The following is a 459,067-nucleotide window of genomic DNA, read 5'->3' as shown; positions in this document are numbered from 1 at the left end:
CCACGAGCAGTACACCCGCAACATGGCGACCGGCGCGTCCACCGCACAACTGGCGATCCTGATGATCGACGCCCGCCACGGCGTGCTGACCCAGACCCGTCGGCACTCCTACATTGCGTCCCTGCTGGGCATCCGCCACATCGTGGTGGCGGTGAACAAGATGGATCTGGTGGATTTCAGCGAAGACCGCTTCAACGAGATCAAGGACGAGTACCTCGCCTTTGCCGCCAAGCTCGGACTGAAGGACATTCGCTTCGTGCCGATTTCCGCCCTGGAAGGGGACAACGTGGTGAACAAGAGCGAGAACACGCCCTGGTTCACCGGACAACCGCTGATGGAAATCCTGGAAACGGTCGAGGTCTCCCGGGACAAGAACCTGGAGCACTTCCGCTTCCCGGTGCAGTACGTGAACCGCCCGGACCTCGATTTCCGCGGCTTCTGCGGCACCATTGCCTCAGGTGTCATTCGCCCGGGCGACAAGGTCATGGCCCTGCCCTCCCGGCGCACCAGCGCGGTCAGGGACATCGTGACCTTCGACGGCAAGCTCGACGAGGCCTACATTGATCAGGCGGTGACCCTGACGCTGGAAGACGAAATCGATGTCAGCCGGGGCGACATGCTGGTCAAGGTCGAAGACGAGCCGGAAGTCGCCAACCGCTTCAATGCCAACATCGTCTGGATGACTGACGCCCCGCTGGAAACCGGGCGCCTGTATGACATCAAGCTCGGGCCCACGTTCACCTCCGGAACGGTGAAGAAGATTCACCACCAGACCGATGTGAACACGCTCGATCAGCAAGCCAATCCAACCCGGCTGGCCCTGAACGAGATCGGTCTGTGCGAGCTTACCCTGAATCAGCCGATCGCGTTTGATGCCTACCAGCGCAACCATGCGACGGGCAGCTTCATCGTCGTGGACCGCCTGACCAACGTCACCATCGGTGCCGGCATGATCGCCGGACTGGCGGACAGTGGCGAGTCTCTCGATCCGGTGACTGCGGAAGAGCGCGAGCGTCGCCTGGCCCAGAAGCCGGCCATCATTGCCTGTAACGGCAAACAGGCCCCGGCCCTGGCTTTGGCGGTGGAACGTGCGCTGTTCGACCAGGGCAAGACCGCTGTGGTACTGAGCGAGGAAAGCGCAGGCGATGCCGACGAGCGTCGCAGGACCGCTCAGCTCCTGACAGCCCACGGCCTGGTCGCGATAGCCGTGAACCTGGGCACCGACATTGCCAACGCGGCGGTGAGTGCTGACTCCGAGAAGGAGATTCCGGGGGCGGTCAGTGAATTGGTGCAGGGGCTGGTTCGGAGTAAGCGGATCTGAAAAGGCGGTGACGCCTGAAGATGGGGTCAGAAGAAGGTTTTCTTCTGACCCCGAGGTTTAGCGGGAAAAGGGAGCCTGAGGTCTTAAGAAGGGGTCAGAAGAAAGCGTTCTTCTGACCCCGGGTTTATGACCCCCAAGTTCAACGCCGGCCCCAGGAGTCTGAAGAAAGCCTTCTTCTGACCCCGAGTTCATGGCTACAATGCACAGCCCCGAGCGGCCTACCGCCCTCGGGGCTTTGTCGTTCATCAATCGGGGAACAACACGTCATGGCCATCAAATACCTTCGCACCGCCTTTGCCAGCCAGTACCAGCCGGGCCAGCCCGCCCGCCTCAACAGCGGTGAAGCCCTGCAGGAGCCCGGTGGCGATTACGAGGCCCTGCACAAGCAGATGAAGCGCCTGTTCAACAGCAAGCCCGGGAAGAAATACGGCCGCTTCTCCGAGGACCTGGGCGAGTGCCCCTTCAGCAGCTGGCTCAAGGATTACCGGGAAGACAAACAGAGCTTCGGCGCCATGACCGACCGCCTGTTCGGCCAGTGGCAGGAACTGCTTACCGGTTGCCAGGAGGAGTTCGACGGTCACCTCATGATCGTGCACGAAGCTCTCGCCGACGCCGAGGTGGTCTACCTGCTGATTGTCGAAACTGACAGCGCCATGCGCTTCGACGGCAACCAGGTTCTTGACGCCACCGACGTACTCAGCCTGTCACGCCTGAACCTCGCCGTTCGCATCGAACTGGACGACTGGCTGGGCGAGAACGGCAGCGAGAACTACCTCACCCTTGTCCACGGTCGCGGTACCGGCGAGCCGGGCGAACTGTTCATCCGTCTGTGCGGCTTCACCAACAACGTGGACGTGGAAAAGGAAACCATGACCTTCCTGGATGCCGTGGAAGCCTTCGCCAAGACGTCCGAGCCGGAGAAGGCGGGTGAAGTCCGCTCCCGCGCCTACGAATTCTGCAAGGAACAGCATGCCCTGGGCGAGCCGGTAGAAATCGAGGCGCTGTCCGGCTACCTGGATGAAAGCGAGCCCCAACGTTTCAAGGAATTTGCCAGCCAGAACGCCGAACTGCCGGAAACGGGAGTTCTGCACCCGGATCACCGTAAAGTGAAGAAGCTGGTACGAATTGCCGGGTCCGGTGGCGGGATGAGTGTTTCGTTTTCCTCGGACCTGGTGAACCAGGCGGTTTACTATGACCGGGACAAGGATGCACTGACGATTACCCGGCTGCCGAAGGCGTTGCGGGAGCAGTTGCAGCGGTACCTGGAGGCTCGGGAGGAGTGATAGTGAAGATGGGGTCAGATGAAGGTTTTCATCAGACCCCTGAGTATGCCTGCGGACTTGGTGGCGACGCCGGGGTCTGAAGAACGCTTTCTTCTGACCCCTTGTTAGCGGCGAAGTCTGAACTTGAACATGGGGGTCAGATGAAAGTTTTCATCAGACCCCGGAGCATGTGTCCCCTTGTTAGCGGCGGGGTAACAATTAAAGATGGGGTCAGATGAAGGCATTCATCTGACCCCTGAGCATCGCGCCAGGTGCGGGTGCCGTTGCTTTCGGACTTCTTTCATCCACCCTACCCCGTCAATCAACTCTCCGGTTTCCGGGTCAATGGGCGGATACGGCAGGTTGCGGTCGTCGCAGTAGCGCTTTACCGTCGGCTGGCACCAGCAGAACAACAGGCGGTCATATTCCTCATCCGGCAGCCGCCGCTGCTCGAACATCCCGGCCAGCTTCCGCTGGCGATGGGCCTCGGACAGGATGATGGCGCAGGCGGAGGACACGTTCAGCGACTCCACCATCCCCATCATCGGGATCACAATGTGCTCATCCGCCTCGGCTGCAGCATCCGAACTCACGCCGTCCACCTCGTTGCCCATGATGATGGTACAGGGCACCGTGTAATCCACCTCCCGGAAATCCACCGCCCGGTCCGAAAGCTGGGCGGCATAGAGCTTGTGCCCCTGCGCCTTCAGGTCCGCGACCGCATCGTCCATGGTGGGATGCGTGTGGGTGGTCACCCAGTTGTAACTGCCACCCGCGGTCTTCCGGAACGCGCGGAAGCCTTCCTTCGGCCAGACCACGTGCATGTTGGCCAGGCCAAAGGCATCGCAGGAGCGGATGATGGCCGACAGGTTCCGGGGCTTGTGGACCTGGTCGGTCAACACACGGAGGTCCGGTTGGCGGGTGTCGAGGGTTTGTTTGATTCGGGCGAGGCGTTCAGGAGTCATGTTTAGTCGGTTTATCTATTCATACTTGCCGGAAACCTCGTAGGCGTATCCGACGGGATTACTCCATGGTACGGGAAGGGCTTGGCGGTGGGCTTTCCAAAACTGTGCGGAGCCAAGGATGGCGGAGCTCAAGCGTCACATGGACGTGCCGAAGGAGCGGGTTTTGGAAAGCCCACCGCCAAGCCCTTCATGCACCCAAAGCATGGAGCCCGGAGATAATACCACATAGAAACTAGCGACAAGCCGAGACAATGGTGGTTGAAGAATAATCACCCCGTTATAATACGCAGTTCCTTTTTGCTAGCGCCCCGCGAAAACCACCAGTCCCGGCGCGACATCCACCAGATCACGTGAGAACCATGGCCAAAAAGCTGTATATCAAAACCCACGGCTGTCAGATGAACGAGTACGACTCTGCCCGCATGGCAGACCTGCTCAAAACCGGCGAAGCGGTCGAAGTGACCGACAGCCCGGACGACGCCGACATCCTGCTGCTGAACACCTGCTCCATCCGGGAAAAAGCCCAGGAGAAGGTATTCCACCAGCTTGGCCGCTGGAAAAGCCTCAAGAGCAAAAAACCCGAACTGATCATCGGCGTTGGCGGCTGCGTCGCCAGCCAGGAAGGTCAGGCCATCATCGACCGCGCGCCCTACGTGGACATGGTCTTCGGCCCCCAGACCCTGCACCGCCTGCCGGACATGATCAGCGAAGTGCGCATGAAAGGTAACGGCGTCGGCGTGGTGGACGTCAGCTTCCCGGAAATCGAGAAATTCGACAATCTGCCCGAACCGGGCGCCGACGGCCCCTCTGCGTTTGTCTCCATCATGGAAGGCTGCAGCAAATACTGCACCTTCTGCGTGGTGCCCTATACCCGCGGCGAAGAAGTCAGCCGCCCGGTCGATGACGTGATCGCAGAAGTCGCCCACCTGGCCGGCCAGGGAGTTCGGGAAGTGAACCTCCTCGGCCAGAACGTCAACGCCTACCGCGGCGAAACCCACGACGGCGACGTCATGGACCTGGCCGAGCTGATCGAACTGATCGCCACCATCGACGGCATCGACCGCATCCGCTACACCACCTCGCACCCGGTGGAATTCTCGGACGCGCTGATCGACGTCTACGAACGGGTTCCCGAGCTGGTCAGCCACCTGCACCTGCCGGTCCAGAGCGGCTCCGACCGCATCCTGGCGGCCATGAAGCGCGGCCATACAGCACTGGAGTACAAATCCAAGCTCCGCCGCCTGCGCAAGATCCGCCCGGACATCAGCTTCTCCTCCGATTTCATCGTGGGCTTCCCGGGTGAGACCGACAAGGACTTCGAGGACACCATGAAGCTGATCAACGACATCGGCTTTGACGTGTCCTTCAGTTTTGTTTACAGCGCCCGTCCGGGCACCCCGGCTTCCGACCTGCCGGATGACACCCCGATGGAAGTGAAGAAAGAGCGCCTGGCGATCCTGCAGCAGCGGATTAACCAGCAGGCGATGGACATCAGCCGCAAGATGGTGGGCACCACCCAGCGGATTCTGGTGACCGGCCTGTCCAAGAAAGATCCCGGGGAGTATGCGGGGCGGACCGAGAACAACCGGATTGTGAACTTCCGCCATGAGAACCCGGAAGTGGTCGGGAACTTCATTGACGTGGAGATTGTGGAGGCTTATCCCAATTCGCTGCGGGGTGTGCCTGTAGGCTCAGAGTTGTATTAAGGCTGAGTACGCATCTGTTTAAGGTCCGGCGTTGGGAGGCTGGCTGGAAGGGCTTCGGACAGCACAGATATAGTCCGGGGTAATTTAAGTCGAGAGAGCAGCCCGTTGAAGTCGGAAGCCGTCAAAGCAGGGGTCAGATGAAAGCATTCATCTGACCCCATTTTAGACCGACACTCCCAAGCTACTTGTTTTTCTACTCACGGGCCTGCAAATAGTAAGATCGACGAGGGTGCGGGGCCCCGCACCCTGGCCTGACTCCAAAATCCAGAACAGCTGACTCCCAAGAAACCAGGGGAGTAAACCACACGGAGCAAGATTGAACACACACGACACCAGACAATTCGACCTGCACCCGGTAGACCAGCGCCGGCTGGCCACCCTGTGCGGCCAGTTCGACGAAAACCTCAAGATGATCGAGAAACGCCTTCAGGTAAAAGTCGGTCGCCGGGGCCATCATTTCCGCGTCGAGGGCGAAACCGAACACGTGGCGGCTGCCGTTGAAGTCATCCGCCACCTGTACCGGGAAACAGAAGCCACCGACGATATCCCGCCGGATACCGTGCACCTGTTCATCCGGGAAACCGGCATCGAGCGCCTCCCCGATGACGTGCCCTACGATGAAGGCCAGGTGACGGTCATCAAGACCCCCAAGATGACCGCCAAGCCCCGGGGCAGGAACCAGCAGAAGTACGTGCACAACATCCGCACGCACGATATCAACTTCGGCATTGGTCCGGCGGGTACCGGCAAGACCTGGCTTGCGGTGGCCTGTGCCGTGGAAGCGCTGAAGGACGAACAGGTGAAGCGCATCCTGCTGGTTCGCCCGGCGGTCGAGGCTGGTGAGAAGCTGGGCTTCCTGCCAGGGGATCTGGCACAGAAGGTGGACCCGTATCTGCGTCCGCTGTACGACGCCCTCTATGAAATGCTCGGCTTTGACCAGGTTACCCGCCTCATCGAGAAGAGCGTGATCGAGATTGCGCCACTGGCCTTCATGCGGGGCCGGACGCTGAATAACTCGTTCATCATCCTCGACGAGAGCCAGAACACCACCCGGGAACAGATGAAGATGTTCCTGACCCGGATCGGTTTTGGTTCCACTGCGGTGATCACCGGGGATACGACCCAGGTGGACCTGCCCCGCGGGCAGAATTCCGGCCTCATTCATGCCGCCAATGTGCTGAGCAAGGTGTCCGGTATCGGCTTTACCCGCTTTGACGCCAAAGACGTGGTCCGCCACCCGCTGGTGCAACGGATTGTCGAGGCCTACGATTCCTTTGATGACGGGAGTGCCACGGGCCAGTGAGCGAGCTGACGGTTGATTTCCAGAATGTGTATGAGGGAGAAGGCGTTCCGGACGAGGCCCTGTTCCAGACCTGGGCGCAGGCCGCCTGGCTGGGGGAGAATCCGTCCGAGGTGACGATTCGTATTGTTGGTGCCCTTGAAAGCCAGGAGCTGAATCACGAGTATCGCGGCAAGGACAAACCGACCAATGTATTGTCCTTCCCATTTGAGGCCCCAGCGGGTATAACGGTCCCATTGGCGGGAGATCTCGTCATTTGTGCGCCGGTTGTTGAACGAGAGGCCGGTGAGCAGCATAAAACGATCGAAGCCCATTGGGCCCATATGGTGGTGCACGGTATGTTGCATCTGCAGGGCTACGATCATATTGACGACAAAGATGCCGAGGTCATGGAAGCCCTCGAGATCCGGCTGCTGAGGCAGCTTGGATACGATAACCCTTACGAAGCAGAGGAAACGGAACAAGACTCATGAGCGACGATCAGTCGAGTCGCAGCCAGGGCAACAAGTCCTGGCTGGAGCGTATATCACAGGCCTTCTCCAGCGGGCCTGAGTCCGTTGAGGACGTGCTGGAAATCCTGCGGGACGCGGAGTCCCAGAACATCATCGATGTCGATGCCATGAGCATCATCGAAGGTGCCATGCAGGTGATCGACATGCGGGTCGACGAAATCATGATCCCCCGCTCCCAGATGGTCACCGTGAAAGCCTCCCAGGAGCCAAAGGAATTCCTGGGGGAAATCATTTCCTCTGCCCACAGTCGTTTTCCGGTCATCGGCGACAGCCAGGATGATGTCATCGGCGTCCTGCTGGCCAAGGATCTCCTGCCCCTGGCCATGAACAACGAACTGAACTGGAACCGCATCCGCGAGATCCTGCGCCCGCCCAACTTTGTGCCCGAGAGCAAGCGCCTGAACCAGCTGCTCAAGGAGTTCAAGGAAAACCGCAATCACATGGCCATCGTGGTGGACGAGTACGGCGGCACCGCCGGCCTGATCACCATCGAGGATGTGCTGGAGCAGATTGTTGGCGAGATCGAGGACGAGCACGACTTCGATGAAGAGACCAACATCAAGGCCCGGGGCGATGGCTCCTTTGCCGTGAAGGCGGTCACGCCCGTGGACGATTTCAATGAATTCTTCCAGACCGAACTGGACGAAGAAGATTTCGACACCATCGGCGGTGTGGTTCTGAAAGAGTTTGGTCACCTGCCCAGACGGGGCGAGACGGTTGAATTCGGCGGTTTGCAGTTTACTATTGCCAACGCCGATAACCGTGTCATTCGTCTGTTGCAGGTAACCCGAAGTGAGCAGTAACGCAACCCGCACTACCCTAAGAACCCCGCTGAACCGGATCCCGTGGCTGGGGGCCCTTACCCTCGTGGTTGCGGGTGCGCTCCAGACCCTGACTTTCGCCCCCTTCAATCTGTGGTGGCTGGGGCCGGTGTCGGTATTCCTGATACTTCTGGTTACCATTCCAGCCGCCCCTGGCCAGCTGCTCCGGGCCGGCTGGTTTACCGGCCTGGGCCTGTTCGCCACCGGCGCCAGCTGGGTCTACATCAGTATCAGCGAACACGGCAATACCTCCATTCCGATCGCCATCCTGCTTACCGTGCTGTTTGTCACGGGGCTGGCACTGTTCCATGCACTGGCTTTCTGGTTCTGGGGCAAGCTGGCCAAAGAGAGCGCTGTACGGCGGCTGATCCTGTTCCCGGCTATCTGGATCCTCGGTGACTGGTTGCGGGGCTGGCTACTGACCGGCTTCCCCTGGCTCTATCTGGGCACCGCCCACACCGACGGTCCCCTCGCCGGGCTGGCCCCACTGACCGGGGTCCATGGTCTCACTTTCTGGGTGACGGTAACCGGCGTCGCCGCTTATGCCGCCGGCTGGCTGTTCCTGGGTCAGCGCCGGACAATGGCCGGCCTGGTGCTGCTCCTGGCCCTGGTTCCCTGGGGCGCGGCCCCGGCCATGAACCGGATTGACTGGACCGAGATCAGCGAACAGCCCACCACTTTCGCCGCCATGCAGGGCAACATTCCCCAACAGGTCAAGTGGGACCCCGACTTCCTCAGGGATCAGATCGTTACCTACCTGACCCTCACCGAGGATCACTGGGATACCGACCTGATCCTCTGGCCGGAGACGGCAATCCCGATCACCCAGGACCAGGCCGGCAAGATTATCGAGCATATCGACGGGGAGCTGGGCGAAAACAGCACCCTGATCACCGGTATCCCCTGGTACGGTTTCAGCGACCGTATCGAGGACTTCACCTTCCACAACAGCATCATGGCCATCGGCAACGGTGGCGGTATGTACCACAAGCAAAAGCTGGTGCCCTTTGGTGAGTACGTTCCGCTGCAAAGTGTGCTCCGGGGCCTGATCGGCTTCTTCGACCTGCCCATGAGCAGCTTCAGCCGGGGCCCGGAATGGCAGGAGCCACTGCAGGCCAACGGCATCAACGTCATGCCCTTCATCTGCTACGAGGTGGCGTACCCGGATTTCGTCGCCTTCAACAGCCGGGGGGCCGGGCTGCTGCTGACCATCAGCAACGACGGCTGGTTCGGCGACTCCATCGGCCCGTTACAGCATCTGCAGATCGCCCGCATGCGCGCCCTGGAGACCGGTCGCTACATGCTGCGCGGTACCAACAACGGGGTGACGGCCATCATCAACGAGAAGGGCCAGATCACCGAACGGATTCCTCAATTCGAGCGGGCGACCCTGACCGGAGAAGTATTTACCGCAACCGGGAGCACGCCGTATATGCAGACCGGGTCCTGGCCGGTGTTGACGTTGGCGGCGATTCTGATTGTGTTTGTGCGGGAGCGGGTGATTCCCAAGAGCGCGGGGTGAAGGTAGGCACAGGGGTCTGAAGAACTCGTTCTTCTGACCCCGAGTTGAAAGTCAGAATGGGGTCAGATGAAGGCTTTCATCAGACCCCTGAGTTAGACGTGGCACAGGGGTCTGAAGAACTCGTTCTTCTGACCCCGAGTTGGAGGTCAAGACGGGGTCAGATGAAGGTTTTCATCAGACCCCTGAGTTAGGCGTGGCACAGGGGTCTGAAGAGCTTGTTCTTCTGACCCCGAGTTGGACATCAAGATGGGGTCAGATGAAAGTTTTCATCAGACCCCCGAGTTAAGATGAAAGCCCTCATCTGACCCCGTCTTCGCGACCTTACTCCGTCTTTTGCGGCCAGCGACTGGTCACCCGCTCGTAGTAATGGGACCCACACGCCTCGCAGGGTTCGAGGTGACTGGTCGCGGTCAGGCAGCGCATGTGGCTGCAGTTCAGGCACCGGAACATGCCGGCGGTGGCGACTTCGCCGGAGATGTAGTGGCCGGCGTCATCGTTCTCGAGTTTCTGGTTCAGCTCCAGGGTATCGACCCGGGTCTGGTCGGCTACCGACAGCAGGCTGTCTGCCAGCTGGTGTTCCAGCAGGGAGATGTCCAGCTGCAGCCACTCTTTCAGGCCTTCGCCGGTCTCGTCCACGAAGTGCATCAGGTGTTTCAGATCCCGCTCCAGGTAAGCGCCGAGCAGATCGGCCTCCTCCCGGGTCATTTCTTCCAGCTCGTACTCGAATTCGACGGCTTTCTGGATTTCCTCCTCCAGGGTTTCCAGGGACGTTTCCTGGAGTTCCTTCATGCGGGTCTGCACCCGCTCGAGCATCCGGTCGTAGACCTCGAGGGCCTTGCCTGATAGGTGGTTGCGTTCTGGTTCTGTCATCTCGGCTCCTTTTGCCAGCACGATCCTGCTTACCCCCAATTCTGGCACAGGAAAGAGAAATTGGCAGACTACCTGTTAAGCCTTGTGTGCGTTAGAATGTTCGGCCCCTTCGAACATCTATCTGAACACAGGGTAATTTTGGTAATGGCAGGAATGGACGAGCAATATAACCCACGTGAAGTAGAACAGACCGCCCGCGAATTCTGGGACAAGAACGAAACCTTCAAGGTGAAGGAAGAGCCGGGCAAGCCCAAGTACTACTGCCTGTCCATGTTCCCCTACCCCAGCGGCAAGCTGCACATGGGCCACGTCCGCAACTACACCATCGGCGACGTGATCTCCCGCTACCAGCGCATGCAGGGCAAGAACGTCATGCAGCCCATGGGCTGGGACGCCTTCGGTCTGCCCGCCGAGAACGCCGCCATTGCCAACAAGACTGCCCCGGCCAAATGGACCCGCTCCAACATCGACTACATGAAGAAGCAGCTCAAGCAGCTGGGCTTCGGATACGACTGGAGCCGGGAGCTGGCCACCTGTGATCCGGATTACTACCGCTGGGAGCAGTGGTTCTTCGCCCGTCTGTACGAAAAGGGCCTGGTGTACAAGAAGATGTCCACCGTGAACTGGGATCCGGTCGACCAGACTGTACTGGCAAACGAACAGGTCGTCGACGGCCGTGGCTGGCGCTCCGGTGCCCTGGTGGAGCAGAAGAAAATTCCCCAGTGGTTTATCCGCATTACCGATTACGCCGAGGAACTGCTGAACGATCTCGATGAGATGGAAGGCTGGCCCGAGCAGGTCAAGACCATGCAGCGGAACTGGATCGGCAAGTCCGAGGGTACCGAGCTGACCTTCCCGCTGAAGGATCGTGATGAAGGCCTCACGGTCTACACCACCCGTCCGGATACCCTGATGGGCGTGAGCTACATGGCGGTGGCCGCCGAGCACCCGCTGGCCAAAGAGGCCGCGGAGCGGCACCGTGACGTGGCCGAATTCGTGGACGAGTGCCGGAACAGCAAGGTGGCCGAGGCTGAGATGGCCACCATGGAGAAAAAGGGTATCGATACCGGCTTCAAGGCCGTCCACCCGCTGACCCAGGAAGAAATCCCGGTGTGGGTCGCCAACTTCGTGCTGATGGATTACGGCACCGGCGCTCTGATGGCGGTGCCGGGGCACGATGACCGCGACCATGAATTTGCCCTGAAATACCGGCTGCCGATCAAACAGGTGATCGCGGCGCGCGATGGCCGCGAGATCGATGTCCAGGAAAAAGCCTTCACTGAAAAGGGCACCCTGGTGTCCTCCGGCAAATACAGCGGGCTGACCAGCGAGGAAGCCTTCGACGAAATCGCGAAGCATCTGGAAGACAATGGCATCGGCAAGCGTACCGTCAACTACCGCCTGCGTGACTGGGGTGTCTCCCGTCAGCGCTATTGGGGCGCGCCGATCCCGATGATGACGCTGGAAGACGGTACCGAAATGCCGGTTCCCGATGACCGGCTGCCGGTGCGTCTGCCGGAGGACGTGGAGATGGACGGCGTCCAGTCTCCGATCAAGGCCGACCCGGAGTGGTGCAAGACCGAATACAACGGCCAGCCGGCCACCCTGGAAACCGACACCTTCGACACCTTCATGGAGTCGTCCTGGTACTACGCCCGGTTCTGCAGCCCCAACTACGACAAGGGCATGCTGGACCCGGCAGCCGCCAACTACTGGTTGCCGGTTGACCAGTACATTGGCGGTATCGAGCACGCCATCCTGCACCTGCTGTACGCCCGCTTCTTCCACAAGCTGCTGCGGGATGTGGGCCTGGTGGACAGCTCCGAACCGTTCAAGCGTCTGCTGACCCAGGGCATGGTGCTGGCCGAGACCTATTACCGCAACGACGAAAACGGCGGCAAGACCTGGTTCAATCCGGCCGATATCACCGTCGAGCGGGACAGCAAGGGCCAGGTAGTCCGGGCGGTGCTGGCGTCTGACGGTGAGCCGGTGGAGATTGGCGGCGTTACCAAGATGTCCAAGTCCAAGAACAACGGGATCGATCCGCAAGCGATCATCGACGAATTCGGGGCCGATACGGTGCGCCTGTTCATGATGTTCGCGGCCCCGCCCGAGCAGTCCCTGGAATGGTCCGACAGCGGCGTCGAGGGTGCCCACCGGTTCCTTAAGCGCCTGTGGCGGATGGTGAACGAGCACACCGCCGGCGGCCCGGCCCCGACCCTGGACGTGGCCGCGCTGAACGATGCCCAGAAGGACCTGCGCCGAAAGACCCACGAGACCATTGCCAAGGTCAGTGACGACATCAGCCGTCGCCTGACGTTCAACACCGCCATCGCCGCCGTGATGGAGCTGCTGAACGAGGTAGGAAAACTGAGTGATGACGAACCGCAGAGCCGGGCCGTGCGCCAGGAGGCCCTGAATACAGCGGTACTGGTACTGTCACCCATCGTCCCCCACATCTGTCACCAGCTCTGGCAAAGCCTGGGCCACGAGGAGCCGGTGGTGGAAGCATCCTGGCCGGAAGCGGATGAGAAGGCGATGGTCCGCAGCCAGATCCAGGTGGTGCTTCAGGTCAACGGCAAGGTCCGCGCCAAGGAAGACGTACCGGCAGACATCGCCAAGGCGGACCTGGAGAAGCTGGCTCTGGAGAACGAGAACGTCATGCGGTTCACCGAAGGCAAGACCGTACGCAAGGTCATCGTGGTCCCCGGCAAGCTGGTGAATGTGGTGGCCAACTGATATGGCACTCCGCCCTGCCCTGAAAAACCTCGCGGTTCCGGTTACGGCGCTGGCGCTGTCGGCGACACTGGCCGGCTGCGGTTTTCAGCTGCGGGGCACCTCCCCGGTGCCGGCGGCCTTGCAGCCGCTGGCGATACAGTGCGGCTCACAGATCCCGGACACCCTCTGCCTGTCCGTGAAGGACCAATTGAAGATGGGCGGTCTTGAAACCACCGATGCCGGAAATGCGGCCTATGTCCTTGGCCTCAAATCCTACTCCCAGGATCGCCGTGCCTCGGCCATCACCGTCCGGGCGGCCGCAGCAGAATATACCCTGACCCAGGCGGTCCGCATCGAGCTGATCAGCGATGACCGGATCCCGCTGATTGCAGACACCGAGCTGAACGTCCGCGAAACTTACCGGTACGATGAAACCAATATCCTGGCCAAACAGCGGGAACAGGACGAACTGGAGCAGCGACTGAACGACCGGCTGGCCCAACAGATCCTGTTCCGTCTGGCACCCATGACGGAGGCCCGGATCCAGACCATCCGTAACGACTACCGCACCAACAACCCCTCGGCAGAACCCGACGCCGACGAACCATGAAGACCCAACCGGCCCAGCTCCCCCAACTGCTCAAGAAAAGCCTGGCGCCGGTCTACCTGGTGTCCGGGGACGAACCTCTGCTGGTGCAGGAGTGCTGCGATCAGATCCGGAAGGCGGCCCGGGAAGCCGGCTTTCACGACCGCCTCACCTTCCACGCCGATCATCAGTTGAACTGGAGCACGGTGTCGGAAGAGTTCAACGCCATGTCCCTGTTCGCCGAGAAGCGCCGGATCGAGATCCATTTGCCCACAGGCAAGCTCGGCGATGGGCGCCCGGTACTGGAGCAGTTGCTCCAGCAGCCTCCCGAAGACATCATCCTGCTGCTGATCAGCACCCGCCTGGATGCCGCCGAAACCCGGCGCAAGTGGTACAAGGAACTTCAGGGCAAGGGCGTGCATGTGCCCGTCTGGCCGGTGGACGCCGACAAGTTCGAGGGCTGGCTGCAACAGCGTGCCAACCGTCAGGGCCTGCACCTGACCCGGGGTGCCCTGGCCATGCTCGCCGAGCGACTGGAGGGCAACCTGCTGGCGGCCAGTCAGGAGCTGGACCGGCTCGCATTGCTGACCAATGGCAACACCATCGACGAGGAAACCATTGAGCAGGCGGTTCAGGACAGTTCGCGATTCAATGGCTTCGAGCTGGTGCTGGAACTGCTCGCCGGAAGGGCAGCGCATGCCGGAAAAATGATCGGGATCCTGCAACAGGAAGGCGAGAATCCCCTGGGATTGCTGGCCGTACTCAATCGGGACATCAATCTGGTGGCGGAACTGCGTTCGGCGTCCGGGCAAGGAGACAATCCGGCGGCCTTCCTCAAGAAACGGGGCGTGTTCCAGCCCCAGCGTGCACGCGTGCTCGAGCGCGCCGCCCGGCGCCTTACCCCGGGCCAATTGCAGCAGGCCACCCGCCTTTGCAGCCAGATCGATCGCGCGGCCAAGGGCTTTGACGACCTCTCGCCCTGGCATTACCTGCGGGATATGTCGGCACTTCTTGCCGTAAAACCGTGATCTGAGTCAATCGACTGAAATCTGCCCTTCTTCCAGCCATTCCAGTACTTGACAGTTTTTCCGGTTCGGGCGCATTGTTATTCCCACCAACAAACCAAGGAGGTGCCTGAAATGAGTGTTCAAGAAGAACTCAAGAAACTGTCGGAAAAAATCAAACAGTACCGGGACGAAGCCCGTGTTCAGCTCCATCTGGCACGCGAAGACGTCAAGGACGAGTGGGACGACCTGGAACAGGACTGGGACCGGTTCCGGACCAAGCTGGACCAGGTTCTCCACGATGCGGAAAACGCCAGCCAGGAGGCCCGCCAGACTGCCCAGAAACTGGGCGAAGACCTGAAGACCGGGTATCAGAACATCCGCGACAAACTCAAATAAGCTCTCCGCGACCCGGCACAGACTCAAACTTTTCTGCCCCAGAGACCCTCACTTCGAGGGTCTTTGTGCCATACTTTACCCGACTAGTGAACGAAGCTTCAGACGTTGCCGCTTTGGGCCATCCTCGTCGACCGGCCTGAAGGGACAGGGTGCTTCCAGACACTGCGAGGTATAAATGGGGTATGAAAAAGCTTCCGATCCTTTACACTACCTTCCTCCTGCTCATTACCACCGTCGTCATTGGCCAGAACACCCGATTCAGTGATCCTGACACCGTGATCAAAAACGAATTCTGGGGCAACCTCTATGCCGAGGGCGGGCAATCGTTTTTCTGCAATACGCCCTTCACCAGCAAGGGATTCCTGCTGACCGATGGTTACATCTACCCGCTGGCCGACATACGCAGCGCCCTGGCCTGCGGGACATCACGGCAGTGCGAGCAGGACAATCGTTACCGCCAGATCGCCTCGGACCTGCATAACATGGTTCCGGTTCGCAGTCGGATCGAGATGCAGCGGCGAAATGCCCGCTATGATGATATCGGCAAGGTAGCCAAGCCGGACGATTGTGGAATCCGCGCCAGCGCCCAGTTCTTCGAGCCACCGGAGCGCGTCAAGGGGGATGTGGCCCGGACCATGGCCTACATGGTCACCACCTATGACCTGCCCTGGTTGGGAGCAACCTCTGTATTCAAAGGCTGGAACCGACTGGACCCCCCGGATGACAACGAATTGACCCGCCATCGCCGGATTGCGGAAATCCAGGGTAATCAGAATCCATTCGTGAACAATCCCGACCAACTGGATCAACTCTGAACAACCCGCCCCCGGCCATCATGGGAAGTCCCAAAAAGAAAAGGCAGGTCCGAGGACCTGCCTTTTGCGTTCCGAACCGTCAAACGGAGATCAGAACTCTTCTGCCGTGAGCGCCATCATGGCGTCGCTGCCACTGCGGATCCCTTCCGCGAGGGAGACCGTCTTCGGCAGCAGGCGATCATAGTAGAAGCGGGCAGTCTTGACCTTACCGGTGTAGAAGCCGGAGGTATCACCGTCTGCCTGGGGCGCCGCCGCCTTGACGATCTTGGCCCACATGTACGCCAGCGCGGTCAGGCCGAACAGGTCCAGGTAATCAACGGAAGCCGCACCAACGGCATCCGGCGTATTGCTGGCCTGCCCCAGAACATGCTCGGTGACATCATCGAGGCGCTCCACAGCAGCCGCCAGCGGCTCCAGGAATGGATGCAGATGCTCGTTATCTGCGTTTTCCTCGAGGAAGTTGGCAACGTCCTGTGCGAACAGTTCATACAGCTTGCCCTGGCTACCGACAACCTTGCGCCCCATCAGATCCAGCGCCTGGATACCATTGGTGCCTTCGTAGATCTGGGTAATCCGGCAGTCCCGAACCAGCTGTTCCTGCCCCCACTCACGAATGAAGCCGTGGCCACCGAATACCTGCTGGCCGAGAATACAGGCCTCCAGGCCACGGTCAGTCAGGAACGCCTTGGCCACCGGCGTCAGCAGCGCGACCATACCTTCCGCATGTTTACGACGCTCTTCGTCATCGGCGTACTTGGAGATATCCAGCCATTGCGCGACGTAGGTGGAGAAGGCACGACCGCCCTCCACATAGCCCTTCATGGTCAGCAGCATACGGCGCACGTCCGGATGCACGATGATCGGGTCCGCTGCCTTTTCAGGCTGCTGGGCACCGGTCGGGGCCCGGCTCTGGATTCGGTCCAGGGCATATTCGCGAGCACTCTGCAGGGATGCCTCGGCAGCACCGATGCCCTGGATGCCCACACCCAGACGCTCGTAGTTCATCATGGTAAACATGGCGGCGAGCCCCTTGTTCTCCTCGCCAACCAGCCAACCCTTGGCACCATCGAAGTTCATGACGCAGGTGGCGGAGCCCTTGATGCCCATTTTCTTCTCGATTGAGCCACAGCTGAAGCTGTTACGCTCACCCAGGGAGCCGTCTTCGTTCACCATAAACTTGGGCACGAGGAAAAGGGAAATGCCTTTCGGTCCTTTCGGAGCATCCGGAAGCTTGGCCAGCACCAGGTGGATGATGTTCTCCGCCATGTCATGCTCGCCCCAGGTAATGAAGATCTTGGTCCCTGTGACACTGAAGGAACCGTCGTCATTGGGCTCGGCCTTGGTGCGGATGATCCCCAGATCGGTACCGGCATGCGGTTCGGTCAGGTCCATGGCACCGGACCAGACGCCGGAATACATGTTCGGCAGGTATTTTTCCTTCAGCTCCTGGCTGCCATGGGCATCCAGCGCCAGGCAGGCGCCCGCTGTCAGCATCGGGGCGAGACCAAAGGCCATGTTCGCACCCTGCATCATCTCCTCGAACTGGGCCACCAGGGTCTTGGGCATGCCCATGCCGCCAAACTCCGGGTTGCCACCCAGACCATTCCAGCCACCTTCCACGATGGTCTGGTAAGCTTCCTTGAAACCGTCCGGTGCGGTCACTTCACCGTCATTCCACTTGCTGCCCTGCTCGTCCGCCTCGCGGTTCAGAGGCGCAAGAACCCCACCGGCGATTTTGCCAGCCTCTTCCAGGATGGCATCCGCCGTTTCCGGATCCACATTCTCGGCCACTTTGGGCAGGGACGCCCAAAGCGCAGGCGCATCAAATACTTCATTCAGCAAGAAGCGAATGTCACGTAACGGTGCCTGATATTCAGCCATTTGAAACTCTCCACAAAATTCCAGTCAGTCTTTGCAGGGCGCAGTGGGTCTTGCTCTGGACCTCGACACCTGCTCGGCTATGTGTCCGCTGAAAGTTATGTTGTTATGGGCCGGTAGTTTACCCGAAACCCCGTCAGAACACATGAAAAAAGCCCGCCTCCAGAGAGCACGGGCTTTATGATTCAGAACGCTACCGGAGCCCGCGCCTCAGATGGCGAAAGCTTCTTCCGGCATGTCCAGCAGGGTGTCCGCACCGGCCAGCATGGTTTCGGCGTGGGCCCTGGACCGCGGCAGCATGCGCTTGAAGTAGAAGCGTGCTGTCTGGACCTTGGCGTTGTAGAACATTTCCTCGCTGGTACCCTCGACCATCTTGTCGTGAGCCACCTTGGCCATGCGTGCCCACAGGTAGGCGAACACGGCGTAACCGGAGTACATCAGATAATCAACGGAGGCCGCGCCCACTTCCTCGCGGTTCTTCATGGCCGCCATGCCCACCTTGGTGGTCAGTTCGCCCCACTCCTTGTTGATCGCAGCGAGCGGCTCGATGAACTCTTTCAGCTGCTCGTTATCCGCATTTTCCTTGCAGAACACGTGAACCAGCTTGGTGAAGCCTTTCAGGGACTCGCCCTGGGTCATCAGGACCTTACGGCCGAGCAGGTCCAGCGCCTGGATGCCGGTGGTGCCCTCGTAGATCATGCCGATCCGGGCGTCACGAACGTTCTGCTCCATGCCCCACTCGGAGATGAAACCGTGACCACCGAATACCTGCATGCCCAGGTTGGCAGATTCGTAACCGATCTCGGTCAGGAAGGCCTTGGCGATCGGAGTCAGGAAACCGAGCAGCGCGTCAGCCTGCTGGCGCTCTTCCTCGGTCTTGCCGCTGTGAACCACATCCACCTGCTGGCCGGCAAGGTAGATCAGGGCGCGGGCACCTTCGGCCACGGCCTTCTGGGTCAGCAGCATGCGACGCACGTCCGGGTGAACGATGATCGGGTCGGCGATGCCTTCCGGATTCTTCGGTCCGCTCAGGGAACGCATGGCCAGGCGGTCCTTGGCGTACGCCAGGGAGCCCTGGAAGCCCAGCTCGGCCGCACCCAGACCCTGGATGGCGGTGCCGATACGCGCGGTGTTCATGAAGGTGAACATGCAGTTCAGGCCCTTGTTCTCCGGCCCGATCAGCCAGCCCTTGGCACCGTCGAAGTTCATGACGCAGGTGGCGTTGCCGTGGATACCCATCTTGTGCTCCAGGGAGCCACAGGAAACCGCGTTGCGCTCGCCGGCGGATCCGTCTTCGTTCGGCAGCTGCTTGGGCACGATGAAGAGGGAGATACCCTTGGTACCTTCCGGCGCGCCCGGCAGGCGGGCCAGAACGATGTGGACGATGTTCTCGGCCATGTCGTGCTCACCGGCGGAGATGAAGATCTTGGTGCCGGTAATGCTGTAGGTGCCATCGGCGTTCGGCTCGGCCTTGGTCCGCAGGGTTCCCAGGTCGGAACCACAGTGCGGCTCGGTCAGACACATGGTGCCGGTCCACTCGCCACTGATCAGCTTGGTGAGATAGGTCTGCTTCTGCTCTTCGGTGCCGTGCTCTTCGATGGTGTTGGTGGCACCGTGGCTCAGGCCCGGGTACATGCCCCAGGACCAGTTGGAGGTACCCACCATTTCACTCATTACCAGGCCCAGAGAGTGCGGCAGGCCCTGGCCACCGTAATTGGGATCGGCGGTCATGGAAGGCCAGCCACCCTCGACGTACTGCTCGTAGGCTTCCTTGAAACCGGTCGGTGTCTTCACACCGTCCTCGCTCCAGGTACAGCCTTCCCGGTCACCGACCTGGTTCAGCGGAGACAGTACCTGCTCACAGAACTTTGCACCTTCCTGGATGATGGCGTCCACCATATCGGGAGTGGCGTCTTCGGCACCTTCCAGACTGGCGTAATGCTGCTCGCTGTTCAGCAGCTCGTTCATTACAAATTTGATGTCACGCAGGGGCGCTTTGTATTCAGGCATGGAATCCACCTCGGTTCTCGGTCTCAGCTGAAACAGGGTTTACAGCCTTTGGCCTTGGTTTGCTCAGACACCACAACGCAACGCGCTGCGGCCTTAATTAAACACTTGTTTGAAACATACGTTTACTGGCACAGAATTGTCAATAGCCGGATTGAAAATTTGTAGCGGGCTGACCGGGTAAAAAACATAAAAAAACACCCTGCCCGTGGGACGGGCAGGGTGTACAGGAGGCTAATGCTTCTTGGCCTCGAGGGACTCAGTCAACGAAAAGCGGGTCCAGGCTGATATAGCGGGCAAGATCGGCGGGCTTTGCCTGTTCGAGCCATGGCAACACGCCGAGGCAAGGGGCGCCAAGATGGTTCATCAGGTAATTGAGGGTTTCCTGTTCGCAGTCCATGGGCTCACTCTCGACCCGGTTTGCGACCCAACCCGCCACCGGCAAACCATCGGCACGGATGGCTTCGGCACTCAGAAGGGCATGATTGATGCAGCCAAGCTTCAGGGCGACGACCAGTATGACCGGCATGCCAAGTTCACGAGGCATGGCAGCGTAGGTTTCCCGGTCGTTCAGGGGCACCCGCCAGCCGCCGGCGCCTTCGACGAGCAGCAGGTCCGCGGGCTGGATCTGGAGACCTCGGCAAAAGCCGATCAGGCGCTGGGCCGTGACGGTCTTGCCGGCTTGCTGGGCGGCGACATGGGGGGCAATGGCTGGTTCCAGCGCTATGGGATTGATCTGATCGTAGGAGAGCTTTTCGGTGATGGCCTGCTGGAGTATCAGGGCGTCCTCGTTCCGAAGGCCTTCCGTGGTCTGGTCGCAGCCGGAGGCGATCGGTTTCATTGCCAGGGTGCGTTTGCCCTGGGCTTTGGCCGCCTCGAGGATGGCGGCGGAGACCATGGTTTTACCGACGCCCGTGTCAGTGCCTGTTACGAAATAGGTTTTCTTGGCCATATTTTGAATTAACCTGCATGTTGGGTGCAGGTCTGCCACGGGGCAATCACTCCGGGACACGCTACGAGCACATCCCTGTGCGCTTGTTTCGGGCCATCCCTGGCCCTCAACAGTCCCGGAGTGATTGCCCCGCGTCAGACCCAGACTTCAGTCATTAAATCAGCCCTGCTTTCTTCGAATCACGGAGCTCGCCAATAAACAAATGCGGACTCATAGGTCGCGAGAATGCAACCGTCTTTTTCCGATGGGTAAGCCCGGGACATTAATTTGAAACGCCCTGGCGCAGTAACTGACCTCCTACGCCCTTCGCCTTTGAAACCAGCGCCTAACAGTTTCAACTCTCGATTCAGACCCATCGGAGAATCATAAGGCAAGCGTTTGGTCTCGGTAACCAGCTCCGAACCGGGTAAGACATCACTCGTGATATCACGCCAGATTTCAGGTTGCTCAAAGCGGTTCACATGGGGCTGACCGGGGTCCGCCACCTCCCAGGCTTGTTTCAGCTCCGAGAGTGTTCCATCAAGCAAGGTAGAGATGGCCAGGCGCCCGTTTGGTGTGACCAGCCGGCGACACTGGCTCAGAACCGACTGGGGATCGTGGCACCACTGGATCATCAGGTTGCTGAACACGAGATCAAAACTGCCAGCGGCGAACGGAAGGCTTTCGGCATCGGCCGTGAGCCACTGGATGCGGTCCGGGCTGGCGGTGCGAGCCTTTTCGATCATACCCGGGGAAAGGTCAACACCGACGACTCTGGCCTCAGGGAAAAGTGCCTGCAGTTTCCGGGTGAACCAGCCCGTGCCGCAGCCCAGGTCAAGAATGGTACGGGGGGCGAGGTTTTCCTCAGCCAGTCGCGCCAGCATGGCATCCCCCATCCGGCGTTGCAGACGCGAGGCCTGCTCATAGGTTTTCGATGCCCTGCCAAATTCCCGGGCGATATCACGCTTCGCGGCCAACTCAGCTCGGCCCAGCGATTCCGGCGGCGTGCGGATTACGCCCATGCGGTCTCCGGTGCTTCCATCAGTGGCCGGCATTCCTTCAGCGCCGCCAGCAGCCGCTCAACATCCGCCATCCGATGCGCGGCACTCAACGTCACACGCAGTCTCGCCTCCCCTGCGGGAACCGTCGGCGGGCGGATCGCCGTTACCAGCAGCCCCCGCTCTTCCAGAGCCTTGCTCAACGACAGGGCGGCTTCGTTGGTGCCAACCATGATTGGCTGGATCGGGGTATGGGACGCCATCAATTCATAACCCAGCTCCCTCGCCCCGGTTCGGAACCGGTCAATCAGGGCTTCCAGGTGCGAACGCAGGTAATCGCCCCGTTCGATAACATCGAGGCTGGTGCATGTGGCCATGGCCACAGCAGGCGGCATCGCGGTGGTGTAGATGTAGGTGCGGGCTTTCTGGACCAGATAGTCCATCAGCAGCTCCGAACCGGCCACAAAGGCACCGCTGGTGCCCACGGCTTTACCGAGGGTGCCAATTAGAACAGGCACGTCCTCTTCACTGAGCCCCGTATCCAGCACACTGCCCCGCCCTTCCGGTCCGAGAACGCCGATACCGTGGGCGTCGTCTACGACCAGCAATGCATCGTGCGCCCGGCACACGCGGGCCAGCTCGCGCAACGGCGCAACATCGCCGTCCATACTGAACACGCCATCCGTCACCACCAGCTTGTGACCACCGGTTTCCTTCAGCATCGCCTCAAGCGCGGCGACATCCCCATGCGGGTAACGCCGCACCCTGGCGCGACTGAGAATACAACCGTCAATAATCGAGGCGTGGTTCAGCCGGTCCGAGAAGATCGTATCGCCACGACCGGCCAGGGCGGAAATAACGCCCATGTTGGCCATGTAACCCGTGGAGAAAAACAGGGCGGAACTGCGGCGGGTGAAGCTTGCCAGACGTTCCTCTAGCTGATGGTGGGCGTCGTGGTGGCCGCAGATCAGGTGAGAGGCGGCGCCGCCCAGACCGGTTTCGGGGAGGGCGTTTTTCAGGGTTTCGATGTTGGCCGGATGATTGGCCAGCCCGAGGTAATCGTTGCTACAGAATGACAGCAAAGGCTTACCATCGGCCGTCAGCTCCGGCTTTTGCGGGCCCGAGACCAGTCTCCGAGTCCTGTAGAGACCCGCCCTTTTTCGATCCTCTATTTCCTGAACAAAATCACGCATCACTTACGCCCGTGTTGAATCGGAAGGCTACTCCTTGGCTCGGGCTAGCGGCAGGGAGGCCCTTCCAGGAATGTGTGAAGCCATGGATGGCTTCACTCAAGCGCACATGGACGTGCTCGTAGCGGTTCCTGGAAGGGCCTCCCTGCCGATAGCATGCTCCGAAGTCGACCCGATATCAGGCAGACTCCCGAGTCGCGTCATAAAACATATGCCGGGTCGCCTCATACTCCACCGCCTCGGCAATCGCCTCTTCCTCTTGCTCCTCGGTCGCACACTGCTCCCGCTGCTCAGGACGGATACCCAGCTTCCGGAACAGCTGCATATCCGCATCCGCCTCCGGATTCGAGGTCGTCAACAGCTTCTCGCCGTAGAAGATCGAATTCGCCCCCGCCATGAAACACAGCGCCTGCATCTGCTCGTTCATCTGCTCACGGCCCGCGGACAACCGCACGTGGGACGCCGGCATCATGATCCTCGCCACCGCGATGATCCGGATGAACTCGAACGGATCCAGATCCTCAACATCTTCCAGCGGCGTACCCTTCACCTTCACCAGCATATTTACCGGCACACTCTCCGGATGCTGGGGCAGGTTGGCGAGCTGGACCAGCAGACCAACCCGGTCGTCTTCGTCTTCACCCATGCCCATAATGCCGCCACAGCATACTTTCATGCCGGCCTTGCGCACGTTGTCCAGCGTATCCAGGCGGTCCTGGTAAGTGCGGGTGGTGATGATGTGGTTGTAGAACTTCTCGGAGGTATCGAGGTTGTGGTTGTAGTAATCCAGCCCGGCATCGGCCAGTTCCTTTGCCTGATCTTCCTGAAGCATGCCCAGGGTCATACAGGTTTCCAGGCCCAAAGACTTCACCTGCCGGATCATGTCGAGTACGTACGGCATGTCCTTCCTGGTCGGGCTGCGCCAGGCGGCACCCATGCAAAAACGGGACGCACCCTTCTCCCGGGCAGCCTTCGCCTCGGCTACCACCTTCTCGATTTCCAGCAGCTTCTCTTTCTCCAGCCCGGTGTTGTAATGACCGCTCTGGGGACAGTACTTGCAGTCCTCCGGGCAGGCGCCGGTCTTGATGGACAGCAGGGTACTGACCTGAACTTCATTGGGATCGAAGTGCTGCCGGTGAACGCTCTGGGCGCGGAACAGCAAGTCATTGAAAGGCAGTTCGAAAAGTGCGCGGGCTTCCTGGAGCGTCCAATCGTGACGCAGTTCATTCGCGGTCATGTTTAAGTCCTGTTAACCTTTCCCGGTGTCTGGGTTTACGGATGAAACAGATGATAATGGGACTGAACCTGCTGTCAACCTTAAAGGGACTAAAGGTTAACAGAGAGGCCCGGGCAGGACACTGCGTCGCCTGCCTCTCCGCCAACGCCTTCCACGGCCTGTGCGCCCCCTGCCGGGCTGACCTGCCGGTTAACCGGTGGAGCTGCTATACCTGCGGTTTACCTCTGCCCTGGGCCGCAGACAAGCTGCGGTGCGGTGAATGCACCAGCGAGCCACCGCCGTTCGAGCGGGCCAGAATTCCCTGGCGCTACCAGTTTCCCGTGGACGGAATGATCGGTCGCTACAAGTACCATGGCCAAAGGAAGTTCGTCCGCCCGCTGGTGGCAGACTTCGGCCAGTTCCTTGCCCGGCAGCTGGCGGTGGAACCGGCCCTCGCCCCACTGACTCTTGTGCCAGCCCCCATGCACCCGAGACGCCGCCGAGAACGGGGATTCAACCAGGCTACGGACATTGCCGAACAGCTGGGGCGGCAACTCGACATTCCCGTGGATTCAGGGTTGGTCCGGCGAGTCAGGCAGGTCCGTTCCCAGCGCGAGCTGAACCGGGCACAACGCCTCACCAACCTGAAAGACGTGTTCGAGATTCGGGGCACCCCGCCTCCGCGGGTCGCGATCGTGGATGACGTTGTCACCACCGGGGCCACGGCCCGGGCCCTGGCCATGAGCCTGAAAGCAGCCGGCACGCGGAAGGTGGAAATCTGGGCACTGGCCAGAACGCCCGGCTGAGTTTCGACCGGGACCGGTCGTCAGGCCAGCCTGGCCCGGACCAGCTCTGCGATGGCAAGGCTGGAGGTCAGGCCGGGAGATTCGATCCCGAAAAGGTTGACCAGGCCCGGAATGCCATGCTCACCGGGCCCGTCGATGCGAAAGTCGAAGAAGCCCCCGTCAGGACCCCGGAGTTTGGGGCGGATCCCGGCGTAGGCAGGCTGGAGTCGTGAAGCATCCAGTCCGGGCCACCATTGCCGGATACCCTCGGAAAAGCGGTGGACCCGTTGCGGATCCACCGTGTAGTCCTCGCTATCCACCCACTCGACATCCGGGCCGAAACGGGCCTGTCCCGCCAGATCCAGAGTGAGATGCACACCCAGGCCGCCCGCTTCGGGCACCGGGTAAATCAGGCTGTCGAACGGGTGGTGACCGCTGTAGGAAAAGTATACGCCCCGGGCCAACCATTGCGCCGGTCGCTGGCTGTCAGGAAGTCCCTGCCATTTTGCAGCGAGGGCCGGCGCCCCCAACCCCGCCGCGTTGACAACCTCAGTGGCAACCAGCGTACAGGGGGAGTCGCCCCCGAGCGTCAGTCGGTGGCGCCCGGATTCAGAAACGGCAGAAAGCACCGGCGCGCGCAGTGCCAGCTGCCCGCCGTGATCTTCCAGCTCGCCGAGCAGCGACAACATCAGGCCATGGGAATCGATAATACCGGTTTCAGGAGACCACAACGCCGCCTTTACACGAATATCCGGTACCCGTGCGCGAACATCGGCGCCGTCTACCAGTTCAAGCGACACCCCATTGCTCTCTGCCCCGGCCTGGATACGGGCGAGCCTGGTCTGCTGGGCGACACTGGTTGCTACAATCCATTTACCGCATTTCCGGTGCCCCACCTTGCGGCTGATGCAGTAGTCATAGAGCTTTTTCCGCCCGGCCACACAAAGCTGCGCCTTGAGGCTGCCCTCGGGATAGTAGATGCCGGCGTGGATGACCTCACTGTTGCGGGAAGAAATACCCTCGCCAAACCGGCTACCGGATTCCAGAACAATCACATCCCGGCCCGCCATCGCCAGCTCCCGGGCGATGGCCAGTCCGACCGCACCGGCACCGATCACCACCGTTTGCACTTCCAGGGTATCCGCTTCTGTCACCTGTGATGTCTCCCCGATTCCCCGGCAACCATTACCTGAACCACCATAAACGTTATACTTGCAGCCAGGAAGAATTCAATGGAGCCCCATGGATGTCGGACCGCAAACAGTTTATTGCCGTTATGGTTGTCGCAGCACTGTTCGTGGGCTGGCTGGGATGGCGCAGTTTCGAGGTCATCAGCCTCAATGAGCGGCTCAAATCCGATGAACTGGTCTCCAACTACCCCTATCAGCACCGGGTGCTCAGGGTTGAAGGGGATACGGCCATCATGGGCTCCCTGCGGTCCCGCACGATGTCGACGGAAGATGCCCTGAAAGCGATCTTTCCGAGGATGAGGAATCTCCCCGAGAATCACCGGGACTGGCAACGTGCGGAAAGGCAACTGGCACAGGTGCAGGCAAGGGCCGGTGAAATCGTGCTCGCCGAACCGGGCATTGACTATATTCGGTGGGAACTGGACGAGAACTGGTACCATTTGCTCCGTATGAAATCGCAAACCAACGAAGGCTTTTAACCACACTACCTATGCCCAATGACCCTCAACTGGCAACGTCTGGACACCCCTACGATGCCCTTACCCCGGATTCCATCCTGGACGCCCTGGAAGAAGCGGGCTTTCCGGTCAGCGGCCGCCTTTTTGCGTTGAACAGCTACGAGAACCGGGTATACCAGGTCGGCCTCGAGGACCAGGCGCCGGTCATTGCCAAGTTCTATCGCCCGGGCCGTTGGAGCGAAGCCGCCATCCGCGAGGAACACACCTTTACCCTGGAGCTGCTGGACGCCGGCATCCCTGTGGTGGCGCCGATGGTCATGTCCGGTGGCGACACCCTGGGCGAGCACGGAGGCTTCCGGTTCGCAGTCTTTCCCCAGCGCGGAGGCCACGCGCCCGACACCAGCGTCACCGACACCCTGTTCCGTCTGGGCCAGTGGCTCGGTCAGCTCCATAACATCGGGGCTCGCGAACCCTTTCACCAGCGTCCCGCCTTTGCCCTGATGGAGGGCATCGAGACCAACAACCGGTTGCTCGTTGAAGGTGGCTGGATTCCGGAAGACCTGCGACCAGCCTGGGACAGCCTGATTCCGCAATTACTGGAGCTGTGCGGTGCGCGGATCGACGAGGCCGGACCGGTGAACACCCTTCGACTGCACGGCGACTGCCACGCTGGTAACATTCTGTGCCGGGATGAACAGATGCTTTTTGTCGACCTGGACGACTGCCGTTCCGGGCCGGCGATACAGGATATGTGGCTGCTGCTTAACGGCGAGGATCATGAGCGCGGGGCCCAGCTTGGCGAACTACTGGAAGGCTACGAAATGTTCCGGGACTTCAACCGCCGGGAACGCCACCTGATCGAGCCCCTGCGCTGCTACCGGCAGATCGCCCACTGTGCCTGGCTGGCAAAACGATGGGATGACCCCGCCTTCCCCCGCTTCTTCCCCTGGTTTGCCCAGCCCCGTTTCTGGTCCGACCAGGTTCTGGCCCTGCGGGAGCAGATGGCGGCCCTGCAGGCCCCGGCGATCAGCGTTCCCGGCCAGTACTGACCGAATCCATTCACTTCACAACGAGGTAGGCATGAGCCAGAGTGAGGCCCGTTATACCGTTCGCAGTCTGATTGTCACCGCCGTGGTCTCCATCGTGGGTACCATCCTGGCACTGGAGGCGTCAGGCCGGATCGACCATTCGGACAACAAGGACCACGTGCCGGTCGGCGAATTCGAGGCCATCCACGTAACACCGGATGAGCCGTTCCGGATGTCGCCCAAAGCGTCGGAGCTGCATGCCGCCTGCGAGAATGGCTACCTGGCAATTGCCGCTGATGTGGATCCCTCCTTCCGGGGCATCCTGGTGGATTACAAGAATCGAGGCGTGCGCTGCCGCCGCCCATCCCCGACCGCGCCTGCCGTGCCGGAACAGGGAGCGGCGGATGAGTAAGGACCAGGCTCCACCTCAGCCACCGGAACAGGCCACCGACCGCCTGTTTGCCACCGAGCGCAAACCGGAGGACTTCCGTTTCGATGCGTCGGTGGCGCGGGTCTTCCCGGACATGATCCGCCGCTCGGTCCCCGGCTACACCACCATCATCCCGATGATCGAGGTAATCACCGAGCAGTACGCCCAGCCCGGCTCCAACTGTTATGACCTTGGCTGTTCGCTGGGCGCCTCCACCCTGGCCATGCGCCACGGTGTTGGTGACAAGGATTGCCAGCTGTTCGGAGTGGACAACTCGGCGGCGATGATCGAACGCTGCGAGCATTACATCGCCCTGGACGACTCTCCGCTCCCGGTCACCCTGCGCTGTGAAGACATCCTGGACACCGAACTGAGCAATGCCTCGGTGACCACACTGAACTTTACGCTGCAATTCGTGCCACCGGAAAAACGAGAGGAACTCCTGGGACGAATCGCGGCCGCGACCCGTCCGGGCGGGGTGCTGATACTGTCCGAGAAAATCCGGTTCGAATCGCAACAGGAGCAGGAAATCCAGACCCGCCTGCACCACGAATTCAAACGCGCCAATGGCTACTCCGATCTGGAAATCAGCCAGAAGCGCACAGCTATCGAGCAAGTCCTGATTCCCGAGACCCTGGCCGAGCACCGTGAACGGTTGCTGGCCGCCGGCTTCGACCGGGTACTGCTCTGGTACCAGTGCTTCAACTTCGTCTCCATGCTGGCCATCAAGGCCAATTGATCACCACAACGTACCCATGAAAACTTTCGACTGGCAACGCTATTTCAACCCCGTTCTCTCCGAACTCGATACCCAGGGCCTGCAAGACTGGGCCGAGGCCCTGCGGGAGCAGTTTCAACACAAGTTCGAGGAAGCCCCTCACGGTGACCTGGAGCGCTGGTCAGGGGCCCTGGAGACCCTGCCCGCGGTGCCGGAAGCAAGCGCACAACTGGACCTTCCGACCGTCACCCTGGAAGCCGGGCGAATGCTGACCGAGGCAGAACAGGGTCAGCTGGAGGCAGGCCTGAGGGGGCTGATGCCCTGGCGAAAAGGCCCCTTCCGCTTCTTCGACACGTTTATTGATACCGAATGGCGCTCCGACTGGAAATGGGACCGGGTTGCCCCCCATCTCTCCGACCTGAGAGGCCGACAGATCCTTGATGTGGGCTGTGGCTCGGGCTACCACTGCTGGCGCATGTTCGGGGCCGGAGCCGGACGGGTGATCGGGATCGATCCCGGACTGTTGTTCCTGTTCCAGTTCCTGGCCGTCAAACAATATCTGGGCGACGTCCCGGTCGACCTTCTGCCGGTGCGGATGGAAGACCTGCCAGAAGGACTGGAGACCTTCGACACCACGTTTTCCATGGGCGTGCTCTACCACCGGCGCTCGCCGCTGGACCACCTGCTGGAGCTCAAAGGCACCCTGCGCCGGGGCGGCGAACTGGTACTGGAGACCCTGGTGGTGGACGGCCCGGAGGGCTACAGCCTGATGCCCGAGGACCGGTACGGCCAGATGCGTAACGTCTGGTTCCTGCCCAGTTGCGATACCCTCTTGCGTTGGCTGCAACGCACCGGGTTTCGGGACGCCCGGGTAGTGGACGTGACCGAGACCACAACCGATGAGCAACGCTCCACCGACTGGATGCGCTTCAACTCACTGCAGGATTTCCTCGATCCCGAGGATCCGACCCGAACCGTGGAAGGCTACCCCGGCCCGAAACGCGCCACCGTGATTGCCACCAAGCCATAAAACAGAAAGCCCCGCGTCAATGCGGGGCTTTCTGTTTGCGTCAGGGCTGCTTTCGCTTACTCACCAAAGGGATGGCGCAGCGTAATGGTCTCGATCCGGTCCGGACCGGTGGAGATGATATCGATCGGCGCCTCGATCTGCTCCTCCAGGAAGCGGATGTACGCCTTGGCGTTCTCCGGCAGCTGGTCGACACTGGTCAGGCCCACGGTGCTCTCGCTCCAGCCCGGCAGCTCTTCATACAGCGGCTCGATGTCCTTGTAGCTGTCGCAGCCGATGGGCGGGCGGAAGATCTCGCCGTTCGGGGTTTTATAGCCCACGCACACCTTGACGGTTTCCAGGCCATCGAGCACGTCCAGCTTGGTCAGACAGATGCCGGACACACTGTTGATCTGGATGGCGTGGCGCAGGGCAACCGCATCAAACCAGCCACAACGACGGGAACGACCGGTGGTGGTGCCCACCTCATTACCCTTCACCGCCAGATGTTCGCCCATGTCGTCAAAGAGCTCGGTCGGGAACGGACCGGAACCCACTCGGGTGGTGTAGGCCTTGGTAATACCCAACACGTAATCCAGGAACAGCGGACCAAAGCCGGAGCCGGTGGCGGTACCGCCAGCGGTGGTGTTGGAGGAGGTGACGTACGGATAGGTACCCAGGTCGATGTCGAGCAGGGAGCCCTGGGCGCCTTCGAACAGGATATTCTCGCCACGCTTACGGTAGTCGTGCAGAAGATCGGTCACATCGGCGGCCATGGGCAGAATTTCCTCGCCCATCTGACGGAGCTCTTCCAGAGCGGCGTCAATGTCCTCGGCCTCTTCCTTGAAGTACTCGGTGAGCACGAAGTTGTGATAGCTCATGATCTCCCGCAGCTTTTCCTCGAAGTCTGCCGGATTGCACAGATCGCCCAGACGCACACCGCGGCGGGAGACTTTATCCTCGTAGGCCGGGCCGATACCGCGGCCGGTGGTGCCGATCTTGTCGTTGCCACGGGCGCGCTCGCGGGCCTGATCAATACGCACGTGGGTACGCAGGATGATCGGGCACGCAAGGCTGATCTTGAGGCGCTCACGAACGGCGACGCCGTTCGCTTCCAGCTCCCGGACTTCCTTGAGCAGGGCTTCCGGGGACAGGACCACACCGTTACCAATCAGACACTGCACATCCTGGCGGAGGATACCGGAGGGAATCAGGTGCAGAGCCGTCTTCTTACCATCGATCACCAGCGTGTGGCCGGCGTTATGGCCACCCTGGAAGCGAACCACGGCGGCGACCTTGTCGGTCAACAGGTCAACAATCTTACCTTTGCCTTCGTCACCCCACTGGGTGCCCAGCACAACTACGTTCTTACCCATGATTCTCTCTCAATTCAGTCCAGCGACTCGACGACCCACTCGCCGTCCTTCTTAACCAATTGCCGGTCACACCCGCGGGCGGCAGGGTCACAACCCTCGTCCTCCGGCAATGCCCGGATAACTGTGTCTGTGCTTCGCAAGCCGGCGATTGCTCCCTCCAGCTCGGGATCCTGATCCGCCGGCGCCCATACCGCTCCGCCTTTCCTCACTGCCCGCTCACCCAGTGACACCAGCGCCCGGATGTCGAGGCTGAAGCCGGTAGCGGGACGGGGACGGCCAAAATCACTGCCGATGGCATCGTAACGACCGCCCTTGGCGACGGAATCCCCATGGCCAGGCACGTACGCCGCAAACACCAGACCGGTATGGTAGTTGTAGCCCCGAAGTTCACAGAAATCGAAACCGAAGCTGACCTCCGGGAAGTCCCGGGTCAGCATGGCGGACACACGTTCCAGCTTGTCGAGGGCGGCATCCAGTGACTCGGAAGCACCACTGAGGATTGTCCGTGCTTCAGCAAGCGCTTCCGGACCACCACTCACCCGCGCCAGTTTCCGGAGCCGATCGCCGGCGGAGCCTTCGGCACAGTCCCCCAGGAGTTCGTCGAGCTCCGGCACCGATTTCCGTGCCATGGCATCAAAGATAGTCTCTTCAGTATCCCGGTCGAAGTCCGCCTCACCGATCAGGCTCTCGTAGATCGCAACGTGGGCCAGATCCAGGTGAATGCGTGGCAGGCCAGCGACCCGGAGAGTCTCCAGCATCAGGCTGATCACTTCCATGTCGGCGGCTTCGGAGGCACTGCCAAACAGCTCGCATCCGGCCTGGATCGGCGTACGCCCGGTCAGCATATGGCGCGGCCGGGTGTGCAGTACATGGCCGGCATAGCACAGACGGGTAATACCTTCCTGGCCCAGGGTGTGGGCATCAATACGGGCGGCCTGCGGGGTCATGTCGGCCCGAACGCCCATCATCCGTCCGGTAAGCTGATCGGTCAGCTTGAAGGTCTGCAGCTCCAGATCATGCCCGGTACCGGTAAACAGGGATTCCAGGTATTCGATGAGGGGCGGGATGACCAGCTGGTAGCCCCAGCGTTGGCAGGTATCCATTACGTCCCGGCGCAGGGATTCGATCCGTCCGGCCAGCGGCGGCAGAATGTCCTCTACCCCGTCCGGCAGTAACCAGCGATCAGATACTGTCATGAGATTCCGTTGTCTGTTATTCCCGCAACGACGCCGATGGCCGAGGGGAGCACTCAGGATTTGTGGTGAACTCGGGGTCTGAAAAACCCGAAACAAAACCGGCCGAATTTTACACGGTTGTCGGGCACAAAAAAACCGGAATACGAAGGTATTCCGGTTTCCCGTGTCAAACCCGGATCAGTTGGTGGCGCCCCGAGGATCCTTCAGGAACTTCAGGAAGTCGCTGTCCGAGTCGATGACCATGATGTCATCCTTGTTGGAGAACGCATTCTGGTATGCCGTGATGCTGCGATAGAAGCTGTAGAACTCCTCATCCTGGCTGTAGGCATCGGCGTAGATACGTGCAGCCTCACCGTCACCCTCACCGCGCAACTCTTCGGACTTGGCAAATGCCTCGGCCAGAATCACTGTTTGCTGGCGATCGGCATCGGCACGAATACCTTCCGCGGCCTCACGTCCGCGGGAGCGGAATTCCTGGGCAAGCTTTTCGCGTTCGGTTGCCATACGGCGATACACGTTCTCACTGACCTGCTGGGGCAGCTCGATGGCCTTGACCCGGATGTCCAGAACCCGGATACCGAACTCGTCGATCGAGGTCTCATTCACCTGGTCGCGCAGGGTATGCATCAGCTCATCCCGCTGGCCGGAGACGACCTCGTGCATGGTGCGCACGCCGAACTCGTTACGCAGCCCGTTGTCCACCCGGGAGGACAGCAGGGACTGGGCACGGAACTCGTCACCACCGGTTGACCGGTAGAACGTATCGACATCGGCAATCTGCCACGCGATGTAGGAGTCCACGTCCAGGGGTTTCTTCTCGACGGTCAGGTACTGATGTGCCGGAAGATCCGTGGTCAGTACCCGTACGTCAAACTCCCTCACCTGATCAATCACCGGCACCTTGAAATGGATGCCCGCCGGAATGTTGGTTTCAATCAGCTCACCAAAGCGCAGCAATACGCCCCGGTGGGTTTCCGGAATGATGTAGACACTGGCCGACACCACCAGAACAACGATCAAGGCACCGGCAAGGCCGATAATACTCTTCGGACCCATTGATTATCTCCCCGTTCTGGAATTGGTGGCCTGACGATTGCGCAGTTCGCGCAGGACTTCGTCCGTCAGTGACTGGATATCAACCTGGCCGCTCATGGAACCGCTATTTCCGGAGCTGTCACGACCACCGGTCGCCGTGTTGCGCTTGATCATCTGATCCAGCGGCAGATACATCATGTTGTTGGAAGACTTGGTGTCCACAAACACCTTGCTGGTGTTGGACATCACGTTTTCCAGAGCCTGGATGTACATGCGTTCGCGAGTGACCTTGGGCGCATCGGAATACACCGCAAGCAGATCCAGATAACGGGCGGTTTCACCACGCGCGGTCTCAACGACCCGAGACTTGTAGGCATTGGCTTCTTCAATCAGGCGCTGCGCCCGACCACGAGCCTCTGGAACGATCTTGTTGCGGTAAGTCTCGGCTTCTTCGATCGAGCGCTGCTCATCTTCGCGGGCCCGCTGAACTTCCCTGAACGCATCCTGGACCGGGCCAGGCGGCTGGGTGCTTTCCACGTTGACACGGACGATCCGAAGACCAGCGCCATATTCCTGCAGGAATGCCTGGAGCCGCTGTTCCACGTTGATGGCCAGCTCGGCACGACCCTCTGTCAGCACGTCATCGAGGGTGGCACTGCCCACTTCGTGCCGCAAAGCACTGTCCGTGGCAAACGCGAGGGCCTGATTGGAATCCCGCACGTTGAGCACGTAGTCCCGGGCATTGCTGACCTGGTACTGCACCTGGAGGTCAACGGTGACCAGGTTTTCATCCTGGGTGAGCATCTGGCCCGCGGACTCGGCACTGCGAACGTTGGTGACCCGCACCTTGCGCACGTCGTCAATCAGCGGCACCTTGAAGCGCAGCCCCGGATCTTCAGTCCGGGAATACTCACCGAAGCGAAGCACAACAGCCCGCTCCTGCTCGTCCACCGTGTAGAAAGACTGGTAAACGATGTAACCGACAACCAGTATCGCCGCGAGCGCAATGATGGCGCCGAAGCCGCCGGCATTCCCGCCGGAGCCACTATCGCCGCCGGATTTTCCACCTTTGCCGCCCAGCATCTTGTTCAGTTTGTCCAGGCCCTTTTTCAGCGCCTCGTCGAGGTCTGGCGGCCCCTGATCATTGCCGCGACGACCACCACCGGTCCCCCAGGGATCGTTGTCGTTACGGTTTCCACCCGGTTCGTTCCAGGCCATAGTGCTCTCCGTTCCTTAACTTGTCGAATGGCTGCAAATACTAGGGATTTATGCTCGCCCCGGCAACAGTTTACGCTCTCAGGCGTGGCTGTCTTCAAGACGAATTTCGTGTTCTTTCATGCCCGCCCGGCTCAGCAACTGGAGCCAGTCGCGGTTCTGCAACCGGACTTCCACCACACTGTCTCCGGTTTCCCGGTGCTCTTCGCTCAGCACGGAGCCCGCCTCATGCAGCAGTGCCCGTAGCTTGCCATCGGCCGGGCCGAGCAACACGAAATGGTGCACCACGTCCTCGGCCAGCCGTTCAACAATGGCGTCAAACAGAACATCCAGACCCTCGCCAGTCACCGCCGACACCCAGACCCGGACCGGGATGCCTTCCTCGTTGCGGTCAATACGGGGAGTGAACCCCTCCAGCAGATCAATCTTGTTGAACACCTGTAATACGGGAATCTCGTCCGCACCGATCTCAGCGAGGACATTTTCCACCTGTTCGATGTTGTCATCGCGACGGCCATCGTGACTGTCGATCACGTGCAGGAGCAGGCTGGCTTCGGTGGTCTCTTCCAGAGTTGCCCGGAAGGCTTCCACCAGCTTGTGCGGCAGGTGCCGGATAAACCCGACCGTGTCCGCCAATACGACCGGCCCGATGTCGGGAAGTTCCAACCGGCGCAGGGTGGGATCCAGGGTCGCAAACAGCTGGTTGGCGGCGTAGACCGTCGAGGTTGTCAGGCAATTGAACAGGGTGGACTTACCTGCGTTGGTGTACCCCACCAGCGACACCGTTGGAATATCAGCCCGGTGCCTGGCACGACGCCCCTGGTTGCGCTGCCTGCGGACCTTTTCCAGCCGTTTATGGATGGATTTGATGCGCTCCCTCAGCAGGCGGCGGTCGGTCTCCAGCTGGGTCTCACCGGGCCCCCGCAGGCCGATACCACCCTTTTGCCGCTCCAGGTGTGTCCAGCCTCGCACAAGGCGGGTGGACATATGCTCCAACTGGGCCAGCTCCACCTGAAGCTTGCCTTCGTGGGTGCGGGCCCGCTGGGCGAAGATATCCAGGATAACCCCGGTGCGATCCAGCACCCGGCACTTGAGGTCACGCTCAATGTTCCGCTCCTGGCTGGGGCTCAGAGCATGATTGAACAACACCACATCCGCCTCGTAAGCGGCAATGGCATCACGGATTTCTTCCAGCTTGCCTTCACCCACAAACAAACGCGGGCTGGGCTGCTTGCGCGAGCCCGAAACCACAGCCACGGGCTCCACACCGGCAGAGGTCACCAGCTCCCGGAACTCTTCCAGGTCTTCGGAATCCTCATAGGCGGTAAAATCGATGTGAACCAGAACCGCCCGTTCGCCGACATCAGGACGCTCAAACAACTTGTACAGACTCCCGGGTCATCAGAATCAACCCTTCAGAAAAAGAAACACCCGCGCACCTGAAGCCGTTGGCGGCTCTTCGGAAACGCGGGTGGCAATACCGGAATGGCCGGAAAGATCAGTCTTCGGACTCACCTTCACCTGCCGGGTTCTGCTGCGGAATGCGAACATTGCGGGCAGGAACCACAGTGGAAATTGCGTGCTTGTAGACCATCTGGCTGACAGTGTTTTTCAGCAAAATCACGAATTGGTCAAAAGACTCAATCTGGCCCTGAAGCTTGATACCGTTGACCAGAAAAATGGAAACCGGGATGCGCTCCTTGCGCAATGCATTGAGGTAAGGGTCTTGTAAGGAGTGCCCTTTTGACATGTGTGTTCTCCTGTTTTTTAAAGTAGATGCAGATCGTCGTTATTCAGATTTTAATGTGGTGCGAAGTCCGAGCTTTTTCAAGGCTTTTGCCGCGACCATTTTATCGTCACTGTCAAGCCAGTGAACATCGGACCATTTTCTCAACCAGGTAAGCTGCCGTTTCGCCAGCTGGCGGGTCGCGGCCACCCCCTTGCTCACAAACTCTTCATAGTCCCCGTCACCGGCCAGGTATTCCCATGCCTGCCGGTAACCGACACAACGCATCGAAGGAAGTTCCGGATCGAGGTCACCCCGGGCCATGAGCGACCGGACTTCATCCAGGAAGCCGGCCTCCAGCATTCGTCGGAAACGCAGTTCGATCCGCTCATGAAGCACTTTTCGCTCGCTCGGAGCGATTGCAAGTTGCGTTACAGTATACGGCAGAGCTGTCCCGTCGTCTGCCTGCCACCGGGTGAAATAGGTGTAATCCTCGACGCCGGCGTCCCCGGACGCCCTCTCGGCACCGGCCTGCGCGCCGTCCTCAGCCCGCCAGAAAGCCGAGATCGGCCTGCCCGTCAACCGGATCACCTCCAATGCCCTGAGAAGTCGCTGCCGGTTGTTGGGGTGAATCAGCCGGGCTGCCACCGGATCCGTCCGCTGCAGCTCTTCATGGAGGGCCGGCCAGCCTCTCTCCGCTGCCTCACCCTCAAGCCTGGCCCGTAATGCGGGGTCCGCCGCCGGCAATCCGGACATGCCATGCAGGAGAGCCTTGAAGTACATCATCGTGCCACCGACCAGCAACGGGATGCGTCCGGCTTCAGTGATCTGCTTCATTTCGACGAGGGCATCGCGGCGAAAATCGGCGGCAGAATAACTCTCGGACGGATCACAGATATCGATGAGACGATGGGGCGCCCGCGCCAGCTCTTCGGCTGACGGCTTCGCCGTTCCGATATCCATGCCCCGGTAAATCAGGGCGGAGTCGACGCTGATAATTTCGCAGGGCAAACGCTCACACAATGCGATCGCCAGATCGGTCTTGCCCGATGCCGTGGGCCCCATCAGAAAAATCGCGGGCGGATGCTTGCCCGGCGTTTCACGATTCGTCATCGACGCTCTCTCAACGTCCCCGCAGGAACAGCTTGTCCAGCTCGCTAAGGGTTACCAGGGTCCAGGTAGGGCGACCGTGGTTACACTGGCCACTCCGCTCAGTTGCCTCCATGTCCCGCAGCAGGGAATTCATCTCGGGAATGGTCAACTGGCGGTTCGCTCTCACCGAGCCGTGACAGGCCATGGTGCCCAGCAACTCGTGGGTGACTGCCTCAACCCGGTCACTCTGGCCATGCTCGATCAGATCCGCCAGCACATCCCTCACCAGCTGCTCGGTATCGGCGCCGCGCAGCAGCGCCGGCACCTGCCGGACGGCGAGGGTCTCCGGGCCGATCCGCTCAATCTGCAGACCCAGCTGCTGCAACTCCTCGCCATGGGTTTCCGTGAGCGCGGCTTCTTTCTGGCTGACCGCCAGCGACACCGGCACGAGCAACGGCTGGCTCTTGAGATCCTGTTCCGCCAGAGCGCGCTTCATCCGCTCGTAAGTAATGCGTTCATGGGCTGCGTGCATGTCGACCACAATGAGCCCGGAACGACTCTGGGCAAGAATGTAGATGCCGTGCAACTGAGCAACAGCATAGCCCAGGGGCGGCTCCTCCTCGCTGTCGGCAGGCGGTGTCGCCTGCACCTGTGCCAGCCCGCCTGAATCTGGCGGAGCCTCGGTGGCAACGCCGCCACCGGCATTCAGGGACTGATAGAAGGCCATCTGGTCACTGGCCCGCCATTCCTGCTGGGGCATCGCAGGCCGCTCGCCCCCGAAACCGGAGGGGGCCGGAGAGCCGGGACCGGCATTTTCCCGGGGCGGGTAGGTCCATCCCTGTTGCGGGCTGCCGCCCGCACCACTTTCCATGCCCGCCGACCGGGCTTCGGCTTCCCGCCCGAAGGACTGGGCCACCGCTCCACGAAGATGATCATCGGGCCGGACATCCGCCAGCGCACGGTGCAACGTACGGAAAATGAAATCGTGGACCAGACGGCCGTCCCGGAACCTCACCTCGTGCTTGGTGGGATGCACATTCACGTCCACCGTCGCCGGATCCACTTCCAGGTAAAGCACGAAAGCAGGATGGCGATTGTTGTACAGCACATCCCGATAGGCCTGCCGCACGGCATGTGCCACCAATTTGTCCCGGATTACGCGGCCGTTGACAAAGAAATACTGCAGATCCGCCTGGCTGCGGGAGAATGTCGGCAGGGCAACCCAGCCCCAGAGCCGCAATCCGGTGGCCTCGGCATCAATGACCACGGCATTGTCGATGAACTGCTGCCCGCACAGTGCGCCAATACGGCGTTCGCGATCCAGGGGCGACTCGGCCGGTCGCAGGCTCTGCACCACCCGCTGGTTATGACGCAGGGTAAAGCCGGTATCGAACCGGCTCAGGGCCTGACGACGGATACACTCGTCAACATGGTTGAATTCAGTCTTCTCGGTGCGAAGGAACTTGCGCCGGGCCGGCGTGTTGAAGAACAGGTCCCGGACCTCGACGGTCGTACCGACCGGATGGGCCGCTGGCGAGATCCTGGCGTCCATTTCACGCCCCTCAACCTCGACCCGGGAGGCCGCCTCCTGGTTTTCCGTCCGGGAGGTGAGAGTCAGGCGGGATACAGAGCTGATACTCGCCAAAGCCTCCCCCCGGAATCCGAGCGAGGCAACGGCTTCGAGATCGTCGAGACTGGTGATCTTGCTGGTCGCGTGGCGACTCAGGGCGAGCGGGAGATCGCCTTCTTCGATGCCACCGCCATCGTCACGGACACGAATGAGCTTGACGCCACCCTGCTCTATTTCCACATCAACCCGGGAAGCACCGGCATCCAGGGCATTTTCAACCAGTTCCTTGACGACCGACGCGGGACGCTCCACCACCTCCCCCGCGGCTATCTGGTTTGCCAGCCGGGGAGAAAGCAAATGAATGTGGGGCATGTTACGGGAAAACCTCTTGCTCAGGATGCGGGAATACGAATGGTTTGCCCTACCATAACACGGTCATCCCTCAGGCCGTTAAAACGCATCAACTCGTTCACGGAAATCTGGTTTTCCTTGGCCAACCCGGACAGGGTATCGCCACGCTGGATCCGGTAGTGGCTGACATCATTACCACCCTTCGCTTTCTGCTTCTGCCAGGCCAGTAATGTGCCCGGCGGCGGCGACTTGCGGAAGTAATCGTTGATACCATCCATGATCGCGCCCGCCAGTCGGCTGCGATACCAGTCCGTGGAGAGGTTCTTCTCTTCCTGGGGATTGGAGATGAAGCCCGCCTCCACCAGGATCGAAGGAATATCCGGCGATTTCAGGACCACGAAGGCCGCCTGTTCCACGCCCGGCTTGTGCAATTTGGCAACGCGGTCCAGCTTGCCCAGTACCGAGCTGCCGACCCCGAGGCTGGCGTTGATACTGGCCGTCATGGACAGGTCCAGGAGCACCCCCGCCAGCATGTCGTCCCGCCCATCCAGGGACACTCCGCCGGTGCCCCCGATCAGGTCGGACCGGTTCTCGCTCTGCGCGAGCCAGCGAGCGGTCTCACTGGTGGCCCCGCGCTGGGACAGCGCGAATACCGAGGCCCCTTTCGGCTGCGGCGTGCGGAAGGCGTCGGCGTGAATCGACACGAACAGATCCGCATTGTATTTCCGCGCCAGCAGCGTCCTGTTCCGCAATCCCACATAGTAGTCGCCGGTACGGGTCAGTTTGGCGGTGTAGCCGGCCTGTTTGTTGATCAGGGCCTCGAGGGTTTTCGCCATCTTGAGGACCACGTCCTTTTCCCGGGTTCCCCGCGGACCGATCGCGCCCGGATCCTCACCACCGTGGCCGGCATCAATCACAACGATCACGTCCCGCTTGCCGGACGAATCCTGGGTTACGGTGGGCTGCGTCGCCTTTTCGAGCCGGCTACCGCTTTCATCGATCAGGTCCACCACCAGGCGGTGACCATACTGCTGATTGGGTTCGAGCTGGAAGCTGCGGGGCTTGATGTCATTCTTCAGATCAAGGACAACCCGCAGATCGTTCCCGTTTCGCGGTGCACTGCGGATCCGCTGAATCGGGCTACCGGACAGATCCAGCTTGCCGAGATCAGCCTTCAGGGAGGCGTTACTCAGGTCAATCACCAGCCGTGAAGGCCCGCTCAGGGAGAAGATGTTGTGCTGCAGCGGACCGGTCACGTCGAGAACCAGCCGGGTGTGGTCCGGCGCGGGCCAGATCCTTGCGCCCTCGACACGGCCACCGGCAGTCGCACCGGATGCCCAGACCGACAGTATTGCCAGCATCAGAAAGGTGGTAAGGCTGCGTTTTCCCTTGAACATACCGCGTACCTGCAAAGTATCAGCAATCACTGGTCGTCAATGGTCAGGACCGACCAGTTCCAGCTCGTTCATCAAATGGGCACCCTGGGCCGAGCGTGCCCGGATAATCACGGAACGGCCATCCCCCTCACGTTCGAGGTGGATTTCGAGATCAGGCTCCGGGAGAACCCCCTTGCCCCGCTCGGGCCACTCAATCAGGCAAAGGTTGTCTCCGGAGAAATAATCCCGGATCCCCATGTACTCCAGCTCTTCCGGATCCCCCAGACGATAGAGGTCAAAATGATAGGCCGGCGGCTTCAGGTGCTCGTAAGGCTCCACCAGGGTATAGGTGGGACTTTTCACGGCGCCCTCGTGTCCCAGGCCGCGCATGACGCCCCGGCTCAATGTGGTCTTGCCCATGCCGAGGTCGCCGTCCAGGAAGACCGTCAGACCCTGCTCCGACTCGATGACCAATCGGGCCAGCTCTCGACCCAGCTTTTCGGTCTCTGCCTCGCCCTCTAGAAACAGGCGGCGCTCGTTACCGTAAATCGTCATTCATCCCCCGTTCCTGACTATCGGAAAATTCAATCTGCCGGAAAACCTGCGGCAGGTTATCGATCACATCGGTGGGTATCAGCCCCATGTAGCCGCGGGTTTCCGAAGCCCGGTCAGCCGCCGCCAGATGGGCGCAGGCTCCGAGAACGGTGGCCCTGGCAAGATCCTCCAGCTGACCGCACATTGCGCCGAGAATTCCCGCCAGCACATCACCCATGCCACCGGTCGCCATGCCCGGGTTGCTGCCACTGACGATATCCACCGCCTCTGAGCCAGAGGCAATCACGGTCCCTGCACCTTTGAGCAGGACGACACCTCCAAACACCGACTGCAGCTTCCTCGCCGCCGCCAGACGATCAACTTCCACTTCTGCCACGGTACACGCCAGCAGCCTGGCTGCTTCTCCGGGGTGAGGCGTCAACACCTGCCGATCCGAGGGGACCGCGACCCTGGCCGCCATCAGATTCAGGGCATCGGCATCGAGAATCCTGGGGATGTCAGTAGCCAGGACCTGCTGGAGCATCTGCTGGCCCCAGGCGCTCTTGCCGATGCCGGGCCCGCACACCACCACCGAAGCGGCCTCCAGCAAGGGCGGCAGCTCGGACCCATGGATAAGACCGTGCGCCATCACGGACGGGCACCTGGCCAGAACAGAAGATACATGCTCCGGGCGCGTTGCCAGTGAGACCAACCCCGCTCCGGAGCGGGCGGCTGCTTCCGCCGCCATCAGACCGGCACCGCCATAGCCGCGGTCCCCGGCAATAATAAGCACGTGTCCGAAACGCCCCTTGTGCGCGTTGGCCGCACGCCTGGGCAGCCAGCGCCCGATCGTTTCCCAGTCCCGCAGACGGGCAACCGGAACCTGGCCGCTGGCGTCGATGTCGTTTTCGGTACCCAGGGCATCGAAAACCACCTCACCACACACTGCGGGGCCATGCCCCGTGAACAACCCGGACTTGAGCCCAATGAACGTGACCGTCATCGTGGCCCGGATCACATCACCGTCCGCCACACCGGTCGCGGCATTCAGTCCCGAGGGCACATCGACCGCCAGTACCGGCACCCCACTGGCATTGCATCGGGCGATGACACCGGCAAAAGGCTCCCGGGGCGCGCCGGACACACCGGTCCCAAGCAACGCATCCACAATCAGTCCGGCATGCTCAAATGCGCCAGCGAGGCTGGCGTCGTCAATCGCTGACAGCTCACGCACCTCGACGCCGTCAGCAACGGCCTTCCGCCAGGCCTTCCGGGCATCACCGGAAAGCTTGTCCGTCGGGGCCACGGCAATGCACGAGACAGTCAAACCGTGGCGCTTGGCGTTGGCCGCCACCAGGTAACCGTCGCCGCCGTTGTTACCGGCCCCACACAACACCAGAACCGGCCCGCAGTCCGGCCAGCGCCGGACCAGTCGACGGAAAGCGGCGTACGCTGCAGTCTGCATCAGCTCGAAACCATCTACGCCAAGTTCTTCAATGACATAGCGGTCTATCTGCCGCACAGCATCGGCGGAATACAGGGCGTCTGGTAGACTGTGCGCAGATATGGGCGGCATGAGCCTGAGCTCCCGTTACAGAAACCGGTTTAAGAAAATTGGCCAGATGTCTGTAAAGCATAGCAAAACACTGAAAAAGGTCATAACTTAATCAAATTAAACTTCCGCAGTGAATCCACCCGGACCACAGCCACCGATAATGCAGCCATGACCGAGCCGAAAGAAACCCCGTCAGAACCGCCCGAACTTGATGATTTGCCGGAGAAAATCCGCGAATGGGCAAGGCAGCTGGGCTTTGCCGACGCGGGCATTACCCTGCCGGACACGGGCGCCCACGCCGACCGACTGCAGGACTGGCTGGCCGAGGGTTACCAGGGCGAGATGGAGTACATGGGCCATCACGGGGACAAGCGTTACACCCCGACGTCTCTGGTGCCCGGTACCGCTCGGGTCATTTCGGTGCGCATGGACTACCTGCCGGCACCGGATAACCCGAAAGAAGCGCTCACTGACCGGGAAACCGCCTATGTGACCCGTTACGCTGTGGGACGGGACTATCACAAACTGATGCGCAAGCGCCTGGCGACCCTGGCCAGGCGGATTGATGAAGCCGTGAGCGGTTTCGACTACCGGGCCTTCGTAGACAGTGCACCGGTTCTGGAGCGGGCGCTGGCACAGCGGGCCGGGCTGGGCTGGATCGGCAAGAACAATATGCTGATCCACCCGAGAGCCGGCTCCTTTTTTTTCCTGGGCGAGATCTTTACCAGTGCGCCACTGCCCGTGGACCCGGCTTTTGATACCGAACACTGCGGCAGTTGCTCGGCCTGCCTTGAGATTTGCCCCACAGACGCTTTTGTTGGTCCGCATCTGCTGGATGCGCGGCGCTGCATCAGCTACCTGACCATCGAGCTGAAAGGTTCGATTCCGGAGCCGCTGCGCCCGAAAATGGGCAACCGGGTGTTCGGCTGTGACGATTGCCAGCTAATCTGCCCGTGGAACAAGTTCAGCAAGCCGACGGCGGAGCAGGATTTCCAGCCCAGGCACGGGCTGGATAACAGCTCGCTGGCGGAGTTGTTCCTGTGGACGGAAGAGCAGTTCCTGAAGCGGACGGAGGGGTCAGCCATCCGGCGGACGGGTTATGAGGGCTGGCTCAGGAATCTGGCGGTCGGGTTGGGCAATGCCCCGACCACGATTCCGGTGGTGGAGGCACTGAAACAGCGGGCGGACCATCCCTCGGAGATGGTCCGCGAGCATGTGCACTGGGCGTTACGCCGGCACGGGCTTACAGCTTGAAGAAGTGGTCCCGGTAGTGGCGCAGTTCGTTGATGGAGTCGCGGATGTCGTCCAGCGCGAGGTGGCTGCCTTTTTTCTGCACGCCGTCGAGCACGTCGGGGCGCCAGCGGCGGGCCAGCTCCTTGACGGTGGAGACGTCGAGGTTGCGGTAGTGGAAGAAGCCTTCAAGTTCCGGCATGTACTTGACCAGGAAGCGGCGGTCCTGCCCGATGCTGTTGCCGCACAGGGGGGACTCTCCCGACCCCACGTGTTTTTTCAGGAACGCCAGGGTTTCCTGTTCGGCTTCGGCCTCGCTGATGGTGCTTTCTTTGACCCGTTTGGTCAGGCCGCTGGCGCCGTGGGTGTTGGTGCACCATTCGTCCATGGCCTCGAGCAGGCTATCGGGTTGGTGGACGGCGATGACGGGTCCCTCTGCGATAATATTCAGCTCGGCATCGGTGATGATGGTGGCCATTTCGATGATGCGTTCTTTTTCCGGATCGAGGCCAGTCATTTCAAGGTCGATCCAAATTAGGCGGTTGCCGTCTGACATCTATTTCCCCCCAACCTTCTAGTTATGGTGCATGGCTGTGGTGGGGCTTTCCTCCCGGGAACCGCTTCGAGCACGTCCATGTGCGCTTGTTTCAGGCCATCCCTGGCCTTCAACATTCCCGGGAGGAAAGCCCCACCACAGCCCCGGACCAGCGCGGTGAATTCACAACGAAAGGCCGCCATAGTACAGCGACCAATCAGGGATTCCAGTATGATGGCACGGTCGATGACGAACTTTCACGGGATCTCTCAAATCATTTATGGCAAAACGGCGACTGAACAAACAGCAACAGTGGCGTATCAAGAAAATCCAGCAGGAACGGGCCGCCCGTGCTGCAAAGAAAGAGAAAGCCATTGAGCAGCAGGCCGAGGCCGGTGAGCTGGGGCATGAGCAGGAAGGGCTGATCATCGCCCATTATGGCCAGCAGCTGGATGTGGAGGCCCTGGAAGGTGAGGATGCCGGCACGGTGTTCCGGTGTTTTGTCCGGGCCAATATTGACAGTCTGGTGACCGGTGACCGGGTTGTCTGGCGCAAGGGCAAGAGTGAGACAGGGGTGATTGTCGCCCGTTGTGACCGGCAGAATCTGCTGCAGCGACCGGATAATTTCGGGGCTCTGAAGCCGGTGGCTGCGAATATTGATCACATCATTCTGGTGATCGCCCCGGAACCGGAGCCCCATGACAATCTGATTGACCGATATCTGGTGGCGTCCGAAACCAGCGATATTCCAGCGGTGATTCTGCTGAACAAGACGGACCTGATTGCCGATGAAAACCGGGATCAGATTGAAGAGCTGCTGTCCCGCTATGAAAGCCTAGGCTATGAGGTGGTGCGTACGTCGGCCGCTGAATCCGGCGATGAGCCTTCTCCCGAGGTTTCCCGGCTGGTGAAGGATCAGACCAGTGTGTTTGTTGGCCAGTCCGGCGTGGGTAAATCGTCGATCATTCAGACGTTGTTGCCCGGGGAGTCCCTTCGCGTGGGGGCGGTTTCGGAGAGTACCGGCAAGGGCGTTCACACCACGACCACTGCCAAGCTGTTTCATCTGCCCCTGGGCGGGGATCTGATTGATTCGCCTGGTATCCGTGAGTTCGGGCTGTGGCACATGACGCCGCAGGAGATTGAATACGGTTTTCGGGAAATCCGGGATCTGATCGGTACCTGCAAGTTCCGTAACTGCCGGCATATGGGGGATCCGGGGTGTGCGCTTGAGGCCGCCGCCGCAGAGGGGCTGATCAGTCCGGAGCGGCTGAAGAGTTTTCACCGGATTCTGACGGACATGGCCGAGCAGCGGGCCCGGGGCCTGAAGGTGGACTGAGTCGCAAAGCGGCAAAACCGTTTCTACACCCCTGGGCCGTTTTGCTAAACTGCGCGCCTTCTCAAGCAAAGGGTTCGTTTTGATGCTCGATAAACTGTTCGTTCTGAGCCAGTACATCACTCCGCAGCTGGCCGTCTCCCGGCTTGCCGGTCGGTTCGCGGATAGCGAAGGCAATCCGGGTCTGAAGAACCGTGTGGTGAAGTGGTTTATCGGTCGCTACGGCGTGGATATGAGTGAAGCGGCAGAACCGGACCCGACCGCTTACCCGAGTTTCAATGCATTTTTCACCCGGGCGCTGAAGCCCGGCATCCGCCCCGTTGCCGAGGGCGAGAAGACCCTTGTCAGCCCGGTGGACGGCAAGATCTCCCAGCTGGGCCAGGTGACCGGTGATCGGGTTTTCCAGGCCAAGGGTCAGTCTTTCAGCCTCAATGAGTTGCTGGGTGACAACCTGCAGCGTACAGAAGCGTTTTCCGAAGGCGAATTTGCCACCATTTACCTCGCCCCCAGCGACTATCACCGGATCCACATGCCCATGGCGGGCAAGCTTCGGGAGATGGTGCACATCCCCGGCAAGCTGTTTTCGGTCAATCCGGTGACGGCGGAGAACGTGCCGAACCTGTTTGCCCGCAACGAGCGGGTAGTCTGCATTTTTGACACTGCAGCCGGCCCCATGGCCATGGTGCTGGTGGGCGCGATGATTGTCGGGAGTGTCGAGACCGTCTGGTCCGGCGTTGTAGTGCCGGGCAACGGTCTGGTGACGGATTTCCAGTACGAGGGCGAGCAGGCCCGCGAGTTTGCCAAGGGCGAGGAGATGGGCCGGTTCCGGCTCGGCTCTACGGTGATCATGGTGATGCCCAAGGGCGCCGTCAGCTGGAACGACGATCAGGTGGCCGGCAAGACCGTGCGCATGGGCGAGGCCTTCGGCGAACTGGCCTGAACTCAGGCGCGCTCGAACGGGAAGGCCAGCACGTCCGAGATATCGGCTGCTCCGAGCTTGAGCATAAGCAACCTGTCCAGTCCCAGGGCGACGCCGGCACAATCCGGCAGGCCCTGCTCCAGCGCGGCTAGGAAGGCCTCATCGATCGGTATTTCGGGTTTGCCCGCTAATCGGCGTTGATGGTTGTCGGCCTCGAAACGGCGCCGCTGCTCTGCCGGATCAGTCAGCTCCCAGTAACCGTTGCACAGCTCCAGCCCCCGGAGGTACAACTCAAACCGGTGAGCCATGGGGTAACCCTGACGCTCCGACACCCGGGCCAGCGAGGCCTGGGAAGCGGGATAGCCGGTGATGAAGACCGGGCGTCCAAACCCGAGATTGGGCTCGACTGCGAAGCTCATCAGCAGGTCCAGGCAACCATCCCGCCCCAGCCCCGCCAGTTGTTCCGGCTCCAGCCATTCCTCGCACCGGCGCATCAGTTCCCGGTTCGTGGACCCGAACGGGTCGACCTGCGCCCACCTGTTCACGGCATCCCGGTAATGCATGATCTCCGGTCGCTCGCAGCCCAGCCATCCGCATACCAGGTCCGAGACCTCTTCCATTAGCTCACGGTCATCGAACCCCGGGCGATACCACTCGAGCATCGAGAATTCCGGGTTGTGCCGCCGCCCGCGCTCACCATTACGGAAGACCTTCGAAACCTGATAGATAGGACCAGACCCGGCGGCCAGCAGGCGTTTCATATGGTATTCGGGGGAGGTTTGCAGCCAGCCACCCTCGATGCCGGATGCTGAAACCTGCGCCGGGACGCCGTCCAGGTTCACGTCGGTAACTCCGCAGCGCCCCAGCACCGGGGTTTCGACTTCCATCACCCCTCTTTGCGCAAAAAAGCCGCGCACAAACGCCAGTTGTTGTGCACGGCTTTTCAGGGCAGCCTGCGAGGCAGCAGGCTGCCAGACAGGTTGATCGGTCATTGCCGGATCAGCTGCTCTTGACGCGGCTGACGTACTCGCCGGTCCGGGTGTCGACCTTCAGCACTTCACCGATGGTGATGAACAGGGGCACGTTGACCACGGCACCGGTGGACAGGGTCGCCGGCTTGGAGCCGCCCTGGGCAGTGTCACCCTTCATGCCCGGATCGGTATCAACCACTTCCAGCTCGACGAAGTTGGGCGGGGTAACGGTCAGGGGAGCACCGTTGTACAGCGTGACGGTGTACACGTCCTGTTCCTTGAGCCACTTGACGGTATCGCCCACTGCCTTGGCGTCGGCCGGATATTGTTCAAAGGACCCATCGGTCTTCATGAAGTGCCAGAACTCACCGTCGGTATAGAGGTATTCCATGTCCTGGTCGATAACATCAGCCGCCTCCAGGCTCTCACCAGACTTGAAGGTCCGCTCCCAGACACGGTTGGTCATCAGGTTCCGCAGTTTTACCCGGTTGAAGGCCTGGCCTTTGCCCGGCTTTACGAATTCGTTCTCGAGAATGATGCAGGGGTCGCCATCCAGCAAAACCTTAAGACCGCCGCGGAATTCGTTGGTAGAATATGAAGCCATGAAATGTCCACCTGACACAATGTCGTTAAAATTTCAAAGGTCGCTATGATACAGCGAACCCCCGCCCGTATAGAAGCCCACATCTGTGAACAGGATTCCCGGGGCTGGCAGGAACTCCTGTCTGCCTCGGTCACCACGCCCGAGGCACTGCTTGAACGACTGAACCTGCCCGCTGACTCTTGGTTGGTGGGCGCTCGGGCCGGACACCGGCTGTTTCCTATCCGGGTGCCGGAGCCCTTTATTGCCCGGATGACGCCCGGAAATCCCGATGACCCATTGCTCCGGCAGGTGCTTCCCCGAGTCGAGGAAGTGGATGAAGTGGCCGGTTTTGTCCGCGACCCTCTTCAGGAGGATGGCGCCATCCAGACCACCGGCTTGATCCGGAAATACCGCAGCCGGGCACTGTTGATGGTTACGGGCCAGTGCGCCATCAATTGCCGATACTGCTTTCGCCGGCATTTCCCTTACGACGAGCAGCGCCTCACCCCGGAAGACCGGGACCAGGTGCTTCGCACCCTGCGCGAGAGCCCGGAACTCAACGAAGTCATTTTCAGTGGCGGCGATCCCCTCGCTGTTAACGATCGACTGCTGGCCCGCTGGGCGTCGGACATCGCCAACATTTCCCACATCCGCAGAATCCGCCTGCACACCCGGTTGCCGGTGGTGATTCCCCAGCGCGTCTGTGATCCCCTGCTCAAGTGGATCAGCAGTTCCCCGCTGCAGGTTGTCATCGTGCTCCACGTCAATCACCCCGCAGAAATTGACAAGCCGACCCGCCGGGCGCTCGGCTACCTGCGTTCGGCCGGAGCCACATTACTGAACCAGAGCGTGATCCTGAAGGGTGTCAATGATACCCCCGGGATTCTCGAAGAGCTGAGCGAAACCCTGTTTGATGCCGGCGTCATGCCCTACTACCTGCACGCCTTTGATCCGGTGGCCGGTGCTCACCACTTTGATGTTCCGGATAATGAAGCGCGCAGGCTGGTGCGGGAACTGCTCAAACGGCTGCCGGGGTTCCTGGTGCCGAAGCTGGTCCGGGAGATTCCCGGCGAGGAAAGCAAGACACCGGTAGACCTCACGCCGTGAGCGCTATCACAAACTGGAACGCTCGTCACTTGTCAAAGTTTGTTAACTCGTGATCTTCTCGCTTTTCGTTGAGCATTTGCTATTTTAGAGTCGATAATGGGTTACAAATAAAAACATTAGGGAAACCGACGGTGGCCCCGACATTGGCGCGAATTCATGGAAGGCACGATTCTGAAACCTGACCTACGAGTACCGGAGCAGACAACCACGACTCTGTCCTTTTGCGAAACGGCGCCAAAGCCCTTCCGCATCTGGGTGGAGCACTTGCCCATGGCCAACATCGGCGAGGTTTCCCGGCAGCTTTACCACGCGATCATCGAGCTCAACCACCTCTCGACTGCCCCCCAGACGAGGCTGCAGTTCCTGGAGCTGATCCGCGAAAAGATTCATTTCGTCTGCAACGAGCTTTCCCGCCATTATCTCGGCCTGGCCGTGGCCCTGCCGGAAAAGCAGCGGAAGATTGCCAACCTGGCCCAGGCCCTGCAGATGCATCTCGCCACCGGCTACAAACTCTGCATCCTTGATGGCCTGGACAACGGAGGCCTGGACAAGAATCGCAAGCAGGTCACCATGGCGATCCACCGGGCCATTTCCGAGCTTTCCGAAACCATCCTCCGCTCGCACCAACTATACTGCCCCAGCCCGGCCCGCAGCTGGCTGGAGTGTCATCGCCTGTACCGGTTTGCCCATCGTAACGGCATGGGCCACCTCCAGGTCGAGGACAACACCCTCAAGGCTCGCCGCACCAGCTCGCTGGCCGACAGTTACAAGCGGGTTCTGCTCCTCGGGTGCGCTCGTCCCAACCAGCTGAGACAGTCAGAGCTGAACCAGGCCTACGAGCTGTTTGAGACCTGGACCGAGCACAGCCAGTGTGGTCCGGATATTGGTGAGGACAGCCTGTTTGTCGTCAACATGGAGCGTGACAATCCGCCGATCTACCGGAGCCTGCTCGATAACCGTCCCGGCGACGAGAGCTTCGGCTTTGACACGCGGGAGCTGTCAAACATGATCACTGACCTGCTCCAGGCTCGCCGCTCGCACCAGGAAAAGGAAAATCCGTTACGCATCCCGGCAACCATCAGCGACACCCTGCTGACTCACCTGAGCCAGGCCCTTGGCATTCTCGCCAAGCGGAATTTCAACCGCATTGCCAGCCAGGGCACCCTGGAAGTCTGCGTTGGCCTGAGCGCTGCGCACTATTTCATCTCCGGGGAAAAGACCTTCACGGAATTCGTCAGTGGCAATGCCAGCGCCCAGGATGAAGAAGAGAACCACTTCCTGACCAAGGCAAAGAAATCAGAGGACGCCTGGGCCGGCGCCCATGACGCGGGCCCGAGCGAAGAGCGCCACTCTTCCCCCGACACGCCGATCAACTTTCGTGGCGGCTACTTTGGCAAGCCTGAATCAGAGCCGGTAGCAGAGAAAAATCTGCCGCGCTCCCACCAGGCCCTGCTCATCAACACCAGCCCGGGCGGCTACTGCGTCGGCTGGGAAGCAAACGTACCTCCGTCCATTCAGGCCGGCGAGATCCTGGGCGTTCGGGAACAGCAATCCCACCCGTGGAGCGTCGGTGTCGTACGGTGGATTCGACAGGTCAAACATCAGGGCACCCAGGTGGGCATTGAGCTGTTGGCGCCCAGTGCCGCACCATGCGGCGTGCGACTGCTCCAGAAGATCGGAAACAACAGCGAATACCTCAGGGGATTGCTGCTCCCGGAGATCAGCGTGGTCAACCAGGCCGCCACCCTGATTACCCCCCGGCTCCCGTTCCAGTCCGGGAGCCGGATATCCCTTCTGCACGACGGAAGGCAGGACCAGGGCACGCTCGGTCGCAAAGTCTCGTCCACCGGCAGCATCAGTCAGTTTGAACTGAAACTTCAGAACAATACGGCGCTGAACATCGCCAGCCAGGCCGATGCCCCGGTGGCGAGTGAGGATGAGTTTGATTCACTTTGGCCGTCGCTCTGATAAACGGGATACCGGGATGGAACTCTCCCATGGGAGGGTTGTTATTACCCACTATCCCCTGCATCATTCTGCATAAGTGAAAGACCGGCCTCTGACTCTCGGCAAACAGCTTTACTCAAGACACTGTTTTACAAGCAGATCTGTACGCTGCCCCCGAGCCGGCTCCGCAAACGAGTAGCACGAGACGCTTTACGAATGCAGAAAAAGAACGCCACCGTACACCTGCTGATTCTTGATCCATCTCAAAATGATGCCGAATCGCTGGTCAGCCTGCTGAGAAATTCCGGAAAGGCCACACGGGCCCATCGCATCACCTCGGAGGAAGACCTTGAGGAGGTGCTGAAAACGGGTAACTGGGACCTATTGCTGGCCCGGGATGTGGGCGACGAATTCGGTGCCAACGAAGCTCTGGCCATGGTACGCCGGATGGACAAGGACATTCCGTTCATCCTGCTGATGTCCGAAGAGAGCCGGGAGCGGAGAGTTGGCATCATGAAGGCCGGCGCCCAGGATGCCGTGCCCTTCGATTACGCGGACCAGCTGGTGCTGACGGTCAACCGGGAAATTGCCGCCCTGGAAGAACGCCGGCGCAGGCGCGTGCTGGAGTCCCACCTCCGGGAGGCGGAACAGCGTTGCCAGCTGTTGCTGGAAAGTTCCAAGGACGCCATCGCCTACATCAATGACGGCATGCACATCTATGCCAACCAGTCCTACATGGACTTCCTCGGCTATGACGATATCGATGATCTTATCTGCATCCCGGTCCTCGACACACTGACGCCGGAAAGCCAGGAAAAGTACAAGGAATTCATGAAGCGCTTCGCCGAAAAAGGCGAAGATGGCATGACCCTGAACTGCACAGCGAGGCGCAGTGATGAGCAGGAGCTGAAGGTCACCATGACAGTGTCTTCAGCGACCTATGATGGTGAATTCTGTACCCAGATTGTGCTCCAGCCTGAGCACAGCGATGCCGAACTGGAGGAAAAGCTCCGCCAGATCAGCAGCCAGGACCTGTTGACCGGCCTGTACAACCGACAGTATCTGATGGATGCCCTGTCCGAAACGATCGCCCGGGCCGGCAAGGACAACCAGACCGGCGCCCTCGCCTACATTGCCCTCGACAACTTCATTACCATGAAAGGCCAGGTGGGCATTGCGGGGGCCGACCTGCTGCTCGGCGACCTTGCGGCACTGCTGAAGGAGACCGCAGGAGAGGACGCGACCCTGGCACGGCTGAGCGATGATGCGTTCTGCATGATGTGCCTGCCGAGCGACGAGAAAGCCATGGCCGAACGGGCAGAAAGAGTCCGCAAGGCGATCGAGGACAACCTCTTCGACATCAACGGCAAAACCGTCCCGATGACGGTCAGTATCGGTGTGGCCGCAATAACCGAAAACTCACCCAAAGCCGAAGAACTGCTGGGCCGGGCTCACACCGCCTCGTCCGACGTCAAAAAACAGGACGGCCACGCCCAGGGCAATGGGGTGCTGGTATACAACCCGGCAGACTACGAAGCTCTCGACTCCACCAACTCGGTGGAGGCCATCCAGAAAGCCCTGGAGGAAAACAGCTTCCGCCTCCTGTTTCAGCCGATCATCAACCTGCGCGGGGAAGGCGAGGAACATTACGAAGCCTTCGTCCGGATGCTGGACAAGGACAACGAGGAGGTGTCGCCCTATGATTTCCTGCCTCCGGCCGGACCGACCGAGACCGCTATCAAGATCGACCGCTGGGTCATCCTCCAGACCATCAAACAACTGGCCGGCCATCGCGCCAAGGGCCACGACACCCGCCTGTTCCTGAATGTCACCGCCGAAACGTTGCAGGACAAGACCTTTACGCCCTGGCTCAGTGTGGCCCTCAAGGCGGCCAGGCTGCCCGGCAACGCCCTGATCTTCCAGATCCGGGAAGGTGATGCCAACAACTACATGAAGCAGGCCAAGGAGTTTGTGCGGGCTGTGCATCAGTTGCACTGCAAGGTCTCCATCTCCCAGTTCGGCTGCGCCCTGAATCCGTTCAACACGTTCAAGCATGTGGATGCGGACTTTGTGAAGCTGGACGGCTCGTTTACCGAGGAAATCCAGAAGGGCGATGATGCCAAAGAGCAGTTCAAGGAAATGGTGAAGACCCTGCAGAATTCCGGAAAGCTCACCATCATTCCGCTGGTGGAGAATGCGGGTATCCTTGCCACGCTCTGGCAGGCCGGCGTCAATTACATCCAGGGCTACTACCTGCAGGCTCCGGCTCCGGAAATGAACTACGATTTCGGCGAAGGCTGAAATCCAAAAGGGGCGCCAAATGGCGCCCCTTTTTTTGCTATCCCCCTACCCCACAGGCCTCAGAATTCCGAATCCTGAAGGGTCTGGGTGGTCTCCCTCTCCCTGAAGCCGATCAGGTAAAGGATGGCATCGAGACCCAGCGTCGAGATCGAGTGACGGGCGGACTCCTTGACCAACGGCTTGGCCCGGAAGGCCACCCCGAGGCCGGCCTGGCTCAGCATAGGCAGGTCATTGGCACCGTCCCCCACGGCAATGACCTGCTCTCTGGAAATGTGCTCTTTCTCCGCAATCTCCAGCAACAACTCCGCCTTGCGTTTGCCATCCACTATCTGCCCGGCAACCCGACCGGTCACCTTGCCATCCTGGATCTCAAGCTCGTTGGCGTAGATGTAATCGATGCCCAGCTTGTTCTGGAGGTGCCGCGCAAAATAGGTGAAACCACCAGACAGGATAGCGGTGCGATACCCCAGGGCCTTGAGACTGCGGATCAGGTGTTCGGCCCCCTCCGTCATACGCAGGCGTGCGGCAATACTTTCAAGCACTGACTCATCAAGCCCTTTCAACAGCGCCAGACGCTCGGCAAAGCTCTGGCTGAAGTCCAGCTCTCCCTGCATGGCACGCTCGGTGATTTCCGCCACCTGGGCCCCCACACCAGCTTCGAGCGCCAGTTCATCGATCACCTCGGCTTCGATCAGGGTGGAATCCATGTCGAACACAACCAGGCGCCGGTTACGGCGGAAGATTGAGTCCTCCTGGAAGGCAATGTCCACGTTCATTTCGCCGGCAATCTGCAGGAAATCCGCCCGCAACTGTTCGAGGTCCGAGGGCGTACCCCGGACCGAGAATTCGACACAGGCAATTCGGTTTTCCGAAGGGTTCAGCGAGGGCCGGCCGGACAACCGGGTGATGTTATCGATATTCAGCCCGTGACGTGCAGTAATCGCCGATACCCGGGCTATCTGTTCCGCTTTGATATCCCGGGCAAGCAGAGTGACGATATAGCATGCCCGGTTCCGTCCTGCCGCCCAGGCCTGATATTCCTTCTGGGTGATCGGCGCAAAATGCACCTGAAGGTCGAGGGCATGCAGGCGGAACAGCAGGTCCCGGATTACCGGCGAGGACTTCGACTCGTCCGGAATCTCGATCAAAATGCCCCAGGTCAGGTGGTCGTGAATGACCGCCTGCCCGATATCCAGAATCCGCACGTTGTAGCGGCCCATGATGCCGGTGATCTCGGAGGTCAGCCCCGGCTTGTCGCGGCCGGAGACGTTAATCAGTACCAGTTCACTCACTGTCGGGACTCTCCTCTTGTCCGGCCCGCGTGGCGGAAGGAATCACGTCGATGGCATCAACCCGCTGCAATCCCCGTGGCAGCTTGTGCCCGCGCCGGCCACGCTCGCCAAGGTAATGCTCGAGGTCGCTGAATTGCAGTCCCATCTTGCGTTTGCCGGCCCGGATCTCAAGCTGGTCATCCTCGGCGAAGACCGCCACAGCAACGACAAACTCCTCCCGGTTCTGGACCCGCGCCGAAGGGATACTGATGATCTTGTTACCCTTGCCCTTGGCCAGCTCCGGCAACTCGTTCAGGGGGAACACCAGCATCCTCCCCTCATTGGAGATGGCGGCAAGATAGAGCGTTTTGTCTGCGCTGGGCACCGTCACCGGCGGCATGATCTTCGCCCCCTTGGGCACCGATACCACCGCCTTGCCATTGCGGTTCTTGCTGATCATGTCCTGCAGCGAGGTCACAAAACCGTAGCCGCCGTCGGTGACCAGCAGGGTCTTGGTGGTCGGCTCACCCATCAGGAGCCCGGCAAAAGAGGCTCCTGAGGGCGGATTGATCCTGCCCGTCAACGGCTCCCCCTGCCCCCTGGCCGAAGGCAGCGAATGCGCCATCAGGGCATAGGCCCGGCCGGTGGAATCAAGGAACACCGCCTGCTGGTTGTTGCGGCCACGGGCGGCCAGGGCGAAACGGTCCCCGGCCTTGTAGCTCAACCCTTCGGGCTCGATGTCGTGCCCCTTGGCCGCACGCACCCAACCCTTTTCCGAAAGCACGACAGTCACCGGGTCGTTGGAGACGAGATCCACTTCGCTGAATGCGCGAGCCTCTTCGCGCTCGACGATTGGCGAGCGGCGATCGTCCCCGAATGTCTCCGCATCCTGTTGCAGCTCCGTCTTGATCAAGTCCCGGAGACGGTCCTCGGAGCCCAGGATTGCCTGCAGCTCGTCCCTTTCGGCGGACAGTTCGTCCTGCTCGCCCCGGATCTTCATCTCTTCCAGCTTCGCCAGGTGACGCAGTTTCAGCTCGAGAATGGCTTCTGCCTGTTCCGGCGAGAGCCCGAACCGGGCCATCAGCTCATCCTTGGGCTTGTCCTCGTAGCGGATAATCTCGATCACCTCATCGATGTTGAGGTAGGCGACCAGCAAACCCTCGAGGATATGCAGCCGCGCCAGGACCTTGTCCAGACGGTGCTGAAGACGACGGGTCACCGTGGTACGGCGAAACGCCAGCCACTCGGTCAGGATCTCCTGCAGCCCCTTGACTCCGGGGCGGCCGTCGTTACCAATAACGTTGACGTTGACGCGGTAGGTCTTCTCCAGGTCCGTACTGGCAAACAGGTGAGCCATCAGCCCGTCCAGGTCGACACGGTTGGAGCGCGGCACAATGACCAGACGGGTCGGATTTTCATGGTCGGATTCGTCACGCAGATCCGCAACCATGGGCAGTTTTTTGGCCTGCATCTGCTGGGCAATCTGCTCCAGAACCCGGTTACCCGAGACCTGGTGCGGCAGGTCGGTGACCACCACCTCACCATTCTCCCGGATCCATCGCGCACGCATACGCAGGGAGCCCCGGCCCGTTTCGTACATCTGGCGGATGTCCTTACGCGGTGTAATGATCTCCGCACGGGTCGGGAAATCAGGACCCTTGATGTGCTCACACAGCTCGTCGACACCGGCCTCGGGCTTGTCCAGCAAACGGATACAGGCGGCGGCTACCTCGCGGACGTTGTGTGGCGGGATATCCGTGGCCATGCCCACCGCGATCCCGGTGGTCCCGTTCAGCAACACGTGAGGCAGGCGCGCCGGCAACACGGAGGGCTCCTCCATGGTGCCATCAAAGTTCGGCACCCAGTCCACGGTACCCTGCCCCAGCTCACTCAGCAGTACTTCGGCGAAGGGCGCCAGGCGTGACTCGGTATAACGCATGGCCGCAAAAGACTTGGGATCGTCCGGAGAGCCCCAGTTGCCCTGCCCATCCACCAGGGGATAACGGTAGGAGAAGGGCTGAGCCATGAGCACCATGGCCTCGTAACAGGCGCTGTCGCCGTGAGGGTGGAACTTGCCGAGAACATCACCAACCGTACGGGCGGATTTCTTGTACTTGGAGGTGGACTTGAGTCCAAGCTCAGACATGGCGTAGACAATCCGCCGCTGAACCGGCTTCAGTCCGTCCCCGACGTTGGGCAAGGCCCGGTCGAGGATGACGTACATGGAGTAATCGAGATAGGCCTTTTCCGTGTAATCCCTGAGCGAGACGCGCTCGAAGCCTTCATCGGTGGTCTGAAACTCTGGCATGGATGCCTCTTTTGCCTGAATTGCCTGTTGTTTGGATTGGCTGTGATGCTAACCTCCGCGCCGTCGAATTACACGGGGCACGAGGAGAAGCCACATTATATGGACGCCGGGCCGGATACACCAATCCGGTAGGTGTGCGGAAACGCCAATAGCGGAATTCCCGCATGGAGAGACTGTAAGGGGCGCCGTATTCTCACCAACAGTTAATAGAAGACCGTTTCAAATTCCCGAACAAGCGGAACACTATGAAACCCAACCTGAAGGCCTGCGGGCAAGCCATGGTGACAGCCATGGTCAATGCAGTACTGGCATTAGCGCTGATGCTCCTGGTGGAGTTTGCAATCAGCGGGAGTTTCGCGGTACCGAAGCCCTACCTGTGGGCGGGTCTGCTGATCTGGCTGGTCATCTTTGCCGGTCAATTCTGGCGTCAGCGCCACCTGTGCAAGAACTGTCAGTCTTCCCGGGAGACCTCGGGCTCGATCTGACCACATCGACGAAAGGCAGATATTCTGGCTTCTGGCGTAAAAGGATGAAAAGGCGGGAAGGTTCCGGGCTGAGCCCGGAACCGGGTCTGGCAGGGTCAGCCAGGATTACTGTCGAATCCCCTCGACAGAAATAATGATCTCGACGGTCTCTGAGGCGGGGCCAAGATCCATCGGAATACCAAAATCCTTCAACCGAAGCTCGGTCTCTGCCTCGAAGCCCATGCGGTATCCTCCCCACGGATCTTCACCGTGGCCGATCATTTCGGCGTCCAGGGTGACTTCTTTTGTTACTCCCCTGAGGGTGAGATCGCCAATGATGTCGGCTTCGCCATCCTCGTCCACCACCACACGCTTGCTGGTAAACGAGGCTTCCGGATGCTCGTCCACATACAGGAAGTCTTCGCTACGCAGGTGCTTGTCGCGCTCGGCGTGGTTGGAATCGACACTGGCGGTATCGATGGTCACATTGACCGAGCTGTTCTCAGGGTTCGCGGCGTCATAGACAAACTGACCGTCGAAATCGTTGAAGCGACCATACAGCCAGCTGTAGCCGAGATGAGAAATCTTGAAGGTAATGAACTGGTGAGTACCCTTGTTATCAAAGGCATAGGTACCACCGTGCTCATCAGCCTGGGCAACACCGCCGACCAGAGCCATGGATACCGCGGATGCGAGCAATACTTTCTTCATGAATGGTTTCTCCCTTTTGATAAAACAGCCCGGTCATCGGGCGTTACTTGAGTCCTTGCTTCGCCGCTCATTTACCCAGCATACGAAGCAGAGTCCGGTCACGATCAACAAAGTGATGTTTCAGCGCTCCGAGAGCATGAAGCCCGGCAAGCACCATGATCGACCAGGTTGACCAGTAATGTACGGTACCGGCCGTGTCCTCCAGTCCCTTCACCTGTCCGGTGATAGAGGGTACCTCGAACCAGCCGAAAACGCTGATAGCCGAGCCGTCAGCGGTGGAAATCAGATACCCGCTGACCATGGCAACGAACAGCAGAATGTATAAGAGGCCGTGTGTCGCACGGGCTGCCAGCACTTCCCAGAGCTGGTGGTTCGGCAAGGACGAGGGGGCCTGGTTTACCAGGCGCCAGAGCCCCCGGCCCACCATGACTGCAAACAACAACAGCCCCACACTCCGGTGGATATCAGGCCCGCGCCGGTACCAGTCATCGTAATAGGACAGATCCACCATCCAGAAGCCGAGTGCAAACAGGCCAATGACAGCAATCGCTACCAGCCAGTGAATGAAAATGGAGACCAGACCATAACGGTCAACACTGTTTCGGAATTGCATTACCTGGAGACCACTCCCTGTCCGTTGCTTTGATGGTGCAGTCTAGAGAGACCGATCGGTGAAAAAAATCGAAATGTTTTGCTCTCCACCATCAGAAATTCTGAACGTTCTCCCCGACCTATCCCTTTAGTCTTATACGGGTTCTACGGATTGCCCGAATCCATAATAAAGATACACTTCTCACATACCTTCTCAATCAGCCGGGATGAATCCAGGAGAAACGCCATGGAACTCGAATTCGACGAAAGCGTTGTTGTTCCGAGCAACAATTGAATAAAAGCGGTCCACGGGCCGCTTTTTTCATTCTCTCATCCCGCCAATTCCCCTCCAGAACACCGACGAATTCCCGTTTCTTCAGGGAAGTTGTGGAAATGCCTGCACTTTTTTGGCAATCTCCGGCAAACAATGCAGTCTCGCGCGGTAACAACCCGAAGAAAACATGCCCCAGCCATTACCCCAAAAGTTGAGATCACCCGAGCTTGATCAGCTCGCCCCCATGCTCAACCGCGCCGGTGATGTCTGGACAGCGGACTTTCAGGGGCTGACCCTGAGGACGGCACTCCAGCCCATATACAGCATTTCCCACAAGCGGATCGTCGGTTACGAGGCGCTGATCCGGGCCTTCGATACCCGGGATACCCAGATCCTGCCGGTCGACCTTTTCAAGCTGCCTTCTTCGGATTTCGAGAATCTCCTGCTGGACCGGCTTTGCCGCTACCTTCACATCCGCAATTACAGTGGCATCAAGGATGAACTGAACTGGCTGTTTCTCAACGTTTCACCGAAGGTGGCGACGTCCGGAAACCCTTCGGATTCCTTCTTTGCCCAGCTATTGAGGAAAACGGGCCTGCCAGCGCACCGGATTGTTATGGAGATTGTCGAGCAACCAACGGATGACGCCGAGCGACTGAGAGAGACAGTAGCCTATTACCGGGAACTCGGCTGCCTGACGGCGATTGATGACTTCGGTGCTGGCCATTCCAACTTTGAACGAATCTGGAACCTGTCTCCCGACATCGTCAAACTGGACCGGACCCTGCTCACACGGGCGACCGAAGATTCCAAGGCGAGACAGATTCTGGACGGCATCGTTTCCCTGCTTCATCAGTCCGGATGCCTGGTGCTGCTGGAAGGCGTGGAAACACGGAGCCAGGCGATGATCGCCATTGATGCGGGCGTAGACTTTGTCCAGGGGTTCTACTTCCGCAGGCCGAGTACCGAACTCAGCGGACTGGAGCGAACACCAGCGAACTTCGGTCAGTTACTGGACGAGTACAAACGTCAAAACCAGGTGACATTCGATCCGACCCAGCAGGTGGTGAACTTCTTCGAGCGTTTCTTTCTCAGCACTACTGACAGGCTTTGTTCCGGAGCCTCCATGGCGGACGCCTGTGAGAATCTGCTCAACCAACCAACGGTTTCCCGCTGCTATCTGGTCGATGGCAACGGCTTGCAGATCGATGAAACCCTGGTATCGCATTCCGCACGCAATCTGGACCCTCGGTTCCGGCCACTGGAGGACAGCAGCAGCGCCGATTGGTACCGGCAGCAGTACCTCCGCAAGGCCCTTGCGCAACCGGAAACACTCCAGGTTACGGCCCCTTACCTCTGTGTCACCGGCGCCTATATGTGCGTCACCCTATCCCTGGGTTTCTATCACGAAGGCGAACTCAGGGTCCTTTGCTGTGACATCCTCTCCACGCCGATCGATCCCCGGGTCAGTAAAGACTGATCCCGTAGACCAGCGCAATGACTCCCACTGTCACCAGGCCAATAAACAGGTTCATGGGCAGGCCAACGCGCACGAAATCGGCAAAGCGATAGCCGCCCGGTCCGAATACCATCATGTTGGTCTGGTAACCCAGGGGCGTGGCAAAGCTGGCGGATGCCGCCATCATCACAGCAATGACGAAAGGCTCTGCCGGCGCCCCCATGGCAGTCGTCATGGACAACACCACCGGAATCACCAGCACGGCAGCGGCATTATTGGTGACGACCTCTGTGAGCGCTGAGACAGAGAAATACACCAGCAATACCGCCAGCAGGGTATGGCCTTGGCTGAGTCCCAGGATACCCTCAGCCAGATAACTGGCAGCACCGGTTTCCAGAAGCGCAGCTCCGAGGGCGAAAGAGGCGGCAATGGTGAGAATGACCGGTACATCCACGGATTTCTGGGCCTGTCCGACGGAACAGCAGCCGGTCAGGATCATCAGGGCGGCGGCCAGCAGCGCCGCATTGAGCATACTCAGGATACCGCAGGCCGCCAGCCCGACGAGTACCAGCAGAATGGTCCAGGACACCCAGGCGCGATCATGGCGAGGCGTGTCGGTATCCAGGTCGTTGATAAGCAGGAAGTCCTTGTTATAGCGCTGACGGCTTACGAAAGCAGGTCTGGCCTCCAGCAGGAGAACGTCGCCAGGCTTCAGGCGGATGTTGCCCAGATTGCCGGACACCCGTTCACCTCCACGGGCCACGGCCAGCACGACCGCGCCGTACCGGTCACGGAAACGGGCATCACGGATCGTCAGCCCGAGTACATCCGACTGGGGTGAAAGCACGGCTTCCACCAGTCGCCGCTCGGTCCGATCCTTGCTCAGGGAAGGCTCGTCCTCATGCACCGAGGGGACAATACCGTTGATTCGCAACAGATCAGAAATGGCCTGGGTATCCCCCGCGAACACCAGCCGGTCACCTCCTCGCAGATGCTCCTCCGAGGGCACTGCGGTGACCACACTGCCGTCGCGCTCGATTTCCACCAGGTACAGCCGCTCCAGTTCCCGCAGACCTGCCTCGCCCACGGTTTTTCCAACCAGCGGCCCGCCCTCGGATACTGCCACTTCCAGCGTGAATTCGCGCATGGAGCCAAATTTCTGCTGGTCCTTCCGGTCCGGCAGGGCCCGGGGCATGACCAGCAGAATGACCGCCAGTCCGATAATGGCCACAGGCAGGCCAACCATGGTAATGGAAAAGATTGAAAAGCCCTCGCCACCGGTCAGTTGCTGGTACTGCCCGTTCACCACCAGATTGGTACTGGTTCCGATCAGGGTCAGGGTGCCTCCGAGGATGGCGGAATAGCTGAGGGGGATCATCAGCTTGGACGGTGCAATACCGATCTTGCGCGACCAGGTATGCACCGCCGGAATCATGGTGGCCACTACCGGCGTATTGTTGAGAAACCCGCTGAGCAGGGAAACCGGCAGAGCGATGCGGGCCTGGGCACTGCGTACTGTCTTGGGGGAGCGGAGAAGGTGCCGGACGAGAAGATCAACCCCACCGGAATGATGAATACCCGAGGCGACCACAAACAGTGCCACCACCGTGATGAGACCGGTATTGCTGAATCCTGCCAGCGCCTGTTCGGGCGAAATCAGGCCACTGACGCTCAGCACCACCAGCACACCCATCATGACCATATGGGGTGCAAAGCGCCCTGAGCTCATCAGTAGTAATGCCGCGCCGGCCAGACCCAACGCGAACCAGCCCTGCCAGTCCATATCCGGTATTCCCCGTTATGAAAACTGGCAGCATAGCGAGTTTTAAGAATACTTAAAAAGAATAAAGCGCGATTTTTAAATCACTATAGAGCATATCAAACGGCAACATCGGCCATGTTGCCGTAGGTTTCCAGCCAGGCCCGGCGATCCGAAGCCCGCTTCTTGCCAAGCAGCATATCCATCCGCTCCTCGGTCTGGTCACCTTCCTCCAGCGTCAGCATGACCAGTCGGCGGGTATCCGGAGCCATGGTGGTTTCCCGTAACTGCAACGGATTCATCTCACCAAGCCCCTTGAACCGGGTAACCTGAATCTTGCCCTTGCGTTTCTCGGCTGCGAGACGATCGATGATGCCCTGTTTCTCGTGTTCATCCAGGGCATAGAAGGTTTCCTTACCCAGATCGACCCGATACAGCGGTGGCATGGCGACAAACACATGGCCAGCAGCCACCAGGGGGCGAAAGTGTTTCACAAAGAGCGCGCACAGAAGCGTGGCGATATGGAGGCCGTCGGAGTCCGCATCTGCCAGGATGCAGATCTTGTTGTAACGGAGGCCGGCGAGGTCATCCGAGCCCGGATCAACGCCAATGGCGACGGCAATGTCGTGGACCTCCTGGGACGCCAGGATTTCGCCCGAATCCACCTCCCAGGTATTGAGAATCTTGCCGCGCAACGGCATCACTGCCTGGAACTCCCGGTCGCGTGCCTGCTTGGCGGAGCCTCCGGCGGAGTCACCCTCCACCAGAAACAGCTCGGACCGGGCGGTATCGGCCCCCGAACAGTCGGCAAGCTTGCCGGGCAGCGCCGGGCCCGAGGTCACTTTCTTTCGGGCCACCTTCTTGCTCGCCCGGAGACGACGTTGGGCGTTGTTGATAAACAGTTCAGCCAGGGCTTCCGCCACATCGGTGTGCTGGTTCAACCACAGGCTGAAGGCATCCTTCACCACCCCGGAAATAAAGGCAGCGGCTTCCCTTGAGGACAGGCGTTCCTTGGTCTGGCCGGAGAATTGGGGTTCCTGCATCTTGAAGGACAGTACGTAGGCGACGCGCTCCCAGATATCCTCCGGTGACAGCTTCACGCCCCGTGGCAGCAGGTTACGGAACTCGCAGAATTCCCGCATGGCCTCAAGCAGACCGGTCCGCAGTCCGTTGACGTGGGTACCACCCTGGGCAGTCGGGATCAGGTTCACATAGCTTTCCATGACCGCTTCGCCGCCTTCCGGCAACCACTGGATCGCCCAGTCCACGGCTTCCTTGTTACCGGAGAAGCTGCCGGTGAACGGCTCCAGCGGAACGGCCTCGATATCCGCCAGCGCGGTGCGCAGGTAATCCCGCAAGCCATCCTCGTAGAACCATTCATCCTTCTCACCGGTTTTTTCCTGCAGGAAGGTAACAATCAGGCCGGGGCACAAGACCGCCTTGGCACGGAGGTTATGGCGCAGGCGGCTGATGGAGAAATTGGGGCTGTCAAAGTACTTCGAATCAGGCTTGAAGCGTAGCCGGGTGCCGGTATTGCGCTTGCCAACGGTGTCGATCACTTCAAGGTCGGTGACTTTCTCACCATCCGCGAAGGTCATCCGGTGCAGCTGGCCGTCGCGCTTGATCGTCACTTCCAGTTCTGTTGACAGGGCATTGACCACCGAGACACCAACCCCGTGCAGACCGCCGGAGAAGTTGTAGTTGCCCTGGGAGAATTTACCGCCGGCATGCAGCCGGGTCAGGATCAGCTCGACGCCCGATAGCCCCTCTTCCTTGTGGATATCCACCGGCATGCCACGCCCGTCATCCTCGACACTCAGGGAGCCATCGCTGTGCAGGATCACATCGATGCGGCGGGCGTGGCCGGCAAGGGCCTCATCGACACTGTTGTCGATCACTTCCTGGGCCAGGTGGTTCGGGCGCGAGGTGTCCGTGTACATACCCGGGCGCTTGCGCACCGGATCAAGACCGCTCAGGACTTCAATGGCGTCGGCGTTGTACTGTTGCTGGCTCATAGTCAGGAAGTGACTCCGAAATTAGTCAGAAAAGCTGAGCCATAGCTTAGGGATTCAACGCCAAAGATCAACGGTTGTTTTGCTCGGGCGTGATGCGGATGTCACTCCAGCCCGTGGCAGCAACGGCAATGGCGGCACAGGGCGTGGTCAGGGCCTGGCTCACCATCATTCCCGGTTGCGGTTCCCGGATACGGACGGAGAGTTCCAGAACGTCGTCCCTGATCGCGGCAGATACCAGGGTGGCACTATAGCCACCGGTAGGCTTCTGGCCCAGCGACGCGAGCACCACATGCTCACGGTCAAAATCCACCGCCCTGAGCGGCGCCAGCGGCAAGGTCCTGCCCTGCAGCCCTTCCAGGCGCCCGACATCTGCAGCACTCTTCAAAAGCAAGTGCCCGGGCGCCGTCAGACCACAATGGGATGACTGGCTGATCTGCCTGGCCAGGGGGGCTCCGTCGTCGGTCTGCATCTGGGGCTGACTGGTGGCACAACCGGTAATCATCAGGCTGGCGCCGGCGACAGTAAAAGACAGGAAACGGGACAACAACGTCATGTTCAGCGAATACTCTTGGTGTTTTCGTTATCCGGCTGTGCCGAGAGCACACGATAGCCCTCGAATCCCGGCCGCGGAAGCACATCCGGGGCTTGGGCGGAAATGGTCGGCCTCGAGTAGCTGGTAGTCATCCGGATACCCTGGATGGCCTCCCCTGCGGTAATCGTGATCTCCTCACGAAGCCCCGAGACCGGGTACTCGGCACAGGCCTCGCCAGCATGACAGATCAAACCGTCGTTATCGATGTCCGAGCCGGCCACCAGGAAATAGTCCCCCGGCGGGACCTCTGAGAGAAATCTGGGCGCAACACCATCATCGGGGCGGAAACTGAACTGGTACTGACCATTCACCACCTCTACGGTTGCCTGGGACACCGTGGTAAAAATATCGCCTTCAGGCACCGGGTCGACCAACAACACAAAGTGGCGGCCGGCATTCCGGAGCGCCAGGTCGTCCGGTTGCTGGCCGATGATCGGTATTTCCAGGGTACGCTCTTCCACATCCCCCTGATAGGTAACGAGCAACACCGTTCGCTCGGACACGCCTTGCTCCAGTGCATCAGCATTCAGATCCAGTCGTACCGAGAAGCTCGTCCCGGAACTTCCGGCAGGAGGTGCCGTCACGTCCACCCAGGCTGCTGATGTTTCGAGCTCCACAGACATGATCTCAACGCTCGAAGGCGAATCTCCATAGACTTCCAGCGCCGCAGTGACCGAGGCGGCACCCTCCGTCGAGAGTGTGACAATGGCAGGAGAGGCTGTCAGCAGGTCCGTCACCGGCGTGTCCGATGCCGCCAACACGGACTTGGCGGCATCCATCAATCCCCAGCCAAGGTCGTCGTTCCTGCAGGGATTATCACAGGAGGAAACCGTGAGCTTGCCGGCCTGAAGCATGGCATTCACCGCGGGATAATCAAGGGTCAGGTTCTGGTTCTTCATCAATGCCAGGACACCGGAGACATGGGGTGCGGCCATGGACGTGCCCTGGAGACCGGCATAGGTCGCCGTCAGGGTCCCATCGATCACGGCTGCACTGGTACTGCTGACCAGATCGCCCCGGCCGTCGGCATTTCCGTCCCGACTGGCATCACCACCCGGCGCGGCCAGGTCTATCCAGGGACCAAAGTTCGAGTAAGACGAAAGCACCCCTGCCCCATCCACCGCACTGACGGCCAGTACATTGGCAAAGGCGGCCGGATAGGATGGGTTACTGGTTCCGGCATTACCAGCGGCAGCCACGTAGATCGCTCCACGTTCCGTGCCCGCATTGATCGCATCCTGCAAGGCCTGGATGTAAGGCAGGCCCCCGAGGCTCAGGTTCACCACGTCCGCCCTGGGCTGCCCCGTGCCGTCATCATTCACCCAGTTCAGCGCATCAAGCAGGTCAGCTGAGGATCCGGTGCCGCCCTCTCCCAACACGCGGACCGGCACCAGCGTCGAACTGAAGGCAACACCGATGCCACCGCGTTCGTTGTCAACGGCAGCGACCGTGCCCGCCACATGGGTTCCATGGTAAACACTGCCGCCCACGGAATTGCCCGGATCCGACGGGTTACTGTCGGGCCCGGGCTGACTGTCGGTGTCATACTCCTGGGAGACGAAGTCGAATCCCTGCCCGACATTGGCATTCAGGTCCGGGTGCCAGTTTCCGGGCTGGCCAAAGAGCCCGGTATCCATAACGGCAACCGCAACCCCTTCCCCGGCACCCGGTGCCAGCTGCCAGGCGATAGGTGCGTTCAACAGCTCATAATGCCATTGCTGGCCCAGAGCGGGATCATTGTACAGCGGCTCATCCAGAGGGGTTCCCTGGGTCTGGACCAGGTAATTGGGCACAGCCTGTTTTATCGCCGCCTCTTTCCGCAGGTTCTCAATCCATGAGAGGGTCTGCCCTGCCCGATTGCCCTGATCCTGGCTCAGGGGCCCCGCCATCCGCACCTGCCAGAGCCCACGACCCAGAGCGCGGGCTTTTGTCATCCCGGTCGCAGACACCTGTGCCGGCATACCCGGCGTTTCCTCCATGACAACAATGGCCTCGCCCTCGGCAAACTGATGGTCGGGCCATTCATGAACAGACTGGGCAGACAGGTTGGACGCCGATGACGACAGGATATAGAGCATGGGAACGGAGCTCGCAAGGATCTCCACCTGGTAGGTGCCCTCGGGCCAGGACTGGGTGGTGTCATCAGAGAGGCTGACGCTCACCTGGGAGTCGGTTTCAGTGGTCTGGGCAGTGGAAATAACCGCGTTGCCTGCATCCGGCGCCAATAACCGGATCGACAGGTTCGATCGGCCGGCACGCGTGGCAAACGCCTGCAGTGAAATCCGCTGGTCCGGTGCGAGCGTCATCGAAAACTGATCCCGGGCGTCTATGAAATACTCGGAGCCCGGTAAGCCTCCGACCGTAGGGTAAGCTCCTTCCTGACGGCTGACATAACCGGCAAGAACGAACTCCCGGGGTAACGCCTGCACCCCGGAAAATGGAGACGGGTTGAGAGACAGCGAATCGGCCGTGTCGATATCCACCCGGGTCCCTGCTTCTATATCGATGACCCCGGAGAGCGCAACATCCACCGGCGCGGTTTCGCCACCACCGGAGCCCCCGCCACAGCCGGCCAGAACCGCTAAAACACTCACTACCAAGCCAATCCGAAACATTCCGGGTTCCTTTGCTTCCTTCAATCTGCCTTTTCCGTCTGCCAATTCAAGCATACACCATACCCCGGCTTCCGTTACGTCCCCTCTGTGCGAGTACGGAAATTCATCCCTTGTGGATGAAAAAAACCGCCAGCGGCCGGGCCGGTGGCGGTTACTTCATTCTATAGAAGCCAAGTTACAGCGCGTAGAACAACAACGGAATAAAGGCAACCAGCAGAAGCGTCGGCCCCATGACTGCCAGAGGCAGCAGGAGACGCTCATAGCGGTGCCAGAAGGAACCGGAGCGCTCGGCTGCGAGCACTTCCGTTTCCCCAACCACCTGCCGAGTGAGCAGATGGTTCAACGCCACCGGCGGGCTGAGGTATCCCAGCTCGAAGGCAACGAGACACACGATCCAGAAATGCAGCGGATCGATACCCAGCTGGATCGCAGGCTGGGCTACAGTGGCAGAAACCAGGATCACGGCACCGAACGGATCCATCACCATGCCGATAATGGTCAGCATCACCACAATGACCAGCATGGCAATCCAGGGACTGGTCAGGTCCTCCGGAAACAGCGCATGGACGATGTCCGAGCGTTCCAGAATGCCGCCTAGGCAGATCGAGAAGCCAATCAGGGCCAGCAGCGCGCCAATGTGCACGGCAGAATCACTCGCAGCCGAGGAACTCCGGTTCCAGAATGCCTGGGCACGGGTCTCGCCGTCCTCCCGGCTGTCGCGCCCGGCATCCAGCAACACCAGTGCCAGCATCACCAACGGCAGGATCAACGGTGCACTGTATTCGTTGAACTTCAGCCCGAGGATGATCCAGATCGACAGGATCACGATGGCACCCACCACCACGTAGGGCAGCAAGGCCCGGGTTTCGCCAACGGCCGCGCGGAGAGCACCCGGGGCCGGACGGGGCTTCCAGTTGCCCTCGGTCTTGCACACGATCAGCGAAAACAGGCTTGCCGACATGATGAAGACCCAGAAGCCCCAGCCGTACATCTCGGTGGTGGTGACTTCCTTATTCAGGGCCGCCACCACGACAATCAGGAGACAGGGATTGAGCACCACGCCCAGGCTGCCCGACATGGCGGTCGTGGCCAGGGAAAGCTGGCGTCCGGCGCCGGCGCGACGGAGTTCGTCGTAGACAACGCCACCCACGGCCAGGATGAAGATTCCCGAGGCTCCGGTAAAAGCAGTCGGGAAGGCGGTGGCAAAGATGATCACCGAGGCCAGCAGCGGTGCCGGCAGATTGAAGGGTTTGATGACGTTCAGCAGCAGTTCCGGGATCCGGGTCTGCTTGAGCATCATGCCCACCAGCACATACAGACCGATGTTGATGAACATCGATGAGAGGTTGGACATCATCCCGAAGTAGATGGCCAGGCCCGACGCATAACCATCCACCAGGAAGAAATAACTCATGGCAATCAGGCCCATGCCGCAATACAGCGGGATAACCAGCCCCGAGGACGGCCTGAGCTTGCCGGCACGGATCCGGTCCGGAATATTCAGGAACCGGGTCGCGTTGATTATCATGAACAACCCGAACACGCCGACCCACGCATACTGGAGACTCATCGTGTCCTCCGAGCCCGGCGAGGTGGCAAGCTTGCCCAGGTAGGCGTTCAGCGACAGGACCATCAGCCCGTTGACCACAAACTGCACGCCCTGACTCAACCGCCATTCGGCCCGGTTGCGCGGCAAGCGCAGGGCGATGTGGTCGGTATCCAGTGCAGCAATCGCTGCGGCCATGGCAAACATGGCAATGAACAGGTACTTGGTGAGCTCGATGTTATCGAGCAGGAACTCGGCCAGCCCCTGTTCCACCGTCTTGAACATACCCAATGCCGCAGTGGCATGTTTCAGGTTCTGTTCGTAGACCGCGTATTGCTGCTGACACAGCTCCAGGTTGCTCTCCAGGGACTTTCGGATGGCCTCCGGATTGGGTGGCGAGCTGAACAGATCGTCAGGGTCCGGTTTGTAGGCGGCCACCCGTTTGGCCACTTCCGCATCGATATCCATTTCCAGCTGACACGAGGGTTCCGTGGCATCCGGGTTCAGAAGATAGTAGTTCGGCCATGTCTGCTCGCCGACCCAAAGCAGCCGGGAATGCAGGGAGTTCCCCATACCCAGCAGCAGGGTGAACAACAACAGGAGCAGGAGAACTGCCCCGTGCATGCGATGCACGGGGTAGAGTGTCCTTGCGGCCGGAGCGGTCAAAGCTCGCCAGTTCATGTGTATCCCGCCCTTTTATTCGCGGTTGGCCGCGGTGCACTCGGCAGCCGAAGGATTGCTGGCGCAGCGGATCTTGCTGAGCAGGCTCATCATCTTCGGGTGGTAAACATCCGGCGCGCCGTTCACGCCATCCCGCATTTCGAGGCGGTTCTCACGGAACATTTCCTGGTACCCGCGAATGTCCTTTTCAGGGATCTTGACCCACTTCTCGTCGGGAATCGCCGCTTCCTGCTTCTCGATCAGGTTCATGGCCTGCGGGAACATGTTCCAGGCAACCTCACGGGCTGTCTGGGCGGTTTCGTCATCCAGAACCTCGTCCCGGGCGACCATCTGGAGAGTCAGCTGGGCCAACGGATAATCCACTACGCCCCCCTTGTCGCCGATGCCCTTATAGAGCTCGAGAGCCTCATAGGCGAACGCCGGCGCGTAGGCAGTGTCGACTGAACCGTTGTTGAACTTGCCGGCAAAATTGGTGATGTCGGAGGGCACAACTGTCGCTTTTACATAGTTCACCATGTGGATCGCATCTTTCTGGTAATCCAGGGTGGCCATCCGCTTGCCAGCCAGCTCGCCGGCGGTGTCAATGCTGCGGTCATTCACGAACAGGTAACCGGCGCCCACCGGAACAATTCCCAGAACCTCATAGCCGTTGTCTTTCATCAGCGGGGCGGCTTTGGGCTGGGCCAGCGTTGCCAGCAAAGTCTTCAGGTTTTCGTAGGTGGGAATGGCACCCACGGCGCTGATGCTGCCGGTGAACTTGTTGAACGGGCGGATCCGGATATCCGTGGCGGCCACCGCATCACACTGACCGGCGTTAAAATCACCAATGGCGACACCTTCGTCGGTATAGGGCTTCAATTCCAGATCCACGCCGTGGTTCTTCATCTCCAGGGCGTAATCCTTGACGAAGTTGTAGAAGTCACCGTTGGCACCGATGACGTCAAACACACACATCGAAACACTCTGCGCCGATGCAAGGGGCGATGCTGCTACCAGGGCCATGGCGGTTAGGGATTTGCGGATCATAACGACCTCCGGGTCATTCTTGTGTTTATCGGTTGTTCAGAGGGTGGTGGCGGCCCGCCTCAGAGCAGGCCATCCAGACTCATGGTTTCAACATTCTCGGTTTGCCGCTCCGGGCTCATCTTGCCGAAGTAGGTCTGCGGGGTGCGATAGCCATAGTTGGCCGACCAGTGCTTGTCCGAGGCGAAACGAATCGCGCCTGCTGCCACCTCATCTACCAGACGGTACTCGTCCCAGACATCAACGGTTGCATTCGACTCAGCGAAGGAGGCGATCGCTTCCTCAAGCTTGTCCGGACGACCGAAGGTTTCAGCGGCTACAGCCTGAAGGGCGTGCGGAACGCGCAGGCCTTTCTCTACGCCCAATTCAGTGCTGTGCTCAAGTACCTGCCAGGGATCCGGAGACAGGGCCGGCTGGGTATCCGGCAGCAGCAGCCAGACCAGGGCACGGATCGCATTGGGCATACCGCCCCACTTTTCGTTATCCAGGCAGGTGGCAGCGCGCTCGGCCTGGGGCGCGATATTTCTGGGCACCCCCGCCATGGCACCGGAATTGGCGTCATTCACGATGGCCTGCATGCCGGTCAGCAGACCCAGCAGGAAGGTGAGTTCGTCCTGCTCACTGAACAGGAACGGGCACTCCAGCGGCTCGGCCGAGGGATCAAATTCGTAGGCCGCCATCGCTCTCTGGAAGGAGGCATAGCGGCGCTTTGCGGTCAGGGCATTCAGGCGCTTGGCCTCTTCCCTGGCGTCCTTGGCCGCCTCGACATTGCCCTGATAGTCAGCCCGCAGATAGGCCAGCTCCGCCTCCCAGGCCTTGTACTCGGCACAGTTACCCGCGAGCAGCATCAGCAGGGAACCCGTGCTTTCCGGTGCGTCGGTCACCCGGGAGAAGGAATACAGCAGCGGGTCAATACCTTCACCCAGTGCACAGGCCATACGGGGATCTGACATCTGCAACACGTAGGGGGTTGCCTCACCTTCGGAGTAGTTGGAGAGCACTACGCCGGTGGTGGTGTAGATCGGGTTCGCGGAACAGCCGGCAAGCAGGATCAGAGCCCCGGCAGTCAGGAATTTCAGCGGCGCCACGGAAATGCGGCGGGAAAAAGTAACCAGAGTGGAAATCATAATTCGCCCTGCTTTGCATTGTTTTTATAGATTGAGGGTACCCGTCCAGGTGCCCGTCCGATTTCTGATGACGTAACGTCGCACCAAAAGGTTTCCTACCCTCGTTGTCCACGGCTGCAAGGATGCGACCAAAACTGTCAGACAAAAATGGCTCGATTGCCGAAGCGGATATGCCGATGAGGCCAATGGCCCTCACGGAAAGGGCTGCATGTCCATTTTTTTGATACTTATCAAAGTATTCCCGAAAACCTCGTTTTCGCTTTTGCTGCCACCCCTCAGACAGTGGCCGGATCTTACACCGGCATGCCGGAACCTTTTGCCGGGTCATCCCGTTCCCTGCGTTGCCAAAACAACAAAAGAAGGCGAAACGATGATGAATCCGAAACAAGCTGTTCCACTGGCGCTGATCCCGTTTATCCTCGCGGGTTGTCTGTCAAACAATGACCCGTCAGCCCCCGCCCCCGACTCCAGGGACGACCCGGGAACCGAGATCGCCGGCGACGGACAAACCCTTTACCGGGCCTCCCTCAGGCGAACCTCTTATGGCATTCCACACATCGAGGCAGACGACTTTTCCAGCCTCGGCTATGCCTACGGATATGCCCAGGCCGAGGACAACCTTTGCCTGCTCGCGGAGGACACCCTGACCATCCGGGGTCTGAGGTCACGATACCTGGGGCCGGACGGCCCTTACACCATCCCCTCCAACGGCACCACCACGACCAACCTCAACGCGGACTTTTTCTGGCGCACCACTCTGACCGATGAGGCCATTGCGCCTTTCAGGTCAACCAGTGACCCGGAAGTACTGGACGCTTCGAAAGGTTATGTGGACGGATACAACCGCTATCTGGCGGAAATCCGGGATGGCCGGCATCCGGGTCGGCACCAGGCCTGCCGGGACAAGGACTGGCTGTTTGCCCTTGAAGAGCAGGACATGTACCGGCGCTACCTTCGGCTCGCGGTACTGGCGAGCTCCTCGGTATTTGTCGATGGCATAGCCACTGCGCAACCGCCGGAAACCACAGATACCGTTCTGCCCTCCGCCGAGGATCTGCTTTCGGCCCTCGAGGGCGAGGGCCGCGAAAGCCTGCCCTTCCCTCTCGGCACGGAGCTGCCGATCGGCAGCAACATGTATGGCCTGTCTGCCGGTGCAAGTCGTAGCGGTGAATCGATGCTGTTCGGCAACCCGCATTTTCCCTGGGAGAAAACCGAACGCCTGTACCTGGCCCACCTGAAAGTCGGCAACGACACCGAAATCATGGGGGCGGCGCTGTATGGCTTGCCCGCTGTGCTCATCGGGTTCAACGAGCATTTCGCCTGGAGTCATACCGTCTCCTCGGCCTACCGCTTCACCTTCTACGAGCTGACCCTCAACCCGGCAGACCCGACCCAATACCTGTATGAGGGAGAGTTCCTGGACATGGAAAGCAGCGATGTCACCGTTGAAGTGCTGGAGGACGATGGCAGCATCGGCGAGCGGACCCGCACCCTCTATCGTTCGAAGTATGGCCCGATGCTGACCTTCGAGGCGGCAGGCGTGCCGGTACTGAACTGGTCATCCCTGAAGGCCTATACACTCCGTGATGCCAACGCGGAAAACGACCGCCTGCTGAACCAGTTCTTCCGCTGGAACCAGGCCAACAGCTTCGAGGAATTTGTGGACCTGCATGCCAGTGTTCTCGGGGTACCCTGGGTCAATACCGTTGCCACCGGTCCGGGACAACAGGCGTACTACGGAGATGTCACAGTGGTACCCAACGTGCCGGACGCCAAGGCTTCAGCCTGCGCTACCGCCCTGTCCCCGGTTTTCGACCAGCTGGCGCCGGGGCTGCCGGTCCTGGATGGTTCCCGCGCCGATTGCGAATGGGATACCGATCCGGATGCACCGGCCGCCGGCATCTTCGGTCCGGCCAACCTGCCGACGCTCCGTCGGGACGACTGGATACACAACTGTAACGACAGCTACTGGGTTTCCAACCCGGAAGAACCGCTCACAGGATTTGCCGCCATCATCGGCGACGAGGAAACGCCGCGAACCCTGAGAACCCGCAAGTGCATGCAGCAGGTGCAGGATCGGCTGGACGGCAGCGACGGGTTGGCGGGCAGCCTCGGGTTTGACCTGCCCAACCTCCAGGCCGTGGTGCTCAACAGCAGCCTGCTTTCCGAGGAACTTGCCCGGCAGGATGTGCTGGACGCCTATTGCCCTCTGGGAACGTTACCGAGCAGCTCGGGCCAGCCGGTGGACATCTCCGCTGCCTGCGAGGTGCTGCGGCAGTGGGACGGAACCCACAACCTGGACTCTGTAGGCGGTCACATATGGCGGGAATTCTGGCGGGGCATCGACCCGCTGCCAGTGACCTCCCCCGACAAATGGCTGACCCCGTTTGATCCGAATGATCCGGTCAACACTCCGGCGGATCTCAACGTAGCGAGTCCGCTGATCCAGGCGGCCTTTGCCGATGGTGTGCAACGAATCCAGAATTCTCCGATCGCGCTGGACGCGGCGGTGCGGGATATCCAGCTGTCCGGGATCCACGATACCCCAATCCCGATTTTCGGGGGCGAGGGTTTCGAGGGAAGCTTCACCATCGCCAGCTCCCGCCCGAACGACCTGACTGACGGCCGGTACGATGTGAACTATGGCAACAGCTACATCCAGACCGTCACCTGGCGGGAGAACGGCGCGCCCAGGGCCGAGGGTTTCGTGACCTACTCCCAGTCGACGGATCCGGCCTCGCCCTACTACCGGGACATGACAGAGGCCTATTCTTCCAAGGACTGGATCGCCTTCCCCTATACCGAGGAAGCCATCCGCTCCGATCCGAACCTGGTGGAATACCGGCTCGTGGAACTGGCCCGGGACTGATCCGGGCATAAACCAGAAAGGGCCCCAACCGGGGCCCTTTCTGGTGTGATTCGGAGGAACGCTCAAGCGGTGGCAGCAAACCCGAGCATGGCCATCACCTGATCGGTCAGACCATCCAGGGTCAGCCCGCCGCGCTCCGGCCGATACCAGGTCACCGTCCAGCTCAGCGCGCCGGTCAGCATGCGCCGTACCACGAACGGCTCCGCCAACAGGGCACCCTGTTCGCGCAACAGACCAAGCACATCCAGCCAGAGCGCTTCGTAGATATCCCGTAACTCCAGCACCTCTGCCTGCGAGTCCGCTGACAGGCTGCGCCACTCGAACACCAGTACCGCCATGGCCTCTCCGGTCTGGCCATTGATGGATTCAAGTTCCGCACGGACCAGTGCCCGAAGCTTGTCCCTCGGAGTATCTGCCGCCTCCATGGCCGACTGCATCAGGGCAGTATTCAGCCGGATGGTCTCCACCATCACCGCCTTGAGAATTTCTTCCTTGGTGCGGAAATGATGGAACAGACTGCCGGACTGGATACCCACCGCCGCGGCCAGATCCCGGACCGTGGTGCGCTCATACCCCTTTTCCCGGAACAACCGGGCTGCCTCCTTCAACAGGCGGCCGCGGGCGCCAGTGGGATCGGATACGAGGTTTTCGGCAATCAGGGACTGAAGGATCTGGTTCTGGCTCACTAAGGCTATCCGGTTGGCTGATGAGGCCTTTAATACTACCTCAAACTTGCCTGTTTACAAACCAAGCGCTTGCTTGGTATTGTCATTTCCATCCTCCTGTAAACCCGCCGGAAGCGGGCGACAAAAAACAAGGCAGAGAAGATGTCAGACTCCAACCGCAACACCGTGCGCATCGGCTGCTCCGCCGCTTTCTGGGGCGACACGGAAACCGCCGCTGCCCAGCTGGTCAGACACGGCGATATCGATTACCTGGTGGCGGACTACCTCGCCGAGATCACCATGTCCATCATGGCCGGCCAGAAAATGAAGGATCCTACCCAGGGTTATGCCCGGGATTTCGTTCAGACCGTGATGGGCCCTCTCCTGGGAGACATCAAGGAAAAAGGCATCCGGGTTCTGGCCAACGCCGGAGGCGTCAATCCCGTCGCCTGTCGCAACGCCCTGCAGGAACTGTGTGACAAGGCCGGGGTAGACCTCAGGATCGCGCTGGTGCTCGGCGATGACCTGCTCATGAAGAAGAAAAAACTCAGCGACGCCGGCATCACCGAGATGACCACCGGTCAGCCAATGCCGGGCATGATGGTCAGCCTCAACGCCTACCTGGGCGCACCGGGCCTTGTGGCCGCCCTGGAACAGGGGGCGGACATTATTATCACCGGTCGCGTGGCGGACAGCGCGTTGGTGCTGGCTCCCCTGGTGCACGAATTCGGCTGGCAATGGGACGATTACGACAAACTGGCCCAGGGCAGTCTGGCAGGCCATCTGCTGGAGTGCGGCGCACAGGCAACCGGCGGCAATTTCACGGACTGGCAGGCGGTCGCGGGCGGTTACGCCGACATGGGCTTCCCCATCGCCGAGGTCGGCGAATCGGGGGTCTTCGAGATCACCAAACCGGACGGCACCGGCGGCATGGTCAGCCGAGGAACCGTGGCCGAACAGCTGGTCTACGAGATCGGCGACCCCCGCGCCTACCTGCTCCCGGATGTGGCTTGCGATTTCACCGGGGTCACCCTGGAAGAATCCGGTACCGATCGGGTAACGGTCAGAGGCGCGCGCGGCCAGGCGCCCACCGACAGCTACAAGGTCTCCGGCACCTGGCCCGACGGATTCAAGTGTACCGTGACCTTCCTGTTGGCCGGGCTCGACGCCCGCAACAAGGCGCAGACGGTGGCCGAAGCCATTCTGGCCAAGACTTCCCGCCTGTTCAGCGAGCGGGGCCTGCCCGATTACTCGGAAACCAGCATCGAACTGCTGGGCACCGAAACCACTTACGGCGCCCACGCACGCGGCCAGGACTGCCGGGAAGTGGTGGTCAAGATCAGCACCGCCCATCCGAAAAAAGAGGCCCTGGTGCTCTTCTCCCGGGAAATCGCCCAGGCGGCCACTGGCATGGCGCCGGGAATTACCGGCATTGTCGGCGGGCGGCCGACCGTCTGGCCCAAAATCCGACTGTGGTCCTGCCTTGTTCCCAAGACCGACGTTTCGGTGACGGTGGATCTGGCGGGCGAACAAACGCCGATCGACATCCGCAGCGACGGCGGCTTCGATCCGGATCGACTGCCGGTGTTTCCCGAGTCCGATGCCGTTGCAGAAACTGACCTCGTTGTCCCCCTGATCGAACTGGCCTGGGCCCGGAGCGGCGACAAAGGAGACCACAGCAACATCGGCGTTATCGCCCGCGATCCCGCATTCGAGCCCTACATTGCCTCTGCACTGACCGAAGCCGCTGTCTCTGACTGGATGAGTCACACACTTGAGCCCGAGAACGGCAGGGTCAACCGCTGGCCACTACCGGGTCTGCATGCCTTTAACTTTCTGCTGGAACACAGCCTCGGCGGCGGCGGTGTCGCAAGCCTGAGGATCGACCCCCAGGGCAAAGCCTTCGCCCAGCAGCTTCTGGAGTTTCCCGTGCCCATCAGCCGGGCCGTCTATGAAAAAGGACAAAAACGATGAGTTATCGCTCTGTATTCCAGCCGGATCTGTTCAAGGACCAGGTCTATATCGTCACCGGTGGTGGCTCCGGGATTGGCCGCTGCACCGCCCATGAACTGGCCGCCCTCGGCGCAAAAGTGGCCCTGGTCGGCCGAAAGCAGGAAAAAGTTGACGCGGTGAAGGCGGAAATCACCGAGGATGGCGGTATCGCGTCGGCCCACGCCTGCGATATCCGCGAGGAAGAGTCGGTCAAGGCGACCGTCGCCGCCATCATCAAAGAACACGGAAGCCTCAACGGTGTGATCAACAATGCCGGTGGCCAGTTTGCATCCCCCCTGACCGGCATCAACCAGAAGGGCTGGGAAACCGTGGTCCGAACCAACCTCACCGGCGGCTTCCTGATGGCTCGGGAGGCGTACACACAGGCCCTGAGCAAGACCGGCGGCGCCATCGTCAACATTGTGGCCGACATGTGGGGCGGGATGCCCGGCATGGGCCACTCCGGCGCCGCTCGGGCGGGCATGGTCAACTTCACCCAGACCGCCGCCGTGGAATGGGCCCCGTCCGGGGTCCGTGTCAACGCCGTGGCCCCGGGCTGGATCGCCTCCAGCGGCATGGACAACTATCCGGCCCACATGAAGGACTGGATCCGCAGCCTGGCCGATGCCGTGCCGATCAAGCGCCTGGGTACCGAATCCGAAGTCAGCGCAGCGATCTGTTTCCTGCTCAGTCCGGCCGCGGCTTTCATCTCCGGCGACTGCCTGAGAATCGACGGCGCCGCCTCCCAGGGCGGCCGCGTCTGGCCCATGCCCAAGGCCAGGAATAACGAGGCCTGGAACGGCTTCCACCGCGCCGTGACCCCGAAGGTACTGAGCGAGGACTGAGGAAACAGACATGCAGGTACTCGAAACCACCATCAATGCCCAGTCCGACGACTTCCGGGCCAACGCCGACGCCATGGAGGCCCACATCCGGACCTTCCGTGAGGTCGAACAAAAAGTGCTGGACCTGGCCGAATCAGCCCGGGAAAAATTCACCAAACGGGGCAAACTCCTGCCCCGTGACCGGATCAACCGGCTACTGGACCGCGGCAGCGAGTTCCTGGAACTCTGCTCCCTCGCGGGCTACAAGATGCACGACGACAAGGACGGCTCCATGGCCGGCGGCGGCATCATCGCCGGCATCGGCACGGTCAGCGGCGTCCGCTGCCTGGTTGTCGCCAGCAACAGCGCCATCAAAGGCGGCACCATCACCCCCGCCGGCCTGGACAAGACCCTGCGCCTTCAGCAAGTGGCCATGGAAAACAAGCTGCCGATAGTCTCCCTGTCCGAAAGCGGCGGCGCCAATCTCAACTACGCCACCGACATTTTCGTACTCGGCGCGAGGGGCTTCGCCAATCAGGCCCGCATGTCCGCCGCCGGCATTCCCCAGGTTACCGTGGTACACGGCAACGCCACCGCCGGCGGCGCCTACCAGCCGGGGCTCTCGGACTATGTCATCACCGTGCGCGAGCAGGCCAAGATGTTCCTGGCAGGCCCGCCCCTGCTGAAAGCCGCCACCGGCGAAGTCGCCACCGACGAAGAACTGGGCGGCGCCGAAATGCACGCCACAGTAGCCGGTACCGCCGAATACCTGGCCGAGGACGACGCCGATGGCATTCGCCAGGCCCGGGAAATCCTGGGCGCCCTGCCCTGGAATGAGCATCTCCCGCCCCAACGGGAAATGGCGTGGGAGCAGCCCCTGTACCCGGCCGAGGAACTGCTGGGCGTGATTCCCGCGGACTCGAAGAAGCCCTACGACGTCCGGGAGATACTCGCCCGCATCGCCGACGGCTCCCGATTCCTGGATTTCAAGAACGGCTACGACGACCAGACCGTATGCGGCACCATCCGGATCGAAGGCCATTCCGTCGGGATCATTGGCAACAACGGCCCGATCACCCCGGAAGGCTCTACCAAAGCCGCCCAATTCATCCAGCTCTGCGACCAGGCGGGCACGCCGATTCTTTTCCTGCACAACACCACCGGGTTCATGGTGGGCACCCATTCCGAACAGAACGGGATCATCAAACACGGGTCAAAGATGATTCAGGCAGTCGCCAACTGCCGGGTGCCCAAGTTCGCAATTGTGGTTGGCGGTTCCTATGGTGCAGGTAACTACGCGATGTGTGGCCGGGGCCTTGATCCCCGTTTCATCTTCGCCTGGCCCAATAGCCGGACAGCCGTCATGGGCCCGGCGCAGGCGGGCAAGGTGATGCGCATCGTGGCGGAGGAGAAGCAGCGGCGCGGCGGTATGGAACCGGATGCCAAGACGCTGGATTTCCTGGAGCAGGCGACGGCCAAGAAGCTGGAGGAGGGCTCCACGGCCTTATACGGAACAGCCCGGCTCTGGGACGACGGTCTGATCGATCCTCGCGATACCCGGCGGGTGCTCGCTCTGGTTCTGTCGGTCTGCCGTGAGGCTGAACAGCGGCAGTTACGGCCCAACAGTTTTGGTGTGGCCCGGTTTTGAGATTTGTCTTCGGAGTTCGGCTCCTGATGCAGGACTGCGAGTTCCGGGGAGGCACTGTCTGGGAACCGGTGGCCAAAAACCGCTACGAGCACGTCCATGTGCGCTTGTTTCAGGCCATCCATGGCCTTCAACATTTTTGGCCACCGGTTCCCAGACAGCGCGATCAGATCACGAGTTAGCTCTAATCGGTGATTGAAGCGCCGATTTCCGAAACCAAAAAACGAGGAACATTTCGAACTAACTGCCAGCAGGAAGCAACAAATTACAGGATTGAAGCGGCTGTGGGGGTGGGGCTTCAGAAAATGTAGAGGGCCAAGGATGGCCCGAAACAAGCGCACATGGGCGAAGCAAACGTTTATGAAGCGAAGCTTCATGTGCCGCTGAGCGACAGCAATCTGTGATTGCTGGCCGGACCCCGAAGGGGTGCTCGTAGCGGTTTTCTGAAGCCCCACCCCCACAGCCGCCACCCAAGTTAACGGACCTGCATCCATAGAAAGCAGGCCAGGACTAACAAAAACGGAGAACAAGAACGTGAAATTCACAGCCGAACACGAAGCCCTGAGAAAAACCGTGCGGGACTTCGTCGAAAAAGAGATCAACCCCTACTGCGACGAATGGGAAGAAGCCGGGGAATTTCCCATCCATGAGTTGTTCAAGAAACTCGGCAACCTCGGCATCCTCGGTATCCAGAAACCGGAAGAGTACGGTGGCATGGGCCTGGATTACAGCTACAACCTGGTGGCGGCCGAAGAACTGGGAACCGCGCTCTGCGGCGGCGTACCGCTGGCCATCGGCGTGCAGACCGACATGTGCACGCCTGCCCTCGCCCGCTTCGGCTCCGACGAACTCAAACGGGATTTCCTCGTGCCCGCCATTGCCGGTGACATGGTGGGCTGTATCGGGGTGAGCGAGGTCGGCGCAGGCTCCGATGTGGCGGGCCTGAAAACCACCGCGAAGAAAGACGGCGATGACTACATCATCAACGGCTCGAAGATGTGGATCACCAACTCGCCGAAGGCGGACTTCATCTGCCTGCTCGCCAACACCAGCGACGACAAGCCCCACAAGAACAAGTCCCTGATCGTGGTACCGATGAATTCCCCGGGGATCACCTTCAGCCCGCATCTGAACAAGCTCGGAATGCGCTCCTCGGAAACCGCCCAGATTTTCTTCGACGATGTCCGCGTGCCGCAGCGCAACCGGATCGGTGCCGAGGGTACCGGGTTCATGATGCAGATGCTGCAGTTCCAGGAAGAACGGATGTGGGGCGCGGCCAATGTCATCAAGGCGCTGGAAGTCTGCATCGAAAAGACCATCGAGTACTGTCGGGAACGCAAGACGTTCGGCCAGCCACTTCTGGACAACCAGTACATCCATTTCCGGCTGGCAGAGCTGCAGACCGAGGTAGAGGCCCTCCGGGCGCTGACCTACCAGGCCTGCGAGCTGCACGTTGCCGGCAAGGACGTGACCAGGCTGGCGTCCATGGCCAAACTCAAGGCCGGGCGCCTGGGGCGGGAGGTGACGGACAGCTGCCTGCAGTACTGGGGCGGAAACGGTTATATGTGGGACAACCCGGTGTCCCGGGCTTACCGGGATGTCCGGCTGGTGTCCATCGGCGGTGGCGCCGACGAAATCATGCTCGGGATAATCTGCAAGCTGATGGGGACATTGCCTGGTAAGCGGCGCGACTGAACAGAATCAGCATTGGTGGAAGGGCGGCAACCCGGAATTTGTTGCCAGGACACGCTACAAGCACATCCCTGTGCGCTCGTTTCGGGCCGTCCCTGGCCCTCAACGGTCCTGGCAACAGATTCCGGGCTGCCGCCCCCAAACTTAGTTCGTGGAGTCATCAATGGAACAGCTACCTCATTGCGAAACCCTACTTCTTGAAAAGCACGGTCCCGCCCTGCTTTTAACCATCAACCGCCCCGACGTTCGCAACGCCATGAGCCTGCAGATGGTGGCGGAACTGGCGACAATCTTTACCCAGATCGAACACGACGACAGCATCCGCGCCGTCGTCATCCGCGGCAAAGACGGGCATTTCTGCGCAGGTGGTGACATCAAGGACATGGCCGGCGCCCGGGGTCAGAAAACGGAAGAAGGCCAGCACGACCCGTTCTACAAACTGAACCGCGCCTTCGGCCAGATGATCCAACAGGTCAACGAATCCCCCAAAGTGGTCATCGCAGTGACCGAAGGCGCCGTCATGGGCGGCGGCTTCGGGCTGGCTTGTGTCTCCGACGTCGCTATCGCCGGCCCCACCGCCAAATTCGGGATGCCGGAAACCTCTCTTGGCGTCATCCCCGCACAGATCGCCCCGTTTGTAGTGGAACGCATCGGCCTGACCCAGGCCCGGCGACTGGCCCTGCTTGGCCTGCGAATTGATGCCGAAGAAGCGTGTGCACTGGGCATTGTGCATCAGACGGCGGACACCGAAGCCGGGGTCGACGAACTCCTGGCACAGGCTCTGGAACGGGTTCGCCTCTGCGCCCCCCACGCCACGGCCGAAACCAAGGCCTTGCTGCACCGCGTCGGCCACGAGCCGATGCACAAACTCCTGGACGGCGCTGCCGAAAAATTCGCAAAGGCCATCCGTGGCCCTGAAGGCGCCGAAGGCACATTGGCCTTCATGCAAAAACGTTCCCCGAAATGGGCAAACAACGACGAATGATTGCGGAGCAAGGGGGAGGGCCGATCCACTTCCAGAAAATGTTGAGGGCCAAGGATGGCCCGAAACAAGCGCACATGGGCGAAGCAAACGTTTATGAAGCGAAGCTTCATGTGCCGCTGAGCGACAGCAATCTGTGATTGCTGGCCGGACCCCGAAGGGGTGCTCGTAGCGGTTTTCTGGAAGTGGATCGGCCCTCCCCCTTGCGGCATGCACCCAACTCAGAGAAAGCGACAATGCTAAAAAAACTCCTGATCGCCAACCGAGGCGAAATCGCCGTAAGGGTGATCCGCACTGCCAAAGCCCTCGGCTACCGCACTGTTGCGGTCTACTCCGAAGCCGACGCCAACGCCCTGCATGTGGAAGTGGCCGATGAAGCCGTCTGCATTGGCCCGGCGCAGGTCTCAGCCTCCTATCTCAATGCCGAAGCGATTCTGGAGGCCGCCCGGAAAACCGGTGCCGACTGCGTTCACCCCGGTTACGGCTTCCTTTCCGAGAATTCCGCCTTCGCCAAAGCCTGCAAAAACGCCGGCCTGACCTTCGTCGGCCCGCCCGAATCCGCCATCGAACTGATGGGCAGCAAGCGCCGCTCCAAGATTGCCATGCAGGAAGCCGGTGTTCCCGTTGTTCCCGGCTACGAAGGCGACAACGCCAGCGACGACGAGCTGATCCGGGCCGCCACCGATATCGGTTTCCCGATGATGGTCAAAGCCTCCGCCGGCGGGGGTGGTCGGGGCATGCGCCTGGTGGAGAGCGAGGCCGAGCTGGCAGACAACCTCAAACGGGCCCGTTCCGAGGCCAAACAAGCCTTCGGCGACGACGAACTGATCCTGGAAAAAGCCGTGATCGAACCCCGGCACGTTGAAATCCAGGTCTTCGCCGACCGCCACGGCAACGCCGTCTACCTGGGCGAACGGGACTGCTCCGTCCAGCGCCGGCACCAGAAAGTGGTCGAAGAAGCCCCCTCTCCCTTCGTCACCCCCAACCTCCGCAAGGCCATGGGCGAAGCCGCCGTCCGGGCTGCACTGGCGTGTGGTTATGAAGGCGCCGGTACCGTCGAATTCCTCGTGGACAAGGACCGCAACTTCTACTTCCTCGAAATGAACACCCGGTTGCAGGTGGAGCACCCCGTTACCGAGTTGGTCACCGGCCAGGACCTGGTGGCCTGGCAACTCGCCGTTGCCGAGGGCCAGTCCCTGCCGCTAACCCAGGACGAAATCACCCTCAACGGCCACGCCATCGAGGTGCGCCTCTACGCCGAGGATCCGGCCCACGGCTTCACACCGCAGACCGGAATCCTGCACCACTTCCAGCCAGCTGAGGGCGATGGCCTGCGCTACGACACCGGCATCCGCTCCGGCGATGTTGTCAGTCCCCACTACGATCCCATGCTCGCCAAGGTCATCGCCTGGGGACAGACAAGAGATGAGGCCCGCCGGCGGCTGGTGCGCGCCCTGGAAGACACGACGGTGTTCGGTGTTACGACCAATCGCTGGTTCCTCAGCCGGATCATCGCCAACGACACCTTTGGCGCCGGGGAGGCCACCACAGGCTTCCTGCAAACCGACTTCAACCACGATCCTTCCCTCGCGCCCCCCACCATCAGCATCCAGGAACTGGCCCTGAGCGCCTGCGCCCTGGGTCTAGGCAATTCAGGCCAAGGTGGCTGGAGTAATGCCCCTGCGACCGTTATACCCATCAAGCTTGAGGTGCAGGACGAACTGCTGGAGCTCAGGGTCCGCAAAAGCGGTAACAGCCTGTCCGTGAGCCATGGCGACGAACAGTATCACCTGGATATCCAGGACCACTCGGATGGCCTGTTATGCATCATCGACAACGGGGTTCGTCAGCGTTGCCAATACCACCGGCAAGGCGATTCCCTATATTTGCAGGCGTTCGGCCAGTCCTGGTCAGTCCGGGATGTAACCCATGAGCCAGCGGCTGGCAGCGCCGGCGCCGGGAGCGGCAAGCTCCAGGCCAGCATGGATGGAGCTATTATTGATGTGCTGGTCGCCGAAGGCGAAACCGTGGAACAGGGCCAGACGCTGGTCATCCTCGAAGCCATGAAAATGGAACATCCGGTCAAGGCCGACCGGCCTGGCGTCGTCGCCGGCGTGCATACCCGAGCCGGGGAACAGGTCAAACGCAGCCAGCTCCTGGTGGAAATTACCGTCGTTGAAGAGAAAACATGAACCAAGACACCGTATCTGCCCGAGACATTTTCCGCAGTCTGCCCGGCGTAATCCGCCGGTTTCCCGCCATTGCGAAGGGTCTTTACTATTACTCCGTCAAGGATGAGAGCAAGGACCTCACACTGGGAAAACTGATCGAGCAGAACGCTGAGAAGTATGGCAACCGTCCGGCCATTCTGTTCGAGGACCGGGCCATCACCTGGAGCGAACTGGACACCTGGAGCAATCGCATCGCGCACTACCTGAAGGACAAGGGGCTGGTGAAGGGCGAGGCCATTGCCGTGTTGCTGGAGAACCGGCCGGAGCTGCTCGCCGTGGTTGCCGGGGCGGCCAAGGTGGGCATTGCCTGCGCCATGCTCAACACCTCCCAGAAGGGCAAGGTACTGGCCCACAGCATCAACCTGATCCAACCCCGGATGGTGGTGGTTGGTGAAGAGCTGGTGGATAGCATCGAGGCAATCCGCGACGACATCCGCCCCCGCCACAGCCAGCCGTTCCAGTTCCTGGCCGACACCAACACCCTGAACATGTTTGGTGAAGCGCCGCCGGGCTATACCAACATGGCGGAACAGCTCAGCAGCTATTCAGGCACCCGCCCACTGGTGAGCAACCCGCCCACCATGGGCGATACCGCCATCTACCTGTTCACCTCCGGCACCACGGGCCTGCCCAAGGCCGCGCCCGGCTCGCACCGCAAGTTTGTCAAAGCCTACGGGGGCTTCGGCATGATGTCCCTGGCCATGGAACCGGAAGATGTTCTCTACTGCACCCTGCCGCTTTATCATGGCACGGCCTTGCTGGTGTGCTGGGGCTCGGTACTGGCCGGAGGCTCCGCGATCGCCCTGCGTCGCAAATTCTCGGCTACTGCCTTCTGGGACGACGTTCGCCGCTACAAGGCCACCACGTTTGGCTACGTGGGCGAACTCTGCCGCTACCTGCTGAACCAGCCGCCGAGCGACCGGGACCGCGACCACACCCTGACGAAAATGATCGGCAACGGCCTGCGCCCGTCTATCTGGAAGGAATTCAAGGAGCGCTTCGGCATCGAAACCGTGGCGGAACTCTACGCCTCCTCGGAAGGCAACATCGGCTTCAGCAATTTCTTCAACATGGACAACACCGTGGGCTTTTCCACGGCACCCTACAAACTGGTGAAGTACCACGAGGGCACCCGGGACCCGGTTCGCAACAAAAAGGGCAAACTGGAACCGGTCAAAAAGGGCGAACCAGGATTGCTGATTGGAGAGATCACGAAGAAATGGTCGTTCGAGGGCTACACCCAGAAAGAGGCGACCGAAAAGTCCATCCTCCGGGACGCTTTCAAGAAGGGCGATGCCTGGTTCAACACCGGGGACGTGCTCAAGGAGATCGGCTTCGGTCATCTTCAGTTCGTGGACCGCATGGGGGATACCTTCCGCTGGAAGGGTGAGAATGTCTCGACCACGGAGGTGGAGAACATCATCGACGGCTCCGGCATGGTAGAGGAAGCCATTGTCTACGGTGTGGAGATTCCCGGGACCAACGGCAAGGCGGGCATGGCCACGCTGGTGCCCCACAACAACGGCAAGGATTTCGATATCAACCGGCTGTTCGCCTACCTTCAGAACAACCTGCCACCCTATGCGGTGCCGGTATTCGTGCGGGTCACCCACGCCATCGAGAAGACGGGGACCTTCAAATACCGGAAGGTCGATATCCAGAAGCTCGGTTATTCACTGCGGCCCAACGAGGAGGTCTATGCCTGGTTGCCGGGGGATTCCGGGTATACCCTGATTGATTCTAAGCTGGTTTCTCGAATTGATGCTGGGGAAGTACGTTTCTAACGTTGGGCGGGGGCTGGTTGTTATGGCCCTAGCCTGCTTGGCTTCGGGGTGGTGAGGGTGGGTAGCCCCTCCCAAAAACCGCTACAAGCACGTCCGTGTGCGCTTGTTTCGGGCCGTCCCTGGCCCTCTACATTTTTGGGAGGGGCCACCCACCCTCACCGTCAAGCTTCAGAGATATAGTCAAAGAAAGCAGAAACAGAAAAGTACACAGCCTATTAGATAACGACGATCCCATGAGACTCGAAAGCCCTGCTGGGGCGGACTTCCCAAAAATGTTGAAGGCCATGGATGGCCTGAAACAAGCGCACATGGACGTGCTCGTAGCGGTTTTTGGGAAGTCCGCCCCAGCAGGGCTCACTCGGAACCTAACAGGCTAGGAGCCCAGCTCAGACAACAAACTCAGGAGCCAACCTTGAGCACCACCTTGCCGGTAGCCTTGCGCCCGGTGAGCGCCCCCAAAGCCTCCACATAGTCCTCGAATTCGTAGACGGCACTGATCTTCGGATCAATCTTGCCCTCGGAGAACAGCTTCATCAGATCCACCATATTCTGGGCACTCACCTCCGGCTCCCGGCGGGTAAAGTCGCCCCAGAACACCCCAACCACGGAACAGCCCTTGAGCAACGTCAGGTTCGCCGGAATCTTCGGGATCTCGCCGGCGGCAAAGCCGACGATCAGGTGGCGGCCGTTCCAGGCCATGGCGCGCAGGGCCTGTTCGGTGAAGTCGCCGCCGACCGGGTCGTAGATAACATCCACGCCTTTACCCTTGGTCAGTTTCTTGGCGGCCTCCTTCAGCGGCTCTTCTGAGTAATTGATCAGCTCATCGGCGCCGGCTTCTTTGGCCACTGCCAGTTTCTCGGCAGAGCTGGCGGCTGCGATGACCCTTGCGCCCATCGCCTTGCCCAGCTCCACTGTGGCCAGGCCAACGCCACCGCTGGCACCGAGTACCAGCAAGGTCTCACCTGGCTGGAGGTTGGCCCGTTGCTTGAGGGCGTGATAGGAGGTGCCATAAACCATTGTGAAGGCAGCGGCCTTCTCGTCAGACATGGCATCGGGGACCGGCAGGAGGTTGTCTTCTGCAACAACGACTTCTTGTGCGAAGGCGCCGTAGCCCGTGAGGCCAGCGACCCGGTCGCCGGGTTTGAAGCGGGTGACTTTCTCGCCTACTTCGATGACCTCACCGGCCATTTCGCCGCCCGGAGAGAATGGCAGGGGCGGTTTGAACTGGTACTTGTTCTCAATGATCAGGGTATCCGGGAAGTTCAGGCCGGCTGCCTTGACCCGAACCTTGACTCCCCTGCCCTTAACCTCCGGGCTGGGTACCTCTTCAATGACCAGTTTATCGGCGGGCCCGTATTCCTTGCAGAGTATGGCTTTCATGGATTCTCCCGAGATTGTTTATTGTTCGACCGGCGGTTTCGGAATTCTTGATAGGGATCAAGCTAAACACTCTCGGGCCATGAGGCAAATCAGGATCCTTTATCTTTGAGAATAAACACGGCTTATTGTCGGGGCTGCGGGGACCCGCTCAGAGCAGCGTCCCGGCATAGATGAGCGCACCAACCAGACAGACTGCCGCGGCAATAAGGCCGTAGCGCAGGCCTGACGGGGCTTCCGGACCCTTTCTGGTGGGTACAGGCTCAGCCTCGTCATAGTTGACCAGTTTCTGGCTCTGGTTCGAATCCCGAATCAACTGGATCATCTCTTCACATTGCTCCGCCGTGAAAGATTGCGGATGGAAACTGTCCAACCGGTGGCGTTCAAGGAATGACCTCACATCTTCGGACAGCGGGACGTATTTCATGGACCAGTCGCTGAATGTCCGCGCCTCGATGGGTTCCTCGATCAATGTGAGGATGTTCCGGTGGCGGTCATCGCGCTTGATCCGGTCGAAGGTCTTGTGAACGTCCTCTTCTTCACCCTCCAGATACTGGAAAAACCGGTTGTTGCCATAGTAGAGGCCACCCACCAGGCCGACTCTCGCGTTGTTCTTGCGGGAAGTCATCAGAATCCGGGCGACATGGGGCTCCACGCCCTTCGCGACGGGCTGGGCATCAAACGTGGCTTCACTGGCGTAGGCCAGGCGTATCAACGACATACCGAGTCTCCGTAGGTGACGGAAAAGAGTAACGGGACTGCAGAATACGCACGAACCTGTCGCCCCGGATCACACATCCGTCTCCGGAGGATTGCATGAACGGTTTCGGAGATGAATCGGCCAGCAATTTCGGCTATCCTTCGCGCACCTGTCGCGGGCTGCACCTGCTCTGTTATCTGTTTGCCGGAATCTTCCATGTTCGACATCATCTACCTGCTTGAAATGATCGGGATCGTAGCCTTTGCCATTTCCGGCATGATCGTGGCGCGTTCGAAGAACATGGACCCTGTGGGTGTGTTTACCATCGGCTTTATCACAGCCCTGGGCGGCGGCACGTTGCGGGACCTGATCATGGATAACCACCCGCTTTACTGGATCAAGCACGAGGAGCAACCCATCCTGATCCTGGCCATGGCCATCGTCTTCAGTTACTGGAGCCGGGCTCACAGCCTGCGGGAGTCGCGCATCGTGTTTCCGGACGCCATTGGTCTCGGGATCTTTTCGATCCTCGGTGCCCAACTGGCACTGGATCTGGGGCACTCCTGGTTCGTTGCTTCCCTGCTGGGGGTGATGACCGGAACCTTCGGTGGCGCCCTGCGGGATACCCTGTGCAACGAGGTGCCTTACATCTTCCGCAAAGATCAGATCTATGCGTCGATCTCGTTCGCCGGATGCTGGCTTTACTTTGTCTGCCAGTGGTTCCTGGAGAGTGAGGCGCTGGCACTGACCATCGGTCTGCTGTTCATCGTCATCGTCCGTATGCTGGCGGTCCGCTTTGATATCCGGCTGCAAAGAGACCCGGGCCAGCAATAGGCACATTTCTGTAATCCTGAACTGTCAATCATCCCTTGGCCTGAGAAGGCTCAGACGGTAACATTGCCGTTTTTTCACGCAATTCAAAACCGTTCGGCTCAAACCGGGCCCAAACCCCAACTTCCAGCATCCTGTGAGGCAGACATCCGTCATGCTTGAACGACTGTTCCAACTCCAGGCCCACGGCACCACCGCTCGTAAAGAAGTGGTTGCGGGCATTACCACCTTCCTGACCATGGCCTACATCATCGTGGTCAACCCGAGCATCCTGTCGTCCACCGGCATGGATTTCGGAGCGGTTTTCGTGGCCACCTGCCTGGCGGCAACGATTGGTACCCTGATCATGGGCCTGTGGGCGAATTATCCGATTGCCCTGGCTCCGGGCATGGGGCTGAACGCGTTCTTCTCGTTCACGGTCGTCGGTAGCATGGGCTATAGCTGGCAGGTGGCACTGGGCGCGGTGTTCCTGTCCGGTCTTATCTTTTTCCTTCTCAGCGTCTTGAAGGTGCGGGAATGGATCATCAATAGCATTCCGATGTCCCTGCGCTTCGGTATCTCGGCAGGCATCGGCTTCTTCCTCGCCCTGATCGCCCTGAAAAATGCCGGTATCGTGGTAGACCACCCGGCCACCCTGGTAGGAATGGGTGACCTCAAGGTAGCTGAGAGCCTGCTGTTCTTCGGCGGCTTTGTACTGATCTGTGCCCTGTCTTTCCGCAAAATCACCGGGGCCGTGATGATCGGCATTCTGGCCATTACGGTCATCGCCATGTTGCTGGGCATGGTGGAATACAAGGGTTTCGTGTCCGCACCGCCCAGCCTCGCACCGACCTTCATGCAGCTCGATCTGGCCGGCGCCCTCAACGTGGGCATGATCAGCGTAGTCTTCGCGTTCCTGTTCGTGGACCTGTTCGATACCTCCGGCACACTGATCGGGGCGGCCCATCGTGGCGGACTGCTGGACAAGGAAGGCAAGCTGCCCCGTCTTGGGCGCGCCCTGATGTCCGACTCTGTAGCCACCATGTCCGGCGCGGCACTGGGTACCTCGACAACCACCAGCTACATTGAATCCACCGCCGGGATTTCGGCCGGTGGTCGCACCGGTCTGACGGCCGTGGTGGTTGCGGTGCTGTTCCTGGCCTGCCTGCTGTTCTCTCCGATTGCCAGCATCATTCCGCCCTACGCCACTGCGCCGGCGTTGCTGTATGTGGCCGTGCTCATGGCCAGCGGTCTCAAACTGATAGACTGGGACGACATCACCGACGCAGCGCCCGCTATCGTCACCGCCCTGACCATGCCGCTGACTTTCTCCATCGCCAACGGCATCGCTCTGGGCTTCATTACCTATGCGGTGATCAAGGCGCTGTCGGGCCGCTGGTCCGATCTCAACGCCAGCGTTGTGACCATTGCCGTTGTCTTCGTTCTGAAATTCATGTTCCTGGACGCCGCCTGAGCGGCGTCCTGACCTGTTACCGGATCTCCCATGGACTATTTCTCCGAAAGCATCAAGCAGGCCATCCGCACCGTACCGGACTGGCCCAAACCGGGCGTGACCTTCCGCGACATCACCACCGTCCTGCAGGACAAGACCGCATTCCGGAAGCTGATTGACGCGTTCGTACACCGCTATCACGGCCACGAGATCGATGCGGTGGCTGCCGTCGACGCTCGCGGCTTCATTATCGGATCGGCCCTGGCCTATGAGCTCAATGCCTCCCTGGTGCTGGTTCGAAAGAAAGGCAAACTGCCCTTCGATACCCTGGTGGAAGACTATGAACTGGAATACGGCACCGCTTCGGTGGAGCTGCACAAGGATGCCTTCAAACCAGGGGACAAAGTGGTGCTGGTGGATGATCTGATCGCTACGGGCGGCACCATGCTCGCGGCCACCCGCCTGATTCGCCGCATCGGTGCTGAAATCGTGGAAGTGGCGGCGATGATCGATCTGCCGGATCTGGGTGGTTCCCGGAAGCTGCAGGAAGAAGGCCTTCAGGTCTATACTGTGTGTTCGTTCGAAGGAGATTGACACCAACACACGGGAGGCGGCCATGCCCGATTACCAACACCACTGGAAGGATGGAACACCGGTCCATCTGCCACTCGGCAAGATCGTCTGCATAGGCCGCAACTACGCGGAACACGCCAAGGAACTGAACAACCCGGTTCCGGATGAGCCGCTGCTGTTCATCAAACCTTCAACCGCAGCGGTTCACATCACTCGCCCGCTGGATATTCCCAAGGACCGTGGCGAGGTTCACTTTGAAACGGAATTGGCGGTGCTGATTGGCCGACCACTGACCAATGGCTCGGCCAGTGAGGCAGAGACGGCCATCCTCGGCTACGGCCTTGCCCTTGATCTGACGCTCAGGGATATTCAGAGCAAACTCAAGGAAAAAGGCCAGCCCTGGGAACGCGCCAAGGCGTTCGATGGTGCCTGCCCCCTCTCCCCGTTTGTCGCCGCCGACAAACTGCCCCGTGACAGCATCCATTTCTCCCTCGACATCGACGGTGAGCGCCGCCAGACCGGAGAAACCCGGGACATGCTCAATCCCATTGTGCCGCTGATCTCCCATATCAGCAGTCAGTTTTCCCTGATGCCGGGCGATGTGGTGCTCACCGGCACCCCGAAAGGTGTCGGCCCCCTGCAGTCCGGCCAGACCCTGACTCTGGAGCTGGAGGATTTGCTGTTCCTGCAAACCAAGGTAACCTGATGGGTCGTGGCTGCGTGTTGTCAGTGACGATCCCCCTCCCGGCAACGGACGTATAAGTGGCATGGTAAGAAAACCGGTTACCACCCGAACAGGACGCTTCTTCAAACTTGCGGGCATGACCGCCTCCGTGGCGGGCCAGTATGCTGGCCAGCGGGCCCGGCGTATGTTGCGCACCGAGAACGACGAAGGCGCCCAGAGCGAAAGCTACACCCGCATGGCCGGCCAGATTGCCGACACCCTCGGGGAACTCAAGGGCGCGGTAATGAAGGTTGGCCAGATCGCGTCCCAGACCCAGGATTTTCTGCCCCGGGAGTTCTCGGAGGCACTGGAAAAACTCCAGAAAGAAGCGCCGCCCATGCCCTTCGAGGTAATCGTCGAACAGATCGAATCGGAGTTGGGCAAGCCGTTGGGTGAGCTTTACGAATACGTGCAGGAGGCACCCTACGCCTCTGCCAGTATCGGCCAGGTACACCGGGCCCGGCTACACGATGGCACCGATGTCATTGTGAAGGTCCAGTACCCCGGCGTGGACGAATCCTGTGACTCCGATCTGAAGCAGCTCCGGATGACCCTCCGCCTCGGCGGACTGCTGAAAATGCCCAAGGAATCCGTGGACCAGCTGTTCGCGGAAATACGGGAAAGACTCCGGGAAGAACTGGATTACGAGAACGAAGCAAGGAATATCCAGCTGTTCCGGGACTTCCACAAGGACCAGCCGTGGGTGCTGATACCGGCGGTGATCGAGAGCCATTCCACGCGCCGGGTGCTGACCCTTGAGCTGGTGGAAGGGGACCATGTCAGCAAGGTGACGCCGGACCGTTACGACCAGGACACTATCAACCTCATTGGCCACCGGATTTTCATGATCATGGCGGACCAGCTGTTCCGCTTCCGGTGCATTCATGGCGATCCCCATGCCGGCAACTTCGCATACCGGCCGGATGGCAGCATCGTGCTTTACGATTTCGGCTGCGTGAAGAAGCTCAAACCCGAGATTGTGGAAGCCTACCGCAAGGCGCTCGTTGCCGCGCTCCAGGAAGACTACGAAGCCCTGGACCAGCACCTGATCGACCTTGGCGCCCGGGTCGGGAGCCAGCCGGCAGTCGATGAAGCCTATTACGCCATGTGGCGGGATATTCTCATCGTGCCCTTCCAGGGCGACGAGCCCTATGACTTCGCCGAGGCCGATATCCACAAACACGTGGCGGCCAAGACCAGTACGGTGTTCAAGTACCTGGATTACTTCAAGCCGCCGGTGGAGAGTATCTTCATCGACCGGATGATTGCCGGGCATTACTGGATGCTGAAGCGGCTGGGGGTTCAGGCGGCGTTTCGGACGGAACTGGAGAAGTACCTGAAGATGGGGTCAGATGAAGGCGTTCATCTGACCCCGGAGGGTAGCGCCTGAGTTTGGTGGCAGGCCAAGCCCGATATCAAGTCGGGGTCAGATGAAGGCCTTCATCTGACCCCAATTTTCACCACCGCCGGAGCAAAGCCGAGATCTCACGCGCCAGACCGGGGTCAGAAGAACGCTTTCTTCTGACCCCATGTTTTCACCTACCGGCCATCCGCCAATCTCGACACCCACTCGGCAACTCCCTCACTGGCTCCTTTGCGGATCACATTCGCTCGTGACACCGAGGCGGGCTCACCCGGATCGATGACGGTGATCGGCACATTCATATCCACCTCATACACCAACCCAGCAGCGGGATACACCTGCAGTGAAGTGCCCACGATCAGGAGGTGGTCGGCGGTGCGCACCACTTCGGCGGCTTTCTCCAGCATCGGCACTTCCTCGCCGAACCATACGATGTGCGGCCGGAGCTGTTCGCCGCAGTCGCACCGGTCGCCCGGGTTGATGTCGTTATAGCCGATGTCATAGACCAGCCCCGGATCAATGGAGCTGCGGGCCTTGGTCAGCTCGCCGTGAAGATGGATCACGCTGGAAGAACCACCCCGCTCGTGCAGGTCATCCACGTTCTGGGTCACAATGGTCACCCGGAAGAGCTTCTCCAGCTCGGCCAGCAGGCGGTGAGCCTGGTTGGGACGAGCGTCCTTCAGCTGGCGCCGACGCTCGTTGTAGAACCTCAGTACCAGCTCCCGGTTACGCTCGAAGGCTTCGGGCGTGGCCACGTCATACACACTGTGCTGCTCCCACAGCCCGCCGTTGTCCCGGAAGGTAGAGAGGCCACTTTCGGCACTGATGCCAGCGCCTGTCAGTACGACGATATGGTCCTGCATCAGTCGAAGATCTTGCCCGGGTTCATGATGCCGTTGGGGTCAAACACCTGCTTGATGCCCTTGAGGTAGGCGATTTCCGCCTCACTGCGGGTGTATTGCAGGTAGGGTTTCTTGGTCATGCCGACGCCGTGCTCGGCAGATACGCTGCCTTCATAGCGCTGAACGATCTCGAACACCCACTTGTTGACCTGCTGGCACTTCTCGAAGAAATCTTCCTTGGCCATATCCTCGGGCTTGAGGATGTTGAGATGCAGGTTGCCGTCGCCGATATGGCCGAACCAGATAATCTCGAAATCCGGATAATGTTCGGTCACCACGCTGTCGATTTCCTGCAGGAAGCCCGGCACCCTGGAAACGACCACGGAGATATCGTTCTTGTAGGGAATCCTTGGCGCGATGGACTCGGAGATCCGTTCACGGAGCTGCCACAGGTTCTGGGCCTGGGTTTCGCTCTGGCTAATCACACCATCCAGTACCCAGCCCTCCTCAACGCATTGCTCGAACAGTACCATGGCATCGTCCATCACCTGGTCGGACACGGCCTCGAACTCCAGCAGTGCGTAGTAAGGTGCTTCGGTCTCGAACGGCGCCTGCACCTGGCCGTGGGCGAGAACGTGCTGCATGGCCTGGTGGGAGAAGAACTCGTATGCGGTCAGGTCCAGTTTCTTCTGGAATGCCTGCAGTACATCCATGGTGTTGGTGAGGTCATTCAGGCCCAGCACCAGCACCGTCAGATCATCCGGCTTGCGCGTCAGTTTCATGGTGGCTTCGGTGATGAAACCCAGGGTACCCTCGGCACCGATAAACAGATGGCGCAGGTCATAGCCGGTGTTGTTCTTTGCCAGATCCTTGTTCAGATCCAGCACGTCGCCCTTGCCGGTCACCACTTTCAGCCCGGCGACCCAGTCCCGGCTCATGCCGTAACGGATGACTTTGATGCCGCCAGCATTAGTCGAGAGGTTGCCGCCAAGCTGGCTGGAGCCGGCGGAAGCGAAGTCCACCGGGTAATACAGGTCATTGTCCTCGGCAAAGTTCTGCAGCTGCTCGGTCACCACACCGGCCTGGCAACGAACGGTGCGGTCACTGGCGTTGAATTCGAGGATCTGGTTCATGTTGTCGAAGGCAACCACCACCTCACCATTGGCCGCCACGGCGCCGGCACTCAGGCCGGTCCGGCCGCCGGAAGGCACCAGGGCCACCTGGTTCTCGTTGGCAAACTTCACCAGTGCCTGCACCTGCTCGGTGGTCTTCGGCAGTGCAATGGCCAGGGGCTTCGGCGGATAGATCTTGGTCCAGTCCTTGCCGTAGGTGTCCAGGTCCGCCGGGTCGGTCAGGACTTTCCCGGGGTTATCACCAGTGGCAATCAACTCTTTAAGGGAGGCAATGATCTGTTCGGAACTCATGAGTGTGTCAGTCTCGTCAGGGTTGGGCCCGGGCCTGCTGATAGGCGATTCACAGGGAATTGATTCAGGCAAACCGGCGCGCTGTGAAAATCTGCGTTTATGGTATCATACCGCCCCTGTTCTGTGAGCCAGCCCTGACAACCCCTGGCCACGGGTCATTTCATGTGACGAAAGGTTCGGAAGCAAGCCAATGTCAAATACGTCTCTCGAAAAGAGCAAAATCCGGATCCTGCTGCTGGAAGGCGTGCATCAATCAGCGATTGACACCCTGAATGCCGCGGGTTACACCAATATCGAGTATCTGACTCATTCACTGGGCGAGGAAGAGTTGATCGAGAAGATTGCCGACGCGCACTTCATCGGCATCCGCTCCCGCACCCAGCTGACCGAGAAAGTATTTGATGCCGCCCAGAAACTGGTGGCGGTGGGTTGCTTCTGTATCGGCACTAACCAGGTGGATCTCAAGGCCGCCACCCGTCGCGGCATCGCGGTGTTCAATGCGCCGTTCTCCAACACCCGTTCGGTTGCCGAACTGGTGCTCGCCCAGGCCATCCTGCTGCTGCGGGGCGTGCCCGAAAAGAATGCCATGGCCCATCGGGGTGAATGGCTGAAGTCTGCCAAGAACAGCTTCGAGATCCGGGGCAAGAAACTTGGCATTATCGGATACGGCAACATCGGCACGCAGTTCAGTGTGCTCGCTGAAGGTCTGGGCATGGACGTGTACTTCTACGACGTCGTCTCCAAACTGCCGATCGGTAACGCCACCCAGGTTGGCACCATGCAGGAACTGCTGAACATCGCGGATGTCGTCTCTCTGCATGTGCCCGAAACCCCGGCCACCAAGTACATGTTCAAGGCCGAGCAATTTGCGCAGATGAAGCCGGGCAGCATCCTGATGAACGCCTCCCGCGGCACCGTCGTCGACATCGACGCCCTCGCCGATGCCCTGCGCTCCGGCAAGCTCCTCGGCGCAGCCGTCGACGTATTCCCGGTTGAGCCGAAGTCCAACAACGAAGAGTTCGTCTCCCCACTGCGCGAATTCGACAACTGTATCCTGACACCCCACGTGGGTGGCTCCACCATGGAAGCCCAGGAAAACATCGGTCGCGAGGTTGCCGAAAAGCTGGCCATGTACAGCGACAATGGCACCTCCGTATCTTCCGTGAACTTCCCGGAGGTGGCGCTGCCGTCGCACCCGAACCAGCACCGCCTGCTGCACATCCACGAGAACGTGCCCGGCGTGATGTCCGAAATCAACCAGGTCTTCTCCGAGAACGGCATCAACGTGTGCGGTCAGTACCTGCAGACCAAGGAAGATATCGGCTACGTGGTGGTCGATGTGGACAAGGCCTACAGCGAACTGGCGCTTGAGAAGCTGCGCCAGGTCAAAGGCACCATCCGCTGCCGCGTTCTGTTCTGAGATCTCTGGACAGGAATGGCGGTAACGCAAAAGCCCGGGTGAATTCCCGGGCTTTTTTTATGGGTGGGATGACTATCGGGGCACCTGTAGCAACAGGTTGGGTGACCCTGCGTTGATATCCCCGAGCACATTCCCGGAAGCGAGTGCTTCGATGGCATCATCAACCTGGGCCGGGGTCATGCCGGGATTGGCGCCCAGAAGCAAGGCGGCGGCTCCCGCGACATGGGGCGAGGCCATGGACGTGCCGCTGATGGTATTGGTGTCGGTATCGCTCTGGAACCAGGCCGCCGTTATGTCAGAGCCAGGAGCAAACAGATCCAGACAGGTTCCGAAATTGGAGAACGACGATCTCTGATCCTCCCGGGTTGTGCTGCCAACGGTAATGGCCTCAGGCACCCTGTTCGGCGACCCACTGCAGGCATCCGCGTCGCTGTTACCCGCCGCAACAACAAACGTCACACCCTGCTCAACGGCACCACGCACCGCGTCATCCAGGGCTTCGGAATTACCACCCCCCAGCGACATATTCGCGACCGCCGGCACCTCGTGGTTTGCAGCCACCCAGTCTACCCCGGCAATGACATCCGAAGTGCTGCCTGCGCCGGAGCAATCCAGCACCCTCACCGCAGCCACCGATGCCTGCTTCGCAATACCGTATTCGCTACCGACAGCGGTACTCGCAACGTGAGTCCCATGGCCATTGCAGTCTGTGGTGTCAGAGGGATCAGTCTCACCGCCGACATTCAGCAAGGACCCCACAAGCGGTAATCCACCCAGGCCGAGCAGGCCGGTATCGTTTACGGCGAAATTCCGACCCTCGATGACTCTGCCCGTGAACTCTACGTGGGTCGCCCGCAGGCCCGTGTCGATCACATAGACGTTGACGCCCTGGCCCGCCTGATCCGGGTATTGATAGGTTTCGTCCAGTGGAAGGAACGGTTGATCAACCCGGTCAAGGCCCCAGGTAGCCCCGGCCTGACTGGCGCTGGCCGTAACGACTGTGTCCGGTTCCACGGCCAGCACACCCGGCATGGACTCGAGGAGGGCCGCCTGGGTCTCACTGAGTTCAACCGCAGCGCCGGTAAGAGCGCTCTGATACAGGTGGCGAAGCTGGCCACCACCCACGGCCACGAGAATGGTCTCGACACCGGCTCTGAGGTCTGACACACCCAGCAGCTCCGGCAGGTCCGGGGCAAGGCGAACGATGTAACGCCCAGGGAGCACATCGCCAGCCTGGACTGTGCGCTCCTCGCCACTCGCCTCACTCCCTCCCGCAAGACCATCGAGCAGGCCAGCCTGCGCAGGCAGGGTTGCTGCCAGGAGGGTGCTGAGGCAGGCGGCGGTTAATGTTGTTCTTGTCATCGTATTGACTCCTTTCCTTCGGGGTTGATCGTTCCGCAACGGTTTTCCGTTGTCTGGTGAGAACGGAACTGCCGCACACAAGGTTGCGTTACAGAGCAGCGAAGTCCATGCAGATGGGGCCAATAGGACCACGGATTTCGGATATTTAATGAAAAATCCCTGATTTTCCCTTGAGAAAGGCAGGATACGAACCATGGTTAAAGGACAGCCTGGTTCCGGCCAGCCCATTCATTCCGCAACGGGAGAAAATCGATGTCACTTAGGGAGTCCCTGTTGACCAAACTGCAGACCCAGACCGAGCACTGGAGCAGGCAGATCGACCAGTTAAGGGCAGAGGCGGACGCCAAGATGGCCAAGGCCGAAGATGACAAGGCAGAGGCCGAAATTCAGAAGGAGTTTTCGGAGAAGATCCAGTCTCTCGAGGACCAGATAGAGACCGCCAGGGCCAAGCTGGGGGAACTCAAGGAATCGGGTGAGGACCAGCTGGACAATCTCAGGCAGCGTATCGACGAATGGTTGCCCAGCAATACCAACTGAGCGGGTCATGAAAAAGGCTCCGGACCGTCAAGGTTCCGGAGCCTTTTTTCATAGCCGGGCTTTTACTGCATTGGCACCAGGGTCAGCTCGACCCGACGGTTCTGCTCACGGCCAGCGGCGGTATCGTTGGAGGCAATGGGATAGCGCTCACCATAGCCAACGGCGCGGGTCCGCTTGGGCTCGATGCCCTGATTCAGCAGGAAATCCCGCACGGAACCGGCGCGCTGCTCACTCAGCAGCTGGTTGTAGCTGTCGGAGCCGGAGCTATCGGTGTGCCCCTCGATCTGGATGATGGTCTTGTCGTATTCCTTGAGCACCAGGGCCACGGACTCCAGTGTGGCGGTGAAAGACGGCTTGATGGAAGACTGGTTCAGGTCAAAGGTGATGTTACCCGGCATGACCAGCTCGATCTGGTCGCCGTTACGGACCACCCGCACACCGGTACCTTCCAGCTTGCGACGCAGCTCTGCTTCCTGCTTGTCCATGTAGTAGCCGATACCACCACCGATGGCGGCACCACTGGCCGCACCGATCAGGGCGCCCTTGCCCCGGTCACTGCTGCTGGAGGTTGCGGCCCCGATTGCAGCACCGCCGATGGCACCGATGATGCTGCCCTTGGTTGCGCTCGAGGTCTTCTCTTCGCCGGTGTATGGATCGTAGGTCATGCAACCACCCAGACCCACAGTCGCTACTGCAAATGCAAGAATCGTTTTTTTCACAGCTTTCTCCTGCGCCTTTAAAACCAGGCGGTGATTGAATGTTCGACCGTCTCAGGCCGCGTTCACCGCCTTCCTGGTGAATGTATCAATGATGGTATTGAATACCGTCGCCTGCAAATCCTGAGCTTCGTTCACTAGATGATGACGCCCGTCCGGGATCTTCAGTTCCTCTACCGAGGCAAATTTGTTGCGAATAATCCGCAGATTGTGTTGCCAGTCCACGGTCAGGTCTTTCTCACCCTGCACCACCGTAACCGGAAAGTTGATCGGCCGCGCGGATTCAATATGCGGCACCCACTGGCGCAATGCCGTGACCCAGTCCACATGCACCGCTCTTGCCTGCAACGGATCGTGCTCTCTCAGGAAACGCAGGAACCGCGTATCGCCACTGTTCTCGGCAAAGACCCTGCGCCACCGGCTGATGAACGGCCGGACCAGGGTATGCAGCACCTTCGCACCCAACCAGCCCATGGGCCGGATCAGGGGCGCGAGCAGTACCACTTGCTTGAAGTCCGAGGTTTCCACCGAATGCTGGTTCGAGAGCAGGTAATCAATCAGGATTGCTCCGCCCGTACTCTGCCCGACGGCGAACCAGGGGCCACGAACCCTGCTACGGGCCTGATCCATCACCGTGGTCAACACTTCCTGGTATTCCAGGAAACTGCCAATCGCCGCCGGTGTCCCGCTTGAGAGGCCGTGACCGGGCTGATCGTAAGCAAGGACATCCAGGCCGGCGCCGAGGCAACGGTCGATCAGCTGGCTATACAGCCCCACATGGTCAAAATAACCGTGCAGGATAAAGACCGTGCCACGGGACTCCGGCAAGCGGTAGTAATGCACCATCACTTCATGCTCGCCGGCATGAACGTAGCCCTGGTGGTAATGCACCTCCGGGTGCTCCACCCACAGGTCCAGGCCGTAGAACCGGCAATATGCCACCATCTCGTCGCCCAGCTCTCGCTGATCCCGCGGATCGAATGGCTCAAGCCGCTCCAGCAACGAGTGCCTGTCCCAATCGGGTATTTCTATGGTATCTGTTTTCCAGTACACGTAGAGTTAAACGCCTGTCATGATTCAAAAATAAGCCAAGTTGACTGCCATCCTATCGCATAGCGGGAGTAGAACACAGATGCTTCAACCTCTTCTTGAGGCCGGTCTACGGCAAACGATGAACCGCCTGGTGCGACCCGTGCTGGCACCAGGGGTTCCGGTCACGGTCCAGCGGGCCCTTATCAGGCAGGCCTACCGCAGTTCGCTTCCGCCCCGTGGCTGCAGGTTCAGCCGAGGCACCCTGGGCGGTGTTCCCGTCGTCCGGACCAGTTGCGGCAAACAACAGGATGGAGTCATCCTTTACCTGCACGGCGGCGGCTTTGTGATCGGCTCTGCAGATACCCACCGGGGTATCTGCGGTCACCTGGCAAAGGCCAGCCGATGCCTTGTCGTCGCACCGGACTATCGCCTGGCGCCCGAGCATCCGTTCCCGGCAGCCCTGGATGATGCCGAGGCAACCTACCTGCAGTTATTGGCAGAAGGCTATGAACCCGGGCAGATCGCGTTTGCGGGGGATTCAGCCGGAGGCGGCCTGTGTGTGTCTCTGGCCATGCGGCTGAGGGATCAGAAACATCGGTTACCATCCTCGCTGACACTACTCTCACCCTGGACCGATCTGACCCAGGAGCAGCTTTACCGGCCCGAGTCGGAACCGGTATTGCAACCCGCCTGGACCGCCAAGGCCGCCAGATTCTATGCCGGCAATGAATCACTCAGTAACCCTCTGATCTCACCCGTGTTCGGTGACCTCAGAGGGTTGCCGCCCACGCTGATCCAGGTCGGCAGCGACGAGATCCTGCTCAACGACGCGGAACGGTTGGCTCATGCGGCGTCACGGGACCAGGTTCCCGTCGATCTGGAAATCTACAACAGTCTCTGGCACGTGTTCCAGGTCCACAGTGGGCAGCTGCGCCGGGCGACCGAGGCGGTGCGTACGGCTGGCGAGCACATCAGGGAACATCTGCAAGACTGATTTCGCCCCGGATCAACGCCTCCTTGCGGGCCCGTGGCCAGCGTTTGATATACCACTCCAGCCGGGAGGCACGGCTGCGGTCACCGGCCTGCGCCCGGTACACAAGTTCCAGCGGCCCCTTGCCCCGCAGGCTTCGCGCCCCCTTTGGCGCCCCCGCCTGGTGCTCGGCAAAGCGCCGCTCGACGTCCGTAGAGATCCCGGTATACAGGGATCCGGAGGCCGTCCGGACCAGATAAAGGTGCCAGTCACCGCTCATGGGCCAGTTCCGCTTCCCGGGCCTTGACCTTCCGCTGCTGCAACCACAAGCCTCCCATGATCAGCACCAGACCGGTGTAGGTGGACGGTAGGATAACCTCACCGAGGATAAAATAGATGAACACCAGCGACAGAAACGGCGAGATGAAGATCAGGTTGCTGACTTTCGAAGTATTTTCAGCTTTTTTCATGGCGTAGGACCAGAGCACGAACGCCAGCCCCATCTCGAAGACGCCGACGTAAACCGCTGCACCCAGAGAGGTACCGGACGGTATGACAAACCCCTCGGTCAGGCCACAGATTACGGCAATGACCGGCAACCCGAACAGGAAATTGAGGAACAGCCCTACCACCGGATCCCGGTCGTCCCGGGTCGCGATGATCCAGTAGGACGCCCAGATGAGGGTGCTCCCCAGCGCCAGGCCAACGCCAAGGGGATCGGAGAAGGTCAGGGACGTCACCTGACCGCGGGTGGCGATAACCACCACACCGGCATAACAGATCAGCCCCGCCAGGATATCCACCCGCCGTAGCTTTTGCCCGAGGAAGGGCACGGACAGGTAGGCAAGCACCAACGCCCAGGTGTAGTTCAATGGCTGGGCCTCCTGGGCCGGCAGCCGGTCGAAGGCACCGAATAGCACAAAATAGTACAGGCAGGGATTCACCAGCCCCATGCCTACTGACTGCAGGTATTGCCGCCGGGACAGGGAAAACACCAGATGCCACCGACGCTGGAGTTTCAATATGACTGCCATGACCAGCACGGACGCCGAGCAGGCGATCAGGAGCATTTGCACCGGCGCCAGGTCCCGGAGGGCGAGCTTGAACGCTGTGGCGACAGTCGACCAGAGAAGAACCGTGGCAAGGCCATACATCATGGCCTGTTTCTGATCAGTCATTCCTTGAGACTCCCCGATTTTCGAGCCAGCGGTATAATGTTCGGCGGTTGATGCCAAGGATCTGGGCCGCCCTTCGTTTGTTGCCATCGACAGCCTTCATCACCCGGGATACGTGATCCTGTTGAACCTGTTCAAGGGTGGGAAGCCGGGCGAGACTGATCTCTTCGGTTAGCGGCGCATCCGACGCCATCTGCACCCCGGCCTGGCGTTTCCGGATCCGGTCGGGCAGATGCTCAGGCAGAATGACATCGCCCTCACAGAACGTAACCGCCCGCTCCATGGCACTCGCCAGCTCCCGGACATTACCGGGGAACGGATAGTCCAGCAGCAGGCGCGAAGCCACCTCGCTCAGTTTCATGAACCCCCGGCCCTGGCGTCTGGACGCATCCCGGAGAAAGTGCATCGCCAGCAGCCCAACGTCGTCTGAACGATCACGAAGTGGGGGTACCCGAAGGGCGAGGGTTTCGAGACGATAGTAAAGATCCTCCCGAAAATCACCCTCTGACACCGCCCTTTGGAGGTCAACATGGGTTGCGGCGAGGATGCGCACATCCACCGCCTCTTCCTGATCGGCTCCAACAGGTTTGATCCTCCCCTCCTGAAGCACCCGGAGTAACTTGGCCTGCAATGGCAAAGGCATTTCCCCCATTTCATCCAGCAACAGGGTCCCACCATTGGCCTCGGCAAACAGACCCTTGCGCGCATGCCGGGCACCGGTGAATGCTCCGGCCTCATGACCGAAAAATTCGCTCTCCATCAACTCTGTGGGTATCCCCGCACAGTTGACTGCCACGAAGGGCCTGTCTCGACGTTCGCTTTGCCGATGTATCGCACGAGCGACCAACTCCTTTCCGGTGCCACTCTCACCGTTGATGAGAACCGCCGCATGACTGCGGGAAACCTGCCGGATCTCTGTCCGAAGCCGATCCATAACCGGACTATCCCCCAACAATCCGAGGGTACGGTCTCCCTGCCCCCTCATCTCGGCGAGCTGCCGACTGATATCCGCCTGCGCCAGGAGCCTGCGGATCTTCAGGCGCAGGTGATCCGTTGACAGGGGCTTGGTCAGGAAGTCATCTGCGCCCGCCTTGAGAGCCTCGACGGCCTGATCCACGGTCCCGAATGCCGTAATCACAACAAATGGAACGTGCCCTGCCCGATGCTGGAGCAGCCCCAGAATCTGCAGCCCATCGCCATCGGGCAGTCTCAGGTCAGAAACCACAAGATCCGGCACATGCTCAGCCAACCTTGCCCTTGCATCCGCCATGGAACCGGCGACCCGCACGGTGTAGCCATCCGCCTCCAGCTCTTCCGCCAGCAATCGCGACAGGCTTGCGTCGTCCTCGACCAACAGGATCGTTGCACCAGCGAAACTCATTTTTTGTCTTCCTTCGGAAAAAACAGACTCATACAACAGCCGCCCAGTGCACTGCCGGAAACCTGTACACGCCCCTCGTGCTCTTTCATGACACTGCCCACTACTGCCAGGCCAAGGCCGGTACCCTCGCCAGCCGGCCGGGAGGTATAGAAAGGTTCAAAGATCTCTTCATAGTGCTCGGGAGCAATGCCGGGGCCATCATCCTCAACCCGTACTTCCAGTTCCCTTTCATGCGCCAGAACGCAGACCCGAACCCTGCTGTCCGCGGCCTGGCACGCGTTCCGGATAATGTTCAGGCAGGCAAGTTCCACCCGGATCGGTTCAGCCCGAATACAGGCTTCAAGCTCAAGGCCGGCGCTTTCGAGCGTTCGACACCGACACCGCTCATCCTCAATGGCCTGGGCCAGTGCCTCTGAGACGATGCCGGCGAGCACTGCGGGCCTCCGGGAATCCGGTACATGCCTGAAACAGTCGAGAAGCTGCTGAATGATGGTTGCCATCCGCGAGACCTGGTGCTGGATATCCTGAACCTGGCGACTCATGGAATCAGTCAATGGCTGGCGTTCAAGAATATGCGCCCGCCCCTGGATGACATTAAGCGGTGCTCCCAACTCATGAGCCACACCGCCCGCGACACGACCGATCATGGCGACCTTCTCATGGTGTCTGAGCTGATCGGCCAACTCCCGCTCCCGTTCAATGCGTGCTTCGATTTCAGACTCCGCTCTTGCCATCCGCGCCCCCATGGCCGCCAGGCCCTCATGGATCTGGCGCAACTCCCGCGGCCCGGAGGCGGATTCTGTAACCCGCCACTGGCCGGGTTTCATGGAGGACATCATCGACAGCAGCCGCCCCACATGGCGCCCCACTGTACCGTAATGTCCGAGAATCACTACCAGACTGATGGCTATTGCAAAAACCGACCAGATTGATACCGCCCAGATGCGTGTTGACGCCACCAGTCGGTGGAAGTCGCTTCGCTTCCGGGTGATTTGCAGCAGACCCTGGATCTGCCCCTCCGGGTTCAACAGGGGAGTGAAGTGGGAAAAGACCGACTTACCTTCAACCCGCCGGAAAGCTCCGCCAAGCCGACCACTAACAATCGCTTCCTCGGCGCTGGCACTGTTTGTCACATCCCGGTCGGCCAGGCCGAGGCTGTCGATCCTCCGGCCCTGCTCGTCAAATACCGACGCACCCGTTATCCGCGCGATGCGGAAAATCGACCGGAGCGACTCCCCCATTACCAGCTCGTTGCCATCGGACAATGCCTGCGATAGCGGACCGCTCACCGCCCGCGCGACGAGTTCAAGATCTTCCCGGAGCCGGTCATTGAGGTTTCTCTCCACGGCGCCAAACCCGATGTAAATGGCAGCACCACTGATCAGCAACAGCGGCACCACAATACTTAGCAATAACGTGATCTGAAGGGACCGAAAAAAATGACGCGCTCTACCCAGTGGAGGTCTCATGGCATGCCTTCCCACATAAATGTCACGCTTTTCTGGCACATGTGGCATTTTGGCACAACATGAGTTAACGAACCGTAACGCCCGAAACCTCTTAGGCTTCTGATTTTTCTGCGTTTTTAAAACATTTCCGGGTTGGCATACCGATTGAAAGGTCCTCCGCAACACCACACGTCCGGAAAACAGAAGGAGCCTTAAATGAATAAACTCTTTGTATCCTGTGTTGCGTCCATTGCACTGGCGGCAGCCACCCCTGTTTTTGCCCAGCAGCCATCCCCGGCGGATGAACCCGTGGCCACCGAATCCGATGGCTACAGCAATCCTGAAGCGGCAGGAACCCAGAAAACGGACTACAGCGACGCCGAACTCCGGCAATTCATCGAGGCCCAGGCCGGGTTAATGGAAGTCCGCGAGGAGTACATTGAGAAAATCGAGTCTGCGGATTCGGAGGAAAAGGCCAAGCAACTTCAGATGAAAGCAAACGATCAGATGCTGACAGTTATCCGTGACTCAGGCATGGATGTCCCCACCTACAACGCCATTGCTACGGCCTATAACAGCGAACCCAAGGTTCGCAACCGTGTTGACGCTCTGATGTGAACGTTGCTTCAACGACCCTTGATCATCAGACTTGCCCCGCCTCCGAATGGCGGGGCCTTTTTTTAAGCGGAATAACTCTGAGCGCGCGAAGTAACCACAGGCGGTATCTTGTGTTACCTTTACCCGGTGATGTCTGCCAACAAGAATCAATCCGGAGCCCAGTAATGCAACGCCCTCGTCCGTGGATCTGGCCATTGCTCACCGTCGCGGCAATTCTCATTTCGGGCTGCTCGGATGCCCCCGACGACAGTGCGGTTACCTCAGACCCGACCTCGGGCAAATCGGACTATCCTGAAACCTGGCGATTCGCCCTGGAAGAAATCGAGGGCAGCGTCCAGCACGCCTACGCAGAAGCGCTAAAGAGCCATATTGAGGAGGCCTCCGACGGTCAGGTGGAGCTGGAGATTTTTCCCTATGGGTCCCTGGGAACGTCCTCCCAACTGACAGAACTGGTGCGCAACGGTTCTGTTGACCTCGCGTTTGCGTCCCCGGGCCACCTGGCAGACCTGATTCCGGAGGCCGGGATCTTCACACTGCACTACGTTTTGCCTGAAGACGAAGCCATCACACGGGCATTGTTTTCCGGGAACGAACTGACCGGGCTGTTCTCCGCTGCCTATAACGAGAGGCATCTCACACTCCTGGGGTTCGTGCCGGAGGGATGGATGGCATGGACCGCCAACAAGCCACTGAAGAGCCCCTCCGATTTTGAAGGGCTGAGAATCCGGACAATGACCTCACAAATGTCAGCCGAGGCCTTCCGGAGTTATGGTGCCGATCCCCACCAGACCCCCTACTCGCAGGTCTACAGCGATCTGCAGTTGAAGCAGATTGACGGCCAGACCAACCCGATCTTCGCCATCGAGGAAATGAATTTTTATGAGGTACAGGAAACACTGACACTGCCTCGGGCCGCGCATTTCATTTCTTCGGTCGTTGCCAATCCGGAATGGTATGCGCAGCTACCGGAGGAGCAGCAGGACTGGCTGGCAATGGCTCTGATCGAGGTCGGCGAGGAAGCCTGGGATATCCAGGAAGAGCTGAACCAGACCAGACTGGAAGCCATGCTCGAACAAGGCCAGCTTGCGGTAACCAGGCTCTCCGAGGAGGAACGTGCTGCATTTCGCGATGCGAGCAAGCCGGCGCTGGAGCTCTACCTCCGCCAGGCCGGCGAGCGTGGCCAGCAGATTCTCGAGTCGCTCCGGACCATGATTGCGGACCTGGAGCGTCAGTCGGCCTCAGGCACCGGCGGCGACGGGAACTGACACAAAGGCCACCCCTTCACTGGCGAGCGCTTCCGATCCGCGTGCCGTCAGATCGCTGATAAACCGGAACTGATCCCTGGGCTCCAGGGGATAGGCCTTCAGGCGGTAATTCATACCCCAGGTCTTATTGGCCACAACAACCACCACCGGTTTCATGGTCTTGGTGTAGGGTGAGGTAAAGGCCACGTCCCGCAACAGTGACATCACCCGGCGGACATCATGGTGTGGCGCAAGGTGGAATTCTGCCACGCACATCAGGTTGTCCGAACCATCATTACCGTTTGCGATCAACGCGTTCCAGAGCGTGTTGTGGGGCACAATGACCACGGTGTCATCCGGAGTCACAATCTCTGCGGCCCTGGTTCCAATGGAACGTACCTCACCGTACTTACCGTCGACCTCAATCCAGTCCCCGGGCCTGTAAGGCATTTCGTACAGGGTTACTATCCCGGCAATCAGGCTGTTGGCGTAGTCCTTGAACGCGAAACCGAGGGCCAGGCCAAGGGCGCCGAAGATGGCGACCATATTTTCGAAAGAGGGCTCTATGAGGATCGGCACGACCACGATGATCGTGACGACGATGATCAGAAGGCGCGCCAGTGGGACCGAAGCCAGCAAATACAGACGCGCCTTGCCACCGAGTTTTCCGGCAACCCCCGGCACTACCTTCTGGATAAGGAAGATCAACAGCACGGCGGCGGCGACCACCAGGGCGGCCTCCACCAGAGCCAGCCAGGTTATGGCTGAAAAGACCTGCTGCAAGCCCTGCTCAATATTTTCCACGACCCCTCCTCAAAACGCATCGACCGGGTAGCCCCAGCTCTGAAGGTGGCGCCTGACCGTAGGATAGCCAACTGGCGTGACATGCCAACGCCGCGACGCTTCAGCCAGCGATACCAGATCCGACCTCAGCAGCCGGGACAAAGCCAGATGAAGTTCCAGGTGATCAAGGCCGGTCACCTGAGCAATTCGCTCTTCATGCAGGCCGTCATGGAGCAAGAGAGCATGGAGGATAAAGCCAACTGCCCGCTCGCGGCTCTGGGGCATGGCGGGCAGGCTCAACTGGTCCAGTGGCACAACCCAGCAATGCCGCTCACTGCCGTTCGGCTCCTGACTGTTACCCTCCGCTTCGGCATCGTCCTCGGGGCGAGCCCGCAAAGAGCGCTGCCAGATGGCCAGGGCGACCTCCGGTATCCCTCTCGCCGCGGTGGCCAGATCCCGCAGGAATCCTGAGTGCTTGCGCTTGCTATCCTCCGACGGATTGTCCACGGGCAGCACATACAGGCCGTCATCCGTCATCCGGGCAGTCACGGGCCGGCGGTCCCGCGAGCAGGCAAGATACTCCAGCCACTGCCCCAAGCGCTCCGCGTCCATCGGTGCAGGCGTCAGGGGAGCGAGATGGGCATCCGGGAAGTAGCTCTCCCAGAACTGCCAGCACCAACTGGAGCAACCAACGAGGCCCGGCCCGACCTCGCCGGCCACGATCCGCTGCAATAACTCCTGAACCAGACACAGACCGTCTGAGTGGCGCAGCCAGAAATCCGCCAGTTCGGGAATCACCCAGGGACCGGAAAGGTCCTGTTCGTCCCACCACCGACGGGCGTCTTCCCGGCTCATCAGAAGATTGTCGGGAGGGGCTATCAGGTGCCAGTGGCCATGGCCGCCAACGCCGACTTCCGGGTGAGCCCCGGGCAATCTCACCAGTGCCTCCCGGACACCAGAGAAAGGTGGCGCAACCAGCAAAGCCACTTTCCTGCGCAAGGTTTCCGTCTCCCGCAGTTCCTCCAGCGATTCGAGAATAGCCTGAGCCAGCGAGGTAAAGTCAGGGCGCGGGGCAATGTGCTGAATCTGTTTGTCCGTCAATGAAGGCAGGTCATCCAGGCTCTGGAACGGTTCCTCATCATGGGAGACGCCAGCCCGGAGCTGGGCCATCAGGTGGCGGAGCGCATCCTTGAGGGTCCGCTTCACGGACACCTCCGGCAATTTCCACTGCTCCAGGGGGATCAGTCCGCCAGGCAGCGACGGGGCACTCTCGGATGGGTGTTCTTCCTTCAAAAAGAAAACTCCTGCAACCTGAGGGCGAAATCTATTCCGCAACAAGCCAGTCCAGCTCATGCCGGACATCCAGCCCGTCCGCGCCGGACACCTCTTCCAGCATCTCGACAAGGCGTTCACCAAAACCCCAGGGGGGATTGACCACCAGCATACCGGAGCCGGTCATGCCCCGATCCGGGGGATTATTGAGATGTACCTCGCTGCGGAGGATCTTCCGGACCGGGCCGGCGCGCAGCGCTTCGGTGAGCTGGGACTGGGGGCCAGAGCTCAACACCGGATACCAGATAAGATAGACGCCATGCCGGCATTTCTGCCACGCCTTTTGCAGGGTTTTGGCTACCGAGCCGTAATCAGACTTGATTTCGTAGGAGGGATCGATCAGCACCAGCAGGCGTGGCTGCCTCGGCGGCAACTGCCCCAGCAATCCTTTCAGTCCGTCCTTCCGAAGCACCCGCACCGCCTTACCAGCCCAACCCGACAGCTGATCGCCCTCGGACGGGTGTAACTCGAACGTGGTCAACGCATCATCGGCCCTGAGAAACTCACGAAACCAGAACGGCGAACCGGGATACGTGGTCAGGTGACCATCACCGGCGTTCAGCCGGCCCAGCAACTCCAGCACCGGCTGCCAGTCCGGCGACTTCAGGTTGTCACGCAGGCGCCAGAGTTTCTGCACACCGGTATCCGCCTCGCCGGTTTTCCTGGCCCGGTCGCTCGCGAGATCGTAAACAGCGCTCCCGGCGTGGGTATCGAAACAGGCAATCCCCGAAGGCTTGGCGTGCATCATCGATAAAGTGAGGGTCAGTGCGGCGTGTTTCTGGACATCGGCAAAGTTGCCGGCATGGAAGGCGTGAAGATAGCTGAGCATCAAAAAACTCCCTGGTATTCCGTCCATTAAGCCCGAGCAGGGGCCGGCTGTGCAAGCCACCCGGGTTTGCCCGGGCTATGGTCTGATTTCCGGAGACGACCGTAATCCGCCCTTAAGGCATACCACCATTACTGGTATCCTCGTGCCAAAATTCTTCCGGAGGACGGCAATTTGCCAACCAAGAACCAGGACGCCATCGACCAGCTGTACAGCCTGATTGCCAACGAGGAGGACGCCCGGGTCTGCAAGGACATCCCCGAGGAGGCATGCCGGGAAGTCCCCCGCAATTTCTTCCTGATCCTGGCGAGCAATGTGCTGACCAAACTCGGGGATCTGTTGATCAGCCCCAAGACCGTGCTGGCCTGGTTGATGAGTGCTGTGGGGGCGCCTGCGCTGGTGGCCTGGCTGGTGCCGATCCGGGAATCCGGCTCCATGGTGCCGCAGATGGTGATCGCTGCATGGGTTCGCCGCAAGGCCGTTCGCAAATGGTTCTGGACCCTGGGCAGTTTCGGCCAGGCTGTCAGCGTGGCAGCCATGGCCGCGAGCGTCTGGTTCCTTGAAGGTTATGCTGCCGGCGGGGGCATTGTGGCTGCCCTGATCGTGTTCTCCCTGGCCCGGGGATTCTGCTCTGTTTCCATGAAGGATGTGCAGGGCAAATGCATTCCCAAGACCCGCCGCGGCCGGCTCTCCGGGCTCGCCACCACCATCGGGGGCACCGCCACCGTCGTCATGACGGCATTGCTGTTCTGGGATCGGGGCGACCCCACCCTTGCCTTCTACACCGCGCTGCTCCTGTTGGCTGCGGTTCTCTGGGTGATTGCCGGGTTTCTCTTTGCCAACATCGAAGAGTATGCCGGCGAGACCGGCGGGGGCGCCAACGCCATGACCGAAGCGATCCAGAGCCTCTCACTGCTGCGGGACGATCCTCCGTTCCGCCACTTTGTAATCACCCGGGCGCTACTGCTCTGCTCCGCCCTGGCGTCCCCCTATTTCGTGGTACTGGCCCAGAGGGAATCCGACATCGGCTGGATGCTTGGCGTCTTCCTCCTCGCCAGCAGCCTGGCCAGTTCCCTGAGCGCCAGTTTCTGGGGCTGGGCCGCGGATACGTCCAGCCGCCGGGTCATGATCCGTGGTGCTGCCATGGCCAGCTTTGTCTGCCTGGCGGTCGGTATCACTGCACTTGTGGCCGGTACCGATATCGGCAGTGTCTGGTTCTACCCGGTCGCCTTCTTTGCCCTGAGTATCGCTCACGCCGGTGTCCGGCTTGGCCGGAAGACCTACCTGGTGGACATGGCCGGAGGCAACAAGCGCACCGACTACACCGCTGTGAGCAATACCGTGATTGGAGTCCTGCTGCTGGTCACGGGCGGATTGACCGCGGCGATTTCGGTGTTTTCCGAAGTGGCGGTGATCCTTGTTCTTGGCCTGATGGGGCTCGCGGGCATGTTCAGTGCGATCCGTCTGAAAGAAGTGACCGGGGACTGACCGTAATTACCTTGAACTGCGTCACGAACATCAATTTAGATGCCCCCTGAATGGTGTACCTTGATTACTTGAACACTACCGGACAGGGATGTGCCTTTTGGTGACAGTCTCCGCACTTGAGGATTGCACATGAGAACCGAGACAGCAGACGTAAAGTTCGATCCCCGGCGGTTTGTGCATACCCCCTTCGGCTGGTACGCCCTGACCCGCGAGCCCTCGGATCTGGGCCCTTTCCCGACAAAACCACAAGCCTCCAGCGCCCTCGCGGATCACATCAAACTGCATATGGGGCTCAACTCCCGCAGCGCCGAAGATCGCTACTCCGGATTCACCGTTCACGACCCGGATACCTGTACCAAGAACAACTGTGGACGATGTGCAGAAGCGTTGGCGTTTTCCGGCTTTCAGGCCATTGCCTGACAAGGTACGCCGCCTGCGGCCGACGGTTTATTTCGCATATTTGATATCTTTTTTTATACCGACATGACCACCATGGTCTATAGTTGCCACATAGGAGGCAGCCCAACAGGGATGTGTCATTTCGTCTAGTTGTTATCCGATCCCGACGAAGGATTGAATATGCGAATCGACACCTGCGGGCAACAGTTCGACGCCCGTTGTTTTTTCGATACCTACCTCTCCCGACAAACCGGCGGGCGGGGCCACGACTCCGCTCCGAAATTCCGCAACCAGCACGCCAACCAAGCCTTCTCTTCCCTCGCCAATCGAGCCGGAAGGCTGAACCCTTTAATGTCCAATGGACTCCGTACGACTCCGAATGTTGTTTCCGTTTCCATGGCGAGCCAGGGATCACAGCTCGCGTTGTTGGAACTTCCGTGAGGGTGACATTATGAGTGGAATGACCGAAGGAAGCGCAGTGCAGGCCAGCCTGGTGCCGCCACATCGGCGCAAGCGTGTGCTGGTGGCAGTGCTGGTTTTTCTGGTTGGATTGGTTTCGGTGAGTTGGGTGGGGAGTGCGTCGCCGTCCAACTCAACTCACCGGCTCACTCAAAACAACGGGGCGGTCTCCGTCCAACGCTAGGCCAGAGAGCAGCCGACAAAATCAAACGCTGCGGATCGATTCCCCCGGGACAAAAAAAGGGACCGGTAAACGGCCCCTTTTATTCAGCTCAAGTGGTTCTCAGTCAAGGAAGAATGTCCACAGGGCTTGCGCATACGGCATGCACATTGAGGTCACTCAGAAGATCGACCAAAGCCCCTCTGCGGATTTCTATTCCATTGAACGGCAGGGTTGTCTGGAGCGTCAGGAATGTAATTTCCGTCTCACCCAGGAGCCCCCCCAGGTCCACGCCAAGTCCGTCAAAATTGATATTTGACTCCTGGGCTACTCCGTCAAGATAAGTCACCACTGTGGTGCCATTCAGCAAGTCCAGGCTCAAAGACCCGCCGGGATCGGAGACAGCCACGCCAACCACATTGTTGGCCGGATAAATACGGCTGGCGTCCTCTACCCGCGCAGCAACATAGCCTGCTACGTTCACATTCGTAACCAGCGTGGCCGCATTGGTCAGATCACTATCGACAAGGTTGTCGAGATTGTTCACGTCACAAAGCAAACAGCTGCTGGAGGTTTCCGAAGCGCTTGATTCCGGAGCCAACAGCGGGACGAACTGCTCACCGCTGACAGCACAGGCGTAGGTGGTGTCATCAACCAGATCACACGCGTCTCCCACTCCATCACCATCGGTGTCAGCCTGATCGGCATTGGGCGTTACAGGGCAATTGTCGACACCATTCAGAAAACCGTCGTCATCGATGTCCGGATCGCAAGCGTCACCGACACCGTCGCCGTCCGTATCTTTCTGATCGGGATTCGCGATAAGCGGACAATTATCGCCTGTAACGACGCCATCACCGTCAGTATCCGAGAGGCCGTCACAGGCATCGCCAACACCGTCACCATCGCTGTCCGTTTGATCGGCATTTGGCTCCAACGGGCAATTGTCGACTGAGTCGTCGACGCCATCGCCGTCGTCATCAGAATCACAGGCGTCACCGGTGCCATCACCGTCACGATCCCCCTGGCCGGCATTAGGCACCAGCGGACAGTTATCCGAGGAGTTTCTCACCGTATCGCCGTCTTTATCATTGTCACAGGCATCGCCAGCACCATCACCATCGATGTCTTCTTGATTCGGATTGGCAACAGCGGGGCAATTATCCTGCGAGTCGTCCACGCCATCGCCGTCTGAATCTGCGTTACTATCGCAGAGGTCACCGATCCCATCGCCGTCTGTGTCTGTCTGATCGGGGTTTCTTACGAAAGGACAGTTATCATCGAGGTCGGCTACACCATCCCCATCGCCGTCCTGCTGAACCACATCCCCGCCGACGTTCGAACCTCCGTCGGGTACAACCATGCTGTCCGACTTACACCCCGCCAGCGACAGCACTGCAGTGACCAGCAAAATCAAAGGCCAGTTATAGTTGTTAAGTTTCATCTTCAAACTCCCTCTACATCTCACTCGGAGACAACATTGAATTCAACGCGACGATTCCGTTCGCGGCCTTCTTCAGTGTCGTTACTACGAATCGGCCTGGATTCACCGTAACCGACAGCAGTCAGCTGGTCTGGATCCACACCCAAATCAAGCAGGTAGTCACGCACAGCCTCTGCGCGCTGCTGCGATAGCTGCTGGTTGTAAGCTTCGGAGCCGACGCTGTCCGTGTGGCCGGCCAGTTCGACTTTGAGGTCCGGCTGTCCCTTGAGGGCGTCAGCGGCGGGAATGAGGATGTCCCGGGCGTTGGCCGTGAGACGATCCGAGTTGAATTCGAAGGTCACGCCCTGCAGGACCACGGATTGGGCTTTGTCAGTCTCCACACAACCGACGGAGTTGACCTCGAGACCTTCCAGGGTGTTCGGGCACTGGTCGACGCCATCCACGACACCGTCCTTGTCCGAGTCAGCAAAGTCCTTTTCGACCACAACGGGTTTCTCGATAACGGTGGTTTTCTCAACAATCCGGGTCCGGGTCGCACCAATCGGTACGGTCACACCCAGACTGAAATGCAGGTCTGACAAACCGTCATCATAGGAGTCGTAGACATACCGGGCGTCGGCGCGAACCCGAAGGCCGGACTGGGTAAAGGGGCTGCTGAGAATGCCGAGCGCAGCATTGGCGTAACCGCCGAATTCACTGGCCGGGTTGTTGGCTACATCATTGCGTGAGACGCCACCACCGAGAGAACCATAGGGCGTGAAGGAATCGCTTTCCCACAGGCGATAGCTCAGGTCGGCACCGAGCCCCTGCTGGTAATAGTCGGTGCCACCATTGACCCCGGTTTCCATCACACCGGAATAGAGCTGGGGTTCAAGCCACCAGTGCTTGCCCAGACGGATACCGAACATGGCCCGTACCGCAGAACCGTATTCGTCTGTCCTGTCACTGTCGGGCTCGATGTAGGAACCTAACAGGGACAACTCGGTCTCGTGCTTGACCGTCTCGGCCTGGGCAACCTGCGCCATGAGCGCCAGGCTGCTTGCGGCCAGGATAGAGGCCAATGCTCGCCGTCTCATCATGTAACCACTCCTTCTCTTTTGTTCGAGGTTTCCCTTTTACTCACTACTCGTGATCTGTTTTTCTGGATATTGGCAGTTTGGGCCAAACGGGCCGAACAATACTTGGCTTTATTCCGCATTGCCCTACGTCAAATTTACCAATTCAAATTCCGAGAACTGTTCTTTTTTGTGACCCACTCGATATATCTTTAGAACCAGATACTTAGGTATACGAGATGGGTCATCATGCGCAAGCTCACAGAAAAACCTGCCCGGTTTTTTTACAGGTTTTTACAAAAACAAGGCCTCTGAACGGACTTTTGCCCCGTTTTCCTATTGGCACTACGACTTTTTTGTGAACTGCATCACATATCACTTCGAAAGCTGATATATTTTGCTCCGTGCTAGTCCGAGCAGCGCGACCGATGGGAAAACGAGAGAACCAGAATGATCAGAAAGGGACTGAAGCGCCTTTCAAAGCAGGCAAGGGAAACCGAGAGAGGCGGGAATATTGTCGAATCTGTTGCGGAAGATCCCGGTCGTATTGAGGATGGGCCAGTAAAAAGCAACCGCTTCCTGAAAACACCGGATGGCTGGTTTGTGCGAACGCGAGAGGCCAGGGACCTGGGCCCGTTCGATTCGGAGGCAGAGGCCCGCGTCGCTCTGGACGATTACCTGAAGTGCCACGGCGACAAACATTCCCTGCGCCGCTACCAGCCGCTACAGATACACGGCATGCAGATTCACGACGAGGAGAGCTGCAAAAAACAGCATTGTGCCCTGTGCGCCGAAATCCGCTACTGGGCCCGTTCGGGCCAGACCGGCTGATCCGGAATCAGACCACCTTACCTTCATTCAGGGCCAGCGCCCCTTTCACAATCCGGTAGATGATCCAGATGGAGATCCCCAGCAGGATGAGCCACCCAATGATCAGGGGAGTGGTCACTATACCGATCACCGTCCAGAGCAAGCCGATCCAGAATGTGCGGATCTGCCAGCGGAAGTGACGTTCGATCCAGGTATTGCGGACATCGTCCAGCTTCACGTAATTGATAATCACGCCCACCAGACCGGTAATCCCGCCCAGAAAGAACGAGAGCGCCTGAAGGATGTAAACGGCCACGGCCAGATTCCGCCCGGAGTCGGAGCGACGCTGCACGGGATCGTCGTTTGCGGGGATGTATTCCGGATCAGGCAAGATCATTACTCCTTCAAGTCGGTTTATCAGAAGTCTAACACAGCCTTTCCCGGTGCCGGGGCGCGGTTTTCGCGGACTGGCAACATAAAAAAAGCCGGCCCCGATGGTCCGGGGCCGGCCTTTCGGTCAGCCTTTTGCTGACCTGGTGCGATCAGGCGCCGATCACACCACCGTCGTCACGGGTAACGATGACGGTTGCATCACGGGGACGCGGGTCGGAGGAATCCGGCCAGTGACCATCCGGGTGCTGTATGTTGACGAACATGGTCCTGACGTCCGGCGTGGTGACGACACCGGTCACCTCACAACCGACCGGGCCGACAAAGAACCGCTTGATTTCACGGGTCTCCGGATTGGCCGCCAGCATCATGTTGTTCTGATACGGAGCCGCATCGGAACCATCGGTCTGGATCCAGAGGCGACCGTTGTAGTCGAACCACAGGCCATCCGGACTGTTGAAGATATTGTCGTCATCCAGTGTTACCACAGCCTCACCATCCACGACTGTCTCGGTGCCCTGCTCTCCGGCAAACACGAAGATGTCCCACTCGAAAGACGTCGCGGCGTGGTCATTGCCCGCCTCCTTCCAGCGGATAATGTGGCCAGTCCTGTTTTCAACAATCGGGTTGGCCGCATTCGTGTCATCGTAACCTTCCCTGCCACGGCTGGAGTTGTTGGTGAGCGTGAAATAGACCTCACCGCTGTTGGGATCAACCGCCCCCCACTCCGGGCGATCCATGGTGGTGGCACCGGCAATATCCGCCGCCAGACGTGTATTCACCAGCACGTCCGCCTGATTTTCAAAGCCATCAAACGCGATATCACCGACGGTGGTACCGGTTGCAGCGGTGACCTTGGCGGCAAAGTCCGCATCATCCAGATCCAGCGGCAGCCACTCACCGGAGCCGTCATCGTTGAACCTGGCCACGTAAAGAGTGCCTTCGTCCAGAAGATAGCCACCGGCCGTTGCCGCATAATACGGCTTGGAAGACACAAACTTGTAGATGTATTCGAAACGGGAATCGTCACCCGAGTAGCACACCACGGGCTGACCTTCCTTCGCTGGCGCAAAGATCACACCCTCGTGGCCAAAACGGCCCAGCGCTGTCCGCTTCTGGGGGGTGCTTTCCGGGTTGAACGGGTCAATCTCGACCATGTAGCCGTAGGTGTTGGCTTCGTTCCGGTAGTCATCGGTGGCCGTGCCTGCGCCCGGTGTCACATCAAACCGCACGTAGGCGTCGGCCCGGTTATCGGCCAGCTCCCAGTCATAGCGGGAGGTGTTATCAACACCGTGGCGAACCTGCTCCCGGGGACGCACTTCCGCACTGGTTCTGAAATAACCGTGCCAGTTCTCCTCAGCAGCCAGATAAGTGCCCCAGGGTGTCGGCCCCATGGAACAGTTATTCAGGGTTCCCCGAGTGCGGTTGCCATTGGGGCTGAATCTGGTGAACAGCTTGTGATAGCCACGGGCCGGACCGCGGATTTCCATCTCGGTGCCGCCGGTGATTCGCCGGTTGAACGGGCTGCCAAAGACGATGTCCCAGATACCGTTGGCGTCCTGTTTGATATGAACGACAGACACACCGTGGGCGGCGATCTCCTTGCGCACTTCGTCGGACGGACGCATTCCGTCGACATAGGTCGCGCCGTTAGCGTGCAGGGCGCCCTGATTGATGTACTCATGGTTCATGACCAGCAGGCCCTCGGTGGAACTGTTGCCACCGGCCTTCAGGTCGATCGGGAAGAAGTGCATGCCGTCGTGGTGCATGCCTATCTGCTGCTCCTGGTCGGCGCCGGTATTGGTGCCATCCGGACGGTACTCCGGGTAAGAACCCGTAATCGGGGTACCCCAGGGCAGGAACGCCGTTGCTGAATACCCTTCGGGAACGACGGCCTGGTTGGCGGTCGAAACCGGGATAGCCTTGAAACCGAGTTCCGTGCTCACAGCATCGGCACCGGTATCACTGGAGGTTCCCGTCGAATCGCCATCGCTGTCACCACCACAGCCGGCCAGACCGAGGCCCATCACACTGGCCAGTGCAGCGCCCACAGTGCCCTTCATTACGGACCGGCGCTGCATGCGCGCAGCCAGCACCTGGTGGAACGGGGTGTTTTCGGAATGGTTGACTACCGGCTCGTAGTTCGGGTCCAGGTAGTTCGGGTCAAGATCGTGCTTGGCCATTTCTTGCCTCTCTCACAACTGTCAGGGTCGATGTTTTGGAGAGGCCAGTTTCGGTGGGAAATGTGACAGGAAAGGAACTGTTTGACGACAATTCTGTGACCGTTCATTGACAGCCATCGGCCAGCCTCCCTCCAGGAAGGCTGGCCCCGAGGCAATCACTGCTGGGTTGTTTCCTCGTAACCCTCTTCTACTGCCTCTGCAGTTTCCTCTGCAGCATCGCTGACTTCATCGCCAACTTCTTCGGCGGTGTCCTTGGTTTCTTCCCAGGCGCTGTCAGTCTGGCCTGTGGCTTCTTCATAGGTGTCCTGGGCGGACTCGCCCGCCTCTTCCACCATATCACCGGCGTTGTCGGCTGCCTGTTCGATGTCGACCCCCTGGTTCGTCTCCTCTTCCGAACTGCAGGCAACCAGACCGAGAGACGTAGCCAGAGCCATAGCCACGAGCATTTGCTTTTTCATAACGCTTCCTCCGTTAAAGATGATTCGCAACGGGCTGGAGATTACGCGCAGGGCGACTGAAAACACAATTACCCGGGCATTACCCTTTGGTTAGCGACAACTTACGGTAGGGAACCTGCCATCGATGGTAATGACATGATCCACGCCTACCAGCTCTCCCCGGCCAAGGAGAATGAAGTCCTTTCCGGCACGGCTGAATACTTCCCGGATGATGTCGTGGGCAATGCGGATCTGGCCGGCTCCATCACGATAGACAACTTCCGCCATTCTGCCTGAGGTCAGGTATTCCCGGAGCATATCCTGAACGGACCAATGGGCGACGGCGCCCTGGGTATCTTGAGGTGTCATTCCTGATTCATCCCTGTCGCTCTTTTCGGCCGAGCTGCTTGTTGTTGTTTGCTCAAAGTTTGGTTCAGTTACCGCAAATTCGCCACTGCCTCTTCGCTTGTCATTTCACGCCAACGCATCAGAACCGCCAGACAACTGTTGAATTGCCAGATTGTCCGACATAAATTGAATAAAACAGCAAACAAGACGGAGATCCGGATATGAATGCCAAGGTCAATGACGCGGTACAGAACCACGACGGCAAGGACACTTCCGCTCAGGAGGGCAAGGACTGGAAAGACCCCAAGCGCTATATGTGGCTCCTCGGCCCCGCCCTGCCCGGCATCGGTCTGGCGGCCCTGACGGGATACGCGATTGCACCGAAGAGGCTCAAGGCGCTGGCCTGGACGGGCCCGGCCCTGGTGCATGGAATCATCCCGGCCCTCGACCGGGCCATCGGTGAGGATAAGAGCAATCCTCCGGAAGCGGCGGTCAAGCCTCTCGAGCAGGACAAATACTACGACCGGATCGTCAAGGCTTTTATTCCTACCCAGTACGCCATGACCTTCATGGGCGCCTGGCTGGCCAGCCGCAAGAAAACACCCATTGACGACAAGATCGGCCTGACCCTGACAGTCGGCGCCATCAACGGTGTGGGCATTAACACCGCCCATGAGCTGGGCCACAAATCGAACAGGCTGAACAAGCTTTTGGCCATGGCTGCACTCGCCCCGACCGGTTACACGCACTTTGTGGTGGAACACAACTTCGGGCACCACAAGCGGGTGGCCACACCGGAGGATCCTGCCAGCAGCCGGATGGGTGAAAGCTTCTGGAAGTTCCTGCCCCGGACGGTAATTGGTGGCATCAAGTCGTCGGTCAAGATCGAGAAGGCGCGCCTCGCACGCAAAGGCAAGAGTTTCTGGAGTCTCGACAACGAACTGCTACAGGGCTGGGCCATGAGTGCCGGATTCTTTGGTGCCACCACGCTGGTCTGCGGTCCCCGTGCGGTTCCCTTCCTGGCGGCCCAGGCGGTATACGGTGCCAGCCTGCTGGAGAGCGTGAATTACATCGAGCACTATGGCCTGCTGCGGCAGAAGGACAAGAACGGCAAGTATGAGCGGACCAGGCCGGAGCACAGCTGGAACAGCAACCACATTGTGACCAACCTGTTCCTGTATCAGCTGCAGCGGCATTCCGATCACCACGCTCATCCGACCCGGAGTTTCCAGGCCCTGCGTCACTTCGAGAAGGCGCCGCAGTTGCCGGGGGGCTACGCGTCGATGCTGTTACCGGCTTACATTCCAGGCTGGTGGTATGAGGAGATGGACAAGCGGGTCATCGATCACTACGAGGGTGATCTGAGCAAGATCAACTGGGATCCGGACCGGAAAGAGGAGCTGATGGCCAAGTATGCGGATTATGCTGCCAAGGTGGCGGCTGAAGCCAAGGAGCGGAAAGCGTCCGCCTCTGATTCCGAGGCTGCGTAGCCTGGAAGTTGGGTGCCGGCGGCCAGGCGCCCCATCCTTCCGAAACACGCCCGCAAGTACGCCTCTGTAGGGCTCGTCTGTGGCCATCCATGGCCACAGACGGTTTCGAAAGGAGGGGGCGCCCTCCCGCTTAGACCTCGAAGTTATCTTCCTTTAAAAACAGCCTCACGCCTTTCGAGAAACGACTGAATTCCCTCCTTTACATCCTCGCTGGCCATGACCGGCTGCAACTCCGGAAACAATTGCTGCTTCGCTATTTCCTGCCCTTGGCTTACAGCCGTTTTTGAAGACTTCAAACTGCCCTGAACACCCAGTGGCGCAGCTTTGGCAATTTTCTCAGCGATTTCCAGGGCCTTGTTGAACTGCTCGCCGGGCTCCACCAGCTCCTGGATCAGGCCCCACTGGTAAGCCTGGTCTGCGCTCCATTCGTCACCGGTCAGCAGGTACCGCTGGGCATTGCCCCAGCCAATCTCGCGCTGTAACCGGATGGTGGCGCCGCCGCAGGCGAAGATACCGCGTTTGACTTCCAGCTGGGCGAAGCGGGTGCCTTTGGCGGCCACGCGAACGTCGGTGTTGAGCATCATTTCTACGCCACAGGTGAAGCAGATGCCCTGGGCGGCGAATACGACCGGCTTGGTCAGGCCATCGCCGGTAATGTGAAACGGATCGAGTTCACCCTCGCCCGGTTCGATGCCTTTGCCGTTCGCGAAAACGCCGGCCCAGTCGTCCAGCTGCAGGCCGCTTGTGAAGTGGTCACCTTCGGCGTACATCAATCCGACTCTCAGTTCGGGGTCATGCTGGAGCTGGTAATAGGCGGCGGCAATTTCGTGGTACATGGCCCGGTTCATGGCGTTCATTTTTTCCGGGCGGTTAAGGCCGATCAGCAGGATGTGGCCCTGTTTCTCTACTTTGACCAAAGCCATCAGAACCACTCCGATTTCATGTTCAGGCAGGTGTCATCCTGGTTACGGAGCAGTACCAGATCCTGGGCAACCGTGGGCAGTTCCCAGTGGAAGAAGTACTGGGCAGCCTGCAGCTTGCCGTTGTAGAAGTTCTGTTCGTCCTCCGTGGCAGCGCTTTCCAGGGCTTTCGCTGCGGCGTTGGCCTGGCGCAGCCACATCCAGGCCACGGTAATGTGCCCGAACAGGTGCAGATAGCAGGACGCATTGGCCAGGACGTTATCCGGGTTGCCACCGCCCATCAGCGCCTTACCCAGGCTCTGGGTGACTTTGACCGCCTGCTGCAGGGTCTCGCTCAGGGAAAGCGCCCACTGCTGGCATCGGTTTGTGGTGGCAGCTTCAAGGTCCGTCTGCATTTCCTGCATCAGCAGTTGCAGGCCGTGACTCTGGTCCTGCCAGATCTTGCGGCCGAGCAGATCCAGGGCCTGGATGCCGTTGGTGCCCTCGTGGATGGGATTGAGGCGGTTGTCCCGCCAGCATTGCTCCACCGGGTATTCCCGGGTGTAGCCGGCGCCCCCGTAGACCTGGATCGCGAGGTCGTTGGCTTTGGGACCATATTCGGAGGGCCAGGCTTTCATCACCGGAGTCAGCAGGTCGAGCAGCCTACCCGCTTCCAGCCGCTTCTGTTCATCCGGGTGAGTGTTGTGATCGTCCACCAGGCGGGCACCATAGAGGCACAGGGCCAGACCACCCTCACTGTAGGCTTTCTGCGCCAGAAGCATGCGCCGAACATCGGCGTGTTCGATGATGGGCACCTGCTGGCTTTCCGGGTTCTTTTCGGAAGGTTTGCGGCCCTGAAGGCGGTCCCTGGCGTATTCGAGACTGTGCATGTAACCCCGGTAGCCGATGACCGCTGCGCCGAATCCCACACCCAGGCGGGCCTCGTTCATCATCTGGAACATGTATTTGAGTCCCTGGTGGGGCTCGCCGACCAGGTAGCCGTGGCAGGGGGCGTCGTCGCCGAAGCTCAGCGCCGTGGAGGTGGTGCCGCGATAGCCGAGCTTGTGAATCAGACCGGCGAGGCTGACGCCATTGCGTTCCCCCGGATTGCCCTCGGCATCCACCCGGAACTTGGGCACGATAAACAGTGAGATACCCTTGACGCCGGCCGGTGCCCCTTTGATCTTCGCCAGGACCATGTGAACGATGTTGTCAGTGATGGACTGCTCGCCGCCGGAGATGTAGATCTTGGCCCCCTTGATCAGGTAGTGCCCTTCGTCCGTCGGACTGGCGGAAGTGCGGATGTCTGCCAGGCTGGATCCGGCATGGGGCTCGGTCAGGGCCATGGTGCCGGAGAAGCGTCCGGAGAGCATGTTTGGCAGATAGGTGCTTTGCTGCTGTTCGTTACCGAAGATGCGAATCAGATTGGCAGCTGCAGTGGTGAGGAAGGGGTAACCGGCGGTGCCAGGGTTGGCGGCGGTGAAGAAGCCGTTGCAGGCAGCCATGACGGATTCGGGCAACTGCATGCCACCGAGCTCGTAATCGTAGCGGCCGGCAATAAAACCGGCTTCGGCGTAGGCATCAAAGGCCTGTTTGACCTGGGGCAGCATTTTGACCTGGCCGTCTTCGAACCGGGGCTCGTCTTTGTCGGCAGCGCTGTTGTGGGTGGCGAACTGTTCCCGGGCCATCTTGTCGGCGGTTTCGATGACGGCATCAAAGGTGTCTTTGTTGTGTTCGCTGAAGCGCTCGCGGGTGATCAGGGATCCGGTGTCGAGTACTTCGTAGAGTTGAAATGCCAGGTCTCGGCGGTCAATCAGGGTGTCGGTCATTCTTGGTCTCCTGTTTATTGCTGCCTAGATTCGCATAACCGGCGGTTGTGTTGGAACCGGCATATCTGACATATTCTTGGTAAATACCGCCAAATTTGATTTTACCTGCCCGGGCCTTCACCCGCCGACCCCCTACTCCGGAGGCTGTAATGCAGAGCGTTTCTGTTATCGGTTTTGATGGCGCCCTGGCCAGTGCCGTAACCGGGATTATTGATCTTTTCCGCCTGGCCGGCGTGACCTGGGCTCGGATTCACGACGATCAACCTCACCACTATTTCGGAACCCGCCTGCTCACAGAAAACGGCAAGCCCTGCAAATGCATCAACGGGCTCACCCTGTATAGCGACGGTGCCTGGAACGATCCGTCATCACTTGTTGGGGACGATCTGCTCATCATCCCTACCATTGGAGCCCCCATCGAGAAAGTGCTGGCCGATAACCCGGGGTTGATTGCATGGCTCGCCCAGTTTCGCGAGAGGGAATACGGCGCGGTCAATCTTGCCAGCAATTGCACCGGCGCATTCTTCCTGGCTGAAGCCGGGCTTCTGGAGGGACGGGAGGCGACGACGCATTGGGGCTTCAGTCAGAAGTTCCGGGAACGGTACCCGGGCGTGCGCCTGGATCCTGAGAAGCTGGTGACGGTGGATGGGCCGGTGGCCTGTGCGGGCGGCGGAATGGCCTGGTGGGATCTGGGGGTGTATCTGGTGGAGCGTTTTGCCGGTGCGCAGGTGGCCCGGGAACTGGCCAAGGCGTTTGTGATTGATGCGGGCAGGACGAGCCAGGCACCCTACGGGGCGTTGCAAGCCCGGCGTTATCACTCGGATGCAGCTATTCTGAAATTACAGGACTGGCTCGACGGGCATTTTCATCAAATGATCAAAATGGAGCATATGGCCAGGCAGGCGGGGTTGAGCGAACGGTCGCTCATGCGCCGTTTCAAGGCGGCAACGGGGGAAACGCCAGTCACCTATCTGCAGATTCTGCGTATCGAGAATGCGAGGGAACTGCTGGAGGCTTCCCGGGAAACGGTGGACAGCGTGGTGCGGCGTGTCGGTTACGAGGATGTCAGCTCCTTCAGCCGGCTGTTCCGTAAACACACCGGCCTGCCACCCGGTTCCTACCGGGCGAGGTTCGGGCGTTAGAGGGGGCCGGGCTGTAACATTTGGCCCGGGTTATGCATCTATATCTTGTAAAGGCCGTTTGGCCGCGAGCAACGTAAAGATAATTGACACAGGTGTTCACGTGGGGAGGTAGTTTTCCATGAACGCACCAGCAAAACAGAGCCAGGCAGATGTTCTCAACCGGCTCTACGATATGAAGCAGAGACAGTTGGCCCGGGCACTGCAACAGGGAAACCCCTTGCGTTGCCAGGTACTTGAAGCCGAAGCCGAAGCCATTTTTACGGCGCTGAAAGCTATTCGCTGACACCGGCCCTGAACAAGGTCAGGCGCCCATTTTCCGAAGCCGCCGGCTCCAACGCTGCTTGGCATACCGGCGGAGATTCGAGACGTTGTCGGTTTCGTCCATGATCTCGGTGCCCAAAAGTGTCTCCAATATGTCCTCCAGCGTCACTATTCCCAGCCAGGTCCCCAGCTCGTCATACACAATCGCGATATGCTGACGCTCCCGGAGCATGTCGGAAAACACATATTCGATGTTGGTATTACCCTTGACCCGTTTGATTGTGCGCAGATGCTCCATCAGATCCGCATCGTCCGATAACGCAATAAGGTCGGAGCGGTGCAGATAACCCAGGGCCTCCCCGTCTTCATCAATCACCGGGTAACGGGAGAACGGTGATTTCCTGACCTGTTCCCGAAACTGCTCGGTTGTGATGGCCGGATCGACATACTTGCATACCGTCCGTGGTGTCATAACGGAGCTGACTTTGATTTCGTGGAACCGCAGGACATTGTGGATCATCCGCCGTTCGTCCTCGTCCAGCGCCTGCTGATCCCTGCCGATCTCCGCCAGGGCACTGATCTCGGCCCGGACATCGGTGTCTGCATCGCCGGATGCGATGCGGCGGGTGACCTGTTTGGACAGCCAGATGAACGGTAACAGGGCCTTGATCATGAAACCCAGAATGGCCGGTAACCAAGGCGCAATGCTCCGCCAGTACTTGGCCCCGATGGTCTTGGGAATAATCTCTGAAAAGATCAGGATGGCCAGGGTCATCACGGCCGAGGCAATACCGAGCCAGGCCTCCCCGAACACCACGGTTACCTGGGCACCAACGCCAGTTGCGCCCACCGTATGGGCTACGGTGTTCAGCGTCAGGATCGCAGACAGGGGGTCATCCACGTCGTCCTTCAGTTTACGCAACCGCGCGAACAGCTCCGGTTTCTCTTTTTTGATGGACGCAATGTAGCTCGGCGTCACGGAGAGCAGAGCAGCTTCCAGAATGGAGCACAAAAACGAGAAGCCTATCGAGAGTACTGCGAAGGCAATAAGTAATGTCATAGTTGAGCTGCGACTTCCGTTCCCTGCCGGATGGCTCGTTTTGCGTCCAGTTCCTCGGCAACGTCTGCGCCACCGATCAGATGTGTCTTCACACCAGAGGCCGACAGCTGGTCAAAAAGTTCCCGATACGGTTCCTGGCCCGCACAAATTACTACGTTATCTACGGCCAATACTTTGCTTCCGGTCACTTTGCCATCCTTGTCGGTGAGGGAAATGTGCAGCCCCTGGTCGTCAATGCGCTCGTATCGACAGCCCCGCAACATTTCCACGTCCCGGTGTTTCAGGCTGCTCCGGTGGACCCAACCTGAGGTCTTGCCGAGGCCACCGCCCACTTTACCGGTCTTCCGCTGCATCAAATAGACCTTGCGGGGTGACGGCGTCGGTTTGCGCTCCGCCAGGCCGCCGGGCCCCTCAAACCCGGGGTTAACGCCCCACTCCGCCTGCCAGTCGGCGACAGCTACCTGCTCGCCTTCGGGATGATGGCTGAAGTCATGGGTCAGAAACTCGCTGACATCAAAGCCGATGCCGCCGGCGCCGATGACCGCCACGGTTTCGCCCACCGGCCTGTTATCTCGAAGCACGTCGAGGTAACCAAGCACCTTGGGATGGTCGATGCCCTCAATATTGGGCGTTCGCGGCTTCACGCCGGTGGCGATTACCACGTCATCGAAACCCTGCTGCACCAGAGCGTCTGCATCGACGCGCGTTCCAAGCTTCAGGTCAATGTCCAGAAGCTCGATCTGGCGCTGGTAGTAGCGCAGGGTCTCGTAAAATTCCTCTTTGCCCGGAATGCGCTTTGCGTAATTGAACTGGCCGCCAATCCGGTCATCCGCCTCGAACAAGGTGACCTTATGACCACGTTTCGCAGCCGTCGTCGCCGCTGCCAGGCCGGCGGGGCCTGCGCCCACCACACCAACCCGGCGAACCACGGGCGCCACCGTCAAAACCAGTTCGGTCTCGTGACACGCCCGCGGATTCACCAGGCAGGAGGCCCGTTTGGCCTGGAACACGTGGTCCAGGCAGGCCTGGTTACAGGCGATGCAGGTGTTGATCTCGTCGCTACGCCCCTGCTCGGCCTTGCGCACAAACTCGCTGTCCGCCAGCAGGGGCCGGGCCATGGAAACCATGTCCGCCTTGCCGGCGGCAAGAATCTCTTCGCCTTTCTCAGGCGTGTTGATGCGGTTGGTGGTACACACCGGGATATCCACCTCACCATAAAACTTGGCGGTGACATCGGCGAAACCACCGCGCGGCACCGAAGTGACGATCGTGGGTACCCGCGCTTCGTGCCAGCCAATGCCGGTGTTTATGATGGTGGCGCCCGCCTGCTCAATGGCCTTGCCGAGCGTGACGATCTGATCCCAGGTCTGCCCGCCCTCAACCAGGTCGAGCATGGACAGCCGATAGATAATGATGAATTCCGGCCCCACCTCCTCGCGTATGCGCCGGACAATTTCCACGGGCAGGCGCATGCGATTCTCGTAGGGACCGCCCCACTTATCCGTCCGCTTGTTGGTGCGCTCACACAGGAACTGGTTGATGAAATAGCCCTCGGAACCCATGACCTCAACGCCGTCATAACCTGCAAACTTTGCCAGCTTTGCCGCATTGACGAAGTCGTCGATCTGGCGTTCAACCCCCTTTGTGGAAAGCGCACGGGCCTTGAAGGGACTGATCGGTGCCTTGGTTGCAGAGGCCGAAACGATCAGCGGCTGATAGCCGTAACGACCCGCATGCAACAACTGGAGGCAGATCTTCCCACCGGCCTCATGAACCGCGCCGGTAACGTGCCGATGCAGGAATGCCGTGGCCCGGTTGTTCATGGTTGAGGACAGCGGCGCCAGCTGTCCGGCCAGATTGGGCGAGAACCCACCTGTGACCATGAGCCCCACCCCACCCTCGGCCCGCTCGGCGAAATACCGTGCGAACTTGTGGATGTTCCAGAAACGGTCCTCAAGGCCTGTATGCATGGATCCCATCAGCACCCGGTTCTTGAGTTCGGTAAAGCCTAGATCAAGAGGTTTCAGAAGGTTCGGATAAATGTTGCTCATGGGACCCTCGAATGAAATATTTATGGCGAGTATACACTTGATCAATGGCAAGTTGACTTGACCTTCCAGACGGGCCACGTATCATCGAAACCCAAGTTTGACTGACGGAGCAACCAATGACCGAAAGGTCCTTCGGCTGCAAACAGACCATTCGCCCGCCCGTAACGGCTGATATCGCCCGCCATCGCGGTCGTCTACCCTATTTCCCGGATCCGCCCTTCATCTGATCCCGGGCTTCCGGCGTAACCCTGCTGCCCTTATGCCATGCAGGACGCGTATCCGGAGGCTAGACTTCTGCACACACGCCTTTTTCCATACGTAGAAGAAAAATACCGATAACGAGGTTGCGATGTCGCTACCGCTGGTTGTTTTACTGCCTTTCCTGGGGGCGATCGCCGCGCCCCTGTTCGCCCAGGGAGGGCGAACGGCAATTGCCATTGCCTCTTCCGTTCCGGCCCTGGTTGCACTGGCCGCCCTTTACCCGAACTGGCAGGTGTTGGCCGACGGTGGCTACGTTCTGTTCCATCAGGAGTGGTTACCAGCACTGGGCATTTCACTCAGTTTTCGCCTGGATGGCCTGGCACTGCTGTTTGCCTTGCTGATCCTGATCATCGGGCTGCTGATCATCCTGTACGCCCGCTATTACCTGAAGCCCAAGGAGAACATCGCCAAGTTCTACGCGCTGCTCCTTTGCTTCAAGGGCTCCATGCTTGGCATCGTGATGTCCAGCAACCTGCTGCTGATGCTGATTTTCTGGGAGCTGACCAGCCTGGTGTCGTTTCTGTTGATCAGTTACTGGACCCACAAGCAGGATGCCCGCCGCGGGGCACGGATGGCCCTGGCGGTTACCGGGGGCGGTGGTCTGGCACTGCTGGCCGGCATCCTGATCATTGGCAACATCGTCGGCAGTTTCGAGCTCGACGACGTTCTCGCCGCCGGCGACCAGATCAAGGCCCATGCCATGTATCCGGTGGCCCTGACGCTGGTGCTGCTGGGTGCCTTTACCAAATCTGCCCAGTTCCCGTTCCACTTCTGGCTGCCCCACGCCATGCAGGCGCCGACGCCGGTATCTGCCTACCTGCACTCGGCCACAATGGTGAAAGCCGGCGTGTTCCTGATGGCACGGCTGTATCCGGCACTGGCGGGTACCGAGCAGTGGTTCTACATGGTGAGCTTCACCGGGATGGCGACGCTGCTGCTCGGTGCCTACGTGGCCATGTTCAAGCACGATCTCAAGGGCCTGCTGGCCTACTCCACCGTCAGCCATCTGGGCCTGATCACCCTGCTGTTTGGCATGGGCACGCAACTGGCGGCGGTCGCGGCGGTCTTCCACGTGATCAACCACGCCACGTTCAAGGCCTCGTTGTTCATGGCGGCCGGCATCATCGACCATGAGACCGGCACCCGGGACATGCGCAGGATTAACGGCCTCTGGCGCTACATGCCCCACACCGCAACACTGGCCATGGTGGCGGCATCGTCGATGGCGGGTGTGCCGCTGCTGAACGGCTTCCTGAGCAAGGAGATGTTCTTTGCCGAATCCCTGGAACTGAACCTGCCGGGTCTCTGGGCGTGGCTGCCACCGATTGTGGCCACCCTGGCGGGAATCTTCGCGGTGGCCTATTCCGCCCGTTTCATCCATGACGTCTTCTTCAATGGCAAACCGGTGGACCTTCCCGTGTATCCGCCCCACGAACCACCCCGCTACATGAAGATCCCGGTGGAAATCCTGGTGTTTGCCTGTGTGATGGTGGGGATGTTTCCGGCCATCTCGGTCGGCCCGCTGTTGTATTCCGCGGCCTCTGCCACCCTTGGCGGCGACGTGCCGGACTACAAGCTCGCCGTGGTCCATGGCCTGAACCTGCCCCTGCTGATGAGTTTTGTGGCGTTCTTCGGGGGCTTGCTGATGTACACCCAACGCCAGCGCTTCTTCGATTTCCATGCCCGGTTCAAGGAGATCGACGAGAAAGCGGTGTTCGAAGCAGTGGTGTCACGGATTGGGAACTTCTCGCACGACCTGACCGCCCGCATCGAGAACGGTTCCCTGCAACGCTACGCCCTGTTGCTGGTGCTGAGTGTTATCGCCGTGGCGGCAGCGCCGCTGATGAATGTCGGTATTTTTGTGGGTGAACTGGGCCTGAGTCCCGTTGACCTGCCCACCATGATCGCAGCGGGCGTACTGATCGTTTGTGCCCTGTTGACAGCCTTCCTGCACCGGGAGCGTTTCTACGCCCTCGTGTTACTCAGTGTGGTCGGCCTGATCGTGGCGCTTGCCTTCGCCCGCTTCTCGGCGCCGGACCTGGCCATGACCCAGCTGTCTGTGGAGGTGGTCACCATCGTGCTTCTTATGCTGGCACTGTTCTACATGCCGTCCTGGACCCCACTGGAGAGCTCCCGTGGCCAGCGGAGCCGCGACGCCATTATCGCCCTGGTTGCCGGTGTCGGTATGACGCTGGTCACCCTGGCCATGCTGACCCGGCCATTCAGCTCGATTTCCGACTTCTTCCTGGATAACAGTAAATCCGGCGGGGGCGGCACCAACGTGGTGAACGTGATTCTGGTGGACTTCCGGGGCTTCGATACCCTCGGCGAGATCACGGTTCTGGCGATTGCCGCCCTGGGCATTTACGCGATGCTGAAGAATACCGCCCTGACCCCGCCACCGGGCGATGGCATGGGCCATCCGTGGACCCGGGACGCCCATCCGATGATGCTCAAACAGATTGCCCGCCCCATGTTGCCGTTGGCACTGATGGTCTCGGCATTCATTTTCCTCCGGGGGCATAACCTGCCGGGCGGAGGCTTCATCGCCGGGCTGATTACCTCGGTGGCTCTGATTCTCCAGTACATTGCCAGCGGCATGGTCTGGACCCAGGAACGGATCGGCATCAAGTACCACAACGTGATCGGTCTGGGCCTTCTTTTTGCAATCATCGCCGGGGCCGGCAGTCTGGCCTTCAGCTATCCGTTCCTCACCTCCACCTTTGGCTACATCACTTGGCCGGTGGTGGGCAAATTCGAGGTGGCGTCCGCTCTGGTATTTGACCTGGGTGTCTACCTGACCGTCATCGGGGCCACATTGCTGGCGCTGGTCAGCATTGGCCGGCTGTCGCCCCACTCCGCCATCAAGCCCAAGAAGGAGGGTGCATAATGGAGCTCGTCTTCGCGCTGGTCATCGGCGCCCTGACCTCCTCGGGCGTGTATCTGTTGCTTCGGGCCCGGACGTTTCCGGTGGTGGTCGGGCTGACGCTCATCTCCTACGGCGTCAACCTGTTCCTGTTTTCCAGTGGGCGCCTGGCCACCGGCGGCCAGCCCATCCTTGGCAGCACGGAGAACTACTCCGACCCCCTGCCCCAGGCCCTGGTGCTTACCGCGATCGTAATCGGCTTTGCCATGACCGCCTTTGTGGTTGTGCTGTCCCTGAGGAACCTAGCGGATAATGACGACGATCATGTAGACGGCCGTCAGGGAGAACGACCGAAAAAGCCGGAGCAGAAGAACGAGGAGGAACGCAGTCAATGAACCAGTGGCTCATCGCTCCGATTCTGATCCCCCTGCTCGGTGGTGTCCTGCAGGCTTTCATGGGCTATGCCCCGATCAGCCTGCGGCGGACCCTGGCTCTTGGCACCACGGTGCTGCTCCTGGTGTCCAGCATCGTGCTGCTCATGATGGCCAACGACGGCAGTTACCGCCTCTATGCGTTCGGCAACTGGCAGCCTCCGTTCGGTATCGTCCTGGTGCTGGACCGGCTGGCCGCGCTGATGCTGGTCATGACTGCCGTTCTCGCCCTGTTCGCTCACCTGTTCTCCATCGGCGGTGCGGACGAGGGCAACCGGCAGTTCCATGGCCTGTTCCTGTTCCAGCTGATGGGCCTGAACATCGCCTTCCTGACCGGCGACCTGTTCAACCTGTTTGTGGCGTTCGAGGTTCTCCTGATCGCCTCCTACGGCCTGTTGATGCACGGCGGCGGTACCGCCCGCACGGTTCCCGGCCTGCATTACGTGGTGCTCAACCTGGTGGGCTCGGCGGTGTTCCTGATCAGTGTCGGAATGATCTACAGCGTCACCGGTACGCTCAACATGGCGGACCTCGCGATCCGGGTGCTGCTGCTCAGCGGTGAGGAACTGGAACTGGTGAAGGCCGGCGGCATGATGCTGCTGGTGGTGTTCGCCCTGAAAGCCGCACTCCTGCCGCTGTGCTTCTGGCTGCCCAGAGCCTACGCGCGGGCCACCGCACCGGTCGCAGCCCTGTTTGCGGTCATGACCAAGGTGGGCATCTACGCCATCCTGCGGGTATACCTGCTGGTGTTCGGCGACGATGCCGGAGCGCTCGCCAACCTGGGCATGAACTGGCTGTTCCCGCTGGCGCTGATTACCCTGATCATGGGCGTGGTTGGTGCGCTCGGCGCCCAAAGTCTCAAGACCCTGGTCGCCTGGCAGGTGATTATCTCGGTAGGCACCCTGTTGGCACCCATTGCCCTGGGTTCCGAGGGAGGCATCTCCGCAGCACTGTTCTACCTGCTCAGCACCACCTGGACCGTTGCCGGACTCTTCCTGGTAGCGGAACTGGTGTCCAGTCAGCGCGGCAGCGCGACGGACAAGATCGTTACCGCGCCGCGCATGCGAAACCGGACGCTGCTGAGTGTGCTGTTCCTCGTTGGCGCGGTGGCTGCAGCGGGCCTGCCTCCCCTGAGTGGTTTCTTTGCCAAGCTCCTGATCCTCAACTCGGTGACCTCCGGCCCCGAAATGGCCTGGCTGTGGTCAGTGCTACTGATTGGCAGCTTCTTCACGGTCATCGCCTATAGCCGTGCCGGCAGCATTGTCTTCTGGCGAACCGTTGACGGACATATCGAGGAGCCCAAGCCCCTCGGAGGGAACCTGCGCGCCGCAACCGGCGCCCTGATTGGACTGAGCCTTGTTATCGTGGCGCTGGCCGGACCCATCAATGAATACACGGACGCGACCGCAGCCCAGCTGCAGAACCGCGCGGCCTACCTGGAAATCCTGCAGATGCCGATGGTCGGGGAGGAGGACTGATGCTTGACCGACTGAGTTTTCCCCAGCCCTGGCTCAGCCTGATCCTGTTTGTCACCTGGCAGTTCCTGAGTGACGGCATCAGTGGCGGCAGTGTGGTCCTTGGCCTGCTCCTGGCATGGGCCATCCCGCAACTGACCCAGGGGTTCTGGCCGGAACGACCGTCGTTCATGAGGTTCTGGCTGATGCCCCGGTACCTGGCGCGGGTGATCAAAGACATCATCGTCGCCAGCTTCCAGGTAGCCGCGCTGATTCTCAGCCCCCGACAGCCCCGGCCAGCCTTTGTCTGCTACCCACTGGAACTGGAGCACCCCCTGGCCATTTCCATCCTGGCGAGCACCATTTCCCTGACCCCCGGTACCGTCAGCGTCGATGTGAGTGACGACCAGCGCCTGTTGCTGGTCCACGCCCTGGATGCAGAAAATGACCAGCAGGTGATTGATGCCATCCGTACCCGCTACGAACAGCCTCTGCTGGAGATGTTCAAATGATCACTATCGCCCTGTACATCACCATCGCCATGGTTACCCTGGCAGCCCTGCTCAACGTGTACCGTCTGATCAAGGGCCCGGATGCGCCGGACCGGGTTCTAGCACTGGACACCCTCTACATCAATGCAATCGCACTGATCATCCTGCTGGGTATCACCCTGGGCACCCGTATGTATCTTGAGTCGGCCCTGCTGATCGCGGTCATGGGCTTTGTGGGTACCGTCGCCATGGCCAAGTACCTCAAGCGCGGTAGCGTGATCGAATAGGAGAGCCCCATGAACCCGTTTGCCGAATATGTCATTGCCTTCCTGCTACTGCTCGGTGGCGCCTTCACCCTGATCGGCGCCATTGGCCTTGCCCGCCTGCCGGACTTCTTCACCCGCCTGCATGGCCCCACCAAGGCCACCACCCTGGGCGTGGGTGCGATCATGCTCAGCTCGGTGATCTATTTCACCGCCCGCGGGGAAGGCATTGGCATCTCTGAAGTGCTGATCACCGTATTCCTGTTCATGACCGCTCCGGTGAGCGCCAACATTCTGGCCAAAGCGGCCATGCACATCGGGGTTAACACCATGGAGGGGACCGAGGGCAAGCCCTGGGAGCAGTGATTGAAAAGGGGGGTCCGATCAAGATGGGGTCTGATGAAAGCTTTCATCAGACCCCTGGGCCTGTGACTCCCACGGAGCTGGGCGAAAAACCGGGGTCAGATGAAAGCTTTCATCTGACCCCCGCTTCACGCCGGCCCCGGTCTCAAAAATGTCATTGGAGTTGTACCGTTTTGCCGTATAGTAGTCGCCCCAATCCATTTCAGGAGGCCAGCGTATGCTTAAAGTAAACGAGTATTTCGACGGCAAAGCCAAGTCCATCGCCTTTCAGACAGCCACTCTGCCGGCCACGGTTGGTGTGATCAGCCCGGGCGAGTACGAGTTCGGTACCACCAAGAAGGAAACCATGACGGTGATCAGCGGAGCCTTGACCGTACTGCTGCCGGGTATGGAAGAGTGGATGACCTACGGCGCGGGCGAAAGCTTTGACGTAGCCGGACAGGCCAGCTTCAAAGCGAAAGCGGATATTGACACCGCCTACCTTTGCACCTATCAGTAACACCCGGATTCGCAGAGCGTACCCGGGGCAGCAAAAACGATCCGTACGTTCTGCATTTTTTTCCCGTTAAGCGGTTCCCGTTCCTCCCAAACTGTGTCAGATTTATCTTTCTCATCGTAATAACAAGCACAAGCAGAGAAAGAGGAACACAAGATGGCACAGACCCGAATCCTGTCTCCGGCCGAGAACGCCTATCAGTACCCCCTGCTTATCAAACAGCTCCTGCTCTCGGGGCCTCGCTATAATCCGGACCAGGAAATCCATTACGCAAACCGCAGCAAGTACACCTACACCACCCTGGTGGAACGCATTCATCGACTGGCCAACGCGCTGACCGATGCAGGGGTCAAGCCCGGCGATACGGTGGCCGTCATGGACTGGGACACCCCGCGCTATCTGGAGTGTTTCTTTGCCATCCCGATGATTGGCGCGGTCCTGCACACCATCAACGTGCGCCTTTCCCCGGAACAGATTGTCTATACCATGAACCACGCCGAAGACGATGTGGTTCTGGTTCACGACGACTTCCTGCCCATCCTCGAGGGTGTGAAGGACGAGATCGAGACGGTCAAGACCTACATCCAGTTGACCGACTCCGACTCTGCCACCGACACCAGTCTGGATACCGCCGGTGAGTACGAAGCCCTGCTGAGCCGGTCGGCAACCGAGTTCGATTTCCCCGATTTCGATGAGAACAGCGTCGCCACCACCTTCTACACGACCGGTACCACCGGCAATCCGAAGGGCGTGTATTTCAGTCACCGCCAGCTGGTTCTGCATACCCTGGCCATGACCGGCTCCCTGGCCGCCTACGATGAAATGCCGCTGCTGCGTTCGAGCTCCGTCTACATGCCGGTTACCCCGATGTTTCACGTGCACGCCTGGGGTGTGCCCTACGCCGCCACCATGATGGGCATCAAGCAGGTCTACCCAGGCCGCTACGAGCCGGAACTGCTGGTAGACCTGCTCAAGGAGCATAAGGTCACCTTCTCCCACTGTGTTCCCACCATCATGCAGATGATGATGGCCACCGACTCCATCAAGACCGCGGACCTGAGCAACTGGCATGTGCTGATCGGCGGCAGCGCCCTGACCAAGGGCCTGTGCGACGCCGGCGCGAAGCTCGGCATCCGCATGTATACCGGTTACGGCATGTCTGAGACCTGCCCGCTGCTGAGCGCCACCCATCTCAAGCCTGAAGACCTGGAACTGCCGCTGGAGCAGCAGACCGAAAAACGGGTCAAGACCGGTATCGCGGTGCCCATGGTCGAGATCGAAATCGTCGATCCCGACGGCAAGCCGGTCCCCCATGACGGCGAGGCCAAAGGTGAGGTGGTGACCCGCGCACCCTGGCTGACCCAGAGCTACTTCAAGGAACCGCAGAAAGGCGAGGAACTCTGGCATGGCGGCTGGCTGCACACCGGTGATGTCGCCAGCATGGAACCGGACAATACCCTGACCATCAAGGATCGCATCAAGGATGTGATCAAGACCGGAGGCGAATGGCTGTCCTCACTGGACCTGGAAAACCTGATCAGCCAGCACCCGGCCGTGGCCGGCGCGGCTGTGGTCGGAGTGCCCGATGAAAAATGGGGCGAGCGGCCCTATGCACTGGTCACCCTCAAGCCGGGTGAAACCGCCAGCCAGGAAGACATCCAGAAACACCTGCAGCAGTTCGTTGACAGCGGCGACATCAACAAGTGGGCCATTCCGGAGCAGATGGACTTTGTGGATGACATTCCCAAGACCAGCGTTGGCAAGATCAACAAGAAGCTGATTCGGGATCAGTTGAAGTAACTACGGGGATTGACCTGAACTTGGGGTCAGATGAAGGCTTTCATCAGACCCCTTGCTCAAGTCAGACCTCGAGGCGAAATTGGGGTCAGAAGAACGCTTTCTTCTGACCCCGTTTTCACTCACAGCCCCTCAGGCAGGATAAGCTCGTACACCATCCCCAGGCCATTGGTAAACCCACCAAAACCATCCCTGCCCCCACGGTCCGACGTAAAATACATCCTCTGTCCATCCGGCGAGAAGGCGATTCCGGCAATTTCGGAAGCATCCTGCCCCACAATCTGCAGCAAAGGTTTCAGAGTGCCGTCGGGCAGGATCACCACCACCTGCATATCCCCGCCATCCTCTGCCACCAGGATGTCGCCCTGATCGGTCACGAACAGGTTGTCCACACCGGACAGGATGTCATTCGGCGCCACCGCGGTGGCCCGGTCATAGATAACCTCGATGGTCTGGGCCAGGGTATCCAGTGCCCAGATACGGTCGTCACCCTTGGTGGCAAAGTAAACGACGCCGTTAAAGAACCAGACGCCTTCACCGCCATTGAAGAGGGTCGAATCCGGCAACCGGTTTTCATGCTGGGGCTCGTGGGGATTCCGGACATCCAGCCACTCAACCGGCTGGGGTGTATCCAGTGCGGCCCCGACGCCATCTCCGCGAACCGCGAGGACCTGCAGCCTGCCCGACTGCAATGCTGCCCGATCACTGCCTTCCGGCCAGTCGGAGGGGTCCGGTACCCAACGGTAGAACCGCCCGTCCGGCATATCCTCGGTCAGATAGAGCATGCGTGCGCCGGGATCTATGGCAATCGCCTCATGGGAGAAGAACCCCAGGGTCGGTCTGGGAAGCCCCTCCCCCGGTTGGTAGGGATCACACTCCCAGATCTGACCGTTCGGGAATTCCTCGCAGGAAAGCCAGGTTTTCCAGGGCGTCACGCACCCTGCGCAGTTGAATGTCGTGCCACTGAGAATGGTGTAGGAGTCGACCAGGGTACCGTCGGGATCGAAGACCAGAGTCCCTACCTGGGCCAGACCGGGTGTGAACTCCTCGATCACATTCGTCAGCCCCGCCAGTTCGGGATAGGAGAAACCGATACTGCCGACACCGGGAACCTCGCTGTTACTGATATAGATCCAGCCTCCGTTGTCCCTGGGCACAACCCCGGCCCCGTCCGGGAAAATGTGCCAGGGGCGGTTACCGATGCCGCCCGTCTTCGGGCCACTGGCGGCCATGCCCTCCGCTTGGGGCAGCTCACCATTGATGGCCACAACCCGGGTAGCGAAGCCCTCCGGGGTGCGCACACCGTGAACATCGGCATCACGCAACGGTCCGATTTCCGCAAAACGCCCCACCAGCTTCTCCATCTCGTCCGGGCGCGACCCACCACCGGATGCTTCTCCGCCAGCAGGGGGCACGGCAGCTTCAGGGGCGCTGGAAGCGGATCCGCCACACGCGGTCAGCCAGGATGCGGAACCGACCGCTCCGGCAGTGAAGAACAGGGTGCGCAATACATCACGACGTTTCCAGCGGTGTCCCTGCGGGATAATTGAACGGCTCATGAGAACCTCCTCAGCTCACGGCCTGGCGCACAGGCGGATGAAACATCGCGGTGCGAACCGCTCTCGGCTCGGATCGGGGACGATCCTGATAGATGCGGCTGTTACCACTGTCGACACCCACAACCTTGGTCATATCGGGGTCAAGGGTTCCCAGGTCGTCCGCACTGGAGATACTCCGCACGTACAGGAATTCCGCCTGGGTCCGTTCTGTTGTCACATCAACGAGAATGAAACCGGGCGTCTTGAGTTCCACATATTTCATATGCGGATTGGCAAGCTGGACGGCGACCTCGGCCAGGCCGGCAATTTCCTCCGGAAATCCCGGCGAGGTTACCGAAGGTGCTACAAACTCGGCCGCCAGCGGTGGGGCAAGGCTGTTCTCCAGCAGATTGCCGGGGTCCGCGTATATCTCATTGGCCCAGGAGGTATGGATGTCGCCGGTAAAGATAACCGTATTGTCAATTTTGCCCCCCTCGAGGGTATCGAGAATGCGTTTCCTGTCCGCGACGTACCCGTCCCACTGATCCATATTCAGAGACAGCAGCTGGCCGTTGAAGGCCGACACATCGTCTATGCCCAGGGTACGGGCGGCGTCCAGAGTCCGGACAATGTTCAGCTCGGCGAACATGACCTGCTGACCGATCATTCGCCAACTGGCCGTGGAAGTGGCCAGGCCCTCGGTAAGCCAGCTCATCTGCTCTTCACTCATGATTCGGCGCTGGTCATCGAAACGGCCCGGATCCGCCGGCGAGGAAACCTGGAGATCCCGCCCTTCGAGACGGGTATCGAGCATCAACAGATCGATCAGGCCGCCGAACTCGAACTTGCGCCAGACCCTGCCGGTCTCCGTCCCGGATTCGCGGATGGGCAGCCATTCGAAATAGGCCTGTATCGCCGCCTCGCGGCGCTCCGACCAGCCACCTTCGGTCGCCTCATCGTGGTTCTCGGCACCATCACGGTAGCTGTCGTTGGCGGATTCGTGATCATCCCAGATACAGATCATGGGAAACTGTTGATGGACTGACTGCAGATTCGCATCGGTCTTGTACTGGGCGTGGCGCTGCCGATAATCGGAGAGTTCGATGATCTCGTGGGCAGGCAACGGATCGCGCCCCGGGAAATCACCATACTCGCCCGGGCCATACTCGTAGATGTAGTCGCCCAGGTGCAGGATGAAATCGAGATCGGACTGCTCGCTGACCGCCTTGTAGACAGAGAACAGACCATAGGCGTAGTTGGAACAGGACACCACCGCAAACCGGGCCCGCTCCGCCGCCCCGCTGCTGCCCGGAAACGTCCTGGTGCGGCCCACGGGCGATTTCTCACCGCCTACCGAAAACTGGTAGTAGTACCAGGTATCCGGCTGAAGCCCGGCCATATCCACCTTCACGCAAAAGTCCCGGTCCGGCCCGGTGACGGTGTTGGTCTGACCGACGAGGTCCCGCATTTCCCGGTCCCGCGCAATGGTTACCTGCACAGGAACATGGTCTACGTCCCGGGGCAACGTATCCGTAGGAGTGACACGGGTCCAGAGGATGACGCGATCGGCCAGAGGATCCCCCGAGGCGACGCCATGATTGAATGCCACTGCAGGAACCCGGGCGGTATCGCCACCGACTGCACCGGAATCAGCCCCGCTGGTCGGACGGGAAGAACTTGATGAGCTGCCGCCACAGGCGGTCAGCGCAGTGAAAGACGTAGCAGCGAGCCCTTTGACGACCGCACGACGTTGCTTGTCCATTCTGCTCTCCGTTGTTGTCTGGAGCGGCCGACATCAGGACGGCCGGATGTTGTGGGGAGGTCACAGATTGGGAGGAGTTTATTGCCAGTTGGTGACAGTTACCCGGCATTTCGGGCCAGAAGCGGGGAAATGGAGTCAAACATGGGGTCAGAAGAAGGCGTTCTTCTGACCCCTTCTTCAAGCCAGCCCCCGAGGAAGGACCGGGGTCAGATGAAAGCTTTCATCTGACCCCTTTTCACAGACCAGCGAAGGTGAAATCCACCTCCGGCTTCCGGCCGGCGACAATGTCTGCCAGAGCCGCCGCCGAGCCGCAGGAATGGGTCCAGCCCAGGGTGCCATGCCCGGTATTGAGATACAGATTGGCGAAGTGGCTCTTGCCAATGTAAGGCACGTTGGAGGGTGTGGCCGGGCGCAGGCCGGTCCAGAACTCGGCTCGATCCCAGTCGCCCGCCTCCGGCATGACTTCGGCAGTGCGCCGCACGATGGCCCGGCAACGGGTCAGGTTCAGGTTGCGACTGTAGCCACTGAGTTCAGCCGTGCCGGCCACCCTGAGCCGGTCGCCCAGACGGGAGTAAACCAGTTTGTACTCGTCATCGGTGAGGCTGACCTTGAACGCCGCTTCCTCATTCTTGACCGGTACCGTGATGGAATAGCCCTTGGCCGGGTAGATATCCAGGGTGATACCCAGTTGCCGGGCCAGGATCGCACTGTAGCTTCCCAGGCACAGCACATAGCTGTCGGCACGCAGGGTTTCATGGCGCCCCTCGCTGAGCGTCTGGACGCCCAGAACCCGGTCACCGGCCTGGTCAAAACCGAGGACGTCAGTGCCGTAGCGGAACTCGACGCCCGCCTCCTGACACTGCTCTGCCAATGCCCGGGTGAACTTGCATGCATCGCCGGACTCGTCTTCGGAGGTATAAGTGGCGCCGGCGATGCGGTCCTTGATCGGTGCCAGCGCAGGCTCCAGTTCCACAGCCCGGTTGGCATCAATGATCTGACGATCACACCCCAGATCCTGCATGATGCGGGTGGGTTCCAGGGCACCGTCGAATTCTTCCGGATTGGTGTAGAAATGCAGGATGCCCTTTTCCAGCTGGTCGTAGTCAAGCCCCAGTTCAGCCCGCAACGCCTGAAGCTGGCTGCGGCTGTACGTGCCGAGGTTGACCATCTGGCGGATATTGTGGGCCGCCTTGGCGGAAGTACACTCGGTCAGAAACGACAGGGCCCAGCGCCATTGAGCCGGATCCAGACGTGGCCGGAAAAGCAATGGGGCATCGGACTGGAATAGCCACTTCATGACCTTGAGCGGCGCGGAAGGGTTGGCCCAGGGCTCGGCATGGGAGACTGAAATCTGGCCGCCATTGGCGTAACTGGTTTCCAGACCGGCACCGTTTTGCCGATCCACCACCGTGACCCGGTGGCCCTGTTTTTGCAGAAACCAGGCGGTGGTTGTACCTACCACACCTGCACCCAGAACCAGTATGTGCATGCTTGCCTCCGGTCACAGAAATCCCCCAGCTCCGGGCGCGGGGCTGAGGGATTTTGTTTATTGGTCAGAACTCGGCGAACCAGAGTCCAGGTGAGTATTGTAACGTGAGCGAAAAGGGATTGCGTATCAGACAATCAGCCACCGGCTTTTTTGACGGTCCACCCCTTCTCCCGCAGCAGAGGAACAAGCAGGTCACGGTGGTCACCCTGGATTTCGACCACCCCGTCCTTGATGGTGCCGCCAGTGCCACACTTTGCTTTCAGAACCTTGGCGAACGCTTTCAGTTCCTTGTCATCAAGGGGAATGCCGGTAATCAGCGTTACGCCCTTGCCCTTGCGCCCCTTGGTTTCCCGACTGACCCTGACAACACCGTCACCCGCAGGTCGCGCGGGCTTGCCGCAGGTGCACTGATCAACCGGGTTCCGGCATTCAGGACACATTTTCCCCTGTTCCGTGGAATAGACCAGACCTCCAGGCCGATTTTTCATGGTGCCTCCGAAAAATGCTCCGTTTACTCAAGGCCCGGAGGGTACTTCGAAAACATCTCTGAAACCACCTCATCAATCAGCTCACTGCGGGTCTCGGGCGACTGGCTCTCACGAAGGTAGCGGCGACTGGCCGCCCGCCAGACCACCTGATCGGATTCGTTATCCACCAGCTCGACCACCAATTTGCCCTCGTCGATTTCTCGTACGGGGGGCGGAGCCGCCAGCGCCCAACCGAAATGACCGGTGCCAAAGCCGAACCCGAGGCCAACCCCACTCTGTTCCAGGCGCTCTTCCTCGACAATCTGCCAGTTCACCAGCAGGTCGGCCTCCGCCTCGGCCACCCGGCGCATGGCTTTGCGGTTCAGTTCCCGCTCGACAGCCTGGCGCACCCGGTTACCGTCCAACGATACAAACGTGGAGCTACCGGCACTCGAGGCAAACGCCCAGGTGGAGTAATTGCCGAATACCGCCGCGTTATCGTAATCGGTAACGACATTGGCGGCACAGCCAGTCAGCACCAGCCCGGTGAAGAATACAAAAAGAAAACGCATCATGATTAGCTCCTTACACCACGAGTACGGAGTGTGACTAATTTCAGTATACGCCTGCTACACGCAGGCCGATGCTGTTTAGATCCTCATGTTTCCAGAACGTAATCCAGTTTCTGGGCATTACAGAACTGCGTGAACTCTTCCAGTTTGTCCAAAGGCACGGACAGCTCGGCCCGCACCCGGGTTCCATAGTCGATGGCCTCGATACCGGCACCGTGGATCTCACACCAGTGGCGCAGTGGCTGTTCATCGGCAAATGACATGGTGACGCGGACCGGGGCCACGGGTTGCTGGACCACACGCCCGACTGCCGACAACACGCTTTCCGCCGCGCCTGCGTACGCACGTACCAGACCACCGGCACCCAGCTTGATGCCGCCGAAATAACGGATCACCATCACCAGTACGTCGCCCATATCCTTGTGCTGTATCACGTTGAGGATCGGCTTGCCGGCCGTGCCGGAGGGCTCACCATCATCATTCATGGCTGCTTCCGCCGCTGACCCGGGGCGCCCGATCTGGTACGCCCAACAGATGTGACGGGCATCCGGGTGGTCCCGGTGGGCCTGTTCCAGCCATTGATGGACCTCGTCCCGCGAACCGACCGGTGCAACCCGGGCAATAAAACGACTTTTCTTAACTTCCGTTTCCCGCTCGAGGTATCCTGCAGGTATCGGGTAATCTTTATTCATGGAGAAAAACCTGTGACAGACCGAGACGAAGCGAAGGCTCCGGGAACAGCCGGGCCAGCGAAGATCCGTAAAGCCGCCTGCGGTATTCGTTTTGACGAGGATGAGTTGCAGGAGGGCATCGACTTCTCCGGTGCCGCTGCGCTCAAACCCGACGACCCGGAGCCAGAGCCCCGGTCAGCCAACCGAAAAGACAGGAAGCCGGATCGTCACGCTTAATCCCCCCTCCTCACTGTTCCCTGCAGTGATGGTACCATCGTGGGCCGCTACGATGTCGCGGGCGATTGCCAGGCCCAGTCCCCAGCCCTTGCCACCGCGGGATTTGTCGGCCCGGAAAAACGGCTCGAACAGCTGCCCCAGCAGTTCCTCCGGCACCCCCGGCCCCTCGTCCCGGATCTCCAGAACCATTTGCCGGGCGGCGTTTTTCAGGGTCAGGTGAACCGACTTGCCCCGGGGGGTATGATCCAGCGCATTCTGAAGGATATTGTCGACCGCCCGCTGCAACAACCCCGGATCTCCCATGAACCGGAGATTGACCACATCGGGCGCGGCGACGAGTCTGCAGTCCACCTGCTGATGCCGGGCAAAGTCGGCGGCATCCTCCAGAACCCGGTTTACCAACGGCAGCGGCTCCACCGGCAGCCGGTCAATGGCCTCCCCCTGCTCGGTGACCCGGTACAGGGTCAGGATCTGGCTGGTCATGGCCTCCAGACGTTCGTTCTGGCGCAGGATGCTCGCCATGAGCGGCGCATCCGCACCGCTCTCACTGGCCAACTCGATGGCTACACGCTGGCGGGCCAGCGGTGTGCGAAGGTCATGGGAAATGTCCCGGAGGAGCTGGGTCTGCCGATCCAGCAGGTTGCAGAGCTGGTCCGTCATCGCGTTGAAGGCGCTCGCCAGTCGGCCGATTTCGTCCCGCCGCCGGGTAATCTCCTCATCGACCCGAAGCGAATTCTTACCCTCAGAAATGGCCTTGGCGGTGGTTTCCATATGCTTGAGCGGTCGCGAGACCAGGCGCGCGATCCACCAGCAAGCCAGTGTGATCAGCACGGACGCCAGACCGAACTCTATGAACTTGAAGAAACCGGGCTCAAGCCACCCCCCTCCACTGAGCCGGGGCCAGGCAACGAGGCGATAGTCCTCGGTTACATCAATAACCGCCGGTTTCTGGGGATTCCAGCTCGAGCGCATGCGCTCCCGGATCGGTTCCGGCAGGCGATCGTCCTCGTCGTCCCGTTCGACCAGTATCAGGTGTAAATCCAGGCGCTCCCCCTGGCTTCGCAGGAAACGCCAGGCATCCCCCCGCCCCTTCTGCTCCCGAACGTCGATCGCCTCCATGCCCAAGTCCCGGAGGCCCACCTGCCGTTCAATGGCCTGGCGTTCCCGATCCAGGAGAAAGCGTGTGGCGAGGTTGCTGGCAACGACCGTGACCGCCATGGCCAGCCAGATGGACAGAAAGATCCGCCAGAACAGCGGAAACATCATGGGCTTCTTCACACCGGCACCCGGTAGCTGTAACCAAGTCCGCGCACCGTCTCGATCCGGGGCGGATCATCATTGCCCAGCTTTTTGCGAAGATTGCTGATGTGCATGTCGAGCGTTCGGTCATAAGCCTCGAGGCGTCGCCCCAGTGCCCATTGCATAAGGTCGGTCTTGCGCACCACGCTGCCGGCATGGGCCAGCAGGACCTGGAGAACCTCGTATTCGGTGGCGGTCAGATCCAGTGGCTGATCATTCTGGAAGATTCGACGGTGGGCAGGCTCGACCCGAAGATCGCCATACTCACGCTTGCCGTTGACCTCAGCCTTCTGGTCCCAGGCGATCCGCCGGAGCAAGGCCTGCAGGCGTGCCACCAGCTCTCTCGGATTGCAGGGCTTGGGAATGTAGTCATCCGCCCCGACCTCGAAACCGACAATGCGATCAGTCTCGTCACCCCGGGCGGTGAGCAACACCACCGGCAGATGGGTCTGGGCACGCAACTCCCGCAGCACATCGAGCCCGCTGATATCAGGCAACATGATATCCAGAACCACGATATCGCAATCCTGGCCGGTCGCCAGAGCAAGGCCATCGCGGCCATTGGCGGCCTCACGCACCGAAAAGCCCTGGCTGGACAAATACCTGGCAAGCAGCTCCCTCAGCTCCTCGTCATCTTCAACCAGCAACACCCTGTTCTGCATTCGCATACCTCCCACTGGACTGACCGAAGTCTAACACGGTGTCCACACCGCACTGATTTGCAGACAGTTCTTTTGCACAACCTTTACAGACCGACAACGCGCCGGCGGGAGTGATCATTCGACCGGTTCTGACGTATGGTATCGGGTACGCATCAACAATGAATCCGAGCCATGGACAAAACCCTGACCCTGCAGACCTGTACAAGCATCACCGACATTCCCCGGGATGACTGGGAGCGCCTGGCAGGTTGCAGCAATCCATTCCTGCGCTACGAATTCTTCCGGAGTCTCGAGGAATCCGGCTGCACCACCGCGGAAACGGGATGGCAACCCAGCCATCTTCTGTTCCGTCAGGACAGCGACATCGTCGGTGTTGCCCCCGCCTACCTCAAAAGTCATTCCATGGGTGAGTATGTGTTTGACTGGGCCTGGGCGGACGCCTATCAGCGCCATGGTCTCGAGTACTACCCGAAGTTATTGATTGCTTTGCCTTTTACTCCTTCGCGGGGGCCGCGCCTGCTGCTGGAGGATAATCTCAGAGCCAACCTGTCGGGCAGCACCATGGCCCGGTTGCTGGACGGACTGATCGGTCACCTGGGTGCCCACTCCTGGCACCTGCTGTTTCCCGATGAACGGGATCAGGCCTTACTCGGTCATCCGGGACAACTGCACCGCATCGGTTGCCAGTTTCACTGGCACAACCGGGACTACAGAAGCTTCGAGGACTTCCTCGCCGAGCTCACGTCCCGCAAACGCAAATCCATTCGCAGGGAACGGCGCGCAGTCGCCGAACAAGACATCGTCTTCGAGCGATTCTCAGGAACGGATATTCCCGACCACGTGCTAAACGCCTTCCATGTCTTCTACCAGGCCACCTACCTCAAACGTGGACAGCGCCCCTACCTGAACAAAACCTTCTTTACCCTGCTGCGAGAGCGCCTGCCGGAACACCTGCATGTCATCATGGCAGTCCGGGACGGCCAGATGATTGCCGGCGCGCTGTTCCTCAGTGGCGCGGACACTCTGTACGGCCGTTACTGGGGCTGCCTGGAGGAGTACAACCACCTGCATTTCGAAACCTGCTACTACCGGGGCATCGAACTTGCGATCGAACTGGGACTCCAGCACTTTGATGCCGGTGCCCAGGGGGAGCACAAGCTGGTGCGGGGGTTCGAACCGACTATCACCCACTCCTGGCATGGCGTTGCCCATCCGGGTTTCCGGGCAGCCATCCGGGAATTCACGGAAGACGAGGCGACCCAGGTGCGGGCCTATTACCGGGAGGCGCAAACCCTGCTGCCCTATCGCCAACAGGATGCGAATTAGCTTCTATACTGTTGGGAATCAAACCGACTTTCGGGTCTGAACGGGATGCACTGCCATGCTTAGCGAGTTCCTGCCTGAAACTCTCCTCTCGCAATCCAGCCTGATGCTTGCGGCTCTGGCAGCCCTTGTCGTTGCGGCAATTGCGGTGTTCCACTCCGGCCGAACCCGACGCATTTACCAGGAAAGGCTGGAGCTGCTGGAAGAAAAAACCTCCACGCTCTGGCGGGAAGTGGATGAGCTGAGGGTCACGGGAATTGGCAGCGAGCCGCCAGTGCTGACAGAACGCCCCGAGGGTCAGAACAGCGATGCTCGCTACCGGACCGAAAAAACCGCCTACGATAAACTATGGCCCCAGGTCTGGCAGCTGTATGATCGCGTGGGTGCATTCCTGCGGGCCGTGGAAGCCGGAGATCCTCCCGGTGATCTTCGGCTCGATGCCCGGAACGCCGCCCTGGACGCCCGTGCCCGACTTAACCACAACCGCCCTTTCTGCTCCGATAACGCCGAACACCTGATCACCCAGCTGATTGATGTAGAGATCAAGGCCCACCTGACGGCCTGCCAGTACCTGGATGACCTCAAGGAGGCCGGCGGACATCCGTCCGACCATGACCGGCGCTTGATGAGGGACAAATGCAGCGCCCTTCATGACCACGAGGCACGGGAGCTTATGACTCAGCTGGTTCAGGTCATACGCAAACGGACTCTGAACAACGGATAAAACACGCCCCCTATACTGAAACCCGTGCCAGGGTTTGCGCCTGAAGCTGTTTCAGTTCGTCACTGATAATCACCGGGAGAGGATCGCACGATGCAATCTCCAGCAGGCGTTCCGGGAGGGCTTTCAACAGGATACCGGCCTGCCGGACCTGCTCGTCGAGCGGCGGAACGGCACCCTCCACCACCGAGCCATGCTCCATGACCAGATCCAGGAGAGGTTGACCATCCAGCTGCTCGTGACTGAGCGCCACGGTATCGCCACTGGCTCGGCCACTACTGTCGATCTGGCGGAAAACCTGCTTTGCACCGGGATAAGACACCTTGCCGGAGGAGCTTTTCATTTTCGGTTCACCGGCGTATTGCGTAAGTTTGTAGGCCAGCTCCAGAGACGGTGAATCCACCGCAACTCCAATCGAGGTGCCAACGCCGAAGGCATCAATCGGTGCGCCCTCTTCCAGCAACCGGGCTATGCCATACTCATCCAGTCCGCCGCTGGCAACAATCTTGATATCCGGGTAGCCGGCATCATCCAGAATCTTCCGACAGTCTTTCGCTTCCGCGCCCAGGTCACCGGAATCCAGCCGGATCGCCCCGACCCGGGCATCGGGATCACGGGCGAGCCACGCCACAATGCGACGGACAGCCCGCCGGCTGTCGTAAGTGTCCACCAGCAGCGTTGTCCCCGGATACAGCGTGGCGTAGACCTTGAACGCCTCCAACTCCTTCGGATAGGCCTGCACAAAGCTGTGGGCCATGGTTCCGGTCACTTCCAGGCCGAAATCCAGCCCCCCGACAACGTTGCTGGTCGCTGACAGCCCGGCCAGTCGATAGGCACGGACACTCCGGTGCCCGGCGTCCACTCCGTGCATCCGGCGTAATCCGAAGTCCGCCACCGAGCGACCGCGCGCCGCCAGCGCCACCCGCACGGCCTTGGATGCCAGTACCGACTCCAGGTGTACATAGTTCATCACGAGGCTTTCGAGCAGTTGCGCCTCGGCTATGGGCGCCTCGATCTCCAGGAGGGGTTCCTGGGGGAACACCGGTGTGCCCTCAGGTACTGCACGCACCGAGCCACTGAAGCGGAACCCCCTCAACCATGCCAGGAATTCCTCCTGGAACCGGTTGAGCTCTCGCAAGCGCGAAATATGTTCGTCGGTAAACCGGAGGTTCGCCAACATCTCGCAGATATTTCGCTGGCCACAGGCAAGGACAAAATTCCGGTGGGCGGGCATATCCCGGAAAAACAGGCTGAAGACCGCCCGCTCCTGCATACCCTCGGACCAGTAGGCCTGGGCCATGGCCAACTCGTAGAGATCAACCAGCAGCGGCAGATCCTGTTCCCGAATCAATGACGGGCCTCCTGATCTCATGAAATGCTTGCGCCGGCTGCCCGAAGCTCGTCCAGCACCTCCGGCGCGTTCTGCGGGTCGACGGCCTTGCAGCCGTCGGTGACCAGCTCCACACCGAAGCCATGCTTCAGGGCGTCCAGCGCCGTCGCCCGCACACACACATCCAGGGCCAGGCCTGCTATCCGGAGCGTTCCTATATCGTGGCGCTTGAGGAAACTTTCGAGCTGGGTGCCATCGAAGGCTGAGTAGGCATCGGTATCAAACCCCACACCCTTGCTGACCCGAACAGCCGTGTCCGGAAGCGCCATGTCCGGATGGAAGGCTGCGCCCCGGGAATCCTGAATGCAGTGGGGCGGCCAGGGGCCGCCCCGGGCCTCAAAACTGCAGTGATCAACCGTATGCCAGTCCCGGCTGGCGATGATCAACTGATGACTGCGCTCGGCCTCCGAGATCATGCGGTTAACGACCGGAATAATCGCACTGGCCCCTTTGACCGCCAGCGATCCCCCTTCACAGAAATCATTCTGGATATCCACCAATAACAACGCCGGGTTCCCGGTGGTCATATCGCTAACCTCCTGACACGCTCAATGACGTGTTCGCAGGCACTGCGTAAAGGGCTCAGCTACCGGCAATCCGGAAGCCCACCTTCAGCACCACCTGGTAGTGGCCAACTTTCCCGTCCACGATGTGGCCACGGGTTTCCGTTACCTCGAACCATTCCATGTTCCGGATGCTCTTGCCGCACTCCTCGAGCGCATTTTCAATGGCATCCTCGATGCTCTTCTTCGAAGAGCCGACTATCTCCACTTTTTTGTAAACATGGTGATCGGACATTGGCTATCTCCCAGTACAAAAACGTTGTACTTTGAGATTAGAAGACAAGCCCGTGGCCAGCAAATGACGGCCGGAGAATCAACTCTATGAAACTATTGAAACACGGCGCGGCCTGGATCTTCGCCAGTCTGCTGACCCTTGTGGCCGGACCGGTCCTGATGGCCGCCAGCGGAACACTGCAGGGCGCGGAAAGCTGGCAGACAGCCAGCCGCGACAGCGCCAACATCGCCCCGGACCCTGACCAGCACAAGGGCGCCATCGTCCAGGTGTATGGCGCCCGTGCCTGGAGTTGGCGCGGTTATTTTGCAGTCCATACCTGGATAGCCACCAAGGAGGCGGGCGCCGCCCAGTACCGGGTCCACGAAGTCACCGGCTGGCGCCGCCATGTGGTGAACTCGCGAGCGTCCATTCCGGACCGGCGCTGGTACGGGGCGGAGCCGGTACTGTATGCCGACATCCGGGGAGAAGAGGCAGCTGAGCTGATTCCGCGGATCTATCAGGCCGTGGGGGACTACCCCTACCCGACCGAATATGAAGCCTGGCCCGGCCCCAACAGCAATACTTTCACGGCGTGGGTCATCAGACAGGTCCCGGGGCTGGACGTTGCACTCCCCAACCACGCCATCGGCAAGGACTATCTGGGTGAGCAGGTGGTAGCGGAAGTTCCCGGCGGCACCGGCTACCAGTTTTCCCTGGGCGGGTACTTCGGAGTACTCGCAGGCGTTCGTGAGGGCCTGGAACTCAACGTGCTCGGCCTGTCTCTCGGCATTAACCCGCTGGCTCTCGGCATCAAGCTGCCAGGGATCGGCGAACTCGCTTTGCGAAACCCCAACCCGATGGCAGGCGAGTCTTCAGAACAGATAACGGACCAGGGCAGCGGAAGCAATACCGGCAGCAATAGCGGGCAGGGGCTTCTGGAGTAGCAGCATGGTGATAGCGGTTACCGAGAGCGCGGCGATCGCTCCGGCGTCACCACTGAAGGCCATGGGAACGATGATCGCGATCAGCACCGAGCTTGCCATGGTGTTGATGAAGCTCTCGATCCGCGGACTGATACGCACGAAAGACATCGCGAAGACACCGCCAAACCGGGTCGCGAGGGTGACCAGAGTCATCACCGCAATCGCCAGCAATACCCCGAGCTCCGTGGTTGTAATGCTCATGTGGACTCTGCCTCCTCTGTCCCGGGCCCGACGGGTTTCCTGTCCAGCCAGAAGTAACCGATCAGGCCACCTGCGAGGGCGCCGGTCACCACGTGGGTGTTGGACGGCAACCATTTCCAGGCAGCCAGTGAAGCCGCCGCTGCCACTGCCCAAGCCACCAGTACCCGTGGGGATTTCTTCCCCCCCAGGGCCATCGCCAGCAGGAAACAGCCGAGCACCATATCCAGCCCCAGGCTCTTTGGGTTCTGCAGCAGACCGCCGAAATACACACCTAGCCAGGTCCCGAAAATCCAGGCCAGCCAGAGCACCAGCCCCCCTCCAAGGATGACCTCCAGGTTGCGACGGCCATTCTGGTAGTCCTGGGCAGAGACCGCCCAATTGGCGTCCGTGAGCAGAAGCAGCAGGCCATAACGCTTACCCGGAGCCACGTCTTTCAGCATGGGATAGAGCGACGCCCCCATCAGCAGGTGGCGGGAATTGATGGCGAACACGACAGCGATCAGGGGCAGCAGGGGCACTTCCCCTCCCCACAGTTCAAGTGCGGCAAACTGCGAGGCCCCGGCAAACACCGTGGTACTCATCAGAATGGCTTGCAGCGGCGCCAGACCGGCCTGGATGGCAGCCAGGCCGAAGGCACCACCAAAGGCCACCACGAACAGCGAGATGGGGAAAAGGCGCACAAACTCCGCGCGCACTTTCTGTGACTGGAGCTGATAAGGATATGAATGGTTAGGCATCGAAGAAAGCTAAGCCGGAAACCACCCAATTCGTATAGGTAGAAACCACTACCCCTCCTGAAAAATTTCCCGGGGCCAAACAGTTAGATGAGAAACTCAGACATTTCCCCGAATTATCCTGAGCCGGCTGACAAATTAAACGTTGACGTTAACGTAAATCAAGGCTAGGTTCTTCCCTGTCCAGCCTCACAAGGGCAGGCCCGGCACAATCCATCGGGCACGGACACCAGGAATCAAACATCCGGCCACAAGCCGGGATGACAAGAACAAAACAGACCTACCGCCGCGATCCGGCCAGGTGGGGGAGGATTTCAATATGAACGTGTTCAGCCATCCTGAGTTCGATAACCACGAACATCTGTCCTTCTTCTGCGATCCCGAGACAGGACTAAAAGCCATCGTTGCCATTCATAACACATCCCGGGGGCCCGCACTGGGCGGTTGCCGGATGTTTCCCTATGCCACTGACGAAGAAGCCCTTCGCGACGTTCTGCGCCTGTCCCGGGGGATGACCTACAAGTCGGCCCTGGCCAATCTGGACCTCGGCGGCGGCAAGTCGGTGATCATCGGCGATCCACGCAAGCACAAGAGCGAGGCCCTGATGGAGGCGATGGGGCGGCATCTGGAGAGCCTGGGCGGCCAGTACATTGCCGCCGAGGATTCCGGCACCAGTGTGCCCGATCTGAAAATCATGGGCCGGCACACCAGCCATGTGGCCGGAATTGCCGCCCGCACCGGTTTTGACGGCAACCCCAGTAACGGCGACCCCTCCCCCGCCACCGCTTACGGCACCTTTATCGGCCTGCAGGCCGCAGTCCGCCACAAGCTGGGCCGTGATGATCTCACCGGTCTGAAGGTCGCCATCCAGGGTATCGGCAATGTCGGCTTCCGCCTGGCAAGGCACCTCAAGGAAGCCGGAGCAGAGCTCTGGGTGTACGACATCCACGAGGACAACATGCGCCGCGCGGTGGACCAGCTGGGAGCAAAACCGGCCTCCGCGGAAGATATCCTGTTCCTGCCGGTGGATGTGATCGCGCCCTGCGCCATGGGTGCCGTTCTGAATGATCGCAGTATCCCGGAAATCCGGGCCGGTATTGTTGCCGGCGCCGCCAACAACCTGCTGGACCGGCCAGAGCATGACGCTATGCTCAAACAACACGGCATCCTCTACGCGCCGGACTTCGCCATCAACGCAGGTGGCATCATCGACGTGTTCTACGAGCGCACCGGCGCCACTCCGGAAAAGGTCCGCGCCCATGTGGACACCATCGGAGACACCCTGACCGAAATCTTCAACCGCTCTGACCGTTCGGGCCTTCCCACCGGGGAGATCGCCAATGAGCTGGCCGAGGAGCGGTTCCGCAAACATTCCGCAGGTGCTGGGCTGGCGTCCTCGCGGTTTGCCCGCACCGGTTGACCTGACGCCGGTGCCATCCCCCTTGGGGGCCGCAGATTTCTGCGGCTCTCCTTTTTCGCCCTGACACAAAAACAAGTACCACAGGAGATAGTCATGTCTGTCACTTCATCAGGATCAGCCACCTATTCGGAGGCCCTTGAAGGTTCAAACGCCAAGCGCGGGCTCTGGTCATCGAGGCTCGCTTTCATCCTGGCAGCAACCGGTTCCGCCGTGGGCCTCGGTAATATCTGGAAGTTCCCCTACATCACCGGCGAGAACGGCGGTGGCGCTTTTGTGATCATGTACCTGGCGTGTATTGCCGTGGTGGGCATCCCCATCATGATGGCCGAGGTCATGATCGGCCGGCGCGGCGGCCGCAGCCCGGTCAACAGCCTGCGCCTGATTGCAGAGCGCGACAAGCTCCACCCGGCCTGGAAGCTGGTAGGCGCCGTGGGTGTACTGGCAGGGTTCCTGATCCTGTCGTTCTATTCAGTTATTGGTGGCTGGGCAGTGTCTTATGTCGGAACGGCCGCCAGCGGCCAGCTCGCCGGCCAGTCGGCAGATGCCGTCGGCGCTATTTTTTCCGGCCTGTTGAGCGATCCGGGCACCCTGCTGCTTTGGCATACCGTATTCATGGCGCTGGTCATGGTTGTTGTGGCCCGAGGGGTTCGGGCTGGCCTGGAGCGCGCAGTCAGCATCCTGATGCCGGGTCTGTTCATCCTGCTGCTGATTGTGGTGGGTTATGCCATGACCTCCGGCTCCTTCGGCAAGGCGGTCACCTTCCTGTTCCAGCCGGACTTTTCCAAACTGACGACCTCAGGCGTTCTGGTAGCCCTGGGCCACGCATTCTTTACCCTGAGTCTCGGTATGGCGGTCATGATGGCCTATGGCTCATACCTGCCGAAGAAAATCTCCATCGCCAAGACTTCCATTACCGTGTCGATTATTGACACCGGCGTGGCACTGCTGGCCGGCCTGGCCATCTTCCCGATTGTGTTTGCCAACGGCCTCGAGCCGGGAGCCGGCCCGGGACTGATTTTCCAGACCCTGCCGCTGGCCTTCGGGCAGATGCCCATGGGCAGTTTCTTCGGCACCCTGTTCTTCGTACTGCTGATCTTCGCCGCCTGGACATCCGGGATCTCCCTGCTGGAGCCCATCGTGGAGTGGCTGGAGGAACAGAAAGGCATGAACCGTACCCTGAGCACCCTGGGTGCCGGCGTGGTGTGCTGGGCTCTGGGTATTGCCTCAATCCTGTCGCTGAACCTCTGGTCCGACTTCGCACCCCTGAGCTTCATTCCGATGCTGGAAGGCAAGACCATCTTTGACCTGCTGGACTTCTTCACCGCCAACATCCTGCTGCCACTGGGCGGCCTGCTGGTGGCGCTGTTCGCCGGCTGGGTGATGTCGAAGCAGGCGCTGGAGAAGGAGCTGTCCCTGTCGGCGTCCGCGTTCAGCCTCTGGTTCGTGACCCTTCGGTTCGTTACGCCGGTGGCTGTGGCGATCGTGTTTATCTACAACCTGATCTGATGCTTCAGTGAGTGAAGGAGGGGTCAGAAGAAAGCTTTCTTCTGACCCCGGGTTTACAGCAGATTTTCGTCCGTGAACCTGGGGTCTGATGAAAGCCTTCATCTGACCCCGTTTTCATCAGAGTTGCCTGAGCGCTGCGGCCAGGGTCTCCCCGATGCGGGCGTTCAGTTTCAAATCCACCAGCTCCTCGGCCCGGGTACGGCCCAGATTCAGGGTCGCCATGGGCTTGCCCCATTCCTTCCCGTAGCGACAGAACCGGAAACCGGAATACACCATCAGAGAGGAGCCGATCACCAGAAGGCCATCGCTGGCCTTGAGCACGTCCAGGGCGGAGGTCACCCGCTGTTTCGGCACGAAATCGCCGAAAAAAACCACATCCGGCTTCAGGATACCGCTGCATTTCGGGCAACCGGCCGGACGGAAATCCGAGAAATCCACTTCCAGATCGGCGTCGCCATCCGGAGCGGTGGTCGCCGTGTAATGCCGGAAGCCGGGGTTGAGATCGGCACACCGGTCATGGACTTCATCCCGTGGGCAGCGATAGCCACAGCTCATGCACAGCACTTCGTCAGCCCGGCCGTGAAGGTCCAGCACGCCGCGTGTGCCGGCTCTCTGGTGCAGGCGATCGACATTCTGGGTCACCACCAGGCTGCTGTGATTGAGCAACTCCAGGTCCGCAATGTGGAAGTGCGATGGGTTCGGGGTGGCATTACGCATCACCGGCCAGCCAATGAGGCTTCGGCCCCAATAGCGTTGGCGGGTATGGAAGTTTTCCATGAAGTCCTGATGCTGCACCGGCTGTTTGCGTTTCCAGGCACCATCACCGTCACGATAGTCCGGTATTCCCGAATCCGTGCTCACGCCCGCGCCGGTCAGGATCAGCAGGCGCGGATGGCGGTGAATGAACTGCGCCAACTGTTCGCCCGCTTGTTCCGGATCGTGGTTTTCCAGTGGCTGGTCCGTGTCCGGCAGGCGCTGACTGGCACTGAAGGGGCGTGTGCGATGGGTGGTCACTGGCATGGTCACTCCGGATCAGTCAGCCCGGTTTTCGGGCCACATAGACGGTGTTGAACGACTCCCTGTTCTGAAAGGGGTTGTAGAACGTTACGACGTGGCAGGCGACATCGATGAATCCTTCGCGCAACACAGCCATGAATTCATCATCCTCACCTTCGTTGGACCACATGGCAAAGATGCCGCCGGGTTTCAGTTGACGAGCCATCAGGGCCAGGTTTTCGACGGTGTAAAAACTGGCGCTGGAGTCGTGAAGCAACGCCCGCGGTGAATGGTCGATGTCCAGCAGGATCGCGTCGAATGGCTTGCCCGGTGCCTCGGGATCAAAGCCGCCGGTTTCGGGATCGGCTATGGCCAGGTCGAAGAAGCTACCGTGGACATACCGTGCGCGGGGGTCCGCGTTCAGCTCCTTGCCCAGTGGCACGAGTTCCTGCTGGTGCCAGCGGATGACCGGCTCCAGGTACTCCACCACGAGCAGTTCGCTTACCCGCTCGTGCTTGAGCGCGGCCACGGCGGTGTAGCCAAGACCCAGACCGCCAACCACAACACTCAGGTTTTCGCCCCGGGTTTCATTCAGCCCCAGGTCCGAGAGGGCGATTTCGGCGTCCACGAACATGCTGGACATGAGGAATTCCTCGCCCAGTTTCACCTCGTAGATATCCCGGTCACCGATGGCCGGAATGCGGCGCCGCCTGAGAGTGATCTCGCCAATCACCGAGGGTTGGCTGTCTATTTGTTCGAAAAGCAGTCCCATTGATTCTGACTCTTCTGATTGGTCCGCGTTTTGGGAACGTCTGACACTGGGAGTTTGCCACCCCCAGCCTGAGAGCAGGTGCAAGGAACGGCTGGGACGGCCCTTTCAAAACCCGCTCCTTCGGCACGTCCATGTGACGCTTGAGCTCCGCCATCCATGGCTCCGCACAGTTTTGAAAGGGCCGTCCCAGCCGTTCCCCTCGTTTACTCCCCTGTCCGCTCTGACGCAGATCTCTCTAAACACGATCTTAGAGTGTTTTGCATCCTCTCTGCGCCCAACTGCTCCATCAATTCGATATTTCGCTGGGGAATACCGTCCACATCTGGATAGCTGTCAATTGCCGCCTCCAGACTGGCTTCACGCAACAGATGCAACATCGGGAACGGCGAACGGTTGGTGTAGTTCTCCGCCGCATCCGGTTCGGTGCCCTCAAACTGGTAATCCGGGTGAAAACTGGCGATCTGGTAAACGCCTTCCATTTCCAGGTAAGCCAACAGACCGTCGGCCGCATCCAGGAACTCATTGTAGAGTCCAAAGTCCTGTAAGACACCCGGATGGATCAACAGCGTGGTTTCAATCTCCGGCTCGTCGTCCAGCCGCTGGAGTTCCGAATGCAGGGCGTGCAGCAGATCGTCTTCGGTCTGCGCTTCCGACACCACAAACCGCACCCGGTTCCGGACCAGCTCCCGTTTGGCGAACGGGCACAGGTTGTAGCCGACGACGACGTCTTCTACCCATTTTCGGGTTGCGTTAATAATCTCGGGCTCACCCAATTTCTTTTCCTCTTTACGATTGCGGCTACTCACAGGTTGGAGCGGCCGTGTGGGCCTGGCTTTCCAAAACTGTGCGGAGCCATGGATGGCGGAGCCCAAGCGTCACAGGGACGTGCCGAAGGAGCGTGTTTTGGAAAGCCAGGCCCACACGGCTGCTGCCCCCAAAGCCAGAACTCAAAGGTACCCCTGACTCCGAAGATAATCATCATAAGTGCCACTGAAGTCAGTAACCCCATCGGGCTTCATCTCAATAATCCGCGTAGCCAAGGAAGAAACAAACTCCCGATCGTGGCTGACGAAAATCAGTGTACCCGGATAGTTCTCCAGCGCCAGGTTCAGCGCCTCGATGGACTCCATGTCCAGGTGGTTCGTCGGCTCATCCATCAGCATGACATTCGGCTTTTGCAGAATCAGCTTGCCAAACAGCATCCGCCCCTGCTCACCACCGGAAATCACCTGCACGGATTTTCCGATATCATCACCGGAGAACAGCATCCGCCCCAGAGTCCCGCGAACCAGTTGTTCGCCACCTTTGGTCCACTGAGCCATCCAGTCGGTCAGCGTCTCATCTTCGGCAAAGTCCGCCGTGTGATCCTGCGCGAAATAGCCGACCTCGGCACTGTCCGTCCACTTGATCTCGCCGCCGTCCGGCGTATAGGCACCCGCCAGGCACTGCAGCAGAGTGGTTTTGCCGATGCCGTTGGGGCCGATGATTGCGACCCGTTCACCAGCTTCGACCTGGAGGTCCAGGTTGCTGAACAGCGGACCTTCATCGAACCCCTTGGTCAGGCGTTTCAGGGTGACGGCCTGGCGATGCAGTTTCTTGCCCTGTTCAAAGCGGATAAACGGGCTGACCCGGCTTGAGGGCTTCACCTCTTCCAGCTGGATCTTGTCCATCTGCCGGGCGCGGGAGGTGGCCTGTTTGGCCTTGGAGGCGTTGGCGGAAAACCGGCTGACAAACTGCTGCAACTCGGCAATCTGCGCCTTTTTCTTGGCATTGTCCGCCAGCATGCGCTCGCGGGCCTGGGTGGCGGCGGTCATGTACTCATCATAGTTGCCCGGGAACAGTCGCAGTTCACCGTAGTCCAGATCCGCCATGTGCGTGCACACACTGTTCAGGAAGTGGCGGTCGTGGGAGATGATGATCATGGTGCTGTTGCGTGCCACCAGGATGTTTTCCAGCCAGCGGATGGTGTTGATGTCCAGATGGTTGGTGGGCTCGTCCAGCAACAGAACGTCCGGGTCGGAAAACAGGGCCTGCGCCAGTAACACCCGCAGTTTCCATCCCGGTGCCAGTGCACTCATGGGGCCGTCGTGCTGCTCCAGCGGGATGTCCAGGCCCAGCAGCAGTTCGCCTGCGCGGGATTCGGCGGTGTAACCGTCCATTTCGGCAAACTGGACCTCCAGGTCCGCCACGGCCATTCCGTCTTCCTCGTTCATCTCCGGCAGCGAGTAGATACGGTCCCGTTCCTTTTTCACGTTCCACAGTTCCTCGTGGCCCATGATCACGGTATCCATCACGGTGCAGTCTTCGTAGGCGAACTGGTCCTGGCGCAGCTTGCCAAGCCGGGTATTGGGCTCCAGCATGACCTGGCCGGCGGAGGGCTCCAGGTCGCCACCCAGGATCTTCATCAGCGTGGACTTGCCACAGCCGTTGGCCCCGATAAGACCGTAACGGTTGCCGTTGCCGAATTTCGCGGAAACATTTTCGAACAGGGGCCTGGCCCCGAACTGCATGGTGATATTGGCGGTGGAAATCAAGAAAAAACCTGTAATGTAGGGCCGACCGGCGCCGGCAAAAAGAAAGCCGGCATTGTACAGGTTTGCCGCCCGGACTGTGAGGCAGCAGAAACACGGATAAAAAGCACTTGCCTCGGGCGGGCTGTGCGGGCAGCATTCCCGTTCTGACCTACCCTTTAATCCAGACACGGGATATTGATCATGGCACGAGCAACCGCACGCCACATTCTGGTGGACAGTGAAGCAAAATGTGAAGAACTGAAAAAGGCCATCGAAGGCGGCCAGGATTTTGCCGAAGTGGCAAAACAGCACTCCTCCTGCCCCTCCGGCCGCAACGGCGGCGACCTGGGTTCCTTTGGCCCCGGCCAGATGGTACCGGAGTTCGACAAGGCGGTATTCAACAGTGAGCTGAACACCGTGATCGGTCCGATCAAGACCCAGTTCGGCTACCATCTGCTGGAAGTAACCAGCCGCAGCTGATGGGTTCTGGCTCCATGCCGGTAAGCGTCTTTGAGAGCCAGCGATTACGTCTGCTGGCTTTTGCGGGCGTTGCCGGGGTGGCACCGCTGCTGTTCATAGGTGGACCGGACTGGGCGTCAGGCCCTTTCTACCGGTCCGTCTGGAATCTCGGCCATATCGGCCTTTTTGCCCTTCTGACCCTGGCGCTGAACCCCTGGCGATGGCTGAGTGGCTGGCGACTCTGGCTGGCAACCAGCGGCATCGTCTTGTTGCTGGGGATTGTCATCGAGCTGTTGCAGTCTGAACTGGACCGGCAGGTGGATTGGCGGGACATCCTGAGGAATCTTGAAGGGGTCTGGCTGGTGCTTGCCTGGGGGCCGTTACTGTCCCGTCAAGCGCCCTCAAACAGGCTTTCATGGTTTCTTGCCGCCCTCACCGGGCTCATACTGCTATTCGAACTGGCCGTCACCGGCACGGTCGCCGCCCGACAATGGCAGGTCAATCATCAGCTCCCAATGCTTTATGACTTTCGCCAGGAGGATCCATCTTCCTTCTGGACCGGTAACCCTTCGCCATCGACTCTTCACACGAACAACCAGCCCTACAGCCTGAAAATTGAACTGGGCACGGAAACCTATTCCGGGGTTTCGCTTGGCAACCTGCCAGCCGACTGGCGCGGCTATGGGCAGCTGATCATCACGTTGTTCAATCCCTCGCAGGAGCAGCTGACTCTCACGCTCCGGATCAACGATGTCGACCATGACCGCGGCGACAACGCCTACGGGGATCGCTTCAACACGCGCTTGGTGCTCGGCCCCGGCTTCAACACCTTCACTCTCGGTCTCGACGATGTCCGCAATGCACCGGCCAGCAGGACAATGGATATGGCCAGGGTGAGACGGCTGGGGCTTTTCTCGGTGCGGCTGCAAGCGCCGCGAACCGTCTATCTTTCGGACCTGAGACTCGATTAGCCGAGGGTCCAGGGGTTTCGGGTTATCGGCTCTGCGCCGTGGTCCGTGACCAGGATGGTTTCGCTGCACCCTATGCCCCACTGGTTTGGAATGCGCAAACAGATAGGCAGGTGAAATACCATTCCCGGCCGGAATTCCAGGTTGCCACCCCGGGCTATGAATCCCGAGCCCTCAACCCAGGAGGGCGGAAACTGGGCACCCACCGTGTAACCAAACACACCTGAGAAGAAGACTTTCCCGGACAGCGGGTCCAGTGCCCTCTCAGCGGCCTGGGCGGCGTAATCAAAGGTGACTCCCGGGCGAATGGAAGCAAGCAGGGTATCGACAATGCGTCGGCAGCCGTCGTGGACCCGTTCCATTTCCGAGGACGGACTTGCCCCGGCTACTATGGTCTGCATCATTGGCGCCGTATAGCGATGCCAGGCCGACCCGAACTCCAGGAACACCGGATCCCCCTCCTGGATCACCGTACGTTTATGGTTGCAGTGAATCACGCTGCTGCGACGGCCGGTCGTCACGATCGGCTGCATACTCATGAACTCGCTGCCGGCTTCCAGCAAGGCGCGGGCTCCGACCGCCGCGATGTCATTATCGGTAAGGCCCGGGCGCACTGCAGCCACTGCAGCCCTCAGGCCCTGCTCAGTTATCCGGGCACTTTCGCGCAGGAATCCGATCTCGGCCCCGGACTTCACGATCCGGATCTTCTTCAGCAAGCCGCCGTTGTTGAGGAACCGGACGCCGGGCATCCTCGCCTTCAATCCCTCGAGTACCCCCTGGCGCAGGGAACCGTGCCAGGCATCAATGCCCACCGTTTCGACCCCGTCGTTGAGCACCTGCACGAGCGGCTCGAGGACTTCGCCAATGCCCTCCCAACGATAGCCGCTGACCCGCGCGACCCGGGTCGTGACCATGGCTGGTCCCATCTCGATAGAGGGCACCTGCAGCAGAAGCTCTTCCTGGGTAACCACCAGAGCCACATGGACCGACACCTCAAAGGTGCTGTAGCCGGTCAGGTAGAAAATATCGGAAGGATCCGTCAGCAGCAGCGCTCCGAAATCCTCGCGGACCATACAATTCCGGACGCGGGCCAGCCGTTGGTCAAATTCCTTCTCGGTGAACGGGCATTCCAATCCCCGTAGTTGCGAGGACAAGGCTTTCTGATAGGCATTGAAATCCATAGCGACGCTCCCCACTCGCATATACTAGGGAGATTGGACCGAAATCCGGCTTTGTACAAATTTCACGCACCCGAAAAGCCACCGGATGGGGGCAGGTATGGATTGCACACGACAGCCCGGCAGCGCCGTGCAGGTCAGCGTTGAGTTGGGCGCACTCACCAGCGTTGCCAAGGACCCGCAAGTGGCGGTCAGGGTCGGCCCGGTCGTGGCGTCCCTGGTCAATGGAGTGGGTGGTGACCCGCTGTTGCAGCTGAGGCTGCTGCACGAATCCCGCAGCCTGCTGTTCGACCTGGGCGATACCGGGCGAATGCCTCTGCGTTCCGCCCATCAGGTCACCGATGTGTTCATCAGTCACTGCCATGCCGATCACATCGGCGGGTTCATGTGGTTCCTGCGCAGCCGGATAGGCCACTTTCCTCCCTGCCGACTGTTCGGGCCACCGGGGCTGATGGGCCATATCAGCGGCATGATCAACGGCATCCTTTGGGACAGGGTCGAGGATCGGGGGCCCAGGTTCGTCGTTCACGAGTGGCACGGGGATCATCTCAAACGCTGGAGGATCACGGCGGGTGACCCGGCACCGACGCCGCTCGAAGAGGAGCCCACACCCGACGGCGTATTACTCCGCGAACCGGAGTTCCAGGTTCGCGCCACCCTGCTGGACCACGGCACACCTGTCCTGGCCTATGCCTGGGAACCTTTCGGCAAACTGCAGGTACGCAACGACCGCTTGAAGGCCATGGGATTGCAGCCGGGCCCCTGGTTGCATGACCTGAAAATGGCGGTGCTGCGCAAGCGCCCCGACGAGCTGATCTCCCCCGGCCCGTCCGGTACCTGGCGCGCCGAGAACCTGGCCCGCCAGTTGTTGATCCAGGCTCCGGGAGACAAGCTGGTCTATGGCACGGATTTCGCCGGCACCCCGGATAACATCCGGAAAATGAAGGCATTGGCGGGGGATGCCCACACTCTGTTCTGCGAAGCTTCATTCATGACCGCGGACAAGGACCAGGCCCGCCGCACCCATCACCTCACAACCGAAGACTGTGCCCGGATTGCCAACGGGGCCAAGGTCCGGCAACTCATCGCTTTTCACTTTTCCCATCGTTATGAGCGCAAACGGCAGGCGCTCTATCAGGAACTCCGCGAATTCACTGACCGCCTGGTGATTCCGGACTGAGGAAACGGGACATCTGTTTGCCGATGCTTTCCACCGGTTCGGTAATCGCCTGCTGGATGCTACTGGTCACCACACGGGAGAACGCGGAGCCGGCATCGCTCTCGAGAAAATCCAGGTACAGATCCAGCTCCTGGTTGCTGATGTTGCGGTACGTGTACAGGTAACTGTCGTAAACCTGCTGCTCCATCACGCCCCGAAGCATGCTGCGCTGCCCCTCGATCCGCTGGCGGAGCTTCTCGTAGTGCACGGAGTCGGTGCTCAGGGCCGCCATCGCTGTCGCCATGCCCAGCTGCACGGCAATCGATGTATCCACGGCGCTCTCGGTAGCGCGGGATGCGCGATCGAACCGGTCAAACATACGGGCCCTTTCGGTCCCCTGATACTGTTTGTTCAGGGCCGGAGCCCGTGCCCGGACATCCTGCCAGCTGTCGGGGGCGGATGCCGCAATCTCGGCCTCCGATATCTTCCGGGCCACCGGGGTCTCGTACCAGTCACGTACCGCTGTCAACTGAGCGTCGGACAGATTTTCATCGAGTTCGGTGACGATCCGGCGCTCGATGTCTTCCGCCCGGAAACTGCTGCTGACAATATTGCCCAGGGTTTCAGCCACCATCGGCGGCACCTGGCCGCTCTGCTTCACACCTTCACGTATTCCCTGGCTCATCATGGCCGGGTACCGGGCAACGATGTCGTCAACCGGGGAGGCAGCCAGCACCTGCTGGGCACTCGGGGCGGCATTGGCTACGCCGCCCGCCAGCATCGTGACGACTAAAAGAGGTTTAACTAGGGTGCCAAGTCTCATTTCACTATCATCCTGCAATGGGAATTCCGCCGTTTATGACACGGTGGCGGGTCCCTCAGCAAGCCATTCAGAGCCCCCGGAGATGACAGTTTGGTAGGGAAATCGCGCAAGCCACGCTCCCGGCGCAGGCAGCGCCGCACAAAGCGCCTTAATGTATGGCGCGCGCGCGCCAAATGGTATGGATTACCGGTGCTGGGACTTCTGGTGGGAATGTGGGCCACCCTCAGGTTCAGCCTGCTGGCGCCGGATCCCCCCGCCAATCCTGACAACCTTTGCGAGATTTTCCGGGAACACACCGTCTGGTATGACTATGCCCGGGCCTCGCAGGAAAAATGGGGAACGCCAGTTGCCACCCAGATGGCCTTTGTCTATTACGAGTCCTCGTTCCGCAGTCATGCCCGCCCACCGAGAACCCTGCTCTGGGGACTGATTCCCTGGACAAGGCCCACTACCGCCTTCGGCTATGCCCAGGCACTGGACCCGGCCTGGCGGGAATATCTGGCGGCAAACGAGGGCGGCTGGCTGACCGTGCGCTCTGATATGGAATACGCCCTGGATTTCGTGGGCTGGTACAACCACCTGAGCCATGAACACCTGGGCATACCTTTTACGGCCCCCCGGGAACTCTATCTGGCCTACCACGAAGGCCGTGGCGGCTACGCCCGCCGGACCTACGACCGAAAGCCGGAGATCCGGGAGTTGGCAACCCGGGTCCGCAGCCGGGCCTTCCGCTACCACAACCAGCTCCAGCAATGCGAACAGGAGTTCCAGTGCTGGCGGTGGTACCAGTTCTGGCCGTTTTGCCGGGTGGAACAGTGATCAGAACGTGGTACTGATCTCGATCATGGACTCCAGCGCACGCAGACGATCCACCAGGAATTCCATAACGATACGCACCCGGGCCATTTGTTGGGTATCCTGGTTGACGTGCAACCACAAATCCACGCTTTCACCCTCCAGCGGATCCGATAACCGGCGCAATTCCTTCGCACTCTCACCGACATAACACGGTAGCACCGCGAGCCCGGCGCCCGCCCTGGCCAGGGATACCATGGATTGCAGGCTGTTGCAGCGGATCACCGAGGTGACATGCTTCAGGTGCTTGCGGTACCAGCGCCCGGTCGCCAGCTGACTGAACGTCTCGTCCGGGATAACCCAGAGGCAGTCCTCCGGCCGGTTATCGATGTCCATGTCCCGGTTCCGCCGGCAATAACGGGCGGAACCATAGACCGCGGATTCCACGGCGGCAATTCGTTCGCCCTCCAGCGTGGCCTGGGGTTTGTTGTCCGGCCGCAGAGTCAGATCCGCCTCCCGGTGCGAGAGGTTGGCAACATCGTTGTCGGTGAGCACTTCCAGCTCGATATCCGGAAACTCGCGGACCAGGTCCGCGAGAATCGGACTGAGCAGCTCGTTGAGCATCATGTCTTCCGCTGCCAGCCGGACCTTGCCCACCGGCGCGGAATCCCCGCCCACCAGTTTGCGCTCGAGGTTTTCCATGTCCGTGGCCAGCCTTTCGGCTTCCCGGAAAGCCATTTCTCCCACTGGCGTCAGCTGCAAGCCATTCTGGTTGCGTTCGAAAAACTGCACACCCAGCGACTCTTCCATCTGGTCCAGTCGCCTCAGAACCGTGGTTTGGTGCACACCGAGCAATTCACCGGCCTTTGCAAGGGTTCCGCCTATTGCAAGGGCCCTGACATATCGAAGATAATCCCAGTCCATAATCACTGCATATTTGCAACACGGATACGGAGTTTAACGTATTCAAGCTGCAAAAAAGAATCCTTAGAATAGTTTGTAAATTAAAGGTAGATCGCTAACCAATCCACCCGATAGATAAGGAGGAAGGCGCTATGACTCAGAACCATATCGCAACCGTAAACCCGCTGCCGTCCAGTATCCTCCACAACAGTGCTGAGGTCAGGCGCCAGTATACCCGTACTGCAGCGAAGCAGGCGGCGCAGTTTATCAGTCGCAAGGTACGCATTTTCAACCGCAAGGCAGCGGTTGTGGCTCAGGATATGCCTCAGGTTCAGGGCGGACACTGATTCACCGACGGTGATTCAGGTCAGAGAACAGCCTAAGAAAAACGCCGGCGATGATCGCCGGCGTTTTTTTTGGCCTGAAGAAAAGTGCTCAGAATTCCCAGACCACTTTGCTTTTCCGGGCAAACCAGTCTTCCATCCTGTTGTTATAGAAGTCCTCAATCACATTTCGCTTGATCTTCATGGTCGGCGTGAGCATACCGTTTTCCATGGTCCAGGGCTCTTTCACCACCACCACGAAAGCCACCTTTTCATGGGCCTCGCAGGCCGCGTTCACAGCATCAAGTTCGGACGCCAGCTCCTGTTCCAGCTCGGAGCGATCGGCGCCCCGCGCCAGCGCGCCCCGGGCCTCGTCGGATAACAGCACCATCATACAGGGCTGTGGCTGGTTGGCCCCTGCCACGCACACGACTTCCGCCTGTGGGTGGTTGAAGCGACTCTCGATGGGCACCGGCACCACGTATTTTCCTTTCGAAGTCTTGAACAGATCCTTCACCCGACCCGTGATGCGAAGATAACCGGCATTGTCGATTTCACCCATATCGCCGGTCTTGAGGAAGCCATCGTCGGTGAGATCTTCCCGGGTCTTTTCCTCGTTCTTGTAATAGCCGAGCATCTGACCCGGACTCCTGACCTGAACCTCACCACCCTCACCGATCCGGTGCTCAACCCCGGGATTAGCCATGCCCACATACCCCGCCCTGGCCTGACCCGGTCGATTGGCGTGGGAGTACCCGAAGTTTTCCGACATGCCGTACACCTCCAGAAGTTCGAGGCCCAGGTTGCGGTACCAGGAAACAATCTCTGCTGACAGGGGGGCCGCTCCGGTAAGCGCGGCCCGGCAGTGGTCGAGCCCCAGTTGTTTGAGAACCTTCTTTTTTACCAGCGAATTCAGAATGGGAATACTGAACAGCAGCTTCTGCTTTTGGGGCGGCAGTTTGGCATTGACCCCGAGGTAGAACTTCATCCACAGCCGAGGCACCGAGAAGAACAGCGTCGGCCGTGCACGCTGAAGGTCCTCCTGGAAGGTCTCGAGGGAGTTGGCGAAATAGAGATGGAAACCGAAGTACAGCGACTGGGTCTCCACGGCTGCCCGCTCCGCCACATGGGCCAGGGGCAGGTATGACAGCATGCGTTCCCCGGAGCTGACGGGAAACAGTTGCTGCAGACCGTCCGCCACCGACACCATGTTCCGGAAACTGTGCATCACGCCTTTCGGGCGACCGGTGGAGCCGGACGTGTAGACGATGGTTGCCAGGTCGTCAGGCTCCGGCAGTCTTGGCTGTGCCGGCTCCCGTTCTGCAACGATGTCCTGCCACCCGGGGAGGTCGTCCCTCGGTGACTGCGGCAGGGAAACGATCGGCAGATCGGCGGGCAGGCTGCCCTTGATATCGTTCCAGCCATCGGCGCTACCATCCATCTTGCCCAGGAACAGCAGCCTGGCCTCGCTGTGCTCCAGGATATAGGCCGCCGTTTCCCCGTTGAGGGTCGGATACAGCGGGACGCTGACATGACCCGCCGCCCAGATCGCCAGGTCCGCCAGTATCCAGTAGGCGCTGTTCTTGCCCAGCAGGCCGATGTTGCTGCGTTCCGGCAGCTCCAGGCTGATCAGGTAAGCGGCCATTCGCGACACCTGGTCCGCCGCCTGTTTCCAGGTAATGTCTTCCACCCGGCCATCGGGATAGGGCTGGGTGAGATAAACGTTATCGGGGGTCTGCTCTGCCCAGTAATACAGACAGTGCAGCGAGGTCTGCTTGCGTGGATCTACCGCCATTCGTGACTCCTGATTGTTATTGTTCGGCTGATCTGATGCGGTGGTCTATTGTTGTCAGAACCGTGCCTTAATAGTAGCTGACCCGGCCCGGGCCTCAATAGCAATAAAGGACGTCACGGTTGGCTTATTCATACGCAATGAGAGGCTGTTCAAAAAATAAACCGTGACATTCATCAAGACTGGTCTACAGTGAGGGAGACAGCGTATCGAACAGCATCACTGAAGGAGGTGCCTATGAAAACATCGACTCGCTCATTTCTGATCTTTCCCGCCTGGGGCATGATTCTCATTGGCTCCGGTGCGTTTCTCTACTCCGCCTATGCGGGACTGTTGGGCGGCTGAGCCGGGCCAACACTAGCGTCGGAACCGGGTCTCCAGCACGACGGCTGAATTGGTCCGCTCCACACCTTCAAGATTGCCGATGTCATCGAGCACCTGGCTCAGTTCTTCGAGCGACTGGGCCCGCACGATGGCGATGAGGTCATACTCACCGCTCACCGAGAACAGCTGCACCACCTGGCTGATGTCCTCAAGGGCCACATTGGTTCTTGCAGTCAGCTTTTGTACAACCTTGATGGAGACATGGGCCTCAACAAGGTTGGCCAGGTATTCCCCGCCCAATTCCACCGAATAGCCACGGATGATGCCGGCCTTCTCCAGCCGGGCGAGCCTGTTCTGGACCGTTGACCGGGAGACACCCAGTGACCGGGCCAGATCAGTAATGCTGGCTCTTGCATCCCGGCGAAGCAGCATGAGCAGTTTCTGATCTTGAGAGCTAATCATTTTGACATCCCGGCAAGTCAATTTGTCACCATTCTAGATCACTTCGAGCAGATTGAAACTGCAAACCGACACTACTCTTCCCCATACTGGCCCCAAAACAGCAGGGAAGATTCGCCATGATCATCAGACCGGTTGCACCAACAGACCTCGACGCCCTCTACCAGATTGCCGATGAGTCCGGCCCCGGCTTCACCTCCCTGATGCCGGACCGGGATGCACTTGCGCGGAAAATTGACCACGCCGGCGCCAGCTTCCGCCGCAATATCCACACCCCGGGAGACGAACACTACCTGTTCGTTCTGGAAGACGACGACACTGGTGCAATCATGGGCACCACCGGCATCGAAGCCTTCACCGGCCATACGCGCCCGCTGCATCACTTCCACCACAACACCGTGGTGCACCATTCCCGGGATCTGGGGCTGCGCCGGCAGGTGGAAACCCTGACCCGGTGCAGCCATTACAACGGTCGGACGGAAATCTGCTCGCTGTACCTGCGTCCGGAATACCGCAGGGCCAATGCCGGAAAGCTGCTGTCACGGGTCCGGTTCCTGTTCATGGCGCAGCATCCTGAGCGCTTTACCGATACTGTCATTGCCGAAATGCGGGGAATCTCCGATCACGCCGGGCAGTCCCCTTTCTGGAACTGGTTACGACACCATTTCGTTGATCTGGAATTTACTTCCGCCACCAGCCTGGTGGGCTCCGGATACACTGACTTCATAGAGGAACTGATGCCGGCTGCGCCGCTCTATACCCATCTGATGAGCGATGAGGCCAGGTCCGTGATCGGAAACGTTCATCCCCAAACCCGCCCCGCCCTGCGCATGCTCGAAAACGAAGGCTTCCGCCACCGGGGGTTCGTCGACCTCTTCGATGCCGGGCCGACGGTGGAGTGTGAGCTGCGTGATATCGTCAGCGTTCAGCACTCAGCACACTATGCTGCCAGATTCACCGCGGCGGGTGCCGGCGGGCATCCCCGAGTGACCACGGAACCGGTAATCGTCGCTACCAGCGGTACCATGGATTTCCGGGCGACCGTGACCGAACAGGCACTGATTGACCCAGAGGCCGGGACAGTAACCCTGCCGTCCAGTATCGGCGACCGGTTGGGCATCGGGAAGCAGGCGTCGGTCTGGTTACTGCCCCTCAATCAGGTCCGGGCCGGTGCTCGGAAACAAAAAGCGCTCTCGGCGGTCATCCCTGCTGACGAACACGGAGAACGACATTATGCACACTGATTATCAGAGCCTGTTCAGCAAACTCTGGGAAAATTACCGGGCCGTCACCCCGTCTGCAGAGCGGATTCACAAGCTTCTGGACGAGCGGGAATCGAAACCGGTAGTCAACGACCACATCGCTCTTCGCACCTTCAACCTGGCTCCTGTCGGGCTGGAGACCCTGGCCCGGCATTTTCTGGATCTCGGTTATCAGGCCTGCGGGGAATATCACTTTGAGGCCAAGAAGCTCTACGCCAGACACTTCGAACACCCCGACAAGCACGCGCCCAAGGTGTTCATCTCCGAGTTGTTGGTGGATCAGTGCTCCAACAGACTCCAGGAAATGGTTCAGGAGCTGGTCGATCAGGTCGATCCACAGAGCACAACGGCAGATGACTTCCTTTACTCCGGCCGTCACTGGCAGGTAAGCCATGACACCTACCGGGAATTACTGGAAGAGAGTGAATACGCAGCGTGGATGGCCGCCTGGGGCTACCGGGCGAATCATTTCACCGTCAGTATCAACGATCTCGACAGCATTCGCACCGTGGCGGAAATGAATCAGCTGCTCAAGGACAACGGCTTTACCGTCAACAGCAGCGGCGGCGAAGTGAAGGGATCACCTGAGGATCTGCTGGAGCAGTCGTCCACCATGGCGGATCGGGTCGTCGTCCGGTTCTCGGACCGCGAGGCCACCATTCCCAGCTGTTTCTACGAATTCGCGCTGCGCTATCCCAAACCCGACGGTGAGCTGTACAGCGGGTTCGTGGCAGCTTCGGCAGACAAGATCTTCGAAAGCACACACGCTGGTAGCTGACCACCACGCGGTTTTCACGACCACCCCTGCTCCCCGAGCAGGGGCACAAACCGGACCCCGCCAAGATTCTCGGTTCGGAATTCATCCTGCGAAACCCGTGTGACCCGCATCAGGGACTGGGAGATATACTCCGAGCCCACGGGAATCACCAGGTGCCCGCCCACGGCAAGCTGGTGCTTCAGGGCATCCGGCACAGCCGGCGCTCCGGCAGCCACCGTGATACCGTCAAACGGGGCCTCCTCCGGCCAGCCCATTGTGCCGTCACCGCAACGCACCCGGACATTGTCATACCCCTCAGCCACCAGGTTCTTGCGGGCGCGCTCAGCAAGCTCCGGAATCCGCTCGATACCGAACACCTCGGCGGCAATGCAGGCCAGTACGGCCGCCGCGTAGCCCGAACCGGTGCCGATATCCAGGACCCGCTCGCCCCCCCGAAGCTCAAGGGCGTCCGTCATCAGGGCGACAATGTAAGGCTGGGATATGGTCTGACCGGCCCCGATCGGCAGGGGACCGTCCTCATAGGCTGCGTCCCGCAGGCTGTCCGGCACAAAAGCCTCCCGGTGCACCCGGCGCATGGCCTCTACCACCAGCGGGTCGTCGATACCCCGGCTGATGATCTGGTAATCCACCATGGATTCCCGTCTTGATGTAAACCTGTCGTCAGCTGTCATTTTCAGACCTCCCCGGCCACTTACCGTCGGTTACAAGCAATAACCTTTTTACAACGGCGAAGGCCGGACCCCATGTATACGTTTTAGTTCAGACCTTCCGGTTCCGGCAACCGGGAGTCGAACCCAAAACAACAAAAACACGGCAATGGAACAGACCACCCCGAAGAATGGCCATTGCCGGGGAGGAAAACATGTCTGCATCCGTCAATCACCTGGAGGAACGGACCCAGGATTCCAGTGAGTTACTTGAAGATATCGTGCAATCGGCCATCACACTCGCCATGATGCTCCGGCACCGTGAGATGGCGGCCTGGCTGCGTACGGAATTTGATGGTTACCAGGACCTGAGTGCTGCCCCACCCTACCGCCGGGATCTACCGGGCCATATCGTCGCCCGCTCGCCCCAGTATGGCTGGATTCCGGCACCGCTGGAGGACAACCAGAATACCGATTATGGCCGAATGGACCTGACAGACGGAATCAAGGCGCTGGAGAAGTTCTGCCTGAACTGCAAAAAGGGTGACGGCAACCGGGTCCCGCTGGAAAAAGAAGCCATGGTGGCACTGCAGAAACAGATCAATCTGTCAGCGGAACTGGCCATCAATCTCAGCCGTGACGTCTACTGTCGCGTCCTTCGCACCATTCGCGCCGCCATTTATCTGTACACCCAGGCGCTGATGGCCGAGGGCATTGAAGGCGAACACAATCACTACAGCAAGGAAGAGCGGGCCACGGTTGCCCATCTGGATAATCCCGAATCATACTGGCGCAGAGCCATCGACGAGGTGGACAACCTGCCGATCCCGGATGTTCGCTCAGTGGGCTTTCTCGAGAAAGTGTTCGGCCGCGCGGGCTGAGGGAACCTCCTCAGCCCAGCACACTGATCATTCCGATACTGCTGACCACCAGCAATACCACGCCCAAGACCCGGAAGAAAACCGGGGTTTCCGCCCTGAGCATGCGGTCGTGCACATGCAACCCGATCACATGGCCGACCGCTGCACAGGGCAGTAACCACAGGTGATGGATGAGCTGCAGGTCCACGCCCGCCCAGACAAACGCAGCCATCTTGATCAGGACCAGGATAAACCAGAGTGCGAACAGGGTATCCCTGAGCTTTTCCTTGATCAGGTGCTGGGCGGCGACCGCGATAATCAGCGGAGCCCCGATGAGAGACGTACCGCTGATATAGCCACCCACCATCAGGAAAATCGCATCGACCGTCTTGCTGCCGCTGCGAAACGGCTTGTCGATAATGTAGGACACCGAGTACAGCGCCACGATCACGAAGATGATTGCGCTCAACACGTTGCCCGGCATGGTAATCAGCCCGAACACACCGATCAGCTTGGGCACGATCATGATCCCGAGGATCCGCCAGAGGTATGGCCAGTCCACCGTCCCCCCCTCGACCGGATTTTCCCGGCTCTGATTCCTGCGGTTATTCATCCAGATCGTCAGGGATGAGAACACCAGCAGATGCACTGCAATGATCGGCAGAAATACCAGGGGTTCGTCGTAAACCAGCAGGAGAAACGGCAGGGACAGGACCGCTCCGCCAAACCCCAGGCCGGACCGGACGAAACCGCTCCAGACAAAGATCAGGCCGATCAGGACATACTGGACCATCGTAAGATCAGACATGGACTCCTCGGATTTCAGACATCTGCCCGGCATTCGACAGGGGGCCTGCCGGATTCTGCTTGCCGGGAAGGATACAGGGGTAGTAGCATCAGAAGTACTGTATACATGAACAGTATTGGTGAGACTATGAAAACCCGGGGCACCAGCCTGAACCCGAACAACCGCTTCCAGCCCTTCGCCACTGACCGCGATCATCACGACGGCTGGCACCGGGATCCGGAGGATGAGACCCGTCCGGACTCCATGGCGACTGAAGTGATGGATGAGACCGTCACGTCCATCATCAGCCGTAACAACTCCCCGGACATTCCCTTTGAGCAGTCCATCAACCCCTATCGCGGCTGTGAACACGCTTGCATCTACTGCTTCGCCCGGCCCTCGCACGCATACTGGGATCTGTCACCGGGGCTGGACTTCGAAACCCGGCTGATCGCCAAGCACAATGCGGCCACGAAACTCCGGGAAACCCTGGACAAGCCCGGCTATCGCGTCTCCCCCATCGCCCTGGGCATGAATACCGACGCCTACCAGCCCATCGAGCGTGACATGGAAATCACCCGCCAACTGCTGACCGTCATGTGTGAATACCGTCATCCGGTCTCCCTCATCACCAAGGGGGCATTGATCCTGCGGGATCTGGATCTGCTCACCGACCTGGCCAGGGACCGGTTGTGTTCGGTCACCATCAGCCTGACCACCCTGAGCAATGACCTGAAACGCAGGATGGAACCCCGAACGGCCGCGCCGGCCACCCGGCTAAGGGTTATCGAACAGTTGAGAGAGGAGGGCGTTCCAGTCGGGATCATCATCGGTCCGGTCATTCCCTTTATCAACGATCACGAAATCGAGGCGATTCTGGAGTCGGCTGCCAAAGCCGGCGCCGAACAGGCCAGCTGGATTATGCTACGGTTACCCCATGAGCTGGACGAGCTGTTTCAGGATTGGCTCCAGCGACACTTCCCGGACCGGGCCGGACATGTCATGAACCGGATCCGCGACCTCAGGGGTGGCAAGAGCTACGACAGCACCTTTGGCAGGCGGATGACCGGCACCGGCCCCTATTCGGACCTGATCCGCCAGCGCTTCGCCCACAAGGTACGCAGGCTCGGGCTTAATGGCCGACAATGGCATTCCCTGAGAACAGATCTGTTCCGGCGCCCCGCGGGAGAACAGATGGCACTGTGGTAAACACAACATGATGGGTAAATGCAGGCATTCCGTTTTACTGGCTCTGGTGACGATGGCCGCTTTGATGCTGTCAGCGCAGGCCCTCGCCGCAGGCCCCAGCGAATCCCTGGTCCAGCGCATTGAAGCACTCCAGTCCGGGCACCCGGTAAGGGTCCTGGGCGACCCCCTCCTGGCACGGGAGGCCCTGAGCAGATTCTATGAGAACCGTGGTTTTCAGCCCGCCTGGTCCTCTCCCGCTAATCGCCGGGAACTGGTTGACGCCATTCGCAAGATCGCCAACGACGGCCTCAACCCCTCGGACTATCACGGGGAACTGCTAGCGGAGCTGTCCCTTCGGGCGCGGGATGACCTGTCAGAGGAAATACGGGCAGACATCGACCTGTTGTTCTCCGATGCCTTTCTGATGGCTGCATCGCACCTGCTGGAAGGCAAGGTGGATCCCAAGACCATTCACGTAGAGTGGAGCGCCAGCCGACAGCCTCGTGACATGGCTGTGTCGCTGGCTGCAGCACTGCGAACCAACACCATCACCAGCGCACTCGACGACCTGCGCCCCCGGCATCCGGCCTATGCGAAACTGATGCAGGCCCGCAGCCAGCTCACCCGCCTGCTCGGCCGCCCCTGGCTGCCCATTGCTGAAGGCCCGTCGATCCACCCAGGGGACCGTGACCCCAGGCTGGGGGAGATACGCCGGCGGCTATCCGCTCTTGGGGACTCCCCGGAGACGTCCGGGGACGAAGCCAGCGCGACCGATCCATTCCTGTACAGCGATGAACTGGATGCCGTCCTCCCCCGCTTTCAGGCACGCCATGGCCTGGAGCCGGACGGGATCATCGGCCGGAAGACCCTCGCAGCCCTGAACCTCATGCCCGTGGAACGCATCCGCCAGATTGACGCCAGCCTTGAGCGCTGGCGCTGGCTGCCGCAATCCCTGGGGGATGACTACGTCATGGTGAACATTGCCGGTTTCGGACTACAACTGGTGATGGAAGGACGGGAGGCCTTGCGTTCGCGGGTGATTGTCGGCCAGCCCTATCGTCAGACCCCGGTTTTCTCAGACCGCATCCGTTACCTGGTCTTCAATCCGAGTTGGACGGTGCCCCGCAAGCTGATGATCGAGGACCAGCTTCCCGTTATCATCCGCGACCCGGACTATCTGGCCCGGGAACAGATCAGCGTCTATCGGGGCTGGGGGGCAGACCGCCAGAAAGTCGATCCCGACACCATCGACTGGTCTTCGCTGTCCGGCAACAACTTCCCCTATCAACTGGTTCAGGAACCCGGGCCACGCAATGCCCTTGGCCGGATCAAGTTCATGTTCCCCAATCCGTACGCGGTTTACCTGCACGATACCCCGGGGCAATACCTGTTCGGCCGCCAGGAACGGACGTTCAGTTCGGGCTGCATCCGCGTGGAAAAACCGATGGAACTCGCCCGACACCTACTTGCCCGGGCCCCGGAATGGAGCCGGGAAAAAATGGATGAGGTCCTTGCGACACGGACGTCGGAGACGGTTCTCCTCCCCGAGCCGGTTCCTGTCTATATTCAGTACTGGACTGCATGGGTGGATGAGGAGGGCCGGATACAGTTCCGGGACGATGTCTATCATCGAGATTCCCGGCTTCTGTCCCAGCTCAGGCAATCTGCGGGAAGCGGTAGCGAACTGCCAACGCCCGTTGTCGCAACAGAACTCAACAAAAGCACCGGAGGTGGCCAACAGGAATCCCATTGACATTAGCATTATTGGATATATGCTAATTCGCTTTTCTTATGAATGGAGTCAGTATATGACAACCCTCTCCCACCTGATTCTGGCCGGCGCTGTAACCGCCCTGGCCACTGTCGCGAATGCTAACGAGGGCGATCCCGAGCGCGGCGCCCAACTGGCGGCTCAGGGCGATGGCAGCGGTGCGCCGTGCCTCGCATGCCACGGCGCAGACGGCTCTGGCAACAACGCTGCCGGCTTTCCACGACTGGCCGGGCTCGATGCCACCTACCTGGCCAGGCAGATGCTCGCCTACAACAATGGCGAACGTGTCAGCCCTGTGATGCAGCCCAACATCGACAACTTCGACGCGCAACAGATCCAGGACCTGGCTGCCTACTATGCCGCTATGCCGGTTCCGGCAACCACCACATCGACCAGTGTCAGTGAGGAGGTACTTGCACTCGGTGAAAAGCTTGCCAACCAGGGAGACTGGGACAACTACATTCCGCCCTGCTCCTCCTGCCACGGCCCGGGTAACCGCGGTGTCGGCGAGACCTTCCCGGCCATTGCCGGACAGCACCCGAACTACATCCGGTCACAGCTCAATGCCTGGAAGAGTAACCAGCGCAATAACGATCCCAACCAGCTGATGACAGCGGTTGCGGAACGCCTGAGCGAGGAACAGATCAATGCCGTGGCCGCCTACCTGGGCAGCCAGAGTGCAACCGCAGAATAACAGGAGGCAGAGCCATGAAACTGAAGTATACGATTTCCCTGCTCGCCGGCCTGATGGTTGCCAGCCAGCTGGCCCTCGCCGAGCCCGAGGTTCCGGTTAACCTGCCGGAATTCAAGGAAGGCCGGTACGTTCACAGCGCCCCGACCGTGGAAGACCTGATGAACGATGACAGTATTCATCCCGAACTGAAAAAGGTCATCCTCAAGGGCCGGGACATGTTCATGAACACCCAGCAGCTTCGCGGCAAGTATGTGTTCAACGATATGAACTGCAAATCCTGTCATATGGGCGAAGGCCGCATGAACTGGTCGGCACCGGTATGGCCTGCCGCGACCACGCTGCCCGACTTCCGGGGCAAGAACCAGCATGTAAACTCACTGGAAGAGCGCATCGCCGGCTGCTTCTCGTTCTCCATGAACGGCAAGCCACCCGAGTATGGCAGTGATGACATGCTCGCCATGGTGGCCTACCACAAGTGGCTGGCCAAGGACGCCCCGATGTACGAGAAAAATATCGCAGGGCGCGGTTTCAGTCACCTGGGCCGCGAGAAACCGGAACTGGATTTTGAACGCGGCAAGTCCGTCTACATGGAGAACTGTGCGGTTTGCCATGGCAACAACGGTCAGGGCCAGAGAAAGGACGGCCAGGTGGTGTTTCCGCCGCTGTGGGGTGATGGCTCCTACAACTGGGGCGCCGGTATGACCCGTATTTTTACTGCAGCATCGTTCATCAAGAACAACATGCCGCTGGGTAAACCCGGCTCATTGACGGACGAAGAAGCCTGGCAGGTAGCCAACTTCATCAACTCCCAGGAGCGCCCGCAGGATCCACGCTACACTGGCGACGTCAAAGAGACCCGTGAAAAGTTCCTGAACTTCCACAAACACACCAACTATGGAACAGTAGTCAACGGAAAGTTACTGGGCGACCACGACAACACCGGCGACAAGCCTTTCCTGAAACCCGACGCACTGCGGCCCCGGACGTTCGAATAAGGTCCTTCGGGCCCGCCGGGAGGAAAGGCACAGGCAAGGAGATCTTTATGCCACGCATACTGCCTTTCCTCTCGGCAATCCTGATTCTGAGCGGCTGTCAGTCCCTGCCATCCGCAAACACCGGCGATATTCCTCCGGACAGCATTCTTCTGAGCGCCCAACATTGCCTGAAGGAATACATTGACGATCTCGACAAGTTCCATTTTGGCCCTTGCCTGAAAGTCGTGAGCGTCAACGGCAACACCCCCCCAGTCCGGGAAGACGGTTTCATAGAGCTTCCCATAGCCACCGCTTTTCGTCTTGAGACCAGCTGCGTTTACCGACATGCGGACGGCACCCCGATTCCGGCGACGGTGAGCACGGCAGCATTCCAGATCAGGACTGATACATTTACCGACGGCGGAAAACGCTGGTACCTGCACGCCCACAAACAGGCCCGGGGCGTCATCGGCTGTGAGCCGACCCTAGCGCCATCGGTATACCCGACATACGAAACAAACTAGACCCAGGGAGCTTCAAACCTCACCATGACCCATAAAGTGGACATCCATTACTGCACCGGTTGTCGCTGGCTTCTTCGTTCCGCGTGGATGGCCCAGGAGCTGTTGACCACCTTCGAGAACGAGATCGGCGAGTTGAGCCTGCACCCGGGGACCGGGGGTATCTTCGAAGTGTGGGTAAATGGCAAGCGCATCTGGTCCCGGAAGGAACACGGCGGGTTTCCCGATATTAAAGAACTGAAGCAGCTGGTTCGGGATGAGATAGCGCCAGACCGGTCCCTGGGACATTCAGACAGAACGTCCACCTCAGGCTGAGAATGATCGTTCAAAAATACTGACAGGGTAAGTCGATATTCTTCGCTTTAAGAGAGCGCCCTCCATCACGATAGTTAAGTGCCAACAATCCATTGGCACACGAGGGTATCTATGAGCGACGTAATGCAATCTGGCACATTCAGTTCCATCGAGGTACCAAACCGGTTTGCCCTGGCTCCCATGACGCGCACCAGCGCCGAGGCCGATGGCACGCCGAACGCCCTGATGGCTGATCACTACGAAGGGTATGCCAAAGGCGGCTTTGGCCTGGTGATCACCGAGGGCACTTACACCGACGACAAGGCGAGCCAGGGCTATGCGAATCAGCCGGGTATCATCAACGACACCCATGTCGCGGGCTGGAAGACCATCATTGACCGTGTACATGCCGGCGGCAGCAAGATCTTTGTCCAACTGATGCACGCCGGCGCCCAGTTCCAGGCCAACCGGTACACCCACCAGCCGCTCGGTCCGAGTGAGGTAACCCCGAAAGGCGCCCCCCTTGGCCTGTATGGCGACCAGCAAACCTGGCAGACCCCTTCTGCCATGACTGAAACAGATATCCGAGCGGCGGTTGATGGCTTCGCCCGTGCCGCTGCGAACGCTAAAGCTGCGGGCTTCGATGGCATCGAAATCCACGGTGCCAACGGTTACCTGCTCAATCAGTTCCTGAGCACACACTTCAACAAACGGGAAGACGGCTACGGCGGCTCACTGGACAACCGTCTGCGTCTGGTGCTGGAGGTGGTCCGTGCCGTCCGGAAAGCCGTCGGTAACCGCTATCCGGTGGGCATCCGTTTGTCACAGGCAACCGTGACCGATCCTGACTATCAGTTACCCGAGGGCGAATCTGGTTTCAGAACAGTTGTCGAAGCGGTGCGGGATGCCGGTGCGGATTTCGTGCACACCACTGACGGTGAGGTCAATCGGAAGCACTTTGTCGAGGGCGATCAAAGCCTGGCCAGTGTGGCGGCCTCGGTTGAAGGCGTAGAACTGATCATCAACGGCGGCATCGATGAGACCAACTACCAGGATATGGCCAATCAGTTCCCGGGCGCGCTGCTGGCCGTCGGAAAGAAGGCGCTCGCGAATCCGGATTTTGTACAGCGGCTAAAGGATGGCAAGGAAATTGGGGATCTGGACTTCGCCATGCTGCAGCCCAAAGCTACCATCACCAACGAGCTGGCCTGGCGCGAGAAAAACGCCGCCTGAACCGGAGTCAGCCAGACCTGAAAAACCGCCGGAGTTTGTCAACGACGCACTCCGGCGCCTCTTCAGGCAGGAAATGGCCGCATTCAAGAGCCTTCCCTTCCACCTTCGAACCATACCGGCGCCACACGGACAATACGTCGTAGGTTCGGTTCACAAAGCCTTTGCTCCCCCAAAGTACCAACAGCGGACAGGACACTCTTCGGCCGGCGTGTCTGTCGTCCCGGTCGTGAACCAGGTCAATGCTCGCGGCGGCCCGGTAATCCTCACAACTGGCATGAATCGCCTCGGGCCGGGAAAAGCAGCGAACATAGTCCGCGACCGCCCGGGGATCGAACTGCGCGCCGGGTGCCGACCACCGCCTGAGCTTTTCACGCAGGTAGTAGTCCGGATCAAGGCCGATCATGTGCTCCGGCAAGCCGTCCGGCTGGATCAGGAAGAACCAGTGATAATAGCCGGTCGCAAAGTCCTGATCGGTGTGCTCGAACATGTGCAGGGTGGGCGCGATATCCATGACGCAGGCCCGATCGATCGCATCCGGAAAATCCAGGCAGAGGCGATGGGCAACCCTGGCACCCCGATCGTGGCCTGCCACACCGAAACGCTCGTACCCGAGTGTCCGCATGATTGCCACCATGTCGGCGGCCATTTGTCGCTTGCTGTAGGTGAGGTGTTCTGAGTCGGAATCCGGTTTGTCACTGTCCCCGTACCCTCTGAGGTCAGGACAGATCACGTGAAAATCGGCTGCAAGTGCCGGCGCGACCTTGTGCCACATACGGTGGGTTTGAGGGTAACCGTGAAGCAGCAGGAGGGGGCGGCCCGAACCGGCATGGGCGACATTGATTGTTACGTCTCCGGCATTGACCTGGCGGTATTCAAACAGCTCTGCAAACCCCATGGCATTTCCCCTGTTCTGATTGTTCTGTCATGGTGGTTATGACTCAGGCGAACCGATCTGTGCCATACGACCATTCGCCAAGAGCTCCGGAGTACCATACTCAATCCGACAGCACAGAGGAGCCCGAATGTCTGCTGACTTCAGTATTGTCTGGCTCGGAACCTTTGCCAGCCTGTTTGCCGGGCTGGCCACAGGGGTGGGTGCCCTGGCGATCTTCCTCATCAGGACCATCACCCATAAACTCCAGGACGGGATGCTTGCCGCGGCGGCCGGCGTGATGCTCGCCGCCTCTTTCTTCTCCCTGCTCCTTCCGGGACTGGAGTACGGTGAGGCGATCACAGGCCAGGACTGGCTGGCAGCACTTATCGTCATCTTTGGCGTGCTCTGCGGAGCCGGCGCCCTTTTCTACGTCCATCAGACACTGCCCCACCAGCACTTTGAGCTGGGGCGGGAAGGCTCGGACGCGACCTACATCCGGGGCATCTGGCTGTTCATCATCGCCATTACCCTGCACAACTTTCCCGAGGGCATGGCCGTGGGCGTCGGTTTCGCGGGTGGAGATGTCCGCAATGGTTATGTCCTGGCCACCGGTATCGGCATGCAGAACATTCCGGAAGGGCTGGCAGTGGCCTTTTCGCTGCTCGCCATTGATTACTCCCGGCTCAAGGCCTTCGGGATTGCCCTGATGACCGGCCTGGCCGAACCCATCGGCGGGCTGTTCGGGGCCACTCTGGTCTGGTTGGCCGAGCCCATTATGCCCTGGACTCTGGGGTTCGCGGCTGGCGCCATGTTGTTCATCATCAGCAACGAGATCATTCCGGAAACCCACCACCGTCAGTGGAAAATCATGTCCACGTTCTGTCTGCTGGCCGGATTCGTGGTGATGATGTTTCTGGACGCCACCCTCGGCTAGACTGCCGAAGGCAGGCCCCAGACACTGGCCAGCGCTTCAAGCGCTTCGGCAATCAGCGGCTCACCCTCGCGGTCCTTGCGCCAGATAAAACTCAGGGCGCAGGGCAGCTGCACGCCCTCCACAATCACCAGACCGCGTTCCTGGCGCTCGGCCATGGCCAGGGCATCCCGGGCCAGACTCAGGCCGACACCGGCCCGCACCAGGTCCAGCATGCAAGCTTCCTGATCAACTTGCGCCACACCGTGGGGGGCCAGCCCGAGCGGGTCGAGGGTATCCCGAAGCAACCGGTAGTGGACCGAGTCCTCCGGCGTGACGATCCAGGGCATGGCCGCCAAATCCGGCCAACGGGGGGACGCCACACGATTGCTCCAGCCTGAGGGAGCCACCACGTAATACTGGAACTGGGCCAGCTCCCGGTGGGCAACCTCCGCAACCGCCGCCCCGGGACCGACACCCGGCGGAGCGAGAAAGAACCCCACATCCAGCCGGCCGTCGCGGACCTGCTCCAGCACACTGCCACTCATTCCCTGCCTCAGCTCCGTCTCCAGCTGCGGCGCCCGCTCAACCAGCCGATGCAGGAACGCCCCGAGCCGAATGAATTCCGGATCCACGATAGTACCGATCTTCAAACGCCCCCTGAGTGTGCTGTGCAGGGCGTGGGCGTTCTGCTCGAACGCCGCCATGGCTGCCAGGGCTTTCTCGGCCGATGGCAACAGCGCCTGACCATCCGGTGTCAGCACCAATCCCTGGGGCTTGCGAAGGAACAGCTTCAGATCGAGTTCGTCCTGTAACTGTTTGAGCTTGAGGCTCACAGCCGGCTGGGTCAGGTGCAGACGGTCCGCCGCTCGGGAAACACTGCCCTCCCGGGCGACAGTCACGAAAGCCCGGAGACTCTGCAAAAGGTGCATGGGGGTACCTCGTCCCTTCCAGGTGATATAAGCAAACTTTATATCCAGGTTTTGAAAATCTCAATTGCTTCACCGCTCATTCCCCCCTAACCTGAATGATCAAATATCAACCAAGCACCAGACAGGTACCTACCAGACCTTAAAATCTGGCAGTTTTCAGCGACTCAACGGATCAACCAAGGGGCATCCCATGACCAACGCCACCATCCAGCATTATATCAATGGCGAAATATCATCCGGCACTTCAGGTCAGGCGCAGGACGTATTCAATCCGGCCACCGGCCAGGTGACCGGCCAGGTTGCCCTCGCCAACCGCGCGGACGTGGATGCCGCCGTTGCTGCCGCCAATGCAGCTTTCCCGGCCTGGGCGGACACCCCTCCCATCCGCCGTGCCCGGGTGATGTTCAAGTTCCTGGAGTTGCTGAACCGGCACAAGGACGACCTGGCCCGCGCCATTACCGCCGAGCACGGCAAGGTCTTTACTGACGCTCAGGGGGAAGTGAGCCGGGGTATCGATATCGTCGAATTTGCCTGCGGCATTCCCCAGCTGCTGAAAGGCGACTACACCGAGCAGGTCAGTACCGGGATCGACAACTGGACCACCCGGCAACCGCTGGGCGTGGTGGCCGGAGTTACCCCGTTCAACTTTCCGGCGATGGTGCCCATGTGGATGTTTCCGGTCGCCATTGCCGCCGGAAACACCTTCGTCCTCAAGCCCAGCCCGCTGGATCCGAGCGCCTCGCTGATGATTGCCGACCTGCTCAGGCAGGCGGGCCTGCCGGACGGTGTTTTCAATGTGGTGCAGGGTGACAAGGATGCAGTGGAAGCCCTGATCGAGCATCCCGATGTGCAGGCCCTGAGCTTCGTGGGCTCCACCCCGATTGCCAACCTCCTGTATGAAAAAGGCGCCAGGCATGGAAAACGCATCCAGGCCCTCGGTGGCGCCAAGAACCACATGGTGGTGATGCCCGATGCCGATCTCGACAAGGCAGTCGATGCCTTGATCGGTGCCGCCTATGGCAGTGCCGGTGAACGCTGCATGGCCATCAGTGTCGCCGTACTTGTTGGCGACGTAGCGGACAAGATTGTGCCGAAGCTGGCCGAACGGGCCAGGACCCTGAAGGTCAAGAACGGCGAGGAACTGGATGCCGAAATGGGCCCCATCGTCACTGCGGCGGCACATCAGCGCATCACCGGCTACATTGAGAAAGGCGTGACGGAAGGAGCTGAGCTGGTGGTCGATGGCCGCGAATTCGATGCCTCCACCACTGGCAAAGGCTGCGAAAACGGTTTCTGGATGGGCGGCACCCTGTTCGACCATGTCACGCCCGAAATGACCATCTACCGTGAAGAGATCTTTGGCCCGGTCCTGGTCTGCGTCCGGGTCCCGGACATCGGCACCGCCATCCAGCTGATCAATGACCATGAATTCGGTAACGGCGTCAGCTGCTTCACCGAGAGTGGTCACGTGGCCCGGGAGTTCGGCCGCCGCATCCAGGTGGGCATGGTGGGCATCAACGTCCCCATTCCGGTACCCATGGCATGGCACGGCTTCGGTGGCTGGAAACGCTCCCTGTTCGGCGACACCCACGCCTACGGCGAGGAAGGCGTCAAGTTCTATACCCGCCAGAAGTCCATCATGCAGCGCTGGTCCGAATCCATCGAGCATGGTGCCGAGTTTGTCATGCCGACAGCCAAGTAACCAGCACGGTCAGAACAATACAGAGCGGGAGAACGCCATGTCCGACAAGAACAAGTCACAAGGACACGCGCACAGTTTCGACTACATCATCGTGGGCGCCGGCACCGCCGGCTGCCTGTTGGCCAACCGCCTGAGCGCTGACCCGGGCAACCGGGTGTTGCTGATTGAGGCGGGTGGTCGCGATAACTACCACTGGATCCATATCCCGGTAGGCTACCTGTATTGCATCGACAACCCGCGCACGGACTGGCGCTTCCGCACGGAACCGGATCCCGGCCTGAACGGACGGTCCCTGATCTACCCCCGCGGCAAAACCCTGGGCGGCTGTTCGAGCATCAACGGCATGCTCTACATCCGGGGCCAGGCCCGGGACTACGATCAGTGGGCGGAAATCACCGGGGAAGACGCCTGGCGCTGGGACAACTGCCTGCCCGATTTCATGCGCCATGAAGACCATTACCGGCTGGATGAGGGAGGCGATGCCGACGAGGAACACCGCAAGTACCACGGCAGCGGTGGCGAATGGCGGGTGGAACACCAGCGCCTGAAGTGGAAGGTTCTGGAGGACTTCGCCACAGCCTGCGTCGAGGCCGGCATTCCGAGAACCCGGGATTTCAACCGGGGCGACAACGAGGGTGTCGATTACTTCGAGGTGAACCAGCGCTCGGGTTGGCGCTGGAACACCTCCAAGGCGTTCCTGAAATCCGCAGAGAAGCGCCCCAACCTGACGCTCTGGCACTCGACCCATGTACTGGGCCTGGAAACCGGGACCACCGATTCCCAACCCCGCTGCACCGGCGTTCGCGTCGAGCGCCCAGGCGAGGGAGAAGTGCTCGCCCTTGCAGAGCGGGAAGTGATTCTCTCGGCCGGCGCCATCGGCTCGCCCCAGCTGCTACAGCTGTCCGGAATCGGCCCCGCGGAGCTGCTCAGAGAGCACGGCATTCCGGTCGTTCACGATCTGCCCGGGGTCGGGGAGAACCTTCAGGATCACCTGCAGATCCGGTCGGTTTACAAGGTGAAAGGGGCCAACACCCTGAACACCATGGCCAACTCGCTCGTCGGTAAGGCGCGCATCGGCCTCGAATACCTGATTTCCCGTTCCGGCCCCATGAGTATGGCGCCGTCACAGCTGTGTCTGTTTACCCGCAGCTCCGAGGAGTACGAGTACGCCAACATCGAGTACCACGTGCAGCCCTTGAGTCTGGATGCGTTTGGTCAGCCGCTGCACGATTTCCCGGCCATCACCGCCAGCGTGTGCAATCTCAATCCGACCAGTCGCGGCACCGTGCGTATTCGTAGCAGGGATCCCAGACAGGCCCCGGCCATCGCCCCCAATTATCTGAGCACGGCGGAGGACCGGAAAGTGGCCGCAGATTCCCTGAGAGTCACTCGGCGTATTGCGGAGCAGCCGGCCTTCGCCAGGTACCAGCCGGAGGAATACAAACCCGGCATGCAGTACCAGACCGACGAGGAACTGACCAAACTGGCCGGGGATATAGGCACCACCATTTTCCATCCGGTGGGCACCACTCGCATGGGCCGACCTGATGACGACCTGGCCGTGGTGGACCCCCACCTGAGGGTACGGGGTGTTGCCGGCCTTCGGGTGGTCGACGCCGGGGTCATGCCCACGATCACCAGCGGCAATACCAACTCCCCTACCCTGATGATTGCAGAGAAGGCCGCGCGATGGATACTGAGTGGTGATTAGCAACTGAATTTATTGCAGTTTCCAGGTTTTTTGACGGGGGCAGACTGCTAGAATTGGCGGCCCGATTGACCCGCAAAGGACTGATCCGCCATGACCCTTGCCACCTGGCTTACTGTTGTCACCATCTGCATCCTCGGTGCCATGTCTCCCGGCCCTTCGCTGGCACTGGTGCTCAAGCAGACCCTGACCGGTGGGCGGCGCAACGGGGTGATCACGGCTCTGTCCCACGGAGTTGGCGTCGGGATCTACGCGTTCCTGAGCATTCTGGGACTCGCCGCCATCATTACCGCCTCTCCCACCGCCTTCGCGATCCTGCAGTGGGGCGGTGCCGGCTACCTCGCCTGGCTGGGCGTGAAGGGGCTGATGGCAAAGCGACCGGAGGACGAAGAGCTGCCGGATGCCCCGACCACCAGGAGCGCAGCCCGGGATGGCTTCCTGATCGCCTTCTTCAACCCGAAAATCGCTGTTTTCTTCCTGGCCCTTTTCAGTCAGGTCGTCGGTACCGACACCAGCTTGCTGGCCAAGTTCGGCTATGCCGCCACGGCACTCATCATTGATACGACCTGGTATCTGATCGTGGCCTGGCTGTTCTCCAATCCACGATGGCTGGATGCGCTCAGACGACGGGCGGTGTGGTTCGAACGGATTTTCGGAGCGGTGCTGGTGGGTCTCGCCGGCCGCCTCGTGGTGGGGATCCTCAACGGGAAATAAGCTGGTTAGCCTGCCAAAGCTACAATATCCGGGTATTCCCGAACCTGCACCACCCACTCCGCCGGTTCCTCCGAAGACAAACCGCACACCTCGTTGGCCATGGCTTCAGCCACAGTCTCGGCCTTGATCGCCCGGTACTTGTCGAGGGGCCCGATCAATACGCGGTTAACCAAAGGCATGGCCATCTGGCCCAGCTCCTCAGCCCCCCGGTGCTCCTGCCGGTCCCCCAGCAGGAGGCTGGGGTGGTAGATCGAGAGGTAGGGAAAACCCAACTCACGGACAGCATCCTCCAGTTCGCCCTTCACGCGATTGTAGAAAATCGTGGATGACGATGAGGCGCCAATGGCGGACATCAGAATCAGTGATTTTGCCCCCTGCTCCCGGGCCAGTTTCGACGCGGCGAGCGCATAACCGTAATCCACTTTCCGGAACTTTTCCTGGGATCCGGCTTTCCTGATGGTGGTTCCGAGACAACAGATCAGGGCATCCACGGCAAAGATATCGGCATGGGCGGGAAGATCGTCGAAGTCAATCACATGCTGCTCCAGCTTCGGATGTTCCGGTGCCAGCTCCCTGCGCACCGGCACGACGACCTGATCGACCGTTTCCCGGGCCAGCAGCTGCTGTACCACCAGATGGCCGGTCAAGCCGGTCGCCCCCAGCACCATGATTTTCATGCCGTCCGTCTCCCTCACCCTGTTATCTGGAATGTAACAAACAGAGTCTATCAGCCAGCCGGACATAAAAAAGCACCGGGCAGTGCCCGGTGCAAAGACTGACAACAGATCGTCAGGTGGGAGCAATGTCGAGTCGGTCAGTCGCTGACCGGGGATTCTTTCATCGCCGCATTCATTCGGCGGCGCAGTAATGGGCCAATCAGGTAAGGCAGTACCAGACCAAGGCCGGCAACAATCCAGAGCCCCATGGCCAGCGGGCTGGCCCAGAGAATGCTCCAGTCTCCGTCTGACAACACCATGGCATGGCCCAGGTTCTTCTCCATCTCCGGCCCAAGCAGCAGGCCGAGGATGATCGGCACCAGCGGAATTTCCAGCTTGCGCAGGAAATAACCGGCCACCCCGAAGGCCACCATGAAGTAAAGGTCGAAGGTGCTGTGGCTGATGGAGTAGATGCCCACAAACGCGACCATGGTCACGATCGGCAACAGGTACATCGGCGGCACGGACAACAGCTTCACGAAGAAGCCCACCAGGGGGATGTTGAGTACCAGCAGCAGCACGTTACCGATCAACAGAGCAGCAATGACGCCCCAGACAATGTCTGCGTTCTGGGTAAACATCAGCGGGCCCGGTGTGATGTTCAGAGAGATCAACATCGCCAGCAGCACGGCTGTGGTGCCACTTCCGGGAACACCCAGGGTCAGCATCGGCACCAGGGCACCGGAGGAGGCGCCGTTGTTGCCGGCCTCCGGCGCCACCACACCGCGGATATCGCCCTCACCGAACTTGCCCCTCCTGCCAACCACCTGTTTTTCCAGGGTATAGCTGATGAAGCTGCCCAGAGAGGCACCCGCCCCCGGCAGTACGCCGGAAATGAAGCCCAGAACACCGCCCCGCAGTTGCGTCGGGATGGTGGTCACCAGCTCCTTCAGGCTCAGGCTGAGCTTGCCGACGGTCATTTTCTCCCGGCCGCCGCCCATCCGATGCTCAACGAAGAACAGCAACTCGGAGATGGCAAACAGGCCGACAATCGCCAGGATGAAATCAATTCCCTCGTACAGTTCCAGAACGCCGAAGGTGTAGCGTTGGGTGCCTGTGGAAATGTCGATGCCAACCGTGGAGATCATGATGCCCAGCGTTGCCGCAACCACGGTTTTCATCGGGTTCTTGCCAGTGATGCCCCCGAGAGTAGCGAAAGCCAGCAGGAACAGGGCGAAATACTCAGCCGGTCCGAAGGTGAGCGCGAATTTCGCTAGCACCGGTGCCAGCATGATCAGGCCGATGGTACCGATCAGACCACCCGCAAACGAGGCGATCGCAGACACAGCCAGTGCGTCAGCGGCTCGACCCTTTTGCGCCATGGGGTAGCCGTCGAGGCAGGTCATCATCGCCGGCTCGTCACCCGGAATGTTGAGCAGGATCGAGGAGATCCGCCCGCCATACATGGCGCCGGCATAAACCGCCGTCAGCAGGATCATCGCCGTTTCCGGCGGCAGTCCCAGGGTGAAGGCCAGCGGTATCAGGATAGCGACACCATTAGCTGGCCCCAGACCGGGCAGACAGCCGATCAGGGTTCCGACAAAGGCCCCGAAAAGCGCGAACATCAGGTTGTAGGGGGTCAGCGCGACCGCGAACCCCTCCATGAGAAAGCCGAGGGTTTCCATCAGTTCACCTCCAGCACGCCAAGGGGCAGGCTCAGGGACAGGCCGTAGTTAAACAGCACGAACACCACCACCGCGCTGATCAGACCGGTCAGGAACGCCCGCTTCGGCGCCGCGCCCATGCGCCAGCTCAGGGTACCCACCGCCAGGGTGGTGGCGATGATGAAGCCCAGCGGCTCGAGCAGCAGGGCATAGATGACCAGGACCATCACCGAGATCACCAGCTCCAGGGCCGACTTGCCGACCGGCCACTGGGCATCCGGATCCGGCTTGATCATGAGATACAGGCTACCGGCCACCAGCACCACCGACAGAATGGTCGGGAAGGTTTCCGGGCCCACGCTTTCCGCGCCACCGAATGGCTCGGGCCACTGTTGGGCGGCCCAGCCATAAGCAACGGCGAGGACCAGAAGGCCCAGGCCGAGTATGCGATCACCGAAGCCGGTCATTTCAGCAGCCCGATTTCGCGAGACAGGTTCTCGATGTCCTGCACCTGGGTGCGGACAAACTCATCAAACTGGTCCGCTGGGGGGTGAAACGGAATCAGGCCGTTGCTCTTCATGACCTGCTTCCATTCCTCGCTCGCATACAGAGTGTCCACAGCCTCGGTCCAGTACTGTTTGGCCGCTTCGTCAGCCCCCTTGGGCATATAGAAACCGCGCCAGTTCGGACCCACGGCATCAATGCCCTGTTCTTTCGCCGTCGGAATATCACTGAACTTGCCCGGCAGGCGCTCCTCCGCCAACACAGCAATAACCCGCAGGTCTCCGGATTCCATGAAACCGGTGGCTTCCGAGATATCGCCGGTGAAGGCATCCACCTGGCCACCGACCACCTGGGTCATGGCTTCGCCACCGTTGTTGTACGAAAGATAGGGAATGGACGGCAGCTTGTCGGCACCCGCCGCTTTGGCCGCGATCAGTACCTTCAGGTGGTCCCAGCCACCACGGGCACTGCCACCGGCAAACTTGACGGATTTAGGGTTCGCTTTCACCGCGTCCATCAGATCATTAAGGCTCTGGTACCCGGAGTCTTTGCCCACGGCAATGATTCCGTAATCGGCCCCCAGGGCACCGACCCAGGTCACCATATCGGCGTTCATGCCCGGGAACTGTTTCTGGGCCAGGCGGGTAGTCGTTGCCGTGGACGCGGCGACCAGAAGCTTATTGTCCTCAGCCCGCTTGCTCACGGTGTGGGCGTAGGCCACACCGCCACCGGCACCGGCCATGTTCACGGTCTGGACCGTACCCTCGACCAGGCCAAGATCCTTCATTACGTTTCCGACGCTACGGCAGGTGAAATCCCAACCGCCACCGGGATCAGCCGGGGCAAGACATTCCACTTTTCCGGAGGGCTGCCAGGCCATGGCAGACATGGAGACGGCCGCAGCCGCCACAAAGGACAGGGTTCGTTTGATAAACATTGTTGTCACCTCAATCAGCTTGTTTTTGTCATCACTCCCGAGGCGGAACCGGTCCCTGGCTGTTGGCAGACCAGAGGAGTGAATGCACGCAGATTAATAGGTGAAACCCGAGACACAGAAGCTTGTGCACGTAATGCCTTTAAAGAGCGTTAAGGGCATTTTGTGCATAAAGATCACGGGCATGAGGCGCGGCGATGCAGTACCCTGAACAGCAAACGACAAAAAGCTTTGATCCGATCCGTGTTGAGAAAAACCAAACTCAAAACCCGCATGATCCTCACCCTGGGGGTACTCGGCGCGCTGCAGACCATCCTGATTGGCGGCTTTGCCGGCTACTACCTCAGCGAATCCCTGTACGAGGAGATCGGCCAGCGCGCACTGATGGTCGCCAAGACCGTTGCGGCCTCACCGGCGGTGATCGAAGGCGTCCGGTCCCGGGATGTTCCCGGCCTCAATCGTCTGGCCCGACGACTGGCGAAAACCAATGAAGCGCTTTTCATCGTGATCGGCGACCATGACGCCATCCGTCTGGCCCACCCGGACCCGGACCGTCTCGGTTATTCCATGGGGGATGACGACGGTGATTACGGCCGCAGAGCACTGGTGGACGGCAACGCTTATGTCGCGCGGGCCATGGGCAGCCTCGGTGAGTCCATGCGCGGCAAGGCACCGGTCATCGTGCCGGAGACGGAGAACATCATCGGTATCGTTTCTGTTGGCTACAGTCTGGAGCAGGTGGAGGCCACCATTCGACGGTACAACTTCGTACTCTACGGTGTGGTGGGGCTGATGCTGCTGGTCACGGTAATCTCGGCCATTGTCATCGCCGGTCGCTTCAAGCGTGCGATTTTCGGGCTGGAGCCGGAGGAGATCGCCCGTCTGTTCCGGGAACGGGACGCCACACTGCAATCCGTCCGCGAGGGCATTATTGCGGTGAACCGTGCCGGGATCATCACCACCGTAAACCGGGCCGCCTACGAAACCCTCGACCTGCCCTCGGATGAGCCGCTCGCGGGCAAGCCCATCCTCGAGATTCTGCCGGAAAGCAGCCTGATGTCCGTGCTGGACACGGGCCAACCGGACTTTGATCGGGAAATCTGGCTGCGGGGACGGCAGATGGTGGTTAACCGTCTGCCGGTGCGCCAGGGCGATGAAATCATCGGCGTGGTGGCCAGTTTCCGCCTGCGCAACGAACTCGATCAGGTCAGCCGCCAGCTCACGCGCATCCAGCAGTACGCCGACACCCTGCGCAGCCAGACCCACGAGTACTCCAACAAATTGCACACCATTGCAGGGCTGATCCAGATCGGCGCAAACGATGAGGCGCTCAACCTTATCGGCAGCGAGGTCAGCGACCACCAGGCCCTGCTGCACCTGTTACTGGAGGCCGTCCCGGACCCCGTCATCGCTGGCTGCCTGCTGGGCAAATACAATCGGGCCAGGGAGATGGGCCTGCGACTGGACATCGATCCGGACAGCCAGATGGCCGACATTCCGGATACCCTGCCGCGGGACCAGTTGGTGAGTGTGCTGGGCAACCTGATCGACAACGCGCTGGAGGCCACCCGACAACAGGCCGCCCCTGATGGCCGGGTCCGGCTGTCCATGACGGATCTCGGTGAAGAGCTGATCTTTGAGGTTGATGACCAGGGACCGGGGGTGCCCGAGGAGGCCCAACGCCGGATTTTCGAGCGTGGCGTGAGCACCAAAGGGGAGGAACACGGCATCGGTCTGCACCTGGTGCAGCAGTTTCTCAACCGCTGGGGAGGCTCGGTCACCGTCGAGAACCTGCCAGAAGGAGGCAGCCGGTTTACACTCTACCTGCCCAAACGACCGGAAGGGAAAAGCAGCTCATGACACCGATTCGGCTCCTGATTGTTGAGGATGACCACAAGATCGCTGAAATTCAGCGGCGTTTCGTCGAGCGTCTGGATAATGTGGAACTCTGCGGCATCGCCCATTCCCTCGCAGATGCCCGAGACCTGGTTGACGTCATGGAACCGGAACTGATCCTGCTGGACGTTTACTTCCCGGACGGCAATGGCCTTGATTTGCTGCGGGAACTGCGGGCCCGGGACAGTTGCTCGGACGTTATTCTTATCACTGCTGCCAAGGAAGTGGAAACGCTCCGCAGCGCCCTGCGTGGCGGTGTCTTCGACTACATACTCAAGCCACTGGTGTTCGAACGGTTACAGGAGGCGATCAACCGCTTTCGTGAGCATCTGGAAAAACTTTCCACCCTGAACCAGCTGGCCCAGAAGGAAGTGGATGCCCTGCTGCCCCGTGGCAGTCAGGAAACCGACCATCCCTCGCAGGAACGTCTGCCCAAGGGCATTGACGGACTCACCCTCGACAAAATACGCGATGTGATTGCCCACGGCGGGCACTGGAGCGCTGAGGAAATGGGCACAGAGATCGGCGCATCGCGCACAACGGCCCGGCGCTACCTGGAGCATCTGGTCGGCACAGGCGAGCTGAGCGCCGAGGTGAGCTATGGTAGTGTGGGACGACCGGAGCGGCGTTACTGCCTGAAAACCTAGCCGCCTTTTTGCCGCTATCAGGACAAACACCTTGAGACCACTGATCCTCGGACTGCTCGCGATTTCCGTTCTTACCGGTTGCCAGGAATCCCCGACCGGCCGCAACCAGCTCGCCCTCGTACCTGATGCGGTCATGGCCGACATCGGCCAAGAGAGTTTTGCCCAGATGAAGGAACAGAATCCGGTGCTGCAAGACCCGCAGGTCAACGGTGTGGTGCAGTGTATTGCCGGTGAACTGGTGCAGGCGGCCAAGGCCCAATATCCCTCGGCCCCAATGCCGCCAAACTGGGAAGTGGTCGTGTTCCGGAATGACACGCCAAACGCCTTTGCCCTCCCCGGTGGCAAGATCGGCGTTCATACCGGCCTGCTCCGGATCGCGGAAACCCCGGCGCAACTGGCCACGGTCATCGGCCACGAGGTAGCACACGTCCTTGCCGACCATGGCAATGAACGCCTGACCCAGGAACTGGGCCTCAAGGCGGGCCTGTTGCTCGTGGGCCTGTTCACCGAAAGTGAAATCGCGGAAGACCAGCTCCAGAATGCACTGGGCATTGGTGCCCGGTTGGGTATTACCCTGCCCTTCAGCCGTGCCCATGAATCCGAGGCGGATATTATGGGGCTCGCCATCATGGCGCGCGCCGGATTCAATCCGGAGCAGAGCGTGGCACTCTGGCGCAATATGGCCCGGGCCTCGGGCGAACAACCGCTGGAATTTCTCTCAACCCACCCCAACCACGACACCCGCATTGCCGACCTGAGCGCCCGCATGGAACCGGCAAATCGACTTTTCCGGGCGGCGGAGCCCGCAGATTGCAACCTGTGAGGACGATTTCTCCAACCTGACCATTCTTGACTATGATCAATAAGTGAACAGCCAGCGTAATTTCCACAGTGAAATGACGAGGCATCAGGCATGGTTGAACAACTGGATCACCCCGGCGGCGCCCGGCTATTACTGACACCTAACCGTTCATTGAGCTGGAAAGGCAACGTCCGGATCTGGATGGGGCTTGCCGTTATCTCCCTGATCATTGGCATCGGCTGGGCTCTGGCAGGCGCCTGGATCATCCTCCCCTTTGCCGGCCTGGAACTGATTGCTGTCGCTGCCGGCATTTACATCACGTCCCGGGACTGTCAACGCAAGGAAGTCCTCACCATGGCCGACGACACCATTCTGCTGGAAAAGGGCCGTAAACAGAAAAGCGTCCAGTGGACCCTGCCGCGCCCCTATACCCGCCTGCAGATGAATGCTCCGGTCCACCCCTTCGCACCGGCCAAGCTCTTCCTGAGCCATCGTGACGACCACGTGTCTCTCGGCGGCTTTCTGAACGTGGAAGATACAGAGAGACTGATCAAGACCCTCGAAGCCCTTGGCTTCACGGTAGAAAGAAAACAGCCCGATCCGGAGATCGGGCTGTGGTTCTGATCATTCAACCCCGGATAACCGATCATAGACCCTCTCGACTACTTGTGGATGCCAGAGCAACCTATAATGCCCAAGCCCCTGGGTGCGGAATATCTGCGCATTCGGCCACTTGCCAAAGACCGTTTCGCTCTCGCCCACCGGGATCTGCTGATCGTCCCGATCCACGAAAATGAGCGCACGGCCTGACAGTTCCGGAGCCAGCGTATCGAACGAGAATTGCTGCCAGACAGATGCACCAAACCTTTGCTCCATCCTCGCACGCTGCCCGGCGATCAGCTCCGGCGAGAGGCCGAGCGTCCGGCCGAAACCTTCGACCACCGATTCAAGGTTCCTGGGGGGCGCCAGCAGAAAAACGTGCTCGGCCTGAACGCCGTCGACCATAGCCCGCGCCAGGGCAAGGCCGCCTATGGAGTGGGCAACAACAGCCTTGAGGGGGCCGAAGCTGTGGGCAACACGATAGACCGCCTCGGACATTTCGAACAGGTCAGTACGCAGCCCCTGCGCGCGCCCATGGGCCGGCGCATCGAAGGCGACAACGCGATAGCCGGCCTTTACGAGCAGACCGACAAAGGCACCGAACTGGATTCCGGCTCCGGACCAGCCGTGGACCATCAGGACCGTCGGCCCGAACCCCCAGCTGTACACCGGAATGGTCTGGCGGCCAACCCGCAGCTGGGTGTAACCCTCTGCTTGATCATATAAAGACTCGTAACGACCCGGTGCGGGCAAACGGCGGGGAGTAAAGAACAGATGCTCCACTGCGTTACCGGCGAGGGTTGGTAAAGCCCGGTGCAACAGGTTCATACCCTTGCCCAACAGGGCAGCTTTACCGTTGGCCGGTGTCACTACACGGTCGGTAACACGGATCGCGGTACGGGTGTTGATGCGAGATTGAACGGTCATGGCAAGTCCTCCTTACCCGGAGGACAGGATGCCCTCCTTCATCACAAGCCCAGAGTAAGACTTGCCTTGGCAGGATCGGAGTGTCATATTTGACACGTTAAATGCGAAAAGGGCCATATCATGATCAAAGTTGCTGTCGTCGCCCTGCCCTACTGTCATGGAAGTGGCATTCTCGGGATTATGGATTTTTTCGCGGCCGCGAATTTCTGTGATCAGTCTCCGGGCTTCCCCTCGGACCAGAAATTCGATTGCCAGATTGTGACGGTCGACGGAGCTCCGGTCATTACCTACAGTGGAGTCAGCATCACCCCGACTACCACCTGTGACAGTTATCAGCCGGACCTGGTGATTGTCGGGTCGGCAATGGAGGCGGTCCTGGGTGACCGCCACATCGAACGGTCCCTGGCCAGGTCCACGCCCATACATGAGTGGCTTTGGAATGCGTTCAGGCGCGGCGCAACCATCGCCAGCGTCTGTACAGGCAGCTTTGTTCTGGCCGAGGCAGGCCTTCTGGCAGAGCAGGTAGCGACCACACACTGGCGTGCCGCTTCGGCATTCCGCCGCCGGTTTCCGGACATCCGACTGGACGCAGAGCAGTTACTGATCGACAACGGCCAGATCATCTGCGCCGGAGGCGCCACGTCGTTCATCGATCTCTGCCTCTACCTTGTGGAAAAGCTGGGCTCCCCCTCACTCGCGTTGGCTTGCAGCAAACTGCTTATCATCGATGCCCGGCGATCCGAACAGACGCCCTATATGAGCTTTTACGGCAGCAAGGCCCACCAGGACGAGGCAATTGAACGGATCCAGCTCTGGCTGGAAACGCATTACGCCGACCCCGTAAGCATTGACGAACTGGCAAGCAAAGCCAGGCTGGGAACCCGCACCTTCAAGCGGCGCTTCAAGGAGGCCACTGGGGAAACCCCTTTGCATTACATACAGCATCTGCGCGTGGAAGCCGCGAAACACCAGCTCGAATCGACCCAACGACAAACCTCCCGGATCATCTGGGATGTGGGGTATGAGGACGCGAGTTCCTTCAGACGACTGTTCAAGCGCACGGTAGGCTGCACGATGGAGCAGTACCGCCGACGATTCAGTTACGTGACGCCGCGCCTGTCGACAATCCAATAACAATCAATCGCTACTGACAACCAGTCGCATTGAACAAGAGGCCCACTCCGCCTATAATCCGGCTCGTTGTTTGCGAGGGCCCCTGCCTTGGATATTCTCCCGAAGATTCCGGACTACCTGAACCAGTTCATTGTCGAGCCTGTAACCGACCAGTTCCTTGGGATTTTTGATCTGAACGGCCGGTTTGGCGTGCTGTTCCTGGGGATATCCTGCCTCGTTGCCTACCTTCTGTTCCGCGTCCGCCGTCATCGCGGCCTCACAGATGCCAGCTCCTTCTGGCAGTTCCTGGGTGGCTCCCGGGTCAACTTCCATCGCTCTGCGTTACTGGATTACCGGTATTACTTTGTCCGGGCCATTCTCAAGGTGGCGCTGGTACTGCCGTTCGTCGGTCTGGTGGACCCGTACATATTGCGCTCCGGCGACTTCATCGCCTTCTTCACCAATCTGTGGGGAGCCCGCCCCCAGACCGGGGAAACTCTCGCCCTCACACTGCTCTATGGTCTCGGCGTGTTTCTCGTCAACGACTTCAAGCACTACTGGGTGCACCGGGCGTTCCACTCGAAGTGGCTATGGGAGTTCCACAAGGTGCATCATTCGGCGCCGGTCCTGGTGCCAGTGACGGCAAGCCGGATCCACTTTGTCGAGAAGATTGCGGAGAGGCTGGCAACAGCGGTGTTTCTGAGCGCCTACGCCGGCATTTTCTGGTATGCCTGTGGCGGGGAAATCAGCCGGTACACCCTGTTCGGCGTGACCTACCTGGTGTTCATCTTCAATGCGCTGGCTGCAAATCTCCGGCATAGCCACGTCTGGCTGTCCTTTGGTCCGAAGCTTGAGCACGTATTTAATAGCCCGGCCCAGCACCAGATCCATCACAGCGACGCACCCAGGCACTTCAACAAGAATTTTGGCACCAACCTGTCGGTCTGGGACTGGATGTTCGGCACCCTGTATGTCACCACGTCCCGACCGGAACCCATTCGTTTCGGAACCGGCAGGCAAGATGCCGAACGCTACCTCACACTGTACAGCCTCATCGTGCTGCCCTTTGTCGAAACAGGCAGAAAGCTACGCAAGCAGCGATGGTCCCGGGAAACAAAACCGGAACCATCGGGCTCGACTCACTCGTAGCTGGCGACGATTGATTCCAGTTCCCCGGAACTCCGGGCCGAATCCAGAGCGTTCTGGAGGTCTTTGACGACCTCCGGGGCGGTCTCATTGCTGACAGCCAGATACATCGGGGTTTCCCGGAAAACCAGTACCGGTTTGAGTCCCTCGATGTCGTGTTCTTCTTTCGCCACCAGCGGCCCAACCAGACCATCGGTTACCCACAGATCCGCCTGGCCCAGCACAAGGCGCTGGGCATTCACATCACCAGACGAACTCATGACCACATTGAAGCCTTTGCTTACCAGGTAATCCGACATCACATCGCCTTTATAACCGGCGATACGCAAATCTCTGGCGTCTTCCAGGCTGGACAGGGTGATATCCGAGTCCGGCGCGGCAAACAGTGTCCACTTGATGGATGCCAGTGGCCCAACCCACTGGAACTGGTCCTCCCGCTCATCGGTACGGGCGGTGCAGAACAAACCGTGATTCTCACGCCCCTGGACCCAGTCGTAGGCGTAGCTCCATACGCGCATCTTCATGACATAGTCGTAGTCCACGCGCGCCAGCATGGCCTTGACCATATCGGTGCAAATGCCGGTAATCTCGTCTTCGCTGTGAGCGAACCCCTGACCGGATTTGGACGCATTGTAGGGAGGATAGTTTTCCGTGAAGATATAAAGGCGCTCGGCGGCCAGGGCCGAAGATGCAGTTCCAGCCAACATCAGCGTTAACAGCGCAGACCGTGCGGCCCGGAACACAGAGCCCATGGTGGATGCAGTCATAAGGTGCATTCTATGATCCTTCTCGGCGATTCTCGTTGGATAGTGCGACAGGCGGTGTAATGGACGTTTCTGCCAGTCAATCTGGTCATTTATGCCACTCCGGGCCGTATGATCGCGCTTTCCGGTCGGAAAGTCAGTGACAAATCGTATCTACGGAGCAATCACCTGCAGGGCCTGATACTGGCAGGATACATCCAGTGGCGTCTTGCCGGCGATGTCCCCATCCGCTGTTACTGTCTTCGGCCTGCGAGTGCGCACAGAACAGTGGGTGCCTTTGAGATGTACCAGCGTACTGGTGCGGGCAGGAGCCTCTCGATTCAGGCGGAGCATCACGAAAGTCAGCAACAACTGGGCCACCGGCCTCGGCTTCACTGCGATCACTTCAACATACCCGTCATCGGGCGCGGCCTCCGGAATCTCGTGACCTCCCCCGAAGTAGGCGCCGTTGGCCACGGCGATGGACAACCAACGTCCGCGCACAGAACCTTTGCCACAACGGATCTCGGCCCGAAAACCACGCTTGGCGTTCAGTCGTCTCAGCAGTTCCACCGCATAGGAGAAACGGCCAAAGAGTTTTTTCCGGGCCCTTCCGGATTCCCGGGCGGGGAGCGTGCCCAGCCCGACATGGGCCACGTTCAGAAAGATCCGGCCATCGGTACAGGCGACATCCACGTGCCGGCTGACGCCGCGTCTGACGAGCCGGCACAGCTCGCCGGGATCCTCAGGGAGACCGATATTCCGGGCAAAATCGTTGGCGGTTCCCGAGGGCAGAACGGCGAGGATGGCCCGCCTGGCCATGCAGATGCGGGCGCCATAATTCGCTGAACCGTCGCCACCGGCCACCATAACCACGTCTCCCGGGCAGACTTCGGACGGCCAACGGTCATCAGCGATGTCCCGGCACTCCGGCGCCTCCACACCTGCTTCGGCAAGGTGTTTGAGCCAGAAGGCGCGGTCTCTCTGACCGTCACCCGCGTCGATATTTGCCAGCAGCCAATGGGTCATAACGCCTGCGCTTTCCTGTCTCCCGAACCACTACCCTAAACCAACCGGGGCGGATACGCAGGATTCCGACATTAAAGGTTTGCAAAAAAGGGATTCACGACAGGGTGTTGCATTTATCGCAGCCCGGTGAAATGGTTGCAGTACAAGAACAACATTGCCCGGGAACAAACATGGAATTCGTGAGAACACCCGAAGAACGTTTCGATAATCTGCCAGACTACCCCTTCGAGCCGCACTACCTGTCGTTGGGGGAATTAAGAATGCACTACGTGGACGAGGGTCCTGCGGGTGCAGCCCCTGTCCTCATGATGCACGGGGAACCGTCCTGGTCCTACCTTTACCGGCACATGATTCCGCACTGCGCAGGTGCGGGTCATCGCGTGATAGCGCCCGATCTGATCGGATTCGGCAAGTCGGACAAGCCGGTCAAGGTATCGGACTACAGCTACCAACAACATATGGACTGGATGCAGGCGTTCATTGATCAGCTGGATCTGAGGAATGTCACGCTGGTATGCCAGGACTGGGGGTCGCTCATCGGGCTCCGTCTTGCGGCAGAAAATCCGGACCGGTTTCGTGCCATTGTCGTCGGCAATGGCATGCTGCCGACCGGCGACCAGAAGGTTCCGCCGGTATTCCGTGCCTGGCGGACATTCGCCCTCTACAGCCCGTGGTTTCCGGTCTCGAAAATCGTTAACACAGGCTGTTTCCGAAAGCTCGGGCCGGGGGAATGCCGGGCGTACGATGCGCCCTTCCCCGACAAAAAGTTCAAAGCCGGCGCAAGGGCGTTTCCGGGCCTCGTGCCGATGACGCCGGACGACCCGGCCAGTGAGGCCAACCGGAGAGCCTGGACCGTCCTGGAACAGTGGGAGAAACCGTTCCTGACCACCTTCAGCAACGGGGATCCGATTACCCGTGGCGGTGATCACTACATGCAGAATCGAATACCCGGTGCCAAGGGTCTCCCCCACACCACCTTGAAGGGCGGCCACTTCCTGCAGGAGGATTCGCCCGGTCCGTTTGCATCGGCGATCAATCAACTGCTGGAGAGCCTTGCGGCCAACGGCGACTGACCCGGACGTTATTCAGGCCTTTGCCGGAGCCCTGACCGTTACCAACGCGACCCCGGTGATTGCGACAAGGCCACCGGCGATCGCCAACGGTCCGAGGCGCTCACCGAACAGCAGGTAGGCCTCCAGTGCGGTTACCGGCGGTACCAGATAAAACAGGCTGGCCACCTGCGAAGCGGCACCCCGCCGGATCAGCCACATGAGGATCAGGATCGCGCTGACCGAAAGCCCGAATACCAGCCAGCCAAGGGCCAACTGGAACTGGAGCGTCCATTGCACTTCCCGGGTTTCCAGGGTGAACGCGCCAACAGCAAACAGGGTGCCTGCCGCCGCGTACTGGATCATGGTGCCCGATACCAGATCCACGCTGGTGCCATAGCGTTTCTGGTAAACCGTGCCCATGGAAATACCCAGCAACGCCAACAGCGCCCAGATGAGCGTTCGGGGCGGGATGCCTACGTCTGTGGCGGAGGCTCCCAGTTTCTCCATCAGCACCAGCGCCACACCCAGCAAGCCAAGGGCGAGACCAATCCACTGGCGCACGGTGACCGATTCCTTGAGGAAGATGACAGCGGCCAGGGCCGTCACCAACGGCTGGAGCCCGACTATGAGCGATACCACCCCGGCAGACATGCCCTGATCGATGGCGTAGAACACGCCGCCCAGATAGAACCCGTGCACCAGGATCCCCGTGACCGCCAGATGCCCGGCCCCTCGCCAGCCCGGCCACCGGGCTTTTAGCAGCACGGCCAGGATTCCCAGTGGAATCAGCGTCAGCAGCATCCGGATCAGAAGCATGGTGAACGGTTCGGCGTAGGGCAGACCGAATTTGCCACCGATGAACCCTGTGCTCCACAGCCAGACAAACAGCGCTGGAACGAAGAATGTGTAGAAAATGGGGGGCATGGTCGGGTTCCGGTCTCCAGTATCTGTGTAAGGCACTACTCTAGAAGTTAGCAGACAAACAAAACAGATACAGGTGCCGGACTGACCATGCGGTACAGATGGTTCGTCTGGTCATTTGGGAAGGCGAACCTCTACTTCCGGGGCCTCGCCATGCCAGTCGGCGTCCCAGCTCACTCCCGGCTTACCACCAGGCCGTGGTTCGATGGTCACGGTGATAGAGCCAAAGCGCGTTGGAGCCGGACCGAAGCGGATGGTTTTCTCCTGATCCAGCCAACGCCCCGGAATTCCGGCGGCCAGAATCAGGCGCTCGCCCTCCTCTCGGACAAAACAATTTCGAATCATCAACACCCACTCGGCGGCGGCCCAGATATGATGGCCATCTCCCATGCAACCACCACCAGTGGCGGGATGAATGGCCTCCGGCCACTGGCCCGTCGGGGATGCCATCCCCGCCACGGCGTCCATGAGTTCCACATGGCGCGGATCACCGGCCCTTAACAACACCTGGGCCACATGCAACGTGAGATAGGCGTTCAGCCCTGAATGAATCATGTCCTGGTAGAACGCGCCATTAACGAAGCAACTGTCCATCAGGAACCTGGCGCAGTCCAGCAGGCGCTCATCATCCGGCTTCATCAGCTGGGTCGGGTAGCCTGCGGCCAGGGACCCGATTGCACCGGCGTCCAGCCGACGATACGGTGACGCCGGCATGCCGGGCCGCCGTAAGCGCTGCTCACAACTGGCCAGACTGCGTTCGACAGCCTGGTTGAACTCCCTGGCACCGGCGGCAAAACTCTCACTGGCTTCCCGGTCCTGATCCCGCAGCAGGTTGGCGGCGGCTTTGAGGCCGGCAATGCCCCAGAAGTCATCCCAGTAGTAATAGTCGTTCGGCCCCAGATGCTCGGCGCTGAATCCGGCCGGCAACAGTCCCGCGTGAGGAGCATTCAGGTTGCCATTGAGGCGCTTCCTGAGGATCCAGCGTGCCCCCTTCATGACGGGTGCTTCCCAGCGCTCCGGAAGGTCACGCCCGGTCATCTGGCAAAAGCGGTCGAGGATCCAGAGCACTTCGCCATTGGCATCCCATTCCCCCTCCTGGGAGCGAAAATAGCCGTCCCGCATCTGCCGGTCCGGAAACTGGTTCAGCGCCCGCTCCGCGCGGTCGGTCAGCCCCACACTCAGCAAGGCGTGAATGATGAAGGCTGCATCCCGGAACCAGAAACGCTTATAGGTGTAGGGCCCCGGATACACATCCTTGGGGGAGTGCAGAATCAACGAGCTGACTGCTGCGTCATAAAGGAACTGATAGGTTTCGTCCGGACAGACCAGCTGAGCGGTATCCTCCCGGGTGCGGTGCCAGGCGTCCGGCCCTGCCGGCATCAGGCCGGTCACCTCCAGAGGGATACTGACCGTCAGTTCTGCTGGTTCGCCGGCCTTTACAGGAAACAGGGCTGCCGCGGTAACCATCCCGACGTCGCAATGACCTTCAGTCTCCTGTTGCCGGTCCATCAGGTGAATGTGTACATCGCCCTGTTTGTAATCGGAGACGTGGTGCGAGACCGGCGCCCGGTCAAACTTCACGGGCTGGCTGCCGTCCACCAGCCAGCCCGTGCCCTCTTCTTCAAGCTGTACCTTCTGGATAAAGCTGATGCCTTCCGGGTTGGCTGGTCGCAGGGATAACACCAGCGAGCCTCCCATGTCCGATTCAGCCTGCAGAGTGAGCTTGCACACCGGCCGACCATGCTCGATCGCAACCCGGCTGCGACTGGTCAGCGTCAGGCCGTCCTGGACCGTTTCAGTGACGACCACCGGGGTATCTCCCAGTTCCTGCCATTGGCGGGCCTGTTTCGCCCGGGACGGCAGCAGGCAACGCCCATCCTCGGCCAGCAACCAACCATCGAGGGACCAGCCATCATACAACGGCGTTAACAATCCCCTGGGGTCAACGACCGGCAACTCCTCAACATCCGGCTGGCCGATAGCCGTCCAGTTCCGGTTGGTGAGATTGATGTGGGTAATGGAAAACGCCCTGGGGACAAAGGCTGAATCGGTGGGATCAAACTGGCGCTCCACCCAGTAAGGCCAGACCCAGTCCAGGTTATGCTGGATGACCCGGCTGTTGATCAGACCCCGGGCATGGAAAACCACGCCCGCTCTGAGCAGTTCGATGGGCTCCCCCACTTCCGAAGGCTGGGCAAACCCGTGCAGTTTTCCCAGCAACGCGATCGGATCCAGGAAACCATGCCTGCGGGCCACGCGCTTGATGATGTAGCGCCAGGGCAACCAGTTCATCCAGCTCATTGAGAGTCCTCCTGTCCCATGGGTTCGGTTTCCATCCGGTATCGGGCCAGTGCCCGCCTGGCCAGACGATTCAGGAACACCACTGCCAGAATCGTGCCGACAAAGCCGGCCCCGTAGATGGTCCACTCCAGCGGGCTGCGGGCACTTTCCCGCACCCCCAGGGTGGACAGGTCAGCCGCCAGCGAGCCCAGGTAGACATTGTGCAGGGAGAAAGGAATCACCCCGAGGAAGGTTCCCGCGACAAACCCGGGGAAGGAAAAGCTGGTCAGGCCGAACAGGTAGTTGGATACCTTGCCCGGGAAGAACGGAATCAGCCTGGTCAGCAATACGATCTTCCAGCCGTGTGGTGCCATCTCATCGGTGACGACGGAAAGCTTCGCACGATTGCGGATGTAGATATGGGCGGTCTCACCAAACACATGCCGGGCGATCAGAAACGCCGCCGCTGCACCGATGGTGGTGCCAACCACCACGTAGAGGGTGCCCTCGACCACGCCGAACACAAAGCCCGCGCCGGTGGTCAGCAACACACCGGGCAACAGCAGTACCATGGCCGCTATCATCAGCACAACGAACAACACGGCAGCCCAGGCGCCCTGCGCATCAAACCACTGCAACAGTTCGACGATCTGCTGGTGTACACCTAATGCATACAAGATCCCTACGATCAGGCCAACGCCGGCAATACTGCCCGCCATCCACAACAATGGCGATCGGGACCAGCTGGCTCGTTGTTTCGGTTCGGAGACGGACACCAAACACTCAACTCCTTGCCAATACTGAAATTTCAGGCGAAAGCACCATCCGACCAGCTTTTACCCTAACCCGACACCATCACTGGCCTCAAAGGCGGTCGACCTCGGATAGTACGTACTGTCGCTCCGGCGGGCTCACCTGCTTGTCAGTATGGACTGCAACTTCTGGGTCATCTCGACCGCCTCGGTGCCCAGGGGTGTCAGATACCCGCCATCCTTCTGGCTGATCAGCCCCTTGGAAAACAGGCTTTCGGCTGCGCGGACCGTTTCAGGCGCGGCAGAATGGGCATGCACCTTGATCCCTTCCTGCATGGAAGTCGAAGGGAACTGCAGTAACAGATTGAGCTCTGCAAGGTGGTTCGGCGAGAATGGCATGGTATTTCCTCTTTTTACGACTGATCTGTTTTCAGTCTAGGCTCAGGTCAGCACTTGGCAAGGACACGGACGAAGCCAACATGACAAATAACAACGAAGAGTTCTCCAACGATTACCTGCGGCCCGTCCGACACCTGAGTGTCTACCTGTCCGGACTCGTGAAGGGACGGTTGTGGCTCAAGGTCCTGGTGGGCATGGGAATCGGCCTGGTGGTAGGCACCCTGCTGGGCCCATCGGTAGGGCTCGTGGAGCCGGAGACCGGGCGGCTGATTGGTAACTGGCTGGCTTTTCCGGGTCAGCTGTTTCTCGCGACCATTCAGATGATAGTCATCCCGCTGGTCATAGCCTCGGTGGTCCGGGGGCTGGCTTCCAGCGAGGATCTCTCACAGCTGCGTAAGCTCGGCATGAGGGTGTCCGTATTCTTCGTCATAACCACTGCCATCGCCGCGTCTATCGGCCTCTGGGTCGGCGGGCTGATCAACCCCGGGAAAATGCTGACCGGGCTCGCCGCTCCGGCAGCTCAGCCCGATGATGAGGCAGTGAACGCGGTGATGCCCAGTGTCGAGGATATTCCCCAGACCCTGCTGGGCCTGCTGCCCGGCAACCCACTGGACGCCATGGTCGAGGGACAGATGCTCCAGGTGGTCATCTTCTCCATCATTGTCGGGATCGCTCTCGTCAGCATGGAACCGGAAAAGTCTCGCCCAATGCTGGACCTGCTCGACTCCCTGCAACAGATCTGCATGACCGTAGTGAAGTGGGCCATGCGCCTGGCCCCCTTTGCCGTCTTCGGTCTGATGGCCCAGCTGACCACCACAATCGGGTTCCGGGCCATGTTGGGCATGGGCTCCTACGTGTTCACGGTCCTGCTGGGATTGCTGCTGCTCCTGGCGTTGTATCTGCTCATCCTGAAAGTTCTGGTGGGGCAGCACCCACTGCGCTTCCTCAAGGACACCCGCGACGTATTGCTGCTGGCGTTCTCCACCTCCAGCTCGGCAGCGGTCATGCCGCTGTCGATCCGGACCGCGGAGGACAAGCTGGGCGTCCGACCGTCGATTTCCGAGTTTGTCATCCCCCTGGGCGCAACGATCAATATGAATGGCACCGCCCTCTACCAGGCCGTTGCCACAGTTTTCCTGGCCCAGGTTTACGGCGTGGACCTCGGGATGGGCAGCATGGCCCTTGTGGTTGCCATGGCCGTTGGTGCATCCATCGGCTCCCCGGCCACACCGGGGGTCGGCATCGTCATCCTTGCCATGGTGCTCCAGACCGTGGGAATACCGCCCAGTGGTATCGCGCTGATTATGGGCGTGGACCGGATTCTGGACATGTGTCGCACCGCCATCAACGTCACCGGGGATCTGGTGACCTGCCGGCTGATGGAGAACTGGTCGGGCACAAGATTGCCCGCGGAGCCGATACCTGAAGAGACCTGACCGCCTTGGACCACCCACCGGCGGGAAAGCACTGTTTCCCCGCCGGTAGACGTCCGGTCAGATCAGTGACTGGGCACGGGCCATTGCCCTGGCGGCTTTCGGGCCGGTCCAGAGCGAAGGCAGGATAATCAATGACACGGGAATGGCTGTCAGCACGATGAATTGCTGCAACACACCGATCTGGCCTGCCCCCATGTAAAGCAGGATGGCTGCCATCAACGCCATGGCGCCTCCCCAGAAAGCCCGTACCAGGTAGTGGGGCTCATCGTGACCGGCTCCGACAGCCGCAATGGCATAACTCATGGAGTCTCCGGTTGTCGCCACAAAAATGGTCGTCAACAGCAGGATGGCCGCAGCCATCAGAGTCCCGCCGGGCAGTGCCTGCGCCACGGTCAGGGTAGCCACATCGAAGGAAAAGCCATTGAGAGCCTCCGCCAGATCGAACGTCCCCGTCAGCTGATGATAGATCCCTGAGCCGCCGAGCAACGTGAACCAGATCGATGTCGCAATCGGTGCAAGCACGGCCACGGCCAGTATGGTTTGCCGAATACTCCGGCCACGGGAAATCCGGGCCACAAAGATAGACATCAGCGGGGTGTAGCCAATAAACCAGGCGAAGAAGAAAACGGTCCACCACTTCATCCACCAGGCCGGCGCCGTCTCGGAGGTCACCGTCGCCATGGCAAAAAACGAAGAGAGGTACTCACCCGCGGAGGAGAGGTAGGTATTGGTGAGGAACAGCGTCGGCCCGAACACAAAGATAACCGCAGCGATACCGAGTGCAAGCAGGACATTGAAACGGCTCAGTAACTGAATCCCCCGGTGCAGGCCACTGACAGCTGAAGTCATGTAGACGCCGGCGAGAAGAGTCAGAATGAATAATTGAGTGGCAAAGGTATCCGGGATGCCGAACAGCTCATGCAGGCCAAAACTCATCTGCGTCGCGAGGAAACCGATCGGCCCCACGGTACCGGCAACGACCGCGATGACGCACAGGGCATCCACCAGGCCACCGAACCAACCGGCCATCATCCGCTCACCCAGCACCGGATAAAGCAGCGTGCGCGGCTGCAAAGGTTTACCCTGGACATAGTGGGCATGGGCCAGCACCAGAGCGGTCAGAGAGCCGAGAACAGCCCAGGCCAGAAACCCCCAGTGCATGAAGGACTGGGCCATGGCCGGCGCCACGGCCTCGGCGGTTCCGGCTTCAGCCGTGGATACCGGCGGAGACACCACAAAGTGGTACACCGGCTCACCCGCCGCGAAAAACACGCCACCCCCGGCGAGCAGGGTGCACAGAATCATCGACAGCCAGCGAAAGGTACTGATCTCGGGCCGGTCCAGGCCGCCAAGCCGTGCCGCTCCCGCACGACCCAGGGCAACCCCGAGTGCAATAAAGAAGGTCAGCAGCAAAAGCAGCTGAAAGTAGGAACCAAGGTATTTCGCAGTCCAGCTGAAGCCGGAACCAATCGCCGAGGCCAGCCCGTCGGCATTGGTCATCGACCAGCCGACGAAAAGCAGGATAAAGCCCACGGTCAGTGTCAGGACTACGGGATCGCCAAGGCGCTGGAGGCCGGTGGCATTTTGAAGGGGAAGAGTTGTACTGCTTGAAGACATGAATCTATAGGTGCCAGTTTTTAAATTGGCCGGGCACCCTACTCAGACTCTGATAAGGTTGCTATCGGTATTTTTACCCAGCCATTCACGGAAAGTGACGCTTCTGCCACAAATTGTCCGGTTTCATAGCCGTTTCAAACCCGTATAATTCTGACTCTGGACGTTGATGGACGCGCCTTCTGAAACCCGACCGGAGCCACACGGAAACCGAATGAGATCTGGCCAGATACGATACGCCCTTCCCTTGGCCATGCTGGTGCTTGCGGCCCAGTTGGTGCCGACATCAGTACACGCGGAAAGCATCAAACGTATCGTGCATCCGGATGGCACCGTTGAGTTCACCAACACCGGGGCCCCCGACTCCCCGATTGCCTCAACCGGCAACGAAACCGTTTATCGCTACACCGATGAGAACGGAGTTGTATCCTACAGCAGCATCCAGCCGGCCAATGCCACGTTCGATGTCATCCGGTTTCACTGCTACGCCTGCGATCCCGACTCGAAGGTCGACTGGCGTAAAACCCCGTTATTTCTCAAACCCTATCGCCGGGAAATCCAGACGGCTGCCCGGGAGTTTGACGTAGACCCCGCACTGGTCCGGGCTGTCATTCACGCCGAATCCGCGTTCAACCCGAAAGCCCTGTCGCCCAAGGGAGCACAGGGACTGATGCAACTGATGCCGGGAACGGCGCAGGAGCTGGGTGTGGGAGATGCCATGGCGGCTGCGGAAAACATTCGGGGGGGCGTAAATTACCTCGCCAGAATGCTGTCCCGGTTCAACGGCGACATCCGTCTGGCCACCGCCGCCTACAACGCCGGCCCGGGGGCGGTCACCCGCTACAAGGGGGTGCCACCCTACGCGGAAACCAAGGCCTACGTTGAGCGGGTTGGCATTCTGCATGAACGGTACGCAGCGCGATAGCTCAATAACGCATCGTTAATCGCAAACCGGTCCAGGGCCGCCCACCTCACAAAACCCGCAGGCTTATAGCCAGACGCGATCTTATCAGCTGGTTAAGAAAGGATTCATCCTACGAGGCAGCCAGATTCGGCGCATACTTGCCATTGACGCAGCTCTCAAGCTGCGACTCTCAGAGGGCAAGACAATGAAAACTTCTATCGGCCTGTTGGCCACGGCCATCTCCGTCCTCACTCTCGGCAATGTAGCGGCCGAAGAAAGTGACCAGTTACTCATGGATGCCCTGAGCGCAGCTCCGGTGTCACTCAGGGACAAAGTCACAGTCATGGACTGGGACAACAACATGCTGCAGGAAGGCAGCAATCAGTATGTCTGCTTTCCTACTCCACCTACCCTCCAGGGCACGGCCCCCATGTGTCTGGACGGTCCCTGGCAGAAGTGGGCCGAGGCATGGGTCAACAAAAACAACCATACCAATGAGGCTATGGGCATTGCCTACATGCTGGCCGGCGACGGCGGGGCCAGCAACATCGATCCCTATGCCGAGGGCGAAACGGCGGATAATCAGTGGGTGCAGGAAGGCCCTCACCTGATGGTGATTGTTCCGGACCAGTCAATACTGGATTCACTGCCAACGGATCCCTACAACGGCGGCCCCTATGTCATGTGGAAGGGTACTGACTTCGCCCACATTATGGTGCCGGTCACGATGGAATAACCCTGGGACGAAGGACTCAGCAGTCCGGTTGTGACAAGCCGGACCGCTGAAGGCCGCGCATCCGCGAGTATTACTCGGCGGATGCGATCAGGCTGGCGTTACCACCCGCTGCCGTGGTGTCCACGCAAAGGTGCCGCTCGATTACAAAACGCTGGTCCAGCTTGTGCTCGGTAATCACCGGCAGCAACGCACCATCGCGCTTGGCCAGAGCCTGACGGTATTGCCTGAGCAGCGGCTTCTCCGCCACGCTGACAACCGCCTCAAACCCGGACAGCTCAGTCAGGGCATCCGGATCCAGGACACCGTTGATGGCCACGACAGGCAGGCCGGCCTTGGCGGCATCTGCCAGTTTGCCCTCTGCGTCCGGCGCTATGACCACCACCTGGTTGCCCTGCGACAGCGCAGTCGCTGCCTGCTCCATGGCTGACTCGGCATCCGGTCCCAGACACAGCACCACACCGCGGGCATGGAACGACAGATGGTTCTGTTCACCGGTGGGCCCGGGCATTTCCAGGTAGCCCTTGTCCATCGGCGCGGGCACCTCACCGAAGAACGGTTTGAGCGCTTCCTGGCGCTCCTCGGGCTTTGGTACCTTGACGGAGGCCACCCGGTCAATCAGCTTCTGTGTCTTTTCAGCGCTGATGACCTTGTCGCTGGAGCTCGACGGCTTCTCGACGGTTTCCCCTTTGAGGAAACGACGAACATACAACGGACCACCTGCCTTCGGACCGGTACCGGAGAGGCCTTCACCACCAAATGGCTGGGACCCGACAATGGCGCCGATCTGGTTCCGGTTAACGTAGGTGTTGCCCACGTGAATCCGGCTGGCAATATGCTCGATCCGGCGGTCAACCCGGCTGTGGATGCCGAAGGTCAGGCCGTAGCCCTTGGCATTGACCGCGTCCACCACCTTGTCGATGTCCTTGGCTTCAAACGTAGCCACGTGCAGGACCGGACCGAAGATCTCTTCTTCCATCTCCTCGATACCGCTGACCTTGAGTACCGCCGGCGAAACGAAACGGCCCTTGCCTGGCACGTCCATTTTCTTCAGCAACTTGCCGGCCTGCTCGAACTTGTTGCAGTGGTCGACAATCTTCTTCTGGGACGGCTCGTCGATCACCGGGCCAACATCGGTGGACAGCTGCCACGGATCGCCAATACCCAGCTCTTCCATGGCGCCGTAAAGCATTTCCAGCAGGTTATCGGCAATGTCCTTCTGGACGTAGAGCATCCGCAGCGCGGAGCAGCGCTGGCCGGCACTCTGGAACGACGACGCCAGCACATCCCGGACCACCTGCTCCGGCAGTGCGGTGGAATCCACGATCATGGCATTGAGGCCACCGGTTTCGGCCACCAGCGGAGCGTCCGGCGCCATGTTCTCGGTCATCGCCTTGTTGATGCGCTGGGCGGTGGCCGTGGAGCCGGTGAAGCAGACCCCGGTCACGCGGGGATCGGAGGTCAGGGCGGAGCCCACCGTAGCCCCGGTACCCGGCAGCAGCTGGATGGCATCCCGCGGAATACCCGCTTCGTGCATCAGCTCAACCGCGCGCACCGCCAGCAGCGAGGTGCTCTCGGCCGGCTTGGCGACAACGGCATTGCCCGCCGCCAGGTTCGCCAGGATCTGGCCGGTGAAGATCGCCAGCGGGAAGTTCCAGGGCGAGATACAGCACATGACACCCCGGGCCTCACCATCCTTCTCGTAGCGGATGCCCTCGTTGGCGTAGAACATGGCAAAGTCGACCGCCTCGCGGATTTCCGCCACCGCGTCCAGCAGGGACTTGCCGGCTTCGCGGGTGGTCAGGGCGAACAGCTCGTAGGCGTGTTCCTCATACAGATCACCCACCTTGCGCACGCAGGCTGCCCGTTCCTCGGCCGACCGGGCAGACCAGCTCTTGAAACCATCCTGAGCAACGTCCAGTGCGGCGCCGATATCGGCTTCGGAGGTGAACGTGATGTGGCCGACCAGATCATCGGGATTGGCCGGGTTACGGACCTCGTGTACTTCATCGCTGGAAGACTCCACCGCAAGTATGGGGCCACCGGTCCACTGGTGCTCCCGGAACTTGCCACGGCCTTCCTCGATCTCGGCCACGGTCACCGGATCCGTGATATCCCAACCCTTGGAGTTGCGACGCTGATCTCCGAAGATCTTCGCGGGCGGCACGATGGCCTTGCTGGAAATGTTCTCGCCCAGCGCCACCACCGCGTCGATGGGATCCTTCGCAATCTCTTCCGGTGTGATGCTGGTGTCGACGATCTGGTTCACGAACGAACTGTTGGCCCCGTTTTCGAGCAAACGACGCACCAGGTAAGCCAGCAGATCCTTGTGGGCACCCACCGGCGCATAGATCCGGCACGGAACGCCGCTGTCCTGAAGTACCTGATCGTGCAGGGACTCGCCCATCCCGTGCAGGCGCTGGAACTCGAATTTCGAGCGATCGATATCCCTGGCCAACTCTAGCACCGCGGACACCGAGTGCGCGTTGTGGGTCGCAAACTGCGGATAGATGCGATCGGTCATGCCCAGCAATTGCTTGGCACAGGACAGGTAGGACACGTCACTGCACGCCTTGCGGGTAAATACCGGGAAATCGCTCAGTCCCATGACCTGGGCGCGCTTGATCTCGGCGTCCCAGTAGGCGCCCTTCACAAGGCGCACCATGATGCGACGGTCCAGTTTCTCGGACAGCGCATACAGCCAGTCCAGGGTCTGGGCAGAGCGTTTGCCGAATGCCTGGACCACCACGCCGAAACCGTCCCAATCCTTCAGCTCCGGATCGGAGAGAATGGCTTCGATGACATCCAAGGACAGGTCGAGACGATCCTGTTCCTCGGCATCGATGTTGAAGCCCATATTCGAGGCGGCGGCTTTTTTGGCCAGCTTCAGGGCGCGGGGCATGAGTTCGTTCATCACCCGCTCCTTGTGACCATACTCGTAGCGGGCCAGCAACGCGGACAGCTTTACGGAGATGCCCGGGTTGGTGCGCACATCGCCCTTGCAGTTCTTGCTGATGCTGTCGATGGCATCGGAGTATGACTGGTAATAGCGCTGGGCATCCGCATCGGTGCGGGCGGCTTCGCCGAGCATGTCATAGGAATAGGTGTAGCCACGCTCGACGTAGTACTTGCCCCGGTCCTGGGCTTCCTCGATGTCGCGACCCAGAACGAACTGGCGACCCATCTCCTTCATGGCCTGGCCGGCTACAGTGCGGACCACCGGCTCGCCCATGCGCTTGACCAGTTTACGCAGGGTTTCGCCCACGCTCTGGCGCTCGGAATCCTTCAGCAGGTTGCTGGTCATCAGCAACGCTACGGTCGCGGAGTTGATCATCCCGGACTGGGCCTTGCCCACGTGCGCGCCCCAGTTGCCGGAGGTGATCTTGTCCTCGATCAGGTCGTGGATGGTGAGGTTATCCGGCACCCGCAGCAGTGCTTCGGCCAGACACATCAGGGCAACGCCTTCCTTGGTGGTGAGTCCGTATTCCGCCAGGAATTTTTCCATGATGGTCGGGCGGGCATTCTTGCGGACGCTACGCACCAGGTCTGCGGCACGGGCGGAGATCGCCTCGCGCTCGGCCTGGGACAACTGAGCGTCAGCAATCAGCTTGTGAATCACCGCGTACTCGTCCGCCAGGTAGTTCTGCCGGATCGCCTGGCGATGCTCGTTAAGGTCAGGATTCACTGACTGCTGTCTCATAGTTGTACCCTCTTTACTGTTTGTCTTGTCTGTCTCGCATTCTACCGAGAATGAAAAAGACGATTTGCCCATAAAAACCGGGACTGCAATTCATTACGACTTTTTTAGGCGCCAGAAATTTATTAAATAACCACAACATTATTGTCTGGCAGACACATTTCCTTTAATCGAATTTCAGGCGGCGTCCCGGGAAAGCTCCCGGAGCACGCTGTGGGCCACCGAAAACACGGCGCAATCCACGTCGCTGACGGCCTGCATGTCTCCCAGCATCCGCTTCCAGCGGCCAAGCAAGGGCTGTCTTGCGCTGCGCCATGATTCCAGCTTTGCCTCGGGCGACGCCGGTACGCCTTGATCCGAGCCGTCCTGTGCCAGAACCGATGCCGTCAGATCCCTTAGCTGCTGGTCGAGCTCATCCCGGTAATGGACGGTGGCCAGGAGCTGCCAGTGTCCGTGCGCCCGGTACGCGCGCATCTGCCGGTCCAGCCAGGTCAGATTGAGACTTTCCCCCAACCGGAAATACACCCAGGCCACATTTCCCAGATCCTGGTTCAGCTGGCCTGAAATCTCGATCATATCCATCAGCCAGTAGCGGCTCTCGGCCGATGCACAATAAGCGGCCAAAGCTTCCGGTACTTTGTTCTCCCTGTATTCAGCATAGTGCCCATACCAGCGACTTTCAGGTATGACCGACGACAATCGGTCGATCGAGGTCAGCACACCAGCCAACGGCACCCGGTATCTTGCCTCGCAATCAGACGGGTCCAGGTTGTGGCGGCGATTGTGCAGCAGCCAGCTGGCGCTTCGGGTCACCAGACGGATGACATCGCTGAACAGGTCTGCCTGTACCCCGGCGTCGATCCGGCCATCCAGTTTTTCGATGGCTTCCCATTGCCGGTCTACGTCATGGATTCGCACAGAGATCAGGTAGGCGGCGGCGATACTTCCGGCGTCTGCCCCTGTGGTATTGCGGATCCGTTCCACCCAGGTGATACCCATGCGGTTGATCATGTCATTGGCAATCTGGGTTGCCACGATTTCGGCACGCAGCGGGTGCGTTTCGATCGCCTCCGGGAATGCCTCCTGCATGGATACCGGAAACGCCGAGAAAAGCGCCGGGGAGAACCGGGAATCCCGGACAATCGGCGAGGCCATGAGTAACTGCTTGAGCTCTATCTTGGCGTAGGACAACAACACCGCAAGCTCGGGCCTGGTCAATCCGCCAGAACGTTCGTGCAGTTCTTCGTCGTCCGGCAGGAATTCCAGGGCCCGGTCCAGGCGCCCGTCCGACTCAAGCCGGCGCATCAGGCGCTCGTATCCTTCCTGCGAGCCTACTTTTCCGGTGCACGCCAGGCTGAGTGCCATGGCCTGGCGGTAGTTGTTGCGCAGCACCAGTTCCGCCACTTCCGGCGTCATTGTCCGAAGCAACTGGTTGCGCTCCGCCAGCGTCATCTGGCCCCGTGCGACACGCTCGTTGAGCAGGATCTTGATATTCACTTCATGGTCCGAGCAGTCCACTCCGCCGGCGTTATCAATAAAGTCCGTGTTGGCGGAGCCGCCAGCCAGGGCGAATGCCACGCGCCCACGCTGGGTGACGCCCAGGTTACCGCCCTCACCCAACACCCGGCATCGAAGCTCGGCACTGTCGACCCGGAGCCCGTCGTTGGTCCTGTCACCAACGTCATCATGGGATTCAGAAGGCGCCTTCACATAAGTACCGATGCCGCCGTTCCAGATCATATCCACCGGCGCCCGGAGCAGCGAACGGATCAGCTCGTTTGGCGCCAGGCGCCGGGCATCGATGCCCAAAAGTGCGCGCATTTCGGGTGACACCGGAATCGACTTGGCGGAGCGGGCAAATACACCACCTCCTTTGCTGATCAGGCTTTGGTCATAATCAGCCCAGGAGGAGCCCGGCAATTCGAAAAGACGCTTGCGCTCGTGGAAGGAGGCGGAAGCATCCGGCGCAGGGTCCACAAAAATGTGCTGGTGATTGAAAGCGCCGACCAGGCGAATGTGCTCGGAGAGCAGCATTCCGTTGCCGAACACATCGCCTGCCATATCTCCGATCCCCACCACCGTAAAATCCTCGGACTGGGTGTCCAGCCCCTTCTCAAGGAAATGGCGCTTCACGGATTCCCAGGCACCGCGCGCGGTGATCCCCATCTTCTTGTGGTCATAGCCTTCGCTGCCACCGGAGGCAAAGGCATCACCAAGCCAGAACCGGTACTCCCCGGCCAGCCTGTTGGCGATATCGGAAAACGTCGCCGTGCCCTTGTCTGCGGCAACGACCAGATAAGGATCATCATTGTCGTGGCGGACCAGATCGGCGGGCGGAACAACGGCACCATCCTCAAGATTGTCGGTAAGATCGAGCAATCCCCGAATGAATGTCTGATAACAGGCGATACCTTCGGCCCGAAGCGATTCCCGCGAACCGTCCTCAGGCGGATGCTTGACGACAAAGCCGCCCTTGGCGCCCACCGGCACAATGACCGAGTTCTTGACCTGCTGAGCCTTGACCAGCCCAAGTACCTCGGTCCGGTAATCCTCGACACGGTCGGACCACCGGAGGCCACCACGGGCGACCGGCCCGGCTCGCAGGTGGACGCCCTCCACCCGCGGCGAGTACACGAAGATCTCGAAACGGGGGCGGGGTTTGGGAATGTCCGGGATGGAGGATGGATCAAGCTTGAATGACAGGTACCCCTTGGGCTGGCCGGACTCCTCCCGCTGGTAGTAGTTGGTTCTGACGGTCGCCTGGATGAGCGCATGGAAACGCCGCAGGATCCGGTCATCGTCAAGGCTTTCCACTCGCTCCAGGGCGTCGAGGATCGTGGTCTCAATAGCGTCGACCCGTCCGGCCCGCATTTCTGCAGATTCAGCAAGGGGTTCGAACCTGGCCTTGAAAAGCGCAACCAGACTGGCGGTGATATCGAGATGGCGGGCCAGCGTATCGGCGATAAACGGCTGACTGAACCCGAACCGGAGCTGTTTGATGTAACGCGCGTACGCCCTCAGTAAAGCGACCTCTCGCCATCCCAGGCCCGCGGCCATAATCAGCTGATTGAATTCGTCGTTCTCGGCAAAACCGTTCCAGATTTCCCGGAAGGCTTCCTGAACGAGGGGTTTCACCTTCTTGAAATCCGCATTCCGGCACCGGGAGTGAAACTCCACGGTAAAATCACTGACACCAAAGGCTTCGCCATCCCGGCGTTGAATCCGGTAGGGATGCTCCCCCAGAACCCGCATCCCGAGATTCTCCAGGATAGGGATCACATCCGACAGAATCACCGGGCTGCCCTGACTGTAGAGTTTGAAGTTCAGTTCGCCCTCGGCGCTGTCGCAGGAATGGTAAAAACCCATCGGCACATCGGAACTGATGGCAATGGACTGGATCTGGCGAATATCGTCCAGTGCCTCGGCAGTGCCGAAGCGGGCACGATAAGACGAAGGGAAACTACCGCTGAACAACTGGGCATATCGCCCACCAAGGGTTTCACCAAAGGCATCGACAAGTTGACGGTGGAGGTCGTCATCCCAGGAACGGGACTCCTCCATCATTTTCGCCACGACCCTGCGCAGGTCCAGGGAGTCGTCGGCTTCGACATGCTGGTTTTCGAGGGCACTGGCAAGCTGTTCCAGCAGGCTTTGTTGTTGTACTGAGCGGGAATCGGTCATCAATCTTCTCCGGGCGGTATCGGCAGTGCGGTACTGATTCTTGCCAGTCCAGTATACTGAAGACCCGAAAGTCGCTTTGACCATATAGTTTCAAAATGCAGGCATTTTGCTTATATTCCAATATCGAAATAGACGTTCATCGTGGCAGGAGACCAAGTAATGGTCGAACTGGATAGAATTGATCACTCAATTATTCGGGAGTTACAGAAGAACTCCCGAATTACCATCACCGAACTCGCCACACGGGTCGGTCTTTCCAAGACACCCTGCCAGGTACGAATGCGTCGGCTGGAAGAACAGGGGTACATTACCGGCTACACGGCACTGGTGAATCAGACCAAGCTGGGGCTGAGTCATGTCGCCTTTGCCCAGGTCACCCTCTCCGACACCAGCAGCAACGCCCTCGCTGCCTTCAACGAGGCCGTCAAGCAGATTTCCGCGGTGGAGCAGTGCCATATGATGGCCGCCAACTTCGATTACCTTCTGAAGATCCGCACCCGGAATATGGCGGAGTACCGCCAGGTGCTCGGAGAGCAGATCTCCAACCTGCCCCATGTGTTGCAGACCAGTACCTTCGTCGTCATGGAAAACGTCAAGGACACAGGCATCTGAACGCAGAGGTGAAAGCTTCAGCCGGCAGCCTCCAGACCGAGCTCATGCTTGTACAACACATTGCCCAGCCCCAGAACGATACGCTCCACGGAGACGTCGGCAGACACGGGACTTTCCCCCGGTTTCGACCGGGCCTCCAGGATCCGCACCATCCTCAGCAGATCCAGAAGCCGTATGACCAGATCGAGGACATCAAAGTCCTCCGGCGCGGACGCCATCTCCCGGATCACAAAGGCTTTGGCCGACTCGACGATGAACGACTGGTGGGCACCAAGGGCACTGGCGTCCAGGGCACGAACGGACTCGAAACGCTCCTCCCGCTCGCGACGGATGGCTTCCATACACAGTTCCCGGGAATGCTCCGGAGTCGCTTCCTGGCGCAGCAAACCGGCCAGACGGAAATCGACTGTGCCGTCATGCCGCGACTCTTCAAACTCTTCTTCGAGGGTCTTGCGCGCATGGGGCAGATACTTGCGAACGGCCCGTTCCCGGGCCTCGATCAGGTCATCGAGAGACGCAGCATTCACCATGCCGGTCATGACCTGAACGCAATACACCAGGTGCTCCCAGATGTCCGGGGTAATCCCTTCCGGATCATCAGGCAGCACCCGGGCGATGGAGACAAACCGGAAATACAGTGAGGTGACTTCCTGTTCGGTGAAACCGGATGTCCTGATAATTTCCGGCAGACCGATCTGCTCCACATCTTTCAGCAGTCGCGGGAGCAGGATCAGCACATAGTGCCGGGCGCCTTCAGACAGTTTTGTCATAACCGCACACCTGCATCATCGTTCGCAATCGGATACTCTCCACGTGCCGGCCAATAAGGCCCATACTGACACCATAGCCCATTACCACACATTTTCATGATGCAGAAACCTGAAATACGGGGTGAAATCGTCCACGTGACCCGGGATGCGCTGGGCAACATCCTGGTGATTGACGACCGGAAACACCGGGTCCTGAGCTTTGACTCGATTTTCGAGCAGAGCAAGATCGCCCGAGCCGCCCCGTACCTGCCGGTGCACGAATACAGCCGTGCCATGCTGTTACCCGCAGCATTCACGACGCCGGCCCATGTAACCGTGCTCGGGCTTGGCGGGGGCGCCCTGGCCCATGGCCTGTATCGACTGTTTCCGGAGTGCCGCGTTCACGTCATCGAGTTGCGACCGAAAGTCCTGGAAGTAGCACGGGAGTGGTTCGCACTGCCTGAATCGGACCGGGTGGAAGTCACCATCGCCGATGCCCGCAAGGCCGTCGCCGGGCTGTCACCGGCCAGCACCAACATGATCTTTACCGACCTGTACAGCGCGGATCGCATGAGCCCCGCCCAGGCCCAGCGGCGGTTTATCAAGGATTGTTGCAATGCCCTCACCGACGACGGCTGGCTGATCCTGAACTACCACAAGGTACCGGATGAGAGCGGCAGCCTGTTCCGGGAACTGGTACGCCAGTTCCCATGCCTCCTGTACTTCCACAGCAAGACCAACAACACCGTCATCTATGGCTGCAAGGCCCCCTTCTATCCCTGGCCCCTGGATGTGCCGCACCTGAAGGCACTGGAGGAGCGTTTGCCCATCGGCTGGCGCAAACTGATGAAAAAGCTCTGTCTGGTGGACACCTGACCCTGGGCCCCACCCTGCTACATGTCGCCAACAGCTATCCATTTTTATATTAAAAACAGATAGTTGGGAAACCCTTGCGCCGAAATCGAATAATACGCGCAACAGGTCATTGCTATGGTTGTTTGAGGCAGGATTTTGCGACGTTCTGCCTGTACTCACTCAATCACGGGATTGTCATCCCGAAGCACAGGGGTCGCTCGACCCCACCCTGAGCCAAGGGATGGCGCCGTGCCAAAAAGAAGGAATAACAATGGCTATGATTTCACTGTGGCGACCCCTGGCCGCCATTGCTCTGTCATCAACCCTGATTACGACGGCCCTGGCGGATGACCAGCTGGTATCGGACGGAGATACCGGCTTGCATCCCGCCCACGATACCCCCCTGCCCGACGGCCACATACCCGCCAACCAGAACTACGGTTTCAACGTGGTCGGCCGGGACACGCTTGGCGGTATCTCGGACGGGCTTTATACCGACGTCTGGGCCAAAGACGGGTATGCCTACATCGGCACCTTCCAGGAACCGGACTGCACCCGGGCGGGGGTTTACATCTCCGACATCCGGGACCCGGCCAATCCGGTCACGGTTGGTATGATCAAGTCTCCGCCCCAGACAAGGATCAACGATGTCAAAGTGACCGAAATAGATGGTCGGGACGTGCTGATCCATTCGCTTGAGCCCTGCGGGCCGACGCTCGGCAACGGGCTTGCCGTTGGTGGCGGAAATGGCGGCCATCAACAGGGCCAGATGGGTGTTTCGCTCTGGGACGTGACCGACCCGAGCCGCCCCCACCCGCTGAAACAGAACTTCCTCGACTTTCCGGTCCACAACGTCTTTCCATGGACAACGGCGGAAGGTAAAACTTACATGCTTGTGGTGGATGACGTCGCCGTGGATGATCTGAAGATTGTCGACATCTCCAAGCCGCAGTCTCCCAAGCTGATCAACGAGACGGGGATCGGTACCTGGCTGGCAACCAATCCCGAAATCGCCGATGACGGCCAGCTTTTCATGGGCAGTTTTGCGGCGCCGCTTCTCCACGATGTCTGGGTGAACGACATGGATCCCGGGCCTGGCGAGAACTGGCAGGCCGTCCTTTCTTACTGGGATGCCGGATTCATCACCCTCGACATCAACAACCCGGCCAATCCGGTTTTCCTGGCAGACTCCACCTATCCGGAAACCGATCCGGTTTACGACACCTCTCCTCCAGAAGGGAATGCCCACGCCGCAGTCTTCGCCGGCCCCAATTTCGACAAGATTTTTGGTGGTGACGAAGACTTCGACTCTCTCTTCACCGCGGTTACTGTCGCCGGCGAGGACTACCGCGCCAACCAGGGCAGCGATGTCCCCCAAATCGGAGGAGCGGTAGACGAAGTGAGTGGCCAGACGGCTTACGTCGGACGCGCCTGTGGCGGTTCCTTGCCTGCTGCTGCGGATGTCGGAGCCACGATTGCGGTGATTGAACGGGGTGACTGTGCGTTTGCCACCAAGGCGCAGACGGTTCAGGCCGCAGGCTACGAGGCCGGAGTGGTCTTCAATTCGGCGGCAGAGGGCAATTGCGAAGCCACCGTCTCCATGCTGGTTGAAGGGGACATTCCCATGCTGTTCGTGCCGCGTTCCACCGGCTATGCCATCCTCGGCATTGATGGCTATGACCCGGAAGCCTGCCCCGGTGGCATGAATCCCGCTCTGCCCACCCCCGACAGTCTGGGTCTGGTTGCCACCCTGGGCGCGGCCTTCGACGGCTGGGGGTACTTCCACGCGCTGAACAATGTCAGATCGACCATGACCGTACCGAGAGGTATGGGCGAAGATGCCGAATCGGTGGAAGTGGACTACCTGGGTGAAATCGGCTACTACGCGCCTGCCGAAGTCACCGATCCGGCATTGGCCAGTGGGGCCGGAGACCTGACCATGCACAACCTGGAAGTGGACCCCACCAACCCGGACCGGACCTTCATCAGCTGGTATTCCCTGGGCATGCGCGCGGTGGAATGGCGGCCGGGCCACCTGCACGGCAACACCAAAGGCGAAGGCGTCGTCTCATGGAACATGCACGAGGTGGGCCGCTTTATCGCCGGAGAGGAGTATGGTGAGGCGGAAGGCTCCAACTTCTGGGGCATTCACGTTACCGAAATCGACGGCGAGCAGTATATCCTGGGTTCGGATCGCAACACCGGCCTCTGGATCTTCCAGTGGAGCTGCGAGGACGTTAACGACGTGCTGTACTGCAATGGGCCGGTCACACCCTGACCAGCAAGAAGGCCGCCTGCGGGCGGCCTTCACAATCCCTTGAGATAACCCAGTCCCAACTGGCCCATTTGGCGATTGATCCAGTCGACTCGGTCCCAGACATACGCCGAGGGCCGGTCGACCCGAAAAACTTTGGGATTCGGCAGCACCGCTGCGAGCATGGCGGATTCGGTTCTGGACAACTGGTTTGCCGGAATACCGAAAAACACGCGGCTCGCCGCTTCGACTCCATAAATACCGGGGCCAAACTCGGCGATGTTGAGGTAGACCTCAAGAATGCGCTCCTTCGGCCACAAAACTTCCAGAGTAACAGCCAGACCAGCCTCCAGAGCTTTCCGGACGAAGCTACGCCCGTTCCAGAGGAACAGATTCTTGGCAGTTTGCTGGCTAATGGTACTGGCGCCGCGGAGCCCCTCGCCCTGGATATACTCCTCGACAGCAGAGTGAATCGCATTGAAATCCACACCCCAGTGCTCGGGAAAACGCTGGTCTTCGCTGGCCACAACCGCCAGCGGCATCCACGGTGAAATCTGCTCGTAAGGCACCCACTCCTGCCGGAGTTCCTGATCGGGGTGACCCAACCAGTAGCCGACCATAAACGCCGAGGTTGGCGGGTTCACAAACCGGAACAGGAGCAACAGGAGTATCGAGGCCGCAAGCGCCCCCAAAAAACTCCAGGTCAACCAGCGGAGGGCTTTGCGCCCCAGGGACTCAGCTCTTCGACGCGCCATTATCAAGCTGTTTGCGAGTTGCCAGTCTTCCTTCCCTTCGGATCTGTGCATTGTCAAAGCGACGTTTCTGTTCAGCCGTCTCGGGAATCACCGTGGGCACGTCCACCGGCTTGTCGTTTTCGTCGAGCGCAACGAAGGTGAAAAACGCCGAAAGAATATGGCGGGTGTCGCCAGTGTAGCTGTTTTCCGCTTCAACCCGGGCTCCGATCTCCATAGAGGAGCCCCAACTCCGGTTCAGCGAAAGACTGAACAGCAGGGTATCATTGCCCTTGGCGGGAGCCCGGAAGTGAATGGAATCCACAGCCGCCGTAACGCAGACATGCGCCGAGTGGCGCTCCGCCACCACCAGTGCCAGGCGGTCGCACTTGGCCATGATCATGCCCCCGAACACCGTATTGTGGGAATTCATGTCGTTGGGGAACACCTTGTAAACGTGTTTCTCGATGGCAGACGCGGAAACGGGCTTGGCGGGTCTATCAGGCATGGATGCCATTCTCTCCTCGGAATGTGACGAAGCATTACTATACCGGGCAACCCTGCACCAAAACACTGACTACAGATTACCTGATCGTTAGTATGATTAACCCATGAAACTCTCACGCATCCTGAGTAACCAAAACGGCATCAGCCGCCGCCGCGCCAACGTCCTTCTTGCTGCCGGACGCGTATGTGTTGATGGTGAGGTCTGCAAGGAAGGTTCCCGGGACATCAGCCGGTTCCGGGAAGTCAGACTCGATCAGGAAATTATCCAGCAGGCGGATCCCGCCCACTACCTGATGCTGAACAAGCCAGCGGGTTACCTGAGCGCCACCCGGGATCCGATTCATCCCACGGTGATGGACCTGATCGAGCCGGCCGTGCGAAATCACCTGCACATCGGTGGCCGCCTGGACCGGGCCAGTACCGGACTCCTGATATTGAGCAGTGATGGCCTCTGGTCGCGGCGTTTGACCGAGCCCAGGGTAAAAATCCCCAAGGTCTATCGGGTCACCACCGCCTACCCGATTTCTCCGGATACGGCGGACCGTTTTGCCGAAGGTATCTGGTTTGACTACGAACAGCTCAGAACATCTCCGGCGCGGCTGGAACAGATGGGGCCAGCAGAGGCGAGACTCACCATTTACGAGGGACGCTACCATCAGGTCAAGCGCATGTTTCATGCGGTGGGTAACCGGGTGACCTCGCTGCATCGGGAACGAATGGGAGACCTGGTCCTGGATCCTGACCTGCCAGCCGGAAAGTACCGCCCCCTCACTGCCGCCGAGATCAGCTCCATCGACTAGCGGACACGCCCAATTAAAGTACAGTTATTACAATAAGTTACAGTCCTGAATACAGATATCGAGCAAAATCTTGCCCGCCATTCACGCGCAAGATCGAGGTGCCTCCGTGCTCGCTGTCCGATTATTCATTGTCCTGTTTTCTGTACTCCTCTCCCAATCCCTGTTCGCCGAACCGGGGTCGTTTCGAGAAGCCAAGCTTGAGTTGCGCCAACAGGTTTACCACGACCAGAACCAGTCCGATGAAGGCTCCCTCTACTGCGGCTGCCAGTGGCAGTGGACCGGCGCTTCGGGCGGCCGGGTCGACCTTGCATCCTGCGGTTACCAGGTCCGAAAGCAGCGCAATCGGGCGCAGCGTATCGAATGGGAGCACGTGGTCCCCGCCTGGGTCATGGGCCACCAGCGCCAATGCTGGCAGGAAGGCGGGCGCCGGCACTGCGCTGCCAACGATCCTCTCTTCGAGCGCATGGAAGCAAACATGCACAACCTGGTTCCGGCAATCGGCGAGGTGAACGGCGATCGAAGTAACTATTCGTTCGGGGTGCTACCGGGAACTCCGGGCCAGCACGGTCAATGCGATGTGCGCGTTTCATTCGGAGACCGCACGGTTGAACCGCGGGATGCGGTGAAAGGCCTCATCGCCCGCACCTATTTCTACATCCACGACCGCTACGACCTGAAGATGAGCCGTAAACAGCAGCAACTGCTCATTAGTTGGCACCGGCAGTTTCCCGTGACTGACTGGGAGCGAGAACGCGACCGGCGAATTGCCGCAGTGATGGGCCACCACAATCCCTTTGTGACCGGAGAACGCGTCTGGACGCCTGGCCACAGAAACATGGCCGAGGGCATAAGGCAGGACTCGGCTCCACAGCAGATCGCCCGGGCGGAGAGCGACGCAGTGGTGATCGGCAACGCCCGCAGCCAGATCTACCACCTCCCCGAAGGTTGCCCGAGCTACAACCGGGTTTCCAAACGCAACCGGGTCGCCTTCAGCAGTGCTCGTGAAGCCGAAGCCGCTGGTTACCGGAAGGCCGGAAACTGCAGGAGCTGACCTGCCCTGCTTGCCCGGAGGTGAGTCTAGCCCTGCCCGGATAGTCTCCGGTCAACCCAGGCGTGATAAAGGCGAGCCAACAGGGGGCGAATCACCGGCAGGCCAATCAGCCAGGCCAGCGGCTTCAATACCGGGACCCTCGACATCAACAGAATATAGGCGTCTATCTCCCGGTGAATCGTGCCCTCGCTGTCCTTGACATGCAGCTCGCGCAACGCGCTGTCAGGGTCGATTCCTTCCCGGCGCAGCACGTCATCGCGGCCGGTGATATCGAACCACTCCACAGACTCGCCAGTTTTACCGGCCAGTTTCTCATAACGCCGCCTGTCCTTGATGCAGGCTGGACAGGCACCATCGTAGAAAACGACCAGTTTGTCCGCGGGACCGGTCATGCTCCCCCTTTAAGGCCGGTTACGGCCTGCACCAACTCACTCGGCCGTAGTCGGATCTATCTCGCTTCGAACTTCCGAAATGGCGTTGACCGGAAAGCCGCCCATATCCGCATGCTGGCGCACCATTTCCTCGTTCGGAGAAATATAAACGCAGAACACCTTGTCATCAGTGACATAGCTGTTAAGCCACTGGATCCGTGGCCCAAGCTCCTCAATCACCTGACAGGATTTCTGCGAGATTTCCTGCCATTCGTCGGCAGAGAGTTTGCCGGCTCCGGGTAGTTCTCTCTCGATAATATACTTGGGCATCTCAATCCCTCCCTTCCAGGGACCTGCGCTCTCAATGTCGCAAGTCCGACGATCATGCCGTCGCGCCCTCTGTTAAGCATAGACCGGGCGAGCGTGGAGAAGTCGGCGAATGTCCGGTGTATTAGATTATTTCTGCGCCAAAAACAAAGCGATAGAAACGGAGGGCGTAAAGAAAGAGAAAACCGGTGAGGGTAGCCCCCGCTGCCTCGCGGGGACTACACCGGGCAGGCTCAGGCCCGGCTCAGGAATTTACGCTCTTCCACATTGATCTTGATGCGGTCGCCGGTGGAGATATGCTCGGGAACCTGCACCACGAGGCCGGTCGTCAGCCTGGCGGGTTTGGTGCGGGCCGTGGCTGAACCACCCTTGATGGAGGGATCGGTTTCCTCGATTTCAAGTTCAACGGTCGGAGGCAAGTCCAGTGCCACTGGTGAGTCACTGACCAGGATCACCATCAGCCCCTCGGTTTCCTCGGTGATGAATAGCAGCTCGTCTTCGATAGCACTGCGATTGAGCATGTACTGCGTGAAATCCTCGGTATCCATGAAGACGTACTCGTCTCCGTCGGCGTACGAGAAGGTGGCCGGCCGGCGAACCAGATCCGCCAGGTTCAACATGTCCGAATCCTTGAAGGTTTCGTCCAGCTTCTGACCGGTGACCACATCGTACATTCGCATGCGGTACAGGCTGCCACCCGCTCGCCCCTGGGGCACGGAGCGTTCGATGTCCTTTACGAAATAAACCCGTCCCTCATAGTCAACGGCCTGATTCTTTTTGATTTCACTGGCTTTTGGCATTGCATCTGGTCCCGAAAGAAAATGACAACTAGGGGTGCTGATATACCACGACTTCGAACGATAAGCGATAGCTACCGTCAGCCGGACGCGACCATTGCAATACCCAGGATAATGACGATTCCGCCCACTCCCTTCGCGAACCATTCCCCGCCAGGCACCAATTTCTCAACCAAAACAATCACCGCAATGGCGGCAATCACCAACAGGTTCATGACGCCGCCCACAAACAGGAGCGCCATCAGCGCACCGCAGCAACCGACACAGTAGACGCCATGAATGACGCCCATCTCAAATGCGCCTTTCAGCCCCGGACGCCAATGACGGGTAATGAAAAACAGCGGACCGCGGCAATGCCTCAGGCATGCCTGTTTGAGCCCCGTAAACTGGTAAAGGCCGGCGCCAATAAGGATCATTCCGCTCAACAAAACGCTCTGGCTACGCATCATCGGGCTCAGCAACGCCCACCCTTCAAGCAGCCATTGCAAGGCGGTGGCGACCAGACTGAACAATGTCCAGGTCACGAGGTAGCCCGCGCAAAACAAACCGGTTCCCAGCGCCTGATGCGCCAGCCTGTTGGTCCTGGCGACCTGACGGTACAGAAGGACCATCGGAGTCGCACTGGGAACCATCATGGCCACCATCATGATGCTCCACATCACGAACATCAGGACAAAATAAACGGGCGTCCACTCCCGGAACATCATGGCACCGCCCGCTTCCATGGAGGTCATTCCGGCCGCCATGTCGAACAGATACCACCAGGAGATAGCGGTAATGGCCAGCAATGCGCCAAACGTAACCAACGACACCCGAGGAATCCCCCGGGCGCTGATCCTGCTCATGTCGCCACGCCCGAACTATCGATAGACGCCGCTGGGGCCAATATCCAGATGCGACAGATGGCTGTGCGTCCCGTCGAAGGCCATCGGCACGTCTGCGCGCGCACGGGTGGTTCCCTTTGCTACTTCCGCAACGGCGTACTCAAACCCGGCCGGCAAATCGATTCGTGCGTGATGCGCCTCCCCTGATACGGGATTGATTACTGGCTCGGCAGTCCCTTCCAGAAGATCAGCCACTCGTACCTGCGCCCTTCGGTTCTCCACATCGCACGACATCTCGATCGGGCAGAAAACAGGGTCATACATCTTCGACAGGGTGCCGGCAAATACATTGAAAAAGGTCGCTCCGGGCTCCGATGTCTCTCCCGAGAGAATTGCCATCAGGGCATCACGCTGCTCGGTTGTCGCGCGCTCGTCCACGAAGGCCTGCGCCTGGCCGTTGCCTTCATGAATGGCGCCGGGCCATTTCAACGTCATGGCAAACGACAGACCGTCCAGGCGCGTTTCCCCAAAGTAACCTTCTTCTATTTTGACTGCCGCAAAAGCCTGGCAGTCCCCATGGGTAGGACGGGACATGAACTGACAAGGACATCCCGGATCACAATTGCAGTTAACGAACTCCAGCCCCTTGATTCTCCAATCTGTATTATTCATCTCCGTTACTCCTTTTTGTAACGCAGCCTCATTACTACAGATTAGTTCAGAATCCCCTTCAGAGAACGCCGGGAATCGCCTGTCGCTAGACTATTCCAGACGAAAAACCAACGTAATATAGAAATTGGATTTAAAAACCCGTTTCCCGCTTTCAGGACCGTCCGCTCGCTCGTTTGAGCAATTTATCCATCTGCCTGAATGCAGGCTGGGTCAGTCGTGTTACCGGTCCGGGCAATGCTGCCAGAGCGACACTGCCAAGAGTCCCGAGCGGACTCCCGACCCGGACTGACCGTTTGTCAATCGCCCGAACAATCCATCCGGCTGCTTTTTCGACATCCATCATCGGCATGCGCTTGTAAATCTGGGTCCGGGCAGACATGGGCGTACGCACCATCGGGAAGTACACCACGGAAACGCCGATTCCCTTGTGCCCCAACTCAGCCAGTAATGACCGGGAAAAGGATTCGAGTGCCGATTTACTGGCCAGATAGGCTGAGAACAAAGGAATCGGGACCTGGCTCGACAGGGTGGAGATGTTCACGACCTGTCCTTCCCCCTGCTCGAGCATTCTGGGCAAAAACCGGAGCGTGAGGCCGACGGCGGCAATGTAATTGATATTGATGGTGCGCTGGTAATCGTGGAGTCGATCCATGGCCTCTGTAATCGGCCGGCGGATCGAATGGGCGGCGTTATTCACCAGGACATCTATTCGTGCATGATCCGCCAATATGGCGTCGGCACAATCACCCAGGGATTGCTCGTCGGTCAGGTCTGCCGGATAGACCCATGCCTGGCCACCGGCTTGTGCAATACTGTCCTGAACCTGTTTGAGTTCCTCTTTCCTGCGAGCAACCAGACAGACCCTTGCGCCTCGCTGGGCCAGCTGGCGGGCGGCTTCTGCGCCGATCCCACTGGAGGAACCTGTAATCACCACGGTTTTGCCGGAAATTGCCATATCACCCTCTTCGACTTGCTGTTATCGGGTGACCTTACAACAAACGTGGGGCGGGACGATTGGCCGATCAGCCCGCCCCCCTTTAAAGAACAGCCTCCGGCAACCTCAGGCTACGGCATCCATGGCACCGCCGCCGAAATGCAGCAGTTTAAGTGGCCGCACACCAAGACGCGCTTCCTGCTCCGCGCAGAGTTTCGCCAAGGCGGCCATGGACCGGACGTACATATCGTTCGACAACGCGTCACACTGGTGCGCAACGCGGAGGATTTCGCGGGCGTCAAGAGCCCCGGCCTTCAACTCTCGGGCATTTGAGCTCCCAACCAGTCCCGAAGCTGCTGCCTGCTCCCTCAGGGTGGCCTCATGCCCTGGCAACGACAAAGTCGTCCTTGCCGCGGCATTGTAGAACTGAATGATCGACTCACGGCAGCGGTTAGCAGCGTGATGAATCGCCGGCTCGCTTCGTTTCAGCCGGGCCCTGTCGCCTTCATTCAACAAAGCCTCCAGGGTAGCGGAGTAACTGCTCAGGTGTCGCACCGGCAGGTTGAGACCCGCGAACGATGACAGACTGGCCAGCAGCGCTGAGGCATTCCGGGCATCCGCTCCGGACATCTGATCAATAGCCAACTGCATTCGCCGGGCAAACAGATGATCGAGATCCCGTAAACGTTTGCCCAGTTCCCGCCATTCCCGGGATGCTTCCTCAACCAAACGGTCAGCCTCCCGCAACTCCTGACTGTTCAATCCGAACTCCCGGGGCTGGATAGCAATTTTTTCTGCCAGCAACACCCGGCCGTGGGTCCGCTCGGTAAATACCCGGGCCGTCTTGAAAAACGACTCCTGAAGTGCCGCCAACTCCGGCAGTCGGCTACGCAGGGTGTCGATTATTTGCTGTAGCGTCTGCGGCCCCTCGCGACCAGCCTCCAGCTGCAGGAAGCGGGAGGTCAGATGCCCGTTAAAATACTGCTCCAGAGCCTCCTCGTTCTGATCCGGCGACTTTCTGAAGCCGAGAATCTCATCGTTATCAACCAGAACGCTATCCACATCCTCTACACCGGAGTCCGCATAGATCTTCCGGGTGATAGCGCCGCACAGGGATTCAAAGTCCTCCAGCAACTTGGCCGCGGGCTCCTCCAGACGTATGACGCCGGGGAAATCGAGCTCCAGGGCATGGCGGATCCGGTCCACGTCCGCAGGGTGCGCCTCCCATGAGAAAGCCTGGGCATCCCCCATGGCAGTCTGTACCGCCCGCCGCTGCTCCGCGGTCAGATTATCTGCAGTTTCAACGATGGCAAGGGGGAGGTTACGCATCAGCTTTCCCTCCTCCAGGGCCCGGTCATTGGCTTCCTGAACGGACTGACCCGCGTAGACCAGCGAGTGCACCGTTTCGGCAGTGATTTCAAAGGTCTTACTGCCTGCCAGCCAACACCCATAACGGTCGGCCTCGTACTCCATTTTGCGTGCGGGGTAGCGAGTAACCCGAAGGTTGATACGGTACATCCCCCTGAACAGTCTGCGAGTCACGCCGATAATCGCCTGCGCTGGCCGTAGTACCGCATGACCGACAAAGGCCGGCGACTTATCCTGCCAACAGTCCAGGCGGACATCCCACGCATCCTTCGCCAGTGCCCAGCCGGCCAGCCAACTGTTAACGGTTCGGATCACGCAGCTGGTGTACATCGTTGTGGGGTGGGCCCAATGGCCCAGTTCGTAGCTGACGGCACCGATCAACTGCCGGACGTCGAGACTGGCCAACAGAGGCAGACCAACTGTCAGCGTAGACTCCCGATTACGCAGACTGCCCAGCCCCCCGCTCGGCCTCAAGGTGACTCCGGGCCGATTATCAACGCAGATAGCCTGCACGGGCGCCAGCCCCATCCTCTGGCATAGTGCATCCACAAGGTTGAAGAGGCGTTGATGCTCCTGGCGATCCAGTGGCACACCCGAAGGCTGCGGGTGTTTTGTGAACAGGGGGCGTGCCAGGAACAGCAGAAGCAGGCTGCACACAACCGGTACACTTACGACAAGGGAGCTGTGCGCCAGCGAACCTGACTCAGCCAGCAAACCGGGGATCAGGGTCAGGTACCAGATCAGACCCGCGGTTGCCGCAACAATCACTCCGATATAAAGCAGCGGTACAACCAGACTGAGGCCCGCCGCAGCAATCAGCCCGGCCCTCTGGGCCGGACTGACCGGCACCGTGGGAATCGCATCTGGCAATGCGTCATCGAGATCAAACGGCTCCTCGCAGGGTTCCGGATCGAAGGTCAATTCCGGCACGGAAACATCCAGACCTGACGCTTTCAGTGCGGCCTCAAGCTTCTGCGCACCGGCTTTTGTCAGGCCGCGCTTGATTACCATACGCCGGGAGAGCATGACGCCAATCTGCGAGGGCTTGAGCCGGAACCGGGCCGCCAGCGCCCCGGATACCTGCTCCATTGAAAAACCCTCCAGAATACGACCTGCGGACTCAACACTGAAACCACTGGAAGACGATCCTTGCACGACACTTCTCCTCACACTCGTGACCGGATAAACAGATGGGTCAAACTATCACTCACCACCCGAAAACAAGTTTGCCGCACATTCGGTCGGAGCACCGTGAACCAGGGCACCTATCGCGGAAGGTCTAATGCCGTTTTTTTGACCAGCATCACGAAAAACTTTTCCCACAGATTCTGTGGATAACTTTGTTGGCAACATCAGGACAGCTGTCTGTAACCCCTTTGATGTGTGACCTCGCCGAATGTGAAGGTAATTTGATCAGGGTATACTGCCGCCTCTCCGCACTACCGAAAAAGGACTCATAACTCCATGCGGCGCATCAATATCGCCAGTGTTCCCGGCCGGATTGTCATGGCCCTGCTCGCCATTGCCTCGCTTGCCGGGACCTACCACCTGATGCAGACCGGCCTCAACCAGCTTGCCGAGGCCCGCCAGATGCAACGGCTGCCGGAAACTCCGATCGGTGCCCTGTCAGAGGGCCCCTATGTATTTGCCGGCGAGGTGCAGCAGGCAACAGGGACGGTCACAACCCCCTACTCCAATACCGAGGCCGTGTACTACCGCTACAAACTGGAAGAGGAATACCGGGATTCCGACGGTGACCTGCGCGTCCGGACCCTGGACGCCGGTGCCCGCGGGGGCAGTTTCCGGGTCAGGGACCACAGTGGAGGTGTGTTGGTGGAGCCAGGCCATGACCTGTCATCGGTTGAATGGAATATTGCCCGTTCCTATCGCAGCCGGTCCGGAAACAGAATCTACTCGGAGTGGGCCCTGCAACCTGGCGAGTCGGTCCGGATTCTCGGGCGTTACGACGGCGAAAATCAGGCTATCGGGTTCTCCGGCCTCCGGTATTTCAGCCTTCCGGCCCTGGTTTCCGACCGGTCACTGGAGACAGACAGCGGTGATCGCCTGTTCGAGGCCGCCATTCGCATTTCCATCGCCACCGGCCTGCTTGCATTGGGCCTTGCGCTGGCATTGACGGCGTTGAAGGTGCATCGATTCTGGGTGTATGTACTGGCAATGACTCTGGCTGTTACCGGAACGCTCTCGGCCCTGGGCATCGCCAAACTGAAGCAGGAGTGGTCTGCCATTGCGACGCTTTATGAGACCAGGTACGAGCAGCTCAACCGGCATGGGAATGACCCCCTGCTCCTCGCCGATGTCGCCGCTCTGCAACAGTTGATCCGCCAAAGCACCAGTGGCTGGCTGGACCGCTGGATGTTCCGGAGCCTCGCGGAGAAGCGCCTGCCCATCCCGGAACTCGACGGCCAGAGTGCCGACAGAGCCCGTCAGATCGTGGATAACGCCCCTCAGGGCCGGTACCAGCACACGGTCAAAAGCTGGGCCCTGGCGGCCGGGAGCGCGCTTCTGTCAGTTGTGTTGATTTTCCTCGCCATCCGCACGGTAAAACTCAAGCGCCTGATCGAAGCGGTCCCGACCAGCAGCACCCGGGGCCTGAGTTTCGGACTTTCCGAGCTCAAGGGCATGGTCGACGTGGATAACGCGCATCCACCGATTCGCGATCCGCTGAAGAACGAGAAATGCGTGGCCTACGATTACAAGGTCGAGGAACGCGATGGTGGCGGCAAGGATGACAAATGGCGCACCGTCGAGCATCGCGCCGAACGAGTGCCCTTCTGGCTGGAGGATCCGCACGGCAGGGTACTGGTCCACCCGGAAGGGGCGACCATCGAATACCCGAAATTCCACCAGGAAACGCGGGGAGACCGGCGTTACACGGTCAGGCTGCTGGATACTTTCGTGAACGTTTACTGCCTCGGCTTCGCCGGACTGGACCGCGAGCAGTCGGACCACCTGAGCATCCAGCGGGACGATAGCTCCCCGTTCCTGATCAGTGCCAATGAAGAGGAGGACATTGTGCTTGACCGGGGCGCCCGCGGCTTTGTCGGCATCGCCCTGAGTCTTGGCTTGTCGCTGTTTGCCGCCACTACGCTGTTCGCAGTCGATGGCACGTTCAGCCCGGACAACCTGATGATGGCCGCGCTTGCGGTGCCCCTGGTGCTGTGCGTGTACATCGGCATCCTGCACTACAACGACATCGTGTTCCTGAAAAACCGGGTAAATCGGGCACGGGCCAACATCGACACAATCCTGCAGCAGCGGCACGACCTCTGGCCCAACCTCGAAAAGGTCGTCATGGCCTCAATGGCCCATGAGAAGCAATTGCTCAAAGCCATCGCCCAGCTCAGGGCCGCCAATCCGGCAAAGATGAAGTCGCAGGCAGAGGTTGAGAAACTGATCGGGTTCGAGCAGAAAGTCACCCGGGCCATGCAGGCCCGGATCGAGAATTATCCGGATCTCAAAAACAACGAAGTGATTGGAAAGTTCATGGCCATCATGGCGGAGACCGAGAACTATCTGTCCCTGCTGCGGAACAGCTACACCGAAAGCGCGATGCTCTACAACACGCGGATCCAGTCGCTCCCCGACGTGATCCTGGCGAAGCTGTTCCGGTTCAGGGCAGCGCCCCAGTTCGTGGCCGCAGGCTGAACTAGCCCTTCAGGCCCAGGTTTTCGGCATCCTGCTGGATACACCGGTCCAGCAGCGCCAGATACTCCGCCTTGGCTTTCACCTTGGTCTCCCGGTGCGCTCGCATGTTCAGCTGCCTGAACTGGTTGGCCAGGGCATTCGCGCGCTCAAGCAACTGATCCTGGGCGACTACCTCATCCAGGAAACCGGCCTCGACCGCGCCCTCCGGGCTGTAGATTTCGGCGTTCACCACGGAACGGTAGAAGTGCGCCGGGGTCAGCCTGTGCCGGGCAATCTCGATGCCGGCATGATGCATGGTCATGCCAATCGCCACCTCGTTCAGACCAAGCTTGAAAGGACCTTCAACCCCGATGCGATGATCCACGGACAAGAGGATAAACGCGCCTTTGGCGATAGCGTGGCCACTGCAGGCACCAATGACCGGCAGGGGGAACGCTGCCAGGCGTCGGGTGAGCGAGGAACCAACCTTCACCAGGGCGGCCGCTTCCTGTGGGCCCTTCTGCATTTCCTTCAGGTCGTAGCCGGCGGAGAACACACCGGGCTGCCCGGTCAGAATCACAACGGCCTTGTCCTGTTCGGCCTGGTCCAATGCCTTGTTCAGCCCTTCGAATACCTCATGGCCCAGCGCGTTTGCCTTACCGTTACTCAGGGTAATCGTTGCGATACCGTCGTTCAGTTCATACTTAACAAGCTCGGTCACCAGCCCATCCTCTTCTTTGACTTCTGAATTAAAGTGAGTGTTCGTTAACACCTTGAATCCGATGATTGTCTGCGAGCAACGCCAGAGTTTCAATCCCGAAAGCACTGAAATTGTTAACAGGGCCACTGGAAAGTTGCCCACAAAATCTGTGGATAACGTTGTGAGCAGAGCATGGAAAGGTGGCGATAAGCGCCAGAGAATAAGGCTTGGCGGGATTTGAAGGTAATTTGACCGGTCCCGGCATAGCCATCCGGAACCGGTGCTGCGCAGAGAATCAGATGGTCTTACTGACTATCTCGGAAGGCGGGCTGATCAGACCGTTGGTATCAATGACCTGAATCGAGAAAAACCACTCGCCGGCACCGAGCTGGTCTATGGTGTATTCCATGGTGCTGGCATCGTTGATCTCGATGGTATTGCCGAGATCATTGGCGTCCTGGCCGTAGTTGATCACATAACTGTCCAGCTCGCCCATAGTCAGGCCCTCACCGTCCGTGCGGGTCGACGGTGCGACCCAGCTCAGTTTCGCCGTTCCGGTAACCGGTTCCTGAGTCGTCTCGTCAACAACAGGCTCTTCCTCAACAACCACGTCCCCACCAGAGGTATCACTGGTGGTCGAGTCATCACTGCTGCCAGCGTCGCCGGTTGAGCCGCCGACGGTGTAGCTGTCTCCGGAGGAAGCATCACCGGTATCAGTGGTATCCGTGCTGGTGGAACCCGTCGAAGAGCTATCACCGGCCACAGTATTCTCACTGCTGGTGCCCGAACTGGCCTGCTCACCACTGCTTTTGATACCGGAGTCGTAGGAACTGGTCGTATCACTGTTTCCGTCAACCGGGCCCGAGGATACATTGGAATCGCCGCCACATCCCGTGAGCACGACTCCCATAAACACTGCAGCAGTCCATGCCTTTGACGAATTGATGACGCGGTTCATAGTTAAGAAACACCAAAAAATTGTCGAATTTGTAAAATTGTATAAAACGGCGCCGATTATGAATGCATACTTCGTCGCCCTTCTAGTTACAAAATGGTCAATTTTTCGACAGGTTTTGTTAATAGAACCGGAGAGGATTGAAATCGAAAAAGAATTCAGCGGCGGGCAGGCTTACCCACAATATCTGTGGATAACTGTGTTAGTAGTACAAGGAAAGATGGCGCCAGGAGGCTTGACGCAGGCTTCCTGGCAATATGACGGAAATATGATCTGATTATTGCTCGATCAGTCTTGCCCGCACTCGGGGCAGGTGGCCGGGATAGTTATCCTGGATGAATGTCACCATCCCCTCCCGCACCGCGCACCGCAAGTCCCAGTTCCGACTGGAATCCGGCGCACTCATCAGGAACCTGACTTGCATGGCCTGTTCGTTTGAATCCGTGACCTGGACCGTGGCGACCTTACCGTCCCATTCCCTGGCTTCCTCCAGCAAACGCCGGAACTCCCGGCGCAGGGGCTCCACCGGCATGGTGTAATCCACCCAGATGAAAACCGTGCCCAGCAGGTCTGCATTGTTGCGTGACCAGTTCTGGAAAGGATTCTCGATAAACCACTGCAGCGGCACGACAAGCCTACGCAAATCCCACACCCTGAGCACCACGTAGGTGGCGGTCACCTCTTCTACCCAACACCACTCTCCCTGCACATACAGGACATCGTCAATGCGGAACGGCTGCGTCAAGGCGATCTGCAATCCGGCCAGCAAGTTACTCAGGACCGGGCGCGCGGCGAAGCCCAGAATAATACCGCCAACACCCGCGGACGCGAGCAGGCTCGCGCCCATGTGCTGGACCGACTCGAACGTCATCAGGGCTGCACCGAGACCGATGATCACAATCAGGATATTGAGACAACGCACCAGGAAACGCGTCTGGGTCTCCACTTTGCGGGCGCGTTTCCATTGCCCCTCGAGCACCGGGTTCAGTGCCACGATCACATCGCCAATTGCCGAGGTAAGGCGCACTGCCGCCCATGTCAGGGCAAGAACCAGGAGCAGGGTCGTAACATGCTGGACAGCGGCAAGCAGAGGCAGATCATCCGGCGCTGCCTTGAGCGCGCCGGTCAGAGCCAACAGGCAAAGCACCACGCCCAGTGCGCGGGCAGAGGCATCGAGGAACAGGCGCGGGACTGTTCTTGATCGGGAAAAGCGATGAATCACCGCCAGCGTCAGTCGGTAGGCTACGTAGGTTACCACCACCGTTATCAGCGCTGACGCGCCGGGCAACCACCACGCCTTCAGGCCCGCTTCCAAAGATTCCAGCACTACCGTTCTCCGCCAGGTTGTCGGTTCAACATAAAACTAGCCCATGACCCGTTGGAACGACAGGATAGCCGACGCCTGGACAAGGTCGCCGGGACGCCGGCAACAGGATCTGGACTAGACTTGTCTCAAAGACCAATCGGTGAGCAAATCGTGACACTTCCGTGATGAATAACGCCACCGCCAATGACGATACTGGAATTGAATTCCCTTGAAAGGAGTCAAACCATGAAACGCGCCGTGCTCACCCTGGCAATCGCAGCTGCGCCGCTGTTATCTCAGGCCACCGAATTTGATGTGGAAATACATAACCCGACCCGGGGCCTCTATTTCACACCACTGCTGGTGGCTGCCCACCCGGAAGACGTGTCCCTGTTCGAGACCGGCAACGCTGCCTCCAGTGAATTGCAGGCGATGGCCGAAGGCGGCAACCTCACCGGTCTGGTCAATCTGCTTAATGCAGCCGGGGCGACGATTGATGAAAACCCCGCTGCCGGCCTGCTGGCACCGGGGCAATCCGCTACCGCCACGCTCAACACCAACAACGCTGTGGCCAACACCCGGCTGACCGTCGTCGCCATGCTGCTTCCCACCAACGATGGTTTCCTTGCGCTCAGTGGTCTGGACATCCCCACCGAGCCGGGCACCTATACCTACCATCTGAACGCTTATGACGCCGGTACCGAAGCCAACGACGAGGTGCGGGGCAGCGGTGAACCCGGCCAGCCCGGCATTCCGGTTCCTCCCCCACTTGATCCGATCCTGGGAAGCAACGGCACCGGTGTGGAAAACTCGGCGGAGGGTTACGTGCATATCCACCGTGGCAACCTTGGCGACACCACCCCTGATGGCGGTGCCAGCGATATCGTCAGTACGCTGCATCGCTGGCTGAATCCGGTCGCCACTGTCACCGTGACGGTGAAGTAATCGGGAGGTGTACGATGTTTACCCGTAAACACATACTCATGCTGCCAACCCTGGCAATCCTGACCGCCGGGTGCGATTCAGACAACGGTGCCCTGCTCGGCACTGCACAGGAAGTTCAGTACCAGGTAACCATCACCAACCTGACCGCCGGGCAACCGCTGTCACCGGCCGCGATCGTGGTTCATCGCAATGGCTGGCGCGCCTTCGCACTGGGGGAGACTGCCTCGGTGGCACTGGAGAAACTGGCCGAGTCAGGAGACAACAGCGACTTCATTTCGGCAGCCGGTGCCGACCTCGATGTTGTCGCAACAAGCTCCGGCCACGACGTCATCGCCCCGGGCGCCAGCGAACAGATCGTCGCCTCTGGTCGGGCCAGTTCCACCTCGGGGCTGCAGCTCTCCTGGGCTTCAATGCCGGTAAACACCAATGATGGTCTGGCGGCAATCAATGGCATCGATATCGGCGGGCTGGCGGTCGGGCAAAGCGCAACCCACTTGGCGATCAGTTACGACGCCGGCACCGAAGCCAACACGGAGTCCGCCGATACGGTGCCCGGACCGGCCGCAAGCGGGCTTGCCGAGGGCTTCAACCCCGTCCGGAATGATGTGAGGAACGCTGTCTATATTCACCCGGGTGTCGTGACGCAGGCCGATGGCCTCTCAACCTCCACGTTGGGTGAGAGCCATCGATGGGATAATCCCATCGCGCGGATCGTTATACAGCGGTTGCAGTAAAACGTTACTCAGGGGGGCTATTCCGGCTCTGGCGTGCGATGCGTCCGGCGATACATCCACGCCAGCCCCAGCAATGCGAGCCCGAGCCCCATGAAGGCGGCCACCCGCCAGAATCCCTGCAGGCCAGCCATATCAATGAGAAAGATTTTGCCAATCACAAGACCCAGCAAGGCCATACCAGCCTTGTACAGCCTGACACTGTGGTTGACCCCGGACCAGAGAATCGCCGCGATGGCGTACAGCATTCCGACCACCGAGTAGGTGTACAGCTCTCCCTCGGAAACACCTGAGGTCAGCGCCATGTCACTGCCACGCCAGAGCTGCCGGATTTCAAGCGCAGTGAACAGGAGGAAACTCCCGGCTGCGAACCATCGTGCAACCGCCCGGGGCCCGAGGCCGGCGACCCGGCTGACGACAAGCGCAAGCAGCACCGGACCGCCATAGGCCGGCAGCAGCATATTGAACACCGGGGTGGCAGCAATGACACTTTTTCCCAGCCATGGGTTATGCACGCTGATGATAGCAAGGTAACTGAGGCAGGACAGACCAAGCAGTACTCTCGAGAACAGGCGGTAGAGCCAGGCCAGTGATTCACTTGCCCTGGCACGGTACAGGTAGGTCAGGCTCAGAGCCCCCCAGAGCAAGGTATTAATGGTAGCTTCTGACAGGCTGTATTCACGGGCAAAGATATCTCCATCGTACAGCCAGTATCTCAACTCCGTACCGAGGAACAAAACCAGCAGATGCAGGGTGGCCGCCTCGAGCCACGGCCGGATCCCATGGTTTTTATCGGCGATCCGGCTGGCGACGGCAGGGGCCACCGTTGCGCCGCCATAGGTCCAGAGCGACCAATGGACGCTGGCATCGTAGCCCTGTAACCATGGATTGAAGGTCAGCCGCGCTACCACCAGTGCCAGGGCCAGTTTCAGAAGCACGTACAGCTCGGGCATCTGAAAACGGCGCGCCAACCAGGTGAGCGTGACGAACTGGGCCGCCAGCGCCAGGGTCAGTGACGCCTCGCGAAACATCATCACTGCGGCAAGGGAATAGCTGATGTGGGCCGCCAATACAGCCCAGACTACTCCGGTCCGATAGCGCTCCAGTCTCTCCATCTGCCAGGCCAGAACCCCGTACAGGCCGCCCAGGATCAGCGTACCTGTGGCCCATACCGATGTTCTCTCGTAACCATGCAGGAGCAGCCAACCCAGGGTCAGCCAGACCAACGGTGCGAGCAGCATCAACGAAACCCAACGCCTCTGGCCGGGATTACGGACCCATTGCCAAAGCGCCGGGGCAACCGTGAGGATCGCCGCTGCTATCAGGTAGGTGACAAACCCCGCGCGTTGCCCGGCCGGAAACTGAACCAGAAAAACCGTGTCATCACTGGTGCGGCTCATGTAGACCAGCCAGCCGGCGGCGCTGGCCAATACGGCGCCCCAGGGCACGAACCAGAGGGCCCCACGGCTCTGGGGGATCAGCGCGGCCAGCGGCACAATCAACAGCCAGGCCCAGAAAAACGGAGTATCCGCCGGCTGACTCGCAAGGGAGATGGCCCAGAGTGCGAGCAAGGGCAGAAACGCCTGGCGTATACGCGAGGCATCCTGCTGAACTTTGCCTGGCAGGATCGCAAAAGCCAGAAGCAGCCCGGCCAGGTAGCAGGCCGTCGACACCCCGGCCGGAGCGGCAGAGCTGGTCATCAGCCACCACAACAAAGCACCGGCGAGCGTCGCATACCAGAGCCAATCCCGGAAGACAAAACGCATCAGCAGCAGGGAACTCAGGGTGACAAGGAAGCTGTAGGACAACACGAAGGCAACGCTGCCATCCTCACCGCCAATAAGAATGGGCACCAGATAGGCGCCACTCAATCCCATGATCGCCAGCAAAGGCCCGTGCACCAGTGCCATCACCATGGTCCCCAGGGAGACACCTGCCAGTCCGACCAGCCCGGTCGTGGAACTGATCAATCCGTAATGGTGGACACCGGCGAGCAACGCCGCATACAAGGTGATGCTCCCACCCCCGGCCAGCGCCGCAAAAACCTCACCCACGCCCCGCTGCCGGCGCCGGAGGAACTCGGCAGCTCCGTGCAACAAAAGGCCGCTGGCCAGTGCAAGCACCAGTTGCTGGACGGGACCTATCAGGCCGGCACTGATCGAGTGACTGACCATGAAAATGCCCGCAAGGCCGACACTCAGACCACCCAGCCAGACCATCCAGTTCTGCTTCAGGGCCTGGAACAGGCGCGAAGGGGGACGGCCTTCCACAGACGCTTCGGCCTGCCAGAGCGCCCGATCCGACAATTCCTCCGCCACTGGCACAACCTCCGCTGCTTCGGGGGTCGTCTTTTCCGGGGTGGCGGGCTGTAGGTCGGGCGCCGGGGGGCGGTCTTCCTTTACCGGGGCCTCACTTTCGGATCGATACCTGAGGGCGGCAACCTCACCCCGCAGATGGGCAATATCCCGCTCCAGTTCCTCAATACGGGAGGCCTGGGCACTACGCTGCCGAAAAGCAAGCAAGCCGAGGATGGAACCGACAGGGATGAACAGAAAAAACCCCATCGCCAGGATGATCAGCAATACCTCCAAGCCCTTCTCCTTTTTCGGCCTGCGCGCTTCAGCAGATGCGCGGCAACTGCTCCCCGGACAGTCGGTCCACGATCCGGGATCCACCAATCATACTTGAAGCGGTAACCACCCCCGGTGTCCCTTTCACAAAATGGCCAATTTCTCTGGCCGATTCGCTTACCGGATGCCTTTTGAGAATATCCATTGCTTGCCCCACGTGTTCTGCGGCCACAACGGCGATGAAGCGACCTTCGTTGGCCACGTGAAGTGGGTCCAGGCCCAGCAGCTCGCAAACCGCCGACACGTCCTCCCGCACGGGGATGTCCGCCTCGCGGATGTGCGCTTCAAGCCCGGCAGTCTCAGCGATCTCCACCAGGGCGCTGGCCAGGCCACCCCGGGTAAGATCACGCAGACAATGCACGGCGATGCCCGCCTCGAGCAAAGCCCGGACCGGCGATACCACCGACGCGCAATCGCTCTCGATCGCCGATTCCAGATCCAGTTTTTCACGGGCGGCCATGACAGCAACCCCGTGACGGCCAAGATCGCCACTGAGCAGGATACGGTCACGTTCCTGTACCCGGCCCGGCCCCACCGGTTGCGGGGCCAGTACCCGGCCGACTCCGGCAGTGTTGATGTACAAGCCATCGGCCTTACCCCGCTCCACCACCTTGAGATCGCCGGTCACTATCCGCACCTTCTCTTCCCGTGCGGCCGCCGCCATGGAGTCCACGACCTGGCGCAGGGTAGAGACCGGCAGCCCTTCCTCGAGAATAAAGCCGGCGCTCAGGTATTGCGGCTCCGCCCCACACATGGCGAGATCGTTCACGGTGCCATGAACCGCCATGGCTCCGATGTCAGCACCCGGAAAGAAAAGGGGCCGGACCACGTAGGAATCGGTGGTGAAGGCCATGGCACCGGACATGTCGAACACAGCCCCATCGTGTTGCTGCTCCAGCCAGGGGTTATCGAAGGCCGGGCGGAACACATCCTCAAGCAACTGGGCCATTGCCCGACCCCCGCCACCATGGGCCAACCGGATAATCGTATGATCCTCCCGGATCACAGGGCAATGATCGTCTCTGGCGTCACTCACGCGTTGAACCTCCGGCTTGTCGTCGATAACGGAAATAGGCGGCACAGGCCCCCTCCTCCGACACCATGGTCACCCCCAGGGAGTGTTCCGGGGTGCAACGGGTGCCGAAGGCGGGGCATTGGTCGGGCCGGGTTTCGCCCCGCAGCACCGAACCACTCAGGCATTCCCCCTGATGCTCATTCTCATCCCGGACTGCACCAAAGCGGGTCTCGGCATCAAGACTCCGATAGGCGGGAGCCAAACCCAGTCCACTTTCCGGGATATGCCCCATGCCCCGCCATTGCCTTGGCACAACCTGGAACACAGCCTCCATCACCTGCTGGGCCATCCGGTTGCCGGGGCGGGACACGGCCCGGCTGTACTGGTTCTCCACACTGCTCTCTCCATGCTCCAGCTGCCGCACACAGCGGTAGACGCCTTCGAGAATATCCAGCGGCTCGAATCCGGTCACCACGATCGGCACCCGATGCCGGCGTGCAATCAGCTCGTACTCCTCGTAGCCGGTGATGGCACAGACGTGTCCGGCAGCCAGGAAACCATCGATGCGGTTACCCGGGCGTTCCAGCAAGCTGCGCACCGCCGGTGGAACCAGCACCTGGGAAACCAGCACGGAGAAATTCCCAAGCCCTTCCCGCTCTGCCTGGTAAACCGCCATGGCGTTGGCCGGGGCGGTGGTTTCGAATCCTACTGCAAAGAAAACCACTTCGTGGCCGGGATTCTCCCGAGCCACCGTCAGCGCCTCGAGCGGCGAATAAACCACACGGACATCCGCTCCCCGCGCCCGCGCCGCGGACAGATCCGAGTTTGTTCCGGGCACTCGCAGCATATCGCCAAAGGTGCAGAGGATAGCCCCGGGGAGGCTGGCAATTGCCAGGGCCTTGTCAATATAGGCGATGGGGGTGACACAGACCGGGCAACCGGGGCCATGGATGAGGGAAACCGATTCCGGCAGCAGCTGATCAATGCCGAAGCGCACGATGGCATGGGTCTGTCCACCGCAGACCTCCATCAACGTCCAGGGACGCGTGGTGATGCGGGCAATGGCGTCGGCATAGGCCCGGGCAGCGTCGGGTGTGCGGTATTCATCTCGATACTTCATCGGGCCGCCGGTCCCCCTGTTGTCGACTCGTCCATCTCCTGCTCCAATGTTTCGAGATACTCGAAAACACGTTCGGCCTCGCGCGGGTCCACGACCGTGATCGCAAACCCGACATGCACCAGGACATAGTCATCCTCTTGCGCATCCGGCACATAAGCCAGATTCACGGATTTCACGACACCGCCAAAATCGACCCGGCCCTGGCGGGTTAGCGGGTCGTCACCCTCAATACTGATCAGTCGTCCCGGCACGGCCAGGCACATGGCGCCTCCTTATCCCTGTAGAGCCCTGATGCCCAGGCCATTTGACCCAGCGCCAACCCGCCATCGTTAGGCGGTATCCTGCGCGGCCAGAACACCTGGAAACCGGCTCGCTCCAGGGCGTCTACAGAAGATTCCAACAGGCAGGCGTTCTGGAAACACCCGCCGCCCAACACAACGCGCGACAACCCGGTCTGTCTCGCAACGCTTACAATGACATTGGCCAGCCCCTGATGGAACGCCGAGGAGAGCCGGGAAACCGGCTTTCCGTCCTGAATGTCCGCCAACAGCTGGTATATGGCCGGAGCCCAGTCAATAACCCGGGGGCCAGCGGCCGCCGGGCTCGAGACCGCGAATTCGTAAGCCGGGACCTCCGCCCGGGAATCACGGATCGCCTCAAGTTCGCCGGCGGCCTGCCCCTCATAACTGGCCTTCAGGCACACGCCGGTTAACGCCGCAACGGCATCGAACAGGCGGCCGATACTCGAGGTTTTCGGAGCGTTCAGCTCCGTCCTGAGTGCCTGAAGCAGCAGCTTTCGCTCCGCTCGGGTAAAACAGCCGACCGCAGCCAATGTTTCCCACTCCGTCATTTGCTCGCCGACCAGCTCGTATAATAGCCCGAAGGCCGAGCGACGGGGCTCCCGCATCGCCGCTTCGCCGCCCGGCAAACGGAACGGGCGAAGGTGGGCCACACGCTCGTATCCCTCCGCATCCAGGCGCAGGAATTCTCCGCCCCACAGGGTCCGGTCATCCCCCAGGCCACTGCCATCCCAGGCTATCCCGAGCACCGCTCCTTCAATACCGTGCTCGGCCATGACGGCCGAAACGTGAGCCACATGGTGTTGCACGGCGAATGACTCCCCGGCCCGGGCCTTTGCTTCCTGTGTGGTGAAGTAATCCGGGTGAGCGTCGTGAGCCCAACGCCGGGGACGGGTTGCGAACAATGTCTGAAGGTTGTCCACCGCATGACCGAAGCCCTTCCGGCTCAGGGCATTGTCCATATCGCCCAGATGCTGGCTGACCACTACGCCGGCTTCGGTACTCAGAGCAACCGTGGTTTTCAGGTGGCCACCGGACGCCCCCCAGCCCGCGGGCAGCCGTCGGGGCAAGGCAAGATTCGGGGAATAGCCACGGGCCCGTCGGAGAATCTGTGCATGCCCGGCCACGACCCGGGCGACAGAATCGTCCAGCGGCCGCAGGATGGGGCGGTTGTGCACCAGGAATCCATCGGCGATCGTGCCCAGGCGAACCAGCGCCTCACGGTCATCGATTGCGATCGGCTCGCCACTGAGGTTGCCGCTGGTGGCAACCACCGGGAACCCCAGATCCCCGAGCAACAGATCATGCAGCGGCGTGCAGGGCAGCATCACTCCCAGCTCCGCCCGCCCGGGTGCAACGTTGGCGGCCAGGCCATGGTCTGGAGCGTGAACGAGGACAATGGGCCGCTCCGGACCGGTGAGCAACTCACGCTCCGCCTCCGAAACCGGGCACGCCTGCCTGAGGGACTCCACGGAACCGAACATGATCGCCAATGGTTTGTCGGGCCGCCCTTTTCGCTCCCGCAATAACCGGATTGCGCGAGTGTTTCGTGCATCCGCGAGCAGCTGAAATCCACCCAGCCCCTTCAAGGCAATGATCTGGCCCTCCCTCAGGCGATTGGCGACTTCGGCCAGTGCAGGCTCACCCTGTGCCAGCACTGCACCATCGCGTTGCCAGAATTCGATATGGGGACCGCAATCCGGGCAGGCATTGGGCTCGGCGTGAAAACGCCGGCTGGCCGGATCCAGGTATTCGGCCCGGCACCGGGCACACATTTGAAAACGCCTCATTGCCGTACGCGCCCGATCGTATGGCAATGCCTCGATCAGGCTGTAGCGGGGACCGCAGTCTGTACAGTTGATGAAGGGATACCGGTAACGCCGGTTGGCCGGATCGTGCAGTTCTTCCGTGCACTGTGTGCAGGGGGCCAGGTCGGCAGGCAATCTTGTGGTAGCGCCCCCCTGCGCCTGACTCTGGCGTATGCTGAAAGCGCGGAAGACCGGGTACCGGGGCACTGGTTCGACACGAACCGCATCCACGCGCGCATTCACCGGGGCACAGAATTCAAGTGCGGAGACCAGTTTCCGCAAGGCCTCAGGATGTCCCTCAGCCTCAATCACGACGCCTTCGGACGCGTTCCCCACCCATCCCGTCAGCCCTAGACCCGTCGCCTGACGATAGACAAATGGCCGGAACCCCACGCCCTGTACCAGACCATGCACGCGAATATGCCAACGGACCCGCGTCGCCCTGCCCCGGCGGCCGTCGCTCATGGCGCTGACTCATCCTCCGTCTCCAGCTCCAGACTCGTTAACAGCACATCCTGGGCATTGGGATGGTTGATATCGTCAGACGTCTCGATCTGAAGTCGGGCGTGGTCGGCACAGGTACCGGCCGCTTCCTGGCGGAAGTGTTCGGTGAAATGCTCGGGCGACATATGGCACAGCGCCCCTAACCACACGGCAACCTGCACCACCTTGTCTGCCTGTTCCTCCGCGCATAACTTCTCGACCCGATGGACCAGATTCCTGACCAGCGCCGTTTCATGCATGAACATACTCCTGTCTGATACTGTCAATCACTGCCTGAACCACCCCGGGGACGGCACTTGCAACCGGCTCTGTGAGCTCTTCGCCCGCCTCGAAGCTGACCGCCTCTACCGCAAACACCCGGCATACTGGTGGCAGTACATCGAGCGCCCGCGCCAGTTCAATCGCTTCGGATAGCCCGAGCGCATGGGACGAGAACGCGCCGCCCATAGCCGGCAAGGGCGAGCCGCTGGCGTCGAACACCCTGAGGCAGCCGGGCTCCAGGCCCATAACCGCAGCATCGACCAGGTACACAGCAGCGGCATCGGTCATCAGATCCACTAGGCCGGCGACCTCTCCGCTGTGTTCCAGCGCACTGACGTGCTCCGGCAGACGGTCCTGAAAAGCATCCACCACCCGCGGACCAAAGGCATCGTCGCCCCGGTCCCGATTGCCGATACCGATGATCCTGACAGGGCCGGAAACATCACTCATGGCGGACATCCAGTTTGAGAAAATGGGTTGCACAGGAGATGCAGGGGTCATAGTTTCGGATCGTCTGCTCGCAACGTTCCCTGAGGGCATCCTCCGGCAAGTCGAGCCAGTCACCGACCAACTCCTTCAGGTCCGCCTCGATACTTGGCTGGTTCTGCGCCGTGGGCGGCACGATCTGCGCCTCGAGGATGCTGCCGTCATCATCCAGCCGGTAACGGTGAAACAGCAGTCCCCGGGGGGCCTCGGTGCAACCGAAGCCCACCGACGACCGGGGCTCGGCCTGCTCGAACGGCGAGTCAGGCTCCTGGTATTCTGCGATCACACGCAGGGCCTCATCGCAGGCATACACCACCTCGATGCTGCGCACCACAATGCTCTGGAACGGGTTATTGCAGCGTTTACCAAGGCCGGCCTCTTTGGCGGCCTCCCGGGCCAGGGGGGAAAGCTGGTCATGATTGAGGCTGTAGCGGGCCAGGGGACCGACCAGATAACAGTCGTGCTCGCGCAGGTGGGAGTGCAGGGCCGTGGAGCGCTGTACGTGGGACTCCACAAAGTGCTTGTTGTAGTCCGCTACAGCGATATCCAGCCCGCGACTGGAAATGATCCGCCCGGTGTTCATTGCATACTCGTCCGGATGGTGCAGTGCGACCAGGTGGTAGTCCCGTCCGGCCTCCGGCATATCCAGTCCGGCGGTCCAGCGCACGGTGGCCAGAGCGTCCTCACGAGCCTGCTTCAGGGTTTCAGCGAGCGGCTCCAGCTCCTTGCGGGTGGGCGTTCGATAAAAGCCTCCCACACGCACGTTGATGGGATGAATCTCACGGCCACCGACCACCGTCATGATGGTGTTGCCGGCCTTTTTCAGGGCCAGCCCCCGTTTGACAATTTCGGGGTGATCCCTGGCCATGTCCACCGCCCCGGCGTACCCCAGAAAATCCGGCGCGTGCAACATGTAAATGTGCAGGGCGTGGCTTTCAATCCATTCCCCGCAGTACAGCAACCGTCGCAGTGCCCGTAACTGGCCGTTCACCTCGATGCCCAGGGCATCTTCCATCGCATGGACCGAGCTCATCTGATAGGCCACCGGGCAGATGCCGCAGATTCTTGCCGTCACGTCGGGGGCCTCTGCATAGTCGCGCCCACGCAGGAACGCTTCGAAAAACCGCGGCGGTTCAAAAATACGCAATTCCGCATCGCGCACCTTTCCATCCCGGACGGTCACATTCAGGGCACCCTCACCCTCGACCCGAGCCAGGTAATCCACCTTGATGGTCTTACGACTCATGACGCTCACTCTCCTCGCGGAACGGTTCGGCCCAGGCGTTGAAGGTGCGGTAAAAACGCAACCGCTCGGCCCTGCCCATACCCAGCTGATCCAGGCGCTCGCTCAGGGCCAGCGCGTTGGGATTCTCCTTGGGCCCGTAACAACCGTAACACCCCCGGTTATAGGACGGACACAGTGCATTACAGCCGCTGTGGGTCATCGGCCCCAGACAGGGTGTTCCATGAGCCACCATCACGCAGACATTACCCCGAAGCTTGCAATCCAGGCAGACACTATGGGCCGGTGTGACCGGTTGCCGCCCGCACAGATAGGCAGACACCACCTCCAGTAACTGCTGTTTGCTGATGGGGCAGCCACGCAGTTCAAAGTCCACCGTCACATGGTCAGCGATGGGGGTGGAGGTAGACAGGGTCTCGATATACTCAGGGTGCGCGTAGACAGCCGCCATGAAGTCATCGATATCGGCAAAATTGCGTAACGCCTGGATACCCCCGGCGGTGGCACAGGCCCCGATGGTCACCAGTGTCCGCGAGCGCCGACGCACGTCCCGGATGCGCTCGGCATCGTGGGGGGTGGTGATCGAACCTTCCACCAGGGCCAGATCGTAGGTGCCACGGACTTCGCTTCTCGTTGCCTCTGGAAAATAGGCAATATCGACCGCCCCGGCGACCCGCAGCAACTCGTCTTCACAATCCAGCAGGCTCAGCTGGCAGCCATCGCACGAGGCAAACTTCCAGACACCGAGACGTGGTTTGGGATCCGAGCGCGCCATACTAAAACTCCTTGAGGCTGAGAAGGCCCCGGACCCGATCAAAGGACACGACCGGTCCGTCCTTGCAGACAAAGGTTGATCCGAACTGGCAGTGACCACAATGTCCGAGCGCACACTTCATGTTTCGTTCCATGGACAGAAAAATCGCCTCGTCCTCGACACCCGCATCGCGCAACGCGTTGACCGTGAAGCGCATCATGATTTCCGGCCCGCAGACCATGGCCACGGTGTCCTCGGGATCGAAATCCAGCGTCGGGAGCAGCGCCGGAACCACCCCGATCTTGCCCTGCCAGTCACTGACAGCGTGGTCCACGGTAATCTGGACCTCCAGGTCCGCACGTTCACCCCATTCCGCCAACTCGCCGGCATAGAGGATATCCTCCGGACTCCGGGTGCCATACAGCAGGATCACGCGACCATACTTCTCCCGATGGTGCATGAGGTGGTAGATCGCCGGTCGGAGCGGGGCCAACCCCAGACCGCCAGCCACGATCAGCACATCGGAACCCTCCGCTGCCGCCATCGGCCATCCGACGCCAAACGGGCCACGCAAGCCAACCGTGTCGCCGGGCTGCAAAGCCACCAGTTTGTTGGAGACCGGCCCCACCCCCCGAACCGTGTGAACCAGCGCCGCCGTCTCTGAAGCGTCGCCACTGAGACTGATCGGGACCTCACCCACGCCGAAGACGTAAAGCATATTGAACTGCCCCGGCTGAAAAGACCGGCCACCCGTCTTTACCGGTTCCAGCTCCAGGGTCCAGACCGCGTCCAGCTCCTGCCATCGTCGCAGAACCCGCACGGGCTCGGGCACCATGAAATCCCTTGATGTCACGGGGACTGCTCCGGCGCAGCGTACACATCAAGAATCTGCATTTGTGTTGCCTGGAGCCGGCTGGTCAGAATCGGCAGCAGGCGCTTCAGCACTTCGTACCCCAGGGCGGGATCGTCATCACACTTCTTGCGCAGGCACCGGGCGTCCATGGCGATGGCGCGGGTCAGCGTGATAGCACGTGCATCGTAAGACCAGTGATAGGGCGGCAGAACCCAGGATACCCCGACCAGGTCACCGTCATGGAGCGTCTGAAAACTGACCGGGGGCTTGCCCGGCACCGCAATCTCCAGCCCAACCTGACCGTAACGGATCAGATACAGATAATCGGCGTCCCCGCCTTCGTGAAACAGGTACTCGCCGGGATTGAACCGGACATTGCGGGCACACCCGCACACCAGGTCACAAAACTCCCCATCGAGCCCGTGAAAGAACGGGTGTTCACACACAATCTGGGCGATGTTTTTCATTCCCTACCTCCCGATGAGACATCATCGTGGATGGCGCGCACCTCTTCCGTAATATCGATACCCACCGGACACCAGGTGACGCAACGCCCACATCCCACGCAACCGGAGGTGCCGAACTGATCCACCCAGGTAGCCAGCTTGTGGGTCATCCACTGGCGATAGCGGGACCGCGTCGAAGTCCGGACACTGCCGCCGTGAATGTAGGAGAAATCGGACGTAAAACAGGAGTCCCAGCGCTGACTGCGCTCTGCAGTCGCACCTTCCAGATCCGAGGTATCCTCCATCGTCGTACAGAAGCAGGTCGGGCACACCATGGTGCAGTTGGCGCAGCTCAGACACCGGTCGGCGACCTCCGCCCAGCGCGGATGCTCCAGGTTGTCCATCAGCAGAGCAGGAATCGCCGTCTGAGGCATGCTCCGCCCCATGTTGCTGCGGGTCCGTTCGACGACGGCCCTGGCGGCAACCAGATGCGCTTCAGTGGCGGGTTCCTGAGGAAGCTCCGCCAGGACCGCCTCCCCCTCTTCGGATCCAGAGCACACGAGAAAGGCATGATCCTCGCCATCGAGCAGTTCGGTCAGAACCAGATCGTAACCCTCACGAACGTCCGGACCGGTATTCATGCTGTCGCAAAAACAGGTACCACCGGCCTCTGAGCAGTTGAGCGCGACCAGAAAGGCCCGCTTGCGCCGGCTCTGGTAATGGGGATCCGCGTAGTGGCCCTGCAGCAACACCCGGTCCTGGATATCCATCGCCGCCAGCTCGCAGGCCCGCACCCCGAGGAAGGCGTATCGGGGCGGCTCGTCCCTGACCGGAACAAACCGCATCTGACCATCGTCACGCACCGCCTGCCACAGAGGTATGCGAGGGGGGTGCAGGAACCGTTTCCAGCTGTGAGGGCCTACGGCATATCCGAACAACGCCTCGTCCGAACGCCGCTTCAGCCGGTAGTGGCCACCGTCCTGTTCATCGGTCCAGCCAACGGGAAGCTCTTCAATGCCGGAGAGTGCGTCATACACGATGGCCTGGTCACGGAGCCTTGGCCCGATGACTTCATAACCTCGCGCGGTCAACACATCCAGCAGACACTGGAGTCCGTCCGGCGTAATGACCGACGCGTCTTCGTTATCGTCCATGCCAGAATCCTTTACCAAGTACGGTGAACCTGCAGGCCACCGAATCAATCCATGACGTAAGCTTTGGCAAGGTGGCGATCTCTGTCAATCACGATCTCGGACCCAGCGGTCCCCCTCCTTGTGATATTCCTGCTTGACCGCGGCCCAGGCCACTTTATGCGCCGTTTCCTCCCGGCTATCACTGCCCCGTCGGTCTTCGGGATCCCTGTACTGGTCCCACGCGGAATTGAAGGCCTTTCGGTAGATTTCCCGGGCATGCTCGGGCAGGCTGTTCCTGACGCTCTCGGGCAACTCGGAATTTCTGGCATAGGGCATATCAAAACCTCACTCGCGTCATCCTCCAATTACCACAGTCTAGAAGACTCAACGATGCCCGCCCGCCTTATTCAACCGAAGTAATCCTCCATCCAGTCGAAAAGCGTGCGGGCACTGACCTCGGCCAGGGGAACCTGCTGGAACGCATCACCCACTTCCTCGTCAATGGTAATGAACTGGTAAAGCAACATGCCAGGCGCCTCATCGTGGAGGATCAGAGTAATGCGCCGCCGTGTTCGCAGACAGTCAATGGTCATCGCATCCGCGGGGATGCCCGCGTCACGCATGCCACGGCGTACCTCTACCACCGGATTGATGTGCTGATGGGCGGCCTGAATGCGGGCATGGGCATCGCTGGCCATGTCCGACAGGGACTTGAGGGGATCTTCGGGCATAGAACGGCCTCGGTTGTCGCGGATACTTCGTAATTTTTGATTCCACAGGCATCTTACACCCTTCTCCCGACTACTTTTAACGCCGGATATGATCTATTGTTGGACGTGAATGGCTCTGCACCGGGCGCTACCCGGCGAGCTGTGCGCCCCTTCATACGCGGAACCGAAATATGGCAGAAGAGACTGTCAACCTGAGCGAAGACCACTCCGTCTATAAGACACTCCTGGAATCGACCAAAGCCATTCCCTGGAAGATCGACTGGAACACCATGCAGTTCGCCTACATCGGACCACAGATCGAGGAACTCCTGGGCTGGACCCAGGAAAGCTGGATCAGTGTCGAGGACTGGGCAACCCGGATGCATCCGGAAGACCAGGGCTGGGTCGTAGACTTCTGCGTTTCACAATCCCGGTGCGGGCTCGACCACGAAGCGGACTACCGGGCTCTGCACAAAGAGGGGCACTATGTCTGGATTCGCGATGTGGTGCATGTGGTCCGGGATGAGCAGGGCCAGGTCGATGCCCTGATCGGCTTCATGTTCGACATCAGCGACCGGAAGAAAACCGAAAACGAACTGGCTGCACTTCAGAAAAAACTGGAAGAGTATTCCTTCAAGGACGGACTAACCGGCGTGGCCAATCGCCGGATGTTCGATTCGGCGATGCAGGAGAATTGGGGGCACGCCGTACGGAACCGCCATCCCCTTTCGGTCATCCTGCTGGATATCGACAACTTCAAGCAGTACAACGACCTGCATGGTCACCTCCGGGGTGATGAGTGCCTCAAGCGGGTCGGTGCGCTGCTTGAGTCTGCCGCCAAGCGCCCCAGGGACTTCGTGGCAAGGTTCGGTGGAGAGGAATTCGTTATTATCCTGCCCGAAACCGATTCCGAATCTGCCATGAAGGTCGCGGAACGCTGCCGCAGCCTGCTGCATCAGGAACAGATCCCTCACGGAGGCAGTGACACCGGCCCAATGGTCACGGTCAGTGTGGGGGTCGGTACGCTGACACCAACCCGCGACGACAACATCCACGAGTTCCTGAGCCTCGTTGACGAACGTCTCTACGAAGCCAAGAACCGGGGCCGAAACCGTGTTGTGGCGGCCTGAGGAACCGAGCGCCGCCCTGTCCGCTAATCGACAAGCCCCGAGGTCGGAACCAGGCAATTCATCAGGGTAATCGACAGGTCCCGGAATACGGCGTCTGACGCAATGATACTCGGAAACCGGTCACGCACCTCACGGCGACAGGAAGACGACCGGGGCTTACTCTCCTTGACGCACTTCGAATGAGCATCCGTGCCCGCCCCCTGCCCGGTGGCTTGTTCGCACATCGACGGAATCTGACCGATCACCCAATCCACCGCCGTATTTCGGTCGACGGGATCTGTTGCAAGGTCAGCAAATCGGTTTGCGTCCACAGGCTCGGGCTGTTCCCGGGTCTGCTCCCATAGAACGACCGCCAGAGCGGCGGCAACGAGCGTGACAGTGACAACAGGAAACTTCATGTCAGGCACCTCTGGCAAATCTCATCTACCACGATCGCGTGATCGCCCTCGACCACCAGATCTGCATGCCGCAGGTAGAGCGCCTCGCGCTCCTCGAACAGCTCCTCGAGGCTCTGGTCCGGCCGACGGGCAATGCCCCGGGCGCTGTAATCCCCGATACGCCTGATAACCTCTTCGAGGGGAACCTGCAAAAACACCACCAGGGCATTTGAGCGCAGGTGCGCCATTGCCGGCTCGCTGTAGACTGCACTGCCCCCGGTACTGATCACACACCCTTCGACATCCAGATCCAGAAGCACCTGTTCTTCAATGGCTCGCAGAGCCAGGTAGCCCTCCTGGTCCACAATGTCCTGGAGCAAACGGCCAGCCCTCTCCTGGATCAGCAGATCCGTGTCGACAAAGCCCAGGCCCAGGTGCTTGGCGAGCAGTACGCCGCTGGTGCTTTTACCACTGCCGGGCATACCGATCAGGGCAATGTTCTTTTGGAACCCCGGAATACTGTACATTCAGATTTCGTCGCTTCTACAGGTTTTCGACATTATAACTGCCCGGGGCTCAGACCAGCACGTCCGCCAGTGGCCGGCGTAGTGATCTCGGGCATTCCGGGCCATGGCCGATGCGTATCACCAGGTCCGGCCGCCGGTCACCGATGCCGAGAAAACGCGCGAACTCCGGCCGCAATGCGCTGACTTCCACGGGTTGATTGATAAAGGCGGTGCGCAGACCAAGGGCCGCTGCCTGCAGCGCCATGCGCTCATAGCAGCGTCCCGCTTCGATCCAGTGGCGCTTGTCATCGACCTCGGAGTACAGGACTGCAATGGCGGAGGAGCTCTTGATGTTACGAAAATCCTTGAGGTTCTGGGCTTTCGCCGAAAATCCGAACTTCATTGCCAGTAACCCCAGCCATCGAGGCACCGAGGGACTGCCCATGACCGGGCCGTATAGCCCATCGCCCATGTGTGTCGCCTCGCCAGCACTGAAACGAATCCAGGATTTCAGTTCTTCGGCCCAGGCCTTATCCGCAAACTGGGCAAGGTTTCCTTCGGCGACGCAGCGGGCAACCTGCTCTTTCTGCTCCTCGCTGGTGATGAGCAGAATGGCAACGCCATCGCCAACGCCCGCCTCGGTCAGGAGCTCGATTTCCCTATCGGCCAGCGCACCCCCTTCGAATTCGACCCGACTGCATTGACGTTCGGGAATCGACTCAAAAAGGTCTGTCCTGACCGGAGTGGTTTCCTCAAACTCAATCTTCACGCCCGTGGTGGACGGGTCATACTCGGGACGCCCCTCAAGGCCAGCGGCCCGCCCGGCCTGCAGCAGATTCTCCAGGGCACAGCCAAGGCTTGCGTACAGGTGATGATCATCCGGGTCCACGGCCGGACACCGCCGTGACAAATCCGGCAGGATCCAGATCCGGCCCGGCTCTATCCGGAACTGCCAGGGCTGGGTGTTATGGCTGGAGGCCGCCAGGGTGGCATAGCGGATGATGGCCCGGTAACGGGCATCGCCACGGCCAAGATCGTGGTGCCGCCAGAGTTGATCTGCTTCATCCTTGTAGCTCATACATCCCCCTGTCAAAAGATCTGCTTACGGATTATCCACTGTAGAGGCCATCCGGCATAGTCATGTCATGCTAGGGTAAAGCCATTGCAGCCGCGAGACTTTGCCGATGCGCATCCGGATTACCCATCAGAGAATCACCGTCACCCTGCAGCTGGTCCTGCTGGCCGAAGCGATTTATGCGGTCTGGGGCCAACGCTGGTTCACCGCATTCCTTACCGGCATCATCATTCTGATTACCTTCTTCCCGGTGCTGTTCGAGCGGCGCTTCCGGATTCATATTCCTCCGGAGCTCCAGTTGGCAGCCATCGCTTTTGTGTTTGCTTCCCTGTTCCTGGGCGAGATACGCGATTACTACACGCGGTTCTGGTGGTGGGACATGGCGTTACACACCATGTCAGGGTTCCTGCTGGGGATCATCGGTTTTTTGCTGGTGCACATCATGAACGAAACCGAGAAGATTCAGGTGCATATGAAGCCGGGCTTTGTGGCCTTCTTTGCCTTCCTGTTTGCCCTGGGCATGGGGGCCCTGTGGGAGATCTTCGAATTTGCCATGGACACGCTCCTGGGCATGAACATGCAAAAACCCATGCTGGGTGACCCTTCCGGGCTGACCGACACCATGTGGGACCTGATCGTGGATGGCATCGGCGCGCTGGTGATCTCGTTCCTGGGATGGCGTTATCTGAAAACCCCCGGGGCGAGATCCTTTCTCGAGCGCTGGATAGACCGCTTCATAGAGCGAAATCCAAGGCTGTTCCGGCGTTAGAGCGCCCTCCGCTACCGGCTGAGCGGCTGGCAACCTCGCATTGCGAGCGCCAGGTTGGCACTGGCCTTGATCTGACCGTAGTACTTGGACGCCGTGTTAACGCCCATCTCGGCGTAATTTCCCGCGGTCGGGCTGATCAACCGGCTCAGTTGCGCCCAGGCACTGGCGGATTGCCTGTCCTGGCTGTAGGTGTCAAAAGCCTGATAGATCTCGTTGCAGGTGACACCATCGCCATCGGTTGCGGCGGAAGACACGTACGAGGAAGTCTGGCAGCCAGCCAACAGGGCGGCAGCAGCAACTGCAACGAGAAGGGACGGTTTCACGGGCGGTAATCTCCTGTATGTCGCTCATGGGATAGAGATAAGGCCCGTGATGTTAACAGAAACTACCGACGGGAACCGCGGACGGGTGCCCCATACTGGTTGAACTCCTGCTCGCGGATCAGGTTCTTTTCGGCATCCCGCAACTGCACCCGATAGGTACCATCCTCCGTTTCATCGACGGAAACGTTCACCCCGGGGCCAAACCGACGCAACGCCTGACCATAAGCCATGATGCGCATTTCCTCGGTGCTGTATTGTTTGAGATCAGCGTTCATGGGCTTGCCTTCGCGGCGGTGCTCGTAACGGTCGTCGTCCCAATAATCATCCGCGGACACCAACATCGGCGCACTGGCCAGCAAAGCTGCGGCAGACAGAGCGGCTATCGTAGTGATCTTTTTCATAATCGAACTCCTTGTTGAGTAAACCCCATGACGAAATGTCATTGCCGGTCGGAAATCATTCCACCAGCGAAACGTCGCAGAATTGTCCCGGCCAGGCGCCGGATTTGTCGCAAATTGTCTCAAGAGCCGGAATCGGGACGATTTTTGACAACCTCGCCCACAACTGGCCTGGGGCGTCCCCTATAATCGGGACAGACGTTTATCAGACGGAGTAACACGTGAGCACTACCCCCACGATTCTGGTGGTCGACGATCATCGAGACATTCGCGACCTGGTTGGCCGTTATCTGCAGGAACACGGGCTGCGAGTGCTGCTGGCCGATGGTGGTGACGCCATGAAGCGCCAGCTGAAAGATCACTCTGTGGATCTGGTCGTCCTCGACATCATGATGCCGGGAGATGACGGTCTGACCCTGTGCCGCTATCTGCGCGAACACACGGAACTGCCGGTCATCCTGCTGACGGCCATGAGCGAGGAGACCGACCGCATCGTCGGCCTGGAAATCGGCGCCGATGATTACCTGACCAAACCCTTCAACCCCCGGGAACTTCTGGCCCGCATCAAGGCGGTACTGCGTCGCACCACCGCGCTGCCGCCACAACGTAGCCCCATGGCCGGGCAACGCCTGTCTTTCGAAGGCTGGACTCTGGATGTCGACCGCCATCAACTGGTCGACCCTGACGGCGTCGAGGTATCGCTCAGCACCGCCGAATACAAACTGCTGCTGGCTTTCCTGGAGCACGCCGGTCGCGTGCTGTCCCGGGATCAGCTGATGGACCTGACCCTGGGCCGGGAAGCAGATGCTTTCGACCGAAGCATCGACAACCATGTCAGCCGGCTACGCCGGAAAATTGATCCGGATGCCCGCAATCCGAGACTGATCAAGACGATTTGGGGTGGCGGCTACCAGTGGATTGCCAGCGTGCAGGGACCCGGAAAATGAGGCTATGGCCCCGCCGTGCCGGCGGACAGTTGGCACTGTTGCTGGTGTTCGTGTTGCTTGCGGCCCAGGTCATCACCATTGCGATTCTGGCGGGAGAACGTCAGGGGGCCCTGCGCAGCGCAGGTCTCGAGCACGTCCTCCAGCGGGTAACGGATGCCTACACCCTGCTCGATACCACCGATCCGGAACGGCAGGAACGGATATTACGGGCCCTTGCCAGCCCCTCTTTGCAGCTTTCCATCGATCCTTCACCCTACCTGTCGGGGGACGAGACCCCCTCCCTCACGCGACAACTGGCCAGGGAGCTGGACCTGATGGCCGGGCAGGCACGGACAGCCATGGGATCTGAAGAAACGGAGTGTTTACCCGACCGCGAATCGGATCACGAGAAACGGGAGAAACACGACGATGACGACGAGCACCATGAGGATGACGACCATCGTAGGAAACGCCGGGACTGTCCTCCCATTCTGAGCGTTTCGCTGGGAATGTCGTCCGGGCAGTGGTTCAACATACGGGCCCAGCCGCCAGCTCCCTCGCTCCTGTGGTTGAAGGCGTCGCTCACCAGTGTAGGCATCACCGCTGTGCTTCTGACGCTTACGCTCCTGCTGGCGATCCGGCGCATCCTGCGACCGGTGAACGAGCTGAGCCAGGCGGCCCATGCCTTCGGTCGTGGTGAGAAAATAACTATTCCGGAGCGCGGGCCTGAGGATATCCGGGAAGTGACTCGTGCTTTCAACCGGATGCAGCATCAGGTCAGCCGAGCCCAGGAAGACCGGGAGCGACTGTTGGCCGCGCTTGCCCATGACCTGCGAACACCCATTACCTCCATGCGGCTGAGGGTGGAAATGCTGCCGGAAGGCGAAGACCGGGACCGGTTGCTGGATTCTCTGCGGGAGATGCAGCACCTGGCCGAGGCCACCCTCGACTTCATTCGCGGAAGCACCACCGAGCAACACCGGCGTTATGACCTCGCTACCCTGCTGGACAGCCTCTGTGACGATCTCCGGGAGATGGGCCTCGCGGTAGAGTGTGAGGACAGCCCGCGATGCGTACTCCAGGGCCAGCCCGAAGCGGTCAAACGTGCCATCCGCAACCTGATCGAGAATGCCGTGAAGTACGGACAGAAGGCGGATGTGAAGCTGGAAACCAGTGGTCAGGAGGCCGTGGTCACCGTCATCGATCAGGGCCCGGGCATACCGGAATCAGAACGGGACCAGGTGTTTCAACCCTTCTACCGCCTGGAACAGTCCCGCAGCCGCGACACCGGCGGTGCGGGTCTGGGGCTGGCCATCGCACGCACCCTGATTCGCGGAATGGGCGGGGACATCCGTCTCGACTCGGGGCCGGAAGGCAAGGGATTACAGGTTACCGTGACGCTGCCACTCGAGATCCCGAAGTCTGCAGCTACCTCTTCGGAACAGGCGCAGCACTGACCTTCTGCCGGGACTCCAGGTCCACCATATAGGCCCGGTGCAGCTGATTGTCCTTCTCCGCCAGCACCGAAGCCATACCGATGACGGCCCTGGCCATGCCGCGGGTAAGGTTAAGCAGGATCACACCGAAAGCCTCCGGCTGGTCATCATGCAGTTGGTGGAATTGTTCACAGGTGATTTCGACAACCACCGAGTCCACTTCGGCCGTTGTACGGGCCGGACGTTCTCGCAGCGCGATCATCGGCACAAAGCCCATGTCTTCACCCGGCTCATGACAACGGGCAATTGCCCACCCGCCGTCCGGTCTTGGCATAAAGGTGTTCATCCGACCGCTCAAGACGATGTAGAAGGTGTCGCTACGCTCCCCGGCATCGTAGATCATCTCCCCGGCATCCAGGTGGATCACCCTTCCATCAAGTAACAGGCGCATGATCACATCGTCCGGCAAAGCACCGAAAGTGGAGAGTTCATGAAAATAGGCCGGGCCCTGCTCCTGCCAATATTCCCGGGCATCGATCTCGCGCATGACGATGACCCCTTGAGCAACTGGCTGCTCATTCAGTATACACCCATATGGAACGCAAGATGGTTGCCTCATAGGCAGGGCACGGAGTCAGGATTCGGCTGGAGTCCCGTGCCCGAATATGGAGAATGGCCCTATTGATCTTCATGAGGCAGCCATGCTGAAAATTTCCAACAACGTCGAACTGGCCGATTGGGAAATCCAGATCTCCCAGATCCGCGCCCAGGGTGCAGGCGGCCAGAACGTCAACAAGGTCGCCACGGCGGTGCACCTGCGTTTTGATATCCCCCACTCCACCCTGCCGCCGTACTACAAGGAACGGCTCATGGCCCTGTCCGACCAGCGGATCAGCATGGAAGGCATTGTGGTTATCAAGGCGCAATCGTTCCGCACCCTCGAGCAGAACAAGGAGGACGCGCTCGAGCGTCTGAAGGAGCTGATCCAGAGCGCAGCAAGACCGCAGAAGGCCCGCCGGCCAACCCGTCCGACCAAGGGCTCGCAGCGGCGCCGGGTGGACCGGAAAACCCGGAAGGGCAAGATCAAGGCGCTTCGTGGCAAGGTGAAAGTCTGACTGTCTATTTCCGCCACCTGGCCCGAAAAGCTGACGTCAAACGGCAAAGGCTTTGGACACCGATGTGGCAGGATGGAAAATACCAGTCACACAGGAGACCGGCACATGATTGGTTTTCCCATCGCCCTGATCTTCGCCAATGGGGTGGAGTGGTACGCTCACAAGTACATCCTCCACGGAACACCGCGCCCCGGCAAGCCACGCTACAGCCCGTTCCCCACCTCCATGAAGAGCCACTGGCAACACCACAAGATTGTTCGCCAATCGGCATACCGGGATCAGGGCTACGAAGAAGGACTGGCCAACTGGCGTACACGGAATGAGGTAAAATCACTGCTCGCGCTTACCGCGGTCACGTCGCTGGCCCTGCCCGTGGCACCGTTTTTTACCCTGGGCACCTACTATGCAGCTGGCCACTATTTCTACGTTCACCGCCGTTCTCATCTGGACCCGGAATGGGGCAGACAAACCATTCCCTGGCACTACGACCATCACATGAATACCAATCAGGACGCCAACTGGTGTGTCACGCGGCCATGGTTCGATTACATCATGGGTACGCGGGTTATCGCCAATCCGGAGCTGGCAGAGTCCAACCCTCTGGGCATGCGGATTCCAGGGCTTCTGGAACGCCCCCTGAATGCGGTCTGCCAACGATTGCTTCCCGGCAGCATCGGAAGTTAGGACCTTACCGCCGAATCGGACCAGGCGCAGAGATTCTTCACGCTTCTCTGTCAGCAGCATGGAGGCGTGCAAGGCTCAACTCCGCCCTGTTCCGACCCTTCGCCTTCGCCCGGTAAAGTGCGTTATCCGCCTCTGACACGAGCCTGTCAAAACTGGTGCCGTGCCATTCCGAAATGCCTACAGACGCCGTCAGGGTGATTCGCTGGTCTTCGAACGACACTGCAACGGCCCGGATACAGTCGAGAAGCTTTTCACTCAGTCGCGTCAGATCCACCTGGTCAGAGTCCGGCACGATAATCATGAACTCCTCGCCACCCCAACGACCAAAACAATCGACCGATCTGATAGACGATCCGATGGCCTGGGCGAAAGCTTGCAGGCTTTGGTCCCCAACAGCGTGCCCATACCGGTCGTTTACCTGCTTGAAATGGTCAATATCCAGCAGGATGACTGCAAAAGGTCGCTGGCTACGCTCACTGCGTTTTACTTCATCCTCGCCAAGGTTTTTCATGTGCCGCCGGTTGGGAATTCCGGTCAGCTCATCGGTCAGCGCCAGTGATTGCAGACGCTGGTTTGCGTCGAACAACTCCCGGGTTCGCTGCCGCACCCTCTCTTCGAGCGCCTGATTAAGTTTATAGAGTTCGGAGAAAGCCTCGTGAAGCTTGCGTGATTTCCTGCGGTTCTGATGCACAAATGCCGCAACGTACAAAACCAGAACAACAAACAGCACAACGAATTCCTGGGCGAGCAATGCACTCTGGTCCTGGTGTTCACGGATAAAAGGACCAGCGCCGGCAGCAGTCGCGAAAGCAACGTAGAGTGCGACCGCAGTGACCAGAAACGAGGCTGCAAAAGGTCCGAACCGGATGGCTACCCATAGCGGTGCCGCGAGGACCACCAAAGGCGTCAGGACCAGATAGGCATCCGAATGCAGGTTCCAGGAGAAGACCAGGAAGCACGCAGCCAGACCGAATAGCCATGCCGCGCCCAGCTCGATCTGAGCTGGCAGCCGGAGGTGTGAAGCCCGGGGCTGTAACCCGGCACTGAACAGCATGTGAAGGAGTGGGGTCAGAACAACCAGCCCGGTCGCATCGCCAATCCACCAGAGACGCCAGAACGTGAGGAAAGGCGTGTCGCTGGTTAACAGAAAGGAATAGACAGATGCACCGCCAATGGCCGCGAGCGGAGCCGCAACAAAGAACGCCGTGACAAGGAAAACGCCGAGATCTTTGGGCTCATTCCAGTCGATATCTCTGGCGAGCCAATAACGTATCAGCCCGGCAGCAATCATACACTCGGCAATGTTAATGACGCCGAATAGCACTGCCTGGGTGACGGTAAATACCGGGACATCCGCCAACACTTCCGCGGCCATCACCGCCAAAAACAGGGGCCACCAGAGGCGTGGCGGCCGGCTCAGGAGCGCAGCCAGCAGAACGGCATTCGGGGGCCAGAGGACCACGATCCCACTATCAAGTGCCGCAAAATGAACGCCGACATAGGCGCCAAGATAGTAAAGCAACCCGGTGATGAGCGGGAAAAAAACAGTGTGGTATTGACTGAACAAGGTCACTCTCTCAGCCAAACTCCCTGTATATGAATAGAGCGGGCCAATACATCCTTATATCAGCTCGGCCAGTCAATCCAACATCATGAAAGAGAGGCAACTTTTTTATTATAGCCCTGCAATTGCAGTTTTATTAATTACAAGGTTAATTCAATTAGAGATAAAAGGCATACGACTTTTCGCAGACAAACGAAGCAGATTTCCCTTCACGGGGCCCAGTGCGCAAGAACCGCACTCTCTCCTTGCCGACCATTCGCTCAGCTGTCACGCTTGCCAGGAAATCGTTAAAACCTGAATCCATTCTCCAGGGAACATTCTATGGGAAGCTCCAAACTGTTCGGCGTCGTCCTGCTCGTTGTGGGCATTGCGCTGTTATATTTCGGTTACCAGTCCACGCAATCCGTAGGAAACCAGCTCACCGAGACTTTAACCGGCCGGTTTACTGACGAGACCATGTGGTACCTGATCGGCGGTGCGGCTGCGACCGCAGCGGGAGCGTTCCTCACCTTTCTGAAAAAATAGCCAGCAAAGGAGGTTAACCATGACCGTGCATCTTGAGCTCGCACCTCTCATCAGCCTCGCCGCAGGCGTTGGCATACTGGTGTTCCCGAAACTGTTGAATTACATCGTGGCCGGTTACCTGATTGCGATGGGCATTCTCGGCCTGTTTGGCCACTCTTTCTGACCGGCGGGGATGGTGCTCCTGGCCCATCCCCGCTCCAGCCCGAAATCACATGGGGGGTTCCAGCACACCCGCCAATACCGGAAGCTGCACTGATCCCTCGACATTAACGAACGGCACTAACGCATCCCTGGACCAGCTCGCAGGGTACTGCGGGTGGAAACCGTAGACCAGAAGGGCGAGTTCATCGCCAGGCGCCAGAGTCTCAGCAATCCCGACCAACTCAATAACCTCCTGATCCTTGAGCCCACGCACCGGCTTGATCTGATCGTCGATGAGTTGCCACCGGCTCTCTCCTCCACCGCGTTTGCCAAGGCCCACGAATACAATCGGATCGCAGCCGGCTGCGTAAGGATCGAGTTCCACCTCACAGGTTGAACGGCCTGCCAGGTCTGACACCGTGAGCCTCGCGGTCGGAATGCCCCCCAATGTTGTCCCGTTTACGCCTGCTTTTCCCAGAATCAGTGCCGTGGGCGGCTGGGTTGCAGTTGCCACGGCTTCGTAACCGGACGCGACGGGCAGTTCGGTCACCACCGGCCGCTCGACCACCTTGGGACCCTGGAGCACCCCGCCCCTGGAGTCCGGTGCGGGGAACTCGTCCATGGGCACCATCGTGGACTGACCGTCAGCCAGGGAGAGACAGACGTTCGAATCGGTGCCGTCAAAGTAACCAGCCAGTGGCTTACCCTGGAGATGATGCTCCAGCCAGTTCAATGTGGCGTCTGAAATCGGGATGTCGCCGCAGGCAAATGCACCCGCCGCACCCTGGAAACCCGGAACTTCCAGCAGTCCTGCGGTCGGATCCGCATATTCAGCCGGCTGCAACTCGTCCGGAGCCTCCACGGGCAGGATATGGCCCGTCTGATGGGTCAGCAAACGAACATCGCCCCCCTGTTCCCTCAGGCACTCAAAGTTTCGCCATGCTTCATTGAAATTGAACAACGTGTCTTTCATGCCCTGGGTCAGCAAGACATCCACTTTGGGGTAAGGCGTTGGCTCAATGTCGAACGCCGGAGGGTTGATCTGGTAATTCAGCAGGTCCGGCGTCTCGGATACCGATACCGGTTCGCCCGTGCAACGATACGCGGGGCTGTGGTAGTAGAAGAAATCGAGACCGGCTTCCGGAAAGCGGTTCAGCGTGGCACCCTGCCCCAGGATCTCGCGAATAATCGGATCGAGGCCGCCATTACCATTCCCGGTTGATCCCGCTTCGCCACCCGTGACCAGCACGAGATCCCACCCTGTCTTGATCACGTTGCCGGGGTTCAGGCTGTAACGCAGGTCGTGCCAGGTAATGTCCGGTACCAGAGCATCAAGCCGCTGGCGTGGATCCTGACCGTGTAACAGGAGTTGGAAACCACCACCGTAGCTGCCGCCAATCGCACCGGCCACAAGGTTGGGATTCAGCTCCTGCGGGAGGGAAGGCTCCTGGCGGTAACGCAGGTACTCCAGGTTTTCCTCAGCCCAATCGAGTATCTGGACCAGATCCCGTCCCTCGAACTCGGGGTCCATCACCCGGACCGTGCCGGAACTCTCACCGAAGCCACGCTGATCGATCGAGATCACCACAAAGCCGGCCTCGCGGTAGTTTTCAAAGCCGTCCGTATTACGGGATCCACCGAACCCATGGCCATGCAGGACCAACGGGTGGCCTTTTCGACAATCAATGCCGCCAATCGGCTCGAGTACCTGAAAAGCGATGGTTTCAACGCTGGCCGACGTCAGCATCACCGGATAACTGCGGCCACCTTCAATGGGCGTTTCGCCAGTGCAGGACACGGGGGGCACCTCGCACAGGGGAGCCTCGTCCCCACCCTGATTGGCACAGGCCTGCTCCGGGGAGACCCGGCTCTGTTGGGCAGCGGGGGCAGAGCTCTCGGACGTTGTTTCGATGCATCCGGCAACAGCCAGAGCAAGCAAGACTGCAATCAGACGGGCGCGGGGCGCCGCGGGGCGCTTCAGGGAAGGCATCTGTTGTTCTCCTTGTTGTATTGGTCAGAAACCAACCGGGAACAACGTGGCGAGGCCGGGTTTTGTTCCAATGTGCCAGCCCAAAGGCCCGAAAAGACAGAATTGACCCCTGACCGGAGAGTCCCGCAAACTGACAGTGAAACCCACCTCTGCGCGGACATTTACACCATGGCAGCAAAGGGCCAGACACCACCTCCAGCGAGACTCGGTTTTCTCTATCCTGGCCATGCCGCCGAGGACGACTATCCCTTGATGGGGGAAATGATTGACCCGCCTGCCCGGGTCCATCTGGTCCACACAGAATTTGTCGAGGACGCCCATACCGTCGAGGCGCTCAGTGAAATGGGCAGTGTCGCGCGCCTGGCCAAAGGCGCGGAGGCCCTTGCCGACTCCGGGGTTGAATCCGTCATGTGGACGTCGACCAGTGCCAGCTTCGTCCTTGGCCTGGATGGAATCCGCCAGCAGATCGATACCCTTGAAAAAATCCTCTGCGTCCCCGCATCCACAACCGCCATGGCGTTTGCCCGGGCGATCACCGCAATCGACGCGCAAAAAGTGGCCATTGCGGCCACCTATCCGGAGGACGTCGCGCAACGATTCCGCCAGTTCCTCAATCACTTCGATATCGACGTGGTCCATCTCTCAAGCCGCGGCATCGTGACCGCTGCCGAAGTCGGCACCCTGGGCAAAGAGGAGGTAATCGATTTCGCCGTGGCCAATACCCGGGAGGACGCGGACGCGTTACTGATTCCCGACACCGCCCTCCACTCAGCCGCCTGGCTGACCGATCTCGAGCAGGCCAGCGGAATGCCGGTGCTGACCGCCAACCAGGTCAGTTTCTGGGAGGCCCTGCGTCTTTGCGGCAAGCTGGCACCACAAGCCGGTTTGGGTCGGCTGTTCGAAGACGTTCCCTGATTTCGTACCCACGAACGCGGACACACCACCTGAGACCCAAAACCAGGAATTCGCGACTGTCCGCTGAAGACCATGCCATACGTGGTCGATCAGCCAGCTTTCCGGGCCTCGGTCGCCGGAACCTTAAGCATCAGCACGAAGCCCACCAACAGGAATACCAGGATTGCGCTCATGCCCCAGCGCTGGCTGTCGGTCAGCGCGGTCACCGCGCCCACCAGCAAGGGGCCGGCGAAAGCCGTGGCCTTGCCGGAAAAGGCAAACAGGCCGAACATCTGGGTCTGCAGGTGAGGCGGAGCCACCCGGGCCAGATGTGACCGGCTGGCCGATTGCAGTGGCCCCACAAAAATACCCAGAATCATGCCCCAGGCCCAGAAAGCGGTCGCACTGTCTACCAGCAATATGGCCAGAGCACTGCTACCCAGCCCCAGCAAGGCCAGCAGAATGGTGTTGCGCCCTCCAAGGGCGTCATCAACCCAGGCAAATCCCAGCGCCCCAAGCCCCGCCGTCACATTCAGCGCAATGGCAAATTGCAGGACTTCCGTGGGCGCCATGTCGAAGGTACCGGCGGCGTAGACGCCCCCGAAGGTGAAGATGGTCGCCAGACCGTCTGTATACAGCATGCGGGCGATCAGGAATCGCACAATGTCCTTGTACTGGCGGACATGAGCGATGGACTCCTTGAGCTGCGCGAATCCGGCGCGGGCGGCTGCTCCCAGTCCCAGGCCGGTAGGCGGGCGATCAGGGGTAAAGATGAACGCTGGCAGTGCGAAGACCAGATACCAGACCGCCACAAGCACGAAGGTCGCGCGGACATGTTCGGCCTGATCCCGGTCCAGATTGAACAGATTGGCGTCGGTCTCGATAAAGCCGTACAGCGCAACCACCAGGCTGGTCACACCGCCCACATACCCCAGCCCCCAGGCCCAGCCCGACCAACGGCCGGTGCGCTCCTGGCTGGCCATATCCGGCAGCATTGCGTTATAGAAAATGAACGCGAACTCGGCCCCCAGGGTGCCCAGGCCCACCCATAGTGCAGCGTTCCAGAACTGGTCCTTTTCCGGTGTAACGGTCCAGAGCATGGCGCAGGACAGCACACACAACAGGGTAAAGCCGATTAACCAGGGTTTGCGGCGCCCTGACTGGTCCGCGATGGCCCCCAGCATTGGCGCCAGTATTGCGATAAACACCCCGGAAATGCCCACGATGTTGCCCCAGGCGTTGGTGCCGGCGACCTCATCCTGCACCACCGAAACACTGAAGTACTGGGCAAAGACAAAGGTAAGAATGATGGTGAAGAAGGCACTGTTGGCCCAGTCATAGAGCGCCCAGGACCAGAGCGCGCGTTTGTCTTCCCGAGCGGCGGGAGGCTGGGCATTGGGCATCTGTGGTGGCATGTTGGGCTCGGCTAGTGATCCATACAAGTGAATTCCGTGGCGTGATTGTGGCCGGTATCAACCAAAATGCCCAGCCCCGCCCGATTAAAGCGGCTTCACCCGGATTCTGCCGCAATTTCCTCGAACGCCCGGATCAGGGCACCCGGCTCCTGGGCACCGGAAATGAGGTACCTGTTATTGATGATGAATGCCGGCACCGCCGAGACGCCCGCCTGCTGGTAGGTCGCTTCGTCTTTCCGCACCACCTCTGCGTACTGGTCAGAATCAAGCACCTCGGCGGCCTTCGCCGGGTCCAGACCCGCAATTTCGGCACAACCAAGCAGAACATCCCGTTCCGAAACGTTGGCGGCCCGGCCGAAATACGCGTCGAACAGTGCCTGTTTCATGGCGGTCTGCCGGCCCTGCTCGCCGGCCCATTTCACCAGTCTGTGGGCATCGAAGGTATTGCAGGTGAATCGCTCCTGCATTTTCTCGAAATTGAGGCCCAGATCCTTCGCAATCGTCATCATCTGATTCTGGGTGGCCCGCATTTCATCCTCGCTGCGCCCATACTTGCGGGCCAATGCCGGCAGGATGGGTTCGCCCGCGCCGCTGTGATCCGGGTTCAGCTCAAACGCATGCCATTGAACGGTGAAATCAAATTTTGGCGCCAACTTTTCCATAGCTCTTTCCAGACGAGCGTAGCCGATGGCACACCAGGGACAGGCGATGTCGGAAACAATGTCGATGTTTATCATGGTCATGGGGGGCTCCCTTTGCCGGATTCCCGAAGATACTGGTTAGCCTAACACGAAGAGACCTCTAGCCCTCCGCGGATAGGTGCTCACGGATCAGCTCGGCCATCTGGCGTGCCGGTTCCGTGGGCCTTCCGGAGGGTCGGTGCAGAGCCATCTCGATGGATTGCAGAGCAGGCAGACCACTGCGCTCGTCCAGCACCCGTAATTGCGGGGTGAGCATGTCCCTGGTCACGGGAACCACCGCCAGCCCGGCCACCACCACCGGCATCAATCCGGTCATGGATTGGCTTGAGTAGGCCAGCCGCCATTGCCGGCCGGCGGCGGCCAAGGCCTGCTCGGCCACCTCCCGGAACACATCCGCCCCCGGAGAATACAGCGCCAGAGGGACAGGATCGGACAGGGAGGGCTGCCTCTCCGCCCCCACTGCCCAGACCAGCGGTTCACGGCGTATGACCTCACCTCCGGGCGAGCGGGACTGGCGCGTCACCACCGCCAGGTCCAGATCACCCGCCTGCACCTGTTGCAAAAGCTCTACACTGGAACCGCAGATAACCTGCAACTGCACCGCCGGGAACAGCTGGTTGAAGTGGGACAAGACCGACGTCAGAAGAAACGCATAATCCTCCGGGATCCCGAGACTCAACTGGCCCGTCACCTGCCGCTGGCGAAGGGCGTCCAGCGCTTCGTTATTGAGAGCCAGCATCTTACGGGCGTAGCCGATCAGCTGTTCACCTTCCCCCGTGAACCGGATACGGCGCCCCTCCCGCTCATGAAGCGAAACATCCAGCAAAGCCTCAAGCCGGTGAAGCTGCATGCTAACGGTCGACTGGGTGTAGGCCAGTCGGTCTGCGGCTGCAGTCACCGTTCCGGTATCGGCAATGGCCACCAGCGTCTGCAGTACGTTCAGGTCCAGAATGCGCTGACGCAAAATATCATTTCCTGTGATGCTATTAATCAAAAATGATTGTTTTTGTGATGTTTTAAGAGTCTATATGCTCGCACTGTCAGATCGCAATGTACCCGGATAAGGAGGACTGCCAGTGACGAGCCTGAGAATGCCAATCACGATGCCCAACACTCTGAGCATCTTCGCTGCTCTCTTCGCAGTCATGCTCTGGGCCAGCGCTCCTTTGCTGGTGGCTACCGCGCACTCCATACCGCCGTTTCAACTTACCACCATTGCATTGATCAGCGGTGCCGTAGCAGTGCTGCCCATGAGCCTTCGGGGCCGCCACCGGCGCCAGTCAGTGAGAATTTCCTGGAAATGGAAACTGGTCATTTTTGGCCTGGTGCCGTTATTGGTCCTTGGGGCCGTGGGCGCCTACCTGATCGGGCTGGGGATGGCCCCGACGGCAGAAGCATCGCTGATCACCTACACCTGGCCGGTGATGTTCATCCTGATCAGCCAGTGGCTTTTCCACCGGCGGATCGCCCTGCCGGTCATTGCCGGTGCACTCATCGCATTCTCGGGCGCGGCTTTGCTGTTGGCACCGGAAGCGTTGAATAACGGTTTTTCCGGCAACATGGCCGGCTATGGTCTGGCCTTACTCGCTGGCGTGTGCTGGGCGCTGTACTCCTGGATCTGTCAGGCCACGCCTGTGGCGATCGCTCCGGCGATGCCCGGCCTGTTTCTTTTGGCGGGGGCCGGTGCGGCGGCTGCGGAGACGGTGTCCGGATCGGCAACGGTACTGCCATCAGGCACGGCCCTGGCTGCCGGCATTGCCCTGGGACTGGGCCCTTATGGTCTGGCCATGGTGGCATGGGATCTGGCTCTCCGGAAAGGCCCAACGGCCCTGGTGGGCAGCCTGGCCTACGCCGTTCCGGTACTGGCGGCATTATTCCTGGTGCTGGCGGGGATTGCCGCACCGGACTGGAGGCTACCCCTGGCCGCTCTGCTTGTGGTGCTCGGCTCGCTGGTGGCCTCAGGGCGCCGGCGCGCCTGAGGCACCGGGCCGGCGCTGCTCTGGCTAGAAGGACGGGCCCGATAACGCTTCTTGCAAGTCGCCCTTCAATTCCCCGGGCGTCGTGATCCAGAGCTCAGCCTGTCCACCGGGGAACACACCGATTTCAAGCCCGTCCCGGCTTAATCCCGGCACCCACTTCTTGAAAAAGTCCGGCAGGGAAATCGCTTTCGGAGACAGATCACCCGCTCCTTTGGCATAGTCTTTGGCAAATTCCGGGCTTGGCCAGACCGGCAGATAAGATACGCACTCTTCTTCCGAAACAATCTTCAGAAAGTGGTTGTCGGCATTGACCAGAATCCAGATCTCTCGCTCCTCAACCACCTCGTCGAGAAAGTAGTCGTAGCGTTCCTCACCATCCATATCGAGGACTTGCGTTAGCGGGTTATCACTCATGAGAGCTCCACTGCGGGTTGGGGTATTAATCGCGGAGTCTACCGTAAACCGGGCTGATGGGCTCTCACAAGATCAGGACCAGGCCACCGATGATCACGGCAAAGAGCAGGGACAAGCCGACCAGCATCCTCCAGGGGAAAGGCTGCGGGGGCGGTTCAACCGCCAACTGCTCTTCTAGGTAGCGTTTCAGCAAGAGCGTATTGCGGGTGTTTGCCTTGTAGATGGCGTCAAAGGCATCTCCCGCCACAGGTAGCAAACCACCCAGAAAATCGATGCCGATGTTACGCAGCATTCGCAGTTTCACCGCGCGACTGGCGCCGACCCGTTGAGCCTCGATCAACACGTAGGCCGATAACACCACGCCCGCCAGATCACCAACGCCTGGCACCAACCCGATGATGGCATCCAGCCCGATCCTGAACCGGGTGAAGGGAATTCCAATGCTGTTGTCAGTGAGGCGACTGAACTTTTCGAGGCGGCGGAGTGTGTCGCGTTGCCGCGCTTCGGTGGACTGTTGCGTCATCACATCTCCGTTGACCAGGATTCATGCACGCATGGCTACGCGCCAACAATCACGCTTCCGCCGCCAATCACGACGCCGCCGCAAGAGATCGCGCCGCCCGTAATGGCGGCCGGTTTGCCGTTGATCATCACTGTCGCAGAGCCGGAGACGATCGCCCGAGGATGCGGAGGGTGCTTGGCTTTCGAATGCGGCGCCAGGGGGTCCCCCACCCGGCCGACAGGTTTTCCGTCGATCAGAACATCCGGAGAGCCGGCGACGACGGGCGTTGGCGGGAAACCTTCATGGTCGGAGCCCAGGTCCCCGAGAAGTACAATAGCTCTGCTCATATCGCATCCTTTGCGTTTGCTTTCATCCTTGCGTGGGCAATTCCTTCCGGAGCATCCCCGCTCCAGTCGGATCGGGTCCGATGGTACCACGAAATTCGATACACGGAATGCCCGCCCCATCACTCAAATGGGGCCGATCCATTCCCGCAAGATTACCCACAAGATCTGTGGATAACTTTGTTGGCAACGGCAGGATACACGGTGTAAACCCCTTAACCATGCGGGCTGGCGCAAAGCGGAGGTAAATTGACCAATATTCACAGGAGCCCAGGTTCGAAATTCTCCACACCCGAGTACGCAACCTGACCGGCCGGAAGCGTATCCCACATGCGGTCTTGAGGGAGAGGTGAAGCCCCGAGCCACGGGTTATGGCTATTCCCGGGCAAAAAGCCTTTCGTTCAAGCCCGGGCCGAAATGACCCGGTTCTTCCCGGCGCGTTTGGCCGTATACAGAGCCCCGTCCGCACGTTTGAGGGCATCCTCGTACGATCGGTCCCCGGGCACCATGCTCGCCACACCAATACTGACGGTTGCTGCGCCGCCCTCCGTGGAAAACTGACCCAGCTGTTCACTGAAGCACTCATGCAACCGGTCGGCAAACTGCACCGCCCGCCTCATATCCGTGTTCGGCAGGGCAATCACGAACTCATCTCCGCCGAACCGGCACGCGGTATCGGTTTTTCTGATCTCCGCGCGACAGATGTCCGCCACCGCCCGGATCATCTCATCGCCGGCATGGTGCCCAAGGCTGTCATTGATCTTCTTCAGGTTGTCCAGATCGAACATCAGAACAGAGGTGGGTATCGCGTGTCGCTCGAATGTTTCGTAGTGCAGGTTCAGATCACGCTCCAGCTTCCTACGGTTAAACAGCCCGGTGAGCTGGTCGGTGTCGCTCAATTCACGCAGCTTGATTTCCAGTTCGTGCCGCTCGGAGATGTTGCTCGCAACCCAGAGAACAACTGGCTCACCGTCCACCCGAAAATCAAGCGACTGAATCCGCCCCTCAAACCAGATCGGCTTGTCAGGCCCCTCATCCGGCAGCCCCTGGACATCCTTATTGCTCAGCTCGTATTCCTCGATCAGCAGTTTGCCGGAGTCGAGCGCCCGTTCAATCAGCTGCATAAACAGGCTGGCCTTCTCAGCTTTTACCAGGTCGGAAATAAACGAACCAACAAGTCCGCTGCCATCATGGTAATAACGGGCATCCCGCCCCCCGAAAACTGCCACGTATTTGCCGCTGCGGGAAATCACAAAGGCCGGGTCCGGCAGCGCGTCCAGCACGGCGGCCAATTGATCGACACTAATCATGGAAACAGTCTGCACTCACCTTGGGGAATCACTGGATCACAGAGGAGACGACTGACCCGATCATCCTGATCGAAATTTTTATGTAGCCTAATTCTACACATATTTCTTTGTTTTCAAATCCGTTTCCCGCTTTTCCGGGCTGTTGGCAATCAGGGGATCACTATGTCGAACCGGCCCTCGGGTTTATCGAGCATGCCAAAAAAGCTGACAAGGTCCAGCCGGCTTCCCTCGAAGCTGATGTCGTCGCTGAACAGCAGCTCTTTTAAACCGGCATTGCCAACCAGAAGGTCCACAAACATCGGTCGCGTCAGAGTCAGCGTGGCATCGGCCTGGCTGTCCCGATCGGTCAGACGGTTGTGCAACACCGAGTTTTCAAGGGTTAGCAGATAGGCTTCACCGAGATCCGGGAAGATGATCTTGATCCTCAGGCTCTTGCCCTCGGCATCCTCCGCATTCAGTCGCACCGCCATACTATCGAAGAAGCGCGATACCGGGGTATTGAGCAATACCTCACGCATCATGGCCGGCTTGAGGCCCTCCTCCGGAGCCCCATGCCGCAGCTCATAGGCGCCTGTCAGATAGAAGTCCCGCCACGGGGCCGATTCCGACTGGTATCCCAGCTGATCGTAAACGTTCGCCAGGAGTTGTTTCGCATCATCATTCTCAGGCTCGGCGAAAACCACCTGGTTCAGTAACTCTGCCAGCCACCGGTAAGTCGTCCGCCCCTCCTGGGCGTCCATCTCAGCCGCCGACTCGAAATCCTGCCGGGTTTTATCAAGCACTTTTTCAGCGCCGCCCATCATCTCGACATACCGTTTCGCCGACTCGACCTCAGGCAACGGGTTAAGCTGAGCCGGGTTAGCGTTGAACCAGCCCATGTAGTATTGGTAGACCGCCTTGGCATTGTGAGAGACCGTGCCGTAATAGCCCTGGTTGTGAAAGCCCTCCCTCAGGGCCGGCGGCAACTGGAGGTTTTCCGCGATCTCTCTCGGTGTGGCCCCCTGGTTCATCATGCGCACGGTCTGGTCGTGGATGAACTTGTAGGTGTCGCGCTGTTTGATCAGGAAATCCTGAATACTCTCCTTTCCCCACAGCGGCCAGTGGTGGCTGCCAAAGTACACCTCCGCCTCCGCAAATCGTGTTCTTGCCTCATCGATGTAAGCGCTCCAGACTCGGGCATCGCGAACCTTTGCGCCACGGAGGGTATACAGGTTGTGCAGGTTGCGGCTGACCAGTTCCGCGCCGCCGAAGGCCTTCTTTTCCGGCAGGTAGAACGTGAACTCGGCGGGCGCCTCTGATCCGGAGACCATCTGGAAAACCATCGGCACTCCGTCCACCACCAGTTCGGTGCCCGTCTCACTGACGAGGTCCGTTGGCTCGGCAAAACCAAAGGTCCCGAAGGCCGGCGCTTTGCCAAGGCCGGTGCCGACATGGCCACGCTCATCACGGTCAAGTCGTTTGCCATACATGAACATGGCCCGCCGGGTCATTGCCGGACCCGCAATGATGTTTTCGCTGGTGGCCTCTTCCTCGAAGCCGACGGGCGCAATAATACGCAGATTGGCCCTCTCTTCCTCAGAGAGGTGCTGAACCACACCTTGTACGCCACCAAAGTGGTCAATGTGGCTGTGGGTAAAGAGGATCGCGCGAACCGGCTTCTCACCCAGGTGCTCCCGGGCAAACAGGAAGGCCTTGCTGGCCGTTTCCCGGGCGGTCAGGGGATCAACCAGGATCCAGCCGGTGTCACTTTCGATAATCGACATATTGGCCAGATCATAGCCACGCACCTGGTAAAGCCCCTCTGTAACCTCGAACAACCCATGAACGTTGTTCAGGGCGGCCTGGCGCCAGAGGCTGGGGTTTACGGAGTCCGGTGCCTGTTCACGGTCAGGATCAACGAAGGCATAGTCCGTCATGTTCCAGACCTCACCGCCGTCACGATGATCGATCACCAACTCCGGTTCCTGGGCAATCAGCCCCCGTCGGGCATTCTCGAAATCATCCCGATTACCGAAAGGCCGCAGCGCCAGTATCTCTTTGTTGATCTTTCCGGTACTGGCCGAAGGGGCGCTATGCCCGGCACTATTGCTGCCTGACGAACCGGGACCGCTACCACACCCCGCAATGGCCAAGGCAGTGACTAGCACCGGAGCGAAAACAACCTTGCAAGCTGGAAACATGGGCGACCTGTTTTTCGTTATGGACTGAAATAGACGGAGTCAGCTCAGCAGACGTTCCTTGGCTTCGTTGATACGGGCTGCCAGATAGTTACTTCCACCATGGTCCGGATGCACTTTCTGCATCATCCGGCGGTGAGCCCTGATGATCTCTTCCCGACTGGCCCCGGGCTCCAGTCCGAGGATATCCAGGGCCTCGCTCTCGGTCAGAGGGCCGCCGGAAGATCCGGAATGACCATTCCCACCGGGCTCCCCGCCTCCATTGCCTCCCTCGTCGTCCGCACGCCAGGAGTCACCGAACCGGCGATCAAGGTAGGTTTCGAGCAACCGGGCGGAGTCCTCGTCGTGCCGGCGACAGTACTGCAACAACTCGAGAAATTCGCTTTCACTCAGATCCGCCAGCGCGCGACCTGCCATTGGTCCTTTGAGTACCTTACCGCTCATGGTTCCGGAATCATGGTCCAGAGTCATCTCGAGGATATCGCCGGCTACCCGGGACTGGTTCCCCGTTTGCGCCTCTGCTCCGCCACGACCGGCACCGGCCAGCTGCCCGGTAAACAGAGAGGGGATTACCCGACGCAGTAAAGGGTAAAGAAATGCCAAAGCGGCAAAGAGAATGTGCAAGCGGCCGGTTACGGCCAACAGAATCACCACGCCGATAGCGGCGATCAACGCCAGCTTGAGAATGGCCGGTTTGCGTTGGCTGGCCGGCTGGTTGCGTAACCAGAGCCAGGCGACAACCGATAGAACGATAACCAGTAGCGTAAGCGGCACTCGGACACCCCGGGGCTCACCGGCCCTTTCGATGGATTGTGACAAGCGCTACCTGATCTGCCGCGTCAGGCGCTTGACCTCCGGGGAGCTGCGGCTGGAAAAGTCCTGCAGGGCCTTGGCTCCTCCGGAAGCATAGACCGCAACCGCAGCCATAAGATCCTTGAGAACCTGTGGGCTGTTGCGGTCAAACGGTGCGTAAGCGCCTCCGGAGAGCTTGCTCACCTGTTGGAAGACCGCCCTGGCGTGAGCATCCGCGCCCTCGTGGAACATGAACACCGGAGTGCGCAACAGGCCCAGCTCGCCGGCCGTGTGGCAGAGCTCGTCTACCGGCTCCTCGCAACAATCCCCGATAAACACCACGGCCCTGACAGGCTTTGCACGGGTTTCCTTCACAGCATGGGCCAGCACCCGACTGATCTGGGTGCGCCCACCCCGACAGGACACACCGTTCATCAGGTTCAGCAGCTGACCGGTTTCGGTCACAAACCCGGTGGCCTTGAATTCGCCGAAGCCACGGTAGTAGCAAAGCTGGATAGCCAGCCCACCCAGGTCCCGGGTCGCCAGGAACAGCTCACTTTGCAAATGGCACGCCTGATCCCAGGTCGCCTCCCGGCTTGCGGTGGCATCAAGGGCGAAAATCAGACGGCCCTGATCGCCACCTCGCTTGGGTAGGTTGCGAACTTCGTTGATAAACCGGTCAATAGACTGCTGGTCGGATTTGGTGCGTAGCTCTTTGTCAGACATATGTTTCCGAAACCGCCCGGGCTGGCCGCCATCTAGCTAAAAGCTTAGGGCAAAGACTGCGCATTTCACAGGCCCGACGGATCAGCCCGCCAGCGCTGCGCGCACCTTCTTGCTCAGATGCCCCATGTCGACCCGCCCCAGCACCTGCGGGCGCAGGTGGTTCATGACGCGCCCCATGTCCTGCTTGCCCTGTGCATCGGTCGCACTGATGGCTATCCGGATCAGGCCATCCAGGTCATCCTCGGTAAGGGCGGCGGGCATGAATTCCTCAAGAATCACCATTTCTGCCCGTTCCTTGTCTGCCAGCTCCCCGCGACCGGCATCATCGTATTGACTGGCGGCATCGCGGCGCTGTTTGAGCATCTTGTCCAGCACCTTGAGGACGTCCTCATCGCCCAGGTCACGGCGCTCATCAATCTCGATCTGTTTGACCGCAGACTGAGCCATGCGCAGGGTGGTAAGCCGGATCTTGTCCTTGTTCCGCATCGCGTCCTTCACCGCGTTGCTCAGTTGCTCCTTGAGTGATGCTTCTGCCATCGTCGATCTCCTGTTTTGTTGGGTATTCTCTGGTTTATGGGGACGGACTCCGAAGAATCCAGTGGGGTGCACCTCACGAATGGATTCGGGTGCAGGGGACAGCTTTCTTTTGGCAGCAGATTGACTAAACTTTAAACACCCCGGTGACTGGAGTATGCGGCCATGGAACATTGCCCTGGTTCAACGACATACTTCCCTGAGAACACATCATCACTCTACTCGAGTCACGCGTTTTTTTGGCTGCTGCTCCTGCTCGGCCCTGCATTGTCCCCTCACCTGCTCGCCGATGATCTTTCCCGTCCGCACATGGCCCTGGATGGTAAATCCTTCAGGACCAGTCTTGGCCCGATGGGGCAGCCCGCTGACGTGGATGACCTGCTGGTGTTCGAAGACGGCCAGTTCGTCTCCGAAGAATGCGAGCGGCGTTGCGGCTATGCAAAGGTCGAATACTGGGAGCGGGCACAGGGTAACGGCGTTCAAATGCGAGCCGAAGTACCGTGTACCGATTCGGGGGCCGTGATGTACTGGCGGGGCACCGTCCGGGGGAACGAGATCGAAGGCTCGTTCACCTGGGTAAACAAGCGGTGGTACTGGACCTTCGAGAAAGAATTCTGGTTCAAGGGTCGGCTGGTGGAGGCCGACAACCCATGACCCGGTCGGCCATGCCGGTCAGGCGGCATATGGCCGGGCTACTGAAACTGGCAATTCTGATCACCCTCATTGTTGCGGGCAACCTGCTGACCCAGGGCATCATTGATGGCCTGGATATGGGTATCCGTCCCTCCAACGAGCCCATGCTGCACAAGCTCATCATGACCTCGATGGCGGCCTATATCCTGTTGATGGCGATTCCCTTCGTGCCGGGTGTCGAGATCGGGCTGGCGCTGATGATGATCCTGGGGCCCAAGATCGTACCCCTGGTGTATGGCTGTACTCTGATTTCTCTGTGCCTGGCCTTTCTCATCGGACGGTTGTTACCGGAAAAGAGCATCACGCGCTTTTTGCGGGAAGTGCATCTCGTTCGGGCAGCCACCTTCCTGGAAAGCTTCCACGGGCTGGATTCCGGGCAGCGACTCACACGCCTTCTGGAGAAATCGCCCCGGCGATGGGTGCCTTGGCTATTGAGGCACCGCTACCTCACCCTGATGCTGGCCATCAACCTGCCGGGCAATATGGTGTTGGGCGGAGGAGGAGGGCTGGCGTTGATGGCCGGCATGAGCCGGATGTTCGCCATCCACCGATATGTCCTGGTGGTCGCGGTTGCGATTTCCCCCATTCCTCTCATTCTGATGATATTCGGAGATAGCATTGCCACCTGGCCAATCTGAGCGGTTGTTCGCCAGTAACAAAACCCCGTCAACGGTGTCCCGATAACTGTCACCTTCAAGAAAAGGGGAAACGACATGAACAGGCTATTACCGTTGATCGCCATCGCCCTGCTCTTCGCAACCAACGCGATGGCTTCAGAACCACCGGTCTACACAGGCCTCCTGAGCAATACCGGCGCAGGCGGCTACGACACCGTCAGTTACTTCGAAAAAGGCGAACCCACCAAAGGCTCCGGCGACTATACCGCCGAGTATCTGGGAGCCACCTGGCGATTTGCGAGCGCCGAAAACCTTGCCCGCTTCAAAACCGATCCTGAGCGCTACGCGCCGGCCTACGGTGGCTATTGCGCCTGGGCCGTCAGCCAGGGCTATCTGGCCAAAGGTGACCCCAGGTATTGGACCATCCGTGACGGCCGGCTCTACCTGAATTACAGCCAATCCGTGCAGGACACGTGGCTGGAGGATCCGGACGGATTCATTAGCAAGGCCGATGAGAACTGGCCGGAGGTGCTCGAGCAGGAATGAGAGATCGGAGGCGTAATTCCGTCCAGACTTCGCAAAAATGCAACTCAAGACGCAAAGGTGGTGAACCAAAAAGCCGTCGGCAGCCTACTCTGTTAACCTGCTAATTCTTTAGATGCGAACGGAGTTTCTGCATGATTACGGTTCACCACCTGAACAATTCGCGCTCACAACGCGTTCTCTGGATGCTGGAAGAGCTGGAAGTGCCTTACGAAATCCAGCGCTACGAGCGTGACCCCGAAACCATGCTGGCGCCTGAAAGCCTGAAAGAAGTACACCCGCTGGGCAAATCACCGGTGATCACCGACGGCGACCTGGTGGTGGCGGAGTCCGGTGCCATTATCGAATACCTGGCCCACACCTATGGCAAAGACACCATGCTACCGGAGGGCGGCGGCCAGGCATGGCTGGATTACACCTACTGGCTGCATTACGCCGAAGGCTCCCTGATGCCTCCGCTGGTGATGCGCCTGGTGTTTGAAAAGGTAAAGACCAGCCCGATGCCGTTCTTTGTCAAACCCGTGGCCAAAGGCATTGCCGACAAAACCAATCAGATGTTCCTTGGTCCGATGATCAGGACGCATCTGGATTTCGTCGAATCCCACCTGGCGAAAAACACCTGGTTTCTCGGAGACAACCTCAGCGCGGCGGACATCCAGATGAGCTTTCCACTGGAAGCCTCCGTGGCTCGGGGTATCGTCGGCAGTAACCGGCCTCACATCACTACCTGGGTGGAACGCGTACACGCCAGACCTGCGTACCAGAAGGCTCTTGAAAAAGGCGGGGAATACGACTTTGCCTGAGTAGACAGTCAGCGAACACCGAAGGACAGCGTTCCGTGGCATACAACCGCTGGGCAAGCAACCTGCGCCCCCACAAGATTCCTTTCCGGCGTCGCCTTGCCCGAGCTGCCGTCGCCTTGATCTATCGAAGGTCAGAGAATGGCGTTGTGGAGCTGCTGTTTATCCAGCGGGCCCGTCGGGAAGGCGATCCCTGGTCCGGCGACATGGCCTTTCCGGGCGGGCGCATGCAACCCGAGGATGCCACACCCCGGGCAACCGCCGAACGGGAAACCCTCGAAGAGACCGGCATCGACCTGAGGCATCATGGCCACTTCCGGGCCCGGCTGTCTGACCTGATTACCCGCCGTCACAGCCGCTGGCGACCGATGGTTGTCACCCCCTATGTTTACGAGTGGCGAGGGCCAAAAGGCGTATGGCTGAACCATGAAGTGGAGCGGGTGGTCTGGATTCCCCTCGACTACCTCGCAGCCCCGGAGAACCAGGGCAGTCTTCCCTGGCGCACGCGCCTCGGAACCCTGAACATGCCCTGTTGCCGATATCAGGGCTACTGCATCTGGGGGCTGAGTTACAGCATGTTGAAGGAGTTGCTGGCCTTGGGCGTGATTGGCCATTAACCGGGCTGGTCATACAAAAACAGCCCCATGCGGGGCTGTTTTATCGGTCTCCCTGTGTGTCGGGATTACAGGGTCACTGTGCTCCTTTTACCTTCTGATAGTATTGCTCATACGTCGGGCTATAAGGCCCTGGCGGAACCCCGTTTACGCCGTAGAAAGCCGCCGCATTGGCCTGCCGCGTCAGTGGCAGATAGTTCGGCGCCGCCCTTTCAGCTGCCGCCGTAACAGCCATGGCGACAAGATCGACCAGCGCATTGCCCGAGCTGTTGCTATCCGGGGTGTAGGTCATTCTCTGGCGGGCAGTCCAGAGCTCTGCGCCATCAGCATTCACTATCCGATACTCGAAATCCACCTCCGTTGTGGTCGTCAGCAACATATACTTTGACGTCCACTCGTGAATGGTCACATACAGAATCGAATCTGCCTTGAACAGATTGGCCAGCTGTTCCGGCGGTGCGGCATGAATTTCGGCGGGTTCGTAATACCCCTCGTATTCCAGCAAAGTCTTCACCGTGTTGACGGGGAAAACGTAATAGCCTCGCTCCGCAAGATAGAAAGGTAACGTTGCCAACAGTGAGGTTGTGCTCTGCACATCCGTCGACATGTTGACCGGAGGTACCACCAGAATCGACTTGGGCGCCGCACTGTGAAACGCATTGAGGCGGTCTGGATTACCCGTTGTGGCACAACCGGTGGCCAGGGCGACCAAGACAAACACGAGGAAAAGCTTCAGCGCTCTCATTGTCGGGCCTCCAGGTTCTCTATCAGCATGCCAAGCATCGGGCGGCTTTCAGGCCATGCCTCGTACTCCATTCGGTAAAACTTGAGTGCCGAATCCACGTCCCCCTGTTCCAGCATGAACGTGCCCGCTTCGGCAAACAGTCCCGGGGCGATGGGATGTTCAGGCGTACCTCCGGTCTCGACAAAGGCTATGTAATTCTTCAGGGCTTCCTCCTTTAACGCAGGCTCCTGGTAGACAACAAACAGCGTCTCCTGGTACTGCCCCCATTCGTACAGCCCCTGATTGGTGGCGCATCCCGTCAGCAACACAAACATCAAAAACGGGAGACAAAATCGTTTAGTCATGCGGCCCTACCTTGATAATCCGGTTCACCCCTGCACCGAGGTAAATTTCCTGCTGATAAACCACCTCGCCCTCGGACAGAAGTTCCACCTGGTGGGTGCCATCAATGATTTTGAGCAGGTTTTCGCCGGCCTGGTACTCGCCGACATAACCGTAGGAAACCCCGTCAATCCGGAGCTCATAGTATTCCGAGGCTACCGATGGGAGTTCGAACGCAATACCCGGGCGGTCATCCACAACCTGGGTGTTACGGGTGGGCGCCTGGACACAAGCCGTCAGGGTAAAACTGATCAGTAACGCGAGCAGCATTCTCATTGCTTCTTCTCCTTGACCCGCAGTTCGCTCAGATCATAGCCGTTAAGAGAGCCCTGGGTGATCTCGCCGACTGCCCCCTGTTCCAAAGGATCATCGCCAAACAGACCGACAACAGTCAGCTCGGCAATTTGCTTACCGGGAAGGGAAATCATTGTGCCGGTCGTCCGGGATTTCACTTTCTTGCCGCGTGTCTCAACAGCGAAAACCATCCCCTTGCGGACACCCTGACTCTGGCCACCGCTGATATAAATAAGATCGCCTTCCTGGGCCAGCACGTCGGCTGTCCACGGCTTTTCAAGGAACAGACCTGTCATCTTGTCCACCGCAGCTGTCACGGCCGCGGCAATAGCCTGATCATTCAAACTGCCATCGTATCCGGCCGCAGAGCCAAACCCCATCGTGCGAGCCTGTTCGGTCGAGGAGGAACCCGATCCCGTCACGGACGCGAACACCCTGCCGGTCGTCACGTCCACCAACCGCAGATCCACGGTCGCCGTGGCTTCCTGCTTCTTGGAGGAGGACAGGAAGCCTCGCTCTCCTGTCGTAGCCCGACCAAACTGGGTCAGCGAACCGATGACCAGGGTATCGACGCCGACGATCGAAACCTCCTGACCCGACAGCTCCGCCTCCTTGCTCAACAACTCGATATCCGGGCGCTCAAACACCAGATAGCTTTCGCTGTTGGCCAAAGCCTGCAGGAACATGTCGGTTACCTTGGAACCCAGCTGGTCTTCGGCATTGGAACGCAGCAGGCTACGGCCGTAATTTGTTTCGTTGGAAATGCGACCGACGGCAATCTTTCTTTTCAGACTCAGCCGCTGGGGCTGTTTGTCTTCCAGGGCAGCTTTCTGGGCAGCTCGCTGCTGCTCTGCCGATACCGCAGGCTCAACTTCTGCCATTTGAGGCGTTTGGGTCGCACAGCCTGAAAGAACCCCCAACATCAGCCAGGGAAGGATTTTTTTCATTGATTGGGCTCCTTAACCTGCCAGGAACAGTGGTTTCGAAAAACGGATAACCGTCATGTGACAGCGGGAAGGGAGTGTGCACCAAGGCGTGGAAGATGGTTCCTCTCTGAACCGGATGTCATCCCTTACATGTTGTCATGGCCGATACTTTACAGCATGGATGTGCAGGAGAAAGCTATCGGTATCAAAAAGCTATATATCTTTACAATATTCCTGAAACCACCGCGCTGACACTGTCGTAGCAGGAGCGTCTAAACTTCTTATGGTAGCTACCTGAATGGCGGAGCCTCGATGAAAGCCTATCAACAACAGCCGAAGGAGACGCAATGCCCTCCACAGACAAGCCAATCGCTTTAGTAATCGGAGCAGGAGACCACCTCGGCTCGGCCATCGCCCGGCGCTTTGCGCGCGAGGGGTTCCATCTCGTGGTCACCCGCAGGCGTGGCGACCTGGATGCGCTCAGTTCAGAAATCAGCGCACTGGGATCGGGCGCAACCGCAATTCATTCCGATGCTCGCGACGAATCCCAGGTAATCGACCTGATTGACCGCGTGGAATCCGAGCTTGGCCCAGTGCGGGTCGCCGTCTTCAATGTGGGCGGGAACGTGCGGTATGACATCTGCGAGACGAGTACCCGGGTTTATCGAAAAGTCTGGGAAATGTGTGCACTGGCAGGTTTTCTGGTCGGGCGTGAAGTGGCAAAGAGGATGCTTCCCCGCAACGAGGGAACCATCCTGTTCACCGGCGCATCTGCCAGCCTGCGGGGCGGGCGTGGTTTTGCCGCGTTTGCAGGTGGCAAACATGCCCTGCGAGCGTTAGCGCAGAGCATGGCCCGGGAGCTGGGCCCTCAGGGCATTCACGTAGCCCATGTCGTTGTTGACGGTCTCATACGCAACGAGGTCACCGCGGAGTTCCTGCCGGATCTGTACGCCAGCAAAGGAGAAAACGGCATTATCGAGCCCGACGGCCTCGCGGAAATCTACTGGCAGCTGCACAGGCAACCCCGCTCGGCCTGGACCTTCGAACAGGACGTCCGACCTTTCTCGGAACCCTGGTAGCTACCTTTCCGGCGCAAGGTCAGATCATGACAGACCCCGAGCAATAAAAAGGGGCAGCCCGGAGGCTGCCCTTTATGTTGTTAAGTCGAGCCTTCTGGCTCTCTCCTGTCACACATTACCCTCAGCAATCAGCAACCGGCGCTCATGGTGAAGGCCTTTGAACAGGCTGTAACTCATCACCAGAAGCACCAGGGTGAAGGGCAGACCGACACTCAGGGCACCCGCCTGCAGGGCATTCAAGGCCTGTTCTCCTCCGACGAAAAGCAGCACACCAGCGATACTCCCCTCGGTTACAGCCCAGAAAATCCGCTGGGCCTTGGGCGCGTCGGTCTTGCCGCCTGAGGTGATGCTATCGATCACCAGTGAGCCGGAATCGGAGGAAGTCACAAAGAACGTCAGCACCAGCGTAATGCCGATAAACGATGTGATTGCGGCAAATGGAATGTTCTCCAGGGCCTGGAACATGGCCAGAGATACCTCCGTCAGGCCTTCAGCCCCCAGTACGCCAACGTCACTCTGGACCTGCTCGAGCGCTGTGCCGCCAAAGCCGCTCATCCAGAACGCGGTGATGATCGTCGGAATGATCAATACCGCCGTCACGAATTCGCGCACCGTGCGGCCCCTGGATACCCGGGCTATGAACATGCCCACGAACGGTGACCAGGAAATCCACCAGGCCCAGTAAAACACGGTCCAGCCGTGGAACCAGGTGGTGTCTTCCTCACGGCCGAAGGGGTTACTCAGCGCAAACATGTTCGATGCGTAAGAGGCGGTGGTGTCCCAGAGCCACTGAAAGATCGTCAGGGTGGGACCTGCGAAAATCACAAATACCAGCAGCAGACCCGCCATCACCATATTGGCGTTACTCAGCAGCCTCACGCCACCGTGAATCCCGCGGATTACCGACAGGGTCGCGACCGCCGTGACTCCGGCAATCACGCCAATCTGGACATTGAGACCACTCTCGATATCAAACAGATAGGAAATCCCGGAGGCCGCCTGCTGGGCACCAAAACCAAGTGACGTGGCAAGCCCGAAGATCGTCGCCAGAACGGAGACAGTATCGATGACATTGCCGGGCCAGCCCCATACTTTATCGCCAAGCAGAGGAAAGAAGGCCGAGCGAATGGTCAGCGGAAGGCCCTTGTTAAACGCAAAGAACGACAACGACAGGCCAACAATCGCGTAGATTGCCCAGGGGTGCAGACCCCAGTGATACATGGTGGCGCCCATCGCCAGGCGCGCACCTTCTGCCGTGTTCGGCTCGACACCCAGAGGCGTTCCGTACCAATCGGTGTAATAGGCCACCGGCTCGGCGACAGACCAGAACATGAGTCCCGTGCCCATGCCGGCGGCGAACAGCATCGCGAACCAGGACAACAGGGAAAACTCGGGTTTGGCATCAATACCGCCAATCCGGATCTTGCCCACCGGCATAAAAATCAGAGCCAGGCAGAGCACAACAAACAGGTTGGCACTGAGCAGGAAGCCCCAGTCAAACACGTCAATGGCACCATTCTTGGCGCTATCGAGCAGTTCCTTCGCTCCGGAGGGGAAAATCAGCGTCGCAACCACAAACGCGACAATCAGAAAGGCAGTCAGGGGAAAAACGATGTTGTGAATATCGAAACCGAACCTGGCGATGTTGTCCTGTCCCGCCACGTAATCGGTCTGGTAATCATCTGCAACAACACTACTCAATGTGAGGACTCCTTTAGCTGCATACGTCGGCAGCTGGTTGGAAAATGTACCTCGCGTTGACAGAGCAGATATTTTGAACTCTAAATATTAAACTTTCCAGCCTGACTTACGGTCTTCACGGACCCGGGAAACCCGAAAACCCGGACAGATTCATTATTTGGTGACGGTAATCGAAATCAGCGGCTCAACCCGCGTAGCTTATCCGGATTTCGCACGCTGTAGAGGCGCCACAACTTCCCTTGTCGGAAGGAGAACACCAGCGCGGTCACAGGGTGTCCTCTTTCGTGCACGACCAATCCGGGCTCCCCATTGAGCGTCGCGAGCTCAATGCGCTGCCCGTCGTGCCCACGCCGAACCAGGCGAAACAGAAAGTGGGCGACCCGGTCGACGCCAGTGATCGCGTGCCGCAAGGCGCCAACCCGGCCATTACTGTCGGAATAAACCGTTACATCCCGCGCCAGCCTATTCGTCAAAGCGGCGAAATCTCCTGAGGTACAGGTGGCCATGAACTCCCGGAGCAGGCTCATGTCTGCGCAAGGAAGATGGCACTCCACCTCCCGACCGCCCAGTTTGTCCTGACCGCGGCGGAAGAGCTGCCTGCATGCGGGCTCGCTGACCCCAAGCGTATTGGCGATACTCCGATAGGGCCAGTCAAAGGCCTGTCGCAGAATGAACACCGCCCGCTCACGGGGATTGAGTTGCTCCATCAGGTGAAGGAACGCCATCGAGAGGCTTTGTGCCAGGGCCTGATCCTGCTCCGGTTCGTTATGCAGACTGACCGGCTCGGGTAGCCAATCGCCTGAATATTGCTCGCGGGCCCTGTAGGCAAGGCGGAGGTGATCCAGGCAGGCGCGGGTAGCCACGGTCGTCAGCCAGGCGGACGGGTTCTGTATCGATTGCCTGGGTTGCTGATGAAATCGCAGATAGGTTTCCTGGACGATGTCCTCTGCCTCGCTGAACGAACCGACCATCCGGTAAGCGAGACCAAGCAGCCGTTCGCGATCCGCCTCAAACACCAGACTGTCACCTGCCCGGGCGTCAACCTGCGTCATATTGCCCACCTTCTGCGTGCACATCAGCGTTGCGTGGTTGCGGCCAGCGATAGAGCCGCAGTCCGGTTTTCAACTCCCACTTCGGTGCCAGACAGGTCAATCTGCAGACCCACTCCTTGATCCGCACCGCCCTGTGTCCCGTCGTAACCTTTGCCAGCGGTGTGTCATCCCGCCCGGTCCACTGGATCAAGGCATCCCTGCGCCCAAGGCTAATACAGCGGAACATAAACCCGAAGCGAAAATCGCGGGTTTCCCGGCCCCGTATCGTACGAACGATGTTCTCACCGGCATGGGCTCCCATGGGCAAGGCCAGAACGCAGCCCATACGATAAGGCCGTTGATTGTCGGCAGCGAGGTGGCAGGCATCCCCCGCAATCCACACGGTCTTGTCCGGGCCCACGCTGAGATCCGGCTGGCAGGGGATGCGCCCCCGGGGATCCAGCGTGATATCCGGCGCGCTCCGCGTCAGTTGCCGGCCCAGGCCGGATGCCCGGAATCCGGCAGCAACCACCGTTAGATCGGCCTCCAGACGAGAACCGTCCGTCAGCATGACGGCCGTTTCCGTGACCCTCTGTACCTCGCGCCCCTCCAGCAGGCGGATGTTGAGCCGCCGACACGCAAAGCGCAGGTAACGCTGCCCCTGGTCACTGAAGTCATCGAAGAGACGGCCTCGTGATACCAGGGTAATTCTCAGTGCCGGGAAGCGCTCTGCCAGTTCCGATGCGCTCTCCAGATTCGTCAGGCCCGCGCCGACAAACACGACGTTACCGCCCGTGTCCTGAAGAGATCGGAACCGGCGGGAAAGTGCACTGGTGTCTGCCTGGCCATCGATGAAAACCGCATGCTGCGCGGCCCCCGGAACGGCGCTGCGGTCTACCTCACTGCCCAGCGCAAACAGCAGGTAGTCATAGGCATACCGGGCCGTTCTGGTGGTAACGGACTTTCCCACCACATCAATATCAAGCACCCTGTCCGTCACCAGGCGGGCGTGCCTGTGGCCGAGCCAGTCCCGAATGCTCGGGCTTTGCACAGGTCGCCCTGTCAATACTTCATGCAGGCGGATCCGTTGCTCAAACCTTGACCTGGTCGTGATAACGGTGACGTTTGCCTCCCTGCTTCGCAAAATCCGGCTGGCGGCCATAAGGCCGGCATAGCCGGCTCCGAGAATGAGCACATGGGGAAGTGGCTTCATCTGCTTGCTCCTGATGGTATCGGGTTGTGCAAGCAATGACGGATTGACCGCCAGATTTGTGACACTCCCTGCGAGTTACTCTCTGAAAACCGATTTCACACACTGCGCCCTGAAAAAACCTTCCTCAAGTCCGATATCCCTTTCTAATGCTTTGAGGTATTCCTCTCCTCCTCTGATTTCCAGCTCTCTTTTGATCCAACGTCTGAATACAAATCGTCTGAACAGTATTCGAACTCTATTCACCAATAAAATAATCATTGTTCACCTCCATCCCACCACAAACAGGATAAAAGAGCCTTTTCAAAAGCTATGGATACAGACTCAGGGAAAGGAGACGTGACAGATTGATTTTTCCGGATCTCTGTACCGAAGGAAAACAGCCAGCTCTGTACCGGTCTTCACGATAAGCCTGACGACGGCGAGTATCGGCGGATGGGGTAAATCCTTGCCGCTCTTAGAATTACGCCCGATAACAGGGTAGAATCCGGGCAATAGAAAACCAGAACGGATTTATTTTCCTGAGCGCCGGTGAATGAAACTCAACCCTTTTAACACTCGTATTGGTTTGGCTCTCGGGGGTGGTGCAGCCAAGGGCATTGCTCACATTGGCGTTCTGAAGGCGTTCGAGGAAGAACAGATCCCGATTCATTGCATCTCGGGCACCAGTGCCGGGGCGCTGATCGCGAGTTACTACGCCTTCGGCCGCCCTGCGGAGTCCATCCTGTCGATCTGTTCAACCCTGAACCTGTCAAAGATCATCAACTTCACCTTCGAGCGCGGCGGCCTGTTCAGTACCGATAACGTCCGGGCCATGATCCATCGTGACCTCGGGGATTGCCGGATCGAGGATGCCCACATCCCCCTCGCCATCTGCGCAACGGACATCGAAACCGGCGAACAGCTGGTCTTCCGGAAAGGGAACCTGGCCGACGCCGTCTGTGCATCCATGGCGGTGCCCGGCCTGTTTGTGCCGGTAGAGGTGGATGGCCGGGTCCTGGTGGACGGCGGGCTGGTTGAAAATGTCCCGATTTCGCCACTGGCAGGCATGGGCGCCGGTATTACCGTAGCCATCGACCTGAGTCATGTCAGCCGCTACCCGAAACCGCACGACACCTTTGATGTGATCACCAACGCCATCAACATCGGGATCGATTTCAATACCCGCAACCAGCTGAAAAACGCAGACATCGTGGTGCCACTGGATTTGAGTCGCTACAGCCTGACCAACAACGCCAAATGTGTGGACGAGCTCTACATGGAGGGCTACCACCCCATGAAGGAGAAAATTCGCCGCGTGCTGTGGTACAAGAGGATGAATCTGGTGATTTACCTTCTACACGCGGTCAGGAAGTTGCTGCCCCTCAAGGTGCCCGAGATTATCAAGGATCTTAAGCGCCAGGGATCCTCCTGAGAGCACATCGGTACCGATTCCGAGGCACTCACAGCGCAAAAGGATCGCCTTCGATGGTGCCGGACTCGGAATCGAAGGGATCGGAATCCCCACGAGCCTCGTCTGCAAGCTCCTGGCAGGTCGCCATCTCCATAAGCGCTGCGTAACTCCCGTCCAGCTTCAGGCGCGCAATGGGCTTTCCCCGATACCGGACTTCCAGAACCTGCTGTTCAGCCATTTCCCTCAAGAACCCCGCCTTATCAATATTCATCCAGAGACCCACCAGGGTGTGAAAGGCGATGGCGGTGGCCTCGCCAACCCAGGGCTCCTCCTGATCAAACTGGAAAACGAGATCGTAGTTCTTGCCCTCTTCCAGGGAGGCCCAGTCCCTGTCACCCAGCATGAGGTAGCCATTCCCGGCAAGTTTGTTAAAGCCGACACGGAGTATGGTCATCCCCTCGTACACACGAAAAATGAAGCAACTATCGGCTAAGGACACGTCCACACGAACATCCCACCCCGCGACTTCCTTCCACAGAGGGGAAGTCTGGGCACCCACGGTGGTGCTCCAAGCCAGGGAAATAAAAAGAAAAGCCGCGACCACTACCGGACAGAGACTTCTGGGGTGGAGGGACCTGAGCATGGCGAAAAGTCTCGATTCAGGGCTTTGAACACGCTTGCGTTTTTTTCACTGCCGCTTCCCCAAACCTAGTCAAGCGCCCGTTGGTTGTAAATTTCAGGGAGGAACCTGCTCAGTATTTGACCGTACCGATTTACAGCCCCCGGCCACCAAGCTGCTATTCTGATTCATAAAGCAGGCAGTCACTCTGCTTGCACGGCGCCCTGGGCAATGGAACAGACAACACACGGGAGGTGAGGCATGTTGGAGAGCGAAATCCCGTTAATGGACATGAGCGTCCGTCTGCTGATGGCCGCGGGACTGGCGCTGCTACTGGGACTTGAACGGGAACTGCGGGGAAAACCGGCGGGACTGCGCTCGCACATGCTGGTTTCGGTGGGCGCCTCCGCCTTCATCATAATGGGCCTGCACATACTGATGGCAACCGCCGAGGGCGACCCTTCTGCCCGGATCGACCCTTCCCGTATTGTCGAGGGAGTGATTGGCGGTATCGGTTTCCTCGGCGCTGGCTGCATCATCCAGAGCCGGGGCAATGTTCAGGGCATTACCACAGGTGCCTCGATCTGGCTCGCCGGAGCCATCGGCGTTGCCTGCGGTCTGGGCACCCTGGTGCTTGCAAGTATGGTGACCGCCCTGGCGCTGATCATTGTGGTTGTACTCGGCCGGTTTGAACGTGAAGTGATTGAGGAATGAGAACGGAGGAAGCGAAATGAAATGGATCGTAGTGATCGTAATCGGCGCTGTAGTGGCCTTCTGGCTCTATCAAGGCCGTCGTAAGAACAACATTGAAGACCCCGACGTGAAGACCTTCGAGGAGAAGGATTACTACCTCACTTCGGATAAGAACGAGTCGGATGACCCCTCAGCCTCGGGTAAAAGTAACCCGCGCCACTGAGTTTTCTGGTACATGCTGGCGATATTAACGGAGGCTGGACATGGGAAAGTCAGACCACTGGTCACAGAAAGTGAAAGAGTCCAGCGACGCCCTGGATCTCGAGCGCGGTGTATTCACCCTTGAAGATCCGAAGGAAATCGCTCGCTCCCTGAAAAAGTCGGCCGAGGAAAGCAAGCGTCGCAAGTCTGATCCTTATCGGTCCGCCATGTCCATGCTGACGCTCTACATCAATCGGGCGGGAAAACAGCTCCCCAGGGAGCAAAAGGAGCGCCTTGAAGCCGCCAAGGATGAATTGCGTGCCCTTTTTGGCCGGCCAGGGGGATAAAACCCCGCAACCGAATCCGGTTTCCCGGATGGACGCCCCGTTACCGTCCTTCCACATACCCACCCGAAAGTTGCACACCCGGGAATCGCCTGCCACGTTTAAAAGACAACCCCTGAAGGGAGGATAGGAGATGCTCTATTGGGCTGTCGTATGTCTGGTCATTGCAATCATCGCCGGTGTTCTCGGTTTTGGCGGTATCGCAGGAACAGCCGCCGGCTTTGCGAAGATACTGTTTTTCATCTTCCTGGTGCTGCTGGTTGTCTCATTGGTCATCAACGCCCTGCGAGGCAAAGGTCCAAAGCTCTAGCGTATGCCATGAACATCATTTCGCCGATCAGTCGGTAAATCCATTGGTTCGGGAGAGGGAAAATGGAAGCTAAATCCAGCCAGGACGAATACAAGCAGATTCAGCAAGATCTGAAGCAGCTCCGGCAGGATCTCGCCAGCCTGACACGATCCGTGACCGAGAGCCAGAAAAGCAATATTGATAACCTCCGAGACGAAGTTATCCGGGAAAGCCGCGAGGCGTTTGATCAGGTCAGGAAGACTGGTAACGACGCAATGAACCGGGCGAAAGATACTGGCGAAAAAGCTGTCAATGAGGTCGAGCACAAGATCGAGGAACGACCGTTTCTCAGTATCGTCATCATGTTTCTGGCAGGCGTGCTCGTTGGTAAGTTACTCGATCGCTGATCATGCCTGATTCAGAACCAATGAAGGGTGCGTTTCGCAAAGCCATTGCTGCGGTCACTGGCTTCATCATCGCACTGGTTTTGCTTACCGCCCTTCTGCTTATCGGGATCTACCTCCTGACCCACGCCGCCATTCTGTCGCTGTCGCCTTACCTGGGTCAGGCTGGTGCCATGGCGTTGGTTGGATTTGTCTGCGTACTCCTTCTGGTCGCCATTTTCTGGCGCATGGCCGCCCGTAGCTCAACGGCAAAGAAGGGCGTGGGTGCCAGCCCGAAAGGAACCTATGGCACCGATAAGCTGCGAGAGGTCATTCGGAAAAACCCGCTGGAATCGGCCCTGACAGCATTTGCAGTCGGGGTCGTTCAGGAATCGGATCTCCGGCTCACAACCCTTCTGATGCAGGGCGGCATGGAGCTTATGGAACGGACAGCCCAGCAAGAAAGCGAAGAACAGGTGCCTCCCCCATCTCAAGACCGCGAAGCTTGCCGCCAATAGGGCCCCTCAACAAAAGGGCCAGAGCAGCCCCGTGCTACTTACCCAGCAACTCCCCCACCGGGCGTAGGTTAACCACATGATCACAGAGTGACTTGGTGATCATCAGAATCGGGGTGGCAACAATGAGCCCGACAGGTCCCCAGAGCCATCCCCAGAACAGCAGACCAACAAAGATCACAACAGCATTGAGACTCGACACATAGCTGGTTAACCAGGGCATCAACAGGTTTCCCTGGATGCTGGTAATAATCAGTGAGCTGCATGACACGATGATGGCCATATCAAGCTCGCCAAACTGGATGAACGCGGCAATCCCGGAACCGACGAACACAAGAAACGGCCCGAGATAAGGGACGGCGCTCGCGATCCCGGCCACGGCCCCCCACAGGGCTGCCTGCTCCATGCCAAGGAAAAGGAAAGCGAGCCAGGTCACGATGCCGACGAACAGCGCGCTGATAACCATCACGAACAGGAAACGGCGAACCTGGTAGTGCAAATCGCTCATGATCCGGGCCGCCTTGCGCATACGCTGAAAAGAAGGGCCCGAGATCTTCACGACCTTGCGCCGGTAGAGCCTTCCGATTGCCAGAAGGAAGTAGACCAACAACAGGACCGAAAAGAGCTGGGAGATAAGCACCAGTGTTGCCGGCGAGTTACTGATCACATACTCACGGATGTCCATGGGCCGATCCACGACCCGAACCGGCGTAACACCAGCCTCGGCCGCCGCCTGCCCCTCCTCACTTCTCTTGGCGGTTTCCTCGATCTCCTTCGCGGCAATCTGGGCTTTTTCCATGATGCTTTCTTCATCTTCAGCCGAATATGCATCCTCGCGCTGAAACTCTTTCACCGCCTTGGGGATTTTGTCCAGCATCACCATCGCTTCCTGTTTGAGGGGCACACTGGCGGCAGCGAGAACACCGATCAGCGCAAACAGGGTGAAGGCAGCCCCGAGGGGGCGAGGGATATGAATGCGTTCGAGCGTCGACACCAAGGGGTCCAGCGTATAGCTGATGAGTACAGCGACGACCAGAGGCAACAGCACCGGCTGGGCCCAATCGATAAAATAAAGGGTCGCGATGCTGGTCAGGACGATCAACGACATGCTTCGGATGCTGATCGTTTCGATCAGGGCCATGGTAGGGTCTCGAGCGTCTGACTCCTTCACAGCGACCGGGGTGTGCTCATCGTTGCCCATAGCGGCACCTGTTCCTTATGTCAGATCTGTGCTGCCCCGAGTGTAACCTGCATCGAAATTAACAATGATTACCGTTATGTCTTATTCTGTCCCGACGCTGCCAATTGCGTTTTAATACCTGGACACTCTCTTGCCTGCAGAACCATCGGCCATCATGCCCAACGCCCAATCACCCGAACACATCGTCTCCGAAATCGAGATCGGACAGGCCATCCGCTCCGGCATAGAGCGTTATTTCGAGGACTGCCGGGCGCGGATACCGGCGTTCATTGACCGCCATTTCCATTACCCGGGGGCCATCGCCACCAACCGCAAGGCGCTGGGGTGGGACATGCTGCGCGCACCGCTCAACCTGCTTTGGGCACCGGTTTACGCCCTGGCGAGCCTGGTAAAAGTTCTGACTCGCAAACGAACTGGCCTGAGGTGGCTGCACAACCTGGCAGATCGTGTGCCTGCCGGGTTTACCACCCGGGTACAGCAGCACATCTCACACCTGATTCTGGCGGACCTGTTGAATAATGGTCACGAGCAATCACTTCTGGAGAGCTATCTGATTGAGTCCCTGGAAGCCGTCTATGAACGCCATACCGGTGAGCCGGTCGATCACCAGCGGTTTACCGAACGGATTGAGCCACTGGTCGATGAGGCGCTCAGCCAGTACCGGGTAACCCGGACCGCGTCTGCCGATATCACCAACAGCATCACCTGTACGGTGCTGGGCGCGTTTGCCTTCCAGAAGTTTACCCCGGGTGGCATCGGGCTCGCGGTAGTGCTCGCGTCCATGCTGGCAAAGACCCTGGCTGCCAGGGATTTCATCCTGGGTGAGACTATCGGCGGATGGTACTACAGCGTATTTCCACCCGAGCCGTCGCTGGCCACGACCGCCAGCGTGATGGTCGCTGTTCTGGCCGCTTTGTCGGCGTTTGCAGCCTTGTCCGGTGTGATTTTTGACCCGATTCAGGCTGCGGTCGGCTTGCACCGTCGGCGCCTGCGCAAGCTGCTGGACCATCTGCAGAGGGATGTGACACTCCGCACTCAAAGCAGCTTTCGCCCGAAAGACCAGTTTGTGGCGCGGGTTCTGGATACGTTCGACATGATCAGATCAGGGTTGCTCTAGCCCGGAGCCGAAGCCTCAGCGCCAAGTGCAACGGACGGATCAAAGATCAGGCGTATGTGGCTCCGGTAGGCCTGCACCTGCCCCACCAACGCCCGATTATCATCCAGAACCCTGGCCAGCACGATGCCGCCCTCCACGCTGGAGGCGAACATATCGGCGAGTGACTCTATGCTGACCGGTATCCTCGCCGGGTATCGTTCCGCCACGATGGCAAGTCGATCTGCCATCAGGGCCCGCCATTCCATCACGCCCTCAGCCATTCGCTGCCGGGTTTCCTCATCGAACTGCTGCATTTCGTAAGTGAAGGCGGCAACGAGGCACCCCGGGTGGGTAGCTGTCATGCCGCTGACCATTTCGCTCAACAGGTTGAGGAAGATCAGCACCCGTTGCAGCGGGTCCTCACTCAGGCTGTCGGCCCGCGCAAGCAGCTCACCGAATACCTGCTGATCCTGCTCCAGATAGCGGTTCACCAGGGCATGGGCCAGCGCGATCTTGCCATTGAAATGGTAAAAGAATCCCCCCTTGGTAATGGCGGCCTTATCGAGAATGTCCTCGATGGACGTGCCGACATACCCCTTCTGGAGAATCAGCGATTCTGCGGTGGCCAGAATCCGTTCACGGCTGCTTGTAGTACGCGTCGCCATCCTTAACTGTACCTCCGGTCTAGTCAAAGACCCGGTTCTGACGCCGACCTTCACCCTGTCGCTACATTTGCTCCTAACACTTTGATCTGAATGAGCAAAAATAGTTTCGAAATCCTTACCTCCGGTCCACTGCTTTCAGGCGCCAGCCGCCCTAGACTGTCTGTTGTCCGGCCGGATATTTCACACTACAGCACAGTACAAATTTTAATCAATTATGGGGTAGAAGGGGAATGTATCCAGACCGGTTACCCCCGGGAAGTACCCAATCCATGGCAATCTGCCAAGGAGTGAACCGACATGATTGCAAAATACCGCAACAACCTGCCGCAACTCGATGACAGAATCTTCCTGCTGGACGGCGGGCTCGAAACCACACTGGTGTTTCACGAAGGAGTAGAACTCCCCCTGTTCGCAGCCTTTGATCTGCTATCGACCCGGGAGGGTGAACAACGGCTCGAGAATTACTTCGAGCCCTATGTCGACATTGCAAGGAAATCCCGGCGAGGACTGATCCTGGAAACCGCGACCTGGAGGGCGAGCAAGGCCTGGGGCGAACAGCTTGGCTACAGCGAGTCGGAACTGGCCGAGATCAATCGTCGCGCCGTCGCTCTGGCAGAGCGTATCCGTGAACGCCACGAGACGGAGGACACCCCGATGGTGATCAGCGGATGCATTGGTCCGAAAGGTGATGGCTACAACCCTTCTGAGGCACCTTCAATCGAGGAGGCCCGGGCCTACCACCAGGCCCAGATTGATACCTTCAGCGACACGGCGGCCGATCTGGTGGCCGCCCTCACCCTGAACACCGTGGAGGAAGCCATCGGGATCGTCCAGGCGGCACAGGCCGCCGGTATGCCCTCAGTGATATCCTTCACCACAGAAACCGATGGTCGCCTGCCCAATGGGATCAGTCTCGGCGAGGCTATCCGCACCGTGGACGACGAGACCGGCTCAGCACCGGCCTATTTCATGATCAACTGCGCCCATCCTGACCACTTTACCAAGGTCCTGGAGCCTGGCGAAGACTGGACACGCCGCATTCGCGGCTTACGTGCCAATGCCAGCCGAAGGAGCCACCAGGAACTGGACGAATCCACCACACTCGATGCCGGTGATCCAGCTGAACTGGGCGAGCTTTACGCCGCCCTGCGGGAACGCTTCGGGCATCTGACGCTGCTGGGTGGATGCTGCGGCACTGACGCCCGGCATATCAAGGCCATTGATGCACATTGCCGGCATTAGAGCCCGTGTCACCTCACAGCCGCGATGTCGTGGGGCCTTTTGGCGCGGGCTCCAACCCGAGTCACCAGGCGGGGCGGGAACTGCTTTCAGTCAGCTGACGGCAGGCTCCCGCCCAGCATGTTTTCAATGACTGCAGCATTATAGAAGGTTTCAACACACTGGATTTTGTCCCCCCGCACACGAAACCAGACGGCAAGGCGCACATCCCCGATCGGCTCGAAGTAAGTACGGTAATCCAGGATCGCAAACACGTGCTCCCCGTCGGCACTGAGCTGCCGCAGGACCAGGTCTTTCTGGATGGCAAACATGCCAAACTGGTAGGTCAGCATGTCGTCCCGACTCAGGAAACGCATGTTCGGGCCCACGTATTCAAACCCCTCGGCAGCCAGCAACTCCTTCGCCTCATCCAACCGCTGGGCACGGATATCCGCAATGAACCGGGCGACAAGGTCCTTTGGCTGCTGCGCTGCCATTACTCCACCGTGATAGTGATTTTCTCGGACATAACCGGCGGCTCGTGGGGTACGTGCTGGTGGTCGCCCACCAGTAACTGCAGGGTATGCTGTCCCGGCGACAACTCCAGGCTGGTCTGGGTCTGTCCGCCGCCAAAATGGCGATGGTGTTCATCTGAAGGCACCGGCTGATCCATCGCCGGCAGCTCATCGACATCCACCAGCAGGTGATGGTGACCGGTGCCCTCACGTTCCACCCCCGCAGGCGCCACGCCCATGCCGTCCAGTCCGAACCTCACGGTCACCGGCGAACTCACGGTCTGTCCGTCAGTCGGCGTCAGAAAGTACACCGCCGCCCCTTCAGGCGCAGGCGTCGCGGCATGAGCCCCGCCAACCAACGAGGCTGCAAGAACGGAAGAGAGAAGGAAACGTTGTGTGCTGCTGATCATGACTCACTCCTTGAATCAGGGGATTGTTTTTCAATGTTAGGACACATTTCGGATTCGTGCCGGATATCGACCTTGTCCGGTAAAACCGGGACAGATTTATCTCCCGAACGGGGCCTAGGAGGACCTGCTTTCCGTATCCAGCAATGCCCGCTTTCTCTCCAATCCCCAGCGGTACCCGCCAAGACTTCCGTCGCCTCTCAAGACTCGATGGCAAGGAATAAGCACTGCAATACGGTTTTTCGCACAAGCGGATGCGACGGCCCGGACCGCTCTGGGGTTGTCGATTTCCGCCGCCACCTCACTGTAACTGAGGACTTTACCTTCCCGGATGCTCAGCAGGAATTGCCATACCTTCATTTGAAACGCAGTGCCCCGCATATCAAGCGGCAAATCAGGCCTGGGAGCCCCCTTGCTGATATGCAGATCCAGCGCTTCCATCCAGGCATCGAGTTCGGGGGCATTTTGAGCAGGAGACGCCCTCAATTGCGCATTCGGGAATTCAGCCACCAGCCGGGCCATCAGTGACTCTTCATCATCACCAAACTGGACAAAACAGACGCCCCTATCCGTCGCCGCCATCGCCATGAGGCCAAGCGCAGTGGCTCGACACGCGTAGACGATGACCTCACCAGCGCCACCAGCCCGATAGGCCTTGGGGGTCATTCCTATATCGCGAATCGCTTCGCCGTAGACACGGCTTACAGAGCCGAAACCAGAGGAAAAAATCGCGTCTGTCACACGCTCTCCGTCCTTCAGGGATTGCCTGAAGCGGCGCATTCGAACAGCGTCCTGATAGGCTTTGGGGGAAACGCCAAAGGCGTCTTTAAATACTTTTTGCAGCCTTGATGGAGACAGCCCGGCCATCTCAGCCAGACTGGCCAGTGTAAGCCTCTCATCGGCATGGTCTTCGATGTGGCGGGCGATCGCCACCAGTCGGGCGGTCCTTGGGTTTCCTTCAGCCGGCATCGTCATGACGCAACCTTCTCTTCGACGTGAACAAGCCTAGTTGAACTGACTTTGCGGGGCGTTTCCATCCGATTATTGCCCCGATTTTTTATAGCCGCCCGCTCTGCCCGAGGAATTCAAGCTGGTCCCTTATGGACTGGGCCAGTGCTTCCCCCCGATACACGTCAAAATGCCCGACCGGATAATGCATCACTTCCGCATTCGGCATTTTCCCGGCCGCTTTGGCCGCGGCATCCGCCGGGGCGACCGTGTCCCGGTCGCAGATCTGCACCAGTGCCGGACAGGTGACTTTGGCGGCAAAACGGGTGGGGCGAAACAGCGGAATCGTGTAACTCACGCCCGCAGCCACGTAATTCAACGCATTATCGGCCATGAGGGGCACGTAGCCCTCCTGGCAATCCTCCGCCGTCATCATGCCCAACTCCCCGGGCCGGCCAGCCGAGGCAATATACCGGGGAGACATTCCCAGCCCCCGGCGAATCCAGTCCACCGTTCCGTGCCAGGTCAGACGCAGCGCCTGCATGATGCCGGCATAACCGATGACGCCCAACAGGGACGCCAGACCATCCATCATCGGGCACTGGGAGATGGTGCATTGCACGTTGCCATCCTTTGCGGCGGCAACAATCACGAGCCCGCCAGAGAACGACGTTCCCCACAGGCAAATGCGGCTTCCGTCGACCCCATCCAGCTGCCGCGCAAAAGCCAGTGCCGCCAGCCAGTCAGCCACTTCCTTCCCGGGGCTCAGCACCTGGCGCGGCTCACCCTCGCTGTCACCGAAATGGCGGTAATCAAAGGCAAAGACCGCATAACCCGCCTTGCAGAAGGCTTCCTTGAACGGAGCCAGACCACTGGCATGAGTCAGGCCGAATCCATGTGCCATTACAATACACGGCAGATTCCTGCTGTCGGCGTCGGGCGTGTAAAGCACGCCACGGCAGGTGGTACCCTGGCTGGGGAATTCCAGTGGTGTTTCGATCATTGCTCGGCTCTCACGGGTGAAGGTTGAGAATCTCAGGATAGCCCATGGATGCAGGGCGAGGACGCAGAGGCTGTGAGGCTCCCCAAACAAATTCGTAGAAGGTAAGGTAAACCCTTTGCTTCGGAGACACTCACGCTATGGATACAGCGCTTCTGGTCTGGGGCCTGATCTTCAGCTCCATCGGTATCGGTTATTTCATCTACGGGCGAAGGCAGTCAAACATGGCCGTCCGCTGGTGTGGACTCGCGCTGATCCTTTATCCGTACCTTATGACCGATGCCCTCACCATGGTGGCTGTGGGTGTCGGGATCATGTTGATTCCCCGGTTCGTTGACCTCTGAACCCGTGTGACCCCACGCCGGCGATATCGTCAGTTGCGTTCCTTCAGAATCGAGTAGATGCTGCGAACGGCGGCAACGTCTGAGGCGTCAGATTCAATCACGTCCTCCAGCAATTCCAGAACCCGTTTTTCATCATTACTCCGCAGGGCCGGCCAGAACACATAGGGAATGACATCCGGATTCCGGATATAGAAAAGCGCCGCTTCCTCCGGCTTGTCGATATCGCCCCGAAGACCGACGGTAAATCGCTGCCCTTCGCTGTCCACCAGCGTAACCACCAGCGATTTCTCAGACGTCACCTCTCGAACGTCACCAACGGTGATGGGCGCCTCAAGAGCAGGGACGGAAGTAATGTAATACTGGACACCGATAAACCCCAGAAGGACGACCAACAGTGCCGCCAGGGCGATTGATTTCATCATGAAAAAGCCTCGAGGCGCCTTAATCCCTCAATGATGATGCCCACCCGGCCCATGCACGTGGCCGTGCGCGATCTCTTCCGGATCTGCCGCGCGCACTTCCAGGATTTCGATATCGAAGGTCAGGGTCCTGCCCGCCATGGGGTGGTTGGTGTCGACATCGGCGAACTTGTGGCCGACCTTGGCGACGACCACGTGGCGCGGCCCCTGCTCGGTTTGAACCTGGGCAATCATGCCGGGCTTCCAGCGTTTGGCGCCGATCAAATGCTTGATTGGCACGCGCTGGATGGCGTCAGCCTTGCGCGGCCCATAGGCTTTTTCAGGGGAGACGGTGACACTGAAAGTTTCGCCGGCGTTCCGACCTTCCAGGGCTTCTTCCAGGCCCTTGATGATGCCGCCGTGGCCATGGAGGTAGGCGTTCGGTTCGCCGCCACGGGAGGTTTCAATGGGGTTACCCTGGTCATCACTGACGCTGTAATGAAACAAGACCACCTGATTCTTTTCGATTGGCATAGGATTCTCCGCCACGGTTCAAGATATGCCATTATAACCAGCGGCGGCTTATATTCTCAGCTAATCACAAAAGCATTGGCTGGCGGTCACCACTGCCCCTATCCGATAGAGGAGATTTTACCCGATGACCAATGACCTGCCCTATTCCCAGGCCTGTGAAAACAACAAGGCCCCGATACTGGAGAAGCTGCAGGCCATCTTTACCTCGCCGGGCAAGGTCCTGGAAATCGGCACACTCACCGGGCAGCACGCCGTGCATTTCGCACAGGCCATGCCACACCTGCAATGGCAACCGAGTGACCATCCGGAGGCGGCTGACCTGTGTCGTCCCCGGCTGGAGCAGGCCGCCCTGCCCAACATTCTGCCCGTTGTTGAACTGGACGTCAGCGATGCCAACTGGCCGGTCGACACGTTCAAGTGGGCCTTCTCCGCAAATACCGCCCACATCATGGCCTGGAACGAAGTCGAACAGATGTTCCGTGGCATCGGCGCGCGCCTGCCGGAAGACGGTGCCTTCTGCCTGTACGGCCCGTTCAACAATCAGGGCCAATACTCCAGTGACAGCAACCGTCGTTTTGATCAGCAGCTGAGATCCCAGGCCGCTCATATGGGCATCCGGGACCTGGTGGACCTCAGCGCCCTGGCGGAATCGGCCGGGATGACCCTTGCCGGGAATCACCCCATGCCTGCCAACAACCAGCTACTCGTGTTTCGGCCAATACCGTAAGTTGGCCGTTTGAGGCACGAAGAGACAACGGCCTGCTCAGCGCGAAGGTTGCCCGGGTGACCAGCCTTCAGTGCAGTGACATCAGTTTGTCTGCAACCTCAACAAGGCTGTCGCCAGTGACGTCGGGCGGCAGAAAGACATCGCCAGGCCTGTATTCAAGTCGCGAACACCAGCCCGAAAGCGCACCGGCCCGTTTCGCGCCATGGCAATCCCAGGCATGCACGGCAACCAGCGCCAGGCGCTCAATCGGCGTACCCAAACGTTTTGCGGCAAAACGGTAGATTTCCGGATGAGGTTTCCAGACACCAGCATCCCTGGACGTGACTACATGGTCAACAAACCCGGCAAGCCCTGCCCCCTCGAGGAAACGGCGTGTTTTGTCAGGGCTGTTGACGGTAAGGCAGCCAACGGCCACGCCCGCCTCGGAGAGTTTTTTCAAAGCCGGCGCGGCATCATCGAAGGTGGGCAGCGTGGAGAACCCCTCGACCACGTACTCAACATCACGCTCACTGAGCGTGTGTTTCGTTTCCGTGCGGAGTGATTCCCGTGCGACTGCTTCGAAGGGGGCCGTGTCACCGGCAATGGTCAATGCCATGGCATCGCGTTGAAAGCGCAGGAACCAGGGCTGCAGAACAATCGCTGGCTGGCCAACCTCTTCCAGCCGGGCCGCCAGCGGGTCCAGATCAATCAATGTCTCAAGGACATCAAATAAAACTACGTTCGGTCGGACAGCCATATCGATAGCCTCCCTGTACCGGTGTAGGTTAACTGGAAGTGTAGTTCAGCTTATCGCCGTATGCCGCGGGGAAAACCGGCGCCTAGGCGTCGTTCGCCTTACGGTATTGGCCCTGATAATCGAAAATCCGCTCCTGCACCAGCCAGTAATGCTTCTGCTTGCGGGCAATGACGAAATCCGGTGCCGGCAACAGGCCCTGCAGCTCCAGCACCGCATCTGTCGTACCGAAGTTTTTCGGGGCCTGGCTGTTGGCGAAGCGACGCCCGAACAGTTTGTTGAAAACCATGCGCTGCGCCGGCTTACTGAAATCAAACGACTCGCCGAGTTCTTCCCCATCCTCGCCGTGGTAGGTGATCCTCAGTTTGCCGCCATTCACACTTAACGTGATCCCGGCACAGCGGATCACCATGGCGTCCTTGAGCTTCAGCGCGTCTCTCAGCTGATCGTCCGGATCGATGATGGCCTTTTGACATTGCTGGCAGTTACGGGCCGCAATATCGTTCTCGCCTCCGCAGTGCGGGCATTCCTTGAACCGGAAACGGTAATCGCACTGTTCAGGGCGTCTTTTGTGCCCTGCGGGCTCGTCACCTTCCGCCGGCTCCAGCAGCCCCTGACAACGGCGCCCATAATGCTCGATCACGCGGCCGTCACTGTCGGTTTTGCCCCAGAAGATATTGGCGAACCCGCAGCCCGGGCAGAACACCTGCACCGGCTCGCTGTCCGGATTCGGTTTCGGCTCCCCCACCTCCGGATGATGCAGATTCACGTGGTTGCCCGCGTAATCGATCACCAGACAATCGGATTTACCCTCGTCCAGACGAAGCCCCCGACCCACAATCTGCTGATACAGGCTGACCGACTGGGTAGGACGAAGAATCGCAATCAGGTCCACATGGGGCGCATCAAAGCCGGTGGTGAGCACGGACACATTCACCAGATACTTGATCTGCCGTTGTTTGAAGTGCTGAATCAGCAACGCCCGTTCATTCAGATCGGTCGCACCGGTCACCAGGGCGGTCTGGTGTTCCGGCAGATAGCCTGCGATCTCCCGCGCATGGTCCACCGTGGCAGCAAAGATCATCACCCCCTTGCGCTCAGCGGCCAGCTCCATCACCTGCTCGATGATAGCCCGGGTCACACGTTGATGTTTGCTCAGCAGCTCATTGACGTCTTTCTCGGCGTATTCGCCAAAACGATCCTGAGCCAGCGCGGAGAAATCATAGTGCGCCACCGCCGCATTCACCAACTCGGGCCGGGTGAGATAGCCCCGATTGATCATATAGCTCAACGGCAGTTCATAAATGCAGTGCTGGAAGGGTTTGTCCTCGTCACTCCGGACAAAGCCCCGGTAGTGATAGCGATAGATCCAGCCCATGGCCAGACGGTAGGGGGTAGCGGTTAGCCCGAGCACCTTGAGGGCGTCATTCTGCTGCCGCAGCAACCCGATGATCCGTTGATACTGACTGGTTTCCTCACCACTGACCCGATGGCACTCATCGATGATGACCAACGAGTATTCGTCCCGGAACTGATCCAGGTTCGCCGCTACCGACTGCACGCTGGCGAAGGTCACCTGATGCCGGTTTTCCTTGCGCTTAAGCCCGGCCGAGAAAACGCCGCCCTCCAACCCGTAACTCTCGTATTTGGCGTGGTTCTGCTCAACAAGCTCTTTGACGTGGGTCAGCACCAGGATCTTGCGCCGGGCCAGGCGGGCCAGCTCGGCAATGACCAGGCTTTTACCCGCGCCGGTGGGCAGCACGATGACGGCAGATTCATCAGATTGGCGGAAATGGCTCAGCGTGGCATCGACGGCTTCCTGCTGGTAGGGCCGCAGTTGGAAGGGCGCATTCATTTTACGGGCTGTATCAATCCATCAACTCTCGGTGTCGCAAACATCGAAGTGCCTTGAGCGCACCGAACTCACTTCCACATGAATGTGTCGGCTGCGCAGACCGAAATCGGAGACAGCCTGCTTAACCGCGCTCTGAATCTCGAGAAAAGCCCTTTCCTCATCTTCCGGGACTACCATCAGCATGACTGCGAACACAGGCTCTTTGTGGATCGTACCACTGTACGTGTTCTTGAAGGCGTGACCATCCTCGGCCCAATAACCGGTTACCGAGGGCAAATCGTTCCCGCCCAGAATAGTGGCACCGCCAAACTGCTTTGAGAGCTGCCTGGCTATCTGTTCACTCGCCGCCGGTATCTGGTCCGGTTCCGCAGAAACGATCACCAAAAAGCGGACTCTCTCGCTGCCCGTCATTGCAAACTCCTTTTTCATCAACGCTTGGCCAGATAAATATAAACGGAGATCAGAACGAGAATGGTGCTGGACAAGGCTATGGAACCATCGGGTTGAAGCCACTCAAACACGTCCAGGACACCCGGAATGTCATCCTGGTCCAAACTCCGGGAGGCCGTCGTCAGGGAGATGAAAAGATCGATGACCGCAACCCCACCAATACCGGCGAGTATCAGCTCTACTGACCGATTAAGCTCTGCCTTTCGTGCCTCCAGAAGCCGGGCAATCCTGGAGCGTATCAGATTGGTCCGTTCCAGGGAGTTATGGATCAGCTCCTCCAGATTCCATGCCGTGTAGGCGGCTCGGACCACATTGGCCCGTTCGGCCTGAACACCGGTAATCGCCTCATTGAACTCGAGCCGGGTGAATTCCAGGTGGTCCAGGGTCCTGGTGATATCTGACATGAGACGGTGAAGGTCTCTGCTCCTGCGTCGAGCGCTTGCGTAATCGTTGAGCTCGGAATAACTGGATTTCAGGATTCCGCCATAAATGGACAGAATCGCGTTGTACAGCTGGCAAACGGACAGGCCACGCAACCAGTTATCCGCCTGAGACTCAACATCCTCGGCTATCGCCAGAATGTTCCCGGAACCAACGAACTGGCGCTCCTCAAGGAGCGCTTCCTTTGAATCCGCATAAGAAGCCCAGGTTCGCAAATGGTCCCCAAGTGGACTTTCAAGCGTGCCAGGCTGAGTGAGAACATAACGCCCCGTCCATAGCACATAGGATTCCGGCGGCTCTTCGGAGTCAAACGACACATCCCGAAAGACAGTCAGTTTCTTTGGATCCCGGAGGTACCCGAGCGAGTCGATTGACCCCGCGCGTTTATTCTTGCCAAATCCAATCGCGTATTCATGAAAGGCGGGATAGACAACTTTGTCATAAACGACTCTTGCGAGTCTTGATAGCGCCCCATCCAGTCTGTGCCCGCCGAGTAACTCACACAGCTGCGCCTCATCTGCCTGGAAAGACACATCCAGTTGAAGCAGTGCAACGGTATCGTCGTACAGGTACAGACAGCAGCGATCTATCGCCCCACCATTGTCATCGAGTAACTGACTGACCTCTGGGGGTAAGGAAACATCCTGTGTGCGAACCGAATAACAGGCAAAGGGCTGGAAGAAAGCAGGCAGGTTGTCATGCTCGAGGGTGCCGTAACCATTAGCCCAGGGCCATTGAAAGAATTCCAGGGTATCGGATTCCGACAACAACCTGCCCAAATCACTGGCAGCAGCATCGGGCGGCGTTGTTTGTTGCAAGACATCCGCGGCACGACGTTCGCTGTCTGCGCTTATGGGGGACCGTACAGGCGACAGCGTTCGCACTCTTAACATATGGATTTGTCCTATCGTACCTTCAGCGGGTTGGTCACCGATCAAAAGACCCGAAGTGTACCCCCGAAAGCGGCGGATTGGACAGTGTGATCCATCAGAGCCCGGAACGGCGACACCTCACCGCTCCGTTCTTCATCCTTTTACCGACCTTGGCGCAGCCGGCGAGATCAAATTGCAGGCGTGTCCCGCCTCAGCAGTTGCCTTTTTTCGCCTGGCCCGGCGGGCAGAAATGGCCACCGGACTTACGGTAAGACCGGCGATCGTCATAATCATAGTCATGATGACGGCGATCATCGTGGCGATAGTATTCTCTATGATCTTTGGTGGTAATGGCTGTTCCAGTTGCCGCACCAACGGCACCGCCGAGAATAGCACCGTCCCTGCCACCTACCTCGTTGCCGATGGCAGCCCCAATCGCTCCGCCAATACCACCACCCAGCGCGGCGTCGGCTGTGTCATCCGCAACAGCACCCAATGAGGTGGCACTCAGAGATAAAAAAACGAGCAGTGATTTCATATTCATTGATGTAAATCCCGTTGTTCAGGTGGTCTGACCTGCCCCGTGAGAGGGGAAGGAATCCAATGTCACCATCGTCCCATCAGTCACGTACCAGGTTTGTGAACTACTCCGAGAATATCAGAAATACACGCGACACCACCCTTACCTTTTATTTATATTTCAATATGTTACAAAGCGTAAAGAATACACATTACTCATGAATCGGACCTGAACAAGACGCTCGCACTCTACCTCCTATTCAGCCGTTATCCGGACCAACCGGAACCTGAGAGCCCGGGGTAAACACTCATAACGATTTAAAAGAACAGGGGGCAGACTGACCCTCCCGAAGTCAACCCGCCCCCTTTTGGTCATGCGCCAGCGTCTGGCCTCAGGAACCGGTTCCCGAGGATTCCACGGGCACACCCAGCGTCTGGCGATCGAAGTAGTCCCGGGTCAGCCGGAAGACCACCGGGCTGAGGGCAACGATGGCAATCAGGTTGGGCAATGCCATCAGCGCATTCAGCGTATCGGCCACCAACCAGACAAAATCCAGGCTGAGAACCGCCCCCAGGGGAACGGCGAGAATCCACAGCACCCGAAACGGCTTGATCGCACGGGTACCAAACAGGAACTCCACGCATTTCTCGCCATAGAACGACCAGCCCAGGATCGTGCTGAAGGCGAACAACGCCAGCGCGATGGCGACCAGGTAGTTCCCCACCCCCGGCAAGGCGAGACCGAAAGCCGCCGAAGTCAGTGCGGCTCCGGACTCGCCGGAATCCCAGATACCGGAGGTAACAATCACCAGGCCGGTGACCGAGCACACGACAAGGGTGTCCAGCAAGGTACCGAGCATGGCAATCAGGCCCTGGCGAACCGGGTCCCGGGTCCTGGCCGCCGCATGGGCGATGGGAGCAGAGCCCAGGCCGGCCTCGTTGGAGAACACGCCCCGGGCGACACCGAAGCGAATGGCCGCCCAAACGGCCGCCCCTGCAAAACCACCTTGCGCGGCGTGCCCGGAAAAAGCGCTTTCAAGGATCAGGGCCATGGCCGGGCCGATCTGATCGGCATTGATGGCAAGCACCACCAGGCCGGCCAGAATGTAGGCGACGGCCATAAACGGCACCAGTTTTCCGGCCACTGAACCGATTCGCCGAATGCCTCCCATCAGCACGGCTCCAACCAGTACCATCGCCACCAGGCCGGTCACCAGTTCGGGTACCCCAAAGTTGGTTTCAATAACCTGGGCAATGGAGTTGGATTGAACCGTGTTACCAATGCCAAATCCGGCCACGGCACCAAAGATCGCAAACGCTGAACCCAGCCAGGCCCATCGCCGGCCAAGACCGTTCCTCAGGTAGTACATCGGGCCCCCGACGTGGTTGCCCTCCTCATCCACTTCACGGAACCGCACGGCCAGCACCGCTTCCGAATACTTGGTGGCCATACCCACCAGGGCGGTCACCCACATCCAGAAAAGCGCTCCCGGGCCGCCCAGGAACACAGCCGTGGCAACACCCGCAATATTCCCGGTGCCCACTGTGGCGGCCATGGCGGTCATCAGTGCCTGGAAAGGCGACACCTCACCGGTCTGCTCTTCATCCTTACCGGTCTTCACGCCACCGGCGAGCAGCTTAAAACCCGTGCCGATGCGCAGTATTGGCATCAGTTTCAGGCCAAGACTCATAAAAAAGCCCACGCCCAGGATGAGAATGAGCATGGGCCAACCCCAGACGATGGCGTTAATGTCTCCTAATACAGAGCTCACGATGTCCATTGGATCAATACCTCTTGTTGTTGTCGTATGGTGCGAAGAGCGTTATCAAACATGCCGATAACAAACGATGGAAAAGCGATTCCGTGGGCGAGACCCACAGAATCGGGAACAATCAGTGCATCAGTGCCAGCCCCTGCTCAGGGGTAATGGATTCGATACCCTGGGCAGCACCCACCGACGGGCAGGTGAGCACGCCATTAACCGCATTCAATCCGTTCAGCAGCCCTGAACTGTCCGCAAGTGCCCGGGGTGCACCTTTATTGGCGATCTGAAGGACATAGGGCAAAGTGGCGTTGTTCAGGGCGTAGCTGGAGGTTCGGGCCACCGCTCCGGGCATGTTGGCCACGCAATAATGGACGACATCCTCCACGATGAAGGTGGGCTCGGCGTGGGTGGTCGGGGCTGAGGTTTCAAAGCAGCCGCCCTGGTCAATGGCCACATCCACCACCGCCGCGCCGGGCTTCATGCGGGAAATCAGTTCGCGGCTGACCAGTTTGGGTGCAGCAGCCCCCGGAATCAGCACACCACCAATGACCAGGTCCGCCTGCGTAACGGCGTCTTCAACAGCCTTCGAGGAAGAAAACAGGGTCTGGACCCGATTGCCAAACACCGCATCGAATCGGCGCAACACGGAGATGGACGTGTCCAGCACAATGACACGGGCTCCCATCCCGACCGCCATCTGGGTGGCATTGAAGCCCACCACGCCACCGCCAATCACCACCACCGTGGCAGCGTTCACACCGGGAACACCACCGAGCAGCAGCCCCCGACCTTCCCGGGAACTCTCCAGGCAATGAGCGCCTGCCTGGATACTCATACGACCCGCCACTTCCGACATGGGCGCCAACAACGGTAGCGCACCGTTGCTGTCAGTCACGGTTTCGTAGGCGATGCAGGTCGCGCCGCTAGCCAGGAGGTCTTTGGTTTGAGGTACATCCGGAGCCAGATGCAGGTAGGTAAACAGCGTGTGGTGAGGCCGCAGCAGGGCCCGTTCGCAGGCCTGTGGCTCCTTGACCTTGACGATCATCTCCGCCTGTTCGAAGACGGCTTCCGCCGAGGGCACAAGCCTGGCGCCTGCTGATTCGTATTGTTCATCGGTAAGATCGATACCCGCACCGGCGCCGGCCTGCACCACCACCGAATGGCCCTGGGCAACCAGCTCATGGACCGCCTCTGGGGTCAGTCCAACCCGGAATTCATTGTTTTTGATCTCTTTGGGTACACCCACAATCATAGGCTTTTTGCTCCTGTCGGGCAGTGAATGAACGCGACCTGGGGGGTCACGCTGACGTTTAAAAGTCTAAACAGGGCCGACAGGATAAAATCCCGAATAAAACTACTAATTCATTATTTGATCCTTTTGTTTTCTCAACTACAGTATTTTCTTCTATCTCGACGAAACTTACTGGTATGAGGAGCAACGCCATGCGGAAACTGGACCGTATCGACCTGGCCATCCTGGACGAGCTGCAGAACAACTCGAAGATCACCAATCACGAGCTGTCCAACCGGGTGAACCTGAGCCCGACTCCGTGCCTCGAAAGGGTCCGGAAGCTCGAACACGACGGCTATATCAAGAACTACCGAGCCATCCTCAACGCCCGTAAGTTGGGCATTGGCCTCACGGTTTTTGTCGAGATCAGCCTGACCCGAACCGGCCCGGACGTGTTCGCACAGTTCAAGGAGGCGGCCATGGACGTTCCGGAAGTACAGGAGTGCCACCTGGTTTCCGGCAACTTTGATTACCTGATCAAGGCCCGGGTGGCTGATGTCGAACACTACCGTTCGCTGCTGGGCGCAACCATCCTGGCACTACCGGGAGTGAACGATTCCCGGAGTTACATCGTCATGGAGACCGTGAAGGAAGGGCAGGTGCTGAGCATGAAGAGTGTTACCGAGCATGGCGTCGGCTGATGAAGCGGATGGAAAAGATCCATTTCCCGTTGTGTTAGTCATTCTGCCCCATTCCGCCTATAGTAATGAATATATGTTCACAGTTTCTTTTGCAGGTTCTCCTTGACCATGCCCGCCGAGAAAAACGTCGACCGGCTTACAACGACTTCCAGTAGTCTTTTGCCATTACTTGATGCTTTGCCTGATGCCGTGGTTATCGTCGACACTGACCACCGAATTGCTCTGGCGAACTCCCGTGCCGAGGAAATGTTCGGGCACCCTGTCGATACTCTGAAAGGTTCAGATCTGTCGATGATTATCCCGGCGCTTCACCGGGGTACGCACTGGCAACGTGTCAGTCACTATTTCCGGAACCCCACGCCCCGCCCCATGGGCGCGAATAAAAAGTTTTGCGGAGTTCACGCCGATGGCACGGAGATTCCCGTCGATATCATGATCAATACGATCATTCTGGATGGCGTGCGGGTTGCCATGGCGGTTGTCAGGGATGTGTCCTACCAGAGAGAACTGGAAGAACGGCTGATCCGGGAATCCCTGACGGACGGAATGACAGGCTTCTTCAACCGGAAACATTTCAACAATCAGTTGAAGGCCGATCATTCCCATTTCATGCGGTCAGGTTTGCCCTCCTCCGTCATCATGTTCGATTTCGATAGCTTCAAGAGCATCAATGATAAGTACGGCCACGCCGCCGGTGACATCGTACTTATCGATAGCGCAACGATGATCGAGGGAGAGCTCCGGCCATCGGACGTTGCCTGCCGTATTGGCGGAGAAGAGTTTGCCATCATTCTGCCAGATACACCGATAAAGAATGCGATGGCACTGGCAGAACGTATTCGCACAAAGATCGAAGGCATGGAGTTCAGGCTCGAGGGCACAGACTTTCATGCAACCGTCACGCTGAGCGTGGCCTCGTTCCTGCCATCGGACACATCTTACGAATCACTGGTCAGAAGGGCTGACAAAGCGCTTTATGTTGGCAAAGCTGCCGGGCGTAACTGTGTTGCTACGCAGGAGTCCCTGGCGGAAGTACCAGAACCAGAGTGAGCACCCCTGCCGGCCAGCCTCCATAGTCAGCGGAAAAAGAGCACCATCAGGAAGCCTTTTTCATCACCGGTGCCAGCCACTTGCGCTTAGCCTTCTCCACGAGGTCCCGGGCATCGTGATTCCAGGGGTGGAAACCGGGGCTGTAGTACTTGAAGTAAGACGGCAAGAGCTTGCGGAAAACGCCGGGCTTGCCCCACATGTAATTGAGTCCGCCCAGCCAGGACTTCAGGTTGAACAGCTGGCCGTCTTCTTTCATAAGCTGAACCAGGTGAATCCCGGCGAACAGCGGGAACATCACACTCACCGCCATCATTTCCGTCACGCGCACAAACTCGCTGCCGCCAATGCTCTTGTAGACATCAAACGCCACGGCCTTGTGCTCGGATTCCTCGATCGCGTGCCAGGCCCAAATGGGCGCCATGCGCGGGTCCATTTCCTCCAGCGCGTTGTATTTCAGGAGAAACTCCTCGGCCAACAGGGCGGTGAAATGCTCCACGGCCACCGTGTGGGCCAGCTGACGCTCGGGGCTGAAGTGCTTGCGCATCCAGTTCATCAGATCCTGGATCTCCCGCTCCAGCCGATCAAGGTTGATACCGCGCTCCTGCATATGACCATTGAGGGCCTTGTGTTCCTTCGAATGGTGAGCCTCCTGACCAATAAAACCGCGCACCGCCGCTTTCAGTTCGGGGTCCGTGATCTGATTCTGGTAATGGCGTACCGAATCGATAAAGAAGCGCTCACCGGGCGGAAAACTGGACGACAGTGCGGCCAGCAAAAGCGTTTTGGCCGGGTCGTTGTCCCACCAGTATTTGGGCACGTCGTCGGCCAGATCAAAATCCGGCTGCCGCACTTCGGGGATCATACCCTTGGGAGTGGTCGCGCGAGCGGCATTGCTCGCCGAAATCGGGTGAACGTCCGCGTTTGTCTTCGTGGCAATCATGATGAGCCCCCGGTAAACGTAATGTCTGTGAGGTCATGATACGGGCGGAAAGTTCACGGCCGTGAGAGGACAAGGGGACAATGTACTTGTCATTAATGGCCAATTTGGCGAAGCCACCCAGCTTAAGTAACCAATGGTTATTTACAGATCTCGACTGCCCGATTAAATTAAGTGACCATCGTTCACTTAAACGGAGAAAGTCATGTCGTATGTGGTTATTACCGGCGCCAGTGCCGGCATTGGCGAGTGCTTCGCCCGGGCACTGGCAGCTGAAAAGCAAAACCTGATTCTGGTGGCCCGGCGGGAAGAGCGCTTGAACAGGCTGGCCGCCGAGTTGAAACAGCAGCATGGGATCGAGGCCATTGTCCTGAAGGCCGATCTGGCGGATCAGGCTGGCGCAGACGACCTGGCCCGGCAAATCCACGACGGCGGCTGGGCGCTGTCCGGCCTGATCAACAACGCGGGCTTTGGCGACCGCGGTGCCTTTGCCGATCTCACCCTCGAACGTCAGCTGGCGATGATTCAGGTAAACATTACCTCCCTGGTCTCCCTGACCTGGCAATTGCTCCCATCCCTTCGCAAACAGCGGGGAAGTTTTGTCATCAATGTGGCCTCCACCGCGGCGTTCCAGGCCGGGCCAAATATGGCCATCTACTACGCCACCAAGGCCTTCGTACTCTCCTTCTCCGAGGCACTGCACGAAGAGCTGAGGGATTCAGGCGTTGCCGTGAGCACGCTGTGCCCGGGCGCCACCGATTCGGAGTTCGCACAAGAAGCCAACATGACCGACACCAAGCTGTTCAAAGCCGGCACCATGACGGCGGATGCGGTTGTGAAGAGGTCCCTGGCGCAGCGCCGCAAAGCTATTGTCATTCCGGGGCTGCGCAACCTGCTGATGGTCTGGTCTGGTAAACTCTCGCCCCGAACCGTGACACGACGGCTGGCCGGCTGGCTGCAGGCCTGACAGTGGCCAACGAGCGAGTACTTTGAGGTGGTTTTGAAGCACAGATTATGCGGTGGTAAACAGCGCGCCCGGTCACAGTCGGACAAGGCGCTCCGCGAACAACAGATTCTCGATGCGGCGGAAAGCCTGTTTCTGGCGCATCGATTCCACGGCCTGACTCTGGCGGATGTCGCCCGCGAAACCGGGGTCACCAAAGCCGCGTTGTATCGTTATTTCCGCAGCAAGGAGTTGCTGTTCATTGCCGTGTACCGTCGCGCCATGGCGGGCTGGGTCTCGGACGTTGAAACAACAGGCCCAGAGGGCTTCCCTGACCGGTTCATTGACCGCATTCTGGCCCACCCGGTGTTCTGCGGCCTGACCGCCATCCTTCACATTGCCCTCGAAACCGGCCTGAGCGAGGAGGAGGCCCGGGAATTCAAACTGTTCCTGCTGGCCCAGACCCGCCGCATCACGGCCGTTATCGCTGCGGCGACCGATCAGGACGAAGCCGCCTGCCTGCGATACCTGATGCAATGCCAGCAGGCGTTGATCGGCTGCTGGCATATGTCCCATCCGCCGGAGCCGGCCCGCAAAGCCATGCAGGTGGAGCCGTTGACCGTGTTCCAGATGGATTTTTCAGAGACTCTGCGCCGACACCTCGGCATTCTGACCGAGGCGTTTATTCGGCAGTAGTGCGGGGCTGGAGCTGATCGGGATCACAGGCTATAACGATAGCCCACCGTTACAGCATCAAAACTGTCACTGCGATCAAAATCCAGCTCGATACTGTGATGTTCCCTGAACCAAAGCGCCGCACCTATTGACGTCGTACTGTCAGAATTATCCTCATCGGTATCCGAAAAGCCGCCGCTGATCTCAAGGGCACCCGGCACAACCCAGATACGGGTAAACAGGCCGTACGATAAAGCGCTGTCGTCTTCGGTAACACAGAAGTTATCCACACAGGCTTCGACCTCACTCCTGACAAAGCCAATGCTGGGGAAAATGTCCACACGGTCCCCAATGGGAACAGGCACCAACACGCTCAAGCCGACCGACGTGCCAGTGATCTCGGTGCGATTGCCTTCGTTGGCTATAACATCCAGTGCAGCCCCAATCGCCAGATGGTCAGCCAGCTGGAGCGAGCCATTGATGCCCGCAGCCCCAAAGTCGTCATACACCTCATCCAGAACAACGATCTCCTGATCCGGCGTTACCCGCCCCAAATAACCGCCAACGGTACTGTATGAAAAATTGCTTTTGCCAATACCGGATTGGGATTCTTGCGCCATGAGCGGACTGGCTGTCATCGTGAGAACCGCCGCAAGGGCTACCGCATTCCTGTTTTGCATTGTGTTTCCTCTTGTTGCTACCTTCCAAACCACAGCAAAGACTTCTCCAAATCAAAGCCCAATTGTTGTCGCCAACTCATCGCCTCGGGCGCTAAGAGCAGCCAACCCAGAGCGCCCAGATTAGCCGGGACAGCCAGCCAGAATACGAACTGGTAGCTCCCCTTCCGCGTCTTGTGCCGAAAAACCTGCTGGGCCATCAGCGCACCGGGCCAGCCACAACAAAGCTCAAAGAGGTGCAGCGTGTTTTCGGCGATGCGTTGGTCACCCAGTTGCGCCGCCCGCTTATCGATCCAGTACATCACAAACAACACCAGACTGACTCCGGCGTACGCAGCGAGAACCGTAACCGGCAGATAACCTCGATGGAACAGGCCAGTCAGCATCGCGAAAAACATCAGCACAACAGCCGCCGCCACCAAGACTCCAGGAGCCACACTGGCGCCAACTCTGGCCGCTCCCGCATACTGGAACCGCCCTGCTCTCGGCCGGCCCTGATCGCCCCTCGTGAGGCTGTAAGTCACCTTGCGATTGGAAACCGGCCGGCCCCGGCCCGCATAGCTGCTGATATGCGCGAAGACCCGTTCACCACCGCCCTCAGGCTTAATAAAGCCAAATCCCTTGGCGTCATTCCAGGCGGTGAGTAATCCTTTCTGTTTCACTGAACCTTCCCTCGGAGCGGTAAACGTTTTTGGGGCCGGAAACGCAGATGGGGGTTTACTCCGTTACTGCGCTCAAATCACGAGCCCATAAGGCCGCTCCAGAGCCGAGCGCACCTCGCCGATGGAAAACACCCTCGCGAATTCCGCGAATCGCTGCCCGCCAAACCACAGTTGAACCACAGGCAGAGAAAAAATGCCGCGGGCCGCACACACCGGCGCGGCGGCTTCCTGGCAGTCAATGTAGGCCGTCACCAGTTTCGGGAACTCGTCATTCGCGAGCTTGTCGAGCTGAGGCTTGATGGCCTGGCAGACGCCGCAGTGCGGTCCGCCAAAGAGCAAAAGAACCGCCGGGTTCGATTGCAGCAATTCCGACAAGGCTTCTTCTGAGCAAACGTTGATCACCGTGACACCCTGATAAGCATGATTGGTTCAATTTTAATTCGCCAGCCCTCAATCAGCGCAACACAAAAACCAGCAGAATCAGGACCAAGGTGATATTCAGCCCCCAGATGACCAGAGAAAGCCGCCGCCGCTGAGTCAACCGCTTGATGGGATTAGTCATAGCTGAACCGCTCCGAGAGAATCCGGTGAGCAGGCGTGCCCCGCTGGATCAGATGATCTTCAACCACATCCATCATGATTCCCGGCCCGCACATCACAAAGACCCAGTCGCGGAACTCGTTCTCTGAAAACACGCGATCCATCAGCGCTCCATCAATGAAACCTGTCTCTCCCTGCCAGTCTTCGGGCGGTTCCGACAGTACGTAGACCACCCCCTCATCACCCAACTCTTCATGATAGGCAATCTGCTCGACGATCCGGTTTCCGTAGATCAGCTTCACCTTGCGCGAATCGCCGGTCAGGCGCATTTGCCGGAGTATGCCCAGAAGTGGCGCAAGGCCAACGCCACCGGCAATGAGCGCGACACCGGGTTCCTCGCAACCATCGACCGTCAGGTTGCCATAGGGGCCGTCCAGATAGGCGACGGTTTCAGGTTTTATCTCGCCAATGGTTCGCGTGAAGTCGCCAAGCTCCTTGATCATGAAGGAGACGTCCGGCCCGGCCGCTGGCGCGGAGGAAATGGAGAACGGGTTTTCTCTCATCGAGAAGGGGCAGTGACCCACGTTCAGCCAGACGAATTGCCCGGCCTGGTAATCCAGACCACGATGACCATCGGGTGTAACGGTCACTTCCCATTGCTTTGGCGTCAACCGGACCACGGAAGTCACGCGCCAGGGGCGAGCCTTCTGCAGCCAGGGAACCACCAGATAAACCATCAGCAGCGACCCAACCGCCACGCCTGTCATGACCAGCCACACCCAGGTCATCACCGGCTGCGACCCGTAACGCCCGCCATACACGGTATGGTGCAACAGAAGTACCGCGATCAGGAGCGCGCCAATCCCGTGTAACAGGCGCCAGATCTCATACCGGTAGCCCAGCTGGTTGCGGCCGATGGCCATGACAACGAGCCCTGCAAGCAGCAGCCAGGCGGCAATGCCGGTCGTCAGATCGGAAAAGTCGGTTGTGAGCGTCAATTGCCGCGTGGGGTCCCAGGGCCGCTCACCCCCTGTCGGCGTGCCCTGGTAAAGAAACGGGTGCAGCACCGCAAAGACCAGGGCTGTGCGGGCCATGATCTGGTGAAACCGCATGGTCACATCCATGCCAACGTCATTGGAAATCGCCTTGAAACGGCCGGACAGGATGAATTCCACGAGGATCATCGAGAAGGCAAGAATGCCAAGACCGGAGGCCAGTTCCTGGTGGAACTCGCGTGGCGGGCCGCCGAGCCAGGCAGACAGGAGCAAGGGCAAAGTGACGGCGACGAGGTACGCAACAATCAAGAAGAGCGGTTTCATCTGGCTAGTCTGTTTCCTTTCCTCTGGCCATTTAATTTATTCTGCCTGATGAAACCCGGACAGAATTTTCTCCAGGATCAGAGCAGATCTGTCCCTGTTTTCCTCATATCCGCGTTTCGGCGTAAAGTAGCTGGAGCTTCGAGCCACTGGCGCGACCAGAGGCGAGACCAAACCTAATGGAAATACGGGAGCATTCTATCATGTTTGATTTCCAGGGCCGGCGCGTCATCGTCGCTGGCGGCAGCAAAGGTATTGGCCGGGCCATCGCGCTGGGATTTGTCCGGGCCGGGGCCAGCGTTTCCGTTTGCGCGCGCGGGCAGGCGTCGCTGGACGCCCTGGCGCAAGAAGTGGCAGCCGAGGGGCTGGCGCTGCATGTGGCCCCGTGCGACATCGGCGACAAGGCTGCGCTGGAAGCCTATCTGCAGAGCGCCATGGAGGAACTGGGTGGCCTGGACGTGCTGGTCAATTGCGCCTCGGCCTTCGGGCGGGAGGACAACGAAGAAGGCTGGCTGAGCAGCGTTGAGGTGGATCTGATGGGCACGGTCCGCGCCGGCCATATCTGCCTGCCGGCGCTCAAGGAAACCGGGGGCACGATCATCAACATTGCCTCCATCGCCGCCCTGCACGCCTCGACCCGCACCGCTCCCTACGCGGCGATCAAGGCCGCCGTCGCTCATTACACGTCCAGCCTCGCGGTGGCCATGGCCCCGTACAAAGTGCGTGTGAATGGCATTGCGCCAGGCTCGATCGAGTTTCCGGGTGGCGTCTGGGATCAGGCCCGCCAGAACAATCCGGAGCTCTACGACCGTATTCGCGGCGGGATCCCCTTCGGGCGCCTGGGCACGCCGGAGGAAGTGGCCGACGTGGCATTGTTCCTCGCCTCCGACCTGGCCCGCTGGATAACCGGCCAGACGCTGGTGGTGGACGGCGGCCAGGTTCTGTCCTGAGGCGCCAACGCCTCACCTGATCCGCGACTTCAGCGTCTCTGGCCGGAAAAGTGCCGTGCCCAACACCAGAAAAAACGCGGCCAGCACAAACACCTTGTTCACGAACCAGTTCGTGCGCCAGATCGACCACTCCGGCTCCGCCAGGAACCAGATGAACAGAGTGGTGATGATCAGGATTTCCACCACAGACATACCAAGGGCCAGCAGGCGCGTATACCAGGGCCTTGCCACCAACGCCCAGGCCAGCCAGAGGTGCGCAACCGGCCACAGATCCCAGTAGATATAGGTTGCCCATGCCTCATTGCTGGCCATCGCAAAGCCGATCGGGAAAAGGTATTTAATAAAAATGGTCCAGGCCACAAGGATCACGAACAGATGTGCGAGAAACCTGACCCAGGGGCTCTGAACATTTTCAATGGGCGATGTCATTACCGCGCTCCCTCCGGCGAGTTCCGGTTAAAGCTTACCAGCGATGATCGCTGACCAGCAGTCTGACCCGACGGGGGCATCGTAATCTGGTGGGAATGTGTGAAAGTCGGGTACGGTCGATCTTATGAAATACGAACACGCCATTGTGAAATTTGACGGAGACGTTGCCATCCTGCTCTGCAACGGCTGCGGCATCACGATCGCAGAGGGCACCAAACACGAGGACCGTGAGCACTACTGTACGATGTGCATGAGCGGCAATTGCAAAGCAAAGTTCAAAAAAGGGAATTAAGGAGCTGGTTCCCCTGTGTACGAGCGCGCTGATGTCTGAATCAACCCCACTTCAAACCCTGCTAGACACCCTCCCCCAATGCGGTCGCGTGGAATGGATTGGAATCCGCCCCGCACGCGGTGAGCCAATGCAGGCGCTCGACAGCGTGGCGATAACCCCTGGCAACGGCCTGGAGGGAGACCGATTCAAGGGTCGCGAAACCAGCAAACGGCAGGTAACCCTGATCCAGCAAGAACACCTGCACGCGATTGCGTCCTGCCTTCACCGTGAGGCCATCGCACCCGAGGTTTTCCGGCGCAACATCGTGGTGTCTGGCCTGAACCTGCTGGCCCTCAAGGGCAAGCAATTCCGAATCGGCAACGTGGTGCTGGAATACACCGGTCTCTGCCATCCCTGCAGCAAAATGGAAACGTCACTGGGGCCTGGCGGTTACAACGCCATGCGCGGGCACGGAGGAATCACAACGCGGGTGGTTGAAGCGGGTGAGATTGCCCTTGGGGACGACGTCCAGGCCTGTCTATAATCACGTTTCACTGAGAATGGATGTCCCGGTTTTCCCTATATCCCCGTTCCCGCGAACATGCTAAAAGACTCCACCCGGCAGTAGCCTGGGCATTCTCCCCTTCAGGATATCAGCATGTCAGATAAATTTTTCTACAAGGGCCGGCAGGACGCACGCCAGCACCACACCGCTTACGGCGGCTTTCAGACCAACGCCAGCCAGAAGAGTGGCAGCAGGAAGTATCCGCTAACGCTGGTGGTGACCAGTGAAGCGCGCAAGCAGGAGGTTGAAGCACAGGTGGCCGAGGCGAAACTGCACGCGACTATTTCGGTGGATACCCGCGAGGGCGCCGTTGAATCCATCAACGAACTCACCGCTATCCTGAATAAAGGAAGGACAGTCACCACCGTAAAATCGCCCTCCCGCAACGCCGTCTGCACCTGCGGTAGCGGTATCAAATTCAAGAAGTGCTGTGGCTGACGACAGCTGAAAAAGAGAGGGAAATGGCTATGATTGTTTGCGGAGTTGCGCTGACTGGCAGCGATGCGGTGGTGTGTTTCCTGAATATGGACAGGGGGCAATTCAACCTGCCGGAGTGCAAGGTGCGCAAGCTGTCACTGCCGAAAAACCATAGCCGTGAGGACCTGAAGCGCTTCCAGGCGGCCTTTTCGGAGTTGATGGCCGAATACGGGGTCACTACTGTCGCGATCAAAGAACGGATGCCAAAAGGCAAATTTGCCGGTGGTGCCATCAGCTTCAAAATGGAAGCGGCCATTCAACTGATCACCGGTATTGAGTTGACGGTGACTCTGCTGCCCCCGGCGCTGATCAAATCCTCCCTGGCCTCCAACCCGCTGCCCATCGCTTTTGCCGATACGGGGTTGAAGGCGTTTCAGGAAACGGCGTTTATCGCGGCCTATGTGGGACAGCTGCAGGGTCAGCGAAGCTGAACGTGTGTTCTCAGAGAATAGATTTCTACCGGTTTCCCCAACGGATCAAACTGGCAGTTCAACAATCTCACCAACCACACCGTCTTCGCTCACCTGCAGCCGCCCCACCGTGATCGGCAGAGTAAAACGCCGGGGCCCGGCGCCACCTGGATTGAAATAAAGCACATCGCCAATCCATTCATTACGGGGTTTGTGGGAATGGCCGGCGATCACCACGCGGTAAAGGCCTTGCGGATCGATGTCGAGGGTTTTGATGTCGTGGAGCATGTAAAAAGCGTGGCCGAGGAATTCCAGATCCTGAATATCAGGAAGAGAGGCTGCGCGGCCTGTTTTGTCGATATTGCCGCGAATCGCAACCAAGGGGGCGATCGCCTCCAGCGCTTCCAGAACCTCGTCCCGCCCAACGTCACCGGCGTGAAGGATCAAATCCGAGCCTTTCAATACGTCCAGAGCCTCGGGACGCATTTTGCTGTGGGTGTCAGCGATCACTCCGATTTGCATGCTTAACCCCCCTCTAATCCTTCAATGACGCCCATCCGGCCCGTGTGCGTGGCCATGCAGGTAAGCGTTGCTATAGTGAAACAAGACCATCTGATTCTCAATCTGGGTCACCACAGGCACATGCAGGTTACTCTCGGTAGGATGTCCCCATGCCCACTTATACTGTCACGGTCGCGAATCTTTCCCTGTCGCCGCAACAAAAATCACAGATAGCGGCGGCCATAACAACGGCCCATCACACGCAAACCGGCGCGCCCCGGTTTTTTGCCCAGGTTTCGTTTCTTTCTACCAACGAGGGCGAGCACTTTGTAGGTGGCACCGTCAGCAAGGCGCCCCAGGTGTATGTCCACGGCCTGGTAAGACAAGGCCGCAGTACAGAGGTCAAGCAGGCCCTGATGGGCCAGATGATTGAAGATATAGTCCGAATTACGGGTATAACGGTTGAGGACGTGTGGATCTATCTGCAGGACATTCCCGCCACTCAGATGATCGAGTTTGGCCGGTTTTTGCCAGAGCCGGGCGATGAAGCTGAATGGGAACGGGAAATGACGCCAGAAAAGCGGTCCACGTTACCCGATTGACCACACACTGACACACGGTAAGAGACTTCAGGCTTGCCATTGAGACCCGAAAATGAGCCTGTCCTTAATCCGGCCCCTCTAGCCAACAATTCATCGTTTGGATAGGTCGCAAAGCGGACATTCGGGAATGTACCTCGCCTTTAAAGATTGATGGGATTCAGAGCACCATATTTGGCTACTCTGTGGTCTAGAATTAGAAAGGAAATTTCGTAAAAAGGACTTTAGAAATGCTGCCTTTCATCGCTGTACCTCTTCTCCACTCATCCGGTGCTTGGATCGCCTCAACGACAGCAGGCGGGTATGTCGCGGGTACGTTATCAAGTACATGGATCGGCGCTTTTATCGCAGGTAATGCAGGGTTACTTTCTGGCCTAGGAATCACGTCAGCAGCAGGTGTTCTGGCTGCAATGGGGGGCGGACTGTCTAGTGTAGGAGCTGCTTTGGGAAGCGGGTTATCAGCGGTTGGGTTAGCGGGTGTCGCCCAGAGTTTGGGTCTCGCTCCTGCAACTTTTCTTGGCCTTACAGTAGCAGGCTGGGCGATGGTCGCCACCAGTGTTGCTGCGGTTGGCTTGGGCTACTTCTTCTCTCGGCAAAAACTATCGGAGATTAACGATGAGCGAATAAAAGGAGGACTCGCCATTGTGACGTGGCGAGAGATTATCGCCGAGGCTCGCAATTATGAGAAACAAGCGTTGATGAACATACTGGAGGAGCTGGAAACTGAAACCAGTGGGCAAATCATCCTCGATCGCTTATCCGAGTCAGTCATAATCAAGGGTAAGGCCTACAACGTCACCGGCCTGAAATACGTCATTGAGAAGAATGGCCGTGAGTATATTGCTAAGCGTTCCAGTATACCTTGCAGAACGGTGGTGCTCTTTGTAGTCAAGAAAAAAACTGAATAGCGATGCGACTTCAAAGCTGCTGCGGCGGTCGCAAAGCGGACACTCGGGCTGGACAGTTACTCTTTTGTTCAGCGGTGCCCTTGTCGCGTAGCGAAAAGGGCATCCGGTGGGGGGGCCGTTTGGCCCGTAACGAACTGGAACTACTTGTTGGGCGGCGTGGAAACAAATCTCTATCGGAAAAACACTTTTTCAAGCAAACCGGGCATGAACTGGGCCGTTTTCGTCAAAGCCAGATACACAAGAGTAAAAGGGACAATAATTTCGAAGCCGATAATCCCTATCCACTTGGTGGCCCTTTGATTGCGAGTCTCTTTATCTAAAGCGTTCAGTTTTTTTAGTGCGATATCAATCTGACTTCGGGAACCGTCGATTATTTCTTTTTGTATAGAAAAGTTTTTTTCCCATTGTTCCGACAGAGAGTCGAGCCCTTTTAATCTAGCTCTATCATGATGCTTCTCAACAAACTCGACGATCTTTCTCCAGTCTGGATTTTCGTCTGAAATGGCGCGTTCACAATTTTCCATTTGTATAGTGAGCTGAAAGTAGGTTTCCTCCATCTTTCGTTCCCAATCGCTGATCTTTTCCGAAAACCCATCATAGGAAGAAATTATACTCTGCTCAGCTTGAAGGATTTCAGATAGACAATCACGAGCCTTTTCCCCAATGAATGCCGTTTTTACTGAATACCAGCTTAGTAAATCCTGGCGTAAGTAAAAAATGTAGGAGACAGAAAGATAGATAAGAAGCATGGCGACAGCCCCGAGGGCATGCTCTCGCCCGACACCACCGAGATGAAGTAAGCTCAGCGGTTGCTCATCAAAAACGGCAGCCAAAAGAGTATATGAAGATATAACCAGCAAAAGAATTTTTTGGCGGTGAGTTCGCGGAGAAAGAGAATCCGTTAGAAAAACTTCCCACCCTCTATTATCCGTTTCAACCTTCGGGTGCACGCACCCTCCTTTAATTCAATGAACGCTTTATAGAAAGGCAATCCAACAGCTACCGAAGGACGCCCAACAGCTGATTCGACGACAAATGACGTATATCCCGCATGCGTATACCCCTAAGCGGGAAAAGGCATCATGCGCCATTTTATCATTAATAATCAGAGGCCTACGAGCACACCCTTGAACGCGCTGCATCGGAATATAGGCAGATTGTCGCTTTCACGCAAGCTGCCGGTTCGCTTATCCCAATACCACCTCACAGCACTATTCCATAACTTTCATGGGCTTGTAAGCCCTGGAACGTCCAGTTAACGAAGTTCTGCGGCAGTCGTCGCTGATCTCCGGGAGGGAACTCTGCTCAGAGAAGGGGATGGAGCTCCGTCCGTCCTAGTGTCCGCTTTTGTTTAGCTGAGGTCCGTAAGTAGCCTTGGTCGCAAAGCGGACATTCCGGTAAGGCGGTCAATGTAGAAGGAATGGCCTCTGCTTGAGGCTATGGGAGGTTAGGCGTTGCCGGGGTAAGTCCACCATCATTTGAAAACCGTCCGTCGAAACGGGGTAGAACCCACGCGAAATCAGACTGAAAACTCTCACCTGGCTCGAATGTACACGACCAAAATCTTGGCGCTCGATCTACCTACGACACGACACACTGCGGTTCAACGATCACCGTCAGTCATTACTGCCACTTGCCACCCGCGCAGAAGACCCCATCGTGACAACCTTGTCGACAGCCAGTCGCATCCGACCCATTTTTAACTTCAGACCTGACTATACGTTTCTCGAATATTGATATTTTTTTTATGTATAGCTGAATCACTTTCAATGCACCAAAAGAGGGCGGGTCATGTATTTTTTGCCCAACCGATTGAGTTTATTGAGATTTCACTCCAATATATTCGCTTGCTAAATAACTCTATAAAACACAAAAAACAGTATCACAATAAACTCACAGTAATCTTTAATGGTGGATTTATATAGGTTTTTTGTGATACAGAAATGATATCAGGGAGCGTTATTGAGTATCGTCAAGTTTGGTGCTAATACTTGCCTACCTGTTTTACCCAACAGGCTCCAATGTCACTACAAAGATAAAAAGGCAGGTAAATGATGGCTTATCTGGGAAAGCGCAGTTGCTCATGGCTTTTAGCAGGAGCAGTTGCTCTAGTGTTAACGGGGTGTAACGACAGCGACTCGCCGTCGGCTCCATCACAAGTTCAGACGGAAACTTCCAGCGTTACGATCAAACGAGATAATTATGGAGTTCCGCATGTTTATGCGGACAGCACCTACGGTCTGTATTACGGCTATGGCTACGCGCTTGCTGAAGACCGACTTTTCCAAATGGAGATGATCAAGCGATCTGTTCTTGGAACAGTATCGGAAGTTTTGGGTGGCGATTATTTGCCTCTAGATCGGTCCTCACGCTCAGGATTTGACCCAGCTTCCATCAAGAGTCAGCTGCAAGAGCTCTCAGAAGAAGATCTCGACATCTTCAAGGGCTACGCCGACGGATTTAACAAGCGAATCGAAGAGGTCAATGCGAACCCTTCAGAGCTACTCCCTAAACAGTTTACAGACTTTGATTTTTCGCCAGAAAATTGGACAGCTTTCGATGTAGCTATGCTCTATGTTGGGACAATGGCAGGACGTTACTCCAATAGCTCTAGCGAGATTAGAAATTTATCCCTTCTCAAAGACTTACAAGCCGAATTGGGTAATTCAGATGGGCTTGCTATGTTCAACCAGCTTCGTTGGCTTGAAGATTCTCTAGCTCCCACCACAGTTCCGAGGCAACCTGGAGTTAACAGTTTCGGAAGCACTGAAACTGAAGAAAACGATCAACTCTTGTCCACCGCCAACGGAATAGAGGAAACCCAAGCAGTTTACGACTCGCTGGCTCCGGTCTCTGAGAGCCTTCTTACGGCCTCCACTCTCCAAGAAGCAGCATTCAAGGGAATTGTCGCCCCCGAAGATAGACCGGTGGCCAGCAATCTTTGGATCGTCGGCCCTAATCGAACCGCAGACGGTTCGACCATCTTCAATAATGGACCACAATTCGGTTGGTTTAATCCAGCATATACTTACAGTATCGGACTGCATGGCGCTGGCTATGACGTTACTGGAAATACTCCTTTTGCTCTTCCTGTGATTCTGTTTGGAACGAACAACCAAATCACATGGGGCGCAACTGCTGGCCCACTGGACGTCAATGACTACTACCAGTTGAAGTTAAACCCATCCAACCAATATCAATATTACTTTGATGGTGAATACCTCGACATGGAAAAGCGCACCGAGGTTATTAAAGTCAAGGTTGATGGAGGATTTGAAGAAGAGACGTTGGATATTTATTACAGCGTTCATGGTGTAGTTACTAGTTTCGATTCGGATAACAACACTGCGTATGCGTTTAAACGCAGTTGGACTGGGTATGAAATTCAGTCTCTCATGGGGTGGATTCATTCCATGAAAGCTCAGAATTGGGATGAGTGGCTCGCCGAAGCCGAGAATGTGGCAACAACCATAAACTGGTACTACGCCGACGTCGACGGCAATATTGGCTATGTCTCACCTGGCTACCTTCCCATCAGGCCAGAAAGTCAGGATATTCGACTTCCCGCAGTTGGTGATGGTTCTATGGAATGGCAAGGAATACGCCCATTCGATGAGGTACCGAAGACTTATAATCCTGCTCAAGGGTACATAGTAAACTGGAATAACCAATCCACTCCTGGTGAAGTAGGCCTCGGAGATGGCGCGAATTGGTCTGTCGTAGATCGAGTGAATGAGTTCATTGCTCGCATTGAGGCGAAACCTGTTTTGACGCCAGACGAAGTTTGGGATCTGAACCGGCAAACAGCGCTTTCAGATACCAACGCACGTTACTTCATTCCTTACATTGTCGAGTCAGTGCAGGAGTTACCAAGTGATGATCCGGTGCGAATGGCAGCAGATGCACTTTCTGGATGGTCTATGCTGAACACCAACCCAGATTTCGATGGCTTTTATAATGAGCCTGAAGCAACGCTGTTCAGAAAATGGTTAACAATCGCCTATGGCGCGGTACTAGCTGATGACATTCCACAATTTGCATATTCATCTAATCCAGGGTATCCGGTAGAGACCGCCGGGGGGAGCGTTCGCCCCGGTCAAAGTAGTAAATACCTATATAACGCCTTACTCGGTGAAGATGCTGGTGTTGTACAAACTTTCGATTTCTTTAACGGGGCAACTTATGATGAAAAACTCACGATCGTGAGAGAGTCGCTTGCAGAGGCAATATCTCAGCTGGAACAAGAATTTGGCACCGATAGAGCCACGTGGCTCACACCGGCGGCCGTACATCGTTTCAGTACTCGAAACTTCCTGGGTGTGCCGCAAGCTAACCAGTCAGAACAGTTGGAGCTCCCAACATACATGAATCGTGGTACCCAGAATCATCAGGTAATATTCGATGACTCGAGCAATACCGAGATGTGTACAGTTGCACCTCCTGGTCAGAGTGGTTTCGTTGCACAAGATGGCACCAAAGGCCCGCATTATGATGATCAGCTAATTCTATTCAGGGATTGGGACTGTAAGGCTGAATACTTGAGCCCCCAGGGTGTCGACGAAAATACAGAATCAGTAATACAGCTTGAGGTAAGTCGAGTTCAATGAAGATTAGTTAAGTCCAAGTACTAGACTGTCAAAAGTCCGGAAGGGGCCCGCAGATTTGGGCCCCTTCTTAGTTAATGAAACTCTGAACCTCTCAAACATCTACGGGTAATACAATTAACGCGTTATCAGCGTAGGCGGCCGGTAATCCAGTCTTGAGCCCGTGCAACCTATCCCCCCTCCAAATTTCAGTCCATTTAAAACAGGAAAATCTCGGCGCCGCTATGTAGCAGGGCACACCAAACCTGAGTCCTGCGTGCCAAAGGTTGATTTCCTGAGGTAAAACCGCTGAAGCTACGGTCGCAAAGCGGACATTCGCGTAACGTAATGGGATGACCTCTGTTTGGGGTTTGGAAAGTCAGGAGGTGCGGGGCAGACCCTCCACCGTTTTTAGGAATTCCATGGAAACCGGGTGAACCCTGTGTGCGTCCAATTCATGAGCTTTTCGAATCGAGCGCTGGCGTTCACCAATACTCACTCGTCGATGTTTTAGTGAGAAAAGACTCCTCAAGATAATCAAGAAACAATGAGATTCGTGTTGCAAGCCGTGCTTTCTGTAGGTAGACAGCGTAAATGTCGGCAGCAGGCGTTTCATACTCTGGAAGCACCAATTCCAGCTCACCGCTTCTCAAATGCTTAGCAAGGTCCCACTGGGCTCGCATCAACAAGCCATGTCCCTCAATTGCCCATTGAAGAGCGACATGCCCGTCATTTGTGCTTAACTTCACCGGCACTCGAATCGCTTGAGTTTGATCATCTTTCGTTAGCCGCCAGAGGCTGGCCGTTTCATCATTTTGACGAAGTGCAATCGCTTGGTGGTTACTCAGATCCTGAGGCACGACTGGACGCCCAACTCTATCGAGATATCTTGGACTTGCACTGATAAAGCGTCTATTGGGAGCGATCTTCCGAGCAATTAACCGCGAGTCTGGAACGTCGCCGAAGCGAATTGCTATATCAGTTGCGTCGTCAGGTGGTGATACATGCTTGTCACTCAAAGTCAGTCGAACTGCTAGATTCGGATATGTGGTGACAAACTCAGATACAAGTGGGGCGATGTATTTTCTACCAAAACCAAGCGGTGCATGAATATTCAACTGGCCGGCCGGTGCTCCTGACTGGTTTCGTATGACATCCTGCATTTCCTCTATCTTGGAAAGGATGCTTTGGGCATATTCAAGATAAATCTCACCTTCTGGCGTCAATGAAATGCGCCTGGTTGTCCGATTAACCAGCTTCACTCCCATCTGATCTTCTATCTGAGCCAAGCGTTTGGTAGCTGCTGGAGGAGATAGATCCATCTCCTGGGCCGCCCCGGAGATGGAGCGTTTCTGTGCAAGGCTTACAAAAAACCGCATCGAATCGTCAGCCGTCATCATTAACCTTTAGGAATAAGTGTTTTTACTTTTTGTGAACCTTAAGCCAGTTTCCACATTCTATGATCACCCTACAACCCATCCGGTTACTCCATAAGGCGAAATCGGAAAAATGTAAGAAGAGGATAGAAGCGTGGAGAAAGAAGCTGAAGTTCAGTCTTTAACCGACATTCTTGCGAAATTCACGGCCTATATCGGAAAACGTCTGCCAACCGACGTGAAAGATAAACAGGCTGAGTTGCGTGCCAAAGAAACCAATCCCATGGCAATTGAGATTTTCGACGTGATGGCCGAAAACCAAGATGCCGCAGACAAGCTTGATCGGCCAAGCTGCCAGGACACTGGTGTGATTCAGTACTTCATCCAGGCCGGATCGTCATTCCCCTTGCTTGGTGAGCTCGAATCCATTCTTGAAGGTGCAACCATAGGTGCAACTAAAATTGGTCCCCTTCGCCATAACGCGGTCGAGGCATTTGTTGAGAAAAACACAGGCACAAATACAGGTTCGAAAATTCCGTGGCTCGATTGGGAAATTCTTCCGGGAAAAGACCATGTGATTATTGATGTTTACATGGCCGGCGGCGGATGCACGCTACCCGGAGCATCGACGGTATTGATGCCCGGTCAAGGTTACGAAGGCGTTGCCGAGTTCGTTCTTGATGTAATGACCTCCCGAGGCTTGAACGCTTGCCCCCCTCTCCTAGTTGGCGTTGGTGTGTCTACATCCGCTGAAACGGCTGCTCGGCTGTCCAAAAAAGCGATTCTCAAACCAGTTACCGCTCGCAATACAAATGAGCAGGCAGCGCTCCTTGAGGAGCTTCTAGCGGAGGGCATCAATGATTTGGGCATTGGTCCGCAAGGTCTAACCGGCGACAACACCGTGATGGGAGTGAACATTGAGTGGTCTGCTCGTCACCCCTCAACAATTGGCGTTGCCGTTTCAACCGGTTGCTGGGCTCACCGCCGCGGCCAAATCAAGATCAACGCAGACCTTTCCTACGAAATCATCTCTCATCAGGACGTCAAGCTATGAAAAAAGTATTAAAAACCCCTATTTCCATCGAAGACCTAGAAGAGCTAAAGGCGGGCGACATTGTTTACCTTGATGGAACACTCATCACCTGTAGGGATGTGGCCCATCGGCGTCTAATTGAATATGGGCAGGAACTCCCGGTTGATCTTGTCGGTGGCGCAATTTTCCATGCAGGCCCAATCGTTCGAGAAAAAGATGACGGTAGCTACGAAATGGTCTCGATTGGACCGACTACCAGTATGCGAATGGAAAAGTTTGAGCGCGAATTCATTAAAAAGACTGGCGTCAGGCTAATTATCGGTAAGGGGGGGATGGGTCCGGAAACAGCCGCTGGATGCGCAGAAAACAAGGCTGTTCACGCGGTTTTTCCAGGCGGCTGTGCAGTTGTCGCCGCAACGAAAGTAGAAGCGATAGAAGGTGCTGAGTGGAAGGACCTAGGTATGCCAGAGACACTCTGGATAAACCGTGTAAAAGGCTTCGGCCCTCTGATTATTTCCATTGATACCCACGGCAACAACCTATTCGAAACAAATAAAAAAACCTACAACGAGCGAAAGTCCTCGGTATTAGAACGAATTAGCGAGCAGGTTAAGTTCATAAAATAAGCTACCTCGTTAATCGACCTAGATATCAAGGTTAATTTCTAACGCAGAAAAATCTAAAAACAAATAAATATTGGAGATTGTCATGAAAACAATTAAAACCCTTGTTTTTTCTGTGGCTCTGGTAGCCGCATCACCTTCCCTGTTTGCGGAAGACAAGTCTGCGTGGCCGGAGAGCTTTACCGTAGGCACTGGGTCACAAGGCGGCGCATATTTTGGGTACGGCACCGCTTGGGCAAACATCGTATCTGAGCAAACAGGAGTAACGGGTGGTGCGGAAGTAACCGGAGGCCCCATGCAAAACATGGCCTTGGTTCATACAGGCGATAACCATTTCGGCATGACAACCATGGGCCCTGCAAGAGAATCGCTGGAGGGAAATAATGCCATAGCGCCAGGAATACCGCTGGACAATGCCTGTGCAATGTTTCCCATGTACCAGACGCCGTTCTCTATCACAGCACTGATGTCATCTGGCATTACATCCATCGCAGACATTCCCGATGGCGCCGTCATTGGGTTTGGTCCGGCGGGATCTACCTCTGATACCTATTTCCCACTTATGTTGGAAACCCTGGGCCTGAAATTTGAGCGCCGAAATGGTGGATGGTCAGATCTTGGCGGGCAACTTCAGGATGGGCTGCTTGACGTGGTGGCATTTGCAGCTGGTGTGCCAGTTCCAGCGGTCAGTCAGCTCGAGGTACAAACTGACATTAACATTATTGAATTTACTGAAGACGAACAAGCGAAAATCATTAACGCCCTTCCTGTCAGTGACTACGAAATCCCAGCCAGCGTATACAACAGCCTTGAAACTCCAGCCCGCTCTGTCGCCATGTGGAACTTTGCAATCGCAAATTGCGACCTTCCAGAGTCGTTTGTATACGAAGCCGTAAAAGCAGTGATGGGTGACAATGAGCGCATGGTTCAAGCTCACAAAGGAGCGCGCACCACACTGGCAAAGCACTGGGATAAGAATACCTTCCTGCCATGGCATCCCGGAGCTGCGCGCTGGTTTAACGAAAATGGGGGCAATATTCCTCCGAAATTAATTCATAACTAATCAGGTTTTTGCGTGGCCTCCTGGCTTTTTTGGGTGCCACGCGTTTTTCACACTAATGTGGCGCTATACCAAGCGAAGGTCTAGTCATGAATAACGACAAGAATTTGGCTAAAAAGCCAGACCACCTTATCGCCCAAGGGGTGGATGATGAACCAGTGGAGTCAAACCTACGACTCTTTAAAGGGCGCTCCTATCAAATCGTAACGCTCATTGCGGTGGTGTATGCAGCATTTCATATGCTCGCCTTAAACGGCGTAGGCATTAAGGTAATGACGGGCGGCTTGGTCGACATTCCCTTTCTACCCGACTTCCCCATTGAAACCTGGAACTTCCGTATTGCACACGTCGCAGGCGCATTGATACTTGGCTTCTTAATGTTCTCGGCTACAGGATTCCCTGATGGTCAGAAGCCCGGTTCGAGAGCAATTCGGGTCGTAGCCTATCCATTGCTGATTTGCGGGCTATTCTCACTCGGCATGGCTTTTTATTTTGCATGGGAGATCGCTTCTGGATCTAACTGGAATGGGATAAACAAAGACATCAGATTCAATGAGATATGGCTTTATGGCGCCCCATTATGGGTAGCAACAGGGGGCTCTATCATACTCTCATGGTTTGATAAACAAAGCCGTGGCAGGTTCGCTCCACACGATTTTGTCCTCGTAGTATCTACACTTGCCGTTGCAGTCTATTTAATTACGATTTATGGAACACAGATGAGAAATTCAACTGGAACAGCCTTTGCTCCAGTTGGTATCTCTATGGCGGCCGTTGCTGGAACCGCCCTGATCATGGAACTCACTCGACGCGTGGCAGGTATGGCCTTGGTTGTGATCGCCACCGTGTTCTTGGTTTACGTGTTTATCGGTGAGTTTCTACCCAGCTTCCTTAACTCACCCGCTATTACTTGGGAGCGCTTTTTCAGCCAGGTATACACTGACGCTGGCGTACTGGGCCCAACCACTGCTGTATCTTCAACCTACATCATTCTATTCATAATTTTTGCGGCATTCTTGCAAGCATCCAAAGTTGGCGATTATTTCGTGAACTTTGCCTTCGCAATAGCAGGTAAAGCCCGAGGGGGGCCAGCGAAGGTCGCCATTTTTGCATCGGGCCTCATGGGCATGATCAATGGTACGTCTGCCGGCAATGTTGTTGCGACCGGCTCATTAACGATTCCGTTGATGAAAAAGGTCGGGTACGAGAAGAATACAGCAGGTGCGATCGAAGCAGCTGCATCGACTGGTGGTCAAATTATGCCGCCAATTATGGGTGCCGGAGCATTCATTATGGCTGAAGTGACGGGAATTCCGTATTCGGATATTGCCATCGCAGCGATCATTCCGGCCATTCTCTACTTTGTGTCGATTTTCTTCATGGTTGACTTTGAAGCAGCCAAATTAGGCATGAAGGGAATGCGAAAAGAAGAGTTACCCCGCGTTTCCAATATGGTGCGCCAAGTGTACCTGTTTGTTCCAATCTTGATCTTGATTGTGGCGCTTTTTATGGGATATTCGGTTATCCGTGCGGGCACCCTGGCTACAATATCGGCAGCTGTCGTTAGTTGGTTTACTCCTTACAAAATGAATTTGAGAAGAGTCTATGGTGCGTTTGAAATCGCGGGGCACATGTCGATTCAAATTATTGCTGTCTGTGCATGCGCAGGCATTATAGTTGGCGTGATTTCGCTCACAGGGGTCGGCGCTCGTTTCTCCAATCTACTCCTGAGCTTGGCTGACACGTCACAATTGCTGGCACTTTTCTTTGCCATGTGTATCGCGATTCTTTTGGGTATGGGGATGCCAACTACAGCAGCTTACGCCGTCGCCGCATCAGTTGTAGCCCCGGGATTGGTCGATTTAGGCATTCCATTGCTGACTGCGCACTTCTTCGTTTTCTATTTTGCGGTCGTATCAGCCATAACACCCCCGGTGGCTCTGGCATCTTTCGCTGCTGCCGGGATTTCGGGAGCCAACCCTCTAAAAACGTCCCTGGCATCATTTAAGATTGGCATCGCGGCCTTTGTTGTACCGTTCATGTTTTTCTACAACTCGACACTGCTAATGGAAGGTGAATGGTTACATGTACTTCGTTCAGGCTTCACCGCTGTATTCGGTATTTTCTTGCTCGCATGCGCTGTTCAGGGGTGGTTTGTAGGAAATTGCGCAAGTTTCATTGTTCGCCTGACTTTGGCAGCCGCAGCTTTCCTAATGATTTCGGGTGGATTGATTACAGATTTGGTGGGCCTTGGAGTTGCAGGTGCAGTGTTCATACTTCAGAAGATTGTTAACCGAGAATCTATGGTCGCTCGTGCCTGACTAACAGCACCCCTAACCGTCTAGTTGAGCTAATCTGTGCCGGAATGTCTGTTTTAATAGACATTTCCGGCACAGATCAGCCACATGTGCTTCCACTCAAAAGGTTGGTAGGGTCACTATTCCTTAGAAGGTATTCAATGACAGCATTTTCCAATCTTCTTAATGAAACACAGAGCTACGAAATCTTAGCTTCAGTCCATTGCCCAATCGCTGCCCGGATGGCGGTTGACCTCGGCTTCAAATATGGAATGGTAGGGGGATCCGTAGCTTCTTTGAGCATGCTGGGAACACCTGACCTTATGTTGCTCACCTCCACAGAGCTCTGCGACCTGGTAAAACGCACGAGCCAGTCGTCGAACTTGAAAATCATAGTGGACGGAGATGCGGGCTATGGAAACGCCCTCAATACGATGCGTACCGTCGTGGAGCTGGAAATGGCGGGAGCAACTGCTGTCACAATCGAGGATACGAATTTACCGATCGCGTACAAACAACCAAAGACCCAACTAATCTCTCAGCAGGAGCAAATTGATAAACTGTCCGCTGCGCTCGATGCAAGACGTTCTGATAGTTTCGGAATAATCGCGAGAACTCAGATCGTTTCTGGTGAAGACATTGAGGCGGTGGCAGAAAGAGTCTTTCAGTATTCTGAGATTGGTGTAGATGGTATATGTTTAGCTGGCGTGAATGATCCTGAGCAGTTGGAGTTGATCTCAACAGCCAGCAGCAAGCCAAAGATGCTAATTACCTACGGTAGAAAAAATACACTCACGGAAGAGATGTACTCTAGCTTCAATATCAAGCTACTCCTAAATGGCCATTCACCTTTTGAGTCGTCAATTGTTGCCACCTATCACGCGTTGTCGGAGTTGTCTGGCCGTACGCCTTCAGATAATGAGCTTCATTATAAATCATTAATTGGACGGTACACAGAAGAAAGATGGTTTGATAGTTCACTGGAACGGTACTTGCGGATATTCGGATAGAATTAAGTATAATATGGAGAAGCCCTATATTTCCTGGTTCAGGAACGTTGCTCCAAATCACAAATATGAACTAAATCACGGGATTGAATAGTTAAAATATAATTTTTATTTATTCAATTAGCGCTGACAACTTCGCTGAACTATAAACTGCGCATGAGTAAAAAGGCCAGGATTTTATAGTTGATTGGTGTAAATCCAGTTCTTTTTTTAGCTCAGCCCAGTCGCATAACAAATGTTCGCTTTTGTTATGCGACTGGAGGAGCCTGTTCGAAACCCGAGGGTGATCATCGACCGGGGCTGTCAGCGTCTGCGGCATCCAGGAACTAAGGAGCCTAGTTACGCATTTAGATCTCGATACTCTCAGCTATCTCCAGAGCATCCTCGACTTCGACGCCAAGGTACCGCACGGTGCTCGACATATTTGTGTGTCCCAATAGCAACTGTACAGCTCGAAGATTCTTGGTCTTCTTGTAGATCAATGTTGCTTTGCTGCGTCTCATTGAATGGGTTGCATAGACCGAAGGATCAAGTCCAATGCTGGTAATCCACTTTTTGACAAGACGGGCGTATTGATGAGTAGTGATATGGTCAAACTTTCGCATCCGGCTCGGCCACAAATAATCCATACCCGAGAGTCCGCGCAACTCGATCCATGCTTCGACCGATTCGCGCGTCTTTTTGGTTATCTCAAACTGAACAGGCTGACTGGTCTTCTGCTGAATGACTTGCGCCCGATCCAGAACCTCACCGTTTCTGGAAATATCTCGAACCAAAAGCTTTACCAGATCGCAGGATCGGAGTTTGCAGTCAATTGCCATGTTGAACATCGCCAGCTCGCGGATGTTCTTTGCAATCTCTAATCGAATGCGGATTGCCCATATTTGTTCGAGTTTGAGCGGTAGCTTCTGGCCAACGAGCTTTCCCTTGTTCCAGGGAGCTTTGCTGATAGCAAATGTCATGACACGGCCCTCTTCGGAGGGTAAGGGCCTTTAAGTATGGTTCAGAAGACTGTTTCCTGCTGGCCAACCTGGTCGCAAAGCGGACATTCAGATTGGCCGATCAAGGCAACAAAAAGTGCCTCCGTTTTCGGCTCCAAGTTGTAGTGCTTTGCGGGGGAAGTCCAGAACATACTGGAATGCCTTGTTTTGTGTTTACTCGCCTTATTCAATGAAATCCCACAGACCTTCTTCTTTGAACCTGCGGATAGCCTCTTCCATTAATTCCAAGGATACCGACTCTTTGAATACGGTGACCGTTCTGGTCCGTTCCGTATCGTCTCGGAAGATCTCCAGCACAAGCTCATCATCCTGGTATATCTCGACACCAATACCATCTCTGGGATTTATATCAGTGGCCACAACAACACTATGTTTTGGAAATGACATTCAGCCCCCGAAACGCATAACATTTACTAGTTTGAATTCGCATTAAACCGCAAGCGGTTCTGCGGAGCAAAAGAGGAGGCGCCGGTCGCAAAGTGAACACTCAGACCCGACGCCTGGGCCCCTTTAAAGACTGGCCATGTCGTGCGTGTCGGGGGTAAGTCCAGAACAAACTGCAACTACTCCTTAGTTTCTTTGCGGGCATATATCGGTCGTCCCTTTAGTGAACCCACTCCGTTGGGCAACACTTCCGAAGACACGGCGACTCTGCATTCAATGTCGAAGGGTTTAGTCTGCAATGCTTCGAACTCAGCCAGCATATCCATAGCCTCGTCCCTATCTTCAAAACTGTCCTCCGCGAGTAGATAGTGAATAAGCACTCGTCCTTTTTCATACTCGAAGGAGACACCTCTGACATTGGCTGAAATTGAGCCTAGTAGTACTTGCATGAGATCAAGCGCTACCTGGTTTTCAAAATCCAAACTCATATCCGATACCAAGTGAAACTAACACTTTTGTTTAAGTATTGCCTGGGATGCGGAAGGTCGCAAAGCGGACATTCAGGTTGCCCGATCGACGGGAAGCTTCGCGGCAATTCTGGAGTCGCGAATCGGCGTGCCCCTTGTCCGGCAAAAGAGAGTTTAACTGGCTCTTAGTGAACGATTGACTTCCCGCCTACGCGCGTAAAATGTCCAACGGCCTCCGGGAGAACTTTTGACTACATGTAACACAACCATGCTCAAATATCTGGTTGCCGGGCTCCTGCTGACGCTGTTCTCCGCCTCCGTGACTGCGGAAGAAGCTTTTGGAAAAGAGGTCGAATACGTCTGTCGGGGTGACCACGTGACCAGCACGGCGGGTTATCGCACCGGGTTTCGTGAGAAGAACCGGCTCAAACGCCTCGTCTTCCTGCTGGAAAAGCCCCAGCTTATTACTGTGCGCGAAGGCGACGGCCCCGCCGTGGCGTTTGCCAACTACCAGGTTCGGGATGACTACGTGGTCAGCGACCTTCACAATCAAGCCACCTTCCAGCTAAATCTGGCCAACCTGCGCTTCGTGGCCACTTCCCCGGGCAGCCATCTGGCTGCCAGCTCCAACCGCAGCCCCTGGCTGGTCGCGGGGAAATGTCGCGCCCTCTAATTGGCCTGAACTGAGACCGAGGTCGCGAGTCTGCTCCCAATACTTGTCTTTGGGCTAAGCCTAGTTCACAGGATTTGTCGACAGTGCTTCGGCCGGACGGGGATTATAGGAGCACTGGTCGCAAAGCGGGCATTCACAATCCAAGAATTCATCGCACTTTCTCAGGTCAGTTACTTGATGTTGTGCTCGTCTGACCACACCCGCAACTCATCCAAAATCTTCAATGCACTGCGCCCAAAGTCCGTCAGCTCGTAGGTCACCGCCACTGGCCGGTCGTTGATCACTTTCCGCACCACCATCTTTCGGGCCTCCAACTCCTTCAGCCGTTGATCAATCATTTTCTTGCTGGCGCCGCCGAGCATGCGAGCCAGATCATTGAAGCGCACCGGGCCGTCTTTCAGGTGGAAGATGATCGACCCCGTCCACTTGCCTCCAATGATGCGCATGCCGCGCTCAATGGCGCAGGGTTCCAAGCAGACATTGATCGCGGTTTTTCGGCCTTGAGCGTCTGTTTCCACATGGCTTCCCATGATTACACCTTCAATAAAAATCAGGTTACTAAACGTATACTAGTTGATAACAGAATACAGGCAACCATAGTATACCTGCAACGGACAAGTAACCTACCAACTGAACAGATCGGAGGCCCAATGAGCAACATCCTCATCATTAATGCCCATCACCACTACTCCTTTGCCGAGGGCAAACTCAACGGCACCCTGGTGCAGATGGCCGACGAACTGCTGACCGCCAAGGGTCATCAGACTCGAATCGTGGAGGTGGACAAAGGCTGGGACGTGGACCAGGAACTGGAAAACCACCAATGGGCAGACATCGTGATTTTGCAGACCCCGGTCAACTGGATGGGCGTGCCCTGGACGTTCAAGAAATACGTGGACGAGGTGTACACCACCGGCATGGGTGGCGCCCTGTGCAACGGCGATGGCCGCACAGAAGATGCGCCCAAGGCGAATTACGGCACAGGCGGCACGCTGGCGGGTAAAAAGTATCTAATCTCGCTGACCTTCAACGCACCAAAGGAAGCTTTCGACGATCCGAACGAATACCTGTTCCGGGGCAAAAGCGTGGACGACCTGCTGTTCCCCATGCACATGAATTTCCGATTCTTTGCCATGGAACCGCTGGAAACCTTCGCCTGCTACGACGTGATGAAAAACCCGCAGGTCGAAGACGACTTCCAGCGCTTTACCCAACACCTCGACGCCCACATTCCGGGATAAGGTAGAAGCCAACAATGTCACTCAGAGCACACGCAAAACTGCTGCTTTCAGCACTGCTCGTGTCGGTGACCGGTGTGGTCACGGCAGAGGAAGAGCCTAACCAAGCTGCCCATATCGCATCGCCGGACTATTACACCGTGCTGAAAGAAAACAATCAGGTTCTGGTGCTAAAAATGGTGCTGGAGCCCGGAGAATCAGACTCAATGCACCGGCACCACAATGAGACCGTATATTTCCAACAGGGCGGCCAATTAAGCATTGAACCGCTCAACGGCGACACCCTGGTGGCCAAGGTGCCAGACGGCCACGTAATGTGGCATCAGGCCTGGACCCACCGGGTGACCAACGTTGGCGATGACACCGTGATTGCGATTATTTTGGAAGACAAACCGTGAGGACAACGCCATGACAGAGCAACACGCCGTCCACTGCGATTGCGGCGCAGTGGAAGTCACCATGACTGGCATCCCGAAGGTGCACGGTTACTGCCACTGCGAAGACTGCCGGGACCTGCTTCAGGTGCCCTACCACTCCGTTCTGGCGTGGGAGGCAGAGCAGGTGGAGATTACCCGGGGGGCGGAATCGGTGAAGACCTTTCAGCACCCCACCAAACGTATGACGCGGGTGTTTTGCAGCGATTGCGGCGAGGTGTTGTACAACACCAACGCTATGGGCTGGAAGCTGGTATCACAACTGTTGGTTCTGAAAACTCACGACCACCCCCTTCCGGAGAGCTACCAGCCCAGCAGTCATTTTTTCTACGACCGCAGAATCATCAACATTGATGATTCGCTGCCGAAGCGATGACAACGGGGGTATTCCAGCCAACCATGTTGGGTTAAAGGATAATCGGAGAATAGCACGTCGAGATGAGCACAGGCGGGTGGGTTTCCGGCCCGCCTTGCGAGCTCTGAACGTTCGCTTTTTTAAGAGTTTGAGGAGCCAGGATGGTCGCAAAGCGAACATTCAGGTTTGGGAATAACGCCCGAATTTGCTGCTGGTTTGGAGCGCAGCGGAAGCCCAGGATGTACTTAAATTGGCAAAAAGTCAGAAGGGTCAACCGAGGGTCCGAGGTCGGTCTTTTTGTGAGCATGTTTTGCGTTTGGCGGAACACCAACAGGCGGAAAACTCTAATCAGCGGTGTAACTGAAACAGGTATGTATACATATGATCAGTAACTTGACTATCTTCTTTTGAAATAAGCCAAAACAAAAAGGCCCCCTAGATGGGGGCAAAGGCCCCTGGGTAGGGGCAAGTTGCGGACAACACAACGCTCAAATCAGATCAAAAACTATATTTCGCCATCGCTTGAACACGCACGGCAGCACCATCTCTACCGTCGTACACTTCACGACTATGGCGGCCAAGCTCAAAGCCAAATGTTACCTTCGGCGCAGCATTCCAGATGTAGTTTGCGTAGTAGCTGCGATACTGCTCGTTAGAGCTTCCATCGAAACTGGAGCTATTCTGGACGGCATCATCCAAGTCAGCCCTTGCTTCACTTGCGACAATATTCACTGCTCCGGGTCCTACCTTATACGTCGCACCGATCATCACGCCGGAGCTAGTAATGGTTTCAACCTCATTATTTGTCTCGTCTACATAAGCCGGTGGGTTAGGGCCAACGTTGATATAGCCACCAATTCCATCGCCGTGAACGATGCTAGCCCGTACTGTGAGCGCATCGGAAATGTCGTAAGCACCTTCCAAATGAAAACCCCACCCAAACTTTGTTTGCTCATCGTCGGAAGCCGAATTGTAGTACTCGAGCTGACGCAGGACAGTAGAAGTACCAACTCGAAGCGCTCCAAACCCTGTTTCATATCGAGCGGTTAGGTCTGGAAAAGTACTCTTTGCAGGCCCAAGTCCGCTCGTTACGACATTCCCACCCAGATTTCCGGGATCTTCGAGCGCAACCGAGAACTTACCCGTGGTGTATCGGATCTGAGCTTGCCTAAGTCCAAGCGCATTTCCGGTGGGAGTGGTGAAGTCGATCGTCGGCGTCAGACCAATAAAGCCACCGAAGTTCGTCCAGGTCTGCCCCGCCAAAATCCCATTCCATTCACCATAAGCATGACGAAGTCTGAGGGTGCCTCCCCCACCTCCGTAGAAGTCCCCCTCCACAAAAGTGCGTACCGTCCCAAAATCTGTATTCGTGGAGGTGCCAACATTCAGCCTGCTCTCAAAGGCATGAAGGTTAGAGAAACCCTCCGGGCCGTTATCTCCATCTAGCGCGATCCTCGGAAATTGAACGCTGAAACCCAGGTCGCTATCGAAATCATAAATAGCATCTAGCTTTGCATATCCACCAACAGATACAGCCGTGCCCTCAACATCAAAACTCACAGCATGTGACTGCGATGAAATAATGAGGGTGCCAAGTAAAGCCGTAGCGCGAATCGTTCTCGTCTTACTATATTTTTTCATTCTCATCGGTACTCTCCTTCGGTTAACAATCCCTTGTGTTTTTTTATCTATTACTCGTCCATAACTATGTAACTGGCAGCGCGTATGTGACACCGCATTACAGATGACGCCCACTCCGCATCGTGTTTTTGAAACGCTGCAATTAATTCATCGTGGTGTGCCATGCTCCTCTTGAGCTCAGCGGTCGAATATTTCGAAAATGTCCTTCTAACAAGCGGTATTTCAACAACGCTCCTGATAGATTTCGACAATCTAAAGCTGCAAGCCGCTTCGACAATGGTTTGATGGAATTTGGCATTAAGTTCGGTAATCCGCTCAATATCCAGAAGATCCTTATCTAACAAAGACAACATTTCACTATTAAGTTTTTTTAAAATATCAATCTGATCTTCATTTATATTTTTTGCAGCCCGCCTAGCAGCGATGGTTTCTAATGCCTCCCTTATCTCATAAGAATCAAGAATTTCTTCATTAGTCCATTCTCTGACCCGAACACCCTGGTTTTTTGATAAAACAACTAACCCAGCCTCGCTCAATCTCCTTAGAGCCTCTCTAACTGGCGTCCGACTTATATTAAATGCTTCAGCCAACTTTGATTCAATAAGATGCTCGCCAGGAGCCATTTCTCCAACAATTATTCTTCTCTTTATTTCATCAAATACTGCTGTTGTTGAGGACATTTAGAGAGCCTCCTTGTATTCACTAAATTTCATTTCGAAATCCTGGGAGCTAACATCTTTCCAGATATCGTTCTTTCTCAAACTATCCAAATAAGCCTCGAACCTCTTTTCTGCATCAAGCTCAAGAATGTTGATCACGTTCAACCTCGGTGCCAGACATATATCGAAGTAGTTGAGCTCGGAATACTCGTTCGCATGCTTGGAGTCCGGCATAATTTTTACGATTTCCTCAAGAGCTGGATTCAGTAATTCAACGACCGACCTTACTACCTCAAAATCAGGCTCTTTTAAAAATAAATCCTTAGCAAATTCAGAAAACACCACCGAAACGCCCCTTTCCCGCATCTCAATCTCCAAGGATTGCCAAGATGAAAATCGTGATTTAAGTCTTTGACAGCCAACTGTTTCGTAAACTGCCGGACGCATAATTTGAGATATAGCCCTTTCTATATTTTGTAACTCTGACCTACCAATCTTTCCAAATTTTTCATCCAATAATTTGGCCCTTTCTGAGCCAGCGAGTACAGAATCAACAATTGCGTGAGAATCAAAAATTACCTCGCTCCCTACTATTAAAGTTGGGACTTGACCAGTGGGATTGATATTAATGTATCGATCCGCCTTTTGATCAAAAAGACCAAGATCCATTTCGACCCTTTTATAATCCCAATTCGCCAATTTAAGAGCCAAGCGAGATCTAAATCCAGCTGGACTCATAGCGGCATCGAAAAGGAAGCATTCATTCATAGCCAGGTCTCTTAATCTATTTTGTAATAAGGCTCGGGAGCCAGAGAGCGATATCTGGAAATGCTATCAGTAGGCCAATCAGAAAGAACATCATGAGCAAGAATGGGACAGCTCCATATATTACGTCCTTAAAGCTACCCTCGCCCCTGACGGACTGAACGATAAATAGATTCATACCAATCGGCGGAGTAATCAGTGCCGTCTCCAACAGAATCATGAACAATACACCAAACCATATAGGGTCAAATCCAAGCGCCGTGATGATGGGAACGACAATAGGTGTGGTCGCAATCATCAACGAGAGAGTCTCCATGAAACAACCGAGTAGTATATAAACCCCTACGATTGCCAAGAGCACATATACGGGATCCCAACGCAGACTGCTGACCTTTTCGGTCAAAATATCAGTCAAACCTATATTGGTAATGACAAAGTTGAGAAAATATGCCGACAAGACAATGAGCATAACGAGCGATGTAGTCCTGATCGTCGCTTGAAACACCTCACTCAAACATTTCGGTGACATGCGCTTCTTATAGAAGGAAATTCCGAGAGCGCCGATCACGCCCAACGCTGCGGCTTCAGTTGGAGTTGCCAAGCCCGCGTAGATTGATCCAACAACCAAGCCAAACAATGCAACTGGAATAAAGATTCCTTTTAGGCCCCAAACCTTAGCCATTAGCGTACTCTTTGGAACTGGCTCTCCACTCCAGGTTGGTCTGACCAAGCACGCGATCAATACAACAACACTGAATAGGAACCCAAGGATCAGGCCAGGAATAAGAGCTGCCAGGTACAGAGTCGATACTGAAGCCTCAGCCAAGATCCCATATAAGATCATGTTGATAGAGGGTGGAATGAGGATACCTAAGGTGCCTCCTGCTGCAATCGTTCCCAGGAAAAGACTCGGCTTGTATCCGAATTTTTTTATATTGGGGATAGTCACGGTACCCATCGTTGCAGTGGTTGCCACGCTGGACCCAGATGTGGCCGCAAACAATGCACACGAAAATATATTGGTGTGCATCAGACCTCCGGGCACCCGGCCGACCCAGAGATTTACTGACTCGTACATTTCATCAGTTATTCCGGATCTCAGAAGAATCTCTCCCATCATGATGAACAGAGGGATTGCAACAAGGACAAACTCTGTGCTGGCGCTCCAGGTAACTTCGCCCAGAGCATCAATCAATGGAAAAAACGCATATAGGTCTGAAAGAGCCAATCCCGTAAAAATTAGCACAGCTGCGACCGGCAAACTCAGCAAGATAAGAACGGCTAGGAGTAATGTTGTCGTTGATATCATTTTTAATACCTGAAAATTAATTTTCGTTAGAGCCCTGAAATCCAATAAGCAAATCGCATGATTTATGGTCTTTTCTAACAAGGCTCTTGACGGATTTAATCAACGTCCAAACACTTACCATTGCGAATATACAAAGCCCCAATGCCCAGACTGCTTGTGGAATCCAGGTATGCAGTCTTAGACTAGTAGGCGACCGGGCGCCACGGTTGTAGCTGTCAATGGTTAGCTCTACTGCAAAGTAAGCCAAGAGGGCGGATATTATCACCAGCGAAAATATTGATATAAAATGCAGGATTCGTCGTAGATTTTTAGGGATGACGTTAGCTAATACGTCAATTCTTATATGATCCCTACCTACAACCCCGGCTGAAAGGCCAAAGGCAACCGAGATAGCAAACCCATATTGGCTCAGTTCGAAACTTTGTAGGTAGGTTTTCCCCAGTATGTTTCTTGTAAGCACATCAAAGGAAATTGCTATAGCAGATGCAAGTACAATTACGCCACCTAGCCAACTAGCAACAACAGAAAATCGTTGAAGAAAATCTAGGTGTGGCCTTTCTTGTTTCATATCGAAGCCCTTCTTGGAACCTATATTTTATTTTGACACCCAGGTTTTGACCGGCGGTGATTTTATTTCCAGTTGTAAACAATCCTCTAACGCTTCGCTGAAGTGGTAGACTCCGGGAGGATGTATCCAAGAGGTTCCTGGGCCCGCAATAAACTCTTCATCACCTATGATCACTCGCATTTTTCCACTAATCAGGTATCCAGTGGTTTCATGGTCGTCATGTTTATGCATCGGGTCGATCAACCCCTTCGCTCTTTTTACTTCAAGAACCAAAAATGCATCACTTACTTGCAAGACCCTGACTTCCACGTCTCCTTGGGGCTCCTTTCCCTCGACAGAGGCTAACCTTTCAGGCTTTATATCTGCGGCGTGAGAATGATATCCCTCAGTTTTAGCGATCGTTCTGTCCATCATTTATTTCCTCTCTTGTGATTTCAGCCAATTAACAGTCTTTCCACCAACTGGCCTCTTTATATACTTTTCAAGACAATCTACTGCGTCCATTAATTTACTTATCGAAATTCCTGTTGACACACCCGATTGCTCGAACATAACAACTAGATCTTCGGTAGCGACATTCCCGGAAGCACCAGGAGCGAATGGGCATCCACCCAAACCACCTAAAGAACTATCAAACTTCCTAATCCCTTGTTTGAACGCCACCCAAGCAAGAGCTAGAGCCATACCTCGAGTATCATGGAGGTGAACAGACACTCGTTCTCTATCGCAAACCTGCAATACCTCTTCGAATAGCCTTTGCGCATCACTTGGGTTCCCAGCTCCCGTTGTATCAGCCAAACAGATTTCACTGGGTGACAGAGCTGCAACACGCCTTACAATCTCGACTACACGATCTGTCGAAACCGCTCCTTCAAAGGGACATTCGAAAATTCCGGAGACATAGACTCGAGCTTCAATATTTACACGAGTTGCCTCCTCCAGAACTTTTCCGATTTCATCGATAACCTGCTCTACATTTTTCCCAAAGTTTTTCCTACTAAGCGTGTCAGTACACGTGATAACCATTGCAATTTTTTTTGCACCTACTGCCAGTGCGGACTCAAAGCCTTTCATATTAGGCGCAAGCCCAATAAATTTGCTTTCCGAGTTCCCACTTACCAACTGAAATAAGTCCTTGGTATCAGCCATTTGCGGAACTTTGTCAGGCCGTACAAAACTTCCCAACTCAAACTCCCGAATACCGGCATGCTCCATTGCGCCAAGGATTTCCAGCTTTTCGTGCAACGTTAGAAATTGCTTTTGGCTCTGCAAACCATCTCGCAATGCAACGTCGCATATAGAGATTTGACTCATTTCCCAATCACCCCTTTTTCAGAAAGGCGGCTCAGACTATCTTCTGATAGGTTGAGCAGGGTCGTCAGGATCTCGACCGTGTTTTCTCCAACTTTTGGAGGCCAGGCATAATGAACGGTTTCGTTTTTGTTCTCGTCTGAGAACTTGATGGGATTGGCCGGCACACGAATGACAGTTCCGTCCTCATGGACAATGTCAGCGATCATATTTCTGGCTTGAACTTGACGATTATTCAGAGCGCTTTCAAAATCGTTAACGGGTGCGCAAGGGATGCGCTTGGCCTCTAGGAGTTCAAGCCAATCCTCACAGGACTTGGTTAAAAGGATCTTCTTAAGCTTGGACTCAATCCAATCCTTCTTTTTTAATCGCACAGGTTGAGCTTTTAGCTCCGGATCTTTGAGTTCCTCATCTCCGAGTATTTCTACCAACGAATCCCAGAAAGAATCGAATATGACTGCAATTACAATATCTTTAGTAGCAGTCTCGAATGTATTGTATGGAACATGAACAAAATGTCCGTTCCCTACTGGCCCGGGATTTTTGCCCGACATGAGGTACATGGTGGCCATGTAATTTAATAGGGAAATCTGGCAGTCAACCATTGATATGTCGATATGTTTCCCTACGCCCGTATTATTTCTTTCGTTGAGAGCTGCGAGTATTCCAAGAGCTGCATATATTCCACCACCTAGGTCACCAATTGGAATACCGGAGCGAATGGGGCGCCCATCCATTTCGCCGGTTATAGACATGCCGCCACCAACTGCTTGAGCGACTAGATCGAAAGAGGTTTTACTGGAATCAGGTCCTGATTGTCCGAACCCTGTGATGGAGCATGTTACGATTTTTGGATTAATTTCTTTAAGTGTCTCAAAATCAATGCCTAAGCGTTCAGTCACTCCTGGGCTGAAGTTGTCCAATACGACGTCAGCCTTTTTTACAAGCTCATGAAAAATTTCTTTCCCTTCAGCCGACTTAAGGTCCAGGGCTACACTCTTTTTGTTTCGATTGAGGGTTAGGAAATAAGCACCCATACCATGCGAAGAATATTCCGGACTTTTAGCAAGGAGATTTCTCGTACCTTCCCCTTTTCCCGGGGCTTCTATCTTTATGGTGCTCATGCCAAGGTCTGTTAATAGCATTGCACCAAAGGGCCCGGACAACATATGAGTCAGGTCTAGCATGGTGTAATTATTTAAAGACTTCATATTCATCCCACTTCAGTGTTTACTAAACAGTTGTCCGAACCCGTCAAATTGGTCCAAAATTTTATTTTGCCGTAGGGCGTACCAATAAATTGCGCTATTGATTGCTATAACTGGTTTTCCGAGGTACTCCTCAGCTACCCCAGCAACCCTCGCCATTGAAAGATTTGTTCCGACCTGGACAATAGCGTCTATGTCATCTCCGTCGATGTTCTTTATTTCTTCAATCAGTGTTTCCGGCTGGACATGGGCAATCTTTACGGGGCTTTCACATCTGAGCCCCTTAATTCTTGGTACTTCATATCCACATTCATTGAAGAATCTAACAACGTTGCGGTCACCTATAGGCTGGTATGGTGTGATAATCGCGATCTTCTTTGCGCCGTGTATTTCCAATGCTGCCTGGCATGCTTCCGAACCCATTGCAACGCCAAGGCCCGTCAAATCCATGACCTGTTTTTTGAGCCTTAGGCTTGCCTCTAAACCATCCCAAAAGGTCTCCGCTGAGATGCCCATTACAAAGTAATCAGGCTCGCAGGACATCACTCGGTTGATTGCGTCCTCTTGTGCGCTTTCAATGAGGTTAATTAGCTTGTTAAAGTCCTCATCGTTATTGAGCGGTATATTGGGAATAGATATTCGGGTCAGGTGATTGGTTACACCACGAACCCGCATTTCGTCGAATTCAGCTTGGACTGTGGTATTAGTTGATGGAACCAATACAGCGAATTTTGACCTATAGCCGAGAGCATCCATATTTTGACCTCAAGCCCAGAGTACAAGTTTATTCGTGTCTGACATTCGCCCAATAAAGGATCCTATTTGGAGCCTTTCTCCTGAACTTCCGTCGACACCTGGTGAGATCTCATGGGGATTTCTACTATTGAATAGAACGACGTCACCTTTGCCTGGCGAATAATCAAACGTCTCAGCACCCTCAACAACACTTCGGTCCAGACCATAGCTTTGGGGCGGTTTTCCATCCTCCATTTCTGGATTCCAGGGGCTATTATGTACCGTCGTTACGCCTCCACCTGAAGGAACTTCTACAAACAAGTTCCATCCGAGCTGGCTATTAATTTTCTCAATTTCATAACCTGGACTGTTGAATGGCGCATAGTCGGCATGAAGGGCAATACCCTTCGACGCAAAGCGAATGATTCCGGCGAAATACTTTCCAAAGCCGCTCTCCTCAGCGATTCCCACCGATTCATCCCAACACTCTGAAAGGCGATCGATCAGCCGCTGCATGGGATCAAAGGAATTGTCGAAGACAAATTTTTGGTCTTCGAATGCATCTTTCACATCTGAAAAATAGTCTTCTTTGGTTTTGTCCCAGCGGTATTCCACTTGCGCCATCCCGATGTAACCAACCGCGGCTTTTCCGTATGTTTTGATATTTGCTTTCTTCATCGCAGCAGTGAATGATGCGCATTCTGAATCCGTAGCAAACCCTCTAATACGAATTGCTGGAATCTCGTTGTTCAATAGCCTTTCCAGATTTTCTTTACTCAATTCGAATTCTTTCAATTCGTTCCAATGGTTCGTCATTTTTTACACCCTTTTCACTTAATCTTTGCTTGGATGTCCAGAACTTCGCCCACACTCTCATTCCATTCAGCAACACATTGCTCACCACAACGCTCGGCCCATCTTGGCAGCACTGTTTCTTCCAGAGCTTTTCGACGCAGATCTAGTTCTTTTTCAGTCGCTTCAACCAATGTCATTGATGCAGGCTTACCGACTGGGCAGTCACCGCCGGTATTGCAGGAAATGCCGTACTCGTTCTCGCGGAGATTCTGCTCCCAAATTGACTCTGCAAGCTCATCAACCTCCGCCTGTAGAAGATCTTGGCCCCGCTGCCCCAACTCATCCCACGCGTCCCGATTCATGACCATAACGGATGTGCCCCAATTTATTGGGAGCTCATGAATATAGTTAGCAGCTTCATGCCATTTACCGGTATAACCACCTAGCGATCCCGTGATGGCGCAGTCCAGAGCGCCCATCTGAAGCGCCTGTTGGACTTCTCCCCAAGCCATCGACACACCTTCGGCTCCGAAATGCTCAATAAAGTCTGTCTGGGAAGCACCCGAAACCCGAATTCTGCGCCCTTCGAGATCTGCCAAACTGTTCAATTTGTTGGCGCAAAACAGGACTTGACCTTGGAAGGACCAGTAACCCAATACTTTTACGTCTTGGCTTTCCTTGAAGTATTCGTCGAGCGTGGGTTCGAAGGCACTTACCGCGGATTTGAGAGTTTGAATATCAGGAGATAGTCCGGCTAGATCGGTTCCATCGACAATCGGAGCTTCTCCAGCGATAAATCCAAGCTGCGTAGTGCCTGCTTGTAGAGTGCCACGACTTACCAGACGGATTACCTCTGATCCGTCTAGGCCCATTTCATTCCAAGGCCGAAACCTCACATTGACGCGCCCATCGAAGAGCTCGGGGACAGATTGTGTCCAGAAGGGCCGCTCCAATTGTGCCGACTGGGTGGTAATGCCCAGATTACCGGCAACGGCTAGATTCATCTCAGGGACCTCGCTTGCTGAAACCTGGCCTACAACGCCGAGGGTGGCCGATGCGCTTAGCAAAACGCCTGCAACTGCTGTTGCTACTTTGCAACTCATGTCAATCTCTCCAATTCATCTTCGTTGTTATTGCATACAATCACAGCGTATTATCGGTTACTCGATGTGTCAAATAAATATTTTTATGCAAATAAAACAGTAAGGTAGGACGACAAACCCAACCAATCGATATTTCATAGTATACAATCTGTTGATTCGCGAAGAAGAAGGCGTAAGAATGACAAAGACCGGCCAGTACAGCTCTGGCGACGTTTTTGATTGGAGACTGAGGATGACCTTTACGACCAACCCAAGACTTCCAACTGCCAGGAAGTACGCTCTTATCGTTATTGATGTAACCACGGGCTTCACTAACCCCTATTCCAGTCCTTTGGGGGCGGAATGCTCCGAAGTTGTTGAGTCCATCCGAGCCGTACTACGGAAATTTCGAGAGCTTAATCTTCCGATCGTGTACACAACAGTGGTTTATGATCGTGACAACGAAGCAAGGGTTTTCAGAGAAAAGATTCCGCAGCTCAACTGCTTGAAACGATCACAAGAATTGCACGAAATCGACGACAGGGTTTCGCCACTCCCCGGTGAGAAAGTAATCGAGAAAAAATGGGCGAGTGCCTTCTTTAAGACAGAGCTTGATGCTTTCCTTAAAACCTCTGGAATTGATGGGGTGATCGTCACAGGCCTGACTACAAGTGGTTGCGTTCGTGCCACCGTAGTAGACGCCATTCAACATGAATACACGCCAATAGTGATCGAAAGCGCCGTAGGCGACAGAGACCCAGAAGCTCACAGATCAAACCTGCGGGACATCGCTATTAAGTATGGTGACGTGTTTTCTCTTTCTGAGACTCTCGACCTGCTTGAAGGGTTGGACTCTGGAAAGGGAGCATGATCATGTCCTCAAAGACTCTCTATGACAAACTTTGGAACTCCCACTGTATCGACGAGACCCATCTGTACATAGATCGTCACCTCCTGCACGAAGTCACGTCGCCTCAAGCATTTTCCGGCTTGCAAATGCATTCTCGCCCCGTTTGGAACAAAGACTCATGCCTGGCTGTCCCCGATCACGCAGTCCCGACTCGTAACAGAAACTTAGGGACGGCAGGGATTGTTGATCCTGTTGCTAAGAAGCAAGTGGAACGTTTAAGCGAAAACTGTTTAAAGCATGATATTAAACTCATTGACCTAACTGACAACCAGCAAGGCATCGTGCACGTTGTCGGCCCAGAACTCGGTTTTACTCTCCCGGGAACAACTATCGTTTGCGGCGATTCGCATACCTCTACTCATGGCGCATTCGCGACTCTTGCCATGGGAATTGGTTCAAGCAATGTCGAACATGTTCTTGCTACGCAGACGTTAAAGACTACAAAACTCAAAACAATGGCAGTTCGCTTCACCGGCACCCCAACTGAGGCAATCACTCCGAAAGATCTCATCCTCAAGTTGATTTCAACGATTGGAACTGCCGGTGCGACAGGTTATGCATTGGAGTACATGGGCCACGCCATCACAAACTTGTCCATGGAAGGTCGGATGACCATCTGTAATATGAGTATTGAGGCAGGTGCTACTGCCGGAATTATTGGATATGACGCGACAACTGAATCGTACTTAATGGGCATCCCCAGAGTCCGGGAACTCCCGGAACTGAACCGCGCTCTGGAATACTGGCGGACCCTTCGATCTGATGAGAACGCTCAGTTCGATAAAGAGATTGAGATTAATCTCGACTCACTGGAATCACAGGTCACTTGGGGTACGTCTCCCGAGACATCGGTGACGCTCGATACCCCCATCCCAAAGGCACAATGCTCGAACAACACGGATTCTTCATCAGAGTTGGAAAGATCCCTCGAGTACATGGGCTTGTACGGGGGACAGACCCTTCGGGACCTTAAAATCGACAGCGTATTTGTTGGATCTTGTACTAACGCAAGGATTGAGGATCTCAGGATTGTGGCTGAAATTGTGCAGGGACGTACGATTAGCCCGAACTTGCTTTACGCTCTTGTAGTTCCAGGCTCTGGAAGTGTGCGTCGGCAAGCTGAAAAAGAAGGGCTTGACTTGATTTTGCAGCAGGCAGGTTTCGAGTGGCGTTCCCCAGGTTGCTCAATGTGTCTTGGAATGAATGATGACAATCTCCCAGAAGGCAGTCGATGCGCTTCAACATCTAACCGGAATTTTGAGGGAAGGCAGGGTAAGAAAGTGCGCACACATCTTTTAAGTCCGCGCCTGGCTGCTTATTCAGCCCTCGCCGGAAAACTCACAGACAAATACGAGTGATTACATGAACAAAATTAGTCAATTTCAAGGGACGCTAATCCCACTTGATCGCTCTAACATAGACACCGATGCGATTTTACCAAAGCAATATTTGAAGATGCTCGACAAAACGGGCTATGGCGATTTTTTGTTTGATGACGAACGCTATTTAGACCCCGGCGATTCGGAAACTCCGTTACAAACACGACGGAAAAATCAAAATTTTATTTTGAATATCCCTCCTTACAACCGAGGGACTATTCTGGTTTCAAAGAAAAATTTCGGCTGCGGGTCCTCTCGCGAGCATGCAGTTTGGGCAATTCGTGACTTTGGCATCCGTGTGATTATCGCGGAAAGCTTTGGTGAGATATTTTTCAATAACTGCATCAAAAATGGTGTCGCTCCGATTATTCTGGGTAAAGAACAGGTCGCTTCTCTTATTAACTTTGCCAATAAGAAGCCAGATGCCCAAGTGAGCATTAACCTGACTGAGGGAATCCTTTCGTTCGATGGAACTCACATTACTTTTTCACTCCATCCGTCGCACAGGAAGTCATTGAGTGAAGGACTGGATGAGATCGAAGAAACTCTTGCAATAGGCGATAAAATCAGGGCTTATGAGTGCTCAAGGCTTCAATCTGAGCCTTGGGTATTTGTGGACTTTTGACCTCAATAGCGCGTCGCTCTGACGGCTCGCTTGTTCTCTCTGATAGGGACGTATTTGAACTAAGACATATTCACGTCATTTCCACCCAAGATTAAACTGATGGCAGGCTGGAAAATCTTCCCAGGTCTGCCAAATATCGAAACCTGCATGATGTGGAACCTGCACCTCCACCCCGGGTTTCGTCCCACTTAAAACCGGAAAACCGGCTCCTCAGCCCTAGCAGGCCATGCAAAAAACTTAACGCGGCGTGTCAAAAGTTGATTGGCGGGGGTCCCAAGCTCAAACTTGGTCGCAAAGCGGGCGTTCGGTTTGGACAGTAGCACCACCAGCATGCGCGGCTACGGAATTTAGGCAAAGCCGAAATGTAGTAGGTGTCGTGGCGACTGGCCTTGTTACTCATTAGCCGAGTGAATGGCGTGGGCTTTCAGATAGCCGTCCAACTTCCGGCACGCTTGTACATACTCGTAAAAACCCCCTGCAAAAGTCATAAGATTGTCGTTGTTCAATTTGACTCTCGACAAGCTTTCGATCGCGCTAAAATGTGTTGAGTCTTGGACCTTCATCAACAAAGCCACCAGCGGGGCTTCAAGAAATTTGAGCTGGGTCATGATCTTATCTATGTGACGCAAAGATCTAATCCTGTAGTTTTCAAAATATTGCAGCCAATTTGCTTGGCCTCCCTCCCAGAAAACTAAGGGGGCTGCTCCATTAGGTTCTAATCTAGCGAAGACAGCTTCTATGTCTTGCTTTTCCAAAGTTTGGAAATCGAGTTTGGTCGGATCCACCTTAGAGAAGCCGGCAATCTGCACCCTGCAATCTCGCACTACAAGATTCGACCACCGTGTTACAAAGGGGTAGATTGCCTTCTTCTCTCGCACCTCTTTGAAGTGCACTACTATCAGGTAGAAAACGTAACTCGCTAATACCGACGTAAGCACCGCTTCGAAGACCAGTCCGAGCTCATGAAAGCCGTCAACTGGTTCAGAAATCTGATTGAATATGAATAACTTCACTAGTAGCAGAAGCATCGAGGATAGTGCTGCTAAATTGACTGCTCCTGGAATTGTTCTCCAAAACACTCCGAAATCACTCCCTGACTAACGATCATCATCACCGGTGACAGAACCGCAGCGAAGCGGAGGTTTTGGCATCCGGTGCATGGATTGGTTATGCATGACGACAGATTGAAAAAAGGTAAGCAATTCCATCTTCAACCCTATTTTTTATTGATAGCAACTTTGTAATGCCGAATTTCCCGGATGACCCATGAGTGCCATCATTGAAAACACGAAAGAGGCTGAGCACATTTTTGACATCCTCGTCCACAAAATTGACAGCTTCCTCTGTGAGTATTCCGGAACGCCCCAACAAATACTTAATTTTCTCTTTGCGCGTTGGTTGACCTTGAGAAGTCTTATCGCAATCTGGTGCTTTTTCCATCACTTTCTCATCTGGAGCGTTTATGTCTAGAATTTGAACAAAAACTTCTCGGGCACTTGTGCAGAAATGTCGAGCCGCATCCGGGTTTTCTGGATTCAAAGAGAATAAGGCTCCCTTCCAGCGATTGCTCAACTCGGGCGACAACTCTTGCAGCATGTCGTTGATTTCAGTGCGAAGGAGATCGAATTGCTGCCCTTCGCTATCCTCAACGTCAGATTCAAGTGCGTTTGAAAGAGCTAGGCTATTCGCATTTTCTTGCTCTGATCTATCTAAGAAGTCATAGCCAAAGTTGGAATGTTCAAAATCATTCTCTCTAGCATCTAAACGCTCATAATAAGTATTGAGCGTCATGGCGGAAGTTCTAACTATCTGGTATTGAGACGAGTTAGACGACCTCATTTTTCGGAGTTCGGAATCGATCTTTTGTCGATTGGCCCTGACCCTCGCATTGTGTTTTCTTACTTCGCTATTGTATCTATTAACTGCCTGCTTAACTTTCTGATTATGCTGCCTGACCTCACGGTTATACTTGGCAATAGCCTGTTTCTGCTTATTCTGTGCTTGCCTGAGCTTGCTGCGCATTTGCGCGGAACTTATTCTTCTCGGCATGCAAGCCTCCTACTCATTTTCTGCATAACAGCAATTAGGCAGCGCGCTTTATCATTGCAAAAATTTGACTGCGTCATGATTATGGACTTTGAACCATCCATCGCGCTGCACATAAATCGATAAAACAATAGCTTAGCGGAGCATGGCCCTCTCTGCCATGTAATCATTCAGAGTCCGCAATTTGCTCCACCAATCATACTGGATGAAATGGCTGTGAATAGTTTGGAGGCTCTGGAGCAGAGTCCTGACTAGAATGTTCGCTTTTGTTTATTACCGAACCGCCGAGGGAGGTCGGGCGCTGTTAGCTTTTACCAATATGACCTGTTCCAACTCAATTTAGTTTTCTCCGAAGGCCCAAAACCTAAAACTCCGTGCAATGGATCTGTCCCGGTTTTCCTCAAAACGCCAACCCCGTGATTAATACTTCGACCATCAACCGCCGACCAGCTTAATCACCCACTCCAGCATCGGGTCTTTGCCTTCCTCGCGCCCTTTTCGGCCAAGGTACTTGAGACGGATGTGTGGCGGGATGCCGACATCTTCGTATATCTCACCGTCGTAGGCCCGGTAGATTTCATTGGACAAGGTCAGGTGCCAGCCATTTGGCAGATGGCGCTCGAGCGTGTCGGAAAGGATGCCCTGGGTAGGCTCGCCAATAAGAGTGAGACGGGGATGCTGCAGCAATGAGAGCACGAAGATTTCTGCGGCACTGGCCGTTAGCTCGCTGGTCAGCACAAACAGGTTGCCCTGGTAAGTCTCATTGACAGGCGTGACATAGACAGACTGCTTTCCGGTGAATCCATTGCCATGACGGGCTGACTTGGTGAAAGCCAGCCGTTTGCGATCCATCAGGTACGCTGAAAAGCGCAGTGCGACACCATCGTACCCCCCACCATTATTGCGAAGATCGACCACGAGATTGGGGAGCTCGCCAACATCTGCCAGCACTCTCTTCATCACACTATCGACCGCACTGAGATCCACAGCCGGTTTGCCTGACTTGCCGCTTTGCCCGGCCATGGCCCGGATGTTCAGGTAACCGATGAGGTCATTAAGGCGTCCCCACTCCACCAGCCGGTTGCCGCCATGGCTAACGGCGCTTGCGAGATAATCCTCATGGATCACGTCACGCGCCGACTCTTTGAGATCGCCCAGGTAGCTGGTGAGCTCCCGGTCATCATTGGCGTCTTCAAGTTCCTGTGTCAGCCGCCTGAAGAGCGCCGGCTGGGCACCTGCGCTGTAATGACCCCAGGGTGAATGCAGACGAATATGGCCATCCTTCAGGGGCCGTAGCATCGCAACCATGATGGCAAAGAGCGTTTCCTGTGATGTGTTCGCGTTAATCTGGGGAAGATAGTCATGATGTGCCCGGTCCCAGGCCACACCCTTGAGTTCAAACAGGGCGTATTGCTCGTGAAAGGTTCGCCAGAAAACGTCAAAGTTGTATTGCGGATCCTTTGCCCTGTGCCTGTGACTTTCAGTGACACTGGCGGGCAATCCTTTCAGGCGACGGAATCTGATGCGTGCTACTCCAGTTACCCGATGGGCACTGAACGCCTGGCCACCAGGGGATACCGCCAAATCGTCGTAATAGTGGCCAAGTTCTTCAATACTGCCCGCATGAACCTTCAGGCAGCTGATGCTGGTTTCTTCAAAAAGGGTGTACCAATCTTCCTCGATCAGCAACACAGTGCCGTAACCCTGGGAACGCCAGACACCCTGCAGGCTTGCAAAATCAGGACTGGAAAGAGAGCTGCCGCGGTATTGGGTGGGTTTCATAGAGGACTCCAGGTCCATGCGCCCGGCATCTGCGCGAACCAGACCTGGGCCCTGCAGTCGTAAAGAAAGGGTGGTGCCATCCCGGGGTACTGGATGTTCAGGTTTTTATCAGGGTAGACCTCGCTGGCATCCAGCTTGCGGTAATCCGCCCGAACCTCCTCCAGAAAAAGTTGAATAAAATTACCGCGAAAGGGCAGGCCCCCAGTAATAGAGTTCGTAGTCCTGCATTGTGACTCTCCCACTCTGACAGTTGAGAAGATAACTGTTGTCTGGAAGTGTAGCGCACAGGAAAAGACCCGATCCGAAAGCCAGGTCTATTCAACTCAATACCGCTGGTTTAGCAACCTGGTTTCAAAAGCCGACAATGTTAGGGAAAACCGGGACTGAAAATAGATCTGTCCCGGTTTTCCTAGGTACCTGAAGGCCCTTTCAAAAACTCGTGCTGAGGTACCGAACGGATTAAGGCGGGAGTGTAAGGTGACGGGTATTAGTAACCACAAAGGAAAAAGCGATGAAACGATCAGCTGACAACTCGGTACGTGGGCAATGCGAAGACATTCTTAGGGGCGAGCTTTCATACAATCTGGAACACAAAATACTCGCCAGTGAGAACACCATTACTAATCGACTCCTCATGCGATCCCAGGAACTTCAGAGGGCTTATGCCGAACTGGAAGACAAGCTGGGTAATGACAGTCGCGCATTAACCACGTTTTTGAGGACGTTGCTGTCTTCAGCAGCGTTCTGGTGTCCGGAGAAGAATGCTGAGGCACGGAAAGATCGGAAGCGGTTGGAAGATGTGAACGAAGAGATAGCATCGCTCGCGTCGCGGCTGGCGAATCTACTCGATGAACGATCAGTGCTCCACAATCATACAGGGTTCTCGTGTGGCGAAGTCTACGATTTATGTTCCGCCACAGAGGCTGCAACCAAAGACCACCATATGTTTCAGTCGTATCCAAGGACGGAATTCCGGCAACTGTTTGCCCAGTACGACGGCAAGTACTGGCCCTCGCTATCTCAGGTTGTAAGGGCAGTGGGGCAGGACGCGGCTTCTACCGAGATCTATGCGACTGACCCGTTAACTGAGGCAGGTACTGCTGGGCCAAGGGCCTCTCAGGCGGATTTTTTCCGGGCTTGGTTTGCCTCGATCGAAGAAAACAGCATGAGGTATTCGGGGTTTCTTCCACAGGGCTTTCGTTTAAGCGATGAGTCGATGGCTACGCTGGCGGATTGTGCGCTGGACAATGATCCGGACAAGCCTACAGGGGCGGAGTACATCAAGCGGTTACGGCAGCGGGCCCGGGAGGCTCAGAAGGGGCTGGAGAGCTAACGGGAGTATAGCTCTCCTGAAAACCGGCTAGCGATTATGACCGCGTTGAACAATATGGTAAGGAAAACCGGGTACGATCACCCTGGCCTGTCTAGGCATCAGCTTCTCCTTGCTTTTTTGGCACAGAATCCGTTCTGTGCGTTTTACCTAGTGTTAGCCGGAAACCACCCCCCGTGCCGATTTCACCAACTATGTTGTTTGTCTCGAACAAGCTCAGACTATTCCCTTAAGTCCAACTTAGGGTTAAGCCATAAAAAATCCATCATCGGTAACGCTTATTGTCGGTCATCTCCCAGTACAAATCCCAGACCGCCTTTAGCACATCAGCCGCGAGCTCATCAGTATAGTTAGCCTCATCTACGATGACGTCGTACAGGAGCCGCGCCTTGCTAGGAAAATCCTCACGCCTGAGCGGCATAATAGTGGTTGCAGCACTCTCCGCCCGCTCTCGAGCCCCCCTCTTGCTAACCGCGATAGTCTCAAGAGCAGTAGTTAGTCTTTCAATAGTGTTTGCTGGATCCTTGACATTCATTCTCATACCTCCATTTTTTACGTTGGCTATCCGCCCGCTCCCTCAAACAACCTCTCAACGTCCCGAACAAATTCACAAACAGGGTTTGCCTACCAGCCATTCGCTTCCTTAACCGACGAAGGGCGATTAGGTCGTGGTTCGCTTGGACGACCAAGTGCACAGGATTCGTCACGAAGCAGCAAACTGAAAACCGCCAACTCATCAACCTGTTTTCATTCCTGAAGGTTCGTCAGATATTACTCTAAATCACCCTGCTCGACGAACATTGCTTGGAGATTATGATCAACGATATGGTGAGGAATACCCGGTACAATCAAGCTGGCCCGCGCGGGCATCAGGTTCTACCTGCTTCTGAGACACAGAATCTATTCTTGCGTGGTTACCAAATTCCAATGGAAGAATTAGAAATGTTGTTAGAAATTTACGCCAACCCTAAATCAAACAAAAAGTCAGAAAAATTTATCCTGGACTTTCTCTTACACCCTACAACCAACTCCGAAACGCTGCCGAAAAATTTTCCGAATTGAAGCTCTCGACCTGATCTAACTCTCGATTATAGTGATCCATCTGGATAGACATAAATTCATATGCTTGGTCTAACGATGAGCACTCCTTCGTCCTAGCAGCCAACCTCATAATTTCGTTCAATATCTGATCAAGGTAATCGTGGGAATTCTCCACCAAAATTGCGATGTAAGCAGGCGCTTTCCCTGAGTGAACAATCATATTTCTCGTTCGATAAATTCTTCTTATCTGCCACTCAACCTTCTTTTTGTGCGTATTCAGCATAGACACAAGCTTCTTAGAATCTCTAAAAATATCATTAAGCGAATAAATTCGATACCTTAATAGGGGGAAATCATCAAGCTTGCTGTACATTTCTTTCCTCAATGAATCATATTCAGGAAGCATAATAAACTTTGCAATCTTGTGGAGCGAACCTTGACCAGAATCGACACGAACTTTCTTTATCAACTTCCTATACTCAGAGCTATTCCATCTATAGATATCACCACTTATTCTTTGGAGTAGCCTTGAGGTATAATTGAGCATCAAAAAAGGCATTATCTTTTTTGTGATATTAACAATCTTAGATGAACTCGTACTTGGCGGCGTCAAGGTTTCAAGAGAGATCCATATATTAACTAGCTGACTGGTATTAGAGTCACTCCTTGATGCAAGCGCATGGAGATCAACCACGTTATCAAACTTAAAAAAGGATTCATTGCTATCCATGCTGAAATTTTTTATCACCTCATTAAATGCTCTTGCTGCCTTTGATGGCGGAAGATCGAAACCATTCTGTATTGGATTATTGTAAACGGATATAATTTCCAAGGAGTCGTCGCCTTTATTTTTTACTGCCGCAGTCCTGTCCCAACTCGCAGACTCCTTGTGATGAAAAAGAGCATACAAATTGGCAATCTTTTCAATGTACGACTCGGCTCTTCTATATGCAGAGTAAGGATCAAAAGCATCTATATCTCGTACAACGGCAAAAACTTGATTTTTCCCTAGTGCAAAATTGACATCAGAATGAAACTCTTTATGGACCTCGGCAAGATCTTTTAGAACAAAAATATCAAAAACATCGGAAACATCAGAAACCTGGTTAAAAATCTTCGAAACCGAAAAGCATATGTCGTAAGCACTGAGTTCAGGCACAAGAAAATTCAAAAACTGATCAAGATCCCCAATCGAATCTATCCTTTTACCTTTCTCAGAAAAGAAATAATCTTGAACGAGAGATCGAAGATAAATTTTAGACACACCAAAATTAACCAGGGTTGTCACTATAGTTCTTGCCAAAAAATCAACTTTTTTCTTCTCTTTTTTTCAACTGATTGCTTAAGAGCAATTAATGCTGACCTAAGATAAGATTGCGGCTTTAGCTTATGGGACAACAATTCAAGCCTTACTTTCACATCTTTTACTTTGGCATTATCAACATCAATAATAAAATAATCAAAATTTACACCTATCTCCCTCTTTGCAACAAAATCTGAAGCCAAAGACCATCGTAATTCCTCTATTACTGTTTTTATGGCTGATTCATCTAAAACCCCGTTTTCAACCTCTTCAACAACAGTCAGTGCTTCTCTAACTAAAAACGGAGAGTTCAGACAAGGGGGCTTATAGGAGTCTAGACTGTACTGAAATAATAGCTCATCCATTCTTTGCGCAAAAAACAACAGGGGCTCTAGTTTATTATCTAAATTCCACTTTGATAGATTCTTTAGCTTCATTCTTAGCCCCACCTAACCATATATTTTTCTTTATTTAAATGTTTTGACATTTATTTATGCGAGATAATAAACCGAACAGATTTAATCTGGGCAGAAAAACAGGAAGTTCCTCGTGATAACACTCAAGACCGATGAAGAAGGAATAGAACTTGAACAACGCTGAATTATTCATCGACCGTCATCCCTAACAAACAGTGAGTACATAGCATGTAGCTACCTACACTAGACCATCGCACATCATTTTGTCTTCCTGGATTACAAAAATATAAAAACTCCGCTCCGAGAGTATTCGGAGACAGAGTTCTGAAAGTTGAGGCTTTAAAGGCTGTAGAGGCAGGTAGTTCGGTCGACCGCTATACCGTCAGATGCGTCTTGATCAACTCATCAGACAACTCACCGATCCCCCCCTCAGCAACCCTCCTCCCCCGGTCAACAATCACAAACCGATCCGCATACTTCCGAGCAAACGGCAACTTCTGCTCAACCAGCAAAACGGTCAGCCTATCCTCCTCGATCAATCGGCGAATAACCTCCCCAATCTGCGCCACAATGTTCGGCTGAATCCCCTCCCCCGGCTCATCCAGAATCAGCAGCCTCGGCTCGATCACCAGCGCCCGCCCAATCGCCAACTGCTGTTGCTGTCCGCCCGACAGGTCGCCGCCTCTGCGATGCCGCATTTCCTTCAGCACCGGAAACAGCTCGTAAACCCGCTCCGGAATCTTCTTGCTGCCATCGGCCCGCACCGCCAGCCCGGTGCGCAGGTTTTCCTCCACGGTCAGCAGGGGAAAGATCTGCCGTCCCTGGGGCACGTAGCCGATGCCGAGGCGGGAGCGGTCTTCGATTTTCTTTTTCGTGAGCTCTACATCCTGCGCGAATTCGATGGAACCGCTCTTGGCGGCTTCCTCGCCCATGATGCACTTCATCAGGGTGGTCTTGCCCACGCCGTTGCGGCCCATCACACAGGTGCACTGGCCCTGGGGCACGTCCAGCTCCAGGTCCCAGAGGGTGTGGCTTTCGCCATAGTAGTGGTTGAGTTGGTTGATCTTGAGCATCAGGCGTCTTCCCCGAGGTAAACCTTGATCACTTCCGGGTCGTTGGAGACCTTGTCCATGGTGCCTTCGGCCAGCACGCTGCCCTGGTGCAGCACGGTGACCTGGCGGGCGATGGAGCGCACGAAGCCCATGTCGTGCTCCACCACCACAACGGACTGCTTGCCGGCGAGGCTGGTGAGCAGTTCGGCGGTGCGTTCCATTTCCTGTTCGGTCATGCCGGCCACGGGTTCGTCCACCAGCAGCAGGCGGGGCTTCTGCATCAGCAGCATGCCAATCTCCAGCCACTGTTTCTGGCCGTGGGAGAGGATGCCGGCGAGGCGGTCGCGCAGGTCCCTGAGGCCGATGAGTTCGAGCACTTCGTCGATGCGGTCCCGGTATTCGGCTTTCATGATGGCGGTGAGCGTCGGGAAGATGCGTTTGTCCGTCGCCATGGCCAGTTCCAGGTTCTCGAACACGGTGAGCGCCTCGAACACGGTGGGTTTCTGGAACTTGCGGCCGATGCCCAGGGTGGCAATGTCCGGCTCGTTCATGGTGAGCAGGTTGTGGCGGCTGCCGAACCACACCGAGCCGGTGTCCGGGCGGGTTTTGCCGGTGATGATGTCCATCATGGTGGTCTTGCCCGCGCCGTTGGGGCCGATGATGCAGCGCAGCTCGCCGTCGTCGATGGTGAGGTTGAGGTTGTTGATGGCCCTGAAGCCGTCAAAGCTCACGCTCACGTCCTCCAGGTACAGGATCGGGCCGTGGCGCACGTCCACCGGGGACTGCACCGGGGCCAGGAATTCGAACACGTGCTCCCGGTCCGTCAGTTGCTCGAAGATGCTCATGCCGTGGCCTCCTGTGCGGGGGTGGGTTCAGCGGTTTCGGCTTTCCTGCGCTTATGCAGCAGGCCGGCGATGCCCTTGGGAAGGAACACGGTCACCAGCACGAACAGGCCGCCGAGGGCGAACAGCCAGGCGTCCGGCATGATGCCGGTGAACACGGTCTTGGCGTAGTTCACCAGGATGGCACCGATCACGGCACCGTACAGGGTCGCGCGGCCACCCAGGGCCACCCACACCACGATCTCGATGGAGAACAGCGGCGAGAATTCACTGGGGTTGATGATGCCCACCTGGGGAACGTAGAGCGCGCCGGCCACGCCCGCCAGCATGGCGGAGACCACGAACACAAACAGCTGCACCCGTTCCACCCGGTAGCCCAGGAAGCGGGTGCGGGCCTCGGCGTCCCGGCAGGCGATGCTGACGCGGCCGAGCTTGCTGGTGACGATGCCGCGGCAGATCACGTAGCCGATGGCCAGGGCAATGCCGGTGGCGATGAACAGGCCGAGGCGGGTGGCGTCGGTGCGCAGGTCAAAGCCGAGGATGTCCTTGAAGTCGGTCAGGCCGTTGTTGCCGCCAAAGCCCATCTCGTTGCGGAAGAAGGCCAGCATCAGGGCGAAGGTCAGGGCCTGGGTGATGATGGAGAGGTACACCCCGGTCACCCGCGAGCGGAAGGCCAGGAAGCCGAACACCAGCGCCAGCAGGCCCGGGGCCAGCAGCACCATGAGGAAGGCGAACCAGGCCATGTCGAAGCCGTGCCAGTACCAGGGCAGCTCCTGCCAGTTCAGGAACACCATGAAGTCCGGCAGGATCGGGTCGCCGTAGGTGCCGCGATCGCCGATCTGGCGCATCAGGTACATTCCCATGGCGTAGCCGCCGAGGGCAAAGAAGGCGCCATGGCCGAGGCTGAGGATACCGAGATAGCCCCACACCAGGTCCACGGCCACCGCCAACAGGGCGTAGCACAGGTACTTACCCAGCAGGGTGACGGTGTAGGAGCTGACGTACAGGGCGCTGTCTTCCGGCATGAACAGGTGCAGCGCGCTGACCACAACCAGGGCGGCGAAGAGCACGCCCAGAAAAACTTGAGTAGAGCGTTCCTGCAAGGGTCTTGTTAACCACATACCTTAACCCTCCGCCGCGCGGCCTTTCTGGGGGAAGAGTCCCCGGGGCCGTTTCTGGATGAACAGGATGATGAACACCAGCACCAGGATCTTGGCCAGCACGGCACCCGCCCAGGGTTCCAGCAGCTGGTTGATGGTGCCGAGGGACAGGCCCGCTAGCAGGGTTCCCCAGAGGTTACCCACGCCGCCGAACACCACCACCATGAACGAGTCGATGATGTAATTCTGGCCGAGGTTGGGGCCCACGTTGGTGATCTGGGAGAGCGCGACACCGGCCAGTCCGGCCACGCCGGAGCCGAGGCCGAAGGTGAGGATGTCCACTTTGGTGGCCTTGATGCCCATGGAGCGGGCCATGGCGCGGTTCTGGGTGACCGCGCGCACTTCCAGGCCCAGGCGGGTCTTGCGCATGATAAGCATCAGGCCGGCGAACACCACCAGGGCGAAACCGATCACGTACATGCGGTTGAGCGTGAGGGACAGCGCCTCGTTGATCATCACCGAGCCGCTCATCCAGTCCGGGGTGATCACGGTGCGGTTCAGGGGCGAGATCACGGTGCGCACCAGCTGCTGCAGAATCAGGCTCACGCCGAACGTGGCCAACAGGGTTTCCAGCGGACGGCCCTTGAGGTGCTGGATCACGGTGCGCTCGATGGCGATGCCCGCCAGCGCCGCCACCAGGAAACCGGCGGGGATGGACAGGATCAGCGCCAGGCCCGGCTGGCCCGGCAGCAGCTGCTGCATGCCCCAGGTGGTGTAGGCGCCGAGCATGATCAGCTCACCATGGGCCATGTTGATCACGCCCATCACGCCGAAGGTGATGGCCAGGCCGATGGCCGCCAGCACCAGTACCGAGCCCAGCGAGAGCCCGAAGTAGAGGGTCTCGGCGGCACGGTTGAATTTGAGTTTCTGTTCGATGCTTTCCAGGGCCTTGTTGGCGGCGGCCGCCAGGGCCGGGTCGTCGCTCCGGACGGCGTTCTGCAGGGCCGCGCGGGCTTCGGAATTGAGGCTGCCGGAGAGCACGGCCACAGCGCTCTTGTCGCCCTGCTCTTCCACCCGGTAGATGGCCAGCGCTTCGGTGAGCGCCAGCTGGACGTCGGAGGCGGTTTCCGCCTCGATCAGGTCCGGTAACTGGTCGGCCAGGCCGTCGTCCACGTTCCCCCGCAGGGCACGGGCGGCGGTCAGGCGGCTGTCTTCGTCGGGGCTTTTCAGGTCAATGACGGAGAGGATGCTTTCCAGCTCGCTGCGCAGGCTGTTGTTCACGCGGATGGTGTCGATGTCCCGCCGGGAGACTTCGCCCAGGCTCTCGCCGGTGGTGGCGCTTTCCACGTCCCAGTTGCGGCCCCGGTTGGAGAGCACGATCACGAACTGGCCGGTGGATTCGATGCGGGCAAGCTTGTTGGCGGCGAAGGCTTCCAGCCAGGTGCGGGCCCGTTCGTCGCCGGAGCCGGCGATGCGGTTGACCACGTCTTTCTTTTCCGCGAAGGAGGATTCCGCCAGGGCGGTGAGCAGTTGTTGCGCTTCCGGGTCGTCAACCTGGGCGGTGGCCATGGCGGGCCAGAGCAGCAGGCAGACAAGCAGAAGGCGGCTGAGCGATCCGGTGATGCCCATGTTTGCATCCTGTCCTGTTGTTGGGGTTGAAGCGTGAAGTGGGCGGGGGGCGGCCCCCGCCCTGGGCAGTGTTTACCCGGTTGGCTTAGTTGGAGGCGACCTCGGCCTTGCCACCGCAGCTGCCGGTGACCACGTTGAAGTTGCCGCACTTCATGGGCTTGCGCCAGTCGCTGATCAGGTCCTTCGAACCCGGCAGGAAGTCAGACCAGGCATCGCCGGCCACGGTGGACGGGGTCTCCCAAACCACGGAGAACTGGCCGTTGTCCTGGATCTCGCCGATCAGCACCGGCTTGGTGATGTGGTGGTTCGGCATCATGGTGGCGTAGCCGCCGGTCAGGTTGGGCACGGCCACACCGATGATGGCGTCCTTGACCGCTTCCACGTCGGTGGTGCCGGCTTTCTTGACCGCTTCCACGTACATGTTGAAGCCGATGTAGTGGGCTTCCATCGGGTCATTGGTGACGGCGTCTTCCTTGCCGGTGTGCTCGACCCAGGCGTCGATGAAGTCGTAGTTGGCGTCGCTGTCCACGCTCATGAAGTAGTTCCAGGCGGCCAGGTGACCGACCAGCGGGCCGGTGTCGATGCCGGAGAGCTCCTGCTCACCCACGGAGAAGGCGACCACCGGGATGTCGGCGGCGTCGATGCCCTGGTTGGCCAGTTCACGGTAGAACGGTACGTTGGCGTCACCGTTGATGGTGGAGACCACGGCGGTCTTCTTGCCGGTGCTGCCGAACTTCTTGATGTCGGAGACGATGGACTGCCAGTTGGAGTGCCCGAACGGTGTGTAGTTGATCATGATGTCATCGGCGGAGACACCGGCATCCTTGAGGTAGGTCTCGAGGATCTTGTTGGTGGTGCGCGGGTAGACGTAGTCGGTGCCCGCCAGCACCCAGCGCTCGACGCCGATCTCGTTCATCAGGTAATCCACCGCCGGGATCGCCTGCTGGTTGGGCGCGGCGCCGGTGTAGAAGACGTTCTCGGAGGATTCCTCACCCTCGTACTGCACCGGGTAGAACAGCAGGCCGTTCAGTTCTTCCACCACCGGCAGTACGGACTTGCGGGACACCGAGGTCCAGTTGCCGAAGATCACGTCGACCTTTTCCTTGGCCAGCAGCTCGCGGGCCTTCTCGGCAAACAGCGGCCAGTTGGAGGCGGGGTCCACCACCACCGGCTCGAGCTGGCGACCCAGGATGCCACCTTCGGCGTTCTGCTTTTCGATCAGCATCAGCATGGTGTCCTTGAGGGTCGACTCACTGATGGCCATGGTGCCGGAGAGGGAGTGCAGGATACCGACCTTAATCGGGTCCTCTGCGGCTACCGAATTGAGGGAGACAGAAAGGGCCAATGCGGAGAGACCCAGCTTCACGTGTTTTTTGATGCTCATGTCGTGCGTCCTTTTCATAGTGAGGTTGTGCAGTTCGTCTTAAAACGCACCGGGACCTGTGCATCTGCCGTTCCACATTGCCTTCAAATCCCTATAAAACAGTCACTTAACTAGTATACAAGCCGAACACCGCCAATCAGGCCGTCTTGGACTCCCGGAAAAATGCCGGTTTTTGGCGCTGTTTTTGGTGCGTTCGCACCGAGATGGCGCAGGCCTGAAAATGCGCCCTCCCTGCAAGAATCACTCAACCACCTGTTTTTATTAGATTTATAAGAAATATCCGCAAATGGCACGGGCATTGCCATTGCTCATGTATACAAGTTGACAACGCACATGAGGATGCACCATGCCTTCAACCCTCGGATGGACCATCAAGGACTGGCAGAATGCCTATAGAGAAGGAGCCGAACCGGAAGCACTAATCGGCTCCCTGCTGGATTACCTGGATACAAAGGACCCCGCCTGGATTTCCTGGCTCAATAACGACAGCTTTGTGCTTGCCATGGCCGAGCTCGCCGATCGGCTGGAAACCGTGGACGGGGATGTCAGGCAGCTGCCGCTTTATGGGGTTCCCTTCGCGGCAAAGGACAACATCGACGCCAGGGGTTTCAAAACCACCGCGGCCTGTCCCGCCTTTGCCTATAGCCCGGATGAGGATGCGGCGGTCGTTGAGAGGCTGAAAGCCGCAGGCGCCGTGCTGATCGGCAAGACCAACCTGGACCAGTTTGCGACGGGCCTGGTGGGCACCCGTTCCCCGTATGGCGCCGTGCCCAATGCCTTTGACCGGAAGGTGGTCAGCGGTGGCTCCAGTTCCGGCTCGGCGTCCGTCGTGGCCCGGGGGCTGGTGCCCTTCTCTCTGGGCACGGATACCGCCGGCTCCGGTCGGGTGCCGGCCGGGCTGAACAACTTGGTGGGGCTGAAGCCGACCAAAGGACTGTTCAGCATCAAGGGTGTGGTGCCGGCGTGCCGCTCCATCGACTGTGTCTCCATTTTTGCGCTGACGGTGAACGATGCCTCGGTCGTGTCCGAGACGATGGCCGGCTTCGAGCCCGCCGATGCGTTCTCCCGCACGGCACCTGCCGCGTTGCCGATGGATGCCGCCGCGATCCGGCGCCCGGGACCGATCCACCGCATCGCCATTCCCGAGCATCCGCAGTTTTTCGGGGACCAACAGGCGGAAGCGGCCTGGAATACAGCCATCAGCCAGTGGCGGCAGCAGGATGTGGAGATCGTGGCGCTGGATTTCGGGCCGATGATGGAACTGGCGGCCCTGCTGTATGAAGGTCCCTGGGTGGCCGAACGCCACGCTGCGGTGGAGTCGTTCATGGCCGAGCACGAAGCCGACATGAACGAGGTGGTCGCGGGCATCATCCGGAACGCTGGCAAGTTCAGTGCCACCGACACCTTCAACGCCATCTACCGCAAGGAAGAGCTGATCCGGGAAATCGACGGACTGCTCTGGAACATCGACGCCCTGCTGGTGCCCACGGCCCCGACCGCCCCGACCATCGAGGCGGTGAATGCCGATCCGGTGCCCCTGAACAGCCAGCTGGGCACCTACACCAACTTCGTCAACTTCGCCGACTTCAGTGCGCTGGCCGTACCCGCCGGGTTCCGGGATGACGGCGTGCCCTTCGGCGTCACCCTCATCAGCGGTGCCTGGAAGGACAAGGAACTGCAGACCCTGGCCAGCCAGTGGCTCAATGCCCACCCCACCGCACTGGGCGCAGTGGATAAGCCGCGCCCCAAGGAAGTGGTTACTCACCAACAGGCCGTTCCCACGATCCAGGTAGCTGTGGTGGGTGCCCATCTGTCGGGCATGCCCCTGAACACCCAGCTGGCCGAACGCCACGCCACGCTGCTTGAGCAGACCACCACCTCCGCCAACTACCGCCTCTACGCCCTGCCCAACACCACGCCGCCCAAGCCGGGGCTGAAGCGGGTGGAGGCCGACGGGGCCGAGATCATTGTGGAGGTGTGGGAAATGGCGGCTTCCGAGTTTGGCTCCTTCGTGGACCTGATTCCCGCGCCGCTGGGCATCGGCAACGTCGAGCTTGCCGATGGGCGGTGGGTGAATGGGTTTGTTTGTGAGGGGTATGGGTTTGAGGGGGCTCGCGACGTCACCGAATTTGGTGGGTGGCGGGCGTTTGTGGCCGGCAAAGATGGGGTCAGATGAAGGCTTTCATCAGACCCCAGAGTTTGACCGTGAAGGTGGGGTCAGAAGAAAGCGTTCTTCTGACCCCAAACAAGGAGATTCCAAACCATGTTTTCCAAAGTTCTGATCGCCAACCGCGGCGAGATTGCGGTCCGCACCATTCGCACGCTCAAGGCCATGGGCGTGGCCAGTGTGGCGGTGCATTCCCATGAGGATCGGCACAGCCTGCATGTGACCAGCGCCGATGAGGCGGTGGCGCTCGAGGGCAATGGCGCCAGCGAGACTTACCTGGACAAGGCCCAGATCCTTGCCGCCGCGAAGCAGACCGGCGCGGAGGCGATCATTCCCGGGTACGGGTTCCTCTCCGAGAACGCGGACTTTGCCGAGACCTGCGAGGCGGAGGGCATCGTGTTCATCGGCCCAACGCCGGAGCAGATGCGCGAATTCGGCCTGAAGCACCGGGCGCGGGAGCTGGCACAGGCCGCCGGTGTGCCGCTGGCGCCGGGTAGTGGGTTGCTGGAGAGCCTGGATGAGGCCCTGCAGACCGCCGAGAACCTGGGCTACCCGGTGATGCTGAAGAGCACCGCCGGCGGGGGTGGCATCGGCCTGACCCGTTGCAACAGTGAGCGCGAGCTGCGGGATACCTTTGAAACCGTGCGCCGTCAGGGCCAGAGCTTTTTCAACGACAGCGGCGTGTTCCTGGAGCGTTTCATCGCCCGGGCCCGCCACGTCGAGGTGCAGATCTTCGGCGATGGCCAGGGCAATGTGGTCGCCCTGGGCGAGCGGGACTGTTCCCTGCAGAGGCGGAACCAGAAGGTCGTAGAGGAAACCCCGGCGCCGAAGCTGCCGGCCGCCACCCGCGAGGCGATGCTGGATGCCGCAGTCTCACTCGGAAAATCCGTCAATTACCGCTCTGCCGGGACCGTGGAATACATCTACGACGCCGACCGGGACGAGTTCTACTTCCTGGAGGTGAACACCCGCCTGCAGGTGGAGCACCCGGTCACCGAATCCGTCACCGGCCTGGATCTGATCGAATGGATGCTGAAGATCGCCGCCGGTGAAAGCCCGGATCTGGCCACCTTCGAGCCCACCCTGAACGGCGCGTCCATGGAGGTGCGAATCTACGCCGAGGACCCGCTCAAGGACTTCCAGCCCTCCCCCGGCGAACTGACGGACGTGCACTGGCCGGAAGACGGCGTGCGCATTGATACCTGGGTGGAGAACGGCAGCGAGGTCTCGGCCCACTACGACCCCATGATCGCCAAGCTGATCGTACACGGAAAGGACCGGGACGATGCCCTGGCCAAACTGCGCGCTGCCCTGGCCGAGACCCGCCTGATGGGCATTGCCACCAATCTCGATTACCTGCGCCAGGTCGTCGCCCAGAAGAGCTTCGAGGACGGCATTGTCTCCACCCGCGCCCTGGAAAGTTTCGAGTTCAAACCGTCGGTTGCCGAAGTGATCAAGCCGGGCACCTACACCACGGTGCAGGATTATCCGGGCCGCGTGGGTTACTGGAACATCGGCGTACCGCCCAGTGGTCCCATGGACGATTACGCCTTCCGCATCGCCAACCGGATCGTCGGTAACCACAACGACGCGGCGGGCCTGGAAGCCACGCTCATTGGCCCCAGCCTGAAGTTCCACAAGGACTCGGTGGTGGCGCTTACCGGTGCGCTGACCGACGCCACCCTGGATGACAAACCCGTAGAGTTCTGGAAACCGATCCACGTAAAGGCCGGCCAGACCCTCGCCGTCGGCAAAGCCATCAAAGGTTGCCGCTCCTACCTGGCGGTGCGCGGCGGCTTCGACGTGCCGGTGTATCTGGGCAGCCGTTCCACCTTCGCCCTCGGCCAGTTCGGTGGTCACGGTGGCCGGCCCCTGCGCCCGGGCGATATGCTCGGCATCAGCCAGATCGAACTGCCGGCCTGCACCACGCCGGGACCGACCCACGATCCGGCTCCGGCCGATCCGGACCTGGTTCCGGACTACCCGGACCACTGGGAGATCGGTGTGCTCTATGGTCCCCACGGCGCCCCGGATTTCTTCACCGAAAAGTCCATCGAGAAGTTCTTCGAGCAGGACTGGGAAGTGCACTACAACTCCAACCGTCTCGGCATCCGCCTGAACGGGCCGAAGCCGGAATTCACCCGGGAGGACGGCGGCGAGGCCGGCCTGCACCCGTCCAACATCCACGACTGCGAATACGCCATCGGCTCCATCAACTTCACCGGGGACATGCCGGTCATCCTGACCAAGGATGGCCCCAGCCTCGGCGGCTTCGTGTGCCCGGTGACCATTGCCAAGGCGGAGCTGTGGAAGGTGGGCCAGGTGAAGCCGGGCGACACGATCCGCTTCGTGCCCATCGATTACGACACGGCGGTGAGCCTGTCCGAGCGTCAGGAGCTGGCAATCAAGAGCCTGATGGCACCGCCGGCGGTGGATCTGGTTGCGCCGGAGCTGGCCCCGGTCAACGACCTGTCGGCGACGATCCTGGCACATCTGGAGGAGACCGAGGGCCGGCCGGAGGTCACCTACCGCCAGGCCGGGGACCAGTACATCCTGCTGGAATACGGGCCCAACGTGATGGACCTCGGCGTGCGCATGCGCATCCATGCCCTGATGGAAGCCATTGCCGATGTCCAACCCAAAGGCCTGCTGGAACTGTCGCCGGGCGTGCGTTCGCTGCAGCTGAGGTACGATTCCCGCATCCTGCCGCAGCAGTCGCTGATGGAATACCTGCTCGATCTGGAGGGCAGCCTCCCGCCGACGGACGAACTCAAGGTGCGCAGCCGGGTCATCCATCTGCCCATGGCCTTCGAGGACAGCGCCACTCTGGAGGCCGTGGACAAGTACCGCCAGTCGGTGCGCGACACCGCGCCGTGGCTGCCGAACAACGTGGACTTCATGCAGCGAATCAACGGCCTGCCGAGCCGGGAGGACGTCCGCGAGGTGCTGTTCTCGGCGCGCTATCTGGTACTGGGCCTCGGGGATGTCTACCTCGGTGCCCCGTGCGCCGTGCCGCTGGACCCGAGGCACCGCCTGCTCACCTCCAAGTACAACCCGGCGCGGACCTATACCGCGGAGGGAACGGTGGGCATCGGCGGCGTGTACATGTGCATCTACGGCATGGACTCGCCGGGTGGCTATCAGCTGGTGGGGCGCACCCTGCCGATCTGGAACAAGTACCTGAAGAATCCGCAGTTCGCCGAAGGTGCGCCCTGGCTGCTGCGGTTCTTCGATCAGGTCTGCTACTACCCGGTGACCGAAGACGAGCTGACCGAAATGCGGGACCAGTTCCGGGCCGGCAAGCTGACTATCCGGATCGAGGAAGAAACCTTCGACCTGAAATCCCACCAGGCTTTCCTGGACGCCAACGCCGATTCCATTGCCGAGTTCCGGAACATGCAGAAGGCGGCGTATGCTAAGGAAGTGGCCCTGTGGAAAGAAAGCGAGGCAGAGGAGCTGGACCGGCTGGCGAAGGAGCCCCCGAAAGCCGACGCCTCCGACCTGGAACGGTTCGGGGAGCTGGTGAGCGCCGAGATTGCAGGCAACATCTGGAAGTGCCTGGTGGAACCCGGGGACACAGTAGCCGAGGGTGATCCGTTGATGATCGTCGAGGCTATGAAAATGGAGTTCGAGGTGAACGCGACCCTGTCCGGGAAGATCAGTGCCATGCACGTGGAACCGGGCAAGGCGGTCACGCCGGGAGAACCCCTGTTGAGTATCAAAATCTGATGGCAGCAAACGGCAAACGCAAAGAGTCAATGGCGGACCGGGTCTACGAGGCCCTGAAGGACGACATCTTCGAGTTCCGGTTGATCCCCGGTGACAAGTTCAGCGAGGGGGACGTTGGCACGCGCCTGAACGCCAGCCGCACGCCGGTGCGGGAGGCGCTGTACCGGCTGCAGCGGGAAGGCTACGTGGAGGTGCTGTTCCGCAGCGGCTGGCAGGTGAAGCCGTTTGATTTCCAGCAGGTCGAGGAACTATATGACCTGCGGATTACCCTGGAACGGGCCGCCATGCACAAGATCTGCGCCCTGCCCGAGGAGCCGCAGACAGTGCGGACGCTGACCGCCATCTGGAACCCGGATCATCCCTCGGAGCGGGCGGTGGGCAGCACCGTGCGGGCGCTGGATGAGAGCTTCCACTGCGACCTGGTGGCCGCCGCCGGCAACCGGGAGATGACCCGGATTCACCGGGAGATCACCGACCGGCTGCGGATTATCCGCCGGCTGGATTTCACCCGGGATGATCGGGTGGATGCGACCTATGTGGAGCACTCGCAGATTCTGGAGGCCCTGCGCACCGGTCACGCCGCCGACGCCGCCGACCGCCTGACCCGGCACATCCGGGCCAGTCAGAAGGCGGTGCGGGAGATTACCATGGAGCGGATTCGGGAGGCGGCCGAGGCGCATAGGCGGGTGGCTGCTGGGAGTGGGGGCGAAGATGAAGATGGGGTCAGAAGAAAGCCTTCTTCTGACCCCGGAGGCGGAGCCGACCTTGGGGTGGACGCGACGTGAAGTTGGGGTCAGATGAAAGCCTTCATCTGACCCCGGAGGCAGAGCCGACTTTGGAGTGGCAGGCCAGCTCGGGGTGACGGCCAAGCTGGGGTCAGATGAAAGCCTTCTTCTGACCCCGTAGGCGGAGCCGACCTTGCTGTGGTGGCCAGCCTCGGAGTGGCGGCCAAGCTGGGGTCAGAAGAAGGCGTTCTTCTGACCCCTGGTTCGGCGGCTTACATCGGCGTAAGACATATCGCACACTCCGCAGAGCGAAATTCCGATTTTGCTGCAGACCATCCTCGATAGAATAGGAACTGTCAGGGATGACAGCCGGCAAGGATCGTTGGCTCAAGGATGACAACTCCACGGATCAGGAGTTACCCGAAGGATCGGGATTACAGGGATGACCGCAAGGACGAAGCGCTCAGGATGATGCGCAGCCTGAAGGACCAGGCAGGGGTCAGCCACGGATTTACGGACCACAGGGAGCGTGGTCCGATCCGTGCACTCCGTCTTCTGCATCTCCACCGTCCGATCCCCCCCTCTGAGACCTCCCTCACGCCTCGCGTGGGCCTGAGCCTGTGCTGCATGACGTCCCGGCAAACAATCCAAACGACGTTATCCAATCTCAGGAGTCTTCTTACATGAAACGCACCCCCATCATCGCCACGCTGGTTCTGCTGTTCAGCCTGTTCACCGGCTTCGCTCACGCCCAGGAAGCCGCCGTGAACATCAACACCGCCGACGTCGCCACCCTGGCAAGCCTGAACGGCATTGGCGAGAGCAAGGCACAGGCTATTATCGAATACCGCGAAGCCAATGGGCCCTTTGCCTCCACCGCCGACCTTTCCAACGTCAAGGGCATTGGTGCACGGACTGTCGAAAAGAATGCAGACCGACTGACCATCGAGTAAACGTCTCGGGCAGCGGCTTCAGACCGCTGCCCGAGCTTCTCCTAAAGTCGTTTGGCAACCATCGCTCCCCCGCCCTATTATTGTTGGATAACAACAATCCCATACCCGGAGCGGGGCGTTAATGTCAGATCCCATCAAGGTTTATCCGTCCAAGCCTCAGAAGGTCTATTACTTCGGCACCTGTCTGGTGGACATGTTCTACCCGGATGCAGGCATTGCCGGCGTGGAGTTGCTGGAGCGGGAGGGCATCGAGGTGATCTTCCCCCAGGGCCAGACCTGCTGTGGCCAACCCGCCTACACGTCCGGTTACCACGATGAGGCCCGCTCGGTAGCCCGGGCACAGCTGGACCTGTTTCCCGAAGACTGGCCGATTGTGGTGCCCTCCGGCTCCTGCGGCGGCATGATGCGCAAGCATTACCCTTCGCTGTTCAAGGACACGCCCGAAGCCACCCAGGCCGCCGAAATCGCCGGGCGCGTCTGGGAGCTGACGGATTTCCTGCTGAATGTCTGCCACATCAAACTGGAGGATCTGGGCGAACCGGTCACGGTCGCCATGCATACCTCCTGCTCGGCCCGCCGGGAGATGGGTGTGGCGGAAGTTGGCCCGGCCCTGCTCGGACAGCTCAAGAACGTGAATCTTGTGGAGCAGGTTCGCCCCGAGGAATGCTGCGGATTTGGTGGCACCTTTGCGGTCCGTCACCCGGAAATCTCCGGCGCGATGGTCGAGGAAAAGGTGGGCACACTGGTCGACACCGGCGCCAGGGAATTCGTCACCACTGACTGCGGCTGCCTGATGAATATTGCCGGCTATGCCGAGAAGAACGGCAAGCCGATACAGGGCCAGCACATACTCAGCTTCCTTTGGGAGCGAACTCGCGGGAACACCGGAGGCCAGTCATGAGTGACATCACTGCCCAGTCCCACCACCACATTGACGTACGGGAATTTCATCCCCGGGCGCACGCGGCCATCCACAATCCGAAGATCCGCCAGAATTTCCGCAAGGCGATGGATGGGCTGATGGCCAAGCGCAAGGCGGCGTTCGAGGGCTGGGACCTGGAAACCCTGCGGGATCTCGGCGCCAATATCCGCCTGAAAGCGCTGTCCAACCTGCCGGACCTGCTGGAGCAACTGGAGCAGAAGCTCACCGAGAACGGCATCAAGGTGCACTGGGCAGTGGACGGCGACGAGGCCTGCCGGATCGTCCGCGACATCTGCATGGCCCGGGACGCCAAAACCGTCATCAAGGGCAAGTCCATGGTCTCCGAGGAGATGGAGCTCAACCACTACCTCCAGGACCAGGGCATCGAGGCTCTCGAATCGGATCTGGGCGAGTACATTGTCCAGCTCGCGGACGAAACGCCCTCCCATATCATCATGCCGGCGATCCACAAGAACACCGGTGAGATCTCCGAACTGATGCACGAGAAGACCGGCACCGACCTCTCCAATGATGTCGAGTACCTGACTGCCTCCGCCCGCCAGCAGCTTCGGGAAAAGTTCATGAATGCGGATGTGGGCGTGTCGGGCGTCAACTTCGCGGTGGCAGAGACCGGCACCCTGTGCCTGGTGGAGAATGAGGGTAATGGCCGGATGACCACTACGGTACCGCCCTGCCACATTGCCGTCACCGGCATCGAGAAGGTGGTGCCGAGCCTGGAGGATGTCTCGGCACTGCTGGCATTGCTGACCCGGTCGGCCACCGGCCAGCACATCACCACTTACTTCAACATGATCTCCAGCCCGCGCAAGGGCGAGGAGCTGGATGGGCCCGAGGAAGTCCATGTGGTTCTGGTGGATAACGGCCGCTCCTCCATCTACCAGGACGATGAGCTGCTGGACACCCTGCGCTGTATCCGCTGCGGCGCCTGCATGAATCACTGCCCGGTCTATACCCGGGTCGGTGGCCACACCTATGGCACCACCTACCCCGGCCCCATCGGCAAGATCCTGATGCCGCACCTGATCGGCCTGGACGAAGGCCGGCATCTGCCCACCGCCTCCAGCCTGTGCGGCGCCTGTGGCGAGGTCTGTCCGGTGAAGATCCCGATTCCGGATCTGCTGGTACGCCTGCGCCAGGAGTCGGTGGACGGCGACCGGCTCCACCCGGCCAAAGTCCGGGGCCACGGCGCCAAACGCAGCACCGGTGAAGCCCTGATCTGGAAAGGCTGGGCCTGGATGCATGCCAGCCCCGGCATCTACCGGCTGGGCACCGGAGTCGCGGCAAAATTCCGGGCCCTGCAGCCCTCGAAGGCCGGCGCCTGGACCGATTACCGCACGGCACCGAAGCTTGCCGCCAAAACCCTGCACCAGCGGATGAAGGAGCGTGGCCAGTGAGTTCCCGAAATATCATTCTCCAGCGACTGCGCAACCGCACCGGCGGCGAGCTGACGGCCCCTGAGTGCGATTTCTCGGTGCTGAAGCGGCCGGACTGGAGCACCGCTGAACGGATCGAGCTGTTCGAGAAAATGATCGAATCGGTCCATGGTGAGGTCCACCACTGCACGTCTGACAGCTGGATCGAGCGGCTGGCCGAAGTGCTGAACACCCGCGGTGCCCGCAATCTGATGGTCCCGAACGAGCACGCCATCGGTCAGGCCATCAAGGCCTCCGAGCGAACCGACCTGCCGGAACTGCTGCTTTACGACGAGCCGATCGAGAGCTGGCAGCTACACCTGTTCAACGAGGTGGATGCCAGTATCACCTCCACCCGGGGCGGTATCGCCGAAACCGGTTCGCTGATCCTGTGGCCGACACCGGACGAACCACGCCTGATGAGTCTGGTGCCGCCGGTACACATTGCGGTGCTGAATGCCTCGGAAATCTACACCACGTTCCACGAAGCCATGCTTGCCCAGAACTGGGCCGCTGGCATGCCGACCAATGCACTGTTAATCTCTGGGCCATCCAAAACCGCGGACATCGAGCAGACCCTGGCCTACGGTGTCCATGGCCCCAAAGAGCTGATTATATTGGTTATTGAATGATCCAAGGCGCACTGTTGATCGCCCTGGCGGCCTTGCTGTGGGCGACCACAGGCATCGTCGCCAAATTTCTGTTTACCGGCACGGAACTGCAAGCCATTACCCTGGGTTTTCTTCGCCTGGTGGTGGCCTTGCCGTTCTTCTGGCTGCTGATGCGGCGGGAACAGGTCCAGCTCAATCGGGCGCATCCCGGCGAGCGGGTACCCGGGAGCTCCCTGCGGCACCTGGGGCTGAAGGCCCTCCTGCCCCTGGCGGCACTCGGCCTGTTCCAGGCTTTCTACCAGGGCAGCTACCTCCTGGCGGTCGATATGACCGGTGCCGGCATCGCCACCCTGATTGCCCTGTGCCTGCCACCGGTGCTGGTGGCCATCACCGCAGCGCCCCTGCTCGGTGAAAAGCCGGGCTTGCTGACCATCCTCTCACTGGTAGCGGCCATCATCGGCACCGCCATGCTGGTGCTGAGCGACATGGATACCAGCGGCACCCTGCGCCTGGCCGGTCTCCTGATGGCCCTGCTGGCCGCCTGTGTCTACACCGGCTTCACCCTCACCAGCCGATACAACTCGGCCGGAACACCGGTATTCACCACGGCATTCATCTGTTTTTTCACCGCTGCGCTGATTCTGCTGCCGGTGGTGGCCGTGAGTGGCGGGTTCGCCGGACTGGAAACCCTGGGGGTTCACCACTGGCTGATGGTGACGTACATCGGCGTGGTACCCACGTGTATCGGTTACGTGAGCTTTTTCACCGGCATGAAAACCACACCGGCGACGCTCTCGAGCATCATCGTGACGCTGGAGCCGCTGTTCGTGGCCTTGCTGGCCTGGGTTTTCCTGGGCGAGGTACTGGGACCGGTCGGCATTGCAGGCGCCCTGATCCTGACGGCGGCGGTGATCGTCGCGTCCAGGTTTGGCGGGAAGCCCGCCGCCGGACAGGCATCCGACGGCGGCTGACAGCGAGGGCGTTCAGTCGTCCTTGCGCTGCTTCTCGAGCATGTCCGGCTGCAGGATCTCGATCCAGTAGCCGTCCGGATCCTTGATGAAGGCCAGGCCTTTCATCTTGCCGTCATCCGGCTTCTTCACGAATTCCACGCCCAGCTTTTCGAAGCGGTCTGAGGCGGCATACACGTCCGGTACCGCAATGCCGATATGACCAAAGCCCTGGGGCTCGTCGTTGCCATTGTGGTAGGCAAAGTCGTTGTCATCCTCGGTGCCCCAGTTATGGGTCAGCTCGAGCATCGCCTCACGGCCGAAGGTGTAGGTGGTGCGGTGGGCGTCGTCATTCGGGACGAACTGGGCCGAGCGGTCATCCAGGTAACCCAGGAAGTAGAGGGTGAATTTCATCTCCGGGAAATCCAGCTTGCGGATCAGGTGCATACCCAGGACCCGGGTGTAGAAATCCAGTGAGCGCTCAGGCTCCTTGATGCGCATCATGGTCTGGTTGAAGACAAAGCCTTCGGTCTCGGGAACGGGGTCGTCGTAAAGGCCGGGGGCCTCCTCGAAATGCTTGGGCATGGTCATTTCCCTTCTGGTTCAGAGAATTCAAACTGTATACCTGCGTGCGTTTCAATCGGATTTCAAGGGCGGGGCCTGTGCTAAACTTCCGCCGCATAATCCCTTCCAGAAGCTGTCCAGAGGACTTTATGGATTTTCAGGTGCCCAATACCCTGGCGGAGCAGATAGCCAATTATCTGGCCGAGCGGATCATGACCGGGCGGATCCGCCCGGGTGAGCGCATCCAGGAAGCCACCCTGGCCAATGAGCTGAAGGTGAGCCGGGCGTCGGTGAAGGAAGCGCTGTATACCCTGGAACGTTGGCACCTGGTCGACATCACGCCCCGCAAGGGCGCGTCGGCCAGCCGGCTGGATGCGGATCATGCAGCCGAACTGTATGACGTTTACATGCATCTGCTGATGATGCTGGCCGCACGCTTGTGTGAGCGCTGGCAGGAGCCGGACAAGCAACCGATGCTGGATAAGGTGGCTCGGGTAACCGAGCAAATGGCGAAGCCGGATGCCGACATCAAGGCTTTGGTGGAGGCCAGTTTCGGGGTGATGGAGGCCTGCTGCCAGGTGGTGGACAATCCGTACCTGACGGAAGCTCTTACCAACTTCAAGCCGGCGGTGAGCCGGGCCTACTACCTGAGTGCCGACACCTATCGGCAGGGCCTGAAACAGACGGTGGAGTTTTTCTCCCGATTGCCGGAGGCCGTTTTGGCTCGTGATGCTGGCAAAGCGCAGGAACTGATTCGCCGGTTTGCTGAGCACCAGAAAGCCCTGATTCGCCATGCACTTTCCTGATTTCGGGGGTAGCGATTGACGAGGGGGCGACCTCCCAAAACACGCTGTGAATACCTCCCTGTACGCTCGGCTCCGCCATCCCTGGCTCCGCACGGTTTTGGGAAGCCCTGCTCCTCGCCTACCGCCCGAAATAATGCAGGAGCGGCCAGTTGAGACTTATCTCACAGAAAATCAGCTGCCCGGCCCTTACTGTAACAATCTGTAACTACACCTAGCCGCATTGAGTCAGGAGTCCCTGCGGCCCGATAACAACAAGGATTCGTCGAACCAACATCGGGGCGCTTATGAAATCAGTTCTCTCCTCACCATTTCCAACGCCGCGCAGGTGCCTCCCCCTTATGGCATTTGCGTTGGCGTTGCCCTCTTCGGCCCTCGCGGAATTCCGTGAACTTGATGACCGCAGCATGGCCACGGTGACCGGTCAGGCCGGCGTGACCATTGAACTGGAAACCAGAATCACGATGGACCGCCTGACCTGGACGGATGAGGGCTCCCTGAGTGTGAACGGGCTCCGGCTGTCGGGTCGGAACGACACGGTGCTGGATAACACGAAGCTGACCATAGATATCGCCGGTGACGGTGAGGTGCTGGAGCACGGTTTCTCGGAGATTGCCCGCCGGGCGGATGCGGGGCTGTTGGACCCCGGCGATCCGGATGTGGCCGAGGCCCTGACCACTTACTCGGTGAACGGTGAGTTCGGCAAACAGTTCGATAGCGGGGATCTGGTGATGCACCTGGGCGCCATTGATTACGGCGACCCAACCAGCCTGAACGACTACCTCCGGGCCGTGGATTTCGAGTTGGCGGTGGACAGCATTGTGACGTCCGGCTCGGAGGGCAGTGCCACCCTGTTTTCAGATGTATTGCTACAGAGCTACGTAGGACCGACGGATCTGGTGATCCGGAACCAGGGCGGCAATACCCGTACGCTGGCCAATGGCAATGTGGTGTCCGGCTCGGAACTGCAGCTGGATACCCACTTCGAGATCACCAACGGCAGCCTGAACTGGGAGGCGGCTGACCTGCTTCTGGTGTTCAACTTTGCCGCGGTGGGCATCGAGGGGCTGCAGATCCACAATCGCCGCGGGGATGACACGCTGGGGCATTTCGGCATGGCCCATGCCACGGCGAAGCTGTCCCGGGGCACCAGTGCCGCGTCCGGGAAGGAGGGGCTGTCGGTGCATGACGTCGAGTTCCGTGCCGATATCGACATGCCCATCTTCCGGATCGGGGGGACCAGCATCGGCAGTGTCCAGTTCACGGACTTTGCCATCACGGACACCACCATGATGGTATATGGCCACTAAGGCACCACTGGACAACTACTGCCACTTCCCCTGTAAACTGCCCGTCTCACTCTGACGGGCAGCCCATGACAGACTCAACGGACATCGATTACGAGAGCGGGACCTCCTGGCGAAGACTTGGTTTCTTCAGCCTGATCTTTGTTGCCCTGACGGCTGCGGGGCTTTACACGGTCTATCACCAGTTCGCCGATCGCAGCATCACGTTCGACACCCGACTCATCGCCCCCCAGAGCCTGCTCGCCTTCGGCACGCTGCTGCTGGTGTATTACCTGTCTGACGGGCTGCGGCTCTACTACACCTTGCGGGCCCTGGACCACAAGCTGCCGTTCCGGTTCATGTTCAAACTGGTGTTCATCAACTTGTTTTTCTCGAACGTGACGCCGATGGCCACGGGGGGCGGCTTTGCCCAGATCTGGTACCTTACCCGCCATGGGGTTCCCGTGGGGCGGGCCACCGCAGCGACCACGATCCGGACGGTCCTGGCGGTGATCTTCATCTTTTCGCTCACCCCGGTTTTCCTGTTCACGCTGAAAGCACTGGAAAATGAGACGATCTCGGGTGAGATCGGCACTGCCCTGGCGGTGTTCATCACCCTGTACCTGGGCTTCTTTATCGTTCTGTTGTTCAGGACCCGATGGCTTATCCTGCCTCTGAGCAGACTCATCAGCCTGCTCAGGCGAGCCCACCTGATCAATGCCCGGCGCCACGACCGCTGGCAGTTCAAATGCCGTCGCGAGATGCTGCGGTTTTCCTTCAGCTTCAACGATTACATCGAGGGGCGCCCGTTGTTTGTGCTGCTGTCGGTGTTTTTTACCGCTACCTTCCTGCTCAGCCTGTTCAGTTTCCCGGCCCTGCTCATCTACAGCCTGGGCTACGAGGTGGACTACCTGGTAACGGTCGGGCTGCTGGTGGTCACCACCTTTATTATGTATTTCTCACCCACCCCCGGCGCCTCCGGCATCTCCGAGGGGGTGTTCGGCAGTTTCTTTCGGGATATCCTGTCTGGTAATCACCTGGTACTGGTCACCGTGGGCTGGCGCTTCCTGACCATTTACCTTGGCATGATTGTCGGGCTGATCGTGCTCCAAAGGGAACTTACCAAAGACCGCAGGAGATCCGGATGATCTTCCGAAACCCGCTGAAACTGCTGTTCTATCTGTGCCTCCTGATCGTCATCCTGCTGGTCGGGTACAAGACCTATCTGAACCTTTTCATGCAGGACTTCAACAGTCTTCACAGTACCCAGGTGGAACGCATCCATGAGCGGGTCAAACGCGGTGAAGCCGTCAGCTTTGCGGTGGTTGGCAACATCAATAATTCCATCGGGATATTCGAGGAAAGGATTATTCCCGAGCTGAACAGCTCCGGGCTGGATTTCATGGTATCCGCGGGTAATGCGGTCAGTGGCGGTGGCGAGGACAAGTACCGTGCTTTGTACGGCACCCTCAGTCATTTGCAGATTCCCTACCTGCTGACCTTCGGCGCCCACGAATACGACAACTTCGGCAGCTTCCGCTTCTATGACCATTTCGGCCCGCACTTCTACAGCATCCGGGCGGGCAACGCCCGGCTGATCTTTCTGGACAGTACCGGCAAGACCCCCTGGCGCTGGCAGATCCGTTGGCTTAATGACCTGCTGAGTCAGGACACCAGCAACGCGCGCATCCTGTTCATTGGCCACCCGCCATTGCAGCCAAAACAGAACCCCCTGTTCGATCAGGACGAGGACTACCTGCAGCCACCGGAATTCCGCGAAGCACTGCTCGAGGAAATTGATGCTCATGGCATCGACATGGTGTTCTCCTCGAACGTTTCCCTGTTCTCAGAGCAGGAGCGCAATGGCACACAGTTCATTACCACCGGGGGCGCTGGCGGGCTGGTGCTCAACAATGAGACCAGCTTCTATCACTATGTCCGGGTGAATGTGACTCCCGACGGCGAGGTGTCTTATGGGCTGGAGAAGCTTGAAGTGGGCCAGCACCCGGTATGGAAGACTCTGGAGAGCCTGTGGTTCTTTATCTATTCACTGTTCTACACCGGCTACCTTAACTTTATCCTGATCGTTGCCGTGTTCGCGGCCATCGCCATCAAACTGTACCAGACCATCTTCATTGGCAAGGATTATTACCCGGACTACGACCTGGACCCGACCCCCTGGCTCGACAAGTCTCTCAGGGTCGCCATGTTCACCAACAACTACCTGCCCTTCATCGGAGGCGTTCCCATCTCCATCGAGCGCTTGCGACGGGGCCTGGCGGAACTCGGTGACAGCCCCCTCATCGTTGCCCCCGGCTACAAGGATCAGCCGGACCACGAGGAATCCGTGCTGCGGGTGCCCTCCCTGCTGACCATGGGCAAGAACCGGGAGTTTCGGCTGGCCAACATTTTCATGCCCCGGATCCGGGCGCGGGTGAAGGCCTTCCGGCCGGACATCATCCATGTCCATCATCCGTTCTGGCTTGGCAGCCTGGGGCTGTTCATTGCCCGCACCCTCAAGGTACCGGCAATCTACACCTACCACACGAGGCTGGAGCACTACGCCCACTTCGTGCCACTGCCCGGGATGCTGTTCCGGAACCTGATTTCCCACGCGCTGATCAAGCACTTCGCCAACAAGTGCGACGGTGTCATCGTACCCACCTACTCCACCGAGGAATACCTGCGCATGATCGGCGTGAAAACGCCCACCTTCGTGCAACCCACCGGCATCGAGTACGAGAAGTTCCAGGACGTGAATCCGGCGGATGTGGACAAGCTCCGCAAGAAACTCGGGATCACCGACGAGAAAATCTTCGTCAGTGTCTCGCGCCTGTCCAACGAGAAGAACATCGACTTCATGATCGAGGCCATCGACGCGCTGCGCAAACAGACCGATGCGCCCTTCCGCTTCCTGATGATCGGCGATGGCCACCAGAAAGAGCGACTCCAGAAGAAGATCGAATCCCTCGGCCTGCGGCAGCACTTCATACTTGTCGGCGCCGTGCCACCCGATGAGATGGCCCTGTGGTACCACCTGGGCGATGCCTTCCTGTTCGCTTCCAAGTCCGAAACCCAGGGCATGGTCATCCTGGAGGCCATGGCCGCCGGCCTTCCGGTTGTCGCCGTTCGCTCCAGCGGGATCGACGATGTGGTGCGCCACGGATTCAATGGCTTCAAGACACCGGAAAAGCAGGAACAGTGGATTGTGAAGGTGAAGAAGCTTCTGGAAGACAACGAATTACGCGAGACCCTCTCTGCCAATGCCCTGGAGTTTGCGGCCGATTTCTCGGTGGAACAGTTCGCGAAGGATGTTCGAAACATCTACGCGAGTACGCTCGCGCTGGTGGAAAAAAAGCGTCACCAGCACCCGATCAGCGGACTGCCAAAATCCGGGTCGGCCTAGTTTCGTGAGCGCACTGATCGGGCTAGACTGAAATCACGTATTACAAGTGACGTTTTAACAACCGGAGACGACACGTGAGTGGTATTCCCGTCGGTATCAGCACCTGCCTGCTGGGCAAGGAAGTCCGCCATGACGGCGGTCACAAGCATTCCCGCTATTGTACCCAGGTACTGTCGAAGCATTTTGAGTTTCGGTCCATCTGCCCCGAACTGGAAGCCGGCCTCGGCGTCCCGCGCCCGGCTATCCATCTGCGGGAATACGCCGATGGCATCCGGCTCATCGAAACCAAAGGCACCGCCGATCACACCGATGAAATGAACCGCTTCATCGACCAGATCATGCCCACCCTTTCCGACCTGCGCGGCTACATCCTGATGGCCAAGTCCCCCAGCTGTGGCATGGAACGGATCAAGGTACATAACGAGGAGGGCCGGGTGACCCGCCGGGATGGCCAGGGCCTGTTTGCCGAGGCGTTGATGCGCGCCTACCCGCTGATGCCGGTGGAAGAGGAAGGCAGACTCAACGATGACATGCTCCGGGAAAACTTCATCGAGCGGGTTTTCGCCTACGATGACTGGATGCAGAACGTCGCCGGCGACCAGCTGACCGCCCAGGCCCTGATCGAATTCCACACCCGGCACAAGTTCCAGCTGCTGGCCCACTCGGAGAAGATCTATCGCCAGCTCGGCCCGCTACTGAGCGACCTGAAATCCGAGCCGCTGGAGAACATCGCCGACCGCTACATCCACCTGTTCATGGAAGCCATGAGCCAGAAAGTCAGCCGCGGCTCGCACATGAACGCGATGATGCATCTGCTGGGCTACCTCAAGGAGTCCATGCACGCCGAAGACAAGAAAGTACTGCTGGAACAGATGGAAGCCTACCAGCGCGGCGAAGTGCCGCTTGTGGTGCCCATGACGCTACTGCGCATGGCCCAGCGAAGGGAACCGGTGGATTATCTGCACGTGCAGAAGTATCTGACGCCGTACCCGGATGAACTGGGATTGCGGAATAAGGTCTGATGGCTGAAAAAGGGGTCAGAAGAAAGCATTCTTCTGACCCCGGAGCAAGGCGCAGGCAAAAGGGGTCTGATGAAATCCTTCATCTGACCCCAGTTTTGATAAAGAAGGGGTCAGAAGAAGGCGTTCTTCTGACCCCGGGTTCACGTCAAAATCCGTACAACAACGACAGCGACGTCTCCGTATCCGTACTCTCCGCCCCCTCCGGCGGGTCGGAGACGTGCTTGGCCCGGAAGGCCACTTTCATCGACAGGTTTCCCACCACAGTCGACTGAAGCGAGGTTTCCGATTCACTGACTGTGTTGTTGTCGTCAAGGCCGATCTCGGTGCTCAGCTTCTGGCGAAACAGCGAGTTCTCGGACAAGGCGTAGTCAAAATGTCCGGCCAGGCGGGCGATGGCCTCTTCCTCGGCGCGGTTGCCTTCGGAATCCGGGGTTTTCAGCCTGTTGTACCGGTAACCGGCACCCGCCGAGAGATCCAGGAAGGAACGTTCCCCGGATTCCCAGACCCGGTGGCCGTAGCCGGTGGTGGCGGTGGATTCGAAATCGTAGCCGGAGAAGCGGTCGTCTTCGTAGGAGCCACGCAGGAACCAGTACTGACGCTCTGCAAACTTGTAGTCAGTCTGGGCCGATGCCTTGTACTCCTCGGCGGTGGTTTCACCTTCGGCTTTGGAATACTTGGAGCTCAACTCGCCGGAGTTCCGCCACTTCTCGATTTCATGGGTCAGCGCCAGTCGGCCATTGGCATTGGTTTCTTCGGAGTTGCCCGAAGTCACCAGCACCCCCAGTTCCGCCTCGCCTTTCCAGTCGGCGGCATCCTGTGCCTGCACGAACGGCGCAAGCGCCAACAAGCTGGTCACTGCGACTGCGTGTCTGAAACCCATGAATCCTCCTGTCAGTTGAATATCAGGCGCCCGTGGTCTTACGAACCTTTTCCCCTTCCAGACTCTTTCGCGCCTGCGCTTCACGCTCGGCTTTCTTGCGGGCCTTGCGTTCGGCAATGATGCGGGCAGCTTCGCCACCTACATGCACCTCGCCACGCTCCTGGGCAAGACGCATCTGGCGCTCGCGCTCTTTGAACCGGGCTTTCTGCTCTTCGGTCAATGAGTCGATACACTGGTGGCAGCTGACACCCTGCTCGTACTCGGGGCGCTGCTTGTCGTCCTCGGTAATCGGGCGACGGCAGGCATGGCACTGATCGTACTCGCCGCGCTCAAGCCGGTGGTTCACCGTGACCCGGTCATCAAAGACAAAGCATTCACCCTGCCAGAGACTCTGTTCTTCGGGTACGTCCTCCAGGTACTTCAGGATGCCGCCTTTGAGGTGATACACCTCATCAAAGCCCTGTTCCTTGAGGTAGGCGGTGGATTTCTCGCAACGGATGCCGCCGGTGCAGAACATGGCCACCTTTTTGTGCTTGGAAGGATCCAGGTTTTCCTTCACGTATTCCGGGAACTCGCGGAACGTATCGGTAGACGGGTTGACGGCGTTCTTGAAGGTGCCGATTTCCACCTCATACTGGTTGCGGGTGTCGATCAGCAGCACGTCCGGATCGGAAATCAGGTCATTCCACTCTTTCGGATCGACATAAGTGCCGACCACCCGCTTCGGGTCGATGCCTTCCACGCCCATGGTGACGATCTCTTTCTTGAGCTTCACCTTGGTGCGCTTGAACGGCTGGATGTCCACAAAGGATTCCTTGTAGTCGATGCCGTCGAAACGCTCGTCACTGGCGATCCAGGCCTTGACGGCGTCGATGCCTTCACGGCTGCCGGCGATGGTGCCGTTGATGCCTTCGCGGGCCAGCAGCAGGGTGCCGTGGACATCTTTTTCGAGCATCAGGTCCAGCAGAGGCTGGCGGAGCTCTTTGTAATCGTTCAGGACTGCGAACTTGTAGAGTGCGCAGACAACAACATCATTGCTCATGGTTATCTCCTGCGGGCCGGATCGTAAATCCGGAGCATGGGTTCGGTTCAATCGCGGGTTTCGCGAGGGCGCAAAGTTTAACCAACCTGGAGCACTTCGCAAGTCAGGGGTGGCCGCAGAGCTCTGCCCGCCTGCCTGTTGGCTACGTTTCAGTTGTCGCCAGCATTCAATTCACGCTCAACCACGGCAGAGAGCTGGCCCCAGCCGGGCCGGGTCAGTTTGATGTTGTCTACATACACCGTCGGCGTTCCCATCGCCCGCATCTGCACAGCCACCTGTCGGCTCTGCTCGACATCCTCGCGGTACAGCTGCGATTCCATGCAGTTCTGGAAACGGCGCTCGTTCAAGCCGAGGTCACCGGCATACCGGGTGAAGGTTGCCTCCGGATCGTTCGATCCGCTCCACTCGGTCTGGGAGGCAAAAAGTTTGTCGTGCATCTGCCAGTAAGCGTCCTGAACACCGGCGCAGCGGGCGGCCAGTGCCGCAGGCATGGCGTTTTGATGCTGTTGCAGCGGCAGATCGAAATAGACAAAGCGGACCTGACCCGATTCAACGTACTCCTGTTTCAAGCGCTGGGTAGCCTCGGAGAAGCGCGCGCAGGCCGGGCACTGATAGTCGGCGAACTCCCGGACCACAACCGGAGCGTTTTCATCACCGACGGAGACGCCGTACTCGTCCAGATGTGACGGGAACGGTTGGGCATCGGGTGCCGCCGTAGGCAAATCATCAGAGGTTGGCTGTGGTGCCGCAGTCAGCAAATACAGACCAACGACGACGGCGATGGCAATAACAACGACACTACCGATGATGGCAACCCGGATGCCGGACCTGTGGGGAGATGGTGCTCCGGTTTGCTTGCGACGCTTCGCTTCACCCATGTCAGGGCTCCCTTTTCGTTTTTGAGTGTTCCGATCCAATGGGCCGTCCGTCGTTTCCACGGAGGCCGAGGCACGCTAAGATCCTTTATATCCTACAAAAGTTCCGATAAAAATTAAGGAAATGCCATGCCATTGCCCTCCTCGCTTGCCGATTCGCTGTCCCTGCCCCTTGTGGCGGCTCCCATGTTCCTCATTTCCGGCCCGGAGCTGGCTCTGGCTTGCTGCAAACAAGGTATCGTGGGGAGCTTTCCGGCACTGAACCAGCGCACCAGCGAGGGCTTCGAACAGTGGCTGGTGCAGATGCACGAAGAACTTGGCCGCTTTGGCAGGGACAACCCGACAACAAAGGTGGCCCCCTGGGCAGTGAACCTCATTGTCCATCGCAGCAACCCGCGCTGGCAGGAAGATCTGGAACTGTGCGTGAAGCACAAGGTGCCGATAGTGATCACCTCCCTGGGGGCAGCCAGCCAGGTGGTGGATGCTGTGCACAGTTATGGCGGGCTGGTGTTCCACGATGTCACCAACCAGAAGCATGCCCGCAAGGCGGCCGAAGCCGGTGTGGATGGCATCATCGCCGTGGCGGCCGGCGCCGGGGGCCATGCGGGAACCATCAATCCGTTTGTACTGGTCCATGAAATCCGGGAGGTATTCGACGGCACCATCCTGCTTGCCGGTGGCCTCTCCCATGGCGAGGACATCCTCGCGGCCCAGGCACTGGGCGCAGATCTGGCCTATGTGGGCACCCGGTTCATCAACACCACGGAATCGCAGGCCGAAGACGCCTACCGGAATATGATCATCGAGGCCGTGTCGGCCGATATCGTTCACACCCCGGCCGTCTCCGGCGTGCCCGCCAGCTTCATGCGCCAGAGCCTGGAGGCGGCGGGTTATGACATGGACAAACTCAGCCAGGCTGGCGACATCAATTACGGTGAGAAGCTGAAGCCGGTAGATGATGAGGCCAAGGCCTGGAAGACCGTCTGGTCCGCCGGTCAGGGGGTGAGTCAGATCCACGATGTGCTCGGGGTCGCGGAGCTTGTGGAGCGGCTGGCCCGGGAATATCGCGACGCTCGCAACCGGGTTTGCGGCTAAAGGGCCTAAGCCGGGGATGGCCGCCAGCTTGGGGTTGGCCGGGTCGGGGGGATAGCCATCAAGTTGGGGTCAGAAGAAGGCTTTCTTCTGACCCCTGTTTGTGAACCATTCCCCGCACCGGGCGTACCCTTCTCAGGTACAACTGATCGGGGAAAATGATGCTGGGATTCCTGAAGAGTGATCCGAAAAAGAAACTGAAGAAAGCCTACGAGGACAAGCTGGCCAAGGCGCTTCATGCGCAGCGCAATGGGGATTTACGGACCCATGGGACGCTGATGGAGGAGGCGGAGAAGATTTACGCGGAGTTGCAGGCTCTGGAGAAGGACGGGAAATAGGCGGGTGAAGATGGGGTCAGATGAACGCCTTCATCTGACCCCGGAGGTTGACCGGCCCCGGAAATAGCCGCCAGATTGGGGTCAGAAGAACGCTTTCTTCTGACCCCTGGGGTTCATCGGGCTCGGGCGTTAGCCGCCAAGTCGGGGTCTGAAGAAAGCCTTCTTCTGACCCCTTTCTCAGGCTACCTCACTCTCCCAGCAGGTGCCGCAACTGCCGATTCAACCGATCCACCTCCCGGCGCATTTCCTGAACTTCGTCCAGCAGGTCCAGGGACATGGCCAGGCCCGGCAAGTTGATCTTGAGGTCGCGCTGAAGCCGCATGGCCTTGTGCAGGCGGCTCAGTGCGGCAACATCGAACTGCCACTGGGCTGTCTCCGGAACATCTTCAATCGGCGTGATGACGCCGTAATTCACCAGTTTGATGACGAACTCGGCGTGGCAGTCACCCCGCTCGCAAATCTCGCGCAGGGTAAAGGTACCGCCTTCGGAATCCACCACTTCCACGGTCAGAATCTGATCTTGCCTGGTCATTCCCTACTCCCGCTCAGACATGGAGCTTGCTGCGTGGGTTGAAGTTCTTCTCGGCCTCGGCCAGCTGCTCGTAGAGCTTTTCCGCCTCGGGCGTATGCTTTTCGGGCATGGCCACCTGCAGGACCACAATCTGGTCGCCCGGATGCTTGCCGGGGAAGCCCTTGCCCTTGAGCCGCAGCTTGCGGCCGCTGGTGGAGCCTTTCGGCACCTTCACATTGACCTTCGAGCCGACAGTGGGAACAGTCACAGTGGCTCCCAGTGCCGCCTCCCAGGGAGCCACCGGCACCGTGATCAGCACATCACGCCCTTCCACTGTGAAATGGGGGTGCGGCGCAAACTCGATCTCGATGAACAGATCCCCGGGCTCACCTCCACCAATTCCGGGTGAACCCTGGCCCTTCAGGCGAATATGCTGGCCTTCACGCATGCCGGCGGGGATCTTCACCTTCAGGGTCTTTTGTCGAGGGATCACGCGGCCGTGTTCGTCCGCCTCGTGCACGGTGAACGACACCTGCTTCTCGCAGCCATGAAACGCTTCCTCCAGGAACAGGGCGAGCCGGGCATTCACGTCTTCACCACGCATGCGCATGTTCTGACGGAACCCGCCACCGCCAAAGCCACCGGAGAACCCACCCCGGCGGCCGCCGCCGAAGATCTCCTCGAAGAAGTCGCTGAACTGGCTGGCATCGGCATCCGTGAAGCCACCACCGCCAAAGCCGGAAGCACTCTGCCAGCCGGGTGGTGGTTCAAACGAACCATCGCCCCGGGCGCCGTATTTGCGCAACTGGTCGTATTCGGCCCGCTTCTCCGGGTCTTTCAGGACTTCATAGGCCTCGCCGACGTCCTTGAACTTTTCGTCGGCTTTCTCTTCCTTGCTGACATCCGGATGGTACTTCCGCGCCAGCTTGCGGTAGGCCTTCTTGATTTCCTCGGGGGTGGCAGACTCACTCACACCGAGTACGGCGTAATAGTCTTTGAATTCCATTACGGTCCTCACCACTGGTTAATCGTTCTGAGCTTTTGCTCGTTTGCTAACCACTATATTTGATGAGGTTCGGGAAATTACAAGGGCGGGCTGGTACTTACTTGAGGCAGGTCAGGGCCGGAGCCCCGATCAGTCCCCGCAACCGTCAGGCAGCGGGGACGATCGGCTCGAGGGCTTACTTGATCTTCGGATCCAGCTCGCCAGCCGCATACCGCTCGAACATACGCTCGAGGTTGATCGGATTGATCTTGCTGGCGTTGCCGGCGGTACCGAAGGCTTCATAGCGGGCCACGCAGACTTCAGTCATGGCCTTCATGGTTTCCTTCAGGTATTTACGCGGGTCGAACTCGGCGGTGTTCTGGGCCAGGAAGCGACGGACCGCGCCGGTAGAGGCCAGGCGGAGGTCGGTGTCGATGTTGACCTTGCGCACGCCGTGCTTGATGCCTTCGACGATTTCCTCAACCGGTACGCCGTAGGTTTCCGGGATCTCACCACCGTATTCGTTGATGATCTGCAGCCACTCCTGGGGAACGGAGCTGGAGCCGTGCATGACCAGGTGGGTGTCCGGGATCCGGGCGTGGATCTCCTTGATACGGTCGATGGCCAGGATGTCGCCGGTGGGCGGACGGGTGAACTTGTAGGCGCCGTGGCTGGTGCCGATGGCGATGGCCAGGGCGTCCACGTGGGTCTTCTTGACGAAGTCCGCGGCTTCTTCCGGGTCGGTCAGCATCTGGCTGTGGTCCAGGGTACCTTCGGCGCCGATGCCGTCTTCTTCGCCGGCCTGGCCGGTTTCCAGAGAGCCCAGGCAACCCAGCTCACCTTCTACGGAAACACCACAGGCGTGGGCCATTTCAACGGTGCGACGAGTGACGTCGACGTTGTATTCGTAGTCGGTCGGGGTCTTGCCGTCTTCACCCAGGGAGCCGTCCATCATGACGGAGCTGAAGCCCAGCTGGATGGAGCGCTGGCACACGGCGGGGCTGGTGCCGTGGTCCTGGTGCATGACGACCGGGATGTGCGGGAATTCCTCGATCGCAGCCAGGATCAGGTGGCGCAGGAACGGCGCGCCGGCGTATTTGCGGGCACCTGCGGAGGCCTGGACGATAACCGGGGAGTCGGTCTTGTCAGCAGCTTCCATGATAGCGCGCATCTGCTCGAGGTTGTTTACGTTAAAGGCTGGCACACCGTAACCGTGCTCGGCGGCGTGGTCCAGAAGTTGCCGCATCGAAATCAGGGCCATGGGTTGTCTCCTTCGTTGGATTTAGGATGTTTGAATTCTGTTTTGCTTCAGACTCTTGTCTCAGGACTTGGGAGTCTGCTGCGGAGGGTGAGGCAGGTCCTTCGTGGAACCGCTACGAGCACCCCTCGCGGGGTCCGGCCAGCAATCACAGATTGCTGTCGTTCGGCTGCGCATGAAGCTCCGCTTCAAAAACGCTTGCCTTACCCATGTGCGCTTCTCTCAGGCCTTCCCTGGCCTTCGAGATTCCACGAAGGACCTGCCTCACCCTCCTTGCGATTCTGACTTTGTTGCTGGCGTCGCTCAGAATCTATGTTCTTGCCTTACACGCCACGCTCTTCCAGTACTGCTACTGCCGGCAGTGTCTTGCCTTCCACGAATTCCAGGAACGCGCCTCCGCCGGTGGAGATGTATGAAATTTTGTCAGCAACGCCGTACTTGTCAACGGCGGCGACGGTGTCACCACCGCCGGCCAGGGAGAAGGCGTCGCTCTGGGCGATGGCTTCGGCCAGGGCCTTGGTGCCGTTGCCGAACTGGTCGAACTCGAAGACGCCGACCGGGCCGTTCCAGAGGATGGTTTTGGCGTTCTTCAGCAGCTCGGCAAATTTGCCAGCGGTTTCAGGGCCAACGTCCAGGATCATGTCCTCTTCGGTAACATCAGCGATCTTCTTGGTCGTCGCGGGGGCGTTTTCGCCGAATTCCGGGGCGACGACTACGTCAACCGGCAGCGGGATTTCTACGCGGGAGGCTATGTCCTTAGCCGTGTCGATCAGGTCGTGTTCGCACAGGGACTTGCCGACCGGGTTTCCGGCTGCGGCCAGGAAGGTGTTGGCGATGCCGCCGCCAACGATGATCTGGTCGCAGACTTTTTCCAGGGCGTTGAGGACGTCCAGCTTGGTGGAGACCTTGGAACCGCCGACGATGGCCACGACCGGTTTGGCCGGGTTGTCGAGGGCCTTGCCGAGGGCTTCGAGTTCGGCGGCCAGCAGAGGCCCCGCACAGGATTCAGGGGCGTATTTGGCGACGCCGTGGGTGGAGGCCTGGGCGCGGTGGGCGGTGCCGAAGGCGTCCATGACGTAGACGTCGCACAGGGCGGCGTACTTTTTGGACAGTTCTTCGTCGTCTTTCTTCTCACCCTTGTTGAAGCGGACGTTCTCGAACAGGACGACTTCGCCGTCGGCTACGTCTACGCCGTTCAGGTAATCCTTGATCAGGCGCACTTCCTGGCCGAGGACCCGGGTCAGGTGGTCGGCGACCGGCTTCATGGAGGAGGCCTCGTCATAGACACCCTCTTCCGGGCGACCCAGGTGGGACATCAGCATGACTTTGGCGCCGGCGTCTTTCGCTGCCTTGATGGTCGGCAGGGAGGCGCGGATGCGGGCGTCGCTGGTTACCTTGCCGTCTTTGACCGGCACGTTGAGGTCTTCGCGGATCAGGACCCGCTTGCCGGCGAGGTCCAGGTCAGTCATTTTCTTGATGGCCATGTGTTCGTCCTTAAATTTTGCGGTTGTTCAGTGAACTTGGGGTCAGATGAAAGTCTTCATCAGACCCCTGATATAGCGCAGAGCCTGGTCAGTGGCCCCGGGGTCAGATGAAAGCCTTCATCTGACCCCATTTTCAGATCAACTCCCGGGGGCAGCCCCATTTTCGGCCTTGCTCAGCCAACGCTGGCTGACATCCAGCATCCGGTTGGCAAATCCCCACTCGTTATCGAACCAGCACAACACTTTCACCATGGTGCCGCCGGTTACCCTCGTCTGGCCGCCGTCGACAATGCCGGAGTGGGCATCGTGGTTGAAGTCGGAGCTGGCCAGCAGTTCGTCGGTGTAGCCGAGGATACCTTTTAACGGGCCCCCTGCGGTGCTCTCTAACAACATGTTAACGGCTTCGACCGATGTGGCGGTGCCCACATTAACGACCATATCGATTGCCGAGACATTCAGGGTAGGTACGCGCATGGCCACGGAGCTGAACCTGCCTTCCATATGAGGCAGGAGGCGTTCGATTCCGCGGGCCAGGCCCGTCTCCACCGGCACGATGTTGTGCAGGGCGCTGCGGGTGCGGCGGAGGTCCTGATGGTGGTAGGCGTCGATTACCGGTTGGTCATTCATGGCGGCGTGGATAGTGGTGGTGCTCCCCTGCTCCACGCCGAAGGCGTCATCCAGTACCTTGATCAACGGCACCAGGCAATTGGTGGTGCAGGAGCCTGCGGCAACGATCACATCTTCGCCGGTCAGCTCGCCGTCATTGATTCCGAATACTACGGTGCGGTCGACATCCGACTCCGCGGGCTGGGAGAACAGCAGCCGTTGCGCGCCGGCATCGATGTGTTTCTGGGCCGTTCCCCGGTCCGAATAGGATCCGGAGCATTCCAGCACCAGATCGACATCGAGCAAACGCCAGGGCAGATCAGCAGGGTCCGGGTGGCGCAACACGCGGATGCGATCGCCGTCGACGATCAGGTTATCCCCCTCAACCGCAATTCCCCCGCGGAAACGGCCGTGGGTCGAGTCGTAGCGGGTCAGATGGGCGATGGTATCGATATCCGACAACTCGTTGATCGCGACCACCTGAAGGTGGTCGCGATAGCCATTTTCATAGAGCGCCCGCAACACGCACTGGCCGATCCGGCCGTATCCGTTGATGGCGATCCGAAAAGGCTTTGAGTTGCTCATCAGGCGTCCAGCAGTTCGTCAGCGACTTCCAGGATGTTGTCGACGGTGAAGCCGAATTCCTTGAACAGCTCGCCGGCCGGTGCGGACTCGCCGAAGGTGGTCATGCCCACGACACGACCGTCGAGGCCAACGTACTTGTACCAGTAGTCGGCAATGCCGGCTTCAACGGCGATGCGGTTGGTGACTTCCAGCGGCAGCACCTGCTGCTTGTACTCGGCGCTCTGGGCGTCGAACACGTCGGTGGACGGCATGGAGACGACACGGACGGCTTTGCCCTGCTCGCGCAGCTTGGCGGCAGCGTCCTGGGCCAGGCCCACTTCGCCGCCGGTGGCGATCAGGATCAGCTCCGGCGCGCCTTCGCTGTCGGACAGGATGTAGCCACCCCGGGCCACGTTGGCCAGCTGCTCGGCGGTCCGGTCCTGATGCGGCAGACCCTGACGGGAGAAGACCATGGCGGTCGGTCCGTCGTTGCGCTCCAGTGCGGCTTTCCAGGCCACTGCCGATTCCACGGTATCAGCCGGGCGCCAGGTGCTCATGTTCGGAGTGGTGCGCAGGCTGGCCAGCTGCTCGACCGGCTGGTGGGTCGGGCCGTCTTCGCCGAGACCGATAGAGTCGTGGGTAAATACGAAAATGGAGCGCTGCTTCATCAATGCCGCCATGCGCACTGCGTTGCGGCAGTATTCCATGAAGATCAGGAAGGTGGCGCCGTAGGGCACGAAACCGCCGTGCAGGGCGATGCCGTTCATGATCGCCGCCATACCGAACTCACGCACCCCGTAATAGATGTAGTTGCCGGAGGCGTCTTCCTTGGTGAGTCCCTTGGTGCCGCTCCAGATGGTCAGGTTGGAACCGGCCAGGTCGGCAGAGCCGCCCATCAGTTCCGGCAGCAGCGGGCCGTAGGCATTCAGGGTGTTCTGGGAAGCCTTGCGGGAGGCGACAGTCTCGCCCTTGTCCTGGCATTCCTGAATGTAGGCCTGGGCCTTCTCGGCGAAGTCCGCAGGCAGATCGCCGGCCATGCGGCGCTTGAATTCGGCGGCCAGTTCCGGCTCGGCCTTCTCATAGGCCGCGAACTTCTCTTCCCAAGCTGCCTGCGCCGCTGCGCCCTTTTCTTTGGCGTTCCAGGCAGCGTAGATGTCTTCCGGCACCTCGAACGGGCCATGCTCCCAACCCAGCTGCTCACGGGTCAGGGAGATTTCATCATCACCCAGCGGCGCGCCGTGACAGCTTTCCTTGCCCTGCTTGTTCGGCGAGCCGAAACCGATGATGGTCTTGCAGCAGATCAGCGTAGGCTGCTCGGTGTTGGCGCGGCCTGCCTCGATAGCGGCACGGATGGCTTCGGCATCGTGGCCGTCCACGTTCGGGATCACCTGCCAGCCGTAGGACTCGAAACGCTGCGGGGTGTTGTCGGTGAACCAGCCTTCCACTTCACCGTCGATGGAGATGCCATTGTCATCGTAGAAGAAGATCAGCTTGCCCAGGCCCAGGGTGCCGGCCAGAGAGCAGACTTCGTGGGAAATGCCTTCCATCAGGCAGCCATCACCCAGGAATGCGTAGGTGTGGTGATCAACGATGTCATGACCCGGACGGTTGAACTGCGCCGCCAGGGACTTCTCGGCAATCGCAAAACCGACGGCATTGGCGATGCCCTGGCCCAGCGGGCCGGTGGTGGTCTCGATGCCCGGCGTATAGCCATATTCCGGGTGCCCCGGAGTCTTGGAGTGAAGCTGACGGAAATTCTTCAGGTCATCGATGGAAACGTCATACCCGCTCAGGTGCAGCAGAGAATACTGCAGCATGGAACCGTGACCGTTGGACAGCACGAAGCGGTCACGGTTGGCCCAATGCGGGTTGGCCGGGTTGTGGGTGAGGTAATCGTTCCACAGCACCTCGGCGATATCCGCCATACCCATGGGCGCACCCGGGTGGCCGGACTTGGCTTTCTGAACCGCATCCATGCTCAGCGCGCGAATGGCGTTGGCGAGATCTTTACGAGACGGCATTGACGTTTCTCCAGTGTTTTGCAGGAAAAGAATTCGTGGTGATTCAAAGGGCGATCAAAAATAAGGCGCGTATTTTCGCCGATTACTGTGTGCCGGGGCAAATCAGCCTGCTTCCTTTTCACGATTGTTTGCCTGTGGATTCCCGAAACAGCCTGATTTCAAAGCCTGATAAATCTATATCAAATTTTTTTGATATGGCTATTGAATGACCAGCCGAACCCACCTAAACTTCGCAACCATGACTTCATTGAATGCACATGCGAATCCAATGGCCTCGGTTGACGCCCTGGCCCCGATCTTCAAGGCCAGCGGCGACCCGCTCCGCCTGGAGATCCTGCGTGTGCTGCGCCGGGACACCTTTGGTGTGCTGGAGCTGAGCCAGATGTTCGACATGCGCCAGTCCGGCATGAGCCATCACCTGAAAGTGATGCACAAGGCCGGGTTGCTCGAGCCGCAGCGGGAGGGCAATGCCATTTTCTACCGCCGCCCCCTGCACCTGGACAGCGACAAGCTCACCGATCAGACCATCCGGCAGATTTTCGAGACGGTGGACCTTGTGCCGCTGGCCGACCACCTGCAGGAGAAAATCGACGCGATCCGCGAACAGCGGGCCGATCAGTCCCAGGCGTTCTTCTCCCGGCACTCGGAGCAGTTCCGGGAACAGCAGGAACTGATTGCAGCCTTCGATCTGTACGCCGAGCCCACGGCCGAACTGATCCGCAAGAGGACCGGCAAGCAGGACTGGCAAACGGCACTGGAGATCGGCCCGGGTGAAGGCGCTTTTCTGCCGGTGCTCTCGGGCCTGTTCGAACACGTAGTGGCCCTGGACAACAGCCGGGACATGCTCGCGAAGGCCGCTCGCACCTGCATAGACGAGCGACTGAACAACGTGGATCTGATCGAGGGTGTGACCGATACCCTGCTGGCCCGGGGGGACTCCTTCGATCTGGTGGTAGCCAACATGGTGCTGCACCACGTGCCCAGCCCGGCGGACATCTTCCTGGATGCCGCGGCGCTGATGAACAACGGCGGCTGCTTTGTAATCAGCGATCTGTGCAGCCACGACCAGGACTGGGCCAAGGAAAACTGTGGCGACCTCTGGTTGGGCTTCGAGCCCGAGGAACTGACCAGCTGGGCAGCAGATGCCGACCTGGTAGCCGGCGAGCAGCTGTTTATCGGCCTGCGCAACGGCTTCCAGGTACAGGTGCGGGAATTCTGGAAAACCTCCAGACCGGCCTGAGGGAATAGCCAAACCGGAATATCAAAAAAATTTGATATGGGCGTAGGTAGTTTTACGTATGCCCTGACAACCATCAACAACCAGGCAGCCGGCACCGGTCATGTTTGACCCCCGGCACGAATTTCAAGCGCTCACAGAGGAGCAAACACCTATGTCTGACTACAACATCTTTACCTCCGAATCGGTCTCCGAAGGCCATCCGGACAAACTGGCGGACCAGATCTCCGATGCCGTGCTGGATGCCATCCTGACCGAAGACAAACACGCCCGCGTGGCCTGTGAAACCATGGTCAAGACCGGCGTTGCCATCATCGGCGGCGAAATCACCACCAGTGCCTGGGTCGACCTGGAGGACCTGGTTCGCGGCGTGATCAACGACATCGGTTACACCTCCTCTGACGTTGGCTACGACGGCAGCACCTGCGGCGTGATCAACATCATCGGCAAGCAGTCCGTGGACATTGCCCAGGGCGTTGACCGCCAGAAGCCGGAAGACCAGGGCGCAGGCGACCAGGGCCTGATGTTCGGCTTCGCCAGCAATGAGACCGACGTACTCATGCCGGCCCCGATCACCTACTCCCACCGACTGGTACAGCGCCAGGCCGAAGCCCGCAAGAGCGGCCTGCTGCCATGGCTGCGCCCGGACGCCAAGAGCCAGGTGACCTGCCGCTACGAAGACGGCAAGGTTGCCGGCATCGACGCCGTGGTCCTGTCCACCCAGCACGACCCGGACGTCAGCCAGGAAGACCTGAAAGAAGCGGTGATGGAACTGATCGTCAAGCACGCCCTGCCGGCAGAGCTGCTGCACAAGGACACCCAGTTCCACATCAACCCGACCGGCAAGTTCGTTATCGGCGGCCCGGTAGGTGACTGTGGCCTGACCGGCCGGAAGATCATCGTGGACACATACGGCGGCATGGCCCGTCACGGTGGGGGCGCGTTCTCCGGCAAGGATCCGTCCAAGGTGGACCGTTCCGCGGCCTACGCCGGTCGTTACGTGGCCAAGAACATCGTCGCCGCCGGCCTGGCCGACAAGTGCGAGATCCAGGTCTCTTACGCCATCGGTGTCGCGGAGCCGACTTCGATCTCCCTGAACACCTTCGGTACCGGCAAGATCAGCGACGACAAGATCATCGAGCTGGTCCGTCAGAACTTCGACCTGCGTCCGTATGCCATCACCCGCATGCTGGACCTGCTACACCCGATGTACCGGGCGACTGCAGCCTACGGTCACTTCGGTCGCGATCCGTTCGAGATGACCGTCGGCGGCGACACCTTCACCGCGTTCCCGTGGGAGAAGACCGACCGCGCCGAGGCGCTTCGGGATGCTTCCGGGGTTGAGAGTGCCGGGTCTGGCCTCTGAGTTTTATTGGAGTAGCCCGCCACCTTTCGGGGTGGCGGCGCTGAGGTCAGTCCTTCGTGGACACGCTACGAGCACATCCATGTGCGCTTGTTTCGGGCCGTCCATGGCCCTCAACAGTCCACGAAGGACTGACCTCATCACCGCCGATGATAAACGGCGAGGGCTTATCAGGCATTGACGTACACCGCTGTTACTAAAGCTGCGACGCCAGAGCACAGAAGCCCAAATTGTTTTACAAGGCGTATTGCTGACGGCATGCGCATGAAGGTCAATCGAGGTGGTGGGGGATGTCTTCCCCGGAATGTTGAAGGCCAAGGATGGCCTGAAACAAGCGCACATGGACGTGCTCGTAGCGGTTCCGGGGAAGACATCCCCCACCACCGATACCACCGAACCTAGCGGTACCGGAAACCAGACTCCGGAGCCCAAAAAGAACTGACAGGAGAACACCATGAGCACTCCGGCAGAAAAACTGAAGAACTTCGACGACTACAAAGTCCGCGACATCTCCCTGGCCGACTGGGGCCGCAAGGAAATCAAGATCGCCGAAGGCGAAATGCCCGCCCTGATGGCCCTGCGTAACAAATACAAGGCAGAGCAGCCGCTAAAAGGCGCCAACATCATGGGCTGCATCCACATGACCATCCAGACCGCGGTGCTGATTGAAACCCTGGTCGAGCTCGGCGCCAACGTGCGCTGGTCCTCCTGCAACATCTTCTCCACCCAGGACCAGGCCGCCGCAGCCATCGCCGCCCAGGGCATCCCCGTGTTTGCCTGGAAAGGTGAAACCGACGAGGAATACGACTGGTGTCTCGAGCGCACCGTGGGCGCGGATGTCGACGGCTGGGAACCGAACATGATCCTGGACGACGGCGGCGACCTGACGGCCCTGCTCCACGACAAATACCCCCAGATCCTGGACAACTGCCACGGCATCACCGAGGAAACCACCACCGGTGTCCACCGCCTGCAGGAAATGCTGCGGGAAGGCACCCTGAAGGTACCGGCGATCAACGTGAACGATTCCGTGACCAAGTCCAAGAACGACAACAAGTACGGCTGCCGCCACAGCCTGAACGATGCCGTCAAACGGGCCACCGACCACCTGCTCTCCGGCAAGAAAGCCCTGGTTATCGGTTACGGTGACGTGGGCAAGGGTTCCGCCCTGTCCCTGCGTCAGGAAGGCATGATCGTGAAGGTCACCGAATCGGATCCGATCTGCGCCATGCAGGCCTGCATGGACGGTTTTGAAGTCGTGTCTCCGTACATCGACGGTGTGAACACGGGCACCGAAGCGGGTATCAACAAGGATCTGCTGGGCAACACCGACCTGCTGGTTACCACCACCGGCAACGTCAACGTGTGCGACGCCAACATGCTCAAGGCCCTGAAGAACGGCGCCGTCGTGTGCAACATCGGCCACTTCGACAACGAGATCGACACGGCCTACATGCGCAAGAACTGGGAGTGGGACGAGGTCAAGCCGCAGGTTCACGTGATCTACCGTGACAAGGCCACCAACGACCACCTGATCCTGCTGTCCGAGGGCCGCCTTGTGAACCTGGGCAACGCCACCGGTCATCCGTCCCGGATCATGGATGGTTCGTTTGCGAACCAGGTTCTGGCTCAGATGTACCTGTTCGAGCGCAAGTTCGGCGACCTGCCGGCGGATTCCAAGTCCAAGGGCGTCTACGTTCAGGTACTGCCGAAGCAGCTGGATGAAGAGGTTGCCCGTGCGATGGTGGAAGGCTTTGGTGGCGTGATCACCAAGATGACCCCGGAGCAGGCGAAATACATCGGTGTACCGGTCGAAGGCCCGTACAAGCCGGAAAGCTACAGGTACTAAGCGGAAAAGATCATGGAATCCCAGAAGCAATTCAAGCGCCGTTTCAGCTTCGAGTTTTTCCCGCCCAAGACGGATCAGGGCAAGGAGAAGCTGCAAACGGTGCGCAACAAGCTGGCCGAGGTGAACCCGGATTTCTTCTCGGTCACCTTCGGTGCGGGCGGTTCCACCCGGGACCGCACCATTGAAACCGTGCTCAGCCTGCACAAACAGGGCATCTCTACGGCGCCACACCTGTCCTGCGTTGGCGGCACCCGCGACGAGATCGGCGAGCTGCTGGACCTGTACAAGGAAAACGGCATCAACCGTATCGTCGCCCTGCGCGGCGACCTGCCCTCAGGCATGGGTGCCTCCGGGGAGCTGCGCTACGCCAATGAGCTGGTGGAGTTCATCCGGAAGCACAGCGGCGATCATTTCAACCTGGAAGTGGCCGCCTACCCGGAGTTCCACCCCCAGGCGCGCAATGCCGAAGAAGATCTGAGGAACTTTGCCCGAAAGGTACAGGCCGGCGCCAACAGCGCCATCACCCAGTACTTTTTCAATGCGGACAGCTACTTCTACTTTATCGAGCGTCTGGAGAAACTGGGCGTCACCATTCCGGTGGTGCCGGGCATCATGCCCATCGTCAATTTCTCCAGCCTGGTGAGGTTCTCGGACATGTGCGGTGCGGAAATCCCGCGCTGGATCCGTAAGCAGCTCGAAGCCTACGGCGACGACACCGACAGCATCCGCCAGTTCGGCGAGGAAGTGGTAACCAGAATGTGTGAACGCCTGCTGAAGGCGGGTGCACCCGGGCTGCACTTCTATACGCTGAACCAGGCGGAGCCTAGCCTGAGTATCTGGAAGAACCTGGGCATTGGGGATCGCGAGAAAATCGCATTCTGAAGGCTGAACATGGGGTCAGAAGAAAGCTTTCTTCTGACCCCTTTGCACCGGCCCAGTCTGCGGGCTCACGCTGAACACGGGTCAGATGAAGACTTTCATCTGACCCGTTTTTTATGCCCGCTCTCCTTTTTCGGCGCCAACCCCTGGGGTCAGATGAACGCTTTCATCTGACCCCTTTTTTTGTTTCCGCCCCCCGACTCCGGGGTCAGAAGAAGGCCTTCTCCTGACCCCATGTTCAACACCCAAGCATTTGATTTTCGGCACTCCGATGCGTAATAGTCTAAAGTGTATGTGTTGCAATCCCATTAACGCTCCCCGGAAACCACGGTCACCAGCAGTGGTCTTTCCGGCTTGCCTTACCGGGCAAACGGAGCCTGACAAGAAGCAAAAGGAGAAAGCATGAGCACGAAATGGCTGAAGACTCTTGGCGCCAGCCTGGCACTGACCGTGGCGGCAGGAACAGCTAGCGCGGAAAACCTCAAGGTTGTTACCGACCCGAGCTTCGTTCCGTTCGAGATGATGGACCAGGAAACCGGTGAGATGATCGGCTTCGACATGGAAATCATCGCCGAAGTGGCCAAGCGTGCGGGCTTTGAATATGACCTGCAAACCATGGACTTCAATGGCATCATCCCGGCCCTGCAGACCGGTAACGTGGATATTGCCATTGCCGGTATCACCATCACCGAAGAGCGCGAGCAGATCGTCGACTTTTCCGATCCGTATTACGATTCCGGCCTTCGCATCCTGGTGCGTGAAGGCAGCGATATGACAGAGCTGAGCGATCTGGAAGGCAAGAAGGTCGGCACCAAGATCGGCAGTACTTCCTACGATTACCTGATGGCCAACCTGGAGCAGGATGATGGCGTGACGCCGTATCCGGGCAGCTCAGACATGTACATGGCGCTGATGTCCCGTGCGATCGACGCGGTATTCTACGACGCGCCCAACGTCGGCTACTTTGCCCGCACCAAGGGTGAAGGCAAGGTCACTACCGTTGGCCCGCTGTACGAAGGCCAGCAATACGGCATTGCCCTGGTCGAGGGCAGCGAATGGGTTGACGAAGTCAACGCCGCCCTGGCTTCCATGAAGGAAGACGGTACCTACAAAAGCATCTACGAAAAGTGGTTCGGCCCGATGCCGGAAGGCATGTAAGGGCTGAAGGATCACCTGATCCGATTCCCCGTGCCGGGGCCCTGCGCCCCGGCTGTTCCTGACTCCAACTTCCTGCGGAGACACTAACCGTGGAATTCCAGTTTCAGTTCGACTGGCAAGCAGCCATCGACTCTATTCCCTTTCTGCTCAAAGGGATCCCCTATACCCTGTTGATTTCCTTTGGCGGCCTGCTCATCGGTTTCGTGCTGGGCATTATTTTCGGCCTGCTTAGCATCAACAAGAAGTGGTTCCTGCGCTGGCCGGCAACCGCTTACATCGAGATTTTCCGGGGTACTCCCATCCTGGTGCAGGTCCTGTTTATCTTCTACGGCCTGCCCGACCTCATCGGCTCTCCGATCAACCCCCTGACGGCGGGTATTGCCGCCATTGCCCTGAACTCGGGCGCCTACATTTCAGAGGTTGTCCGGGGCGGCGTACAGTCCATCGACAAGGGCCAGACCGAAGCCGGTCTTTCCCTGGGGCTGTCACGGACCCAGACCTTCTGGTCCATCATCTGGCCGCAGGCCTTCCGCCGCATGATTCCGCCCCTGGGCAACCAGGCTATCGTCAGTATCAAGGACACCTCATTGTTCTCTGTTATCGGTGTCGGAGAGCTGGTTCGCCAGGGCCAGATCTACATCGCCAACACCTTTACCGCATTCGAGGTCTATTTTGTGGTGGCCATTCTCTATCTGGCGATCACCCTGTCCCTGTCATTGATCCTCCGCCTGGTAGAGCGGCGCGGACTGGCTTCTGTCTGAAGGAAAGGTACCCATGACTCATATCGTTGAAATGAAGGGCATGAACAAGTACTTCGGCAAGCTGCATGTCCTGAAGAACATCGACCTGACCGTCGAGCCCGGAGAGGTAGTGGTTATCATCGGTGCCAGTGGCTCCGGCAAATCCACCCTGATCCGCTGCGTGAACGGTCTCGAAGAGTACGAATCCGGCAAACTGGTGGTCGACGGCCAGACCCTGGCGCCCAAAGGTGGCAACCAGAAAGCCCTGACCGAGATCCGCAAGGAAGTGGGCATGGTGTTCCAGCAATTCAATCTGTTCCCGCACCTGACGGTGAAGAGGAACATCATGCTGGCGCCCATGAAGGTGAAGGACAACTCTCAGGTGGTTGCCAACGCCACCGCCGAACGGCTGCTCAACCGGGTAGGCATCGGTAACCAGGCCGACAAGTATCCGAGCCAGCTATCCGGTGGCCAGCAACAACGGGTAGCCATCGCCCGGGCCCTGGCCATGGAACCACGACTGATGCTGTTTGACGAACCCACTTCGGCACTCGATCCGGAGATGATCGGTGAAGTGCTGGACGTCATGCGCGAACTGGCCAAGGAAGGGATGACCATGATGGTTGTGACCCACGAGATGGGCTTTGCCCGGGAAGTGGCAGACCGGGTCATCTACATCCACGAGGGCCAGATCGTGGAACAGGGCAAACCGGACGACGTGTTCGACAACCCCCAGAACGAACGCACCCAGGCGTTCCTGTCCAGGGTTCTCGCTCACTGACCGGTTCCTCCACAAGCCCCCGTTTCGGGGGCTTTTCAGTCAGGGTGGCCGAGCTATAGCAGCTTGCGGGTCGCCTGATACTCCCGCTCGATCTTGGCGTGGCAATCGTCTGCCAGAAACTTTGCCACCTTCTTGCCCAGCAGCGGCACGTCACAGCGAACGCTCAGGAGGACGTGATTGGTGCACTGCTCTTCCGATCCGAGCAGACGCATCATGCCCTTGATTTTCGCCGGCACACTTTCGATGTGGACGCGGAATTCGCAATGCCACTCGTCATCATTCTTGCGAAACCAGTGCTCTTCCTGACGTACGCGATTCCATTCCCGGTGAAAGCCGGCGAGGATACCCGGCACCTCGAGTGAGCTGGTGACTTCCCGCTCGATCACCAACTTGGCAGACAAATCATCCCTGACCAGCTCGGGCACACAGACGTTGCGCGACCCAAGCCGGGCATTTTTCTCAAGAATATGATCCTTGTTGAGGAAAGTACCAAGCACCTGCTCCAGGCTCGCCTCATAGGGGTGTTCCAGTTCAATCTGCATAGGTGGTCTCCGTAAGCTGACCATCAGATTTTGCGGGCAATGAACACCACCGGCATTGGCCGGCAGGTCAACCAACCGGGGCGCGCTAGCCAGACTCCGCTGTTAACTGTAATATCCGCACAGGTTAACAGCGACCATTCATAACCAGACAACGTGACCGGAGACTCACCATGCGCAACGCCGATCTCGTCGCCCGCGATCTCAAATCCGTGTGGCACCCATGCACACAAATGAAAGATCACGAATCCCTGCCCCTGATACCCGTAAAACGGGGTGAAGGTGTCTGGCTGGAAGACTTCGAGGGCAACCGCTACATCGATGCGGTCAGCTCCTGGTGGGTCAACCTGTTCGGCCACGCCAACCCCCGGATCAATGCCGCCATACAGGAACAGATCGGCAAGCTTGAACACGTCATCCTTGCCGGCTTCAGTCACGAACCGGTCGTCAATCTCTCGGAGCGGCTGATTGAAGTCACACCAGAGGGCCTGAACAAGTGCTTCTACGCCGACAACGGCTCGTCGGCCATCGAAGCAGCCCTGAAAATGAGCTACCACTACTGGAAAAACCACGGCCAGCCGGGCAAGAAGAATTTCGTCAACCTGAGCAACAGCTACCACGGCGAAACCCTCGGGGCGTTGGCCCTCGGCGACGTCGCGCTCTACAAGGACACCTACCAGCCCTTGCTGATGGAAGTGCTCACGGCCCCCTCCCCGGATGCCTTCAATAAAGAGGCAGGCGAAACCGACGAGGAATATGCCCTGCGCCAGTTCGAAGCCATGGAGAAACTCCTGGCGGAGAAACACGATGAAATCTGCGCAGTGGTTGTGGAACCGCTGATCCAGTGCGCCGGTGGCATGCGCATGCACCACCCCATCTACCACACCAAACTGCGCGAGGCCTGCGACCGCTACAATGTGCACCTGATTGCCGACGAGATTGCTGTCGGCTTCGGCCGTACCGGCACCCTGTTCGCCTGCGAACAATCCGGTATCACCCCGGACTTCATGTGCCTCTCGAAGGGCCTCACCGCCGGCTATCTGCCCTTGTCCGTGGTACTGACCACCGATGACGTCTACAACGCCTTCTACGACGACTACGAAACCCTCCGGGCGTTTTTGCACAGCCACAGCTACACCGGCAACCCCATTGGCTGCGCCGTGGCCCTGGCCACCCTAGACATCTTCCGGGATGACAACGTCATCGAAAACAACCAACGCCTGTCCCGATGCATGGGCGATGCCGTTGCCCATCTGGCAGACCACCCGAACGTCGGCGACATCCGCCAGCACGGCATGACCCTGGCGGTGGAAATGGTGAAAGACAAAGCCAGCAAGACACCGTTCCCCTGGCAGGAACGCCGGGGCATTCGTGTGTACCAGCACGCCCTGACCCGGCAATCGCTGCTACGGCCACTGGGTAACGTGGTATATTTCATGCCGCCTTACGTGATCACAGAGGAGCAGATCCGCCACCTCGCCCAGGTCGCGACCGAAGGCATCGAAATTGCCGTAAAGGACTGACCCGAATGCGCATCCCCAGAATCTACACCGACTCGGAACTGACCGTTGGCACTGCCTGCGAACTGGACGAAAAAGCCGCCCAGCACGTGGGCCGGGTTCTGAGGATGCAGCCCGGACAGCAACTGACCCTGTTCAACGGGGATGGCCGGGACTACGACGCCACAATCCGGGATGCAAGTAAAAAGCACGTGCACGTGGAAATCTCCGGGGCGACGGCCACCACCACCGAGTCCCCACTCGAAATCGTTCTCGGCCAGACCCTGTCCAAGGGCGACCGCATGGACTATGCCGTCCAGAAAGCTGTGGAAATGGGGGTCACCCGCATCGTCCCCCTGACCACCGAACGCTGCGACGTCAAACTCAAGGGTGACCGGGAAGACAAACGCCTGCGCCACTGGCAACAGGTTGCCATCAGCGCCGCCGAACAATGCGGCCGCGCCCGGGTACCGGAAATCCTTCCGGTGATGGACCTGAGCCAGTGGTTCGAACACAGCCAGACCTGCGACCTGCGCCTGGTCCTTCATCACCGCACGGAACAGAGCCTGGACTCCCTGGCCAAACCGTCTTCCGTCGCCCTGATGATCGGCCCGGAAGGTGGCCTGAGTCCGGAAGAAATCGAGGCAGCCGAACAATCCGGATTCCTGCCGGTCGCACTCGGCCCCCGCGTCCTGCGTACCGAAACCGCCCCGGTTGCGACCATAGCCCTGTGCCAATGGCTCTGGGGCGATATCGGTAACTGATAGCTACGACCGTGCCGCCGTCTCGTTCCGGCTTCTGAGTCATTGACAGTAGCCGGACCGGCCAACATGATTCCTGTCTGACAATTTGGCCCAAGCGAGCATTACTCACATGTTCGGGTGGTTGGTCGGGCAGGGGGCTCTGAAACTGTGCGGAGCCAAGGATGGCGGAGCTCAAGCGCCACATGGACGTGCTCGAGCGGGTTTCAGAGCCCCCTGCCCGACCGACCACATGCTCCCAAGCCGCAAAACAAATAAAGAGTGCGAGTACCGGATGACAAGCCTGCTGACGTCCCAAGAATTCTGGCAATACCTGAGCATCCCAGTGATCGCAGCCCTGATCGGCTGGACCACCAACTGGCTTGCCATCAAGATGACCTTCTACCCCCTGGAATTCATCGGCAAACCACCCCTGCTCGGCTGGCAGGGCATCATTCCCTCCAAAGCCCGCAAAATGGCCGCCATCAGCGTCGATGCCACCATCTCCAAGATCGGCACCGTCCAGGAGATATTCCAGCAGATCGACCCCAAGGTACTCGCCGCCCACATCGTCCACTCCGTCGACCCACGCATCGAGGAATACGTCGACGAGATGATGCTCCGGGAATACCCCACGTTCTGGGAAAACCTGCCGACCTCAGCACGCAAGATGGTCTACGACCGGGTCCGCAAGTCCACCCCGCAGCTGGTGGACAACCTGGTCGAGGACATCTCCGAAAATATTGAAGACCTGCTGGACATCAAGGGCATGGTGATCGAACGCCTGGCCAAGGATAAACAGCTGCTGAACCGCATCTTCCTCGAGTGCGGCGAAGTGGAATTCCGCTTTATTATCAACTCGGGCCTGTACTTCGGCTTCCTGTTCGGCCTTATCCAGATGGCCGTCTGGTACCTTTATCCCAGCTGGTGGGTACTGCCGTTCTTCGGACTCCTGGTGGGCTGGGCCACCAACTGGATCGCCCTGAACGTCATCTTCCGCCCATTACGTGAGAAAAAGGTCGGGCCACTCAGGATTCAGGGGCTGTTCCTCAAACGCCAGCCGGAAGTGGCGGAATCCTTCTGCCACATTGTCACCCACGAAATCCTCACCGTGGGCAACATCATCGGCGCGATCCTGGAAGGACCGAAGGGGGACCGGGCCCGCAACATGGTGAAAAAGCACATCAAACCGCTGGTGGATGAAACCGCGGGCATGGGCAAGGCGCTCACCCAGATGGCCTTCGGCCCCACCGGCTTTGCCACCCTGAAAAACCAGGTGGGCGAAAAGGCCATCGAAATCTCCCAGACCTCTTTCAACAACCCGGTGTTCGAGAAGGACCGGGCCCAGGCGGTTGAGTCCATCATGGTCGAACGGATGATCGCCCTCTCCTCGGAAGAATTCCAGGACCTGCTGCGACCGTGCTTTCAGGAGGACGAGATCAAACTGATCCTGGTGGGCGCCTTCCTTGGCTTCGCCGCCGGCGTCTGCCAACTGGTCTTCGTCTTCGGGGAAACGCTGCTCTGAACAGATACCGCAATGCAGGCCGGGCCAGGAGGCTGGGGCTCAGGCCTTCGATTGCCGTAGCAACGAAGCCAGGGTTTCAGACTCCAGCTCTCTTGCTCCATCGATGAGTCCCGGCGGCAAAACCACCGGTAGCCGGTCCACGACCCGGTCCTCGTCCCGGCGAACCACATCCAGGATATTCCGCACGGTGATCAGGTCGAGGGCCCGCCCGGGCACCAACTGATCGCCCTGCCGGCCCGCCAGGGACAACAAACCGGCCCGGATCAGCTTATCGCTGATCGTCCTGGTCACCTCTCCCGGCACCCGGAGCCTGTGCTCCAGCGCCTCCTGCTGCGGGGCAGCTTCGCCTTCACTGAACGGCCTGGCCACCATCCACATGACCGCCAACCCCACTCTTTCCTGGAGTTCCGGGGACAACTGGACCTGCCTTTTCTTCGCCACTGACCCCGGATACTGAAGATAGAACGCCAGACTCGCGCCCAGCAGCAGGATCATCCAGTTCAGGTAAATCCAGATCAGCAGGATGATACCAATGGCGAAACTGGAATAGATGGCAGCGTACTTGGCCGAGCCAGCCACAAACGAGGCGAACAGCATACTGGCAGCCTGCCAGGAAACCCCGGCCACCAGACCCGCGGTAAAGGCATAACGAAGCTTGACCCGTGTGTTCGGAATGAAGATGTAGACAAACGTAAAGGCAGCCACCACGAGGAAAAAGGGCGTGAAGCGACTGATCGACAGGATCAGGGAGCCGAACGGCTCGATCTCCACCAGTGTCTGCACAAATTCGGAGGAGAAAATGGTGGCAGTGACACCAATCGCGGACACCATCAACAGTGGCCCCACCATGATCACGCTCAGGTAGTTACTGAACCGCTGGGCCATGGAGCGCATGTCCGGTACCCGCCAGATCATGTTGAAGGAGCGCTCGATCTTCTGCACCAGCGAGATCACCGTGTAGACCAGCAGGGCCAGACCAACCGATCCGAGCACCCCGACCTTCATATTGTCCACAAAACCGAGGATCCGGTTTGCCAGTTCAATTCCCTGCGGCCCCATTGGCTCAAAGAACTGGAACAGGAAAGGCTCCATCCGCTCGTGGACACCCAGGGCCTTGAGCACCGAAAAGCTCAGGGCAAGCAACGGAACGATACTGAGCAGCGTGGTATAGACGAGGCTCATGGCATGCAGGGTGAGTTGCCCGCTGATCACATCCCTTACCAGCGCATAGGCTGAACGCCCGACCTTATAGAGCCAGGTCCAGGGCCACTGCTGTGGCGGATTGGGGTTCGCCAGAATCCAGTCTTCTGCGGCCTGCAGCCGTTCTTTGAATTGGAATGAAGCCACGTGACATCCTGTTCCACGAAATTTTAGCCAGTTTATCAGGGATATAAGCCGGTGCCCCAAAGTATGGCCGATAACTGTCGGTTTGCGAGGCCTAACAGGACAATATAACCATATTAATCTTTAATTCTTCACCTTATAACTGACGTTGTGTATAAACGATCGCCACATTCAGTAGTTGTCAAAGAACGAGTCACAGTTATGCGCCTCAAGACTGCCCTGAGCATTGCAGCGGCCTCCGCACTCCTGCCATCAGTTGCTTCCGCAACCAATGGTTACTTCAGCCATGGCTATGGAACCATCAGTTCCGGCATGGCCGGCGCCGGTGCGGCACTGGCCCAGGACAGCATCGCCGCTGCCACCAACCCCGCAGGACTGGCGTTCGTGGGCGATCGTGTCGACGGCGGGCTTGAACTCTTCTCGCCACGACGGAAATATGAAGTGGAAGGCCCGATGGCACCCCCTCCTGCCTTCTCACTGCAGCCGGGAAGCTACCAGAGCAGCCGGGATGCCTTTGTGATCCCTCACTTCGGGGCCAATCACCGGATTAACGACCGGCACGCCCTTGGCGTTTCAGTGTTTGCCAACGGGGGCATGAACACCAGCTACCCTGGCGATAATGGCGGTCCCTTCTATGGCGGCCGAACCGGTGTCAACCTGGAGCAACTGTACATTGCCCCCACCTGGTCGTGGAAATTCGCTGACAACCAGGCCATCGGCATTTCTCCGATGATTGCCTACCAGCGCTTCGAAGCCAAAGGCCTGGGCGCGTTCTCCCCCTATTCGTCCGATCCGTCCGCCCTGACCAACAATGGGACGGATGATGCCTGGGGCTACGGCATCCAGATTGGCTGGCAGGGTGAGATCACCGACACTCTGCGTGGTGGCCTGAGTTTCCGCACCATTCTGGAAATGGAAGAATTCGATGACTACCGGGGCCTGTTCGCTGAACAGGGCGACTTCGATATTCCCCAGATGATCAACGCGGGCATCGCCTGGTCCGGCATCGATCGGCACTGGATCCTGGTGGATGTCCAGCATATCCGCTATGGCCAGATCAACAGCGTGGGCAACCCTATGCTGCCCAACCTGATGACCGCACAACTGGGTGACGATGATGGTGCCGGCTTCGGCTGGGACGATATGACCATCGTCAAACTCGGCTGGCAGTGGCAGCAGACCGACCAGCAAACCTGGCGTGCCGGCATCAGCTACGGCGAGCAGCCGGTGCAGGAAGAGGAAGTGCTGTTCAACATCCTGGCTCCCGGAGTCCAGGAGTGGCACTTCACTGGCGGCTTCACCCGCCAGTTCAGCGAATCCCTGGAGTTCTCAGGTTCGGTCTTCTACTCACCGCGCAACAGCGTGAAGGGCGACAACCCGCTCAACCCGCAGCAGACCATCGAACTGAGCATGTATCAGGTAGGCGTGTCCGCCAGCATCGGCTGGCGCTACTGAGTGGGGACCGGGTACCTGACCCGGTTTTCAGTCTCATTCGACCGATGCGAGGTTGTTAGCGGTAATATTCACAATCCGCTGCCTCGCTTCCCGACTGGCCCACGCCGAGTGCGGGGTGACGATCAGATTGGGAATATCATCCGCCAGCAAGGGGTTGCCATTACGCGGCGGCTCCTCGGTAAGGACATCGAAACCTGCACCACCAATCACTCCGGCTCTCAGGGCGTCCGCAAGGGCCTGTTCGTCCACCAGACCGCCACGGCTGGTATTGATCAGTAGCGCATCGCTTTTCATCATTTCCAGCTCCCGCTTGCCGATCAGGTTGCGGGTTTCGTCCGTCAACAGGCAGTGCAGTGACAGGACATCCACCTGTGGCAACAGCTCATCCAGCGGGATCCGCGGATAGCCGTCTACCTCGCCCGACTCCTGGCCCGGGCGGGCACCCAGCAGGATTTTCATACCAAAGGCCCTGGCGCGCTCGACCACGCCCTGCCCCAGATCACCGTAGCCAACCACGCCCAGCGTACGCCCTTCCAACTCGAGGATAGGATGATCCATCAGGCAGAACATGTCGCTCCGGCCCCAGCGGCCGGCCCGCACATCCCTGTCATAGTCCAGCAGACGGGTGGCCAGCGCCAGCATCAGAGCCAGGGTGTGCTGGGCCACGGTGGAGCGGCCGTAGTTGGTCACATTCATTACCTTGACGCCATGCTCCCGCGCCGCGTCCTGGTCAATATTGTTCAGGCCGGTGGCCACCACGGCAATGTTCCTCAGCTCCGGGCAGGCCTCGAAATGCTCGCGCTTTACAACCACTTTGTTTACCAGCACGGTGTCAAAGCCCCGGATCCTCTCCAGAACCTGGTCCGGGCCGGTTCGCTCATGTTTGGTCAGGCCGCCGGTAACGGCCTCGATCGGTGAAAGGTCGACATCATTGCCCAGGGTATTGGCATCCAGGAATACGGCTTTCATGCTTTTCTCCCATCTCAAGATCGCCACAGATTAAGGTAGACTGAGGAAAACGTCCAAATACCGCGGAAGGGAAAAACCATGGAACACGAATTCTGGCATGAACGCTGGGCGAAGAAAGAGATCGGTTTCCACGAGGGCACTGTTAACCAATACCTGCACGATCACTGGCCGGAGCTGGCCGGAGAGCGCTCCGATGCGGTATTCGTCCCCCTGTGCGGCAAGGCTCACGACATGTGGTGGCTGCACGACCGCGGGCACCCGGTGCTCGGTGTGGAGCTCAGCGAGATCGCGTGCAAGGATTTCTTCGAGGAAGCCGGCGAAAAGGCCAAGGTGCACCCGGGAGAACCCTTCACCACCTTCAAGCACGACGATCTCGAGATCTGGTGTGGCGATTTTTTCCAGCTGGCGCCTGATGATCTCAAACACATCCGCCTGATCTACGACCGCGCGGCCCTGATCGCCCTGCCACCCTCCATGCGGCAAAAGTACGTCGAGCACCTGACAGCCATCATCCCCGACGGTGCGCGCGTCCTTCTGATTACCCTGGACTACGACACCGAAATCAAGGGGCCTCCGTTTAACGTCTCCAACGACGAGGTCCGGGAACTTTACGGCCTGGACTATGACATCGAACACGTACTGACCAACACCCTTGCCAAGGATCATCCGTTTGCCAAGCGACGCGGGCTTGAGGGAGCCTCAGAAAGCGTGTTCCGGTTGACCAAGCTTTAAGGCTGGCTCTCCCAGCCTGTTGGGTTGGGAGTCTTGGCGGTTGACGAGTGGGGGCTTTTTTCTGGTGAATTTGATGTCTGAGCGAAGCGAGTTGCCAATTCGCCAGAAAAAAGACCCCCGGTGCGCTCCAGCCCCAGCTACAAAAACGGCACACCCCTCTAACACAATTTAATGAACCTTAACCACTCGCCCACTGTCCAACCTCGCGAACCTGAACTAAGCTCAGAATAAGCAAGTCGCGAAGAGAAAGTTGCAGCGCGCCTTGTAAGTATCCATCCCTTTTACCCATAACCAGATAAACACCGCCGGGACAGGCGGAGCCAACAGCAACGGGGAAATTGCGTGAACTGAAAGCTGAAGAACAGCGAGCGAGGGGCCATCTATGAGCATACTGCAGCATTTCAAAGACCGGTATGAAGCTACCCAAGAGGAAGAATACTCTCTTGAGGAATACCTGGAGATCTGCAAAAAGGACCCAACGGCCTATGCCACGGCCGCTGAGAGAATGTTAATTGCGATCGGCGAGCCGGAGTTGGTGGATACCTCTCGTGACTCAAGACTGTCACGCATCTTTTCCAACAAGGTGATCAAGCGTTATCCGGAATTTTCCGAGTTCTACGGCATGGAAGATGCCGTGGAAAACATCGTCTCGTTCTTCCGCCATGCCGCCCAGGGCCTGGAAGAGAAGAAACAGATCCTGTATCTGCTGGGCCCGGTGGGTGGCGGTAAGTCTTCCCTGGCGGAGAAGCTCAAGGCCCTGATGCAGAAGGTGCCGTTCTACGCCATCAAGGGCTCCCCCGTGAACGAATCGCCGCTGGGGCTGTTCGACCCTGCCGAGGATGCCGAGATCCTGGAAGAGGAATACGGTATTCCGCGCCGTTACCTCAACTCCATCATGTCGCCCTGGGCGGTCAAGCGCCTGCACGAGTTCGGGGGCGATATCAGCCAGTTCCGGGTGGTCAAGAAGTACCCGTCGGTTCTCGATCAGGTGGGGGTCGCCAAGACCGAGCCGGGCGACGATAACAACCAGGACATCTCCGCTCTGGTGGGCAAGGTCAACATCCGGATGCTGGAAGATTTCTCCCAGGACGATCCCGACGCCTACAGTTTCAGCGGCGGCCTGTGCAAGGCGAACCAGGGCCTGCTCGAGTTCGTGGAGATGTTCAAGGCGCCGATCAAGGTGCTGCATCCGTTGCTGACCGCCACCCAGGAAGGCAACTACAACACCACCGAGGGCATGGGATCGGTGCCGTTCGACGGCGTGATCCTGGCCCACTCCAACGAATCCGAGTGGCAGACCTTCCGGAACAACAAGCACAACGAGGCGTTCCTGGACCGGGTCTACATCGTCAAGGTGCCCTACTGCCTGAGGGTCACCGAGGAAATCGAGATCTACAAGAAGCTGCTGACCAACAGTTCCCTGTACGGTGCGCCCTGTGCGCCCGATACCCTGGACATGCTAGCGCAGTTTTCGGTGCTGTCCCGGATCAAGGAACCGGAAAATTCCAGCATCTTCTCGAAGATGAAGGTGTACGACGGCCAGAACATCAAGGACACCGACCCGAAAGCCAAGTCCATCCAGGAGTATCGGGATGCCGCCGGGGTGATGGAAGGCATGGATGGCCTGTCCACCCGTTTCGCGTTCAAGATTCTCTCCAAGGTCTTCAACTTTGACACCACCGAGGTGGCGGCCAACCCGGTGCACCTGCTGTATGTGCTGGAGAAGCAGATCGAGCAGGAGCAGTTCCAGTCTGAGATCCAGGAGAAGTACCTGCGGTTCATCAAGGAATACCTGGCGCCGCACTATGTCCAGTTCATCGGCAAGGAAATCCAGACCGCCTATCTGGAAAGTTACAGCGAATACGGTCAGAACCTGTTCGACCGTTACGTGACCTATGCCGACTTCTGGATTCAGGACCAGGAATACCGGGATCCGGAGACCGGCGAAATCCTCGACCGCGCGTCCATCAATGACGAGCTGGAGAAGATCGAGAAGCCGGCGGGCATCAGCAACCCGAAGGACTTCCGCAACGAGGTGGTCAACTTCGTGCTGCGCGCCCGGGCCAACAACCAGGGCCGCAACCCATCCTGGCTCAGCTACGAGAAGCTGCGCAGCGTGATCGAGAAGAAGATGTTCTCCAACACCGAGGATCTTCTGCCGGTCATCTCCTTCAACCCGAAAGCCAGTCAGGAAGACCAGAAGAAGCACAAGCAGTTCGTCGAACGTATGGTCGAGCGAGGCTACACCGAGAAGCAGGTACGGCTGTTGGCCGAATGGTACCTGCGTGTTCGCAAGTCTCACTGAAATCAGTGACCAGTCACTGATGGGAGTAGCACTATGGGTATGACCCACATCGTCGACCGGCGGTTGAATGGCAAGAACAAGAGCGCGGTGAACCGGGAGCGGTTCCTGCGCCGCTACCGCCACCACATCAAGAAAGCGGTGGCCGATGCGGTGCACAAGCGCTCGATCACGGACGTTGAACGGGGTGAGAAAGTCAGTATCCCGACCCGGGATATCGACGAGCCCATCTTCCACCACGGCCAGGGCGGCCGGCGGGAGATGGTGCACCCCGGCAACCAGGAATTTGTGGCCGGGGACATGATCCCCAAGCCCCAGGGCGGTGGTGGCCAGGGGGGTGGTCAGGGCCAGGCCAGCCCGGATGGTGAAGGCATGGACGAGTTCGCTTTCCAGATCACCCAGGAGGAGTTCCTCGACTTCCTGTTCGATGACCTCGAACTGCCCAACCTGGCGCGCAAGAAACTCAAGGACACCGAAGCGTTCAAATACGTGCGGGCCGGCTTCACCAATCAGGGCGTTCCGGCCAAGCTGGACGTGGTGCGATCCCTGCGGGGAGCCCACGCTCGGCGCCTCGGCCTTGGCGGTGCCCGCAAGAAGAAGATCCGGGATCTGGAAAAACAGCTGCAAGCCCTGAAATCGGCACCGGAAGATCTGGACCCGGCCTTCAGCCACGATGACCAGATCAAGGTACTCGAGGACGAGATCGCCCGACTCAAGGCCAATGTTCGGCGAATCCCGTTCATCGACGAGATCGATCTGCGCTACCGCCAGCACGTGAAGCAACCGAAACCGGCCACCAGTGCGGTGATGTTCTGCCTGATGGATGTCTCCGGCTCCATGACCCAGATGCACAAGGACATTGCCAAGCGCTTCTTCATCCTGCTCTACCTGTTCCTCAAGAAGAACTACAAGAAGATCGATGTGGTCTTCATCCGCCACCACACCAGCGCCAAGGAAGTGGACGAGGAGGAGTTCTTCTACAGCCGGGAGACCGGCGGCACCATCGTCTCCAGTGCGATCAAGCTGATGCACAAGATCATCGAGTCCCGCTACTCCCCGTCGGAATGGAATATTTACGCCGCCCAGGCGTCGGACGGCGACAACTGGAATGACGACTCCCCGGTCTGTGGCAAGCTGCTGGCCGACAGCATTCTGCCGCTGGTCCAGTATTACGCCTATGTGGAAATCACGCCCCAGGATCACCAGATGCTCTGGTACGAGTACGAAAAGATCCTGGAACGGTTCCCCCAGAGCTTTGCCATGCAGCAAATCGCCGACCCGGGAGAGATCTACCCGGTGTTCCGCCAGTTGTTCGAGAGGAAAGCCGCATGAGTAAGACTGTCGACCGTCCGAACGCTCCGGAAAACCAGCAGCCCGGGGCCAGGAAACCGATTTCCACCGGTTCGGAATGGACCTTCGAACTGATCCAGCAGTACGACGAGGAGATCGCCAGGTGCGCACAGGAGTTCGGCCTGGATACCTACCCGAACCAGATCGAGGTCATCAGCGCCGAGCAGATGATGGATGCCTACAGCTCGGTGGGCATGCCCGTGGGCTACCATCACTGGTCCTTCGGCAAGCAGTTCCTGAACACCGCCAAGGGCTACCAGCGCGGGCAGATGGGGCTGGCCTACGAGATCGTGATCAACTCCAACCCGTGTATCGCCTACCTGATGGAGGAGAACACTCTGCCCATGCAGGCACTGGTGATTGCCCACGCCTGCTACGGCCATAACTCCTTCTTCAAGGGAAACTACCTGTTCCGGACCTGGACCGACGCCAGCGCCATCATCGATTACCTGGTTTTCGCCCGCAATTATGTGGCCGAGTGCGAAGAGCGCCACGGCGTCGACGCAGTGGAGGAGATTCTGGATTCCTGCCACGCCCTGATGAACTACGGGGTGGACCGCTACAAACGTCCACCGCCCATTTCTGCCGCCGAGGAAGCGCGCCGTCAGAAAGAACGTGAAGAATACCAGCAGCGGCGGATAAACGACCTCTGGCGCACCATCCCCAGGCTGGATGATGACGATGACCCGGTCAGACGCCAGCGCCGCTTCCCGGAGGAGCCCCAGGAGAACCTGCTGTATTTCATCGAGAAAAACGCTCCCCTGCTCGAGACCTGGCAGCGGGAGATCATCCGGATCGTGCGCAAGCTCGGGCAGTATTTCTATCCGCAGCGCCAGACCCAGGTGATGAACGAGGGCTGGGCCACGTTCTGGCACTACACCCTGCTGCACCGCATGTACGACAAGGGTCTGGTGAACGACGGCTTCATGCTCGAGTTTCTGCAGAGCCATTCAGCGGTGGTATACCAACCCCCGTTCAACAGCCCGTGGTATTCCGGCATCAACCCCTACACCCTCGGCTTCTCGATTTTCACCGACCTCCGGCGGATCTGCGAGACTCCCACCGAAGAGGACCGGGAATGGTTCCCGGACATTGCCGGTTCGGACTGGCTGGAAACGCTGCACTTCGCCATGCGCAACTTCAAGGATGAGAGTTTCATCCAGCAGTTCCTGTCACCCAAGGTGATGCGCGACCTGAAACTCTTCGCCATCGAGAATGACGATCAGGAGGATCATTACACGGTCACCGCCATTCACGATGACCCCGGTTACCGGCCGCTGCGCGAAAAGCTGGCCCGGCAGTACAACCTGAGTTACCGGGAACCGAATATCCAGGTATGGAATGTGGATGTCCGTGGCGACCGATCGCTGACGCTCCGGCATATACCCGTTGACCGGGTGCCTCTGGGTGAAGACACCGAGGAAGTAGTGCGCCATGTGCATCGGCTCTGGGGCTTTGATGTGCACCTGGAAAGCGTGGATGACGGTACGGTTGTGGAGGAATATCATTGCCCTCCACCCTCGCCCATTGAAGAGTGATCCTGCCTCTGCCACCGGGCAACTCAATGCCGGCGGCAGAGACGGGAGGTCTTATTGTGGTGGGAACGATTGATCAGGCTGAAACAGACGGCAGGCCGGACAGCGCCATGGCCAGTTCCTGCTCATCGTATTCGTAGTCCTCAAGCTGCCCTTCGAAATAGGACGTATAGGCGGCCATATCGAAATGGCCATGGCCGCAGAGGTTGAACAGAATCACCTCCTCCTTGCCCTCACGCTTGCACCGCAGTGCCTCCTCGATGGCGCCCTTGACCGCGTGGTTGGCCTCCGGTGCCGGCACGATGCCCTCGTTGCGGGCAAACAGCACACCTGCCTCGAAGCACTCCCGCTGCGTATAGGACACAGCATCAAACAGTCCCAGTTCCTTGGCGTGGGACACCATTGGCGCCATACCGTGATAACGCAGCCCACCGGCGTGGAAACCGGGTGGCGTGAAGCCGGAGCCCAGGGTGTGCATCTTGGTCAGCGGCGTCATGTGGGCGGTATCGCCGTAATCATAGGCGTACTTGCCCCGGGTCAGGGTGGGACAAGCCGACGGTTCGACCGCGACTATCCGTGATTTCTCGCCACCACGCAGGGCATGGCCCATGAACGGGAAAGCAATGCCGGCAAAGTTGGAACCGCCGCCGGTACAACCCACGATCACGTCCGGCCAGCAATCAGCCATTTCCATTTGTTGCATCGCTTCCAGGCCAATCACGCTCTGGTGCAGCAGTACGTGGTTCAGCACCGAGCCCAGGGCGTATTTGGTGTTCGGATCCTGAACCGCCAGCTCTACCGCCTCGGAAATGGCGATACCGAGGCTACCGGTATGATCGGGGTTCTCGGCGAGCACCTTGCGGCCGAACTCGGTCAATTCGGAAGGCGACGGCACGCACTTTGCGCCGTAGGTTTCCATCACCGCACGGCGGTAGGGCTTCTGGTTATAGGAAACCCGCACCTGGAACACGGTGACATCGATGTCGAACAGGGAACCGGCGAAAGAAAGGGAGGTCCCCCACTGCCCCGCCCCGGTCTCGGTGGTCAGTGTCCGGATACCCGCCTGCTGGTTATAGAACGCCTGCGGGATGGCGGTATTGGGCTTGTGACTGCCCGCCGGGCTGACACCTTCGTACTTGTAGAAAATCTTGGCCGGGGTTCCCAGAGCCTTCTCCAGACGGTGTGCCCGATACAGCGGTGCCGGGCGCCAGAGCCGATAGACGTCACGAACCGGTTCGGGAATCTCGATTTCCCGCTCGGTGGACACTTCCTGCTGGATCAGTTCCATGGGAAACAGGGGCTCCAGGTCCGCCGGACCGACCGGCTGTTTGGTACCCGGGTGCAGTACCTCCGCCAGCGGCTCGGGGAAATCGGCCTGCAGGTTGTACCAGTACCTGGGCATCTGGCTTTCGTCGAGAAGAAACTTGGTTTGCATGTGCGATAAAACCTCAGCTTGTTGTCACGTGTCTTTGAACGTCTGACCGTTTGTTATTCTGGTGTGTGAAATTTGCCTTAAAAAAGCGTTTGCATCCAGTCTACCAGCCAGGGCACCAATACCGCGGTGGCGAACGCGGACAACGCCATGGCCAGTCCCGAAAAGGCGCCCATCTGGTTGCTGACCTGGAACGCCCGGGCGGTGCCGATACCGTGAGCCGCGACGCCCATGGCGATCCCCTTGGCGGTGTCATCCTTCACCCGGATCCATTCGAACAGCTTGGTGCCCAGCACCGCACCGGTAATCCCGGTGATGACGACCAGCACAGCCGTCAGCGATGGCAGGCCGCCGATTTTCTCGGAGATGCCCATGGCCACAGGTGCCGTGGCCGATTTCGGCGCCAGGGACATCTGGATCTCGAATGAGCCGCCGAAGATCCGGGCCAGCCAGATTGAGCTGCCCGCCGCAATCACCACACCGCACAACAACGAGATGGTAACCGGCATCCAGAGTTGACGCAGCCTCGAGAACTGCTGGTACAACGGTACCGCCAGTGCCACCGTAGCCGGACCGAGCAGAAAGTGCACGAACTGGCCGCCCTCGAAATAATCGTTGTAGGAGGTTCGGGTCAGCAACAGCAGGCCAATGAGCATGGCGACGGACGTCACTACCGGGTTGGCCAGTGGATTGGAATTGGTGCGCAGATACAGCCGGTAGGCCAGACCATAGGCCACCAGAGTAATGGTCAGCCCCAGCAGCGGCGAGGCGGAAAGGTAGACCCAGATATCCTTCAAGCCGGGATCATTCATGGTCCTGCTCCTCTTGTGCGGCCGAACCGACCAGCCACCGTGTGGTCAGTTGCATCACCAGAGCGGTTGCCACCATGGTAATGACCGTGCTCAGCAGCAGCGCCAGGGTAATGGGCAGCCACTCATCTGCGATCCGACTGAAGTGCGCCATCATGCCAACGCCCGCTGGCACAAACAGCAGCGAAAGGTGACTGAGCAGCGCGGTAGAGGCGGTTTCCACCGATTCCGGCGTACTGCCCCGGATCCACAGGGTGATGAACAGCATCACCATGCCGAGTACTGGCCCGGGAATGGGCACCCCCAGCAATCGCACGGTTATCTCTCCGACCAGCTGGTACACCAGCAGCAGGGTTATGCCATTGAGAAACTGCATCAAACTCTCTCCCGAGCACAATAAAAAAATTCGTCCGAACTGGGAACTTTATAGCACCCTGAATCGTGAACACGGTCCATTATCAGTATACTTTCTAGCTACAACTAAAAATCCCTTACATTGTTAGTGGAGTACAACAAGGAATGAAACGTCTGGGAACACTGGATGCCTCATGGCTGGCCGTGGAATCTGAGGACACCCCGATGCACGTGGGCACCCTGCAGATTTTTTCACTGCCGGAGGGCGCTCCCGAAACCTTCCTCCGGGACATGGTTACCCGTATGAAGGAAGCTGGCGACATCGCCTCACCCTGGGGCTACAAACTGGCCTGGTCCGGCTTTCTTGGCCGGCTGGTTGCCCCGTACTGGGTGGAAGACAAAAAGATCGACCTGGATTACCACGTGCGGCACTCGGCCCTGCCGCGGCCCGGGGGCGAGCGGGAACTGGGTATACTGGTGTCGCGCCTGCACTCCAACCCGCTGGATTTCTCCCGGCCGCTCTGGGAATGCCATGTGATCGAGGGCCTGGAAAACAACCGGTTTGCCCTGTACACCAAGATGCACCATTCGATGATCGACGGCATCAGCGGTGTGCGCCTGATGCAGCGGGTGCTCACGACCGATCCGGACCGGCGGGAAATGCTTCCGCCCTGGTCCGTCAAGCCACAGCGCCGAAGGGGCAGCAAAACCGACAAGGAAGCCACCATTCCTGCTGCCGTTTCCCAGGCCATGGATGCCCTGAAATTGCAGGCGGACATGGCGCCGAGGCTCTGGCAGGCCGGCAACCGACTGGTGCACTCGGTGCGACACCCTGAAGACGGCCTGACTGCGCCGTTCACCGGCCCGGTCTCGATCCTGAATCACCGGGTCACCCCCCAGCGCCGCTTCGCGACCCAGCATTACCAGCTGGACCGTCTCAAAGCCCTGGCTCACGCCTCCGGCGGTTCCCTCAACGACATCGTGCTCTATCTGTGCGGGACGGCGCTGCGCCGTTTTCTGGAGGAACAGAACAATCTGCCGGATATTCCGCTCACAGCGGGCATCCCGGTGAACATCCGTCCCTCGGATGACGAGGGCACCGGCACCCAGATCAGCTTCATGATCGCCTCTCTGGCAACCGACGAACCCGACCCTCTGACCCGGTTGCAGAACATCAAGACCTCGACCCGACGGGCCAAGGAGCATCTGCAAAAGCTCCCGCGCAGTGCCCTGACCCAGTACACGATGATGCTGATGTCGCCCTACATCCTGCAACTGATGTCCGGGCTTGGCGGGCGCATGCGCCCGGTGTTCAATGTCACCATCTCGAACGTACCGGGCCCGCAGCAGACGCTCTACTATGAGGGCGCAAGGCTCGAGGCCATGTACCCGGTGTCACTGATAGCCCATGGCGGCGCCCTTAACATTACCTGCCTGAGCTATGCCGGCTCGCTGAACTTCGGCTACACCGGCTGCCGTGACACGCTGCCCAGCATGCAGAGACTCGCGGTCTACACCGGCGAGGCGCTCGACGAGATCGAGAGCCTGGTGCTTCCCCCGAACCCCAAAAGCACCGGCACCCGGAAGAGAACCGCGTCCGCAGGCAAGTAGGGAATACAGGAATCAGGTGCCGTCGCTTTGCCAGTGGCCGGCGCCTACAAAGATCATCTGCAGGAAGCGGCTCGTCCGCTTCCGGATCTGGCCAAGCTGGTAGTCATCATCGGGGGAAACACTGAGCAGGTCGGTCAGGCTGAAAGCAACCGTGCGCACCACCAGATCACAGGTCAGGTCCAGATCGGCATCGGTAAGATGATCCATCAGGCGTAGCCGCCTGAGGTCGTTGGCCAGCTCACTGGCAAAGTACCGCATTTCACTGCGAATGCCTTCCTGCACCGCCCGGCTCTCCCCCGCCAGACCCTGGGCCATGAACAGGAAGAAACTCCGGTTAGCCTGGGCATGGGCCACGAAGATCCCCACCGATTCCTCGATCAGCTTGTCCGACTGCAACACATTGGCGCGGGCCTCCCGCATCATGCGCCGCAACACCAGCCCAAGTTCATCCACCAGCTGCAGCCCCAGATCGTCCATATTCCGGAAATGCCGGTAGAAAGACGTTGGAACCACGCCCGCCTGCCGCGTCACCTCCCGAATCCCGAGACTGGCAAAGTGCCGTCCCTTGCCGACCAGGGCCAGCGCTGCACCCATCAGTTTCTCCCGCGTTTCCCCGGGCTTTCGTCGTTGTCGTTCTGCCATGCGTTGCCGTGCCGTCTGCCTTGCGTGTTGACAAGTGTACACATTTGACCGGAGGAAAGTCGCCCGGACTTGTCATTCTGAGCCAACTCATCTCCCCCGATTGTCTCCCGAAATGCTCGTGTGTACAGTCGTACACATTAGTGAACAAGTGTACACATCGAAACGATGGGTACCGTGAATTCGATGGAGAACACAGCAATGTTGGCGAGAGAAACACAGAACAAGGCAATGCACTGGCTGGGCAGGCAACTGTCCAATCATGAGAACCCGACCACCTGGCTGGACCCACTAATTGCGCGCATCAACCCGATGTGGGTACAAGCGTACACACCGGCACGCGTCGAACAGGTCGTCCAGGAAACAGCCGACACCCGGACCTTCGTCCTCAGGCCGGCACGGCGCTGGGGCGGATTCCGCGCGGGTCAGCATGTGAACATCTGTACCGAGATAGATGGCATTCGTCGCAACCGTACCTTCAGCCTGTCCAGTTCTCCCCTGCTTTGGGAGACCCAGGGACTGGTTACCCTGACCATCAAGCGATTGCCCGGCGGCCTGGTCACCAACTGGCTCCATGACCACGTCGAGCCAGGCACGGTCATCGGGCTAGGCGAGGCTTTCGGTGAGTTCCTGATCCCTGACCCGGCCCAACCGGTTCTCTTCATTGCCGGTGGCAGTGGTATCACCCCGATACTCAGCCAGCTGGAGACGATGGCAGCACAGGATTATCGGGCACCGGTCACCCTGCTGTATTTCGTGCGCAGCGACCGCGACGTCATTGCCGGCGAGAAACTCCGGGCGCTGGCGTCCCGATACCCGGCACTGACGCTGGAAATCATCCACTCCGACGACGGTGATGTGCCGCGCATTCTCAACGGCGAAGACCTCGACAAGGTACCCGGCCTGCGGGGCCGTCAGGTGTATCTCTGCGGTCCCGGGGGGTTAATGGATCTGGCCGGAGACCTGTTGCATCAGCGGGGGGTGTCTGAAGACCGGATTCACAGCACATTCTTCGCCCCCCCGGCACCAGCGCAATTGCAGGACACCGAGGTGGGCGGTCAGGTGACGTTTGCCCGAAGTGATGTGCGGGTCGGTTCCGAAGGCGACGCCAACCTGCTGGAGATTGCCGAAGCCGCCGGCCTGACCCCCCAATACGGCTGTCGCATGGGTATCTGCCACCAGTGCAGCTGCCGCAAGACCAGCGGCACGGTGATCAACCGACTGACCGGCGAGGTTTCCGGGCCCGGGGAGGAAAACGTGCAGCTGTGTATTTCCGTGCCCCGCGGGCCGGTATCCATCGACGTTTAAACCCCTTATCCGAATCAACGCAGCCTTTACCGTCTTTGAATGGCTGCAAGGAGTTTGCCATGAAAAAACTGAACGAGACCCAACTTCAGGAACTGGAACAGGATCTCAATGCCATCCGCGACGAGGTGCTCGCCGACCTGGGCGAGCGCGATGCGCAATACATCCGCCGCATCATTCGCCTGCACCGGACCCTGGAAATCGGAGGCCGGGTGCTGATGCCCTTCGGTTTCATTCCACCGCTCTTTGTCGCGGCCACCGCGTCGCTGGGCATTGCCAAGATCCTCGAGAACATGGAGATCGGCCACAACGTCATGCACGGTCAGTATGACTGGATGAATGACCCCGACCTGCACTCGCAAACCTACGAGTGGGACACGGTCTGTACCGGCGACTCATGGCGCCGCACCCACAACTATGAGCATCACACCTACACCAATGTCATCGGCAAGGACCGGGACTACGGTTATGCAGTACTGCGCCTGAGCGACGAGGAGCAATGGAAGCCCCGGCACAGCCTCCAGTTCATCAACTACATCCTGTTGAGCGTGCTGTTCCAGTGGGGCGTCGGCCTCCACGAACTGGAGAGCGAGAAGCTGCACCGCCGGGAGATCCGGTGGCGGGACAAGCTCCCGTTCCTCAAAGAGTTTGCGCGCAAGGGTGGCCGTCAGGCCTTCAAGGATTATATCTTCTTTCCGCTGCTCACCCTGCCGGTCGCACCCATCGTGCTGGCAGGTAACGTCGGCGCAAACCTGATCCGCAACCTGTGGTCATCCACGGTGATATTTTGTGGTCACTTTACCCAGGATGCGGAAACGTTCAGCGAGGAGGAATGCGAAGGTGAAAGCAAGGGACATTGGTACCTGCGCCAGCTTACCGGTTCATCAAACTTCACCGGTGGGCGCTGGCTGCATATCCTGAGCGGTCACCTGAGTTACCAGATCGAGCACCACGTATTCCCGGACCTGCCTGCCCATCGTTATCCGGAGATTTCCGAAAAAGTGCAGGCGGTTTGCCGTAAACATGGAATTCACTACAACACCGGCAGTTTCGCCAAACAGTACGGCACGGTGCTCAACCGCATCTTCCGCTACTCACTGCCGGACGGCATTCGAGCCCGGCTGGAAGGTGGGGAAGCACCTCAGGCAATCTGAAGCAGGCGCAACAACTGTGGCCGATGCTGATCCTGGATCACATCGGCCAGGGTGTACTTGTCCAGAACCTCAAGAAAAGCCTTCAGCGCTTCATTGAACATGGACTTGAGACCGCACACCGGGGTGATCTTGCAGGCATTCTTCGACGAGAAGCACTCAACAATGCTCAGGTCCTGCTCAGTCTCCCGAACCAGGATGCCGATGTTGATCTCCTCCGGCGCCATGTGCAGACGCATACCTCCCTTCTTGCCACGAATGGTCTCGATGTAGCCCTTCTTGTTGAGCTGGTGCACCACCTTCATCAGGTGATTCTTGGATATGTCATAGCTGTCGGCAATTTCCTGAATCGTTGCCAGACGATCACCCTGCGCCGACAGGTAAATCAGCACGCGGAGTGAGTAATCCGTATAACGGGTGATGTGCATTCAGTGCTCCAATTTCAAAAATTCAGTCAACAGGATGGTCGCGTCAACAGGTAGCAGGCCGTAGCGGCCAAACAGGTACCTACGATACCCAATACCATCAGGGAGGCTCCCATCAGCAACAACATGGCCCAGCTCACCGTCATCATGCCGCAGGCCAGGGCTTTGGCACTGGCCGGCACCGCCCGACGGAGACGCCAGTTCTCAATCGCCGGCCCGAAACGGGGATGAGTATCCAACCACCGGGCGAACGCTGGCGACCCCTTACTGGCGAAAAACGCGGCCAACAGAACAAACGGGGTAGTCGGCAACAAAGGCAACGCCACCCCGATCACGGCCATACCTGCAGAGATATACGCCAGAATCCGAAATCCGGTTTTCCCGGAAGGCTCGCCCATGACGGGGTCCCCGCTATGATTCATAACTGCATCTATTCTACCTTCATTCAATGGACGGGTCTCCCCAAACGGCTCAGGAAAACCAGCCGGGCCACGTAGGCCACCTTGATGCCCACGGCAAACAGCAAGGTACCGACATGCGCCAGGATCTGGATCGCCATGGGGAAATAGCGGGCCAGCGGATAAGCCACCAGAACTGTCAACAGCAGTCCCAGCAATGACCAGACCATCGCACTGTTTGCCCTGAATAGCAGCTTTTCCATTTGAAACCTCCAGAATACATCTTTAATATGTATTCTATAGACTTCTTTCCGGGGGTTTCAACCCCTGACACCCAATACAGTCAATAGTCGGACACTCGACGAGAGAGAAGTTTTTGATTTCCACCAAAAAGATTCACTTAACTTATATGTAAGGAGAAAATCATGGCAAATCGCACCTGGCTTGAGGAGGCGACCAACGAGGAACTGGTTGAGCATATCCTGAACCGCTACCATGACACCCACCGTGACCAGTTACCGGAACTCATCCGCCTGGCCCAGCGCGTGGAACGGGTACACAGCGGGCATCCTGAGTGCCCGACCGGTCTGAGCGCCCACCTGGAAGCCATGCAGGCCGAACTGGAAGGTCATATGGCCAAGGAAGAGCAGATCCTCTTCCCGATGATTGTCCGGGGCATCGCGGGCATGGCACAGGGCCCGATTTCGGTCATGCGATCAGAACATGACGACCATGCGGTCGCCCTTGCCCGGCTCAACGAACTGACCAATGAGCAGCAACTCCCGGAAGACGCCTGCAATACCTGGTACAAGCTCTATGAAGAAATCCGGCAGTTCCGGCAAGACCTGCAGGACCACATTGCGATGGAAAACACGGTGTTGTTCGCCCGTATCGATGGGCTGACCGCATAGGCTTACCTCCCGAGGGGTATCGGAATACTTGATCTTATCTGCAATACTTGGTCTATACTCAGATCAAAAAACGAGCGGTAACAGGATCAACCCGATGCCCCAAAGCAAGCTGACAGACCGATTTGGCCGAACAGTCAACTACGTGCGGCTGTCCGTCACTGATCGCTGTGATTTCCGCTGCGTTTACTGCATGGCGGAGGACATGACCTTTCTGCCACGCCAGCAGGTTCTCACACTGGAAGAGATCGCGCGGGTTGCCCGCAACTTCGTGGCTCTGGGTACCGAAAAAATCCGCCTCACCGGCGGTGAACCCCTCGTGCGCAAGGACATCCTGGAACTGGTGAAGGAGATCGGCACCTACGGGCTGCGCGACTTTGCCATGACCACCAATGGCAGCCACCTGACCACCATGGCCGAGCCCTTGCGCAAGGCCGGCATGCATCGGCTGAACATCAGCCTGGACTCGCTGGATGCCGAGAAATTCCACAACATTACCCGCACCGGCAAGCTCAGCCAGGTTCTGGATGGCATTGATGCCGCCCGTGAAGCCGGTTTCCGGGGCATCAAGCTCAACACCGTCGTGATGAAAGGCCGCAACGACGAGGAAATTCCCGAGTTGATCGAGTTCGCCCGAAAGAAACAGGTCGACATCAGTTTTATCGAGGAAATGCCCCTGGGCGAGATTTCAGAGCATGATCGGGGCCTTGCGCTGTGCACCAGCGAAGAAGTCCGGGACATCATCCAAAAGAATCACGAACTGGTGCCTGCCACCGAGGATTCCGGCGGCCCGGCCCGTTATTTCCGGATGACGGACAGCCCGATCCGGGTCGGATTCATTTCCCCGCACTCCCATAATTTCTGCTCCACCTGCAACCGGGTACGGGTAACGGTCGAAGGCCGGCTGCTGCTGTGTCTCGGTAACGAGCACTCGGTAGACCTTCGCCGCGTCCTGCGCGGCAACCCGGTGACCGACGACAAACTGCGCCAGACCATCATCAAGGCCATGGACCTGAAGCCCGAACGCCATCATTTCTCCAGCAACGGCGACGTGCAGATTCTTCGGTTCATGAACATGACCGGCGGTTGATGCCCCTCAAGGCATGACGCCCTGTGTTTCTGACATTTCCCCAACTTGTACTGTTCGGCGTCATTGCGCAGTTCCTGTTCCTGATTATTCTCTGCATGGCCCCAGCCAGAGGCCGGCGCCTGCCCAGGCAGCTGTTGGCCATCATGGTCGCCGGCATCACCGGCACCCTGCTGGAAGTATTCCTGCATACCACTGCCCTTACCTCTGACTATCCCGGTATCGCCTTCTCCGGCACGATTCTGGGCATGGTCCAACCTGGCGCGATCTACCTGTATACGCAATCGGTCATGTACCGTGATTTTCAGCTGAAAGTCAGGCACCTGGTACACCTGCTGCCGGTCCTCGGGGCCGGATTTGTATTCTGGATCGGCTACTACAGCCAACCGACGGAAGCCCAGGCCCGGATCTTGTCGGATAGCCACTACCCCGGCGTGATGAATTCCATAGCCCTGGCCGTCATCCTGCACGGCATAATGCTCGGGTATTTGTGGGTAACGTTAAGAAAAATCTCGCGCTTTGGCCTGGAACTTCGCAATATCTTCTCGAATCTGGGCAACAAGGAATTGAGCTGGCTCAGAAACCTGCTTCTCGCCTACACCGCGGCCTGGTCCCTGAGCCTGGTTTATTGCCTGCTCGCCCATGTCATGCGGGTGACGGGCAGTCATGAATGGCTGACCATTGCGGCGACAGGGGTCAGTATTGCGGTGCTGCTTCCGATGTCGGTGCTGGCATTCCGGCAGCCCGCCATGTTCGCAGGCATCCGGCCGGCGATGCTGAATACCGGGGTGCCCTCTCAATCCAGTACCGGCGACCGATCACCGGCACCGCTCACCGGGCAGATCGAGCAGTTGATGGACCAACGTCGACCCTACCTCCACTCAAACCTCACTGTGGATCGGCTGGCCCGCATGGCAGAGCTGTCGCCCCGGGAGTTGTCGCACTTCCTGAACCAGCAGATGGGCAAGAACTTCTACGAGTTCGTGAACGGGTACCGCATCGAACATGCCAGGCGTCGTCTTTCGGATCCGGCAGATACCGCGTCCATCACCGACATCATGTACGAATCCGGCTTCAACTCGAAGTCCGTCTTCAACACTCTCTTCCGTAAAACAACCGGTCAGACCCCCTCGCAGTATCGCCGCTCGAACGGAGACAGTCCGTCCACGTTCGACGGCAGATCCGAACGTTCGGATTCCTGAATCCGGACGCCGGCGACTTCCCTTTCGGACACAGTGGACCTGCAACCGGCGACAAGAGGCACTTTCCCATGTCGCCCATTCATCCCCCACACTACCGAGAGGTTCATCATGACCACATCCCGGAAAACCAGGCGAATCGTTACCCTTGCCCTGATAAGCGGCACGCTGCTCTGGAGTTCAGCCAGTTTCGCCCACTGTGATTCTCTGGACGGCCCCGTTATCGAGGACGCCAGGGAAGCCATCAACGAAGCGTCCCTCAAGCCGGTTCTGAAGTGGATCGGACCGGACGATGAAGACCGATTGAAGGCCGCCTTCAAGAGCACCATGGAAGTCAGGGGTCTCGATTCGAAAGCCCGTGAACTGGCAGACCAGTTCTTCTTCGAGACACTCGTGCGACTGCACCGGGCAACAGAAGGTGCACCGTATACCGGCTTGCAGCCGGCTGGCAGCGCGTCCGTCGCCGCCAAGGCCGCCGACAAGGCGCTGGCCGACGGTGATGTTGACGCTCTGGCACAGAAGCTGGGCGAGAACGTCACCAGGTTTGTTCTGACGCAATTCCATAAGGTCAAGAAAGGCGCCAACGCCGAGACCGTTGCCGAAGGACGCGAGTTCGTCGAAAACTATGTTCGTTACGTTCACTCAATTGAAGAGATCCATAACATCGTTGCCGGTGAACACGACGGACACTGATCCCACCCTCGGAGCTTGACACCAGTCAAGGCAGGCGCCCGCAGATTGTCCAAAGATGAGACTCTGTCATTAACAACAAGAAGCGGGCGCCATGCACACCCACCAGACCGAGGTTGCCATCATCGGCGCCGGACTTGCCGGCGTCACCGCCGCGCTGGAACTGCTCGACCACGACATTCCGGTGATCCTGATCGACGGCAGCCAGGACAATCGACTCGGCGGCCAGGCCAATGAGGCGTTCGGCGGGATGCTGCTGATCAACACGCCCGAACAGACGCGCAACCGTATCCACGACTCCCCCGAACTGCTCCTCGCGGACTGGCATCGGGCTGCCGGATTCAATCCCGAGGACCACTGGCCTCAACGCTGGGCAGCGCTCTATGCAGAGTCCAATCGCCCGCTGATCTATGACTGGCTGAAAGAGCGGGGTATCGGTTTCTTTCCCTCTGTACAGTGGGTGGAGCGCGGACTGTTTGGCGACGGCAACAGCGTTCCCCGCTATCACATCGCCTGGGGCTGCGGCCGGGGCGTGGTACAGAACCTGGCCCGGCATCTGGAGTCCCACCCCAACCGGCGCCGACTGACCGTCCTGAGAAGCCACCGGGTGACCGCCCTGAAGACCGCGGCCGGTACTGTCACCGGCTGCCGAGGCGATGCACCGGACGACGAATTCTGCATCAGCGCGGCACACACTGTGGTCTGCACTGGCGGCATCAACGGCAATCTGGACAAGGTGCGGCAACACTGGGATCCCTGTTACGGCCCGCCCCCGGACAATCTTCTGGCAGGCTCCAGCCCGGATGCCGACGGCGCCGTCCACGATCAGGTAAACGCCATCGGCGGAAAGGTGGTCCACCTGAATCAGATGTGGAACTACGCCGCGGGCATCCGCCATCCCGCGCCACGGTTCCCGAACCATGGTCTCAGCCTGATTCCGCCCCGCTCGGCTCTCTGGCTCGATTGCCAGGGCCGCAGGATCGGTCCGATGCCGCTGGTGACAGGATTTGACACCCACGATCTCTGCAAAAGAATCGGACACCTGCCGGAGCAATACTCCTGGCAGGTGATGAACTACCGCATGGCGGTGAAGGAACTGGCCATCTCCGGTACCGACACCAATCCCGATTTCAGGGACGGCAAGTTCTTGCGGGTGATCTGGAACACACTTCGTGGTGGTGATCCGGCTTTGATGGACTGGTTGATTGAGCAATGCCCGGATGTGGTTACGGCCGGTTCGCTGGAAGAACTGGCTGGGAAAATGAACTCGGTTACCGGCCATGACCGGATCCGGACCGAGGCGATGATCCGCGATATTCAGGCCTACGATGCGAATCTGGCCCGCGGCAGACGCCTGCATAATGACGACCAGATCCGACGGCTGATCCAGCTCCGCAACTGGATACCAGACCGCCTGCGGACCTGTAACCTCCGGCCTATCGAGGATCCGGGAGCCGGGCCGTTGATTGCCATCCGGGAGCAGCTGATCAGCCGTAAAAGCATGGGCGGCATGCTGACGGATCTTCAGTCCCGGGTGCTCGACGATCATAATCAGCCGATCCCGGGCCTCTATGCCGCCGGCGAAGCGGCCGGTTTCGGTGGGGGCGGCATTTCCGGTATAAGATCCCTGGAAGGTACGTTCCTGTCGAACTGTATACTCAATGGCCGCAGGGCGGCTCAAAGTATTGCAGGCAAACTTTAGGTACCGACCGGGCTGCGTGCAGCGGGCAGCATCGGGGAGGCCTGTTCTCTGATCAACAACAACTAAAAAGGCACAACCATGAAAAAATCCGGCGCAGCGCTTGTCCGGTACGCCCTGGAACAACTTGGCATCCGAAGAACCTTTGGCATTCCCGGGGTTCACACGACCGAAATCTACGACGAGCTGAACCGATCGGAAAGCATCTCACCGACGCTGGTGGCGCACGAATGTGGCGGTGCCTTCATGGCGGATGCGGTAAGCCGCACCGGAGCGGAGATCGGGACCCTGCTGATTGTGCCCGCCGCCGGCGTTACCCATGCCGCCAGCGGTATCGGGGAAGCCGGCATCGATGGTATCCCCATGCTGATCATCTCGGGTGGAATCCATTCAGAGAGTGACCACCGGTACCAGCTACACGAAATGGACCAGCATACCCTGCTGAAGCCCATTACCAAGGGCACCTGGCGGGTCACCAACCACAACGACATCATTCCGACGCTGTACAAAGCGTATGAGACCGCCACCACCGGGGAACCGGGGCCGGTATTCGTGGAGATCCCCTACAACATCTCCAATTTCCTGGGCGAGGTGGACAATATGCCCGAGTGGCAGACGCCAGCCGCTCCACCTCTGCCCCAGCAATCCCGGATTGAAGATGCCGCCCGGGCACTGGTCGAGGCGCGGCAACCCGGCATCTTCGCGGGCTGGGGCGCGGTGGATGCCCAGGAAGCTCTGATCGAGCTGGCCGAACATCTGGATGCGCCGGTTTCGACCACGCTGCAGGGTTTGAGCGCGTTTCCCGGCAACCATCCGCTGCATACCGGCATGGGAATGGGGAACTACGCAGTACCGGCAGCGGCCAACGCCTTCGCCGGGGTAGATTGTCTGCTGGCCATCGGCACCCGATTTTCCGAGATTCCCACCGGCAGCTACGGCATCCATCCGCCAGAGCAACTCATCCACGTCGATATCAATCCGGAGGTGTTCAGCGCCAATTACCCGGCCAGTCACACCCTGGACGGCGATGCCGGAGCGATCGTGCCGGCACTGCTAAAGGCGGTGAAAGCGCTTCGGGCGGAGGCCAACAACACCGGCATCCGCGAACAGATTGCCAGTGACAAGGCGGCTTACAAAAAGGAGTGGCGTGATCACGACAGCGGCGACCGGGTCAATCCGGAGCTGTTTTTCAGCCAGTTGCGGCAGATTCTGGCGGACGATGCCATCGTGGTGGCCGATGACGGCAACCATACCTTTCTGACCGCTGAGCTGATGCCGATCATTGGCGCCCGGAATTACATGTCACCGAGCGATTTCAATGCCATGGGTTACTGCATACCGGGAGTCATTGGCGCCAAACTGGCCAATCCGGACCGGCAGGTAGTCGGCATCGTCGGCGATGGTGCGTTGCTGATGACGGGCATGGAACTGGTGACCGCCGTACGCGAGCAGGCCGGCGTGGTGGTGTTTGTGTTCAACGACGGCGAGCTGTCACAGATTTCCCAGGCGCAACAGATTCCCTACAACCAGAAGACCTGCTCGGTGCTGGGTTCGCTGGATTATGAGGCATTTGCAAAAGCATTCGGCGTGGCGTATGTGAGCCTGTCCGGTAATTCGGAGATTGCGGTGAGCATTCGCGTCGCCATGGAGAAAGCCGATGCGGGTGTCCCTGTGCTGGTGGATGTGCGTATCGACTACAGCAAGCCGACGCGGTTTACCAAGGGGGTGGTGAAAACCAACCTTGGACGGATGGCGCCGAGGGACAAGGTTCGGGTGGTCGGCCGGGCGCTCTGGCGCAGGGTTCGGCCCTGAAGGCTGAAAAAAGGGGTCAGATGAAAGCGTTCATCTGACCCCGGGATCGAGCCGGCGCTTGGCTGTCTCTATGGCACAGAGGGGGGGCAGGTGCGAGCACAGGGGTCAGATGAAGGCTTTCATCTGACCCCAACTTCAAGCGGATGGCCGGATATCTGCGGCAAAGACGGGGTCAGAAGAACGCTTTCTTCTGACCCCATATTCAGACCTCATTGCTCCATCGAGTGCTCCGCCGCCGGCTCCTCCATCTCCCCCATCGGCATACCTGCGTTCAGGTGCTCCAGGGTGATGTCGCTGTATGCCAGAATCTCTCCGCCATGCTCCATCACGAACCCCTGGGCTGCATCCTCACTGGCGAACGAGGCCAGGGTCGGACCCATGGCACCGATTCGGTCGGAGCCGACCACGAAGAAGGCCTCCCGGGCGTCGATCAGGGCGGTGTCATCGGGGCTTTGCCACTCGGTCTGGGCCATGTCGTGGACGTAGAGGGTATGGTCGCGGTTCACGTTTTCCGGTTGGAGCATCCAGGCGAACATGTCCCGGGTGGAACAGAACTTGCGGACCTGCTGTTCTTTTTCGGTGATGGCCTGACCCTTGGGGCCCGGGAAGTTGGCGATCACCATGCCGCAGACGTGGCACTCATCGCCGCTTTCGAAGTGGACCGGGTCGGGTTTTGCCGTGGTCTGCTCCTCGTTGCCCGAGCAGGCGGTGAGCGTAACGGCTGCCAGTGCAGCCAGGAGCCAGTTCAGCGTGGTTCGTTTCATCAGTGATAACTCCAGTCAGATACGACGATTTCGGAATAACAGGAGGGCGCCCGCCAGCGGGAGGGCGAACCAGAGCACCAGGCCAAACCACAGACCGGCAGCGCCGATGGGCAGGTCACTGCCCAGGCTGAGAACGCCGCTGAGTTGCGCGGAGTCGCCGAACGCGACGATGTTGAGCAGGCGGTAGATATCCGTCGGATTGAGCATCAACAGCCATGGCAGTAGTTCGGCGCTGAGTTTACCCTCGCTGGCCACGAGGGTGCCCAACAGCACCAGATCAAAGATCAGTACGAAGAAGAACCAGATCGCAAGCGCCAGACCAGCGGCAACGGGTTTCTCGCTGACACGGACACTGACCACGTAGGCAAGGGCAATGAAGCCCCAGCCCAACAGAATGGTGGAGGCGACAAATCGGAACATGGCCGTGGCGAGGCTCGCAATGGCGACATCCTCCACCAACAGAGCAATCGCCACTCCGGCAACACCGAAGCCGATCAGTGTCGCCAGCGCCAGGGTCAGGCCGTGGCCCAGAAACTTGCCCAGCAATAACTGGCTGCGACTGATCGGATACGTCATCAGTAACAGCAGGGTGCCGCCCTCTTCCTCCCCGACGATGGCATCATAAGCCAGTAACAACGCGATCAGGGGGATGAGGAAAATGCCCAGACTGGCCAGGCTGGCAATGGTTGCCGGTGTGGATGCGTAGCCGACCTGACCGGAGGCCGCGGCGCCGAACCAGGCGATACCCAGTGCCAGAGTGGCAAACACCAGGGAAATGGCCATGAGCCAACGGTTGCGCAAGCTGTCACTCAGTTCCTTGCGGGCGATGGTCCAGATGCTGTTCATTGGCTACCTCCCCGATGAGCCAGGCCACCCGGGCCGATGAAGTGCACGTAGATATCCTCCAGGCTGGGTTGGTGAATACTGACATCGGCCACCTCGCCCGACGCCATCACCGTTCGCAGCAGGGCCATCTTCTCCCTCGGTTGAACGTCCACGCGCAGCCGCCCGTTGTCGGTCTTGATCATCAGGCCACTGGCGGATGCCGAGTTGTCTATCACCCGCTCCAGTGCCGCAATGCTGTTGGCAGGATCCAGAGACAGGGTCACCGGCATGTTGGCCTGCCGCCTCAGCGCCACCAGATCCCCGGCAGCCTTCAGAGAGCCCTCGGTGAGGATGGCCGCACGATCAATGTAAGGCTCGACACCGGGCAGAACGTGGGAGCACAACACAATGCCCGTCCCTTCGTTCCGCAGTTCCCGGAGCAACCGGTACAGGTCCGCCGTCGCCACCGGATCCAGGCCCACCGTCGGCTCATCCAGCATCAGCAGCTTGGGCTTACCCAACAGGGCCTGGGCCAGCCCAAGACGCTGGCGCATCCCCTTGGAGTATGTCTTGGTCCGCGCGTCCATGGCATCGCCCAGTCCAACCTGTTCAAGCAGCTCCGGCACCTGGTGCAGGGAGGCCCCCTTGAGACGGGCGAAGTGCCTCAGAATCTCCCGTCCGGTCAACTGCGGGTAGAACATCACATTCTCCGGCAGATACCCGATGTACTGGGTCACCCGGGGATCGCCCGCCTGACCACCGAGCACCGACACCACCCCCTGGTTCGGCTGCATCAGCCCAAGGATCAGCTTGATCGACGTGGTCTTGCCGGCCCCGTTGTGGCCAAACAGGCCCAGGATCTCCCCGGGCTCCAGGCGCAGATCAATTCCTTTCAATACCGGGCTCTTGTCGTACCGGTAACTCACATTCTCAAGACGAAAACAGCTCATCGGATCTCCGCTTGCAGATCAGCAGGAAGTCGCATCAGTGGATGGGAGTCGGCAACCCCGGCGGCCTTCACCACAGGAAACGCGTCCTGCACCCAGCGCAGGGTATCCACCGCCGGGCTGAACATCAGAATCTTCGCCTCCGGATACTTCCACAGCAGCCGGTCCACGTTGTCATTAGGTTCATAGGGCACATCCCCGATCCCGTCCTGGTTCCGGTCCCAGCCCAGGTAATCACTCCAGAAATTGCCCTCGCCGTCCTTCGACCACTCCTGGGTCCGGGTAGCCACATATTTGACCTGCCGCTGGTTGTTCACGAAGGCATTACCAAACACCTCGTTATCCTCGGAACCGGCGGTGAGGTGAATGCCAATGTTGCTGTCGGCAAACACATTGCCCTCGAAGGTGTTGTACAGCGAGTTATAGATAAACACCGCCTTGCCCTCGGCGCCGGAAATCGCGACACCGGCGGTCTGTCCCTGGGACACCCCGGTCACCACATTACCCCGCAACTCCGACTGGGTGATGAAATTCATCAGAATGCCGTAATTCTCATCATTCACCGACCGGTTATTGAACACCCGAAGCCGCTTGCTCTGCATCAGTGCATAACCGGTCCGCGTGCCGCGGGTGACGTTGCCTTCAAGCAGGTTATTCATCGAGTACATGTAATGAATGCCATAACGCAGGTCCGCCATCTCATTGCCACGAATCGTATTGTTATTGGCGGTCTCGATATAAATCGCATCCCGGGTCTGACGGATGTCGTTCCCCTCGATCAGCGCCCCGGTGGTATTGAACAGATGAATCCCGTTACCCCGATCCTGCGACCGCAGACTCGTCTCCCCACGAATCACATTGCACCGCACTGTCACGTCCGGCGTCGCATCCAGCCACACCCCGAACGCCGGACCTTGCAGCTGATTGTTCTCGACCACCGCCCCCCGGGCCTCCCGGGCCACAAAAATCCCCGCATCCAGCTCGTTCAGATCACTCCCCCAGTTGCGCACGGTGCAACCGGAAAACGTCACCTCCTCGGCATTGATATTCACGGCATTCCCCTGCCCGCCGCCATCGATAACCGTATCCGGATGGCAGGACACGGTGACACCAGGCACCCGGATAGCCAGCGGCGAAAGTTGCTCGGGAGGAAGCTCGAAGGACGCGCCCGGTTCCAGGGCATCAAGTTCGTCTTGCAGGTCCGCGTTCGCGGTGAGCGATAAAAGAGCGACTGACAGGGCCACCCCATAACGCAAAAGTGAATACATCAATGTCTCTCTAGGAACGAAAAGAATTGCAGAGGACTGCACTCATGCTTGGCAAGCCAAGAGGAAAGCCCTTTCCAAAACTGTGCGTAGCCATGGATGGCGGAGCTCAAGCGTCACAGGGACGTGCCGAAGGAGCGTGTTTTGGAAAGGGCTTTCCTCTTGGGTTGCTTCTCCGAAGTCAGAAGTCACCGGGACCCCGAAGGAGTCCCGGCGAAAGGGAGGCCGATCAGGCCTTCTCAACAATCATGCGACCACGCATCTCCATGTGCAATGCATGACAGAACCAGTTGCAGTAGTACCAGTGAACTCCGGGCTGGTCCGCCACAAAGGTCACAGACGAAGTCTGCTGCGGACTGATTTCCATGCTCACACCATGGTTGACCATGCAGAAACCATGAGTGACATCCTCAATGGAATCCAGGTTGGTCACGTACACGGTAACCTCGTCCCCCTGTTTTACCTTGAACTCAGTCAGGTTGTACTGGGGCGCGACGGAGGTGATGTAAACGCGCACCTTGTTTCCGTCCCGGATCACCTTGTTATCGGCTTCCAGAGTCACACCGTCTTTCTCAGCCTGCTCCCGGGCAGAGGCAAAGTACGGGTCATCACGGTCGTAGATCTTCCTGGTCTTGATCTGGTCACGACGCACCAGGATACAATCATGAGGCTCCGCGAACGTCGGGCCATCATGCACCAGCTTCATTTCTTCACCGGAGATATCAATCAACTGGTCGTTTTCCGGGTGCAGAGGGCCTACCGGCAGGAAACGGTCCTTGGAGAATTTGGAGAGAACAACCAGCCACTTACCATCAGCATCCCGGGACTCGGTCAGTGACGCGTGGTTGTGCCCCGGCTGATAGTGAACATCCAGCTTCTGACGGATGTAATTCACGTCTTCGCCGTTATAGTGCTTGATAGCGTCGGCGATGTTCCACTTACACACCTGGCTGTCGATAAACAACGTGGTATAGGCGTTGCCCCGACCATCGTAAGTGGTGTGCAAAGGCCCAAGCCCCAGCTCTGGCTCGGCAACAACCACATCCCGCTCGTCTTTCAGCTTGCCGGCAAACAGATCATCCAGCTTGTCGATGGCGATCACCGTACAGGTGGGCGACAGCTTGCCATTGGCGATGAAATACTTGCCATCCGGCGAGGTGTTCAGGCCGTGCGGGTTTTTCGGAACCGGGATATAGCGGGTCAGTTCCGAACCGTGGCGACCGTCAACCACGGGCACCTTGGAATCACCCAGGGTCTTGAAATCTCCGTTCTTGACAGCCTGCTCGATGCGCTCAATGTTAAAGACCACTGCCCAATCGCGATCGTTACGCATGGTGCCGGCCAGATCCAGGGCCTTCTCGGAGTTATAGCAGGTAGAGCAGGCATACTTTCCTGTGTAGTCAGCATCCGTATTATCCAGGTTGCCATCCACGATGACCTGGAAGGCCACCTCCATGGTTTCCGCATCCAGTGCGTTAAACATGGTGAAGCTGCTTTCAAGGCTGGTATCGCTGCCATCGTTCGGGTGCGGGATCACATATTCCGCGTTGCAGAAAACGTACTTGGTCTTCGGCACCTTTTGCAGTCGCAGACCATGGATGGCCTGTACATTCGGAATGGTGGTGATCTTGTCGCACTTCATAATGTCCAGACGGATCCGGGCAACCCGGGTATTGGCCTTGTCATTGATGAACAGATACTTACCGTCGTAACGGCCGTCCGTCATGGAAATGTGCGGATGGTGGGCATCGCCGTTCAGGTGGGTGTTGTCATGACCCAGTACGTCCTTGCTTTCATTGGTGATGCCCCAGCCCGTGGCGGAATCGACGTTGAACACCGGAATCCGCATCAACTCACGCATGGAAGGCACGCCCAACACGCGCACCTCACCGGAGTGGCCGCCACTCCAGAAACCGTAGTATTCGTCCAGCTCACCCGGATGAACCACATATTCGTTACGGGCTTTCTCTGCGGCGGCCGCGAACGACTCCCGGGACATCACTGCCGTACCGAGACCGGTTGCACCGGCTACACCGGCCAAAGCCGCAGCGCCCATAAACCGGCGGCGGCTCTGCCCGCTTTCCGGAAGCTCCGGCGTATCCTTGGTCAGATCATTTCGTTTCTTCATAACATCCAACTCCGTTATTGGTTATGGCGGTTTTTACTTCTCATGCTTTCTTTTTATGGGACTGCTCAGGGCACCTGCACCACGGGAATCTCCTCCGGGTGTCCAGGCGCGTTATGACCCCGGCGCTTGCCGCGACGCTTGACGATCAGCGGTGGGCACTTGTGGTCATCGAAATAGGTCATCTGGCAATCCAGACAGTAGTGGCATTCCATGTAATTGATATGCCCGTCCGGATGGATCGCCTGGACTTCGCACTCGTGGTCGCACAACCGGCAGGGATTGCCACATTCCTTCCGGCGTTTGAGCCAGTCGAATACCCGTAACTTGGTGGGCAACGCCAGGGCGGCACCAAGCGGGCACAGGTACCGGCAAAAGACCTTTCGAGTGAACAGGTTGACCACCAGCAACAGCACGGCGTAGGCCACGAACGGCCAGCTGCGGTCGAAATGCAGGGTGATGGCGGTTTTGAACGGCTCCACTTCCGCCAGCCTCTCGGCGGTGGCCATGGATTCCAGGGACACGCCGAACAGCACCAGCAGGATGATGTACTTGATGGCCCACAGGCGCTCATGCCAGACAAAGGGGACGGTGTACTGGGGCACCTTGAGCTTGCGGGCAATCTCGTTGAGCAGCTCCTGCAGAGCGCCGAACGGACACAGCCAGCCACAATAGACCGCCCGGCCCCAGAGCAGGATGATGCCGGCAACCACAGCCCAGAGCACAAACATGATCGGGTCGATCAGGAACGTCTCCCACTTGAATCCACCGATCACGCTGTTGACGAAGGTCAGCACGTTGACAATGGACAGCTGCCCGAGGGCGTACCAGCCGATGAAGAACAGGGTGTAGACCAGGAATCCGTGGCGAATCCAGCGCATCATTTTCGGCTTCTGGACGAGCCAGTCCTGGAAGAACAGGATGAACAGCAGCACGCCGATGCCCAGCGCCAACACAACGATCTGGAACTCCTTCTGGTACCACACCTGAACCCACATGGGCTGCGACTCGAGCCATTCCTCCTCGGTCACCACCGGCTCCGGACGGGTGTAGTACTGCTCTGGCAGCTGGTACTCGAGGGGGAACACCTGGAACTCGCTGTCCAGTGGTCCGGTCTGGCGCTTGACCGTCAGTTCCAGGGTCCAGGGGGTTCCGGGATCGAAGTTGTACTGCTGGCGAATGATGAAGATCGCCATCTCGGAGAAATCGGGCATGCCTTCGGCATAGACATCGCTCAGACGGTAGTAGTCCAGATCGCGAAAATTGAAGGTGTCGCCGAACTGCCGAATCTGGATACGGTCGAAGATGCCACCGCGCACGTAACCCGAGCCTTTAAAGGAGTAGTTACCATTGGCCATGACGGCGATGGCATGCTCTCCCGGCTTCAGCTCTGACATCAGCCACTGGTACTGGCTTTCGCCGAGCAGATTGCGGCCGATGGTCGGGGCGTCCAGGTAAGCGGTATAGAGGTCGATCAGAGGCTTTCCACGCTGTCCCTTACGAGCCGCATTTACGCCTTCGGCCGGCGTGCCCTTGAAGGAATCATCCACCTGCCCCCTGGTCAGCTGCAGCCGGCGAATGGAACCGTTGCCGGTCAGTTCGGCCCAGCTTTTCTGCTCGTACGCCTGCATGTCCACGGTTGCCATCGGTGGACGGGTGCTTTTACCGCCCTCGACCATGCCTAGCTCGACACCAACCCGATGGGCGGTGCGCATAATCACTTCATTGATCACCATCACGGTGACAGTGGCGCCGGAGAGGCCGTCCACGGCCACCTTGCGCTCGCTGGAGGTGCCGCCGACGGTGACCCGTTGATCGGCCTTGAGGCCAGTGTACTGGTCGGTGAAATCGTGGAGCTTGCTCTCGGGGATGCCCACCAGAAGGATGGGCTCGTGATGCTCGATGATCTTGGTGGCCAGGATGGTGCCTTCGGTATCCAGGACCACCATGGCGTTGACCGGCTTTCCGGAGTAGGCCGGGGTCTGAACGAAATCCAGGGACTGGTAGGCATAGCCTTTCAGTTCGTCTCCGGCATAGAGCTCCTGTATAGCGCGGTTACCTTCTCTCGGTACCAGTTCGGTTACCGATGGCAAGGCTTTCTCGATCACTTGCCGGCCGGCCACGGGCTCATACTGGCTCACAGGCAAGGCCTGAGCCGCTGTACTGACAAGGGCGAGAAGGAATAATACAAAGCTTCGAACGGATGCGCTCACCAGAGCCCCCATATCCACAGGCATATCAAAATCTTGGTTCATTCGTGACGGAAAGCAAATACCTCGGAGTGAATACACCGGGGGGTGATCCCCCAGTGACAATCAACCCAGGTCGATGGCCTCGCCCTGCCCGTTCAGGGGCAGATAGTTGCTGATGTGGCCCATGCGGATACCCTCTACCATCATGGTCAGGGGCTGTTGCGCTTCATCACTGGAGGGAGCAATACCGCCTCGACCCGACATGGCGGCCACGAACACCATGTCCCAAGGCTGGCCGGTGGCCTCCGATTCGAGGGCCAGCGTGCCGAAGTCGGGGGCTTCGTCAGGGGTTTTGTCAACGCAGATAACCGGAGTCAGGGCACCACCTTCGCCACGCTCGAATGCCGCCTTTTCTTCCGGTGAGGCGTCATCCGGCAGCTCGGCACGGCAAAAAACAAAAAGGAGGCGCTGGGGTTCGGCCTGCTCACGGGTGGCCTGGATGAGATCCTGGTAGTTGCTGATCATGGTGTTTCCTTGAAAGAGAGGTGTCCGCCAGGGTTCAGGCCTGGCGGGCAATCAGATGTTGAGCGAGCCAGCGGTTCCGGACTTCGTCGCAGACTTCTTCCACGGCGTCGTCGCCGTAGCTCTGGCCGTAGCGTTTCTTGAAACCGAATTCATACAGGCGAACGTGTTCGTCCGGCTCCACTCCCACATTTTCCAGGCAGGCACGGGCGCAATGCAGGGGGCAGCCGTCGATCACGGTGATCGGTCGACCGGACTGGGCGGTCTTGACCAACGCGGGCACCTTGCCGCCTACCCCGGAGATGCAGGACATCTCGAAGCTGCCCTCGTGATCCAGGCGGACGGCCGCGTTGTTCGCCAGCTGCGCCACGTCGGAGCAGCCGGAGCAGGAATAGATCAGCGGGCGTTGCTTTCTGGGCTTCACACATCCTCCTCTGGAAGAGCCTGGAGGCTTCGGGTTTATGAATTACTGACTGATTTCAATCAGTCGCTGGGGGTCTGAGATAAAGAGCTTGCTGCGGTTTACCCGAACCAGACCATTGGATTTCAGGTCGGCCAGGATCCGGGAGAAGGTCTCGGGCTGCATGGCCAGTCTCGACGCAACCAGGCATTTGGGAAGCGGCAGCTCCACTTCACCGCCTTGCTCGGTGCCGTTGGGCAGCAGGTCAATCAGGTAGCGGATCAGCCGGTCCCGGGCGTTCTGGACGGTCATGATTTCCAGGTCGTGGAAGCGGGTAACGGCGCGCTTGGCGTAATGGCTCAGGGCGGCCTGGGCATACTCGGGATGCTGATCCAGCAGTTCACGGTAGGCTTTGACCGGGATCATCAGCACTTCGCTGGATTTCAGGGCCTCGGCATAGCAGGCATAGCGGGGCGGATCGGCGTAGATCATGACTTCGGCGAAGCAATCGCCCGGGGCGATGCTGTCGAGAGTACGGTCGATGCCCGAGGAATCGAGGCGATACAGGCGCAGGCGGCCGGAGATCACGAAGAAGAAGTGGTGAGCCGGCATGTCCTGGCGATACAGCAGCTGATGGTGACCGAGGCGGAGGCGCCGGGACTGCTGGATGAGGCTCTCGAGGTCCCGGGGCCGGAGGTTGCGGAACAGCGCGTGGCTGCGCAGGGCCTGGAGGCCATCTTCGTCGTCGAAGGGTTTATTGACGGCGACGAGTACGGGTTTGCTGTAGCGGGTTTCGGCTGTTTGCATCAGTGCCATTGGAGTTCCCCCTCCGCATATACATGCATTAAAAATCTTGTTTTAAATAATAGAGGCGAATTGGTTAAAAATCGCTCCCCCGATGGGGGTAGTCGGGTGGTTATTCCTGAGTAATTGACTTAACTCAATGATTAGCTTTGCTATCTACCCAATTAAGATCGGGACGTATTTTGTTAAGCCAGAACCGGAGCACAGGCCGGCGGGGAACCCGCCAACCTCCAGACGTTGTCGATTGCCACTAATCCATTACTGCATTAGTGGCGAGTCGGGCAATTCCAGGTCTACGCCTTCAACACCAGTTTCCGCTGCCAACACCTGCAGGTACTGCCGGAAAGCCCTTCGGGTCACGCTTTCACTCAGGTATTGCCGGATCTGGGGCTTCACGTGCTCGTACGGCAGTTGCTCGCCGTCGATGCGCTGGTCGACGCGAACGATGTGCCAGCCGTAGCGGGTTTCGATCAGTTCCGGATTCAGGCCTTCCTGGAGGTTGAGGACCGGACGTTCGAATTCTTCCACGGTCTGGCCTTTACTGATCTGGCCGAGACTGCCGCCCTGATGGCGCGATTCGCAGGCGGAATACTGTTTGGCCAGTTCGGCGAACCGGGACCGGCCATCGAGGAGGGCTGACAACAGTTGACGGCCGGCCTCTTCCTGGCGGATGCGTTCCTGGACGTCGTCCGGGGCGGCGGCGAGCAGGATGTGGCTGACGGCCATGAGCGTGGGACTGCGAAAGCGGGCCGGGTTGGCGGCGTAGAAGCGTTCGCAGTCATCCTCGGACGGGTCCGGGACGTTGAGTTCCAGCTCCAGGACCCGGGCAATGCGGTCCTCTTCGTCGGCGATGTCGTCCAGCTTCAGGAGCGCGGCCTGCTGCAGGAGCAGCTCGCGGATGACCAGGCTCTTGGCGGCTTCGTGCCAGGCCTCTGCCACTTCTTCCGCCGGATGGTGCTGCATTTCCCGGGCGATGTCGTCTTCCGGAATCAGCGTTTCGCCCACATAGACCGGCGGGAACTGGTTTCTGGGTTTGTCGGCTTCGCCGGTGGGGATCAGTTGCATGGTGCTAACCTCGGTGGTGAGGGTGTGAACCTGGGGTCAGAAGAACGCTTTCTTCTGACCCCGTCTTCAAACGCTGGCCCAGGAGTTGGACCTGAACCCGGGGTCAGATGAAAGCCTTCATCTGACCCCCTTCTTCACAAACTAACTCAGTGGCTGGACCTCAACCCCGGGGTCAGATGAACCCTTTCATCTGACCCCTTTTTCACATCAGGCCCGCTTGCGCACCACCTGGTACTTCCGTCCGAAATACTCCACCGGCACGCTGAGCATGTGCACCAGGCGGGTGAACGGGAAGATTACGAAGATGGTCAGGCCCAGGAAGATGTGGGTCTTGTAGATCCAGTTCACATCGGCGATGTAGTCCGCCACGCCGGTTCCCTGCAGGGTCAGAACACCCTGTGCCCAGGCGGAGAACTTGAGCATGGTGCTGCCGTCCAGGTGACCAAGTGTTGGCAGGATGGTGAGCAGGCCGAGGGCCAGCTGGATCACCAGGATGATAATGACCATGTTGTCGGCGAAGGTGCTGCTGGCCTGGACCCGTGGGTCGGTCATGCGGCGCCAGGCAAGCATGCCGCCACCAATGATGGCCATGACGCCGGCGATACCGCCGACCAGAATGGCCATAACCTGCTTCTGGCCCGGGGTGATGATCCACTCGTAGGCCCAGTGCGGGGTCAGCAGGCCCACCAGGTGACCGAAGAAGATCACCAGCACGCCCACATGGAACAGCACGGAGGCCAGTACCATGTTTTTCTTGCGCAGCATCTGGCTGGAGTGCGCCTTCCAGGTGAACTGGCCATGGTCATAGCGTGCCCAGGTACCGACAATCAGTACGATCAGGGCGATGTAGGGGTAGACCCCGAACAAGAGTGTATTGATATAGGACATCGTATTCTCCTCCTGCGCCTCAGGCGCGCCCTGCCGGACGGGGTGTTGCGTCCGTCATCAGCTGATCACTCAGGTGAATGGTCTGGGTCTGCTCCAGCTCGCGGCGGCGCTGTCCAACCACGCCACCGGTGCTGCACGAGCTGCCCTGGTCATCCACGAATTTCACCATTTCCTCTTCCCAGACCTTGTCGAGGGCTTCCGGGGTGTCGTCGCGTTCTTCCGAGGCCACGATCTTTGCCAGTTCCTGCCGGTCGGTCTTGCGACCGGACAGCACCAGCAGGGAGTCCATGACAACGTGATAGAAGCTCTGGCGCTGGAACAGACGTTCGCCCAGCAGGCCCAGGATGTGGTGGATGTCCTCGAGCCAGTTCCGGATCTCCTCCCAGGGGCGGGTGGAGAGGTATTCCAGGAACAGTGGCAGGTAGTCCGGCAGTTCCCGGGCGTCAATTTCCAGCCCGTTACGGCGGTACTCTTCCATCAGGTCCACCATGGCCTGGCCGCGGTCACGGGATTCGCCGTGGACATGCTCGAACAGCAGCAGGGAGGTAGCCCTGCCCTTGTCGAAGGTGCCCACGTAATCCTCCTGCAGGTCCAGCAAGTCGCCGTCGCACAGCCGGTCGAGTCCGGTCAGCAGCTGCTCCTTGTTCTGCCGGGGCAGCCGGCTGTCCTCGAGGACAGCGGCTACCAGGGCATCCTTGGAGGCCTGGAGTTCTTCGGTCGGGTATTCCAGGACCCGCGCCAGTACTTTGAGAAGTTGCATGTCGGCCTCCTTATTCCTGCAGCTGTTTCGGATCGACCTGCTTCACGGTCGCCAGCTTGTTCACCATGCTGGTGGTCTGTTTCTTGCCACCGAACAGGCTGAAGTCGCTGTCGCCGCCGCTGCAGCCGTTACCGAAGCTGAAGCCGCAGCCGCCGCGCTCGGTGTAGGCGGTGGCGTCCGGGAACGCTTCCTTGGCCAGCTCGCGGTGGCTGGTCGGAATCACGAAGCGATCCTCGTAGTTGGCGATGGCCAGGTAGCGGTACATTTCGTCTGCCTGGTCTTTGCTCAGACCGGCTTCTTCCAGGGCTCGCAGATCTTCCTTGCCTTCCACCGTCTCAGCACGCTTGTACAGGCGCATGGCCATGATCCGCTTGAGCGCACGCACAATCGGCTTCTCGTCACCGGCGGTCAGCAGGTTGGCCAGGTACTTGACCGGAATCCGCAGGCTTTCGATCTTCGGCAACACACCGTCGAACTCAACCTTGCCTGCTTCCGCGGCAGACTGGATCGGGCTGAGGGGCGGCACGTACCAGACCATGGGCAGAGTGCGGTATTCCGGGTGCAGCGGCAGGGCCAGTTTCCAGTCCACCGCCATCTTGTAGACCGGGCTCTGCTGGGCGGCTTCGATCACGTTCATGGGAATGCCGTCTTTCTTGGCCTGTTCGATCACTTTCGGGTCGAACGGGTCCAGGAAGATTTCCAGCTGCTTTTCGTACAGCTCATGCTCTCCCGGAGCGCTGGCCACTTCCTCGATGCGGTCGGCGTCATACAGCAGCACGCCCAGGTAGCGGATCCGGCCGACGCAGGTTTCGGAGCACACGGTCGGCATACCCGCTTCGATACGCGGATAGCAAAAGATGCACTTCTCGGACTTGCCGGTCTTCCAGTTGTAGTAGATCTTCTTGTACGGACAGCCGGAGACACACATCCGCCAGCCTCGGCACTTGTCCTGGTCAATCAGGACAATGCCGTCTTCCTCGCGCTTGTAGATGGCACCGCTCGGGCAGCTGGCGACACACGCCGGGTTCAGGCAGTGCTCGCACAGGCGCGGCAGGTACATCATGAAGGTGTTCTCGAACTGGCCGTAGATGTCCGCCTGGACCTGGTCAAAGTTCTTGTCCTTGCGGCGCTTGGCGAACTCGGTACCCAGGATCTCTTCCCAGTTGGGGCCCCATTCGATTTTCTTCATGCGCTCGCCGGAGATCAACGACCGGGGCCGGGCTACCGGCTGGTGCTTCACATCACCGGCGGTGTGCAGGTGCTGGTAGTCGTAGTCGAACGGCTCGTAGTAGTCATCGATCTCCGGCAGATCCGGGTTGGCGAAGATGTTCGCCAGCACCCGGAACCTGCCGCCGATGCGGGGTTTGATCTTGCCGGAGCTGTCGCGCATCCAGCCGCCTTTCCACTTGTCCTGGTTCTCCCACTCTTTGGGGTAGCCGACACCGGGCTTGGTCTCGACGTTGTTGAACCAGGCGTATTCCATGCCTTCGCGGCTGGTCCAGACGTTTTTGCAGGTGACAGAACAGGTGTGGCAACCGATGCACTTGTCCAGGTTCAGCACCATGCCGACTTGGGAACGAATTTTCATTTTACAGCCTCCTGAACAGAGTCATTGCCTTCGCCATCGAGCCAGTCCACGTTCTTCATCTTGCGCACCACCACGAACTCGTCGCGGTTGGAACCGACGGTGCCGTAGTAGTTGAAACCGTAGGAATACTGGGCGTAACCGCCGATCATGTGGGTCGGTTTCGGACATACCCGGGTAACCGAGTTGTGGATACCGCCCCGGGTACCGGTGATTTCGGAGCCCGGCACGTTCACGTTGCGTTCCTGGGCGTGGTACATCATCACCATGCCGGGCATGACCCGCTGGCTCACCACCGCCCGGGCCGCAATGGCGCCGTTGGCGTTGAACAGCTCGATCCAGTCGTTGTCTTCCACGCCGATTTCCCGGGCGTCATCCTCGCTCAGCCACACAATCGGGCCGCCGCGGGACAGGGTCAGCATCAACAGGTTGTCGCTGTAGGTACTGTGAATCCCCCACTTCTGGTGCGGCGTGATCCAGTTCAGCGCTTTCTCCGGGTTACCGTTGCTACGCTGGTTGATCATGCTGCCCACGGCCTTGGTGTTGATGGGCGGGCGGTAGACCAGGAGGCTCTCGCCAAAGGCGCGCATCCACTCGTGATCCTGGTAAAACTGCTGGCGACCGGTCAGAGTGCGCCAGGGGATCAGTTCGTGCACGTTGGTGTAGCCGGCGTTGTAGGACACATGCTCGTCTTCCAGACCGGACCAGGTCGGGCTGGAGATGATCTTGCGCGGCTGCGCCACGATGTCCCGGAACCGGATTTTCTCTTCTTCCTTGTTGGTGGCCAGGTGGGTGTGGTCCAGACCGGTGATTTCGGACAACGCCTGCCAGGCTTTTACCGCGACCTGGCCGTTGGTTTCCGGCGCCAGGGTCAGGATCACTTCCGCGGCGTCGATGGCGGATTCGATCTTCGGCCGCCCGGCATTGGCACCCTCGATGTGGGTGTAGTTCAGGTTCTTCAGGAAGTTGACTTCCTTTTCGGTGTTCCAGTTGATGCCCTTGCCACCATTACCCAGCTTGTCCATCAGCGGACCAAGCGAGGTGAACCGTGCATAGGTGTTCGGGTAGTCCCGCTCAACGGTGACGAAGTTGGGCGCGGTCTTGCCCGGGATCAGGTCGCACTCGCCCTTCTTCCAGTCCTTCACATCGAACGGCTGGCCCAGCTCGGCCGGCGCATCGTGCAGCAGCGGCAGGGTGACCACGTCTTTCTCGACACCCAGGTGGCCCTCGGCCGCGCTGGAGAAGGATTTGGCGATGCCCTTGTAGATTTCCCAGTCACTGCGAGCTTCCCAGGCCGGATCGGTGGCGGCGGTCAGCGGATGGATGAACGGGTGCATGTCCGAGGTATTCAGATCGTTCTTTTCGTACCAGGTTGCGGTCGGCAGAACGATGTCGGAATACAGGCAGGTGGTGGACATGCGGAAGTCCAGGGTCACCAGCAGATCGAGCTTGCCCTGGGGGGCCTCGTCGTGCCACTTGACCTCTTCCGGCTTGGCACCGCCTTCCACTCCCAGATCCTTGCCCTGCAGGCCGTTCTTGGTGCCCAGCAGGTATTTGAGCATGTACTCATGACCTTTACCGGAGGAGCCCAGCAGGTTGGAACGCCAGATGAACAGGTTGCGCGGGCAGTTCTCCGGCGCTTCCGGATCTTCGCTGGCAAAGGCCAGGGAGCCGTCCTTCAGGGACTTGGCGACATAATCCGCCACTTCCAGGCCAGCCTTCTCGGCTTCCGCCGCAATGGTCAGCGGGTTGCGGTTGAGCTGGGGTGCCGACGGCAACCAGCCCATGCGCTCGGCACGCACGTTGTAGTCGATCAGGCTGCCGCCGAATCGGGACTTGTCCGCCAGCGGCGACAGGATCTCGTCCACGCCCAGTTTCTCGTAGCGCCACTGACCGGAATGGGCGTAGAAAAAGGAGGTGGAGTTCATGTGGCGCGGCGGGCGCTGCCAGTCCAGGCCGAACGCCAGCGGCTGCCAGCCGGTCTGCGGGCGCAGCTTTTCCTGGCCGACATAGTGGGACCAGCCACCACCGCTCTGGCCGATACAGCCACACATGATCAGCATATTGATCAGGCCACGGTAGTTCATGTCCATGTGGTACCAGTGGTTCATACCGGCACCGACGATGACCATGGAACGCCCCCTGGTCTTGTCGGCGTTATCGGCGAACTCGCGGGCAATGCGGATCACTTTCTCGGCGGGGACGCCGGTAATTTGCTCCTGCCAGGCCGGGGTGTAGGGCTTCACCTGGTCATAGGAGGTGGCGCCGTCGTCATCGCCCAGGCCACGGCTAATGCCATAGTTGGCGACCATGAGATCAAACACAGTGACCACGCGCCCTTCGGAGCCATCGGCCAGCTTGACCTTGCGGCTACCCAGCTTGTGCTTGAGCACATCGCTGAACTCAACGTGGTTGAAGTGCTCGTGCTCGATACCACCAAAGTACGGGAAGGCGACATCGACCACTTCGTCGTGTTTCTCGACCATGGACAGCTGAAGGTTCACATCAGACCCCTTGGCGGTCTGCTTCAGGTTCCACTTGCCCTTCTCACCCCAGCGATAGCCGATGGAGCCGTTGGGCGCAGTCAGTTCACCGGAAGCCTCGTCGATGGCGATGGTCTTCCACTCGGGATTGTTCTCTTCACCCAGGCCGTCCACCAGATCGCTGGCGCGCAGGAAGCGGCCCGGCACATAGCTGCCGTCGTCCTTCTCTTCGAGCATGACCAGGTAAGGCATGTCGGTGTAGCGGCGCACGTAGTCGGTAAAGTACTCGCTGGGCTTGTCGACGTGGAATTCCTTCAGGATCACGTGGCCCATGGCCATGCCCAGAGCAGCGTCGGTGCCCTGCTTCGGGTTCAGCCACTCGTCGGACAGCTTGGACACTTCCGCGTAGTCCGGGGTGATGGCGACGGTCTTGGTGCCCTTGTAGCGGACTTCGGTGAAGAAGTGTGCGTCCGGCGTACGGGTCTGGGGCACGTTGGAACCCCAGGCGATGATGTAGCCGGAGTTATACCAGTCAGCGGATTCGGGCACATCGGTCTGCTCGCCCCAGGTCTGGGGAGAAGCCGGCGGAAGGTCGCAGTACCAGTCGTAGAAGCTCATGCAAACGCCACCGATCATGGACAGGTAGCGGCTTCCGGCGGCGTAGGAGACCATCGACATGGCGGGGATCGGAGAGAAACCGATGATGCGGTCCGGACCGAACTTCTTGGCGGTGTAGACGTTGGAAGCCGCAATCAGTTCGTTGACTTCGTCCCAGCTGGAACGGACGAAACCACCCATACCACGGCGCGGCTTGTACTCGGCCGTCTTGGCGGGATCCTCCACGATGGACGCCCAGGCTTCCACCGGGTCATTGAACTGAATGCGAGCGGCGCGCCAGAGTTTCATCAGGCTCTTGCGCATCAGCGGGTACTTCAGCCGGTTGGCGCTGTACATGTACCAGGAATAACTGGCGCCCCGGGGACAACCGCGGGGTTCGTGGTTGGGCAGGTCCGGGCGGGTGCGCGGATAGTCGGTCTGCTGGGTTTCCCAGGTCACCAGGCCGTTCTTGACGTAGATTTTCCAGCTGCAGGAACCGGTGCAGTTCACGCCGTGGGTAGAACGCACGATCTTGTCGTGCTGCCAGCGCTGGCGGTAGCCGTCCTCCCAGTCACGGTTGACGTCATGGGTTTCGCCGTGGCCGTTCGCGAACGGCTCGCGCTTCTTCCTGAAGTAGTTCAGCTTGTCGATCAAATGACTCATGGTCTCTCTCCGTTTGCCGGATCGTTGTTCCGATTGGAGACCATTGTGTGGGATCAAAACCCTGAAATCTGCGTGGTTACTACCACATAACCCGGTTCTACCACCCTGGGGGTAGAGGGCTCATATCCCCGGGTGGAGAAGGGTCATACGCTCGTGCCGGCGGCTGTCCCGGGAAAACAGGAACAGGCAGCTGCACAACAGGAGGAAGAGAATCATGAACACGGCACTGCGGATACCCAGCCAGTGGTTCACCGCACCGAATACAACGGGCAGCACAAACGCGACCAGGCTGGCCGCGACCAACAGCAGGCCGGCCACAAAGGCGGCGACGGGGCGGTTACCGAGGATGACCAGACGTTGCAAACTGCCCATGGCACAACCCAGAGCCATGCCCAGCAGTACCACAAACGCGCCCTCGACCATCAGCGGCGGGGCAAACTCCAGTTGGATGGTGTCGTCGACGCCCCGGATAAAAAGCGTCATGGGCGGATACGACAAGGCAAAAAGCGATACCAGGCACAGTAGCAAAGAACGGCTGATCACTCGCCCACTGCCGAAACGGTCAGACAGCCCCCCGCCAACAATCTGCGCCAGGGCACCGGGTATGACAAACCACTGGGCCAGGCTCGCACCGGTCTGGACCGGCAGTTTGAATTGGGAGGCCAGGTAATCAGGCAGCCACAGGGCAAGAGCAAAGAAACTCCCGGCTACCACACCAAAATAGGCACAAAGGTGCCAGGTCCGGTGATGTCTGAGCTGGCGCAGCAATACCCGCACCGAGGTTTCGCTCCGGGGCTCCGCCAGGGAATCCTCGGAGGAGGTCAGGAGCATCAGCAATGCCAGGACCAGGAGCAGGACAATCAGATAGGCCAGGGGAACCCCGTGCCAGGAGAAGGCTTCATGAAAAAGCGGGACCAGGTAGTAGTTGAAGCCCGCACCGGTCACACCCGCACCAAAGATACCCAGTACCAGGCCCAGCCTCCGGGGCTCGCAATGGCTGGTCACGAACTGCAGCCCGGCGCTGTAGAATCCACCGGCCAGCCCGAGACCACCGGCAACAAACAGATAGCCGGTGTAGGTGTCCGCGATCAGCAGGAAAACCATGCACAGGGCCAGCCCGGCAAGGCAAAACAGCATGATATTACGGGCCCCGAACTTGCGGGCAGCCAGACCGGCAGGCACCGCCAGCAATGCGCTCACAGCCATCGGTACGGCCAGCAGAACCCCGAACTGGACGCTGGACAGTTCAAGCTCCGCCCGTAAATGCACCCCGGCCACCGCAAACAGCGTCCAGCATCCGGCGGCAACCACAAATCCGAACAACGCCAGGGGCAGCACCACCCACAGCGAAGCCAGTGTATCGTCGTCCGGATCCAGTTGCGCGGTCATAACCATACCCTTGATAACCTGCTTTTCAGTTTCATCTTTTGATCCACAAAGGGTCAAAGACTATGATGGGTTACCAACTATCGGGGTAATTGACTATCCTCAAGGAGGTATCAAGAGCGGTGAACTGCAGTCATAATTCGGCTTCCGACCGCAACATTTCCAACGAGGCATCGCTCGACTGACGCCATGAAATCCAGAAGCTCCCTAGTGAACCGCATCGCCATCGTGGTTGGCGCCATCGTACTGACCGCCGTGGTCAGCATGGCAACCACCCTTGCGGTGTCCAAGAGTATCGAGGGCAACGCTACGGCCATCAACCTGGCCGGAGCCCTGCGCATGGGAGCGTTCAACCTGCTTTCCCACGCTGCGGCAACCGGTCCACACCTGGACAGAGAACAGGACCTGGCCGGCATGATGGACAAATACGACGGGAAGCTCTCCGATTCCACCATCCTCAAGGCGCTGCCCCAGGCCGTTGACCATCCACTGGCGTTGCAGTACCAGCGTATCCTGAAAGCCTGGCGGGAAAACCTCCGGCCAGCACTGGAGAACCATCGACTGGGAACACCCATTACCCCTACCATGCTCGATGCGGCGGAGAACTACGTGGCAGAGGTCGATGCCATGGTGGGGATGCTAGAACAACGCACCGAAGCCCGGATCGACTTGCTGCACCTGATCCAGATCATCAGTCTGGCCTTCTCCATCCTGATCGTGATCGCCCTGTTCCTGGATTTGAAGCACCGGGTACTCCAGCCGCTACGCAAGCTCGTCCGCATTGCCACCGCGGTGGGTGACCAGGACTTTTCCCGCAAGGCCCAGCTCAAGGGTTCGGACGAACTGGCCCAACTCGGACAGGCCTTTGACCAGATGACCAGCGAACTGGCTCTGACCTATTACGAGCTCGAGGAACGGGTCCGCTCCAAGACCGAGGAACTGGAAAAGAGCCATTCGGCGCTGGAGCTGCTGCACTCCGCCAGTCGCAACCTGTTTGCCAACCACGACCTCTGCAGTGGTGCTATTCCCATGCTGCAGGATCTTGAGCAGTTGCTGGGAATCGGGCCGATTAACCTGTATCTGCACGACCGGGACTCGGCTGAACCGGTAAGGGCGGTCACTACGGCGACCAAAGAGCGCCCCTTCTATTGTCGGGACCACCACTGTAATGCCTGTCTTGTCACGCCGGAGGTCTACGATGACCTGCCGGTGGAAGAGAACGATGGCCGACGCCTGCTGCTGCCCATCCGGACGCCCGGCATGCTGCTCGGAACCCTGGAAGTGTGGTACCCGAGCGATAAGGGGCTGTCAGAGACCGCCCGCAGGCTCCTTGAAACCCTGAGCGACCAGCTGGCCACGGCCATCTATCTGGAGCGCCAGATTACCGAAGAGCAGCAGCTGACCCTGGCCGAGGAACGCACCGTCATCGCCCGGGAACTCCATGATTCCCTGGCCCAGTCCCTTTCTTACCTGAAAATGCAGGTAGCACGGTTGCGGCGGCTCAATATCGAAGGCCCGCAGAAGGAGGCTCATGAGGGGATCCTGGAGGAGCTCAGTACCGGCCTGAACAGCGCCTACCGGCAATTGCGTGAACTATTGGCCACCTTCCGCCTGAAACTGGACACCCCGGACCTGTCCACGGCCCTGAGAAAAACCGTTGACGAATTCAGTGAGCGCCTGGGCAAACCGGTGCAGCTGAATTACAACCTGCCGCCCCAGACCCTTTCCCCGAACGAAGAGATCCACACCCTGCAGATCGTTCGGGAAGGGTTGGCCAATGCCGTCAAGCACGCGGATGCCACCGACATCGCCGTGGATGTGATGTTCGAGTCTCCCCAGGTCAAGGCCCGGATCCGGGATAACGGCAAGGGCCTGCCCGGCGGCGACCAGCCAATGAACCATTACGGCCTGATCATCATGCAGGACCGTGCCCGGACCCTCGGCGGACAGGTAAACATACAAAACCGGGATGAGGGCGGCGTGGAAGTCACGCTATCATTCGTCCCCAAGAGCAGAAACCTGATTCCAACCGAAGCTTCCAGTGCCTGAACACAAGAGAGAGACCATGCCTGAATCACCCGCGAGTATATTGCTGATTGACGACCACCCACTGCTGCGCCAGGGCATCAAGCAGCTGGTGGACATGGAAGACGACATGGAAGTAATCGGCGAGGCCAGCAACGCCGCCGACGGCATCCGCATGGCCACCGAGCTGGAACCGGACCTGATCCTCATGGATCTCAACATGCCGGAGATGGACGGCATCGAGGCCCTGAAGAAGCTCCGGGAACACAATGTAAGCTCCCGCATCGTGATGTTCACCGTCTCCGATCAGGAAGACGATGTGGTCGCCGCGCTGCGCGCCGGTGCCGACGGATACCTGCTCAAGGACATGGAACCCGAGGAAATGATCGCCCAACTGCACCAGGCCGCCGTGGGCAAGATGGTAATCAGCGATCGCCTGACCACCCTGCTGGCCCAGGCACTGCGTTCCAACAAGCCCCAGCAGGCCGCACGCCCGGACTTCGACAGCCTCACGCCCCGGGAAAAGGACATCCTGCGCCTGATCGCCGAAGGCCTGTCCAACAAGATGATCGGCCGCAAACTCGACATCAGCGACGGGACCGTCAAGGTGCACGTGAAGCACCTGCTGAAGAAGCTCAACCTGCGCTCCCGGGTGGAAGTCGCCGTCTGGGCCGTGGAAGAAGGCCTGCACCGCTGAGTAAGGCCGGCCCGAGGCAAGGGGTCAGAAGAACGCTTTCTTCTGACCCCAACTTCACCGCCAACCCGGGGATCTGAAGGAAACCTTCTTCTGCCCCCTTTTTCGGCCCATCTCCCAGCCAACCCCGGGGTCAGATGAAAGCCTTCATCTGACCCCACTTTCACCCCGCCCCCTGAGTTATATCAAAGCGCCCAAACCAGTTTTCCCCTACCCTGCTCCCGTCCCAGATAACGGAGCCGACGATGCACCTCTCGTTACCCAAACTGCCCGCTTTCCCCGCACACCACCCACTGCTCAACCAGTCCCTGACGGTACTCCGGGAATACCTCCCGTCCCCCACCCCGATGCTTGGCGCCATCGACCGGCGCATTCCCATGCCGGTCAAACAACTGGCAGCCGAGGCTCCCCTGAATCGACTGTTCGCCGAAGCCATTGCCGATGGCGAGTTTGATGATTTCGAGGGACGGCGGATCCGCCTGGAGCTGAACGGTGGCCATCCGGGCATAACCCTGGGGTTCTGGTCAGGCAGGCTGAGAGTGATCGAAGGTCCGGGGGAAGCCACCATCCGCGGCTCCCTGTCAGCCTTCCGAACCCTTGCCGAACGGCGCCAGGATCCGGACCAACTCTTCTTCCAGCGCCGCCTGGTCATTGAGGGGGACACCGAGCTGGGGCTGGCGCTGAAGAACCTGCTGGATGGCCTGGAATGGACTGTCAGCCTTCGGGCAACACTGTTCCCGGACTCGTGACCGGGATTCCCGAGCCCCATGCGGGCCGGGCCTAGTGGCTCAAATGCATACCCGGCGAGGATTCGGTTTCATTTAGCGCCTCGTGGGTACTTAGGAGGAATCCTGCTGCGGGCGATCCAGCTCCGATTCGGCTTTCTGCCGCGCCATTTTCTCTTGCACCAACTGTATCGTCAGTGCGGAAAGCTTGGCGTACAGTTCGAGCAAGGCATTCACCAGCACCGAAACCGAACCACTGAGCGCGGAATCCACCTGGTCTCGAGCTACCTCCAGGGAAAGCCCCTCTTTCACTGCCTGGACAGTAAGCGCCATTCGCCGGTCCGACTCCAGGATGTGAAATGCTAGCCAGCGCGTCAAATAATCCAGCAGTTGTGAGAGCCTTTCCTCCTCGGAGTCATGGCTTTGCTTGAGCGCCTGGATCTGGGCAAAAAACATCTGATGGGCGTCATGGTGGTTTGTCACCATCTTCGATTCGCCCAGCGCTTCCTGCCAGACCTTTTCCTCGTGTCTGAAATGATAGGCCGCGTAGGAGAGTAACTCATCCAGCACGTGTTCAACGGTCACTCTCGAGACATCGGAAGCACAATGCCACGCGAGCCGATTGAGAATCTCGACCAACACCTTGTGCTGCTCGTCAATGTCCTCGAGCCCGGTTTCAAAGTTCCTGTTCCAGGGAAAAATCTCGAACTTTTCGGGCTGTGGCTGCCTTCCTGGGTTCACCTTCCGCTCCCGATAACTGAACAGCTTCACCGTTCATCATAGTGCAAGGCTGGCTGCAGACAATTGCCCGATGTCAGGAACTGTAAACTGACTCTGCCGGCTGGTTCAGATCAGCCCCAACTCCAGTCGTGCTTCCTCATCGAGGCTGTCATAGCTCCACGGTGGATCAAACACGATATCCACCCTTGCGTCTTCGACGTAGGGCACGTGCAGCAACTTGTCTTTCACGTCGCCGGCGATAATATCGCCCATCCCGCAACCGGCTGAGGTCAGCGTCATTTCAACACCGACAAAATGCCTATCCTGGTCAATACCCAGCTTGTAGATCAGCCCCAGACCGACCACATTCACCGGAATTTCCGGGTCATAAACCAGTCGCAGCGCATCCCAGCACTGCTGCTCGCTGATCTGGCCGTCTTCCGGCGGCTCGAACAGGATAGCGTCTGACTGAAAACCCAACCGACGAGTCACCTCGGGAGACAGGCGATACAGGTTGCCCTCATAGTTGACCGTGAAACTTCCGCCCAGCGCCTGGGTTATGGAGACAGACGCACCCTCCGGAAGCGTTGCGGGAGCACCGGAAGGCACCCGCAGGGCGTCGCAGCTTTCTGACAAAACAAAGGTTTTGGGTGGCTTTGCCGTTTTTTTTGAGTTCGGTGCCTTGATCGTCAGGGTCTGGAGCCTACCCTCGCCATGAAGGCCGATCTGCATATCCTGCAGATAGGGCACGCTCGCCGCGTCGAAAAACAGGGTCAGCTCATCGAAGTCTTTCTTCACATCCCCGGCAGACTCTTCACCTGGCGGACAGAAGGCCAGACAAGTCTCGGCTTGCTGGGTGCCACCCTTTTCCACGTAGACCCGGGCGGCCATTCCCGGCACTTCCTGTTTCGCCAGTATGGCAACCAGATAATCCCGGGCTTCCGGTGTCACTTCAGCGTTGATGTTCATGCCTTGCCATCCCTTTTCTGTTTCTCGCGCTCTCGCCTGAGCTGATTGGATCTGCACTCGTTACTGACAAGATCCAGCCACCTCAGGTGCTGTTCCCAGATCTTCTCTTTGATGTGCTCGGGCTTTCCAGCGTTCATCTTGACCTCCTCACGCACCGGGCAAATGAGCATACTGCTCGCCCACCTATTGAAGATTTATTTAATATACATCTTAATGCAGAAAAGGAGGAGCCGCAATGTCGGCAGACCAGCCTTGCATAATCGGCATCCTCCCATCAAAATAAAGTAATTAATTACTTTCTTCTGGGAAATCGATGTCTCAAGCAACTGAATCCACCAAGCGGGCCTACCACAGCACCGAACAACGCCAATCCGCCACCATCGAAGCAGTCGTCCAGCTTTGTTCAGAACAGGATCCCGCCACCCTCACCACAGCCCGGATTGCCGATGAAGTGGGCTTGTCACAGGGCGCCCTGTTCAAGCACTTCCCGAACAAGAACCGGCTGTGGGAATCGGTGGCCGGCTGGGTCTCGCAGCAGCTGACCCGGCAGGTTTTCAGTGCCGCCGACGAGCAAGCGCAGGCGGACCAGGCACTGGAAGCCATGTTTCTGGCCCATGTCGGCTTTATCGCCCGCCACCCGGGCATCCCCCGCCTGATGCTGGGCGAGTTGCAAAAACCCGGAAACGGCCCCGCGAAAACCATCATCCGAAAGACCCTCGCCCGTTACCGCAAGAAGGTGGTCGGACTGCTGGATCTCGGCATACAACAGGGCCGCATTGCTTCCGGCATCGATACCGAAGCCGCAGCAGTGCTGTACCTCGGTGCCATTCAGGGGCTGGTGGTTCAGGCCATGGTCAGTGGCGAAATACACACCCTCGAGCAGGCGGCACCCCGAATCTTCAGACTTTACAGTGCCAGCTTCCAGGAGATCCCCGATGACCCGGAAAAATAAACTGACCCTGGCGCTTGCACTGATAGCAGGCCTTGCCTTTGTGGTGGTGATGGTCAAGCTCAAACAGCCGCCGGAACGGGCTGATGACCAGGTGGCTGCAACCCCTGCGCGGATTCTGGAGGTGACTCCTCAGGTATTTCTCACCGAAGCCCGGGGCTATGGCCAGGTGCTGCCGGCCCGAAGCTGGAATGCTGTGGCCAATGTTGGCGGGCGGGTTATCTGGAAGCACCCGGAGCTGGAAAGCGGCAACCTGATCGCCGCGGGTACGCGGTTGCTTGATATCGACCCCACCCGTTACGAACTGGCCGTGGCCTCCACCCAGGCGGATCTGGCAGGCATCGAATCCGAACTTCGACAGCTGGACCAGGAACAGCGCAATACCCGCGAGTTACTGAAGCTGGAGGAGCGCCGTCTGATGCTGGCCAGGCGGGAACTCGACCGGGCAAGAACCCTGGCCGAGCGGGGTGCCCTCTCTGAGACCCGTTACGACGAACAACAGCGGGCGACCCTGCAGCAGGAGCAGGCAGTCCAGAGCCTGAGAAACCAGCTGAACCTGATTCCGGCCGGGCGGGACACCCTGGAAGCCCGCCGGGCCCGAACGGAATCGGCCCTGGCCAGTGCCCGGGAAGACCTGAAAGACACCCGCTTTGAAGCACCCTGGGACCTGCGGGTCCATCAGTCCGATATCGACACCGGCCAGCACATCAGCCCCGGCCAGAGCCTGTTCATTGCCGACGACATAACCCGGGCCGAGGCCACAGTGCAGCTGGAAGTGGCTGAACTGCGACGGGTATTGTCACAACTGTCGGCAAACACCCCCCCGGAGCCCGGCGCCGGCACTGCCAACCGTTTCACGGACTTTCATGACCAATTATCCCTGGGAGATCTGCAAATCCGGGTAACCCCCACCAATGTGCCGGATGCCCACTGGCCCGGGAAACTTACCCGAATTACCAGCAGTCTCGATCCAGCGACCCGGACTGTTCAGGCGGTGATCTCGGTGGAAGAACCTTACCGCAACGCCCATCCGCCTGCCCGACCGCCGCTGGTGCGAGACATGTTCGTTCGGGCCACCATCAGTGCCCCCACCCCTCAGCCGGTTATCGTGATCCCGGCCAGCGCCGTTCATCAGGGCGTGGTCTACCTCGCCAATGAAGACAATCACCTGCAGCGCCGGGAGGTCACGGTGGGCTGGCAACAAGATGACCGGGCTGTGATCACCGAAGGCCTGGAACCGGGGGACCGGCTGGTTCTGGATGATCTGGTACCCGCCATCGACGGAACCCTGCTGGTACCGCAGGCGGTTGAGCCTGACCGGAAAATCGGCCAGCAACCGGTCTCGGGAGATCGACCATGATCCGCTGGTTCGCGGGCCATCCCACGGCGGGTAACCTGCTGCTGATTCTGCTTCTGGCGGCGGGGCTCTTTGCCGCCCCCAACCTTACCCGGGAAACCTTTCCGGACTACCTGCCGCCGGAAGTCAACATCACCCTGGAATATCGGGGCGCCACGGCAGCCGATGTGGAGGAAGCCATTTGCCAGCGTCTGGGTGAAGCCCTGCAGCGGGTGGACCATATGAAGGAGATGACCTGCACGGCCCGGGACAATCAGGCCCGGACCATTGCCAGCATGGAACCCGGCGGCGACATGGGAAGGTTTCTGGATGATATCCGCACCGAGATCGAAGCCCTGACCGATCTGCCGGAAGAAGCCGAAGACCCGATCATCCGGGAGCTTTACCGAACAGACCTGGTGGCGGCCATCGCCGTCACCGGCCCCATGAGCTTCGCCCACCTGGAAAGCTACACCAAGCAGTTGGAAGACCGCCTGTTTGCCATCGACGGTGTTGCCGATGTGATACCGGTGGGCCTGTCCCAGCGCCAGTGGCAGGTGGAGATATCCCGTGACCGCTTACGCCAGTACGGCCTGGGTGTCCGGGATATTGCCAGGGCCATCGCCGGCCAGAACGTCGACATGCCTCTGGGCACCCTGGAAACCGACAGCCAGGACATCCAGCTGCGTTTTGTCGATGAGCGGCGCTCGCTGCAAACACTGGCCGGCCTGCCGGTGCTGGGCGGTGAGGCCGGCGCCGTGGTCACCCTCGGCGAGATCGCCACCGTGTCTGAAACTTACGAACGGCAGGAAGAGCGCGCCGAATTCAATGGCCAGCGGGCGATCATTCTGGAAATCCACAAGAACCGGGGTGAAGATGCCCTGCGGGTGATGGACTCGCTGCAGGCGTTCATTTCTGAAGAGACCGCACGGCGGGATGGCACGGTCAACCTGGAGATCACCCAGGATATGACGTCCATCGTCAAGGACCGCCTGCAGATGCTGGTGGGCAATGGCATTACCGGCCTGCTGCTGGTGGGACTGGTGATGGCCCTGTTCTTCCGGTCCCGGCTGGCCTTCTGGGCACTGTTCGGCCTGCCGGCGGCCTTTG

439 protein-coding genes (2 of these 439 running past the window's edge) are annotated in these 459,067 nt (G+C 58.8%); 198 read left to right on the top strand and 241 right to left on the bottom strand.

Annotation, left to right across the window (positions count from 1 at the left end):
- Together cysN and MD273_RS04800 are read left to right on the top strand one after the other, a co-directional pair.
- A protein-coding gene (gene cysN, locus MD273_RS04805; RefSeq protein WP_239036632.1) for a sulfate adenylyltransferase subunit CysN crosses the window boundary here: on the top strand, positions 1-1,321 show its 3' portion. Its footprint begins 338 nt before the window's first position; the window shows 1,321 of its 1,659 coding nt (coding positions 339-1,659); the start codon falls outside the window, past its left edge; the stop codon is at positions 1,319-1,321.
- Positions 1,322-1,587: 266 nt separating this feature from the next.
- Positions 1,588-2,604 (top strand): nucleoid-associated protein, encoded by a 1,017-nt coding sequence (locus tag MD273_RS04800; RefSeq protein WP_239036631.1) that lies wholly within the window; start codon positions 1,588-1,590, stop codon positions 2,602-2,604.
- A gap of 224 nt (positions 2,605-2,828) precedes the next feature.
- On the opposite strand, the gene trmH is transcribed toward MD273_RS04800, so the two are convergent.
- Positions 2,829-3,548 (bottom strand): tRNA (guanosine(18)-2'-O)-methyltransferase TrmH, encoded by a 720-nt coding sequence (gene trmH, locus MD273_RS04795; protein ID WP_239036630.1) that lies wholly within the window; start codon positions 3,546-3,548, stop codon positions 2,829-2,831.
- A 359-nt stretch (positions 3,549-3,907) separates the two neighbouring features.
- On the opposite strand from trmH, the gene miaB reads away from it, so the two are divergent.
- From miaB to lnt, 5 genes are all read left to right on the top strand, one after another.
- On the top strand, positions 3,908-5,254 hold the full coding sequence (gene miaB / locus MD273_RS04790) for a tRNA (N6-isopentenyl adenosine(37)-C2)-methylthiotransferase MiaB (RefSeq protein ID WP_239036629.1): 1,347 nt from the start codon (positions 3,908-3,910) through the stop codon (positions 5,252-5,254).
- A 316-nt stretch (positions 5,255-5,570) separates the two neighbouring features.
- Positions 5,571-6,557 carry a PhoH family protein gene (locus tag MD273_RS04785; RefSeq protein WP_239036628.1) on the top strand — a complete coding sequence of 329 codons (987 nt, stop codon included), beginning with the start codon at positions 5,571-5,573 and terminating at the stop codon, positions 6,555-6,557.
- The gene (gene ybeY / locus MD273_RS04780; RefSeq protein WP_239036627.1) at positions 6,554-7,027 is read left to right on the top strand and encodes an rRNA maturation RNase YbeY; all 474 of its coding nucleotides are present in this window, start codon (positions 6,554-6,556) and stop codon (positions 7,025-7,027) included. Before MD273_RS04785 ends, ybeY begins: the two co-directional genes overlap by 4 nt.
- Positions 7,024-7,869, top strand: coding sequence for a CorC family transporter (locus tag MD273_RS04775; RefSeq protein ID WP_239036626.1), 846 nt, complete (start codon positions 7,024-7,026; stop codon positions 7,867-7,869). Before ybeY ends, MD273_RS04775 begins: the two co-directional genes overlap by 4 nt.
- On the top strand, positions 7,859-9,409 hold the full coding sequence (gene lnt / locus MD273_RS04770) for an apolipoprotein N-acyltransferase (protein WP_239036625.1): 1,551 nt from the start codon (positions 7,859-7,861) through the stop codon (positions 9,407-9,409). Before MD273_RS04775 ends, lnt begins: the two co-directional genes overlap by 11 nt.
- A gap of 321 nt (positions 9,410-9,730) precedes the next feature.
- Here the strand turns inward: lnt and MD273_RS04765 are convergent, their stop codons facing one another.
- Positions 9,731-10,279, bottom strand: a complete 549-nt coding sequence (locus tag MD273_RS04765) for a zinc ribbon-containing protein (protein ID WP_239036624.1) — start codon at positions 10,277-10,279, stop codon at positions 9,731-9,733.
- 153 nt (positions 10,280-10,432) lie between these two features.
- On the opposite strand from MD273_RS04765, the gene leuS reads away from it, so the two are divergent.
- The 5 genes from leuS (at position 10,433) to MD273_RS04740 (ending at position 15,801) form a co-directional block, all read left to right on the top strand.
- Positions 10,433-13,018, top strand: coding sequence for a leucine--tRNA ligase (gene leuS, locus MD273_RS04760; RefSeq protein WP_239037609.1), 2,586 nt, complete (start codon positions 10,433-10,435; stop codon positions 13,016-13,018).
- Between the two features lies 1 nt (position 13,019).
- The gene (locus MD273_RS04755; RefSeq protein ID WP_239036623.1) at positions 13,020-13,607 is read left to right on the top strand and encodes an LPS-assembly lipoprotein LptE; all 588 of its coding nucleotides are present in this window, start codon (positions 13,020-13,022) and stop codon (positions 13,605-13,607) included.
- Entirely contained in the window at positions 13,604-14,611 is a 1,008-nt protein-coding gene (holA, locus tag MD273_RS04750) for a DNA polymerase III subunit delta (protein ID WP_239036622.1), read from the top strand. Before MD273_RS04755 ends, holA begins: the two co-directional genes overlap by 4 nt.
- 111 nt (positions 14,612-14,722) lie before the next feature.
- Positions 14,723-14,986, top strand: a complete 264-nt coding sequence (locus MD273_RS04745) for a hypothetical protein (RefSeq protein ID WP_239036621.1) — start codon at positions 14,723-14,725, stop codon at positions 14,984-14,986.
- A gap of 182 nt (positions 14,987-15,168) precedes the next feature.
- Complete coding sequence (locus MD273_RS04740; RefSeq protein WP_239036620.1) at positions 15,169-15,801, top strand: endonuclease; 633 nt, start codon at positions 15,169-15,171, stop codon at positions 15,799-15,801.
- A gap of 90 nt (positions 15,802-15,891) precedes the next feature.
- Here the strand turns inward: MD273_RS04740 and MD273_RS04735 are convergent, their stop codons facing one another.
- The 6 genes from MD273_RS04735 to bioB all read right to left on the bottom strand — a co-directional run bounded on the left by MD273_RS04735 (position 15,892) and on the right by bioB (position 24,042).
- Positions 15,892-17,682 carry an acyl-CoA dehydrogenase C-terminal domain-containing protein gene (locus MD273_RS04735; RefSeq protein ID WP_239036619.1) on the bottom strand — a complete coding sequence of 597 codons (1,791 nt, stop codon included), beginning with the start codon at positions 17,680-17,682 and terminating at the stop codon, positions 15,892-15,894.
- A gap of 207 nt (positions 17,683-17,889) precedes the next feature.
- Entirely contained in the window at positions 17,890-19,689 is a 1,800-nt protein-coding gene (locus tag MD273_RS04730; RefSeq protein WP_239036618.1) for an acyl-CoA dehydrogenase C-terminal domain-containing protein, read from the bottom strand.
- Between the two features lie 256 nt (positions 19,690-19,945).
- Positions 19,946-20,638, bottom strand: coding sequence for a dethiobiotin synthase (gene bioD, locus MD273_RS04725; protein WP_239036617.1), 693 nt, complete (start codon positions 20,636-20,638; stop codon positions 19,946-19,948).
- A gap of 179 nt (positions 20,639-20,817) precedes the next feature.
- Positions 20,818-21,639, bottom strand: a complete 822-nt coding sequence (gene bioC / locus MD273_RS04720; protein ID WP_239036616.1) for a malonyl-ACP O-methyltransferase BioC — start codon at positions 21,637-21,639, stop codon at positions 20,818-20,820.
- Positions 21,630-22,808 (bottom strand): 8-amino-7-oxononanoate synthase, encoded by a 1,179-nt coding sequence (gene bioF / locus MD273_RS04715; protein ID WP_239036615.1) that lies wholly within the window; start codon positions 22,806-22,808, stop codon positions 21,630-21,632. The genes bioC and bioF overlap by 10 nt, the downstream gene beginning before the upstream one ends.
- 175 nt (positions 22,809-22,983) lie before the next feature.
- Positions 22,984-24,042 (bottom strand): biotin synthase BioB, encoded by a 1,059-nt coding sequence (bioB, locus tag MD273_RS04710; RefSeq protein WP_239036614.1) that lies wholly within the window; start codon positions 24,040-24,042, stop codon positions 22,984-22,986.
- Positions 24,043-24,083: 41 nt separating this feature from the next.
- On the opposite strand from bioB, the gene MD273_RS04705 reads away from it, so the two are divergent.
- The gene (locus MD273_RS04705) at positions 24,084-24,827 is read left to right on the top strand and encodes a ComFC family protein (RefSeq protein WP_239036613.1); all 744 of its coding nucleotides are present in this window, start codon (positions 24,084-24,086) and stop codon (positions 24,825-24,827) included.
- Positions 24,828-24,847: 20 nt separating this feature from the next.
- Here the strand turns inward: MD273_RS04705 and MD273_RS04700 are convergent, their stop codons facing one another.
- Complete coding sequence (locus tag MD273_RS04700; protein WP_239036612.1) at positions 24,848-25,960, bottom strand: NAD(P)/FAD-dependent oxidoreductase; 1,113 nt, start codon at positions 25,958-25,960, stop codon at positions 24,848-24,850.
- Positions 25,961-26,052: 92 nt separating this feature from the next.
- Here MD273_RS04700 and MD273_RS04695 point away from each other — a divergent pair, with 92 nt between their 5' ends.
- The 5 genes from MD273_RS04695 to cmoB are packed head-to-tail and all read left to right on the top strand — an operon-like array spanning position 26,053 to position 29,660.
- Positions 26,053-26,475: a hypothetical protein gene (locus MD273_RS04695; protein ID WP_239036611.1), complete on the top strand. Its 423-nt coding sequence runs from the start codon at positions 26,053-26,055 to the stop codon at positions 26,473-26,475.
- An 11-nt stretch (positions 26,476-26,486) separates the two neighbouring features.
- A complete protein-coding gene (locus MD273_RS04690; protein WP_239036610.1) occupies positions 26,487-27,503 on the top strand; it encodes a serine/threonine protein kinase in 1,017 nt (338 codons plus the stop codon).
- A 31-nt stretch (positions 27,504-27,534) separates the two neighbouring features.
- The gene (locus MD273_RS04685) at positions 27,535-27,894 is read left to right on the top strand and encodes a PA3694 family proteiin (protein ID WP_239036609.1); all 360 of its coding nucleotides are present in this window, start codon (positions 27,535-27,537) and stop codon (positions 27,892-27,894) included.
- Positions 27,887-28,651, top strand: a complete 765-nt coding sequence (gene cmoA / locus MD273_RS04680; protein WP_239036608.1) for a carboxy-S-adenosyl-L-methionine synthase CmoA — start codon at positions 27,887-27,889, stop codon at positions 28,649-28,651. The genes MD273_RS04685 and cmoA overlap by 8 nt, the downstream gene beginning before the upstream one ends.
- Before the next feature lie 16 nt (positions 28,652-28,667).
- Complete coding sequence (gene cmoB / locus MD273_RS04675) at positions 28,668-29,660, top strand: tRNA 5-methoxyuridine(34)/uridine 5-oxyacetic acid(34) synthase CmoB (RefSeq protein WP_239036607.1); 993 nt, start codon at positions 28,668-28,670, stop codon at positions 29,658-29,660.
- Between the two features lie 56 nt (positions 29,661-29,716).
- Here the strand turns inward: cmoB and MD273_RS04670 are convergent, their stop codons facing one another.
- From MD273_RS04670 to MD273_RS04620, 11 genes are all read right to left on the bottom strand, one after another.
- Positions 29,717-31,012: an adenylosuccinate synthase gene (locus MD273_RS04670; protein WP_239036606.1), complete on the bottom strand. Its 1,296-nt coding sequence runs from the start codon at positions 31,010-31,012 to the stop codon at positions 29,717-29,719.
- Positions 31,013-31,026: 14 nt separating this feature from the next.
- Complete coding sequence (locus tag MD273_RS04665; RefSeq protein ID WP_239036605.1) at positions 31,027-32,208, bottom strand: ATP phosphoribosyltransferase regulatory subunit; 1,182 nt, start codon at positions 32,206-32,208, stop codon at positions 31,027-31,029.
- 177 nt (positions 32,209-32,385) lie between these two features.
- Positions 32,386-33,264 (bottom strand): protease modulator HflC, encoded by an 879-nt coding sequence (hflC, locus tag MD273_RS04660; protein ID WP_239036604.1) that lies wholly within the window; start codon positions 33,262-33,264, stop codon positions 32,386-32,388.
- Between the two features lie 3 nt (positions 33,265-33,267).
- On the bottom strand, positions 33,268-34,461 hold the full coding sequence (gene hflK, locus MD273_RS04655) for an FtsH protease activity modulator HflK (protein WP_239036603.1): 1,194 nt from the start codon (positions 34,459-34,461) through the stop codon (positions 33,268-33,270).
- A 78-nt stretch (positions 34,462-34,539) separates the two neighbouring features.
- Positions 34,540-35,838 (bottom strand): ribosome rescue GTPase HflX, encoded by a 1,299-nt coding sequence (gene hflX, locus MD273_RS04650; RefSeq protein ID WP_239036602.1) that lies wholly within the window; start codon positions 35,836-35,838, stop codon positions 34,540-34,542.
- 118 nt (positions 35,839-35,956) lie between these two features.
- A complete protein-coding gene (hfq, locus tag MD273_RS04645) occupies positions 35,957-36,208 on the bottom strand; it encodes an RNA chaperone Hfq (protein ID WP_149598933.1) in 252 nt (83 codons plus the stop codon).
- Between the two features lie 39 nt (positions 36,209-36,247).
- Positions 36,248-37,297, bottom strand: a complete 1,050-nt coding sequence (gene miaA, locus MD273_RS04640) for a tRNA (adenosine(37)-N6)-dimethylallyltransferase MiaA (RefSeq protein ID WP_239036601.1) — start codon at positions 37,295-37,297, stop codon at positions 36,248-36,250.
- Between the two features lie 10 nt (positions 37,298-37,307).
- On the bottom strand, positions 37,308-39,218 hold the full coding sequence (mutL, locus tag MD273_RS04635; protein WP_239036600.1) for a DNA mismatch repair endonuclease MutL: 1,911 nt from the start codon (positions 39,216-39,218) through the stop codon (positions 37,308-37,310).
- A 20-nt stretch (positions 39,219-39,238) separates the two neighbouring features.
- Positions 39,239-40,558, bottom strand: a complete 1,320-nt coding sequence (locus MD273_RS04630; protein WP_502846044.1) for an N-acetylmuramoyl-L-alanine amidase — start codon at positions 40,556-40,558, stop codon at positions 39,239-39,241.
- A gap of 72 nt (positions 40,559-40,630) precedes the next feature.
- On the bottom strand, positions 40,631-41,128 hold the full coding sequence (tsaE, locus tag MD273_RS04625) for a tRNA (adenosine(37)-N6)-threonylcarbamoyltransferase complex ATPase subunit type 1 TsaE (RefSeq protein ID WP_239036598.1): 498 nt from the start codon (positions 41,126-41,128) through the stop codon (positions 40,631-40,633).
- A complete protein-coding gene (locus MD273_RS04620) occupies positions 41,112-42,683 on the bottom strand; it encodes an NAD(P)H-hydrate dehydratase (RefSeq protein WP_239036597.1) in 1,572 nt (523 codons plus the stop codon). The genes tsaE and MD273_RS04620 overlap by 17 nt, the downstream gene beginning before the upstream one ends.
- Before the next feature lie 147 nt (positions 42,684-42,830).
- Here MD273_RS04620 and queG point away from each other — a divergent pair, with 147 nt between their 5' ends.
- Positions 42,831-43,916: a tRNA epoxyqueuosine(34) reductase QueG gene (queG, locus tag MD273_RS04615; protein ID WP_239036596.1), complete on the top strand. Its 1,086-nt coding sequence runs from the start codon at positions 42,831-42,833 to the stop codon at positions 43,914-43,916.
- Here queG and orn read toward each other — a convergent pair.
- Complete coding sequence (gene orn, locus MD273_RS04610) at positions 43,906-44,448, bottom strand: oligoribonuclease (RefSeq protein ID WP_239036595.1); 543 nt, start codon at positions 44,446-44,448, stop codon at positions 43,906-43,908. The two genes, queG and orn, sit on opposite strands and share 11 nt — an antisense overlap.
- 259 nt (positions 44,449-44,707) lie before the next feature.
- Here orn and rsgA point away from each other — a divergent pair, with 259 nt between their 5' ends.
- Positions 44,708-45,763: a small ribosomal subunit biogenesis GTPase RsgA gene (rsgA, locus tag MD273_RS04605; protein WP_239036594.1), complete on the top strand. Its 1,056-nt coding sequence runs from the start codon at positions 44,708-44,710 to the stop codon at positions 45,761-45,763.
- Between the two features lie 82 nt (positions 45,764-45,845).
- Entirely contained in the window at positions 45,846-46,700 is an 855-nt protein-coding gene (gene asd, locus MD273_RS04600; protein ID WP_239036593.1) for an archaetidylserine decarboxylase, read from the top strand.
- Between the two features lie 2 nt (positions 46,701-46,702).
- Here the strand turns inward: asd and epmA are convergent, their stop codons facing one another.
- Together epmA and efp are read right to left on the bottom strand one after the other, a co-directional pair.
- On the bottom strand, positions 46,703-47,671 hold the full coding sequence (gene epmA, locus MD273_RS04595; RefSeq protein WP_239036592.1) for an EF-P lysine aminoacylase EpmA: 969 nt from the start codon (positions 47,669-47,671) through the stop codon (positions 46,703-46,705).
- Positions 47,672-47,678: 7 nt separating this feature from the next.
- Positions 47,679-48,254, bottom strand: coding sequence for an elongation factor P (gene efp, locus MD273_RS04590; RefSeq protein WP_092001142.1), 576 nt, complete (start codon positions 48,252-48,254; stop codon positions 47,679-47,681).
- A gap of 45 nt (positions 48,255-48,299) precedes the next feature.
- On the opposite strand from efp, the gene epmB reads away from it, so the two are divergent.
- The 3 genes from epmB to MD273_RS04575 all read left to right on the top strand — a co-directional run bounded on the left by epmB (position 48,300) and on the right by MD273_RS04575 (position 53,588).
- Positions 48,300-49,340, top strand: a complete 1,041-nt coding sequence (epmB, locus tag MD273_RS04585) for an EF-P beta-lysylation protein EpmB (RefSeq protein WP_239036591.1) — start codon at positions 48,300-48,302, stop codon at positions 49,338-49,340.
- 156 nt (positions 49,341-49,496) lie between these two features.
- Positions 49,497-51,308, top strand: coding sequence for a cyclic-di-GMP receptor FimW-related protein (locus tag MD273_RS04580; protein WP_239036590.1), 1,812 nt, complete (start codon positions 49,497-49,499; stop codon positions 51,306-51,308).
- A 195-nt stretch (positions 51,309-51,503) separates the two neighbouring features.
- Entirely contained in the window at positions 51,504-53,588 is a 2,085-nt protein-coding gene (locus MD273_RS04575) for an EAL domain-containing response regulator (protein WP_239036589.1), read from the top strand.
- A 59-nt stretch (positions 53,589-53,647) separates the two neighbouring features.
- Here MD273_RS04575 and serB read toward each other — a convergent pair whose 3' ends face one another.
- Entirely contained in the window at positions 53,648-54,880 is a 1,233-nt protein-coding gene (gene serB, locus MD273_RS04570) for a phosphoserine phosphatase SerB (protein WP_239036588.1), read from the bottom strand.
- Positions 54,873-57,167 (bottom strand): DNA topoisomerase IV subunit A, encoded by a 2,295-nt coding sequence (parC, locus tag MD273_RS04565; protein ID WP_239036587.1) that lies wholly within the window; start codon positions 57,165-57,167, stop codon positions 54,873-54,875. Before parC ends, serB begins: the two co-directional genes overlap by 8 nt.
- A 245-nt stretch (positions 57,168-57,412) precedes the next feature.
- Here parC and MD273_RS04560 point away from each other — a divergent pair, with 245 nt between their 5' ends.
- A complete protein-coding gene (locus tag MD273_RS04560; RefSeq protein WP_239036586.1) occupies positions 57,413-57,652 on the top strand; it encodes a hypothetical protein in 240 nt (79 codons plus the stop codon).
- A gap of 105 nt (positions 57,653-57,757) precedes the next feature.
- Here MD273_RS04560 and MD273_RS04555 read toward each other — a convergent pair whose 3' ends face one another.
- Positions 57,758-58,342: a YceI family protein gene (locus tag MD273_RS04555; RefSeq protein WP_239036585.1), complete on the bottom strand. Its 585-nt coding sequence runs from the start codon at positions 58,340-58,342 to the stop codon at positions 57,758-57,760.
- Positions 58,343-58,409: 67 nt separating this feature from the next.
- Positions 58,410-58,955, bottom strand: a complete 546-nt coding sequence (locus MD273_RS04550; RefSeq protein ID WP_239036584.1) for a cytochrome b — start codon at positions 58,953-58,955, stop codon at positions 58,410-58,412.
- Positions 58,956-59,394: 439 nt separating this feature from the next.
- On the opposite strand from MD273_RS04550, the gene MD273_RS04545 reads away from it, so the two are divergent.
- Positions 59,395-60,687 carry an EAL domain-containing protein gene (locus MD273_RS04545; protein ID WP_239036583.1) on the top strand — a complete coding sequence of 431 codons (1,293 nt, stop codon included), beginning with the start codon at positions 59,395-59,397 and terminating at the stop codon, positions 60,685-60,687.
- On the opposite strand, the gene MD273_RS04540 is transcribed toward MD273_RS04545, so the two are convergent.
- The 7 genes from MD273_RS04540 to MD273_RS04510 all read right to left on the bottom strand — a co-directional run bounded on the left by MD273_RS04540 (position 60,674) and on the right by MD273_RS04510 (position 72,024).
- Entirely contained in the window at positions 60,674-62,449 is a 1,776-nt protein-coding gene (locus tag MD273_RS04540; protein ID WP_239036582.1) for an SLC13 family permease, read from the bottom strand. The two genes, MD273_RS04545 and MD273_RS04540, sit on opposite strands and share 14 nt — an antisense overlap.
- 95 nt (positions 62,450-62,544) lie before the next feature.
- Positions 62,545-64,440 (bottom strand): DNA topoisomerase IV subunit B, encoded by a 1,896-nt coding sequence (gene parE / locus MD273_RS04535; RefSeq protein ID WP_239036581.1) that lies wholly within the window; start codon positions 64,438-64,440, stop codon positions 62,545-62,547.
- A gap of 67 nt (positions 64,441-64,507) precedes the next feature.
- Positions 64,508-64,993, bottom strand: a complete 486-nt coding sequence (locus MD273_RS04530) for a protease complex subunit PrcB family protein (RefSeq protein WP_239036580.1) — start codon at positions 64,991-64,993, stop codon at positions 64,508-64,510.
- 2 nt (positions 64,994-64,995) lie between these two features.
- Positions 64,996-67,647 carry a S8 family serine peptidase gene (locus MD273_RS04525; RefSeq protein WP_239036579.1) on the bottom strand — a complete coding sequence of 884 codons (2,652 nt, stop codon included), beginning with the start codon at positions 67,645-67,647 and terminating at the stop codon, positions 64,996-64,998.
- Between the two features lie 175 nt (positions 67,648-67,822).
- A complete protein-coding gene (locus MD273_RS04520) occupies positions 67,823-69,874 on the bottom strand; it encodes a TRAP transporter large permease subunit (protein ID WP_239036578.1) in 2,052 nt (683 codons plus the stop codon).
- 15 nt (positions 69,875-69,889) lie between these two features.
- A complete protein-coding gene (locus tag MD273_RS04515) occupies positions 69,890-70,900 on the bottom strand; it encodes a putative solute-binding protein (protein WP_239036577.1) in 1,011 nt (336 codons plus the stop codon).
- A gap of 59 nt (positions 70,901-70,959) precedes the next feature.
- Positions 70,960-72,024, bottom strand: a complete 1,065-nt coding sequence (locus tag MD273_RS04510) for a hypothetical protein (RefSeq protein WP_239036576.1) — start codon at positions 72,022-72,024, stop codon at positions 70,960-70,962.
- Positions 72,025-72,397: 373 nt separating this feature from the next.
- Between MD273_RS04510 and MD273_RS04505 the strand changes: the two genes are divergently transcribed.
- Positions 72,398-74,893 (top strand): penicillin acylase family protein, encoded by a 2,496-nt coding sequence (locus MD273_RS04505; RefSeq protein WP_239036575.1) that lies wholly within the window; start codon positions 72,398-72,400, stop codon positions 74,891-74,893.
- A 62-nt stretch (positions 74,894-74,955) separates the two neighbouring features.
- Here the strand turns inward: MD273_RS04505 and MD273_RS04500 are convergent, their stop codons facing one another.
- The gene (locus MD273_RS04500; protein WP_239037608.1) at positions 74,956-75,588 is read right to left on the bottom strand and encodes a TetR/AcrR family transcriptional regulator; all 633 of its coding nucleotides are present in this window, start codon (positions 75,586-75,588) and stop codon (positions 74,956-74,958) included.
- Between the two features lie 132 nt (positions 75,589-75,720).
- Here MD273_RS04500 and MD273_RS04495 point away from each other — a divergent pair, with 132 nt between their 5' ends.
- From MD273_RS04495 to MD273_RS04465, 7 genes are all read left to right on the top strand, one after another.
- Positions 75,721-77,532 (top strand): acyclic terpene utilization AtuA family protein, encoded by a 1,812-nt coding sequence (locus tag MD273_RS04495; RefSeq protein WP_239036574.1) that lies wholly within the window; start codon positions 75,721-75,723, stop codon positions 77,530-77,532.
- Complete coding sequence (locus tag MD273_RS04490) at positions 77,529-78,395, top strand: SDR family oxidoreductase (protein ID WP_239036573.1); 867 nt, start codon at positions 77,529-77,531, stop codon at positions 78,393-78,395. Before MD273_RS04495 ends, MD273_RS04490 begins: the two co-directional genes overlap by 4 nt.
- 10 nt (positions 78,396-78,405) lie before the next feature.
- Complete coding sequence (locus MD273_RS04485) at positions 78,406-80,022, top strand: acyl-CoA carboxylase subunit beta (protein WP_239036572.1); 1,617 nt, start codon at positions 78,406-78,408, stop codon at positions 80,020-80,022.
- Between the two features lie 531 nt (positions 80,023-80,553).
- Entirely contained in the window at positions 80,554-81,714 is a 1,161-nt protein-coding gene (gene atuD / locus MD273_RS04480) for a citronellyl-CoA dehydrogenase (RefSeq protein ID WP_239036571.1), read from the top strand.
- 160 nt (positions 81,715-81,874) lie between these two features.
- Positions 81,875-82,696 (top strand): enoyl-CoA hydratase/isomerase family protein, encoded by an 822-nt coding sequence (locus tag MD273_RS04475; RefSeq protein WP_239036570.1) that lies wholly within the window; start codon positions 81,875-81,877, stop codon positions 82,694-82,696.
- 233 nt (positions 82,697-82,929) lie between these two features.
- Positions 82,930-84,885, top strand: a complete 1,956-nt coding sequence (locus tag MD273_RS04470) for an acetyl/propionyl/methylcrotonyl-CoA carboxylase subunit alpha (protein WP_239036569.1) — start codon at positions 82,930-82,932, stop codon at positions 84,883-84,885.
- A complete protein-coding gene (locus tag MD273_RS04465; protein WP_239036568.1) occupies positions 84,882-86,708 on the top strand; it encodes a long-chain-acyl-CoA synthetase in 1,827 nt (608 codons plus the stop codon). Before MD273_RS04470 ends, MD273_RS04465 begins: the two co-directional genes overlap by 4 nt.
- 399 nt (positions 86,709-87,107) lie before the next feature.
- On the opposite strand, the gene MD273_RS04460 is transcribed toward MD273_RS04465, so the two are convergent.
- Positions 87,108-88,088, bottom strand: coding sequence for an NADPH:quinone oxidoreductase family protein (locus MD273_RS04460; protein WP_239036567.1), 981 nt, complete (start codon positions 88,086-88,088; stop codon positions 87,108-87,110).
- A 148-nt stretch (positions 88,089-88,236) separates the two neighbouring features.
- Entirely contained in the window at positions 88,237-88,806 is a 570-nt protein-coding gene (locus MD273_RS04455; protein WP_239036566.1) for a BLUF domain-containing protein, read from the bottom strand.
- A 195-nt stretch (positions 88,807-89,001) separates the two neighbouring features.
- Here MD273_RS04455 and MD273_RS04450 point away from each other — a divergent pair, with 195 nt between their 5' ends.
- From MD273_RS04450 to MD273_RS04430, 5 genes are all read left to right on the top strand, one after another.
- Complete coding sequence (locus MD273_RS04450; protein ID WP_239036565.1) at positions 89,002-89,619, top strand: trimeric intracellular cation channel family protein; 618 nt, start codon at positions 89,002-89,004, stop codon at positions 89,617-89,619.
- Between the two features lie 151 nt (positions 89,620-89,770).
- Positions 89,771-91,069, top strand: coding sequence for an NCS2 family permease (locus MD273_RS04445; RefSeq protein WP_239036564.1), 1,299 nt, complete (start codon positions 89,771-89,773; stop codon positions 91,067-91,069).
- Between the two features lie 30 nt (positions 91,070-91,099).
- The gene (locus tag MD273_RS04440) at positions 91,100-91,642 is read left to right on the top strand and encodes an adenine phosphoribosyltransferase (protein ID WP_239036563.1); all 543 of its coding nucleotides are present in this window, start codon (positions 91,100-91,102) and stop codon (positions 91,640-91,642) included.
- 22 nt (positions 91,643-91,664) lie between these two features.
- On the top strand, positions 91,665-92,327 hold the full coding sequence (locus MD273_RS04435; protein ID WP_239036562.1) for a fumarylacetoacetate hydrolase family protein: 663 nt from the start codon (positions 91,665-91,667) through the stop codon (positions 92,325-92,327).
- Between the two features lie 61 nt (positions 92,328-92,388).
- Positions 92,389-93,735, top strand: a complete 1,347-nt coding sequence (locus tag MD273_RS04430; RefSeq protein ID WP_239036561.1) for an ABC1 kinase family protein — start codon at positions 92,389-92,391, stop codon at positions 93,733-93,735.
- Positions 93,736-93,884: 149 nt separating this feature from the next.
- Here MD273_RS04430 and MD273_RS04425 read toward each other — a convergent pair whose 3' ends face one another.
- Together MD273_RS04425 and MD273_RS04420 are read right to left on the bottom strand one after the other, a co-directional pair.
- Positions 93,885-94,571, bottom strand: a complete 687-nt coding sequence (locus tag MD273_RS04425; RefSeq protein WP_239036560.1) for an SIR2 family NAD-dependent protein deacylase — start codon at positions 94,569-94,571, stop codon at positions 93,885-93,887.
- Positions 94,571-95,974 carry a D-2-hydroxyglutarate dehydrogenase gene (locus MD273_RS04420; RefSeq protein ID WP_239036559.1) on the bottom strand — a complete coding sequence of 468 codons (1,404 nt, stop codon included), beginning with the start codon at positions 95,972-95,974 and terminating at the stop codon, positions 94,571-94,573. The genes MD273_RS04425 and MD273_RS04420 overlap by 1 nt, the downstream gene beginning before the upstream one ends.
- A 190-nt stretch (positions 95,975-96,164) precedes the next feature.
- Here MD273_RS04420 and serA point away from each other — a divergent pair, with 190 nt between their 5' ends.
- A complete protein-coding gene (serA, locus tag MD273_RS04415; protein WP_239036558.1) occupies positions 96,165-97,394 on the top strand; it encodes a phosphoglycerate dehydrogenase in 1,230 nt (409 codons plus the stop codon).
- A gap of 72 nt (positions 97,395-97,466) precedes the next feature.
- On the opposite strand, the gene MD273_RS04410 is transcribed toward serA, so the two are convergent.
- On the bottom strand, positions 97,467-98,756 hold the full coding sequence (locus tag MD273_RS04410; RefSeq protein ID WP_239036557.1) for a S8 family peptidase: 1,290 nt from the start codon (positions 98,754-98,756) through the stop codon (positions 97,467-97,469).
- A gap of 273 nt (positions 98,757-99,029) precedes the next feature.
- On the opposite strand from MD273_RS04410, the gene MD273_RS04405 reads away from it, so the two are divergent.
- The gene (locus MD273_RS04405) at positions 99,030-99,293 is read left to right on the top strand and encodes a hypothetical protein (RefSeq protein ID WP_239036556.1); all 264 of its coding nucleotides are present in this window, start codon (positions 99,030-99,032) and stop codon (positions 99,291-99,293) included.
- A gap of 62 nt (positions 99,294-99,355) precedes the next feature.
- On the opposite strand, the gene MD273_RS04400 is transcribed toward MD273_RS04405, so the two are convergent.
- Positions 99,356-100,012, bottom strand: a complete 657-nt coding sequence (locus MD273_RS04400; RefSeq protein WP_239036555.1) for a YiaD family glycine zipper/OmpA-like lipoprotein — start codon at positions 100,010-100,012, stop codon at positions 99,356-99,358.
- A 51-nt stretch (positions 100,013-100,063) separates the two neighbouring features.
- A complete protein-coding gene (locus tag MD273_RS04395) occupies positions 100,064-101,062 on the bottom strand; it encodes an alpha/beta hydrolase (protein WP_239036554.1) in 999 nt (332 codons plus the stop codon).
- A gap of 79 nt (positions 101,063-101,141) precedes the next feature.
- On the opposite strand from MD273_RS04395, the gene MD273_RS04390 reads away from it, so the two are divergent.
- Positions 101,142-102,035, top strand: coding sequence for an alpha/beta hydrolase (locus tag MD273_RS04390; RefSeq protein ID WP_239036553.1), 894 nt, complete (start codon positions 101,142-101,144; stop codon positions 102,033-102,035).
- On the opposite strand, the gene MD273_RS04385 is transcribed toward MD273_RS04390, so the two are convergent.
- The 4 genes from MD273_RS04385 to MD273_RS04370 are packed head-to-tail and all read right to left on the bottom strand — an operon-like array spanning position 102,013 to position 105,979.
- On the bottom strand, positions 102,013-102,291 hold the full coding sequence (locus MD273_RS04385) for a GIY-YIG nuclease family protein (RefSeq protein ID WP_239036552.1): 279 nt from the start codon (positions 102,289-102,291) through the stop codon (positions 102,013-102,015). The two genes, MD273_RS04390 and MD273_RS04385, sit on opposite strands and share 23 nt — an antisense overlap.
- Entirely contained in the window at positions 102,281-103,189 is a 909-nt protein-coding gene (locus tag MD273_RS04380; RefSeq protein WP_239036551.1) for a DMT family transporter, read from the bottom strand. Before MD273_RS04380 ends, MD273_RS04385 begins: the two co-directional genes overlap by 11 nt.
- Complete coding sequence (locus tag MD273_RS04375; RefSeq protein ID WP_239036550.1) at positions 103,182-104,567, bottom strand: sigma-54-dependent transcriptional regulator; 1,386 nt, start codon at positions 104,565-104,567, stop codon at positions 103,182-103,184. Before MD273_RS04375 ends, MD273_RS04380 begins: the two co-directional genes overlap by 8 nt.
- On the bottom strand, positions 104,564-105,979 hold the full coding sequence (locus MD273_RS04370) for an ATP-binding protein (RefSeq protein WP_239036549.1): 1,416 nt from the start codon (positions 105,977-105,979) through the stop codon (positions 104,564-104,566). The genes MD273_RS04375 and MD273_RS04370 overlap by 4 nt, the downstream gene beginning before the upstream one ends.
- A gap of 252 nt (positions 105,980-106,231) precedes the next feature.
- Here MD273_RS04370 and MD273_RS04365 point away from each other — a divergent pair, with 252 nt between their 5' ends.
- Positions 106,232-106,633: a DUF4168 domain-containing protein gene (locus MD273_RS04365; protein ID WP_239036548.1), complete on the top strand. Its 402-nt coding sequence runs from the start codon at positions 106,232-106,234 to the stop codon at positions 106,631-106,633.
- A gap of 164 nt (positions 106,634-106,797) precedes the next feature.
- The gene (dctP, locus tag MD273_RS04360) at positions 106,798-107,898 is read left to right on the top strand and encodes a TRAP transporter substrate-binding protein DctP (RefSeq protein WP_239036547.1); all 1,101 of its coding nucleotides are present in this window, start codon (positions 106,798-106,800) and stop codon (positions 107,896-107,898) included.
- Here the strand turns inward: dctP and MD273_RS04355 are convergent.
- Genes MD273_RS04355 through MD273_RS04345 form a run of 3 tightly spaced genes read right to left on the bottom strand, consistent with a single transcriptional unit; the run spans position 107,872 to position 110,821 of the window.
- Positions 107,872-108,681 carry a mechanosensitive ion channel family protein gene (locus MD273_RS04355; protein ID WP_239036546.1) on the bottom strand — a complete coding sequence of 270 codons (810 nt, stop codon included), beginning with the start codon at positions 108,679-108,681 and terminating at the stop codon, positions 107,872-107,874. The two genes, dctP and MD273_RS04355, sit on opposite strands and share 27 nt — an antisense overlap.
- A gap of 9 nt (positions 108,682-108,690) precedes the next feature.
- Positions 108,691-109,953 carry a hypothetical protein gene (locus MD273_RS04350; protein ID WP_239036545.1) on the bottom strand — a complete coding sequence of 421 codons (1,263 nt, stop codon included), beginning with the start codon at positions 109,951-109,953 and terminating at the stop codon, positions 108,691-108,693.
- A 31-nt stretch (positions 109,954-109,984) separates the two neighbouring features.
- Complete coding sequence (locus MD273_RS04345) at positions 109,985-110,821, bottom strand: 23S rRNA (adenine(2030)-N(6))-methyltransferase RlmJ (RefSeq protein WP_239036544.1); 837 nt, start codon at positions 110,819-110,821, stop codon at positions 109,985-109,987.
- A 171-nt stretch (positions 110,822-110,992) separates the two neighbouring features.
- Here MD273_RS04345 and MD273_RS04340 point away from each other — a divergent pair, with 171 nt between their 5' ends.
- Both MD273_RS04340 and MD273_RS04335 read left to right on the top strand, forming a co-directional pair.
- On the top strand, positions 110,993-112,306 hold the full coding sequence (locus tag MD273_RS04340; RefSeq protein ID WP_239036543.1) for an MFS transporter: 1,314 nt from the start codon (positions 110,993-110,995) through the stop codon (positions 112,304-112,306).
- Between the two features lie 129 nt (positions 112,307-112,435).
- Positions 112,436-112,726 (top strand): hypothetical protein, encoded by a 291-nt coding sequence (locus MD273_RS04335; protein WP_239036542.1) that lies wholly within the window; start codon positions 112,436-112,438, stop codon positions 112,724-112,726.
- A gap of 725 nt (positions 112,727-113,451) precedes the next feature.
- Here MD273_RS04335 and MD273_RS04330 read toward each other — a convergent pair.
- Positions 113,452-114,768 (bottom strand): thrombospondin type 3 repeat-containing protein, encoded by a 1,317-nt coding sequence (locus tag MD273_RS04330; protein WP_239036541.1) that lies wholly within the window; start codon positions 114,766-114,768, stop codon positions 113,452-113,454.
- A 20-nt stretch (positions 114,769-114,788) separates the two neighbouring features.
- Complete coding sequence (locus MD273_RS04325; RefSeq protein WP_239036540.1) at positions 114,789-115,847, bottom strand: OmpA family protein; 1,059 nt, start codon at positions 115,845-115,847, stop codon at positions 114,789-114,791.
- Between the two features lie 426 nt (positions 115,848-116,273).
- Here MD273_RS04325 and MD273_RS04320 point away from each other — a divergent pair, with 426 nt between their 5' ends.
- On the top strand, positions 116,274-116,654 hold the full coding sequence (locus tag MD273_RS04320) for a DUF6316 family protein (RefSeq protein ID WP_239036539.1): 381 nt from the start codon (positions 116,274-116,276) through the stop codon (positions 116,652-116,654).
- Between the two features lie 7 nt (positions 116,655-116,661).
- Here MD273_RS04320 and MD273_RS04315 read toward each other — a convergent pair whose 3' ends face one another.
- The 4 genes from MD273_RS04315 to MD273_RS04300 all read right to left on the bottom strand — a co-directional run bounded on the left by MD273_RS04315 (position 116,662) and on the right by MD273_RS04300 (position 120,012).
- On the bottom strand, positions 116,662-117,024 hold the full coding sequence (locus MD273_RS04315; RefSeq protein WP_239036538.1) for a DUF4870 family protein: 363 nt from the start codon (positions 117,022-117,024) through the stop codon (positions 116,662-116,664).
- A 151-nt stretch (positions 117,025-117,175) separates the two neighbouring features.
- The gene (locus MD273_RS04310; protein WP_239036537.1) at positions 117,176-119,206 is read right to left on the bottom strand and encodes a PhoX family protein; all 2,031 of its coding nucleotides are present in this window, start codon (positions 119,204-119,206) and stop codon (positions 117,176-117,178) included.
- A 155-nt stretch (positions 119,207-119,361) separates the two neighbouring features.
- Complete coding sequence (locus MD273_RS04305; protein WP_239036536.1) at positions 119,362-119,664, bottom strand: hypothetical protein; 303 nt, start codon at positions 119,662-119,664, stop codon at positions 119,362-119,364.
- 90 nt (positions 119,665-119,754) lie between these two features.
- Entirely contained in the window at positions 119,755-120,012 is a 258-nt protein-coding gene (locus MD273_RS04300) for a hypothetical protein (RefSeq protein WP_239036535.1), read from the bottom strand.
- Positions 120,013-120,212: 200 nt separating this feature from the next.
- Here MD273_RS04300 and MD273_RS04295 point away from each other — a divergent pair, with 200 nt between their 5' ends.
- Entirely contained in the window at positions 120,213-121,481 is a 1,269-nt protein-coding gene (locus MD273_RS04295) for an alkane 1-monooxygenase (protein ID WP_239036534.1), read from the top strand.
- A 143-nt stretch (positions 121,482-121,624) separates the two neighbouring features.
- Here MD273_RS04295 and MD273_RS04290 read toward each other — a convergent pair whose 3' ends face one another.
- Both MD273_RS04290 and MD273_RS04285 read right to left on the bottom strand, forming a co-directional pair.
- A complete protein-coding gene (locus MD273_RS04290) occupies positions 121,625-122,404 on the bottom strand; it encodes a crotonase/enoyl-CoA hydratase family protein (protein WP_239036533.1) in 780 nt (259 codons plus the stop codon).
- Positions 122,404-124,209, bottom strand: a complete 1,806-nt coding sequence (locus MD273_RS04285; protein WP_239036532.1) for an acyl-CoA dehydrogenase — start codon at positions 124,207-124,209, stop codon at positions 122,404-122,406. The genes MD273_RS04290 and MD273_RS04285 overlap by 1 nt, the downstream gene beginning before the upstream one ends.
- Before the next feature lie 149 nt (positions 124,210-124,358).
- Here MD273_RS04285 and MD273_RS04280 point away from each other — a divergent pair, with 149 nt between their 5' ends.
- Together MD273_RS04280 and MD273_RS04275 are read left to right on the top strand one after the other, a co-directional pair.
- On the top strand, positions 124,359-125,351 hold the full coding sequence (locus MD273_RS04280) for a GlxA family transcriptional regulator (protein ID WP_239036531.1): 993 nt from the start codon (positions 124,359-124,361) through the stop codon (positions 125,349-125,351).
- A 118-nt stretch (positions 125,352-125,469) separates the two neighbouring features.
- Positions 125,470-125,634, top strand: coding sequence for a hypothetical protein (locus MD273_RS04275; RefSeq protein WP_239036530.1), 165 nt, complete (start codon positions 125,470-125,472; stop codon positions 125,632-125,634).
- An 18-nt stretch (positions 125,635-125,652) separates the two neighbouring features.
- Here the strand turns inward: MD273_RS04275 and MD273_RS04270 are convergent, their stop codons facing one another.
- Together MD273_RS04270 and MD273_RS04265 are read right to left on the bottom strand one after the other, a co-directional pair.
- A complete protein-coding gene (locus MD273_RS04270) occupies positions 125,653-126,672 on the bottom strand; it encodes a CNNM domain-containing protein (protein WP_239036529.1) in 1,020 nt (339 codons plus the stop codon).
- Positions 126,669-128,723: an NADPH-dependent 2,4-dienoyl-CoA reductase gene (locus MD273_RS04265; protein ID WP_239036528.1), complete on the bottom strand. Its 2,055-nt coding sequence runs from the start codon at positions 128,721-128,723 to the stop codon at positions 126,669-126,671. Before MD273_RS04265 ends, MD273_RS04270 begins: the two co-directional genes overlap by 4 nt.
- Positions 128,724-129,072: 349 nt before the next feature.
- Here MD273_RS04265 and MD273_RS04260 point away from each other — a divergent pair, with 349 nt between their 5' ends.
- The 8 genes from MD273_RS04260 to MD273_RS04225 all read left to right on the top strand — a co-directional run bounded on the left by MD273_RS04260 (position 129,073) and on the right by MD273_RS04225 (position 137,148).
- A complete protein-coding gene (locus tag MD273_RS04260; protein ID WP_239036527.1) occupies positions 129,073-131,874 on the top strand; it encodes a monovalent cation/H+ antiporter subunit A in 2,802 nt (933 codons plus the stop codon).
- Entirely contained in the window at positions 131,874-132,245 is a 372-nt protein-coding gene (locus tag MD273_RS04255; protein ID WP_239036526.1) for a Na+/H+ antiporter subunit C, read from the top strand. Before MD273_RS04260 ends, MD273_RS04255 begins: the two co-directional genes overlap by 1 nt.
- The gene (locus MD273_RS04250; protein ID WP_239036525.1) at positions 132,242-133,759 is read left to right on the top strand and encodes a monovalent cation/H+ antiporter subunit D; all 1,518 of its coding nucleotides are present in this window, start codon (positions 132,242-132,244) and stop codon (positions 133,757-133,759) included. The genes MD273_RS04255 and MD273_RS04250 overlap by 4 nt, the downstream gene beginning before the upstream one ends.
- Positions 133,759-134,247 carry a Na+/H+ antiporter subunit E gene (locus tag MD273_RS04245; protein WP_239036524.1) on the top strand — a complete coding sequence of 163 codons (489 nt, stop codon included), beginning with the start codon at positions 133,759-133,761 and terminating at the stop codon, positions 134,245-134,247. The genes MD273_RS04250 and MD273_RS04245 overlap by 1 nt, the downstream gene beginning before the upstream one ends.
- Entirely contained in the window at positions 134,244-134,513 is a 270-nt protein-coding gene (locus tag MD273_RS04240; protein WP_113862974.1) for a K+/H+ antiporter subunit F, read from the top strand. Before MD273_RS04245 ends, MD273_RS04240 begins: the two co-directional genes overlap by 4 nt.
- Before the next feature lie 9 nt (positions 134,514-134,522).
- Positions 134,523-134,855: a Na+/H+ antiporter subunit G gene (locus MD273_RS04235; protein ID WP_239036523.1), complete on the top strand. Its 333-nt coding sequence runs from the start codon at positions 134,523-134,525 to the stop codon at positions 134,853-134,855.
- Positions 134,856-135,069: 214 nt separating this feature from the next.
- Positions 135,070-135,351, top strand: coding sequence for a pyrimidine/purine nucleoside phosphorylase (gene ppnP, locus MD273_RS04230; RefSeq protein ID WP_092001367.1), 282 nt, complete (start codon positions 135,070-135,072; stop codon positions 135,349-135,351).
- A 153-nt stretch (positions 135,352-135,504) separates the two neighbouring features.
- Entirely contained in the window at positions 135,505-137,148 is a 1,644-nt protein-coding gene (locus tag MD273_RS04225) for a fatty acid--CoA ligase (protein ID WP_239036522.1), read from the top strand.
- A gap of 119 nt (positions 137,149-137,267) precedes the next feature.
- Here the strand turns inward: MD273_RS04225 and MD273_RS04220 are convergent, their stop codons facing one another.
- From MD273_RS04220 to MD273_RS04195, 6 genes are all read right to left on the bottom strand, one after another.
- Complete coding sequence (locus MD273_RS04220) at positions 137,268-138,704, bottom strand: alkaline phosphatase PhoX (protein ID WP_239036521.1); 1,437 nt, start codon at positions 138,702-138,704, stop codon at positions 137,268-137,270.
- A gap of 10 nt (positions 138,705-138,714) precedes the next feature.
- Positions 138,715-140,445 carry an alkaline phosphatase D family protein gene (locus MD273_RS04215; protein WP_239036520.1) on the bottom strand — a complete coding sequence of 577 codons (1,731 nt, stop codon included), beginning with the start codon at positions 140,443-140,445 and terminating at the stop codon, positions 138,715-138,717.
- 235 nt (positions 140,446-140,680) lie between these two features.
- Positions 140,681-141,934 carry a D-amino acid dehydrogenase gene (locus MD273_RS04210; protein ID WP_239036519.1) on the bottom strand — a complete coding sequence of 418 codons (1,254 nt, stop codon included), beginning with the start codon at positions 141,932-141,934 and terminating at the stop codon, positions 140,681-140,683.
- 134 nt (positions 141,935-142,068) lie between these two features.
- Positions 142,069-142,422, bottom strand: coding sequence for a translation initiation factor Sui1 (locus MD273_RS04205; RefSeq protein ID WP_239036518.1), 354 nt, complete (start codon positions 142,420-142,422; stop codon positions 142,069-142,071).
- Positions 142,423-142,445: 23 nt separating this feature from the next.
- Complete coding sequence (locus tag MD273_RS04200) at positions 142,446-142,976, bottom strand: DUF4136 domain-containing protein (RefSeq protein WP_239036517.1); 531 nt, start codon at positions 142,974-142,976, stop codon at positions 142,446-142,448.
- Positions 142,977-143,059: 83 nt separating this feature from the next.
- The gene (locus tag MD273_RS04195; protein ID WP_239036516.1) at positions 143,060-143,665 is read right to left on the bottom strand and encodes an IMPACT family protein; all 606 of its coding nucleotides are present in this window, start codon (positions 143,663-143,665) and stop codon (positions 143,060-143,062) included.
- A gap of 12 nt (positions 143,666-143,677) precedes the next feature.
- Between MD273_RS04195 and MD273_RS04190 the strand changes: the two genes are divergently transcribed.
- On the top strand, positions 143,678-143,881 hold the full coding sequence (locus MD273_RS04190; protein WP_239036515.1) for a hypothetical protein: 204 nt from the start codon (positions 143,678-143,680) through the stop codon (positions 143,879-143,881).
- Here the strand turns inward: MD273_RS04190 and MD273_RS04185 are convergent.
- Positions 143,840-145,147: a sensor histidine kinase gene (locus MD273_RS04185; RefSeq protein WP_239036514.1), complete on the bottom strand. Its 1,308-nt coding sequence runs from the start codon at positions 145,145-145,147 to the stop codon at positions 143,840-143,842. The genes MD273_RS04190 and MD273_RS04185 overlap by 42 nt on opposite strands.
- A gap of 8 nt (positions 145,148-145,155) precedes the next feature.
- Positions 145,156-145,842: a response regulator transcription factor gene (locus tag MD273_RS04180; RefSeq protein WP_239036513.1), complete on the bottom strand. Its 687-nt coding sequence runs from the start codon at positions 145,840-145,842 to the stop codon at positions 145,156-145,158.
- A 171-nt stretch (positions 145,843-146,013) separates the two neighbouring features.
- Between MD273_RS04180 and MD273_RS04175 the strand changes: the two genes are divergently transcribed.
- Positions 146,014-147,168, top strand: a complete 1,155-nt coding sequence (locus tag MD273_RS04175) for a GNAT family N-acetyltransferase (protein WP_239036512.1) — start codon at positions 146,014-146,016, stop codon at positions 147,166-147,168.
- A gap of 55 nt (positions 147,169-147,223) precedes the next feature.
- Complete coding sequence (locus tag MD273_RS04170; protein ID WP_239036511.1) at positions 147,224-147,889, top strand: hypothetical protein; 666 nt, start codon at positions 147,224-147,226, stop codon at positions 147,887-147,889.
- 10 nt (positions 147,890-147,899) lie between these two features.
- Here the strand turns inward: MD273_RS04170 and MD273_RS04165 are convergent, their stop codons facing one another.
- Genes MD273_RS04165 through MD273_RS04155 form a run of 3 tightly spaced genes read right to left on the bottom strand, consistent with a single transcriptional unit; the run spans position 147,900 to position 150,074 of the window.
- Positions 147,900-149,237, bottom strand: coding sequence for a nicotinate phosphoribosyltransferase (locus MD273_RS04165; protein ID WP_239036510.1), 1,338 nt, complete (start codon positions 149,235-149,237; stop codon positions 147,900-147,902).
- Between the two features lie 17 nt (positions 149,238-149,254).
- Entirely contained in the window at positions 149,255-149,803 is a 549-nt protein-coding gene (locus MD273_RS04160) for an isochorismatase family protein (protein WP_239036509.1), read from the bottom strand.
- Positions 149,804-149,858: 55 nt separating this feature from the next.
- A complete protein-coding gene (locus MD273_RS04155) occupies positions 149,859-150,074 on the bottom strand; it encodes a dodecin (RefSeq protein ID WP_239036508.1) in 216 nt (71 codons plus the stop codon).
- 86 nt (positions 150,075-150,160) lie between these two features.
- On the opposite strand from MD273_RS04155, the gene MD273_RS04150 reads away from it, so the two are divergent.
- Entirely contained in the window at positions 150,161-150,997 is an 837-nt protein-coding gene (locus tag MD273_RS04150) for a DUF3750 domain-containing protein (RefSeq protein WP_239036507.1), read from the top strand.
- On the opposite strand, the gene MD273_RS04145 is transcribed toward MD273_RS04150, so the two are convergent.
- Entirely contained in the window at positions 150,926-151,237 is a 312-nt protein-coding gene (locus tag MD273_RS04145; protein WP_239036506.1) for an AzlD family protein, read from the bottom strand. The genes MD273_RS04150 and MD273_RS04145 overlap by 72 nt on opposite strands.
- On the bottom strand, positions 151,234-151,974 hold the full coding sequence (locus MD273_RS04140) for an AzlC family ABC transporter permease (RefSeq protein ID WP_239036505.1): 741 nt from the start codon (positions 151,972-151,974) through the stop codon (positions 151,234-151,236). The genes MD273_RS04145 and MD273_RS04140 overlap by 4 nt, the downstream gene beginning before the upstream one ends.
- 316 nt (positions 151,975-152,290) lie before the next feature.
- Here MD273_RS04140 and MD273_RS04135 point away from each other — a divergent pair, with 316 nt between their 5' ends.
- Both MD273_RS04135 and MD273_RS04130 read left to right on the top strand, forming a co-directional pair.
- A complete protein-coding gene (locus tag MD273_RS04135; RefSeq protein ID WP_239036504.1) occupies positions 152,291-153,391 on the top strand; it encodes a Glu/Leu/Phe/Val family dehydrogenase in 1,101 nt (366 codons plus the stop codon).
- Positions 153,392-153,484: 93 nt separating this feature from the next.
- Positions 153,485-154,897, top strand: coding sequence for a sodium-dependent transporter (locus MD273_RS04130; RefSeq protein ID WP_239036503.1), 1,413 nt, complete (start codon positions 153,485-153,487; stop codon positions 154,895-154,897).
- A gap of 117 nt (positions 154,898-155,014) precedes the next feature.
- Here MD273_RS04130 and MD273_RS04125 read toward each other — a convergent pair whose 3' ends face one another.
- The 4 genes from MD273_RS04125 to MD273_RS04110 all read right to left on the bottom strand — a co-directional run bounded on the left by MD273_RS04125 (position 155,015) and on the right by MD273_RS04110 (position 159,199).
- A complete protein-coding gene (locus tag MD273_RS04125) occupies positions 155,015-155,917 on the bottom strand; it encodes an NAD-dependent protein deacetylase (RefSeq protein ID WP_239036502.1) in 903 nt (300 codons plus the stop codon).
- Positions 155,918-155,933: 16 nt separating this feature from the next.
- A complete protein-coding gene (locus MD273_RS04120) occupies positions 155,934-156,665 on the bottom strand; it encodes a polyamine aminopropyltransferase (protein ID WP_239036501.1) in 732 nt (243 codons plus the stop codon).
- A gap of 203 nt (positions 156,666-156,868) precedes the next feature.
- A complete protein-coding gene (locus tag MD273_RS04115; protein WP_239036500.1) occupies positions 156,869-157,438 on the bottom strand; it encodes a DUF1415 domain-containing protein in 570 nt (189 codons plus the stop codon).
- Between the two features lie 174 nt (positions 157,439-157,612).
- The gene (locus MD273_RS04110) at positions 157,613-159,199 is read right to left on the bottom strand and encodes an ABC-F family ATPase (RefSeq protein ID WP_239036499.1); all 1,587 of its coding nucleotides are present in this window, start codon (positions 159,197-159,199) and stop codon (positions 157,613-157,615) included.
- A 180-nt stretch (positions 159,200-159,379) separates the two neighbouring features.
- On the opposite strand from MD273_RS04110, the gene MD273_RS04105 reads away from it, so the two are divergent.
- Positions 159,380-159,658, top strand: a complete 279-nt coding sequence (locus MD273_RS04105; RefSeq protein ID WP_239036498.1) for a peptidylprolyl isomerase — start codon at positions 159,380-159,382, stop codon at positions 159,656-159,658.
- A 14-nt stretch (positions 159,659-159,672) separates the two neighbouring features.
- Entirely contained in the window at positions 159,673-160,608 is a 936-nt protein-coding gene (locus tag MD273_RS04100; RefSeq protein WP_239036497.1) for a VanZ family protein, read from the top strand.
- Here MD273_RS04100 and MD273_RS04095 read toward each other — a convergent pair.
- Positions 160,605-161,786, bottom strand: a complete 1,182-nt coding sequence (locus MD273_RS04095) for a M24 family metallopeptidase (RefSeq protein ID WP_239036496.1) — start codon at positions 161,784-161,786, stop codon at positions 160,605-160,607. The two genes, MD273_RS04100 and MD273_RS04095, sit on opposite strands and share 4 nt — an antisense overlap.
- A gap of 97 nt (positions 161,787-161,883) precedes the next feature.
- On the opposite strand from MD273_RS04095, the gene MD273_RS04090 reads away from it, so the two are divergent.
- Complete coding sequence (locus MD273_RS04090; RefSeq protein ID WP_239036495.1) at positions 161,884-162,963, top strand: MBL fold metallo-hydrolase; 1,080 nt, start codon at positions 161,884-161,886, stop codon at positions 162,961-162,963.
- On the opposite strand, the gene MD273_RS04085 is transcribed toward MD273_RS04090, so the two are convergent.
- The gene (locus MD273_RS04085) at positions 162,935-163,765 is read right to left on the bottom strand and encodes a DUF2059 domain-containing protein (protein ID WP_239036494.1); all 831 of its coding nucleotides are present in this window, start codon (positions 163,763-163,765) and stop codon (positions 162,935-162,937) included. The genes MD273_RS04090 and MD273_RS04085 overlap by 29 nt on opposite strands.
- 189 nt (positions 163,766-163,954) lie before the next feature.
- Here MD273_RS04085 and MD273_RS04080 point away from each other — a divergent pair, with 189 nt between their 5' ends.
- A complete protein-coding gene (locus MD273_RS04080; RefSeq protein ID WP_239036493.1) occupies positions 163,955-164,584 on the top strand; it encodes a transglycosylase SLT domain-containing protein in 630 nt (209 codons plus the stop codon).
- Here the strand turns inward: MD273_RS04080 and MD273_RS04075 are convergent, their stop codons facing one another.
- Positions 164,585-165,484 (bottom strand): LysR family transcriptional regulator, encoded by a 900-nt coding sequence (locus MD273_RS04075; protein ID WP_239036492.1) that lies wholly within the window; start codon positions 165,482-165,484, stop codon positions 164,585-164,587.
- Positions 165,485-165,615: 131 nt separating this feature from the next.
- Here MD273_RS04075 and MD273_RS04070 point away from each other — a divergent pair, with 131 nt between their 5' ends.
- Positions 165,616-165,810 (top strand): hypothetical protein, encoded by a 195-nt coding sequence (locus tag MD273_RS04070; protein ID WP_239036491.1) that lies wholly within the window; start codon positions 165,616-165,618, stop codon positions 165,808-165,810.
- Between the two features lie 88 nt (positions 165,811-165,898).
- Here the strand turns inward: MD273_RS04070 and MD273_RS04065 are convergent, their stop codons facing one another.
- Both MD273_RS04065 and MD273_RS04060 read right to left on the bottom strand, forming a co-directional pair.
- Positions 165,899-167,581, bottom strand: coding sequence for an AMP-binding protein (locus tag MD273_RS04065; protein ID WP_239036490.1), 1,683 nt, complete (start codon positions 167,579-167,581; stop codon positions 165,899-165,901).
- A 354-nt stretch (positions 167,582-167,935) separates the two neighbouring features.
- Positions 167,936-168,364 carry an Lrp/AsnC family transcriptional regulator gene (locus MD273_RS04060; protein ID WP_239036489.1) on the bottom strand — a complete coding sequence of 143 codons (429 nt, stop codon included), beginning with the start codon at positions 168,362-168,364 and terminating at the stop codon, positions 167,936-167,938.
- A gap of 116 nt (positions 168,365-168,480) precedes the next feature.
- Between MD273_RS04060 and MD273_RS04055 the strand changes: the two genes are divergently transcribed.
- Entirely contained in the window at positions 168,481-169,605 is a 1,125-nt protein-coding gene (locus MD273_RS04055; RefSeq protein WP_239036488.1) for an arginine N-succinyltransferase, read from the top strand.
- Complete coding sequence (locus MD273_RS04050) at positions 169,595-170,401, top strand: DUF1338 domain-containing protein (RefSeq protein ID WP_239036487.1); 807 nt, start codon at positions 169,595-169,597, stop codon at positions 170,399-170,401. The genes MD273_RS04055 and MD273_RS04050 overlap by 11 nt, the downstream gene beginning before the upstream one ends.
- A gap of 14 nt (positions 170,402-170,415) precedes the next feature.
- Here the strand turns inward: MD273_RS04050 and MD273_RS04045 are convergent, their stop codons facing one another.
- Positions 170,416-171,072 (bottom strand): protein-L-isoaspartate(D-aspartate) O-methyltransferase, encoded by a 657-nt coding sequence (locus tag MD273_RS04045; protein WP_239036486.1) that lies wholly within the window; start codon positions 171,070-171,072, stop codon positions 170,416-170,418.
- Positions 171,073-171,263: 191 nt separating this feature from the next.
- On the opposite strand from MD273_RS04045, the gene MD273_RS04040 reads away from it, so the two are divergent.
- Entirely contained in the window at positions 171,264-171,929 is a 666-nt protein-coding gene (locus tag MD273_RS04040) for an AbiTii domain-containing protein (RefSeq protein WP_239036485.1), read from the top strand.
- Between the two features lie 10 nt (positions 171,930-171,939).
- Here MD273_RS04040 and MD273_RS04035 read toward each other — a convergent pair whose 3' ends face one another.
- A complete protein-coding gene (locus MD273_RS04035; protein ID WP_239036484.1) occupies positions 171,940-172,716 on the bottom strand; it encodes a sulfite exporter TauE/SafE family protein in 777 nt (258 codons plus the stop codon).
- Between the two features lie 126 nt (positions 172,717-172,842).
- Here MD273_RS04035 and MD273_RS04030 point away from each other — a divergent pair, with 126 nt between their 5' ends.
- The 7 genes from MD273_RS04030 to MD273_RS04000 all read left to right on the top strand — a co-directional run bounded on the left by MD273_RS04030 (position 172,843) and on the right by MD273_RS04000 (position 179,370).
- Positions 172,843-173,904, top strand: coding sequence for a PA0069 family radical SAM protein (locus MD273_RS04030; protein WP_239037607.1), 1,062 nt, complete (start codon positions 172,843-172,845; stop codon positions 173,902-173,904).
- 7 nt (positions 173,905-173,911) lie between these two features.
- A complete protein-coding gene (locus MD273_RS04025) occupies positions 173,912-175,636 on the top strand; it encodes a L,D-transpeptidase family protein (RefSeq protein WP_239036483.1) in 1,725 nt (574 codons plus the stop codon).
- 55 nt (positions 175,637-175,691) lie between these two features.
- Positions 175,692-176,348 carry a c-type cytochrome gene (locus MD273_RS04020; protein ID WP_239036482.1) on the top strand — a complete coding sequence of 219 codons (657 nt, stop codon included), beginning with the start codon at positions 175,692-175,694 and terminating at the stop codon, positions 176,346-176,348.
- A gap of 14 nt (positions 176,349-176,362) precedes the next feature.
- Positions 176,363-177,343 carry a c-type cytochrome gene (locus MD273_RS04015; RefSeq protein WP_239036481.1) on the top strand — a complete coding sequence of 327 codons (981 nt, stop codon included), beginning with the start codon at positions 176,363-176,365 and terminating at the stop codon, positions 177,341-177,343.
- A gap of 47 nt (positions 177,344-177,390) precedes the next feature.
- Positions 177,391-177,846 carry a hypothetical protein gene (locus MD273_RS04010; protein ID WP_239036480.1) on the top strand — a complete coding sequence of 152 codons (456 nt, stop codon included), beginning with the start codon at positions 177,391-177,393 and terminating at the stop codon, positions 177,844-177,846.
- A 24-nt stretch (positions 177,847-177,870) separates the two neighbouring features.
- Complete coding sequence (locus tag MD273_RS04005) at positions 177,871-178,158, top strand: Rdx family protein (protein ID WP_239036479.1); 288 nt, start codon at positions 177,871-177,873, stop codon at positions 178,156-178,158.
- Between the two features lie 111 nt (positions 178,159-178,269).
- Positions 178,270-179,370: an oxidoreductase gene (locus MD273_RS04000; RefSeq protein ID WP_239036478.1), complete on the top strand. Its 1,101-nt coding sequence runs from the start codon at positions 178,270-178,272 to the stop codon at positions 179,368-179,370.
- A 7-nt stretch (positions 179,371-179,377) separates the two neighbouring features.
- Here the strand turns inward: MD273_RS04000 and MD273_RS03995 are convergent, their stop codons facing one another.
- Positions 179,378-180,265 (bottom strand): alpha/beta fold hydrolase, encoded by an 888-nt coding sequence (locus tag MD273_RS03995; RefSeq protein ID WP_239036477.1) that lies wholly within the window; start codon positions 180,263-180,265, stop codon positions 179,378-179,380.
- 127 nt (positions 180,266-180,392) lie between these two features.
- Here MD273_RS03995 and MD273_RS03990 point away from each other — a divergent pair, with 127 nt between their 5' ends.
- Complete coding sequence (locus MD273_RS03990) at positions 180,393-181,178, top strand: ZIP family metal transporter (protein WP_239036476.1); 786 nt, start codon at positions 180,393-180,395, stop codon at positions 181,176-181,178.
- On the opposite strand, the gene MD273_RS03985 is transcribed toward MD273_RS03990, so the two are convergent.
- The gene (locus MD273_RS03985) at positions 181,175-182,086 is read right to left on the bottom strand and encodes a LysR family transcriptional regulator (protein WP_239036475.1); all 912 of its coding nucleotides are present in this window, start codon (positions 182,084-182,086) and stop codon (positions 181,175-181,177) included. The genes MD273_RS03990 and MD273_RS03985 overlap by 4 nt on opposite strands.
- 190 nt (positions 182,087-182,276) lie before the next feature.
- Here MD273_RS03985 and MD273_RS03980 point away from each other — a divergent pair, with 190 nt between their 5' ends.
- The 3 genes from MD273_RS03980 (at position 182,277) to MD273_RS03970 (ending at position 186,210) form a co-directional block, all read left to right on the top strand.
- Complete coding sequence (locus MD273_RS03980; protein WP_239036474.1) at positions 182,277-183,788, top strand: CoA-acylating methylmalonate-semialdehyde dehydrogenase; 1,512 nt, start codon at positions 182,277-182,279, stop codon at positions 183,786-183,788.
- Positions 183,789-183,825: 37 nt separating this feature from the next.
- A complete protein-coding gene (locus MD273_RS03975; RefSeq protein ID WP_239036473.1) occupies positions 183,826-185,499 on the top strand; it encodes a GMC family oxidoreductase in 1,674 nt (557 codons plus the stop codon).
- 90 nt (positions 185,500-185,589) lie between these two features.
- Positions 185,590-186,210: a LysE family translocator gene (locus tag MD273_RS03970; protein WP_239036472.1), complete on the top strand. Its 621-nt coding sequence runs from the start codon at positions 185,590-185,592 to the stop codon at positions 186,208-186,210.
- Positions 186,211-186,215: 5 nt separating this feature from the next.
- Here the strand turns inward: MD273_RS03970 and MD273_RS03965 are convergent, their stop codons facing one another.
- From MD273_RS03965 to MD273_RS03950, 4 genes are all read right to left on the bottom strand, one after another.
- On the bottom strand, positions 186,216-186,887 hold the full coding sequence (locus MD273_RS03965) for an NAD(P)H-binding protein (RefSeq protein WP_239036471.1): 672 nt from the start codon (positions 186,885-186,887) through the stop codon (positions 186,216-186,218).
- Between the two features lie 137 nt (positions 186,888-187,024).
- Positions 187,025-188,551, bottom strand: a complete 1,527-nt coding sequence (locus MD273_RS03960; protein ID WP_239036470.1) for a tripartite tricarboxylate transporter permease — start codon at positions 188,549-188,551, stop codon at positions 187,025-187,027.
- Positions 188,551-188,997 carry a tripartite tricarboxylate transporter TctB family protein gene (locus MD273_RS03955; protein WP_239036469.1) on the bottom strand — a complete coding sequence of 149 codons (447 nt, stop codon included), beginning with the start codon at positions 188,995-188,997 and terminating at the stop codon, positions 188,551-188,553. The genes MD273_RS03960 and MD273_RS03955 overlap by 1 nt, the downstream gene beginning before the upstream one ends.
- A complete protein-coding gene (locus MD273_RS03950; RefSeq protein WP_239036468.1) occupies positions 188,994-189,971 on the bottom strand; it encodes a Bug family tripartite tricarboxylate transporter substrate binding protein in 978 nt (325 codons plus the stop codon). Before MD273_RS03950 ends, MD273_RS03955 begins: the two co-directional genes overlap by 4 nt.
- A 240-nt stretch (positions 189,972-190,211) precedes the next feature.
- Here MD273_RS03950 and MD273_RS03945 point away from each other — a divergent pair, with 240 nt between their 5' ends.
- The 4 genes from MD273_RS03945 (at position 190,212) to MD273_RS03930 (ending at position 193,937) form a co-directional block, all read left to right on the top strand.
- Positions 190,212-191,828, top strand: a complete 1,617-nt coding sequence (locus tag MD273_RS03945) for an ATP-binding protein (protein WP_239036467.1) — start codon at positions 190,212-190,214, stop codon at positions 191,826-191,828.
- A complete protein-coding gene (locus tag MD273_RS03940) occupies positions 191,825-192,511 on the top strand; it encodes a response regulator (protein WP_239036466.1) in 687 nt (228 codons plus the stop codon). Before MD273_RS03945 ends, MD273_RS03940 begins: the two co-directional genes overlap by 4 nt.
- Before the next feature lie 31 nt (positions 192,512-192,542).
- Complete coding sequence (locus MD273_RS03935) at positions 192,543-193,334, top strand: M48 family metallopeptidase (RefSeq protein ID WP_239036465.1); 792 nt, start codon at positions 192,543-192,545, stop codon at positions 193,332-193,334.
- Between the two features lie 90 nt (positions 193,335-193,424).
- Complete coding sequence (locus MD273_RS03930; protein WP_239036464.1) at positions 193,425-193,937, top strand: DUF2244 domain-containing protein; 513 nt, start codon at positions 193,425-193,427, stop codon at positions 193,935-193,937.
- Here the strand turns inward: MD273_RS03930 and MD273_RS03925 are convergent, their stop codons facing one another.
- A complete protein-coding gene (locus MD273_RS03925; protein WP_239036463.1) occupies positions 193,938-194,840 on the bottom strand; it encodes an alpha/beta hydrolase in 903 nt (300 codons plus the stop codon).
- 120 nt (positions 194,841-194,960) lie between these two features.
- Between MD273_RS03925 and MD273_RS03920 the strand changes: the two genes are divergently transcribed.
- Entirely contained in the window at positions 194,961-195,974 is a 1,014-nt protein-coding gene (locus MD273_RS03920; RefSeq protein WP_239036462.1) for a GlxA family transcriptional regulator, read from the top strand.
- Positions 195,975-196,067: 93 nt separating this feature from the next.
- Entirely contained in the window at positions 196,068-197,102 is a 1,035-nt protein-coding gene (locus tag MD273_RS03915; protein WP_502846043.1) for a sterol desaturase family protein, read from the top strand.
- Here MD273_RS03915 and MD273_RS03910 read toward each other — a convergent pair.
- Complete coding sequence (locus MD273_RS03910) at positions 197,093-197,806, bottom strand: substrate-binding periplasmic protein (protein ID WP_239037606.1); 714 nt, start codon at positions 197,804-197,806, stop codon at positions 197,093-197,095. The two genes, MD273_RS03915 and MD273_RS03910, sit on opposite strands and share 10 nt — an antisense overlap.
- A 210-nt stretch (positions 197,807-198,016) precedes the next feature.
- On the bottom strand, positions 198,017-198,871 hold the full coding sequence (locus MD273_RS03905; protein ID WP_239036460.1) for a diacylglycerol/lipid kinase family protein: 855 nt from the start codon (positions 198,869-198,871) through the stop codon (positions 198,017-198,019).
- A 170-nt stretch (positions 198,872-199,041) separates the two neighbouring features.
- Here MD273_RS03905 and MD273_RS03900 point away from each other — a divergent pair, with 170 nt between their 5' ends.
- The gene (locus tag MD273_RS03900) at positions 199,042-199,944 is read left to right on the top strand and encodes a haloalkane dehalogenase (protein WP_239036459.1); all 903 of its coding nucleotides are present in this window, start codon (positions 199,042-199,044) and stop codon (positions 199,942-199,944) included.
- A gap of 12 nt (positions 199,945-199,956) precedes the next feature.
- Here MD273_RS03900 and MD273_RS03895 read toward each other — a convergent pair whose 3' ends face one another.
- The 4 genes from MD273_RS03895 to MD273_RS03880 form a co-directional block, all read right to left on the bottom strand.
- Complete coding sequence (locus MD273_RS03895; RefSeq protein WP_239036458.1) at positions 199,957-200,847, bottom strand: DMT family transporter; 891 nt, start codon at positions 200,845-200,847, stop codon at positions 199,957-199,959.
- Between the two features lie 111 nt (positions 200,848-200,958).
- Positions 200,959-203,145, bottom strand: a complete 2,187-nt coding sequence (locus tag MD273_RS03890; protein ID WP_239036457.1) for a hypothetical protein — start codon at positions 203,143-203,145, stop codon at positions 200,959-200,961.
- A complete protein-coding gene (locus MD273_RS03885; RefSeq protein WP_239036456.1) occupies positions 203,142-203,900 on the bottom strand; it encodes a TVP38/TMEM64 family protein in 759 nt (252 codons plus the stop codon). Before MD273_RS03885 ends, MD273_RS03890 begins: the two co-directional genes overlap by 4 nt.
- A gap of 135 nt (positions 203,901-204,035) precedes the next feature.
- Entirely contained in the window at positions 204,036-204,275 is a 240-nt protein-coding gene (locus MD273_RS03880) for a TIGR02647 family protein (protein WP_239036455.1), read from the bottom strand.
- Between the two features lie 80 nt (positions 204,276-204,355).
- Here MD273_RS03880 and MD273_RS03875 point away from each other — a divergent pair, with 80 nt between their 5' ends.
- Entirely contained in the window at positions 204,356-205,711 is a 1,356-nt protein-coding gene (locus MD273_RS03875; protein ID WP_239036454.1) for a dicarboxylate/amino acid:cation symporter, read from the top strand.
- A gap of 57 nt (positions 205,712-205,768) precedes the next feature.
- Here MD273_RS03875 and MD273_RS03870 read toward each other — a convergent pair whose 3' ends face one another.
- The gene (locus MD273_RS03870) at positions 205,769-207,328 is read right to left on the bottom strand and encodes a BCCT family transporter (RefSeq protein ID WP_239036453.1); all 1,560 of its coding nucleotides are present in this window, start codon (positions 207,326-207,328) and stop codon (positions 205,769-205,771) included.
- A gap of 250 nt (positions 207,329-207,578) precedes the next feature.
- On the opposite strand from MD273_RS03870, the gene MD273_RS03865 reads away from it, so the two are divergent.
- Both MD273_RS03865 and MD273_RS03860 read left to right on the top strand, forming a co-directional pair.
- Positions 207,579-208,250, top strand: a complete 672-nt coding sequence (locus MD273_RS03865; RefSeq protein ID WP_239037605.1) for a lytic transglycosylase domain-containing protein — start codon at positions 207,579-207,581, stop codon at positions 208,248-208,250.
- 184 nt (positions 208,251-208,434) lie between these two features.
- On the top strand, positions 208,435-208,965 hold the full coding sequence (locus tag MD273_RS03860) for a hypothetical protein (RefSeq protein ID WP_239036452.1): 531 nt from the start codon (positions 208,435-208,437) through the stop codon (positions 208,963-208,965).
- Positions 208,966-209,035: 70 nt separating this feature from the next.
- Here MD273_RS03860 and putA read toward each other — a convergent pair whose 3' ends face one another.
- Positions 209,036-212,662 (bottom strand): bifunctional proline dehydrogenase/L-glutamate gamma-semialdehyde dehydrogenase PutA, encoded by a 3,627-nt coding sequence (gene putA, locus MD273_RS03855; protein WP_239036451.1) that lies wholly within the window; start codon positions 212,660-212,662, stop codon positions 209,036-209,038.
- A 174-nt stretch (positions 212,663-212,836) separates the two neighbouring features.
- Positions 212,837-216,340 carry an NAD-glutamate dehydrogenase gene (locus MD273_RS03850; protein WP_239036450.1) on the bottom strand — a complete coding sequence of 1,168 codons (3,504 nt, stop codon included), beginning with the start codon at positions 216,338-216,340 and terminating at the stop codon, positions 212,837-212,839.
- A gap of 159 nt (positions 216,341-216,499) precedes the next feature.
- On the opposite strand from MD273_RS03850, the gene MD273_RS03845 reads away from it, so the two are divergent.
- Positions 216,500-216,952, top strand: a complete 453-nt coding sequence (locus MD273_RS03845) for an Lrp/AsnC ligand binding domain-containing protein (RefSeq protein ID WP_239036449.1) — start codon at positions 216,500-216,502, stop codon at positions 216,950-216,952.
- 17 nt (positions 216,953-216,969) lie between these two features.
- On the opposite strand, the gene MD273_RS03840 is transcribed toward MD273_RS03845, so the two are convergent.
- Positions 216,970-217,722, bottom strand: coding sequence for a hypothetical protein (locus MD273_RS03840; RefSeq protein ID WP_239036448.1), 753 nt, complete (start codon positions 217,720-217,722; stop codon positions 216,970-216,972).
- Between the two features lie 99 nt (positions 217,723-217,821).
- On the opposite strand from MD273_RS03840, the gene MD273_RS03835 reads away from it, so the two are divergent.
- Positions 217,822-218,577, top strand: coding sequence for a spermidine synthase (locus MD273_RS03835; protein WP_239037604.1), 756 nt, complete (start codon positions 217,822-217,824; stop codon positions 218,575-218,577).
- 250 nt (positions 218,578-218,827) lie between these two features.
- Complete coding sequence (locus MD273_RS03830) at positions 218,828-220,834, top strand: PA domain-containing protein (protein ID WP_239036447.1); 2,007 nt, start codon at positions 218,828-218,830, stop codon at positions 220,832-220,834.
- A 29-nt stretch (positions 220,835-220,863) separates the two neighbouring features.
- Here the strand turns inward: MD273_RS03830 and mtgA are convergent, their stop codons facing one another.
- Both mtgA and MD273_RS03820 read right to left on the bottom strand, forming a co-directional pair.
- The gene (gene mtgA, locus MD273_RS03825) at positions 220,864-221,565 is read right to left on the bottom strand and encodes a monofunctional biosynthetic peptidoglycan transglycosylase (protein WP_239036446.1); all 702 of its coding nucleotides are present in this window, start codon (positions 221,563-221,565) and stop codon (positions 220,864-220,866) included.
- Positions 221,546-222,049 carry an acyl-CoA thioesterase gene (locus MD273_RS03820; RefSeq protein ID WP_239036445.1) on the bottom strand — a complete coding sequence of 168 codons (504 nt, stop codon included), beginning with the start codon at positions 222,047-222,049 and terminating at the stop codon, positions 221,546-221,548. Before MD273_RS03820 ends, mtgA begins: the two co-directional genes overlap by 20 nt.
- Positions 222,050-222,152: 103 nt before the next feature.
- Between MD273_RS03820 and MD273_RS03815 the strand changes: the two genes are divergently transcribed.
- Together MD273_RS03815 and MD273_RS03810 are read left to right on the top strand one after the other, a co-directional pair.
- A complete protein-coding gene (locus MD273_RS03815; protein WP_239036444.1) occupies positions 222,153-222,848 on the top strand; it encodes a pseudouridine synthase in 696 nt (231 codons plus the stop codon).
- A gap of 106 nt (positions 222,849-222,954) precedes the next feature.
- Positions 222,955-223,899, top strand: a complete 945-nt coding sequence (locus MD273_RS03810) for an endonuclease (RefSeq protein ID WP_239036443.1) — start codon at positions 222,955-222,957, stop codon at positions 223,897-223,899.
- Positions 223,900-223,925: 26 nt separating this feature from the next.
- Here the strand turns inward: MD273_RS03810 and MD273_RS03805 are convergent, their stop codons facing one another.
- The 7 genes from MD273_RS03805 to MD273_RS03775 form a co-directional block, all read right to left on the bottom strand.
- Entirely contained in the window at positions 223,926-224,291 is a 366-nt protein-coding gene (locus MD273_RS03805; RefSeq protein ID WP_239036442.1) for a thiol-disulfide oxidoreductase DCC family protein, read from the bottom strand.
- Positions 224,292-224,327: 36 nt separating this feature from the next.
- The gene (locus MD273_RS03800) at positions 224,328-224,600 is read right to left on the bottom strand and encodes a DUF4242 domain-containing protein (protein ID WP_239036441.1); all 273 of its coding nucleotides are present in this window, start codon (positions 224,598-224,600) and stop codon (positions 224,328-224,330) included.
- 230 nt (positions 224,601-224,830) lie between these two features.
- Complete coding sequence (efpL, locus tag MD273_RS03795) at positions 224,831-225,397, bottom strand: elongation factor P-like protein EfpL (protein ID WP_239036440.1); 567 nt, start codon at positions 225,395-225,397, stop codon at positions 224,831-224,833.
- 77 nt (positions 225,398-225,474) lie between these two features.
- Positions 225,475-226,239 (bottom strand): DUF2182 domain-containing protein, encoded by a 765-nt coding sequence (locus tag MD273_RS03790; RefSeq protein WP_239036439.1) that lies wholly within the window; start codon positions 226,237-226,239, stop codon positions 225,475-225,477.
- 15 nt (positions 226,240-226,254) lie between these two features.
- On the bottom strand, positions 226,255-226,890 hold the full coding sequence (locus tag MD273_RS03785) for a DUF1326 domain-containing protein (protein WP_239036438.1): 636 nt from the start codon (positions 226,888-226,890) through the stop codon (positions 226,255-226,257).
- A gap of 151 nt (positions 226,891-227,041) precedes the next feature.
- The gene (locus MD273_RS03780; RefSeq protein ID WP_239036437.1) at positions 227,042-227,845 is read right to left on the bottom strand and encodes an SDR family NAD(P)-dependent oxidoreductase; all 804 of its coding nucleotides are present in this window, start codon (positions 227,843-227,845) and stop codon (positions 227,042-227,044) included.
- 105 nt (positions 227,846-227,950) lie between these two features.
- A complete protein-coding gene (locus tag MD273_RS03775; protein ID WP_239036436.1) occupies positions 227,951-230,347 on the bottom strand; it encodes a M48 family metallopeptidase in 2,397 nt (798 codons plus the stop codon).
- Between the two features lie 309 nt (positions 230,348-230,656).
- On the opposite strand from MD273_RS03775, the gene MD273_RS03770 reads away from it, so the two are divergent.
- Positions 230,657-232,858 (top strand): LemA family protein, encoded by a 2,202-nt coding sequence (locus tag MD273_RS03770; protein ID WP_239036435.1) that lies wholly within the window; start codon positions 230,657-230,659, stop codon positions 232,856-232,858.
- A gap of 1 nt (position 232,859) precedes the next feature.
- On the opposite strand, the gene MD273_RS03765 is transcribed toward MD273_RS03770, so the two are convergent.
- From MD273_RS03765 to MD273_RS03755, 3 genes are all read right to left on the bottom strand, one after another.
- Complete coding sequence (locus MD273_RS03765; RefSeq protein ID WP_239036434.1) at positions 232,860-233,558, bottom strand: crotonase/enoyl-CoA hydratase family protein; 699 nt, start codon at positions 233,556-233,558, stop codon at positions 232,860-232,862.
- A 274-nt stretch (positions 233,559-233,832) separates the two neighbouring features.
- Positions 233,833-234,453, bottom strand: a complete 621-nt coding sequence (locus MD273_RS03760) for a fibronectin type III domain-containing protein (protein ID WP_239036433.1) — start codon at positions 234,451-234,453, stop codon at positions 233,833-233,835.
- Between the two features lie 316 nt (positions 234,454-234,769).
- Entirely contained in the window at positions 234,770-235,819 is a 1,050-nt protein-coding gene (locus MD273_RS03755) for a mechanosensitive ion channel family protein (RefSeq protein ID WP_239036432.1), read from the bottom strand.
- Positions 235,820-236,044: 225 nt separating this feature from the next.
- Between MD273_RS03755 and MD273_RS03750 the strand changes: the two genes are divergently transcribed.
- A complete protein-coding gene (locus tag MD273_RS03750; RefSeq protein ID WP_239036431.1) occupies positions 236,045-236,743 on the top strand; it encodes a spondin domain-containing protein in 699 nt (232 codons plus the stop codon).
- Positions 236,744-236,757: 14 nt separating this feature from the next.
- On the top strand, positions 236,758-237,477 hold the full coding sequence (locus MD273_RS03745; RefSeq protein WP_239036430.1) for a spondin domain-containing protein: 720 nt from the start codon (positions 236,758-236,760) through the stop codon (positions 237,475-237,477).
- Between the two features lie 17 nt (positions 237,478-237,494).
- Here the strand turns inward: MD273_RS03745 and MD273_RS03740 are convergent, their stop codons facing one another.
- The 14 genes from MD273_RS03740 to MD273_RS03675 all read right to left on the bottom strand — a co-directional run bounded on the left by MD273_RS03740 (position 237,495) and on the right by MD273_RS03675 (position 250,757).
- Positions 237,495-240,065, bottom strand: a complete 2,571-nt coding sequence (locus tag MD273_RS03740; protein ID WP_239036429.1) for a DUF2339 domain-containing protein — start codon at positions 240,063-240,065, stop codon at positions 237,495-237,497.
- Between the two features lie 28 nt (positions 240,066-240,093).
- Positions 240,094-241,140: a hydrogenase expression/formation protein HypE gene (gene hypE, locus MD273_RS03735; RefSeq protein WP_239036428.1), complete on the bottom strand. Its 1,047-nt coding sequence runs from the start codon at positions 241,138-241,140 to the stop codon at positions 240,094-240,096.
- The gene (hypD, locus tag MD273_RS03730; RefSeq protein WP_239036427.1) at positions 241,133-242,239 is read right to left on the bottom strand and encodes a hydrogenase formation protein HypD; all 1,107 of its coding nucleotides are present in this window, start codon (positions 242,237-242,239) and stop codon (positions 241,133-241,135) included. The genes hypE and hypD overlap by 8 nt, the downstream gene beginning before the upstream one ends.
- Entirely contained in the window at positions 242,236-242,502 is a 267-nt protein-coding gene (locus MD273_RS03725; protein ID WP_239036426.1) for a HypC/HybG/HupF family hydrogenase formation chaperone, read from the bottom strand. The genes hypD and MD273_RS03725 overlap by 4 nt, the downstream gene beginning before the upstream one ends.
- The gene (gene hypF / locus MD273_RS03720; protein ID WP_239036425.1) at positions 242,475-244,811 is read right to left on the bottom strand and encodes a carbamoyltransferase HypF; all 2,337 of its coding nucleotides are present in this window, start codon (positions 244,809-244,811) and stop codon (positions 242,475-242,477) included. The genes MD273_RS03725 and hypF overlap by 28 nt, the downstream gene beginning before the upstream one ends.
- Entirely contained in the window at positions 244,808-245,089 is a 282-nt protein-coding gene (locus tag MD273_RS03715; protein ID WP_239036424.1) for a hydrogenase/urease maturation nickel metallochaperone HypA, read from the bottom strand. Before MD273_RS03715 ends, hypF begins: the two co-directional genes overlap by 4 nt.
- On the bottom strand, positions 245,082-245,561 hold the full coding sequence (locus MD273_RS03710) for a hydrogenase maturation protease (protein WP_239036423.1): 480 nt from the start codon (positions 245,559-245,561) through the stop codon (positions 245,082-245,084). Before MD273_RS03710 ends, MD273_RS03715 begins: the two co-directional genes overlap by 8 nt.
- Positions 245,554-246,843 carry a Ni/Fe hydrogenase subunit alpha gene (locus MD273_RS03705; RefSeq protein ID WP_239036422.1) on the bottom strand — a complete coding sequence of 430 codons (1,290 nt, stop codon included), beginning with the start codon at positions 246,841-246,843 and terminating at the stop codon, positions 245,554-245,556. The genes MD273_RS03710 and MD273_RS03705 overlap by 8 nt, the downstream gene beginning before the upstream one ends.
- Positions 246,833-247,615 carry an NADH-quinone oxidoreductase subunit B family protein gene (locus tag MD273_RS03700; RefSeq protein WP_239036421.1) on the bottom strand — a complete coding sequence of 261 codons (783 nt, stop codon included), beginning with the start codon at positions 247,613-247,615 and terminating at the stop codon, positions 246,833-246,835. Before MD273_RS03700 ends, MD273_RS03705 begins: the two co-directional genes overlap by 11 nt.
- Position 247,616: 1 nt before the next feature.
- Positions 247,617-248,447 carry an FAD/NAD(P)-binding protein gene (locus MD273_RS03695; protein WP_239036420.1) on the bottom strand — a complete coding sequence of 277 codons (831 nt, stop codon included), beginning with the start codon at positions 248,445-248,447 and terminating at the stop codon, positions 247,617-247,619.
- Positions 248,444-248,914 carry a cyclic nucleotide-binding domain-containing protein gene (locus tag MD273_RS03690; protein ID WP_239036419.1) on the bottom strand — a complete coding sequence of 157 codons (471 nt, stop codon included), beginning with the start codon at positions 248,912-248,914 and terminating at the stop codon, positions 248,444-248,446. Before MD273_RS03690 ends, MD273_RS03695 begins: the two co-directional genes overlap by 4 nt.
- A complete protein-coding gene (locus tag MD273_RS03685; protein ID WP_239036418.1) occupies positions 248,911-250,047 on the bottom strand; it encodes a 4Fe-4S dicluster domain-containing protein in 1,137 nt (378 codons plus the stop codon). The genes MD273_RS03690 and MD273_RS03685 overlap by 4 nt, the downstream gene beginning before the upstream one ends.
- A gap of 84 nt (positions 250,048-250,131) precedes the next feature.
- Positions 250,132-250,362, bottom strand: coding sequence for a ChaB family protein (locus MD273_RS03680; RefSeq protein ID WP_239036417.1), 231 nt, complete (start codon positions 250,360-250,362; stop codon positions 250,132-250,134).
- Between the two features lie 71 nt (positions 250,363-250,433).
- Positions 250,434-250,757 (bottom strand): hypothetical protein, encoded by a 324-nt coding sequence (locus tag MD273_RS03675; RefSeq protein ID WP_239036416.1) that lies wholly within the window; start codon positions 250,755-250,757, stop codon positions 250,434-250,436.
- Positions 250,758-250,927: 170 nt separating this feature from the next.
- On the opposite strand from MD273_RS03675, the gene MD273_RS03670 reads away from it, so the two are divergent.
- The gene (locus MD273_RS03670) at positions 250,928-251,866 is read left to right on the top strand and encodes a GGDEF domain-containing protein (RefSeq protein ID WP_239036415.1); all 939 of its coding nucleotides are present in this window, start codon (positions 250,928-250,930) and stop codon (positions 251,864-251,866) included.
- Positions 251,867-251,889: 23 nt separating this feature from the next.
- Here the strand turns inward: MD273_RS03670 and MD273_RS03665 are convergent, their stop codons facing one another.
- The 3 genes from MD273_RS03665 to MD273_RS03655 are packed head-to-tail and all read right to left on the bottom strand — an operon-like array spanning position 251,890 to position 253,827.
- A complete protein-coding gene (locus MD273_RS03665; protein WP_239036414.1) occupies positions 251,890-252,264 on the bottom strand; it encodes a hypothetical protein in 375 nt (124 codons plus the stop codon).
- Positions 252,261-252,770, bottom strand: coding sequence for a shikimate kinase (locus MD273_RS03660; RefSeq protein ID WP_239036413.1), 510 nt, complete (start codon positions 252,768-252,770; stop codon positions 252,261-252,263). Before MD273_RS03660 ends, MD273_RS03665 begins: the two co-directional genes overlap by 4 nt.
- Before the next feature lie 49 nt (positions 252,771-252,819).
- Positions 252,820-253,827 (bottom strand): Acg family FMN-binding oxidoreductase, encoded by a 1,008-nt coding sequence (locus MD273_RS03655; RefSeq protein WP_239036412.1) that lies wholly within the window; start codon positions 253,825-253,827, stop codon positions 252,820-252,822.
- 106 nt (positions 253,828-253,933) lie between these two features.
- Between MD273_RS03655 and MD273_RS03650 the strand changes: the two genes are divergently transcribed.
- Positions 253,934-254,593, top strand: coding sequence for a DUF2238 domain-containing protein (locus MD273_RS03650; protein WP_239036411.1), 660 nt, complete (start codon positions 253,934-253,936; stop codon positions 254,591-254,593).
- 11 nt (positions 254,594-254,604) lie between these two features.
- Here the strand turns inward: MD273_RS03650 and MD273_RS03645 are convergent, their stop codons facing one another.
- Both MD273_RS03645 and MD273_RS03640 read right to left on the bottom strand, forming a co-directional pair.
- Entirely contained in the window at positions 254,605-254,916 is a 312-nt protein-coding gene (locus tag MD273_RS03645; RefSeq protein WP_239036410.1) for a hypothetical protein, read from the bottom strand.
- 62 nt (positions 254,917-254,978) lie between these two features.
- Positions 254,979-255,317, bottom strand: a complete 339-nt coding sequence (locus MD273_RS03640) for a hypothetical protein (protein WP_239036409.1) — start codon at positions 255,315-255,317, stop codon at positions 254,979-254,981.
- 218 nt (positions 255,318-255,535) lie between these two features.
- Here MD273_RS03640 and MD273_RS03635 point away from each other — a divergent pair, with 218 nt between their 5' ends.
- Both MD273_RS03635 and MD273_RS03630 read left to right on the top strand, forming a co-directional pair.
- On the top strand, positions 255,536-256,261 hold the full coding sequence (locus MD273_RS03635; protein WP_239036408.1) for a response regulator: 726 nt from the start codon (positions 255,536-255,538) through the stop codon (positions 256,259-256,261).
- Positions 256,258-257,697, top strand: a complete 1,440-nt coding sequence (locus MD273_RS03630; RefSeq protein WP_239036407.1) for a sensor histidine kinase — start codon at positions 256,258-256,260, stop codon at positions 257,695-257,697. Before MD273_RS03635 ends, MD273_RS03630 begins: the two co-directional genes overlap by 4 nt.
- On the opposite strand, the gene MD273_RS03625 is transcribed toward MD273_RS03630, so the two are convergent.
- Positions 257,669-258,223 (bottom strand): Crp/Fnr family transcriptional regulator, encoded by a 555-nt coding sequence (locus tag MD273_RS03625; RefSeq protein ID WP_239036406.1) that lies wholly within the window; start codon positions 258,221-258,223, stop codon positions 257,669-257,671. The genes MD273_RS03630 and MD273_RS03625 overlap by 29 nt on opposite strands.
- A gap of 154 nt (positions 258,224-258,377) precedes the next feature.
- Between MD273_RS03625 and arfB the strand changes: the two genes are divergently transcribed.
- Positions 258,378-258,791, top strand: coding sequence for an alternative ribosome rescue aminoacyl-tRNA hydrolase ArfB (gene arfB, locus MD273_RS03620; protein ID WP_239036405.1), 414 nt, complete (start codon positions 258,378-258,380; stop codon positions 258,789-258,791).
- A 105-nt stretch (positions 258,792-258,896) separates the two neighbouring features.
- A complete protein-coding gene (locus tag MD273_RS03615) occupies positions 258,897-259,475 on the top strand; it encodes a sterol desaturase family protein (protein ID WP_239036404.1) in 579 nt (192 codons plus the stop codon).
- A gap of 37 nt (positions 259,476-259,512) precedes the next feature.
- On the opposite strand, the gene MD273_RS03610 is transcribed toward MD273_RS03615, so the two are convergent.
- Positions 259,513-261,048 carry a GGDEF domain-containing protein gene (locus tag MD273_RS03610; RefSeq protein ID WP_239036403.1) on the bottom strand — a complete coding sequence of 512 codons (1,536 nt, stop codon included), beginning with the start codon at positions 261,046-261,048 and terminating at the stop codon, positions 259,513-259,515.
- Between the two features lie 312 nt (positions 261,049-261,360).
- On the opposite strand from MD273_RS03610, the gene MD273_RS03605 reads away from it, so the two are divergent.
- Together MD273_RS03605 and MD273_RS03600 are read left to right on the top strand one after the other, a co-directional pair.
- Entirely contained in the window at positions 261,361-261,564 is a 204-nt protein-coding gene (locus tag MD273_RS03605; RefSeq protein ID WP_239036402.1) for a DUF3185 family protein, read from the top strand.
- 19 nt (positions 261,565-261,583) lie between these two features.
- A complete protein-coding gene (locus MD273_RS03600) occupies positions 261,584-261,727 on the top strand; it encodes a DUF3096 domain-containing protein (RefSeq protein ID WP_239036401.1) in 144 nt (47 codons plus the stop codon).
- Positions 261,728-261,772: 45 nt separating this feature from the next.
- On the opposite strand, the gene MD273_RS03595 is transcribed toward MD273_RS03600, so the two are convergent.
- Positions 261,773-263,695 carry a CocE/NonD family hydrolase gene (locus MD273_RS03595; RefSeq protein ID WP_239036400.1) on the bottom strand — a complete coding sequence of 641 codons (1,923 nt, stop codon included), beginning with the start codon at positions 263,693-263,695 and terminating at the stop codon, positions 261,773-261,775.
- Between the two features lie 168 nt (positions 263,696-263,863).
- Between MD273_RS03595 and MD273_RS03590 the strand changes: the two genes are divergently transcribed.
- Complete coding sequence (locus MD273_RS03590) at positions 263,864-264,610, top strand: maleate cis-trans isomerase family protein (RefSeq protein ID WP_239036399.1); 747 nt, start codon at positions 263,864-263,866, stop codon at positions 264,608-264,610.
- An 89-nt stretch (positions 264,611-264,699) separates the two neighbouring features.
- Here MD273_RS03590 and MD273_RS03585 read toward each other — a convergent pair whose 3' ends face one another.
- From MD273_RS03585 to MD273_RS03575, 3 genes are all read right to left on the bottom strand, one after another.
- Positions 264,700-266,004, bottom strand: coding sequence for an MFS transporter (locus tag MD273_RS03585; protein WP_239036398.1), 1,305 nt, complete (start codon positions 266,002-266,004; stop codon positions 264,700-264,702).
- Between the two features lie 95 nt (positions 266,005-266,099).
- Positions 266,100-266,747: a DsbA family oxidoreductase gene (locus MD273_RS03580; RefSeq protein ID WP_239036397.1), complete on the bottom strand. Its 648-nt coding sequence runs from the start codon at positions 266,745-266,747 to the stop codon at positions 266,100-266,102.
- 58 nt (positions 266,748-266,805) lie between these two features.
- On the bottom strand, positions 266,806-267,669 hold the full coding sequence (locus MD273_RS03575) for a LysR substrate-binding domain-containing protein (RefSeq protein ID WP_239036396.1): 864 nt from the start codon (positions 267,667-267,669) through the stop codon (positions 266,806-266,808).
- Positions 267,670-267,781: 112 nt separating this feature from the next.
- Between MD273_RS03575 and MD273_RS03570 the strand changes: the two genes are divergently transcribed.
- Positions 267,782-268,684, top strand: coding sequence for a DMT family transporter (locus tag MD273_RS03570; protein ID WP_239036395.1), 903 nt, complete (start codon positions 267,782-267,784; stop codon positions 268,682-268,684).
- A 24-nt stretch (positions 268,685-268,708) separates the two neighbouring features.
- On the opposite strand, the gene MD273_RS03565 is transcribed toward MD273_RS03570, so the two are convergent.
- From MD273_RS03565 to MD273_RS03530, 8 genes are all read right to left on the bottom strand, one after another.
- Positions 268,709-269,098: a DUF2750 domain-containing protein gene (locus MD273_RS03565; protein ID WP_239036394.1), complete on the bottom strand. Its 390-nt coding sequence runs from the start codon at positions 269,096-269,098 to the stop codon at positions 268,709-268,711.
- A 64-nt stretch (positions 269,099-269,162) separates the two neighbouring features.
- On the bottom strand, positions 269,163-269,621 hold the full coding sequence (locus tag MD273_RS03560; protein WP_239036393.1) for a DUF4112 domain-containing protein: 459 nt from the start codon (positions 269,619-269,621) through the stop codon (positions 269,163-269,165).
- Between the two features lie 35 nt (positions 269,622-269,656).
- A complete protein-coding gene (locus MD273_RS03555; protein ID WP_239036392.1) occupies positions 269,657-269,947 on the bottom strand; it encodes a type VI secretion system PAAR protein in 291 nt (96 codons plus the stop codon).
- A 398-nt stretch (positions 269,948-270,345) separates the two neighbouring features.
- On the bottom strand, positions 270,346-271,254 hold the full coding sequence (locus MD273_RS03550) for a GGDEF domain-containing protein (protein ID WP_239036391.1): 909 nt from the start codon (positions 271,252-271,254) through the stop codon (positions 270,346-270,348).
- Positions 271,255-271,403: 149 nt separating this feature from the next.
- Positions 271,404-273,401: an alkyl/aryl-sulfatase gene (locus tag MD273_RS03545; protein WP_239036390.1), complete on the bottom strand. Its 1,998-nt coding sequence runs from the start codon at positions 273,399-273,401 to the stop codon at positions 271,404-271,406.
- 72 nt (positions 273,402-273,473) lie between these two features.
- Positions 273,474-274,205 (bottom strand): J domain-containing protein, encoded by a 732-nt coding sequence (locus MD273_RS03540; protein ID WP_239036389.1) that lies wholly within the window; start codon positions 274,203-274,205, stop codon positions 273,474-273,476.
- A 48-nt stretch (positions 274,206-274,253) separates the two neighbouring features.
- Positions 274,254-274,949, bottom strand: coding sequence for a VWA domain-containing protein (locus MD273_RS03535; RefSeq protein WP_239036388.1), 696 nt, complete (start codon positions 274,947-274,949; stop codon positions 274,254-274,256).
- 81 nt (positions 274,950-275,030) lie between these two features.
- Entirely contained in the window at positions 275,031-275,486 is a 456-nt protein-coding gene (locus tag MD273_RS03530; RefSeq protein WP_239036387.1) for a GatB/YqeY domain-containing protein, read from the bottom strand.
- Positions 275,487-275,750: 264 nt separating this feature from the next.
- Between MD273_RS03530 and MD273_RS03525 the strand changes: the two genes are divergently transcribed.
- From MD273_RS03525 to MD273_RS03505, 5 genes are all read left to right on the top strand, one after another.
- On the top strand, positions 275,751-276,137 hold the full coding sequence (locus MD273_RS03525; RefSeq protein ID WP_239036386.1) for a hypothetical protein: 387 nt from the start codon (positions 275,751-275,753) through the stop codon (positions 276,135-276,137).
- Positions 276,134-276,814 carry a hypothetical protein gene (locus MD273_RS03520; RefSeq protein ID WP_239036385.1) on the top strand — a complete coding sequence of 227 codons (681 nt, stop codon included), beginning with the start codon at positions 276,134-276,136 and terminating at the stop codon, positions 276,812-276,814. The genes MD273_RS03525 and MD273_RS03520 overlap by 4 nt, the downstream gene beginning before the upstream one ends.
- A 75-nt stretch (positions 276,815-276,889) precedes the next feature.
- Positions 276,890-277,339: a YHS domain-containing (seleno)protein gene (locus MD273_RS03515; protein ID WP_239036384.1), complete on the top strand. Its 450-nt coding sequence runs from the start codon at positions 276,890-276,892 to the stop codon at positions 277,337-277,339.
- 131 nt (positions 277,340-277,470) lie between these two features.
- Positions 277,471-278,139 (top strand): glutathione S-transferase, encoded by a 669-nt coding sequence (locus MD273_RS03510; RefSeq protein WP_239036383.1) that lies wholly within the window; start codon positions 277,471-277,473, stop codon positions 278,137-278,139.
- Between the two features lie 35 nt (positions 278,140-278,174).
- Complete coding sequence (locus MD273_RS03505; RefSeq protein ID WP_239036382.1) at positions 278,175-278,753, top strand: NUDIX hydrolase; 579 nt, start codon at positions 278,175-278,177, stop codon at positions 278,751-278,753.
- 73 nt (positions 278,754-278,826) lie between these two features.
- On the opposite strand, the gene MD273_RS03500 is transcribed toward MD273_RS03505, so the two are convergent.
- The 4 genes from MD273_RS03500 to MD273_RS03485 are packed head-to-tail and all read right to left on the bottom strand — an operon-like array spanning position 278,827 to position 281,117.
- On the bottom strand, positions 278,827-279,495 hold the full coding sequence (locus MD273_RS03500) for a DUF799 domain-containing protein (RefSeq protein ID WP_239036381.1): 669 nt from the start codon (positions 279,493-279,495) through the stop codon (positions 278,827-278,829).
- Positions 279,492-279,839, bottom strand: coding sequence for a DUF4810 domain-containing protein (locus MD273_RS03495; RefSeq protein ID WP_239036380.1), 348 nt, complete (start codon positions 279,837-279,839; stop codon positions 279,492-279,494). Before MD273_RS03495 ends, MD273_RS03500 begins: the two co-directional genes overlap by 4 nt.
- On the bottom strand, positions 279,832-280,152 hold the full coding sequence (locus MD273_RS03490) for a hypothetical protein (protein WP_239036379.1): 321 nt from the start codon (positions 280,150-280,152) through the stop codon (positions 279,832-279,834). The genes MD273_RS03495 and MD273_RS03490 overlap by 8 nt, the downstream gene beginning before the upstream one ends.
- Complete coding sequence (locus MD273_RS03485) at positions 280,149-281,117, bottom strand: CsgG/HfaB family protein (protein WP_239036378.1); 969 nt, start codon at positions 281,115-281,117, stop codon at positions 280,149-280,151. Before MD273_RS03485 ends, MD273_RS03490 begins: the two co-directional genes overlap by 4 nt.
- A gap of 326 nt (positions 281,118-281,443) precedes the next feature.
- On the opposite strand from MD273_RS03485, the gene MD273_RS03480 reads away from it, so the two are divergent.
- On the top strand, positions 281,444-282,175 hold the full coding sequence (locus MD273_RS03480) for an SDR family oxidoreductase (protein WP_239036377.1): 732 nt from the start codon (positions 281,444-281,446) through the stop codon (positions 282,173-282,175).
- Positions 282,176-282,283: 108 nt separating this feature from the next.
- On the opposite strand, the gene MD273_RS03475 is transcribed toward MD273_RS03480, so the two are convergent.
- From MD273_RS03475 to MD273_RS03465, 3 genes are all read right to left on the bottom strand, one after another.
- The gene (locus MD273_RS03475) at positions 282,284-283,876 is read right to left on the bottom strand and encodes a BCCT family transporter (RefSeq protein WP_239036376.1); all 1,593 of its coding nucleotides are present in this window, start codon (positions 283,874-283,876) and stop codon (positions 282,284-282,286) included.
- 176 nt (positions 283,877-284,052) lie between these two features.
- Positions 284,053-284,928, bottom strand: coding sequence for an RNA polymerase sigma factor SigJ (gene sigJ, locus MD273_RS03470; protein ID WP_239036375.1), 876 nt, complete (start codon positions 284,926-284,928; stop codon positions 284,053-284,055).
- Positions 284,915-286,120, bottom strand: coding sequence for an NAD(P)/FAD-dependent oxidoreductase (locus MD273_RS03465; RefSeq protein WP_239036374.1), 1,206 nt, complete (start codon positions 286,118-286,120; stop codon positions 284,915-284,917). Before MD273_RS03465 ends, sigJ begins: the two co-directional genes overlap by 14 nt.
- A gap of 532 nt (positions 286,121-286,652) precedes the next feature.
- Here MD273_RS03465 and MD273_RS03460 point away from each other — a divergent pair.
- Positions 286,653-287,531: a patatin-like phospholipase family protein gene (locus MD273_RS03460; protein WP_285229112.1), complete on the top strand. Its 879-nt coding sequence runs from the start codon at positions 286,653-286,655 to the stop codon at positions 287,529-287,531.
- 28 nt (positions 287,532-287,559) lie between these two features.
- Here MD273_RS03460 and MD273_RS03455 read toward each other — a convergent pair whose 3' ends face one another.
- Positions 287,560-287,964, bottom strand: a complete 405-nt coding sequence (locus MD273_RS03455) for a hypothetical protein (protein ID WP_239036373.1) — start codon at positions 287,962-287,964, stop codon at positions 287,560-287,562.
- A gap of 426 nt (positions 287,965-288,390) precedes the next feature.
- Between MD273_RS03455 and MD273_RS03450 the strand changes: the two genes are divergently transcribed.
- The 6 genes from MD273_RS03450 (at position 288,391) to MD273_RS03425 (ending at position 290,557) form a co-directional block, all read left to right on the top strand.
- On the top strand, positions 288,391-288,843 hold the full coding sequence (locus MD273_RS03450) for an MgtC/SapB family protein (protein ID WP_239036372.1): 453 nt from the start codon (positions 288,391-288,393) through the stop codon (positions 288,841-288,843).
- A gap of 16 nt (positions 288,844-288,859) precedes the next feature.
- Positions 288,860-289,045 (top strand): hypothetical protein, encoded by a 186-nt coding sequence (locus tag MD273_RS03445; RefSeq protein ID WP_239036371.1) that lies wholly within the window; start codon positions 288,860-288,862, stop codon positions 289,043-289,045.
- 40 nt (positions 289,046-289,085) lie between these two features.
- Positions 289,086-289,370 (top strand): DUF3175 domain-containing protein, encoded by a 285-nt coding sequence (locus MD273_RS03440; RefSeq protein WP_239036370.1) that lies wholly within the window; start codon positions 289,086-289,088, stop codon positions 289,368-289,370.
- A 130-nt stretch (positions 289,371-289,500) separates the two neighbouring features.
- Positions 289,501-289,677: a DUF1328 domain-containing protein gene (locus MD273_RS03435; protein ID WP_239036369.1), complete on the top strand. Its 177-nt coding sequence runs from the start codon at positions 289,501-289,503 to the stop codon at positions 289,675-289,677.
- A gap of 62 nt (positions 289,678-289,739) precedes the next feature.
- Entirely contained in the window at positions 289,740-290,063 is a 324-nt protein-coding gene (locus MD273_RS03430; protein ID WP_239036368.1) for an ElaB/YgaM/YqjD family protein, read from the top strand.
- Between the two features lie 2 nt (positions 290,064-290,065).
- On the top strand, positions 290,066-290,557 hold the full coding sequence (locus MD273_RS03425) for a hypothetical protein (RefSeq protein WP_239036367.1): 492 nt from the start codon (positions 290,066-290,068) through the stop codon (positions 290,555-290,557).
- Positions 290,558-290,591: 34 nt separating this feature from the next.
- Here the strand turns inward: MD273_RS03425 and MD273_RS03420 are convergent, their stop codons facing one another.
- A complete protein-coding gene (locus MD273_RS03420; RefSeq protein ID WP_239036366.1) occupies positions 290,592-291,755 on the bottom strand; it encodes an AI-2E family transporter in 1,164 nt (387 codons plus the stop codon).
- A gap of 130 nt (positions 291,756-291,885) precedes the next feature.
- Here MD273_RS03420 and MD273_RS03415 point away from each other — a divergent pair, with 130 nt between their 5' ends.
- Entirely contained in the window at positions 291,886-292,872 is a 987-nt protein-coding gene (locus MD273_RS03415; RefSeq protein WP_239036365.1) for a DUF6635 family protein, read from the top strand.
- Here the strand turns inward: MD273_RS03415 and MD273_RS03410 are convergent.
- Positions 292,869-293,516: a TetR/AcrR family transcriptional regulator gene (locus MD273_RS03410; protein WP_239036364.1), complete on the bottom strand. Its 648-nt coding sequence runs from the start codon at positions 293,514-293,516 to the stop codon at positions 292,869-292,871. The two genes, MD273_RS03415 and MD273_RS03410, sit on opposite strands and share 4 nt — an antisense overlap.
- 297 nt (positions 293,517-293,813) lie before the next feature.
- Between MD273_RS03410 and MD273_RS03405 the strand changes: the two genes are divergently transcribed.
- Positions 293,814-294,758 (top strand): homocysteine S-methyltransferase family protein, encoded by a 945-nt coding sequence (locus tag MD273_RS03405; protein WP_239036363.1) that lies wholly within the window; start codon positions 293,814-293,816, stop codon positions 294,756-294,758.
- Positions 294,759-294,844: 86 nt separating this feature from the next.
- Here the strand turns inward: MD273_RS03405 and MD273_RS03400 are convergent, their stop codons facing one another.
- The 4 genes from MD273_RS03400 to MD273_RS03385 form a co-directional block, all read right to left on the bottom strand.
- Entirely contained in the window at positions 294,845-295,231 is a 387-nt protein-coding gene (locus MD273_RS03400) for a nuclear transport factor 2 family protein (protein WP_239036362.1), read from the bottom strand.
- Positions 295,231-295,659, bottom strand: coding sequence for a DUF4399 domain-containing protein (locus MD273_RS03395; protein ID WP_239036361.1), 429 nt, complete (start codon positions 295,657-295,659; stop codon positions 295,231-295,233). Before MD273_RS03395 ends, MD273_RS03400 begins: the two co-directional genes overlap by 1 nt.
- Before the next feature lie 114 nt (positions 295,660-295,773).
- Positions 295,774-296,589, bottom strand: a complete 816-nt coding sequence (locus MD273_RS03390; protein ID WP_239036360.1) for a bifunctional transcriptional activator/DNA repair enzyme AdaA — start codon at positions 296,587-296,589, stop codon at positions 295,774-295,776.
- A gap of 124 nt (positions 296,590-296,713) precedes the next feature.
- Complete coding sequence (locus tag MD273_RS03385) at positions 296,714-297,607, bottom strand: alpha/beta fold hydrolase (protein WP_239036359.1); 894 nt, start codon at positions 297,605-297,607, stop codon at positions 296,714-296,716.
- Between the two features lie 137 nt (positions 297,608-297,744).
- Between MD273_RS03385 and MD273_RS03380 the strand changes: the two genes are divergently transcribed.
- The gene (locus MD273_RS03380) at positions 297,745-297,948 is read left to right on the top strand and encodes a hypothetical protein (RefSeq protein WP_239036358.1); all 204 of its coding nucleotides are present in this window, start codon (positions 297,745-297,747) and stop codon (positions 297,946-297,948) included.
- A 29-nt stretch (positions 297,949-297,977) separates the two neighbouring features.
- On the opposite strand, the gene MD273_RS03375 is transcribed toward MD273_RS03380, so the two are convergent.
- The gene (locus MD273_RS03375) at positions 297,978-298,370 is read right to left on the bottom strand and encodes a hypothetical protein (protein WP_239036357.1); all 393 of its coding nucleotides are present in this window, start codon (positions 298,368-298,370) and stop codon (positions 297,978-297,980) included.
- Positions 298,371-298,397: 27 nt separating this feature from the next.
- On the bottom strand, positions 298,398-298,880 hold the full coding sequence (locus MD273_RS03370; protein WP_239036356.1) for an FKBP-type peptidyl-prolyl cis-trans isomerase: 483 nt from the start codon (positions 298,878-298,880) through the stop codon (positions 298,398-298,400).
- A 124-nt stretch (positions 298,881-299,004) separates the two neighbouring features.
- Here MD273_RS03370 and MD273_RS03365 point away from each other — a divergent pair, with 124 nt between their 5' ends.
- Positions 299,005-299,607: a DUF938 domain-containing protein gene (locus MD273_RS03365; protein WP_239036355.1), complete on the top strand. Its 603-nt coding sequence runs from the start codon at positions 299,005-299,007 to the stop codon at positions 299,605-299,607.
- 67 nt (positions 299,608-299,674) lie between these two features.
- On the opposite strand, the gene MD273_RS03360 is transcribed toward MD273_RS03365, so the two are convergent.
- The 7 genes from MD273_RS03360 to ald form a co-directional block, all read right to left on the bottom strand.
- Complete coding sequence (locus MD273_RS03360; RefSeq protein WP_239036354.1) at positions 299,675-300,343, bottom strand: HAD-IA family hydrolase; 669 nt, start codon at positions 300,341-300,343, stop codon at positions 299,675-299,677.
- Between the two features lie 82 nt (positions 300,344-300,425).
- A complete protein-coding gene (gene radD, locus MD273_RS03355) occupies positions 300,426-302,195 on the bottom strand; it encodes a DNA repair helicase RadD (protein ID WP_239036353.1) in 1,770 nt (589 codons plus the stop codon).
- Between the two features lie 21 nt (positions 302,196-302,216).
- Positions 302,217-302,606, bottom strand: a complete 390-nt coding sequence (locus MD273_RS03350) for a hypothetical protein (protein WP_239036352.1) — start codon at positions 302,604-302,606, stop codon at positions 302,217-302,219.
- Positions 302,607-302,623: 17 nt separating this feature from the next.
- A complete protein-coding gene (locus MD273_RS03345; protein WP_239036351.1) occupies positions 302,624-303,853 on the bottom strand; it encodes a hypothetical protein in 1,230 nt (409 codons plus the stop codon).
- Between the two features lie 316 nt (positions 303,854-304,169).
- On the bottom strand, positions 304,170-304,502 hold the full coding sequence (locus MD273_RS03340; RefSeq protein ID WP_239036350.1) for a YMGG-like glycine zipper-containing protein: 333 nt from the start codon (positions 304,500-304,502) through the stop codon (positions 304,170-304,172).
- Positions 304,503-304,869: 367 nt separating this feature from the next.
- Positions 304,870-306,258 carry an alanine/glycine:cation symporter family protein gene (locus MD273_RS03335; RefSeq protein WP_239036349.1) on the bottom strand — a complete coding sequence of 463 codons (1,389 nt, stop codon included), beginning with the start codon at positions 306,256-306,258 and terminating at the stop codon, positions 304,870-304,872.
- 112 nt (positions 306,259-306,370) lie between these two features.
- Positions 306,371-307,495 (bottom strand): alanine dehydrogenase, encoded by a 1,125-nt coding sequence (gene ald / locus MD273_RS03330; RefSeq protein WP_239036348.1) that lies wholly within the window; start codon positions 307,493-307,495, stop codon positions 306,371-306,373.
- A 191-nt stretch (positions 307,496-307,686) separates the two neighbouring features.
- On the opposite strand from ald, the gene MD273_RS03325 reads away from it, so the two are divergent.
- Together MD273_RS03325 and MD273_RS03320 are read left to right on the top strand one after the other, a co-directional pair.
- A complete protein-coding gene (locus MD273_RS03325; protein ID WP_502846032.1) occupies positions 307,687-308,175 on the top strand; it encodes an Lrp/AsnC ligand binding domain-containing protein in 489 nt (162 codons plus the stop codon).
- A 108-nt stretch (positions 308,176-308,283) separates the two neighbouring features.
- Entirely contained in the window at positions 308,284-309,225 is a 942-nt protein-coding gene (locus tag MD273_RS03320; RefSeq protein ID WP_239036346.1) for a sensor domain-containing diguanylate cyclase, read from the top strand.
- Positions 309,226-309,271: 46 nt separating this feature from the next.
- On the opposite strand, the gene MD273_RS03315 is transcribed toward MD273_RS03320, so the two are convergent.
- Positions 309,272-310,165: a metal-dependent hydrolase gene (locus MD273_RS03315; RefSeq protein ID WP_239036345.1), complete on the bottom strand. Its 894-nt coding sequence runs from the start codon at positions 310,163-310,165 to the stop codon at positions 309,272-309,274.
- A gap of 202 nt (positions 310,166-310,367) precedes the next feature.
- Here MD273_RS03315 and MD273_RS03310 point away from each other — a divergent pair, with 202 nt between their 5' ends.
- Positions 310,368-311,129 (top strand): SDR family NAD(P)-dependent oxidoreductase, encoded by a 762-nt coding sequence (locus tag MD273_RS03310; protein WP_239036344.1) that lies wholly within the window; start codon positions 310,368-310,370, stop codon positions 311,127-311,129.
- A 27-nt stretch (positions 311,130-311,156) separates the two neighbouring features.
- Positions 311,157-311,801: a TetR/AcrR family transcriptional regulator gene (locus MD273_RS03305; protein ID WP_239036343.1), complete on the top strand. Its 645-nt coding sequence runs from the start codon at positions 311,157-311,159 to the stop codon at positions 311,799-311,801.
- 23 nt (positions 311,802-311,824) lie between these two features.
- Here MD273_RS03305 and MD273_RS03300 read toward each other — a convergent pair whose 3' ends face one another.
- The 4 genes from MD273_RS03300 to MD273_RS03285 form a co-directional block, all read right to left on the bottom strand.
- Entirely contained in the window at positions 311,825-312,460 is a 636-nt protein-coding gene (locus MD273_RS03300) for a putative outer membrane beta-barrel protein (protein WP_239036342.1), read from the bottom strand.
- 17 nt (positions 312,461-312,477) lie between these two features.
- Positions 312,478-313,119: a DUF1294 domain-containing protein gene (locus MD273_RS19135; RefSeq protein WP_239036341.1), complete on the bottom strand. Its 642-nt coding sequence runs from the start codon at positions 313,117-313,119 to the stop codon at positions 312,478-312,480.
- Positions 313,120-313,191: 72 nt separating this feature from the next.
- A complete protein-coding gene (locus tag MD273_RS03290) occupies positions 313,192-313,521 on the bottom strand; it encodes a thioredoxin family protein (protein WP_239036340.1) in 330 nt (109 codons plus the stop codon).
- 152 nt (positions 313,522-313,673) lie between these two features.
- Positions 313,674-314,978 carry a ferredoxin reductase family protein gene (locus tag MD273_RS03285; protein WP_239036339.1) on the bottom strand — a complete coding sequence of 435 codons (1,305 nt, stop codon included), beginning with the start codon at positions 314,976-314,978 and terminating at the stop codon, positions 313,674-313,676.
- Between the two features lie 176 nt (positions 314,979-315,154).
- Between MD273_RS03285 and MD273_RS03280 the strand changes: the two genes are divergently transcribed.
- On the top strand, positions 315,155-315,925 hold the full coding sequence (locus tag MD273_RS03280; protein WP_239036338.1) for an SDR family NAD(P)-dependent oxidoreductase: 771 nt from the start codon (positions 315,155-315,157) through the stop codon (positions 315,923-315,925).
- A gap of 12 nt (positions 315,926-315,937) precedes the next feature.
- Here MD273_RS03280 and MD273_RS03275 read toward each other — a convergent pair whose 3' ends face one another.
- On the bottom strand, positions 315,938-316,354 hold the full coding sequence (locus MD273_RS03275) for a hypothetical protein (protein ID WP_239036337.1): 417 nt from the start codon (positions 316,352-316,354) through the stop codon (positions 315,938-315,940).
- Between the two features lie 323 nt (positions 316,355-316,677).
- Between MD273_RS03275 and MD273_RS03270 the strand changes: the two genes are divergently transcribed.
- The 3 genes from MD273_RS03270 to MD273_RS03260 all read left to right on the top strand — a co-directional run bounded on the left by MD273_RS03270 (position 316,678) and on the right by MD273_RS03260 (position 318,098).
- Entirely contained in the window at positions 316,678-317,169 is a 492-nt protein-coding gene (locus MD273_RS03270) for an MOSC domain-containing protein (RefSeq protein WP_239036336.1), read from the top strand.
- A 114-nt stretch (positions 317,170-317,283) separates the two neighbouring features.
- The gene (locus MD273_RS03265) at positions 317,284-317,628 is read left to right on the top strand and encodes a PBPRA1643 family SWIM/SEC-C metal-binding motif protein (protein WP_239036335.1); all 345 of its coding nucleotides are present in this window, start codon (positions 317,284-317,286) and stop codon (positions 317,626-317,628) included.
- A 29-nt stretch (positions 317,629-317,657) separates the two neighbouring features.
- On the top strand, positions 317,658-318,098 hold the full coding sequence (locus MD273_RS03260; protein ID WP_239037603.1) for a DUF3010 family protein: 441 nt from the start codon (positions 317,658-317,660) through the stop codon (positions 318,096-318,098).
- Between the two features lie 45 nt (positions 318,099-318,143).
- On the opposite strand, the gene MD273_RS03255 is transcribed toward MD273_RS03260, so the two are convergent.
- Positions 318,144-318,599: a metallophosphoesterase family protein gene (locus MD273_RS03255; RefSeq protein WP_239036334.1), complete on the bottom strand. Its 456-nt coding sequence runs from the start codon at positions 318,597-318,599 to the stop codon at positions 318,144-318,146.
- A gap of 149 nt (positions 318,600-318,748) precedes the next feature.
- Here MD273_RS03255 and MD273_RS03250 point away from each other — a divergent pair, with 149 nt between their 5' ends.
- Positions 318,749-319,180, top strand: a complete 432-nt coding sequence (locus MD273_RS03250; RefSeq protein WP_239036333.1) for a tautomerase family protein — start codon at positions 318,749-318,751, stop codon at positions 319,178-319,180.
- Positions 319,181-319,407: 227 nt separating this feature from the next.
- Positions 319,408-320,085, top strand: coding sequence for a hypothetical protein (locus tag MD273_RS03245; RefSeq protein ID WP_239036332.1), 678 nt, complete (start codon positions 319,408-319,410; stop codon positions 320,083-320,085).
- Between the two features lie 170 nt (positions 320,086-320,255).
- Here MD273_RS03245 and MD273_RS03240 read toward each other — a convergent pair whose 3' ends face one another.
- The gene (locus MD273_RS03240) at positions 320,256-321,035 is read right to left on the bottom strand and encodes a hypothetical protein (RefSeq protein WP_239036331.1); all 780 of its coding nucleotides are present in this window, start codon (positions 321,033-321,035) and stop codon (positions 320,256-320,258) included.
- Positions 321,036-322,136: 1,101 nt separating this feature from the next.
- Between MD273_RS03240 and MD273_RS03235 the strand changes: the two genes are divergently transcribed.
- Entirely contained in the window at positions 322,137-324,692 is a 2,556-nt protein-coding gene (locus MD273_RS03235; RefSeq protein ID WP_239036330.1) for a penicillin acylase family protein, read from the top strand.
- A gap of 461 nt (positions 324,693-325,153) precedes the next feature.
- On the opposite strand, the gene MD273_RS03230 is transcribed toward MD273_RS03235, so the two are convergent.
- Positions 325,154-326,065 (bottom strand): LysR family transcriptional regulator, encoded by a 912-nt coding sequence (locus MD273_RS03230; protein ID WP_239036329.1) that lies wholly within the window; start codon positions 326,063-326,065, stop codon positions 325,154-325,156.
- A gap of 133 nt (positions 326,066-326,198) precedes the next feature.
- Between MD273_RS03230 and ttdA the strand changes: the two genes are divergently transcribed.
- From ttdA to MD273_RS03205, 5 genes are all read left to right on the top strand, one after another.
- Positions 326,199-327,098: a L(+)-tartrate dehydratase subunit alpha gene (ttdA, locus tag MD273_RS03225; RefSeq protein ID WP_239036328.1), complete on the top strand. Its 900-nt coding sequence runs from the start codon at positions 326,199-326,201 to the stop codon at positions 327,096-327,098.
- Positions 327,095-327,703 carry a L(+)-tartrate dehydratase subunit beta gene (gene ttdB / locus MD273_RS03220; RefSeq protein WP_239036327.1) on the top strand — a complete coding sequence of 203 codons (609 nt, stop codon included), beginning with the start codon at positions 327,095-327,097 and terminating at the stop codon, positions 327,701-327,703. The genes ttdA and ttdB overlap by 4 nt, the downstream gene beginning before the upstream one ends.
- A gap of 82 nt (positions 327,704-327,785) precedes the next feature.
- Positions 327,786-328,763, top strand: coding sequence for a TAXI family TRAP transporter solute-binding subunit (locus MD273_RS03215; protein WP_239036326.1), 978 nt, complete (start codon positions 327,786-327,788; stop codon positions 328,761-328,763).
- An 86-nt stretch (positions 328,764-328,849) separates the two neighbouring features.
- Entirely contained in the window at positions 328,850-331,081 is a 2,232-nt protein-coding gene (locus MD273_RS03210) for a TRAP transporter permease (RefSeq protein WP_239036325.1), read from the top strand.
- A 137-nt stretch (positions 331,082-331,218) separates the two neighbouring features.
- Entirely contained in the window at positions 331,219-332,067 is an 849-nt protein-coding gene (locus MD273_RS03205; protein WP_239036324.1) for an isocitrate lyase/PEP mutase family protein, read from the top strand.
- Between the two features lie 344 nt (positions 332,068-332,411).
- Here MD273_RS03205 and MD273_RS03200 read toward each other — a convergent pair whose 3' ends face one another.
- From MD273_RS03200 to MD273_RS03190, 3 genes are all read right to left on the bottom strand, one after another.
- Complete coding sequence (locus MD273_RS03200) at positions 332,412-333,026, bottom strand: tyrosine-type recombinase/integrase (protein ID WP_239036323.1); 615 nt, start codon at positions 333,024-333,026, stop codon at positions 332,412-332,414.
- A gap of 201 nt (positions 333,027-333,227) precedes the next feature.
- Positions 333,228-333,452: a hypothetical protein gene (locus tag MD273_RS03195; RefSeq protein ID WP_239036322.1), complete on the bottom strand. Its 225-nt coding sequence runs from the start codon at positions 333,450-333,452 to the stop codon at positions 333,228-333,230.
- Between the two features lie 176 nt (positions 333,453-333,628).
- Positions 333,629-333,931 (bottom strand): MafI2 family immunity protein, encoded by a 303-nt coding sequence (locus MD273_RS03190; RefSeq protein WP_239036321.1) that lies wholly within the window; start codon positions 333,929-333,931, stop codon positions 333,629-333,631.
- A 253-nt stretch (positions 333,932-334,184) separates the two neighbouring features.
- Between MD273_RS03190 and MD273_RS03185 the strand changes: the two genes are divergently transcribed.
- On the top strand, positions 334,185-334,589 hold the full coding sequence (locus MD273_RS03185; RefSeq protein ID WP_239036320.1) for a hypothetical protein: 405 nt from the start codon (positions 334,185-334,187) through the stop codon (positions 334,587-334,589).
- A 170-nt stretch (positions 334,590-334,759) separates the two neighbouring features.
- Here MD273_RS03185 and MD273_RS03180 read toward each other — a convergent pair whose 3' ends face one another.
- Positions 334,760-335,119, bottom strand: coding sequence for a winged helix-turn-helix transcriptional regulator (locus MD273_RS03180; RefSeq protein ID WP_239036319.1), 360 nt, complete (start codon positions 335,117-335,119; stop codon positions 334,760-334,762).
- A gap of 120 nt (positions 335,120-335,239) precedes the next feature.
- Between MD273_RS03180 and MD273_RS03175 the strand changes: the two genes are divergently transcribed.
- The 3 genes from MD273_RS03175 to MD273_RS03165 are packed head-to-tail and all read left to right on the top strand — an operon-like array spanning position 335,240 to position 336,637.
- Positions 335,240-335,830 carry an NAD(P)H-dependent oxidoreductase gene (locus MD273_RS03175; protein ID WP_239036318.1) on the top strand — a complete coding sequence of 197 codons (591 nt, stop codon included), beginning with the start codon at positions 335,240-335,242 and terminating at the stop codon, positions 335,828-335,830.
- A gap of 14 nt (positions 335,831-335,844) precedes the next feature.
- Positions 335,845-336,225 carry a cupin domain-containing protein gene (locus MD273_RS03170; protein WP_239036317.1) on the top strand — a complete coding sequence of 127 codons (381 nt, stop codon included), beginning with the start codon at positions 335,845-335,847 and terminating at the stop codon, positions 336,223-336,225.
- 10 nt (positions 336,226-336,235) lie between these two features.
- On the top strand, positions 336,236-336,637 hold the full coding sequence (locus MD273_RS03165; RefSeq protein WP_239036316.1) for a GFA family protein: 402 nt from the start codon (positions 336,236-336,238) through the stop codon (positions 336,635-336,637).
- Positions 336,638-337,114: 477 nt separating this feature from the next.
- Here the strand turns inward: MD273_RS03165 and MD273_RS03160 are convergent, their stop codons facing one another.
- The 11 genes from MD273_RS03160 to MD273_RS03110 are packed head-to-tail and all read right to left on the bottom strand — an operon-like array spanning position 337,115 to position 346,710.
- A complete protein-coding gene (locus tag MD273_RS03160; RefSeq protein ID WP_239036315.1) occupies positions 337,115-338,263 on the bottom strand; it encodes a DcaP family trimeric outer membrane transporter in 1,149 nt (382 codons plus the stop codon).
- A gap of 44 nt (positions 338,264-338,307) precedes the next feature.
- Positions 338,308-338,937, bottom strand: coding sequence for a GntR family transcriptional regulator (locus MD273_RS03155; RefSeq protein ID WP_239036314.1), 630 nt, complete (start codon positions 338,935-338,937; stop codon positions 338,308-338,310).
- On the bottom strand, positions 338,938-339,684 hold the full coding sequence (locus MD273_RS03150) for a glutathione S-transferase family protein (protein ID WP_239036313.1): 747 nt from the start codon (positions 339,682-339,684) through the stop codon (positions 338,938-338,940). It abuts the gene before it with no gap.
- A 16-nt stretch (positions 339,685-339,700) separates the two neighbouring features.
- Complete coding sequence (locus tag MD273_RS03145) at positions 339,701-340,990, bottom strand: TRAP transporter large permease (protein WP_239036312.1); 1,290 nt, start codon at positions 340,988-340,990, stop codon at positions 339,701-339,703.
- Positions 340,991-341,006: 16 nt separating this feature from the next.
- Positions 341,007-341,558 carry a TRAP transporter small permease gene (locus MD273_RS03140; protein WP_239036311.1) on the bottom strand — a complete coding sequence of 184 codons (552 nt, stop codon included), beginning with the start codon at positions 341,556-341,558 and terminating at the stop codon, positions 341,007-341,009.
- 27 nt (positions 341,559-341,585) lie between these two features.
- Complete coding sequence (locus tag MD273_RS03135; RefSeq protein ID WP_239036310.1) at positions 341,586-341,969, bottom strand: cupin domain-containing protein; 384 nt, start codon at positions 341,967-341,969, stop codon at positions 341,586-341,588.
- A gap of 3 nt (positions 341,970-341,972) precedes the next feature.
- The gene (locus MD273_RS03130) at positions 341,973-342,872 is read right to left on the bottom strand and encodes a hydroxymethylglutaryl-CoA lyase (RefSeq protein ID WP_239036309.1); all 900 of its coding nucleotides are present in this window, start codon (positions 342,870-342,872) and stop codon (positions 341,973-341,975) included.
- Positions 342,869-344,086, bottom strand: coding sequence for a CaiB/BaiF CoA transferase family protein (locus MD273_RS03125; protein ID WP_239036308.1), 1,218 nt, complete (start codon positions 344,084-344,086; stop codon positions 342,869-342,871). Before MD273_RS03125 ends, MD273_RS03130 begins: the two co-directional genes overlap by 4 nt.
- A gap of 6 nt (positions 344,087-344,092) precedes the next feature.
- Positions 344,093-344,833, bottom strand: a complete 741-nt coding sequence (locus MD273_RS03120) for a maleate cis-trans isomerase family protein (RefSeq protein ID WP_239036307.1) — start codon at positions 344,831-344,833, stop codon at positions 344,093-344,095.
- Between the two features lie 9 nt (positions 344,834-344,842).
- A complete protein-coding gene (locus MD273_RS03115; protein WP_239036306.1) occupies positions 344,843-345,628 on the bottom strand; it encodes a 2OG-Fe(II)-dependent halogenase WelO5 family protein in 786 nt (261 codons plus the stop codon).
- Between the two features lie 14 nt (positions 345,629-345,642).
- A complete protein-coding gene (locus MD273_RS03110; RefSeq protein ID WP_239036305.1) occupies positions 345,643-346,710 on the bottom strand; it encodes a TRAP transporter substrate-binding protein in 1,068 nt (355 codons plus the stop codon).
- 178 nt (positions 346,711-346,888) lie between these two features.
- Here MD273_RS03110 and MD273_RS03105 point away from each other — a divergent pair, with 178 nt between their 5' ends.
- From MD273_RS03105 to leuD, 3 genes are read left to right on the top strand one after another with little or no spacing between them, the layout of a single operon-like run.
- Entirely contained in the window at positions 346,889-347,560 is a 672-nt protein-coding gene (locus MD273_RS03105; protein ID WP_239036304.1) for an isochorismatase family protein, read from the top strand.
- A gap of 2 nt (positions 347,561-347,562) precedes the next feature.
- Positions 347,563-348,957: a 3-isopropylmalate dehydratase large subunit gene (gene leuC, locus MD273_RS03100; RefSeq protein WP_239036303.1), complete on the top strand. Its 1,395-nt coding sequence runs from the start codon at positions 347,563-347,565 to the stop codon at positions 348,955-348,957.
- A 4-nt stretch (positions 348,958-348,961) separates the two neighbouring features.
- Positions 348,962-349,603 (top strand): 3-isopropylmalate dehydratase small subunit, encoded by a 642-nt coding sequence (leuD, locus tag MD273_RS03095; protein WP_239036302.1) that lies wholly within the window; start codon positions 348,962-348,964, stop codon positions 349,601-349,603.
- Between the two features lie 392 nt (positions 349,604-349,995).
- Here the strand turns inward: leuD and MD273_RS03090 are convergent, their stop codons facing one another.
- The 3 genes from MD273_RS03090 to MD273_RS03080 form a co-directional block, all read right to left on the bottom strand.
- Positions 349,996-350,682, bottom strand: coding sequence for a hypothetical protein (locus MD273_RS03090; RefSeq protein WP_239036301.1), 687 nt, complete (start codon positions 350,680-350,682; stop codon positions 349,996-349,998).
- A gap of 88 nt (positions 350,683-350,770) precedes the next feature.
- Positions 350,771-351,652, bottom strand: a complete 882-nt coding sequence (locus tag MD273_RS03085; protein WP_239036300.1) for a pPIWI-associating nuclease domain-containing protein — start codon at positions 351,650-351,652, stop codon at positions 350,771-350,773.
- A gap of 432 nt (positions 351,653-352,084) precedes the next feature.
- Entirely contained in the window at positions 352,085-353,431 is a 1,347-nt protein-coding gene (locus MD273_RS03080) for a S41 family peptidase (protein ID WP_239036299.1), read from the bottom strand.
- Between the two features lie 511 nt (positions 353,432-353,942).
- On the opposite strand from MD273_RS03080, the gene MD273_RS03075 reads away from it, so the two are divergent.
- Entirely contained in the window at positions 353,943-354,764 is an 822-nt protein-coding gene (locus tag MD273_RS03075) for a hypothetical protein (protein WP_239036298.1), read from the top strand.
- Positions 354,765-355,026: 262 nt separating this feature from the next.
- On the opposite strand, the gene MD273_RS03070 is transcribed toward MD273_RS03075, so the two are convergent.
- The 8 genes from MD273_RS03070 to urtA form a co-directional block, all read right to left on the bottom strand.
- Positions 355,027-355,296 carry a hypothetical protein gene (locus MD273_RS03070; RefSeq protein ID WP_239036297.1) on the bottom strand — a complete coding sequence of 90 codons (270 nt, stop codon included), beginning with the start codon at positions 355,294-355,296 and terminating at the stop codon, positions 355,027-355,029.
- A 483-nt stretch (positions 355,297-355,779) separates the two neighbouring features.
- Positions 355,780-357,090, bottom strand: coding sequence for a hypothetical protein (locus tag MD273_RS03065; RefSeq protein WP_239036296.1), 1,311 nt, complete (start codon positions 357,088-357,090; stop codon positions 355,780-355,782).
- Positions 357,090-357,542 carry a hypothetical protein gene (locus MD273_RS03060; protein ID WP_239036295.1) on the bottom strand — a complete coding sequence of 151 codons (453 nt, stop codon included), beginning with the start codon at positions 357,540-357,542 and terminating at the stop codon, positions 357,090-357,092. Before MD273_RS03060 ends, MD273_RS03065 begins: the two co-directional genes overlap by 1 nt.
- Before the next feature lie 353 nt (positions 357,543-357,895).
- Complete coding sequence (gene urtE / locus MD273_RS03055) at positions 357,896-358,594, bottom strand: urea ABC transporter ATP-binding subunit UrtE (protein WP_239036294.1); 699 nt, start codon at positions 358,592-358,594, stop codon at positions 357,896-357,898.
- Entirely contained in the window at positions 358,594-359,418 is an 825-nt protein-coding gene (gene urtD / locus MD273_RS03050; RefSeq protein WP_239036293.1) for an urea ABC transporter ATP-binding protein UrtD, read from the bottom strand. Before urtD ends, urtE begins: the two co-directional genes overlap by 1 nt.
- On the bottom strand, positions 359,415-360,536 hold the full coding sequence (gene urtC, locus MD273_RS03045; RefSeq protein ID WP_239036292.1) for an urea ABC transporter permease subunit UrtC: 1,122 nt from the start codon (positions 360,534-360,536) through the stop codon (positions 359,415-359,417). Before urtC ends, urtD begins: the two co-directional genes overlap by 4 nt.
- 3 nt (positions 360,537-360,539) lie before the next feature.
- A complete protein-coding gene (gene urtB / locus MD273_RS03040; protein ID WP_239036291.1) occupies positions 360,540-362,144 on the bottom strand; it encodes an urea ABC transporter permease subunit UrtB in 1,605 nt (534 codons plus the stop codon).
- A gap of 85 nt (positions 362,145-362,229) precedes the next feature.
- Entirely contained in the window at positions 362,230-363,528 is a 1,299-nt protein-coding gene (urtA, locus tag MD273_RS03035) for an urea ABC transporter substrate-binding protein (RefSeq protein WP_239036290.1), read from the bottom strand.
- A gap of 346 nt (positions 363,529-363,874) precedes the next feature.
- Between urtA and atzF the strand changes: the two genes are divergently transcribed.
- The 8 genes from atzF (at position 363,875) to MD273_RS02995 (ending at position 375,039) form a co-directional block, all read left to right on the top strand.
- Positions 363,875-365,704 carry an allophanate hydrolase gene (atzF, locus tag MD273_RS03030; RefSeq protein ID WP_239036289.1) on the top strand — a complete coding sequence of 610 codons (1,830 nt, stop codon included), beginning with the start codon at positions 363,875-363,877 and terminating at the stop codon, positions 365,702-365,704.
- Positions 365,705-365,791: 87 nt separating this feature from the next.
- On the top strand, positions 365,792-369,424 hold the full coding sequence (gene uca / locus MD273_RS03025; RefSeq protein WP_239036288.1) for an urea carboxylase: 3,633 nt from the start codon (positions 365,792-365,794) through the stop codon (positions 369,422-369,424).
- Positions 369,424-370,209 (top strand): GntR family transcriptional regulator, encoded by a 786-nt coding sequence (locus MD273_RS03020; RefSeq protein ID WP_239036287.1) that lies wholly within the window; start codon positions 369,424-369,426, stop codon positions 370,207-370,209. Before uca ends, MD273_RS03020 begins: the two co-directional genes overlap by 1 nt.
- Positions 370,210-370,832: 623 nt before the next feature.
- On the top strand, positions 370,833-371,102 hold the full coding sequence (locus tag MD273_RS03015) for a ComEA family DNA-binding protein (RefSeq protein WP_239036286.1): 270 nt from the start codon (positions 370,833-370,835) through the stop codon (positions 371,100-371,102).
- Positions 371,103-371,223: 121 nt separating this feature from the next.
- On the top strand, positions 371,224-372,003 hold the full coding sequence (locus MD273_RS03010; RefSeq protein WP_239036285.1) for a (Fe-S)-binding protein: 780 nt from the start codon (positions 371,224-371,226) through the stop codon (positions 372,001-372,003).
- Entirely contained in the window at positions 372,000-373,439 is a 1,440-nt protein-coding gene (locus MD273_RS03005; protein ID WP_239036284.1) for a LutB/LldF family L-lactate oxidation iron-sulfur protein, read from the top strand. Before MD273_RS03010 ends, MD273_RS03005 begins: the two co-directional genes overlap by 4 nt.
- On the top strand, positions 373,436-374,089 hold the full coding sequence (locus tag MD273_RS03000) for a LutC/YkgG family protein (RefSeq protein ID WP_239036283.1): 654 nt from the start codon (positions 373,436-373,438) through the stop codon (positions 374,087-374,089). Before MD273_RS03005 ends, MD273_RS03000 begins: the two co-directional genes overlap by 4 nt.
- A complete protein-coding gene (locus MD273_RS02995) occupies positions 374,086-375,039 on the top strand; it encodes a DMT family transporter (protein WP_239036282.1) in 954 nt (317 codons plus the stop codon). Before MD273_RS03000 ends, MD273_RS02995 begins: the two co-directional genes overlap by 4 nt.
- 12 nt (positions 375,040-375,051) lie before the next feature.
- On the opposite strand, the gene gloA is transcribed toward MD273_RS02995, so the two are convergent.
- The gene (gene gloA, locus MD273_RS02990; RefSeq protein ID WP_239036281.1) at positions 375,052-375,600 is read right to left on the bottom strand and encodes a lactoylglutathione lyase; all 549 of its coding nucleotides are present in this window, start codon (positions 375,598-375,600) and stop codon (positions 375,052-375,054) included.
- A gap of 128 nt (positions 375,601-375,728) precedes the next feature.
- On the opposite strand from gloA, the gene MD273_RS02985 reads away from it, so the two are divergent.
- The 5 genes from MD273_RS02985 to MD273_RS19130 all read left to right on the top strand — a co-directional run bounded on the left by MD273_RS02985 (position 375,729) and on the right by MD273_RS19130 (position 382,096).
- On the top strand, positions 375,729-376,385 hold the full coding sequence (locus MD273_RS02985) for a GntR family transcriptional regulator (RefSeq protein ID WP_239036280.1): 657 nt from the start codon (positions 375,729-375,731) through the stop codon (positions 376,383-376,385).
- Between the two features lie 338 nt (positions 376,386-376,723).
- Positions 376,724-377,692, top strand: a complete 969-nt coding sequence (locus tag MD273_RS02980; protein WP_239036279.1) for a DUF6160 family protein — start codon at positions 376,724-376,726, stop codon at positions 377,690-377,692.
- A 65-nt stretch (positions 377,693-377,757) separates the two neighbouring features.
- Positions 377,758-378,816: a lysylphosphatidylglycerol synthase transmembrane domain-containing protein gene (locus tag MD273_RS02975; protein WP_239036278.1), complete on the top strand. Its 1,059-nt coding sequence runs from the start codon at positions 377,758-377,760 to the stop codon at positions 378,814-378,816.
- Complete coding sequence (locus tag MD273_RS02970; RefSeq protein WP_239036277.1) at positions 378,813-381,074, top strand: glycosyltransferase; 2,262 nt, start codon at positions 378,813-378,815, stop codon at positions 381,072-381,074. Before MD273_RS02975 ends, MD273_RS02970 begins: the two co-directional genes overlap by 4 nt.
- A 74-nt stretch (positions 381,075-381,148) precedes the next feature.
- A complete protein-coding gene (locus MD273_RS19130) occupies positions 381,149-382,096 on the top strand; it encodes a YbgA family protein (protein WP_239036276.1) in 948 nt (315 codons plus the stop codon).
- A gap of 145 nt (positions 382,097-382,241) precedes the next feature.
- Here the strand turns inward: MD273_RS19130 and MD273_RS02960 are convergent, their stop codons facing one another.
- The 3 genes from MD273_RS02960 to MD273_RS02950 form a co-directional block, all read right to left on the bottom strand.
- Positions 382,242-382,976, bottom strand: coding sequence for a DUF481 domain-containing protein (locus MD273_RS02960; protein WP_239036275.1), 735 nt, complete (start codon positions 382,974-382,976; stop codon positions 382,242-382,244).
- A gap of 22 nt (positions 382,977-382,998) precedes the next feature.
- Positions 382,999-384,018, bottom strand: coding sequence for an oxygen-dependent tRNA uridine(34) hydroxylase TrhO (gene trhO, locus MD273_RS02955; protein ID WP_239036274.1), 1,020 nt, complete (start codon positions 384,016-384,018; stop codon positions 382,999-383,001).
- 149 nt (positions 384,019-384,167) lie between these two features.
- Positions 384,168-384,896 (bottom strand): DsbA family protein, encoded by a 729-nt coding sequence (locus MD273_RS02950; RefSeq protein ID WP_239036273.1) that lies wholly within the window; start codon positions 384,894-384,896, stop codon positions 384,168-384,170.
- Between the two features lie 126 nt (positions 384,897-385,022).
- Here MD273_RS02950 and MD273_RS02945 point away from each other — a divergent pair, with 126 nt between their 5' ends.
- Positions 385,023-385,988, top strand: coding sequence for an NAD(P)H-dependent flavin oxidoreductase (locus MD273_RS02945; protein ID WP_239036272.1), 966 nt, complete (start codon positions 385,023-385,025; stop codon positions 385,986-385,988).
- Between the two features lie 158 nt (positions 385,989-386,146).
- Entirely contained in the window at positions 386,147-386,323 is a 177-nt protein-coding gene (locus tag MD273_RS02940) for a DUF6435 family protein (RefSeq protein WP_239036271.1), read from the top strand.
- Positions 386,324-386,510: 187 nt separating this feature from the next.
- Here MD273_RS02940 and MD273_RS02935 read toward each other — a convergent pair whose 3' ends face one another.
- The 6 genes from MD273_RS02935 to tkt form a co-directional block, all read right to left on the bottom strand.
- A complete protein-coding gene (locus MD273_RS02935; RefSeq protein ID WP_239036270.1) occupies positions 386,511-386,855 on the bottom strand; it encodes a chaperone modulator CbpM in 345 nt (114 codons plus the stop codon).
- Positions 386,856-386,868: 13 nt separating this feature from the next.
- A complete protein-coding gene (locus MD273_RS02930) occupies positions 386,869-387,840 on the bottom strand; it encodes a DnaJ C-terminal domain-containing protein (protein WP_239036269.1) in 972 nt (323 codons plus the stop codon).
- 175 nt (positions 387,841-388,015) lie between these two features.
- Positions 388,016-389,080 (bottom strand): class II fructose-bisphosphate aldolase, encoded by a 1,065-nt coding sequence (gene fba, locus MD273_RS02925; RefSeq protein ID WP_239036268.1) that lies wholly within the window; start codon positions 389,078-389,080, stop codon positions 388,016-388,018.
- Positions 389,081-389,400: 320 nt separating this feature from the next.
- Complete coding sequence (locus MD273_RS02920; protein WP_239036267.1) at positions 389,401-390,561, bottom strand: phosphoglycerate kinase; 1,161 nt, start codon at positions 390,559-390,561, stop codon at positions 389,401-389,403.
- A gap of 138 nt (positions 390,562-390,699) precedes the next feature.
- Entirely contained in the window at positions 390,700-391,752 is a 1,053-nt protein-coding gene (locus MD273_RS02915) for a type I glyceraldehyde-3-phosphate dehydrogenase (protein ID WP_239036266.1), read from the bottom strand.
- Positions 391,752-393,752: a transketolase gene (gene tkt / locus MD273_RS02910; protein ID WP_239036265.1), complete on the bottom strand. Its 2,001-nt coding sequence runs from the start codon at positions 393,750-393,752 to the stop codon at positions 391,752-391,754. The genes MD273_RS02915 and tkt overlap by 1 nt, the downstream gene beginning before the upstream one ends.
- On the opposite strand from tkt, the gene MD273_RS02905 reads away from it, so the two are divergent.
- From MD273_RS02905 to MD273_RS02870, 8 genes are all read left to right on the top strand, one after another.
- Positions 393,752-393,961, top strand: coding sequence for a hypothetical protein (locus MD273_RS02905; RefSeq protein ID WP_239036264.1), 210 nt, complete (start codon positions 393,752-393,754; stop codon positions 393,959-393,961). The two genes, tkt and MD273_RS02905, sit on opposite strands and share 1 nt — an antisense overlap.
- A 29-nt stretch (positions 393,962-393,990) precedes the next feature.
- On the top strand, positions 393,991-394,992 hold the full coding sequence (locus MD273_RS02900; protein WP_239036263.1) for an ArsR/SmtB family transcription factor: 1,002 nt from the start codon (positions 393,991-393,993) through the stop codon (positions 394,990-394,992).
- 151 nt (positions 394,993-395,143) lie between these two features.
- Complete coding sequence (metK, locus tag MD273_RS02895; protein WP_239036262.1) at positions 395,144-396,355, top strand: methionine adenosyltransferase; 1,212 nt, start codon at positions 395,144-395,146, stop codon at positions 396,353-396,355.
- Positions 396,356-396,806: 451 nt separating this feature from the next.
- Complete coding sequence (ahcY, locus tag MD273_RS02890; RefSeq protein ID WP_239036261.1) at positions 396,807-398,201, top strand: adenosylhomocysteinase; 1,395 nt, start codon at positions 396,807-396,809, stop codon at positions 398,199-398,201.
- Positions 398,202-398,213: 12 nt separating this feature from the next.
- Entirely contained in the window at positions 398,214-399,083 is an 870-nt protein-coding gene (gene metF / locus MD273_RS02885) for a methylenetetrahydrofolate reductase [NAD(P)H] (RefSeq protein ID WP_239036260.1), read from the top strand.
- A 399-nt stretch (positions 399,084-399,482) separates the two neighbouring features.
- A complete protein-coding gene (locus MD273_RS02880) occupies positions 399,483-400,238 on the top strand; it encodes a transporter substrate-binding domain-containing protein (RefSeq protein ID WP_239036259.1) in 756 nt (251 codons plus the stop codon).
- 89 nt (positions 400,239-400,327) lie between these two features.
- Entirely contained in the window at positions 400,328-400,999 is a 672-nt protein-coding gene (locus MD273_RS02875; protein WP_239036258.1) for an amino acid ABC transporter permease, read from the top strand.
- Between the two features lie 13 nt (positions 401,000-401,012).
- Positions 401,013-401,759, top strand: coding sequence for an amino acid ABC transporter ATP-binding protein (locus MD273_RS02870; protein ID WP_251068093.1), 747 nt, complete (start codon positions 401,013-401,015; stop codon positions 401,757-401,759).
- 53 nt (positions 401,760-401,812) lie between these two features.
- Here the strand turns inward: MD273_RS02870 and MD273_RS02865 are convergent, their stop codons facing one another.
- Positions 401,813-402,301, bottom strand: coding sequence for a DUF2505 domain-containing protein (locus MD273_RS02865; RefSeq protein ID WP_239036257.1), 489 nt, complete (start codon positions 402,299-402,301; stop codon positions 401,813-401,815).
- Positions 402,302-402,471: 170 nt separating this feature from the next.
- Between MD273_RS02865 and MD273_RS02860 the strand changes: the two genes are divergently transcribed.
- The 3 genes from MD273_RS02860 to MD273_RS02850 all read left to right on the top strand — a co-directional run bounded on the left by MD273_RS02860 (position 402,472) and on the right by MD273_RS02850 (position 406,062).
- Positions 402,472-403,821, top strand: coding sequence for an adenosylmethionine--8-amino-7-oxononanoate transaminase (locus tag MD273_RS02860; RefSeq protein WP_239036256.1), 1,350 nt, complete (start codon positions 402,472-402,474; stop codon positions 403,819-403,821).
- A 5-nt stretch (positions 403,822-403,826) separates the two neighbouring features.
- On the top strand, positions 403,827-404,561 hold the full coding sequence (locus tag MD273_RS02855) for a 16S rRNA (uracil(1498)-N(3))-methyltransferase (protein WP_239036255.1): 735 nt from the start codon (positions 403,827-403,829) through the stop codon (positions 404,559-404,561).
- A gap of 271 nt (positions 404,562-404,832) precedes the next feature.
- Positions 404,833-406,062, top strand: a complete 1,230-nt coding sequence (locus MD273_RS02850; RefSeq protein ID WP_239036254.1) for a DUF445 domain-containing protein — start codon at positions 404,833-404,835, stop codon at positions 406,060-406,062.
- Positions 406,063-406,101: 39 nt separating this feature from the next.
- Here the strand turns inward: MD273_RS02850 and MD273_RS02845 are convergent, their stop codons facing one another.
- Positions 406,102-407,409: a YihY/virulence factor BrkB family protein gene (locus tag MD273_RS02845; RefSeq protein WP_239036253.1), complete on the bottom strand. Its 1,308-nt coding sequence runs from the start codon at positions 407,407-407,409 to the stop codon at positions 406,102-406,104.
- Positions 407,410-407,607: 198 nt separating this feature from the next.
- Between MD273_RS02845 and MD273_RS02840 the strand changes: the two genes are divergently transcribed.
- The gene (locus MD273_RS02840) at positions 407,608-408,861 is read left to right on the top strand and encodes an OmpP1/FadL family transporter (protein WP_239036252.1); all 1,254 of its coding nucleotides are present in this window, start codon (positions 407,608-407,610) and stop codon (positions 408,859-408,861) included.
- 33 nt (positions 408,862-408,894) lie between these two features.
- Here the strand turns inward: MD273_RS02840 and MD273_RS02835 are convergent, their stop codons facing one another.
- Entirely contained in the window at positions 408,895-409,830 is a 936-nt protein-coding gene (locus MD273_RS02835; protein WP_239036251.1) for a D-2-hydroxyacid dehydrogenase, read from the bottom strand.
- A 78-nt stretch (positions 409,831-409,908) separates the two neighbouring features.
- On the opposite strand from MD273_RS02835, the gene tmpT reads away from it, so the two are divergent.
- The 4 genes from tmpT to MD273_RS02815 all read left to right on the top strand — a co-directional run bounded on the left by tmpT (position 409,909) and on the right by MD273_RS02815 (position 415,752).
- Entirely contained in the window at positions 409,909-410,562 is a 654-nt protein-coding gene (gene tmpT, locus MD273_RS02830) for a thiopurine S-methyltransferase (RefSeq protein ID WP_239036250.1), read from the top strand.
- Positions 410,563-410,944: 382 nt separating this feature from the next.
- On the top strand, positions 410,945-412,867 hold the full coding sequence (locus MD273_RS02825) for a PrkA family serine protein kinase (protein ID WP_239036249.1): 1,923 nt from the start codon (positions 410,945-410,947) through the stop codon (positions 412,865-412,867).
- A 33-nt stretch (positions 412,868-412,900) separates the two neighbouring features.
- Positions 412,901-414,196, top strand: a complete 1,296-nt coding sequence (locus tag MD273_RS02820; RefSeq protein ID WP_239036248.1) for a YeaH/YhbH family protein — start codon at positions 412,901-412,903, stop codon at positions 414,194-414,196.
- A complete protein-coding gene (locus MD273_RS02815) occupies positions 414,193-415,752 on the top strand; it encodes a SpoVR family protein (RefSeq protein ID WP_239036247.1) in 1,560 nt (519 codons plus the stop codon). Before MD273_RS02820 ends, MD273_RS02815 begins: the two co-directional genes overlap by 4 nt.
- 73 nt (positions 415,753-415,825) lie before the next feature.
- On the opposite strand, the gene MD273_RS02810 is transcribed toward MD273_RS02815, so the two are convergent.
- The 3 genes from MD273_RS02810 to MD273_RS02800 form a co-directional block, all read right to left on the bottom strand.
- Complete coding sequence (locus tag MD273_RS02810) at positions 415,826-417,184, bottom strand: TrpB-like pyridoxal phosphate-dependent enzyme (RefSeq protein WP_239036246.1); 1,359 nt, start codon at positions 417,182-417,184, stop codon at positions 415,826-415,828.
- A 77-nt stretch (positions 417,185-417,261) separates the two neighbouring features.
- The gene (locus MD273_RS02805; RefSeq protein WP_239036245.1) at positions 417,262-417,993 is read right to left on the bottom strand and encodes an LrgB family protein; all 732 of its coding nucleotides are present in this window, start codon (positions 417,991-417,993) and stop codon (positions 417,262-417,264) included.
- Positions 417,986-418,366 carry a CidA/LrgA family protein gene (locus MD273_RS02800; RefSeq protein WP_239036244.1) on the bottom strand — a complete coding sequence of 127 codons (381 nt, stop codon included), beginning with the start codon at positions 418,364-418,366 and terminating at the stop codon, positions 417,986-417,988. Before MD273_RS02800 ends, MD273_RS02805 begins: the two co-directional genes overlap by 8 nt.
- Positions 418,367-418,509: 143 nt before the next feature.
- Between MD273_RS02800 and MD273_RS02795 the strand changes: the two genes are divergently transcribed.
- Positions 418,510-419,955 carry a WS/DGAT/MGAT family O-acyltransferase gene (locus MD273_RS02795; protein WP_239036243.1) on the top strand — a complete coding sequence of 482 codons (1,446 nt, stop codon included), beginning with the start codon at positions 418,510-418,512 and terminating at the stop codon, positions 419,953-419,955.
- Positions 419,956-419,967: 12 nt separating this feature from the next.
- Here the strand turns inward: MD273_RS02795 and MD273_RS02790 are convergent, their stop codons facing one another.
- The gene (locus MD273_RS02790) at positions 419,968-420,597 is read right to left on the bottom strand and encodes a TetR family transcriptional regulator (protein WP_353050287.1); all 630 of its coding nucleotides are present in this window, start codon (positions 420,595-420,597) and stop codon (positions 419,968-419,970) included.
- Positions 420,598-420,795: 198 nt separating this feature from the next.
- Here MD273_RS02790 and MD273_RS02785 point away from each other — a divergent pair, with 198 nt between their 5' ends.
- Positions 420,796-421,902 carry a ferredoxin reductase gene (locus tag MD273_RS02785; protein WP_239036241.1) on the top strand — a complete coding sequence of 369 codons (1,107 nt, stop codon included), beginning with the start codon at positions 420,796-420,798 and terminating at the stop codon, positions 421,900-421,902.
- A gap of 59 nt (positions 421,903-421,961) precedes the next feature.
- Positions 421,962-423,053: a fatty acid desaturase family protein gene (locus MD273_RS02780; protein WP_239036240.1), complete on the top strand. Its 1,092-nt coding sequence runs from the start codon at positions 421,962-421,964 to the stop codon at positions 423,051-423,053.
- Here MD273_RS02780 and MD273_RS02775 read toward each other — a convergent pair.
- The 3 genes from MD273_RS02775 to MD273_RS02765 are packed head-to-tail and all read right to left on the bottom strand — an operon-like array spanning position 423,041 to position 424,136.
- Positions 423,041-423,478 (bottom strand): RrF2 family transcriptional regulator, encoded by a 438-nt coding sequence (locus MD273_RS02775; RefSeq protein ID WP_239036239.1) that lies wholly within the window; start codon positions 423,476-423,478, stop codon positions 423,041-423,043. The genes MD273_RS02780 and MD273_RS02775 overlap by 13 nt on opposite strands.
- Positions 423,479-423,504: 26 nt before the next feature.
- Positions 423,505-423,873, bottom strand: a complete 369-nt coding sequence (locus MD273_RS02770) for a YbaN family protein (RefSeq protein ID WP_239036238.1) — start codon at positions 423,871-423,873, stop codon at positions 423,505-423,507.
- A gap of 47 nt (positions 423,874-423,920) precedes the next feature.
- On the bottom strand, positions 423,921-424,136 hold the full coding sequence (locus tag MD273_RS02765; protein ID WP_239036237.1) for a hypothetical protein: 216 nt from the start codon (positions 424,134-424,136) through the stop codon (positions 423,921-423,923).
- A 162-nt stretch (positions 424,137-424,298) separates the two neighbouring features.
- Here MD273_RS02765 and MD273_RS02760 point away from each other — a divergent pair, with 162 nt between their 5' ends.
- The 6 genes from MD273_RS02760 (at position 424,299) to MD273_RS02735 (ending at position 431,268) form a co-directional block, all read left to right on the top strand.
- Positions 424,299-424,784: a hemerythrin domain-containing protein gene (locus MD273_RS02760; protein ID WP_239036236.1), complete on the top strand. Its 486-nt coding sequence runs from the start codon at positions 424,299-424,301 to the stop codon at positions 424,782-424,784.
- Between the two features lie 94 nt (positions 424,785-424,878).
- The gene (gene moaA / locus MD273_RS02755) at positions 424,879-425,871 is read left to right on the top strand and encodes a GTP 3',8-cyclase MoaA (protein WP_239036235.1); all 993 of its coding nucleotides are present in this window, start codon (positions 424,879-424,881) and stop codon (positions 425,869-425,871) included.
- A gap of 95 nt (positions 425,872-425,966) precedes the next feature.
- A complete protein-coding gene (locus tag MD273_RS02750; RefSeq protein WP_239036234.1) occupies positions 425,967-427,070 on the top strand; it encodes a helix-turn-helix domain-containing protein in 1,104 nt (367 codons plus the stop codon).
- Between the two features lie 108 nt (positions 427,071-427,178).
- Positions 427,179-427,760 carry a DUF6448 family protein gene (locus MD273_RS02745; protein WP_239036233.1) on the top strand — a complete coding sequence of 194 codons (582 nt, stop codon included), beginning with the start codon at positions 427,179-427,181 and terminating at the stop codon, positions 427,758-427,760.
- Between the two features lie 91 nt (positions 427,761-427,851).
- Positions 427,852-429,459, top strand: a complete 1,608-nt coding sequence (locus MD273_RS02740) for an FAD-dependent oxidoreductase (protein WP_239036232.1) — start codon at positions 427,852-427,854, stop codon at positions 429,457-429,459.
- Positions 429,460-429,537: 78 nt separating this feature from the next.
- Entirely contained in the window at positions 429,538-431,268 is a 1,731-nt protein-coding gene (locus MD273_RS02735; protein ID WP_239036231.1) for a thiamine pyrophosphate-binding protein, read from the top strand.
- 209 nt (positions 431,269-431,477) lie between these two features.
- Here the strand turns inward: MD273_RS02735 and MD273_RS02730 are convergent, their stop codons facing one another.
- From MD273_RS02730 to MD273_RS02660, 15 genes are all read right to left on the bottom strand, one after another.
- A complete protein-coding gene (locus tag MD273_RS02730; protein ID WP_239036230.1) occupies positions 431,478-432,032 on the bottom strand; it encodes a nitrous oxide reductase accessory protein NosL in 555 nt (184 codons plus the stop codon).
- A 15-nt stretch (positions 432,033-432,047) separates the two neighbouring features.
- On the bottom strand, positions 432,048-432,878 hold the full coding sequence (locus tag MD273_RS02725; protein WP_239036229.1) for an ABC transporter permease: 831 nt from the start codon (positions 432,876-432,878) through the stop codon (positions 432,048-432,050).
- Entirely contained in the window at positions 432,875-433,807 is a 933-nt protein-coding gene (locus MD273_RS02720; protein ID WP_239036228.1) for an ABC transporter ATP-binding protein, read from the bottom strand. The genes MD273_RS02725 and MD273_RS02720 overlap by 4 nt, the downstream gene beginning before the upstream one ends.
- The gene (locus MD273_RS02715; RefSeq protein ID WP_239036227.1) at positions 433,804-435,072 is read right to left on the bottom strand and encodes a nitrous oxide reductase family maturation protein NosD; all 1,269 of its coding nucleotides are present in this window, start codon (positions 435,070-435,072) and stop codon (positions 433,804-433,806) included. Before MD273_RS02715 ends, MD273_RS02720 begins: the two co-directional genes overlap by 4 nt.
- Positions 435,073-435,298: 226 nt before the next feature.
- The gene (gene nosZ, locus MD273_RS02710; protein WP_239036226.1) at positions 435,299-437,197 is read right to left on the bottom strand and encodes a TAT-dependent nitrous-oxide reductase; all 1,899 of its coding nucleotides are present in this window, start codon (positions 437,195-437,197) and stop codon (positions 435,299-435,301) included.
- Positions 437,198-437,262: 65 nt separating this feature from the next.
- Positions 437,263-439,419: a transcriptional regulator NosR gene (gene nosR / locus MD273_RS02705; RefSeq protein WP_502846042.1), complete on the bottom strand. Its 2,157-nt coding sequence runs from the start codon at positions 439,417-439,419 to the stop codon at positions 437,263-437,265.
- 90 nt (positions 439,420-439,509) lie between these two features.
- Positions 439,510-439,911, bottom strand: a complete 402-nt coding sequence (locus MD273_RS02700; RefSeq protein ID WP_239036224.1) for a ribonucleotide reductase subunit alpha — start codon at positions 439,909-439,911, stop codon at positions 439,510-439,512.
- 34 nt (positions 439,912-439,945) lie between these two features.
- On the bottom strand, positions 439,946-440,332 hold the full coding sequence (locus MD273_RS02695) for a putative zinc-binding protein (protein WP_239036223.1): 387 nt from the start codon (positions 440,330-440,332) through the stop codon (positions 439,946-439,948).
- A gap of 42 nt (positions 440,333-440,374) precedes the next feature.
- Positions 440,375-441,124: a Crp/Fnr family transcriptional regulator gene (locus MD273_RS02690; RefSeq protein ID WP_239036222.1), complete on the bottom strand. Its 750-nt coding sequence runs from the start codon at positions 441,122-441,124 to the stop codon at positions 440,375-440,377.
- A gap of 246 nt (positions 441,125-441,370) precedes the next feature.
- Positions 441,371-442,177 (bottom strand): peptidylprolyl isomerase, encoded by an 807-nt coding sequence (locus MD273_RS02685; RefSeq protein ID WP_239036221.1) that lies wholly within the window; start codon positions 442,175-442,177, stop codon positions 441,371-441,373.
- 207 nt (positions 442,178-442,384) lie between these two features.
- Positions 442,385-443,065: a respiratory nitrate reductase subunit gamma gene (gene narI, locus MD273_RS02680; protein WP_239036220.1), complete on the bottom strand. Its 681-nt coding sequence runs from the start codon at positions 443,063-443,065 to the stop codon at positions 442,385-442,387.
- 19 nt (positions 443,066-443,084) lie between these two features.
- On the bottom strand, positions 443,085-443,825 hold the full coding sequence (narJ, locus tag MD273_RS02675; protein WP_239036219.1) for a nitrate reductase molybdenum cofactor assembly chaperone: 741 nt from the start codon (positions 443,823-443,825) through the stop codon (positions 443,085-443,087).
- A gap of 10 nt (positions 443,826-443,835) precedes the next feature.
- The gene (narH, locus tag MD273_RS02670) at positions 443,836-445,413 is read right to left on the bottom strand and encodes a nitrate reductase subunit beta (protein WP_239036218.1); all 1,578 of its coding nucleotides are present in this window, start codon (positions 445,411-445,413) and stop codon (positions 443,836-443,838) included.
- On the bottom strand, positions 445,410-449,153 hold the full coding sequence (locus MD273_RS02665) for a nitrate reductase subunit alpha (protein ID WP_239036217.1): 3,744 nt from the start codon (positions 449,151-449,153) through the stop codon (positions 445,410-445,412). The genes narH and MD273_RS02665 overlap by 4 nt, the downstream gene beginning before the upstream one ends.
- Before the next feature lie 120 nt (positions 449,154-449,273).
- Positions 449,274-450,542: an MFS transporter gene (locus MD273_RS02660; protein WP_239036216.1), complete on the bottom strand. Its 1,269-nt coding sequence runs from the start codon at positions 450,540-450,542 to the stop codon at positions 449,274-449,276.
- Positions 450,543-450,728: 186 nt separating this feature from the next.
- Between MD273_RS02660 and MD273_RS02655 the strand changes: the two genes are divergently transcribed.
- The 3 genes from MD273_RS02655 to ubiT all read left to right on the top strand — a co-directional run bounded on the left by MD273_RS02655 (position 450,729) and on the right by ubiT (position 454,007).
- Positions 450,729-452,588, top strand: a complete 1,860-nt coding sequence (locus tag MD273_RS02655; RefSeq protein ID WP_239036215.1) for a histidine kinase — start codon at positions 450,729-450,731, stop codon at positions 452,586-452,588.
- Positions 452,589-452,604: 16 nt separating this feature from the next.
- Complete coding sequence (narL, locus tag MD273_RS02650) at positions 452,605-453,261, top strand: two-component system response regulator NarL (protein ID WP_239036214.1); 657 nt, start codon at positions 452,605-452,607, stop codon at positions 453,259-453,261.
- 242 nt (positions 453,262-453,503) lie between these two features.
- On the top strand, positions 453,504-454,007 hold the full coding sequence (gene ubiT / locus MD273_RS02645) for a ubiquinone anaerobic biosynthesis accessory factor UbiT (protein ID WP_239036213.1): 504 nt from the start codon (positions 453,504-453,506) through the stop codon (positions 454,005-454,007).
- A 90-nt stretch (positions 454,008-454,097) separates the two neighbouring features.
- Here the strand turns inward: ubiT and MD273_RS02640 are convergent, their stop codons facing one another.
- The 3 genes from MD273_RS02640 to MD273_RS02630 all read right to left on the bottom strand — a co-directional run bounded on the left by MD273_RS02640 (position 454,098) and on the right by MD273_RS02630 (position 455,809).
- Positions 454,098-454,724, bottom strand: a complete 627-nt coding sequence (locus tag MD273_RS02640) for a bacteriohemerythrin (RefSeq protein WP_239036212.1) — start codon at positions 454,722-454,724, stop codon at positions 454,098-454,100.
- A gap of 105 nt (positions 454,725-454,829) precedes the next feature.
- Positions 454,830-455,672 (bottom strand): iron-sulfur cluster assembly protein, encoded by an 843-nt coding sequence (locus MD273_RS02635; protein WP_239036211.1) that lies wholly within the window; start codon positions 455,670-455,672, stop codon positions 454,830-454,832.
- On the bottom strand, positions 455,669-455,809 hold the full coding sequence (locus MD273_RS02630; RefSeq protein WP_239036210.1) for a hypothetical protein: 141 nt from the start codon (positions 455,807-455,809) through the stop codon (positions 455,669-455,671). Before MD273_RS02630 ends, MD273_RS02635 begins: the two co-directional genes overlap by 4 nt.
- 176 nt (positions 455,810-455,985) lie before the next feature.
- On the opposite strand from MD273_RS02630, the gene MD273_RS02625 reads away from it, so the two are divergent.
- The 3 genes in view from MD273_RS02625 to MD273_RS02615 are tightly spaced (each overlapping or abutting the next) and all read left to right on the top strand, a layout consistent with a single transcriptional unit that may run on beyond the window.
- Positions 455,986-456,624 (top strand): TetR/AcrR family transcriptional regulator, encoded by a 639-nt coding sequence (locus tag MD273_RS02625; RefSeq protein WP_239036209.1) that lies wholly within the window; start codon positions 455,986-455,988, stop codon positions 456,622-456,624.
- The gene (locus tag MD273_RS02620; RefSeq protein ID WP_239036208.1) at positions 456,608-457,981 is read left to right on the top strand and encodes an efflux RND transporter periplasmic adaptor subunit; all 1,374 of its coding nucleotides are present in this window, start codon (positions 456,608-456,610) and stop codon (positions 457,979-457,981) included. Before MD273_RS02625 ends, MD273_RS02620 begins: the two co-directional genes overlap by 17 nt.
- Positions 457,978-459,067, top strand: partial view of an efflux RND transporter permease subunit gene (locus MD273_RS02615; protein ID WP_239036207.1) — the start only. The gene runs 2,003 nt beyond the window's last position; 1,090 of the gene's 3,093 nt are visible here — the first part of the coding sequence; it begins with the start codon at positions 457,978-457,980; its stop codon lies beyond the right edge, outside the window. Before MD273_RS02620 ends, MD273_RS02615 begins: the two co-directional genes overlap by 4 nt.

This window comes from Marinobacter sp. C7, assembly GCF_022343555.1.
In the GTDB taxonomy this organism is placed as follows: domain Bacteria; phylum Pseudomonadota; class Gammaproteobacteria; order Pseudomonadales; family Oleiphilaceae; genus Marinobacter.
Note: the sequence above shows the minus strand (reverse complement) of the source record. Positions and strands in the feature narration are given on the sequence as shown.

What these genes read in the sequence shown, in the direction of transcription:
- MD273_RS04800 (WP_239036631.1), top strand. Translation starts at nt 1,588, where the DNA reads ATGGCCATCAAATACCTTCGCACCGCCTTTGCCAGCCAGTACCAGCCG.
- trmH (WP_239036630.1), bottom strand. Translation starts at nt 3,548, where the DNA reads ATGACTCCTGAACGCCTCGCCCGAATCAAACAAACCCTCGACACCCGC.
- miaB (WP_239036629.1), top strand. Translation starts at nt 3,908, where the DNA reads ATGGCCAAAAAGCTGTATATCAAAACCCACGGCTGTCAGATGAACGAG.
- MD273_RS04775 (WP_239036626.1), top strand. Translation starts at nt 7,024, where the DNA reads ATGAGCGACGATCAGTCGAGTCGCAGCCAGGGCAACAAGTCCTGGCTG.
- MD273_RS04765 (WP_239036624.1), bottom strand. Translation starts at nt 10,279, where the DNA reads ATGACAGAACCAGAACGCAACCACCTATCAGGCAAGGCCCTCGAGGTC.
- leuS (WP_239037609.1), top strand. Translation starts at nt 10,433, where the DNA reads ATGGACGAGCAATATAACCCACGTGAAGTAGAACAGACCGCCCGCGAA.
- MD273_RS04755 (WP_239036623.1), top strand. Translation starts at nt 13,020, where the DNA reads ATGGCACTCCGCCCTGCCCTGAAAAACCTCGCGGTTCCGGTTACGGCG.
- holA (WP_239036622.1), top strand. Translation starts at nt 13,604, where the DNA reads ATGAAGACCCAACCGGCCCAGCTCCCCCAACTGCTCAAGAAAAGCCTG.
- MD273_RS04745 (WP_239036621.1), top strand. Translation starts at nt 14,723, where the DNA reads ATGAGTGTTCAAGAAGAACTCAAGAAACTGTCGGAAAAAATCAAACAG.
- MD273_RS04740 (WP_239036620.1), top strand. Translation starts at nt 15,169, where the DNA reads ATGAAAAAGCTTCCGATCCTTTACACTACCTTCCTCCTGCTCATTACC.
- MD273_RS04735 (WP_239036619.1), bottom strand. Translation starts at nt 17,682, where the DNA reads ATGGCTGAATATCAGGCACCGTTACGTGACATTCGCTTCTTGCTGAAT.
- MD273_RS04730 (WP_239036618.1), bottom strand. Translation starts at nt 19,689, where the DNA reads ATGCCTGAATACAAAGCGCCCCTGCGTGACATCAAATTTGTAATGAAC.
- bioD (WP_239036617.1), bottom strand. Translation starts at nt 20,638, where the DNA reads ATGGCCAAGAAAACCTATTTCGTAACAGGCACTGACACGGGCGTCGGT.
- bioC (WP_239036616.1), bottom strand. Translation starts at nt 21,639, where the DNA reads ATGGGCGTAATCCGCACGCCGCCGGAATCGCTGGGCCGAGCTGAGTTG.
- bioF (WP_239036615.1), bottom strand. Translation starts at nt 22,808, where the DNA reads ATGCGTGATTTTGTTCAGGAAATAGAGGATCGAAAAAGGGCGGGTCTC.
- bioB (WP_239036614.1), bottom strand. Translation starts at nt 24,042, where the DNA reads ATGACCGCGAATGAACTGCGTCACGATTGGACGCTCCAGGAAGCCCGC.
- MD273_RS04705 (WP_239036613.1), top strand. Translation starts at nt 24,084, where the DNA reads ATGAAACAGATGATAATGGGACTGAACCTGCTGTCAACCTTAAAGGGA.
- MD273_RS04695 (WP_239036611.1), top strand. Translation starts at nt 26,053, where the DNA reads ATGTCGGACCGCAAACAGTTTATTGCCGTTATGGTTGTCGCAGCACTG.
- MD273_RS04690 (WP_239036610.1), top strand. Translation starts at nt 26,487, where the DNA reads ATGCCCAATGACCCTCAACTGGCAACGTCTGGACACCCCTACGATGCC.
- MD273_RS04685 (WP_239036609.1), top strand. Translation starts at nt 27,535, where the DNA reads ATGAGCCAGAGTGAGGCCCGTTATACCGTTCGCAGTCTGATTGTCACC.
- cmoA (WP_239036608.1), top strand. Translation starts at nt 27,887, where the DNA reads ATGAGTAAGGACCAGGCTCCACCTCAGCCACCGGAACAGGCCACCGAC.
- cmoB (WP_239036607.1), top strand. Translation starts at nt 28,668, where the DNA reads ATGAAAACTTTCGACTGGCAACGCTATTTCAACCCCGTTCTCTCCGAA.
- MD273_RS04670 (WP_239036606.1), bottom strand. Translation starts at nt 31,012, where the DNA reads ATGGGTAAGAACGTAGTTGTGCTGGGCACCCAGTGGGGTGACGAAGGC.
- MD273_RS04665 (WP_239036605.1), bottom strand. Translation starts at nt 32,208, where the DNA reads ATGACAGTATCTGATCGCTGGTTACTGCCGGACGGGGTAGAGGACATT.
- hflC (WP_239036604.1), bottom strand. Translation starts at nt 33,264, where the DNA reads ATGGGTCCGAAGAGTATTATCGGCCTTGCCGGTGCCTTGATCGTTGTT.
- hflK (WP_239036603.1), bottom strand. Translation starts at nt 34,461, where the DNA reads ATGGCCTGGAACGAACCGGGTGGAAACCGTAACGACAACGATCCCTGG.
- hfq (WP_149598933.1), bottom strand. Translation starts at nt 36,208, where the DNA reads ATGTCAAAAGGGCACTCCTTACAAGACCCTTACCTCAATGCATTGCGC.
- miaA (WP_239036601.1), bottom strand. Translation starts at nt 37,297, where the DNA reads ATGACGAATCGTGAAACGCCGGGCAAGCATCCGCCCGCGATTTTTCTG.
- mutL (WP_239036600.1), bottom strand. Translation starts at nt 39,218, where the DNA reads ATGCCCCACATTCATTTGCTTTCTCCCCGGCTGGCAAACCAGATAGCC.
- MD273_RS04630 (WP_502846044.1), bottom strand. Translation starts at nt 40,558, where the DNA reads ATGCTGGCAATACTGTCGGTCTGGGCATCCGGTGCGACTGCCGGTGGC.
- tsaE (WP_239036598.1), bottom strand. Translation starts at nt 41,128, where the DNA reads ATGACGATTTACGGTAACGAGCGCCGCCTGTTTCTAGAGGGCGAGGCA.
- MD273_RS04620 (WP_239036597.1), bottom strand. Translation starts at nt 42,683, where the DNA reads ATGCCGCCCATATCTGCGCACAGTCTACCAGACGCCCTGTATTCCGCC.
- queG (WP_239036596.1), top strand. Translation starts at nt 42,831, where the DNA reads ATGACCGAGCCGAAAGAAACCCCGTCAGAACCGCCCGAACTTGATGAT.
- orn (WP_239036595.1), bottom strand. Translation starts at nt 44,448, where the DNA reads ATGTCAGACGGCAACCGCCTAATTTGGATCGACCTTGAAATGACTGGC.
- rsgA (WP_239036594.1), top strand. Translation starts at nt 44,708, where the DNA reads ATGGCAAAACGGCGACTGAACAAACAGCAACAGTGGCGTATCAAGAAA.
- asd (WP_239036593.1), top strand. Translation starts at nt 45,846, where the DNA reads ATGCTCGATAAACTGTTCGTTCTGAGCCAGTACATCACTCCGCAGCTG.
- epmA (WP_239036592.1), bottom strand. Translation starts at nt 47,671, where the DNA reads ATGACCGATCAACCTGTCTGGCAGCCTGCTGCCTCGCAGGCTGCCCTG.
- efp (WP_092001142.1), bottom strand. Translation starts at nt 48,254, where the DNA reads ATGGCTTCATATTCTACCAACGAATTCCGCGGCGGTCTTAAGGTTTTG.
- epmB (WP_239036591.1), top strand. Translation starts at nt 48,300, where the DNA reads ATGATACAGCGAACCCCCGCCCGTATAGAAGCCCACATCTGTGAACAG.
- MD273_RS04580 (WP_239036590.1), top strand. Translation starts at nt 49,497, where the DNA reads ATGGAAGGCACGATTCTGAAACCTGACCTACGAGTACCGGAGCAGACA.
- MD273_RS04575 (WP_239036589.1), top strand. Translation starts at nt 51,504, where the DNA reads ATGCAGAAAAAGAACGCCACCGTACACCTGCTGATTCTTGATCCATCT.
- parC (WP_239036587.1), bottom strand. Translation starts at nt 57,167, where the DNA reads ATGCCAGAGTTTCAGACCACCGATGAAGGCTTCGAGCGCGTCTCGCTC.
- MD273_RS04560 (WP_239036586.1), top strand. Translation starts at nt 57,413, where the DNA reads ATGAAACCCAACCTGAAGGCCTGCGGGCAAGCCATGGTGACAGCCATG.
- MD273_RS04555 (WP_239036585.1), bottom strand. Translation starts at nt 58,342, where the DNA reads ATGAAGAAAGTATTGCTCGCATCCGCGGTATCCATGGCTCTGGTCGGC.
- MD273_RS04550 (WP_239036584.1), bottom strand. Translation starts at nt 58,955, where the DNA reads ATGCAATTCCGAAACAGTGTTGACCGTTATGGTCTGGTCTCCATTTTC.
- MD273_RS04545 (WP_239036583.1), top strand. Translation starts at nt 59,395, where the DNA reads ATGCCCCAGCCATTACCCCAAAAGTTGAGATCACCCGAGCTTGATCAG.
- MD273_RS04540 (WP_239036582.1), bottom strand. Translation starts at nt 62,449, where the DNA reads ATGGACTGGCAGGGCTGGTTCGCGTTGGGTCTGGCCGGCGCGGCATTA.
- parE (WP_239036581.1), bottom strand. Translation starts at nt 64,440, where the DNA reads ATGAGCCAGCAACAGTACAACGCCGACGCCATTGAAGTCCTGAGCGGT.
- MD273_RS04530 (WP_239036580.1), bottom strand. Translation starts at nt 64,993, where the DNA reads ATGACGTTGTTGTCCCGTTTCCTGTCTTTTACTGTCGCCGGCGCCAGC.
- MD273_RS04525 (WP_239036579.1), bottom strand. Translation starts at nt 67,647, where the DNA reads ATGTTTCGGATTGGCTTGGTAGTGAGTGTTTTAGCGGTTCTGGCCGGC.
- MD273_RS04520 (WP_239036578.1), bottom strand. Translation starts at nt 69,874, where the DNA reads ATGAACTGGCGAGCTTTGACCGCTCCGGCCGCAAGGACACTCTACCCC.
- MD273_RS04515 (WP_239036577.1), bottom strand. Translation starts at nt 70,900, where the DNA reads ATGATCCGCAAATCCCTAACCGCCATGGCCCTGGTAGCAGCATCGCCC.
- MD273_RS04510 (WP_239036576.1), bottom strand. Translation starts at nt 72,024, where the DNA reads ATGATTTCCACTCTGGTTACTTTTTCCCGCCGCATTTCCGTGGCGCCG.
- MD273_RS04505 (WP_239036575.1), top strand. Translation starts at nt 72,398, where the DNA reads ATGAATCCGAAACAAGCTGTTCCACTGGCGCTGATCCCGTTTATCCTC.
- MD273_RS04495 (WP_239036574.1), top strand. Translation starts at nt 75,721, where the DNA reads ATGTCAGACTCCAACCGCAACACCGTGCGCATCGGCTGCTCCGCCGCT.
- MD273_RS04490 (WP_239036573.1), top strand. Translation starts at nt 77,529, where the DNA reads ATGAGTTATCGCTCTGTATTCCAGCCGGATCTGTTCAAGGACCAGGTC.
- MD273_RS04485 (WP_239036572.1), top strand. Translation starts at nt 78,406, where the DNA reads ATGCAGGTACTCGAAACCACCATCAATGCCCAGTCCGACGACTTCCGG.
- MD273_RS04475 (WP_239036570.1), top strand. Translation starts at nt 81,875, where the DNA reads ATGGAACAGCTACCTCATTGCGAAACCCTACTTCTTGAAAAGCACGGT.
- MD273_RS04470 (WP_239036569.1), top strand. Translation starts at nt 82,930, where the DNA reads ATGCTAAAAAAACTCCTGATCGCCAACCGAGGCGAAATCGCCGTAAGG.
- MD273_RS04465 (WP_239036568.1), top strand. Translation starts at nt 84,882, where the DNA reads ATGAACCAAGACACCGTATCTGCCCGAGACATTTTCCGCAGTCTGCCC.
- MD273_RS04460 (WP_239036567.1), bottom strand. Translation starts at nt 88,088, where the DNA reads ATGAAAGCCATACTCTGCAAGGAATACGGGCCCGCCGATAAACTGGTC.
- MD273_RS04455 (WP_239036566.1), bottom strand. Translation starts at nt 88,806, where the DNA reads ATGTCGTTGATACGCCTGGCCTACGCCAGTGAAGCCACGTTTGATGCC.
- MD273_RS04450 (WP_239036565.1), top strand. Translation starts at nt 89,002, where the DNA reads ATGTTCGACATCATCTACCTGCTTGAAATGATCGGGATCGTAGCCTTT.
- MD273_RS04445 (WP_239036564.1), top strand. Translation starts at nt 89,771, where the DNA reads ATGCTTGAACGACTGTTCCAACTCCAGGCCCACGGCACCACCGCTCGT.
- MD273_RS04440 (WP_239036563.1), top strand. Translation starts at nt 91,100, where the DNA reads ATGGACTATTTCTCCGAAAGCATCAAGCAGGCCATCCGCACCGTACCG.
- MD273_RS04435 (WP_239036562.1), top strand. Translation starts at nt 91,665, where the DNA reads ATGCCCGATTACCAACACCACTGGAAGGATGGAACACCGGTCCATCTG.
- MD273_RS04430 (WP_239036561.1), top strand. Translation starts at nt 92,389, where the DNA reads ATGGTAAGAAAACCGGTTACCACCCGAACAGGACGCTTCTTCAAACTT.
- MD273_RS04425 (WP_239036560.1), bottom strand. Translation starts at nt 94,571, where the DNA reads ATGCAGGACCATATCGTCGTACTGACAGGCGCTGGCATCAGTGCCGAA.
- MD273_RS04420 (WP_239036559.1), bottom strand. Translation starts at nt 95,974, where the DNA reads ATGAGTTCCGAACAGATCATTGCCTCCCTTAAAGAGTTGATTGCCACT.
- serA (WP_239036558.1), top strand. Translation starts at nt 96,165, where the DNA reads ATGTCAAATACGTCTCTCGAAAAGAGCAAAATCCGGATCCTGCTGCTG.
- MD273_RS04410 (WP_239036557.1), bottom strand. Translation starts at nt 98,756, where the DNA reads ATGACAAGAACAACATTAACCGCCGCCTGCCTCAGCACCCTCCTGGCA.
- MD273_RS04390 (WP_239036553.1), top strand. Translation starts at nt 101,142, where the DNA reads ATGCTTCAACCTCTTCTTGAGGCCGGTCTACGGCAAACGATGAACCGC.
- MD273_RS04385 (WP_239036552.1), bottom strand. Translation starts at nt 102,291, where the DNA reads ATGAGCGGTGACTGGCACCTTTATCTGGTCCGGACGGCCTCCGGATCC.
- MD273_RS04380 (WP_239036551.1), bottom strand. Translation starts at nt 103,189, where the DNA reads ATGACTGATCAGAAACAGGCCATGATGTATGGCCTTGCCACGGTTCTT.
- MD273_RS04375 (WP_239036550.1), bottom strand. Translation starts at nt 104,567, where the DNA reads ATGAGTTTCGCTGGTGCAACGATCCTGTTGGTCGAGGACGACGCAAGC.
- MD273_RS04365 (WP_239036548.1), top strand. Translation starts at nt 106,232, where the DNA reads ATGAATAAACTCTTTGTATCCTGTGTTGCGTCCATTGCACTGGCGGCA.
- dctP (WP_239036547.1), top strand. Translation starts at nt 106,798, where the DNA reads ATGCAACGCCCTCGTCCGTGGATCTGGCCATTGCTCACCGTCGCGGCA.
- MD273_RS04345 (WP_239036544.1), bottom strand. Translation starts at nt 110,821, where the DNA reads ATGCTCAGCTATCTTCACGCCTTCCATGCCGGCAACTTTGCCGATGTC.
- MD273_RS04335 (WP_239036542.1), top strand. Translation starts at nt 112,436, where the DNA reads ATGAGAACCGAGACAGCAGACGTAAAGTTCGATCCCCGGCGGTTTGTG.
- MD273_RS04330 (WP_239036541.1), bottom strand. Translation starts at nt 114,768, where the DNA reads ATGAAACTTAACAACTATAACTGGCCTTTGATTTTGCTGGTCACTGCA.
- MD273_RS04325 (WP_239036540.1), bottom strand. Translation starts at nt 115,847, where the DNA reads ATGATGAGACGGCGAGCATTGGCCTCTATCCTGGCCGCAAGCAGCCTG.
- MD273_RS04320 (WP_239036539.1), top strand. Translation starts at nt 116,274, where the DNA reads ATGATCAGAAAGGGACTGAAGCGCCTTTCAAAGCAGGCAAGGGAAACC.
- MD273_RS04310 (WP_239036537.1), bottom strand. Translation starts at nt 119,206, where the DNA reads ATGGCCAAGCACGATCTTGACCCGAACTACCTGGACCCGAACTACGAG.
- MD273_RS04305 (WP_239036536.1), bottom strand. Translation starts at nt 119,664, where the DNA reads ATGAAAAAGCAAATGCTCGTGGCTATGGCTCTGGCTACGTCTCTCGGT.
- MD273_RS04300 (WP_239036535.1), bottom strand. Translation starts at nt 120,012, where the DNA reads ATGACACCTCAAGATACCCAGGGCGCCGTCGCCCATTGGTCCGTTCAG.
- MD273_RS04295 (WP_239036534.1), top strand. Translation starts at nt 120,213, where the DNA reads ATGAATGCCAAGGTCAATGACGCGGTACAGAACCACGACGGCAAGGAC.
- MD273_RS04290 (WP_239036533.1), bottom strand. Translation starts at nt 122,404, where the DNA reads ATGGCTTTGGTCAAAGTAGAGAAACAGGGCCACATCCTGCTGATCGGC.
- MD273_RS04285 (WP_239036532.1), bottom strand. Translation starts at nt 124,209, where the DNA reads ATGACCGACACCCTGATTGACCGCCGAGACCTGGCATTTCAACTCTAC.
- MD273_RS04280 (WP_239036531.1), top strand. Translation starts at nt 124,359, where the DNA reads ATGCAGAGCGTTTCTGTTATCGGTTTTGATGGCGCCCTGGCCAGTGCC.
- MD273_RS04275 (WP_239036530.1), top strand. Translation starts at nt 125,470, where the DNA reads ATGAACGCACCAGCAAAACAGAGCCAGGCAGATGTTCTCAACCGGCTC.
- MD273_RS04270 (WP_239036529.1), bottom strand. Translation starts at nt 126,672, where the DNA reads ATGACATTACTTATTGCCTTCGCAGTACTCTCGATAGGCTTCTCGTTT.
- MD273_RS04265 (WP_239036528.1), bottom strand. Translation starts at nt 128,723, where the DNA reads ATGAGCAACATTTATCCGAACCTTCTGAAACCTCTTGATCTAGGCTTT.
- MD273_RS04260 (WP_239036527.1), top strand. Translation starts at nt 129,073, where the DNA reads ATGTCGCTACCGCTGGTTGTTTTACTGCCTTTCCTGGGGGCGATCGCC.
- MD273_RS04255 (WP_239036526.1), top strand. Translation starts at nt 131,874, where the DNA reads ATGGAGCTCGTCTTCGCGCTGGTCATCGGCGCCCTGACCTCCTCGGGC.
- MD273_RS04250 (WP_239036525.1), top strand. Translation starts at nt 132,242, where the DNA reads ATGAACCAGTGGCTCATCGCTCCGATTCTGATCCCCCTGCTCGGTGGT.
- MD273_RS04245 (WP_239036524.1), top strand. Translation starts at nt 133,759, where the DNA reads ATGCTTGACCGACTGAGTTTTCCCCAGCCCTGGCTCAGCCTGATCCTG.
- MD273_RS04240 (WP_113862974.1), top strand. Translation starts at nt 134,244, where the DNA reads ATGATCACTATCGCCCTGTACATCACCATCGCCATGGTTACCCTGGCA.
- MD273_RS04235 (WP_239036523.1), top strand. Translation starts at nt 134,523, where the DNA reads ATGAACCCGTTTGCCGAATATGTCATTGCCTTCCTGCTACTGCTCGGT.
- ppnP (WP_092001367.1), top strand. Translation starts at nt 135,070, where the DNA reads ATGCTTAAAGTAAACGAGTATTTCGACGGCAAAGCCAAGTCCATCGCC.
- MD273_RS04225 (WP_239036522.1), top strand. Translation starts at nt 135,505, where the DNA reads ATGGCACAGACCCGAATCCTGTCTCCGGCCGAGAACGCCTATCAGTAC.
- MD273_RS04220 (WP_239036521.1), bottom strand. Translation starts at nt 138,704, where the DNA reads ATGAGCCGTTCAATTATCCCGCAGGGACACCGCTGGAAACGTCGTGAT.
- MD273_RS04215 (WP_239036520.1), bottom strand. Translation starts at nt 140,445, where the DNA reads ATGGACAAGCAACGTCGTGCGGTCGTCAAAGGGCTCGCTGCTACGTCT.
- MD273_RS04210 (WP_239036519.1), bottom strand. Translation starts at nt 141,934, where the DNA reads ATGCACATACTGGTTCTGGGTGCAGGTGTGGTAGGTACAACCACCGCC.
- MD273_RS04205 (WP_239036518.1), bottom strand. Translation starts at nt 142,422, where the DNA reads ATGAAAAATCGGCCTGGAGGTCTGGTCTATTCCACGGAACAGGGGAAA.
- MD273_RS04200 (WP_239036517.1), bottom strand. Translation starts at nt 142,976, where the DNA reads ATGATGCGTTTTCTTTTTGTATTCTTCACCGGGCTGGTGCTGACTGGC.
- MD273_RS04195 (WP_239036516.1), bottom strand. Translation starts at nt 143,665, where the DNA reads ATGAATAAAGATTACCCGATACCTGCAGGATACCTCGAGCGGGAAACG.
- MD273_RS04185 (WP_239036514.1), bottom strand. Translation starts at nt 145,147, where the DNA reads ATGATGTTTCCGCTGTTCTGGCGGATCTTTCTGTCCATCTGGCTGGCC.
- MD273_RS04180 (WP_239036513.1), bottom strand. Translation starts at nt 145,842, where the DNA reads ATGCAGAACAGGGTGTTGCTGGTTGAAGATGACGAGGAGCTGAGGGAG.
- MD273_RS04175 (WP_239036512.1), top strand. Translation starts at nt 146,014, where the DNA reads ATGGACAAAACCCTGACCCTGCAGACCTGTACAAGCATCACCGACATT.
- MD273_RS04170 (WP_239036511.1), top strand. Translation starts at nt 147,224, where the DNA reads ATGCTTAGCGAGTTCCTGCCTGAAACTCTCCTCTCGCAATCCAGCCTG.
- MD273_RS04160 (WP_239036509.1), bottom strand. Translation starts at nt 149,803, where the DNA reads ATGACCACCGGGAACCCGGCGTTGTTATTGGTGGATATCCAGAATGAT.
- MD273_RS04155 (WP_239036508.1), bottom strand. Translation starts at nt 150,074, where the DNA reads ATGTCCGATCACCATGTTTACAAAAAAGTGGAGATAGTCGGCTCTTCG.
- MD273_RS04150 (WP_239036507.1), top strand. Translation starts at nt 150,161, where the DNA reads ATGAAACTATTGAAACACGGCGCGGCCTGGATCTTCGCCAGTCTGCTG.
- MD273_RS04145 (WP_239036506.1), bottom strand. Translation starts at nt 151,237, where the DNA reads ATGAGCATTACAACCACGGAGCTCGGGGTATTGCTGGCGATTGCGGTG.
- MD273_RS04140 (WP_239036505.1), bottom strand. Translation starts at nt 151,974, where the DNA reads ATGCCTAACCATTCATATCCTTATCAGCTCCAGTCACAGAAAGTGCGC.
- MD273_RS04135 (WP_239036504.1), top strand. Translation starts at nt 152,291, where the DNA reads ATGAACGTGTTCAGCCATCCTGAGTTCGATAACCACGAACATCTGTCC.
- MD273_RS04130 (WP_239036503.1), top strand. Translation starts at nt 153,485, where the DNA reads ATGTCTGTCACTTCATCAGGATCAGCCACCTATTCGGAGGCCCTTGAA.
- MD273_RS04125 (WP_239036502.1), bottom strand. Translation starts at nt 155,917, where the DNA reads ATGCCAGTGACCACCCATCGCACACGCCCCTTCAGTGCCAGTCAGCGC.
- MD273_RS04120 (WP_239036501.1), bottom strand. Translation starts at nt 156,665, where the DNA reads ATGGGACTGCTTTTCGAACAAATAGACAGCCAACCCTCGGTGATTGGC.
- MD273_RS04105 (WP_239036498.1), top strand. Translation starts at nt 159,380, where the DNA reads ATGGCACGAGCAACCGCACGCCACATTCTGGTGGACAGTGAAGCAAAA.
- MD273_RS04100 (WP_239036497.1), top strand. Translation starts at nt 159,673, where the DNA reads ATGCCGGTAAGCGTCTTTGAGAGCCAGCGATTACGTCTGCTGGCTTTT.
- MD273_RS04095 (WP_239036496.1), bottom strand. Translation starts at nt 161,786, where the DNA reads ATGGATTTCAATGCCTATCAGAAAGCCTTGTCCTCGCAACTACGGGGA.
- MD273_RS04090 (WP_239036495.1), top strand. Translation starts at nt 161,884, where the DNA reads ATGGATTGCACACGACAGCCCGGCAGCGCCGTGCAGGTCAGCGTTGAG.
- MD273_RS04085 (WP_239036494.1), bottom strand. Translation starts at nt 163,765, where the DNA reads ATGAGACTTGGCACCCTAGTTAAACCTCTTTTAGTCGTCACGATGCTG.
- MD273_RS04075 (WP_239036492.1), bottom strand. Translation starts at nt 165,484, where the DNA reads ATGGACTGGGATTATCTTCGATATGTCAGGGCCCTTGCAATAGGCGGA.
- MD273_RS04070 (WP_239036491.1), top strand. Translation starts at nt 165,616, where the DNA reads ATGACTCAGAACCATATCGCAACCGTAAACCCGCTGCCGTCCAGTATC.
- MD273_RS04065 (WP_239036490.1), bottom strand. Translation starts at nt 167,581, where the DNA reads ATGGCGGTAGATCCACGCAAGCAGACCTCGCTGCACTGTCTGTATTAC.
- MD273_RS04060 (WP_239036489.1), bottom strand. Translation starts at nt 168,364, where the DNA reads ATGATTAGCTCTCAAGATCAGAAACTGCTCATGCTGCTTCGCCGGGAT.
- MD273_RS04055 (WP_239036488.1), top strand. Translation starts at nt 168,481, where the DNA reads ATGATCATCAGACCGGTTGCACCAACAGACCTCGACGCCCTCTACCAG.
- MD273_RS04050 (WP_239036487.1), top strand. Translation starts at nt 169,595, where the DNA reads ATGCACACTGATTATCAGAGCCTGTTCAGCAAACTCTGGGAAAATTAC.
- MD273_RS04045 (WP_239036486.1), bottom strand. Translation starts at nt 171,072, where the DNA reads ATGACAGCTGACGACAGGTTTACATCAAGACGGGAATCCATGGTGGAT.
- MD273_RS04040 (WP_239036485.1), top strand. Translation starts at nt 171,264, where the DNA reads ATGTCTGCATCCGTCAATCACCTGGAGGAACGGACCCAGGATTCCAGT.
- MD273_RS04035 (WP_239036484.1), bottom strand. Translation starts at nt 172,716, where the DNA reads ATGTCTGATCTTACGATGGTCCAGTATGTCCTGATCGGCCTGATCTTT.
- MD273_RS04030 (WP_239037607.1), top strand. Translation starts at nt 172,843, where the DNA reads ATGAAAACCCGGGGCACCAGCCTGAACCCGAACAACCGCTTCCAGCCC.
- MD273_RS04025 (WP_239036483.1), top strand. Translation starts at nt 173,912, where the DNA reads ATGATGGGTAAATGCAGGCATTCCGTTTTACTGGCTCTGGTGACGATG.
- MD273_RS04020 (WP_239036482.1), top strand. Translation starts at nt 175,692, where the DNA reads ATGACAACCCTCTCCCACCTGATTCTGGCCGGCGCTGTAACCGCCCTG.
- MD273_RS04015 (WP_239036481.1), top strand. Translation starts at nt 176,363, where the DNA reads ATGAAACTGAAGTATACGATTTCCCTGCTCGCCGGCCTGATGGTTGCC.
- MD273_RS04010 (WP_239036480.1), top strand. Translation starts at nt 177,391, where the DNA reads ATGCCACGCATACTGCCTTTCCTCTCGGCAATCCTGATTCTGAGCGGC.
- MD273_RS04005 (WP_239036479.1), top strand. Translation starts at nt 177,871, where the DNA reads ATGACCCATAAAGTGGACATCCATTACTGCACCGGTTGTCGCTGGCTT.
- MD273_RS04000 (WP_239036478.1), top strand. Translation starts at nt 178,270, where the DNA reads ATGAGCGACGTAATGCAATCTGGCACATTCAGTTCCATCGAGGTACCA.
- MD273_RS03995 (WP_239036477.1), bottom strand. Translation starts at nt 180,265, where the DNA reads ATGGGGTTTGCAGAGCTGTTTGAATACCGCCAGGTCAATGCCGGAGAC.
- MD273_RS03990 (WP_239036476.1), top strand. Translation starts at nt 180,393, where the DNA reads ATGTCTGCTGACTTCAGTATTGTCTGGCTCGGAACCTTTGCCAGCCTG.
- MD273_RS03985 (WP_239036475.1), bottom strand. Translation starts at nt 182,086, where the DNA reads ATGCACCTTTTGCAGAGTCTCCGGGCTTTCGTGACTGTCGCCCGGGAG.
- MD273_RS03980 (WP_239036474.1), top strand. Translation starts at nt 182,277, where the DNA reads ATGACCAACGCCACCATCCAGCATTATATCAATGGCGAAATATCATCC.
- MD273_RS03975 (WP_239036473.1), top strand. Translation starts at nt 183,826, where the DNA reads ATGTCCGACAAGAACAAGTCACAAGGACACGCGCACAGTTTCGACTAC.
- MD273_RS03970 (WP_239036472.1), top strand. Translation starts at nt 185,590, where the DNA reads ATGACCCTTGCCACCTGGCTTACTGTTGTCACCATCTGCATCCTCGGT.
- MD273_RS03965 (WP_239036471.1), bottom strand. Translation starts at nt 186,887, where the DNA reads ATGAAAATCATGGTGCTGGGGGCGACCGGCTTGACCGGCCATCTGGTG.
- MD273_RS03960 (WP_239036470.1), bottom strand. Translation starts at nt 188,551, where the DNA reads ATGGAAACCCTCGGCTTTCTCATGGAGGGGTTCGCGGTCGCGCTGACC.
- MD273_RS03955 (WP_239036469.1), bottom strand. Translation starts at nt 188,997, where the DNA reads ATGACCGGCTTCGGTGATCGCATACTCGGCCTGGGCCTTCTGGTCCTC.
- MD273_RS03950 (WP_239036468.1), bottom strand. Translation starts at nt 189,971, where the DNA reads ATGTTTATCAAACGAACCCTGTCCTTTGTGGCGGCTGCGGCCGTCTCC.
- MD273_RS03940 (WP_239036466.1), top strand. Translation starts at nt 191,825, where the DNA reads ATGACACCGATTCGGCTCCTGATTGTTGAGGATGACCACAAGATCGCT.
- MD273_RS03930 (WP_239036464.1), top strand. Translation starts at nt 193,425, where the DNA reads ATGGTTGAACAACTGGATCACCCCGGCGGCGCCCGGCTATTACTGACA.
- MD273_RS03925 (WP_239036463.1), bottom strand. Translation starts at nt 194,840, where the DNA reads ATGACCGTTCAATCTCGCATCAACACCCGTACCGCGATCCGTGTTACC.
- MD273_RS03920 (WP_239036462.1), top strand. Translation starts at nt 194,961, where the DNA reads ATGATCAAAGTTGCTGTCGTCGCCCTGCCCTACTGTCATGGAAGTGGC.
- MD273_RS03910 (WP_239037606.1), bottom strand. Translation starts at nt 197,806, where the DNA reads ATGTTGGCTGGAACTGCATCTTCGGCCCTGGCCGCCGAGCGCCTTTAT.
- MD273_RS03905 (WP_239036460.1), bottom strand. Translation starts at nt 198,871, where the DNA reads ATGACCCATTGGCTGCTGGCAAATATCGACGCGGGTGACGGTCAGAGA.
- MD273_RS03900 (WP_239036459.1), top strand. Translation starts at nt 199,042, where the DNA reads ATGGAATTCGTGAGAACACCCGAAGAACGTTTCGATAATCTGCCAGAC.
- MD273_RS03895 (WP_239036458.1), bottom strand. Translation starts at nt 200,847, where the DNA reads ATGCCCCCCATTTTCTACACATTCTTCGTTCCAGCGCTGTTTGTCTGG.
- MD273_RS03890 (WP_239036457.1), bottom strand. Translation starts at nt 203,145, where the DNA reads ATGAGCTGGATGAACTGGTTGCCCTGGCGCTACATCATCAAGCGCGTG.
- MD273_RS03880 (WP_239036455.1), bottom strand. Translation starts at nt 204,275, where the DNA reads ATGCCATTCTCGCCGAACCACCTTGCAGAGCTCAATCTGTTACTGCAG.
- MD273_RS03875 (WP_239036454.1), top strand. Translation starts at nt 204,356, where the DNA reads ATGACAAATAACAACGAAGAGTTCTCCAACGATTACCTGCGGCCCGTC.
- MD273_RS03870 (WP_239036453.1), bottom strand. Translation starts at nt 207,328, where the DNA reads ATGTCTTCAAGCAGTACAACTCTTCCCCTTCAAAATGCCACCGGCCTC.
- MD273_RS03865 (WP_239037605.1), top strand. Translation starts at nt 207,579, where the DNA reads ATGCTGGTGCTTGCGGCCCAGTTGGTGCCGACATCAGTACACGCGGAA.
- MD273_RS03860 (WP_239036452.1), top strand. Translation starts at nt 208,435, where the DNA reads ATGAAAACTTCTATCGGCCTGTTGGCCACGGCCATCTCCGTCCTCACT.
- putA (WP_239036451.1), bottom strand. Translation starts at nt 212,662, where the DNA reads ATGAGACAGCAGTCAGTGAATCCTGACCTTAACGAGCATCGCCAGGCG.
- MD273_RS03850 (WP_239036450.1), bottom strand. Translation starts at nt 216,340, where the DNA reads ATGACCGATTCCCGCTCAGTACAACAACAAAGCCTGCTGGAACAGCTT.
- MD273_RS03845 (WP_239036449.1), top strand. Translation starts at nt 216,500, where the DNA reads ATGGTCGAACTGGATAGAATTGATCACTCAATTATTCGGGAGTTACAG.
- MD273_RS03840 (WP_239036448.1), bottom strand. Translation starts at nt 217,722, where the DNA reads ATGACAAAACTGTCTGAAGGCGCCCGGCACTATGTGCTGATCCTGCTC.
- MD273_RS03835 (WP_239037604.1), top strand. Translation starts at nt 217,822, where the DNA reads ATGCAGAAACCTGAAATACGGGGTGAAATCGTCCACGTGACCCGGGAT.
- MD273_RS03830 (WP_239036447.1), top strand. Translation starts at nt 218,828, where the DNA reads ATGGCTATGATTTCACTGTGGCGACCCCTGGCCGCCATTGCTCTGTCA.
- mtgA (WP_239036446.1), bottom strand. Translation starts at nt 221,565, where the DNA reads ATGGCGCGTCGAAGAGCTGAGTCCCTGGGGCGCAAAGCCCTCCGCTGG.
- MD273_RS03820 (WP_239036445.1), bottom strand. Translation starts at nt 222,049, where the DNA reads ATGCCTGATAGACCCGCCAAGCCCGTTTCCGCGTCTGCCATCGAGAAA.
- MD273_RS03815 (WP_239036444.1), top strand. Translation starts at nt 222,153, where the DNA reads ATGAAACTCTCACGCATCCTGAGTAACCAAAACGGCATCAGCCGCCGC.
- MD273_RS03805 (WP_239036442.1), bottom strand. Translation starts at nt 224,291, where the DNA reads ATGACCGGTCCCGCGGACAAACTGGTCGTTTTCTACGATGGTGCCTGT.
- MD273_RS03800 (WP_239036441.1), bottom strand. Translation starts at nt 224,600, where the DNA reads ATGCCCAAGTATATTATCGAGAGAGAACTACCCGGAGCCGGCAAACTC.
- efpL (WP_239036440.1), bottom strand. Translation starts at nt 225,397, where the DNA reads ATGCCAAAAGCCAGTGAAATCAAAAAGAATCAGGCCGTTGACTATGAG.
- MD273_RS03790 (WP_239036439.1), bottom strand. Translation starts at nt 226,239, where the DNA reads ATGAGCAGGATCAGCGCCCGGGGGATTCCTCGGGTGTCGTTGGTTACG.
- MD273_RS03785 (WP_239036438.1), bottom strand. Translation starts at nt 226,890, where the DNA reads ATGAATAATACAGATTGGAGAATCAAGGGGCTGGAGTTCGTTAACTGC.
- MD273_RS03780 (WP_239036437.1), bottom strand. Translation starts at nt 227,845, where the DNA reads ATGGCAATTTCCGGCAAAACCGTGGTGATTACAGGTTCCTCCAGTGGG.
- MD273_RS03770 (WP_239036435.1), top strand. Translation starts at nt 230,657, where the DNA reads ATGCGGCGCATCAATATCGCCAGTGTTCCCGGCCGGATTGTCATGGCC.
- MD273_RS03750 (WP_239036431.1), top strand. Translation starts at nt 236,045, where the DNA reads ATGAAACGCGCCGTGCTCACCCTGGCAATCGCAGCTGCGCCGCTGTTA.
- MD273_RS03745 (WP_239036430.1), top strand. Translation starts at nt 236,758, where the DNA reads ATGTTTACCCGTAAACACATACTCATGCTGCCAACCCTGGCAATCCTG.
- hypD (WP_239036427.1), bottom strand. Translation starts at nt 242,239, where the DNA reads ATGAAGTATCGAGATGAATACCGCACACCCGACGCTGCCCGGGCCTAT.
- MD273_RS03725 (WP_239036426.1), bottom strand. Translation starts at nt 242,502, where the DNA reads ATGTGCCTGGCCGTGCCGGGACGACTGATCAGTATTGAGGGTGACGAC.
- hypF (WP_239036425.1), bottom strand. Translation starts at nt 244,811, where the DNA reads ATGAGCGACGGCCGCCGGGGCAGGGCGACGCGGGTCCGTTGGCATATT.
- MD273_RS03715 (WP_239036424.1), bottom strand. Translation starts at nt 245,089, where the DNA reads ATGCATGAAACGGCGCTGGTCAGGAATCTGGTCCATCGGGTCGAGAAG.
- MD273_RS03710 (WP_239036423.1), bottom strand. Translation starts at nt 245,561, where the DNA reads ATGAGTGATGTTTCCGGCCCTGTCAGGATCATCGGTATCGGCAATCGG.
- MD273_RS03705 (WP_239036422.1), bottom strand. Translation starts at nt 246,843, where the DNA reads ATGAGTCGTAAGACCATCAAGGTGGATTACCTGGCTCGGGTCGAGGGT.
- MD273_RS03700 (WP_239036421.1), bottom strand. Translation starts at nt 247,615, where the DNA reads ATGGCGCGCTCGGATCCCAAACCACGTCTCGGTGTCTGGAAGTTTGCC.
- MD273_RS03690 (WP_239036419.1), bottom strand. Translation starts at nt 248,914, where the DNA reads ATGAAAAACATCGCCCAGATTGTGTGTGAACACCCGTTCTTTCACGGG.
- MD273_RS03685 (WP_239036418.1), bottom strand. Translation starts at nt 250,047, where the DNA reads ATGGACGATAACGAAGACGCGTCGGTCATTACGCCGGACGGACTCCAG.
- MD273_RS03680 (WP_239036417.1), bottom strand. Translation starts at nt 250,362, where the DNA reads ATGCCCTATGCCAGAAATTCCGAGTTGCCCGAGAGCGTCAGGAACAGC.
- MD273_RS03675 (WP_239036416.1), bottom strand. Translation starts at nt 250,757, where the DNA reads ATGCCCGAAGATCCCCTCAAGTCCCTGTCGGACATGGCCAGCGATGCC.
- MD273_RS03670 (WP_239036415.1), top strand. Translation starts at nt 250,928, where the DNA reads ATGGCAGAAGAGACTGTCAACCTGAGCGAAGACCACTCCGTCTATAAG.
- MD273_RS03665 (WP_239036414.1), bottom strand. Translation starts at nt 252,264, where the DNA reads ATGAAGTTTCCTGTTGTCACTGTCACGCTCGTTGCCGCCGCTCTGGCG.
- MD273_RS03660 (WP_239036413.1), bottom strand. Translation starts at nt 252,770, where the DNA reads ATGTACAGTATTCCGGGGTTCCAAAAGAACATTGCCCTGATCGGTATG.
- MD273_RS03655 (WP_239036412.1), bottom strand. Translation starts at nt 253,827, where the DNA reads ATGAGCTACAAGGATGAAGCAGATCAACTCTGGCGGCACCACGATCTT.
- MD273_RS03650 (WP_239036411.1), top strand. Translation starts at nt 253,934, where the DNA reads ATGCGCATCCGGATTACCCATCAGAGAATCACCGTCACCCTGCAGCTG.
- MD273_RS03640 (WP_239036409.1), bottom strand. Translation starts at nt 255,317, where the DNA reads ATGAAAAAGATCACTACGATAGCCGCTCTGTCTGCCGCAGCTTTGCTG.
- MD273_RS03630 (WP_239036407.1), top strand. Translation starts at nt 256,258, where the DNA reads ATGAGGCTATGGCCCCGCCGTGCCGGCGGACAGTTGGCACTGTTGCTG.
- MD273_RS03625 (WP_239036406.1), bottom strand. Translation starts at nt 258,223, where the DNA reads ATGCGCGAGATCGATGCCCGGGAATATTGGCAGGAGCAGGGCCCGGCC.
- arfB (WP_239036405.1), top strand. Translation starts at nt 258,378, where the DNA reads ATGCTGAAAATTTCCAACAACGTCGAACTGGCCGATTGGGAAATCCAG.
- MD273_RS03615 (WP_239036404.1), top strand. Translation starts at nt 258,897, where the DNA reads ATGATTGGTTTTCCCATCGCCCTGATCTTCGCCAATGGGGTGGAGTGG.
- MD273_RS03605 (WP_239036402.1), top strand. Translation starts at nt 261,361, where the DNA reads ATGGGAAGCTCCAAACTGTTCGGCGTCGTCCTGCTCGTTGTGGGCATT.
- MD273_RS03600 (WP_239036401.1), top strand. Translation starts at nt 261,584, where the DNA reads ATGACCGTGCATCTTGAGCTCGCACCTCTCATCAGCCTCGCCGCAGGC.
- MD273_RS03595 (WP_239036400.1), bottom strand. Translation starts at nt 263,695, where the DNA reads ATGCCTTCCCTGAAGCGCCCCGCGGCGCCCCGCGCCCGTCTGATTGCA.
- MD273_RS03590 (WP_239036399.1), top strand. Translation starts at nt 263,864, where the DNA reads ATGGCAGCAAAGGGCCAGACACCACCTCCAGCGAGACTCGGTTTTCTC.
- MD273_RS03585 (WP_239036398.1), bottom strand. Translation starts at nt 266,004, where the DNA reads ATGCCACCACAGATGCCCAATGCCCAGCCTCCCGCCGCTCGGGAAGAC.
- MD273_RS03580 (WP_239036397.1), bottom strand. Translation starts at nt 266,747, where the DNA reads ATGACCATGATAAACATCGACATTGTTTCCGACATCGCCTGTCCCTGG.
- MD273_RS03565 (WP_239036394.1), bottom strand. Translation starts at nt 269,098, where the DNA reads ATGAGTGATAACCCGCTAACGCAAGTCCTCGATATGGATGGTGAGGAA.
- MD273_RS03560 (WP_239036393.1), bottom strand. Translation starts at nt 269,621, where the DNA reads ATGACGCAACAGTCCACCGAAGCGCGGCAACGCGACACACTCCGCCGC.
- MD273_RS03555 (WP_239036392.1), bottom strand. Translation starts at nt 269,947, where the DNA reads ATGAGCAGAGCTATTGTACTTCTCGGGGACCTGGGCTCCGACCATGAA.
- MD273_RS03550 (WP_239036391.1), bottom strand. Translation starts at nt 271,254, where the DNA reads ATGATTAGTGTCGATCAATTGGCCGCCGTGCTGGACGCGCTGCCGGAC.
- MD273_RS03535 (WP_239036388.1), bottom strand. Translation starts at nt 274,949, where the DNA reads ATGTCTGACAAAGAGCTACGCACCAAATCCGACCAGCAGTCTATTGAC.
- MD273_RS03530 (WP_239036387.1), bottom strand. Translation starts at nt 275,486, where the DNA reads ATGGCAGAAGCATCACTCAAGGAGCAACTGAGCAACGCGGTGAAGGAC.
- MD273_RS03520 (WP_239036385.1), top strand. Translation starts at nt 276,134, where the DNA reads ATGACCCGGTCGGCCATGCCGGTCAGGCGGCATATGGCCGGGCTACTG.
- MD273_RS03515 (WP_239036384.1), top strand. Translation starts at nt 276,890, where the DNA reads ATGAACAGGCTATTACCGTTGATCGCCATCGCCCTGCTCTTCGCAACC.
- MD273_RS03510 (WP_239036383.1), top strand. Translation starts at nt 277,471, where the DNA reads ATGATTACGGTTCACCACCTGAACAATTCGCGCTCACAACGCGTTCTC.
- MD273_RS03500 (WP_239036381.1), bottom strand. Translation starts at nt 279,495, where the DNA reads ATGAGAGCGCTGAAGCTTTTCCTCGTGTTTGTCTTGGTCGCCCTGGCC.
- MD273_RS03495 (WP_239036380.1), bottom strand. Translation starts at nt 279,839, where the DNA reads ATGACTAAACGATTTTGTCTCCCGTTTTTGATGTTTGTGTTGCTGACG.
- MD273_RS03490 (WP_239036379.1), bottom strand. Translation starts at nt 280,152, where the DNA reads ATGAGAATGCTGCTCGCGTTACTGATCAGTTTTACCCTGACGGCTTGT.
- MD273_RS03485 (WP_239036378.1), bottom strand. Translation starts at nt 281,117, where the DNA reads ATGAAAAAAATCCTTCCCTGGCTGATGTTGGGGGTTCTTTCAGGCTGT.
- MD273_RS03480 (WP_239036377.1), top strand. Translation starts at nt 281,444, where the DNA reads ATGCCCTCCACAGACAAGCCAATCGCTTTAGTAATCGGAGCAGGAGAC.
- sigJ (WP_239036375.1), bottom strand. Translation starts at nt 284,928, where the DNA reads ATGACGCAGGTTGACGCCCGGGCAGGTGACAGTCTGGTGTTTGAGGCG.
- MD273_RS03465 (WP_239036374.1), bottom strand. Translation starts at nt 286,120, where the DNA reads ATGAAGCCACTTCCCCATGTGCTCATTCTCGGAGCCGGCTATGCCGGC.
- MD273_RS03460 (WP_285229112.1), top strand. Translation starts at nt 286,653, where the DNA reads ATGAAACTCAACCCTTTTAACACTCGTATTGGTTTGGCTCTCGGGGGT.
- MD273_RS03455 (WP_239036373.1), bottom strand. Translation starts at nt 287,964, where the DNA reads ATGACCATACTCCGTGTCGGCTTTAACAAACTTGCCGGGAATGGCTAC.
- MD273_RS03450 (WP_239036372.1), top strand. Translation starts at nt 288,391, where the DNA reads ATGTTGGAGAGCGAAATCCCGTTAATGGACATGAGCGTCCGTCTGCTG.
- MD273_RS03445 (WP_239036371.1), top strand. Translation starts at nt 288,860, where the DNA reads ATGAAATGGATCGTAGTGATCGTAATCGGCGCTGTAGTGGCCTTCTGG.
- MD273_RS03440 (WP_239036370.1), top strand. Translation starts at nt 289,086, where the DNA reads ATGGGAAAGTCAGACCACTGGTCACAGAAAGTGAAAGAGTCCAGCGAC.
- MD273_RS03435 (WP_239036369.1), top strand. Translation starts at nt 289,501, where the DNA reads ATGCTCTATTGGGCTGTCGTATGTCTGGTCATTGCAATCATCGCCGGT.
- MD273_RS03430 (WP_239036368.1), top strand. Translation starts at nt 289,740, where the DNA reads ATGGAAGCTAAATCCAGCCAGGACGAATACAAGCAGATTCAGCAAGAT.
- MD273_RS03425 (WP_239036367.1), top strand. Translation starts at nt 290,066, where the DNA reads ATGCCTGATTCAGAACCAATGAAGGGTGCGTTTCGCAAAGCCATTGCT.
- MD273_RS03420 (WP_239036366.1), bottom strand. Translation starts at nt 291,755, where the DNA reads ATGGGCAACGATGAGCACACCCCGGTCGCTGTGAAGGAGTCAGACGCT.
- MD273_RS03410 (WP_239036364.1), bottom strand. Translation starts at nt 293,516, where the DNA reads ATGGCGACGCGTACTACAAGCAGCCGTGAACGGATTCTGGCCACCGCA.
- MD273_RS03405 (WP_239036363.1), top strand. Translation starts at nt 293,814, where the DNA reads ATGATTGCAAAATACCGCAACAACCTGCCGCAACTCGATGACAGAATC.
- MD273_RS03400 (WP_239036362.1), bottom strand. Translation starts at nt 295,231, where the DNA reads ATGGCAGCGCAGCAGCCAAAGGACCTTGTCGCCCGGTTCATTGCGGAT.
- MD273_RS03395 (WP_239036361.1), bottom strand. Translation starts at nt 295,659, where the DNA reads ATGATCAGCAGCACACAACGTTTCCTTCTCTCTTCCGTTCTTGCAGCC.
- MD273_RS03385 (WP_239036359.1), bottom strand. Translation starts at nt 297,607, where the DNA reads ATGATCGAAACACCACTGGAATTCCCCAGCCAGGGTACCACCTGCCGT.
- MD273_RS03380 (WP_239036358.1), top strand. Translation starts at nt 297,745, where the DNA reads ATGGATACAGCGCTTCTGGTCTGGGGCCTGATCTTCAGCTCCATCGGT.
- MD273_RS03375 (WP_239036357.1), bottom strand. Translation starts at nt 298,370, where the DNA reads ATGATGAAATCAATCGCCCTGGCGGCACTGTTGGTCGTCCTTCTGGGG.
- MD273_RS03370 (WP_239036356.1), bottom strand. Translation starts at nt 298,880, where the DNA reads ATGCCAATCGAAAAGAATCAGGTGGTCTTGTTTCATTACAGCGTCAGT.
- MD273_RS03365 (WP_239036355.1), top strand. Translation starts at nt 299,005, where the DNA reads ATGACCAATGACCTGCCCTATTCCCAGGCCTGTGAAAACAACAAGGCC.
- MD273_RS03360 (WP_239036354.1), bottom strand. Translation starts at nt 300,343, where the DNA reads ATGGCTGTCCGACCGAACGTAGTTTTATTTGATGTCCTTGAGACATTG.
- radD (WP_239036353.1), bottom strand. Translation starts at nt 302,195, where the DNA reads ATGAATGCGCCCTTCCAACTGCGGCCCTACCAGCAGGAAGCCGTCGAT.
- MD273_RS03350 (WP_239036352.1), bottom strand. Translation starts at nt 302,606, where the DNA reads ATGACGGGCAGCGAGAGAGTCCGCTTTTTGGTGATCGTTTCTGCGGAA.
- MD273_RS03340 (WP_239036350.1), bottom strand. Translation starts at nt 304,502, where the DNA reads ATGAATATGAAATCACTGCTCGTTTTTTTATCTCTGAGTGCCACCTCA.
- MD273_RS03335 (WP_239036349.1), bottom strand. Translation starts at nt 306,258, where the DNA reads ATGGACATCGTGAGCTCTGTATTAGGAGACATTAACGCCATCGTCTGG.
- ald (WP_239036348.1), bottom strand. Translation starts at nt 307,495, where the DNA reads ATGATTGTGGGTGTACCCAAAGAGATCAAAAACAATGAATTCCGGGTT.
- MD273_RS03325 (WP_502846032.1), top strand. Translation starts at nt 307,687, where the DNA reads ATGCGGAAACTGGACCGTATCGACCTGGCCATCCTGGACGAGCTGCAG.
- MD273_RS03320 (WP_239036346.1), top strand. Translation starts at nt 308,284, where the DNA reads ATGCCCGCCGAGAAAAACGTCGACCGGCTTACAACGACTTCCAGTAGT.
- MD273_RS03315 (WP_239036345.1), bottom strand. Translation starts at nt 310,165, where the DNA reads ATGATTGCCACGAAGACAAACGCGGACGTTCACCCGATTTCGGCGAGC.
- MD273_RS03310 (WP_239036344.1), top strand. Translation starts at nt 310,368, where the DNA reads ATGTCGTATGTGGTTATTACCGGCGCCAGTGCCGGCATTGGCGAGTGC.
- MD273_RS03300 (WP_239036342.1), bottom strand. Translation starts at nt 312,460, where the DNA reads ATGCAAAACAGGAATGCGGTAGCCCTTGCGGCGGTTCTCACGATGACA.
- MD273_RS03285 (WP_239036339.1), bottom strand. Translation starts at nt 314,978, where the DNA reads ATGAAACCGCTCTTCTTGATTGTTGCGTACCTCGTCGCCGTCACTTTG.
- MD273_RS03280 (WP_239036338.1), top strand. Translation starts at nt 315,155, where the DNA reads ATGGAAATACGGGAGCATTCTATCATGTTTGATTTCCAGGGCCGGCGC.
- MD273_RS03275 (WP_239036337.1), bottom strand. Translation starts at nt 316,354, where the DNA reads ATGACATCGCCCATTGAAAATGTTCAGAGCCCCTGGGTCAGGTTTCTC.
- MD273_RS03270 (WP_239036336.1), top strand. Translation starts at nt 316,678, where the DNA reads ATGTCTGAATCAACCCCACTTCAAACCCTGCTAGACACCCTCCCCCAA.
- MD273_RS03265 (WP_239036335.1), top strand. Translation starts at nt 317,284, where the DNA reads ATGTCAGATAAATTTTTCTACAAGGGCCGGCAGGACGCACGCCAGCAC.
- MD273_RS03260 (WP_239037603.1), top strand. Translation starts at nt 317,658, where the DNA reads ATGATTGTTTGCGGAGTTGCGCTGACTGGCAGCGATGCGGTGGTGTGT.
- MD273_RS03255 (WP_239036334.1), bottom strand. Translation starts at nt 318,599, where the DNA reads ATGCAAATCGGAGTGATCGCTGACACCCACAGCAAAATGCGTCCCGAG.
- MD273_RS03250 (WP_239036333.1), top strand. Translation starts at nt 318,749, where the DNA reads ATGCCCACTTATACTGTCACGGTCGCGAATCTTTCCCTGTCGCCGCAA.
- MD273_RS03245 (WP_239036332.1), top strand. Translation starts at nt 319,408, where the DNA reads ATGCTGCCTTTCATCGCTGTACCTCTTCTCCACTCATCCGGTGCTTGG.
- MD273_RS03235 (WP_239036330.1), top strand. Translation starts at nt 322,137, where the DNA reads ATGATGGCTTATCTGGGAAAGCGCAGTTGCTCATGGCTTTTAGCAGGA.
- MD273_RS03230 (WP_239036329.1), bottom strand. Translation starts at nt 326,065, where the DNA reads ATGACGGCTGACGATTCGATGCGGTTTTTTGTAAGCCTTGCACAGAAA.
- ttdB (WP_239036327.1), top strand. Translation starts at nt 327,095, where the DNA reads ATGAAAAAAGTATTAAAAACCCCTATTTCCATCGAAGACCTAGAAGAG.
- MD273_RS03215 (WP_239036326.1), top strand. Translation starts at nt 327,786, where the DNA reads ATGAAAACAATTAAAACCCTTGTTTTTTCTGTGGCTCTGGTAGCCGCA.
- MD273_RS03210 (WP_239036325.1), top strand. Translation starts at nt 328,850, where the DNA reads ATGAATAACGACAAGAATTTGGCTAAAAAGCCAGACCACCTTATCGCC.
- MD273_RS03205 (WP_239036324.1), top strand. Translation starts at nt 331,219, where the DNA reads ATGACAGCATTTTCCAATCTTCTTAATGAAACACAGAGCTACGAAATC.
- MD273_RS03200 (WP_239036323.1), bottom strand. Translation starts at nt 333,026, where the DNA reads ATGACATTTGCTATCAGCAAAGCTCCCTGGAACAAGGGAAAGCTCGTT.
- MD273_RS03195 (WP_239036322.1), bottom strand. Translation starts at nt 333,452, where the DNA reads ATGTCATTTCCAAAACATAGTGTTGTTGTGGCCACTGATATAAATCCC.
- MD273_RS03185 (WP_239036320.1), top strand. Translation starts at nt 334,185, where the DNA reads ATGCTCAAATATCTGGTTGCCGGGCTCCTGCTGACGCTGTTCTCCGCC.
- MD273_RS03180 (WP_239036319.1), bottom strand. Translation starts at nt 335,119, where the DNA reads ATGGGAAGCCATGTGGAAACAGACGCTCAAGGCCGAAAAACCGCGATC.
- MD273_RS03175 (WP_239036318.1), top strand. Translation starts at nt 335,240, where the DNA reads ATGAGCAACATCCTCATCATTAATGCCCATCACCACTACTCCTTTGCC.
- MD273_RS03170 (WP_239036317.1), top strand. Translation starts at nt 335,845, where the DNA reads ATGTCACTCAGAGCACACGCAAAACTGCTGCTTTCAGCACTGCTCGTG.
- MD273_RS03165 (WP_239036316.1), top strand. Translation starts at nt 336,236, where the DNA reads ATGACAGAGCAACACGCCGTCCACTGCGATTGCGGCGCAGTGGAAGTC.
- MD273_RS03160 (WP_239036315.1), bottom strand. Translation starts at nt 338,263, where the DNA reads ATGAGAATGAAAAAATATAGTAAGACGAGAACGATTCGCGCTACGGCT.
- MD273_RS03155 (WP_239036314.1), bottom strand. Translation starts at nt 338,937, where the DNA reads ATGTCCTCAACAACAGCAGTATTTGATGAAATAAAGAGAAGAATAATT.
- MD273_RS03150 (WP_239036313.1), bottom strand. Translation starts at nt 339,684, where the DNA reads ATGAATGAATGCTTCCTTTTCGATGCCGCTATGAGTCCAGCTGGATTT.
- MD273_RS03145 (WP_239036312.1), bottom strand. Translation starts at nt 340,990, where the DNA reads ATGATATCAACGACAACATTACTCCTAGCCGTTCTTATCTTGCTGAGT.
- MD273_RS03140 (WP_239036311.1), bottom strand. Translation starts at nt 341,558, where the DNA reads ATGAAACAAGAAAGGCCACACCTAGATTTTCTTCAACGATTTTCTGTT.
- MD273_RS03135 (WP_239036310.1), bottom strand. Translation starts at nt 341,969, where the DNA reads ATGGACAGAACGATCGCTAAAACTGAGGGATATCATTCTCACGCCGCA.
- MD273_RS03130 (WP_239036309.1), bottom strand. Translation starts at nt 342,872, where the DNA reads ATGAGTCAAATCTCTATATGCGACGTTGCATTGCGAGATGGTTTGCAG.
- MD273_RS03125 (WP_239036308.1), bottom strand. Translation starts at nt 344,086, where the DNA reads ATGAATATGAAGTCTTTAAATAATTACACCATGCTAGACCTGACTCAT.
- MD273_RS03120 (WP_239036307.1), bottom strand. Translation starts at nt 344,833, where the DNA reads ATGGATGCTCTCGGCTATAGGTCAAAATTCGCTGTATTGGTTCCATCA.
- MD273_RS03115 (WP_239036306.1), bottom strand. Translation starts at nt 345,628, where the DNA reads ATGACGAACCATTGGAACGAATTGAAAGAATTCGAATTGAGTAAAGAA.
- MD273_RS03110 (WP_239036305.1), bottom strand. Translation starts at nt 346,710, where the DNA reads ATGAGTTGCAAAGTAGCAACAGCAGTTGCAGGCGTTTTGCTAAGCGCA.
- MD273_RS03105 (WP_239036304.1), top strand. Translation starts at nt 346,889, where the DNA reads ATGACAAAGACCGGCCAGTACAGCTCTGGCGACGTTTTTGATTGGAGA.
- leuC (WP_239036303.1), top strand. Translation starts at nt 347,563, where the DNA reads ATGTCCTCAAAGACTCTCTATGACAAACTTTGGAACTCCCACTGTATC.
- leuD (WP_239036302.1), top strand. Translation starts at nt 348,962, where the DNA reads ATGAACAAAATTAGTCAATTTCAAGGGACGCTAATCCCACTTGATCGC.
- MD273_RS03085 (WP_239036300.1), bottom strand. Translation starts at nt 351,652, where the DNA reads ATGCCGAGAAGAATAAGTTCCGCGCAAATGCGCAGCAAGCTCAGGCAA.
- MD273_RS03080 (WP_239036299.1), bottom strand. Translation starts at nt 353,431, where the DNA reads ATGAAACCCACCCAATACCGCGGCAGCTCTCTTTCCAGTCCTGATTTT.
- MD273_RS03075 (WP_239036298.1), top strand. Translation starts at nt 353,943, where the DNA reads ATGAAACGATCAGCTGACAACTCGGTACGTGGGCAATGCGAAGACATT.
- MD273_RS03070 (WP_239036297.1), bottom strand. Translation starts at nt 355,296, where the DNA reads ATGAATGTCAAGGATCCAGCAAACACTATTGAAAGACTAACTACTGCT.
- MD273_RS03060 (WP_239036295.1), bottom strand. Translation starts at nt 357,542, where the DNA reads ATGAAGCTAAAGAATCTATCAAAGTGGAATTTAGATAATAAACTAGAG.
- urtE (WP_239036294.1), bottom strand. Translation starts at nt 358,594, where the DNA reads ATGCTCAAGATCAACCAACTCAACCACTACTATGGCGAAAGCCACACC.
- urtD (WP_239036293.1), bottom strand. Translation starts at nt 359,418, where the DNA reads ATGAGCATCTTCGAGCAACTGACGGACCGGGAGCACGTGTTCGAATTC.
- urtC (WP_239036292.1), bottom strand. Translation starts at nt 360,536, where the DNA reads ATGTGGTTAACAAGACCCTTGCAGGAACGCTCTACTCAAGTTTTTCTG.
- urtB (WP_239036291.1), bottom strand. Translation starts at nt 362,144, where the DNA reads ATGGGCATCACCGGATCGCTCAGCCGCCTTCTGCTTGTCTGCCTGCTG.
- urtA (WP_239036290.1), bottom strand. Translation starts at nt 363,528, where the DNA reads ATGAGCATCAAAAAACACGTGAAGCTGGGTCTCTCCGCATTGGCCCTT.
- atzF (WP_239036289.1), top strand. Translation starts at nt 363,875, where the DNA reads ATGCCTTCAACCCTCGGATGGACCATCAAGGACTGGCAGAATGCCTAT.
- uca (WP_239036288.1), top strand. Translation starts at nt 365,792, where the DNA reads ATGTTTTCCAAAGTTCTGATCGCCAACCGCGGCGAGATTGCGGTCCGC.
- MD273_RS03020 (WP_239036287.1), top strand. Translation starts at nt 369,424, where the DNA reads ATGGCAGCAAACGGCAAACGCAAAGAGTCAATGGCGGACCGGGTCTAC.
- MD273_RS03015 (WP_239036286.1), top strand. Translation starts at nt 370,833, where the DNA reads ATGAAACGCACCCCCATCATCGCCACGCTGGTTCTGCTGTTCAGCCTG.
- MD273_RS03010 (WP_239036285.1), top strand. Translation starts at nt 371,224, where the DNA reads ATGTCAGATCCCATCAAGGTTTATCCGTCCAAGCCTCAGAAGGTCTAT.
- MD273_RS03005 (WP_239036284.1), top strand. Translation starts at nt 372,000, where the DNA reads ATGAGTGACATCACTGCCCAGTCCCACCACCACATTGACGTACGGGAA.
- MD273_RS02995 (WP_239036282.1), top strand. Translation starts at nt 374,086, where the DNA reads ATGATCCAAGGCGCACTGTTGATCGCCCTGGCGGCCTTGCTGTGGGCG.
- gloA (WP_239036281.1), bottom strand. Translation starts at nt 375,600, where the DNA reads ATGCCCAAGCATTTCGAGGAGGCCCCCGGCCTTTACGACGACCCCGTT.
- MD273_RS02985 (WP_239036280.1), top strand. Translation starts at nt 375,729, where the DNA reads ATGGATTTTCAGGTGCCCAATACCCTGGCGGAGCAGATAGCCAATTAT.
- MD273_RS02980 (WP_239036279.1), top strand. Translation starts at nt 376,724, where the DNA reads ATGGCATTTGCGTTGGCGTTGCCCTCTTCGGCCCTCGCGGAATTCCGT.
- MD273_RS02975 (WP_239036278.1), top strand. Translation starts at nt 377,758, where the DNA reads ATGACAGACTCAACGGACATCGATTACGAGAGCGGGACCTCCTGGCGA.
- MD273_RS02970 (WP_239036277.1), top strand. Translation starts at nt 378,813, where the DNA reads ATGATCTTCCGAAACCCGCTGAAACTGCTGTTCTATCTGTGCCTCCTG.
- MD273_RS02960 (WP_239036275.1), bottom strand. Translation starts at nt 382,976, where the DNA reads ATGGGTTTCAGACACGCAGTCGCAGTGACCAGCTTGTTGGCGCTTGCG.
- trhO (WP_239036274.1), bottom strand. Translation starts at nt 384,018, where the DNA reads ATGAGCAATGATGTTGTTGTCTGCGCACTCTACAAGTTCGCAGTCCTG.
- MD273_RS02950 (WP_239036273.1), bottom strand. Translation starts at nt 384,896, where the DNA reads ATGGGTGAAGCGAAGCGTCGCAAGCAAACCGGAGCACCATCTCCCCAC.
- MD273_RS02945 (WP_239036272.1), top strand. Translation starts at nt 385,023, where the DNA reads ATGCCATTGCCCTCCTCGCTTGCCGATTCGCTGTCCCTGCCCCTTGTG.
- MD273_RS02940 (WP_239036271.1), top strand. Translation starts at nt 386,147, where the DNA reads ATGCTGGGATTCCTGAAGAGTGATCCGAAAAAGAAACTGAAGAAAGCC.
- MD273_RS02935 (WP_239036270.1), bottom strand. Translation starts at nt 386,855, where the DNA reads ATGACCAGGCAAGATCAGATTCTGACCGTGGAAGTGGTGGATTCCGAA.
- MD273_RS02930 (WP_239036269.1), bottom strand. Translation starts at nt 387,840, where the DNA reads ATGGAATTCAAAGACTATTACGCCGTACTCGGTGTGAGTGAGTCTGCC.
- fba (WP_239036268.1), bottom strand. Translation starts at nt 389,080, where the DNA reads ATGGCCCTGATTTCGATGCGGCAACTTCTGGACCACGCCGCCGAGCAC.
- MD273_RS02920 (WP_239036267.1), bottom strand. Translation starts at nt 390,561, where the DNA reads ATGGCCATCAAGAAAATGACTGACCTGGACCTCGCCGGCAAGCGGGTC.
- MD273_RS02915 (WP_239036266.1), bottom strand. Translation starts at nt 391,752, where the DNA reads ATGAGCAACTCAAAGCCTTTTCGGATCGCCATCAACGGATACGGCCGG.
- tkt (WP_239036265.1), bottom strand. Translation starts at nt 393,752, where the DNA reads ATGCCGTCTCGTAAAGATCTCGCCAACGCCATTCGCGCGCTGAGCATG.
- MD273_RS02900 (WP_239036263.1), top strand. Translation starts at nt 393,991, where the DNA reads ATGACTTCATTGAATGCACATGCGAATCCAATGGCCTCGGTTGACGCC.
- metK (WP_239036262.1), top strand. Translation starts at nt 395,144, where the DNA reads ATGTCTGACTACAACATCTTTACCTCCGAATCGGTCTCCGAAGGCCAT.
- ahcY (WP_239036261.1), top strand. Translation starts at nt 396,807, where the DNA reads ATGAGCACTCCGGCAGAAAAACTGAAGAACTTCGACGACTACAAAGTC.
- metF (WP_239036260.1), top strand. Translation starts at nt 398,214, where the DNA reads ATGGAATCCCAGAAGCAATTCAAGCGCCGTTTCAGCTTCGAGTTTTTC.
- MD273_RS02880 (WP_239036259.1), top strand. Translation starts at nt 399,483, where the DNA reads ATGAGCACGAAATGGCTGAAGACTCTTGGCGCCAGCCTGGCACTGACC.
- MD273_RS02870 (WP_251068093.1), top strand. Translation starts at nt 401,013, where the DNA reads ATGACTCATATCGTTGAAATGAAGGGCATGAACAAGTACTTCGGCAAG.
- MD273_RS02865 (WP_239036257.1), bottom strand. Translation starts at nt 402,301, where the DNA reads ATGCAGATTGAACTGGAACACCCCTATGAGGCGAGCCTGGAGCAGGTG.
- MD273_RS02860 (WP_239036256.1), top strand. Translation starts at nt 402,472, where the DNA reads ATGCGCAACGCCGATCTCGTCGCCCGCGATCTCAAATCCGTGTGGCAC.
- MD273_RS02855 (WP_239036255.1), top strand. Translation starts at nt 403,827, where the DNA reads ATGCGCATCCCCAGAATCTACACCGACTCGGAACTGACCGTTGGCACT.
- MD273_RS02850 (WP_239036254.1), top strand. Translation starts at nt 404,833, where the DNA reads ATGACAAGCCTGCTGACGTCCCAAGAATTCTGGCAATACCTGAGCATC.
- MD273_RS02840 (WP_239036252.1), top strand. Translation starts at nt 407,608, where the DNA reads ATGCGCCTCAAGACTGCCCTGAGCATTGCAGCGGCCTCCGCACTCCTG.
- MD273_RS02835 (WP_239036251.1), bottom strand. Translation starts at nt 409,830, where the DNA reads ATGAAAGCCGTATTCCTGGATGCCAATACCCTGGGCAATGATGTCGAC.
- tmpT (WP_239036250.1), top strand. Translation starts at nt 409,909, where the DNA reads ATGGAACACGAATTCTGGCATGAACGCTGGGCGAAGAAAGAGATCGGT.
- MD273_RS02825 (WP_239036249.1), top strand. Translation starts at nt 410,945, where the DNA reads ATGAGCATACTGCAGCATTTCAAAGACCGGTATGAAGCTACCCAAGAG.
- MD273_RS02820 (WP_239036248.1), top strand. Translation starts at nt 412,901, where the DNA reads ATGGGTATGACCCACATCGTCGACCGGCGGTTGAATGGCAAGAACAAG.
- MD273_RS02815 (WP_239036247.1), top strand. Translation starts at nt 414,193, where the DNA reads ATGAGTAAGACTGTCGACCGTCCGAACGCTCCGGAAAACCAGCAGCCC.
- MD273_RS02810 (WP_239036246.1), bottom strand. Translation starts at nt 417,184, where the DNA reads ATGCAAACCAAGTTTCTTCTCGACGAAAGCCAGATGCCCAGGTACTGG.
- MD273_RS02805 (WP_239036245.1), bottom strand. Translation starts at nt 417,993, where the DNA reads ATGAATGATCCCGGCTTGAAGGATATCTGGGTCTACCTTTCCGCCTCG.
- MD273_RS02800 (WP_239036244.1), bottom strand. Translation starts at nt 418,366, where the DNA reads ATGCAGTTTCTCAATGGCATAACCCTGCTGCTGGTGTACCAGCTGGTC.
- MD273_RS02795 (WP_239036243.1), top strand. Translation starts at nt 418,510, where the DNA reads ATGAAACGTCTGGGAACACTGGATGCCTCATGGCTGGCCGTGGAATCT.
- MD273_RS02790 (WP_353050287.1), bottom strand. Translation starts at nt 420,597, where the DNA reads ATGGCAGAACGACAACGACGAAAGCCCGGGGAAACGCGGGAGAAACTG.
- MD273_RS02785 (WP_239036241.1), top strand. Translation starts at nt 420,796, where the DNA reads ATGTTGGCGAGAGAAACACAGAACAAGGCAATGCACTGGCTGGGCAGG.
- MD273_RS02780 (WP_239036240.1), top strand. Translation starts at nt 421,962, where the DNA reads ATGAAAAAACTGAACGAGACCCAACTTCAGGAACTGGAACAGGATCTC.
- MD273_RS02775 (WP_239036239.1), bottom strand. Translation starts at nt 423,478, where the DNA reads ATGCACATCACCCGTTATACGGATTACTCACTCCGCGTGCTGATTTAC.
- MD273_RS02770 (WP_239036238.1), bottom strand. Translation starts at nt 423,873, where the DNA reads ATGGGCGAGCCTTCCGGGAAAACCGGATTTCGGATTCTGGCGTATATC.
- MD273_RS02765 (WP_239036237.1), bottom strand. Translation starts at nt 424,136, where the DNA reads ATGGAAAAGCTGCTATTCAGGGCAAACAGTGCGATGGTCTGGTCATTG.
- MD273_RS02760 (WP_239036236.1), top strand. Translation starts at nt 424,299, where the DNA reads ATGGCAAATCGCACCTGGCTTGAGGAGGCGACCAACGAGGAACTGGTT.
- moaA (WP_239036235.1), top strand. Translation starts at nt 424,879, where the DNA reads ATGCCCCAAAGCAAGCTGACAGACCGATTTGGCCGAACAGTCAACTAC.
- MD273_RS02750 (WP_239036234.1), top strand. Translation starts at nt 425,967, where the DNA reads ATGGCCCCAGCCAGAGGCCGGCGCCTGCCCAGGCAGCTGTTGGCCATC.
- MD273_RS02745 (WP_239036233.1), top strand. Translation starts at nt 427,179, where the DNA reads ATGACCACATCCCGGAAAACCAGGCGAATCGTTACCCTTGCCCTGATA.
- MD273_RS02740 (WP_239036232.1), top strand. Translation starts at nt 427,852, where the DNA reads ATGCACACCCACCAGACCGAGGTTGCCATCATCGGCGCCGGACTTGCC.
- MD273_RS02735 (WP_239036231.1), top strand. Translation starts at nt 429,538, where the DNA reads ATGAAAAAATCCGGCGCAGCGCTTGTCCGGTACGCCCTGGAACAACTT.
- MD273_RS02730 (WP_239036230.1), bottom strand. Translation starts at nt 432,032, where the DNA reads ATGAAACGAACCACGCTGAACTGGCTCCTGGCTGCACTGGCAGCCGTT.
- MD273_RS02725 (WP_239036229.1), bottom strand. Translation starts at nt 432,878, where the DNA reads ATGAACAGCATCTGGACCATCGCCCGCAAGGAACTGAGTGACAGCTTG.
- MD273_RS02720 (WP_239036228.1), bottom strand. Translation starts at nt 433,807, where the DNA reads ATGAGCTGTTTTCGTCTTGAGAATGTGAGTTACCGGTACGACAAGAGC.
- MD273_RS02715 (WP_239036227.1), bottom strand. Translation starts at nt 435,072, where the DNA reads ATGTATTCACTTTTGCGTTATGGGGTGGCCCTGTCAGTCGCTCTTTTA.
- nosZ (WP_239036226.1), bottom strand. Translation starts at nt 437,197, where the DNA reads ATGAAGAAACGAAATGATCTGACCAAGGATACGCCGGAGCTTCCGGAA.
- nosR (WP_502846042.1), bottom strand. Translation starts at nt 439,419, where the DNA reads ATGGGGGCTCTGGTGAGCGCATCCGTTCGAAGCTTTGTATTATTCCTT.
- MD273_RS02700 (WP_239036224.1), bottom strand. Translation starts at nt 439,911, where the DNA reads ATGATCAGCAACTACCAGGATCTCATCCAGGCCACCCGTGAGCAGGCC.
- MD273_RS02690 (WP_239036222.1), bottom strand. Translation starts at nt 441,124, where the DNA reads ATGGCACTGATGCAAACAGCCGAAACCCGCTACAGCAAACCCGTACTC.
- MD273_RS02685 (WP_239036221.1), bottom strand. Translation starts at nt 442,177, where the DNA reads ATGCAACTGATCCCCACCGGCGAAGCCGACAAACCCAGAAACCAGTTC.
- narI (WP_239036220.1), bottom strand. Translation starts at nt 443,065, where the DNA reads ATGTCCTATATCAATACACTCTTGTTCGGGGTCTACCCCTACATCGCC.
- narJ (WP_239036219.1), bottom strand. Translation starts at nt 443,825, where the DNA reads ATGCAACTTCTCAAAGTACTGGCGCGGGTCCTGGAATACCCGACCGAA.
- narH (WP_239036218.1), bottom strand. Translation starts at nt 445,413, where the DNA reads ATGAAAATTCGTTCCCAAGTCGGCATGGTGCTGAACCTGGACAAGTGC.
- MD273_RS02665 (WP_239036217.1), bottom strand. Translation starts at nt 449,153, where the DNA reads ATGAGTCATTTGATCGACAAGCTGAACTACTTCAGGAAGAAGCGCGAG.
- MD273_RS02660 (WP_239036216.1), bottom strand. Translation starts at nt 450,542, where the DNA reads ATGACCGCGCAACTGGATCCGGACGACGATACACTGGCTTCGCTGTGG.
- MD273_RS02655 (WP_239036215.1), top strand. Translation starts at nt 450,729, where the DNA reads ATGAAATCCAGAAGCTCCCTAGTGAACCGCATCGCCATCGTGGTTGGC.
- narL (WP_239036214.1), top strand. Translation starts at nt 452,605, where the DNA reads ATGCCTGAATCACCCGCGAGTATATTGCTGATTGACGACCACCCACTG.
- ubiT (WP_239036213.1), top strand. Translation starts at nt 453,504, where the DNA reads ATGCACCTCTCGTTACCCAAACTGCCCGCTTTCCCCGCACACCACCCA.
- MD273_RS02635 (WP_239036211.1), bottom strand. Translation starts at nt 455,672, where the DNA reads ATGAACATCAACGCTGAAGTGACACCGGAAGCCCGGGATTATCTGGTT.
- MD273_RS02630 (WP_239036210.1), bottom strand. Translation starts at nt 455,809, where the DNA reads ATGAACGCTGGAAAGCCCGAGCACATCAAAGAGAAGATCTGGGAACAG.
- MD273_RS02625 (WP_239036209.1), top strand. Translation starts at nt 455,986, where the DNA reads ATGTCTCAAGCAACTGAATCCACCAAGCGGGCCTACCACAGCACCGAA.
- MD273_RS02620 (WP_239036208.1), top strand. Translation starts at nt 456,608, where the DNA reads ATGACCCGGAAAAATAAACTGACCCTGGCGCTTGCACTGATAGCAGGC.